Raw genomic sequence first — 396,999 nt, 5'->3', positions numbered from 1 at the left:
GGGTTTGGGCTAATCCCATTTCGCTCGCCACTACTTTGGGAATCACTTTTGTTTTCTTCTCCTCCGCCTACTTAGATGTTTCAGTTCAGCGGGTTTGCTCACCTTTACGGTGTAGTACATCTTCAATGTACTGGGTTGCCCCATTCGGATATTTGCGTATCATATCGTATGTGCCAATACACGCAACTTTTCGCAGCTTATCACGTCCTTCTTCGCCTCTGAGAGCCTAGGCATCCCCCATACGCCCTTACATAACTTTTCGCGCTTGTAGTCCTAGTCAATTGACAATTAACAATTGATAATTGACAATTATCTAGGTACCTCTCGTTCTCTTTGATTCTTTTTAATATTTTTCGTTAGATTATCAATAATCTATTATTGATCTCTTATGCTCTTTATCCCAATATGTCAATGTACGTTTGTTGTGGAGAATAAGGGATTCGAACCCTTGACCCCCTGCGTGCAAGGCAGGTGCTCTAGCCAGCTGAGCTAATTCCCCGTGTCTCTAGGTAAGAGATATGAGGTAAGAGGTAAGAGGATCCTTCCTCTAGCTCACTCCTAGAAATTTCCTTCTTTTGCTTGTAGTCCCAGGCAGACTCGAACTGCCGACCTCTACATTATCAGTGTAGCGCTCTAACCAGCTGAGCTATGAGACTTTGTTCTTTTAGGTAAGAGGTTTTCTTCTCTTTGTCAATTACTCTGTACCTTATTTTTTTGTTGTCAGCAAGATTTAAAGAATCTGTTGATTCCTTATGCGTCAATTATCGGTTTTCTCTAGAAAGGAGGTGTTCCAGCCGCACCTTCCGGTACGGCTACCTTGTTACGACTTAGCCCCAGTCACTAGTTTTACCCTAAACAGCTCCTTGCGGTAACCGTCTTCAGGTACTCCCAGCTTCCATGGCTTGACGGGCGGTGTGTACAAGGCCCGGGAACGTATTCACCGGATCATGGCTGATATCCGATTACTAGCGATTCCAGCTTCACGGAGTCGAGTTGCAGACTCCGATCCGAACTGTGACCGTCTTTATAGATTCGCGCCTGCTCACGCAGTGGCTGCTCTCTGTAACGGCCATTGTAGCACGTGTGTAGCCCAAGATGTAAGGGCCGTGATGATTTGACGTCATCCCCACCTTCCTCTCGGTTTGCACCGGCAGTCCCATTAGAGGGCTCGACCTTACTCGTTAGCAACTAATGGCAGGGGTTGCGCTCGTTATAGGACTTAACCTGACACCTCACGGCACGAGCTGACGACAACCATGCAGCACCTTGAAAACTGTCCGAAGAAAAGGGTATCTCTACCCCTGTCAGTCCCCATTTAAACCTTGGTAAGGTTCCTCGCGTATCATCGAATTAAACCACATGCTCCACCGCTTGTGCGGGCCCCCGTCAATTCCTTTGAGTTTCATTCTTGCGAACGTACTCCCCAGGTGGGATACTTATCACTTTCGCTTAGCCACTCAAACTCGCGTCCAAACAGCTAGTATCCATCGTTTACAGCGTGGACTACCAGGGTATCTAATCCTGTTCGCTCCCCACGCTTTCGTCCATCAGCGTCAATCAATTGTTAGTAATATGCCTTCGCTATCGGTGTTCTGTGTAATATCTAAGCATTTCACCGCTACACTACACATTCCAACTACTTCACAACCATTCAAGACCAACAGTTTCAAAGGCAGTTGCTCAGTTGAGCTGAGCGCTTTCACCTCTGACTTACCAGCCCGCCTACAGACCCTTTAAACCCAATGATTCCGGATAACGCTCGCATCCTCCGTATTACCGCGGCTGCTGGCACGGAGTTAGCCGATGCTTATTCGTAAGGTACCGTCATCAAACTACACGTAGCCCTTATTCTTCCCTTACAAAAGCAGTTTACAATCCATAAGACCTTCATCCTGCACGCGGCATGGCTGGATCAGTCTTCCGACCATTGTCCAATATTCCTCACTGCTGCCTCCCGTAGGAGTCTGGTCCGTATCTCAGTACCAGTGTGGGGGACATCCCTCTCAGAACCCCTATCTATCATCGCCTTGGGGAGCCGTTACCTCTCCAACTAACTAATAGAACGCATACTCATCTTTCACCACCTAAGCTTTAATAGTATCACGATGCCGTATTACTATACTATGGGGTATTAATCCAAATTTCTTCGGGCTATCCCCCAGTGAAAGGCAGATTGTATACGCGTTACGCACCCGTACGCCGGTCTCAGTTACCCGAAAGTAACCTCCCCCTCGACTTGCATGTGTTAGGCCTGCCGCTAGCGTTCATCCTGAGCCAGGATCAAACTCTTCATCGTTAAATTCTTTTATATCTTCTAACCGATCTTCAAGTTATTGACTTCAGGTTTCACTCAATTCTTTAAATCTTTTTTTGTGCTGTACAACATTATGTCAAGGTACGTGTTGTTTCTTTCCACTCCAGAGGCACTACTCTCCTCTTTTGCGGGTGCAAAGGTATAACCTTTTTCCTAACCTCCAAAATTTTTATACACTTTTTTTTGAAGAAATTTTTTAGTTACCTGATAATGAGATATGTATTTTTATATTAGTACCTAAAAAATCGTAGAAAAACTCTAAAAATATCCGAGATACAAGTCGCACGGATAAGAAAAAACGATAAATATGAGCTACAAGAAACTCATCTATGGAGTAGTAGCGCGATAGGCTAGTAAAAATATACATTTAAAAAAAAATTAAGAACAAAAAAGCTTTGTTATAAATTATAGCAATATCCCTTTACCTATCAGAATATTAGCGGAATAACAAGATATGCTACCAGCGCAGCTATCACTCCATATACCATCATAGGTACAACGGTAATTTTCATTATTTTCCCTTCGGCTTTATCAATGCCTAATACTGAACATACCGCGATAATATTATTGATACACACCATATTACCCATCGCTCCCCCTACTGATTGCAAGGCGAGTATCAGAGGCACTGAAAGTCCTGTGGTATTAGCAACCGAGTATTGCACGGCTCCAAAAGTAAGGTTCGATACGGTGTTAGAGCCTGAAAAGAAAGACCCTACCGCTCCTAAATACGATGAGAAGATCGTCCAGTGACTGCCTGTGGCTTGAGCCAATCCGCGACCGATAATTTGCACCATAGAGTTTTCACCTCCCATCAGCATTACATTTACCATAATAAGCGCACCTACCAAAGCCAAGAAAGGCTTCTGTATCTGTACAAAACTGGCTAAAAAAAGCTCTTTGGTCTGCTTCCATTTCAGCGAGAATAACGGAATGGAAATGAGTACTGTAACGACAAACGGAATAAGTGCGGGCACGTAGAGCAGTTTATAACTCTCGTTTTCGCCCGTAGCAAAAATATTATTCAGTGAAAAAATGAGCCCTTTAGTAACCTCAAAATCGCCTAGATAACCCAATTTTATAGTAAACCACTCAGTTGTATCATTCAAAAGTGCTTTTAGTGGAAGTTGTTTAATGCGGGTAAGTGCTAAAATGATAATGAGTGAAGCCGTAGGAAAAAGGGCTTTGATGAGTTCTGAAGATTTTACCTTCTCGTGATGTACTTCACGGTTATCAGTTTTAGATAGTCCTATTCCTTTGCTTGCGACACCCACCGAGATAAAGAGCCCGATAGCTCCTCCTACCAAAGCGGGAAACTCGTAGTTAAACCAAGCAATAACCACGTAAGGCACCGTGCACGAAAGAATACTAATGAGTATAAAAACTATATTTCGGCGTATCTGTTGCCAAGATACAATCACCTTGAGTGCCATCACAGGAATTACAAAAGCAGCAAATAGATGCACAATAGCCGTAATCCTACCTATGTCGGAAAGCTCAGTGTCAGAAATAGCTCCATTACCGATAAGCGTACCAAAACCAAACCACGTAGGGGTACCCACCGCTCCAAACGATACGGGCACCGAGTTCATAATAAGTGTGAGAATGGCAACTTGCAACGGCTTGAAGCCTAATCCTACCAATAAAGGAGCTGCGATAGCCGCAGGCGTACCAAAACCACTGGCTCCTTCAATCATAAAGGCAAAAGCCCAGCCTATAATCATCAGCTGTGCCACAGGATTCGGACTGATGTTGCCTAACCAACGGCGCAACACATTCATTGCTCCTGTCATCTCCATCATTCGGTTGAAGAGCACCGCCCCAAATATTACCGTAATAGGCGTAGCTACCGATATGATAGCCTTAATAAAGTTAGCATTTACGGCTACAAAAGAGCCTTCAAAATAAGTTAGGTGCAACACATACACCAATCCTGCGATAAGCGGGAGTACTATATACGAGGGAAGTGCGTTTTTTTTAACCATCAAATAGATGAGTAGTACTATCGGAAGTACGCTAAGAAATAAAGCCATAGGTTTCTTTTTTATTTTCTTTTGAGGGCAAAGATAGTGCTTTTTATTTAATATACAAATATTACGAAAGAAATATGTTTTCAAGCGAAATAGCAAAGACAAAAAAAGAGTGAGCCTCCAAAAAGGCTCACTCTTTTTGAATAAATCCAAAAAACTTCTTTTCTACTGGAAGTCTAAATCGGCTTCTTTTTCGTATTTAATTTGCTTAGTGGTTACATTATTCTTATTGGTATATTCTCCTAGAGTGCCTGTAACAATAAGTTTGGTACCTGCTGTTTTCAGTTTGGCTTTAGTTTTTTTGGATAACGCTTTAAATACAGTACTAGTAGCATATAGTTGTATTTCGGTATTATCCGTAGTAAAAACTATGAAAGAAGAAGAATCTTTTACAGTAATTGTTCCTTCTAATTTCACTTTTTTGTCTTTATATTTATTGAAATCAGCAACAGTAGCGGTAGCTGCATTTAGCTCAGGAAGCTGTACTACTGGGGTATCACCAAATACAATATCACCTTCCACAGCATAAACCAATTGATGTACGGTATTTCCATTTACACTATAATCTTCAAATTTTCCTTTAATTGAAGTGAGCTTTTGTCCGTCAGTACCCAATTTAGTTTGAGCGTCTTTACTAAAAGATTTGAGATTAGGAGAGTACAACTGTATTTTATTACCATCAGAGAAAACAACGTAAGATTTTCCTCCTTCAACTTTTAGAGTGGCATTCTTTAAATTTACGTGCTTACCCACTTGGTAATCGCTAGCAAGAGTAGCGGTTGTAGCGTCTACATCTACGTAAGTAATCGCAGCAGGTGCTTTTATAAATTCTATATCACTTTCTTTGCTGTACAGTATTTCTTTTACAACAGTACCATTTTTAAGGGCATAATCAGTAAAGATTCCTGTAACGTTTATTTCATAACCTTCTGTTGCCAATTTTTCTTTAGCTGCATCTGAAATAGTTACGCCCTTAGCTGAAAATACTTGTATTTCGGTACCATCTTTGAAAACAATGTAGGTTCTTCCGCTTTTTACTACTGTGGTACCGTGCAATTTTACGGTTTTGCCTACTACATAATCAGCTACAGTAGCATTGCTCGCTTCTAAGGTCTCAACAGTCGTAGAGGTTTGTGTACCAGTTTGTGTACTGGTAGAAGTACCTCCTTTTACTACCAAATCAGCATAATTGCTTATCATAAATTGGTAGTCTTTATTGAATTTAGTAAGCACTCCTGTTACTTCCACTTCACCGGCAGGCACTTTTTCGTCTTTAAACTCAGCATAACTGCTAGTTCTGAAGATAATAGTCTTCCCATTAGCATCGGTAAGCTTGTAATTAGTGCCATTTTTATCTTTTGCATTGGCATCTGGAATTACAAATAGTGTTTTACCTACGGCATCAGTAGGAAAATGTACCCCTTTAAGGGTAATGAGCTGGTCTACATGTGCTTCGGTAGATACTTCTTGTATAGAGTTACTCACTTTGGCTAATTCGGCAACAGTCTTGCGTTCACCTGTGTCAAACAAGTGCTTTTTATAAATCGCCTCAGCCATTGCGGCTACACCCTTTCTTCCGCTTTTGGCAGTATAAGTGCCATAACCTACCTCTATAGCACTGTTGTTAAGCTGAGTGGCAAGGCCTTTCAAGCGCAATTGTACTTTAGCTCCTATGGGGAACTCGGTATAAAGACCTTTTTTGTCAATCGCTACTGAAAGTCCTTGATTCTTATCAGCGTTCTGTATGTAGATTTTCCTGTAGAAGTTACCTCCTTCATCGCTAGATATTACATACCCCTCAATAGCTTCATCAGCAGTATAGGTAGCCACTGAGGCAGTTACTTTTGTGAGTACGTTAGCAAAGCTTACTACTTGACCGCTATAGTCAGGCAGTGGCTTTTTCCCGTTAGGATCGGGAATGTCATAATCGTCGTCTTTTACACACGATGCAATAGCGAATGCCGTAAGTAGGGCTATCGCCACTGGTTTTAATACGTTTAGTTTCATATAGCTATAAGTTTACAGTTATGAGTTATCAGTGTTTTTGTTTTATTTTAAGGTTTGCTTATTCGCAATGCCCTATAGTCCATTTCTTGTTTCTCAACGTTTGCATTGTTTGTTTCTCTTTTTCGTTGTTGGTAATTCTCGGGTTCATATAAACAGTGCCCCCGCCATTTTCGTGCATAGTACTCACAATTTTCTTTAGTTTTTGACCAGAAAAGGTAAGGTTAAAGCGTAATTCTTTCAGCTTTTTATTAGTGGTAAGATCTAAGTCTTCAAGAGGCAAAGCCGATACTTTCAAATAAACAAGCTCAGTGTTATTGTGCAAGTTTACTTCTTTTATTTTATTATGACTCATATTCAATCTCTCCAATACGGTATTGCGAGTTACATCTAACGAAGTCACTTCATTATCATTACAATAGAAAGTCGTTACCTTACCGTAAACTCTCACAGTATCGCCCTGTAGCCTATACTTTGCTGTAGTAGCACTTAGGCGAACATCAGTACCACTGTCGTACACACCATTGTTGTTTAAGTCTACCCACACATCTTTTTTATCCGCTTCTTTGGCGTTTATTGTCAGCGTTATTTCGCTCCCCGCCTTTTTATCAGTGGTAAAAATCATATAGGGTGTCCCTTGAGGATTGTTGGGGTCAGGGTTCGAATTGTTGTCTTTAGAGCAACCTACTAATACAGTAGTTGCTACAAGGAGCGCCAAAGCCCCTCTTCTGAAAATAGATTTTTTATTCATTATATTTATTAATGTTCAAATGAACAACGTTTTGTTTTGTTCTTACTCTATAATTGCCCACTAAGTAGGCAAGGCTACTTTTAAAACTTTACCTTTTATCTTTTACCTTTTCAAAGACTCACCGCTAAGTTCACCATATAAGTACGTCCGTAACCCACAAAGTAACGATTGCCAAACGAAGGTACGCCTTGTGCGTTGTCCTGTACCATCTTGCCATAATTGGCAGTACGCGATTGCTCAAAACCTCCTGAAAGGAATTGAGTGTCAAACAAGTTATTCACGCTCACCATTAGGCTTACATAGGTTTTATTGAGTCTCCACGACTTACCACCCACAAGATTTACCAAGAATACATCGTCCAAACGTTCTTGTTTGAGAAGTTTCCGAGCTAAGTCAGTATCAATATTAGTAAAAGGCGCTTTCGTGCTGGGGTCTATAAAGAACTGCGAAGTGCGGTTCAAAGCCGATAACGATACGTAGTTTTGTGCCAAGAAATTAGCCGTTGCTCCTATCCACCAATACTTAGGGTGGCGATATTCCAAACCTAATGAATAGGCTTGTTGCGGACCGCTGGGCACGTGGTAATTCTTCATCGTTACCTCATCAATAGCCTTGTTCACCTCTCCTGATGAAATGTAAAGCGACGGATTATTGATGTAAGTATATTGTCCTACCGAAGCTACTGCCGTAAGTTTAAGAGTAGGTATAAGTTGTGCTTCCGCTCCAAACTCCAACCCAAAATGGCGCTTCTTGATGCCTTCTACCGTTTGAGCCACAAAGTCTCTGTCTATTTCATCAGTAAGAGCCGTTTCAGTATAGAAGAAGTTTGTCTCTGCGGTATTCTCTATCTCGGTAAAGAACCCTGTAAGGCGTCCTTTTAGGTAAGGCATACGCAAAATATAACTCGCATCGGCAGTGTAAGCCAATTCGTTCTTGATATTAGGCAACAAGCGATTAGAATTGCGTACATTTGCATAGATATTGCGCACCGATTGTGGTGTATTAAAATACCCCACGTTCGCTTGTAACAAATGGCGACCGGTAAGTGCGTAGGTAAGTCCAGCTTTAGTACTCATTCCGTTTTGCACTTGCATAGCACCCTTTCCGTAAGAATCAGCATAGAGAGGATAGTTGAACTTACCTTCGCGTTGGATATCAGTATAATGGTAACGTCCTGCTACAAATAACTCGACGTTTTTAAACGTAAATTCAAACTGCGAGAAAACTTCAGCCACATTGCTTTTAAGCGCATAAAAGTAATTCCACTTGTCGCCTTGCTTTTTCTTCATATCTGTTTCATCGGCATTGTAAGGATTTCCTTCAAAGTAATCGTAGTTCATAAAGTAATCACCGCCAAGCAAATCGTCTACTTCAGCAAAGTTATCCGAAGAAACATTGCGGTACACTACACCCGATGTCCATTTAATGTTTTCGTGAATAGGCGTAGAAAAGTTCACATTGGCTGAGAACGTGCATTCGCGATTGATATCATTGCTCACAATAAAAGCACTGCGCTTATCGGTAGTGTTGTAGTTCGCCCGATAAAGCCCTTCCCAGTCCAGTTGCGAATGCGTTAAGAAATAGTCTTTCTGTAAGGCTGCCATCGTTGGGTCAGAAGGGTTTTGGTTTAAGTAATAACTTGGCAGAAGTTTATAGTAATTAGGCTCAGGATTTTGAGCATTCGAATAACTAATACGCGTATTACCTATTTCGCCAAACTGATAGCCCAAGTCCACATTCAGGCGCGTGTCGTTTTTCAGATAGTTATAAGAGAAAACGAAGATAGGCTCTGAAACGATACGGTTACGCGAATTGCGCTTGTCGCCATTTTGTTTACCCCAAAAAGGATTGTATTGGTAGCCCATCAAATCGAGTACCTCACGAGTCAGTGGCGAGGTCTTACCGCGCTTCACTGGAGAAAACATTCCTATAAGGTTAAAGCTACTATGGTTATTAAGCTGATATTCTATTCCTGCTGCAAAAGCATAAGCGTTGTAGAGCGTACCGTCTACCCAACTACCCTGAGGCGCAAACCTGCGTGAAGCCGAAACCATATACGCCAATCCGTTGCGCTGTACACCCGAGTTGTAAGTAGCCATCAGTCTACCAGTATAACTGCGGTTGCTGGCTGAAGTCGTTACGCGAAGTCCTGCACGGTTAAGCGACGGACGTATATTGATGTAGTTAGAACCCATCAATCCCCCAAAAGTATAGTCGGATTTTACCAATCCGTTGCTCATTTCTTGGTTGCGCGTAATGTCGTTAAGCCCTCCCCAATTCGCCCATTGGGCACGACCGTTTTCAAGTCGGTTCATCGGGATACCGTTAATGAGCACCGTTACGTCTTTGGAGTCATAACCACGAGGTTTGAAGAACACCGAACTGAAATCGAAAGCCGCCCTACGCATAAACACGTCTTGCGAACTTTGCAAAAGTCCCGACATCGCATCAGCACCACTTTCGTCGTCTTCTAGTTCGCTTTCAGTAATCACTGCCAATTGCTCAGCTTCCTGTTGATAGTCACCCGAGAGGGAAACCGTAGGCACGGTGTAAGGATGAGTGCCTCCTAATGAAATGAGTTGCTCAGCACTGCTATAACCACTAAGGGAGAAGAGTAGCAAGTGTTCCCCTTCTGGCAATTGAAGCGTATACTTACCTTTACTATTGGTAACTGCTTCGCGCGGAGAAGTGCTCACACGCACTTTTACCCCTTGCAAAGGCTTGCTGCTTAGTTCATCTATCACTGTTCCTTCCACTTTCACTTGCGAAAACGCCGAAACCGATACGAACAATAGCACATAGAGATATAATTTCCTTAACATAATACTATGAGGTTGATTTCTTTGAAATATTTGCCAAAGGTACAACAAAAAAATGAAATAGCAAAACAAACGAAATAAAATTATTTTACAAGAGGTCAAACAGAGTATTTATAGCTGTCATACCTTTATATTTTCTTTAAGAAAACCCCACTCGAAAGAATAGTTTCCTCCACATTACCTTCGACTTTCCGTCACCATTTTCTAATCCCCTCATTTTTTAATTTGCTAATTCTCTAATTTGCTAATTTTTACTGCTCTTTTGGTATCTTTGGTAATTTTAAAACGGTCGTCTAAGCGCTTGCCTACCACCCACACAATATCCTCACCACTGCATAAAAGCACTTGCTCTTCGCGCTCTATTTGGGTGTATTTCTCATCGGTAAAGAACTTGCTGAGCTTCTTCTCGCTGTTCATTCCAAAAGGATAAAACACATCGCCTTCTTTCTTATAGCGCAACATAAGTGGGTATTGCAATTTGTCGGCATCTACATATATTTCAGTAGGGATTGGATTTTTCACTTTCACCTTGCCCTCTATAAATTCAAAACGAAGATGAACGGGGTCGTATACCTCAGCCATATCTTCCGAAATCAGCAAACTTAAACTGCGTTTTGCTTCATTGGGCTTTAACCAAAGACAAGTGTTGTCTTTTATGAGGATATGGGTAGGCGAAAGTACTTGTTTACCCGCTTCGGCATTCAGCAATAGGTTTTTGAGGTCTTTTACATTGCCGAATCCATAAGGGTAGAAGAGTTTATGTAAAACAAAGTCCAATTCAGGAACAGCTTGTAGTTTTTCTATGTCTATTTGTATAGGATTATGTCCTTCAAAACAAGTTTCTTTGAGTTTTCCTATATAAAAGTCTATAAATCGCGCTGATTGGTGTAAGTATTCCTGCGTTTGATTAAAATTCTCTAAGTAATTAGGGTGTACTAATGCTAATTTCGGTATTATATCGTGCCGAATTACATTGCGCACGTATTTATTTGTTTCATTACTGCTGTCTTCACGCCATTTAAGGCGTTTTGCTTGCGCATATTCGTATATCTGCTGACGAGAGAATTGTAATAACGGACGTATGATAGTATCTTTTTCTTCTGGAATGCCTAAGAGCCCCTCTAAACCACTACCTCTGGAAAGGTTAATAAAGAAGGTTTCGAGGTTATCATTAGCGTGATGAGCCGTAGCGATAGCATCGCAGAAATGGGTGCTTGTCAGTTCATCGAACCACTGATAGCGCAATTCGCGAGCAGCCAACTGAGTATTCAACTGATGAGAACTCGCATATTGATGTGTATCAAAACGCTTTACTTCTAAAGGAACGCCAAGTTCCGCAGCAAAAGTGCGTACAAAAGCCTCATCGTCGTCACTTTCTGTTCCGCGCAATTGAAAGTTGCAGTGTGCTAAAAGCAGTTCTATACCGTGAGTGTACAGTAAATGTGTGAGTACTACGCTATCGATACCGCCACTAATGGCAACCAATATTTTTTTCTCCTTAAGTTTTTTAATCTCAACATTCATAATTTATTCACCTCTTTTTAATTGCCCGTGTGACTCCCACTTATACCACTCCAAATCGGGCACTAGTATTCAGTTTACCGATAAGGCTTTTGGCAGTAGTACAAGGATATGCTTTTTTGCGATACTGACTGATGGGCTGAATCCCTACAAGACTATTGGTAAAGAACAGCTCGTCGGCTTTTTGAAGTTCAAAAGGTGAAATAGAGGTCTCTATCACCTCGTAGTCTTCAGTTTTATTAAGGGTTTTGATAAGCATCTTGCGGGTAATACCACTGAGTGCTCCATCGGTTAGTGGGGGCGTTTTTAAGGTATTGCCTTGCACTACAAAGAGGTTGCCGTTCAGCATTCCTGCAATACTCTTGTTGCTGTTCAGCAAGATGCAATTCTGATAGTCGTTTTCTTCGGCAAAGATACTGCCTAACACGTTCACCGTGCGATTAATATGCTTTACATTTGCTAAGAGGTCGGGTTGTACAAAAAAGTCTTTAAAGAGTTCTACCTCGTAAGGTTCTTCGTTGAGTACATAGAAAGGATTGTTCATCACTTCGGTTTCTATGATATAATCTACCTCATTGGTAATGGGTGTATACTTACCCCCATCTTTACGGAAAACAGTAATACGCACTCGTACTGGATTATTTTCGAGGCTATTGGCTTTAATAAGTGTAAGGATTTCGTCTTCGAGGTACTCCATAGAGAATACCATAGGGATATCCATACGCAAGATACGCATACCTGCCATTAGGCGCAGGTAGTGTTCTTCCCAAAAGATTAGTTTTTGGTAGCTGTATTTGCAAGTATCGAACACGCCATCGCCGTAGAGGAAAGCACAGTTTTTAATAGTTAAGACGGTATCGCTATCGGTAATGAGGTTACCGTTATAATTGAGTTTCATATTCAGTTTGCTCCTATTTTAGCTTTAAGGTCGTTTATTTGGAGCTCCCAAAGCTGTTTGGCTTCTTCTATTTCATTAGGGAGGGCAAAATCAGTAATGATAAGGGAGACTTCTTGAGTCATATCATTCACATTGATTTTGATTTCGAAATAAGTAGAAGCGTCGTTATCGTCTTCCCAATGGAAACGAATATGGTCGTCCAACTTTTTGCGCAATATCTGAGCTGCTTCTTCTACCCCATTCCATACAAAAGTGTAGATTTCTTCATTAGCGCGCACATCGTCGGCGTACCACGAAGCGAGACCTGCTGGGGTAGAGATGTATTGATAGAGCAATTGCGGAGAGGCGTTTACAGTAACTTCTAATTGATATTTTTCTTTTGTTTGCATAGGCAAATAGGGTATTATTACACTGTTTGATGGGCGCAATATACAACTATTTTTTGAAATAGCAAATTATTTTACCCCTTTATCACCTGTGCGAGTTGCTCCACGAATAACGCTGAGGGTTTGTTGAGTAATACCTAATAGAGATGCTATGTGTCCTAAGGGGGCACGCAGAAGTATTTGAGGATAAGTGTGCAAGAGGAGGTCATACCGCTCTTGGGCAGTTTGGAATTTTATAGTATGTAGGCGTTCAGTAAGCGATTTGATAGCTGACACTAATAGGAATCGCATTAGACGTTCGAGTTCTTGGTGTTCGTTTATTACGCGTTCTACTTCGGGGAAAGAAGCTACCCATACTACACTGTCTTCCAGCGTTTCTAAAGAGAAGAGTGAAGGCTGGGAGAAATAGATATTTTCTACAGGAAAATAAAACTTTTGTTCCAAAAGGAAGGTGTGGGTAATGTCTTTATCTTCTTTGTTATAAAACAGGCGCAAGAGCCCCTTTTCAACATAAAACAACTGCTTAGAATTTGAGCCTTCTTTGAGCAACAAGTGGTATTTTTTGTACTCTTGTTGCTCAAATAGGCTATTGATAAAAGCAAGTGTCTCGGTGTTGATTTGAGTTTCTTGGTGTAAGTACTCGGTGAGCGTCATTTTTGGGGTATGGCTATTGCATATTTTTAGCCTCGATGCTAAGAGTAGCGTGAGGTACTGCCATAAGGCGACGTTTATCGATGAGTTTACCTGTTACACGACAGATGCCATAGGTTTTGTTTTCGATACGGATAAGTGCATTCTTGAGGTCGCGTATGAACTTTTCTTGACGAATAGCCAATGCGGTATTTTCCTCTTTGCTGGTTACCTTAGAGCCTTCTTCAAAGGCTTTGAAAGTGGGAGATGTATCGTCGGTACCATTAGTGGCACTGTTCATATATGAACTCTTGATAAGCTCTAAATCGGTTTGTGCTTTTTTGATTTTTTCTTCTATAAGTGCTTTAAATTCTTCTAATTCCTTATCGGAATAGCGCACTCTGATGTTTCCTTCTTCCATAAAAATTATAGTATTTATTAAAATTGGGGCGTAAAATTACTATTATTTTCAGAACTACCAAAATAAAAATGTTATTTTTTTTATTTGGGATTATTATTTCTGATAAAAACGCACCCAATCTACGTACATTCTTACCGGTTTGGTAAAAGGTTTTACTTCGCCTACCCAGCTACCGCCTAATTGCATATCGATGCGCAACATATAGGGGCGAGCAAATGGGAATTGCCCTTCACTTTCTTTCCCGGGCACACGTGCATAACTAAAAGTTTGTTTGCCGTTTACATAAAAGCGCAATTCATCGGTGTCGAGCTCTACGGCATAGATGTTATAATCATCGGGGTTGATAGGAGCTGTAGCGGTGCTTTTAGGGGTGCGCTTGGTAGGGTCTTTTTTGCCCGCTTGGGTGTAAGTGGAGTGTACCGTATGGTGTACAAAAGGCTCGTAATTGAGTCGTTCGACGATATCTATCTCACCACCCGTAGGCCAAGTAGCATTGGGTACCATCCAGATAGCAGGCCAAGCTCCTTGAGTGGCTTCGAGCTTACAACGGATTTCTAAGCGTCCTTTTTCGAAGTATTTTTTGTCCTTGGTAGAAACACCCCCTGTGATATATTTAGACTTGTCTTTGGCGGGGTTGGTACTAGGCTTGCCTAAGAGGATAAGATTGCCATTCTTTATCTCGAACAAGCTGGGGTCTCGACTCATTGTTTTGCACCAATCGGCATCCGAATTTGGGCACCCCGATATTTTTGACCATATACCGGTAGCAAAGATATCATCGCGGTTGAAATCGTCTTCCCAAACTAATTTCCATCCTCCTTTTTTTAAATAATCGTTATTATCTTTTGTTGAAGGGTCTTCCTTTTCTTGCTGAGAGCAGGCTATGCTAATGCTCATCACGCATAAAATAATAAATATGTTTTTCATATTGATATTGTTTTAATTAAATGTAAATATAAGGGCAAAGGTACAAAATAATTTTTTATTAGCAAAAAGGAGGTGTGAGGCATTAGGTAGGGAAATGAGAAAATTAGAAAATTTGGAAATGAGGAAATGAGAGAATGAGGAAATGAGAGAATGAGGTGCGAGCCGCACGGGCAGGGAAATGAGAAAATGAATAGTGATAAAAATCATTTTTTGACAGGTCAGACTTGTCGGACAAATTGGATAGGTTAGAGAGAGCGAAAGAAAACAGAAGAAATCGGAAAATGGCTGAGAGAAAATTTGGTGAAAAAAGGGTGTAAGGAGGGTGGGGTTAGCTTATAGAGAGCTTATAGGAAGCTTATACGAATCTTGGACGATTGGTATAGAAAGGGTGTATAAGTGGTTGGTTCATAATATGATACAACAGTGCTAAAAATGTTAAAAATAGAGTTTCGATGCGAAAGAAAGAGGAAGGGGGACAAGCTGGAGAAGGTGACAAACCTCACCCCTATCACATACTCCGCTCTCACAGTGCACATACCCAGCTGTCACTGGCTACCTCAAAGAGGGGGAATGTGGGGACGGGAAAACGACTATGAGGTTGTAAATCAGAGACAATCATTCCTCAAAACCTTGATTCACACTGATAAATTTCTTACATTTGTGCGCTTTCGCAAATTGTGAAATTTGCTCATTTGCTAATTATGCCCTACCTTTGCGCTTTATTACTCAATATGACAATAGATTTTGAACATAAACAGTCGGCGCACTGTGAAAATGGAGTAGCATCTAATTTGTTGCACTTCAATGGAGTGGAACTGAGTGAACCGATGGTCTTTGGGATTGGGTCGGGACTGTTGTTCTTCTACTTTCCTTGGATAAGAGTGAACGAAGCACCTGCTATTAGTTACCGCACAATGCCGGGACACATTTTTAGCAAAGTAGCCAAACGCTTAGGATTTAAGGTGAAACGCCAAAAATTCTCTTCTGCTGAAAAGGCAGAACAAGCCCTCGATGACAATCTTGCCAAGGGTATCCCTACGGGCTTGCAAGTAGGGGTGTTCAACCTACCTTATTTTCCCGATGAGTACCGCTTTCATTTTAACGCGCATAACTTAGTGGTTTATGGCAAAGAAGACGGCAAGTACCTTATTAGCGACCCTGTGATTCCTTATACTACGACCCTTACGCCTGAGGAACTCAGCAAAGTGCGTTTTGCTAATGGGGTATTGGCACCCAAAGGACACCTCTACTACCCTACTCATTTACCCAAAGAGTTTCAGTTGGAAAAGGCAATTTGGAAGGGTATTAAGCAGACGTGCAATACGATGCTCGCTCCTGTGCCGATAGTGGGTGCAGCAGGTATTAAAACAGTTAGTAAGGATATAGTGAAATGGCACCGCAAGTTGGGTGCGAAGACTACCAATCACTACCTTGCTCAGCTGATACGTATGCAGGAAGAGATAGGCACTGGAGGGGCAGGTTTTAGGTTTATCTACGGTGCTTTCTTGCAAGAAGCAGGCAAACTCCTGAAAAACGATGCCTTATTAGAGCTCTCCAAAGAAATTACGGATATAGGCGATGCGTGGCGCGATTTTGCGGTAGCCATAGCCCGCGTATACAAAAACCGCAGCACCCAAGCTGATGTCTATAATGCTCTCTCACAGCAGTTGTACGCTATAGCCGAGAGAGAAGAAGCGTTTTTTAAGAAGCTTCGGAAAGTAAAAGATAAAAGATAAACTTGCCAATACCAAAATAAATCCTTATATTTGCAGAATTAATGATTAAAAACATCATAAAATGAAAAAACTAATTAACGTAACATTTGCATTATTACTACTCTGCTCAGCAGTTACCTTAGTCTCTTGTGGAAAAGACGATGATAAAGGGAGTGGTAAAGAGTACCCAGAAGGCACTAGAGAAGTTACCCAAAATGGAATTACTGCTAAAATAGCTCAAGAGCGATGGGGAGGAGATGGAGGTAACACAGTGTTGTATGTAAACTTGTTATTGACAAAGTCTGATGCCAACTCCAAACCAACAGGAAAAGTTTATATGCAAGCGAGAACCACCGATGGACAGGTTTTGCAGCCTTGGAGCAATGGCATTCAAGGACAAGGTGCAGAATTTGGAAGTCGTTGGATTGGAAATAATCATTACCTTGAATTTTCATTTTCTCTCCTGAATGGGAAACAAATGAAAGCAAACTCTGTAACTATTTCAAAAATTGAAGTGAACTGAAATAAGTGAAGAGTGAAAAGATAAATGAGAACTGCGAGATGCTTCCAGAACTCCAATTAAAAAACTACTGATTTATAAGAATGAACAAAATCAACCTTTTACTTTTGTTAGGCGTTGTTGCTACAAGCTGGGCGCAACAACAGCAGACCCTCGAAAAAGGGTGGAAATTTACCCGTGAGGACAAACCAGCGTTCTCGCAAACTAACTACAACGATGCCAAATGGCAACGCGTAACCGTGCCTCACGATTGGGCTATCTATGGTCCTTTTGATATGGAAAACGATATCCAGCGCACTGCCATCAAGCAGGACGGACAAAAAGCGGCTATTGAACACACGGGGCGTACAGGAGGCTTGCCTTTTGTAGGCGTAGGTTGGTACCGCACGCAGTTCAACGTACCTGAACTTACGTCCGATAAGCAAGTGTTTGTACAGTTTGACGGAGCGATGAGTAACCCCGAAGTATTTGTAAACGGACAAAAAGCGGGTGAATGGCACAACGGTTACAACACTTTCTTCTTGGATATCACTCCTTACGTAAAAGCCAATAACAACACTTTGGCAGTACGACTCAACAACCTTACCCAGATGTCGCGTTGGTATCCAGGGGCAGGCTTGTACCGCAATGTGCATATTATCACTAAAAACAAGACGCATATCCCTATTTGGGGCGTACAAATTACCACCCCCGAAATAACAAACAACTTCGCCAAAGTAGTAGTAAATACCGAGTTTGTAGCTGATAAGAAGACTTCAGTTGCGGCAGAAACTGTTATTTTCAATAATCAAGGTGAAAAAGTAGCGTATGCTAATACCAAAGCGACTCCTTACACTACCGATAAAATTTCAGCAGAACTGTATATTGATAATCCTCGTTTGTGGGACATCGGCAAGCCGTACCTCTATAAAGCGGTTACCAAGCTCTATGAAGGTGATACTGTAAAAGATGAGGTAACCACTACTTTTGGGGTTCGCTCTATCGAACTCAAGCCTAATGATGGTCTGTACCTCAACGGACGTAAAATCAAAATACAAGGGGTGTGTATGCACCACGATTTAGGTCCGCTGGGCGGGGCAGTAAATGAGAGTGCTATACGCCGACAAATACGCATTATGCAGGATATGGGAGTGAATGCCATACGCACTTCGCACAATATGCCCGCCCCTGAATATGTGCGCGCTGCCGATGAAATGGGTATGCTACTCGCCGTAGAGAGCTTTGATGAGTGGGCTATCCCAAAAGTGGAAAATGGTTATCACCTATACTTCAAAGAATGGGTTGAAAAAGACCTTACGACCCTTGTAAAACACTACCGCAACAACCCCAGCGTGCTGATGTGGTTCATCGGTAATGAAGTGGAAGAGCAAAGTGTAGAAAGTGGCTCGCAAGTAGCGCGCTATTTGCAAGATATCATCAAAAAATACGATACTACCCGCCCCGTGAGCAATGGTATGGATAGACCTCACGATGTGCTTAAAAACAATATGGCAGCAACGATGCAGTTAATGGGTTTTAATTACCGTCCGTTTAAGTACAAAGAGGCTTACCGCAAGTTGCCACAACAGCTTATTTTGGGTAGTGAAACCGCTTCAACGGTGAGTTCGCGCGGGGTGTATAAGTTCCCCGTAGAGCGCAAATCAATGGCTAAATACCCCGATATGCAATCGTCATCTTATGACGTAGAACACTGCGGTTGGTCGAACTTGCCCGAAGACGACTGGATACATCAAGAGGATTTGCCTTATACCGTAGGAGAGTTCATCTGGACAGGTTTCGACTATCTCGGCGAACCTACTCCTTACTATGTAGAATGGCCTTCCCACAGTTCCTATTTTGGAGCAGTAGATTTGGCAGGCTTGCCTAAAGACCGCTTCTATCTCTATCGCTCGCATTGGAATAAGGAAGCCGAAACCTTGCATATCCTCCCTCATTGGAATTGGGAAGGGCGCGAGGGTGAAGTAACTCCTATCTTCGTTTATACTAATTATCCTTCCGCCGAATTGTTTATCAATGGTAAGAGTCAAGGCAAACGCAGTAAAGACCTTTCGGTGAAATTAGAAGAGAAAGAACAAGAGGGTAATCCGTCAGACCTCAACCGCCAAAAGCGTTACCGCCTAATGTGGATGGATACTAAGTACGAACCTGGTACTGTGAAAGTAGTAGCCTACGATACCAATGGTAAGGCAGTAGCCGAAAAAGAAATACGTACCGCTGGCAAGCCTTATGCTTTGCACCTTAGCACTGAGTACAAAACAGAACTCACCCCTAATAGCAAAGACCTCGCTTTCATCACTGTAGAAGCGGTAGATAAGGACGGCAATTTATGCCCAACAGTGAATGACCTTGTGCAGTTCAGCGTTAAAGGTGCTGGTTTTTATAAAGCATCTGCCAATGGCGATGCTACTTGCACCGACCCATTCCATTTACCTAAAATGCATCTATTCAATGGGAAATTAGTGATGATGGTACAAGCAGGCGAAAAAGCAGGCGAAATTACTATTGAGGCAAAAAGTAAATCGCTAAAAGGAAAGATTTCAGTAGAAGTTAGAAAATAGTACATAGAAATTAGATGCTGTTATTTTTATATGCTTTGCCAAAGGCTCTTGTCCTTTGGCAAAGTTTTTTATAGTAGAGGTAGAGCTGAGAACAATTGGTGTATTAACAAAAATATTATATCTTTGTGCTTTCATCTACAAATCGTCCACTTATGAACTACCGTCTTGCCTCTCCCGCCGATGCCCGTAAAGTAGCCACTGTGCTCACCGATGCTTTTGCTAACTACAATATGTATCGCGAGGTGCTCAACTCTTTTTTTACTACCGATAGTAAGTATATAGACTATCTGAACAAATTGCATTATGTGCAAGTGATGAGCAATATCCGTAAGGGGTATTGCTTGATAGCCGAAGAAAACGGAGAAATTATAGCCGTCGCCGTGATGCAATCGTTGCGCCACACCCGTATTACCCTTTGGGACTACCTGCGCTCGGGGGCTTTTGCCCTTTGGCGTTATGCCAAACCTACTCAATGTTTTTTGCCTTTCTTAGACAAAAGTAGCGAACACGCTAAAAAACAAACTTCTGAAAACAAGTGGTATTTAGAGAGTTTTGTAGTGAGTCCCGCGTGGCAAGGTAAACACATAGGAGGTAGATTTTTAGACGAAGCCGTTTTGCCTTTAGTAGCGCGTGAAGGAGGTAGCCAACTCAGCTTGGTTACTAATACCAAAACAAATGTATCTTTCTACCAAAAACACGGTTTTGAGCAAATCCACCAAACCAAAATAGGAGGCGTAGATGTTTGGACAATGTTGGTGGAAGTGAAGAGTCGCTATAAAGCACCCGATTATCTTGATTAGAAGAGCAACTTGGTACTTTGAAACTTTTTTTCTACTTTTGCGCCAATATTAACCATTTACTATTCATCATTAATTATTGTTTTATATGAAATTCAACGAGTACAAACACTTAGACCTTACTAAGATAGCAGAAGAAATATTGGCTTTCTGGAAAGCCGCTAACATCTTTGAGCAGAGTATTGCCTCACGTGAGGGCGCTACTCCGTTCGTGTTTTTTGAAGGACCACCATCTGCCAATGGCGTGCCTGGTATTCACCACGTGATGGCGCGCTCTATTAAGGATATTTTCTGTCGTTATAAAACTCAGAAAGGATTTCAAGTAAAACGCAAAGCAGGATGGGATACTCACGGCTTGCCCGTAGAACTCGGGGTGGAGAAAGAACTCGGCATTACCAAAGAAGATATAGGCAAGAAAATAAGCGTAGAGGACTACAACAAGGCTTGTAAGGAAGCCGTGATGCGCTATACCGACATCTGGAATGACCTTACCGAGAAAATAGGTTACTGGGTGGATATGGAAGACCCTTATATCACCTACAAACCCAAATATATGGAAAGCGTATGGTGGCTTTTGAAACAACTCTACAATAAAGGTTTGCTATACAAAGGCTACACCATCCAGCCCTACTCGCCTAAGGCGGGTACAGGTTTGTCGTCGCACGAGCTCAACCAACCTGGGTGCTACCGCGATGTGAGCGATACTACCGTTGTAGCACAGTTTAAAGTGAAATCATTGTCAGCAGCGGCAGCCAAAGCCTTGGGTGCCCCTACAGAACCTATTCATATCCTCGCTTGGACAACCACCCCTTGGACATTGCCTTCAAACACTGCATTGGCAGTAGGTAAAGAGATTGAGTACGTACTTGTAAGAACCTACAATCAATATACTTTTGAGCCGATTACTATCATCATCGGCAAACCGCTTTTGGCAAAACAGTTCGGCAAGAAATTCGTAGAAGGTGATGCGGCTGCCTTAGCAGCTTATACGCCTGAAAGTAAGACAATTCCTTACCAAATATTAGGAGAATGCAAAGGCGCAGACCTCGTAGGCACTACTTATGAGCAACTCATTACTTGGTGCGCTCCTGCCGAGAATGCTGACCAAGCATTCCGCGTGATTGCAGGAGACTTTGTTACCACCGATGACGGTACCGGTATCGTACATATCGCTCCAACCTTTGGTGCGGACGACGCCCGTGTAGCCAAAGAATACGGCGTGCCCCCAATGCTTGTGAAAGACGCACACGGCAATTTGATTCCGCTGGTAGATTTGCAAGGAAAATTCATCACAGGGCATAATATTCCTGAGGCTTTTGCCGGTAAATACATCAAAAATGAGTATTACGATGCAGGGCAAGCACCTGAAAAATCGTGGGATGTGAGCTTGGCTATTCTCCTCAAAGAAGAAAATAAGGCTTTCAAAGTAGAAAAATACGTACACAGCTATCCACACTGCTGGCGTACTGATAAACCGGTGTTGTACTACCCGCTCGACTCGTGGTTTATAAAGGTTACTGACTTCAAAGACCGTATGTTTGAGCTCAATGAAACCATCAACTGGAAACCTAAAGCTACTGGTGAAGGGCGTTTTGGCAACTGGCTTAAAAATGCTAACGACTGGAACCTTTCGCGTTCGCGCTATTGGGGTATCCCGTTACCTATTTGGCGTACAGCCGATAAGCAAGAGGAAATCTGCATTGGTTCGGTAGAAGAACTAAAAGCTGAAATACAAAAAGCTATCGCGGCAGGAGTGATGACTGCCGACCCTTATAAAGATTTTGTAGTGGGCGACAACTCCGAAAGCAATTACGACAAGGTAGATTTACACAAAAATATCGTAGATAACATAGTGCTCGTATCGCCTTCGGGCAAGCCAATGCACCGCGAAACCGACCTTATCGACGTATGGTTCGACTCTGGGTCTATGCCGTATGCACAATGGCATTATCCTTTTGAAAACAAAGACTATATCGATAATCACACCGCTTACCCTGCTGACTTTATCGCGGAGGGGGTAGACCAAACACGCGGTTGGTTCTATACACTTCACGCCATTGCTACTTCGGTATTCAACAGCGTGGCATACAAAAACGTAGTATCGAACGGATTGGTACTCGACAAGAACGGACAAAAGATGTCGAAACGCTTGGGCAATGCAGTAGACCCATTTACTACCATAGCCGAGTATGGTGCCGATGCCACTCGCTGGTATATGATTTCCAACGCGAACCCTTGGGATAACCTCAAATTCGACTTGGAAGGGGTAGCCGAAGTGCGCCGTAAATTCTTCGGTACGCTCTACAATACCTATTCATTCTTTGCGCTCTATGCCAATACCGACAGCTTCACTTATGCAGAAGCCGATATACCACTGGCTGAACGCCCAGAAATAGACCGCTGGATACTTTCGGAACTCAATACCCTCATCAAAGAAGTAGATGCGCTCTACGCTGACTATGAGCCTACTCGCGCTACGCGTGCTATCTCCGATTTTGTACAAGAAAACCTCAGCAACTGGTACGTACGCTTGTCACGTCGTCGTTTCTGGAAAGGTGAATACGAAACCGATAAAATAGCTGCTTACCAAACCCTTTACACCTGTCTGGTAACCATCGCTAAACTGATGGCGCCTGTAGCACCTTTCTATGCCGATAGATTGTACAAAGATTTGGTGAGCGTTACCGGTAAAGAAAACAAAGAGAGTGTACACCTCACCGATTTCCCTGTAGCCAATGAAAGCTACATCGATAAATCATTGGAAAGCAAGATGCAGAAAGCGCAGACTATTTCGTCCTTAGTACTATCGTTACGCAAGAAAGAAAGCATCAAGGTGCGTCAGCCACTGCAAAAGATAATGATACCGATAGCCAATGCCACTGAGCGCGCTGAAATAGAAGCGGTAGCAAACCTCATCAAGCACGAGGTGAATGTGAAGGAAATAGAACTCTTGGAAGATGCCTCAGGTATATTGGTAAAACAAATCAAACCAAACTTCAAGACCTTAGGGCCTAAATTTGGTAAGGATATGAAAGCCATTGCCACAGCGGTACAAGAGTTTGGACAAGCAGAAATAGCACAGTTTGAGAAAGCACAAACGTACAACTTGCAACTGCCCGACAAAACGGTTACTTTGAGTTTGGACGATGTAGAAATCAGCACTCAAGATATAGAAGGCTGGTTGGTAGCCACCGCTGGCAGTCTGTTGGTAGCTTTAGATATTCATATCACCCCCGAATTGCGCCAAGAAGGTATCGCTCGTGAGTTGGTGAACCGCATTCAGAATATCCGTAAGGACAATGATTACGACATCACTGACCGCATACAAATACGCCTTCAAGCGCACCCTGCCCTACAAGCAGCCGTTACAGCCAACGAAGCCTATATCAAGAACGAAACCCTTACCGATAGTATCACTTTTGTAGAGAGTCTGCCAGAGGGAGAAGAAATAGCCTTCGACGAAGTAACAACAAGAATAGTCGTTAGTCGGTCGTAGCACGACAAGCTGTTAAACACTTTGCGAATATCCCTAGATTTTGACAAAGTGATAAGAAAAGCGCGATGTTTAAAATAATAAACATCGCGCTTTTTCATTGACTAATTCACCAATTTCTCTTCTCTTTTCTTTCGATTTATTACCCTCAAAACTACCTTTTTTACTTAACTCTTAACTCCTCATTCTTAACTATTTATATACCCTTTCTATACCAATCGTCCAAGATTCGTATAAGCTTCCTATAAGCTCTCTATAAGCTAACCCCACCCATTTTACCTTTTACCTTTTATCTTTTACCTCAATTTCTTCTTCTGAAAATCTCCGTTTTCTTCCGAACTCCTCAACCCTCCCCTTTTTCTAATTCTTTCATTTTCTAATTTGCTAATTTTCCAATTCTCTCATTTCCAAATTTTCTAATTTCCTAATTATTTCATACCTTTGCACTTTAATTCCTATACCCTAATGTCTAAACTATGATTCGCATTACTAAAAAATTCGATTTTGAAGCAGGACACGCGCTCTACGGCTACGATGGCAAATGCAAAAACCTGCACGGACACAGCTATAAGCTCTACGTAACTGTCATAGGCGAACCTATTACCGACCCCCATAACGTGAAAAACGGTATGGTAATAGACTTTGGCGACCTCAAACGCATCGTGCAGGAGCAAATCATCGAAGCGTTCGACCACGCTATGGTCTTCAACGAACTTTCACCTCACAAGGCATTAGCCGAAGAACTGCGCGCCAAAGGTCATCGCATCATCACCGTGCCCTATCAGCCCACCAGCGAGAACCTCGTAACCGACTTTGCCCGACGCATCGCCTACCAACTACCCGCCGGGGTCGAGCTCTTTTCAGTACGCCTATGCGAAACCGAAAGCTCCTATGCCGAATGGTTCGCCTCAGATAATTAAGAGAAATGTAAGGCGTTATACATTTTGCCAAAGTTTTTGCCTGTGCGGCTCGCTCCTTTGGATAATTTGATTATATCGACAATCAGTTGCTTTTACGTTCTGTTGTAGGGGCTAAAGGCAATTAACCCTTTAAAAAAAATCATAACACAAATATGTAAACTATGGCACTTGTACTAATAATTATATTAAGCATTATCTTTTGGTTTTACAAAACAAACGTCAAGAAGCGTTTGCGCAATTCGTTTACTCAAAAGACCTTAAACAGGAATACACCAAACTATATTCGTAAACACTGGCGAGAAAAGCGTATTGATGCTGAACATTGTGATGTGATGAATGAAAATACTACCTTCGATTTGCAAGCCGTAGAAGACAATCGTATGAAAAGTGATTTCGAGGAAACAATGCTTCTCACTGAGACAATGTTATTCAGTAAATTGCGATTAGGAGAAGAAAAATTGAAGCTTAGTTATATAAGGTGTTACGACAAAACTACTACTCCTGTAAAAGTATATCAAACTACTGTTGCCGATATAGATGCCAGTGTAGCGCAAGTAAAGCTTAATGTACAAGGCTATATCAATGTGTATTACAACCCTCAAGACCCTAAAGAAGTATATATTGATACCGAGTTTTTAGAAAAAGACCTCACTGAACTGATGAATGTTTGATAATGAAAACAGATTTTACATTACCCTTATTACCACCTCCACCAGAAATTGAAACCCGTGAGATACTCAAACAGCTCACGCTATCACATAGGCATTTAGCTGAACTGAAAGGAGTAGTAAAAACGATACCCAATGAGCAAATTCTCATCAATACCCTTTCCTTAAAAGAGAAAAAGTATAACGTGGAAAAAAAACGCTGTTTTTTTCCATATCAAATTGCTCATTGATACGAAAAAACATTTTTGTATCAATGATAACTTAAAGAACCAATGTTATCTATAGAATTACCCGAAAATAAAAAGATATACTTTGCTTCCGATAATCACCTCGGAGCACCCACTGTTGCCGAAAGTAAACCCCGCGAAGCAAAGTTCGTGCAATGGCTTGATACCATCAAAACCGATGCAGGGGCAATATTCCTTTTAGGCGACCTTTTCGACTTTTGGTTTGAGTACAAAATGGTCGTCCCCAAAGGCTTTGTACGCACTCTTGGCAAGCTCGCTGAACTGCGAGATAGTGGTATCCCTATTTACTTTTTCGTAGGCAACCACGATTTGTGGATGGACGATTATTTCCAGACCGAGTTGAACATTCCCGTATACCGTCGCCCGCTGGAAGTGGAATGTAATGGTAAACGCTTCTTGATAGGACACGGCGATGGTTTAGGTCCCGGTGATAAAGGCTACAAACGGATGAAGAAAGTCTTTACCAATCCGTTTTGTAAGTGGCTTTTCCGCTGGTTACACCCCGATATAGGTGTGCGATTGGCGCAATACCTCTCAGTGAAAAACAAGCTCATTTCAGGTGATGAAGATGTGCGTTTCTTGGGTGAAGATAACGAATGGTTGGTACAGTATTGCAAACGAAAACTTGAGACGCAACATTACGACTATTTCCTTTTTGGTCATCGCCACCTACCAATGACTATCAAAGTAGGGGAGGGAAGTACTTATATCAACACCGGCGACTGGATACACTACTTTACCTATGCCGTTTTCGATGGTGAGGAACTCAAATTATTAGATTTTAAAGACGGAAAGCTATAGAAATATTCATTATTCGCAATTATTTTGTACCTTTGCATTTATGGACGGAAATACAAATACTCTTTCAGAGGTCATTCAGCAAATTGTCAAACAAAATCATTTAACGTACGGACTACAGAAAGCCTCGTTACCGGAACTGTGGAATGAACTGATGGGCAAAGCAATCGCTAAGTATACCTCCTCAGTAGAGCTAAAAGGCAGTACATTATACGTCCGTCTTACCTCGCCTGCACTCAGTAACGAGCTCAGTTATGGCAAGAGCAAGATTATTGATAACCTCAACGAACGTTTAGGGGAACCACTCATTCAAAAACTGATATTTTTAAACTGATGATACGACCTGCAACCCCTACCGATGCCTCCGCCGTTGCCCCTCTGATGTTTCAGGCAATGGAAGAAATCGTCTATAAGATGATTGGCAAAGAACATAGAGAAGATGCTATTGCACTACTCCAAAACCTCTTTGAGCAGGAAGGCAATCAGTATTCCTACCAGAATGCTTGGGTATACGAGGAAAACAACACTGTAATAGGGTCGGTTATTGCCTATGATGGAGCGCAGTTGCATACCTTGCGTACCCCTGTGCTGGCGCTTATTCGCAGTAGCTATGGTATTGATATTGTTTTAGAGGACGAGACCGCCGAAGGTGAACTTTATATAGATACCCTTAGCGTATTGCCCACTGCTCAAGGCAAAGGCATAGGCTCACAATTGGTAGCCCACCTCAAAAAGGTCACTACTCAGCCCATAGGCTTACTCGTAGATGTACAAAACCCCGCTGCCGAACGCCTTTACACCCGTTTAGGATTTACGTATGTAAACCACCAAGCCCTCGCTGGCGGAATGTATAAACATCTTGTGTACAATGAATAATTGAAATGAAAACCCTCATCAAAAACGCAATTATCGTAAACGAAAATACCCTCTTTCAAGGCGACCTCCTGATTGAGGGAGAGCGCATTGCACAAATAGACACTCACATTACTCCCAAAGGAAATTATGAGGTGGTGGAAGCCGAAGGCAAATATCTCCTCCCTGGGGTGATTGACGATCAAGTACACTTCCGCGAACCTGGGCTTACTCACAAAGCTACTATCGCTACCGAAAGCTGTGCTGCGTTAGCAGGGGGCGTAACTACCTTTTTTGAGCAACCTAACACGGTACCTCAAACCATAACAATTCCGCTTTTGGAAGAGAAATTTGCCATTGCCAAACAGTCGTCGTTTGCTAACTATTCTTTCTTTTTGGGAGGAACAAACGACAACCTCGAAGAACTGAAACGCTTAGATAAAAACGCTTGTGCAGGGGTAAAACTTTTCTTAGGCTCTTCTACGGGGAATATGCTCGTAGACAACGAGAAAACCATAGAAGCTATTTTCAATAATGTCGATTTAGTAATTGCTGCCCATTGCGAAGATGAAGCAACTATCCGAAAGAACTTAGCCCACTATCAAGAATTGTACGGCGAGGATATCCCTATTGCGATGCACCCTCATATTCGCAGTGCTGAGGCTTGCTATCTATCCTCTTCACGCGCCATTGCTTTGGCTGAAAAAACGGGTGCACATCTCCACGTGTTCCACCTCTCTACGGCTAAAGAAACCGAACTCTTCCGCAATGATATTCCGCTAAAGGACAAGAAAATCACCGCTGAGGTATGTGTGCATCACTTGTGGTTTACTGATGAAGACTATACTACTCGCGGGGCTTTCATTAAATGGAATCCTGCGGTAAAAACTGCCGATGACCGTACTGCGTTGTGGCAAGCCCTTTTAGACGACCGTCTCGATGTGATTGCTACCGACCACGCACCTCATACCCTCGAAGAAAAACAGCGCAAGGGCTATTTGAATATCCCTTCGGGGGCGCCTTTGGTACAGCACTCGCTCGTGGCAATGCTCGAAAAAGCCTACAAAGGCACCATTTCTATCAAAAAGATAGTAGAGAAAATGTGTCATAATCCCGCAATCCTTTTTCAGGTAAAAGAACGCGGTTTCTTACGCGAAGGGTATTACGCCGACCTTGTTTTGGTGGATATGGATACACAGTGGACGGTACAAAAAAACAACCTGCTCTACAAGTGTGGATGGAGTCCGCTCGAAGGGCAACAATTCCACTCGGCTGTAGTGAGTACCTTCGTAAATGGCAAAGAGGTGTACCACAATGGCAAGGTAATTGCAGAGCCTCAGGGGCAACGCATCACTTTTAACAGATAAGACTATGAGAAGAATTATTTATATATTCGCTTTGCTATTCATTGTAGTAGCCTGCAAAAAGAACATCGTACCCAAACCCGATAAGTTTTTAGACGAAAAGCAAATGGAAAGTATGCTCTACGATTTGGCTGTTTTAGAATCTATGAAGGTTTCACAAGCCCAAATGCTAGATTCTTTACAATTCAATTCGAAACAGTTCATCTACAAGAAATATCAGCTCGATAGCCTTTCACTCGCACAAAATATGGTCTATTATGCCTCCCTGCCTAAAGACTATGACCGTATAGTGAAAAAGGTAGAAGAAAAACTCAAAAAACAACGCGATAGCATTGGAAAGCTACCCTTAGAGACCCTAAAAGAGAACCCAGCAACAGTCGAACCATAATAAAATACAGTATTTGGAAGCCTTAGAACTACATCAGTCTTATCTTTCGTGGATATTTCCTGCCTTCCTACTCATCTTTGGGTTGGTGGCTTTCCTGCGTATATTCTACCCTAAACACTTTGCCGATTATCAAAACTTACTGTTTAACAATAAATATATTGTAATTTACGGCAAAAAAGAACGCCGATTGCACCTCTTTATGACAGTGCTTTTTCTCTTGCAATGTGTGTGTTTAGCTCTTCTTTTCTATGTTATTTTAAAGAATTTTGGCATCACAGAACTTTACAACCCTCAGTTTATGTTTCTGGAATTGGTGTTTATAGTCTTGTCATTGTTAATCACAAAACTCCTCTTACAACAATGGATTAGTAGCCTGTTCGACCTTTATGATTTCGCAAGAGATTACATCTTCACCAGGGTTTCTTATTCATCTTATGCCGCAATTGTAATGGTTATACTTCTCTTTTTTGGGGTTTATATCCCTTTCACCAATAAAAATCAGCTATTTTTATTACTTTTTGTGTTAGTATCCATATTGTTAGCAATCAATGTATTAGGATGGATTAAAATCATAAAAAACAATCAAAAAGAAATAAAACCTTATTTATTCTATTTTATTTTGTATCTTTGCACCCTCGAAATCGCACCCTATATCTTTCTCATCTATGGAACAAAATACTTGATTGAAGTGCAGAAAATGGCTCAATTTGTTTCATAATAGGGCGTTAGGAGGTGTAAAGAAATAACATTTATGAAGGTAAAATCGATATTAGTTTCGCAACCAGAACCGAAAGCCGAAAGCTCACCTTATGCACAAATTATTGAAAACCACAAGGTAAAAGTGGATTTTGTGCCCTTTATTAAGGTGGAAGGAATGACCGCTAAGGACGTCAGAATGCAGAAGATTGACCTTACTAATTTTACAGCCGTTATCCTCACTAGCCGTAAATCGGTAGACCACTATTTTCGTATTGCTGAAGAAATGCGCTTTAAGGTGCCTACAACTATGAAGTATTTCTGTCAGTCCGAAGCCATCGCTTACTATTTGCAGAAGTATATTACCTATCGCAAACGCAAAATATACGTAGGTAAAAAAGAGTTTGCTGACCTTTTGCCTATCCTCAAAAAATACAAAGAAGAGAAATTTCTCTTCCCAGGTTCCGATGCCCCTAAGCCAGAGGCTACCGCAGCTTTAAACGATATCAAGATAAAATGGGAACGCGTAGTGTTCTATCGCACTGTATATTGCGATATTTCAGCCATTAAAGAAAATAAGTACGACATTCTTACTTTCTTTTCGCCCGCAGGAATAGAGGCGCTGTTTAAAAGTTTCCCCGATTTCTCACAGAAGAAAACCAAAATAGCCGTCTATGGCGATGCGACCCTAAAAGCTGCCGAAGAAGCTGGTCTTATCATTGATATTAAAGCTCCCTCACCTGAGAGCCCCTCAATGACCGTAGCACTCGACCATTATTTAGGCAAACAAAATAGCAAAAAATAGAATCTAAAATCCGTTTTCTATAAGCACCAAAGGTAAGGAAGAACTATTCTCCCTTACCTTTGGTGCTTTTTTACTTCCTTTTATAAAGAAAATCTCTAACTATCAAGAAAGACTATCTGCTTCTCCTACTTCTCGCTAAAAGTGAGCATAAAGCTATAATTTCCAGTATAAAACCTAATGCTATAAATAAAGAACCGCTAACAGGCACTTCCCAATGCAATATCTTAGCAAGAGCTCCTAAAACAATAAGCACAACACCTGCTATAAATAAAATAACACTTGCCTTCATATCTCTATTTCAACAATTAAGGTGCAAATGTACAAATTAAATAGCAAATAACAATAAAAAGATTTTTCAGCTATCTGCCACCCTTTCGTTTCTTAGCTCTTTCCTTGATTATTCCTTTTTCTTATTAACATTTATTTAACACGTGATATTCAATGAATTAACGCCTTTTCTATACCAATCTTCCAAGATTCGTATAAGCTTCCTATAAGCTTTCTATAAGCTAAGAGCACTCTTCTCATTTGTCCATTTGTTAATTCTTTCTTACCTTTGCCGTCGAATTTAATGTGTTTTATTTTGCCTACTTTTCCCAAAACCGAAAAACTCTGCAAGCGTGAAGCCATTCAGCAACTCTTTGCCCAAGCCGAGGCACTTACCTGCTATCCGCTTAGGTTGTTGTACGCCCCTATTAGTAGCTTAGAAGCTCCTTACCAACTGCTTATCAGTGTGCCCAAACGCACTTTCAAGCGCGCAGTACATCGCAATTTGCTAAAACGACGCCTGCGCGAAAGCTACCGACTCCAAAAACACCTATTGCCCGTAAAAACCGAAAAGTATGCCCTTGCCTTTCTCTATATAGGGAAAGAACTCACCGATTACGCCACCATTTACAAATCCGTAACCCAACTTATAGAAGATTTTTCTCATCAACTCACCCAAGAATAACCCATCGCTTTTGCGCTCCACCTTCCCCCTTTGAAGAGGGGTTAGGTAGATGTTTAAATTACCCCCTATGAAAAAGATTATCATTTTTGCCTCAGGTTCAGGCTCCAATGCCGAACGTATCGCTACCTATTTTCACCAAAAAGGCACTGCGCAGGTAAGCCTTATACTCTGCAACAACCCTCAGGCAGGCGTACTCACGCGTGCCAAACGCTTAGCCATTCCCTCTTTAGTCTTCAACCGACAAGCGTTCTATGAGTCGGATATCGTCCTCAATGTCCTTAAATCCCAGCACCCCGACCTTATCGTGCTGGCAGGTTTCTTGTGGAAAGTACCTGCTTATCTCACTGAGGCTTATCCTCATAAAATCATCAACATACACCCTTCTCTTTTGCCCAAATACGGCGGCAAAGGAATGTATGGCTCACACGTGCACGAAGCCGTCATTACCAATGTCGAAAAAGAAAGTGGCATCACCATTCACTATGTAAACGAACATTACGACGAAGGTAATATCATCTTCCAAGCCAAAACAACCGTACTCCCCACCGATACTCCCGATACCTTAGCCGAAAAAATTCACTTATTAGAATATGAGTATTTTCCAAGGGTCATAGAAGAGTTGCTGTCATAAATATTCTCTAAGCAAATGAAAGTCTAAATACCCTTTGCGTCCATTTTTAATGATTTTGTAAAATGAAGAGGATATCTTTTCGAGAAGCTCATACTCAGCAGTAGCCTGAGGATAGATACCTATTTTTCCGTCCTTAGAGAAAATAATCCGCTTGTCATCTTTGCTAATTTCTATAGTATCAAATGCTATAGGAAGTACTTCTTTTCCTGTGAGATACTGAGGGTCAAACATCTTTAGTTTATCAGGAGGTTCAAACTCGTATTCGTATAAAGAGAATAGTATTTTTTCATATTCTTCTGCAAAAACATTTGAAAAAGTATAGAGATACAAACCATACTTATCACCTCTTTCTACACAAATAGGAATCTGGGTAGCTATAAGTTTTTGCGTATGAGAGTCATAAAAGTATTTTCGTTCACCTATAAACGAAAGATGTTCCTCTGCAAGGCGATCGGTAAGGTAGTAATTTCGTCCGTGAAGTTTTAATTCATAGTTATCACTTATATACGACACATAGTATTCATATGTTAAGGAATCTTTCTCTATGTGATAGCCCAATTTAGGTGATCTATATACATCATTCCCCTGTCTAAAAATCATTTGTCTTAAGTTTTTCTTTGTTTGTTGGATATTGTAATAGCTCACCCCTTTATCAGTAAGCATTTCTATAGAGCCATTATCCGTAAGATAAGCCGATAGCACTCCCGTAAGCGGTTGTTTTTCAAAAAGAGAATTGTAGATATCTATTTGAGTTCCTTCTTTCCCGATAATAGCCCAGCGATTGAAGAGAATCGTATCGTAACTTTTAGGCAATACATTTTGAAGGTATCGGTTTTTGAGTTCGTATTTATCACCTTTAGGAAGCAGATATAAAAACTCATTTATCTTGTGATAGTCGTAATAATCAGATAAATCGTAAAAGTCTGTAAGGTAGGAGGTATCAATAGACTTCCCATTTTCAGCTTTCAAAGAAGTACAAACACTGTATCCGTTTGATATAAATAGCGTTTTATGCTGCAAAGGCACTATCATATCCGATTCTTTTAAAAGATATACCTTTTTACCCTCACCAAAATCGAGCGCCATTAGAGGAAAATACCTCACCTCATAAGGTCGCCATTTCTTAATTTTGGTTTCTTCAGTATAGAAATATCCACCTACATCTTCTGAATCAGCTTTTTTGTATTGCAGGAGTTGTACAGTTGCCAGTGATGGATTTAAAAACTTTACAATGGTTTTGGCTCTTTTTTTATACTTGCCATTATCTTCAGAAAAAGACAATAAATGAGAGGTAACAAGCGGGTGGTTTATAAAGTTTGCCCATTCAGTAGGACGAATGTCGCGTGGATAGATGAGTTTATCTCCCTTTTCTAATAATTCGGATAGCGTTTTTTCTTTGGTATCATATTTCCACGACAGGGTAAAAGGGCGGTAATACCCCTGATAGGTTTCATCGTAGTGTTTTTGTAGTGAAGCTTCAACATATTTGCCATTTTGGGTTTGTTTATAGACTGTTATGTCACTATCTTTATTGTAAACAATGAGGGCAATGTCTTGAGATGGCAAGGTATATTGCGCATAAGCCAAAGATGTAAAAAGAGATAATATGGCAAAACAAAGTTTCATTTTGAAGGGTGTTTTAATTTTATAGGGCAAAAATATATTTTTTCTAACATATTTCAAACAAAAACATTAAATTTATCTCAGTTTTTGTCCAAATAAGACAATAAAAGAAATATATGGTGTGTCAACCCGAAAAAAAGAGAGGCATCACCATTCACTATGTAAACGAACATTACGACGAAGACAATCCTCTTTTTTACTAACTCTTATCTTCCTAACTGCTAATTTAGATATTAGAAAAATGTTAATGATTCTTAAATCCCTGCAAATATTTTAAAGTTTAGAAAACAGAACACTTGATAGTCTTTTGTAGGTCTAAAAATGTTAAAACATTGCATATCAATAAAATGAAAAGAACACCTTCTTTGTCGTTTAATAGGAGTTTGACCGAAGGAAGAGCGAAGCTAAGACGAACCTATACCGAAGCTAAGGCGAAGGAAAGACGTTAGTATGTTGAATATCAATAGAAGAAATGTGCTTCATAAATTATTGAAGAAAAAATCATAAAATAGAGTTTTTAACAAATAAAACGCAATATTTTAATTTCTCACTCTGAACTCGTATTAATTTAAATTTTGGCTAATTTGCTAATTTCCTAATTTCTTAATTTGCTAATTACCACATTCTTACCTCTTACCTCTTACCTCTTACCTCTCAAAAATTTTGCAGTTTCAAATATTTGTCGTACTTTTGCGCCCTAAAAATAAAAGTGTCGTTTGATGACACTACTAAGGAATGTTTAATTTTTAATAAAAATCACAAAGAGTGGACACATTAAGCTACAAAACCATCTCTGCCAACAAAGCCACTGTAAACAAAAAGTGGGTCTTGGTAGATGCTGATGGACAGACTTTGGGTCGCCTTGCCTCTAAAGTAGCCAAGCTACTTCGCGGTAAGTACAAACCCGAATTTACCCCTCACGTTGATTGTGGCGATAACGTAATTGTTATCAACGCCGAGAAAATCAACCTTACAGGGAACAAATGGGAAGATAAAAGCTATCTTCGCCACACTGGTTACCCAGGAGGACAACGCTTCACAGGAGTAAAACAACTCCTCGACAAACACCCAGAACGTATCATCGAAAAAGCTGTAAAAGGTATGTTACCAAAAACAAGATTGGGTGCAGCAGTTTTACGTAATTTAAAAGTGTATGCAGGTACCGAGCACAAACAAGAAGCTCAACAACCTGTTACCATTAACTTAAACGATTTGAAATAATGGAAGTAATTCACACCATTGGTAGACGAAAAACCGCCGTAGCGCGTATCTACCTTAAAGCAGGTAACGGTACTATCACCGTAAACAAACGCGAACTCAACAATTATTTCACTACCCCTACACTACAATACAAAGTAAAACAAGCCCTCAGCCTTGTAGGTGCTGAAGATGCTTACGATGTAAAAGTAAACGTGTATGGTGGTGGTATCACTGGTCAAGCCGAAGCCGTTCGTTTGGCTATCGCTCGCGCACTTTGCGAACTCGACGCTGAAAACCGCGCCATATTGAAACCCGAAGGGCTCCTCACTCGCGACCCTCGTATGGTTGAGCGCAAGAAATTCGGTCAGAAAAAAGCCCGTAAGAGATTCCAATTCTCTAAACGTTAATATCAATTTGCTCCTTAGTTTAGCATCCAAATGGCTCAGGCGGTTATCTAAAATTTATAAAATCTCTCCAAGCTATTGCTAATAGTAGGAACGTAAACTATTTAAAAAGAAATGGCAAATAACATAGAAATTAAAGATTTATTAGATGCAGGCGTACATTTCGGTCACCTTACCCGCAAATGGAATCCTAATATGGCTCCCTACATCTATATGGAACGCAACGGTATCCACGTAATCAACTTGTACAAAACCGCTGCTAAAATTGAAGAGGCTGCAGAAGCCCTCAAAAAAATCGTAGCCTCTGGCAAAAAAGTACTTTTTGTGGCTACTAAAAAACAAGCAAAAGACGTTGTTGCCGAAAAAGCAACTTCAGTAAAAATGCCTTACATCACCGAGCGTTGGCCTGGTGGTATGCTTACTAACTTTGTAACTATCCGTAAGGCAGTAAAGAAAATGTCGTCTATCGATAAAATGAAAAAAGACGGTACTTTCGATACCCTTTCAAAACGTGAAAAACTACACGTAGAACGTATGCGCGAAAAACTCGAAAAGAACTTAGGGTCTATCGCCGATATGTCTCGCCTCCCTGGTGCTCTATTTGTAGTCGATACACTCCGTGAACACATCGCTGTAAGAGAAGCGCAAAAATTAAACATTCCTATTTTCGCAATGGTAGATACAAACTCCGACCCTCGTGAGGTGGATTTTGCTATCCCTGCCAACGACGACGCTTCTAAAGCTATCGAAAAAGTACTTTCTTACATCACCGAAGCTGTAAACGAAGGTCTTTCAGGTAGAACAGCCGAAGCTAACAAAGAAGCTGAAGCAACTGAATAAATCAAATAAGCTTTGACAAAGTCCCAAACTTTGTCAAAGCCTTAAAATTATTTTTTAACTCACTTTCACCGGCTTCTCCCTCCCCTCGGGGGAGGGCTGGGGAGAGGATAAACATTAATAAAAATGGCAAATATTACCGCCGCAGACGTAAATAAACTCCGCCAAGCTACCGGCGCAGGTATGATGGACTGTAAAGCTGCCCTCATCGAAGCCGAAGGCGATTTCGATAAAGCAATAGAAGTATTGCGCAAAAAAGGTCAGAAAGTAGCTGCTAAACGCGCTGACCGCGATTCTAAAGAAGGGGCTGCTATCGCACAAGTGAATGCTAACCACACAGTAGGTGCTATCATCTCTCTCAACTGTGAGACCGACTTCGTAGCCAAAAATGCCGATTTCGTAGCCCTCGCTAAAGATTTAGCTGATCTCGCCCTTACTGTAAATAGCAAAGACGAACTTCTTGCCCTTAACTACAAAGGTATTACCGTAGCCGAAAAACTCCTTGAACAAACAGGTGTGATCGGTGAGAAAATAGAACTCGGGGCTTTCGAAAAAGTAGAAGCGCCTTTTGTAGGTTCTTATATTCACCACGGTAACAAAATCGCTGCAATCGTAGGCTTATCAGCTGCAATCGCTGATGCTGCCGAAGTAGGTAAAAACTTGGCGATGCAAATCGCTGCTATGGGTGCTGAAACTCTTTCTTACAAAGATTTCTCTCCTGAGTACATCGCTAAAGAAACCGAAGCACGCATCGCTATTATCGAAAAAGAAAACGAAGAGTTACACCGTTTGGGCAAACCGCTCAAACACGTACCTCAATACGTTTCTCAAGCACAACTCACTCCCGAAGTATTAGCTAAAGCTGAAGCCGATGCTAAAGCTGAATTGAAAGCTGAAGGTAAACCAGAACAAATTTGGGATAAAATCCTTCCTGGTAAGATGCAACGCTTCATCTCCGATAACACTACCCTCGACCAAGAGAAAGCTCTCCTCGACCAAGTGTACATCTACGATGAAAGTAAAAAAGTATCCGATTTTGTAAAATCTAAAAATGTAGAGATTACAGCTTTCAAACGCGTAGCCTTGTAATTTATATATTTAAATGATATATGTTAAAAACTCCTCTTACTATTGAGTAGGGGGAGTTTTTCTCTAACTACTAACAACCCTCTTAAAAAACATTACCCAATAATAGAAATGAAACATATTATCTATTTATTCCTCTACCTCAGTTTTACTACTGCTCAAGCACAATGGAATATTGCCCTTCCTAATGGCGAAACCCTTAATCTCCAATGGCAAGAGCGCGAAAACTCTCAGCAAAATAAAGGTATTCACACCTTTGTAGGCTACAGCCAAAACCAGTTTGTGGCTACTTTGGTAGTACCCCCTAATAAAGAGGCTTCTGGTAGCTTGCAATGGGAAGGGACTACTTACCAACTTATAGGCTCACAGCAAGGTAAGCTATCAGCAAAAGAGCGACTCCGCCATAACCCCAATGCAAAATGTGGTACCGATACTCACCAGCACACCTCTCATTTTCCTTCTCCTCAAAACAGCCCTACAGTACGCCCTATCACCACTACTACATCTATAATGCCTAACGACCCTGAGGGGGTTCTCTATCTCTATCGCTTGGCAGTATTGGTTGATTACTACGATTTTGCCCATACTTTCGGCAGTGATATCACACAAGTAAAAAACTTCCTGCTCAACCTCGAAACTTTTCTCAACGAGGTATATGTACGCGATATAGGAGTGAAATTCAGCATCGTAGACGATAACCGACTCATTATTCAGGAAGCTACTAAGCAGTTGTACAATCAAAAATCACGACGAGATATCATCGAAAATTCAACTGAAAAAATCAATGAACTCATTGGTGATAAACAATATGATTTAGGAATTGTAATCGGTCCTGGCACCGATGCTACCTTATCAGGACTCGCTTTCTTTTCTGGAGGATTTCGTCTTGTAAGAAAAGGAGGGGCTTCGGCAATAGCTGAAAATGCAACCATCGCTCACGAAATCGGACATTTATTTGGTGCCGATCACACTTTTAAAAACGTCTACTCAGGTAACTCTCTTTATACAGAACCTGGATACGGTCAATCACTGATGGGCTATAGCAACGATTTTCCCGATGGAGCTTTCTTTTCACTCCCTACCGCTTATCAAATACGTAGCGGGATTGTCAATAGGTCTTATTTCAAAGATTCTCAGCGCACTCAGTTAGTAGACCGCAATGGGAATGATGTGAGTAATTTCAATTATGCTTATGGTATCAAAACCGAAAACTCTTTTCCTACAATCGACCGCACTAAACTACAAGAAACCTATACCATTCCTAAGGACACTTATTTCCAATTCCGTATCAAGGCGACAAACACTAACAATCTTCCTATTTATTACACAGCGCAACTCACCAGTAGGGCAGGAGTAAACGATCCTAAGTTCCTCACTCGTAAGGGGAAAACAGAAGGGAATCCTATCACTTTCCAAACACAATACAGCGATTTAGGAGGCTTTATAGAGTATACACGTCCCAATGCAAAAGGCGAACACCTCTTTTGGGTGGCAACCTCTAATCCTGCGCCCCAACACTTTGTGAATTACGATATGGTAGCTGTAAAGGTGAACATCGCCGACGGTAAAACTTTCGCTATCACTAACGGAATGAACGACGAGTACCAAGGGGGTGATAAAATAACACTTCATTGGCAAGTAGATCCTAACTTCTTTGACCCCAATAGCAAAGTGCGCATCTTCCTTTCCGATGATTTAGGTAAAACTTTTAAATATACTTTGGTAGAAACCACCGAAAACGATGGTACTTGCGAGATTACACTTCCTAATATCGAGATAGGCACAGTAGAATGGGGCAAACAACCAAAAATCCAACTTCCTGCGGGGGTTATCAAAGTGGAAGTGATAGACCATATCGCTTTTGCTATCACCAATGTAGCGCCTTATAAAACCTCTAACGGAAAATCAGTGCCTAATGGAGGCTTTAAAATTAAAAAGAAAACAGGAACGCCCTCTCCTTTAACTTTTGTAGAGAATAGCAAACCCAAAAATGTAACCGTTCAATGTGCTAATGAGATACCTGCACCTGCCAACCCTATAACCGAAGGGGGCTGTGGAGCAGTAACTATTACCCATACAGATAAAAAGCTTGCTGGAACTTGTCCCAATAGCTTTACCATTCAGCGCACATTCAAGGCTTACGATGGCTGTGAAACCATTACTTATCAACAAACAATCGTAGTGAATGATACCCAAAAACCTACTTTTGTAGGGAGCTTACCTCAAGATGCAACGATTGATGAAGGAGCTAAAATACTTCTTGGGGCTACTCTTACTGCTACCGATAATTGTAAAGGTACATTTCAAGTCGTTCCTACCAAAGAAACCCTTGGCAATAAAATAATATATACTTGGGTAGCCAAAGATGATTGTGCTAATGAGTCAGTACACAAGCAAACCATTATAGTAAGACCCATAGCAAAAAAACCACAGCAAGAGCCAGAGAAAAACATTGTTATCTACAATGGCATTTCTACCGAGAATACTAACAATTATTTCACAGTAGAAGGAGCAGATACTAATAGTTCTATTCATCTTCTCATTTTTGATGAAATGGGGTTAAAAGTATATGAAAACGAGCATTATGGCAAAAATGGCGATTATTTTAGAGGTTATGCCAATGCCAAAGGTTTTATAGGGAATAGCAAAGCTCTTCACGGCACTTATTTCTATATCGTTCGTTACAGCAAGCGCGGAAAAGAAGAACAACAAAAAGGCTTTTTATATGTAAGGTAAAACTTCATTTTCTTTTGAAAATAAATCTTTTTAATAAAAACTTCTTTCGTTTTCTTTGCACATTTCAATAATATTAACTACTTTTGTCGCTCATTAATATATTTGCGTAACTAAATAATTCATTAACACATAATTCATAACTAATTAAATATATTATGGACGTAAAAAAATAATGACCTCCTTAGAGGCAAAACACCCAGGAGAAAAAGAGTACTTGCAAGCAGTACACGAAGTGCTTGAATCAGTACAAGAGGTGTACAACCAGCACCCCGAATTTGCCAAAGCTAAAATTATAGAACGTATCGTAGAGCCCGACCGCATTCATACCTTCCGCGTGGATTGGGTAGATGATAAAGGCGAAGTGCAAAGCAACCTCGGCTACCGCGTGCAGTTCAACGCTGCCATAGGTCCCTATAAAGGTGGTATCCGTTTCCACAAAGCTGTAAACCCTTCAATGCTTAAATTTCTTGGCTTCGAACAAACTTTCAAAAATGCACTTACTACCCTGCCTATGGGAGGTGCTAAAGGGGGTTCTGATTTCGACCCTACCGGTAAATCCGATGCTGAAATTATGCGTTTCTGCCAAGCCTTTATGCTCGAACTTTGGAAATACATAGGCCCTGATACCGACGTGCCTGCTGGCGATGTGGGTGTAGGCGGACGCGAAATAGGCTATATGTACGGTATGTACAAGAAATTAGCCCACGAGTATAACACTGGGGTACTCACCGGTAAAGGTATCAACTGGGGAGGTTCGCTCATTCGTCCTGAAGCTACAGGTTATGGCGCGCTCTACTTTGTAGACCATATGCTTAAAAAACTCGGCAAAGACATCAAAGGACAACGCGTAGTAGTATCAGGATTTGGTAACGTAGCGTGGGGTGCCTCACAAAAAGCAACTCAGTTGGGTGCCAAAGTTATCGGACTTTCAGGCCCCGATGGTTGTGTAGAAGTACCTAATGGTATGACTCACGAAATGATTGACTATATGCTCGAACTCCGCGCTTCTAACCGCAACATCGTAGCTCCTTTTGCCGAAAAATTTGCTAAAGAAAGTAAGTTTACCGCAGGTAAAAAAGCGTGGACTATCCCTTGTGATATTGCCTTACCTTGTGCTTTCCAAAACGAATTAGACGGCAATGACGCTCAAATGCTTATCAAAAATGGTGTAAAACTCGTAGCCGAAGTATCGAATATGGGTTGTACTCCTGAGGCAATCAAAGTGTTCCAAGATGCTAAATTGCCTTTTGCCCCAGGTAAAGCAGTGAATGCAGGAGGAGTAGCTACTTCAGGTCTTGAAATGACTCAAAACGCAGCGCACCTCGCGTGGAGAGCTGAAGAAGTTGATGCTAAGTTGCACCAAATTATGGAGTCTATCCACAACGCTTGCCTCAAATATGGTCAGGAAGATGGTTATATTAACTACGTGAAAGGTGCTAACATTGCAGGCTTTATGAAAGTAGCGCACGCAATGCTCGACCAAGGCGTGGTTTAATTTAATAAACAATTGATAATGAACAATCAACAAAAAAGCTGCTTCTTAAAATGAGGCAGCTTTTTTTAATCCTTTTACTTCTTATGAATAATCTTTATATATAAATACCGATTTCTTTCGATTTTCTTCTCACTTTTCACCCTCTAACCACTCACTTTTAACTATTCACTATCAACTACTTATACACCTTTTCTATACCAATCGTCCAAGATTCGTATAAGCTTCCTATAAGCTCTCTATAAGCTAACCCCACCCTCCTAACAGCCTTTTTTCACCAAAAATCCCCTTAGCCTCCTTCTGAAAAACTCCGTTTCCTTCCGATAGTTCAGATATGTCACTTTTAGGGGTATACACTTTGCCAAAGTTTTTGCCTATGCGGCTCGCACCTCATTTTCTAATTCTCTAATTGCCATTCACGCATTTCTTAACCCAAGTTCATTTTTCCATCGCTTTTTCACCGTTACTTTGCACTGTAAAACAAAAACAACTTAAAAATGAACTTAAAAATGTTTAGTATCACACTTCTTATGACGTTGGCTACCTTAAAGTCCAACGGTCAAAATCCTGACCTCCTCACATTGGTCACTGCGGCTACACAAGCCCCTTCAGGTCACAATTCTCAACCTTGGTTCTTCACTGTTGAGAACAACCGCATCATTATTACGCCCGATTTTACCAAAGCGCTCCCTGCGGTAGACGGCAAACACCGCGAACTGTTTATGAGCTTGGGCTGTGCTCTGGAAAACCTCTGCCTAAAAGCCACCGAATTGCACTATCACACTCAGGTACAACTCACCAGCGAAGGCGTCATCACCGTGCTTTTGCAAAAACGAGAAGATGTAACACCCAGTTCCTTAGCAGCTGTCATTCCTAAACGCCAAACCAACCGTTCGGTATACGACGGCAAACGCATCGACGCTCCTTTGCTCCAAAGTTTAGTAAGCAAAGCTATGGACGATACGGGCGCAAAGCTCTACACTTTCGCCAATGGTTCTCCGCTTTTTGCAACACTCACCGAAGCAGTAATGCAAGGCAATGCAGTGCAAATGGCTGACCCCGCTTTCAAAAACGAACTCCTCTCGTGGATACGCTTCAACAAAAAGCATTCTGAAAGCACTCACGACGGACTCAGTTACGCAGTGCTCGGCGCTCCTAATCTCCCTCGTTGGGTAACCGAGCCCATTGTAAAGGCATCACTAAAAGCCGATAAGCAAAACAAAACCGACTTGAAGAAGATACAATCTTCCTCCGATATAGTGCTTATCACTTCTGAGAAAGACGATATCCGCACCTGGATAAATACAGGTTGTTTATTAGAACGCTTTTTGCTCGTCCTTACCGAAGCAGGTATTGCCAATGCTTACCTCAATCAGCCGTGTGAAGTGCCCGAACTCCGTGCGCAACTGCAAGCCGATTTGCCCATTGCAAAAGCCTATCCACAAATCCTCTTGCGCATCGGCTATGCGAAGCCTGTAGCTTATTCCAAGAGAAAAGATATCAAAGAAGTAATTAAAAATCGCAAATAAAGTCTCTTTTGCAATATCAACTTTGCCAAAGTTTCTACCCGCCCGTCGCGCTACGACCTTTGGCAAAGTTTAAATCTATAATTAGTTATTTAATTATATTGTTCTATTTCATTACTCTCATTACTATTTAAAAATTATTCATTTGCAGAAAGAAGAAGTTTTTAGTATTTTTGCCGAAAATTATAAAATAACATATAAATATGATAACTATACAAAGTAGATTAATTGAAAGAATGAAAAATACAGAAGATATTTCTTTAGAAGAAATCTTTGGTGATGATTTTATGGATGATTCAAATAAAAAAGGGATGAATATAAAAGATAAATTATCTGAAATTGAGTTAGATATAAAGGATGTAAGAAATTTAGGGTTTAGTTATACAAGCGCTAAAGAAGTTCCATCAAGAGGGGATACTGTTCTTACCTTTGAAAAAGGTAAAGATAAAAAAGGTAAAGAGATAGAAACTTGTGTTTTGTTTGTAGATATAAGAAACTCTGTACAATTGAATGAAAAACATTCTTCTAATACGATGGGGAAGATATATACTGCTTTTACTAAGTCAATGTTAAAGATAGCACAATATCATTCGGGAGAAGTCAGAAATATAATAGGAGATAGAGTAATGATTGTATTTCCTACAGAAAATTGTGCTGAAAATGCAGTCGAATGTGCTGCATCTATTAACCATATTTCAGAAATTATGAATGAGGTTTTTAGCGATGTTGATTTTAGATGCGGGATAGGCATTGACTATGGTAAAATGAGAGTTATAAAAGTAGGTATAATACGACTGGGAGATAATAATGTAGAGAATAAGAATTTAGTTTGGATTGGAAACCCTGCAAATATAGCTTCAAGGTTAACCGATATAGCAAATAAAGAAATAGATCTTGTGTGTGTAAGTTATGAGGGTTTTTTAGGGAGTGCACCTTCAGTAGAAAAAAGGATGAATTATGAAGAATTTTTTAATAAATTTGAATCGGAAAAAGGAAACTTTTATTTTTCTAGAGAAAAGATTTTAGATTTAAAAAAAGAAAAACAAGCAATACCTCCAATACTTATAACAAAGAATGTTTATGATCATTTATCTCCAAGTATTAGAGATCTTTTTAAGGAACAAGGTATAAATATAAAAAATAGTTCAACAAAAATATACGGAGCAGATTTAGAATGGGAATGGGAATAAAAATAGACATAGCAATTAAGAGGTTAGAAATGGTAACTCAATGGATTTCTAACTGTGATACCAAAATCTCTTTTGTATTGACTTTTTATGGTGTTGCAATAACAATTTTATTTACCTCAGGTTTTGATTTTTATAAAATACTTCATTTTGAGTGTACAGGAGGTTCTTTTTCAGATGTTATTCATTTTTTTAGGATGATTATTTGTTTGGCATTTTTTGTTTTATTGTGTTCTACTTTTTATTATATATTCAAAACTTTAAAAGCAAGAGTAGAGCCAAACACAAAAGATTCCAATATATTTTTTGGACTAATAGCAAAAAAGGAGTTTGAGGATTTTCAAAAAGAAGTTGATAATGAAACACAAGAAGACTTTTTAAAAGATATTAATAATCAAATATATATAAATTCAAAAATAGCAGATGAGAAATTTTTATTTTACAATAAAAGTTTGAATAGCTTATTTTGGTCACTGATAGTGTTTTTTATACTTTTAGTGCTAAATACATTTAGCTAAGTATAATATTGACTTTTTTGATAAAAATATATTATCTTTGCGTTGTGTTTTTAATATTACTAAAATGGATCAATAGTTGAAAAATAGTTCTTACTGATTTATATTATATTGTTACCTTTGAGTAGTGTCCTTTCCCTTTTTTGAATAGAACTGATGAATGTTTATAATCAGTAGGTTAATTCAATTATTGATTGATATTAATAACTTTGAGTATGGAGAAAATAGCAGAACTTATACTTAGTCTTTGGGATAAATCTACCAATAGAAGATTAAAAGATATTGAAAAAGAAACGGAATTATTTAATCTTTTAAAAGAGAAAGGATTAAATGATTTTAAAGAGATAGAATTTGAAATTATTTTTTATAGACTTACAGGTATTAAAACTAATTATGCTTTTGCTCAAAAACTAATAAAGTTTAAGAAAGAGATTGGTGGTAAATATACTTTTGATTATTATAGGAAAATATTTCCATATTTGGTAGAAGATGAAAATGGGAATATAAAAGTTAATATCAATTATTGGCAAGAAGCAATACTTAAATTTATTTTGTGGGGAATTCTTATTTTTTCACCAATTGTTTTTTGTTTAATTATTTTTCTTAATGAATACTCCTCAGAAAGAGATTTAGTATTTAAAATTTTAGGTTATACAATTTCTGTATTTTTATTTTTTTTATTCATCTTATATTTTACGATAGTGCATATAAAGCTTCATATTTAAAAAAGAAAATAGACAAAACTATGACTGGTTCTAATAATGTGTAGTTAACTTCTTATAATATGCAAGAACAAGAATCCCAAATATACGGCATTCGTGCCCTGATAGAAGCTCTCAAAGCAGGTAAAACCATCGATAAAGTCTTCTTGCAAAAAGGCTTACAAGGTAGTTTGTTTAGAGAGCTAATGCCTCTACTGCAAGAAGCCCAAGTGCCCGTGCAGTATGTGCCCGTTGAGAAACTGAACCGCCTTACCAAGAAAAACCACCAAGGGGTAGTGGCGAACCTCTCCCCCGTAGATTATCACAACTTTGAGGATTTGGTAATCTCAGTTACCGAAAGCGGAGCGACACCACTTTTCCTTGTGTTAGACCACCTTTCTGATGTGCGCAACTTTGGTGCGATTATCCGCACGGCAGAGTGTACAGGTGTTTCGGGGATTATCATTCCTAAGCGTGGCAGTGTGAGTATCACCGCCGATACTGTCAAAACCTCGGCTGGAGCTGTGTTTCGCGTGCCTATCTGCAAGGTCGAAAACCTTGTAGATGCGGTCTACTACCTGCAAGGCAGTGGCATTAGGGTAGTGGCAGCAACCGAAAAGACTAGTCAATTGCTATACGCCGAAGACTTTACGGTACCTACCGCTATTGTGATGGGGGCGGAAGACGTCGGGGTATCGCCAGCAGTACTCAAAGTAGTAGATAGCAAAGCCAAATTGCCAATGGTAGGCGATATCAGTTCGCTAAACGTTTCGGTAGCTTGTGCTGTTTTCTTGTACGAAGCTCTCAAACAACGACTCTAATCTTCCAAACCCTATCTCCTAAAACCGATGAACCGCCAACAAACCCGAGGTGTCCTTTTTTTGCTATTGCTTATCATAGTACTACAATTTGCCTTTCGTAATCTCAGTTTTAACCGCACTTTCGCCCCTACTGAAACTACTGTACTTCAACGGGAGATGGACTCGCTAAGAGCTCTTGTTTCCTTGCCTAAAAAAGATACCATTTACCCTTTCAATCCCAATTTTATTACAGACTACAAAGGCTTCAAACTCGGACTCACTCCAGAGCAAATCGACCGCTTGCAAGCTTTTCGCGCACAGAATAAGTATGTCAATTCTGCCGAAGAGTTCCAACAAGTAACCGGTGTGCCTGACAGTCTTCTGCACAAAATAGCCCCTTCTTTTAAGTTCCCCGAATGGGTGAAAAACCGCAGAACTTCTTCTTATATCTATGAAAAATACCCCCAAAAACACTACCCCAAACAAGATATCAACACCGCAACTGCCGAAGAACTGATGAAAATCTACGGTATAGGCGAAGGCTTTTCTAATCGCATCTTGAAATACCGCAACAAATTGCACGGCTTTACCTATATCAACCAAGTGGCGGAAGTCTACGGACTCGAAAAGGAAGTATACGAACGAGTAGCCGAGCGCTTTGAGGTACAAACAACACCCGTGATTGAGAAGAAGGACATCAATACTCTCAATATGTACGAACTCAGCAAAATTCCTTATGTGAAATACGGAGAAGGCAAGAAGATAGTAGGCTTGCGTTCCGAGCTCGGTACGCTCAAATCCTTTGATGACCTTTTGCAAATAGAGGGTTTTGATAAACAACGCATCGCCCGATTGCAGTTGTATCTCTATATCGAACAGTAGCCTTCAAGATAATTAAAAAGAATTTCGTTCTTCTTTAACACTTTTTTTTCAATAAGTAAACTCCCTCTTTTTACCAATTGAAATTCAACTAACTAACGTCCTTCCTTCGTCTTTCCTTCGTCTTAGGTTCGTCTTAGCTTCGCTTTACCTTCGGTGTAGGTTCGCTTGTTCTTCAGAAAACGTAAAACACTTATTTATTTGTTTTACAGCCGATTAATATGTTTTATGGTATAAAATACCTAAAAGTATTTTCCTTGTTTAATACTGAAAAAAATGCAGCCATATAACAAACTTTAACATTTTTTCTTCAATCTTATTGCCACTATGCACCATTTTTATTGAATAACACTTCTCTGACAATTAACACTCTTCTTTTCACCCTCTGATTAAAAAAAACGTAATTCGTAATTCGTAATTCGTAATTATTTTATATCTTTGCCCCTTGGTATTAGAATAAGCATATAACGAATGAATTTTAACTATTCTGAAACACAACGAATGGTAGCCGATGCGGCTAAAGAGTTTGCCGAAAAATATATCCGTCCACACGTGATGGAATGGGACGAAAGTCAGGAATTTCCTGTGGAGGTATTCCGCAAAGCAGGCGAACTTGGCTTTATGGGCGTTTTAGTACCCGAAGCCTACGGTGGCTCAGGTCTCGACTACCACGATTATATCGCGATTGTGGAAGAAATCTCAAAAGTCGACCCTTCTATAGGGCTCTCAATAGCAGCTCACAACTCTCTTTGTACCAATCATATCCTTAGCTTTGGTAGCGAACAGCAAAAACAACGCTGGTTGCCCAAATTGGCTTCAGGTGAATGGATAGGCGCTTGGGGCATTACCGAACACAATACCGGTTCTGATTCCGGAGGTATGGCTACTACGGCTGTAAAAGACGGCGATGAGTGGATACTGAACGGTACTAAAAACTTTATTACTCACGGCAAAACAGGACAGATAGCCGTAGTCATTGCTCGTACCGGCGAGAAGGGTAACAAACACGCCATCACAGCCTTTGTAGTGGAACGCGGTACGAAGGGTTTTAGCAGTGGTAAAAAAGAAAACAAACTTGGTATGCGCGCCAGCGAAACCGCCGAAATGATATTTCAAGATTGTCGTATTCCCGATGCCAATCGTTTGGGTGAAGTAGGCGACGGCTTTATTCAAGCAATGAAGATATTAGACGGCGGACGTATTTCTATCGGTGCTCTTTCTTTGGGTATTGCCAAAGGCGCTTACGAAGCCTCCCTCAAATACGCCAAAGAACGTATGCAATTCGGTAAACGCCTCATCGACCTACAAGCCGTTGGTTTCAAACTCGCCGATATGGCTACCGAAATAGAAGCTTCCGAACTGCTCTTGCACAAATCGGCTTTCCAAAAGAACAACGGTCAGCGCGTAACCCTATCGGGGGCGATGGCAAAGATGTACGCCTCCGAAGTGTGTGTGCGTGTCGCTACCGAAGCCATTCAAATTCACGGCGGTTATGGTTATACGAAAGATTTTCCAGTCGAAAAATTCTTCCGTGACTCCAAATTGTGTACCATAGGCGAGGGAACAACCGAAATACAGAAATTAGTCATCAGTCGACAAATAGATAAGAACTCATAATTAAAAACGAACGAATATGTTATCCAATTCCAGCAAGTATGCCATCAATGCAGTAATATACCTTGCCATACACTCGTCGGCAAGCCATAGAATAGCGCCCAAAGACGTGGCAGAAGCGCTACATATTCCTACGCCCTTTTTGGCAAAAATATTGCAAACTTTAGCCCGCAAAAAGGTAATTAGCTCCAACAAAGGACCTGGGGGAGGCTTTTGGCTCTCCGATGAGGAAAAACAAGCTCCTTTAATGACCGTTGTAGAGCAAATAGGTGAAGCCGATAAGTTTATCGCCTGTGCGATGGGCTTCAAAGAGTGTTCATCAGAGAAACCCTGTCCGTTACACGCTTCCGTACAGCCTTTCAGAGATAATTTTATGCGAGAACTTAGCGAGAACTCCATAGCCTCCTTTGCTCAAAAAATTGCTGATAAGACTGCTTTCTTATCACCTACGGAGTAATGATGTTAGTCGCACGAGCAATTATCTATTTACAAATTTATCATAGTATATAAACTTAAAAAATAATTATATATGGAGAACGGGAAATTCTTTACTATTCTCAGTTGGGTAGCTACTGCTACTGCCATTGGTATGTATGTATCCTACATACCACAGATTCACGATAATCTCAACGGTAAACCAGGCAATCCTATTCAGCCCTTGGTAGCTGCTATTAACTGTGCCTTGTGGGTCACTTACGGACTGCTCAAAAAGCCCAAACGCGATATACCCGTAGCTCTTGCCAATGCTCCAGGTATCATTTTCGGTCTCATTGCCTTTGCAACTGCTTTGTAATTGGGTTGTCACACACTTTACCAAAGTTTCTTGCTCGTGTGGCTCGAAACTTTGGCAAAGTTGAAAATACTACACTCTCCTCCCTTGTTAATTCTTAATTGTCAATTGTCAATTGAAAAGATATGTTACAACTAAACACTATTAGAGAAGAAAAAGACCGCGTGCTCTCCGGTCTTAAAAAGCGCAACTTTAAAGAGTTGTCTCTCATAGACGATATTATCGCCTTAGACGAAAAACGCCGTAGCACTCAGCTTTCATTAGATGAAACACTGGCGAAATCCAACAACCTTTCTAAGGAAATAGGCAACCTCTTCAAAGCAGGTGAAACCGATAAAGCTAATACCCTTAAAGAGCAAACTGCTACCCTTAAAGAAGATATCAAAACCCTTACCGATACTCTCAACACTACCGTAGAGGAGCTTAACGATTTGCTCTACCGCGTGCCTAATATCCCTAATGAGTTAGTGCCCGAAGGTACTTCCGAAGCCGACAATGTAGTGGTATTCGAGGCGGGCACTATTCCTGACTTAGGTAAAGACGCTCTTCCTCACTGGGAACTCGCCAAGAAGTACGACCTCATCGATTTCGAGTTAGGCGTAAAGCTCACCGGTGCAGGCTTTCCTGTGTACAAAGGCAAAGGAGCAAAACTGCAACGCGCTCTCATTACCTACTTCCTCGACAAAAACACCGAAGCAGGCTATAACGAATACCAAGTGCCTCACGTAGTAAACGAAGCCTCAGGCTATGGTACCGGTCAGTTACCCGATAAAGAAGGACAGATGTACCACGTAGGGGTAGATAACCTCTACCTTATCCCTACCGCTGAGGTGCCTGTAACCAATATTTTCCGCGATACTTTGCTCAACGAAAGCGATTTGCCTATCTGCTGTACCGCCTATACGCCTTGCTTCCGTCGTGAAGCCGGTAGCTATGGCGCTCACGTACGCGGGCTCAACCGCTTGCATCAGTTCGACAAGGTGGAGATTGTACGCATTGAACACCCCGACCGCTCTTATAAAGCACTCGAAGGAATGATAGAACACGTAAAAGGCATTCTCAATGAGTTGAAACTCCCTTACCATATCTTGCGCCTTTGTGGTGGCGATTTAGGCTTTACCTCAGCAATTACTTACGATTTCGAGGTATATTCCACCGCTCAAGAAAAGTGGTTAGAGATAAGCTCAGTGTCTAATTTCGAAACCTTCCAAGCCAACCGTCTTAAATTGCGTTTCAAGGACGCCGACGGTAAAAACCGCTTAGCACATACCCTCAACGGTAGTTCTCTTGCCCTTCCGCGCGTATTAGCTGGCATTTTAGAAAACTATCAAACCCCCAATGGTATTGTAGTACCCGAAGTTCTCAGAAAATACACAGGCTTCGATATTATTAATTAGTACGAACTACATATTATACAACTTTGCCAAAGTTTCAAATTTTGGCAAAGTTTTTTATTACCTGTACGTGCTACAACCTTCTAGAGTATTTATTTGAAAAGATTATTTTGTATTTTAAATATTATTCATAACTTTGCCTTAAATTTACAACCGATTAAAATGAGAATCATCGCTAAGAAAGCTATAGTTGATTTTTATACATTGCATCCTGGAGCAAAAATCCCTTTAGAAGACTGGTATAAAAAAGCTATCTCGGCAGAATGGTCTTGTTTTGCAGATATTAAAAACGACTTTAACAGTGTAGATGCTGTAGGAAATGGCAGATTTGTTTTCAATATCAAAGGAAACCACTTTAGATTGGTTGTTCTTATTCTTTTTGTCCCCAAAATAGTATATATCCGTTTTATAGGCACTCATAAAGAATATGATAAAATCGAAAAAATAAATAAAGTATAACATTATGATAAAAAATGAACTACAATACAACGCTATAATGAAGCGTATCGACGAGCTCTTGCAGGTTGTAAATGATGATACTCACGAAAATGACCCCGATTACATAGAGTTGATGATTCTCACTGACCTTGTTGAAGCCTATGAGGAAATACATTACCCTATAGGAAATATACGCAAAACTGCTTTTATTCCTAAATCTGAAAAAGTAGAAGAAAGTTATGATAATCTAACAATCTAAATATTACTCAATGAAAGAAACTACTGTAATTACTCTCACTAAAACGCAACTCCCCTCTTGGATAGCCGATTTTAATACCAACGAAACCCTTAAAAAACAGCACATCATCATTACCCTGCCCGAAGAGGAACACTGGTTAAAGAAAGACCTCAAACCACTCGTCGTCTTTGCCCAACAGCACAATCAGCAACATCACAAATCAGTGGTGGTGGTGCAACGTGCCTTAGCGCTCGAAGATTTTGAACTCCTCCTGCATATCGCTCCTACCCTCCAAGAGGCGTACGACCTTATTGAACTCGACGAAATAGAACGCGACTTATGGAAGTAACTATCTTAGGTTGTCACAGTGCGACTCCTCGCTCCAATGCCCGTCCTTCGGCTCAACTGCTCGAAATGCGCGGTCATCTGTTCCTCATCGATTGTGGAGAGGCTACCCAAATCGCTCTCCGCAATGTCAATGCTAAGTTCTCCCGCATCAAGCACATCTTCATCTCTCACCTCCACGGCGACCATTTCTACGGACTCTTCGGACTCATCTCTACTTTCCAACTCCTCGGTCGCGAAGCCGAAATGCACATCTACGGTCCTAAGGGCATCAAAGAAGCCGTTTTGCTCATCCTCAAACTCGGCGGTGCTTATACCCCTTTCCCCTTGTATTTTCACGAGCTATCTTCCAAAACCTCCGAACTCTTATACGAAGACGACAAAGTGTTCGTGCGCACCATTCCGTTGCAACACCGCGTCTATACCAATGGTTTTCTCTTTCAAGAAAAAGAAGGCGAACGTCGTCTAAATATCGACGCAATTGCTGAGTATCCCGAGATACAAACATGCGACTATCAGAACATCAAAAATGGCAAAGATATAACATTAGAAAACGGCAAAACTATTGCCAATACCGAACTCACCTTCGACCCTCACCGCCCGCAAAGCTATGCCTATTGTAGTGATACTCTTTATTTCGAAGCTTTGTCTACCGAAATACAAGGTGCAAGAGTCGTGTATCACGAATCTACCTTTTTAAAGATAAACGAAGAACTCGCAGTTAAAACAATGCACTCTACCGCCTATCAAGCAGGACTCACAGCTAAGAATGCCCACGCCGATGCCCTCATTTTAGGGCACTATTCCTCTCGATATCCCGATGTCAATCTCTTCAAGCAGGAAGCACAAGAAGTCTTTAACAACGTCTTTTTAGCCGAAGATGGCAAAAAGTTCATTTTCGATAATTGACAAACAGAAGAAAACATCACTACACCCCCATTCTTTTGGAAAGCCCTTGATACTTTTTCCGTCTTTACATTCCCCCTTCGAAGGGGGTTAGGGGGATGTTTGTATTACACTCTCCCCTATTACCCTCGTCATTCGTCATTCGTTCCTCGTCATTTCTTTCCTTTCCCGCCCCTACATTCCCCCTCATTAAGGAAGTCCGCGAGAGCGGAGTATGTGAGAAGGGGGAGGTTCCTTTTGATTTTCCGTCACACTCCCTCCTATTGCCTATGCCCTAAGGCCTATCACCTCTTCCTCTTTCTTTCGCCTCGAAACCCCGTTTTTTCCATTTTTAGCCTTGTTGTATTATATTATGAGTCAATCACTTATATACCCTTTCTATACCAATCGTCCAAGATTCGTATAAGCTTCCTATAAGCTCTCTATAAGCTAACCCCACCCTTCTTACACCCTTTTTTCACCAAAAATCCCCTTAGTCTCCTTCTGAAAATCTTCGTTTCCTTCCGCTCCCTCAGATGTATCACTTTTAGGGGTATACACTTTGCCAAAATTTGCCTGTGTGGCTCACACTGCCTGTGCGGCTCGCACCTTTGGTAAAGTTGAATAATCTGACAAAACCTCCGCTAGTTTACAAGGCGTAGCCCGTAGCCTTGATTTTGTTTAAATTTTGTTTGATTTCTGAGGCACAGCCTCATTCCTCTAATACAACCTCACACCCCATTTTCTCATTTTCTCTGCCTGTCGCTTTTACGTCGCAATTCCTAGTGCCTAGTGCCTATGACCTAAGGCCTCGCTCCTAATTTTCAACCCTTATCGTACTACGACTTGCTAATTTGCTAATTACGTCGTATCTTTGCATTTTATATCAAAAGTTTGTAAGGCTCCTGCCACCAAAAATGTATATCCAGCATTATAATATAGTAACCCCTTTAGGCTTCGACCTCCCTACCACCGCCCGTTTGTTACTGCGCGAACGCTCAGCTATTGCCCGTTATCCTATGTACGGACAGCTCACCGATGTTTGCCTTTCTAAGATTGGCGACGGAGCTATAGAAAGCCGATTTCAGCAGGTGGTAGAACGCAATGACTTTTCACGTTTAGAAAAGCTTCTGCTCTTGGCGATAGCACCTATTTTCCATAAAATCAGAATCACCCCTCGAACCGCTCTTATCCTTTCCTCTACCAAAGGCAATATTTCAGCGCTTGCCAATGGCGATAGCGCTCCTCTGCTTTCAACTTTGGCTCAAAAAATGGCTAATGCCATAGGGTTAACCACTACTCCCATAGTCGTTTCCAACGCTTGTGTCTCAGGAGCAATGGCACTCTCGGTAGCCGATAGACTCCTAAAAGCCGATGCTTACGATAATGCCATAGTATTAGCAGGCGATGAGATAAGCGAATTTGTGCTTTCGGGCTTTCATTCCTTTCAAGCGATGAGTGCACAACCTTGCAGACCTTATGATGCTCAACGCGATGGTATTACCTTGGGCGAGGCTACCGCAGTGGCTTATGTAACCCGTGAGGCAACAGGCGCTAAAGCAGAACTTTTGGGTAGCAGTTCTATCAACGATGCCAACCATATTTCAGGACCTTCACGCACAGGCGAAGGGCTTTATTTAAGCGTCCTAAACGCCCTCGATGAGGCAAAGTTACGCCCTGAACAAATAGACCTCATCAACGCTCACGGCACCGGCACCCTTTATAACGACGAGATGGAGAGTAATGCCTTTATGCGCGCCGGACTCTTGTCTCCTCCTTTAAACAGCTACAAAGGTTACTTCGGTCATACCTTAGGCACTTCAGGTTTGCTCGAAACCGTACTCACCATCGAATTTGCTCGCCATAAAATCCTCTTAAAGAGCCTGAATTATGAAACCTTAGGCGTTTCACAGCCCATTAATGTACTAAAACAAACCCAACACACAGAAGTAAAACACCTCCTAAAAACCGCCTCAGGTTTCGGCGGAAGCAACACAGCATTAGCAATAAAAGTGATTAACGATTAGATATTTCCAAAATATCATAAGAAATGTTTACAAATCGCGTTAGTATATTAGCAAAATATTTGTATCTTTGCAGAAAATAATGAATATTATGGGAACAGATGTTTTAGAAAAGAAAAAAAGCAAACTACCTTAGATGTAGGTAATAAAAAAATAGGTTTTGCTCTTATAAAAGAAGAAAAAGAAGACGCTCATCAAGAAGAAAACCTAACTACTCTTATAAAAGAAGCCCAAAAAGTGGGAGCCGACCTTTATAAAAAAGGGTTAATTGCTCCTTGTGACCCTATCCGATAAAATGAAAAAGGTAATTTGCGATACGAATGTAATAAGCCGTTATATTCTTAATAGTAGTGCAGAAATAACGATAACCATTGATGAAATGGCCCGCTTTCTATGAGGGTATCGAAAGGGCTAAGCGAATGAAGCTAAAAACAGTAATAAATAGCATTCCAGTAATTAATATCAACGATGATATTTGTAACGTCGCAATGAAACTTGTTTTCCAAAAACCTCATTCAAAAGTTGCCGACACACTGATAGGAGCTACTGCTATTTATTATGATATGAGTATCTATACCTTGAATAAGAAAGATTTTGAACTCATAGGAGCTCCCTTATATAGTATCACTTAAAATATGAAAACTTGTACGATAGAAAATAATACCATAACCCTCAACGACTCTGTGCTTTTCTCCGATAAAAGTACTTCTTTCGTCGATTTCTCCAAAAAAGCTCTCAAAGCCCTGCAAATGGATTATCCCAAGTTCTTCAAAATGGATAACCTCAGCAAGCTCGCTTTTTTAGCAGCCGAAGTCCTCTTGCGTCCGTTTTCGCAGTCGGAGAAAAATAGCGTTGCCCTTGTATTCGCCAATCGTTCTGCCAGCCTCGATACTGACCTTAAACATCAAGCTACTATCTCGAACCCACACGAATATTACCCCAGTCCCGCTGTGTTTGTTTACACCCTACCCAACATCTGTTTAGGTGAGATAAGCATACGCCACCAGCTGAAAACCGAAAACAGTTTTTTTGTATTCGATAGCTACGAGCAAGCTGAACCTTTCCTACAACAGTATAGCCAAGCTCTATTAGCCCAAGGCAAAGCCCAAAGTGTACTAATGGCGTGGGTAGAGTTCTTAGAGGGCGATTATAGAGCCATAGCAACTTTAATAGATTAGTAAAATTAGCTAATTAGCAGATTAGAAAATGTGTAGCATCACAAACTTAGCCTAAATTTTAACTTTGGCTAAGTTATTTACAATAACAATCAGTTATTTTTCATCACGTTTATAAAGAATTTATGGATTTATACAAAGAAACTGACCTTCTAATCAACATTTTAAAGCAGAAAGGACATACTGAAATAGCAACACAATTATCCGATAGTATAAGATATAGTGCTATAGGAACAGAAATATTAATGAAGATAAAGCATCATTTAAACGAGATTTTAAAAACACCTCAAAACTATGATGAAACCATAGTTTCTTTAGCTAAAAGCATAGAGAACAGAATTACAAATGCTTTATAACCTTCATTGCACAATTTGCTAATTTTCAAATTTGCTCATTTGCTAATTCTTCACTATCTTTGCCCCCTAATAATAACTTTTTATAATGGACGCACTTATTTTAGAACTCAAGAACAAAATTATTGAAGTACTCAACTTAGAAGAAGTAACCCCTGAGGATATCAATGAAAACGAGCCCCTTTTTGGCACTGGCTTAGCCCTCGACTCTATTGATGCTCTCGAACTTATCGTACTACTCGACAAGAATTACGGTATCCGCTTAGACGACCCTAAAAAAGGGAAAGAAATCTTCCAATCGGTGAAAACAATGGCTGATTACATCACCGCTCACCGCACCAAATAGCAATGCCGAAAAAAGTAGTCATCACGGGAATGGGTATCAACTCTTCGATAGGTAACACTGTCGGAGAGCATTTTTATGCCCTTACTCATCGCCAGGCAGGTATCAGCAAGATTGAAAATGTAGAAACCATTCACGCCGACCACATCAAGGTAGGCGAAATCAAACGGACGAACGCTGAACTTATTACTGCTTTGCGATTACCCGAAGTGAACGCCTATTCACGCACCTCTCTCTTAGGAATTATCGCCTTACAAGAAGCGATTGCCAATGCTGGTCTTACCCAAAAAGACCTCTCTCACTGCGGACTTATTATGGCATCTACTGTTGGGGGTATGGATATGACTGAAAACTATTTCTTCCGCTATGGCGATGATGAACCCCTGCGACGCTATATCACTACTCACAACATAGGCGAGGTAACTCACCAAATCGCCGATTATGTACGCATAAAAGGCGTTGTAACCAGCGTGAGTACTGCCTGCTCTTCTTCGGCAAATGCTATCATAACAGCTATCAACCTGCTTCGTACTGGCAGAGCCAACTGCCTCATTGCCGGTGGTGCCGATGCCCTCTCTAAATTTACTATCAATGGCTTTAATACCCTGATGATTCTCTCCGATACTGACTGCACTCCTTTCGACCAACATCGCAAGGGCTTAAACTTAGGGGAAGCAGGTGCTTTTTTGGTATTGGAAACTGAAGAAAATGCCCTACAACGCGGGGCTACTATATTAGCAGAAATCAAAGGGTGGGGCAATGCTAATGATGCTTATCACCAAACAGCCTCCTCCGCCGATGGTGAAGGCGCGTTTTTAGCAATGCAAAAAGCCCTACAAACAGCAGGATTAACCCCTGAAGATATCGATTATATCAATGCACACGGTACCGCTACCGTAAACAACGATCTCTCCGAAAGTCGCGCCTTAATGCGTATCTTTGGTGAGCACGTCCCCGATTTTAGTTCTACCAAAGCCTTTACGGGGCATACTTTGGCAGTAGCTTCGGCAGTAGAAGCGGTATTTAGCATTTTAGCCTTACAACACGGGGTGGTATTCCCTAACCTCAACTTCAGCACTCCAATGGAAGAAGTGCCTATCCGCCCACAAACCGAACTGAAATACAAACCTATACAGCACGTGCTTTCCAACTCCTTTGGCTTTGGAGGGAACTGCTCAACGCTTATTTTAGGTAAGAGATAACAAGTAATGAGTTATGTTGCAATTATTCTATCATTCTTCATTAGAAGCGGGTACTGACGAGGCGGGACGCGGTTGTTTGGCGGGTCCCGTAACGGCGGCAGCCGTGATATTACCCCCCAACTTCAAAAACGACCTCCTCACCGACTCTAAACAACTCACCGAAAAACAGCGCAACCTCCTGCGACCTATCATCGAGCGTGAGGCAGTAGCTTATGCTGTTTGTCACGTACTCCCTGCCGAAATAGACGAGCTAAACATCCTCCGCGCTTCTATCACGGCTATGCACCGCGCTATTGCTCAGCTTTCTCCTACCCCCGAATTTATTGCAGTAGACGGCAATAAGTTTGTGCCTTACCAGAAAATACCTTATGCTTGTGTGGTGAAAGGCGACGGCAAAATACAAACCATCGCGGCAGCTTCGATACTTGCGAAAACCTACCGCGATGCCTATATGGAAGACCTTGCCGAGCAATTCCCTGAGTACCATTGGCAACAAAACAAAGGTTATCCCACCCCCGAACACCGCAAAGCTATTGCCGAGCACGGCGCCACCAAGCACCACCGCAAAACATTTCAGTTACTGCCCGTGGAACAGTTGAGTTTATTCTAATAAAAATCCCTACAAAAGTTTACTTTCTTTTGTAGGGATTTTGTTATGTTATTACATTTTATGTATCCAGAATTCGGGGTTGAGGCGGGTAGTATTTTTATATATAAAGAACTTCATTTCAGTCTTGCCATTGCTATCGGTGAAGATTTTGCCAAGAGGCTCTTTGGCTTTTACCTTATCTCCTTTCTTTACATACACATCAGTGAGATTGTAATAAATAGTGATGTAGTTACCGTGTCGTACCTGCACCACTTTGTTACTTCCTGGTATCGATTGTATGGCTGATACTTCGCCTTCAAACACACAACGGGCTTCTGAACCTTTTTCAGTAGCAATGGTTACCCCATTATTGTAATGTTGCAACTCAGGATATACAGGGTCGTAATACACCCCAAAACCTTGCGATTTGTAGCCCTTTGCCACTGGCCAAATAAGATTACCCTTGTTGGCTTCGAAGCTATCGGCTACTTTACGCGATTCGGGAGTAAGTACAAAAATAATTTCAGTATTAGAACCTGAGGAAGGGGAAGAAGTAGTTTTAGGAGCATTTTTTCCTCTGTTTAAAGCAGCTAAACGCTCTTTCTCACGTTTATTTGCCTCTATAATAGCCAAACGAATCAGGCGCTGTATTTCGCGGTCGATAGCGTTAGCTTGTTTTTGTTTTTCGCGTATCTGTGCTTCGTAGTTGCGCTCTGCAGCACGGATATTGGTAGCCAACACTTCCAGTTCCTTTTTCTCAGTCTCCAAAGTAGCTTGCTCTTGGCGTTGCTCTTCCAATACTTGGTTTTTAGTATTGCGTTGGGCTACCAAAGTATTGTTGATAGTCTTTATTTTATCAGTCTTTTCTCGTATGAGGCTCACCTGCTCTTTGCGATAGTTGGCATACTGTTTCATATAAGCCAATCGCTTGTAGGCTTGCGAAAAACTTTCGGAAGAGAGCAAGAATAACAATCGGTTTTGTGCCGATTTACTTTTGAACGACTGTTTGATAATCTTAGCGTATTCGCCTTTGTGATATTCCAATTCTTTTTTGAGGGTACGCAGTTGTTCCTCGTTGTCAGCTATTTCTTTGGAAAGCAAATTCGCCTGTTGCTGATTGATTTGTATTAGGCGTGTGCGCGCTAATATCTTCTCATTAGCAACTTCTATCTGCTGAATGGTAGTTTTGTGTTGCTGACTTTGTTGTTGGCGTAAAGCGGACATCTGCTTGATTTGTTCGAGCAGTGCCTTCTTGCGTTGTTCTAATTCTTTTTGCTTAGTTTGCGCTGTAAGGAGTAGCGGAAAGCAAAGCAAAAGCAGTGTGATTTTTAGTATATTCATAGGTCGTAGCACGACGGACAGTTTAACGTATTTTTAACTTTGCCAAAGGTGTGAGCCACACAGGCAAGAACTTTGACAAAGTTTGCGACACATTTGTTACTTGTTTATTGTTATTTCTTTCATTCCCGATGGAATTTTAAAAGGGAAGGACAGTTTTTTATCTAAATCCAATCCTTTGAACTCTAAAGTGATTTGGGTGCTATTCTCTCCCTCGCTGGCAACTATCTTAATGGAGAGAGGTAATAAGAGTTCCCCCACTTGCTGATAGCTGTAAGTTGCTATTGCCTTTTGGTTTGCTCCCAAATGATTTACTTCGGTAACCTCCACACGGTAATTATCAGGAAAAAAGCGGTAAATCACTTCTACGGGCGACTCGCCGGTGACTTCAATATTATAGCGGTTGTTGTCCTCAGGGAGGAGCTTGATAAAACCTTCGCTTTTAAAGTTGAGACTGTAAAGCGCATTGCCTAATAATAGGTTCTGTAATTCGTTAAAACCTACATCAATGCCTAACAGTTTGCTGATATAGCTAAAATCGCCACTGAAAAAAGAACTGTCTAAACGGTTATAATATTCGGCTTTTTCGGGGGTGATGAGTGCTTTGGCTACTCCCAAAGGAGCGGATATCCATATTGTTTTGTCTTTCTCCATACGGAAAGATAGAGGCAAACTCTGCTCATTCTTACCGTCTTTATAAGTTACTTGCAGGTTAGCGCTAAGTGTTTTAAAAGCAGGAAACGATTTTAGGTGGCGGTTGACAATTTCTTTGGCTTGTTTATCAACGCTTGTTCTGCCAACGGGGGTTACTACTGCTTGTTTGGTTTTACAGCTCACCAATAGCAAGACTGTAAGGATTAAGATGATTTTTTTCATAGTGTTTTAATAAGATTTTTAACTTTGCCAAAGGTGCGAGCCGCACAGGCAAGAACTTTGGCAAAGTTTGAGATGGTGTTTAGCTTCTATCCATTTACTAAGGCTAAGGCGCGCTGTTTCTTCGTTTTTGAAGTACTTCGCTCCCTCACTTTGCGAGCTTGTTCCCTTGCTTCCTCTAAGGTAACGGGAGGCTGCTTGGATAGTATCTCCATAGCTAACTTTGCCCGTTCCGCAAATGATAGTTTGTAACTCATATTTCAATTCGTAATTTGTCATTTATAATCTGCTAATTACCTCCCGTACTTCCGAAGCCTCCGGCACCTCTTTCAGTTTGTGAAAGCTCGGTTACAGTTTCAAAAGTAGCTTTCTCATACTTGGCAAATACCATTTGGGCAATACGGTCGCTGTGGGCAATGGTAAAGGGTTCATTGGATAGGTTTACGATAGGAACTTTTACCTCGCCACGATAATCACAATCGATAGTACCTGGGCTGTTGATTACTGTAATGCCGTGCTTGATTGCCATACCGCTACGCGGACGCACTTGTGCTTCATAACCTTCGGGTATTTCTAAGAATAAGCCGGTAGGCACGAGGGTGCGCTCTAAGGGTTGTAAGGTGATGTTACTGTTAGGCAAATTAGCTCTTAGGTCTACGCCTGCCGCTCCTTCGGTTTGATATGAAGGGAGCTCGTTATTTGATAGGTTTTTTATCTTTACTGTCATTTTTTAGTGGGTTTCAACTTTGGCAAAGTTTGCGGTGTTTATTACTAATTACTTGTTGTGCCACAATTCTTGCGGTGTATTCATTCTTGATGTTTTCTTTTATTATTGGGTGCAAAGATACGACGTAATTAGCAAATTAGCAAGTCGTAGTAGGATAAGGGTTAAAAATTAGGAGCGAGGCCTTAGTCCATAGGCACTAGGAATTGCGACGCAAAAGCGATAGGCAGAGAAAATGAGTAAATGAGAAAATGGGGTGCGAGGTTGTGTTAGGGGAATGAGGCTGTGCCTCAGAAATCAAACAAAATTTAAACAAAATCAAGGCTGCGCCTTGTAAACCAGCGGAGGTATTGTCAGTTTATTCAACTTTGGCAAAGGTCGTAGCACGACAGGCGATTAACTTTGGCAAAGTTTGAGATGAAAAAGCGATAGGTTGGGGTTATTAGGAAGATTCGGAAGAAAACGGAGGAGAACGGAAGAGAGGTGAGAGAGATTTTGGTAAAAAATATCTGTAAGAAGGGTGGGGTTAGCTTATAGAGAGCTTATAGGAAGCTTATACGAATCTTGGACGATTGGTATAGAAAGGGTATGTAAGTAGTTGATTCATAGTATAATACAGCGATGTAAAAAATGGTGAAAACGGGGTTTCGAGGCGAAAGAAATAGGAAGAGGCACTAGGCCTTAGGCCATAGGCACTAGGAGGGAGTGTGACGGAAAATCAAAAGAAACCTTTCCCTTTACACATACCCAGCTGTCGCTGGCTACCTTCAAAGGGGGAATTAGGGACGGAAAAGGGGTGAGGTCGTAGCACGACAAGTAATTGAAAGTAGTACGACAGGTGATTGAAAGTAGTACGACGGGTGATTGAAAGTAGCACGATAGTTGATTGAAAGTAGTACGACGGGTGATTGAAAATACTATTTTATTACATCGAATTGAGGTTAAATAAGGATAGAAAATTTCTTTAAAAAGAGAAACAAATGATAGCTATTTAGTTATAAATATAACAAGCGGAGCTTTGTTATCATCATTTTACTTTGTTTTGGCATAGTTTTGGTGAATAGTCAGATATGGCGTATTGGTACATTTAGAAATCTTTTGTACTTTTGCGCCCCAAAAAAGTATTATTTTAAATAGAACATTATTATGAAAAGAATCATAGCTATTGCCTTATTAGCTACTACTGTAGCTTTTGGGCAGAGTCAGAAAAAGAATGGTTGGGAGCGTGCTCAGCTGAAAGGGAAAGTAAAAACGGTTGTGCAATCGGGTATTCAAATTGGTGAAAACGGAGAAGAAATACCGATGAACTCTGAGCTTTTTTCGCAGTTTGACAAAAAGGGGACTGTTGTGAAAATGCAATCGAAGCAAAATGGAATGACGATTAAATTCGTGGATGTGTATGACAAAGACGGGAATATGATAGAGTCGGCTTCGAGAGATGATTCGAACACGTTGCTTTCTAAGAATGTGTATGAGTACGACGAAAAAGGGAACCTTACCAAGCACGATGTAGAGACGCCCGACGGGAATATTTTTATGAGCCGAATAAATGTTTATAACGAACAGAATCAGCTTGTAGAACGCACGGATTGTATAGCAGGAATGTGCCAAGATAAAACTACTTATAAGTATACTCCTGAGGGGAAATTATCGGAAGAGTCTAAATTCACAAAGGACGAGCTTACCAGCAAAACGGTATATACTTACGATGCCAAAGGGAATATGGTAGAAAAGCAAGTGTTTGACAAAGATAACGCTTTGAAACAGAGAGTTGTTTCAGCTTTTGACAAAAACAACAATGAGGTGGAGGTTAAATACTTTGACAAAGATGGTAACGTTACTAAAACAGAGACTTACGAGTTTGTGTATGACAAGAAGAACAACTGGACAAAGAAAACAATGTCGGTTAACGGTCAGCGTGTAACGATTTTCACACAGAAGTTGAAATATTTTTAGGAATAAGAAGTTTTTTTAATAGCATAAGGGTTGGCTTACAAAGGTGAGTCAACCCTTATGTGTTAAGAAGGGGGATATTTTTATATAATTCAAAATATTTTTGTATCTTTGCACTGTGGAAGGCTGTGTTTAATAGCTATAGAACTGTGGCGCGGTAGGCATTACGTAGTCGTAGTGCGACGGGCTATTAGGACTTTGACAAAAGTCGTGGCAAAGCAACATAAACAACTAGGGATTAAAAACGAACGATTAATAATATTCGACATATGAAAAAAATACAAATGGTTGACCTACAAGGTCAGTACGAAAGAATTAAAAACGAAGTACAAGCCTCTTTTGAGGAAGTACTCAGCACCACAGCTTTTATTAATGGTCCTCAGGTACAAGCCTTTCAAAAGGAATTGGAAAACTATATGGGCGTGAAACACGTAATCCCTTGCGCCAACGGTACTGATGCCCTCCAAATTGCTATGATGGGTCTCGGACTCAAAGAAGGCGATGAAGTTATCACTGCTGATTTTACCTTCGCTGCAACTGTGGAAGTGATTGCCCTACTGAAACTCACCCCTGTATTGGTAGATGTGTACGACGATACTTTCGACATCAACATCGAGGCAATAGAAAAAGCTATTACTCCTCGCACGAAAGCCATAGTGCCAGTGCATTTGTTCGGTCAGCCAGCTAATATGGAAGCTATTATGGCTTTGGCTAAAAAACATAACCTCTTTGTGATTGAAGACAATGCGCAAGCCATTGGTGCCGATTACACTTTTGCCGACGGACACAAACAAAAAGTAGGAACTATCGGTCACGTAGGGGCAACCTCTTTTTTCCCTTCTAAGAACCTCGGTTGCTATGGCGATGGAGGAGCTATCTTCACTAATGACGATGACTTGGCTTACACTCTTCGCGGTATCGTAAATCACGGTATGTATGTGCGTTATCACCACGATGTAGTAGGGGTAAACTCTCGTCTCGACTCTTTACAAGCGGCTGTATTGCGCGCCAAACTCCCTCACCTAAACGATTATAATACTCGCCGCCGTGAAGCAGCTCGCAAATATACCGAAGCTCTTAAAGGCAATCCTCATATCATTACCCCTGTAATCGCCAAAGGTAACGACCACGTATTCCACCAATATACCCTCCGCATCACTAATGGCAAACGCGATGAACTCGCTAAAGTATTGGGTGAAAACGGAGTGCCTTTTGGTATTTACTACCCTATACCATTGCACGCCCAAAAAGCCTATACCCGCAGCTCTTATAACGAAGCTGATTTTGGTGTTACCAATAAATTAGTACAAGAAGTCATCTCTCTGCCTATGCACACCGAGCTTGACGACGAGCAAATAGCGTTTATCACAGAATTGATAAAGAAAACAGTGTAGTTGTAGGTCGTGGTAGGACAGGCAAAAAGACAGAATAGCTAATAACTAAAACAAAAATAATGAGTCAAAAAATTCCTTGGCAAGAACGCCCTGCGGGTTGTACCGATGTAATGTGGCGTTATTCTGAAAACCCTATTATCGGTAGGTATGATATCCCTACCTCTAACAGTATTTTTAACTCGGCTGTTGTGCCTTTTGGCGACGGCTATGCAGGGGTTTTCCGCTGCGACAACAAAGCAGTACAAATGAACATTTTTGCTGGCTTCAGTAAAGATGCTATTCACTGGGAAATCAACCACGAACCTATCGTGATGAAAGGTGGTAATACTGATTTCCTTCATTCTGAGTATAAGTACGACCCTCGCGTAACGTTTATCGAAGACCGCTATTGGGTAACTTGGTGTAATGGCTATTGTGGTCCTACCATCGGGATTGCTTATACTTTTGATTTCAAAGAGTTTTTCCAATGCGAGAATGCCTTTTTGCCTTTCAACCGCAACGGTGTGCTCTTCCCTGAGAAAATCAACGGTAAATACGCAATGCTTAGCCGCCCAAGTGATAACGGACATACACCTTTCGGTGATATTTTCATCAGCTATAGCCCCGATATGAAATACTGGGGTGAACACCGCTGCGTGATGAAAGTAACACCTTTTATAGATAGCGCTTGGCAATGTACCAAAATAGGAGCAGGAGCTGTGCCTATCAAAACAAAAGACGGATGGCTATTATTCTATCACGGGGTAATCAACACTTGCAACGGTTTCCGCTACTCTATGGGGGCTGCATTGTTAGACCTCAACAATCTAAGCAAGGTAGTCTCTCGTACACAGCCTTACCTCTTGGCGCCTGCCACTCTCTACGAAACTACCGGCGATGTGCCTAATGTGGTATTCCCTTGTGCTGCCTTGCATTCTATCGAAGAAGACAAAGTAGCAGTGTACTACGGTGCTGCCGATACAGTAGTGGGCGTTGCTTTCGGACGTATTTCCGAAATTGTAAAATTCACTAAAGAAAACTCATTGTAAACAGATAAATAAAACAAGTGAAAAAAGCGCAAGCCGACGGCTTGCGCTTTTTTTATTGCCCCTTTTTTACTACCTTTGCGCCTTGTATCGTCATTTGTCATTCGTAATTCATCATTAAAATGTACACATTCTCTCTTTATATCATCAAGGCAATCCTCCCCCTCGTTGCCCTATTCAACAAAAAAATACACCTCTTTGTAAGCGGACGTAAAACCGTATGGACTACCCTTACCGCAAAACTCGCCCCTCATACCCGCTATGTGTGGATACATACCGCTTCTCTCGGCGAGTTCGAACAAGGTTTGCCCGTTGTCAAATCCCTGAAAAAACAGGGCTATAAGATACTCATTACCTTCTTTTCTCCCTCAGGCTACGAGGTGCGCAAAAACACCCCCGATGCCGATATAGTAGTCTATCTTCCCCTTGATACACCCGCTAATGCCCACAAGTTCGTGCAAATGGTAAATCCTGCAATGGCTATTTTTGTGAAATACGAGTTTTGGGTTAATTACCTTACCGAGCTCAAAAAAGCACAAGTACCCACTTATTTGCTCTCTGGTATTTTTCGCAAAAATCAAATCTTCTTCAAGCCTTACGGCGGAATGATGCGCCGAGCCCTTCATTGCTTTACTCATTTCTTCGTGCAGAACGAGCCTTCTCAGCAACTACTTAAAAACTTAGGCTTCAATAATGTAACTGTCAGTGGCGACACCCGCTTCGACCGTGTAGCTGAAATATTGGAACGAGACAACCATTTAGATTTTGTAGAGCAGTTCAAAGGAAACAATCTATGTGTGGTCTTCGGTAGTTCGTGGGCTACCGACGAAGACATTTACTTGCAATATATCAATACTTGCACTGCCCCAGTGAAGTTCATCATTGCCCCTCATAATATTCACCCTACCGATATCGCAGAACTCAAACACAACCAGCAGAAGTTAAACCGTAAAGTTGCCCTATTCTCCGAGAAAGACTCTCTCAACCTTTCTGATTACGACGTACTCATCATCGATACCATAGGCATTCTCACCAAAGTGTACAGCTATGCCGATATAGCCTATGTAGGAGGTGGAATGGGCTCTACGGGCTTACACAATGTCTTAGAGCCCGCCGTATTTGGGGTACCTGTAGTCATCGGTAAGAATTATGAAAAGTTCAATGAAGCAAAGGAGTTAGTCACCTTAGGAGGCGTTCTCTCCGTAAGCAGTAAAGAAGAATTCGCTCAGGTGATGAATAACCTTGTTACTTCACCCGAAAAGCGCATCGCTATAGGCAATATCAATCGCCAATATATAAACGAAAAACAAGGCGCTACTAAGGCTTTTTTACAAGCAATAACTTCGCTTTAGCCTCGTTTTACCGCCTCTTTACCTTCGTTTTACCTTCACCTTTCCGTCCCTACATTCCCCCTATTACCTCCGTCATTCGTCATTCGTTCCTCGTCATTCCTTCCCTTTCCCGTCATACTCCCCCTATTGCCTATGGCCTAAGGCCTAGTGCCTATTCCCTTTTCTTTCGCCTCGAAACCCCGTTTTCACCATTTTTTGCATCGCTGTATTATACTATGAGTCAATTACTTATACACCCTTTCTATACCAATCGTCCAAGATTCGTATAAGCTTCCTATAAGCTCTCTATAAGCTACCCCCACCCTCCTTACACCCTTTTTTCACCAAAATTTCTCTCAGCTCTCTTTCGATTTCTTCTGTTTCTTTCCGCTCTCTCTAACCTATCCAATTTGTCCGACAAGGCTGACCTGTCAAAAAATGATTTTTATCACTATTCATTTCCTCATTCTCTAATTCTCTCATTTTCTCATTCTCTCATTTCTCCCCCGCCTATGCGGCTCGCACCTCACACCTAAAAACCACAAAATCACCATATTTGTTTTTATTTCTTTCTTTTTTAGTAAATATTTTTTTGAAATAATTTGCACATTTATTCTTTTCTTTCTACATTTGTAGTGTTTTTTAAAACCTAAATACCTTCCAAAAGAGAATACAATAAATTTTAACTGTATAATAAGATGAGAAAAACATTATTATTCGTAGCCTTGCTATCGGTGATGGCAACTACATTCGCACAAGAGAAAATCAAAGACGTAAGAACCAAACCCGACCTCTACTTCTTGCAAATAGGTGAGGTGGCAAACAGTCTTGAACTCCTACCTCCTCCTCCTCAACCAGGTAGTATCCTCTTCCTTAACGACGAAGCCCAATACCAATGGGGCTTAATGCAACGCCGTACCCCTCGTGGTGAGCAAGCTGTATCCGATGCTCGCGTAGAGGGTCCTGGTGTGCCTAATGCTTTTTCCGAAGCTTTTGGCATCAAGATTTCTAAGGAAACTACTCCCGAAATCTTCAAACTCGTAGTAAATATGCGCGAAGATGCGGGCGACCTCGCTACTCGTGCCGCCAAAGAACACTATATGCGCGTGCGTCCGTTTGCTTTCTACGAAAAGACCACTTGCAATCCCGAACAACAAAAAGAACTCTCTACCAACGGTTCTTATCCCTCTGGTCACACCGCTATCGGGTGGGCTACCGCTTTGGTGCTTGCCGAAATCAATGTGGATAGACAAAACGAAATCCTCAAACGCGGATATGAAATGGGACAAAGTCGCGTGATTTGTGGTTACCATTTCCAAAGTGATGTAGATGCCGCTCGTCTCGTAGCTAGTGCCGTAGTAGCGCGCCTCCACGCCAATGATGCCTTTATGAAACAACTCGAAAAAGCTAAAAAAGAGTTTGAAGGACTTGTAAAAAAAGGCAAAGTAAAGAAAAGTGAACGTATGACTAAATAAAATTTAAAACTATGAAAAAGATATATTTTATGATGTTCAGCCTAATGGCTGTGGGCTATACCTATGCCCAAGAAGAACCAACCACCGTTACCGATACCACCGAACCTATGCCCGCTACACCTATACAGGAAGCTCCTAAACCCGAAGAAAAGTTAGAAGTAAAACCCGGAGGACGTATTTTATTGGACGCTGGTTATTTCAATGCCAATGAGCAAAAAGATAAGTTTGTAAGTGGGGTAGCTATCCCCGATGTGCGTATGGGCTTAGGCGTACGCTATGGTAATTGGAAAGGAAAAGTAGATATCGGCTTTGCTTATGGCAAAGTTTCTCCTAAGGATATCTTTATCGAATACGGTTTCAGCAAACACACACTTTTGCGTGGAGGTTATTTCGTACACCAATTCGGTATGCAAAGTGCCACCAGCTCTTCTTTCAAAATATCGATGGAAGAACCCCAAAGTAACGAGGCTTTCTTCAATTCTCGTCTCATCGGTTTGATGCTCTTACACCAAAAAGATGACTTTATGGGTACTTTAAGCCTCTTTGCCGAAGGTGAAACGATGAAGAAAAGCTCTGATGCTACAGGCGACCAAGGTATGGGTATGATGAGCCGTTTGCTCTATCGCCCACAACGTGAAGAAGGCAAGATTTTTCACGTAGGACTCTCAGGTGCTTTCGAAACACCTCGTTATAACGAAACACCAGCACTTAACCACAACTCTTATGTGCTCAAAACACCTTTCCCTACTCGTATCGCTAAGGTAACCGCACAACAAGCAACTATTGATAACGCTACTTTCCTTTATAAATTCTCCCCCGAATTGCTCTTTGCGCGTGGTCGTTTAGGGTTAGAAGCCCAATATTACTATGTGAATGTAAATCGCAAGAGTGGTTTCGATAATTTCAAAGCAAGTGGTGCTTATGGTATGTTCCGTGCTATCGTAAAAGGAAACCCTTACGAATATACTGATATCGATGGAGGTATCGCTACTCCCAGACCTGGTGCTATGGAACTCGTTGCTGGTTATAACTACACCGACTTATCCGACCCTAAAGCGGGTATCTTAGGAGGTCGCCTCAACGATTATTCACTTACCTTCAACTATTATATCAATAAGTATATGATTTGGCGTGTACGTGCTTCCTACACCGGTGTTACTTACCGTGAAAGCATTCCCGACACCAATCTAAGTCTTATCGAAACTCGTTTGCAAATCAAATTCTAAGTGCGAGCCACACAGGCAATTACTTTTACATCACATACTTTGCCAAAGTTTTAATAGCATCTCGTGCTACGAGCTTTGGCAAAGTTGAACCTAACAAATTTTCTAATTAAAACACAGTATGAAAATAAGAATCATAACTCTACAAGCATTACTACTCCTCTTGTGTCCGCTCTTAGCGATGGCACAACTCAACCGCTCCGAAAGTTTTAAAAGCCAATACAAGCTCAAAGAAGTGGTGATCCTCAGCCGTCATAACATTCGCTCCTCTCTATCAGTGAACGGGAGTACCTTGCAAAAAATGACGCCTCACGAGTGGATAAAATGGAGCGCAGCCCCCAGTGAACTCACCCTTCGTGGGGGAGCACTCGAAACCATTATGGGTCAGTTTTTCCGCAAATGGACAGTAGCCGAAGGGCTCTTTGCCGAAAATGCAGTTCCCTCTGTTGATGAAGTGAATTTCTATGCTAATAGTATGCAACGCACCATTGCGACGGCACAATATTTCTCCTCAGGATTTATGCCCGTAGCCAATTTGCATATCAACCACCGCTTTACCCCCAGCAAAATGGACCCTGTGTTCTTCCCTGCGCTTACCAAAAGTAGCCCTGCTTTCAAAGCACAAGCAATGAAAGAAATCGCTGCGATGGGAGGTAAAAAAGGCATTGTGGGCATCAACGAGGGTTTGAAAGACTCTTACCAACTCTTGGAAAAAGTACTCGATTTGAAGAACTCACCCGCTTGTAAATCAGGTGAAGTGTGTGCTTTCAACGATTACAACACTCAGTTGAAACTCGAAAAAGGCGATGAACCTAATATGAAAGGTTCGTTGAAGTTAGCTAACTCCGCTTCCGATGCTTTTATCTTGCAGTATTATGAAGATAAAGACCCTGTGCAAGCAGCATTTGGCAACAACCTCACCACCTCCGACTGGGAGAAAATCGCTAAGGTAAAAGATGTCTATGGCGATGTACTTTTCACCGCTCCTATCGTAGCTGTGAACGTAGCACACCCACTATTAGTGTATATGAAAGACGAGCTCAACGCCAAAAACCGCAAGTTCACATTCCTTTGCGGTCACGATTCTAACATTGCCAGCGTGAATGCCGCTTTGGAAGTAGAAGAATACAGTTTGCCTAAATCTATTGAAAAGAAAACTCCAATAGGTAGCAAACTCGTGTTTGAAAAATGGGTAGACAACAGCGGTAAAGAGTTTGTATCGGTAAACATTGTATACCAAACCACCGAACAATTGCGTGGAATGGAACTATTGGATATGCAAAATCCACCAGTAGTATTTCCTCTAAAACTCAAAGGAGTAAAAGCCAATGCCGATGGTCTCTACACTTTAGAAAGTGTAAACGACCGCTTCGACAAAGCTATTCGTGCTTACGAAGCTATCAAATAGTATAGTATCTATTAAAACAATAAAAAAGCTGTCCTGAGATAGGACAGCTTTTTATTGTTTCACATATCTCTTTAAGTAGAATCTTAAAATTCTTAGCCCAAATTCACATTAAAGAATATGAAAAAAATTAATTATAAGAAGCTTTGATTTTGCAAAACATCTGTCTTTGTAAAGTGGTGCATATTCATTGGCAGATGTCTTCTTCTGCATTTATGAACATCTGCCAATTTGTGATGTGATTTCATTGTTACCAAAAGCATGCAAAATAAGATACTCGCGCTTATCAAAAATATCAACCAAAGATAGGCTAATCTTGAAGTTTTCTTGTTTTTATAAACATTTATAATTTGCTTGAGTTTTTCTTTTGTGATTTCTTTTTTATCAACAAGAATAAACAACTTTTCTTGCCAAGCCTGCTGTAGAGCTTTGTCATTCCAATTAACAAACCATAAATTTCCGCAAAACTGATAGTTGGGTATTGTTTGTTGTAAATGCTTTTGAAGACGATAATTAAAGATGAGCCTTGTGAGAATGTAATAGAAAATATCAAAGACAAGCGCCAAATAAACAAGAATACTTTTCTCAATATTGGTATGGGCTGCGTAGTAACAAAACGAAGCAACAACCATAATAGGCAAAAACAGCGCATTGTGAATACTGTTATGCTCTTTTTTCAGATAGTCATCTCCTTTGAGCATACGTTTAGGAGAAAAGTTTCTAATTTTTAAAGTAGATTCGGTCATAAGTAATAGTGTTTAATGCTAAAATTTAGTAAAAAGTCAATTGTTTTTTAGGGAAGGCGAAATTACAAAAAATATTTTAAATATTACAAACATTTTACTAAAATTTTTCTTTGTTCTATATGCAATTCATTGTTTTAAAGAGATTTATCACTTTATTTTTAAGCTAAGCAAAAAGAGGAAATAATCTCTATTCTGCTAAATAATGCTCATACATCAATTTAATTCCTTCTTGGAGTTCTATGGAATGTTTCCACCCTAGCTGGTGTAGCTTAGTAGGATCGGTGAGTTTGCGCATTGTGCCATCGGGTTTAGTGCTATCGAAGAGTATTTCTCCTTGATAGCCAATGGTTTCTTTTATCATATAGGCGAGTTCTTTGATAGGAAGTTCCTTACCTGTACCAATATTGATGTGGGTGTTGCGGACTTCATTGGCATTAGCAGGATATGTATCTTTAAAATTGATGCGTTCCATTAGAAACACACAAGCATCAGCCATATCTTCACTCCACAAGAACTCACGCAAAGGAGTGCCTGTACCCCATAGCGTAACTGTTTCGGCTGTAATACCATATTTTGATAAGATTGTTTTTATTTCTTCTTGGTTGTTTTTACCACTTATTCCTTCTACCGGACGCTTGTTGAGATCTGTTTTTACTGCTTCCCAATCATTCTTAAGCAAGGCATTTGCTAAATGTATTTTGCGTACTATCGCTGGCAATACGTGAGAATTTTCGAGGTGAAAATTGTCGTTAGGCCCATAGAGATTGGTAGGCATTACAGCAATATAATTAGTGCCATATTGTAGGTTGTAACTCTCGCATAGCTTGATGCCCGCAATCTTAGCAATGGCATAGGGTTCATTGGTATATTTTAACGGAGAAGTGAGCAAACAGTCTTCTTTCATAGGCTGGGGTGCTTCCTTAGGGTAGATACAAGTACTCCCTAAGAACAGTAATTTTTTCACCTTATTTTCATAAGCCGAATGAATTACATTGCTTTGAATCATCAGGTTTTCGTAGATAAAATCGGCGCGATAGGTGTTGTTAGCCATAATTGCCACCTACTTTGGCAGCAGCCAAGAAGACATAATCGGGTTTTTCATCTTTAAAAAATTGAGCGACAGTCTGTGCTTCACGTAGGTCGAGTTTGGCACTTGTCCTGCCTATCAAATTGGTATATCCTTTTTGTGAAAGATTCTTCCAAATAGCAGAACCCACTAAACCTTTGTGTCCTGCAACATATATTTTAGCGTTTTTATTCATTGTTATTCAAAGTAATTCATTACAGTGAAGCCACCTTCTTTGAGGTAGGCGTCGCGTTTGAAGAGTTTGATATCCGAGCGCATCATATCTTCAATCAGTCCTTTGAGGTACTTCTTGCACTAAACCGTAGAGTTCGGAGGTAGAAGCCTGATAGATACGCGTTTTTTCGGTAAGCCTCAAGAGGCGTACTGCTTCGAGGATGCACAAGGTGCCCAGACCATCGGCGTTACCGACGTATTCGGGTGTTTGGAAACTCACGTGCACGTGACTCATCGCTGCGAGGTTGTAGATTTCATCAGGTTGTACCTCTTGGACAAGGCGTGTGATATTCATACCCGTAGTGTAGGATGAGTTTGCGGTGTTCTAAATGAGGGTCTCGGTAGAGGTGGTCGATACGGTCGGTATTGAAGAGAGAGGATAGAGGATCGGCGTTTCATACCGTGTACTTCATATCCTTTTTTGAGGAGGTATTCGGCGAGATAGGCGCCATCTCGCCCTGTGATACCTGTAATGAGTGCTTTTTTTGTCATTGGTGATTTGTTTTTGTGAAGGTATAAAAAATATTTCAAATATTACTGATTTATGAAAATATTTTTTAGATGGACACGAAAGTTTTATAGGTATATATTTGTAAATGAGAAAGATATTTTTCAACAAATAATTTGAGTAGAGAAGCTCTTTACTTCATCTTTTCAAGCAGATACTCACAGAGGTCTTCCATTTTTCTATATTTGTTATTATCCACTTCTTTCAAACTTAAAAGATATAGGTAGAAAACTTTAAACATAAAAAAGTCAAACTAATCAATAGAATATATGTAGCCCAAGTTAAGAACTCTTTTTCATTAGTGTCTTTTTTAAAATTTAATATTGTTATTACAATGCTCGAACTAAGAAATGCTATTTCTTTAAAGAAGGAAGGGTTCTTTTTTTGCTTATTCCTATAGTAATACATTGATGACAATATATTGTCTCTTGAAATACTTTTTTGATTTACTTTTTCTAATACTTTTTCTTGCCATAGGAAAAACAACAACTCATTATCCCAATTGATATTCCAAAGCTCTATCCAAGAAAAAGAGTAATTTTTGACAGTCTTTTTTAAATGTTTTTGAGTTTTTATTGTTTAGACAAATTCTTATAATAGAATAATAGAGTTGCACAGCTATTAATCTTCAAAAATAAACAATATAGTTATTTTGAACTAAAAAAATAATAAAGGAGAATAACTAATATGATTAAAATTGGTAAAAGTAGAAGATAATTTACAAAAAGTGTATTCTTTTTATAGAAATTCATCTTTTTCTAAAATCCTTTTCTGTCAAAATTCTCTAACACTCAAAAGGTTTGAGGAAGAGTTTTTGTATTTGTTCTTAAAAAAGTATAGATTTTTTTAAGTATTTTTGTAGGAAGCATTCTTGGGATTACTCGTAATAAAAAAGTGAAAAAGCCCCAAAAAGCATTTTGCAATTTTAGTTTTCTTTTCAGTTTATAGAGATCCCATTCTCCTTTAATGTACTGTTTCCCCCTGCGGCGTGCGACCATATTATTCCCAACACGAGCATAAACAAGTACTTCATCTATATTGTCTACTTCATAGCCTTTAGCAATGATACGTAACCATAGATTGTAGTCCTCTAAAAAAAGATGATGTTGATAACTTCCTACTTCTTCAATAATATCTTTGCGGAAAGCAACGGTCATATGATTAAATGGACTCCTTGAAAGTGCATATTTTTTAATGCTTTTATCACTAATAGGTGCTTTTCTATAGCCTGTGATTATTGTTTTATTATCTGAAAATTCGGCAATATGTCCGCTAAATAAAACTACATTAGGATGCTGTTTTATAAACTCTATTTGTTTCTTAAAACGATCAAGCAAGCAAATATCATCAGTATCCATACGTAATACCCAATTGTAAGAACAGTATTTTAAGCCTTCATTTAGTGCTTTGCCCAAACCTACATTTTCTGCCAAACGTACTACTTTTATGGGAAGAACTGTTGTATATTGAGTTACTACTTCCTCCAATTCAGAGGTAATAGCTCCGTCATAAACCATTACAATCTCAGTCGCTGGAAGCGTTTGATTTTTTAAACTCTCCAAGCATTCTCTTAGAAATTCAGGTTTTTCTTTCTGATATAGCGATATGAGTACAGTGAAGGTCATTTATTAAAGTAACGAATGAAATTAACAATTCTTTTATGATTCTTTTTACCAAATATTTTAAGAATTAGATTGTGAATTATATTTTTTATTTTATCCTTTAAACTTTCATTCAACCAACTACCATCAAAATGATGTATAGACACAGTAAAAGGAGTAATTTCAATTTTTTTTGTATGAAAATTCTTTGGAGAAAGGTATTCTGCTGGATAAAAACATATATTATTACTTTTAGTTATATTTTTTTTATCAATATTCTTTAAATTGAGAAATTGTTCTAAAACAATTGGTAAAGGCTTAGTGTCATAATTTCCTTTAGAATTTACAAAATGTCGGTTTTGGTAATACTTTAAAGATTTACCAATCCAAGCAGAACCTTTTTCAGCTCCTAAAACAGCAGGTTCTATATCACCACTACTTTCAAAACCTATAAAAGATTCACAATTTAAGAAATTATTAAATGATTGAATCACTTCTACATCAGAATCTAAATAAATGCCTCCTTCTGTATAAAGGGCATATAGACGTATATAATCAGCAGCAAAAGCGTACTTTTTGGATTCAAAAGATTCTTTTGTCCACGGAGTTGAATTAATATCAAATTTGTTTAGATCCCATAGTACAATTTCATAATCAGGCAAAAATTGTTTCCACGAGGACAAACATTTTTGAGCTAATTCAGGCAAGGGATCAGCACTCAACCAACAATAATGTATTTTTTTAGGAATCATAATTCTTCTGATCTAATGTGTTAAATAAGTTTTCCCATTTTGAGAAAACAAAATCTTTATCAAATCGCAAAGCCATTTTTTTTGCTTTTTCTCCCATTGTTTTTCTCAATTCAAAGTTATTACACAATAGATTTAATTTTTCTATCATCATTTTTTTATCATAGCAAGGTATCAAAAAACCATTCTCTCCATCTTTAATAATCTCTGAAGGACCTGTTTTGCAATCATAGGCAACCATAGGTAAACCACATTCTGATGCTTCTAAAAGCACCATTGGCAAACCTTCAAAACGAGAGGTCATTAAGTATATCGAGGCATTCATATAAGCAGATATAACATCGTTTGTAGCAGGTAAAAGTTTTATTTTGTCTTCTAACTTATGTTTTTTGATTAAATCTTTATTTTTTTTATCATCATTCCCACTACCTATTAATTCTAGTTTCCAATCTTTGTTAGATTTACAAAATTCAGAAAACATATCTACCATTAAATCAAATCCTTTTTCATAAGAAATTCTGCCTATAGCGATTATTTTTTTTTCTATTAACTGAGCTTTTCCTTTAATCTCAAAGGATAAAGAGTTAGGAATAACAACAATTTTTTTACTAACTTTCTTTAAGTTTTTAGTATCCTCATTAGTTAATGATACCACAGTTGATAATTTTTTATAAAGTATTTTTCTTAGGAAAATCCAAAAGGGCGAAACATTAAAAAAATGACTATGTTCACAACCAATTGTTTTAACATCCCTTCTGTTAGAGAGCGCTAATAAAATATTGAGGTAGGTACCTATTCCTAAAACAAAATCAAAAGTGTGTGTTTTGAAATATTTTCTCAAGCAAAACAATGATTTCAATTTATTAAAATATTCAATCTTAAAGCTATTGGTATTTAAATAATCAATGTGTACCTTTTTATTTAATTCAAAAGAAAATGTATCTTTTTTTTTGCAAAGAGAAATAATAGTAACAAAGTATCCTTTCTCAACAAACATATTAGATAAGTTGGCTACAACTCTTTCTCCTCCACCTCCAAAATGTATGTTGTGAACTAAAAATGCTATTTTTTTCATCTTTTAAAGAATTTATTTTTAATAGATATAATATAAAGATCATTTCAAAACTCGGAATAATGAAAAACCGGACCCATAAGATCAATGAATACAGAAACAAGGGCATTAAAATAGCGACTCCTTTTCTATTAAAAAAAGTGTTATAGATAGGAAATACAAAAATAAAACAAATAATTGTAAAGACATAGCCAAATTCAACAACAGAATCTAGTAATTCATTATGAGGCATTAAAGTATATTTACTTGAATACTCTTCAGAAAGTCCTTTAGAAACCTGACCATATCCAAATTTAAATTTTTCATCTTTCTCTATAAACAATCCCATAATTACTTTTGAGTTTATCAAAAATCTCAATTTATTAGATCCATCATTTAATTCTGTAACTCTACTTGTATCACTTTTATAAGCACTTTCTATTGTTACATTTAGTAAGAACCAAAAGTTAAAAATAAAGAACACTACCACTAATAGAGAGTAAACATATTTAAAACTAATTTTAAAGATAGTTTTAGGAATGATATTTCTTATCAATATAAATACATAATATAATGCTATAGCAAAAATAAGCAATCTGCTTAATAATAAAAAGGAAGCTGCTATAACAAAGAGTTCTCCAATTCTTTTTTTTGTGATAACACTCAATAAAAAAAATAGGAATAAATAAGCTCCAGAAAGGTTTATTTCATAAGATAAGTTAGGTCGCCCATCTTGAGATCTAAAAAACAATAATTGTAAAATCATTGAAAAGATTGATAAGTAGTATAGATATTTAAAAATCCTCTCGTCTTTATAATTATATATAGTAGAATCTTTAATTACAAAAACTCCAAAAACACATAGTAAAATATTTATTATTGAAGTTTGATACCCACCTTTTAATATTACCAATAAGATAGCGATAATCAATAAATGAATTTTTACAATATTATAAAAGGAGATCTTGCGATTATATATTAGTGTATAGGCATAATACAAAAAAAACACACCTAACCCTATCCTAAAAATCTTTTGTAAAGGTTCAGGAAGAATAAAAAAGATTACTATTAAAGAATAGAAAATATACTTATTTATAGTCTCAATTTTCAATTGAATTAAGATAGTTTACAATTAAATCACAAAAGATTGACTTACAAAAAAAGAAAGAGAATATTTATCTAATATTTCTTTATCTATATTTTGTGCTTCTATGGTTAAAAAATGGTTTATTTTCTCTATATTATCTTCTTTTAACAAAAAAATATTATGAGGATTAAAAAAATCATACTTTACAATAGAAAGATTGGTGGTAATCAGTTTTTTTTCTTTTCCAATTGCCTCAAAAGTACGCATTGTAAGTCCATCTTGCCCTTTTGCAGGAATATCTAAAATAACTTTAGTACAATTTAGAATATCAAACATTTTTTCTTTAGAAAGAGTCTTTAGATCAATATCAAAAAAACTTCTCCTTATACTCGAGAATTTTTTAACAAAACTTTTCCAATGCAAAAATACATAAAAAAAGTAAGATATATTATTTTTCTTAAAATATTCTTTTAGTTTCAAGAGTATCTCTTGTCTTTCAGGATAATAAGAGCATACTGTTGAAACATCGTATTTCTTTTTTGAATGGGTAGCCTTTGTTACATTTACAAAAAACAAAGGTCTTAAAATAAGGTTATACTGCTGACAATCTTCTATGTCAAATGAATATACTCTATCAAAAAAATCAAATAGTTTGATAATATGAGGATATCTTTTTAGAGTATCGTATTGATATAATATACATTCAGCCTTAGGGTTAGATTCTTTAAAAAGTTCCAAAACAGATTTTTGTACAAACTCTCCTTTGATAACAAAAAGATAGTCAAACGCTCTTTTTACTATCGTTTTGATGGTAGACAAATTCTTATTCCATAGTTTTTTATCATCTCCTATAAAAGTAACATTAGCTCCTTGTTTTTCTAATTCAGCCTGTATATCTTTTTCATACCCAAAAAAAATTGGAGCCATAAAAAGTACTTTTTTTGAATCTAAATATTTCTCCATACCTATTTATACAATCCTTTGGCTTTCATTTCGTCTATAGACTGTTGGTATTTATCTTCTTCTACTTCTTGAGTGTTTACCCAATCAGTGAATTGTTTTAGTCCTTCTTTAAAAGATATTTTAGGTTCAAAGCCTAACAATTGTCTTGCTTTAGTGATGTCGGCGTAATTATGGCGGATATCTCCTAAGCGATAGTTGCCGGATATAGTAATGGGTACTTGTATACCATAGTTGTTTGAAAGCTCTTTCGCTACAGTGATCACATCAGTAGCTACTCCTGTTCCTACATTGAATACTTGGTTGTTAGCTGTTTCTTTTTCTATACCCAAAACGGTAGTATCTACTACATCGCTGATAAATACAAAATCGCGTGTTTCTTTTCCATCTTCAAAAATATTGATGCCATTGCCATTTTTTATTTGGGTAGAAAAAATGGAAAGGATGCCTGTATAAGGATTTTTAAGTGATTGACCTGGACCGTATACATTTTGATAACGGAAAGCCACCCCTGCAATACCTATAGTAGGACATACTGTCATTACCAATTGTTCTTGTACCTGTTTGGTGATGCCATATACTGAGGTAGGGTGAATAATTGCATCTTCAGTAGTAGCAACTAATTCAAGGACATCAGAATGATTTTGAGGGTCTTTTACTTCAAAATCTCCTTTTTGCATATCCTCATCGGTACGTTGTAGAGGATAAACAAAGGTGTTTTTAGTTTTATTGTAGTACTTGCCTTCTCCATAAATAGCACGAGAGGAAGCTACTACTACTTTTTTTACCGAATGTTTCTCATTGGTAAGAATATCCAATAACAAAGCTGTAGCTCCTATATTGACATCAGTATAATGTTGTATTTCATACATTGATTGCCCTGTACCAGTCTCCGCAGCTAAATGTACAATCACGGTATTATCGGCAATAGCTTTTTGCAAAGTTTCGCGACAAGCCACTGTTCCTTTAATAAACAGCACTTTGTTCTTTATACTCAAATATAAAGGAGAGGTTTCTTCAGGATTTTTGCCGTGAATTTGTTCTGATAAGTTATCAAGTACTGTTACTTGATGTCCTTTTTTGAGGAGAGCTAAAGCGAGATTAGATCCTATAAAGCCAGCACCTCCTGTAATAAGTATTTTTTCCATTACTCTATAAAATTACCATTATTATCTGTTTTTCTCCATTTTTGTAGCTCAAAGCAGTAGCGTTTTACTATTTTAGCAGGCGCTCCTACTATTACACAATAATCGGGAAAAATACCTGACACAACACTATTGGCACCTACTGTAGTGTGTTTTCCCAATTTTGTGTTTGGTAGAATTACTGCATTATTGTATATTTTACTATCTTCTCCAATCATTACTTCACCCACTTCAATATCTTGTTGTTCAATAGGAATAGTAGTATCTTCATAAGAATGATGAATATCTGTAATAGTCACGGAAGCAGCTACAGCTGTATTTTTACCTATTTTTATTTGGTTAGCACAAGTTAGGTGTAGAAGCTGTTGAATTGTTACACCATCTTCAAATATAATCTTAGGGGTATATGTTTGTTTATTATATTGACTAACTCCTTCTATTCGACAAAACTTCCAAATATGGACTTTTTCTCCACACTCAATATACTTTTTTGTTATTTTTAGCGGAGAATCAATGAAAGTTCCTTCCCCTAAATATTTAAAAAAAGGTTTGTTTAGTAAGAACCATATTTTTCGTTTTATAAAATACCCCCCCCCTCTTTATTAAGGTTTTGTTGATTGTTTTTAACATTTTTTTCATTTTCCCAAATTTGTTTTTCTAGGTTATATCTTTTTATAATACGTGCAGGCAATCCTACAGCCACGCAATAATCAGGAACATCTTTAGTAATCACAGCATTAGCTCCTATAATAACATTTTTACCTATTTTAGCTCCTATGATACAAACACCTTCTCCTATCCAACATCCTTCTCCTATTTCAACTTCTCTTTTTTGTATAATAGGTTGTTTTATAATAGGAGTATTAATATCCTCATAACCATGCAAGTTGTCAGAAATATATACTTTATCTGCTATAAGTACATTTTTTTTGATACAGATCTTTTTAGTAGCATAAATATGAGCAAAATTCCCAATAGACACTCCATCTTCAATAACAAGTTCGCACTCTTTAAAAAAACCAGTATGAGGAAAGGCAGCTAACCAAGCTCCCCAACCGATATTAACATTAGAACCTATGGAAATTCGTTCTGTTCCTTGTAATTTAATGGGGTTTTGTATATAGGAATTCTTTCCTAACTTTTTAAAGATAGTACTATAATACAAGTTGAGAAAAATCCTATTTAATTTATTAAATATTCTGATGAAAAGTCTCATTATTTTCTTCTTATAATAGTTACTAAATCTCTTAAGTGTATATTAAACACTCTTAATAGTAAAATAAAGTATAAAGATAGTAATAATATTTTAATCACTATACTCCACCAAGAGGAAACAATATTCATACCATAAAACAATCCAAAGGTAATGACAATAAAGAATAATAAAGCTAATAAAGACGATTTTAAATTCTTTCCCTCATAGTTCATCTTGCTATAAAGAATAAAGTTCATTAGGGCAAAGGATACTGCTGAAGAGATAGCTGCTATATAAACACCTCCATACCTCATTAACGAAAGGTTAAAAGTTACACTTACTATAGCTCCTATAATAGTAGCACCGCCCAAAATCTTACTTTTCTTTTCTGCTATGATGATTCCTCCAAAAATTACATTTTGTCCCGTCATAATCACACCTATCATCAAAATAGGCACTAATAAGTATCCTTCATAAAATTCTTTAGAAGCCATTATTTTAAATACTTCTTGGCTAAATATGGTGATAAACATTGCTCCCATATACACTACTAAAAAGAAAGTATTTTGTGTTTTTTTTATAAAAGAGTTAAAACTATCTTTTCCATAATGTTGAAAGATTTCTGGTTCTACGGCTTTATAAAAACCTTGTATTACAATATTAAGAGTAAGAGCTAAGGTATAAGCTAAACTGTAAATTCCTATTTGTGCCATAGGGACAAAGCGCTCCAAGATAATTCTATCAGAAAGACTTAAAGCTAAATAGGCTAAGGCTCCTGGTAGCAGGGGAGTTGAAAAAGCAAGTCCTTTTTTTAGTTCTGTAAAATTGAAATTAAGAGTTGCATTGCGCGCAATAATGACCCAATAGATAAAGAAAAAAGGAATTAGGCTGAATAATCTTCCGTAAAAATGCCCTAATATTTCCCATTTAAAAACTACTATTAAAAGAAATATTAGCAACATCTGTAATAGGGTTCTGCTCAAACTCAAAATAGTAAACCATTTAGCTTGTTGCTTTACACGGTACAACACCAAAGGAATCACAGAAAATACCTCTAAAAAATTTGCAATAACAGCTAATTTAAAGTAGGGATTCCAAGGCACCTGTATATGGTATTTTTCAATAATAAAAGGCAGTGAGAAATACGCTAAAAGAGATAATAAAATATTAACCCCCGCAATGATAATATAGAAATTACCTAACAATCGTTTGCGATAAGTTTCATCTTCTTTTTCAAAATAGAATCGTAGCACATAAGAATTGAGTGATAGTACACAAAGGACAAAGAGGAACATCACAAAAGAGTTGGTATAACTGATAATCCCATAATCTGTTTTAGAAAGATAGTGGGTGTAGATAGGCAATAAAAAGAAACTTACCAGCTTAGGTACAATCTCCCCTATAGCATACAAGACCGATTGTTTGAGCAGTTTACTCATAATGCTTTTAGAAAGGCTTCCTTGTCAAAAGGAGCAAAAAATGTCACATTTTTATCTATTACTATTTCAGTATTAAGAGCTGAAATAAAATCTTCAACTGTATCTACCAAATGCAAATTTTTTCTATCAAAAATATGTTTATGATCTTCATAAGGAAATTCTTTCAAAAGGATTACTCTTCGTTGAGATTGTAATGCCTCATAGATAGTAGTAGATATGATTGTAAAAATAGTATCACATTTTTCTATCAGATCGCTTACAGAAAATTCATTGCTAATAACTTCTACATTCTCAAATTCTCTTAGGCTTTCTATATAATACTCTTTTTCATCAAATTGATTAGGGTGTAATTTGAAAAAAATAGGGATATTTTGAGTCTTTTTTTGAAAAGCATCATTTTTTATAAAATTTAAAAGTTTTTTTCCAAAAACACTAGTTGATATTATTAATAAATCTTTTTTAGGTTTAGTTAAGCTATTAATTTTTATAGAATTATATAAAAAATCATTACCTATAGGCACAATATTAACATTTGGTAGAAAAACATCTTGAAACCAAAAAGGAGAAAAAGAAAAAATAGTATTAGGTAGATATACTTTTTCATTTAAACATTCTGTTGGATAATTATATGCCAAATGGTTTTTATATACCACACCATGTTGAAATTCAAAAATTTTTATATTTAATTCTTTTGCTGCTTTTATAAGTCCTTTTTGTATTCCATTTTGAGTCATAAAAATCTCTTCCACTTTATGTCTCTTTAATATTTTCTTAAAGAAAGATAAATCAGAATAGTAATGGTTCAATATAGCATTAAGATATTCATTGCTAATTTTTGTTTCTCCAAAAGAATTATTTAAAAGATTCAAGACATTCGTAAAATCAAAATATTTCTTCCTAAATAATTTGTAATAAATGTTTTGAGGTAAAAAATAGGTACCTTTTAAGTTAGGGTTAAAAGACTCTATTAATAAAAGTTTTTTTTCTTTTAGTAAATCATAAGAAGCCTTCAAATTTCTGTCTATATTCTTTTTATGAGTATCGTTATCTCTAGAAGCCAGATAAAATAAATATTGTTTTTTTGAATAGGTGAAAAAAATAAGAAAAAAATCAAGGATTCTTTTTAAAATCAATAAATAGTTTTTCCTTTGTTTCTTTTTAATCAAGGGATCTTCCTGATATCTCAATTTGACACACACATAATATCTAATGATATCCCAATAATAGGTGCCTTTTGAATCTTGTAGATCAAAAAGATTATTTTTCTTTTCAAAAGCTAAAAATTGAGCTACAATATCTTCTTTGTTATTCATTTTTTCAATTTATATATTTTTCTACAATGTAAAACCATCGTCTACTACTATATTCTGTCCATTCAAATATTCTGAAAGGTCTGATAACAAAAACAACACAGTGCCTGAAATATCTTTAGCGTTGAGCATTCCTTTGTTTAAGCAAAACTCTTTATACGCTTTTAGAAAAGATTCAGGTTGTTTGTCTTCTATACCTCCTAAAGAAATAGTATTTACCCTAATATTTTTCTCTTTAAAGTATTTAGCCATATATTTGCTGAGGTGTATTAAGCCCGATTTAATAGCAGCATACTCTACAGGTGTAGTCATTCGGGTATTATCATAAATCTCAAAACGTGGTGCTATTACCCCATAAATAGAGGCTAGGTTGATAATATTACCATAGCCTTGCTCATAAAAATATTTTGCAAACAATTGTGAAGTAAGGAAGTAACCTCCTAAGTTCATTCCTACATTTTCACAAAAGTCATTGTAAGTTACCTCGAAGAAGTGTTCTCCGTAGTTTTTGTTGCGTGGGTAAGCACTATTTACTAAAGCATCTATTTTGCCATAATTTTTGGAAATAGTAGTGATAAGAGTTTCAACGGAAATCTTATTGGTAATATCAACTTCTGCAGGTACTATGCTGGCATTTTTTAATGAAGCACATAGTTTCTCAGCTATGGTAATATCATATTCCGCTACCACAGCAAGACCTCCATTGTCTGCTATAGCTTGACAAAAGGTTTTGCCCAATAAACCAGCACCGCCAGTAACTACTACTATTTTGTCTTTTACTAATTCGCTCATAATATATTTTTGTACAGTGTTGTTTTTCTATCGTTTTTCACAGGAAATTCAGTTCTATATTGAGTTACTTCCTCAAGATTGAGTTCATATAGGGTTACCTCTTCTGAGAGAGATGTCCCTCTCAGCACTTCGCCATAAGGTGACACAATGTGCGATGAGGTTACATATAACAATCCTTTGCCATCTTTCCCTATACGATTTACACCCACCATAAACACTTGGTTTTCTATAGCTCTTGCCTTGATAAGTGCCCACCAATGGGGTACTCTACGCTCAGGCCAATTGGCTATATTTAGTATCACCGAGCAATCTTTAGAGTATGCTTGGTAAAGTTCAGGGAAGCGCAAGTCGTAACAGATGGTTAGGCCTATAGTAGCTCCTGCGATAGTTAGCTTTTTCAGTTCTTCACCTGCTTGGTAAAAATCATTTTCATTAGCATACGAAAAAGGATGTATTTTAGCATAAGTAGTTAGCAAGACACCTTGATTGTTTACTACAGCCAAGTTGTTAGTAGCTTTATCTCCTTTTGTCAGAACAACTCCGAAAGCTATAGATACATTATGTTTTTTAGCTTGTTCTTGAAAGAAAGTAATCGTTTCTGACGAAAATTCATCTTCCTTCACCTTTTGACTTTCCATTGTAAAACCTGTGAGGGTCATTTCAGGATATACTACCAAATTGATATCAGAGCAATGTTCAGTAATAAGATTTAATGTTTTTTCTACCTTTTGCTTATTCTCGGCTTTATTCTCCCAACTTTGGTTGAGTGAAACTAAGGCTATTTTCATTAGTTATATTTTCTAAATACAGGTTTGATAGTGCTGCCTACTAGATATTTATCTACTCCTTCATTGAGTGCTTTGGTATACACTTGTAATGATTTCCGTACAGCTTCAAGAGTTCTGTTTAATTCTTTATCAGTATGGGCATACGAAATAGCAATCCAAGGTATTAAAACCCCATTTTTAATCATTTCTTGCGAAAAGAGTGTTCTAAAAGCCAATGATACTTCTTTATTAGTATCTTTTGTAATATAGTTAGGAGAACATTCAATTCCTGTAGCTGCAAAATAATCACTTATTTGTAATTCCTTTGCAATAGCATTCATTTCTGAAACTAATTTTCTACCATAGTTCCATAAATGATCTACCACTTTGTGTTCTTTATAGAATTTTATAGTTTCTACTAAAGCTCCTAAACCACACATCTCGGCGCCGTGAGTAGTAGAGGTTAAGAATACACGTTCTGCTCCAATTTCTTTGATACCTCCTATTTTCATAAACTCTCGTTTACCACATAGGGCAGCTACTGAAAATCCATTAGCCATACCTTTACCAAAAGTACAAAGATCAGGTTCTACATTATAGTAAGTTTGTGCTCCTTGCAAGTGCCAACGGAAACCAGTAATCATTTCATCGAGGATAAACAAAGCTCCATTTTTATGGCATAATTCTTTTACTTTTTGCAAGAAGTTATCTTTAGGATGCTCCCCTGTGGCAGGCTCTAAAATTACACCAGCTACTTGATTAGGGTGTTGAGCAAACAAAGTCTCTAATGACTCTATATCATTATATCTAAAGTGTACTGTGTGCTCATAGTTTTCTTTAGGAATACCACGAGTAAGCACTGTATCTCCGATAAACCAATCATCATAAGAAAAGAAAGGGTGATCCAAACAGCGAATGATATATTTCCTACCTGTATAGGCACGTGCCATTTTCACGGCAGCAGAAGTAACTGTTGATCCATTTTTAGCAAACTTTACCATATCTACACTTGGTATAAGGTCTACCATCGCCTCAGCTGCTTCTAATTCTATCACTGAGGCACGTGTAAGGTTATTTCCCTTCCAAATTTGCTCAATAGCAGCATTGGCAACTCTTTTTTCACCATAGCCTAAAGTAATAGCTCTCAAAGCCATACCATAGTCTAAGAATTCTTTCCCATCGGGGGTGTAAAGATAAGCACCTTCACCTCTTTCAAATATTTGAGGGGCATTTTCGGGGTATTGGTCGTCTCCTCTACTATAAGTGTGACAACCACCAGGGATTAGATTATTGAGTCGTTGACTATAATTCATTTTAGAAACCTCCATCTGATTTTTCTATTTGATTTAATAATTCTAGTACTTTTATATCGTCTTGAACTGTATTGGGATAGTGTTTAGGGTTTTCAATTCCCTTTATGAAGCTATTCACTTCATCAATATACATTTTCTCACCGATATTCTTGTTATATCCTGAAGCAGATTCAAATTGAGGTTGTTCAAAATGTATCCATCTGCCATTTTCTACTTCATACAAATGGAAAGTAGCCTCATCCCATTTCCATTGTATTTGGGCTTTTTCAAGATTAATTATCAAGTTTCTAACAGCATAACGAGAGGCTACATCTACAAGAATTGTACCTACCTTATCGGCGTATTTTAAAGTAAAAGCATAGGAATCTTCTATTTCACAACCAAAATCAATTGTTTTCTCAAAGACTCCCTTAGCTGAAATAGGCCAACCTATGGTATCTACTATCCAAGTTAGCTCAAAAGGTACAATTTCTCTTCCTCCCCCCATAATACGCTTTGAAACGTAAAAGTCATTTACTCCTTCCCAAGGATGCCAATCGGGTAGATATTGTCCTGAATGATATGAAAAGTTGGTTACTTTCCCATACTTTTCACTCTTTATAATCTTAGTAATATCCTTTATAATAGGATGAAAACGGAAAGTACAAGAAGGGGCAATAAAAGTATTGTTTTGGTTGTAATCAAGCATTTCTTTTACTTCTTCAATAATGACACTTGCCTCTATAAAAGCTGGCTTGTTATAATCAATTGCTATTTTTGCATAGTAGGTATGCAAATTAGGAGGAGTAGAAATAATAAAAGCATCAAAGTTAGACAAATCCTCAGTGTCTAAGGATTTTACCGTTTTTATATGATACTTATTTTCTGCTTCTTTTCTTCGGTCTTCTCGGGGGTCAAAGCCTACTACATCAGTATACTGTAAGGCTTGCAAACATCTCACACGCCTTTTACCCATTGATCCCAAACCAATTACTAAAAATTTCATAGTATATCGTTCTTTTTATAATTTAGAATTGTTTCTATACACAAAAAATCGTAGATATCGTCTACTTCATAGTTTTGCCAACGCTCAATAAAATAAGGTTTAGACTTTTCACTATAAAAAAGGTTTTTTTCTTCAAAATAAGAGACTTCTACTAAATAGGCTACTCCATAAGGAAAATAGGCTTTAGATAACTCTTGTCTTTGGGTAACTTTTTTAGCATCTTTTATAAAAGGATTTATTTTATTATCTTTTATTGTTTTTACTATGAAAGGATGTTCTGTATGCACTTCTCCCAAGCTAACTACTCCTACACTCTCCTCTTCCAAAAGGGCAATACAATTATCTATATCTCCTTTTTTTCTTAAAGGAGAAGTAGGTTCTAATAGTAGTATGTAGTCAAATTCCTGTCCTTTGGTACGATAATATGCTATTGTATGTAGGACAAATGCTGAGGAGGGAGAAGTATCTGTTGCTAATTCTGAAGGTCTTAAAAAAGGTACTTTTATACCAAAACTCTCAGCTACAGCTGCAATTTCACTACTATCAGTTGAAACAAATATTTCATCAATATACTCACTTGCTTGGGCTTGCTCTATACTCCACCCAATCAAAGGTTTACCGCATAGAGGCTTTATATTTTTGCCTGGCAGCCCTTTGCTACCTCCTCTTGCGGGGATAATAGCCAATATTTTTCTATTATTATACATAGCTTAGCGTTCTAAATGTTTAATAAACTCTTGTGCGTGTTCATAATCTACAGCCTTCCCGATGTCTATCCAATAGCCTATGATGGGGTCGTAGACTAATTTACCTCCTTCAGCTACTAATCGCTCCATTACATCAGTAATATCGCAATACTTGCCTTTTTCTATTTTAGCAATCAAGGAGCGTTTGAGTATATAAATACCAGCGTTTGAGTGGTATATAAAACTAGGTTTTTCTTTAAAGTTCATTACTCGTCCTTCTTGGGTTTCAAATACAGCATAAGGGATATCTACTTTATACTCAGTAGAGGCTACTGCCATATCTGCATTTTCATTGATGAGTTTTAGGTAAAGCGACTCGAAGTTTACATTGGTAAACAAGTCGCTATTCATTAGCAAAATATGTTCAGAACTTAGGTTATTTATTAGAGCTAAAGCACCTGCAGTACCTAAAGGTTCATCTTCCCAAATATACTCTATAGTAATACCTTTTTGGCTACCATCACCCAAATAGTTTACTATTTGCTCACCAAGGTATTTTACTGATATATAAATCTTTTTGATTCCAAAACTAATGAGCCTATCTATGTTGTGTTCTATGATGGGTTTATCACCTAATCGCAACATTGGTTTAGGGATAGTATCAGTGAGTGGACTTAGGCGTTTACCGCGCCCTCCTGCCATAATTACTGCTTCTAAAGGGAGTTGAGCTTTGGTATATTCTAAATCTATCAAATCTACCATTTTACCTTCTTGGTTGAGGATAGGTAGAATTTTTATATCGCTTTTTCTATACTTCTCAAAACTCTGATAGCTATCTTTTTGATATAGTCGTTTGAAATCTGGGTTTGCAATCTCTCCTAGAGTTTTCTGTAGATTTTGTTCGGCGATGATAGACCTGCGTATATCACCATCCGTAACTGAGCCTACAACTCTATCCTTATCATCTACCACAAAGAGAATTAGCCGGCTCAAATTACGCAATTCGTTCAGGCGTTGTAGTCCCTCTACTAAGTTTTTGTTCTTATGTATTAATACATCAGTTCTCATTGTAGTATATATTAATAATCAATGTTGTAAAATGATTTCTTCAAAGAAATAGTAGAATGTTCTTTTATTACTTTTAAAATCTTTTCAGCAGCTGTACCATTGCCATATGGTGATTCTTGTTGCTGTATTTTCTCTCTAAACTGTTTATTGAGAGCAAAAGTAATACTTTTTCTGATATCCTCCAAAGTATGAGAGCTATTGATTACACTCTCATTGCAAATACGTCCTTTTTGCCTGTCGCCTATATTAATAGTAGGAATATGAAAAGCAGGTACTTCTAAAATCCCAGAAGAAGAGTTACCTATTACAAAATCTACAAATTGTAAGGCTGATAGGTAACGCAACTGTCCTAACGATTTAAAAGCAACTGCTTTATTTTTGTGATTATTTACATATTCAGTAATCATTTTATTGATGATACGCCCGTTCTTATCAGAATTAGCGTGTGTAAAAATAAGTCCTGTTTCAGGCAACACATCTAAGGCTTGCAGGATGTTTTCAAAAGTTTGTATAGGAGCTTCTTTTTCTAGCGTTACGGGATGATAAGTAATGAGTACATTTCTTTTTTTAAGGTTAAAATCAATAGATTTTTCAAAAGTCTCCCTGTCTAATAACTCTAATTTTTTAATACTATCTAAGCCTATCGCTCCTACATTAAATACTGTATCAGGTTGCTCTCCCAACTGTATTACTCTTTTTCGATAGACTTCTGTAGAGGTGAAGTGCAAATGACTAAACTTAGTAATGCTATGCCTAATAGCTTCATCATAAGCTCCTTCAGTAGTTTCACCTCCGTGTAAGTGAGCTATTGGAATGTTAGCCATTCCAGCTGCTATCACCGCTCCTAATATTTCTGTCCTATCACCTAAAACTACTACCAAATTGGGTTGTAGATCCTCAAAGGCATCAGCAAAGCCTGAAATAGCTAAGGCAATGGTTTTTGAAACACCTACAGAAGTGTCTGACGAGAGCAAGCACTCTACTTTTTTATTGACTACAAAACCTGCTGCGGTTATCTCATCAAGAGTATAACCAAACTCAGGAGAGAGATGCATCCCAGTAGCGATGAGTTGCAATTGTAGCTTTTCATCTTTTGAAATAAGTTCAATCAGAGGTCTCAATAAGCCGAACTCGGCTCTTGTACCTGTTATGACACAAATTTTTCTCATAAAATTACTTATACCAATTGTTAGGTAATGCTTTTGCATCTTTAGGCAAATCATTAGTATCCAAACGGGGAATTTTAAATACATTATCTCCCATTTGGTTATTTATATCTGCTAACTTTACTTCTGTTGTAAAACCTAAAGCACAATGATTTTCCTTCAAAAGAGTTATAGTATCATCATTATAATTTCCATAAGGATAACAAATAGTCCAGTGTTTTATGTCTCCACCTATATTTTCTATAAATTTTAAAGATTCTTTAATTTCTACTTCTTGTTTTTCCTTTGGCAAAGAGCCCAACCAATAATGGTCGTAACCGTGGCTTCCTATATGCATACCAGCGCTAACCATATACTTCATTTGGTCTTCCGACATATATAGCTCTCTACTAAAAGTACCTTCCTCAACTCCTACTATTTTCTTAAAAAGTTCTGTTGTGATAATATTTCTCAGCTTTTCAACTAATTCAACTTGTAATAGTCGCTTAACAAAAATAACCTCTTTAGTATCGAATCTATCTAATTGAGCTAACTTTTTGTAATAAAACTCAAAGCTTTCCAGATGATACACTTCTCTATATTTATCTAATAACAAAGCTATTTCTTTTAATAGAGACGACATTTTCTCTTCTGGAGTTGAAGTTAAAATGAAATGTATTTTATTTACGTCCAATACTTTGTGCTGAGTAATAGCTTTTACAGGTGCATAAAAAGCCCCTTGTACCCCTTCGTTTTTTAAAATAGGAAATACGTAAGTAAAATGGTCGATATAAGCATCGTCAAAAGTAAGAAGAACAGGGTGAGATGGTAGTTTATGAATACCTTGTGTAGCTGCTATAACTTCTTCAACGGTTACAAAAGAGTAGTGTTTCTTCAAAAAAGCTACTTGCTCTTTAAAAAGAGCTACATCAAGCCCTTTAATAGAAGGGTATCTTGAGTGTTTTAAGTCTCTCACGTAGTGGTACATCACTACTGTTAGATTTTGATTTTCCATTTTCTATTGAATTATATTGGGTCTGTCTTGATCGGCATCACCTTTGAATATTACATATCGATCATTTTTATCTTTCAACTTATAGGTAAAATATAACGATATATTTTGTTGTTCAAAGGGTTCAAAGTAATTAGGAATAATTACCTCATTTGTTGAGGTATCTAATTTTGAAAATCCCATTGTTTCAAATACTTCTTCAGCGAAACCATAGTTTAAACAATCTATATATTCAGCCTCGTATTTTGATAATAATTTTTGTATTTGGTTATATAAACACGGAAGTACTTCTGCCCCAGCACCGTACATATCTACTATTCTCAGTGCTTTGGCTGTTCCTACTTTCACTATCCGAATAACCCAAATAGCTTTCAGCTTATCTTCTACAAAAACACCCCAAAATTTATATCTGTAGATTGGGTGATATAAATATCTGTTTTTTAGATATTCTATAGATTTCTTAGGTCTATACTCCCCTGCTTGTATACTTTCTTCAGTAAGAGGTTCAATATCAAAATTATCCTTTATAATTACCTTTTTTATAGAAACATTCTCCTTTTTGTTTGATTTTGTGTTATGCCCAACTTTAGCGATTTTAAAATTTTCGACAGAATTATTGAGAATGTAATATTGTTTCACTATATCTACTAAATTTTTAGTAGCCTTATGTACTTTTATAGCATCATTACTTAGTCCTATACTTGCAAAAGACCTACTATTAGGTAAATTGAAGTACATTTCCCACAAGTAAACAGCTAAATTATTTACCTCATCATTTTTTATATCTTTTCTCACTTTCCAGATAGCAGCCCAAGTATCATTTTCTTGTTGATACAATTTTTTATCATATTGATAAATAGGAATAAATCCTTTAAGGGCATCAATCTTTCCCGTCTGCTTATTTTGGGCAATAATAAAATTATAATCTCCTGTAATAGGATTTAAATGTTGAAAATCCATTAGTTTTTTTGAGACCACTAAACTGTGATTTTTTTTCCAATGGGTGTCCAAAAATTCTATAATAAGAGGTAAATCCTCTTTCTTTGCATAGCGAATATCGTACATTTTTAATTAATTTTCAATATGCATCCTCCCCACGAATAGCCTACGCCAAAACCTGCAAGGAGGAGATTTCCTTTTAGTTTATTCTCTTTTAGTTTTTCACAGAGTACTATAGGGATAGTAGCTGAAACGGTATTCCCTACTTCACTCATATAGTAATGAAATAGTTCTTCTTCTATTTTTAGTTTCTTACGCAAAAAATTCAGCATAAAAGCATTTGCTTGATGAAATACATAACCATCAATATCCTCTTTAGAGAGTTTATTCTTGTTTAATGTATCGCTTACCAAAGAGGGTACAACATCAATAGTAAAGTTAAAAATTTCCGAACCATTCATAAATAAATAATCAGAAGCAATAGGATTTGCTTTTTCATCAAATTTTAAGTCGTTTAAAGAACTTTTATGACGAAAAGCTCCTGTTTTTACGATTAGATTTTCAGCTCCTTTGCCATCTGTCCCCAAACTAAAATTACCTATTTCAGCAAATCCTTCGGTAGATATAAGTGTAGCGGAACCTGCATCTCCAAAAATAGTGCGATTTCCTTTGTCTTTGGGGTGCAAATGTTTAGTATAGGTCTCTCCTGTAAGGAATAGTACATTCTTAGCAATTCCTCCCATAATGAGCCCTTTGGCTAAAGAAAGGCCATATATATATCCTGAACATCCTAAATTAAAATCTAAAGCGCCACAAGTAGTGGGTAAACCTAATTTATCTTGTATTAAACAAGCAGAAGTAGGTAGAAAATAATCAGGACTTTGAGTGCAGAAAAGCACAAAGTCTATCTCATTTTTATTGATATTAGTTTCCGTAGCAAAAAGTTTCCCAGCAGCTCTCACTGCTAAGTCTGCTGCAGTTTCATTCTCATCTGCTATGTGGCGGGTGTGTATACCCACTTTATTAGCGATTTTATCGACGCTCCATTCTGGAAATTCTTCTACTAACTGTTTATTAGTAAGTGCTTTTTTGGGAAGAGCGTATGTTAGTGCTTTAATATATGCTTTCATAATTTTACAATAAAGTGTATCCTCCATCTATTAGAAGATTTGAACCTGTTACCCAAGAAGAGGCATCAGACAAAAGATAAACTACTGCATACGCTACTTCTTCAGGCTTTCCATAACGTTTTAAAGGGTATTTTTGCTTGTCGGCTTCCATTTGCTCTTGTGTTACCTCTCCTCCTGAAACAATATTGGTTTCAACCATTCCTGGTATTACAGTATTTACTCTTATTTGTTGTGAGGCCAACTCCAAAGCTAATCCTTTACAAATCCCATTGATTGCCCCTTTTGATGCTGAATAAATACTATTTCCTATATACGATACTTTTGTCCCCGAAATAGATGAGATAAATATTATGGATGATGCCTTTTGTAGCTTTTTTTTCTTAACGAGTAACTGAGTTAATAATAGAGGCGCATTAAAATTAACTGTCATCACCTCTTGTATATCCTCTTCTTGCAGAAACTTAAAAGGTTTAGGAATTGTAAGTCCAGCACAATTTACTAACCCATTTAAACTATCTATTTGGTTTGCTAAGGTTTCAATGTCTTCTTTTTTGGTAAGGTCAGCTACTATATAAGCGGGCTGTGTACCTTCTAACTGCTTATAGGTTTCTTGTAAACGTTGTTCATTACGCCCCGTGATAACTACTTGTGCTCCCATCTTAGAGCATTCTATAGCAATCGCCTTTCCTATACCAGAAGAAGCTCCTGTTACTAAAATAGTTTTATTTTCTAATGAAAAAGGATTGTACATAGTTATTACATTCTGCTTTTCACTACATTATATAAATCTTCTACAGTATGAGCTGCTTTGATATCATCACCTTTTAGTTTTACATTGTATTCCTCATCAGCCATAGCAATAACTGATAGGGCAATTAGAGAGCTCCACTCATCTAAACTTCTGAACTCTGTAGAAAGGCTGATTTCTGCTGCATCTGTTTCATCAAACAGATTTACAAAATTTTGTACAAATTCTTGTGTATTCATATTTATAACTATTATTTAATTTGCAATTTATTTCTTTTCAATATCTTAAAGATAGCGACTAAATTCATAGCTCAATCAAATCATCTTCTTCAAAGTCTTTTTTAGCTGTTTTACCTATCACATCATCCCATTGCATAGGAGAAATACCCGTTCCAGGGCGTTTTACTGTTAAGTTCTCAATAGTAAAAGACTCTCCTTTCACTATTTTTTTTGCAGCTACAATACTTTTACGAGCTATAGCTTTATTTTTAGCTTCAGATTTTGAAACTTCTTTCAGTCCTGAACCTCCTATGGCTTTTTCTATATTACGAATAGCCATTACCATAGCTTTTAGTTCCTCAGGTTCGAGCGATGCTTTATGGTCGGGACCTGGTAAGGTTTTATCCAAGGTAAAGTGTTTTTCAATAACCGTAGCCCCTAAGGCTACTGCTGAAATGGGGACTTCTATCCCCAAAGTATGGTCGGAATAACCTACGGACACTCCTAATTCTCGCTGGATATGGAGCATAGCCTTTAAGTTTACATCCTCCATAGGGGTAGGGTATTCCGTATTACAATGCAATACAGTAATTTTATCTTTGCTTACACCATTATCAGTCAGCACTTTTATGGCATCTTTTATTTCGCTTATAGTAGCCATCCCTGTAGAAAGTATCACTTCAGTAAAAAGAGTTGCTACTTTTCTTAAATAGGGCAAATTAGTAATCTCTCCTGAAGGAACTTTAGCGATAGTAACTCCTAACCCAGCTAAGAATTCTAATGATTCAAAATCAAAACCTGTAGAGAGAAATTGTACACCTTTTTGGGCACAATAGTCAATTAACTCTTGATGAACAGCTTGCGAAAGCTCTAATTTTTTAAGCATTTCATACTGAGAGTCATTGTCTTGTGTATTTTTATCTTGATAAGCCGCGCGTTTTGCTTGTTTGGTTACCAAGTTACCAGCTTTAAAGGTTTGGAATTTGACATAATCCACACCAGCTTCAGCTCCTTTATCAATAAGGGCTTTGGCTTTGGCGATATCGCCATTATGATTAACGCCTGCTTCGGCTATGACTATTACTTTATTTTGTTTCAAATCTGTCTCCCACTCTAAATTTTTCATCATATTCAAAATCTATAACTTTAATAAAACTATCTTTTGTTTTTACTATAAAACTATCTTTTTCTTTATTTAAGATAACTCCTATAGTTGCTTTGTAAATAGGAGCATCTTTTATTTCGTAAACACGTTTTATTTTCATTTCTTTACCATTCAAAAAAGCCCTTGCGATGGGTCCTGGGAAGGTAATAGCCCTTACAAAGTTGAAAACTTCTCTACTTGTTTGATTCCAATCCAATATTTCATCACCTTCCTTTCTTTGTGGGCAATAGAACCCAAAAGGATGAATAGTTGTCTGTTTTATAGATTGGACTCCATTCTCTTTTTTGAATAACAAAATAGCTTCATATAAAACCTCTGCACAACTTGTATGGGCTACCTCTAATAAAGTGTTATAATCATCAGAATCACTAATAGGAAATGTTTTTTGTAAAATAATATCCCCAGTGTCTATTCCCTCATCCATAAAGTGCACTGTGATACCAAACTCTTTCTCGTCATTTATCAATGCCCAGTTCAGTATATTTCTTCCTCTATAAAAAGGTAATTTACCTGCATGGCAATTAATGGTTTTTAGCTTTGGAAGATTTATAATTTCCTTTTTAAAAATTTGATTAAAAGACATTGAAACAAATAGGTCGCAATTATACTTACTAATGTTGTCTATAAACTCTCTTGAATTGATATTTGAGTGTTTTAAATAGTCAATATTATTCTCTTTTGTGAATTGATATAGAGTATTGTCTTTAGTATCAAATCTTACACATATAAATTGTATGCTGATATCCTTATCAGCAATAAGTTTTCTAAAAGCATTGTGAGACCATATTCCATCAGCAAAATAACCTATTTTCAAAGGGTTATTAGAATTGTATTTATTTTTTTCTATCATAGTTTTTCTTCTACTTACCTCTTACTCCACTAGGTATATTTACTACTCTTGCTTCCAACCATTCGGCGTTGCTGAGATCTGCTTTAGGGCAGTTTTTAAACATTGGTAGGCGGTTCATCAGTTGCCATATTGGGCGACTCATTACACCCTTTGCATTTGTTTCGGTAAGGAAAGCGTCGCGCTCTTCTTTGTTGTTTAAGATAATGGCATTGAGCCAATAGTTGCATTTTTCGTATTCACGTTCGACAAAAAAGGTAATGCCTTGTTTTTCAAAATAGGCTTTATAGGCTTCGGCTGTAGCGCGTTTGTTGGCTAAAAAGCCATCTAACTGTTCTAATTGCGCTACACCTAAAGCAGCATTGATATTGGGCATACGGTAGTTATAACCTATTTCATCGTGTACGAACTCCCAAGCGTGAGGTACTTTGGCTTGGGTGGTGAGGTGTTTGGCGTGTTTGCCTATAGTCTCATCATTGGTGAGTATCATACCGCCACCTCCTGTAGTAATAGTTTTATTACCGTTGAAAGAGATACCTCCTATTTTGGCGAATGTGCCCAAATGCTTGCCTTTGTAATAACTACCTATAGCCTCGGCAGCATCTTCTACTACTTCTATATGATAGCGTTCGCAAATGGCTATAATTTCTTCTATACGGCAGGCGTGCCCAAAGGTGTGCATTGGCATACACGCTTTGATACGTCGGTTTGTTCGTTTATGGTAGCATTCGTTCCCTCGTAGTTCGGTGTTTTCTTTTAAAAAGTGTTCTAAAGAGGTAGGGGAGAGTCCCATTGTATCTTTATCGACATCTACAAATATAGGTACAGCCCCTGCATATACAATGGCATTGGTAGTAGCTATAAAGGTTAGCGGCTGAGTGATTACCTCATCACCTGCTTCTACCTCACTGAGCTTTAGGGCTATGTGGAGGGCATTGGTGCCATTCACACATACTACAGCGTATTTAGCCCCTGTATATTCAGCTACCTTTTGTTCGAAGAGGTCTACAAACTTTCCTACACTTGATACGAAAGTAGTATCGATGCACTCTTCTAAATATTTTTTTCGTTCCCTGCAAAAGTAGGGGCGTGTAGAGGAATAAAAGCCTTTTTTTCGCCGTAAAGGTCGCGTATAAAGGATATGGTTTCGGGTATGTTCATTGCCTTAATTTTCTAATTACATTTTGCTATCTAAATAGCGTCCTGTTTCTTGGTGGTCGAAATTTACTAAGAATGTTTTCATCAGTAGGGTGATGTCTTTTTTCTCGGTAGCAGGATTATCAAATAGTTGGGTTAGCTTATCTATAAAACTTTCTATTTCAGTTATTTTTTTAAATGATTGTAGACTAATCACTCCTAAAGAGGTGTATTTGTCTAACGCTACTTGTTCTCCTTCAGTATAAAATTCCTCGTAGGGTTTTTCGCCTGTGGTATCGCTTTTTGAGAAATAAACGGGATACCTTTTATCGGTTTCTTTTCGGCTTTCAGCCTTAGCAATAGCTTCAGCTTCACTCTTGCATTCCAAAGGGGTATAGCCTAAGTCTTTTAATAGCTGGGAGGCTATTTCTGAGAAAGTAAGTACTTGTTCTTTCTTCAGTTTAGGGAAGTATATTTGTCCTGTACTTCCTAATATACAAGCCATTAAGCAAATTTGTCCGCTTTCTTCGGGTGATACAAAATAACGGGTTACATCTGAAGGGGCTGATAGCGGTTGGTTTTTAGCGATACGCTCTAAAAAACCAGCTGGCAATGAGCCATTGGAGAAAGCTACATTGGCAAAGCGAGCTGTAGTTACAGGAAACTTATGAGCATAAGCCATTATCATATCCTCCATTATCTTCTTGCTACCTCCCATTATGTTCACGGGGTTCGCTGCCTTGTCGGTCGATACACAGAAGAAATGTTCAGGGGGATAGTCACACAATAAATCTAAGAATTTTTTAGCGTTTACTACATTGTTTTTGAGTAAGGCTTCTACTGAATATTTATCTTTTTCGCTTCGTACGTGCTTGTGAGCTGAAAAGTTAGCTACTATATCAAACCCACCACGTGCTTTGAACATTTTTACAAAAGTATCATCGGCGTAATTCATAGGGTAGGTTATATAGTCGGTAGGCACTGTAAAGGCGGAAGTACTGCGCAATTCGCGAGTGAGTTCGGTAAGTCCGTTTTCACTAATATCTACTACTACCAAAGTTTTAGGTTTAAAAGGTAGTAAGGCTTTGATATACGAGCTTCCAATAGAACCTGCTCCTCCTATTACCAATACACTTTTGCCTTCAATAGCCTTAGTTAATGCTGATTGATGAGTGTACAAATCTGCCTGAAACATACTCTCAGGGCGCTTGGTAACATATTTCGATATAAAATGTTCTATATTTAGCATTAAATAATTTCTTTGTGTTTATTTTTAAAGTGAGTTTATTTATACTCCTATCTGTACGTACTCCCAACCCTTGTTTGGTAACTCAAAGGCATTATACTGATTCCTGCCATCAAAGATTACTTTTTCTTTTAGCATTTTAGCTATCTCGTCGAAATCGGGGACACGGAATTCTTTCCATTCGGTAAGCAAAAGTAAGGCGTCAGCTCCTTTTAGGGCTTCGTATTTGCTCTCTAAATAAGTAACCTCTACATCTTTTAGGTAACATACTTTTGCCTCGTGAACTGCTTTAGGGTCGTAGGCTTGTACTTTGGCTCCGCGTTTCACCAATTCTTTAATGACGTAAATTGCAGGAGCTTCGCGCATATCATCGGTTTCAGGTTTGAACGAAAGCCCCCATACAGCAAAGGTTTTGCCGCTGAGGTCTTCCCCATATTTGGCAACTACTTTCTGGGCAATCACTATCTTCTGACGGTTGTTCACATTGTCTACTGATTCAATCAGTTCTGCCTTGTAATCTACCTCTTCGGCTAATTTTTTTAGTGCCAATACGTCTTTCGGGAAACAAGAGCCCCCATAACCACAACCAGGGTAGATAAAACTATAGCCTATCCTGCTATCAGAGCCTATCCCTATACGCACTTTATTTACATCAGCCCCTACACGCTCACAGATATTGGCAATCTCGTTCATAAACGAAATCTTAGTAGCCAGCATAGTATTCGCAGCGTATTTAGTCATCTCTGCCGAACGAATGTCCATCGTGATAAAGCGTTCGTTTTGTAAGAAAAAGGATGAGTAAAGGGCTTTCATCTTAGTAAAAGCCTCCTCGCTATCAGCCCCTATTACTACGCGATCGGGCTTCATAAAATCCTGAATAGCTTTGCCTTCTTTTAAAAACTCGGGGTTGGACACCACGTGAAATTTGTAATTCACTCCGCGTTTATCCAAAGCAACTTGCACAGTAGTGCGTACCTTGTCGGCAGTGCCTACAGGCACAGTCGATTTGTCTACTACTATTAACTCTCCTTGCATTATCTCACCTATCTGTTGGGCTACCGAAAGCACATATTGCAAGTCTGCCGACCCATCATCACCCATAGGCGTGCCTACAGCTATAAAAGCTATCTCAGCACCTTTGATTGCCTCCGCAAGGTCAGTAGTGAAAAATAGTGTTTTAGCTAAATTGCTCTGTACCATTTCTTCCAATCCTGGCTCGTAAATAGGAATCACACCTTGTTTGAGCTTCTCTATTTTCTCAGAGTTTACATCTACGCAGGTTACTTTATTGCCCATCTCAGCGAAACAAGTCCCTGATACTAACCCCACATACCCAGTGCCTATGACTGCTATTCTCATTCTATTTTCTTATCTAAGGTTTCATATTCGGAGTTATTACTTTTAAACTCCTTTACTATTTGTTTTAATAAACGCACTACTTCTGTCTTATCCCCTTGCGTAGCTACCTCATACATTTGAGTAGTGAGCGCCTCTATCTCAGTAAACGACATTGAAGGGTCTTTGCTAATCATTATTTTCTTGTGGTGCGTAGGCATTGTTTTAGTACTGTCACTTAATAGTTCTTCATAGAGTTTCTCACCAGGGCGCAAGCCTGTGTACACGAGCTTGATATCTACGTTTGGTTCATAGCCTGATAGTTTAATCATACGAGTAGCAAGGTTGAGTATCTTCACGGGTTCACCCATATCAAAAACAAATATCTCGCCTCCTTTGCCCATAGTTCCTGCTTGAAGTACCAACTCACACGCTTCGGGTATAGTCATAAAGTAACGCACTATATCAGGGTGGGTGATGGTTACAGGACCTCCTTTTTCTATCTGTTTCCTAAAATGGGGGATTACCGACCCATTAGAGCCCAACACATTGCCAAAACGAGTAGTGATAAAAGCTGTTTTATTGCCTTCTTTGTTTTGTAAGGCTTGTACAAAAAGCTCTGCCACCCTCTTTGAAGCACCCATTACATTGGTGGGGTTTACAGCTTTATCAGTGGATATCATCACAAAGTGAGGTATTTCATATTTGTTAGCCAAAAGTGCTACATTTTTAGTCCCTTGTATGTTTACTAAAGCAGCCTCGTGCGGATTCTCTTCTATCATCGGTACGTGCTTATAGGCAGCCGCGTGATACACTACTGAAAACTTATGTGCTTTAAACACACTTTCTAAACGTTCATAATTAGTAATATCGGCTAAAACAAACTCAAAAGCGATATTCGGGAAACTCTCTTTAAGTTCTAACTCTATGTCGTATAGAGGCGTTTCTGCTTGGTCGAGCACAACTACTAAGGCGGGGGTGAAGGTAGCTATCTGTCGTATCAACTCACTGCCAATAGACCCCGCTCCTCCTGTCACCAATATATTTTTGTGGTAGTGTTTTTCGCGTACTTCTTCGTTATCTAATACTATCTGTCTACGCCCTAATAGGTCTTCTATTTGTATTTTATGAAGGTTAAATCCTTCTTTTTCTGGACGTAATTTTTGCAGTGCGGGGGTTTTGAGTATTTGCAAACCTTTGTCTAAACACACATTCACCCAAAAAGTCATCTCTTCTTTCGAAAGATGGTTCTTGTTTATGAGCACCCCATCAGCCTCTAATTCTTCACAAGGAGTATCTATAAATTTATCTTTTGAGATAATAGGTCTACCTAATAGAGTAGCCTGTTTAGGATTCGTACGCCCTGTAAGAAAACCTACTACCGAATAAGGAATGGCAGCATTGCCTATAATCCCATTGGCAAAAGCAACTGCTTCATCATCTATCCCCAAGATAAGAATACGCCTCTTAGAAGTACGCCTATTAATTTCTTTTACCAAATAGAAAAACTCTTTTACCGATAACCTAAATACAAATAGTATGATGAACGACACTGTAAAATATATCAGTAGAATAGGGTTCAACAACACTTTTTCACCTATAACGTGCAGACTTATCTTGTTAGCAATAAACATTGCTATTACCGTGCACCCACTTGAAAGCAGAATGCGAAACAAATCTCTAAAAGTAGAATACCGTATAATCCCTGAATAAGTACGGAAGATGAACATAAAAAAGATGTTCACCCCGATAACTAATAAATAGCGTTTGTAAAGAGGAATACTGTCGGGAATATATACCCCCAAGCGTTCTACTACAAAAAAGGAAAAGAATAGAGCTATAAATAGCAAAAACACTTCCATACACACCACTATCCAACGTGGGGTGTAACGGGCAGTAGCTAAGTTTACCAAAGTGCTATCACTATATGTATGTGCTTGAGGCATTGTTTTAAATATAAATGGAAAAATTTGCACAAAGGTACAAAATTCTTTTTAATTTTATAGAGACACTTTATAATTTCTTAAAAACGCCTTTTATTCTATCTCGGTCTGCATCAGTAAGATTAGAACCTGAGGGCAAACATAAACCATTGTTAAATAAGTGCTCACAGGTCTTTTTACCATAGTAAGGAGCTGAGGTAAACACAGGTTGCAAGTGCATAGGTTTCCACAAAGGGCGCGTTTCAATATTTTCTTCCAAAAAGGCTAATCGCAAGTCTTCTCTATCAAATCCTGTTTTAGTTTTATCAATGGTAATAGCCGAAAGCCAATAATTACAAAAGTAATCTTCATTGGGCTCTGTAAGTAATTTTATCCCTTCAATCCCTTTGAACAAATCGGCATAAAAAGCGTGCATCTTTCGGCGGGCTTCAATGCGCTGTGGCAATACCTCCATTTGTCCACGACCTATGCCTGCCGTAATATTGCTCATACGGTAGTTATACCCTATGTGCGAATGCTGGTAGTGAGGAGCGTTGTCGCGCGCTTGGGTGCTCAAAAATACAGCTTTATCTTTCTCTTCTTGAGTGTGACATACCAAAGCTCCTCCTCCTGAGGTAGTGATAATCTTATTGCCGTTGAACGACAGTACTCCAAATCTACCAAAAGTACCACAAGGTTTTCCTTTGTAAGTACTTCCTAAGGCTTCGGCGGCATCTTCCACCAATGGGATATCATACTTTTTACATAGAGTGAGCACCTCCTCTATTTTGAAAGGCATTCCGTAGAGCGATACAGCGATTACCGCTTTAGGCTTCTTGCCTTTCTTAATGCGGTCTTTAATAGCTTCTTCTAAGAAAACGGGAGAGATATTCCAGGTGCTCTCTTCCGAGTCTACAAACACGGGCGTAGCTCCTTGGTATACGATAGGGTTAGCAGAAGCTGAAAAAGTCATCGATTGACAGAGCACCTCATCGCCTGCTTGCACCCCACACTCTATAAGAGCTAGGTGCAAGGCTGCCGTACCCGCCGAAAGCGCCGATACTTTCACTCCATTGCCTAAAAAGTGCTGTAAATCCTCTTCAAAGCCATTTACATTAGGACCTAAGGGGGCTACCCAATTCTCCTCAAAGGCTTGATGAATATATTTTAGTTCATTTCCTCCCATATGTGGGGAAGAAAGCCATATTTTTTCTTTCATACTATTATTTTTTTATAAAATCTCCGGCATTTATAATACTTTGCTCAGCAATTGTTATGCCATTTGAAATGGTTGCATTACTACCTATAAAAGTCCCTTTACCTACTACAGTATCTCCATTTACTGTAGCACAAGTAGAAATGTGACAAAAATCACCAATTTGTACATTGTGTTCGATATTTGCTTTTGTGTTGATAATACAATGTTTACCTACTTTTGCCTTGGCATTGATGATAGCATTATGCATTATAACTGTTCCCTCGCCTATAGTAGCATATTTTGAAACATAGGCTAAAGGAGATACCACTGTGGCTAATCTTGCTTTACAAGACCCTAATAACAAGGCAATATCTTCTCTTACAGAAGATGATTTTATTTGACCTACTGTTATTAAGAAAAATACTCCTTCAGTAGATAATTCCTTCACTAAATCTCTATTGCCTAAAATAGGATAACCTAAAACATCTCCTTCCTTTGTGTCATCTAAAATTCCTTTGATATTGTATTTATCTTCTTGTTCAACAACATCAATTACGGAAAGACAATGACCTCCTCCTCCTATCAGTATAATATTGGGTTTGTTATTTTCTCCTTTCATTTATAAAAAATACTTGTCGCGCTACAAACTGCTTGTCGTGTTACAACCTCCTCTAAACTCCTCCATTGTAGCTTGTCCTTCTTGTGATATCCCTTCGCGTATAAACACTTTCTTTACCGTGAGAAGCAGTATTTTAAGGTCTAATACGAATGATTGGTGGTCTACATACCACACGTCCAACTCAAATTTCTTTTCCCAGCTGATAGCATTGCGCCCATTCACTTGCGCCCAACCAGTGATACCTGGTTTTACCTCGTGCCTACGCTTCTGAGTCTCGTTATACAAAGGTAAATACTGAGGCAATAACGGTCTCGGACCTATAACCGACATATCCCCTTTCAGCACATTCAGCAACTGCGGAATTTCATCAAGCGACGTCTTCCGTACAAAAGCCCCTATTTTCGTGAGTCGATCAGCATCAGGCAAAAGCTGTCCGTTAGCATCACAACGGTCGTTCATTGTTTTGAACTTGATAATCCTAAAAATGCGTTCTCCTTTCCCAGGTCGTAACTGATAGAAAAACGGTTTTCCGTTATTAGCAAACCACAATCCCACTGTCACCACTACAAAAATAGGACTCAGCACAATAAAGGCAATCAGTGCTGTAAGAAAGTCTAATACCGGTTTTATAATATTCTTATACATCTATTTTCTCTCAAAAATCACCCGTGTAGCTTCCACCTGCCTGTCGCACAACCACCATTAATCATTAACCACTAACCATTAACCATTAATCACTACCTTAAACAGCGTATGGCTATTGCCACTGCCTAAGTTGTCATAGATATCCACTACCTTTAGTCCAGCGCGTTCTACGCATTTTATCATATCACCCGAATAGTACATCTTGCTATTGCCGTTCGCCATTGCCGTAAAATACACACTGATTTGGGTAAGGCAATACGCCCCCGTTTCGTGTTGTTGTCTGTCCCAATAGGCTTCCAGAATATACAACTCGGTATGAGCGTCCATCGCAGCAGCTGCCCTACTGAGAATACTCGTTACTTCATCTTCTGAGAAGCAATCCAAAAACTGACTCATCCATATCACGTCAAAACCTTTCGGGAAAGGCACAGAGGCGTCCAACAGATTAGCCGGATAGCCTCCAATACGCTCAGCCCCTTCTTTGCCTGCGATATTGTTTTTCATCAAACCCAGTTGCTGAGGTAAGTCCATAATGGTTACCTGCACATCGGGGTTAAAGCTCACGGTCTTTAACGCAAAGCGTCCCGTATTACCTCCCACGTCTAAGAGCGTCTTTACAGGGCGTTTAAAAATGATATTTAAAGCATCTTCAAAAGAGTAATCAGAATAGTAATGGTCAAAAGCAAACCACTTTTCTTGCGCCTTTTTGGGCAATTGTGAGAGCCCCTCATAAATCGTAGGCCAAGACCCAAACACTTTAAGTCCCGCAGGTTTTCCTTCTTTAAGGGCTTCTTCAAGGTAAAACAACCCTTCGTAGCACACCTCTTGAATGAATTCCATATTCACACGGGTGCTCTTGTCGCGAAGCAAAAACCAGCCTGCTTTCGATATCGCAAAGCGGTCGCCCTCTTTCAAGAGTACCGTACCTATGGAAAGCGACGACTCCAAAAGTATTTTTACAGCATAGTCACTCAGCTGTGTTTTAGTCGCCACCTCCTGCATTGTCAATCCTTCAGGGGCATTGCACAAAGCCTCGAACACGCCGAGTTTTACCATTAGATGTGATATTTGGAACACCACAGGCGCAAAAGCAATCTCTTGAGCCAAGCGCTGAGCTTCCAAAGCCGTTTTTTGTTCAGCAGTGTATTGTTTTCTGATTGCTGGTGTTAAATTCATATGCTTAAATATCTCAGTTCAATAATTAAGGTGCAAATGTACAAATTAAATAGCAAATAACAATAAAAAAATTTTTCAGCTATCCGCCTTGCCTATTCCACCATCAAGTGCAATTTTTTCTTCCTTTGTGCCTCTTATTTTGATAGTGTCTCAAACTTTACCCAAATTCTAATCTGCAAGCAAAGTCTTAAAAAGCCATTTCGTAATTCGTAGCCTTGATTTCCGATGATTAGCCTCTCACCTCCCCTGCTACTTTATGTCTAACCGACGTCAATATAACTTTTATTATCAATCTTTTTTGAGAGCATAGCGGAAGAGGACTCTCAAGAATGTTCAGAATCTTTTTTTTGAAACCAAAAGTAGACAAACATCCCAACAAAAGAGAAGATCAGCACAGAAAATGTTTTCGACATCGCCTCATAGCTAAAATAAGGAACTTCTATAGCATAAAAGAAATTTACATAGAAAAACAACGCAATGCAAATTAAGATAAAGATTATAATATTTCTTGCTTTCATATCTCAAGCCTTTAAAAAATACAAAATATGACCTTAATAAGGTACAAAGATATAAAAATAATAAACACCAGTCAATATTGATTTAAAAAAAAGTTTTTCGTACTTTTATATTTTTCCGTCCCAACCTTTACCTCTCTATATCTCTTTTCTCAAATAGAGGGCAGGTGAGAGCTTTATTACTTTCTCTTTCCTTCGCCTCGAAACCCCGATTTTAACATTTTTAGTACTGTTATATCGTGTTATAAGTCAATTACTTATATACCCTTTCTATACCAATCGTCCAAGATTCGTATAAGCTTCCTATAAGCTCTCTATAAGCTAACCCCACCCTCCTTACACCCTTTTTTCACCAAAACACCCCTTAACCTACTTTTGGAAAATTCCGTTTTCTTCCGAACTCCTCAACCCTCCCCATTTGCTAATTCTCTCATTTTCTAATTTGCTAATTTCCCCTTCCGTACTACAGTTGCTTATCTCATTTTTTCATCGTAACTTTGCATCGTTGAAACAAATCACATTCCATTTATAAACAATATCCGAGTCAAACTCGTGTAATCTGTGTGTAGTCTGCGAGCTGGCATAGCAGAATATGTGTCTAAAGGCAACTTGTTGCCCATTTGTTTGATTTGTAAATATTTGTAAGATTTCTGTAGCGTAAGCTACACTTTTCTTACGTCGAACTCACCTTAAATATAGCAAAGCAACAAGAACAATTAAATAAACTAAAACATTCTTTACTTATGAAAAAAGCAGTATTTATGATGCTATGGACTCTGATAATAGCGATGCTATCGTGTCGTAAAGATACAGACCCTGATGAGCAAGAAATAATAGGCGTTGTTCGCACCGAACACCCACGCCTTTTTATTACTAAAGAAGATATTCCGAATATCAAAAACGTTGCCCAAAACTCGGCTCTGGATACGTATACCGAAACTAAAAGAGATGTGGATAAGCTCTTAAATGAACCTATCTCTTTTGAAAATCCTACCGCGGTGAATGGTACTGATAACGGCTTGAAAATCTCCAAAGTATCGCAAGTCGCCATATTATATTTGATAACGGGTGAAGCAAAATATCTCGACTATACCAAAAAATTCTTACAAAAAATCACTGAATATTACCGCCTTCGGGTAAGTCACAACTTGAATGCTGATTGGTATGTGTTTCCTCAAATCAATGCATTATGTGCTTATGATTGGATTTACAACTACTTAACTCCCAAAGAACGCGAGCAAATAGGCAAACCTCTTTATCAGGTAATGATGGATATTGCTTGGCACGGAAAGGGATTACGCCCAGAGCGCAATCGGGAGAATACAGGGGGATACAATACAGGGTTTTATGGCACAGACGCCCTACCGTGGTATATAGGTATCACTTTTCACAACGACGGTATTGATAACGCACGCTGTGAAGATATGTTTCAAAAAGGATTTGCCCTAAATATGAAAATGGCAGAATATCGTCGTGATATTATCGGTATGAGCGGAGGGGCTGTCACAGGGTGTGTAGGCTATTCGTTAGGTGCTTATCCTATCGCCGATTTCAATTTCATTCGCAGTCATCGCGCAGCCACAGGCGTAGACCTCTCTCAAAGGCTCAACTACGTATTCAAATATTTGGACTATATCGATTGGAATCGCTTACCAAACAATCGCGAGTTTGGCTTTGGCGACAGTTATCACTACGATTGCTTGCTCCCCGAAAGAGACATCAATTATCACCTGAGAGAGATAGCCTCTCTTTATGGAAGTTCTACCAATATACAACGCCTGTTAGGCTTATTCGATAAGAAACACTATACAGAACGACTACTCTTTATGCCGTTCTTACAAAAATATCCTCAAGGAACTCAGGGAGCGACACCTTCAGGTAAAGGTACCGTGTATTTCGAGGGTACGGGAGAAGTCATTATGCGTTCAGGAACAGGCGAAAACGACACTTATGCTCTTTTTGTGAGCGGAGGGAAAACCTCTTACCACAAGCACTTCGATAACAATCATTTCACTATCTACAAAAAAGGTTACCGTGCGTTAGATACAGGCACACGCCCCGAACCTGGCTGGCATTTGTCGCATTACTACGCCCGTACGGTAGCCCATAACTGCGTAACTATCAGAATGCCCAATGAAAAAATGCCCGAATACTGGGGCGGAGGGGCTTCTACCGAAAACAAGTTCGAACCTATCCCCAACGATGGCGGACAAAACAACATATTAGGCTCTGTGCTGAAAGAGAAGCGTATCACTGACGATTATGTATATCTCGCCTCCGATGCTACCAAAAGCTACAACAGCCAAAAAGCCTCCTTAGTCGTGCGTGAATTTATATATTTCTACCCCGACCTTTTTGTAGTGTTCGATAGGGTAACATCTACCGACAAAAATTATCCCAAAACGTGGCTGATACACACCATCAACGAACCTGTGATGAAAGGTAGCAGAGAGTTCTCGGAAACTTCCGACGGAGGCAAGATGATTTGCCGTACTTTATTCCCTGCCAACGCTACACTTACTAAAATAGGAGGAAGTGGAAAGGATTTCTGGTCTGACGGACGCAACTGGCCTCTACCCAAACTCACTCCACAAGATTACGGGTATAATATGAACCTCCCACCCGCCAATCACCCACAATTGGGACATTGGCGTATAGAAGTGAGCCCACAAACAGCTTCTAAAGAAGACTTGTTTATGCATATTATCCAAGTAGGCGATACAGCTCTTTCCGATTTACCCCGCACTGAAACCTTTGAAAATACAGCTCAAATAGGGGTAAGATTCACCTACCAAGGAAAACGATATATTTTAACCTTTGATAAAACAAAGTCATACGGCTGTCAAATAGAGAAGAAATAAATTAAGAGGCTTTATTTTTTAATCTATCTTAAAAACTTTGCAAACAAACGAGTCGTTCATCTGGAAAAATCGCCGTAATTTTGCCCCGTAGAAATAAAAAGTTTTCTTTTATGAAAAAATATACTTTACTATGCCTCTTCGTTATAGGGATAACAGCTTCATTACGAGCGCAATCACTATCGTTTGATGATGCACTTAGCCAGATGCGTTCAGGCAACCAAAAACTCAAAGGCATCGAAAAACAAACCGAAGCAGCCGATTATAACCGCAAGTCATTCCGTGGGCTCTATCTGCCCCAACTGAGCCTTAACGCGAGCTATATGCACCTCTCCGACCCGCTTTCGTTGGACTTTAACGAGTATAAGGCGCCCTTACAAAGTGGCTTACAGGGATTCGCAACCCAGGTGCCTGCCCCTATGCGTCCGCTACTCACCCCCCTACTTGGCAGAATACAACCACTTTTTGCCCAAGACTGGCGCTATGAGTTCCAAAAACAAGACATTTGGAAAGTAAGCGCCGATGCCAAATGGGTGCTTTTTGCTGGTGGAAAGGTGCGCGTAGGCAATCGTGTGAGTGCGCTCAACACCGAAATAGCCACCGTAGAGAGTAAAAAAACCGAAAATGCTCTCATCAGTGAGTTGGCGGAACGTTATTTTCAAGTACAGTTAGCTCAAAAAGCGTTGGAAGTGAGAAAACAGTCGTTTGAAACAGCGCAACATCACTATGAAAATGCCCAAAAGCTCGAAAAAAACGGAATGATAGCTTCCGTAGAAACAATGCAAGCTAAAAAAGCCGTTACCGATGCCGAGCGTGAGGTGATGGCTGCTGAAAAGGACATACAATTAGCGCAAACGGCTCTCTATGGCGTAATGGGCACTACCGAGCAACCGCTCACTGCCCTCACCTCCGAACTTTTTGAGGTGGCACCTCTCCAATCGCTTGAATACTACCAACAGCAAGCCAAAGAGCACTACCCTATGATTGTACAAGCCAAACTGAAAGCTCAAATGGCTACCCAAAGCGTAAAAGCGCAACAAGCTGCTTATTTGCCCGATGTAGCCGTAGTAGGTAAAAAGTACTTGTGGAGCGAAAATCTGCCTTTAACCGAACCCGATAACTGGGTAGTGGGTGTAGGGTTACAGTGGAATCTCTTCAACGGTTTGCAGGACAAAAACAAGATAGCCCAAGCCAAAGCAATGCGTGAGAGTGTGGAGCTCATCACTGCACAAGCCGAAAAAGATGTACAAACCTTAGTGAAAAAACAGTACACCGAGATTGAAAAGCAACGCGAACAATACCTCAGCTTAGAAGAGAGTTTGCGTTTTGCCGAAGAGCTCATACGTGCCCGCGACAAAGCTTTTGCCGAAGGTCTCTCCACCTCCACCGATGTAGCCGATGCCAACCTTTATTTGGCTTCTATTAAAATCAAACGCTACCAAGCCCTTTTTGAAATGGACAAAACCCTCGCCCAGCTCCTCGAAACCTGCGGAATGAGCGATAAATTCAGCGAACAAGTAAGGTAGAGCGACACAAATGCTCTTACCTCTTATCATACGCTGGCGCGAGCTTGTAGCTCATTCCTAAAAGAAAGCCACAAGCAGAATTAACACATTACAAAAATAATAACCATAATAACACCCTTGTTTTTATCCTATTTATGGATTGTCCCCCTTCGGGGGAACGGGGGCTAAACTAAATAAACAATGAAAAAGAAAAACATCACCGGTCTTATTGTAACAATCACTGTATTTGCAGTAGTTCTTATTCTTTCTATCTACTTTTTTACTAACCGCGAACCTGTGTATTTGCAAGGTCAGGTAGAAGCCAAACAAATCAACGTTGCCCCCAAAGTACCTGGTAGGGTGAAAGCTATCTACAAGCAGGAAGGCGACCAAGTGCACAAAGGCGACCTTCTTTTAGAACTCGAAAGCACTGAACTCGATGCCAAACTCTCTCAAGCCGAAGCGGCACGTTTGGCAGCACAAGCTCAATCCGACAAAGCACAAAGAGGAGCTCGTAGCGAACAGATTCAAGGGGCTTACAATGTATGGCAACAAGCCCAAGCAGCTGCCCAGCTCGCTGAAAAAACCTATCAGCGCGTGAGCAACCTCTATAACGAAAAGGTATTGCCTGCCCAAAAGAAAGACGAGGCTTACACTCAAATGGTTGCCCTTCAAAAACAAGCCGAAGCAGCTAAATCACAATACGAAATGGCGAAAAACGGAGCTCGTGTAGAGGATAAGACCGCTGCCCAAGCGCTTGTAGCCCAAGCGCAAGGGGTCATTACTGAGGTAAATGCCTATAAAGACGGTGCTAAAGTGTTCGCCCCTTCCGATGCCGAGATACAAACCATTATCCCCAACGAAGGCGAAATCGTGAATGCGGGTTACCCTGTGATGAACCTTATCGATACCCAAGACGAGTGGGTGATATTCAACATACGCGAAGATAAAATGGCAGATTTCAAGATAGGTACTAAATTCAAAGGCATCGTGCCGGCGCTTGCCAATCAAGTGATAGAATTGGAAGTAAAACACATAGCCGTACAAGCCGATTTCGCCACTTGGACAGCTACCAAAAGCAAAGGCGACTTCGACAAGAAAACTTTCGCTATCAAAGCCTACCCCACTCAAAAAGTAAAGGATTTAAGACCAGGTATGTCGGTATTAGTTGAAGAGAAAAATTAACCGATTAACTCATCAGAAAATTGAGCCATCAATAAGTAAATTGTTTTTATGAAAATAGACCATATTGCTTTATATGTAAAAGATTTGGAAGTATCTAAAGCCTTTTATGAGACTTTCTTCGGGGCAAAATCAAACGAGTTGTACCATAATCCTAAAACAGGATTACGCACCTACTTTCTAAGTTTTGATAGTGGCACTCGTTTGGAAATAATGTGGAAACCCAACCTCAGTGAACCTTTGGACAAGGTGACGAGTGAAGGACTCATACACTTTGCCTTCAGTGTAGGAAGCAAGGAAGCTGTTGATGCACTTACTCAGAAAATCGTAAATGAAGGCTATGTGTGTTTTAGTCTTCCTCGTACTACAGGTGATGGGTATTACGAAAGCGTTATTCTTGACCCTGATGGCAATATGGTGGAGATTACAGTTTAATGAGGTAGTAAGATACATATAGCTTAAGCGAACAATGAGCGAAGGATAAGAGAAGGTTAAGTGTAAGTGTACTCACCAAGAGGCTACCGCAAGAGAGTGTCGGAAATGTAGTCTTATATTCAATTGATAATAAGGAAAGGGCCCCCTCTTACCTCTTATCTCTTACTTAAACAAAATGAACATAGAAACCTTTAGAGATTTTTGCTTAACTTTGCCTCACGCTACGGAGGATATGCCTTTCGGGGAGGACTTTTTGGTCTTCCGAATGGCGAATCGTATCTTTACACTGATGAACCTAAACCGCGTGCCTATGAGTGTTAGCCTCAAATGCGAACCTGAGCGTGCGGTAGAGCTCCGCGAGCAGTACCCCGATAAGATTGTAGCAGGCTATCACCTGAATAAAAAACATTGGAATACCGTGCTTTTAGAGAGTCTGCCTGAAGCCCTTATCAAAGAAATGGTACAGCACTCTTACGACCAAGTACTTGCCAAAGTACCAAAGAAGGAAAGAGAAGCGTTAGGGGTGTAAACTCCGTAATCTTTCTTAGGATTGGGAATATCCGTGATAATTTAGAAAAACAACAAAAATTAATTAGAAATGAAAAAGAAAAAACTTTGGATACTTTTTATCATTACTACTTCAGTATATGCCTATTTGATGTTGGTAACCGTACCAGCTCTTAAAGCAATGGCTGGAGGAATGGATATTTTAGATGTGCCTCCGTTTTATGATGCTACTTACATTCAAGAGCTATTTAGGCGTTTAGGTGAAGAAGGTCGCCATTTCTATTTATACCGACAAATTCCTGTGGATATGATATATCCCGGTCTGTTTGCTATTACCTACTATCAACTGATACGTTTCTTTTTAGAAAAACTCAACCGAAGAAAGCTCCTTTTCTTATCATATTTCCCGTTAATAGGAGGTATTTTTGATTATTTCGAAAATTTCAGTACCATTACAATGCTCACACACTATCCTGAAAACTTATGGATAGAGACCTTAGCGCCCTATTTTTCTCTTATGAAATGTATCTTTGTGGTACTTTCTTGGGTATTATTTTTTGTATTAGGAATTACAACATTCATAAAAGCAAGAAAACAATAAAACAACTACAATGAAAGAAGTACCCACTTTTACTTTTGGAGCACAAAACCTCCCCGATAAAGAATACCACCAATGGCTAATAGAAATCAAACAACAATTCCAGCAATCGCAAATCAAAACAGCCATAAAGGTGAATACTATCCTTTTAGAGTTCTATTGGAGCTTGGGTAGCGATATCGTAAAAATGTAAACCGAGAAGGCTTGGGGTAGTGCTTTATCAACCAACTGAGTTTAGATTTGAGAGAAGCCTTCCCTGAAGCTACTGGTTTTTCATTGAGTAATATTAAATATATAAGACAATGGTATTTATTTTATTATCAAGAGCTTACAAAAAGCCACCAAGTTGGGGGCTTTTTAGAGATGCCGATGGGCATGCCTCTTATCAGCTCAAAGAAATCATCGATAACACTATCGCTGAATTTGAAAAAAACAAACTTAAAAACTTTTACGAATAGAATGACACAAAGTAAATTAACTTTTATTGTTTATGGCGATATGTTTGATATAGATGAGTTTTCTAAAATCATAAATATATCCCCTACCGAATTTGCTTACAAAGGTGATAAACTAAAATTTAGGATAAGTACAGAAACATTTTGGGAATATTCATTTAAAGATATTATATCTCTTTATGTAGAAGATAGTTTAAAGCCTCTTAAAAAAATTATAACCCCAAGAATTGAGGAGATATCTTCATTTATACAGAAAAACAATTTAAAATCTATAATGCGTTTCAAAGTTGAAACAAATAAAGAACCTGCTCCAGCAATAGTTTTTGAAAACAATACTATCAATTTGCTAAGCAAACTAAACAGTTCTATTGATTTAGATTTGTACATCTATGATTGATAGAAAATGAAAGAAAGTATAAAACTGCTACAAACTTAAAACCTTATAAACATAGAACAATTAACAAAATGTTTAAAATTTAAAAATATAATTTTGCTCTTGTGAATTACAATATACTTGCCCCTCTATTAATAGCTGTTTTGGCTTGGGCGTTTATACTCATTTGGTTTTCCAAGAAAAACAAACAAGAAAGGATGAAAAGGCAACAACTTTTAGCCCAGATAAAAGAACAACTCCCTATTCCCACATTCAAAGAGTTGTTACAAGCTTTAGAAGCCTTGAACTATAACCCTGCTCAGTGCTATTTTAAAACAAATACTTTTGAGCAAGGAAATGTAGCTGTGGATAACACTTGTCTTCTGCAACGAGAAAACCAATGGGCGGTATGCCTTGCCGATACTCGTTGCTTCTGTGATGAACAGTCTTTTGATAGCGAACAAGAAGCCTGCGAAAACTTTGTATATAAATATTTTCTCCTTAGTAAAGAAGAAATTAATTGGTTAAAGCAATGAACACATCTAATTATACCACCAAGTTTGGCACTCTTGCTTTCTCACAAAAAGTGGGAGACGAGTATTTTTGGGAGGCTTCATATCAGTGGAAAAGTGATTTCTATAAAGAAACTTTACAGCTACCTTTTTCTGTGTTTAGCAAAAGTGAAACCATCACAGCAGATACTATTGCTTTTATTGAACAGATCCTTATCAGTGCAGATAGGTTGGTTGCTAAAGCACTTTCTTATTTTCAAGAACAACTGCTGATATGCTCAGAAGGCTTTCATCTTTCAGAAGAAGAAAAACGATTGTTAAGTGTTCCCTTGCAAGAAGTTCCTTTTGAAAGTCCGCAGTTCCTATTCTATGACAACAAAGAATGGATATTGCATTTTGCCGGAGGTGGTTTCAGCTTTTGCGAGCCTTATGGAGTTTCTTTTCATTTTAAAGAAGAAACCCCTATCTTAATAGAAAACTTAGAAGACGCTGAAGAAATCTAACTAATTAGCTAATTGACAAATTAATTATGTATTTATTTAAAAAAGAATGCAAGAACCTTTTCCTATCACCCAAACGGCTGTTTTACGTTTTGGTGTTTCCCTTGGTTATCTTTGGGTTCTTTGCGGCGGTATTCTACAAAGGAGTACCACGCGACCTCCCTATGGCGTATATCAATTACGACCAAAGTCAGCTGTCCGAGAACCTTTTGCGTATGCTTGATGCTACCCCTAACATCGACCTAAAAATCAAACTCACCGATGAACAAGAAGCCCAACGACTTATCCAGCAACAGCAGATAATGGGCTTTATCGTTATCCCTGCCGACTTTCAGCAGAAACTATTCAAAGGTGAAAACCAATCAGTGATTTGCTATACCAATAGTCAGTTTATGCTGGGGGCAAGTCTTATCCAAAAGGATTTCCAAACTACCGTAGGGATGTTCTCAGCAGGCTTGGTGATGAAAAAGAAAATGCAAAAAGGGCAACAAACTGAGAAGGTACGCGCCGAAGCTCAACCCGTAAAGGTAGACGACCACGGTCTATACAATCCTTATTCTAATTATGCCTATTACCTGCTCACAGCACTCTTGCCAATGATGCTCCAAATGATTGTAATGATGGTAACGGTGTATGTATTAGGAGTAGAATTCCGCTACCATCGAGGGAAACAGTGGCTCAAACAAGCAGGTGGCAGTCCGCTGAAAGCCCTTGTGGGGAAACTCTTCCCTTATACCTTAGTGCTCCTTTTTGTAGCGTGGTGGATGAATTACCTCCTCTTTGAGCTTATCGGGGCTCCTTTGCATATCCCAATGCTGAATGTGGTGCTTATTACTTTTGCCTTAGTACTCGTCTATCAGATTATCGGGATTACCTTTGTGTCTATGCTTCCCGATTTCCGTACGGCTCTGACAGTAGGTAGTGGTTTTACAGCGATAGCCTTCTCATTTGCAGCTTATACTTTTCCTATGGAAGGGCTACCTAAGAGTTTGCAGTATTTAGCGCAAATTTTTCCGTATGCTCATTTTATGAAATACTATGTAAATCGCGCCATTAAGGGCATTCCTGTAGAGATGACGTGGCAACCGCTTCTGGCATTATTGCTCTTTGGACTGTTGCTTATAGTGGCTTATCCTATGTTTGTGAAAAAGATAAAATCAGGAGGTTATGAAACAGTTTAAAAGTTACATATATCAAAGTTCAGCCGATTTCACTCGTGCGATGCTTTGGGAAGCCAAATATATATTTCGCGACAAGGCGGTATTCTTTTCGTTTGTAATTGTAGCGATTGCCGTGTCGTTTATCTATACTTATCTCTATTCCGAAGAGACCTTGCAAGAGCTTCCTATTGGAGTAGTAGATGAGGATAATACAGCCCAAAGCCGTCAGTTGTTACGTATGATTGATGCCACAAGTCAGACCGCTATTTACAGCAGTTACCTCAACCTCACCGAAGCTCAGAGAGCCTTTCAGCAGGAGAAAATACGGGGGATAGTAGCCATTCCCAACGGTTTTGCACGTGACCTACAACGCGGAGAACAACCCACTATATCGGTCTATGCCGATGCTTCTTATATGCTTTATTACAAGCAAATACTTACCGCCGCTAAAGTGTCGGCTACTTACCTGAATGCAGGGGTTGAGGTGAAACGCACTTCGGCACAAGGCAAACTCCCTACCCAAGCACGCGATGAGGCAATGCCCGCGAGTGCCCAAGTAGTGAGCTTATACAATCCCTCTTTAGGTTATGCTACTTTCCTTATTCCCATAGTGCTTGTAATTATCTTTCAAACTACCATACTCACTGCCGTAGGTATGTTAGGAGGAACGATGCGAGAAGGCAACAAACTTAAAAAAATATATCCTAACTCCGATAGTTTCTGGGGAGCTTTGCCTATTGTAATGGGGAAAGCTACTACTTATTTAGCCTTTTCAATGGTGATATTACTCATTATTTTAGGAATTATAATGCCATTGTTTGGCATTCCTGTACGTAGCACGATACTAAGCACTATGGTTTTTATGATACCTTTTATCCTGTCGATTGTATTTATGGGGCTTTGCTTGCTGAACTTCTTGCGCCGTCGTGAAGATGCGATTATGCTTATTATGTACACCTCTTTACCTGCTGTGATGCTTACCAGCTTTTCGTGGCCTACCGTAGCGATGCCCGAATGGCTGAGTGTTTTTTCGTATATTGTACCTACTACCTTAGGGAGCAAGGGTTTTATTTCTATTACCCAGATGGGTGCTCATCTCACTACCATTATGCCGTATTGGATGGGAATGTGGGCACTGTGTTTGGTGTATTTAGTATTAGCTACCTTCACCTTAAAGAGAGTACTAAATAAATAATAAAAAGAGAGCGACTTAATTAAGTCGCTCTCTTTTATTCCTTATTGTTTGCCTTTCGTATGTTGTAGTCTATCACTCCCATCACACAAGCGATAATAAAAGAAGAGATAGCTGTACGTGTTATTTGTCATTATAATGTCCAAAAGCTGAAAGTACTTCTACCTTTTTCTCCTCTTCAAAAACTTCGTATATAAACCGATGTTTTCCATTAGTCAAACATCAATTTTCTCAGTTCTTCCCTACTCATTTGTATTTTTTTACCAGCCCTTGCACGGTCTATTTTAGCAAAAAAAGCTTCCTTAGTCATCAGACTTTCATCTTTTTCTTCTTTGACGACCTTAGGTAGCTTTAAGACTCTTCAAAATTCTTTTAATAAAAGGAAAATCTCCTGCTTGTATTTCTGATTGGAATGTAATTTTTGCTACTCCCATAGTCTTAATATTTTTTGCAAAGATAGAAATAATTTATCAATTAGCTAATAATGAACTTTAATAAAGTATGAAACATAAATCCCTTTTAGCTCTTTCCTTTTACCTTTAAAAACACTTTGTTCATCACCTCTCCGGTTTGTAGGTTTAAAAACTCTTGATTGGTGGTGGGGCTGTCTAAGCCACCGAGTTTAGGTAACCATTTGCCGGTTTTGATGTAGTCTAAACACCCTAACAACTCAGGGTATTTGCGCTGTACTTGCTTGAGGTTGAGTCCTGTATAGAGTGCCGTTTTCAGCCGTTTGCACTTCACTTGGAAGATAAGCGAGAGCAGGGTCTCTACCTGCCACTCGCCTCCCATAAACAGCACACAGCTTATCATATCTTCATACTTGCTAAGCAGTTGTTCCAAACCTTCATTAGTAAGCGCACAGCCTTTGCTACCGTCCCAAATATATTCGGAATGGCAACCTTCGCAGCCTAACGGACACCCTGTGATGGTAAAACACAGGGATATCTCGTTGGGTACTTCTTGGAGGACTATATCGTAACTGCTATACCGTAGCGTTCCCATAGTAACGTATTTTAGCTTCTTTTTGTCGGTCTTTAGAGAAATTAGTGATGCGTTTGAGATAGCCTATCACCCGTGTCGCGTGGTCGATATTTTCAGAACCACAATGGGTGCAGTGGTCGTGCGTGTGTTTATCGATATAGCCACAATCGTTGCACACGGTTACGCATATATTAAAGCAGAAGTAGTTACAACCCGTTTTAGCGGCTACATTTAGCAACTTATAAAAACCTTCGGCAGTAGTGTATTCTTCGAGATTGCAGTGGTAAGCCGAACCGCCGTCTAAGTACTGTATATAGTCGTTTCCGTGTAAATAGAACTTATCGATAAGGTTTTGAGAGCTATCTTCCACAATGTAGAAATACGAATTGTAGCAATCGCGTGGCACTTGCAAGCCATCGGCTTTGTCCCAAGCAGCATTCTTCACGCCTAAGTTCTCGGCAGGTACAAACTCGGTATTGAACATAAAGCCGTATTTGCCTTTAGCTTCCTTATTTTTGTCGTAAATTAGTTTGAGGTTTTTGTTGATGAATGCTTTATAGTCGGGGTTGTCGGAAATGCGAATCCCTAAATACTCGGCAGCTTCCACCATTCCGTTGATACCAACGGTGAGGAATTGCTTATCAAGTGAGATGAAGCCCGCATCGTACACCGGTAACATACCCGCATCTTTGTAATCCTGAACAATAGCGCGATAAGCTACTTGGTATTTATGGATATTATCTAAGGTGCGTTCCAACGACAAGTGTTTTTGGTAGAGGCGATTCATATTAATGGTTATCACATTAATACTACCGGTAGAAACACCTCCTGCCCCGAGTGAATAACTAAAGGTATTATCGGAAATTTCATTGCGCAAACGACAGCAACTTGCCAAGGAGTCGGCGTTATCTGATTGATATATAAAGAAGGCATTCCCCTCGCTGAGCTCTTTGGCACAGAAGCGCGCAAAATGCTCGTCGTACACGTGTTTGTCCTTAGTGAGCATTGCTGCGGTTACCACAGGGAAGGTGAGTATCGCCTTGGTGCGCTCGATATTGAACCAATGCATAAAGAACTGTTGGAGCTTGTCTAAAGACTCATAAGAAGGTTTGCTACCATCGGGGTAAACGAATGTACCGAACATCGAATCGAAATAAGGGCGGTCATACAGCGATATGTTCCAAAATACTGACTGATAGCCACGTGCTGCTGCTGGCTGATTGATAGCGTATACTACGTGTTGCAGTTCGTTTTCTATCACTTCACGATGGGTATTGAGATAATCGTCGCCATAGTCTTTGCGCGCAAAATGGTCGAAGTACATTAGGAACTCTACTGTGGCTACTGCTCCTGCAAATTGTGAGGAAACGGAAAAGAGGAAGTTCACGAACGACCCGCAATAGCTTGCCAAGTGTTGTGGAGCTTTGCTTTCACCGCCGAGTTTTACGAGCCCGTCCAAGAGCAAAGGATACATCGAAACGCTCACACAATAAGGTTTGAGGCTCGTTTCGTCGTGCACGTAGATTTCGTGTTCCTCAATCTGACGGATATACTCATCGGCTAATTCTTTGCCAAAGAGCTGTTCGATTTTGTGAGACACGAGCGAACGGTTCACTTGGATATTGATATCTTTATTGAGTTCTGCCTCCATCGTAGCGATGTTTTTATGTGCCACATTGGCATTGGCATCGAAGAGAGACCCAGTAGCGGCATTGTGAGATTGTAGGTAATTTTCGATGAAATTACGCTTTGTTTGAAGCTGTTCAGCTGTAAGCTTGGTGAATTTAGACATAATTTTTTATTTTATTATTATTTCAGATACAAATTTTAATTTCTCGAGCATTAAGTTTCCAAGTTGTAATGATAATGGTCACTAATTTCTCTATTTTATTAACAATTTTCAAGTATGTGATGTATAAGGAATGTTTATATAATACAAACATAGCCTAATGAGTTTATTTTTAACCCTCTTCTTTTAGTTAGAGAGAAAGAAAGTGCTGAGTGATTTATATAAATCACTCATTTATAACGCATTGAATAATGTTGCTTTTATAAGTTCCCTAAAAAGGGGAAGTGTTTTTTCCTTAGTTGCTGGGGCAAAGATACGGAATAAAGTGACAAGTTTTCAACAAAAACAAAATAGTTATCAACACAGTTATTAACAATTTTAGTGAACATTTTGATAGTTATAAAGTTAGGACAAATACATTTTTATAAGTTATAAATGCTCTAAAAATTTCTGTCGTTGAACCTCACTTTTATATCTTCCTGATTCTAAAAATAAAAGTTTTCAGTACCTAAACACTTTTTGAAATATACTTTTAATTAGAAAAGGCCATAGTCCATAGGCATTAGGGGGAGAAGCGACGGACGATTAACTTTGCCAAAGGTGCAAGCCAAAGTCAGCGAGAGCTCACAGCTGGGTATGTGGGGGTGGGAAAATTAGCAAATTAGAAAATGAGAGAATTAGCAAATGGGGAGGGTTGAGGAGTTCGGAAGAAAACGGAGATTTCCAAAAGGAGGTTGAAGGGAATTTTGGTGAAAAAAGGGTGTAAGGAGGGTGGGGTTAGCTTATAGAGAGCTTATAGGAAGCTTATACGAATCTTGGACGATTGGTATAGAAAGGGTATATAAGTTGTTGATTCATACTGTGATACGACAAGGGTAAAAATGGTAAAAACGGGGTTTTGAGACGAAAGAAAGAGGAATAGGCAATAGGCCTTAGGCCTTAGGCAATAGGCGGGATTATGACGGAAAAGGGAAGGAATAATTGGGGAATTAGCAAAGAAAATGGGGAGGTGGGAAGCCTTAGGCCATAGGCAATAGGGGGGAGTATGACGAAAAGGAGAAGGGATAATTGGCGAATTAGCAAATTAGAAAATTAGAAAATGGGGAGGGAGACAATAGTCCATAGGCACTAGGGGAAGTATGACGAAAAAGGGAACAAATGACGAATGACGAGGGACGAATTGAGTTGGACGTAAAGGAAGTGTAGCTTACGCTACAGAAATCTTACAAATCTTAAAAAAATCAAACAAATAGGCATCAAGTTGCTTGAATATCTGGCATAGATTAAACAGATAGTCTTTCAATTGATAATTGACAATTGATAAATGTGATGGGTACAAATTGACAACTGCGTTGCTGGATTTCACAGACTACAATGTAAACACAAGTGTGAATCAGTATTGATATATAGAACTGACGCTGATTAACAAAATATTTCTCTCAGAAAAATATTTGAGATATTCGAAAAATGTGTACCTTTGCAGTCTGTTATTACTCATATACTACCCTGCTAACGCAGACTTTACCTAAAAAATGAAACTTTTCTATTCTAAAATACTCCTCTTTGGCGAGTATGGCATTATCAAGAACTCCAAAGGCTTGGCAATCCCCTATAACTTTTATAAGGGGACACTGAAGAAGTGCGAGTCGCACGGACAGTGTGAGCCACACCAGCAAAAAGAAGAAGATGCTCGCAAATCGAATGAGGCTTTGCGGGAGTTCGCTACTTACTTACAAAACCTTATGGAGGAAGAAAACCCGATTGTGCGCTTCAATCTTGAAAAGCTCAATGCTGATATAGCAGAGGGTATGTACTTCGATAGTAGTATCCCACAAGGCTATGGCGTGGGCAGTAGTGGCGCCTTGGTAGCTGCTATTTACAGCGAATATGCTATTGAGCCTATCAGTGCAATGGAAAACCTTACCCGCGAAAAGCTATTGCAACTCAAAGCGATTTTTGGCAAGATGGAATCGTTCTTCCACGGCACTTCTTCGGGCTTAGACCCACTGAACAGCTACCTGAGTTTGCCGATACTTATCAATTCACAGGACCATATAGAGCCTACCGGCATTCCCTCGCAAACGCCTAACGGAAAAGGCGCAGTGTTTTTGCTCGACAGTGGTGTGATAGGCGAAACGGCTCCTATGGTACGTATCTTTATGGAGAATATGAAGAACGAGGCTTTCCAGAAGATGCTTAAAGATGAGTTTATCAAATATACCGATGCTTGTATAGATGACTTTTTGAAGGGACGCTTCAAATCGCTGTTTGGGAATATCAAGAGTCTATCGGGCATTGTGCTGAACCACTTCAAACCGATGATTCCGAAAGAATTTCACACGCTCTGGAAGCAGGGAATCGACTCGGGCGATTATTTCTTAAAACTATGTGGTTCGGGGGGTGGAGGCTATATTTTGGGCTTTACTGAGGACTTAGAGAAAGCCAAGCGAGCTCTTAGCAACCATAAATTAGAAGTAGTATATCAATTTTAAAACCTATATAAAGGCGTGCCTATGCAACGCCTTTTCTTATTTGTAAATGAGTGACACTATCAAACACGAGTGCGGGATTGCTCTTATCCGCTTGCTCAAACCTTTGGAATATTACAAAGAAAAATACGGCTCTGCCTTCTATGGCGTCAATAAAATGTACTTGATGCTGGAAAAGCAACACAACCGTGGGCAAGATGGTGCAGGAGTGGCGAGCATCAAGCTGAATATGCAACCCGGAGAACGCTATATCAGTAGGATTCGTTCCAACGAGGCGCAACCGGTGCAAGATATCTTTACGCGCATCAATCAGCGTATCAACGAGGGATTTAAGGCGAATTCTGCACTGAAAGACAATGTAGCTTTGCAGAAAAGAGAACTCCCCTACATAGGCGAAGTGATAATGGGGCACGTGCGCTACGGTACCTTTGGCAAGAACAGCATCGAGAATGTACACCCTTTCTTGCGCGAAAACAACTGGATATACCGCAATCTCATTATGGCGGGTAACTTCAATATGACCAATGTAAACGAGCTCTTCGAAAACCTCGTACACCTTGGACAACACCCCAAAGACAAAACCGACACTGTGATTGTAATGGAAGGTATCGGTCATTTCTTAGACGATGAGGTAGAAAAACTCTATCTCCAACTGAAAGAAGAGGGCTATACCAAACAGGAAGCGTCGCCTTTTATTGCCGAACGGCTGAATATAGAGCGTATTTTGAAGCGCGCAGCTAAGTATTGGGACGGTGGTTATGCAATGGAAGGAATGATAGGTAACGGCGATGCTTTTGTACTCCGCGACCCTGCGGGTATTCGTCCGGCGTTTTACTATCGAGATGAAGAAGTGGTAGTGGTAGCGTCGGAACGTCCGGCTATACAAACGGTCTTCAATGTAAAATACGAGAATGTACACGAGTTACCGCCTGGGAATGCGATTATCATCAAGAAGAGTGGAGAGGTGGCAGTAAAAGAGATACTTACCCCAAGGGTACGCAAAGCCTGTTCGTTTGAGCGCATTTACTTCTCTCGTGGTAGCGACCAAGATATTTACCGCGAACGCAAGATGTTGGGCAAGTTGCTCTTTCCTCGCATTGCCCAAGCGATAGACCACAACTTGAAAGATACGGTTTTTGCTTATATTCCTAACACGGCTGAAACATCGTATTTGGGACTTATAGAAGCAGCCGAACAATACCTCAACGAGCAGAAAGCAAAACAATTAGCAACCGCGACTCAAAGTGAAATTCTTAGGATTCTCTCTGAAAAAGTACGCACTGAAAAGGTAGCGATTAAAGATGTGAAGTTGCGCACCTTTATCACCGAAGACAGTAGCAGAGACGACCTCGTGGCGCACGTGTACGACATTACCTACGGTTCGGTACAAAAAGGCGACACTTTGGTAATTATAGACGATAGTATTGTGCGGGGTACGACCCTTAAAAAAAGTATTTTGAGCATATTAGGCAGGTTAGAGCCCAAAAAGATAGTGATCGTCTCTTCGGCACCTCAAATACGCTATCCCGATTGTTATGGGATAGATATGGCGCGTTTAGAAGACCTTGTAGCGTTCCAAGCTGCTTTGGCTTTACACCACGAAAGAGGGACTTACCACATCATAAAAGAAGTGTACGAAAAATGTCTTACCCAAGTAGCACTAAGTGATGACAAGGTAGTGAATTACGTAAAAGAAGTGTATGCTCCTTTCAGCGATGAAGAGATTTCGGACAAGATAAGAGATTTACTTTTGCCAAAGAACTTCGCCTCAGAAGTAGCAGTAATCTTCCAAACGGTAGACAACCTGCATAAGGCTTGCCCTGAGAATTTGGGCGATTGGTATTTCACGGGTGATTACCCTACCAATGGTGGCAATAGGGTAGTGAATAGGGCGTTTATTAACTTTTATGAAGGGAATAAAGAGAGGGCGTACTGATTTAGGTAAAAGGTAAAAGGTAAAAGATAAAAGATATGAGGGTAATGAGGAAATGAGAAAATGAGAGAATGAGGAAATGAGAGAAAAAATCGATTAAATAAATTAGGTGTGAGTAAAAAGTAGTGGCGGGTATTAGGGTGAAAGACGAGGGTTGTTCGGAGGTGGAGCGGAGATAAGATAAAGGTAGGGTGAACGATGAGTGGGTCTACAGTGGCTCTACAGTGGCTCTACAATGAATGATGAACGAAGGAAAGGTGAAGGTAAGTTAAAACTAAGATAGAGATAAAAAGAAGGTTATTAGTGGACTTCAACTTTGCCAAAGTTTTGAAACTTTGGCAAAGTTCATACAAAAAACGGTGCGAGCCACAGGGACAAGTAGTGAATGAGTGAAGAAAAGATGAAGGTAAGGGGGTTTTAAATACTGTTTTGTTTGTATCGTTTTAATTTATTACCTTTGCAGTTCATATTACCTTATCATTTCATTGAGCAACTATGAACATCGCTTTTGACGCTAAACGGGCTTTCCATAACACACGCGGACTAGGGAATTACAGTCGGGATTTGATTCGCATACTACAAGAACACAAGGTGGGGCATTTATACCTCTTCAACCCACAAAAACGCGAAATTCAGGGAGTGGTGATTGATGAACACACCACCGAAATCACTCCACAATCTTTCTTCTGGCGCAAGCTAAAATCATTATGGCGCAGTGTAAAAATCACTGATATAGCTAAACAACTTCCCATTGACATTTATCACGGACTTTCAGGAGAAATTCCTAAGGGGATTTATAAACACATACCTACGGTAGTTACTATTCACGACCTTATTTTTATGCGTTATCCTGAATTGTATTCGTTTTTCGACAGAAAAATACATTATCGCAAGTTCTTGTATGCCGCACAACATTCAGAACACATCATCGCTATTAGTGAGCAGACTAAACAAGATATCATCAGTTATTTAGGTATTTCAGAAGAGAAAATAACGGTGGTATACCAAGGCTGTCACCGAGCTTTTAAGAAAATATATACCGAAACACAGAAGGAAACTATACGTAAAAAATATCATCTTCCCGAAAAATTTGTATTGAACGTAGGCGCTATTGAGCCCCGCAAGAACGCACTTGAAATAGTGAAAGCTATCGAACCTCTGCCAGATATTTCGTTAGTTTTGGTGGGTAAGCAAACGGCTTATTACCAACAAATAGAGGCGTATTGTGAAACACACCAACTTAAAGACCGCGTGCAAGCACTGAGTAACGTGCCTATGGAAGATTTGGCGATTATCTACCAGCTTGCTGAGGTGTTTTGCTATCCTTCGATTTTTGAAGGTTTTGGGATTCCTATTATAGAAGCGTTATTTAGCAAAACCCCTGTGATTAGTTCGCTGGGAAGTTGTTTTGCCGAAGCAGGTGGAACACATTCGGTTTATGTGAACTTACAAAATGCTGAAAAAGAGATACGTAAGGCTATTGTAAGCATTACTACTGATGAGGTGTTGCGCAGGCAAATGGTAGAAGAGGGTTACCGACACGCCCAGCATTTTACCGACGAGGCAGTGTTTGAAAACTTGATGAAAGTGTATAAAAAAGTAAAAAGTGAGTAGTAAAAGATAAAAATACGACAGCTAAAAACTTATTTAACTTATTGACTTTATGATGTATCATAAATTTTTCTTAAAAAAAGTAAAGAAAAATTTGTTTGTTAAAAAAACTTCCGTAACTTTGTACCAATTTTAACACTTATAAAGCAATAAAAGATGAGAAAGATGATCTTATTGATGAGCATCTTTGCTATGCCCCTCGCTATGGCACAGCAACAGAGCTCGCCTGACGGCAACGTAGTGCTCACTTTTTCACTGAAAGCTGATGGGACGCCTTCGTATAAGGTGACTTACAAAAACAAAGCAGTGATCAATGAAAGTACTTTGGGCTTTAAAATAAGAGAAGTAGTCTCCTCCCATTTATTAAAAGCGGACGGGACACCTCTTTATAATGAAAAAAGCCTTCCGGACGACTCTAAAATCAAGAAAATTGAGCCGTTAACCCAAAACTTTAAAGTAGTAGACACCAAAAAGTCTACTTTTAAGGAAACGTGGAAACCTGTATGGGGAGAAGAAAGCGAGATTCTCAACCATTACAACGAACTTCTCGTACAATTACAACAAGAGAAGACCCACCGAAAAATGAACATTCGTTTTCGCGTGTACAACGAGGGAGTGGGCTTCCGCTATGAGTTCCCTTCACAAAAAGAACTCACCTATTTTGTAATAGAGGAAGAACTCTCGCAGTTTGCGATGACCGGAGACCACACCGCTTGGTGGATTCCTGGGGACTACGATACCCAAGAATACGACTATACGGAAAGTAAGCTCTCCGAAATTCGCGGCTTGATGAAACAAGCGATGAGTGACAACGTATCGCAGTTTGTTTTCTCGCCTACCGGCGTACAAACTTCCTTAATGATGAAAACCAAAGACGGCTTGTATATCAATCTTCACGAAGCGGCTTTGGTGAACTACTCGCTAATGAACCTGAACTTAGACGACAAGACTTTCGTCTTCCAATCGTGGCTAACGCCCGATGCACAAGGAGCAAAAGGCTATCTAATGGCTCCTTGCCACAGCCCTTGGCGTACTATTATGGTGAGTGATGACGCTCGTAAAATCTTAGCGTCACGCCTTATTCTCAACCTCAACGAACCTTGCGCTATTGCCGATACTTCGTGGATTAAACCTGTGAAGTATGTGGGCGTTTGGTGGGAAATGATTACCGGTAAAAACTCTTGGAGTTATACCAACGACCTTCCTGCAGTAGACCTTAATACGGTGGATTACACCAAAACCAAACCTAATGGCACCCACGGCGCTACCAACGAAGAAGTGCGCAAATACATCGATTTTGCAGCAAAACACGGCTTCGACCAAGTGCTTGTGGAAGGTTGGAATATAGGATGGGAAGACTGGTTCGGACACAAAAAGGACTATGTGTTTGACTTTATAACTCCTTACCCCGACTTCGACCTTAAAGCACTGAACGACTACGCACACTCTAAAGGTGTGAAACTGATGATGCACCACGAAACTTCGGGCTCTACGCGCAACTACGAGCGCCATATGAAAGCCGCTTACGAGTTGATGAACCAATACGGCTACAACTCAGTGAAAAGCGGATATGTAGGCGATATCCTCCCTGTGGGTGAACACCACTACAGCCAATCGACTATTAACCACTACCTCTATGCGATTAAAGAAGCTGCTAAACACAAAATAATGGTGAATGCGCACGAAGCCGTACGCCCTACCGGTATTTGCCGTACTTACCCAAATATGATAGGTAACGAATCAGCTCGTGGTACTGAGTACGAGGCTTTTGGAGGTAATAAAGTATTCCACACCACTATCTTGCCTTTCACTCGTTTGCAAGGAGGACCTATGGACTATACTCCTGGTATCTTCGAGACCGAAATGAAGTATGTAAATCCTAATAATAACAGTCAGATACGCAGTACCTTGGCACGCCAATTAGCGTTGTATGTAACAATGTACAGTCCGCTACAAATGGCAGCCGACTTGCCAGAGAACTACGAGAAGCATATGGACGCTTTCCAATTCATTAAAGATGTACCCGTAGATTGGCAAAAGAGCGTATATCTTGAAGCAGAACCAGGACGTTACATCACCATTGCGCGTAAAGATAAACACAGCAACGATTGGTACGTAGGTTGTACGGCTCACGAAGGCGGACATACCTCAGAGCTTCTGCTCAACTTCTTGGACAAAGGTAAGAAGTACGAGGCTACTATCTACGCTGATGCCAAAGATGCCAATTGGAAAACCAATCCGAAGGCATACACCATCACCAAACAAAAAGTAAATGCTAAAACAAAGCTAAAACTCACCGCTGCTCAAGGCGGAGGGTATGCGATACAAATTAGAAAATTAGAAAATTAGAAAATGAGAGAATTAGAGAATTAGCAAATGAGAAAATTAGAAAATTAAAGAATGACCAATTTATGGATAAACCGAATATAATTTTAGAAAAGACTTTCTTGTTTTCTCTTAGAATTATTGAGTTATGTAATGTTCTGGAAGAGAATAGAAAGTATGCTATTGCAAACCAATTATTAAGGTCGGGTACTTCCATAGGAGCTAATATAAGAGAAGCTCAGAATGCTGAAAGTCAGCAGGATTTTATTCATAAGTTTAAAATCGCGTCTAAGGAAGCTGAAGAAACAATGTATTGGTTAGATTTGTGTTTGTATTCGAGGGATTATCCTAACACAGAAACGGAAAAGGAAGAACTATTAAGTATTATTTATATTATTAATACTATTATAGGAACAATGAAGAAGAAATTAGAGAATGGGAAAAATGAGAAAATGAGAGAATGAGAAAATGAGAGAATGAGAAAATTTGAATTTGCTAATTTACTAATTCACAAATTTTCAAATTAATATTATTATATATGAAAGTAAAAATGAACAAACTACTTTGTACAGTAATGTTTTTCTTGTGCGTAGCTTTTGGTTATGCACAGCAAATCACTGTAAAAGGAACAGTGAAAGACGGCTCTGGACAACCTTTGATGGGTGCCAGTGTGCTTGTAAAAGGTACCTCTCACGGTACTGCTGCCGATTTTGACGGTAATTTTGAGTTAAAAGTAGACAAAGGGGTTACCCTTGTGGTCTCATCAGTAGGCTATAAAAGCCGAGAAGTAGCTGCTAAAGCAGGTACTATGAACATCGTTCTCCAAGAGGATACACAACAATTGGAAGACGTGGTAGTCATTGGGTATGGTGCTATAAAGAAAAAAGACTTAACAGGCTCTGTAAACTTGGTGACCGACAAAGACTTTAACAAAGCTCCTTCCGTAAATGCTGACCAGCTCATCCAAGGTAAAATAGCTGGGGTACAGATGGCTTCTACTGGTGGAGCTCCCGGTGAAGGACAAGTTATCCGTATCCGTGGTAATGGCTCTTTGTCCTTAACTTCTAACCCGCTAATTGTAATTGACGGTGTGCCAATGAACGATGGTGGCGTGGGTGGTTCTCGTAGTATCTTCAACTCTATCAACCCCGAAGATATTGAGAGTATGACCGTGCTAAAAGACGCTTCGTCTACCGCTATCTTTGGTTCACGTGCTGCCAATGGAGTTATTATGATTACCACCAAAAAAGGAAAAGCAAACCAAGATTTGAAGATTAGCTTCAATACTAGCATCGCCGTACAAGATGTAAACAAATACGTAGATGTAATGAATGCTAACCAATTCCGCCAAACAGTAAAAGGATTGAATAACCCTGCTGCCGAAGCGCTCTTAGGAAATGCCGATACTAATTGGCAAAAAGAAATCTACCAAACTGCTCCAATGAGCAATAGTACTTTGGTGCTCTCTGGCGCTTACAAAACTTTGCCTTACCGTGTATCAGTAGGACATTCGTATGCCGATGGGATATTGCGCACCGATAACTTCAAACGTACCAATGCCAAAATTAGCTTGAACCCTACTTTCTTTGATAAATCATTGAAATTAGAATTGAATGCCAATGGTACTTATATGCAAAACCGTTTTGCTAATAAAGATGCTATTGGGGCAGCCGTAGAGTACGACCCTACTCAGTCAGTGTTTGGAGGTCTCGCTAAATATGGAGGTTACCACGCTTGGGTGAACCCTAATAATGGCAGCCGCTACGACTTAGCTCCTAACAACCCTATGGCAATGCTAAAGTTTTTAGACGATTCTTCTAAAGTGTATCGTTTTATTGGGAATGCTAAAGTAGATTATACCTTGCCTTTCTTTAAAGATATTACCGCTAGTGTAAACGTGGGTATTGATTACAGTAAAGGGGAAGGTGATAAAATAACCGACCGCCGTATGCCTACCTCTACTCCTGGTTTCGACGGAGCTAAAACTACTTATACTAATAAAGCTACCAACAAGCTCTTTGATGCTTATATAAACTATATGAAGGACATCAAAGAAACTCATAATATAGGGCTAATGGTAGGACACTCTTATCAGTCATTCGAATTTGACAATAACTCTACTGATTACTCTTACTTCACTAACCCAGGTGATAACAAAATCGTACCTAACATCGACAAGAATAGAAATGTATTGATGTCTTTCTTTGGTCGTGCAAACTATAGCTATAAGAATCGTTACCTCTTTACCGCTACCCTTCGTGCCGACGCATCTTCTAAACTAAACCCAGACGACCGTTGGGGTTACTTCCCTTCAGTAGCCTTGGCTTGGAACGTGAGCAACGAGAACTTCCTTAAAGACAACAAAACTCTTAACGAACTCAAACTGCGTTTTGGTTATGGTGAAGTAGGGAACGTGAATGGTTTGGGCGACTACCTCTTCCTTACCAATTACACTCGTAGCCAAGACGGAGCTTCTTATCAATTGGGCGATAGCTTCTATCAAACTTACCGCCCTGGGGTAACCAATAAAAACCTACGTTGGGAAATTGGTAATACCCTCAATGCTGGTATTGATTTTGGCTTGTTAGATAACCTCATCACAGGTACCCTCGATGTGTATCGCAAACAAACCAAAGACCTGATAGCCGAAACCACTATCGACCCCTTTACCAACTTTAAAAACCGTGTAAATGCCAATGTAGGGGATATGGAAAACAAAGGTATTGAACTTGGTTTGACCATAACTCCTATCCGTAATATTGAGAAGAATATCCGTTGGAGTTTTAATTACAATATCTCTTACAACGAAAATAAGATTACCAAAATGCCCGATGACCAACCCGCCGGAGGTATCTCAGGAGGTACTGGTAACCGTGTACAACTACACCGCGAAGGTGAAACCCCTTACTCTTTCTTTGTATACCAACAAGTGTACGACGCACAAGGCAATCCAGTAGAAAATGCTTTTGTAGATAGAAACGGTAATGGCAAAATAGACGAAGGCGACCGCTACTTGTACAAATCGCCTTTTGCCCCTGTGACAATGGGCTTTGGTACCGATTTGAACTACAAGAATTGGGATTTAAACATCACTACCCGTGCAAATATCGGTAACTATGTGTACAATAACACCCAATCACGCTTAGACCAATTCGGCGAAATTACTGCTAACAGTGGTTTCTTGCGCAATATTAAAGCGAATAGTAATTTCCAACGCCATAACGACCAATCGTGGTTAAGCGATTACTACTTAGAGAACGCTTCGTTCTTCAAGTTAGATAATATCACCTTAGGTTACACCTTCCCTCATACCGATAAAATGTACATCCGCCTCTATGGTACTGTACAAAATGTATTGACTATTACTAAGTACAGTGGTTTAGATCCTGAAGCATTATCAGTAGATAGTGCTACCAATCGAGCTACTTTTGGTATCGACAACAACCTTTATCCACGCCCTCAAACTTACTTGTTGGGCTTGAATGTTAACTTTTAATGAATACAGAGTATGAAAAAATATATCAAACATAGTATCTTTGGGGTAATATTAGCACTTTCGCTTAGTGCTTGTATGAAAGATTTAGACCAAGAGCCTATAGACCCCGATAGCTTTACTGAAAAAGACGTGTTTAAAAACGCTACTGAAGCTAAAGGTGCCTTAGCTAAAATTTATGCCTCATTATCGCTTACTGGGCAAAAAGGTCCCAGCGGTGATGGCGATATAGCAGGTGCTGATGAAGGTTCTACTGGATACACTCGTATGCAATTCTACTTACAAGTAGCCAGTACCGATGAGGCTATCATTCGCTGGAGTGATGCTGGTGTGCCCGACTTCCACAATATGAGTTGGACACCTGCTAACACCTTTAACAATGCCTATTACAACCGCTTGGGGCAACAAATCGCTTTTGCGAACTCGTTTATAGATAACGCACAAGCCTTAGCTTCTGACCCCGAAGTAGGTTATTATATTGCCGAAGCGCGCTTTATCCGTGCTTATGCTTATTACAATGTAATAGATGCTTTTGGGAAAGCACCTTTGGTAACCTCCTCTAAGGCAGATTTAAAACCTGCTCAAAACACACGTGCCGAACTCTTTAACTTCGTAGAAAGTGAGTTAAAGGATTTAGAGGGCAAACTAAAAGCCGCACGTGCTAATGAATACGGACGTGTAGATGTGGTAGCCGCTCAAGCGCTCCTCGCTCGTTTATACCTCAATGCTAAAGTGTATATAGGACAAGATAAATATACCGATTGTATTACCTATGCTAAAAAGGTAATTGCCTCTTCCTATAGCTTAAACACTACCGATGCCAATAACAATGGTACCGCTTACGACGAGTTGTTCCTTGCCGATAACAACAGCAATGGCGCTCAGAACGAGTTTATATTTTTAGCAAGTTTTGATGGGCTTAATACCAAAACTTTTGGAGGTACAGCTTTCATTATACACGGAGCTACCGGAGGAAATATGAATGCCTCTTCCTTGGGTATTAACGACGGTTGGAGTGGTCTTACAGCTCCTAAAGAATTCGTTAATAAATTTGAGGTATCAGCACGCAATGGTAATAACGAGCCTACCGCTTGGAAAGACAAACGCGCGATGTTCTATACCGATGGACAAACCTATGAGAACACAGACTTAAAAGACTTTACAAAGTCAGGTTATGCCATTACTAAATTCAAGAACATAACCTCTACAGGAGCCGCAGGTAAAGACCCCGAAAAGAAATTCCCCGACACCGATTTACCGCTCATTCGCTTAGCCGAAGTATATCTTACTTATGCTGAAGCCGTGCTACGCGGTGGTACAGGAGGTGATAGAGCTACTGCCTTAGGTTATATCAACCAATTGCGTAGCCGTGCTTATGGTAACGCCTCTGGCAACATAGCCGATAGCAACCTTACCTTAGATTTTATCTTAGATGAACGCGCTCGTGAATTGTACTGGGAAGGATTGCGCCGTACCGACCTTATTCGTTATGGTAAATTTACAGGAGGTGCTTACCTCTGGTCTTTCAAAGGAGGTGCCGCTTCTGGTGTAGCAGTGCCCGATTATAGGAACTTATATCCTATCCCTCAAGATGCACGCACCGCTAATGAAAACCTTACTCAAAATACAGGATACTAAAAAGAATACTATGAAAAATATACTTAAAACAGCAGCACTATGTATGGGGCTTATCTCATTGGTAGCCTGCGAAAAAGACGAAGAAAAGGCAACCCTTAATGCCGATGCCAAAATAGAGGCTTCCCTATCTACCGACAACGTAGTACTTACACAGGGCACCGCTTCTCAAACAGCTCTTACTGTTTCTTGGGAAACCAAAAACCTCAACATAAACCTTGCTCCTAAATATACCGTTAATTTTGTAAGAAAAGATGGAAAAAAGGAGAAATCTATTTCAGTTGAGAAATCCCCTCTTGCTATCACAGGTAAAGAGTTAAATGACTATCTTATAAGTGATTTAGAAATTACAGCAGGAACAACGACCGAAGTTACCGTAGCGGTAAGATTAGTCCTCAGCGACCAACGTAATTTTTCCTCCGAGCATAAATTGAAAGTAACCCCTTTCCTTGATGAAATCAAACCAAGTGATTGGGGAGTTGTGGGAGATGATACCGGTTGGGGCAGTAAGCCTGATATCAAAATGTGGAAAGAAGGAGACGTATTGGTAGCCTATGCCACTTTAAATGCTGGTGGAATCAAATTCCGCAAAGATAACTCTTGGAATGGTCCCGAATATGGTGGAAGTAACGGTAAATTAGTGCCCAAAGGAGATAATATTGCTGTCTTAGCAGGTACTTATAAGATTACTTTTAACGAAAAAGCGCTTACTTATAGTATCGAAAAATACTCTTGGGGACTTATTGGCAACGGTGCAAAAGGTTGGGGTGATAACGATGATATCGCAATGACCTATGAAGGTAGCACCAACTCTTGGGTAGTAAAGAATGTAACCCTTGTAGATGGAGAAATAAAATTCCGTTTAAATCACTCTTGGGGTACAAACTTTGGTGCTGATAGCACTGATAACCCTGCAACCGCTCTTAGTGGTAAGCTTAAAGATAGTGGAAATAACATCAAAGTGAGTGCAGGCACTTACAACGTTTCTTTCTCTTTTGATGTAAAAACCAAAGAAGGTACTTACAAGATAGAAAAATTATAACAGAATACAGGCTGTCCGACAGTGTCGAACAGCCTGTATTATATCATTTAAATACCAAAAATATGAAATATTATATATACCTTCTCGCAGGATTGCTCGCCTTTTCCTGCGATAAAAAAAGCAACAACGACAACCCAGAACCCCAAAATACAGTTCCCTTAGACCTTACTAAAATAGACAACGGCAATCGCGTAATGATGCAAGCCTTCTATTGGGACGTAGAACCCCGCGGGGAATGGTGGAACACTATTACTCCTAAACTCACTGAGTGGAAAGCCAACGGGGTAGACCGCATATGGCTACCACCTGCCACCAAAGGCGCTTCTGGGGGCTATTCTATGGGCTACGACCCCTCCGATTATTTCGATTTTGGCGAATATAACCAACACGGCACTGTAAAAACCCGTTTCGGCTCACGCGCTGAACTCGAAAACCTCATCAGCAAAGCCCACGAAAGTGGCTTGCAAGTAATTGCCGATATAGTTATAGGGCATAACAATGGCGGAGGCAAAGAGTGGAACCCTTACCGCAATAAAGAAACCTACACCCTTTTCGATAAAACCCACGGTAATGCTTCTGGAAGATTTAACCGCAACTATGAGTGCTTTCACCCTAATAAATATGCAACTTCTGACGAAGGAGCTGACTTTTACGGAGAACAAGACCTCTCGCATAAAGTACCCTATGTACGTGAAGAACTTTGGGAAAAAGATAACTCAATGGCTAAGTATTACAAGAATACAATGAAGTTTGACGGTTGGCGTTTTGACTATGTGAAGAGCTTTGGAGCTTGGGTAGTACGCGATTGGCTAAAAGCAGTAGGTGGTTTCGCCGTAGGTGAATTGTGGGACGGCAACCCAGAAACACTTAAAAAATGGGTAGACGAGAGCGGTGCAAGTGCTTTCGACTTTGCTTGTTTTTATGCCCTCGAAAAGGCATTAGACCGCAATAAAGATATGCACGAACTGATGACCGATACCCACCCAATGCTTAGAACCTTACGCACCGAAAAAGCCGTTACTTTTACAGCTAACCACGATACTGAGAAAGACAAAATAGCGGACAATACCATTGCGCCTGATAAAAAACTAATGGCATACGCCTATATTCTTACCCATAGTGGCTACCCTTGTATTTTCTATTCCGATTACGAAAATGAGGCTTTCAAAGCCAAGCTACAAAAGCTAATGCTCATCAACCGCAGTTTGGCAGTAGGCGAAGAGAAATTTCACTTAGCTTCTAATACAGAGTATGTAGCCTCACGTCTGGGCAACGAGAAAAGTCCGGGCTTAGTGCTCTTTATCAACAACAGTACTCTCCCAGCCAAGCGTACAATCACCACCCATTGGAAAAACAAACCCCTAATAGATTACTCTGGTAATAGTCATTTATTTTTTGTTACCGATAGCGATGGCAATGTAACTATACAAGTACCCGCCAATAGCTACACTGTGTGGTCAATAGGTAAATAACATAAAGTTATACAGATAAAAAAACGAGCTACCTCGCAATGAAGTAGCTCGTTTTTTACTTAAGTTTTAAATCTTCTGTTTAAAACGCTTGTATCTCCAATATACATAAGCTAAAACTACGAGCAGTAACAACCAAAGAATATACCTTAATGGTGTACTTTGAGTGTGTTTTCGTATTTGCTCAGCTTGCTGTATTTCGTGCTTTTGAACTTCAGTTTGAGCACTTGCGTAGGATTGCTTATAAAGAGTAGTATCAGCCTGCTGTAAGCTCTTAGAGTGGGCTCTGATAGCTTTAATTTTCACCTTGCCATTGCGTACCCTTATAGTCTCACTATTGCCGTCCCGAGTGCGGGTATAGGTGAGTTCTTTAGCATTGCCAAGGCTGTCTTTGTCGTTTTCAAGTTCAATCTCGAAAGACGTGGCGGACAGGTCAGACCATTCAGACTTGAGAGACTGCTGAACAAAGAGCTGGGAGCTATCTTTATTGGTAATAAAGTGCTCTTTCTGGACTTGCCTTTGTGTGTAGGTTTCTACTTTTTTGGTTCTGCAACCAATCACTGACAAAAGGAGTAACATCAATAATAAAACTCTTTTCATACATAGTTATTTTGCTTGTTCAATCATTTTAATCACTTTTTTCAAAGTATCCGCATAGTTAGGAGCGGTAGCGTAACCCGCTTTAGCAACCTCCTCTGCAAACTTATACGGGTTGCTTCTTACTAACAATGCCTTTGCATAGCGTTCGTTTTTGATGAAGAATTGAGCGTGGTCGGTGAAACTCTCTTCTGGGGTATCATACTTCCTAAACCAATCCCTCACCACGTACAAATATTTGCCGTCCGCACGCTTAGTAATGCTGATAATCTTAGGAAAAAGTCCCTTTGTTACTATAGGCACGGAAAGTACCTCCGTAGTACACACTAACTGCTTCTTACTTGCAGGTGTATCCTTGCTAGCTTTCACGCCGAACATCATATTACCGGGCACATTCTTACCCCAGCCCGTCTCTAATGCCGATTGCGCCAGTATGAATAGGTGTGATATTCCCGTTTTGCGCTCTGTTTCAATTGCAAAAGGTTTGTATTTTGTTATAAATTCTTTCATTTTCTTAGAATATTAAAGTGAATAATAAAACAAGAGTTATAGCTGTTGCTACTGGGTTTAACCATAGAACCCAACAGGCGTTGTAGCTTTTTGGTTCAGGACTTGAGCACCTGCACAAGGTTTCATACTGCCAACGTTGGGTATCGTCGAGCGAGTAAAAATCTTTGTTGGTAATCGGACAAAAGAGAAAGTACCCAAAGCCAAAGAAACAAGCTACAATAAGCAAAGTCAGTAGTGTGTAAAGTAGACTATAAGGTTCTGTGCAAACGATAAGTCTACCGATGAGCTTTAGATGACGTTTTTTTACATAGTTTTTAATTATTTGGATACAAATTAAAAGTATAAAAAACTGTATCGCTCATCTTTTTCGTTTCCTTATTAATTAATTGTAAATAAAATCTCAGTTGTATATTTTCTTCTGATGTCTCAAAATCATCTGTTTCTATTACATTTTTTGTATTTTCTAGCATAGGGAAATAGTACCCTTTTGGAGCGACTATTATATTTGTTTTATCTTTATCATTCAACTTACTTGAAATTTCTTCTTTTTTTAAATTAAATACTTTTATAAAGTATTTTTCTGGTTTATTAATAGTCAAATGAACATTAGAGATTTCTGAAAGAATTTGTTTTTTAGACTTACCCAATGAATCAAAATAACCGTGGCTATTTAAACCAAAACTAAAAACTATAGGATCTAAAACATTAAAATTTATTGAATTAATTCCTATAACGCTTGCTGTTACCTGTTTATATCTTGCATCGACTCTTATAGTAACTAATTCTTTTCTATCCATTTTATCATCTACCTGATTCTTTACTGATCCCCATTGAAAAAATTGTATTGCATTCATAGTTAAATATTTCTTATATCAATGTAACAATCGTTTTCGTAGATAGAAATCACCGCTGTAGAGCCTTTCTTGCCATTGAAAGTAGTATCACCTGTGTAGATGATGTTTTTCCCTGTGCAGGTAAAGGTTACTGTTCCATCATCAAAAACCTTACGAAAAGAAACTGAACCCATATTCTGAATTTGGTTTAGCTCAATTCTACAAGCATTGGTTACAAAAACTACTTGATTTTGATGGTTTACATTTAAAGTTGTGTCTTCTCCAACTCTAACACCAGCTCTTATAACATCATCATACCAAGCAAGCTGTTTAAAAAAACCTGCATAACGAACTCCATCAATACTGTGTCTTACGCTCAAACGAGTTCCATAAATGTAATGACTCATTAGAAATTCTAACGAAGATGCCGAAGAACCACTTCGCCTAAAGACCAACAATAAACCTCCCCAATCATCATTGCCATATTTTACAACATAAGAACCTGAAGATCTATTTACAAAATCATTCAGTTTGCTTGCCTCAATTTTGAAACCTTCTTGCATTTTTTCTTCAAAAAGTTTTGTGTATCAATGAAAGTGTTAGGTTTCCCTTCAATATCTCCCCACGAATGTTTATGATTCTTGTCTGCTTTGTCATCAATCTGTTTTTTTAAGTCTTGTGCCGTACCCGTATAATCTCCTTTTGGTAAGAGTCTCGAAATATCTACTTGATGAAGCCCCTCTAACTTCTCTTTATATTCATTAGTAAAGTCATTTGAACTTAATTCTTTACCCTCTACCTTATCCACTTTTTTGTCAAATAACACCTTATGTGCTTGTGTATCGTTTAGGTGATTACTCAATTGTTCAGCCGAAGCCGTTCCTTCTACAAGTTTATCCAAACCCTCTACGCTTGCCATTGGTATCTTTTCGCTTTTGTGCCAAAAACTATCCAACCAAGCCCAAAATTGCTCTTGCGTTGGTTTTTTAAGGTTAGAAAACCATTGCTTTAAAGTCTCTATTGCTGTCATATCGTTTAGTTTTAAAATTAAAATCCTACAAATTCTATAAAACGAATCACTCGGTAAGGAGGCATATTATTGTGAGGTTTTTCACCTCCACTAAATATCGTTGTTCTATCCATTTCTAATCCTCTATTATCGTGATCAGTATCTCCCGAACCAATACCCCCGTGAATATAAACTGTCCCTCCATTTTCAGAATAATATATATCTTTATAAGGTATCGTCAGTTTGGGCATTTCTGCAACTGTAAGGGTATGTTCCAATTCACCTCCTGCAAATAATATTTGTTCTAATCGGTAGCTACTGTTACCATTGGGATCATAGCCCACAGCCATACGTCCTTGTAAAGGTTCATACTCTCGCCAACCTTCTGGTAAAGGAATGTTAGCTGGTTTTCCCCATATTGCTACTAACCCCAAGGGTACCGTTTTCTTTACGCGCTCTTCTAATTTCTCCAAGCGCTTCAGCAAAGAGGTTTCTTCTGTAAAAGATTTCTCTTCTATTTGTCTGTTACTTAACACTCGTCTGAAGCTCTCCCACGGATAACTCTTTGTACTACTGCCAAAAGTAGCTACTTTCTCCACAAGTACTGTTTTCTGTGAGCCGTCTTCAAAAATTTTAGATGTGTTCACTTCCTTAATAAACACGTGAGAGCCAAGTGTCGTACCCTGAAAAGGGTATATTTCTCCTTCAATGGCTACTACTCCGTCTGACACCGTGTTCCCTACTACTTCACACCCCGAAAGAATAATTAAATCTCCTGAAATACCACTCATTGCATTGAATATCTTATAAGCATTCTGCATATAACTTAATACATCGGTAGTTAGTGGGAAACCTCCCGTTTGGTTTACATTAATACTGTTCATAATTTCTATACTTCTATAATATATCGTTTACTCGCTAATTTGTAAAAATCTATTAGGGCTTCTATCTCAAAGAAACGGTACTTCCCTATTTCACTTGTAGGAATCTTCTTCGCCTCCCATATCTCCAAAGGTATTTTTACGATAAAGTCTACTCCTGTATCGCTGTAATCTACCTCACGATGTAAATACATAGCCCCTAAAAACTTCGGTTTTTGTTCTCCTTCAGTATAAAGATACTGTCCTTTGTACTGATTGCCGTCCCATATGCGTATGCGCCGTTGCTCAATGTCGAATGCATCATTTAGCGCTTTGCGTAAGTAACACACTTGCCCATTCAGTCCAAGTTTCTTAATATCCAAATATCTCTTCTGAATAAAGTCATAATACAACTGACTGATAGGAGCACTAAGCGTTCTTATCCATCCTACCATTCTTGCCTTTCGCAAAAAAGAAGGTATAAGTAGAATGACCAATTTTTCTATTTTGAAATTAAATATCATTTTGTGATGTATTTTATTTGTGAAGCATTCCAGTCTACCTCAAAGTAACCACTTTGCGGTATTTGGGTAACTCCTATGTTTTGTAATGCTCCATAGCCTTTGGTCTCGGGGTCTATCCACGCTGTTTTGAGTTCTTTTAAGTGAGGTATTTTCACCCCATTGGCTTGTTGCAAAGCATCTACAAGATGTGCTACAATAAGTTCACCGTTAAAAGGTAAGTTTTTAAGATAACCCTCTATGGCTTCTTGTATAGGGCGTTTGCCGTAAAGCACATCGCTTCCATTACTATCCAATACTAACGGGTCGTAATACACATCAAGGTTCAGAACAAGCTTATCAGGCAGATAATTAATAACCGTAGTGCGCACTCCAGCATCTTTAATTTCTGATAAATAACCGCTAAAGGCATTTTGTTCATCTGCTGTAATAGGCTGTAACCGTCCCCCGTTTTCAGTGGCTATCTTTACTATCAATCTACCGTCATTACTCTCCACCACTGCCGAGTATTTTATAATCTTACTCGCCTCTACCTGCTCCTTTGTCTTATCTTTGTTGTTAAACTTATCGCTGTCGGGTAAGAGGTCAAAACCATACTGAAAGGCAAGGGCTTTACTTCTATACCAGCGTGCAGTATGAGGTTTTAATTCAGTAAGGCGTTTATCAATATCTGTCCTATGTAAGTCGAATAACTTTTCTAAGCTCCAAATAGCTACCGAGATAATATAAACCCACAGTCGCCATATAGCTACTCTTGAGTTTGAGTTAAGTCCGTTTAGAGCTTCTTCTCGCTCTTTCGCATTATAGATAATCTGTTGTATTTCTTGTATTGTACGTGCCATAATTCCGTAAATAGTGAAAAGTGAATAATTACTGTCCGTCGTGGCTCACGACAAAATCTAAGTTTATCGCCCATATGCTAATACCTTCCTGGCGCTCGCTTATTATTTTGTCCTCTTGCGTAAAAGCAGTTGCAGGCTGTATCTTCTTTGCGATGTAGTAGGTCAAAATATCATTATTAGTGAATGATTCTGTAGGTATTGTTAATACTTTTCCTGCTACCACATCATCGGTAATACTCAAATTGTTGAGCATTGCCAAATCAAAGATGCTTTCAATAGTCCCTGTGTGCTGTAAAGCAAGGTCTAAAAGACTCTGATTATGTAAAACTACTACTTGCATTATTCTTTTGATTTTCCATTTAGTTGCTTGTATTTCTTTAATTCAGTTAATAGCCCTTCAACAGAGTTTTCTAAATCTTTAATACGCTGATTTGCTTTTTTGAGCTCCTCAATAGCACTTGCGTATTTAGCCCCTAAATCTTCTATCATTTCTCGATAGATTTTCACGGCTTTATCCACATTCTCAAGTTCGCTGGTCTGTAGTTCCATACGTTGCTTGGGTCTACCAAAGAACCAACCCACTACTCCCGATAGTACCATTCCTATAAACGATACAAAATGTTCTTTAAGTCCTTCTATGATTATTCCCATTGTGTTATTATGATAATTTACTAATCTACTAATTAATTGTTCCTTTTCCTATACCAGTAGTAACTCCTGTATAAGTGCCTGCTAGTACAGGTATGCCCGTTTGTACTATTACCTCCCCACTCTTTACATAAGCTTCAATGAGAGAGGCAAGTCGTTCGGCATATTCTTCCATTCCTGCTTCTGTTTTAGTAAGCATTTCTTGTTGCAGGCGTATAATTCCTGTTTTTAGTGCTTGTTTATCTAATGCCATAAGTTTAGTGCTTAGTTTTTAGTAGTCAGTTGCAAGTACTTGCAACTGACTACTAACTACTGATTACTGTAATAATTTGTTTATCTTATTATTAATCTCCTCAAACTTCATCACGTTGTTCGGAGAAAAATTTCCTACACCCGAAGGTGTTTGTATCACCGCGTTTTTAAGTTCCGTTAGAAGCTCGTTTAAAAGACTTTTTAAATCCACTTCCCCGCGTTGCAAGTGCAAGCCTGCTTTGTCTATGGTAAGCTGTGTTTCTTCTATACGTAAACTCACGCTCTCTATCTCACTATAAGCCACCACATAGTAGCGGTTCTCGTCTTCCCCAATCGAAGCTATCAACACACTGCTCCCCTCCTTGGGGAAGAGATAAAACCGCTCAGCATTATCGTTAATCACCGAAGCCAAGCGCACGGTATATTGTAGCTCGTCGTCCTTCACCTCACACGTGCCCTTTTCTTTGTCTACCGATACCACTTCTACGGCTATGGTAGGTGTTTTGCGTCTTCCTATCTGCCTAAGCCCTTCTGCTAATTCTCTGTCTATACTCATAATTTTGCTCCTATGGTTACTTGTCGACGTGCACCATTACGTCCGAAGGTAATTTCTACTTTCTTAATAAAGTAACGTTCGTCTATCTCTTTCAATTCATTATCTATCATATGAGCTTGCATACCCCTCGTCGCAAAAGGGACCAAGAAACTCGTTATAGAGCCGTCAAAACCATCGTATTTCAGCCTTTCCATCTCGGCTCTTGCCATTTCTCGTAGCTTAGGTTCCTCACTCACTACCGAAGTATGAAAGGTTCTTAGCTCACCATCAGGATCACCCTCTTCCACTGTCTTCTTTTTGTTATTTTTGTCGATATAAGTGTAACGTACTTTCAGTTTGCGTTCCTCCTTAGTCCTATACTCCAAATCATTAGCAACAATGTTGTAATTGAGGTCATAGCGTGCTGTTTGCCCTATATTGGTAAGCTCCGAAAATCCTGCATACAACTTGCCTTCATCATTGATAAACACGCTTAGCCTAAACTCTTCTTTCAGCTTCTCCAATACCTGCGTACCGTTCGCATTGCGAATAATCCACTGGTCTAACTGCATTTCTGGAATATTGTCCGCCAGCACAATAGGCGTGTCCTTCACAACTTCCTGCAATACTTCTCTAAGTGTTGTTTTTTGCCACGACTTGCTGATATTTTTACGTCTAAGTAAGTACATAGCGTCTTCACACTCTATGCTTACAGGAATGCTCGGTTTAACCTTCTTTACATAGCCTTCAAACTCCACTCCGCTATACACACCCTCATAAGCAAGAGTAACGCTCACTTTGTCGCCCACCTCGATAGCCTTTTCAGTATAAAGGCTTTCGCCCCCTTTGGCTACTTTAAAATGGGTTGGCAGTTCAATCGTACAGGTGTCCGCCAATTCGTCTACCGATTTGGTGATTTTAACGTTGTGTACTGCTCTAAAAGTGTAATCACCTATCTTTATAATCGCTTGTAATACAAACATTAGTATATCTTGTTAAGTTGGGTTCGTTTCTCGTCTAATTCCGCATAGAAGTCCATATCCGATACAGCTTTAATGGTGTACTTCTGTATACCTTCTTTGCCTTCCATTTCCTCAAAGCTAATATCTTTGAGCACGATGTTACCAATGTCAAAAAGAGTAAAGAGCTTATTGCCTATCACCTCCAAACTCTCATTCTTTTCAAACAATTTGTTAAGGCTTTGTACTTGTGCCGTAGGATATTGATCGGGATTTTTGGGGTCTACACACAGTCCTCTTATGGTAATTTGCCAATCTTCAGTAGTGATATATTCCTTGACCTTACCTTTGCGTTGTTTGCCTACCGTTGCCGTTTCTACAATGGCTTTAGTAAGCGAAAAACTCACCAAAGGCTCATTGGGGAAAACCGTCTGCTCCCCCGATTTATCAGCCACTTTTAACGTCATAAAATACTGACTGCCATTACTGCGTGCCTCACTAATGTTAGACAAACTCGGCAGTACAAATTTCGTCTTATTGTTTGCCCACCACTGCGGAAATGCTGGACCTACATAGTCCAAAAAAGCCCGTGCGGTGAGTTCTTTTATATCAAATTCCATAAATTACACTGTTTGCATTTGGTTTACACTGTTCACAATTCTCAAAAGTTCTTCTTTCAGTTGCGCCCCAAAGTTTTCCACTCCTTCCCGTACCGATGATACGTACACTTTGGTATCCGTGCCCAAGTTGCCTATCTGTACGTTGATATGCGTTTGACGGGTACCTCCTGTTACAATATTATCTTTGGTTTTATTACCCATCTCTGAAAAAGGTGTGCTGGCAATAGGTGTTGCTAACGGACTTGTTTTTTGTCCCGTTTGCCCTATGCCTAACTTGCCCATTAACCCGTCTTTCACACTCGAAAGGCTCTTAAACTCCAAAGAGTTCCACGCTTTACCAAAATATTCTTTTGCTTTAGCTCCTGCCTCACCTGCTTTCTTATAGCCTTCTGCTACCGATTTGGCACGTTCTTGCAAGTCGTTTTGTATTTGGCTTATCATCGCTTGGTTCTCTTTACTATCTCCCAAACCTACAGCCTCTTTAAACTTATACCAAGCCAACTTACAGAGGTCTACACCTGCCATAAAAGCATTGACCGCCGTATTCCAATGAGCTTTGTAGGTGAGAATAAAGGCTTCCCACAAGTATTTCATTCCTTGCACAGTGTTATCCCACGCTTTGCCCCAACCGCTCACACCTACAATACAATAAGTGATGATAGCAATAAGAGCCACGATGCCTGCTATAATCAATACAATAGGATTCGCTAAAAAAGCTAAGTTCGTTTTAATTACTGCCCACGATAGTCGGTTCTGCCACGCTGCAGCAATAGCCATATAAGTGTTATGCAATGTGATAGCTGTAATAAATACTCCTAACACTCCTGCAATACCAAGGATTATGGGGTTCCCCTCTTGAAGTTTTTGAATAAACCAACTCAATCCTTCATTCAAAGCTCCAAATACCATCGTAGAAAGTGCTACCAACGGAATCAGCAACGGACTTATAACCTCATATACTTTTACGGCTATAGATTGTATCGAAGCCATTAAAACTGTAAACCTGCCTTGTAGAGTGCTGTTCACATTCTCAGCTCCTTGATAAAAATCTCCTTGTGCGTCAGTTGCCCATCGAAAAGCCTCAGCCAACTCTCTTGCCGAAATTCCTCCTTTGTCCATTCGCTCTTGCAGAGAGGTCATAGTCTCGCCCGTCCGCTCACTTATCACTTGCAAAGGATTAAATCCTGCCTGTTGCATCTGTGTGAGTGTAGCTTCTTGTAACTTCCCTTGTGTGGTCACTTTGGCAAAGGCAGTAGCTAAGGTTTCTATCTTTTTGCTATCCCCCAAGGCAATATCTCCTATTTGTTTGAGCATTCCTAATGCTCCTTCAGGAACCAACCCCGCTCCCATCAAACTCTCTTGAGCCTTCACAAGCGATGGTACTTCATAAGCCGTTTGCCCACTGTATTGTGTGAGATTCTGATGTATTTCTTGTGCCTTTTGCATATTACCTTGCACAAAAGTAGCCAGACTCATCTTTTGGGTGTCTGCCGTAAAACCTTGCTTAAATATTTTCTGTAAAGACGAGATAGGGTCTATAATGTTATTAACCACCTCCTTTAACCTTTTAGTCTGATCAAAGAAAGAAGATATCGTGTTTTTTGGATTTTCTGCCATTTATAAACTTTTTTCTTTACTTTTTTATTCTCCATACGATTCACTCTCCTTTTGGCGAATCCATTCCAGTTCTTTCACTCGCATAGCCCACTCAGTATCATTGAGGGCATCGGGATTGGCAATGTGCATATAGTAACGCAGTGAGGCATTGGTAATACGCAACCAATCCCGAGGCTCGTCAATTTCCGCACTGCTTAAAGCTTTTCCAAGGTAGCTTCCTTAATCTGTATCAATTCGCCAAGCTTACTACTTGCCGAAAGGAAAAGTGCATCATCAGTCTTAATCTCTTCATCTCCTCCCAACCAACAGTTAGTAAGGATAGCCTCATTAAACTTCATCGGGTCTTTCGTTGCTAATGTCGAAGCATAACTCAGGGTAGCGCGGTCAGGCGTTCTCAAGTATGCTACTTTGTCATCTACTCGCAATACAAATACTTCTTTGTACTTCGCTTTCCATTGTTTGATTTGTTCTTTTGTTACGTCCATTTTTTATCAATTTGCTAATTTCTAATTTTCCCGCCTATGTGGTTCGCACTCACTTGTCGTACTACGACTGTGGTTCACACCTACGATTGGCGTTTTACGTCAGTGAAGATAATAGGGAGCTCTACAACCATATTTTTATCCCCCTGCTTCATTGCCTTTTTCACTTCGGTAAATTCCACATTCTTGAGAATATCGGTTACTATTTGTCCACCTTCTGAGGGCACGTAAGCAACAACCAAGTCGAAGTTAAGGTTCAGAATGTCGTTGTTTTTGGCATCACGCGTCATTGCTTCCAATTCACTTTGCCAAATGCTCAACTTCCCCTCAAAACTGTGATTACCTCTTACAATGCTCAAAGGTTTACTTCCACGTCCGTAAAGCGCCGATTTCTCTTTTTTCTCAGTGTATTCTACTTCTGTCACCCCGGCAATAATACGCCCTCCAAAGGCAATCGAAATATCGCTCCACGCATACTGTTTACTACTAAATGTTCCCATTTTTTTTTCTAATTTATTAATCTACTAATTTATTAATTTGTTAAATCTCTGCCCGTCGTGCTACGACTAATTTACTAATTTTCTGCCTGTCGTGCTACGACTAATTTGCTAATTCTCTGCCCGTCGTGCTACGACCTCACACCTAATTTTCTTCTTTCTTTGTGGTAAAACCAATATTCACCTCAATAAAATCAGCATAACCCACAGGAAGGAGTTTTAGCCCTACTACCACTTTACCTGTTTGCAATACCTTCTGTTCAGGGTCTATATTGATGTTCACTGCCGATAGCTCTCCTTTCGAAACCATTTCGCTTTGCAAAGTGTTCTCCAACTTGGTTTGCCAACTCTTGATAATAGCAGGGTGAATGCTTCCCTCTTCTGAAAGTAACACCTCATCGCTTAATTCCTCTACCAAAGCCCCATAAGCAAGAAGTAACGCCTTGTCCATTACCAATCCGCTACTGAGACTCTTAAAATCATCAGTAGGTTTGGTAAGCGTATTATCTCCTGAAAAATAGTAGCCTGAACGCCCTACGAAGGTGCGAAAGAAAATATACCCTTTATCGTCTAAGGCGTCCCACTGGTCAGCTTTGCCGTCAATAGTAGTTCCGTCAGTAAAATAAGCCACCAATGGCAATACACTACCGTCCTTCACGCGGTGAATTTTGCGCTGTACGGGTATAGCACTCATTTTTCCTAAAAACAAACCTACTGATGCTTCTTTCTCCTTATCGTCATTACCGATAAAGCAAGCCACTTTGTTGAGTTCGTTTTCCGAGAAATTAGTAAGGTCAGCTACTTTGCCGTTCCAGCTGTTGCCCGATACCACTACTCTAAAAGGCATATACTTCTTTTCAAAGTGCTCAGCAATAGCTTGTGCTTTCACTACGGCTGTTTGTACATCAGTGTCTAAGCCGGCAGCAATAGTTTCGCTACCAGTTGCTTTTTTCACCACACCCAATACCCTAATAGCACCTTTGGCATCAGCTATGAGAGTTGGAGCAAAAGCACCGTCTTTGTCAAGCATTGCAGTCATAGTCGTAGCGTCCGATACGAGCATTACCCACAGAGGTGTACCCGTAGGAGCTTGGTCGTAAAATGCTTTAATATGCTTGTAAGCAAAAGCATTTTCAGCCTCCGAAATACCCAATGCTACGGCTTCGTTTAAGGAAAATACTTGGTACGATTTCCCGAGTTCTACCTTACTGGCTACTCCACTACCTGTAATAATAAGACCAGTAACTTTTTGAATGTTATTGCCTGTACGGTTCATACCATCCTTGGCAATGTTAAATAATACTTTTGGTAATCCCATTTTTTAATTATGTGTTTTTGTTAATTATTTAATAAATGTCCCCCTACCTCTCCCTTATTATATCCTTAATTGTAACTCTACTAATAAAAAGGCAAAATAGCTAAAAATAACTGTCCTCTATTAACTATCAATCATTAAAGGCTTTCCTCTTTTTTAGAATTGTTACCAGGGCGGTCAGTAGCGGTTACTATTATTTTATCACCTGTAAGCGAAGGATTAGTAACCGTAGTGGTGTACACCCATTTGCCCTGTACAAGAGTTGCGCTACCTTCTTCCACAAGAGTAGCATCGTGGTCTTCAATACGCACTTTCACAGCTACGACCTTAAAAGCATCGCCCGCCTCTATCATTATTTTCTCTCCTGTGGCACTACCTGTATAGCCTGAATGGTCTATATGGGTAATTTTAGGAGCGCGCAAATAGTCAGTCATCGCCATATTATAAGCCGATACATTCCTGCGCTTTTTAGCCTCTGCTGTATAATCCTCTTTTAGCGAAGGGTCTTGCAAAGCGTTTTTGGCATATGCCGAAGCGCGTATAAATCTCTCTTGTTGTGCTTTCTGAGAGGCACTGGGAGCTTTGGTGTGTGAAGGAGGGGTAGCGACAATAGTTTCTCCTCCGCGTTGGCGAAATACAAACACTTTCCCTACTTTACCACTAAGCCCTGTAATGGCATAGTTTGATTTACTTTTTCCCATTTCTTTAATTTTTTTTGTTATACATTATTTTAATTGTAAGTGCACTTCTATCGTTTGTTTTACGGTGCAAAATTCCGGCGGTTTTTTCAGTTCTGAAAATCGGCAAACAAGCCTTGTACTTATTTTCCCCAACCATTGTACTAATTTGGTACAAGCGTTGAACGTCTTTTTCCTTACCTCATCTATATGTACGACCTTTGCACCATCAACAAATAACAAATGTGTAAAATGAAAGATTTACTCTTAATCAAAAACGATTTGCACCTTGCTGAAGGTGATTTTCAAGTAGGCTTATCTGAGCCCCAACATCAAAAAGCTATTCTTACTGCCGAAAAAGGACAGTGGAAAGAGCACCCCGAAGTGGGGGTAGGTATTGCCCAAATGCTCGCCGACGACCTTTATACCGAAATGCTTATTGAGGTAAAAAAGCAATTAGAGTACGACGGTATACCCGTGAAAAACGTAACCCTTACCCCTCAGGGCTCACTGCTGATAGAGTAATTAGTGTTATCCGAAAAGTCTCTTTTATCGATTTTGCATCGCTACTTCCCCCTTTGAAGGGAAGTCCGCGAGAGCGGAGTATGTGAGAGGGGGATGTTAAAAAGCAATTGATTACTTTTTCGGGTAACTCCTATTCGGCATAACCGCCCTGAAAAGAAAGTATTGCTACAATTGTACGAGGTGATAAAAACATAATGTTCGCCACCTCTTCTACAAGAGCATCTACCTTCCACTGAGGGTGCTTGGCACTCAGTTCTTCAAAAAGTTGACGCACTTTTTCATTGCGTTTTTGCAAGCGTTCTTTGCGCTGTTGTGTATTATCACATTTCATATGTTTCATTTTTTTAATGTTAAACTTTTTGCCAACTTTGGTAGAGCTTTTTTAAAACTCTACCAAAGTTTTTTTTCACCTTTGCATCTCACTCCCTATTGCCTGAGGCCTGGGGCCTATTACCTAAGCTTCCCCCTTCACTTCCACAAAAAAAGTCTCATCCTGAGTCACCACTACTCCTATTTTTGGAAAGAAGTCAGCTATTTGCTCATTGTTGCGTTCGGCAAGTAGCTTATCTTTAGCTGGTTCTTCGGCTATGCGCACATAAGCAGGTAAAAATTCTTTCAGCAGGTTTGTTACCGTATTCCACGTAAAACCTTTTAGCGTTTTCAGTTTCGGCGTACCTGTGCGGAATCCTATGGTACCGTGCAAACTGTCAAGTGATTTCTTCTTGATAAATAAACTGTCTTTATTTGCTAATGCATAGGCTTGTAACACATCAAAATTGGTCTCTTTTATTTCTTTAAGAGTCGCCAATTCATTCGTGTATTTATTGCGTATAGTTGCAATTTGCTTCTCTATCAACGCATTTATTTTAGTCATTCGCGCCTCTGCCTTTGCATAAGTAGAAAAAGCATTCTCCATTTGTGTTTTAGTTACCCCAGTAGGGATTATTCTTTTTGTTCTTGCCATTTTTGTATTGTTTTTTAATCGTTAATTTTTATTTCAACTGTTTGTCGTGCTACAATCGCCTGTCGTGCTACGACTTGCCTGTGTGGCTCATACCTGCCCTCACAAACTTTACCTTTACTCACATACCCAGCTGTGAGCCCATCGCTGGCTTTACCTTTTACTTTTTACCTTTTATCTTTTACCTTTTACCTTATAAAGCGGGTGCTTTCTTACTGGTTGCCACTCCCTTTGCTCGTCCAACCAAAGCAGGTGTCGCTCTTCGTCGTATTTAAAGATGGGGGCACGCCAACCGTTCTGTTCCACCCACGTTTGTAGTTCTTGCACGCGAGCAGGTACCTCATTCGTACGTCCTGCGCGATATTGTGAGGTTTGTAGTCGTTCCTCAAAAGTAAGCACCTGCAAAAAACTATCAAGAGCAAGCGCTTGGGTATATTCTAAAAATCTATTCATTGTAATTTTTTGTTATTTGTTATTTTTTCACTTTACTATTCACTATTCACTTTTGCATCACTTTTCCTAATGCCTAAGGCCTGAGGCCTATTGCCTATTCACTACAAGCCGTCCATATTTTTTCAGCTCACTCCACCAGTTTACTTTATGCCCACTAACTCTTCTGGGCAAATAGCGCACAGGCTGATGATAACTTTTGGCTTTTTCTAACAACACAACCGCTTGCTCGCGGAGCTTGCGCTGTATATACTCATAGTCACTGACTTCATTTAAATGTATTCTCATTGTTTTTAATTTTTAATATTAATTCAATTTATAACCCTAATAATCAATCGTCACATTCTCAGCAATACTAACTTGCCGACTTTACAAGATTTCTTTTTAATAATCCCTTAAACTTCATACGTCTTCTTACGTTAAATTGCCACTCTACAAGGCGAAGCCCTGATTTTTTTATTTTGAAACTAATTTGTTTTCAATTTCTACCTTTTTTAGGCGCTCTTCATTAAAAATATAATTTCTTACGCTTCTCTCATTTTCTAATTTCCAAATCTGCTAATTTGCTAATTTTCCTTTTGCCTGTGTGGCTCACACTTGCCTGTGCGGCTCGCACCTGCTCGTCGTACTACGACTGTACTACGGCTTAGGTATTCTTCTTCAAAAAAAATTTCCGCACCCCTACGGAGGCTTTTCTACTGCACATCTATTCAACTTTTGTCCTACACATTTTTTTAACCAACCTCCCCTCAACAATAATTTTTCTACTGCCATAAGGTCGATTATCCACAAAATTTTTGTACTTTTGCTCATTGTTCTATTCATTTTGTTTTACGGTGCAAAAATATAGGATATTTTCTACACTTCCAAATTTTTTGTAGAAAATTTTTTATATTTTTATCTAATTAATTGCCAATAAAATATTTTTCTCAGTATGTCAAATATTGTTAGTAGAGTAAAAGATTATATTGATTTCAAGGGATTATCGGTTAGAAAGTTTGAAGAGCTTGTGGGCTTTTCCAACGGTGCTTTTGCTACTCAGTATAAAAACAACAAGTCTATTGGAAGCGATAAAATAGAAAATATTCTACAATCCTTCCCCGAACTAAATGCTGAATGGTTGCTCACAGGTGAAGGTCCTATGTTAAAAAACAACGATATTGTTGAAACTCCTCGTGTAGAAATTATCAAACCTTTAAAAGTAGAAGGAAGAGATTTAACTCCCAAGGTGGTAGTGGTTGAAGAAGACGAACTTTTTAACCCCATACCCTTAGTGCCTATATACGCTCAAGCGGGCTATCTCAATGGTTATGAAGACCCCGAATACATAAAAGAACTCCCTATGTACAACCTCCCCGAAATGCGAAACGGCACTTTCAGAATGTTTCAAGTAAATGGACTCTCGATGTTCCCCACCCTGCAAGACGGCAGTTATGTGGTAGGGCAATTCGTCGAAAATTGGGAGTGGCTCTCAGATAACAGGGTGTGCGTAGTAGTTACAGAGCGCGACGGAGTGATTGTAAAACGGGTTTTAAACAAAATAAGAAAGTATGGTAGTCTGTATTGCAAATCCGATAATCGCGACTACCCGCATATTACCGTTAGAGCTGAAGATATTAAAGAAGTATGGGAATGTAAAATGCACCTCTCTTTCGAGTTCCTCGACCCTATCCCTGAGTACCAAAAAATCGCCGATTTAGAAGCCAATGTTCAGTTCCTAACCGAACGTGTAGAACAATTAGAGCATCACAACAAACCCATTTTAAAACAATAACCTTTAAGTTTTCAAAACATATTACAAACTTACACGGCTATTACTCCACTTCTGAAGATACAAAATTATTTTCTCCTGAATTGGTAAAAGTAATTTTCCCTCCTATAGCACACTGCATACAAGAAGATTTATTAAGCTCTTTCTTACTGTCAATAGTAGCAAAAGAAGTATTTTCCCATTGAGTAGGAATAGGCATACAAGGCAAATATCCTCCTGAAGTAGGTTTTAGTCTACACTGTCCAAAAGGAGGTATATTTATATTTGCTTGTTTGTCTTCTTCTGTGGCTTGCAGTTTTCCATTGATAAAATCGTGATTTTGAGAAGTAACGATAAGAGTACTTTCTTTACTCCCCTCAGAACATTTCATTCTTGCACTATCAGTAATTGATTCCATATTTTTATTTTTTAAAAATACATTACTCTGTTTTCTTTTCTTTCTAAATCACCCTCCCAATCAAAATGAATAATCAAATATCCTTCCGTTATAGTAGGTTTACCTTCCTCATCTGTAGCAGGCGTCCATTTTTCCATACGGGAACCTACGACACTATGTATCTTAGAAGAAACTTGAAATTCCTTTTCAAAATTTAAGCCATTCATAAAGTCCATAAAAATGTCCCCATCTTTCCAAATCTCGAATCTCACTAATACATCTCCCTTTATTTCATAGAGATAATCTTCTATATTAAAGTTTTGTAACCAAAACTGGTGATATTCTTCCATTGTTTTAAAATGTGTTGCAGGACTTTTACTCTTTTTCCCTTGTGAATAAAGGGTTCCTTTTGATGTATTAGTCACTATAATAGTGTCCTTTATTCTATTATTTATAATCTCTCTTTTTACTAAAATATCAGGTAATACTACTATAGGTCCTTCTTTTCCTCCCATAAGTCTCATATAATTTTGTCCCCATATCATATTAGAAAATAAAGTAAAAAGTATTATCAATAAAGGTAATATTGTTTTATATAACCCCACTTCTTTCCTCATTGTTTCACATTGTTTTTTAGAAAATAAGATCATTTTCTTATTCTTCTCTTTTAGCTGAGGATTCACTTCTATCTCCTCTGTAGTATATAAATACTCCATTATATTGGTGCTTGTTTTTATCCTTGTCATTTTTAAAAATACATTACTCTGTTTTCTGTTCTTTCTAAATCACCCTCCCAATCAAAATGAATAATCAAATATCCTTCCGTTATAGTTGGTTTACCTTCTTCATCTGTAGCTGGTGTCCACTTTCCCATGCGAAAACCTAAAGTGTGATGTATCTTAAAAGATATTTCACCTTCTAATTTATCAGATAATCCATTTATAAAACGAACAGAAACTCTTCCATCTTCCCAAATTTCAAATTTCACCAAAACCTCTCTTTTTATTTCATAGAGATAATGCTTAATATCAAAGTTCTGTAACCAAAACTGGTGATATTCTTCCATCGTTTTAAAAAAAGTAGCTGGATTTTTACTTTTTTCTCCCTGTGAAAATAAGGTTCCTTTTGATGTATTAGTAACTATAATAGTATCCTTCATTTTATTACCTGTAATTTCTCTTTTTATTAGTATATCTGGTAATACAATTATTGGCTTATCTTGTGAAATAGGGTCATAATATTCTTGACCAAATATTATATTTGAAAATAAACTAAAGATTACTATCAATAAAGGTAATATTGTTTTATACAACCCCACTTCTTTCCTCATTGTTTCACATTGCTTTTTAGAAAACAACACTTTTTTCTTATTATCTTCTTTTTTTAACTGAGGATTTGCTTCTATTTCCTGTGTAGTATACGGATAATCCATTATATTAGTGCTTGTTTTTATCCTTGTCATTTTTAAAAATACATTACTCTGTTTTCTGTTCTTTCTAAATCACCCTCCCAATCAAAATGAATAATCAAATATCCTTCTGTTATAGTAGGTTTACCTTCCTCATCTGTAGCAGGTGTCCATTTTCCCATATGGAACCCTAAAAAACCATTTATTATAGAAGAAATCCTAAATTCTTTCTCAATACTTAAACCATTTATAAAATCTACAAAAAGTTCCCCATTTTCTCCCCATATTCTAAACTTTACCAACACATCTCCTTTAATCTCATAAAAATAATCTTTTATATTAAATTTTTCTAACCAAAACTGGTGATATTCTTCCATTGTTTTAAAACGTGTTGCAGGACTTTTACTCTTTTTCCCTTGTGAATAAAGAGTTCCTTTTGATGTATTAGTCACTATAATAGTGTCTTTTATTCTATTATTTATAATCTCTCTTTTTACTAATACATCTGGCAATACAATTACAGGATTCTTTGTATTCATTAGTCTCATATCTTGTCCCCATATCATATTGGAGAATAAAGTAAAAAGTATTATCAATAAAGGTAATATTGTTTTATACAACCCCACTTCTTTCCTCATTGTTTCACATTGCTTTTTAGAAAATAAGATCATTTTCTTATTCTTCTCTTTTAACTAAGGATTCGCTTCTATCTCCTCTGTAGTATACAAATAGTCCATAATATTAGCACTTGTTTTTAGTTTATTATGTTTAAAAACACCTTACTCTACGATCTCTTCTTTCTAAATCACCCTCCCAATCAAAATGAATAATCAAATACCCCTCCGTTATAGTAGGCTTACCTTCCTCATCTGTGGCGGGAATCCACTTTTCCATACGAGAACCTACAACACTATGTATCTTAGAAGAAACTTGAAATTCTAGCTTAAAATTCAAACCATTCATAAAGTCTATAAAAATATCCCCATCATTCCATATTTTAAACTTTACTAAAACATCCCCTTTTATTTCATAAAGATAATCTTCTATATTAAAGTTTTGTAACCAAAACTGGTGATACTCTTCCATCGTTTTAAAACGAGTCGCAGGACTTTTGCTCTTTTTCCCTTGTGAATAAAGGGTTCCTTTAGAGTAATTGGTAACTATAATAGTATCCTTCATTTTATTATTTATAATCTCTCTTTTTACTAAAATATCCGGTAATACTACTACAGGAGTTTTTGCATTCATTAATCTCATATATTCTTCTTGCCCACAAATCATATTAGAAAATAAAGTAAAAAACACCACTAACAATGGTAATATTGTTTTATATAAATTTACTTCTTTTCTCATTATTTCACTTTGTTTTTTAGAAAATAAGATCTTTTTCTTGTTCTCTTTCTCCAATTGCGGATTAACTTTCGTTTCTTCTGCTGTATACAAATAGTCCATCATATTAGTACTTGTTTTTATTCTTGTTTTCATCTTTTGTCCAAACAATGCGTTATATCGGTATTCCAAAAGCTCCTTTCTTCTTTGTAAGTCATTCCTCCTTAAAAGTAAACCATTACGTTCATTAATAGCATTAGCTCTTTCCTCTTCTAACTCTATTTTTCTTTCTTGAGTTATTCCTTCTTGTTTTAGTTTTTCCTCTGCCTCCTTAATATCTCCCTCTCTATCTTTTATATTTTGCTCATTAATCCTTATCAAAGTATCTATATTCCTTTCAGGATCTCTAATAGCTTTATCAATTAAAACATCTCTTATACTCTCATTAAAATCATTAAGATTCTCCACAAAAGTATGCTGTAATCCTAATAAGTGCCCTAATTCGTGGGCATAGGTACGAGCATCGTCTAAATTACTACCAAAAATGGCAATTTTTTGGTTCTTTATAGGTACTATCAAAGTGTAACCTCCTCTACCCACAAACGCTCCTTCACTTATAAAAAACATAACCCCCTTAAACGTGCTATTAGGGTGTAATTCCTTATATTTCCTTCCAAATAAATCTACTAAATAATCTTTAGAAGTTCCTTTGTTCGACATTTCATCATCACCAAAAGGATGCTCCGCAAAATACTGTTCTTGTTCGCTTTGGGTAACAAGTTCTCGGTCTTGAAATATAACTTGTCTATTCCCGTCTTTATCGCTTCCTATTGTAAAGAATGGTTTGTCTGTATTCAATGGGTTTTGGTCGTCATCATCAAAAACTATATAATCTCCACTGGGTTGGAAATTACATTTTATTCCTGCTTGTCTCATAAATTCATTTATTTTGTCAAATTGGGCTTCCGCCTTTTTGTAAAGGTTCTCTCTTTGCCGGTTCATCCTCTCCAAAATACCTTGCGTTTTCGATTTTAAAAGTACCGTCACTATTTTCACCTCTATTGTTTCTATAGCATTGGGTGCCATTTCTATAACACCCACAGTCGCTCGGGTCCTCTCGTCCAATATTCTTATATATTCAGTAGCATTAAAAGTTTCCTTAGCTATAATGCTTATCACACAATCATCACCTTTGCAATTTTTCTTTTCTATTTTTATCTCATTGTCTTCTTTGCCTTTGTAGGTAATGCTAAACTTTTTGTTCTCTTCAAAAACAATATACTCTTTCTTCTTTTCTTTCTTCTCTTGTTCTGTTCTGTTGTCGTTTACTTTCTCTATGTGCAGTGCTACATTAGCCTTTTCGCCCTTACCTTTTTCTTTATTACCCTCTGGTAATAATAACCAACTTCCTATATAAGGTCGGTTATACATTTGGGTGTGGTAATACATCTCTTTGAGGTAATTTTGGGCTTGGGTATTGTGCAAGCCACTGTTATAAGGCACAAATTCGTGTGTTGCCTCATCGTAAATATACTCTATATCTGCCACATTTGTTCCTTGAAAAGCACTTATGTTTACATCCCCTACATCACAATAATCAAAACCAAATTCTCCTTTGTAATTTTTAGTAGGTTTAGCAAAAACAATTACGTCTATTCCTTCTCCTGTTCCTTCGGTAATGTCTATTCTTTCTGCTTGTGTTACTTTGTCTAACTTAGGAGATTTCAAAGCCATTGCTTGTGTGCCGTGCACCTCTGTTATTTCAGAGGCTACACGCAAGGTTTTTTCAGCACCCAAATCTAAGTTTTGGGCAGTAGTTTTTAAACTTTCCATTGCGTTAATAGTGAGCTTCTTACCATCGAGATTAAAGTGCTGAGCTCCTTTAATCTCCATCGCACTAATAGCCGTAATATAGGTTTGCACCAATGATTTTAGTTCCATTTCTATTCTCGAAATAGCCTGTATCCTATCTGCTTCCAATAAAATTTCTTTAGAATTAAGGCTTATCTTGTTTACGGCGTTCAGCTCTATATTTCCTTTGCCGTCAAGCAAATAACTACTACCTCTTTTGTCTTTTATCAACACACTACCTTTCTCGTCGTCAAAAGTTATGGTACTACCGCTCTTGGTGGTAATACTCCTCACGTTATGGCTCACCTGTTGGGCGTTCTTGCCGTGGTACATACTGCCACTCACATAAGGTCGGTGGGGGTTACCTTGCTCAAAGCTTACCATCACCTGGTCGCCTACCTCAGGAATAAACTGAAACCCACGGTTGCTACTATTGTCAGTAAGCACGCCCGCATCGGGGGTTTGTACTCGCAACCAAAAGGTCTGCTCGCCTAAGTGTCTTTGCCAGAAGAAACGCACTTGCACGCGCCCTTGTTTCTTAGGGTCGTCGTTGGCTACTACTTCTGCTATTTCAGGATAAGCAATCGTTTCCGGCTCGTACATAGCGTATTCCATTCCCAATGGCACGGCTACAAAGCGGTTGTAATAATCATCGCGGTCTACACAGTGTTCTACCGAAATCACTCGGTATTCCCCCATATTTTCTTTTTCAAATCCCGAAGGGAATTTTACGTAAATGAGGCTACCCAAGCGCACCAAGCTATTGTGGGTTTTACCCTCAACGCAGTGCATTTTGCCCAATGCCTGTTGGTATTTGCTCTGTTGCAGTCTTGCCGTATCACCTGCCAATGGGGTGGGTACTTCGGCAGAAAGCATTCCTCTTTGTGAATATAAATTTTCAGGGTCTTGAAAAACGTTTTGGGTATAGGTATTGCGCGGTCTTACTTCCTCTTCGGTGTCCGAATGAATATATTCATCGTCCTCCGCATTGTAGTTGTAAAGGGTGTATTTAAAAGGAAGTGTTTTGGAAGAAACTTTAAATTCGGTAATATCTTCGTCTATGGTTAGGTCTTCGGATTGTTCATCTGTTACACCACCAAACACGAGCTTACTACCGTCAAAATACAGTAGTTCGTTGTAAATAGCCGAAAGTCTATTCAAAAACTCCCAACGGCTTTCTTTATACTGCATTGCATAGGGGATTATCGCTTTAAACTTAGGATTACATATCAGGTCGAAATACTTGTTTTTAAAAACTTTCTCTACGATATTTACCAAATCATAATCTACGAACGAGTTCATCGAAGGAGCATCGTCCAACACCATAGGGCTTCCCTTTCCTATGATGCGAATTTTGTTTTCGCTTCCTCCCATAGTAGCAGTATCCGAGTCAATCACCACCTCGGTAATATATCCCGAAAATTGGAAAGTGTTCTCTCCTCTTGGGAAGGAAAGACGAATAATCACATTTTTGCCCACTTGTTTTAAGAGCTCTTGCGATTGTCCTTTCCAAAGGGTTTTACGAGTAGCAATGGTTTCTACCAGCTCAAAATCACAGCAAGAGTTTAACGATTGTTGTATGTGCAAGCTGTTGAAGCGTGAAGTTTGTTCCTTACCGTCAATATGTACTGAATGGAAAATAGGGAGACGTTTGGTAAAAAGAGATTCCATAAGAGTTTTATTTTAGTATCAATATGGGCGCAAGTTACTAAAATCATTTTTAAACACAAAATTTTTATACTCTTTTCTTCCCTTTTCCGTCACTACATTCCCCCTCTCCTTGGGAGAAGTCTCCGAATAGGAGAGTATGTGATTGGGGAGAGGTTCCTCTTTCTTTCGTATCGAAACCCCGATTTTAACATTTTTAGCGTTGTTATATTACGGTATAAATCAATCACTTATATACCCTTTCTATACCAATCGTCCAAGATTCGTATAAGCTTCCTATAAGCTCTCTATAAGCTAACCCCACCCTCCTTACACCCTTTTTTCACCAAAACCTCTCCCTTCCTTCTTTCGAGCCTCTTCGTTTCCTTTCTAAAATTCCTAATAGCCCCAACACATCGCTTTTTCATCTCAAACTTTGGCAAAGTTAATAGCCCGTCGTGCTACGACTGCCTGTGCGGCTCGCACCTTTGCCAAAGTTGAATAAACTGACAATACCTCCGCTGTTTTACAAGGCGCAACCTTGATTTTGTTTAAATTTTGTTTAATTTCTGAGGCACAGCCTCATTCCTCTAACACAACCTCGCACCCCATTTACCAATTCTCTCATTCCCTAATTCCCTAATTCCCTAATTCTCTAATTCCCTAATTCTCTAATTTCCTAATTCTCTTTTCCGTCACCACATTCCCCTTTTGAAGATAGCCAGCGACAGCTTGGTATGTGCCTAGCAAGAGTGGAGTATGTGTAAAGAGGAATGTTTTCCCTAGTGCCTATGGCCTAAGGCCTAATGCCTTTTCCCTAATTTCCTCATTCTCTAATTTTCTCATTTCCTAATTATTTCATATCTTTGCACTTTCTTAACTTATTAACTTTTAATAAAACAATGGCTCGTGTATTAACAGGCATTCAAAGTACAGGTACTCCCCACTTAGGGAATATCCTCGGAGCAATCCTCCCCGCAGTGCAAATGGCATCAGACCCTTCTAACGAATCGTTTCTGTTCATCGCCGATATGCACTCCCTTACTCAAATAAAAGACGGTGCGCAACTCCGCGCCAACACTTATAGCGTTGCTGCCACTTGGTTGGCTTTCGGTTTAGATACTGATAAAGTAACCTTCTACCGCCAGAGCGATGTACCCCAAACCGCTGAACTCTCGTGGTACTTGGCTTGTTTTTTCCCTTACCAACGCCTCACCCTCGCCCATTCGTTTAAAGACAAAATGGACTACCTGCAAGACGTAAATGCTGGGCTCTTCACTTACCCTATGCTAATGGCAGCCGACATACTCTTGTATGATGCTGAGGTCGTACCTGTGGGCAAAGACCAGTTGCAACACCTCGAAATTACCCGCGATGTAGCTTCTCGTTTCAATCACCAAATGGGCGAAACTTTCGTATTGCCACAAGCTAAAATAGAGGAGAAAATAATGATTATACCAGGTACCGACGGCGAAAAGATGAGCAAGTCACGCAACAATTTCATCAATATTTTCTTGCCCGAAAAACAACTCCGCAAGCAAATAATGGCAATCCAAACCGATAGTACTCCTTTGGAAGCTCCCAAAGACCCCGATACTTGCAACGTGATGAGGCTCTACCGCCTGTTAGCTTCTCCTGAGCAAATACAAACAATGGAAGAGGCTTACCGTGCAGGAGGTTATGGCTTCGGTCAAGCCAAACAAACCCTTTACGAACTGATATTAGAAAAATTTGCTACCCCACGCGAGCGCTACGTTTACTATATGGAGCATTTAAGCGAACTCGATGCTATATTAAAAGAAGGTGCTGCCAAAGCACACCGCGTAGCCGATGAAACTTTGCGCAGGGTACGCACCAAAATAGGATATTAAAATGACAAAATTAAAAGCTGGCGTCCTCGGTGCAGGACATTTAGGAAAGATACATTTGCGATTGCTCAACCAATCCGAAAAATACGAACTCGTAGGCTTCTACGACCCCGATGAAGCAAACGCTAAAAAAGTAAGCGAAGAGTTTGGCTACAAGCGTTTCGATAGTATAGAAGCGCTCATCGCCGAATGTGATATGGTAGACGTAGTAACCCCTACCCTCAACCATTTTATGTGTGCCGAAAAGATTATCAAAGCAGGCAAACACCTCTTTATCGAAAAACCTATCGCTACTACGGTAGAAGAGGCTGAAGCTATGATTGCTCTTGCCAAAGAACACCACGTGAAAGGACAAGTAGGACACGTAGAGCGCTTCAATCCGGCTTTTATTGCCGTACGCGACCAAATTCACAACCCTATGTTCATCGAGGCTCACCGCTTAGCTGAGTTCAACCCTCGTGGTACCGATGTGCCCGTAGTGCTCGACCTAATGATTCACGATATCGATGTAATCCTAAGCGTCGTAAAATCTAAGGTGAAACACATTTCGGCAAGTAGTGCAATGGTCATCAGTCATTCCCCCGATATTACTAATGCCCGCTTGGAGTTTGAGAACGGTTGTGTAGCCAATATCACTGCCAGCCGTATCTCTATGAAGAATATGCGCAAAAGCCGTTTCTTCCAGAAAGACGCTTATATATCCGTAGATTTTTTGGAGAAAAAAGTAGAGGTAGTGAAGATGAAAGACGCCCCAGAAGTACCTGGTGATTTCGATATGATACTCCAAAATGCAGAAGGAGAGCGCCGTCAAATCTATTTTGAATACCCTGAAATACATAATAACAACGCTATCTTAGACGAGCTCGAAAGCTTTGCCAATGCCATTGTAAACGATACGACCCCTATGGTCACTCTCGAACAAGGCACCGAAGCCCTCCGGATTGCCAAGAAAATAGTAAGTTTATGAAACATATCATCACATTGCTCGCTTCTGTGGGACTCGCTTTCTCCCTAAAAGCACAATCTACTACCGATTTTAACATTAGGTACGAAACCTTTATCAAAGGGGATATCAAAATTATAGGGAATAACATTCTTAACCGTAAAGAGAAACGCAATAGCCCTAACGACCCTTATAACGACCGTAGCTCGAAAGCTAAACTCAACGACGAGTTCGATATGCAATACATCGATATCGATGCTGACCCTAATACGTTTTCATCTAGTAGTGCCAAATTCTCTTACGAAGGAACAGGCGGAAAGGTAGCTTATGCAGGTTTGTATTGGTCAGCTACCTATCCATATGCTAAGGGCACCCTAAGAGGTAATAAAAATATCCCTGTTGATTCCAATAGAGAAGACGCCAGTAGTGTACTACTGAAAATACCCGAAACCAATACCTATACCCCTATCGCTGGCGAACTCATTTACGACGGACGCACCGACGATGAGCTAAAAAACTCAGCACCTTATGTGTATTACGCCAATATCACCAATCTTTTAGCTCCGGCAACTAAAATAGAAGGCGATTATACCGTAGCCAATATAAAAGCTGCTTTAGGGCAAATAGAAGGCGGTTCGGCAGCAGGCTGGGCGTTAGTAATAGTATACGAAAACCCTGATAGCAATGTAAAGAAAATCATTACTTACGATGGCTTTTCGGCTATTACTAACGAAGCTTCCAAAACCTTTACTTTTAGTGGATTTAAAACCCCTGAGGCAGGCGACTTTAAAACGCGTATTATGGGAGTAGCCCTCGAAGGCGACTTTAATATGGCAGGTGATAATGTAGCCGTTGGTGTACCTGCCAGCGGTAAAACCTCCTCTTTGGAAAGCAAATGGCGCCCTAATCAAAACTTTTTTAGCAGTGCCATTACAAATAACGATGAGATAGTAAAAACACGCACCCCTAACAGCGAAAACACCTTAGGCTTTGATATCTTCCGTATGGATATCAAAAACGACAATCAATACCTGATTCCTAACAACACCAATTCATTAGATTTGAGTTATACACGTAGTCGCGACCGTTATTATTTGTTCCTTACCGCTTTGGAGATAGAAAATAATCCGAAGGAGATTACCCATTTACACCGTTCAACGAGAATAAGCAAACTGAAAGTCACCGATACTCAGCAGGGTTATTATGTGGTAGTGGGAGTCTTCTTAAACTTCAATAATGTAAACAAACGGGTAGAAGAAATGAAGAAATGGGGATATGATGCCCAAGTGTATTACAATAAAGACCAAGTACTAAACTACATTTATATAGCCCGTTATAATACTTATGACGAAGCTATGAAAAAGGTAGAAGAAGTACGAGAAAACACCGAAATCCCCGACCCGTGGATATTAGATGTGGCTAATTACGAAAAATAAATGTTAAACAAAGATACACAGATAGCTTTGCAGAAGGGGGAGCTCCTCCCCCTGATGGAGGCTTTTTATACCTTACAAGGCGAAGGTTTCTACAAAGGAACAGCAGCTTATTTCATTCGCTTAGGCGGTTGTGATGTGGGTTGTCATTGGTGTGATGTAAAAGAAAGTTGGCAAGCCGAAGCTCACCCCTTAGTGCCCGTAGATACCATTGTAGCCGAAGCCTTAGCACACTCCAAAACCATCATTATTACAGGGGGTGAACCACTGATGTGGAACTTAACTTTACTTACCGAAAAGCTGAGAGCAGGAGGTGCACGCACTCATATAGAGACCTCAGGAGCACACCCATTATCAGGCACTTGGGATTGGATATGCCTATCGCCTAAAAAAATAAAACGTCCCGTAGGAGACGTTCTTCAAAAAGCTAATGAGCTCAAAATGGTAATCTATAACAATCACGATTTTATTTTTGCCGAAGAAATGGCATCGCAAGTATCGCCTGAGTGCTTACTTTACCTCCAACCCGAGTGGAGCAAACGCGCTGAGGTAATGCCTAAAATTGTAGATTATGTAATGGCTCACCCTCAGTGGAAAGCCTCTTTACAAATGCATAAATACCTTGAAATTAGGTGATTAGATAATGTGATAATTAGAAAATGTGAAGCTACCCAATCATTTGCTAATTTACTAATTTTGCAAGGTAATCAAAGTTTTCTCCTTCGGCGATGAGTTCGCATTGTAAGCCTACTGAAATTGCTACGTTTTGTAAAGTGTTGTAATCTACATACATCCAGGGGAAAGGTTTCTCTTTCTGTCCCTTGTACTTTACCACGTAATCTACCTCTCCGTAATAATCGAAATAGAGCGGTATATCATAACTGCCATCGGGGTTCTCATCGAACATATAGATAATATCAGAAGAATCGGTGAGGATTTGTCCGTGTGGCGCTAAGAGTGTTTTCAGATGAGCATAAAAAACGCCCATTTGTTTCAATCGTCCGCACATACCTGCGCCATTCATCAGTAAGAGAATGGTGTCGTAATGCCCTGTTGTTTCCAATACATTCTGCACTTTGGCGTTGCGTAAACCTCTCAACAGGCACGCCTCAATAGCATTAGGCGATAGGTCGATAGAATGTACTTCAAGCTGACGCTGATTCTGCAAATAGAGTCCGTGAGAGCCTGCTCCGCACCCCACTTCCAATACTTTACCTTTCGCCATTTGTAGAGCTTTTTGCTCTAACGCAGGCATCTGTTCAAAGGAGCGAAACAAATAAGGCAAGGGCAATACATCTTCTTCGGAAATGGTAGTTTCCGTTTTAATATCTTCGGTGTATTGCCCTTGCTGATAATCTAAAATAGCTTGTCCGAATAAGTCTTTCATTAGTTATCCCATTCTAATAAACGGCGTTCGCCTTCAATTGTTTTTATATCGGTAATATCTTGCGACATTTCAATCACGCCTTTGTAGTTCTTTTCTTTATCGCGCACTGCAAAATAACGCACATAGATAAGGCGACCGCGATAATTGAACCAGAAATTAGCTTCGTTTTGAGTACCTGCTTTAAAGTTCTCTACGATTTTAAGCACCGTGCCCACGCTCTTAGGAGGATGACAGAACTTCACTTCGCGCCCTATAATACCGGCACTGCGAGGGAATACGCGTTCTTCGCCACGGTTGTAGAAAATCACGCGGTCGTGTTCATCTACAAAAGTGATATCAATAGGGAGGGTTTTGAGCAAGAGGTTTACCTGTTCAACAGTCATATAACCCTCGTCGTAATGCGTAGCATCGTCGCTAAACTGCACATCGGTGCGGCGTTCCGTATCCATTGAAGGGTGTACATACACAGGCTCGCCGGGGTTGCTATTAGGGTAAGGTGCAGGTGCTTCTTTCAGCATCCAACCTATTTCCTCTTCGCCTTTGCGCATTTCAATCCAATCTTCTTCGGTGAGCAACTGCAAAGCATTAGGAAAGAGAATATTCGCTTCTACATTTAGCAAACGACCCAAGTTATCTTCGATATAGCGCACATTGGTTTGCGCCGCATCAAGGTCTTTTTCTTCTAAGTTTTTGCGTACCAAACGGAAGATATCGCGAATGGTATCGTGGAAAGACCACATATTCTGTGAAGGATTCGTCCAACCGCGTTTTTCCAAGAAAGGGAAGAGCTGGTTTTCTTTGCGAGCAAAGTGTTTTTCTACCGTTGCCAAATGATTAAACACGTTGTAGAATTTCTGATAATCGGTATGAGGGTCTATGCTGAGCAACTCGTCCATAAGTGAGTAAATAAGTTCAGCTTCAAGCATATAGGTATGCACGGGGTGTCCTGCAGGTAAAGTTTGTTCCATAAATGATTTTATTTTAGGACGCAAAGGTATGAAATAATTAGGAAATTAGAAAATTAGAGAATTAGATACGAGCCGTACAGGCAGTCGTAGCACGACGGGCGGGAAATTAACAAGTGAGAGAATTAGCTAATGAGTAGTGAAAAATTTTTTTTTGATAAGTCAGACTTATCGAACAAATCGGACAGGTTAGAGGTATAACGATAACTCTTCCTTATCAATCTGGGAATTCTAGTTTTAATTGTATGTACATCGGCTTCTTTACTTCTTCTTTTTCGGGTTCGTTGTTGAGGTGAGAAAGCGAGATACCTAAGAGTCGTACTGATTCGGCAGGGCGTTCTTGATAGAGCAGTTCTTTGATGTGCAAGAGTATGTCGTCTTTACTACTTATGAAATCTTTAAGGGTTTTACTGCGCGTTTGCACCGTAAAGTTACTGTATTTGATTTTCAGGGTAACGGTTTTGCCAGCTACTTGCTGTTTGTCGAGACGACGGGCTACGTCTTCGGCTATATAGTCGAGTTCGCGTAGCATATACACCTCGCTGGTAAGGTTCTCGGGAAAAGTTTCTTCTGCACCTACTGATTTGCGTATTCTGAAAGGTTGTACCTCACTGCGGTGAATGCCTCGTGAGAGTTCGTAGTAATAATTGCCACTATTGCCAAAATTCCGCTCTAAGAACTCCAATGATTTCTCGCGCAAGTCCTTTCCTTTAAATATCCCCAGCTGGTACATCTTCTCGGCTGTTACTTTGCCTATGCCGTAGAACTTGCGCACATCGAGTCTGTCTAAAAAATCTTGCACTTCGGCTTCGGTGATGGTGGTTTGTCCGTTGGGCTTACGGTAGTCGCTAGCGATTTTAGCGATAAACTTATTTACCGAAATGCCTGCCGAAGCAGTGAGTCCGGTTTGTTGGAAGATGCGTTGGCGAATCTCTTGGGCGATAAGGGTAGCCGAAGGGTTGCCCTTTTTGTTTACGGTTACGTCTAAGTAAGCTTCATCAAGGGAAAGAGGTTCGACCAAATCAGTATATTCGTGAAAAATAGCACGTATTTGCATCGATATTTGCTTGTAGCGCTCGAATCGAGGTTTTACAAAAATGAGATGTGGGCACAGTTTGCGCGCTTGCGCCCCGCTAATAGCACTGCGCACCCCAAACTTGCGCGCCTCGTAGCTGGCAGTAGCTACCACACCGCGTGGTTCCCCTCCGCCTACTGCAATTGCTTTCCCACGCAGTTCGGGGTAGTCGAGCTGTTCTACCGAAGCATAGAAGGCGTCCATATCGATATGTATGATTTTTCTGTTCAAGGGATTAGGATTCAGTAATTAGATTGCTTCAAACCTCTTGCCTGGAAGAGGTTTTATCACTCCTTTGATTTCCATTTGAAAGAGGAGATTGGAGAGTTGGTAGATGGGCATTTGGCACCCCAAGGCGAGCTCGTCTAAACTTTGTTTGCCATTGGCTTTGAGAAATGCGCTAATAGTTTCTTCCTCAGGAGAAAGAGTTACAAAAAGTTCTTGCTGTACGGCTTTTGGGGCTGGGGTATCCCAACCTAATTGGTAAATGAGGTCTTTGGCTGAAGTGAGTAGGCTTGCTTTACCGTTGCGTATCAGTTCATTGCACCCCATACTATACAGGTCGGTGGTGCGCCCTGGCACGGCAAATACTTCGCGATTGTAGGAAAAAGCTATGTCGGCAGTGACTAAGCTACCGCCTTTTAGTCCCGACTCAACAACTACGGTCGCCTGTGAAAGCCCTGCGATAATGCGATTACGACTGAGGAAATTCTTTCTATCGAACGGACTTTGGCTACTGAAATCGGTGATGAACCCGCCGTTTTCTTCCATTGCCTCACAATACTTACTATGAGCAGCGGGGTAGATAGTATTGAGTCCGTGGGCAAGACAAGCCACCGTTTGTAGGCGGTGTTTCATCGCTGCCTTATGGGCGGTAATATCTACTCCGTAGGCATACCCACTGACGATTACCACATCTAACGAGGCGAGTTCTTCGATGAGTTTTTCGCAAAAAGCTGTGCCATAGCTGGTAATATTGCGAGTGCCTACAATGCTGAGCAGTCGTTTATTTTGCAAGTGGATATTTCCTTTTTGGTAAAACAGTATTGGGCTGTCTACACATTGTTTGAGTGAGGAGGGATACTGTTCATCGGTATAGGTTATAATACTGATGTTTTGCTTTTGAGTGAATTGCAATTCGGTTTCTGCTTCGTGCAAACACCGAGCACTGAGTATGTTTTGAGTAATCTTAGAGCCAATACCTGTTACCTTCTCTAAGGCACTTTTGGGTTGAGCGAATACGTTTTGAGCACTTCCAAAGTGGGAAATGAGTTTCTTGGCAGTTATATCGCCTATGAGAGGGATTTTCTTTAAGGCAATAAGATACAACAAATCGTCTTTCATAATAAAGTATTAATGCGTAGTGCAAAGGTATAAATATTTTTTGAAATGGATATAATGGGAGAAAGGCCACAGGCCATAGGCCTTAGGCACTAGGGGTGATAGGGATTAGAAAATTTGGAAATGAGGAAATGAGGGAGTGTGAGGCCTTAGGGCATAGGCAATAGGCCTTAGGGATAACATCCCCCTCTCACATACTCCGCTCTCGCGGACTTCCCTTCAAAGGGGGAATGTAGCGACGGAAAGGCGTTAGGCTTTAGGAGGAATGTGGGGACGGTGATTGTACACGAATGTTTTTGTAATATTCTCTCTTTAAAATAAAAAAAGAAGTATATTTGCGGGCTTTTGCGTATTTAACTGTATTTGGCTTTGAAACATTTGGTATACGACAGTACTTTTGAGGGGTTCCTCACAGCAGTATTTGCTGTTTTTGAGTATCGTTACAACGAGGTGACTATTGTAGCGAGACATCGGTTTGCGCCTTTGCTTTTTGGCGAGGAGGAAACGGTGTATACCGATGCTAATAAAGCGCAACGGGTGCTTACCAAAATAGAACTGTGCTGGGGTAAAGAAGGGGTGGCGATTGTGCTAAGAGCTTTCTTATCGGAAGAAACACATATGGAAGACTACTTATTGGAGGCTATTAGACTGATGGTGAAATACCCTGAGGGGAAAGTGTTGGAGAACTTTGCCCATAGGGCTATTGCTTCTATACGCAAAGCGGCTAAGAGTGTGGGACGTGAAGTGCACCGAATGAAAGAGTTTGTGCGCTTTGAAAAGGTAGACGAACTTTACTTTGCCAAAATAGTACCTGAGTATGACGTGTTGCCACTGGTTGTTCCTCATTTCAAAACGCGTTTTTCTGACCAACAGTGGGTACTTTACGACCCTGAACGGGGTTATGGTTTTATTTACAATCTGCACGAGGTGTTGCCTTTTACTCCTGCGGATAAGCATTTTGGAGTGCTTACTCCGGCTACTGCTGATGCTTATAAAACGCTTTGGAAGACTTATTTTCAGCATATTAACATAGCCGAGCGCAAGAATGCGAAATACCAACTGAGGAATATGCCGAAGCGCTATTGGCAGTATTTACCGGAAGTGTAATTTAGTTTCTTTCAAAATAATTTGTGTAGTTCGACTCTATTTACTACTTTTGCCACCGTTAAAAAAGAGTTGAGGACTTAGGCCCTAGGCATTAGGAGGGGAATGAGGAAATTAGAAAATGAGAGAATTAGAAAATGAGAAAATGGGGGAAGTAACTTTTTTGGAACATCAACTTTGCCAAAGTTTGAAACTTTGGCAAAGTGTATGCCCCTAAAAGTGAGACTTCTGAGCTATCGGAAGGAAACGAAGATTTTCAGAAAGAGACTAAGAGGTTTTTTGATGAAAAAAGGGTGTAAGAAGGGTGTGAGTAGCTTATAGAGAGCTTATAGGAAGCTTATACGAATCTTGGACGATTGGTATAGAAAGGGTATATAAATAGTTGATTCATACTATAATACAACAAGTCTAAAAATGTTAAAAACAGGGTTTCGAGGCGAAAGAAAAGGGAAGAGGTGATAGACCTTAGGCCATAGGCACTAGGAGGGAGTGTGACGGGAAAGAGAATTAGTAAATTAGAAAATTTGGAGATTAGCAAATTTGTGAGAGGAGTTTAGTGAGTGTGTGGTAGTGGAAAAGGGATTGAAAGATAGTTTTTTGACCTGTCGGACTTATGAGAGGAGTGGGACGAGAGCGATGACTTTATTAATGTATATAAGAGGTATTGTTTACCAATAAGACTGTTTATGAAAAAATATGTAATAGCGTGGGGGTTCTTCCTCTGCTGTTTTGTGGGCGCTTTCGCCCAAATGATTAGTGTATCGGGCAAAGTAACCGATGTGACAAACCACCCTTTGGAAGGAGCAGCAGTAGTGGTTAAAAATGACAACATACTGCTATCTATGGGAACCCTTACCGATATCAAAGGGGAATTTCGAATTTCTGCAAAAGCAGGAGAAGTGATAAGGATTTCGTACTTAGGTATGAAATCTCGTGAATTTACCGTTTCGGCTGAACAACCTTTCTTAAAAGTGCATTTGGAACCGGAGATTATCACTTTAAGTTCTACCGATGTAGTAGCTACGGGCTACCAAAATCTTCACAAAGAGCAAACTACTTCGGCTTATACCAAAATAAGGACAGACCAGCTCAACCGTCAGCTTAATAGAACCGTACAAGAAGCTATTGAGGGACAAATAGCAGGTGTGCGCTTTACAAAAGACCCTTTTACAGGGAAAGAGGTGCCTATACTGCGCGGGGTAGGTACTTTTTCGGGCAATGTGGGCTATTCGCCTTTGGTGGTGATTGACGATATCCCTACCGATACGCCATTAGAAGATATCAACCCCAAAGATATCGAGTCGGTAACGGTACTGAAAGACGCTGCTGCGACGGCTATCTACGGGGTGCGCGCTGCCAATGGGGTGATTGTGATTGTTACCAAAAAGGGCTTGCAGAATGGTTTGCGTATAAACGTGCATACGGACCTGTTCTATACTTTCAAACCCAATATGAGCCGTATGCGCTACGCTTCGACGTCCGACCTTATTGACCTCGAAACGGCTTTCTACCAAAGCAAATTGGCTGATAGCAATGGCAATGTAGATGACCTTTTTGCTTCCTACGGAGAAATTGGGGGCAGGCAAACAGTAAGGTATTACTCGCCTCTCTTCCAGCTATACCGCGACCAAGCCAAAGGAAAACTCAGCCAGCAAGAGGTGAATAGTACGCTTAACGAGTGGCGCAACCGCGATTACCTTCGCGACTTCAAGCGTTATGTGTGGCAACCTATCATCAGCAAACGCTACAATATAAGCGTAGAAAGTGGTAATAACCGGAGTCAGAATTACGCTTCGCTACAATATGAAGACACCGATGAGCGCATCGTTACCGAAAAGACGCGCGCTCTCAACCTTTATTTAAAAAACACTTACCAGCTCACGCCTTGGCTAAAAAGCACCATAGGGGTGAATGGCAGATATACCGCTGTTGATGCCGTAGCTGAACAAGTGCGGAACTTGTATACCGATTACTTAAAGCAACCGCGTTACACTCGGCTATTGGGAACGAATCCGTATGCGGGTTTTAATTTAGTAGCCCCCATAAACGGACATATTTTAGAACAAATTGCGGGCAACGATGCTTTCCGCTCGTATAGCTTCAATTTATTGGAATCGATAGCGCAAGAACATCAAAAACAGTACAACCTCAGTTTGCGTCCGTTTGCAAATCTGCAAGTATCTATCCTCAAAGGTTTGCAATACCAAAGCTATTTTCAATATGAATTAAACACTCACAACAGTGAAACTTTCTTTGGCAAAGACACTTATTATATGCGTTTGCGCCACAACCAATTGGTAAAACAAGATGCTACTACTCAAAAATTCTCTTCTGAACTACCCGAAGGCGGTTATTACGAACAGGAGAAAGGGCAGACACAGCATTATACCTTCCGTCAGCAATTGGATTTCAATCGCACTTTTGCGGAGGCACACAATGTGACAGCGCTATTGGGCTTCGAGATGCGTCAGCACTACACCCCGCGCAATACTAAGGAAATGCAATATGGTTACGACGAGCAAACGCTCTCCTTCCCTACCCTGAACTGGAAAGACCTCTACAATCCTGGTGTTACTACCTATCTCTACGGCAGGCAGTCGCTATCGCTGAGCCGTAATCAGCAAAGCGAAACCAAACACCGCTTTATCTCTTTTTATAGCACGTTGGGCTATTCATACCATCAGAAATACAACCTCACAGGGAGTGTGCGCGTAGACCAAGCTGATATGTTTGGGGCAGACCCCAAGTACAAATACCGTCCGCTATGGTCAGTAGGCGGTAGCTGGAATTTGCATCGTGAAGATTTCTTCTATGGTAATGTGGTAAACTTGCTAAAACTGCGCCTTACCTATGGTGTAAGTGGTAATGTAGACCAAACTACTACGCCTTTCTTACGCGGACGTTTGCTTACCGATGTGCGAGGCGCTTACCCTAGCCAACAGTATTTACAGTTCAACGATACCGATTTACCTAACCCTAAATTACGTTGGGAAAAGACTGAAACCACCAATTTAGGTATTGACTTCGGTATGTGGTATTGGCTCTCAGGAAGTATCGACCTTTATCGTCGTTACAGTTCCGACCTTTTGGTACTGACCGAACTCGACCCTACCGTAGGTGCTCAAAGACGACTCATCAATAACGGAGCTTTACTGAACAAAGGAATAGAAGTGAGTTTGAATGCTACACGTGAGTTAGCCAAAGATTTGCAACTTACTGTAAGAACTACTTTTGCCTACAACAAAAATACCATTGAGAAAGTGAGTAGCAAGCCTTCTAATGCTGTGGAATACGCTCGTAACCCCTTGCGTTATTACAAACAAGGAGACGACTTTAACTCGCTTTATGCCTATCGGTACAAGGAAACCACCAATGGCTACCCTATTTATTTAGACGAAAACGGCAACCCTAATACCACTTTCGACGCCAATGGTGTGCCCACTATTAAAGATATCAAAAGCGAAGATGCCCTCGTAAGATTAGGAACGATGAACCCCACCTTTAACGGAGCCCTTAGCTTGCAACTGCGCTATAAGGCTTTTGAGCTAGGTACGATGTTTATATATGCGGGTGGACATAAACTTCGCAAAGACACTTATTCCATCAATCAAGAAAGCGAAACCCATCGCGATATTACCCAACGTTGGACAGCTACAAACCCCACCGATATGCCCCGTATGTCGTTCGACTATCCAGCCACTTTGAGACGCACTGCTAATACGGTGAATACTCTTTGGCAACTCGGTGACAATCACGTGGTAAACGCCGATTATATCAAATGGCGCAATGTGTTATTTTCGTGTTATATTCCTAAAAACATTTGCGAGAAATTGCGCTTACAAGAAGCTAAAATCACCGCTCAGCTCAACAACCTACTCACTTGGTGTGCTGCTGGCGACGATATAGACCCCGAAACCTATCACCTCAACTCTGGAAGACGCGCTCTACCCGTAGCAACAGCTGCGTTTTTCGGTATATCATTTAGTTTTTAGCCAGCCGTAGTAGCCGTAGCACGGCAGGCAAGCAGTTTGTATACCTTAATTATTTTACAATGAAAAGAATTGCAACCATCATATTCATAGCCCTGTTTCTCAGCGCTTGCGACAAATACACCGACCTCACGCCCAAAGGTGAAAAGATTATCAACACCGCCGAGGAATACTACGATTTGGTAGTACTCCCCACTAAAAACTACCCTCCTTTTAACTTCCGCACTCTGGTAGACGACAATTGGGTTAAGGAGAGTAGTATCATCGGTAAGACACCCGACCTGAACAGCATCAACTTCTATTACGAAGAAAGTGCCCCACGTGCCGATTACATCGAGTCGTCTCCCTTTTATAACAATGTATACAGCTATATAGGTAGGTGGAATATGATTATTACTACCGTTGATAATGCCAAAGGCGATGCCTCACTAAAAGCACGTGCCAAAGCCGAAGCGCGCTTGCTAAGAGCTTTTGATTATTTTATGCTGGTAAACGTCTATGCCAAAGGCTACGACCCTACCACAGCAGCTACCGATGGTGGTGTGTGCCTAATGCGTGAATTCGACTTAGAAACTCACCCTACCAAAGCTACCGTAAAAGAAGTGTATGACTTTATTCAAGAAGATATCGAGGCGGCGTTGCCCCTTTTGCAAGAACACCCTGTGAATGTATATCACCCCTCATTAGCTTTTGGCTATGCCTTGAAAGCCAGAGTGCACCTATTCAGAAGAGAATATCAGCAGGCATTAGTGGCAGCCCAAAAGAGTCTGTCGTACAACAACCAACTGATAGATATGGTGGCTTATGAGGCGAATCCTACCCCTATCACAGTAGATAAAAACCCCGAAGTGCTCAACTTAGCCTATATGAACGGACATACCGAGATGAACATTTGGTACATCTACCCCGTGAGTCCTGAGTTTTGCAACCTTTTTGATACCGAAAACGATATGCGGTTCAAGCTCTTCTTCAATAAGAACCACCGTTATAACGATAAAGGTTCGGGTACTGCCAACTGGGATATGCTCGCCACTAAGTTCTTCTACCCTACCGTAGGAATGAAAACAGGTGAGATGTACCTTACTTTAGCCGAGTGCAAAGCGCGCTTAGGCAACCTCAGTGGGGCGATGCAAACCGTAAATATCCTCCGTAGCAAACGCATAAAAGGCAGTGGTGCGACCCTCGCTACCCCTGCTACTACTGAGGAGACCGTAAAACTCATCATCGACGAGCGCCGTAGAGAGCTCGCTATGGGCTTTAATCGCTTTTTCGATTTAAAACGATTGAACACCGAGAGTGCTTATGCCAAAACCTTGCAACGCACCTTCCCTCTGGTGAATACCACCGTACCGCAACGCACCTATACCCTGCCTCCCAATTCGCCTATGTACATCGTTCCCTTTCCTAAGGACGTAATGGAGAAGAACCCATCGCTTACACAGAATTATTAATCAAAATAACGACAACTGCCCACCGAAAAGCTCCTTATGCTTGTTGTGGCTATTAGCGATAAGCAAATGGCGAAGTTTGGCGGGCTCCATACTGCCTGCCAACGGCGTAGCCCCGCTACAAGTGATGAAGTATTTTGCTCTGTTTAAGGTTACCCCTATCTGTTTGAGCGAGTAATACGTGAGCTTCTGAAAAGTACGCGCTGCAAGTATCTTCTGTACCGACCGTACTCCCACCCCTGGAACGCGCAAGAGCATTTCACGCGGAGCCGTGTTCACATCTACGGGGAAAAGATGAGGGTGACGCAATGCCCACGCTAATTTAGGGTCTATCTCCAAATCGAGGAACGGTTGCCGAGCATCTAAAATCTCATCAGGAGCAAAGCCGTAGTAACGCATCAACCAATCGGCTTGGTATAGGCGGTTTTCTCTCACTATGGGCACTTGGCTGTGGATAGACGGTAACCTACTGTCCTGCAATACCGGCACATAACCCGAATAATACACTCGCTTCATTTCAAGCTTATCATACATATAGCTGGCAACCTTTATAATCTTATGGTCGGTTTCGTCAGTCGCGCCTATAATCATTTGGGTGGTCTGTCCGGCAGGCACAAACTTAGGCGTATGCTTAAACTTCTTCTTTTCAAGCGAATGCATTGCCAACTCGTTCTTCACCTGTTGCATCGGGGTAAGCATCTGCCGGTGGTCTTTCTCTGGCGCAAGCAGTTTCAACCCCTCTTTGGTAGGTATTTCAAGATTAACGGACAGACGGTCGACATAAAGTCCTGCTTCGTGAATCAGTTCTTCGCTTGCCCCAGGTATTGTTTTTAGGTGAATATAACCGTTAAAGCGCTCTTCTGTCCGCAACTTCTTAGCCACACGCACCAATCGTTCCATCGTAGTATTAGGGTCTTTGAACACTCCCGAACTCAAAAACAGCCCCTCGATGTAATTCCGTCGGTAGAAATTAATAGTAAGGTCTACCACTTCCTGCACACTAAAAGCAGCGCGCTGTATATCGTTACTGCGTCGCGACACACAATAAATACAATCGTAGATACAGTGGTTCGTAAGTAAGATTTTGAGCAAAGAAATACACCTGCCGTCCTCAGTAAACGAGTGGCAGATACCGAAGTTCGCAGCGTTGCCCAATTCACCTTTCACCGCCTTACGAGCACTCCCACTACTCGAGCAAGACACATCGTATTTGGCTGCATCAGCAAGGATAGCTAGCTTTTCTTTGATACGTTCAAAATCCATTTAATTTATTTTAGCATAACGAATCACGAGTGCAAATATACTGCTTTATTCTGAGATAAACAAGAAAAAATAATAAGCAAAAGAACTCGCCAATTTCACAAGGTGAAGCCTAGATTTTTATTCAGCTTTTATAACGTAAACCATACTTCTTTAAAGGTTTAATTTCTCTCGCCCAACCCAAAATAAAACCTCTTAAATACCCTCCTTTTCTTCAAAAGTTGTATCTTTGCCAAAAATTCTTAGTTTTCTGCTTAAAATGAAGATTGCTATTTATATACGTCAGTACTCCGAGGAAAACGAAGCCATTCTCAATGAGCTTTTTACCCTTCTATTGCCCTCCGATAAGGTGTTTATAGAACGCGAAATCCTCAGCGACCTCAACGATCGCTCCGAGCAATTCCTCAAAGCAAAATCTTTTGCTTCCTTCGAAGACCTCAACTCCTCTTACGATGTAATGCTCACTATTGGTGGCGACGGCACATTGCTCAAAGGGGTTACTTATGTACGAAACCTGCAAATCCCCATTCTCGGTATCAATGCAGGACGCTTGGGCTTTTTGGCAAATGCACATAAAGACGACCTGAAAAACGTACTAACACAACTCCGCGAACGAAATTACAAAGTAGTAGAACGCTCCGTTATCGAAGCCGTTTACGCCGATACAGGCGAACCCGTAGCCCCTGTGAACTTCGCTCTGAACGAAATAACCTTTACTCGTAAAGATACCGCCTCTATGATTACTATCGATACTGAACTCAACGGCGATTTCCTCTCCTCCTATTGGGCTGACGGGCTCATCATTTCCACCCCCACAGGCTCCACAGGCTACTCTCTTAGCTGTGGCGGACCTGTAATACTCCCTACCGCCAAAAACTTTGTGATTACCCCCATCGCCCCTCACAACCTCAACGCGCGCCCGCTGGTAATCCCCGAAGATACCGAAGTAAAACTCACTGTATCAGGCAGAGAAAAGAAGTTTTTAATGTCGCTCGACTCACATATCAAGCCCATTGCTAACAAACACTCCATTATAGTCCGTAAAGCTCCCTTTGTCGTGAAAATGATACGCCTCGACGGAGACAGCTTTATAAACACCCTGCGCTATAAACTACTCTGGGGTGAAGACCGACGTAACAAGTAACTAGAAAAATGAAAGGATATATTTTCGACTTAGATGGTGTGCTCGTCGACACCGCAAAATACCACTATATCGCGTGGAAAACCATCGCCAAAGAATTCAATTTTGAGCTCACTCCTCAGCATAACGAACAACTGAAAGGCATCGGGCGTGAAGTCTCCTTGCACCAAATCCTCCAATGGGCAGGCAAAACACTCTCCGAAACCGACTTTACCGATACCGCCTTGCGCAAAAACAAATTGTACTTAGAGCAAATCAGTAGTATCGATAGTTCCGAGTTACTCCCTGGTGTGTTAAACTTCTTACAGCTCCTCAAAGCCCATCACAAAAAGATAGCCTTGGGCTCCGCAAGCCGTAATGCCCGTTTAGTGTTGGAGCGCACCGGCATTCTCCCCCTATTCGATGCTATTGTCGATGGCACAATGGTAAGCAAAGCCAAACCCAACCCCGAAGTATTCCTCAAAGCCGCCGAAGGTTTAGGGCTTCCCCCTGCTGATTGTTGCGTATTCGAAGACGCTCCCGCAGGCGTACAAGCCGCCAAAAGTGCCGGAATGAAAGTAATAGGAGTCGGCAATCCCAAAGTCCTTAAAGCCGCCGACACCGTAATTCCCAACTTTTTAAATATGAAGATATAAGCACCCAATGTAGCTAATAGTTGGAGAAGTCTCTCAGAGCCTCTCCAACTAATTTCCTAATTTTCTATTTTTCTAATTTGCTAATTCTCTAATTATCCCTTCCCTTTTCCGTCATATACCCCCTAGTGCCTATGACCTAAGGCCTATCACCTCTTCTCTTTTTTTTCGTCTCGAAACCCCGATTTTAACATTTTTAGCCTTGTTGTATTATATTATTAATCAATAATTTATATACCCTTTCTATACCAATCGTCCAAGATTCGTATAAGCTTCCTATAAGCTCTCTATAAGCTAACCCCACCCTCCTTATACCCTTTTTCCGCCAAAATCTCTCCCTCCCTTCTTTGAATCTCTCCGTTTCCTTCCGAATGCTCCTAACAGTCCCAACACATCGCTTTTTCATCTCAAACTTTGGCAAAGTTTTAAACTTTGCCAAAGTTGAATAAACTAACAATACCTCCGCTGGTTTACAAGGCGTAGCTTTGATTTTGTTTAAAATTTGTTTAATTTCTGAGGCACAGCCTCATTCCTCTAACTCAACCTCGCACCCCATTTACCAATTCTCTCATTTCCTAATTTCCTAATTTTTACCGCTCTTTTGGCATTTTTGGTATTATCAGTATTATTCCCTATCTTTGCACCATAAATAAACAAACTAATGGAAAACAACAGACAAAAGAAAATAGCAGGCATTATTCAAGAAGAATTAGCCAAAGTGTTGCAGCAATCCATACGCGATGCAGGGCAACAAAACCTACTCATCTCGGTAACCAAAGTAAATGTAACCGTCGATTTATCAGTAGCCAAGGTGTACCTCAGTGTATTTCCAGAAGCAAAGGCAGCTGAGGTGCTCAAAGGCGTAACCTCCAATGCGCCCCTCATCAAGCACGAACTGTCGCAAATCACCAAACACCAATTCCGTCGTATGCCCGAGTTGTATTTTTATATCGACGATTCTTTGCAATATATCGAAGGCATCGAGCAATCCCTCAAAGAGGAAGAAAACCCCATCGAAAACCGAGACTTGCTCTACAAAAGAAAAATGACGTAAAAATATTAAAAATAAAAGTTTGCTAATTTAACCTGCAAAAAATGGAAAACCAAAAAGGAGAAATCTTATTCTATCAGCGAGAAGATGGTTCAGCCCAAATAGATGTAAGACTCGAAGAGGATACCGTATGGCTTACACAACAATTAATGGCTGAGCTTTTTAACACTTCCAAACAAAATATAAGTTTACACATTCAGAATATATTTGAAGAAGGAGAACTTATACCCGATTCAACTGTCAAGAAATTCTTGACAGTTCAAAAGGAAGGTACCCGAGATGTTAGAAGACCCTCAAAGGCAATGGAGGAGGTGATTCTATAGAGTTTAAAAGTATTGGAGAAAAACACAGCTAAATTATTAAAGAAATAAAATGCTTTTAAAACAATTATTACAAGAGAAAGAAACAAAGCTAAAGGGCGGTATTTATCACCGCACTCAAATAGATTTTTGCTATAATTCCAATCATATAGAAGGTAGCCAGCTCACACACGAGCAAACGCGCTATATTTTCGAAACCAATACCATTGGCATTACAGAACAAGCGGTAAAAATTGATGATATTCTCGAAGCTATTAATCATTTTAAGGCTTTTGATGCAATGTTGGAATGCGCTACTGAACCTCTTACCCAAGAGATGATTAAAACCTTTCACGGCATTCTCAAAGCAGATACTTCCGATAGCAATAAAGATTGGTTTGCCATAGGCGACTATAAAAAACTACCTAACGAAGTAGGAGGCAATGCCACCACTCTACCTGAAAATGTAGAACAGGAAATGACCGCTTTGTTAGTCGATTACCACCAAAAACAAACCAAAACCTTTCGCGATTTGGTCGATTTTCATTGGCGTTTTGAAACCATTCACCCCTTTCAAGACGGCAACGGACGCATAGGGCGTTTGTTGCTCTTTAAAGAATGTTTAGCTAACAACATAGTGCCTTTTATCATTACCGAACAACTCCGTTGGTTCTACTATCGCGGGCTACAAAATTGGCAACAAACAGAAGGCTTTTTGCTCGACACTTGCTTAACAGCACAAGATGAGTACAAGGCAGTAATGGCGTATTTTAGAATTTGCTAATTCCCAAATTTTGCCATTTTGCTAATTACTCCATACCTTTGCACTTTTCATTAACCACTAACCATTAATCACTAATCATTAACAATGACTTCAATTTTCTATATAGCAAGGCGTTATATGTTCGCCAAAAGTTCGCAGAACGTTATCAACATCATCAATAGGGTTACGGCTTTTGTGGTGGTGTTGGGTGGTGCTGCCCTCTTTATTGTGCTCGCCGGCTTCGCAGGTCTCAAAAACTTTACGCTTTCCTTCTCCTCTACTTTCGACCCCGACCTAAAAGTGTTTCCTAAAACAGGCAAATACCTATCACTCACCAATCAAGATACGCTCAAATTAAGCCAACTCTCATCGGTAGCACACTTTACCAAAGTGTTAGAGGAACAGGTGTTTCTCACTCACAACCAAAAAAACCACATCGCCTATATCAAGGGAGTAGATGCTGAGTACCCCAAAGTAAACGATGTCGATAGTATCCTCGTGCTAGGCAATTGGGAGCTCTCACCTCCTAGTGTGATAGTGGGCGCTACTATTTTCAATAATCTCGGTTTAAATCTCCTCGATGGTTCTTCCCCTCTACAAATAGTAGTTCCCAAAGCAGGCAAAGGCAGTATCCTAAACGACCCTATGCCCTACCGTCAAGCCTTTTCAGTAGTACAAGGCATCTACCAACTCACGGAAGAATTAGATAAGAAATACGTATTTTCATCATTAGACGAAGCCCAATTCTTATTGGGGTTAAGTAAGGGGCAAGTCTCAGCGATAGAAGTGAAATTAGCTCCAAATGCTGATGAAAAGCAAGTTGCCGAACAGCTCTCACAACTCTTTCAAGAGCCTGTAGTAGTCAAGAATCGCGCACAGCTAAACGATGCACTTTACCGTATGCTCAATACCGAAAATATAGCGGTGTATCTGATTTTCATCTTGGTGCTCATCATTGCGCTTTTCAACCTCGTAGGTGCTATCATTATGATGATACTCGACAAGAAAGACGACCTGCAAACGCTCTATGCGCTCGGTATGAACGAAAAACAAATGCGACAGATATTCTTTTGGCAAGGCACTATGGCATCGGTAATCGGCGCTCTGATAGGTATTGCCTTAGGCGTTGCGGTAGTCCTTTTACAACAACATTTCGAGTTTGTAATGATAAGCCCTACCTTAGCCTACCCTGTCGCTATTACTCCTTTAAATGTACTCATTGTATTGGCTACCATTGTAGTTTTGGGCGTTTTAGCCTCATTAGTAGCTTCCTCACGGGTACGAGTAAAATAAAAGGAAACAAGAGACCTTCTTTTTTTGGCGCAATTATTGCAGGACAATCACACACCCACTGATTTTTGAAAATGAATTTAATAATAGACGAAGGTAATACGTCCATAAAAGTAGCACTGTTCAAAAAAGGAATACAAACATTCTTTCTTTCCTTTGTCAAAGAGGGTTTTCAAGAATCTTTTTTAAGCAAAGTACCTTTAAACGAGGTAACTCATTGCATCATCGCTTCGGTGGTAACTGGGGTTAAAGAGCGTTTCTCTTTCTTAGAACAACTCTTGCCAGATGTGTTATACCTCACAGCTGAAACCCCTGTGCCTTTCGTCAATAAGTATGCAACCCCTCACTCGTTAGGTATCGACCGTTTGGCTCTGGTAGCAGGTGCGGTGACACGTTTCCCCAACCGCAACGTACTCATCATCGATGCGGGTACCTGCATTACTTTCGATATAGTTACCGATAGAAAAGAGTATCTTGGGGGAGCTATCGCCCCAGGCATAGCAATGCGCCTAAAAGCGATGCACCATTTCACTTCCAAACTGCCATTAGTATCCGAACAGTTTTTTGATACTGAACAGTTTATAGGAAATACTACCGAAAGCTGTATGCTCTCAGGTGTCTATCACAATGTGGTGTGCGAAATCGAGGGAGTGATTAAAAAATACGAAGCAAAATTCCCTTCGCTTATCTCTATTTTAACAGGGGGTAATCAAAATTATTTGCAAGAAAGAATAAAAAATCAGATATTTGCAGGCTCATACGTGTTGCTTGAGGGGCTCAATGCCATCTTAGAATATCAAACAAAAGAAGGAGAGGCACACGTTACTAATATTGGATAAATATTTATGAACAAGAAACTAATCACACTTATTAGTGCTTTATTTACAACCGTTTACGTGAGTTTTGCGCAACAAACTACTGAGTCGCCTTACTCTTTTTACGGAGTCGGTGAACGCAATTTTAACGGTATAGCCGAGGAAAGTGCTATGGGCGGAATTGGTATTTATGCCGATTCTACTCGTATCAATATGCAGAATCCTGCCTCACTTTCGCACTTAAAATTCACCGCTTTTTCAGCCGGATTTACAATGCAAAGCAAAAATATTGTTACAAATGAAACAAAAATAGGTACTAAATCCTCCGCCTTCGATTATTTTACACTCGGGTTCCCTATTCTCGAAAACTTTGGGGTATCGTTTGGGTTGGTGCCTTACTCATCGGTAGGTTATAAACTGAAGCACACCACAAGCGAAACAGTAAACCAGTTTGAAGGAAAAGGAAATGTGAATCAGTTTTTTCTTTCCTCTGGGGTAAAGATATTCGGCGGATTCAGTTTAGGAGCTTCTTTCCGTTATAACTTTGGAACCATTGATATGACCGACCTCTTGCAACAAAAAGATGTACAATTCTATACCCAAGAGTTTAGCAAATCACGCCTAAAAGGAGGTGCTTTTAACTTAGGTTTGTATTACGAAGAGACTTTGAAACACCGCTTGCGTTTGTATACCTCATTGGTATATACACCGCAAAGCAAACTGTCTTCTGAAAACCAACGCAATATCTCTACCTTAGGTTATGTAACAGGGAACAACAGGCGTTCCGCACCACAATTGGCAATACGCGAAACACGTGCTTTAGATTTAGAAGCCTTAGGGCTCAAAAACACCTCACTTACCTTGCCCACTCAAATAGAGTTTGGATTAGGTTTAGGAGAACACCAAAAATGGTTTACAGGGATTGAGTATACCTATGCCAATACAAAAGCATTTTCAAATCCGTTCCTTACTACCACCAATGTCAGTTATACCGACGGATACAAAATAGCCTTAGGAGGTTTTTGGATTCCTAACTACAATTCCTATTCAAGTTACTGGAAAAGAGTAACCTACCGTATAGGTTTGCGCTATGAAAATACAGGAATTGTGCTCAATAATCAAAACATAAACGACTTTGGCACGTCTTTTGGACTTAGTTTACCCGTAAAAGGATTTTCAAATCTTACCCTTGTGGGAGAATACGGCATAAGAGGTACTACCTCAGCCAATTTAGTAAAAGAAAATTATTTCAACTTAAAAATAGGTTTCACTTTAAACGATAAGTGGTTCCAACGAACAAAATATCAATAAAAAACAAACAAAGAATGAGAAGAAGAATTTTATTAGCCACAGTAGTTGCAAGTTTCTTTTATGCTACCTATGCACAAGCACAAGATTGCAAAAACAACGAAGAATTAAAGCAAAAACTCTCTATATTTAGTGAGTATGCCAAAGCCAAAAATTACAAAGAGGCTTATCCTGTATGGAAGGAAGTATATACCCAATGCCCTTCTTTACACTATGCTACCTTTGCCTATGGCGAACGCATCTTGCAAGACAAAATGAATACAACCACAGGTGCTGAAAAGACTCAAAATGCCAAAGAATTGTTACAACTCTACACCGATTATAACAAAACATTCCCTACACGTCTTTCAGCTACTGAAATGCGTATTCGTCAAGCCCTTTTGATGTTCGATGAAAAAATAGGAACAGATAAAGAGATTTACGACCTTTTGCACAAAGCCTTTACCGAAGATAAAGCTAACTTTAAAAACGAAAAGGCTCTGTATTTGTACTTCTCTGAATTGGTTTCTTTACACGAAAAAGGACAAAAAGAATTGCAAGAAGTATTTGATGCTTATGACAACGTATCCGATAAAATTCAAGACGAAAAGAATGAACTTTCTGAAACTATCAACAAGTATTTAGCTCAAGAAGAAGCAGGTACTCTTAGCGAAAAGGACAAAAGGCTCTTGGACGGTTGTCGTAAACGCGTAGATAACTACGAAACTATTGCAGAGAGTGTAGATGCTAAACTCGGTCAGCTTGCTGATTGTAAAAACCTTATTCCTCTTTACACCAAGAACTTTGAGGCAAATAAGAACAATGAAGAATGGTTACGCCGTGCAGCAGGTAAAATGTCAGATAAAGATTGTACCAAAGACCCTCTATTCGTGAAAATCGTAACCTCATTGCACAACGTTAAACCGTCAGCAAACTCAGCTTACTATTTAGGGGTAATGAATGATAAAGCAGGAAATTCTGCCAAAGCTATTCAGTATTACAATGAGTCAGTGAACTTAGAGACAGATAACTTTAAGAAATCAAAATTACTCATTCGTATCGCCTCTAAACACAGCAAAGCACAAGCGGTTGCCTATGCTCAAAAAGCACTTTCTTACAACCCTTCAAACTCCGACGCTTATCGTATTATGGCACACGCCTACGCAAGCTCAGCTAATGAATGTGGTAGTACTCCTTTTGAAAAAAGAGCCGTTTATTGGTTAGCTGCCAAAACTGCTCGTAAAGGAGGTTTGGAAAGTTTAGCTGCTCGTTACGATGCTTTAGCTCCTTCAAAAGTAGATGTATTTGAATCTGGTTTAGCAGGTAAAAACATTACTTTTAAATGCTGGATAGGACAATCTATCACAGTGCCACGTTTGTAAGTAATATAGTGATAAAAAATATAGCATTATCCGTAGAAATGATATAAAATCATCTCTATGGATAATGCTAAAAAATATCCTTAACTTATGCATACTATCAATTTACAAAATCTACAAACACCACAGTTTTTAACTGATAATAATGGTAAATCTATAGCTTTAATTCCCGCCGAAGAGTATAAAGAATTATTAGCTATAGCCGAAATGTATGAAGATTTAGAAGATATCCAAGCCTTTAAAGATGCTGAGGGAGAGGAAACAGAACCCTTAGATGTTTTTTTAAAAAGAGTAGAGGAAAACAGAAAAAAAAATGGAATCTACTAAAAAATACACTGTAGTAGTTGTCAAAAAGATAAGTAAATTTATCGAATCCCTTTCAGAGCCTCATTATTCTGCTATTGTAAGAGCTTTGGTTTCGCTTGAAGAAAATCCAAGACCTTTTGGTTATAAGAAACTAACAAACGATGATAAGTACAGGATACGAGTGGGAGACTATAGGATTCTTTATAAAATTTTTGAAGAGGTTGTAACAGTTGAAATTGTTAAGGTAAGCCATAGAAAAGAAGCCTATAAAAGATGAGAAGAACTCTTGAAAAAATAATAAGAAGTATTGCTTTACTATTATGTATGGCAATGCTTTTTTCGTGTAATAACGATATGCGCAATCTTCAACAGCTGAGCATTCAAAAGAAATTCCCGCAAGGAGAAGCTTTTGATTTTAAACTTGTATACACCGATTCTACTAAGGTGGTTGCTGTTGTTACCAGTAAATTAAATAAAGATTTTACCAATCAGCGTATGCCGTACTCTGAATTCCCCGAAGGGGTGAAAGTAGAGTTTTACGACCAAGCACGACATAAAAATATTGTAGAAGCTAATTACGGCATTATCTATCCGAGCTCCGATATGGTAGAACTGCGCGACAATGTAGTACTCACTACTTATGACGGTAAGAAGCTAAAAACATCTCAGCTCTTTTGGGACCAAAAAGAAGATTGGATTTTTACCGATAGAGAATTTAGTTTTACCGATGAAACTAAAGGTACTGTTACTAATGGTATAGGTATGGATTTCGACAAGAAATTTTCGACTGTAAAAGCGCATAAAACCACAGGTATCTTAGCTATTGAAGATAACGAAGAAGAATAACAATATAAAATAATATGAACGCACGTATATTTTTTGAATATGCCTATTTGGCAATCGCTCTTTACTGTGCCTATGAGGTTTATAACTTGTGGGGCACTGCTGACCGCACTCAGTGGTATTTGTACATCGCCTTTGCTTTGGGAGCCTTGGCAATGTTTTGGTTCAGACGTCAAACCCGACTTAAACATAAAAAATAATGATTGAATTTATTGGTTATACTGCTTCACTATTTATAGTGCTCAGCTTTTTGATTAAAGATAATCTTGTGTATATACGCCTTACTAATTTGGTGGGGTGCGCTCTCTTTGTTGTTTACGGTTACTTAATTAATAGTATTCCGGTGATACTGCCTAACGGCTTTTTAATAATAGTACAAATAGTATATATTTGGCGAGAATTACGTAAGAGGAAGTAAAGAAACTTTTTCTTGCATAATTATTATTTATCTTCATATAAAATCTTTCAATAAAAAAACGTTTCTTCCTATACAAAAACACCCTACTTTTGCACCCGTAAAACAAAACACAATATTATATGTCATTTGTAGGAAAACAATTCCCCAATATCGAAGTGAATGCTATGAGCGACCTTGGGGATACATTCAAAATAAACGTGCTTTCAGAAGCAGTGAACAACAAAAAGAAAGTTCTCCTTTTCTGGTATCCTAAAGATTTTACCTTTGTATGCCCTACTGAGCTTCACGCTTTCCAAGAAGCTTTGGCTGAGTTTGAGAAACGCAATGTGAAAGTAATAGGTGCTTCTTGTGATACTCCCGAAGTACACTTTGCTTGGCTCAATACTCCTAAAAACAATGGAGGCATAGAAGGCGTAACTTACCCTATCCTTGCTGATAGCAACCGCAACCTTGCTCGTATTTTAGGTATTCTCGACTCTCGTGAAATTTACGATGAAACAGCTGATGCTTACCTTCTTGAAGGTGATGATGTAACTTTCCGTGCTACTTATCTTATCGATGAAACGGGAAAAGTATTTCACGAAAGTATTAACGATATGCCATTAGGGCGCAATGTAAAAGAATATTTGCGTTTGGTAGATGCTTATACTCACGTACAACAACACGGTGAAGTATGCCCTGCTAACTGGGAAGAAGGTAAAGAGGCTATGCACGCCGACCGCAAAGGAGTAGCCAGCTACTTGGCTTCTCACTAAAAAGTAAACAACACTCTTATAGATAACTTGATCATTGTAAGGAACTCATTCTCCCCCTCTTCTCTTTGCGAGAGGGGGGATGAGAATGAGAAAATCACACACTAAAAAACTCATCACTATTTTATTTTTATAATGACAGAACTTACCCAAGATAACTTGCAAGAAATAATAGCCTCTAACCCTCTTGTATTTGTACAATACGGCGCAGGATGGTGTGGTAATTGCAAGATAATGAAACCAAAATTTAAAAAGTATGCCAGCGAAACTCCTAATGCTACTTTTATTTATGTAGATGCAGAAGCTTTCGCAGAGTCACGCAAATTAGCCAAAGTAGATAATTTGCCTACCTTCGCTGCTTTTAAAAACGGTACTTTGGTGAACCAAATACAAACGAATAAAGCCGAACTCTTAAAGCAATTTATAGATGAGATTACCGGTAATTAAACACATCGTTCAATTTATTGAGACAAACGACCAAGATTACGTGAATGAGACGGTAGAAACGCTCGAAAATCTCATTGAATGTGAGCAACTCAAAGATGAGGAGCTGGACGTAATAGGCGAATTGCTCTCGAACTTCTACGGAGCTATCGAGGTAGACAATATGGTTAAACAAGGTACTCCACAGAAAGACGCCCTTAACAGCTTTATGAAGCGTGTAGTAGGGTCTATTGACAAGTAAAATTATTATTATTTCTTTCACTAACTAGAAACGAAAGAGCCGTTCAGAGATGTCTGAACGGCTTTTTCTATTTTATATACTTCCGAAGGCAAGACGAAGAAAGATTAGACCGACGCAACATCAGTTTGAGTTAAAGTAAGCTGTGAAAGCTCGGGAGTTGAGGTATATTAGAACGTTAAATATTTGTTAAACACTTTGCTTTATATCTCTTTTATAACTACCTTTGTAGGGTAATTTAACTACAAAACGGAATTATTCATTTTAAAAACGTATATATTATGAAACAAAGAGTACCTGTATCACAAATTATGAGTAAGGAGTTAGTAACTCTTACTCCTACTCAATCGCTTTATGAGGCTGAGCGACTGTTTAAGAAGCATAATATTCGCCATATTCCTGTGGTAGAAGGAGATAAGCTTATAGGTATCGTAAGCTATTCTGACCTTTTGCGCATTAGTTTTGCTGATATGACTGATGGCGAAGAGGAGGTTACTTCGGTGGTGTATGATATGTATACTATTCCGCAAATTATGGCTAAAACACCTCTTACAGTGAGCGCTGATACCTCGATTAAAGAAGTGGCTGAAATACTAGCCGACCAAAGTTTTCACTCTATACCGGTGGTAGATAACGGCAGGTTAGTGGGATTGGTTACAACCACTGACCTTATTAAATATCTTTTGGAACAATACTAAGTGCGAGCCATACAGACGGGGAAAGATTAGAAAATGAGAGAATGAGAGAATTAGAAAATGGGGTACGAGCTACAAGCTCGCACCAGCGGAGGAGGAATTTTAGAGAATTTGGAAATGAAGGAATTAGCAAAAGGGTAATGATAAAAATGGTCTTTTAACAGGTCTGACTTGTTGGACAAATCGGACTGGTTAGGGATTTCGGAAGGAAACGGAGAAATTCAAAAGGTGGTTGAGAGAGATTTTGGTGAAAAAAGACTGTAAGGAGGGTGGGGGTAGCTTATAGAGAGCTTATAGGAAGCTTATACGAATCTTGGACGATTGGTATAGAAAGGGTGTGTAAATAGTTGATTCATACCATAATACAACAAGGCTAAAAATGCTAAAAACGAGGTTTCGAGGCGAAAGAAATCGCTCCTTATAAAGGAGCTGAGGTATTGCGGAGTGCTTTGAAAGTAGGGAAGAATAGCTATACTATTTTTTGATTCTCGGCTATGAGCTCTCATTGACTTCCTCGCTACCCTCAGCTGTCCTCATTTCTAACAACTAACTACTAATGAATAAAATTTGCTGATTAACAATTTATTATTACTTTTGCATCTAAATTCATAAAATATTACATTCAATGAAAAAAATTTTATTCAGTATCGCAGCAATAGCAATGCTTGTAAGTTGTGGCAGTAAAGACGATGATACTCCTCCTAATGGCGGTAATGGTACTACTACTCCTACTACTCAAAGTGACTATTTGCCTACTAAAAAAGTAAAGGAGATTGTTTCTAACTTTATTGAAGTTAAAAACAGAGATTACAATGGTAATGACCCAGCTCCGTCTATTTCAAGTGTTTTACAACCTACTCTCAATAGACAAGAGTTTGTATTGAAAATGGTTCGTTTTCTGTATGAGTATGACAATCAAGGGAGAATCAAAAAGATTACTACCAAAGAAGAGGGAGAGAATGATATCGTAAAAACATTTGATTATAAGGCTACCTCTGTGAAAATTACAGTACCTAACGAAGATACAGGGGTTATAGAAACCGTAGAATGGGGGCTTAATGCAGCAGGGAATGTATTGGCTTTAGGGATATACGACAGCAAACAACGTTTAGCAAATGTTAACGATGTAGGTGTTTTTGAGTGGACCAATGATAATTTGACCAAAATCATTGAGAAGAAAAATAGAAATGGTAAAGTCATTACTTATGGGAGTAAGCTTAGCTACGGCAATGAGTTGAACAAAAATAAGTTTTTGATGTACAACTTTGAAGGGGATGCTGTGAGTAGCTATATGCAGTATTTTAATTTTCAAATAGGTTGGATACAGGGGGTAGCTCCTAAGAACTTGCTAAAACAAGTGGTTTTAACAAAAGAGGAAGCTCCGTTAAATTATATCTGTAACTATACTTATACGTTTGATGCCGATGGTTTTGTAAAGACTATTAACGAAAGCCGAAATGCAAGAGCTGGTTGGGGTACTGGTTTTGGTAGTTATGCTCACGACGAGTATTTAGAGGAATTAGAAGCGCTTATTACTAACATTCAAAATGGTACTGAGAAAAGCAGAAAGTATCGATTGGTAAGTGATAAAGACGATGAAAAAGTGTTTGATATTATTATCCCTATAAAAGTAGAGAAAGATAAGAACGGTAAAACTATCAACTTAACAGTGAATAAAGTAGCTCGCCACACTTTCAAATTTAAAACTGAAAATGGAAAACAAGTGTTAGATAGAGTTGATATTAGCGTAGATTATAACAGTGATATGACTACTACTTATCAGTTGAATTACTAATATTTGTAACAAAGTTTCCAATACACAAAATAAAAAAAGCGACTCAAAAAAGAGTCGCTTTTTTGTATCTTAGAAGAGTGTTTGTAACTCTCTGCAAAAACAATATAAATATAACTATTCATTTATTTAACTTTGCCAAAGTGTGAAACTTTGGCAAAGGTCGTAGCACGACACGCTATTAGAAAATTTGGTAAGGTTGATAACGAATACTAAATCTTTACTTTCAAACCTACAAACACGGTGCGAGGTAGTGAAGGACCATAAATGTAATCGGCATCGCGTTCAGCACCTTTGTCGAAATCTTTTTGATATTGGTTGAAAAGGTTTTTGATACCGCAACTCACTTCTAAGGGGAAGAAAGTTTGGAATTTAAACTCATAAGCGGTGTTCACGCCTACGTCCCACATTGCAGGAGTGGTCTCCAAACGCGTATCAGGAATATAGCCTTTTAAGTGAGTGGTTTTCATACTTCCTGTATATACAGTTACAAAGTTGATATCCCAATTAGGGCGTGGTTTATAGGTTGCCATCAGGTTGCCATACACACTTGGCGTGCGGAGAATTTCATCGGTATAGACGTTTTCTTCGGGGTTTTGCACACTATTGTATTTAGAACTTTGGATAGTGGTGGCAAGTTGTACCATAAATTTGGGATTGGGGCTGTACTTCACTTCTATATTTACTCCCTTCACTACGGCGCCATCGGAATTGCGTTTCTCACGGATAGGCAATCCGTTTTCTAAACCTGCATCTTCGTAAGTAAAGCGGTCGTGCAAAGCTGTATAAAATCCTTCTATCATCGCTACAAATTGGTGGTTATCGTGAGCGTGGTTATACTCAAAAGAAGCAGTAAAGCTATCGGAGGTCTCTTTTTTAAGATCATCGGCGAGTTTTACGCGTCGTGCTTCACCCCCTTGCAATTCGCTGTGTACATCTTCTGAATAGAAGAAAGGCGCTCTAAATCCTCTTGAATACGAACCCCGAGCAATGAAATTCTCATCGATATTGTAGAGCACGCTCGCACGAGGGTTGAGCGCTGTAACGCTTTTCTTCATTATATCGGAATTGACATTGTCGAATCGGACACCCCCGAGCACTTTGATTTTGGGAGAGATACGCCAATCGGCTTGAGTGAAGAGACCAAATGTATTCGCTTTTTGGTTTACGGCAAGCACATTAGGATTCTGACGCTTTTCGGCTATCTTGTCGTATTGATATTCAGCGCCCGACGTCCATTGCAAATTGCCGTTGCCCGTAGGCACATAAGCCGTATGCTGTCCGCCAAGTAACCATATGTTTTCTTTAGTAACGCCATAGTTGCCAGAAGAGGCTACTATATCGGTGCCATCGAAGCTGCCGTAATAGTTATCGGCGCGAGTGCGTTCGGCACTGGTATAGGCGGTGAACTTATGGTTATAAGCAGGCGAAAAGTAATCGAAACTTGCATTCCCTCCAAGCATTTGAGTGCGAATGCTCTCGGCAAGGTCGGCAAGGTGTTCGGGTTCGTCGAGTTTATTACCTCCGCGACGGTTTTCGTTGCTCACGTTCAGTTCGGCGGTGAGCTTATGACGGTCGGTGAAATCGTTGAAGAGTTTTGCACCCGCATTGAGATTGCGCAAACGAGTGATTTCGGTAAAGTCATCGCCATTATCATCATAAGACTGACGCGTGCGTTGCATAGCGTGGAAAGAGATACCGCGCATATAGTTTTCACTCACGAGTGAACCGTTAAAAGAGCTTACCACATCGGCTGATTTACCGCCTATGAGATTGCCCACAATACCTGCTTGCGCCTCGTTTTTAGTAGGGTTTTTAGTAATCACATTGATAGTACCGGCAATGGCATTAGAGCCAAAAAGCGCTGAGCCACCGCCACGAATCACCTCTATGCGCTCAATCATATTGGCAGGGATTTGGTCTAAGCCATACACACCATTAAGCGAGCCAAAGATTGGACGGCTATCGATGAGGATTTGGGAATAAGCACCCTCCAAACCGTTGATGCGCACTTGGGAAGTACCACAGTTCTGGCAGTTTACTTCGGTGCGCAAACCCGGTTGGAATACCAGACCTTCCATCAAGGTATGGGCTTTAACGTTTGCCAGTTCGCGATTGGTAGTAACACTCACCAGTACAGGTGCGTCCTTACGGTTTTCTTTGGTTTTGGTAGCTGTTACGACCACTTCTTCCATTCCGACTACATCTTCTTTGAGAGAGACATCTTGAGAGAGGGTCTCTTCTCCTGTGATTACAACTTTATCGTTATAAGGAATATACCCCAACGAACGCACTTTTAGCCTATATTCGCCAGCGGGTAAGGAAAGAGAATACTGACCATTGCGGTCGGAGGTTGTCCATTTTTTGAAGGTTTTACCTTCGAGTTGAACAGTTACGGCTTCTAAGGGTTGCCCCTCTGCCGTGATAGTACCTTTGAGTGTCCCGTTTTGGGCAAAACCCAAAGTACTGAAAGCTATGATTATAGCAGATAAAAACGTTTTCATATAGTACTAATTTTGTTTATTCGGCGCAAAAGTAATATATTTTTAGACAATATAAAAACTTTCTAAAAAATATTTTAGCTAAGGGTAAAACAAAACTACCGTGAAACGAACTTCACGGTAGTCCTAATTTAACCATTCATTTAGAAAAGAAAATTATTGGAGAGTAACTTTTATTACTTCGTTTGTTTGGGGTAGCGGGAAAACATTGCCTACTTTTTCGATAACTTTATCTTCTTTTTGAGGAATCCCACCAAAGAGAGCTTGTTTGTTACCTGCACCAGGAAATTGGTCTACACCTGTACCACTGTCATAAAGAGCAGTTTTATCGGTAAGATTACCTTTATCAGTAGTTAATATATTGGTACTATTGGCATAGAACCAGTCGTTAGAATAGCCGAACATTAGAGCATAGGCCACTTTGTCACCTGTAACTTTTTTGATAGTAGTCATCACTTTAGTATTAGGAGCTATGGGAGCATTTCCCGCAATGTAAACCTCTTTTACTTCTTTTAATTTTTTAAGTTCCATTTGGAAGGTTTTTACATCTCCCATTTGAGATAGCTTTTTCAAGCCTTCAGTAGCTTTTTGTCCCATAGTAAAAAGAGGATTTTTGTTACCGGTATAAACTACTACCACAGCGGGTGATAAACCTGTAATAATACCTGTTTGGGCTTTTACTTTTTGATATAGTGGTTCAGGGTTACCGGTTTCGGAAAGTATAGTAAGTTCTTTTGTGCTTTTTTGACCAGCTTCAAAGAAAGGTTTCTCGTCTAAAAGTTTACCACCTAAAGTATTCGCCACTACCCATACACCAGGAGCAAAAGGAGTTTCTAAGGAGTTACCTTCAGTATCTTTTTTTCCTTTGGAAGTATTGATGATTTTCAACGTAAACGCTGAACTTTGCTCATTATAAGAAAGTATTAACTTCATTAGATTTTGAGGCATCGTTTTATCTTTGATAGAAGTGATTACCTTATCTTCTTTTGTACCGTTTGTATTTTCCTTACTACCATTATCCCAAAGACTAACATCAGAGGTAATTACGCCCGTTTTAGGATTCCCTTTTTCGTCGTAAAGTTCTATACCAGGTTGCTTAGCAGCGAAAAACCAGTCTTTGGAAGCTCCAAACATCATTGTAAACATTAGGCGTTGCCCTTTGCCCGCGTGAAAAGTAAAGGAAGCAGAATTGGTTTTGGGATCATTAGAAGGAAGTATGAGATTTTTAATTTCTTTATTATCCATTTGTACAGAGCCTTCTCCTTTGAAAATACCGCTTTCTACATACTTCATTGGTTTAACTACATTCTCAAAGGTAAGAATAGCTTGTGTAGGACTTACAGGGGGGATTGTGTCCATTTTATCTTTCTTACAAGACACAACAAGTGTTGACAGAATTACTGCCACTGATAAAATTTGATGTTTCATAGTGAAATGTTTTTTATAAAAAGTGATTAATTCTTTTACTAAGAAAAGAGGTGAAGAAAAGGTTTTAGGTTGGTAGGTTTCTTCATATCCGTTGTAAAATAAAAGAGTTCAGAACTCTTTTATTTTTTGAACGGATAATAAAACTAAATCATAGATGAAAGAACACAAATAAACTACATCTTGTTATCAGATGTATTCATTGGCTTTTGTTCTTGCTTTTTATCGCAAGATTTCTTGTCTTTTTTACAACAAGACTTCTTACTTTCCTTAGAGGAGCTATATTCCTTGTCTTTTTTGTCACAAGATTTTTTGCAACTCTTTTCCATAGCCGGCTTTTCTTGCATTGGTTTCTCTTGGGCGTTTGCTGCAGAAATGGTAAAAAGACTGACTGCAACAAGTGTTAAAATGTTTTTCATACTGATTGAATTTTTTATGTTAGTGATTAAAATACTAAGTTTAAGGTTTCCTTAGACTCATAAAACCAACCCCTAATAAGGCAACATCTTTTAAAATGAAAAAATCCGTAACTGGAATACCTTCAATACTTCGCCACATATTAGGGGTGGTAAAAATAAAGCTAAGTGTTAAACAGAAAGTGATGGAGTTTCCTATAAATGCTATCTTTCGCACTGTTGCGAAACGCACTCCTATAATAAAAGCAAGTGCTATACTAATTTCAATACAACCTATTAAATTTGATATCGTTTGCTCTGAGGCTATACTATACAACCACGAAAGTAAAAAATGATGACTTATAAGAGGTTTAATAGAAGTAGCCTCTACATTAGTAAATTTAAATATTCCAAGCCACAATAGGATTAATGCTGTACCAAAAAGACCTATATAATATCCTACTTTGTAAATGCGTTCTGTGTGTGCGTACTTCATATTCTTTTAGATTTTTCGTAACCTTAGTCAATAAAAAGATTGAAACTTGACATATCAAAAAAAAGTTCTTTTCTTTTGTAAGGAAGAAGAGGAAACTTCTAAAAAACCTAAAAAGAAGCTTCCCTTCTTCTTGTCTTAAAAAATTGAATTGAACTAAATGCGATTTATGATTGTGTATGCAAGCGTTTTTTCAAATCTTTTTTAAACTGTTCCATCTCTGCAGTCTTGATAGGACTATGTTCTTCTTTACTCAAAAAAACTTTTGTAACCACTGATGTATAGCAAAAGCTTTTTTGCTATAGTTTAAGCATATCTTGCAGAGATGTAAATGAGCTTTTAGTTGTAGTTGTTCTTTTAGAGATAGTTTGCTGTGTAATTGCTTTTCAATCATAAAAGTAGCTTCATTACACGGCAAAATAGCAAAGTGAATGAATTTGTGTAAAAGGCGTTTCATTATTCTTTAAACCAATTTATTTCTAAGCACTCCTTGAGTTGCATACGGCTACGTTGCAACATCTTCCAATAGTTAGTCGGTGTGATATTCATAACCTGACAGATTTCAGAAGATTTTTTACCTTCGAGATAGCACATTTTCATTAGAATAGACCATTTGGTAGGAAGTTTATTTAGGCAATTTTGTAAAGTTTCTCTAAAGTCAGTATCATCAAGAAGATTTTCCAAAGAGGAAGTATCTTCTTCCCACTCGTCTATTTCTTGGTTCTTTTTCCAATTGCCGTCTTCATCGAAAAAATAATCGAAATTTACGTGTGGAGATTTGTATTTCTTTTTATAGAAATCGGCTATTTTGTGACGTAAAATAGCTTTGAGCCAAGTAAGAGGATTACTTCTGTTTTGAAAAGAATCATAGGAGGAAAGCGCTGTTAAAAAAACTTCTTGTACTAAATCTTCTGCTTCCACTCTATCGGAAACTAAATAGCAAGCGTGATCTAACAATTTTTCGGTATAAGCGTCTACCCATTGCGCTACTTCTTCAGTTGATGATTTCATATTTAGCATTATTTTTTAGTTGATATTAAACATATTTTCTTATTTTTAGAATAGTCATCAAAAGTTATAAAACCTGACAAAAAAATACTATTTATTTTAAAGCATTTAAAATATATTTGAATAAGTCTTATATATACTATATCTTGATAAGAATCAAGACAGATAGAATCTTTTTACTTTTTTTCAAGAGAAAACGAATCTTAAACAAAGCCACTAAGATCCTTCTTATGGATACATAAGTTGGATGAAGCTAAGACGAAGATAAGGTTCTATTTTTCTCATTTTTAGAGAAATATTTTACAACCTGATTGATATGTTTTACCTATATCTCTGATATAATTTAGGCAAAGGTAAAAAATATTTATCAAATGATAAAAAAAGACTGTTCAAAATATTTTGAACAGTCTTTCCTAATATGAAAACAACATTTTTTTATTGTTTATATAACTTCGCAGTAATTATTTGTGCGACTCGTACTATTTTTGTTGAGCGTCAATTACTGCAAGGGTAGCGAGATTTACTATTTCGTCGACAGTAGAACCGATAGTGGTGATGTGAATAGGTTTAGAAAGACCTAAAATCACAGGACCTATGGTGTCTAAGTGTTGGGTTTCCTTGAGGAGCTTGTAACTGATATTTGCCGCTTCGAGGTTAGGGAAGATGAGTACATTAGCCCCTTTGCCCTTGTTGAGCTTAGAGAACGGATAGTTCTTGGCAATCTTCTCAGGATTGAGAGCAAAATCGGCTTGAATTTCACCATCGACTACTAAATCGGGGTGGTGCTTGTGGAGGTAAGCTACTGCCTCACGTACTTTCAGGCTACTTTCGGATACTGCCGAACCAAAGTTAGAATACGACAACATCGCTACCGAAGGTTTTAAGCCGAAGAACTTCACGGCACGTGCGGTAAGCAAGGCGATGTTAGCCAACTCTTCGGCAGTAGGGTCGATATTGATAGTAGCATCTGAAAGGAATAAAGGACCCTGTTTAGTGAGCATAATGCTGGTGGCAGCAATACGCTCTACACCTTCGTCCTTTTTAATAATTTCGAGTGCCGGACGAATAGCATTAGGATAAGCGTGAGAGTAACCAGTAATCATTGCATCGGCTTGACCGGTTTCTACGAGCATCGTACCAAAGTAATTGCGCTCGCGCATTAGGCGTTCGGCTACTTCGTAGGTGATACCACGGCGTTCGCGCAGTTTCCAATAATGCTTTACAAACTTCTCACGACGTGCTTTTTCGGCATCACTTTTAGGGTCGATTACATCTACACGACCGGAGAAACCTATTTCGTATTTGAGCGCTTTTATCACTTCTTTATTACCCAAAAGCACAGGAATACCGATACCATCTTCATAAATGCGTTGAGCAGCTTTAAGCACTTCCAATTGGTCGGCTTCAGCAAATACTACGCGTTTAGGATTTCGTTTGGCACGGTCTTGCAATAGGCGGATTTCTTTGCTACCTACACCTATTCTGTCCATTAGTTCGCCTTTATAGGCTTCCCAGTTGGTAATAGGCTTTTGTGCTACACCCGATTCCATAGCGGCTTTGGCAATAGCGGGCGGTACTTCGTATATCAAACGAGGGTCGAACGGCTTAGGAATAATATAGTTGCGACCAAAGGCAAGATTTTCACCTCCGTATACCAAACTTACTTGCTGAGGTACAGTTTTCTTGGCAAGATCAGCGATAGCGCGTACCGCAGCGAGTTTCATTTCTTCGTTGATTTTAGTAGCGCGAACGTCCAACGCTCCGCGGAAGATATAAGGGAAACCGAGCACGTTGTTCACTTGGTTAGGGAAGTCGGAGCGACCTGTTGCCATAATGATATCTTTGCGGGTTTGGATAGCCAAATCGTAATCGATTTCAGGAATAGGGTTTGCCATTGCAAATACAATAGCGTCCTTATTCATAGAGAGCAACATCTCGGGGGTGAGTACATCTCCCTTAGAAAGACCGATGAATACATCAGAACCTTTTACTGCTTCTTCGAGAGTACGGAGATTGCGGTCGGTAGCAAATTCGGCTTTTTGTTCAGTGAGGTTAGGAGCGTCTTTACGAATCACACCCTTACTATCGCACATTACGATGTTCTTAGGGTTGGCACCCAAAGCCACGTACAAGCGTGTACAAGAGATAGCGGCGGCTCCTGCGCCGTTTACTACTATCTGCGCTTTGGCAATGTCCTTACCTACAATTTCTAAAGCATTGACAAGGGCTGCTGCCGAGATGATAGCTGTACCGTGCTGGTCGTCGTGCATTACAGGGATATCCAATTCCTCTTTTAGGCGACGTTCAATCTCGAAAGCCTCAGGCGCTTTGATGTCTTCGAGGTTGATACCCCCAAAGGTAGGAGCAATAGCTTTTACGGTTTCTACGAACTTATCGACATCGGTGGCATCTACTTCGATGTCGAACACATCGATACCTGCAAATATTTTGAAAAGCAAACCCTTTCCTTCCATTACAGGTTTAGAGGCATCAGCACCTATATCGCCTAAACCGAGCACGGCAGTACCGTTGGAAATTACGGCTACGAGGTTGCTCTTGGCAGTATACTTATAGGCGTTGCTTTTATCTTCGGCAATTGCCAAGCAAGGTTCGGCTACTCCAGGAGAGTAAGCCAACGCGAGGTCGTGTTGTGTAGAATGTTTTTTGGTAGGCACAATAGCGATTTTACCAGGTTGTGGAAACTCGTGATAATGTAGTGCCTCTTCTTTTTTTCTTTGATCCATTTGATTTAGGTAAGAGGTAAGAAGTAAGAGGTAACGACATTTGTTACCTAATTACGTGTTACCTATTATTTGTTTAGGGGGCAAAGGTAATAAATAATTACGAATGACGAATGAGGAATAGTGAAAAAGTATTATATAACATCAGTTTGAGTTAAAGTAGGTAGCTAAAATTGAAACGAAATCAAAGTATTACCTTTGAAGATTATTTCTTCATCATCTTTGCTGAAAATATAAAAATAAGCAGTACAATCACTCCCATTACCCACCAAAGGAGTTGCTGATGAGATTTTTCGGCAGGAGTGGAAGATGCTTTTACAGAAGAGCTTTCTGTTTTGGGTTGTTTGAGCACTTCGCCATATTGCAGTTCGGTGAGTTGTTTGGGGATATCGGTTATGAAGTGCTCTATATCATATTCGGGGGTATAATCATCTTCTTTGCCATAAGCTAAATAATAAGTGCGATTAGGGTCTAAAAAACGAGCCGCTAAGGTATAACGTATTGCATATACTACGACTTCGCTAATAGGAAGAGGCTCGTTGTCTCCGTTTTCTATTATTATTTGCCCGTATTTCACAAGAATATCATCAAAGGAGAAGGTATTATTGGTTTTAGAACTAAGAGGCGCTTCTCTTAAATCGTAAGAACAATAACTATCACAACGCTTTTGCGCATACGATTCGGTAACAGAAGTAGCGAGATTTAGCTTCCTGTAATAATCATAAGAGGCTTGAGGGACAACGCGTATCTTACAGATGCGAAGAGCCTGAGGCAGACTGAAGTTTATGTAACTGCATTTGGTTTCTTTACTGTTTATTACTGAGAAATTGACCTTGTGCTTTACGATATTATTAGTGTCGATTACTGTATAAGGGACTTCGATGGTATCAGTAGCCGATACGCCATAAATACGGAGGTCTGTGCCATAACTTTGAAATTGTGCAAAGGTATGGTCGGGTAAAATGATTTTATGCCAAGCGTTCCCCTTTACACCTTTCAGTTCTTGCTTATAGGTGTAAGAAGAGAGTTGTGCATAAGTTGTAGCAGTTAGGAGTGTAAAGAGCAAAAGAAAGCGTTTCATATCATTGCTTATTAAAATATCTGTGCAAAGATAGCCTGTTTTAACTAAAAAAGCAAATGTTTTGGGTTATTACCACAGTTTTGCCACCAAAAAACACACTACTATGCCATATAGTACGGGCAAGAGTGTAGCAATGAGCGTCCATTTCTTGCTATGGGTTTCTTTGTATATCGTATAGATAGTAGTACTACAAGGATTATGTAACAAGCTGAAGAGCATTAGGTTCACGGCGGTGAGGAGCGTCCAACCCCCAGCGTGTAGCAAGGTACCTACTTGAGAGGTTGAGGCTTCCATTAGTACGCCTGCCCCCTCGCCTACTGCTGTTTGCCCTAAGACCATAGTGGTGAGCATCAGCACGGTGGGAATGACGATTTCGTTGGCTGGAATGGCAACGATATAGGCAAGCAGGATTACGCCGTTTAAGCCTATAAACACGCCTATGGGGTCTAACCCTTGAATAAGCCAGAGAGCAATGGGCTGGTGAGCTATTTGGAGATTGCATATCAGCCATATTACTGCTCCGGCAGGCGCAGCAAATACAACAGCTCGCCAGAGTACGATAAGAGTTCTATCGATAAGCGATGTGTAGAGCGTTTGAAAGAAGCGCGGTGGACGATAAGGAGGCAACTCCAATACAAAGAACGACGATTCGCCTTTGAGAAGTGTCTTGCTTAATAACCACGAGGTGAAGAATGAAAAGACAATCCCCAACACGGCTATGCCTATGACAGCAAGCATTGCTACTGTATCGCTCCACTGCTTGGGCACTAAAGCCCCAATGAACAATGTAGCGATGAGTATTTGGGTAGGCCAACGACCGTTGCAGAGCGAAAAGTTATTGGTGATAATGGCAATGAGTTTTTCACGCGGACTGTTGATAATACGCGTTGCTACCACTCCTGCGGCATTACAACCAAAGCCCATACTCATTGTGAGGGCTTGCTTGCCGTGAGCGCCTGCTGTGCGAAAGAGCTTATCGAGATTAAAAGCTACACGAGGCAAGTAGCCAAAGTCTTCGAGGAGGGTGAAGAGCGGGAAGAATATAGCCATTGGGGGTAACATCACTGAAATGACCCATACCGTAGCCAAGTACACTCCATCGATAAGGAAACCGCTGAGCCACCAAGGAAAATGCAAGACATTCGCTCCATTTTTCAAGAGCGGATAGAGCCACCCTACAAATAAATCGGAGAGCCATTGCGAAGGGTAATTAGCCCCGATAATGGTAATCCACAGCACACCTGCCAAGAGCAGAAACATAATAGGGAAACCCCAAATTTTATGTGTTACGATTTTATCTATCGCGCGGTCGATGCGGAAAGAGCGCGCAGTAAAATCGGTACTCACGGAGGCATTGGTAAGGGCAGTAGCTTGGGCGTAGATTGCTTCTACCAAATCGTTGCGGTACGTATCGCCTAAGAGATGGTGATATTCTTCGGCAATACGCAAGATACGCGCCTGCCTTTCGGGGTTATTTTCAGCCGAAAAAGCTCCTTCTTCTATACCTCTTTGTACGCTCTCATCGCCTTCGATGAGTCGCATTGAGAGCCAACGTGTATTCGGTAAATCGGGATTTAGTTCAGAAAGTGCCTTCTGTAACTCAGCAATGGCTTCGGCATTTTGCTTAGGAAGGTCGATAAAGGTTTGTTTTTTCGTTTGGAATTTACCACTTACCACTTCTTCGATAGCAAAGAGCAAATCGGCGATACCTTCTTTGGTACGTGCAGATGTTGCCACTACGGGAATACCTAAATCGCGTGAAAGGGTGCGCGTATCGATATTGATGTGATGCCGGCGCGCCTCGTCCATCAGGTTGAGGCAAAGTACTGCTTTATCGGTGATTTCGAGTATTTGAAGTGCCAAGCTGAGGTTGCGTTCTAAACGACTTGCATCTACTACGATGACTGTTACATCGGGTTTGCCAAAGAGAATAAAGTCGCGTGCTACTTCTTCGTCTTCGGAAGTAGAAAGCAGAGAGTAGGTGCCAGGTAGGTCGATAATGCGGTATCGTTGCTTATGGAATGAGAAACTGCCTTCGGCACGTGTTACGGTTTTACCAGGCCAGTTGCCGGTGTGTTGGCGCAAGCCGGTAAGAGCGTTGAAAACGGTGCTTTTGCCGGTATTAGGATTCCCTGCGAGGGCAATGGTATAGTTATAAGTGCCCGCCTCTTCGCCTAAGGGTTTTAGGGAAGCGGAGGGGTTGAGGGCACAAATATCGCAAGTGTTTTTCATAGTTGTATAACAAGCCGAATGCTTGTTTGATTTGTTTATATTTATTTTTTCTTATTTACAAGGATTATCAACTTTGCCAAAAGTGTGAGCCACACAGGCAAAAACTTTGGCAAAGTGTAGTACACCTGACACCTAACCCCTATCCCCTGCCACCTGAATCAGCACACAGAGGGCATCGGTTTTGCGGAGGGCGATTTGGGTGTTGTGAATGCTATATGCAACGGGGTCGGATAGGGGACTGACGTTTTCTATCTTGATTTTTGACCCGCGTACGAAACCTAAGTCGAGCAAGCGTTGCCTTACTTCTTGTCGGCATTCAGGGATAAATCCGGTAATGACAGCGGTTTGTCCTATTTTCAGTGAGGCTAAGGTAATGGTCATATAAGCGTTTGTATTATCAAAATATATTTTTAGACAAGCAAAATTACAAACTTTTATTGAATTGACAAAATTATTTTAGGTTTTTAGGTTTGAGGTCTTAGGACATAGGCCTTAGGGCATAGGCCATAGGCACTAGGAATGGCGATGCAAAAGCGATGAGTGGAAAATTAGAGAATGAGGAAATGGGGTACGAGGTTGAGTTAGGGGAATGAGGCTGTGCCTCAGAAATCAAACAAAATTTAAACAAAATCAAGGCTACGCCTTGTAAAGTAACTTTTTGAAACATCAACTTTGGCAAAGTTTAAAACTTTGCCAAAGTTTGAGATGAAAAAGCGATGTGTTGGGACTGGTTAGGGTTTTCGGAAGAAAACGGAGAAGTTCGGAAGATGGGAGCGAGGAGTTTCGGTGAAAAAAGGGTGTAAGAAGGGTGGGGGTAGCTTATAGAGAGCTTATAGGAAGCTTATACGAATCTTGGACGATTGGTATAGGAAGGGTGTGTAAATAATTGATTAATAATATAATACAGCGATGAAAAAAGTGGTAAAAACGGGGTTTCGAGGCGAAAGAAAAGGGAAGAGGCACTAGGCCTTAGGGCATAGGCACTAGGAGGGAGTGTGGCGGAAAATCAAAAGAAATCTCTCCCTAGCCCCCTCAATGAGGGGAAACTGTGACGAGTCATTTATTCGGTAAGCCCCCGAACCCCCGAAGGGGGACAAGCTGGGAAAGGTGACAAACCTCCCCCTTCTCACATACTCTGCTCTCGCGAGATACATACCCAGCTGTCGCTGGCTACCTCCAAAGGGGGAATGTTGGGACGGAAAATTGAAAGAAATGATGAATGACGAGAGGCGAATGACGAAGGCGGACTTCCGTTCAAAGGGGGAATGTGGTGACTAATAGGAGGTTGTAAAAGGTTTTGGAGAGGTTGGGAGGGGCTCGGAGGTGGGGTATTATGACGATTTTTTGGCGAAGATAAATTAATTTTATAGTTTTGCGCCCTCAAACTAAAAATACTAACACATATGAAGAAATTTTTATTTGGGGCATTTGTTGCCCTTGCCACAATGATTTCGTCTTGCGGAAGCAAAGATGATAAAACACCTGAGCCTCCACAGAAAACTGTCGAACTGATAGGAGCGTGGCAAATGGAATCGTCTACCATAGACGGAAAACCGTCTTCGGTTTCAGAATGTACACTAAAAGAAACGATTGTTTTTACTGAAAAGACAATGGAACGTCTTTCGTTTAAGAAAAGAAATGGTAATTGCTCCTATGAGAAACAAGACCTTTTGACTTACACTCTTTTGGGAAACACCTTTACAACCAAAGATGGTACTACCACTTTTACCATTACTGAGGGTAAACTTGTGATAGAGGGAGTCTATACAGATGTACAAGGAAACAAAAAGCCTTCTACCACTACCTATAAAAGAATTACCGAAAAAGAATTGACAGCCCTTAGAGCGATGGAGTATAAAGCTCCTGATTACAAAAAACAACTGATAGGGGCGTGGCAAGGGGAATCGGCAACTCTTGATGGTGAGAAGTTAGAGCTTTCGGAGTGCTCTTTAAAAGATGCTGTTATTTTTACTGAAAGCACAGTAGAAGAGCTTATCTTTAAAAAGTATGACGAATATAATTGTACCTATAAAAAACAAGAAATAAAACCTTATACTATATCGGGGACAACTATTACAATTGAAGGTAAGACAGTTACTTTTACTGTGACTGAAACTAAACTTGTAATAGAGGGGACTGGATTAGATGAACAAGGGAGAAAGCGTTCTTTTTCATATACCTATAAGAAAATCAGCGAAAAAGAATTGACAACCCTTAGAGCGATGGAGTATAAAGTTCCTGAAAAAACTACTGACCCCAAAGCACTCATAGGGGCGTGGCAGATAGAAAAAGCTACCTTTAATGGACAACCTATCGAAAAAGAACCCTGTGAAGATAAACAAGTAGATATTTATACCGCTAATACAGTAACTAATTATGACTTTGGCTTCAATAATAATACTAATCGTTGCGAGTTTGAAAAAGGCAGAGCGGTGCCTTATACTGCTTCTAATGGTACGATTACTAAAAAAGACGATACTCCTGAGAACTTTTTTGTAAGAGGAAATAGGCTTGTTATTTCATTTATAGATAAAGATGATGACGATAATCAAGGAACGTATGAGTATACATTTAAGAAACTTACAGAGGCAGAACTTGCGGAGATAAACAAATTGGAGAAGAAATAAAAGAAAGACACTAAACGCTGATAATCAGTAATAAAGACATTATAGGTGCGTTAAAGTTTTGTTAAACTCTGGAATTATTTTGGTAGTTAAAAAAAACGCCGTACCTTTGCCGACGCAATGAGGGTGGTAGCTCATTGTAAAACTTCAAATAATAGTTTTCATAATTTAAAGTTTTGGTTGGTTAATGGAAAAGTCCGATAGTAATATCGGGCTTTTTTTTTGCAGAAAAAATATTGTTATTTAAAAAAGATTTTATACTTTTGCGGAGAAAAACTGATATAGAGAATGACACCCATATACAGCCAATTACTTATTCCGTTTCTCATTGCAATGGCAGTAGCCATTACGATGGGAGGTAGCGGTACGGCTCCTGCATTCTCGGCAAGCTATGGTGCTAATGTGATTAGAAAGACTGTTATCCCGGGGTTATTTGGAATAATGGTGTTTGTAGGGGCGTTTTTGGCAGGGAAGAAAACGGCAGGTACGATGGGGAGTGGCATATTACCCTCGGAGTATTTGGATTTTACGGTGGTATCGATAGCCTTATTTTCGATAGCGGTAACGATGCTTATTTCGAACATTTCCGGGATACCGCAGTCCACCAGTCAGGCAGCAGTATTAGCCTTAGCGGCACCAGCGTTGTATTTTGAGAAGTTAGACACGAATAGGTTATTTATGGAGATTATACCTGCGTGGTTTATATTGCCTGTGATTGCTTATTTTCTGAGTTATTTTGCGGGGAAATACATTTACCAACCGATGCGCAGGCGAGGACTGACGATACAGCGGGCGCAGAATGAGAACAAGAAGCATATTTGGGATGTGGCGTTGGTGATAATGGCTTTGTACGTATCGTTTGCGATAGGTTCTAACAACGTAGCTAATGCGACGGGACCTTTGTATACAATGACGATTAACGAGCTACACATTCGCGAGAGCGACCATATTGTTATTTTGATGTTGGCTACTTTGGTGGTAGCACCGTGTTTTGGCATTGGCGCTTCGCTTTTTGGACATAAGATACTGAAGAATACAGGGAAGGAAATAATACTTTTTGGGAAGTTTGAAGCGGTGATTATCGCATTTATATCGGGGAGCTTGTTGTTACTAGCTTCGGTTGTAAAAGGAATACCCACCTCATTGGTACAAGTGAATGTGGCGGCTATCTTAGGAATAGGCGTAGCGAAGATGGGACATAAGAATATTTTTCGCAAGACTCAAGTAAAGCGATTCTTTGCGATGTGGATGATAGCACCTATTATAGCGTTCTTTTTGTCGTTGTTATTGGTTTTTTTAGCTGATAAGAACCAAATGTTATAAACAAAATACTTAAAGAATTGTTAAAAAACAGGGTGGGAGAAGAGAAAATATGAGAAACAAGAGAAGGAGAGAAGAGAGTGTATAAAACTATAAATCAAACATATATAAAAAATACACAAAAAATAGAATATTAATATATAGTTAAAATTGAGAAAAGATGATACTACATTAAAAAAAAGTAGTATCTTGCGCCCGAATTTTTATGCTAACAAGTGTTTTTACTATGAAAAGAAATTTATTAAAAGTACCTGTTTATATGGCCTTAGCAGGATTGTTGCTCGCAGGTTGTGGCAAGAAGACTGATAAGAACACATCGAGTGCGACAGGTTGGAAAATCAACGCAAAAGAAGGTGGTTTTCAATACAATACAGATTTTAAAGACCAAGAGACAGGTCCTGGTCTTGTGCTCATTGAGGGAGGTACCTTCACTATGGGTCAGGTGGAAGACGACATAATGCACGACTGGAATAACACACCTACCCAACAACACGTACAGTCTTTTTATATGGACGAAACAGAGGTAACCAACAAGATGTATATGGAATACCTCGATTGGTTAAAACGTGTGTTCCCACCAGATGAAGAGCAATATAGAAATATATATATAGGTGCCCTTCCTGATACCTTAGTATGGAGAAGCCCTCTAAGTGCTAATGAAGCAATGGTTAGCAATTACTTGCGTCACCCTGCTTATGCTGAGTATCCTGTAGTAGGAGTAAACTGGGTACAAGCAGTACAGTTTAGTTCTTGGCGTACTGACCGTGTGAACGAGGCAATCTTGGAACGTGATGGTTATCTTGCAAAAGATGCTCGTTACCAAGTAGATGCTACTAGCACATTTAGTACCGATACTTACCTAAACGCCCCATCACAAACTTACGGAGGTAAGATAGCTGGTGAAATGGGAGGTAAGAAAACCAATAAAGAAGGAGAAGCAACTTATGCTAAACAAACTAGCGGTATTTTATTGCCTGAGTATCGTTTGCCTTCTGAAGTAGAGTGGGAATATGCTGCCAAATCTTTGGGTGGTATTCGTGAATATAACTCATTGCAAGGTAGAAAGAAATACCCTTGGGATAGCCAATACACTCGTTCTACCAAACGTAGAACTCGTGGAGACCTCTTAGCTAACTTTAAACAAGGTAAAGGTGACTACGGCGGATTGGCAGGTTGGTCAGATGATAAAGGTGATATTACTGTAGCAGTTAAAACTTACCCACCTAATGACTTTGGTTTATATGATATGGCAGGTAACGTAGCCGAGTGGGTAGCCGATGTTTATCGTCCTATTGTTGATGATGAAATAACAGATTTCAACTATTATCGCGGTAACGTGTATATGAAACACGCTATTGGTGAAGACGGAAAACAAATAGTAGTAACTCCTGAGAATGTGAAGTATGATACTTTGATGAACGGTAAAATTATCGCTCGTAATTTGCCAGGTAACCTTGCTACTGTTCCTATCGACTCAAACGAAACCTACTTGCGTTATAACTTTACACACTCCGATAACCGCAGTTATCACGATGGTGATAAATCATCTACACGCAACTATCGCAACCAAAATGACTTGATGGCAGAAGGTTCAGAGTATACAAACTCAATGTACAATGCTCCTCGTCCTAAAAGACCAGGTAGCGATATCAGCGGTAAGGGCTATGATACTTCTAACGACCGTACTTCACTTATCGACGACGAAGTACGCGTATACAAAGGAGGTTCTTGGAGAGACCGTGCTTATTGGCTTGACCCAGCACAACGTCGTTTCTTACCTCAGTACATCGCTACTGATTATATAGGGTTCCGCAACGCTATGAGCCGTGTAGGTTCAAAAGCCAAAAAGAACCATAAAACTCCTAAAGGATAAAAACCATAAAATATTTCATAGGCAAAGAGTCTTCTTGAACTTTTCAAGAGGGCTCTTTTCTTTTTTTACAGAAAGTAAGAGAAACAATTTGTTTAACTCAAAAAAACGCTGTAGTTTTGCATTATAAAAGAACTAATAGTTTATGATAGAAGAGCTTTATCAAAGATATAAAACTTCAGCGGGCGTAAGTACTGATACCCGCAATATAACACCTAATAGTATTTACTTTGCCTTAAAAGGAGCTTCGTTTAACGGCAACACCTTTGCTCAAGAAGCTCTTGCCAAAGGAGCCTGCTATGCAGTAATTGATGACCCTGCTTATCACATCGCCGATAAAACACTTTTGGTAGACGATGTCCTCACTACACTCCAACAGCTCGCTACTTATCACCGCAGGAAGCTAAAAACACTCGTTATTGGTATTACCGGTAGCAATGGGAAAACCACCACAAAGGAGCTTATCAAGTCGGTATTATTACAACAACTGAACATAGTAGCTACACAAGGCAACCTAAACAACAATATAGGAGTACCTCTCACTTTGCTCACAATTAAACCAGAAACGGATATTGCTATTGTGGAGATGGGTGCCAATCACCCAGGTGAAATTGCCTTCCTATGTTCTATTGCTGAACCCGACTACGGCTATATTACCAGTATTGGTAAAGCGCATTTAGAAGGCTTTGGTTCTTTTGAAGGCGTCATAAAAACCAAAGGAGAGCTCTATGATTACCTCAAAGCACACCATAAAACCATTATTGCCAATGCCGATAATCCTATCACCGAAGCACTTTTGGAAAACTATAACAATGTGTACAGTTTTGGAGTAGGCGAAGGGGTAAACGTCTCTGTGCAATGTCTCAGCACTCAACCCGTGAAAATACAGTTTGCTGACTCGTCCCTACAAACCACCACAGAAGGATTCCCTGCCAATATAGAGGGCTTTACTGATACTCCCACTGTCGCAACTTCTCATCTGGTAGGAAGCTATAACTTCACTAATATTGCTGCTTCGGTAGCTTTTGGGCGTTACTTCAAACTCTCTACAAAGGCTATTCAGAAGGGCATAGAGAGCTATATTCCTCAAAACAATCGCAGTCAGCTATTGCAATGGGGTAGTAATACTGTTTTGCTCGACGCCTATAACGCCAATCCCAGCAGTATGACTGCTGCTATCGACAATCTTCTTTCTATGAATAGCTTCCCTAATAAAGTGCTTATTCTCGGCGATATGTTTGAGCTTGGCGATTACGCTACTCAGGAGCATCAAAGCATTGTCGATAAACTCAAAGAGCACCAATGGGCAGAGGTCTACCTCATCGGAAAGAATTTTAAAAAAACTAAAGCGCCTTATCCGCAGTATGAAACCTTTGAGGAATTTCAAGAAGTCTTTAAGAATCTTTCTTTTCAAGACAGCCTAATACTCATCAAGGGTTCAAGAGGAATGGCTTTAGAAAGACTTATAGCCAACTCTTAAAGAGCATTAAAAAACAGCGGAGGGCTGTCGGCATTGCCGACAGCCCTCCGCTTATCCTCTGATAACTACTGATTGTGTTTCTTCACATAATCAATAATTCTTTCTGTAAGATTGATATGGTCAGTACCCCGTACACCGTGTGCGTGCATCGGGTAGATAAATAACTCTATAAAGTCGTTTTTCTTGATAGACTCACGTGTAATACTCATCAGGTGCTGAGGCACTACTACATCGTCTACACTGCCGTGAATAAATAGTAGTGGGCGCTTCAAATTCGTGAGGTATTTGCCCACTCGGCTATTCTCATAACCCTCTGGGTTTTCTTGTGGGGTGTCCATATAGCGCTCGCCATACATCACTTCGTAATACTTCCAATCGGTTACAGCCCCTCCTGCCACAGCAGTTCTGAATGTTTCAGGGTGACGAGTGAGCAAGCTCGAAGCCATAAATCCTCCAAAACTCCATCCGTGTACTGCTATCCTATTGCCATCTACATAAGGCAGACTCTTCAAATAATCCACCCCTTTAAGCTGGTCTTTTACCTCTATTTCTCCCAAACGACGGTGGATTACGCTCTCAAAAGCAAAACCTCTGTTTTCACTACCGCGGTTGTCTAAGGTAAACACAATATACTGTTCGTTTTCTACAAAAGCGTGTAACCACAAGTAAGTATCTGCTAACCATTCGTTTTTCACCTGTTGGGCGTGTGGTCCTCCATATACATAAATCAGCACAGGGTACTTTTTGTTAGGGTCAAAAGTCTTAGGTTTGTGCAATTTACCGTAAAGAGGCGTACCGTCTTCGGCTTTCAGCGTTACAAACTCAGTGGTGCCTACCGCAATACCTTCCAGCGGATTCTTAGCCGTAAGCAAACGCTGTCTACTGCCTTTATCCGTACTTACAAGGTCTATATTTTGTGGAACGCTGATACTGCTATAGCTATCCAAAAGATATTTCCCGTCACTGCTCAACTGTACGTTATGAGTTCCTGCTTCGGGAGTAAGAGCAGTCACCTTTTTAGGGTTTTTAAGCTCTATCTTAAAGCAATGTTGCTCACGTGGGTCAGCACCTGTACCGGTGATAAATACGTATTTCCCTTGTGCATCGAAGCCTAAAATATCTTGCACTACCCAACGGAAATTGCTGACTTGCTTAATGAGCTTGCCGTTCACATTGTAATGGTATACATTTGTAAAACCATCGCGCTCGCTTAGCCATAAAAACTCATTTGCGTTGTTCGGTAAGAACACAGCAGGCTTTTCGGGCTCTACCCATTTAGCATTGCGTTCTTCAAAAATTGTATTTACCTTTTTACCCGTACGTGCGTCGTAACGGTTTAAGGCAAAGTGGTTCTGCGCTCTGTTTATTTCAGCCAAAAGGATATATCGCTCATCAGGGCTCCAAGCCAAATTCGTGAGAAAGTGCTCATCGGTAGTGTTGATGTCTAAATAAGAAACCTTCCCGCTTTGGAAATCGTAAATCCCTACTGCTGCCTGCTCGCTCGGCTGACCTGCCATCGGATATTTAATCGCTTTTAAGGTAGCAGGAGTAGTGGTAATATCCACCAAAGGGTAATCAGCCACCTTGCTTTCGTCTTTCTGATAGAAAGCTAAATAATTGCCCTTAGGCGAAAAGAATATGCCTTTATTAATGCCAAATTCGTTGCGGTGAATCGATTTACCCGCTACAATATTCGCATCAGTAAAAGCAGTAACCGCTTGTTTTTCTTTCTTTTCAGTAGCCAAATACAAATTATTATCTAAGGTATATGCCACCGATTTTGTAAGAGGATTGTATTCAGCGTTTTCAGCCCCTTTGGGTAGCGTGATACTACTGAGCACATTCTTGCGCTCGTAATTGTAACGGTAATAAGTATTATCCACTTTTAAAACCATTTCCTCTTTACCGATATAGGTGATAGGAGGTAACGAACCGCTGCTTCGCAAGTAGCTTTGCAACCACTCAAACCCCATTGTGAGCTCACTGCCAATAGTGCCCACTTTTTCACCTTTGGGGTTGAAAATCTCATACGTATCACCTTTGCTGTACAGATATAGGTCAGTGCCCTCAATCCACTGCAAATTATCCAAAGTTTCAGGAGAGAGCAAGCGGTATCCCATTTCAGAAGAAGGGTCTTGTACCGCGTGAAAAACCGCTTCGGCAACCGTCAGTTTACGGTCTTGAGCTAACGCCGAAAGCGTAATAAAAGCTACGAATAGCGAAGTAATAACTCTTTTCATAATTCAGTTTTACCAATGTAATGAATTGTTTTTACAGCGCAAAAATAAAACATTCTCTTCAAATAGCCAAAGCCTTCACCACTTATTTTTACCCTTTTTCTCGAAAAAAATCCCTATAAATTTGGTCAATTCATTTTTAAATACTACTTTTGCACCGTCTTAATTAAAAACAGACAGGTCTCATAGCTCAGCTGGTTAGAGCATCTGACTCATAATCAGAGGGTCGTTGGTTCGAGCCCAACTGGGACCACCCTCAAAACAAAAGCACTTACAAACATTTGTAAGTGCTTTTCTATTATACCCCAACTTCGGTTTAACTATATTTCCCATCAACCCACACCTCCCTTTTCCATCATACTCTCCCCCTATTACCTATGCCCTAAGACCCCACACTACCCTATTTACTAATTTTCAAATTTCCTAATTTAACTGCCCGTGTGGCTCGCACCACCCCATTTTCTCATTTCCCAATTTGCTAATTCTCTAATTATCCCTTCTCCTTTCCGTCACCACATTCCCCCTTTGGAGGTAGCCAGCGACAGCTGGGTATGTGTCTCGCGAGAGCGGAGTATGTGATAAGGGGGAGGTTTCTTTTGATTTTCCGTCACACTCCCTCCTAGTGCCTATGCCCTAAGGCCTAGTGCCTCTTCCTTTTTCTTTCGCCTCGAAACCCTGTTTTTACCGTTTTTAGCCTTGTTGTATCACACTATTAATCAATTATTTATATACCCTTTCTATACCAATCGTCCAAGATTCGTATAAGCTTCCTATAAGCTCTCTATAAGCTAACCCCACCCTCCTTACACCCTTTTTTCACCAAAATCTCTCCCTCCCCTCTTCCGAATCCCTCCGTTTCCTTCCGAATTCTCCTAACAGTCCCAACACATCGCTTTTTCATCTCAAACTTTGGCAAAGTTTTAAACTTTGCCAAAGTTGAATAAACTGACAATACCTCCGCTTGTGCTTTTCTTGTAGCTCGCACCCCATTTGCTAATTTCCTAATTTCCTCATTCTCTAATTTTCCGCTCATCGCTTTTGCGTCGCAATTCCTAGTGCCTAAGGCCTATGACCTAATACCTTTTTTCCACTATTTATTATTATTCAAAATAATTTTCTTACCTTTGCACCCAAGTTTTCATTACATTAATGTTAACCTATCTATCAATTAAGTTGCCCATCGGTACACATCACAATTGTCAATTGAAAGACTATCCGTGTAATTAGTGCGAGACTTTTAAAACAGCAAAGTTGTTCATTTGCTTGATTCTTTTAAAGATTGGTAAGATTTCTGTAGCCTAAGCTACACTTTTCTTACATCGAACTCACGTTAAAAACAAGCATTTTACAAAGCATTACCTTGATTTTGCTTAATCCCTGAGGCACAGCCTCACCTGTTCACATCAAACCTTTTTGTCTAATTTATAAAACAACCTGTTGTCGTGCTACGACTTACAACCAATAAGATGAAAAAAAAGATTCTATCCATCATTGCCCTGCTCCTTATAGTAATAGCAGGTTATTTCGTATGGCGAAAATACATCGCCCCCACCCGTATCGCGTTGGTGAACTTCATCAGCTATCAGGCGTCCAATATCGCCCTTTCTAATTCCGATAAGTTTATCAAAATCGAAGAAGTCCCCCTCGACCAACTCGATAAACTCAAAAACTACGACTTCGTCCTCGTATGGGCAATGGGACTCAAAATTAGCGACGAACAGCGCAATCAGCTCATCGATGCTGCTAACCGCGTGCCTTTTCACAGTTTCGCCGTTACCAATCCCAATAACGATATCAGTAGCCTCAACGAAACCGAACTCAAACACGTAGGCGACTATCTGATGAGTGGCAATAAGGCAAACTACCAAAACCTCGTTCGTTATGTCCGCAAATATATCGATAAGAAATGGTTTGCTACCGAACCCGCACCTCCTATCGAACGCAAAGAAAACGTCTATTTTCATTTAGACGACGAGCGTTCTTTCAGCTCTCTTAAAGAATATCAAGAGTATATTCAGAAGAATAATTTCTATAAAGAAGGTGCTCCTCGCATCGCCATAGTAGCAGGCTTACACGAGCCTTTTGGCGGAAATAAAGAACACCTCAATGGGGTAATACACGCCTTGCAGAAACAGGGTATGAACGTCTATCCTTTCACCGCTCAAGAAAAACGCATCGACTTCCTTACCGAAATCAATCCCGATGCCATTGTCTATTTTCCTCACGGGCAAATGATGATGGGGCAACCCGAACTGTTTATCAATTGGGCTAAGGAGCACAACGTACCCCTCTTCACGGGATTATCGGTCTTAGCAATGAAAGACGATTGGGAAAAAGACCCTATGGGTATGTCGGGCGGCTTTATGGGGCAAACCATTGTAATGCCGGAGTTAGACGGAGCGCTCTATCCTTATGTAGTGATTGCCCAAGAACAAAACAAACAAGGTTATTACTTCCTCAATACTATCGAGAACCGCGCCCGTAAGTTCGCCAAAATCATTCATAACTTCACCGATTTAAAACGTAAACCTAATGCCGACAAGAAGTTGGCGATTGTTTACTTCAAAGGTGTGGGGCTTACACCTGCTGCCGCTCAAGGGTTGGAGGTCGAACCTTCACTATTCCGCTTTTTACATCAACTCAAAAACGAAGGTTATAACGTAGGAACGCTCCCCGCTACACAAGCCGAATTCAACCAGCTACTGCTCACACACGCGAATACTTATAGAGCCAATGCCAAAGGCGATATCGAAAAGTTCATCAGTATAGGTGCACCTGCTTTGGTAGAAGCTCACGAATTAGATGCTTGGCTCAAAAAAACTTTACCCGAAGAACTCTATAAACAAGTAATCGAAAAGAACGGCGCTGTACCGGGCACTTACCTCAATACTTCTAAGGACGGTAAAAATTATCTGGCGGTAGCCCAACTCACTTTCGGTAATATCACCATTCTGCCTCAACCTCCTGCCGCTATTAGTACTGATGATGATTTTAAAGTGTTGCACGGCGTAAAAGAAATCCCTCCTTATGCCTATATGGGGGCATATCTTTGGATACAAAACGGCTTAAAAGCCGATGCGCTCATTCACTTCGGTACGCACGGCTCATTGGAGTTCACCCCTAATAAACAAGTAGCCCTCTCCGATTACGATTGGGCAGATATCTGTGTGGGTACCGTACCACATTTCTACTATTATACTATCGGAAATATAGGCGAAGCAATGATGGCAAAACGCCGTTCGTACGGCAGTATTGTGTCTTATCTTACCCCTGCTTTCACCGAAAGCGATATGCGCAATACCTTCAATAATTTAGAGAACACCATTCTTTCTTATCAGAAAGCAAAGAACCCTATCGATAAACAAACCATTGGGTTACATATCAAAAAGTTAGCCGTAACAATGGGCTTACATCGTGATTTGCGTTTGGATAGTATCCTCTCCAAACCGTATACCGAAGCCGAAATCGACCGTCTTGCTAACTTCGCCGAAGAGATTGCCACCGAAAAGATTAATGGCGAATACTACGTAATGGGAGTCCCTTATACTCCTGATAAAATTAATTCTACCGTCTTGGCTATGAGTGCCGACCCTATTGCGTACAGTTTGGCTACCTTAGATAAGTACCACGGTAAAGTTACCGAAGCCGACCTTAAACACAAAGCCTTTTTCACAACTCATTATCTAAACCCTGCTAAGAGCTTAGTAAACCAAATACTCGCAGGCAAACCAGTTACTACTGAACTGATTTGCAACTATGCTCATATCTCTGCTGACGATTTGCAAAAAGCCAAAGTTACAATGGCTAAAGAAGAAGGAAGTGGTATGCCTTATTTCTTACAACAGCAGATGAAAAAACAAGCTACGGTTTCAGCAACCACTACTGCTACTCACACAACAGCCACTGCTTCGGCTACTGCTAAGAAACCTGATGCCGTAGGTCGTCCTACCAAAATCAAATCTCCAGCAAAAAAAGAAGACCGCAAGCCTCTTACTAAGGAAGAGCTGGCTGCTCTCAACGCTCAAAAGGCTAAGATTGATTATGCACGTGCCTTGGTAGATATCGAAAGAACCATTACCAATGTAGCGCTCTATAAAGACGCCTTGCAAAACAGTCCGCGTTTAGAAGAAAAGGCTTTCTTCAATGCTCTAAATGGTGGTTACACCCCTCCTTCCTCAGGAGGTGATGCAGTAGCCAATCCTAAAGGCGTACCTACCGGTCATAACCTCTATGGGGTGAATGCCGAAAGTACACCGTCTAAACTCGCGTGGGATAGAGGCGTAGCTTTAGCCCAAAATGTAATTAGTGAATACCAAACCAAACACCACGAATATCCCAAGAAGATAGCCTATACCTTTTGGAGTTCCGAATTTATAGAAACCGAAGGTGTATCTATCGCCCAAGCCTTGTATATGTTAGGTGTTGAACCCGTATGGGATAGCTTTGGTCGTGTAGGAGATGTGCGCGTCATTCCTTCTGAAGAGTTGGGTCGCCCTCGTATCGATGTAGTGATTCAAACCTCAGGTCAGTTCCGCGATTTAGCAGCTTCTCGTTTGTTCTTGCTTACCAAAGCCATTCAAATGGTATCAGCTCTTCCTGAGGAAGCATATGCCAATGAAGTGAGTGCAGGTAGTGTAGATATCGAAAAACAATTGGTAGAAGCCGGAGTATCGCCCAAAGAAGCCCGCGAACTTTCTACCGAACGTATCTTTGGTGGCTTGCAAGGTCGTTATGATACAGGCACTAAGGAGTTGATTAATTCCGGCGATAAGTGGGAAACTCAAAAGGATATCGCTGAGGTTTATATGCATAATATGGGCGCTTTCTACGGCAGTAAAGACAATTGGAGCAAGTTCCAAGAAGGTATGTTCCGCGCTGCTATCAAGAACGCCGATGTGCTCATTCAGCCTCGCCAAAACAACACTTGGGGAGCGCTTAGCCTCGACCACGTTTACGAGTTTATGGGGGGTATGAATGCTGCTATCAAAGAAGTAAACGGCAAAGACCCCGATGCCTACCTCGCCGATTATCGCAACCATAAGAATATGCACGTGCAAGAACTCAAAGAAGCCGTAGGGGTCGAAGCACGCAGTACAATATTCAATCCTAAATACATCAAAGAAATGATGAAGGGTAAGGCTTCAAGTGCCGGGCAAATAGCCGAAATCGTTACTAATATGCACGGTTGGGAAGCTACTCGCCCCGAACTCATCGACGATGCTATGTGGAATGAGGTATACAACACTTATATAGAAGATAAACACCACCTGGGCATCACCGATTTTATAAAGAAAGAAAACGTAGCAGCCTTGCAAGAGGTAACTGCTGTAATGCTCGAAGCTACCCGCAAAGGTATGTGGAAAGCCTCCGATGCCCAAATCAGCAAACTTGCCGATATCCATACCGACCTCACCAAGCAATTCGGTGTAAGCTCTTCTCATTTCTCTTCCGAAAATAAGAAGTTGCAGGATTATATCAGCAAAAAGGCTTCACCTGCCAATGCCCAAGCGTATCAGCAACAGCTCGCTCAATCACACCAAGGCAGTGAGGCACAAGCCAATACCCAAGATGCTAAAGTCCTCAAAAAAGAAGAAACCACTGCCGGAAGTCCTCAAGAAAAAGTATCACTCAGCGCCCTTTGGATAGGCGGAATAGTGCTCCTCGCTTTCGTCGGTCTCATCATCTTTATTCGCAAAAGAAGAAGATAATTTAAAGTTACAGCAAATAAGAAAGGCTACCCAATAGGGTAGCCTTTCTATTTTTAATTTCATCATAAATTTAATAACTCCTCCACGTACTCCCTACTGTTCGAGAGTCGAGGTACTTTGTTTTGCCCACCAAGCTTATCCTTGTGTTTGAGCCAGTCGTGAAAAAGCCCCGTCCGAGCCTTGTGCACTTTGGGCATATTCAGCGTCATATTGTTGTAGCGTTTAGCTTCGTAATCCGAGTTAAGTTTTTGCAGTTCGCGGTCTAATATCTCGGTAAATTGCTCCAAACTCTCAGGAGGGGCATCAAACTCTATTACCCATTCGTGCCCTCCTTTCAGCTTGTCTTGCATAAATATAGGCGCAACCGTGTAGTCTATCAAGTGACTATTAGTCTGCTCACAAGTCTTTTCTAAGGCGCGCTCCGCATTCTCTACGATGAGCTCTTCTCCAAATACATTAATAAAGTGCTTGGTACGACCCGTAATCTTAATCCGATAAGGCACTACCGAAGTAAACCTTACCGTATCTCCTATCATATAGCGCCACAAACCGGCATTGGTAGTAATCACCATCGCATAGTTCTTCCCTATTTCCACCTCACTCAGCGGAATTGCTTTTTGTCCTGCAGTACCAAAAGTCTCCATCGGTATAAACTCATAGAAAATCCCGTAGTCGAGCATTAGCAACATCTCGTCCGAATTGTTTCGGTCTTGAATTGCAAAGAACCCTTCGGAGGCGTTGTATATTTCGTAATAACGAAAACTATCCGAAGGAATAATATGCTTATACTGCTCGCGATACGGTATAAAGCTCACCCCTCCGTGAAAGTATACTTCTAAGTTTGGCCACAACTCCAAAAGATGTTCCTTTTGGGTTTCTTCTAAAATCCGATTTAAAAGCACTAACATCCACGAAGGAACCCCCGCAATACTAGTCACATTCTCTGTTTTCGCCTCTTTGACAATCGCTTGTAACTTACTCTCCCATTCACTCATCAGCGATACTTTGTTGCTGGGGGTACAACTCCATTCTGCCCAAAAAGGCAGGTTTTCAATCAAAATCGCCGATAAATCCCCAAAATAAGTACCGTTTTGTTCATACAGTTGCTTGCTCCCTCCCAGTCGCAAACTCTTGCCCTTAAACAGATTCGAATCCTCGTTGTTATTTAGGTATAAGCACAGCATATCCTTCCCCGATTTGTAATGGCACAGTTGCAGTGCCTCCTCACTTACCGGAATAAACTTGCTCTTAGCGTTAGTAGTCCCACTGCTCTTGGCAAACCATTTTATCGGCGTATGCCAAAACACATTCCGCTCCCCTCGTCTTGCCCTTTCTACGTAAGGCTCAAAGGCTTCATAAGAAACTAATGGTGTATTTCTACTGAATTGCTCATAGTTTTTCACCTCAGCAAAGTTATATAGTTTGCCGAGTTCAGTGTCTTTGGCAGCATCGAGAAGCTCCAAAAGCACACGTTCTTGCACCTTATGTGGGTGCTCTACGAACTCTTGTATTTGGTCAATACGGCGTTTTAAAAACCACGAAGTAATAGAATTGAATAAAGCTAATGGCATATCCTGTATAACAAATTACAAGTGACAAAAGTAATAATTATTTCTGAACTAACAAGAAACTACTATTACAATTAAGTTACAAAAGTAACTTTTCTCCGCCGGTTTGTTGTCTTTCTGCAAGTTAAACATCTTATTCTTTTCAATAATCAGCAAGCAACCCTCCCCTAAGCGCTATCTCTTCTACGATACTCAACTTAAAGCAATCACTGTACCGAACTGTTTCTTTCCTCCCTATTGTCATATCTTTTTATGGTTTTTAGTATAAACCTATTTCAGGATATGACATATGACATTTACCTCTTATCTCTTACCTCCTTTGCATTTCTACCAAACTTCTTCTTAAAGGCAGTCGAAAAATGCGATATATAATCATATCCACAGGTGAGAGCGATTTCACTTATACTCTTATCGGTGTGAAGGAGCAGTTGTTGTGCCAACTCCATTTTATAGTCGTATAGATAACCAAAAACAGTAGTGCCAAAAACCTCTTTAAAACCATAACACAACTTCTTTTCGTTCACACCTACGGCACGTGCCAGTTCAGTTATCGAAGGCGTAACGTCCAACTGAGCCGTAAGGCGGTCGCGCACTTCGTACATCTTCCGCACGTCGGTTTGGGTTTTGCAGTATTGGTATACTTGTAGCTGCTGCTGTTCGTATTGATGTAATTGTAACAAAAAAAGTTCCTGCACTTTTAGGTCGGCATAAGGTCGTGCTGCCTTGCCCAAAAGAGAAGCGTGTTGCAGTTGGTCAAGGGCAGTTTGCATAGCAAAGTCAGTAGGAAGTGATTGTTCAGGCGAAAGAATAAAGTTACCACCCCGCTCATAGCGCTGGTACCACGCCATAAAAGTTTCGGGGTATTGAGTAGCTATTTGCGCAAATTGCTCAGCACTGATAGCAACCGTAATCACTTCTATAATATCATCTTTATGCAACAAGTCTTTGCCCAAGCATTCTTCTTTACCAAAAAAGATATTGTGAGTCCCCGCCTTACTGATACAATCTCGCCCGTCTACCTGCACCGTCATACTTTTGTGGGTTCGGGTTACAAAATAAAGACGCACTGAGGGGATATCCATACGTCCCACAAAAGTCACTTCTTCTTTCATTTGTGCTTGCCATCGGTAGTAAGTATGATTGCCTAAGGTTTGTTGTTCCAATTGGAATATCCCCATTTGTTCATTCACTCTTTCGTAATAATTTTGTACCTCTTCTTCGTTAGTTGCCAAAGGTAATGTTATTTCGTTTATCATATTCATCAGTCGTTTATCAAGTTCATAAGCCGTTTGCCGTCAGCACCACTAGCTGGCTACGAACAACTAATCACTTTATTTGCTATTCAGATGTAAAACTTTGCTAAGGAAATTAAACAATCGTGCTTCCTTTTGCTGTATTTTTGCGCTCTGAAATCTGTTGTTTAGAACAAAAGTAAATAACATATTTCAAACCACCAAATATTTTAGTCTTTAGTTTTTTAGTCGTTAGCAGTTAGGAAGCGATTAAATACTGATTATTAGGTAATTCAACTTTGCCAAAGTTTGAAACGCAAAAACCGATATCTATGTTAAACAAAACTTTTCTTTTACTACTACTCTTCAGTCTTTCTATATCAGCTCAAAACACTGCCGAACTCATTGGTACGGTTACCGATAAAGTAACTCACCAACCTTTAATAGGTGCCGATGTTTACATCAAAGAACTAAACAAAGGTGTGAGCACCGATGCACGCGGTCAATACCGATTGGCTCACTTGCCCGAAGGGAATTATACCGTGTGGTTTAGTTTCCTCGGTTATCAAACTTTTGGAAAGAAAATCAGTGTGAAAGGACAGATGCGTTCAGATGTATCGCTGAAAGAACAAGCCGAAGAAATAAGCGGAGTAACTGTTTCGGGCAAAAGTATCGCTCACCAAAAGAAAGAGCAGAGTATGCCCGTAACGGTAATTGATATGAGTAACCTGCGAGGTACGGTAAGCAGTGTGCAGGACATTCTTCTAAAAACCGTAGGTATCACTTTGCGTTCTTCAGGAGGGGTAGGCAGTAGTTCACGTATCTCAGTAAGAGGGTTAGAAGGAAAACGCATAGGCTTTTTTATAGACGAATTGCCCTTAGGTGAGCAGACAGATTATATCGATATCAATGATATCCCGATAGATATGATTGACCGTATTGAGATTTACAAAGGAGTCGTACCAGCACGCTTCGGGGGCTCATCGCTTGGAGGAGCTATCAATATCGTTATTCGCGAATACCCGGATAAATATGCCGACCTCAGTTATGGATATGAAAGTTACAACACCCATAAGGCACAAGGGGTATTCAAACGCAACCTCAAACAGCGCGGATTAGTATTCGGTATCGGTGGGGGCTATACTTCATCGGATAATAACTACACTTTCGATTCTCCTTTTCAAGAAGGATTGCGCATCACCCGCAACCACGATAAGTACCGCAAGCTCATCATTGGCGGGAGCTTCAAAGCAAAGAAATGGTGGTTCGACGAAGTAGAGTTAGAACCCGTGTTCGTCAAAACCTATAAGGAAATTCAAGGTATCGAATACGATATACGAGAAGCCCATAGTCAGTCGCTAATGACGGGGCTTTCTAACAAACTCGAGAAAGATAATTTCCTTACAGAAGGCTTAAACCTCGATATGTTCAACGGATTGGTACTTACCAAAATGAACTTTATCGACAAAGCCACCCGTCGCTATGAGTGGGACGGTAGCTCCTACCCTACCCCTTCGCGTTATGGCGGTGAGGCAGGTTATAACTACCCATCAGACTCTGACGATAAAAAGCTCACTTTTATTAATAAAACCAATTTGGAGTACATTCTTACTGAACGCCATTCGCTGAATATCAACAGTGTGTTTTCTATGGCAAACGGTACGCCCAAAGACGACTTAAAGACCCTGAGTCTGGGTAAGCAAGTGAATTTCGATTCGCAAATGCGCAGTTGGATAAGCGGACTTACATACGACTTCCGTACGCTTAACGACGTGTTTTTAAACTCGCTCACAGTACGCCATTATATGTATACTATGCACACCCAAATGGCGCCACTCTTCGTACCCGGTAAGTACGATGTAGACGTAAGCAAAAGCGATTTTGGGGTGAATAATGCGATGCGTTACCGCTTCCTGCCTTCGCTAATGGGAAAACTCTCTGCTGGTTATGAGGTGCGCATTCCTTCGGAAACGGAGCTCTTAGGCGATGGTATAGCTGTAATCCCCAGTCCTGATTTATTGCCAGAGCGTAACCTCAGCGCTAACCTCGGTTTGCTGTTCGACCTTACAGGCAAGCACCCTACCAATGCTCAGATAGAAATGAACTTCTTCTATATGTATTTGCAAGATATGATACGTTATACTGCCGGACTCATAGGGGCACAATACCAAAACTTTGGAGAGATGCGTACTCTTGGGGTAGAGTTTGAAGCCAAAGCCGATGTATTGCCTTCGCTTTATCTATACGGCAACACTACTTATCAAGACCTGCGCGATACACGTGCTTACGAGCCAGAAAGCACCGTGCCTAACCCTACTAAAAACAAACGTATGCCTAATATACCATACTTAATGGCAAATGCAGGCTTAGAATTCCATCGCGAGAACCTCTTTGGCGGTACGGGGCAAAACACACGCCTTTTTGCCGATATCGCTTTCGTAGAAGAATACTATTACGATTTTGAAATGACGCAATTGCAGAAACGCCGCATTCCGCGCAGTACGACCATTGATATAGGTTTTGAGCACAGTTTCTTGAATAATAAAGTATTTCTCTCAGGGAAAGTGCGGAATATAACGAATGAAAAGACCTTATCAGAATTTAACCGCCCATTAATGGGAATCAATGGAGGGGTGAAGCTAAGAGTAATATTCTAACTCCCTCTCGTCCGAACTAAAAATATACTTTAACTATACTTTCAGTGGCTCTACAGTGGCTCTACAGTGGCTCTACAGTGGCTCTACAGTGGGTCTACAATAAATTAAAAGCGAATCTAAAGCGAATTTAAAGCGTAGGACGAAAATTTTATAAACCAATTCTGATTGGCTGGCTATAAAAAGTGAAGCAAAAGATGAAAAACAATTATATATGAAAAAAAGATTTATTTTAGGCTTAATAGCCTCACTTATTACTTTTTCCGGTGATATGCTATTGGGGTACATTCAGGTAGAAAACCCTGAAAAATCACTGATGAACTTCTCACTTACCTTACCCCTATCGCGCATTATGTGGGGAGGATTCTTAGGTGTGATAGGTATCCCTCTGCAGAGCATAGGGTATTGGCAAATTTACAAGTTGATGAAAGAAGGTAGTGAAACGCTCTCAAAGCTTTACAAAGTAGGTATCTGGGGGTGGCTGGTAATGGCAGCTTGTGGGGTGCACCTTAATTGTGCTGTGGTGATGCTTATCTACAAACAGCTTTACCCCACCGATGCAACCTTAGCTCACAATATAGCTACTACCTTTTCTAACAATGTATTAGTGCCTTGCTATTACATTTTTATCGTCTTTTTTCTACTGATGAACATCTCACAGTTCATAGCTTTTGTAAGGAAAAAGACTGTTTATCCTCGCATAGCAGCCCTTTTCAATATGTTTATAGGTATTGGCATCATTCATCTTATAGCCTATTTGTTGCCAGATTCGGCTATTAAAAACGGATTGAATGTATCGGCTATCAGCTTGGGTAATACCCTGATGTTTATAGGGTTGCTTCTTTTTAAAGGTCAGACGAGTCTAACAACTAATAATAATAACTAAAAACTAATTTTATGTATTCAAAAGTATTTTTAACAGCGTGCTCATTAGCATTGCTATTGGTCTCTTGCAAAAAAGACGACAACAACAAACCAGCTCCTGTGCCTCCCAGCACGGTAGAGTACAACGGTAATTTCTTATTAGAAACTTCGGTGAAAAATCCCGATGGGATGAGTGGTAGTTCTTACCTTCAAATCATCCATAAAATGGCAGGAGGTATCGCTGTTGATAACTCTAAAGCTGAACAAATAGAGTTTGGTTCTTCGGTACAAGTAGAAGGCAACAACGTCTACCTTTTCGACACTATGAAAGGCGTAGGTGGTATCACTCAATATACTTATGACCCTGCTACTCAAAAACTTACTAAAGGAGCTACTCTTGCAGGAATTTCTAACTCAATGGTAGGTCATCTCGAAAAAGTAAGTGCTACGAAAGCCTATGTACCTATGTACACACAAGGCGTGGTGTGGATTATCAACCCACAGACAATGCAAAAAACAGGTGAAATCAATCTCGCCCAATACGCTCACGGCGACAGTAGTCCTGAGCCTGCTATGGGTATTATTCGCGATGGCAAGTATTACCTATGTCTTAACCAAATCAACCCTGGAGCAGGTTGGCAACCTTACGCCGACTACCAACAGTGTGATGTGGCTATCATCGACCCTCAAACTGATGTGGTAGAGAAAGTAGTTTCCGAAACCACTACCAAACTCACTTTCCCCACTCGCCCTATGGCACAATGTAAAGGAATGCTCTTTACCAATGAAGCAGGTGACCTTTATATAGCTACCGCAGGTTATTTTGGATATTCCAAAGACAATACTAAATGCGGTTTCCTCTGTATTCCCAAAGGCAAGACTGAATTCGACAGTAGCAAATCGTGGGATATCTCTACTACTCCTATTGCAGGCGCTAAATACAAGCCTTACAAGCCTGCTAGCGTGTATAACTGCCAGTATATAGGCAATGGTAAAGCTGTAGCTTATGTGGGTATCGTGGAACTGGGTGGCGCAAACCCCTATACTGCTAAAAACGCTATGGCAGTACTCATAAATTTCAACAACAAATCTATCAGCCAGATAAGGGGCGTTCCGCTTACAGACGGACATAGTATTCTCATCACCAAACTGAAAGATAGAGTGCTATTTGGTGCTTTCGGTACTGATAAAAGAGGCTTATTCAGTTTCAACCCTGCTACTGAAACTGTAGAACAAGTGCTTAGCACTACTGGAAATCCCGCTTTCTTTCACGAGTTCTAATTCTCAAAATCAGACCTGTCGAACGAGTTGAACAGGTCTGATTCTAACCTCTAACACCTATGAACAAAATACCCGAAACAATGCTCATTACTTTATGGGCAAAAGCTACTGAAAATAAAGAACCTCAACCGTTGTTACGCGATGAGAAGGCTGCTGAGATTATAAACAAAATAGACTATGATTTTAGCCGGTTCAAGAAAGCTAAATTCTCCCAAGCAGGCGTGTGTGTGCGCGCTCACCTGATAGACGAAGAAACACGTGCTTTTATAGATCAACACCCCGATGCAGTAATAATACAATTGGGTACGGGTCTCGATGCTCGTTATGAGCGTTTGGGTTGTCCGAAACTTACCCATTGGTATGACCTCGATTTGCCTGAGGTGATTGCTATCCGGCGTCAGTTTTTTGAGGAGAGCGAAAGACGTAGTTTTTTAGAAATGTCTCTCTTTGATACCGAATGGATAGAGAAAGTAAAAGCTCACCGCAAGCCGATACTCATTATTGTTGAGGGGGTACTGATGTATTTCCCTCCGTTTGAGGTAAAAGATTTTATGATACATCTCTGTGAAGCATTTACTGAGGCTATTATTCTCTTCGATATGCTCGCTTATGCCTTAGTAGGACACGCTAAGAACCACGATACACTAAAAGCAATGGATAAAGACAGGCGCCCTGAATTTCAATGGAGCGAAAAGTATAGCGAGGCGATGGAGCAGTGGCACCCTAAGTTGCACGTGGCGAAAGAGTATTTTATGAGTAAGTACGACCAAGGGCGCTACCCATTTATCTTCCGTATGCTATATAAGATTCCGTATTTTTATAGGCGATTTAACCAGAGAGTGGTGAGATTAGAGATAAGGTAAATAACATAATAAATATTTGATATATAACGTTTTAAATAATATATAGAAAATAAAAGTAGTAAAAAAATTAGGAGATTAAATAATTATTATTACTTTTGTGCTTTCAAAACAGAAATTTTAGTTATATACCTTATTTAATAAATATAAATGAGAACAATACAATTTAGAGAAGCCGTTTGCGAAGCGATGAGTGAAGAAATGCGTCGCGACGAGTCTATTTATTTGATGGGTGAAGAGGTAGCCGAATACAATGGCGCTTACAAAGCCTCTAAAGGAATGCTCGATGAATTTGGGCCTAAACGTATTATTGATACCCCTATCGCTGAAGGTGGTTTTGCAGGTATCTCAGTAGGAGCTGCTATGAATGGTAACCGTCCTATTGTAGAGTTTATGACCTTCAACTTTTCATTAGTAGCGATTGACCAAATCATTAACAACGCGGCTAAAATGCGCCAAATGTCAGGAGGTCAGTTTAATATTCCTATCGTTTTTCGTGGTCCTACCGCTTCTGCTGGTCAGTTGGCGGCTACCCACTCTCAAGCTTTTGAGAACTGGTATGCTAACTGCCCTGGATTGAAAGTAGTAGTTCCTTCTACGCCTTACGATGCAAAAGGACTCTTGAAGTCGGCTATCCGTGATAACGACCCTGTTATCTTTATGGAATCTGAACAAATGTACGGCGATAAAGGTGAAGTGCCAGAAGAAGAATACACTATTCCATTAGGCGTTGCCGATATCAAGCGTGCGGGTACTGATGTAACTATCGTTTCTTTCGGTAAAATTATTAAAGAAGCGCATAAAGCTGCTGATATTTTAGCCAAAGAAGGTATTGAGTGTGAAATCATCGACTTGCGTACTGTACGTCCGCTTGACTTTGACACGGTATTCGCATCGGTTAAGAAAACTAATCGCTTAGTGATTTTGGAAGAAGCGTGGCCTTTTGCCAGTGTATCTTCTGAAATTACTTATCAAGTACAAGAGCACATCTTCGATTATCTTGATGCGCCTGTACAACGCATTACTACCACTGATACGCCAGCACCATTCTCTTCAGAGCTTTTGAAAGAGTTTTTGCCAAATGCTGACGACGTAGTAAAAGCGGTAAAAAAAGTACTTTATAAATAAGAATTTGCTATCATTTTTATTTTTTTAAAAGTTATATTTTATTTTTTAGTCTTCACGATTTTTCCTCATCGTGAAGACTTTTTTTCGTTTAAGAGCGTTAATCTTTTGTTAAACTTTTGATAGGAAAGCAAAAGAATAAAAGTTATGCTTGTAACACAAATTAACGTCTTCATTGTTTATGAACTATTAAAATGATGCTAAATAAGCTCATTATAAGGGCGTTGTTTTAACATATTATTGATTTCTGAAAGAAAAGAAAAAGATACAGAGGTGGTTTATATAACTTGTAAGGATTAAGAATTTTTCAGTATCTTTGTGCGAAATTAGGAGGGGAATTATATATGCCATTAGAGAGCACCATAAAAGTAGATAAAAAAACCACCTTGTACATTTGGGAGGTAAGGGAGGAGCTTGCTGTGTTGGAAGAAGAAACTCCTCTTACTCCTGAACAAAAGGAGAGTTACAATGCTATTAGCAATGAGAGGGCTAAAAAGAACTTTTTAGCTACGCGTTTATTGCTAACTCAGTTAGGACACGCCCCCAATTCTTTGCATTACAATGCTTACGGGAAGCCTTTTTTAAAGGGAAAAGATTTTATTTCGATTAGTCATTCGTTTGATAAAGTTGTGGTGATGATAAGTAATAAACCTGTGGGGGTGGATATTGAGAAGAAACGAGAGAAAATATTGCGTATTGCACATAAATTCACTCAATGGAATTATCGCTCAGCGAATTACTCGATTCACAACATCATTCAGAAACTTACAATGACGTGGTGTGCCAAAGAAGTAGGTTTTAAAATTCACAACAAACCTACACTTACCTTAAACGATGTGAGGGTAAAAGACTTTTTTCCTAATGACAAGGAGACGGATATTAAGATAGGAAACACTATGTATAAGGTCTTTTTTGTTTTGATAGAAGATTTTGTTTTAGGATATTGCAAAGCCAATAAATAAACATTTTGGTTATACACAGGAACAAATGGTAGATTTTGTAGTTGTACAAAGTTTGCCATTTGTTTTTTTATGTTAATGAATGTGAGTTGGATGTAATTCTCAGAAATTAGAAAAATGAGAAAATGAGAAAATTAGGAAATGAGAAAATGGGGTGTGAGGTTGAGTTTAGAGGAATGAGGCTGTGCCTCAGAAATTAAACAAATTTTAAACAAAATCAAGGCTACGCCTTGTAAACCAGCGGAGGTATTGTCAGTTTATTCAACTTTGGCAAAGGTGCGAGCCACACGGGCAGTCGTAGCACGACAGGCGATTAACTTTGCCAAAGTGTGCACCTCAAAAACGATAGGTTGGGGTTATTAGGAAGATTCGGAAGATATCGGAGAAGAACGGAAGAGAGCTGAGAGAAGTTTTGGTGAAAAAAGGGTGTAAGATGGGTGGGGTTAGCTTATAGAGAGCTTATAGGAAGCTTATACGAATCTTGGACGATTGGTATAGGAAGGGTATATAAGTGGTTGATTAATAGTATTATATAACAAGGCTAAAAATGGTAAAAAGAGGGTTTCGAGGCGAAAGAAAAGGGAATCCTCACCCCGATCACATACTCTCCTATTCGGAGACTTCTCCCAAGGAGAGGGGGAATGTGGAGACGGAAAGGAGAGGGGATAATTAGAGAATTAGGAAATTTGGAAATGAGAAAATATGGTAGTGTGAGGTCTTAGGCGGTAGGCAATAGGGGGGAGTGTGACGGAAAATCGAAAGAAACCTCCCCCTTACACATACTCCGCTCTCGCGGACTTCCTCAATGAGGGGGAATGTAGTGACGGGAATGACGGAGATAATGTGGGGAAAATATCTTTCTATACACACTCTCGGCTATTGATAGTCACATACTCGGCTAATGTTATTTTAAGAGGTTTTTAGGGAATTTTTGGAGATTGCCTCTTTGAGTATGGGGAGGGCACTTTTTTCAATCAGCTTAGAAGCGGTGAGGAGGGTGATTACTTTGTGAGGTTTAAGCATCTCTAAGAAAGATGCAAAAGCGGGGTTTTCCAAGAGTTCTTGGGTATAATCTGCTTTGAAATCTTCGAATTTGCCGTCTTGATGATAGCGTTTGCGCAAAGCTGTGGAGGGAGCTACCTCTTTCGCCCAAAAATCTAAATGAAGTGCTTCTTTTTTAATGCCACGAGGCCAAAGCCTATCGGCTAAGATACGAAAGCCGTCCTCAGGGCTTTCTGCTTCGTATACGCGTTTTAATTGTATTTTCATAGTAACAAGACCATTGCAAAAAATATACCAATTAGGATTTAATGATTAGTGATTAATGTTTAATAGTTAATGATTAAGAAGCGGAGAAGGGCTGGTTGTAAGCAGTAGGAGTATTGTAAGTGGTATGCTTTAAGGATTAAAACCTGCCCTTAATCCCTAAGGCTTTGGCTTTACTAAGCGCAGCTTTGGCTTCTGCCTCACGTCCAAGTTCGTTGTAGAGCAAATACAAATCGTAATAGATTTGGGCGTTTTTGGGTTCGTACTTCAAGGCTTCGTTTAAGAAGCTTTCTGCCTTGTCGTTTTGGGCTTTGCCACTGTAAAGAACGGCGAGGTTTAGGCGAATGTAGTTCAGCTGTTTGTCTTTCAGCAGAGCGCGCTCGTAGAAACGAATGGCGTTATCGGTATCGTTTATCTTCACAAAATAGTCGCCTGCCGTAGCGCTTCCTAATGGAAAATCGGACTGTGAAAGCACAAACTCCTTATACTCTTGGTGTGCTTGTTCAAATCGGTTATAGACCCTGCAAGCCTCTAATCCTTTTTGGGTGAGCAAGGCATTAGCCGCGAGCATACGCACCGCCTTCACCTTATCGGTAAGTAAGGGCAACAAATCATTTTCATAGAGATTCAGAGGATATTCGCTAATAGCGACCACGGCACGATAACGCGTTTGTGGGTCGGGATTGTGGAGTTCTTTTTTAATAAGCGCAAAGCTCTTTTCAGAAGGGTGATTGCCCAGATAGTGAATGGCTCCCGCACGCACAATGGCGGGGGTTGTTTTGTCTTCTAACAGACTACTGAGTGCGGTGATATTTCCTTTACTTCCTTTAATAAGATTTTCGGCGAAATGCGGTTTGCGCTGTTTGCCGTACCACTTGGTAACAGCTTCGGCTGCCCACCCAGCGGTTTTATCGGTATGACAAGCATTGCAAGCGTTGGGTGTACCGTACTGAGCAGACAAATCGGGGCGAGGGACGTAGAAATTGTGGTCGTGGCGCACATCGTTGCCCATATAAGTGCGGGTAGGCATATGGCACACACGGCAATCGGTTTCGGCTGGGTTGCCCTTATGGAAAGTGTGTACCTGAGAAGCGTACTTAGGCGCGTGACACTGCAAACACACTTTGCTACCTTCGGCTTTCAGCTTGCCTGTGTGAGGCGAATGGCAAGAGGTACAGCGCACGTTTTGGTGATACATTTTGCTTTGCAAGAAAGACGAATATTTATAGTTTTCACCTAACACTTGTCCGTCGGGAAAATAAAGGTCGGTTACGGGCACTTCGGGCAGATATTCGTCCATTACCTCTGTTACCATAGCGTGGTGCTGGGTTACCTCTCCCCTACGCGTATGGCAAGGCATACAGGCATTGAGTTCTTGGGTTTGCGAGGAAAGGACAAACGTGCGAGTTTTGCCCTTACTCTCGGCGTGCGTTTTAGCCCCTCCGTGGCAGGACTCACAACTTACGGTGAGTTCGCTATAAGTAGTGTGATAGGAGTCGGTATAAGGGTTGAGGTTTTTTTGCAGGTTGGTGCTATGGCAAGAGGCGCACATCAGGTTCCAATTCTGTCCTGCTTGCGTCCAATGCAGGTAATCATCGGGGGGAATTACCTCACCTGCGTATTGGTGAAACCACTTGTTTTGGCGGCTATCCCACGACTGACGGAAGACTTGCTTTTTGCCGTTAGGAAAATCGGTAATATATTGTTGTAGGGGGTAATAACCAAAGGTATACAATACCTCATAGTCTTTGTAAGAGCCATCTTCGCTTTGTGTATGAATAAAAAATTTGCCATCGCGCTTGAAGAAACGAGAAGTGATGCCATCGGCGGTATAGGTAGCGTTATTGAAATTGCCGAGTACGGTGCTATCGTTAGCGATTTGCATTGCCTTGTAATGGTCGGAGAGCGTCCATTCATTATACTCTTTTAGGTGACACTGCTTGCAGGAAGCCGAACCTATGTAGTCCTGAGGAGTTTCTTTATTAATATCATCTACGGAGGTATACGTCTCCTGATTAGTAGTTTTGAAGAATAGAAAGACAATGCCCGCAAGGCATAATAGAACAGCAAGAGCTATCAATAGTTTTTTCGACATAAAGAAACATTTAGGCGGTTTTCTTACAGCGGGGCAAAGGTACAAAAACAATATTTAATATACAACGGATAAGACGGTTAAAAATCCTAATAAAAGAGCCCTAAAACATTAAAAATTAACAAATGTAATTACTTATATTAAAAACTCTTGCATTATTGAAACCTTTTTACTACTTTTGCGCAAAATTAAATATAGATGACAAAACTGAGAATGTTGTACGCTTGGGCTCTCTTCTTGCTGGTAATTTTTAGTGTTACAGCACAGAACATAGAGGTTTCAGGTACTGTAAAAGATGAAAAAGGTGAGCCTTTATTAGGTGTATTGGTATTAATCAAGGGCACCCAGCACGGTGCCGCTACCGATATGGACGGGAATTATACTATCCAAACCAAAGTGGGAGAAACGTTGAGTTTTTCGATTTTAGGAATGAAGACAGTAGAGAGAAAAATAACCGCCTCCACCAAACGATTAGACATAGTGCTTAAAGACGATGTACAAGAGCTTGAAGAGATGGTGGTTACCGGCTATGGAGCTCCTAAGCTCGCCAGCCGTACCGTTGCACAAGTCGCACAAGTGCAAGGTAAAGATGTGAGTGCCGCTCCGGTAGCCAGCGTATCCGATGCCTTACAAGGACGATTAGCAGGGGTAGTGGTAACCAGCGATTCAGGTCGCCCAGGTAGCAATAGCGATATCCTTATCCACGGGTATAACAACTTCCAAGGCGCACTACGAGGTGAAAGAACCCAAGAACCTCTCTATATAATGGATGGAATAGCCGTAAGCAGTAGTGTGATGAGCAGGTTCAACCCTAACGATATCGAGAGTATTACGGTACTTAAAGACGCGGCTTCTACCTCTATCTACGGGGCTCGTGCCGCCAATGGGGTGATACTCATCACCACCAAAAAAGGACGTAATAACGAGCGTACAAGCGTAACCATCAGTCACCAACTCGGTTTTACAGCGCTTACCAATGCCAGCCGTAAGTTTTTTGACGATATGATGACCCCACGCGAGTATATGGACTTTTGGATAGAAAAAAATCCTGAAGCAGTAAACTTGGCTGTAGGTAAGTTCAGTTCAAGCAAGGATGTAGCGAGACAGTCAGCAGATAAAATCTTAGCCGATAATCCTTACAATACGCGTTGGGATAAAGTTTTCTTCAGAGATTTTGTACCGTTGATACGTACTGATGTCTCTATTTCAGGAGGTACTAATAATAGTACTTATTATTTGTCGTTTGGGCACTTCAGCCAAGAGGGTTCTACAGCACCTCGCAGCGATTATCGTCGTTATACTGTCAATGGTAGTATCAATACCCAAATCACTAAATGGTTAAAAACAGGCTTCTCATTTGCAGCAGGACATACCGAGCGCGAAGGAGGTTCCACCCTCAACACCCCTAAGGTGATAGCTTTGCCACTTTACAGTCCTACTTACGAAGATGGTAGACGCAAAAACTATATCCCCGGAATCACCAGTCGTTCAGCTGGTTTCTACCACCCCGACTACTATGCCGAAACACACCCTAGCAACTCTTTTTCCGATGACTTCTTGCCTTCGGGGTTCGTCTCTATAGAGCCTATTAAAAACCTCATATTCAAAACACAAGGAGGAATACAATACGGGTATGGCGAATCAGAACTAAAAGAGTTGCCTTCGTTTATAGATTATAAGTTTTTCGATGACCCTAATCCTTACACTTCAGTGTCTAACAGTCGTACACTCAGAAAAACAATTACTAACACGTTAGAATATCGCTTTCTGTTAGGAGAAAACAAAAAACATAGCTTCAATGTGTTATTAGGACAAGAGTCGGTTGAAAATAGCAGTAAACAATTAGATGCTACTACTTTCGGACAACCTTCAGAAGGGCTAACAATGCTCCGACACGGTAGTAAAGATAAAAGAATAGAAGACCAAAAGACTGTAAGTACTTTCAATTCTTATTTCGGAAGAGTGGAATACTCTTATAACACTCGTTACTTCTTAGACCTATCAATGCGTCGCGATGGTTCGTCAGCTTTTGGTAAAAACAACCACTACGGTAACTTCTGGGCAATAGGAGCGATGTGGAAACTCAAACAAGAGAACTTTTTGAAAGATGTAAAATGGCTTTCAGACCTCAATTTGCGTTTCAGCACAGGGCTTTCAGGAAATGCTTTAGGAGGCTACAAACATATCACTACCATAAAACCAGACAATTTCTATCAAGGTAAAACAGCTTATACAGTAGGTAGCTTGGGTAATCCTGATCTACGTTGGGAAGAGCAACGCAAAACTACTGTAGGGCTTAATATTGTGATTGATAGAGGTACTTCTTTCAATATCGAGTACTACGACCGCGAGACTTACGATATGATTTCAAGCCGTGAGCTCAATAGTACTTCAGGGCAAAATCAATTCTTTGACAATGCAGGAGGTATGCGCAACCGTGGGATAGACTTCACTTTCTCATCAGTAGTCTACAGAAGTGAAAATCAAGACTTGAGCATTCGTCCTTACTTCAACGTAAACTATAACAAGCAAGAAATAACTGCTCTTTTTGGCAATAAAACCTCTAATGTGGTTCCTTCTTCTGAAATAGGGTATAAATTAGGTCGTGCCCTTGAATGGGCAGCCGTTATTCCCAAAGGCGTAAACCCTACCACCGGACAAATGGAGTATTACATACCAGGTGATGACCGTATGGAGCAAGTAACTGATGATAATAGAGTAACAACTACTTACGACTCTAGTAAATTAGGACAAACCACAGGCAAGAAAATGCAAGCTCCTATCAATGGTGGATTCGGTTGGAATATCAGCTATAAAACTTTCTCGCTCGATATGGCATTCTCTTTTTCGTTGGAAAAATATAAGTGGAACTACGATATGAAGTACACCGAAAATCCTGACCAGTTTGGCGATCACAACCTAAGTAGAAAAATATTAGACTATTGGAAAAATCCAGGTGATAACACCCGCCACCCTAAGATAAACACTACCACCTTCGTAAATTCATCGGATGCGCGTATGATACAAGATGCCTCATTTATGCGTTTAAAAAATATTACCCTTAGCTATAGCCTCCCGAAAGAAGTTATCAAACAATTGAATTTCTTTGAAGGAGTACGCCTATATGCTACCGCCCGCAATATCTTTACGCTTACCAAATACGAAGGTGCAGACCCTGAGTACAATAATGCTATTTCATCAGGTGGCTATCCTCCTTCTCGTCAATTTACCTTAGGGGTAGATGTTAATTTTTAAAAATGTAAAACAATGAAAAAGATTTATAAAATAATAACTTTAGTAGTAGCTCCTCTGTTCTTTACCGGCTGTTTCAACCTCGACCAACAACCTTATGAAGATTTGAGCCAAGCTAACTCTTTTAAAACCGTACAAGATGCTCAATCTTGGGTGAATGGTATGTATGGTAAGTTGCGTACAAACATATACGGAAGTGCTATGTATGCTACCGACTTGCAAGCTGATTTCCTGAATATGGCCTTAAGAGACGGTACTAACGAAACGATTACAAACTTTCAAAACTGGACGTTGTTTACTGTCAATAATGCAGCTACAGCAACTATTTGGCAACGCTATTGGGGGGCAATACAAAATATAAATATAGGTTTAGAGGGGATTCCTACTATTACTATTCCCCAAGAAAATTACCGCACCGATGCGGCACAAATAAAGCACAATATGGGCGAATTGTATTTGGCACGTGCTTATTACTACACCTATCTGCTTACGCATTATTGCCCTACCGACGAGGCTTCAGCTTATGGATTGCCTTTGCTAAGCGGGCCTACTATCAACAATTTTCCTAACAGAAGTACAGTAGGACAGACTTACGACTTTATTTTGGCCGATATAGCACAAGCCGAAACTCGCCTTAGTGATGTAACAGGTGCTTTAGGGTCAGAGAAGTTTACCAAAGATGCAGTTGCAGCACTCAAGGCACGTGTATTGCTTTATAGAGGCAAGTGGGCAGAGGCTTATGCCGCAGCTACTTCAATTATTGGTAGTCGTTATAGCTTAGTGAGTAGTAGTAGTGATTTAGAAAAGGTATGGAAAGATGATGATACAGCAGAAAGTATCGTACAGCTCTATGCTAAATATGATATAGGTAATACCGCCGAATTGCCTTCAGCTAACGATGTCTATTTAGGATACCAAAGAGAATGGAACTACAGATTGCGTAGATTTGAGATAAAGTATTTGCCAAAAGCAATACCTACTCAAGATTTCGTAAATTTGTATAACGACAACGACTACCGTAAGTCTATTTATATCAAAAAACTTTTTGCTAACTATGGTAGTGCTACTTTCAACGATTTGTATTTGGTAAATAAATACCCCGATAACCCTTTGCTAAAACAAACACCCAATGGTTCGTCTACTTATATGCACCGTCCTAAGGTGTTCCGTATTGCCGAAATATACCTAATAGCTGCTGAAACTGCGTATAAAAACGGTGATCAAACTAATGCTAAAACCTACTTAGACAGATTGCGTACCGCTCGTGGTATCGGTAGTGTAACCTATACCGACCTTTGGACAGAGATTCAAAACGAACGCAACCGCGAACTTGCTTTCGAGGGCTTCCGTATGGCAGACATCAAGCGTTGGAATTTGGGCGTAGTACGTGGTACTCCTCAGAACCTCAGTGCTATTGTTTCAGACCCTGCTGACCAGTATTACCAGCTTAATATCCCTGCAGGGAATTATAAAATGGTTTGGCCACTTCCACCAAGTGATATCCTTTATGAGAAAGGCAAAGCCAATTGGCAACAAAACCCAGGTTGGTAAAACAATGATTAATTGCCAATACAATAAAGAGATTTAAAATATGTTTGAAATAAAAAAGCGGTCTTAGTAGACCGCTTTTTTTATTATCATTAACTATTTATCTCCAAAAGTAGTAAGCTACTACTGATATAAAGATAATACAAAGAATATTCAATACAAAACCTGCTTTTATCATATCGCGCTGACTTACTTTGCCCGTGCCGTAAGCTATGGCATTAGGAGGCGTAGCCACAGGCAACATAAAGGCACAAGAGGCTCCTATACCTATAATAAGTGAAAGACCCAAAGGATTAACTCCTAAGTTTTCGGCTACGGAGATGAAGATAGGCACTAAGAGAGCTGCACTGGCAGTATTGCTGGTAAATTCAGTTAGGAAAATGATGAAGGCTGCTACCATAAGTCCTATTACAAAATAGTTGCTATCAGCGATGAGAAACTGCACAGAGTCTACCAATGCCTTACTCGCCCCCGATTGTGTAAGGATAACACTTAGTGAGAGTCCGCCTCCGAAGAGCATTAGCACACCCCAATCGGTGTTTTCTTGTATTTGTTTCCATTCGGCTACACCAAAGAAACATACGAACACGGCAGCAATCATTGCAACCACTGCATCAAAGTCTTTGATTTTCTCGATGCCTATAAAAGAAGTGAACGTTTCGTTAATCAGGTCGCTAAATATCCAGCAAAGGGCTGTGATAAGGAAGATGAGAATGGTAAGATACTGCTTGCCGTTGAGCTTATCTACTATACCTTCAGTAGAGGTGATTTTAATGTTTAGTTTCGGACGGAACACTACATACAACGTACCAATCATCAAAGGCATTAAACCTAAGACTGTAGGCATACCATAGCGCAACCATTCTGAGAATGTGATGTTCAGTTGAGAGGCAACAATGGCATTCGGTGGGCTACCTACCAAGGTACCCATACCTCCTATACTCGCACTATAAGCAACCCCGAGTATTACAAAGGCATACGTACCTTTATTACTTTCGTAGTCGATGTTTTTAAGCAAACCCATTGCCAAAGGGATAATCATTGCAGCAGTAGCTGTATTACTGATACCCATAGAGAGCAAAGCCGTAGCCAAAAAGAGGAAGAATACCGCCAACAGGAAATTACCTCTGGCTATAGCAATCACCTTATGAGCGATGTACTTGTCAAGCTTTTGCACGCTCAGAGCAGTAGCAATAGCGAAACCTCCAAAGAATAGGAAGATTGTAGGGTTTGCAAAAGCTTGTAGGGCACTTTTGGTACTCTCTAAGCCCAAGAGTATTGCCAATACAGGAACTAAGAGTGCTGTAACGGTAATGTGTATGGCTTCGGTAAGCCATAAGATAGCGACAAAGGCAAGAAGCGCCAAGCCTTTATTAGTAGGCTCTTCATAAGGAAGCAACCCATAGAGCAAAAAGCCTACCGCCAATGCGATGGCTATAATCACGGAACGTTTGATGTAATTGGTCAGCATATATTAGGGTTTTTGTTATTAGCAAAGCACGTAAGCAATTTACGGTTTTATCTTCACCGCATATTTCTTTTCCGAAACAATTACAATCCCTTTTTGGAGCAAAAGATTATTCGGCAAACTTATCTGTTCGCCTTCTGTTGTTTTCAAAAGAGTATAGAAAGATTTTATATCGATTATTTTAGCCTCGATAGGATAATCTTTATCTAAAATCTTAATCGTATCACCTATTCTAAACGGAGAAGAGAAAAACACGATAATCCCCGCTGTAATATTGCTCAAAATCGACCATTGGGCAAAAAACGCCACCCCTATTACAGTAAGTATCGAAGTAACAAAAAGGAAGAGTTGTTCGGTTTTTATTCCCCAAATAGAGACAATGGTAAGGATAGCTAACGCATAAATAAAATAGTCTATATACTTCTTTACTAAATGAGTACGACTCTCATCGAACTCCGCTTTTTTTCCGAACTTATTGATGATAGAGTTCACCAAGTAACGCAAAGCAATAAAGACCACCAATGCAATGGCAGTAGCGATAATTTGATATAGGTAGTCTTGTATATAGTTCATATAACTTTACTTCGCGATATTCACAGCACGAGTTTCACGTATTACCGTTACTTTCACTTGACCTGGGTAGGTCATATCGGTTTGGATTTTTTGCGATAAGTTGAATGATAGTTCTGCGGCTTTATCGTCGGTTACTTTTTCGCTTTCTACGATTACACGTAACTCACGACCTGCTTGGATTGCATAGGCTTTCTTCACACCTTGGAAAGTGAAAGCAGCATCTTCGAGGTCTTTAAGGCGTTGTATATACGAATCGAGTACTTGGCGACGTGCTCCTGGACGAGCCCCACTAATAGCATCGCATACTTGTACGATAGGCGAAAGCAAGGAGGTCATCTCAATCTCGTCGTGGTGTGCCCCGATGGCATTGCACACTTCGGGTTTTTCGCCGTATTTCTCTGCCCATTCCATACCGAGGAGTGCGTGAGGAGTCTCACTTTCTATCTGCGGTACTTTACCAATGTCGTGCAAGAGTCCGGCACGTTTGGCAAGTTTAGGGTTCAAGCCTAATTCGGCTGCCATTACTCCGCAGAGCTTGGCTACTTCGCGTGAGTGTTGCAAGAGGTTCTGCCCATATGACGAACGGTATTTCATACGTCCTACACATTTTACTAACTCGGGGTGCAATCCGTGGATACCGAGGTCAATTACGGTGCGTTTACCTATTTCTACAATTTCTTCTTCTATTTGTTTGGTAGTTTTTTCAACCACTTCCTCAATACGTGCAGGGTGAATACGCCCATCGGTTACGAGCTTATGCAAAGAAAGACGTGCGATTTCGCGACGTACCGAGTCGAAGCAAGAGAGGATAATCGCTTCGGGGGTATCGTCTACAATGATTTCGACCCCAGTAGCTGCTTCGAGGGCACGGATGTTGCGACCTTCACGACCGATGATACGACCTTTCACCTCGTCAGACTCGAGATTGAATACCGATACGCAATTGTCTACTGCTTCCTCAGTGCCTATACGCTGAATGGTGTTGATGATGATTTTGCGCGCTTCTTGGTGAGCAGTAAGTTTGGCTTCCTCAATGGTATTTTGAATATAAGCCATCGCGTCGGCTTGGGCTTCACTGCGCAATGAATCGGTGAGTAGTTTCTTAGCTTCTTCGGCAGACAAGCCTGAAATAACCTCTAATTGTTGTACCTGACTTTTGTGTAGGCGGTCTATTTCTTCTTGTTTCTTGTCGAGGGTCTGCAAGCGAAAGTCGGCTTCTTCTGTTTTCTTTTCCAACTCATCTTTTAGGCGCTTATTTTGTGCCAATTCATTAGACACTTGCGACTCTTTATCGCGTATACGCTTCTCAGCCTCTGCCATTTTTTTATCTTTGGCGGAGATTGTTTTTTCGTGTTCAGCTTTTAGTTCAAGGAACTTCTCTTTTGCTTGGAATATCTTGTCTTTTTTGATATTTTCAGCTTCGGCTTTAGCATTTTTCAGAAGAACGTCGGCTTCATTCTTAGCGTTGAGAATGATTTTAGAGGCGTTCTTCTTTTCCAGCGATTTGGCGATAGCGAACCCTATGAAAAGGGCAATGATAAAAACTGCAATACTTATAATAACTGTACTATCCATCTTTGTTGTTTAAAAAATAAAATATTGATATAAAAAATGCCTATATTGATTAATATGTTTCACGTAAAACTCTGAAAAACAGGTTTAGGGATACTCAGTGGGGCAAGTATCCGGCAACTGAAGACCGGCGCGCTTTAACCGCTGTAACTCTCCCTTTTGTGAAATGTTAATGTTGAGTTTACCGAAAGGACAATCAATATAGGCAGTAAGTTTTCTATGTAAAGGAACGTGTTTTAACCTATTTGGTTTAAGGCGTTGTACACCTGTGCTAAGGCTTCTTTGAGGGATTCATCTTCGTGCGTTTCGTTGAGTTTGGCTTGTTCTATTTCTCTTGCCAAAGCGATAGCACACATTGCTAAGCCATCTTGTTTATCGCGCAGTTCATAAACGGTTTCAAAATCTTGAATCATATCGTTTATCTTTTTAGCGGCTTTTCTAAAACCCTCTTCCTGTTGTGGAGCAATGGTTAAAGGGTATAACCTATCGGCTACCGAAAGTTTAATTCTCAATCCGTCCTGTTCCATTGCTATTGTTTAGTGAGCTGAGTGATACACGCATCGATTTCGCGAATGAGCGTATTGAGCTTCAATTTAGTTTCTCTTTTACTATCTTTACTGCCTAATATACGGTTGGCTATGGCGAGTGTTTCGTTCTTCTCTTTCAGTGTAGTGATAGTGCTTTCAAGCGACTGTTTCTCACTGCGAAGTTCTTCAATGGTTTGTTTTAGCTTGCCATTTTCTTCCCTAAGACTATTGAATTTGCTCTGTAAGACAATGGCTTTCTCTTCTAATAACGCTACCAACTTTTTTAAATCACTCATCAAACAGCGAACTTTGTATATTTGGGGCAAAAATACGCTTTCTTTTTAAAAAAAGCAATTTTTTTAGAAAATAAATGAAACTGAGAAATGTAAGATTTTCATAATCAACATAAAAAAGGATTTTTAAGTTTTAAAGAAAGTCATACCTCAGCGTTGTTATAAATGAAAATCACTTGATTGTATTACAAGTTGATGATTTTCTTTGCTTAGTTTTAACAAAGGGTTGAATTAACTTATTGATTATAAACCTTCCTCCCTTACACATACCCAGCTATCGCTGGCTTCCTCAAAGAGATAACCTCCCCCCAGCCCCCTCCAAAGGGGGAGATGTGATGCAAAAGCGACTATGAAATTGTAAATCAGAGACAATCATTTCTCAAACATTGATTCACATTATAAATTAACATTTTCTTTATTTTGTTGTTTTGCTAATAGGTAATTTACCGCAGTAGCAGCAGCGTGTAACCCAAAAGCGGCTGGCATAAAGCTAATGGTACCATAGAAAGACTTTTTATAGTCGAGACCTTCGGTGCGCTGCATAGAATCCTTGGAAACTATTTCGGAAGAGAATACGGCTTTTATACCTGAGTGAATACGCTCGTTTTTGAGTCGTTTGCGAATAAACTTTGCCAACGGACAGTTATATGTTTTCATCAGGTCGGTTACTTTTATTTGGGAAACATCGGTAGCACCTCCAGCGCCCATACAACTCACGAGCTTTACGTGCCTGCGTTTGGCTGCGAGAATAAGGTTCAGCTTAGGGGTAATACTATCGATACAGTCGATAACATAATCGAAGTGGGGTGTTACGATTTCCCAAGCGCGCTCAGGGGTGAGGAATTCGTGAATGACGGTGAGTTTCAGCTCGGGGTTGATATCCAAAAGACGTGCTCTCATCACTTCGGTTTTGGCTTGTCCTATCGTAGAATGAAGGGCGGGCAACTGGCGGTTGATATTAGAGAGGGAAACGGTATCAGCATCGACAATAGTGAGAGCTCCTACGCCTGCACGAGTTACAAATTCGGCAGCATAAGAGCCTACGCCCCCTAAGCCTGCAATGAGGATATGGGCATTTTGCAAAGTGGTAATACCTTGTTGTTTAATTAAAAGCTCTGTACGTTCTAACCAATGATTATTCATATTTAAAAAAGCCCCATCGCAAAGGAAAGGGCTTATAATTCGCTTTTATAGTGCCGATAACAGTGCTTGTCTGCAAGGACACTTTCTACTTAAATAATTCAGAATGACTTCCAAGCCTCATCAAATAGATTACTTTTTCTTCATTATCTTGTATCCATATAATAAGAAAATCTCCTTCTATATGGCATTCTAAACAGTCTTTATATTGCCCTTTTAAATAATGAGGTTTCATTTCATTAGGAATGCCTTCTACTCCTTATTCTCTGTAAAATATCAATTACACTAAGAACTTTTTCTATCTTCTTAGAGCTTTTGCTATATCTTTTTTTGTCTTTTTTGAAAGCTACAGTTGCTACAACATCAAAAATTATTTCTTCTTCTTCAAAGCTGTTCATCATCTATATCTTTAAAAAGCTGTCTAACGTCTTTATACCTTTTCATAAGGTGACCTTTTTCTTTCACTTCCTGAAAAGCTTTCTGTGTTTCCTCGTTAGGAATAGCTGTTTCAATAGGATATGTTTTTTTTCCTTCTTTTTTACTCAAAAGAACTGTTTTTACTTTGAACTTTTCGAACAAACTTAAGAAAGTAGGGAAATCAGCTTCATTGATAGTTGCTTGTAATGTGATTGTATTCATAATACTACTATTTTTTGGTAAAAGTATAAAATCTTTTTTATTTAACAAAGTATTATTTACTTCTTCAAAAAAAGCCTGTCTGAGAGGCTCTGTTTTGTGAAGGCGATTTGCCAATCGCCCCTACAATATAACTAAAAGCAATTGATTATAATTAACTTTGCCAAAGGGGCGACTCGCTCCTTTGGCAAAGTGTAGCGACGCAAATGCGATTTAAATCTTTTTTACTCTTCTTTCGTGGCGACCGCCTTCAAAAGGGGTGTTGAGAAAGGTATTGGCTATATCTACGGCTTGCTCAATGGCGGTAAAGCGGGCGGGAATACTTAGCACATTGGCATTGTTATGGGCACGGGCAAGAGCAGAGAGCTCTTTTGTCCAGCAAACTGCACAGCGGATGTGAGGGTGCTTATTGGCGGTCATTGCAATGCCGTTACCACTACCGCAAATCACAATACCAAGGTCGGCTTTGTTTTCTTCTAAGGCTTTGGCTACGGCGTGACCAAAATCGGGGTAGTCTACACTTTCAGAGGTATCGGTACCGCAGTTGAGTACTTCTATTCCTTTACTTTCCAAAAAAGCTACAATGGCTTTTTTATAATCGACTCCTGCGTGGTCATTCCCTATGACTATTTTCATTTTAGTTATGAGTATTTAATTTATTGACGATGTCTATAATTTTATTGAAGTTCACTACAATTTCTTCATTTGTTGATTTTATGAAGTGATTATTTCCTTCTAAGGTTCCATATAAACCATCGAAAGTGGTTTTGATAAGGTTTTCTATTTCGGTATTAGTAGGATATTTCACTCGATAGCCCTCAGCTTGGCGTGCCATCAGTTCTATATGTGCATATACTACTCCATATTGATATAAATCTTCATAGGTTTTTTTGGCTTCGGCTAAGTCGATAGTACTTTTTTTATCACTATAATTTTGGATGGCTCCTTTTGAGATTCTTGTTCCTTCTACCCAAGTGCTATGTTGTGTAGCATATTTGTATTTATCCTTAGGATATTGAGGATGTTTTTCGATAGTGGTGAGCAAGGTATTGTACTCGGTGATGGTTTGTTCAATAAGCTTTTTGTACTCACTTACCTCAGTAATATTGGTTTTGTAATAAGGGATATCTGCCTTATGAGCTATTTGATCAATGAAAAGAGGTTTTGAAAAAACAGTTACTTGAAAACTACCACGTTCTTGCTTTTTATCAGTAACTATACTTACTTTTGTTGTACCTATTTTTTTGGCAATAAAAGTCAAGGTGTTATTAATTATTTCACCCTTTTGAGTAAGTACTTCAGCTTTTTCAATCTGTACTTTATCAGTAGGATTGAGCGTACCTGTGAAAGTAATAGTAGCCGTTTTAGTAAGCTCTATATCCACTTTATTAACACTAAATTGTAATTGAGGTACTGAAGGTTCGTTATTACCATCGTCCTTTTTACACCCTGTAGTAAGGCTTAGGGTAAGAGCCATTGCTGTAAAGATAAAAATATTCTTCATATGTAAATTTGATTTTGGGTGCAAAGGTACGACATAATTAGCAAATTAGCAAATTAGGTGCTACAGTGTTCGCATTTAATATTAACGCGGTAAACTGCTTATTTAAGTCTCACACGAATTTCACAAATTTCACGAATTTTTGATATCCTTATTATTAAATACCAATCAAGAGTTGAATTAACTAATTGATTATAAATCTCCCCCCTTACACATACCCAGCTTTCGCTGGCTTCCTCCAAAGGGGGAGATGTGACGAAAAAGCGACTATGAAGTTATAAATCAGAGATAATTATTTCTCAACCCTTGATTCACATTAATAATTATGTATTATTTAATAAATTGTTTATAAGCTTCACGTAGAGCATCGGCTTGGGCTTTATTGGGGCTTTGGGTGTACATATCGTCAAAATATGCAAAAGAAACTACTTTGGTTACTTTGGGAATGGAGAAGGCGGTAGTGAGTTGTTGTTTGACTCTATCGAAAGTGGCGGGATGAAAAGGTACCTGACCATTAGGTGAGGCAAAAGTTTCGAGGTCTGACCAAAATACGCCTTTATAGTTTTTGTTTTCCTGAAATAGTCCGCGCTCAGCCGCTTGGTAGTACTCAGCAAGGCGATTGAGGGTTACGTGTTGTGCCCCTACCCCATCTTGTAACATAATGATTTCTAAATTACTCTTAGCGAGTTCAGCCATAAAGTGTTGCAACTGTTCGGGAGACGAAAGTGCACTATTCCAAAAGGCAGCAATTGAAACGGGTTTGTTATTCAGCTGGTGCAAACGATTAGAGATGCGGTCTATAAATTTCTCTCTGAAAAGAGCTATCTTATCATCGGTATTATAAGCATAAGGCTCGGGTTCGTGTGGGATATACCACCCTTTGAAGGCTGGGTGAGTACCAAACTGGCGTTGGATATCTTCGGCAATGGCAATACAATAATTGGCTTGAGTTTGTAGCCACGACGCATCGGTTTGGTGTTGCCAATAACTTTCATCAAAGAGCAAGCCTATGTGCACTTCTATGCCTTTACGCTGAGCTGAGGCGAGGATTCGTTGTAGGGTAGGTTTAATTTTGGTGGTAGTAAAGTTATTGTTTGAATCGAACCAAGTGAGGTTATTAGAAGGATTTATATATCCTATGTATTGCACGATGAGGGTATTCATACCCAAGTCTTTAATTTCGCCTAAAAAATTGTCCCATTGAGCCTCGCTCCAATCGCCTTTGTTAAAAAGCTGTATAAAGGTACCTGTAAGTATCTTTTTATCGGAAGGGGAAGGGGTAGGCGGATTAGGTTGTGGATTGGGCTGCGGGTTAGGTTGCGGGTTAGGGTTGGGTTGTGGAGTGGGGACAATAGGGTTGTTGGGGTTGGGGGTTGGTTCATCGGAGTTGCTTTTGCTACAAGAGGCTGATAGCAAAGCGCCAAAAATGGTGAGGAATAAAACTAATTTTTTCATCTTATTTAATATTTTTTGCAAAGGTAGGAAGTAATTAGGAAATGAGAAAATTGGAAAATTAGAGAATTAGGAAATGAGAAAATTAGTAAATGGGGTGCGAGCTACAAGAAAAGTGCCAACGGAGGGGATTAACTTTGCCAAAGGTGCGAGCCGCACGGGCAAAAACTTTGGCAAAGTGTATACCGCAAAGAAACGGAAAAGTTCGGAAGAAGGTTAAGAGGAATTTTGGTGAAAAAAGGCTGTAAGGAGGGTGGGGTTAGCTTATAGAGAGCTTATAGGAAGCTTATACGAATCTTGGACGATTGGTATAGAAAGGGTATATAAGTGGTTGATAAATAGTATAATACAACAGCGCTAAAAATGGTAAAAACAGGGTTTCGAGGCGAAAGAAAGAGGAATAGGCAATAGGCCTTAGGCCATAGGCACTAGGAGGGAGTGTGACGGAAAAGGGGAATGTAGCGACGGAAAAGGGGAAATTAGGAAATGAGAGAATTAGTAAATTAGAGAGAGACTTAGGGAGAGCTATCGGACAGGGCAGAGGGGGCGGACTTATCTAACGAGTGATTTGCTTATTAACAAATTGGCTAATTGACAATTTTTTCATATCTTTGCCAAAACTTTTAACTCATACCTCTTAACTGATAACTAAATAAAGTGAACGAATTAAACTTAGAACTTACTGACGTGAGCGCCCAAGTGTTTTGTGGCGAAGACGAAAATAATATCAAATACATCAAAACGCTCTTCCCGAAGCTGAAAATCGTAGCACGGGGGTCTAAACTTATTGCCTTTGGCGAAGAACATTTGCTAAAAGATTTTCAGAAACAAATGGAAAAGCTCATCGCCTATTGCGCGAAATACAATCGCTTAGACGAGCGCACTATTGATAGTATTCTTTCGGCTACTAGTACTGAGAAGAGCGAAAAAGTGCGCGAAGAGGACATCATTGTGCACGGCGTGAATGGCAAAATCATACGTCCGCAAACTCCCAATCAAGTAAAATTAGTAGAGCTGATGCACCAAAACGATATGGTATTTGCCGTAGGACCTGCGGGTACGGGTAAGACCTATGTGGGCGTTGCCTTAGCCGTAAAAGCTCTTAAAGAAAAACAAGTGCGTAGGATTATCCTCACTCGTCCGGCAGTGGAAGCAGGCGAGAATCTCGGCTTTCTTCCTGGAGACCTCAAAGAGAAACTCGACCCCTATATGCAACCCCTCTATGATGCCTTGCGCGATATGATTCCGCACGAAAAACTCAACGCCTTTATTGAGGCAGGAATCATAGAGATTGCCCCTCTTGCCTTTATGCGCGGGCGCACCTTAGACAACGCTTTTGTAATCCTTGACGAGGCACAGAACACCACCCACGCCCAAATGAAGATGTTCCTCACCCGTATGGGGCGCAATGCCAAGTTTATGATTACCGGCGACCCTGGACAAATAGACCTTCCCCGCAAAGTATCTTCTGGACTTAAAGAAGCAATGCTTATCCTTCAAAAAGTACGGGGTATCGCCTTCCTTCACTTAGACGACAGAGATGTTGTGCGTCACCCACTGGTACGCAGTATTATAGAGGCTTATAAGACGATTGAGAACAACGAATAGACGTAGCACGACAAGCATTTTTTGCAGTATAAACTTTGAAGTTTGAAGTAGCTTGTCGTGCTACAACCTTTGGTAAAGTTTTTTACTTCTTATTCCAACCTTTTTGAAAATTCTTCGTTTATAGAGCAGAAAGTGAAAGATATTAGCTCTCTTCTTTAAAAAATAATCAAGAAAAGATAATTGATAATCAGCGTAATGAAAAAATAATGATATCATAACGCTATTTTTATGGTACTTTGTATTGCATAATACTTTTATTTGTTATATCTTTGCACCGTGAAATTAATTAGTTTACATTTAGTAACCAAAAACCATACAAACAATGAAAAAGATTATTCTATCACTGCTATTGGCAGTAACGGTAAATGGCTTTGCACAATCTTCTTTTAAAGGAACCTTGTTGAATACTGAAAAAAAGCCTGTGAGTGCTGCTAATGTACTCCTAATGACTCTCCCCGACTCTACCCTCGTAAAAGGGGCAATAAGCAATCAGCGAGGTGTTTTTGAACTACCCAATGCCGCTGAGGGTAAAAAGGTGGTTATCAAAATTACGCATTTGGAATATCAAACGGTGGTATTTACGCCCTCAGGGAGTAACTTGGGCACCATTGTTTTGACCCCTGCTACCAATCAGTTAGGAGAAGTAGTGGTAACGGCACATCGCCCGATATTAGAACAGAAGGGTACGCGCATCAGTACCAATGTGGCGCAATCGACCTTGCAAAACCTACCCAAAGCCGAAATGCTTATCAACTTCTTGCCTGGGGTGAGCACTTCCTACACCGGTGGAGGTTATGAGGTGTTTGGCAAAGGCAATCCTATCTTCTATATCGATAACCGCAGGGTGCGCAATTTAGATGAGGTGAATCAGTTATCGCCCAAAGATATTGAGAGCATAGAGCTGGAAACCCAACCTGGTGCAGAACACGACAATACGGTGGGTGCGGTAATCTATATCAAACTGAAAAAGAAACAAGGTGATGGACTGAGCGGGTCGGTTGAAAATGAAAACTATGTGTTAAAAAAAGGAGCCTTAACAACTACTTGGCTTAGTCTCAACTATCGCAAAGGCAAAACCGACTGGTTTACTACCATAGGCAACTTCAACAACTTCAACAAGAAAAATTTCGACCTTTATCAGGACTTGCAAGTGCATACCCAAAGCAATGATTGGCGTGTGACGAGTGACGAAACTAACGAAAGTAATGCCAAAGGAATAAACGCTAAAATAGGGGTAGCACACGAGATTTCGGACAAACATTCCATAGGCGCAAGTGTGAGAGGGAGTGTAGAACCTTGGGTAGGACACAGGTTTAGCACCCAAGAGACCACTACCTTCAAAAATAACCTCCTTACTGCCAAAGGGCTCAATGAATACGACCGCTTTAGCCAAGATAAAAAGTTAGGCGTTAATGCTTATTACGAAGGTAAACTCACCGATAAACTGAAACTGCAAACCGATGTAGATTATATCGGTCAGCGTTCCGATAACACTTCCGATGTTGTGGAGCGCAACCTCCTAAGTGCTACCTCTCGTAACGTGCACACCCATTCCGACGCTGCTTCCGATTGGTGGGGACTCAAAACTACTTTCTTGCAAACCCTTGGCAAGGGCGCTATAAACTATGGCGTAGAGGCAAGCGACCTGCATCGCACTGAGGACTATACCGATAATGTGCTTTCGGCTTCGGATATTAAGAATACCGAAACGCGTTCGGCTGGTTTTGTGAGCTTCTCTCACCCTATCAAAAAGGTGAATTTGAAACTCGGTACGCGTTATGAGTACGCCGACTTCGGTTATTACGAAAACGGACAAAAAAGCCCCGTGAAAAGCAAGACCTACCGCGATTGGTTACCCAATATTTCTATCGCATTCCCTTGGGATAAAACTCAACTGACCTTTAGTTATGCACGCAAAATCAAACGCCCAGCTTTTTATGAGCTCAGCGACTACAATACTTATAGTTCTCCTTTCTTGTACAATCGCGGAAACCCATATATTGTGCCTCAGCTTACTGATGAATGGAATGCCTTGGCTACTTATGGTCCTATTTCGGCTTCGGTAAGTTATTCGAATATTCACAAAGGTATCTATTCCGATTACCAACTCTCAAGCATCAATCCCGATGCCGTTGAGAAAACCCTTCGCAATTACGACGATTTTAGCGAACTGAAATGTGTGCTCAATGCACAAACCCAAATAGGTAAATGGATGCCTAAACTTACGCTCACTTATAAAAAACCTTTTGCTAACAATGTGTTTTACACCAATGAAGGTAGATTTATGGTAGAAATGATGAACCAAATTACTCCTACTGAAAATTGGTTAATCTTGGCGATGTTTATTTATATGAACAAAGGTTCAAACCGAGAAGTCTACGCCTACAAGGATATGAGCGGAATAGTCGTAGGGGTAGCCCGTATGTTCTTCCACCAATCGCTTACGGTGTATACCGTAATTTCCGACCCTTATAACGGTCTCAATGAGCACACACGCGTACAAAATCCTTACATTAGCAATAGTACTGCTCAGAATTACAGCAATTTTGGATTTAAGATAGGACTGAGTTACAATTTCAATACCACCCAAAGCAAGTATAAAGGACAAGGTGCGGGAGAAGAAGAGAAGAACCGACTGTAATGAGAAAATTAGAGAATGAGGAAATGGGAAAATTAGAGAATGAGGAAATGAGAGAATTAGAAAATGGAAAAATGAGGATTGTTAGTTTATTCAACTTTGCCAAAGGTCGTAGCACGACGGGCAATTAACTTTGGCAAAGTTTGGGATGAAAAAGCGATGTGTTGAGACTGTTAGGGGTGTTCGGAAGGAAACGGAAAAGTTCGGAAGAGGAGAGATAGAGTTTTTGATGGAAAAAGGGTGTAAGGAGGGTGGGGTTAGCTTATAGAGAGCTTATAGGAAGCTTATACGAATCTTGGACGATTGGTATAGAAAGGGTTTATAAGTGATTGACTCATAGTATAATACAACAAGGCTAAAAATGGTAAAAACGGGGTTTCGAGGCGAAAGAAAGAGGAATAGGTGATAGGCCTTAGGCCATAGGCACTAGGGGGAAGTATGACGGAAAAGGGAAGAAATGACGAATGACGAATGAAGAGTGACGAGTGGTGATGTAGATTTCTTTCAAAGGGGGAATGTAGTGATGGGAAAAGGAGAAAAGAGCAGAAAACAATTGTTAAAAGGTAGTATATTTTTGAAATCAAAAAAAATGTACTACCTTTGTGCTTTCTAAGTTACGTTAGTTATCATAATACTATTTTTGCTAACGTTACTATTATTAGCATTTTCTCGAAGAGTGGGAGCACAAGCGATATCTCTCATCACCTGTTGATGACTATGTGGAACAAAATGAGCGAGACTGATGAAAACAATATATTTACTCACTATACTATCCTTGTTAATAGGTTGTTTGAGTGTACAAGCACAAGAAAAAGAAGACGCTTTATTAATACCCGTAAAGCTTCCTTATTGTAGTATATTTGATACCTCAGCAAGAAAAATGGTAGATAGGACGGTGAAAGAATGTTTGGACTATTGGGTAGTAATGCACTTTGAATATCCTGAGAAAGCTCTGAAATGGGGCGTACAAGGGCAAGTGGTGCTTGACATAGTGATTGATAAGCAAGGGGTTCTAAAAATTAAAGGGGCTGAAGGAGGCGACCCTATATTGGAAAAGGCTGCTATAGACTTGTTTAAGAACTTTCCACCTATGTATCCAGCTAAGAATATCAAAGGGGAGGCTGTAGATTGCTATTATAAGTATCCTATTAATTTCAGATTAAAAGATTAGTAATTATGAACACAACTGCACAATACATAAAAGATTCTGAAGGGAATGACATTTTAGCTGTTATTCCTATGGAAACCTATAATGAATGGCGTTTTGAGAAGGCTGATTTAAGTAATACTCAAGAGATTCCAGAATGGCATAAAGAGATTTTAGATGAAAGCTTAAAAGAATTTGAAGAAACTGGTGAAGCAGAAGACTGGGAGGTTTTAAAACTAAAATTCAAACAGAAATATGGCTTCTGACACATTTAGAGTAGGAAAAGAGCTGAAAAAAATCTATCAAAGATATTAGATTATTATACTGATATTGATGAAAAATTAGCTAATCGCTTCTTCCAAGAGATAGATAAATGTTTTGAATACATAAAAGATTATCCTTATATGTTTACTAAAAGATATAGGGAAATCAGAGTGTGTTTTACCAAAGTATTCCCTTATGGGATTTATTATGTGATAAAAGTTACGCCTAAAAGAAAAACAACAACAATAACAGTGATAAATATTCTGCATACAAGCAGAAAAGTAAGATACAAAGAATAACAATCGTGAATAAAGAACATTTAAAACAATTAGAAGCTGAAAGTATTTACATAATGCGCGAAGTAGCGGCGCAGTTTGAGCGTCCTGCCTTGCTTTTTAGTGGTGGTAAGGACTCTATTACCTTGGTGCACTTGGCAATGAAAGCCTTTGCTCCTATGAAGATTCCTTTCCCTTTGGTACATATCGACACGGGTCATAACTTCCCCGAAGCTCTTGAATATCGCGATGCCCTTGCTAAACGCATAGGTGCGGAACTGATTGTGCGACAAGTAGAAGACACTATTAAAGCGAAAGGACTTACCGAGCCCAAAGGTAAGTTTGCTTCTCGTAACTGGTTGCAAACGCACACTTTATTGGACACTATTGAGGAGTTTCACTTCGACGCCTGCATAGGAGGGGCGCGTAGAGATGAAGAGAAAGCACGTGCCAAAGAGCGCTTCTTTTCAGTAAGAGACGAATTTGGTCAGTGGGACCCTAAGTTGCAACGTCCGGAGCTGTGGAACATCTACAACGGTCGGATACAGAAAGGCGAAAACGTGCGGGTGTTTCCTATCTCGAACTGGACGGAATTAGACGTATGGAATTATATTCAGCAAGAGAAAATAGCGCTTCCTTCTATCTATTTTGCGCACAATCGCGAGGTGATTGAGTACGAAGGTAGACTTATTGCAGTGTCGCCTTTTATCCAGATAGATGAAAACGATACTATCCTAAACAAGCGTGTGCGCTATCGCACGGTAGGTGATATGACCTGTACTGCTGCCGTAGAGAGCAATGCAGCGACTCTTGAAGAGGTGGTGAATGAGATTACTGCTTCGCGTATTTCGGAACGCGGTGAGACCCGTATAGACGACAAAGTAACGGAAGCGGCGATGGAAGACCGTAAAAAAGGAGGATATTTTTAATGATTAGTAGTTAGTGGTTAATTCTGATATGAAGAATTGCTTGTCGTGCTACGACTTTGGTCAGGTTTTTGTATGACCAAAGACAATAACTAAAAAACAAGATTACGAATGAGAAAAAGATTTTTATTTACAGCCTTAGCACTTTTCTTTTTGGCAACTGCGGAATCCTTTGCACAAGCGTTGCAACGCCATAACCTTGTACCTGAAATTAACTTACCACAGCCTAATGGTGAAAAGTTAGCGTTATCTTCATTACGTGGTAAATATGTGCTGGTAGACTTTTGGGCTTCGTGGTGTATGCCTTGCAAGAAGGAAAACAAATACCTCAAACAAGCGTATAAAGAGTTCAAAGGGAAGAATTTTGTAATTCTATCAGTATCGATAGATAGACCTAAGGATAAAGACGCTTGGCAGGACGCTATCAAAATAGAAGGAATGGTGTGGCATAATGTGTGGGACAACGATGGCAAAACCGCTGAGAAATATGGGGTAACGAGTATCCCTGCGCCTTTTCTTATAGACCCGGAAGGAAACTTATTGTCGCAAGGAGATAACCTAAGAGCTAATGATTTAATGAAAACGCTGAAGAAATACATCAAATAGTCGCTGTGCGACGGGCGTTTTTGTTATATCGAATTAACATTAAAATAATATATAAAATATTTGCAATGAAGAAAATCAAGTTTATGATGCTACTGAGCGTAGCAATAGGATTGGGGAGTTGCTCTACCAGTACCCAAGCGGTATATTGGGTAAATAGCTCCCAGGTAGAAAGCAGTGCAGGAGCTGGCAAAATGCAATGCTTGCAAGTGTACAAAGGTGATAATTTAAGTAAAGCACAATGGGAGGCTTTTTGTGCTCCTATTGAAGGTTTTACCTTTGAAGAAGGCTACTTTAAGAAGATAGAAGTAAGCGAAAAACCGCTGAAGGACGCCTCCGCCGGTGCACCAAATGTTGCTTATACTTTGGTGCGCGAAATAGAAAAGGTGAAAGACTCTCGATTTGATTTGCAAGGCGAATGGAAACTGGTGAGTATGGGAGAAATGGTTATCACCCCTGAGGCACAGCCTACATTAAAACTCAATATCAGTGAAATGAAGGTGAATGGCTCTGACAGCTGTAATACCTTTATGGGAAGTATTAAAACCTTCACCGATAAAGAACTTGTATTTGGTGATTTAGCTTCTACACTAATGCTTTGTGCAGAAAAAATGGAGGTTGCTGATGCTTTTGGTATGGCTATGCAAAAGGTAAGACAATACCAACTAAAAGGAGACCAACTGTTGCTTACCGATGAACAAGGAGGTGTACTCCTTACTTTTGCAAAGAAATAGTTGTTTCAATTATTAAAAAAGAAAGGCTGTGCAGAGCGTTCTGCACAGCCTTTCTCAATTATATTGGTGTTTAACTAATCATCTTCTTCGTCATAGGTATCGGCTTCATCGTATTCCTCTTCAGAATACTCAGGTTCTACTGCCTTTTTATCTTTAGCCTTAGTACTCTTTTTACCTTTTTTAGGATTAGAAGAGAGTTCATTATGTTTAAGCCATTCGCGTAGTTCTACTTCTATTTGCTCAGCTATTTCTGGATTGTCGTTAAGCATTGCAATAGAGGCGTCACGTCCTTGACCTAATCGGGTGCCTTTATAGCTATAAAAAGCACCGCTTTTATCTACGATATCAGCCTCAACGCCTAACTCAAGAAGTTCAGCAGACTTAGAGATGCCTAAGCCAAACATAATATCGAAAGTAGCGGTTTTAAAAGGCGATGCTACTTTGTTTTTAACTATTTTCACCTTGGTTTTATTACCTATGATTTCGCCATTGCTGTCCTTAATAGCAGCGCTTCCTTGAGGGCCTCCGTCTTTACGGATATCTATACGCACAGAGGCATAAAATTTAAGTGCATTACCCCCTGTAGTTGTTTCGGGGTTTCCAAAAGTAATACCTATTTTATCACGCAACTGATTGATGAAAATAACGATACATTTTGCTTTGCTAATACTACCGGTGATTTTGCGTAAAGCCTGAGACATTAGTCGGGCGTGAAGCCCCATTTTGGAGTCTCCCATTTCGCCATCAATCTCACCTTTGGGAGTAAGTGCAGCGACCGAGTCGATTACTACGAGGTCTACTGCATTGGAACGAATAAGAGCATCGGCAATTTCAAGAGCTTGTTCGCCACTGTCAGGCTGAGTAATCAATAGATTTTTAACATCTACACCTAAGCGTTGTGCGTAAACAGGGTCGAAAGCGTGTTCAGCATCGATAAAAGCAGCTGTCCCTTTAGCTTTTTGTACTTCGGCGATAGCGTGCAGTGTAAGGGTGGTTTTACCAGAAGATTCAGGTCCATAAATTTCGATTACGCGCCCTTTAGGATATCCACCAACGCCTAAAGCGACATCGAGCCCGATAGAACCCGTAGAGTAAACTTCTACATCTTCGACAGGATTATCGCCTAAGGCACGTACAGTTCCTTTGCCATAGGTTTTGTCTAATTTTTCTAAGGTGAGTTTTAGAGCTTGTTTTTTAGCCTCTTCTACACTCATTTCCTTGTTATCTTTTGTTGTTTTAGCCATTTTATACTACTTGTTTTAATAGGGCAAAGATACAAAATCTAATGATAAATACAATAATGTAGCGTAATTATTTTAGTTTTTCATTATTGTGATGACGGTCGTGGTCACGTTGTGTTTTTTTAGCATCTTCTTATCAAAAGCCTCTTGCAAGTCAATCCCTGTTTGATTGGCTAAGCAAAGTACTACAAATACTACATCGGCAAGTTCTTCGCCTAAATCTTTGTTTTTATCACTTTCTTTCTCGGACTGTTCTCCATAACGGCGAGCAATAATACGGGCAACCTCTCCTACTTCCTCAGTGAGCTGTGCCATATTGGTAAGCTCATTAAAATAGCGAACACCGTGTTCTTTTATCCAATTATCAACTGCTAATTGTGCATTTTTGATATCCATAGTTTACAAATTTATTTTCTATTAAAAAACTGCTTTAAAAGAGCATTGCTTTTGATAGCAACGCTCTTTCAAAGCAGTTTAAAGAATATTTCTGTGAATTTAAAATTAGTTTGTCCACATATCTTGCTCTCTGTCGCGAATTTTCTCTTTAATTTTGTCAGCTTCTAACAATTGGAAGAGTGCATTATCAGGAAGGAATTCCTTGATTTTTCTGTCGCCGTATACATTCGCTTCTTTAAATATCACGGAACTAAACATTCGTGCATTTAAAACGTGGTCGAAAGATACAGGGCGAGCATCATTCTTCCTATTAAAGGTTTTCGCTTCGTGCAAAATATCGCGTACTTGCGGATAGAATACCCAGAATAGAGGTACTAATGCCGACATAGTAGAGTCATCAGAATCTATAAAGTTTACGTCGGGAGCTACAGGAGCTAACGCGAGCAAACGATATTTTAATTCACCTTGGCGTTTGTCGAAATACCAAATACCTCTGATGTGGTACTGAGCGATATCTGCAGACTCTAAGTTTCTATGAGTTACATATTCAGGAGAAAGAGCCTCACCTGCGTTAAGTTGCTCATAGCCTACATCTAAAGTATCTACTTTTGATAGTGATGCTTCTATTGACTCTGCTGTTTTTGTTTGAGTAAAATAAGAATCTACATAGATGTCTTGAATTTTGCCATTCTTGATGTTCTTCAAAAGTACATCATACAATGAGCGACGATAAGCATCTATTTCCAAGGTATCAGTAGGGAAAAGGAGAGGAAAGTTAGCTCTTTCGTTGAGGTCGATTACTTCCCATACCTCTACTGACCAAAGGATATCGCGGTCGTCCACATAGCCATAAGGTAGTGGTTTGTCATTATCAGCTTCTATTCGCGCTTCAGATTTAACTCCTATATCGCTTGCTACTTTTGCGTTTAAGATGTTTACCTGAGCTTTGGAGAGCTGAAATGCAAATACTGAAAGCAATAATAATATTATATTTTTTACGTGCATAATAATGGTTTGTCTTAGTTTGTTATTTCAACTACAATTGGTGATACAGGAGGTAATCTGAGGTCAGAGTTACCGATGATACTTGCTTTCACGTCAAATATCTGGATTTTATCACCACGTTTAGCTCTTAGAACAGCTGCTCTTGCTTGTTCGTTCATTCTGCTACCTTTCACGTATACACTTGGTTGTCCTGGAATGAACACTTTAAATTCGTTTACTTGTAGTTTCAAGTCAAAGTCGAAGTCTTCCAAAACAGCCATCACTGGCATTACAGATACGTTTGCTTTTGGTAATTTAGCGTTTCCTATTTGTCCGCCCAAGCTGGTTACAGCACGTGGGATATTTTTAATACGGAACATTTTAGAAGAGCTGAATTTTTGTCCTGCAAGCTCACCTGTTACGTGAATAGTAACTTCTCTACCTTGTCCTGGACGCATTACCCAAGCACCACTACCACTCGCTTTAGATAAACCAGGTGCTGATGCTGAAATTTTGTTATCAGGAACACCAGGCATAGAGATAGTGATAGGGTTAGCAACACCACGATACACTACGTTCATCTTATCAGCTGAAATAACTGCTGAGTTTGGTTTAGGAATCACTGAGAAAGATTGTGCTACAGGTACAGCAATACGTTTTCCGTCTTGGTCGAAGTATAAGTTACCTGTGATTTTGTGGTCACCTGTATTACCTGCTGAAATGTTTAATTTCACACGACCATCTTCAATGGTGTATTCACTTGTTCCTAACTTTCTACCGTCGATAGCGATGTCTACTTCATTAGGACGTGTAGTAGCGTCTTTTCTACCCAATACGATAGAACCATCGAATTTCTCACCTTGGTAATACGCCCCTTTACTTTGCTCAAGTAAAGTTGTATAGTTAGTCATTGAAACTTGTGATTTCAAGCTACCTGCCAAAGCACTATCGAAAAATTCTTGTTGAATAGTTAAGATGTCTGACTGCATCATTGAGAATTTTGCCAAAGTTGCAATATAAGGGAACCCTTCAAAGTTAAAGTGTAACCATTTTACAGTTCTACCTTCTCTATCTTTTACGTCGTCAGTATTAAAGTTTGCTTTTACTTTATCGGCTAAAGCTTTATAAGCTGGATTATCTCCCAATACTTTTAATACTCCTTCGCGATAGGTTTTCATTTTTTCAATGAATTCACTTGCGTGAGCTTTAGCTTGTGCTCCCTCAGCAAAGAAATAATTGTCAGTAAAATCTGACTGATCCATTGCCTGATAGTTTCTTTGATTTACAGGAATGTCTTTTTGACCAATTACATCTTCTACTTTGGTTTTAATATCTTGGATATAGCTGTACAATCCATCTGATAGTTCCTTTATTTGTTTGGATTGTTCATATATCTCACCATATTGAGCTTGATTCTCATTTGCTTTATTTGCTAATTCGGCTAAAGCATTAGATGTGCCTTCATTAGCTCTTTTGTTTGATGATTCAAACTTTTGATTCACTAACCCGAATGCATCTAGTACTTGCTTGCCCATATTCAATGCGATCATCGCAAGGAATACTAAGTACATCAGGTTAATCATCTTCTGTCTTGGACTTAATTTTCCACCTGCCATAAGCTATTTTTTTAATAAGTTAATAAATAATTACTCTTATCGTGCGCCGCCCATTGCAGATAACATTCCTCCATAGATAGTGTTCAAAGATCTTAAGTTGTCTTTAAACGTAAGCATTTGCTGATTTAATGAATCTAAGTTATCAACAACACCTGCTTGTGCAGATACTTGTCTTTCTGTTCTTTCTAATTGTAATTTGTAAAGGCTGTTTAATGACTCTAAATTTGATGCTGCTGCTGAAAGCTCTTCACCATATTTGTGAGTAGCCACCATCGTATTAGCCACTGGAGCAATTTCTTTACTTGCTTCTGCGAAGTTTTCAATAGATCTTCCCAATGAACGCATCATATTCGCATCAATACGAGCCTCTGCTAAAATACCATCTAATTTTTGTGATAATGATTCTCTAAGAATCTTATCTTCTCCTGACTGTAAAGCCAAAGCTCCTTGGCGTCCTGATGGAGCACCTCCTTTTAGCTCAGGATAAACCAATGACCAATCGAACTCTTCATCTATTGGTTCAAAAGCTGAAAAGAAGAAGACGAATGCTTCTGTTCCCATCCCTACTGCTAACAATACGCCACCGCTGATACCTAAGATATCCACGTGCAAAATTTTGGCTAAGGCACCGATAATTACAACTGAGGCACCTATACCATAAACCATATTAAACAATTTCTTTGTTGATCTACTTCCTGCCATAAGACTTTTTTTATTTGTTAAATTTATTAGTTAATTTGTTTGATTTTTCTTTTAATTCTATCTGTATCCTCTTGCTGATTTAGCCTGTTGTTTGTCGCTGATACCCATAAAATCTTGTACGGTACGGAACCCTATATAACTACGGGCTGAGTCTTGGTACTCATAATCACGAGTATTTACTTGCAACATAAAGGCAACGTCTTTCCAAGAACCTCCACGTATTACTTTACGGTGATTTTTGTCATCAAGTACGTTAGGATTCATTGTAGACATATATTCATATGAATTGGGGTCATATGAGGTGTTTGTCCATTCTGATACGTTACCTGCCATATTGTAGAGGTTGTAACCATTAGGTTCGTACGACTTAGCTTCTACGGTATAGAGTGCATTATCAACAGCATAGTCTCCACGCATTGGTTTAAAGTTTGCAAGGAAACAAGCTCTATCATCATAGGTATAAGGACCTCCCCAAGGATAAGTACCTCCTGGCAGACCACCACGTGCTGCGTATTCCCATTCCGATTCAATTGGTAAACGGAAAGAGTTTACTGTGTAATCACCTTTTGATTTTTGATAAGAGTTTTTGTTAAGAGTACGCCATTCACAGAAGGCTTTGGCTTGAATCCAACTAACGCCTACCACAGGATAGTCGCCATAGGCTTCGTGCCAAAAATAGTCGTTGTGCATTGGCTCGTTATAAGAATAGTTGAAGTCGCGAATCCATACAGTAGTATCAGGATATACTTTCACGATTTCCTCTTTAATGAAGTCTTTACGGTTACCGCGAGTACGAGCGGCTTTATCCATATCAAGCCATTGATATTTAAACTCGAACTTCTGAACGTCCATAATGCGTTTGCCGTTGTAGGCTTCTTCTTCGGGCAAATACATTTTGTCCATTACTTCCGAGTAGTATTCATCTGGGAATTTATTAGTGTCCCAAATAAGTGCTACTTTCTTGTTCAATTTTCGTGCTTTTTGGTCGCCATATGTGTTTTGAAGATACTGCTGATAAGCATTCATCTTCTCGGTGTTCGCATCTAAGTATGCGTATTCACCGATACCTCCACTACCTTGGGTCTGACCGGTTTGTTCCGCCATTTCAGCTAACTGAGTACGGATAATTGAATCGCGAACCCAATTCACGAACTGGCGATACTCACTATTTGTGATTTCGGTTTCGTCCATATAGAACGACCCCACGCTCACAGTTTTCACTGGTGCGTTAAAACTCGCAGTTTTATCATCATCGGAACTACCCATAATGAAAGAACCACTCGGAATAAGCGTCATACCGTAAGGAGCTGGCTGTTTCCAGCTCTTCCCCTTAACACCTACAAGCTCTCCTTTGCTGTCGCCACCGCCACGCTTACACGCAGCTAGTACTAATAGTACAAGTAGCATTACAAATATTCTTCTTGCCATAAACATTGTTTAAATTCACATTTAATTAGGGCGCAAACGTACGCATTTATTTTATACACACAAAATTTATTCAACAATATTTTTCAATAACCTACAAACTTTAACACTATTTTTACATTTTAACCCCTTTTACCCCTTGAAATGTAAAAAAAAAGTAAAAGAATGAGTTTACTTTTTACCCTATTTAATACTTCTTTTGTAAACACTTTTGGCTACTAAATAGTATAAAAAGCTGTGTAATATTGTTACGAGCCTTTTTCTCTTTTTCCTCTCTCCTACTCTTTATTGGAGTGTTTTAATCCCCATATTCCAAAGAGTGAATGCTTGCAAATCGGCGTTTTGTTCTATAGTTTTGCTCACTGGTGTCCCTGCTCCGTGCCCTGCATTGGTCTCTATTCGTATAAGAATAGGGTTGTTGCCCGTTTGTTTAGCTTGCAATTCCGCAGCAAACTTAAAACTGTGAGCAGGTACTACTCTATCGTCGTGGTCACCTGTTGTTATAAGAGTAGCAGGATAAACTACTCCTTGTTTTACATTGTGTAAGGGTGAATAGGCTTTTAAGTATTCAAACATTTCTTTGCTATCATCAGATGTGCCATAATCATAAGCCCAGCCTGCTCCTGCGGTAAAAGTGTGATAACGTAACATATCGAGTACACCTACTGCGGGTAAAGCTACCTTAAACAGGTCGGGGCGCTGTAACATAGTGGCTCCTACCAAGAGTCCTCCGTTAGAGCCTCCTCTGATAGCAAGGTATTGGGGAGAGGTGTATTTCTCTTTTATAAGATATTCAGCAGCTGATATAAAATCGTCGAACACGTTTTGCTTTTGCATCTTAGTGCCTGCATCGTGCCATTGTTTACCGTATTCACCTCCTCCACGTAAGTTAGGAACAGCATATACCCCACCGAGTTCCAACCACACCGCATTGGCAACACCGAATGTAGGCATCAAACTGATGTTGAACCCTCCATATCCATATAATAAGGTAGGATTTTTACCGTTGAGTTTGATTCCTTTTTTATAGGTAATCATCATTGGTATTTTTGTGCCATCTTTAGAAGTATAAAACACTTGCTTAGATTCGTAGTGAGTGGCATCAAAAGCAATAGCGGGTTTCCAATAGAGTTCAGTAGCTCCTGTTGCCAAATCCATTTTGTATATTTGGGTAGGATATGCGTAATTGGTGAAACTAAAATAGGTGTGTGTTTCATCTTTTTTAGCATAAAAACCTCCCGCACTACCTATACTGGGGAGCTTCACTTCGCGAATGAGCTTTCCCTCGTAGTCGTATTGTTTTACCTGAGAAAGAGCATCTACCATATATTTAGCAAATAGATATTTACCTGCGGTAGTAATACTGAGCACATTCTTGGTTTCAGGGATAACATCTTGCCAATGCTCTGGCTGTGGATTTTTAAAGTCTACTTTCACTAAGCGACCGTTAGGCGCATTGATATTGGTTTCTAAAAAGAGTGTTGTGCCTTGGTTATTTACAAATCCTGTATCTCCATCGAAGTTGTTGGTAATAGTTACCAAAGAAGATTTAGGATTAGATAAATCTTTTACAAATAGTTTATTACCTGAGGTCGCATTGGCAACCGAAATGAACAGATATTTTCCGTCATTGGATACTGTGCCCGACACATAACGATATTTCTCAGCTGGTGTACCACCAAAAATGAGTTTATCACTCTTTTGAGATGTGCCGAGTTTGTGATAATAAAGTTTGTGCTGGTCGGTTTTTGCTGATAGTTCACTGCCTTTGGGTTTGTCGTAGCTGGAATAGAAGAAGCCTTCGTTACCTTTCCACGCTATACTACTAAACTTTATATCTACTAAGGTATCACCTATTGCTTTTTTAGTTTTCGCATCGAGCACTATCCCTTTACGCCAATCGCTACCGCCTTCTGAAATGAGATAAGCTACTAACGAACCATCTTCGGAGAAAGCGACGTCTCCTAATGAAGTTGTTCCGTCCTTAGAAAAAGCATTCGGATTTAAGAAAATTTCTTCTTTACCTTCTTTATCTTTGCGATAGAGCACCGATTGGTTTTGTAAGCCGTCGTTCTTGTAATAATAGGTATAATCACCTTCGGTAAAAGGAGCGCTCAGTTTCTCATAGTTCCAGAGTTTCTCGAGTTTCTCTTTTATTGCTTGTCGATAGGGTATTTTGGAGAGATAACCAAACGTAAAATCGTTTTGGGCTTTTACCCACTGAGCGGTTTCAGCAGAACGGTCGTCTTCGAGCCAACGGTAAGGGTCAGCCACCTGAGTGCCAAAGTAAGTGTCGACGGTATTATCCATACGTGTTTGAGGATAGTTCATCTTTTCGTCGTTAGTGTTGTTAGAGTTTTGATTGCAGGCTACTAAAAGAAGTAGTGCTGCGGAGAATAAGAAATGTTTCATATTATAATTTATTAGTAATGTCTATTAAAAGTTAAAATAAAGCATTTAGGTTAGCTATTATCTATAAAAAAGGGTGCCTAAAAATATTGCTATTTTTAAAACACCCCATATTCTTAATTTAGTTATAAAATCTCTCAGCTTAGAAGAACAAAGCTACCCCGATACCAACACCGAAGTTGCCTATTCGCGTTTCTGCTTTATTGTCTTGTTTGTTCTTCAAGTTCATATAGTCATAACCTACATAACCTGTAAGAGCAGCACCTTGGTTTACAAAGTAAGCCATACCTCCTTTTACTCCTAATGCCAATCCTCTTGTTTTATTACTATCATTATCTCCTGCTGAAGACCAAGCATATCCTACTTTTGCTCCTACAAAAGGTGCTAAGTTGCCACCAATAGGAAAATAATAATGTGCATTAGGAGCTATAACGAACGCAGAAGCTGTTCCCTTTGTTTCTGAACCTGCTACAGGTTTCACTTTGGTAGTAGTACTTTGGTACTCTAATCCTAAACCTACTGCTAAATTATTAATTACAAAATAATTCAAATTAGGTACAAACTTAAATGTGTTTTGCGTTGTTACATTACCTGATGTTCCGTCATAACGAGGTGTTTCTTTAACAGAGTTAAATGAAAGAGCCAAGTCAGAACCTACCATCCAGTTTCCTTTTTCAGTTTGTGCGTATGTAGCGCTTGCAAAAGCAACTGCTACGATTAATAAAAATTTTTTCATACTATTCTATATTTTTATTGTTATTAATAAGGCAAAGGTACAACTTATTTTCGAATGTGCAAATTTTTTTAAAGAAATTTTTCGTTTTGTTTTAACTTTTAGAATGGTTATACTATAATATCTGTTCAAAATGTAATTCTAATTCTTAATCTCCTTTGCAGTATACACTTTGCTAAAGTTAATCGTCCGCCGTGCTACGGCTACCCGTGTGTCCACACCTGTCCAACAAGTCTAACCAGCAAAACGAGTGACATTAGTAGATAGCAACACTATAAACTCAATCAATATTCAACTATAATTTAATTAACCTTCATTGTAGACCCACTGTAGACCCACTGTAGACCCACTATAGTTCCGTTTAAAGTTTATTTAACGTCTGTTCTAAATATACAACACTGATTTACAATTACGTTTGTATCACAATCCGTGTAAATCCAGCAACGAAGTTGCCCATCAGTGCCCATCACATTTGTCAATTATCAATTATCAATTGTCAATTGAAAGACTTTCTGTAGCGTAAACTACACTTTTATTAAATCAACTAAAAAAGGGTGTCTTAAAAAATATCGCTACTTTTTAAAACACCCCATATTTATAATTATGAAGGATTTTCTACTTAGAAGAACAAGGCAACACCTATACCTACACCCAAAACACCCTCTTTGGTTTTGCGTTTAGTGTTTTCTGTATGCTTTAAAGAAAAATGGTCATACTCTGCATAAGCTGTAATAGCAGCTCCTCGGTTTACAAAGTAAGCAAGACCTGCTTTACCACCTACTACCAATCCTCTCCATTCACCAGCACCAATCCCTGAGGGATTTTTTCTACTTGTAAAACCTACTCTTGCCCCTACAAAAGGCGCTAAATTTCCTCCCACAGGGAAGTAGTAGTGCATATTAGGTGCAATTATAAGGGTATTTGTTTCCGTATCCCAACTACTATTAGCTCTTTTGTCTCTTGAGTGTTCATATCCCACTCCTAACCCTACTGCTAAGTTATTAACCACAAAGTAGTTAAAGTTAGGTGTAATTTTAAAAGTAGTTATGGTTTGATCCATATATTGTACCTGATCATCTTTCTCTACTACATTTTTAGATTGAAATGAAAGACCCAAATCAGCGCCTACCATCCAGTTTCCTTTTCCGGTTTGTGCGTAGGTAACAGTTGCAAAAACAACAGCTACCACTAATAAAATTCTTTTCATACTGTTCATTTTTTGTTTTTAATTAAGGCAAAGATACAAAATAATTACGAATTACAAAATACAAATTACGAAAAATGTTTTTTCACTTTTCACTAATGGCAAAAAGCTACCATATCTAATCCGTTTTCAATACAAAAATCGATGTTCTCTTTTAGTCCCATAATATGTTCATAACTATAGCCTTTGTCTCTTCTTCCTCAGTTTCGCTTTTAGAGCCAAAAACAGCTTTTATCTCTGGAGTTTTTACTCCGTAAGCAAACATATAGTATCCCATAGGTGAGTGGTTTTTAAAGAAAGGACAAAGATAGTGTTTTTATAAAGAGAAGGACAAAAGTATAGTTAGTAAATTCAAGAATAAGTTGTATTTTTGCCAAATAAGTAAATAGATATCAAAAATATGCAACACTGGATATTGACCTCTGCACAAGAGTTTTACGCAAATGCTAAAGATATATTGGACAAGTGCCGAGCCTCATTCTATATAGAGGTAGGAGATGGTAAGGGAGGATATAGGCAAATTCTTATCACTCGAGAGAATGAAAGTGCTATCTCCTCGATAATGCTTGAAGGGATAGAGGGTTTTACCTACCGTCAGTTTATCATTGTCTCTAGCCCTGATGTTACCATAGATACTGAAAAATGTATTTATGATCAAGATATACTGCCTTATGTTATAGAAGGTACAGGAGGAAGAGAAACGGAAGACATTATAGAGTGTATTTACTTGCGGATGATTCTCATCACCAAACTAATGGACGCTTCGGCTAAGTCTCTTTATAAGAAGTTGTATAAAAATTTAGAAGCTAACCCTAACTTTCGCAAGGGATTTCATCAAGGTTCTTCTATGCACAAAAACGCATTGTATGATCTAAGAACTATCCATAAGACCAAGCGATTTGGTCTTAACAATCCTTTATCTATTCTAACGATAGAGGAAAGAGAGGAGTAAAGATATTTTTAAGTTAAAAAACAACAAAGGCTGTCGCAAATTTTACTTTGTGACAGCCTTTTATTTACTATTTTAACGTCAGTTTGATATGTACAATATTGTTTTATTTGTTTTTTCATTACTGTTCCGTGAAATTCCTCAGCTAAAGCTGAGCAATCCGTGGAACAATGATGTTTTACAAAAGAATCATCTGTGTTAAATCTGTGAAATCCGTGAAATCTGTGCGAGACATTTAAAACAGCAAAGCTGTTTATTTGTCTGATTTTTCAAAGATTTGTAAGATTTCTGTAGCGTAAGCTATATTTTTTTACGTCAAACTCACGTTAATTTACTAATTGAATGCTTAGTTCTTTCAATTGCGCCTCATCAATAGGCGAAGGGGCATCAATCATCACATCGCGACCGCTGTTATTTTTAGGGAAAGCGATAAAGTCGCGTATGGTTTCTTGTCCGCCGAGCAGTGCTACTAATCGGTCGAAGCCAAAAGCCAAACCTCCGTGAGGAGGAGCGCCGTATCGGAAGGCGTTCATCAAGAAGCCAAATTGTGCTTGTGCCTGCTCAGGGGCAAAGCCTAATAGCTGGAACATCTTGGCTTGTAACTCTTGGTTGAAAATACGTATAGAACCTCCGCCTACTTCATTACCGTTGAGCACGAGGTCATAAGCATTGGCACGTACAGCACCTGGGTCGGTATCAAGTAACGGAATATCCTCAGGTTTAGGCGAGGTGAAAGGGTGGTGCATTGCAAAGAAACGTTCTTCCTCTTCGCTCCACTCCAAAAGAGGGAAATCTACGACCCAAAGTGGGGCATATTCATCGGGTTTGCGCAAGCCGAGACGCTCGGCGAGTTCCATACGGAGGGCGCTGAGTTGCCCACGTACTTTGTTTGCCTTGCCTGAAAGGATACAGATAAGGTCGCCTGCTTTGGCACCAGTGCGCTCTGCCCACGCCTTGAGGTCATCCTCGTTATAAAATTTATCTACTGATGATTTGAAGCTACCATCTTCATTGCACTTCACATACACCATTCCGGAAGCGCCTACTTGCGGACGTTTTACCCATTCTACCAAAGCGTCAATCTCTTTGCGAGTGTAGCTGTTAGCACCAGGTACGGCAATACCTACTACCAATTCGGCTTCGTTGAACACCTTGAAATCGCGGTGTTGCGCGAGGTCGTTGAGTTCGCCGAATTTCATACCGAAACGGATATCGGGTTTGTCGTTGCCGTAAGTTTTCATCGCCTCGGTATAAGTCATACGAGGGAAAGCCCCGAAGTCTAAGCCTTTAAGTTCTTTGAGGAGGTGTTTTGCCAAACCTTCAAAGGTCTGGATAATGTCCTCTTGTTCTACAAACGACATCTCGCAGTCTATTTGTGTAAACTCCGGCTGACGGTCGGCGCGGAGGTCTTCATCACGGAAACATTTTACAATTTGGAAGTACTTGTCTAATCCGCCTACCATTAGCAACTGCTTAAAGGTTTGTGGGGATTGAGGAAGTGCGTAGAACTCACCTGGGTTCATACGGCTGGGCACTACAAAGTCGCGTGCGCCTTCTGGTGTTGATTTGATAAGTACAGGGGTTTCTACCTCTATAAAGCCTTGTTCGGATAGATAGTTGCGCACCATTATCCCCACTTTGTGGCGGAAAATAAGGTTATCGCGTACAGGGGTACGGCGTATATCGAGATAGCGGTACTTCATACGGAGGTCTTCACCGCCATCGGTATTATCTTCAATAGTAAAAGGAGGGAGTTCGGAATGGTTGAGCAAGGTGAGCGCTGTAACGAGGATTTCCACTTCTCCGGTAGGAATATTTGTGTTGGCTGCCTCGCGTTTGATCACAGTACCTTGAATTTGAATCACGTCCTCACGAGAGAGGGTTTTAGCTTGCTCGAAGACTGCTTTGTCAGTGCGTTCTTCATCGAATATAAGCTGGGTGATACCATAGCGGTCGCGTAGGTCTACCCAAATCATAAATCCCTTGTTGCGGACGCGTTGTACCCATCCGCTAAGGGTTACTTGTTGTTTTTCGTGTGAGAGTCGTAGCTCTCCACAAGTATGCGTTCTGTACATTTATTTGTCGTTAGTTATAAGTTTTTGAGTTATATTCTATTGAGATTTAACTTCTCAGGATTATTTCTGTTATCCCAAAAAGATATAATTTCAATCACTTGTTTTTGTTCTATAATTTGGTAAAAAATTGAAAAATTACGAAGTACAATTACTCTTCTTACTCCTTTCTATTATCTACTATTGTTCCTATTCTTGGATTATACTCAAGCATTTCACAAATTTTAGCTATTTCAGCTTCTAATTTTAGAATATAACTTTCTGATTGAGCCTTTTCTAACCAATACAGCGAAATATCATACAATTGAATTTTAGCTTTTGGCAACCAAATAATCGTTAGATCTTCCATTTTTCCAATTCTCTATGAGTTCTCGTAATCCTTTCATTACTTCATTATGAGAAATAAAGACACCTTTTTTTGCCTCTTCTAAACCTTCATCTATAGAGCGTAGTTCAGCTTCTGAAACCTTTACGTAAGATTCAGAATTGTCAGAGATATTGGAAATAAAGGTATTCATTCATCTAATTGAGCAAAAACTCGTCCTCCTCATTGCTTTCAATGCCTAAGACTTCGTATATGTACTTGAAGGTGGAGAGCAATTTAGGTTTGCCATCGATGAGGGCTACATCGTGTTCAAAGTGGGCAGAAGGCTTGCCGTCGGCAGTGAGGATTGTCCAACCGTCTTTGAGTTGGCGTATGCTCTTGGTGCCCATATTAATCATAGGCTCTATAGCCACGACCATTCCGTCTTTGAATTTTTTACCATTACCGCGTTTGCCGTAGTTGGGCATTTCGGGGTCTTCGTGCATTTTGCGTCCTACGCCGTGCCCAACGAGTTCGCGCACTACTCCATAGCCGTGTGCTTCACAGTGCTGTTGTATAGCGTGTCCCACATCGCCTACGCGGTTGCCCGCACGAAACTGACGGATACCTATATACAGCGATTCTTTCGTTACGCGCAATAGTTCTTTTACTTCGGGGGCTACTTCGCCTACCTCAAAAGTATAAGCGTGGTCGCCATAGTAACCGTTTTTCAGTGCCCCACAGTCTATTGAGATGATGTCGCCTTCTTGTAGTGGACGGTCGTTAGGAATACCGTGTACTACTTGCGCATTAGGACTCATACATAGGGTATTAGGAAAGCCATACAAACCTAAAAATCCTGGGATAGCCCCTTGACTGCGGATGTACTCTTCGGCGATTTTATCTAAATATAGGGTGGTTACCCCTGGTTTTACTTCTTTTGCCATTATTCCCAAAGTACGTGATACTACTTGGGCTGCTTGGTGTAGTAGTTCTATTTCTTCGGCTGTTCTAATGTGAATCATTTGTAATAACGAATTACGAAAGACGAATTACGAAAGTTTTGTCATTCGTAACTCGTCATTCGTAATTAGATTTCTATTTTTTGAATTGTTTTAATAAATTGGTTGTGGAACTGTCGTGAGCAGAGAGTTCGGTAGCGGCGATGTCTTTAAGGATTTTGCTTGCCAACTGTTTGCCGAGCTCTACACCCCATTGGTCGTAACTATAGATGTTCCAAATCACACCTTCTACAAAAATCTTATGCTCATACATTGCGATAAGGCTACCCAAACTTTCAGGGGTGAGTTTATCAATGAGGATAGAGGTTGTAGGGCGGTTTCCTGTAAACACTTTGAAAGGTACTAAGGCTTCGTTTACCTTGTCACCCATTTCTTTGCGTACTTCGGCTTCGGTTTTACCTTTTAAAAGAGCCTCGGTTTGTGCAAAGAAGTTAGCCATTAGCTTGTTGTGGTGGTCGGTATTGCCGTGCAATGAGTGTTTAAAGCCAATGAAATCAGTAGGTATCAATTTAGTACCTTGGTGAATGAGCTGGAAGAACGCGTGTTGAGAGTTGGTTCCTGGTTCACCCCAGATAATTACCCCAGTTTGATAACTTACAGGGTTGCCATCACGGTCGGTTTGTTTACCGTTACTTTCCATTATACCTTGTTGTAGGTACGCAGCCAAGCGGTGCAAATATTGAGTATAAGGAATGATAGCCTGACTTTCGGCTCCGTAGAAGTTGTTATACCACACGCTGAGCAATGCCAAGACTACCGGAATGTTCTTGTCAAACGGAGCTGTGCGGAAATGCTCGTCCATAGCGTGAGCCCCTTTGAGCAACTTATCAAAATTGTCATAACCTACTGATAGGGCAATGCTCAAGCCTACGGCACTCCACAACGAGAAGCGTCCGCCTACCCAGTCCCACATAGGGAATACGTTCTCAGGGTCTATACCGAATTTGTCGATTTCTTGCAAGTTAGTAGACACTGCTACAAAGTGTTTAGCGATATCTTTTTCACTACCCGATTTGAGAAACCATTCTTTTACAGTAAGCGCATTGGAAAGGGTTTCGAGTGTTGTAAAAGTTTTAGAAACAATCACTATCAAGGTAGTTTCGGGGTTAAGGTGCTTGATAGTTTCGAGCACGTGGTCGCCATCTACATTGCTAATGAAATGTACGTTGAGGTGATTCTTATAGAATTTAAGAGCTTCAGTTACCATTGCCGGACCTAGGTCAGACCCACCAATACCAATATTCACCACATCGGTAAAGGCTTTGCCGCTATAACCTTTGCGTTTGCCACTGATGACCTCTTCACTGAACTGTTTGATTTTGTGTTTTACAGTCGCTACTTCGGGCATTACATTCTTGCCATCTACGTTTATTACGCTGTTTTCGGGCGCGCGAAGGGCGGTGTGCAATACAGCGCGTTTTTCGGTGTTGTTGATAAGGTCGCCACCGAAGTATTTGCCAATAGCGTCCTTTAAACCACATTCCTCGGCGAGTTGCACAAGGAGTTTAAGAGTTTCTTCGTCTATGCGGTTTTTAGAATAATCTACATAGAAGTCGTGCCATTTGATGGCGAATTTCTCACCGCGAGCGGAGTCTTTCTCAAATAGAGAAAGCATATGGCGGTCTTTTACTTCCGCAAAATGTTTTTGCAATGCTTTCCACGCATTGGTTTGTGTTGGATTACTATTTTTTAACATTTTTATTTATATATGTTTAATGTTGTTATTCTTTTTATAGTCAATCACAAATTAGTCTGTAAATTTTGCACCTTTCACTTTGCCAAAATTTGAAACTTTGGCAAAGTTAATTATCTTAATAATCAGTTGAATTCTCTATTTGTTTAATTATAATCTATGTAATAGCAACTAATATCTGTCTTTTCAGGGTGCAAAACTACAAGATAATGACGCCTCACCTTTAGCTAATTTGCTAATTGACAAATTACTTAATGAAACTTACTTTTTCAGTCTTTTAAACACAAAACGGGTGATAAAAATACCAGTAGAATCATTGCTTCCTGCATTGCTCTCTACTCCACTGGTAACAAAAGCAAGTTCCCAGCCTTCTTCACTCATTGTGTTCAACTTAGAAGTGATAAGAGCATCGTTGGCAGCGATGTTCTGAAAACGAATCCCCCCGAGATTAAAGAAATTGAGGAGTTTGGTCTCATCAAAGCCCTTTACGCGAATCTCATCACGGTCGCTTTTGTTGCGTTCGTCTCCTTCTTCCGAGCGCGTAGTGGTAAATTCTTTATAATTGCGTGTTTCATTAGCTGAGATAAGTCGCGAACGTCCTGCTCCCGAAGGTACTACCGATTCAATAGCGGTTACTACCTTAAATTCATATACTTGTGCTGAGGCGGTAAAGCCCACAAGAGCCAATAGATAAAAAATAAACTTTTTCATTTGTATTTCTGCTCAATTAACCATTAATCACTAATCATTAACCATTGTTACGACACCGTTTGCTTTTGTACATTCGTTACCTCCTCTTCCATTTCAATAGGGGTCGCTTTTAGCGCATCAAGCTGTTCTTTTAGTGGCGCAATCTCCTTCAAATATTTAGCTTTAAGTCGCGCATCAATAGGCACCGATTCAGGTAACTTCTCTCTGAGTGGGTCTACTTGTCTTCCATTCTTCCAGAAACGATAGCACACGTGAGGACCTGTTGCCAAGCCGGTACTTCCCACAAGTCCAATCACCTGTCCTTGCGATACGTGTTGTCCTCTGCGTGCCAATATTCTCGACATATGCAAGTACTGTGTTGTATACATATTGTTGTGGCGCACCTTCACGTAGTTACCATTACCCGAACTATAGCCCGCCTCAATCACCGTTCCTGCTGCCGTCACCCGTATAGGCGTACCTGTAGGTGCTGCATAGTCGGTACCAAAATGTCCCTTCATACGGTGAAGCACAGGGTGAAAACGCATTCCAAATTTAGACGTAATGCGGAAGATATCCAAAGGCGATTTCAAAAACATTCGCTTCATCATATTCCCCTTTTCGTCGTAATAGCCATTTGTGCCTTTTGCCGAATCGGTAGTGAAGTTAAAAGCGTAATAAGGTTTCCCTTGCCACTCAAAATAAGCCGCTTTCACTTTCTCAACTCCCGCAAAAATAGTGTCGTCCACATAACGTTCCTCATAAATAATCTTAAAATTATCTCCCTTTTGCAAGCGGAAAAAGTCGATGGTGTAATCAAAAATCTGTCCCATTTGGTAGGTAGCATTCGCACTGATACCCGCCGCAAGCGCATCAACTGTAAGATTACTGTTGATATTTCCTGCCAATGCTTTTTCCACAATCGTTACTTTGCGTTGCGCTTTGTAAGCGTGAACCGAGTCTCCAAGACGCACCACTACGTAATCTGTAACGTTCGGCTGATAGATAAAACTATGGGGTTTCGAGGGGTCTTTTTTATCGTACAAAAAAGCGTAAACCTTACCCGTACGTATATTCTTAGGGTTAAACTCTCCTTTGGTTTTTTGGGTGATATTATGAATATCCACCGCTCCTATATTGTTCTCTTCTAATAGTTTACCAAAGGTATCACCCTGCTTAATCGTATCTTTCACTATCGTGTAATCGTTCAGGTTAAAACCAAATTCATACACCGGAGGTTTAGGTGCCTCAACAGTAGCCGAAGCGGTTGCCTTCTCAGCATTAGAGGTATCATTACAAGCCGTGAATACCGAAAGCTGAAGTGCAAAAAATGAAAAATAAAGGACTTTCTTCATCATAAGTTTTCTGTTTCTGTTTTTACATTTTTTAGTTCACAAACACCAAGCCATTTAGGGCGCAAGTGTATCAAAAAATCTTACAAAGGTGCAAATAAAAAATGAACTACGCAAATAAAAAAACTAAAAAAACTGCATATACCTCCTTTAATTTATTCATAATTAATGTATTAAGCTGTATACCTCAACTCTTGCAAACTGCTTCTATGTCCTCTTTTTCAACACTTTTACCGCTACCCTTCACCTTATCTTTTTCTTAAATCCTAGCCATACCCAAACGCCCCCTCCCCTACTCAGTACATTTTTCTACCCTACAAGCCATATAAGTAGTACATTTTTCCACCAAAACTCAATTTCACAAAATGCCTCCTCCCAAAAAAGTGCCATCTATCGTCCAACATTCGTTCAAGATTCGTTTAAGGTTCGTCCAAGCTACCTATACAATAGTAAATTTTTCTTTTTGAAAATCCTTATCCCTATTTCTCTTAAAAACTATCTGTGTGGCTCACTTTCCCGAGTCCCCCGAAAGCTCCTAACCAGACTCTTCTTCATTTTCTCATTTCCAAATTTTCTAATTTTCCAAATTTGCTCATTTGCTAATTACCTCCTATCTTTGCCCCCATAAAACAAATTATTATGAAATATATTTATACTCTCATTGCCCTACTAACAGCTACTAATACCTTTGGGCAGAACATATTTTTGCTCAAAGAACTCTTTTTAAAAGGAAACGTAAAATCCGTGCGCGTTATCCCTTATCAAGTAAAAGAAAACAAAAAACACCGCATTCAAAAAACAGCTGTAAAGAAATTCTATTACGATGAAAATCTGTTTCTCTTAGCCAATGAGCAAGGATATGTTGTCCAACAAATTATGTTTGCCGACCGAAATGTGTTCAACCTTAAAACAGAAGTAACTTACGACGATAATAACCGAGAAACAAACTTAAAAGTATACGACGAAACCGATACTCTATTGCGTGAGTACACCCTTACTTATGACGATAAAGAGAAAAAAATGCAGAAAACTGTCTACTTCCCTAAAACAGGTAAGGAATATTTAGTACTTTCAAGTGATACAAACAAACGTAGTTACCCTACCTATGCTACTTATTACAACACCGATGAAAGTATCAAAAACTACTCTTCATATAAGTACGACAAGAGGAATAACCAACTCGAAACCAAAGTCTACAATCCCGATAAATCAGTAAAATACACCAAGAAGACAAAGTATAATAAAAACGGATTCGTTACCTACCAAATAACCAAATCCAACGAAAAGAATAAAAGCCTCGAAACAGTGTATACCTATAAAAAAGAGCTTTTTCCTACTGAAATGCTCTTAATCTTCGAAAAGAAGACCCATAATAAAGCAAAGAAAATAAACTATACCTTTTCTTATCAATACGATGAAAAAGGTAATTGGATAGAGAAGAAATGTTTTTTGGAAGACAAATTAGTATATATCGTAGAAAGAGAAATCACATATTATTAGAAACTCCATAAAAAAGGCAATAGTAAAAAACTATTGCCTTTTCTTTCTTCAATATGAGAAGTGTATATATTTTTGTTCTTGTGCCATTACAGCACAAGAACAGAATAATAAAATAATAAGTATAAGTAAAGTAAATTTTTATAAGCCTTATTTTTTAGACTTTTCTTTTTCAGCCCATTCTTTTTTGAGTTCTTCAGCCCAAAGTAACTCTTCTTTATAAGGACGTCTTACTTTTAGCCAGTCTCCCCCTCTATAATATACTTTTCCTTTTGGGAAAAAGTAATCATCATAAGTACCAGCTACAATTCCTTTGTTTTTGATATAAGCAAACTGATAGATACCTCTATTAAAAACATTTGCAAATTGATAAAAATAATAGATAGTATTACCTTCTTTTTCTTCAATATTAGCTAAATAAATATGTTCCTGATGTTTAGGAATTTCTATAGGAGGATACTCATTCCAATCAAGAGGAAATTTGGTATTTACCTTTTTTTGATACACTTCTTTTAATAAAGTAATAGGCACTATAGGTTGGTGGGTATTGATAATATAGTTTCCTGTAGCAATAATCATTTGCTCAGGAATATCTATACAATAAAAAGATTCTGCCATACACTCTTTACTTACATAATATGTATTTTTTACTTTTTTTACTAACTTCAGGTTATTAGGTATAGGTTTGATTTCCTTTTCACTAATTATGTCATAGCCAAGTACTTTGTTTTCCAATTCCTCAAAAAGCTTCTTAGTAGAAAATAAATTATTCTGAACCTTTTTAAAATCTATTTCTTGCCAATTGCTCTTGCTTTCAAGATCTGGAAGTACTGAAAGAAGGATTATATACTGTTTATCATAGCGGTTGAGAAAAACATTATATACCTCAATAGTATTTTTAACCCCATAAGGAGAAGTATCGAGCGTATACTGTTTTACCTTATATTTAGCGGTAAGACTATCAAGCAATATATATTTTTGTTCTTGGGCTATAGAAGCCCAAGAACAAAATAATAGTAAGTAAAGTAAGTTTTTCATACGCTTATCTTTTATTCTTCTCCTTTTCAGCCTATTCTTTTTTAAGCTCCTCTGCCCACATAATCTCTTTCTTACTAAGTGTATTAAGAATTTGTTTCCCTACATACTTATCACGAGGAATAAAATAATCATCATAAGAACCTCCTACAATACCTTTGCCTTCTATAAAAGCAAAACGAGAAACCCCTGTATTGTCAGTAAAGCTCCAAAAACGATATATTTTATTGCCTTTTCTTTCTTCAATATGAGAAAGGTAAATACTTTCTAACTCTTTAGGAACTGCATAACGCACTCCACCAAAAGACTCTAAAGGGAACTCTCTGTTAGGAAATAGTTTTAAGTAAGCCGTTTTGAGTTCATTGTATGAAGTAAACGATTGTCCTAAGTTTATTATATTCCCCTCTGATATATGAAAAATAGCAGGATAGTTAACAATTCTAAATTTTTCTATAGAACAATAGGTCTTACTTCTATAAAAAGAGTTCCCTTCCTTCTTTATCATATAATAAGGGTAAAAAAGTTTATAATTATTCTTAGGATTATCAACTTCTCTAAGCAATTGTCGAGTACTAAGGGCTTTTGAATGAAAAGCTTCCAAACTTATTTTTTCCCATTTATTGCCACTTTCTGTTTCTGGAAAGACTGATAACAGTAAAAACTCATTAGGATTAATCCACACATTGTATATGTCAATTCCTTGATGATAACCATAAGGCATCGTGTTGATAGTATACTTATTAAAGTTAAACTTTTGAGTTAAGCTATCAACAATTACATACTTATATTCTATTTGACCCCAACCTATAATAGGAAAGAGTAAAAAAATGATTGTTTTAACTATGGAGTACATTTGGTTCCTTTTCTATCATTATTACCTTCTCTTTCATTTTGATTAAGTTTAACCTCCCAATCAAACACATTCTTTATAATTCCTGTTTTCGCCATTGCCTTAGCTGTGTTAAGAGGTATATTAGGATTAAAAGAATGTATGGCATCAACTAAACTATCTATAAACGGAGCAAAATTTAAATGCTTGTCGTCTATAAATTCAAATTTATCATAAGCAACTCCATTTCCAAATCCCATAGCTGTACGATAACGTATATTAGGATATCGTTCTTGAAATTTTTCTCTTAGACGCTCTCTTTCACAACTTAAAAAAGCGTGTATTGCCTCGTGATATATGGTTACTAAAACATATTCTTTAGTAGCAGAATTAAGAATATCAGGATTTAAGAATATATTTATTTCTGCATCTTTATCACTTACGCTAGTTGGTCTACAATATGCATCAACAGAAGTTCCTCTTAGAGCATTGTCTTCAAGAAAAGTAAGATTATATTTATTATTTGTTCCAAAAGTCTGTCTAAGAATTCTAGCAATATCGTTATTTAAATTAGGAGCTTGTGCTAAAAGAGCTTTTGCACAGGGGTTATTAAGTCTATCTATAATATTATCCTCCTGTTTACCTTCACTATTATTGCCTCCACCACTATTATTAGGAGGATAATATACTTCCTGACATAAAGAAAAATCTCCAGTATCATAGAATATGTAACCATCTCCGCCGTCCCAATCCATAGCATACATAATATCTAATTCTTTCATTAAACAATCAAAATTAGGGTACATTGCTATTATAGGAATAACTTCTTTATAATGGTCTACTATTCTTCCTGTCACAACAACCTCTCCTAATTCTTGTACAGAGTGAATACAATTAGGATCTCCCACAGAATGTCCACAAATATAACGACCTCCGTAAACAGGAGGGGGAAAATTTCGTGGAATACCTTCGTCTAAAAATCTCCAACTACTATGTATTGACTTATTATCTTGCTTTTTAGCAAAAGTAATAATCTGGTTATTCTTTTTCTTAATAAGAATGAGAAACTTAAAATCCTTTGAAAGAGTATCTTTGTTTATTACTTTTGTAAAAATAAGAGGATCTTTTTTAATAAGTTCAATACCTACTTTTTCAAGATTATTTATACCATAATCAGTTTTTAAAATAGAATCAACCTCTCTTTTTTCTAAAGGCACATAGCTATTACGGATATTGCTAATAATTTCCGTATTATTGTTCTCAGGAGTATTTTCATCTTTTTTACACCCCTCTACAGTGATAAGAGCTCCTACTATTAAAATAGTTGCCACATTTTTAAAAAGCTGTTTCATAATATTTTTTAGAATCATTTTTAATAGTGCAAAGGAAAATAAACAATTTTAAACAAACAAATATTTAGTGTTAAACATTTGTTAAATATATTAACTTAGGTTTTTTGCTCTACTATAAGTCTTTCTTAATCTTATAAATTCTTCCAAGCACCTCACTCCTAATTTGCTCATTTTCTAATTCTCACATCTTTTAATTTGCTAATTTCCCCGCCCGTGTGGCTCGCACCGTCTTAGCTTCGAATAAGGCTTGATTATCAGCCCTATTTTTACTTTTTAACTTTTATCTTTTACTTAATTTAAATTTGCTAATTCTCTCATTTTCTAATTTTTCTTACTTGTCGTGCTACAATCTCGTACCGAATAAGCCTTGATTTTCATATTGATAAATATTATTAAATTCTTTTTAAGGGTTGTCCCTCTTCGGAGGTTCGGGGGCTTTCGTTATTCGTTGCTCGTCACTCGTCATTGTCTGCTTCCACCTTCCCATTTTCTAATTTTTCTAATTTGCTAATTATCCTTACCTTTGCACCAAATTTATATCGTATGAGCTTATTCTCTATTCTTATATTTCTTTTTTTCTTTTGGCTTTTTAGACAACTCACCCAACAGCTACCCACCGAGCAGCCCTTTCGCAACCCATTTCAGCAAAACATATCACCCGCTACATTCGAGCTGAATCTCCTCTCACTTTGTAGCTTAGTTATCAAAGCCAACGGACGTGTTACCCAAGCCGAATTAGATTTCGTGCGCTTGCAGTTTGTGCGTCTTTATGGTAAAGAACGCGCCAATGCCGTGTTTCGCAGTTTTAATGAACTAATAAAAGGACGCGAGATAGAAGCTCCCCGAGTAGCAATGTACGTACGCGCTCGTACTACCTACGAAACACGCTTGCAAATCCTCTATTTTCTCTTTGGTATTGCTCAAGCCGATGGAGTAGTAAGCCAAGACGAAGTACAACAAATAGAGCAAATAGCCTATTACTTCCAGATAGAAAAAAGTGATTTTATAAGCATCAAAGCAATGTTTGCTAACACTTATGGTAGTAATAGCTATACCCAAACTCCCAATGAAAATGCTTATGCTATTTTAGGTATAAGCCCCCAAGCTACTGATGCCGAAGTAAAACAAGCTTACAGAAATATGGCAAAAAAATATCACCCCGATAGAGTGATTACTGAAGATGAAGCCATAAAAAAAGGCGCCGAAGAAAAGTTCAAACAAGTACAACAAGCCTATGAACAAATCGCACGCCAAAGAGGAATGAACTAACCTAATAGCTTACCCCTATAAACAAAAAAGTGGCAAGCTACCTACATCGCACCGCTACAACCGAATACCTTTGCTGTGTTCCCACCCTGGAGGATTTTTCAGGAGCTGGTCGTGTAGGACTTGCCGGCGACAAAAGTACAACTTTTTTATTACATAGCAAATTTTTTCTATTTTTTTTCTTGCTTAGTAGCTCTATTTTTATTACTTTTGCCCCAAAAGTGTTGTATAACAACCTTTCAAAATCTAGTTAAAACAGTTAAAGAACAAAGAAAAATATTAAATATCAATAATGAAAAAACTATTCTTTTTATTCTTAGCGCTCCTATCGCTACAATGTAGTAAATCACAAGATAGTGAGACCACAGGTTTGAACTCTGAAAAGATGCTCACCCTTATCAATCAGCAACGACAAAAAGGCTGCAATTGTGGTAGTAATTATTATAAACCCGTACCTCCTGTAAAGAGAAATAAAACAATAGAAAAAGTAGCCAAAGCCCATAGTGACGATATGCTTAAACGCAACGAATTAACTCACTATAGTAAAAACGGACAAGGTCCTAAAGAAAGACTTATCAAGGCAGGCTATAAATGTACTATGTTTGCTGAAAATGTAGCTATGGGACAACAAAATGAAGAAGAAGTGATGAAAAGTTGGCTCGAAAGTCCAGGACATTGTGCTAATATTATGAATGCCCAAGTTACTGAAGTTGGTGCTGCTCGTAGCGGTAAGTATTGGACGCTACTCTTCGCTGCTCCTCTTCCTTAATTTTTAACTGCTTCCTAACTCTTAAAACAATGTATCTCGACGTTCATTCGCATACCCAGCACTCAACTTCCGATACTTTGGTGATTCGCAATCAGTATCCACTTACCGCCGATACCAGCGAACCTTTCTCAGTAGGTATTCACCCTTGGTTTTTAAACGATTTCGAGGCGCAGTGGAATGCACTTATACCCTTAGCCCAGCACTTCAACTGTTGGGCTATAGGTGAATGTGGCCTCGATAAGAACATTACCTCTGCCCTATCCTTACAACAAGAAATCTTTTTAAGACACATAGAATTAGCCGAAAGTTTAAAGCTCCCACTTATCATTCACTGTGTGAAAGCTTATGCCGAGGTAATACAACTCCGCAAGCGCACCCGCTCACAACAGTTATGGATATTACACGGCTTCAGAAAAAACCTAAAAGTAGCACAAGAGCTCATCACTCACGACATTGCCATTTCTTTTGGCACTCCCCTACTCTATTCTCATCAATTGCAAGAAGTCTTTAAGAAAATTCCCTCTGAATACCGGTTTTTTGAAAGTGATGACAGTATTCAACCATTAGTTATCAAACAAGTCGAACAAGCCGGACTTATCTAAGGTCTAAAACTTAAATCTAAAATTTTCTACTTAAAAAATTTGCTCGTTTGCTAATTACTTCATATCTTTGCGCCTTGAAAATTGAAAGGGGGTGTATCTTTATGTTAATAATTCCTTTAAAAGACGGAGAAAGCATCGATAAAGCTTTAAAACGTTATAAACGCAAATTCGACCGTACAGGTGTAGTACGTGAACTACGTGAAAGACAACATTTCACTAAACCTTCTGTACGCAGAAGAGCCGAAATCCAAAAAGCACAATACATTCAGCACTTGAAAGATCAAGAAGAAGTATAGTTCATTGTGGAGATATTCAATTTTTTTTAAGTAGGAACGGATAATATTCGTTCCTATTTTTTTATTTAAGTGTTGTTCATTATCCTTATCGGTATTGTTCATTGTCCATTCTTAAATTGTGCATAACTTGAGGAAGAAAAAACACTAAAATATTTGCTCTTTTATGTTTTCTGTGTATACAAAAATGAAGGTGAAAAAAGCAAATTTATTTCTTATAAAATATCCACTACTTTTTGTCAGTTATGAACAATCTGCCCAATGAAAAGTTCTCAACAAAAAGTTGTGCATAATATCAAAAAGAGTTATCAACAATTTTGCTTAAAATATTCATTTAAAAAACCGTAAATCACTTTTTATTGTTGATAACTAATCATAATATTCTTAAACTGAAAAAAACAAGTTTTTCAGCTTAATTTTATCCCTCTTATGAACGTCATCATAATAATAACCCTTCCTTTTTTAGAAAGAAATCTTTTTCAATTTATAATTTGGTAATTGTTGATAACTCAAAAATATTTACTTTTGCAATATGAAAAAAACAAATAAAACTCAAAAGCAAGGCAAATCAGGGAAACCTAAAAAGAATAAGAGTTTAGCTAAACGCAACAAGCAAGAGCTTATCAAAGCGATTTTTTCGGTGTTACAAGAACACCCCGAAGAGAGCTTTAACTACAAGCAAATCGCTGCCAAACTCCACATTACTGATGCACCACGTCGTGATATGCTGGTGAAACAACTCGTACAACTGAAAGAGAAAAAACGCATTGTAGAAATCGACCGTGGAAAGTACCAAGCTATTCCTATGCAACACTATTATGTAGGTACGCTTGATGTGAGTACGCGCGGTAATGGTTATGTAATAGTCGATGGTTTAGACAACGACATTTTTGTAGCGCAGAATTTTCTAAACAAAGCCCTCCACGGCGATTTGGTGGAAGTGTATGTATTTCCACGTTTTAGAAATCGCAATAAAATGGAAGGAGAAATTAGTAAGGTGTTAGAACGCAACAAAGTGCGCTTTGTAGGTACTGTGCAAATGCACAAGAATTTTGCTTTTGTCGTCCCTACTGATGCCCGTATGTATACTGATTTCTTTGTGTTGAAAGACGAACTCAATGGCGCTCAGGACGGCGACCGTGTGATTGTACGCATTGAAGATTGGAAAGACAAAAGCGATTCGCCTATGGGGGTAGTGGAACAGATACTCGGTAAACCAGGGGAACAAACTACCGAAATGCACTCTATCTTAGCCGAATACGGTCTGCCTTATACCTATCCAGAAGAGGTAGAAGCCTTTGCTAAAAAGTTAGATCTTTCTATTACTGATGAGGAGATTGCCCGTCGTCGTGATATGCGTGAAAACCTTACTTTCACTATCGACCCTCTTGATGCAAAAGACTTTGACGATGCACTGTCGTTCAAACTTTTGGAGAATGGCAATTACGAGATAGGAGTACATATCGCCGATGTATCACACTACGTGAAAGAAGGCACTATATTAGACGAGGAAGCATATAACCGCGCTACTTCTGTGTATTTGGTAGATAGGGTAGTGCCAATGTTGCCCGAAATACTCTGTAACTTTGCTTGTTCACTTCGTCCTGATGAAGATAAATACACCTTTTCGGCAGTCTTTGAGATGAATAAGAAAGCCGAAGTAGTAGATATTTGGATAGGACGTACTGTAACACACTCGTCATTTAGGTTTGCTTACGAAGAAGCACAATCAGTAATAGAGCAAGCTAAAGTAGGGGAGGGGTACACCATTCCTGCCGAAACTTCTATTACCGATACCGATAGAGCTGTCCCTGCTGAGGTAGTAGAAGCTATCCTCACGCTCAATACCTTAGCCGAAAAATTGCGCGGCAAACGTATGCGTTTAGGAGCTATTACTTTTGATAAAGTGGAAGTAAAATTCGACCTCGATGAGAACGGCAACCCTACAGGGGTATATTTCAAAGAAAGCAAGGAAGCTAACAAACTGATTGAAGAGTTTATGCTTTTGGCTAACAGAAAGGTAGCCGAGTATGTAGCCAAAATGAAAAAAACTTTCGTATACCGCGTACACGATGAACCCGATGCTGAGAAACTACAACAGTTTAATACAGTTATTAACCGATTTGGCTATAGTTTGGATTTGAAAAACCGCCAAACCACTACCGATTCACTTAATAATCTCTTAGAAGAAGTAAAGGGCAAAAAAGAACAAAACTTAGTCGATACCTTGGCAATACGTTCGATGGCAAAAGCTACTTATACTACTAAAAACATAGGACACTACGGTTTAGCATTCGATTATTATACCCATTTCACCTCGCCTATACGCCGTTATCCCGATGTGATGGTACACCGCCTTTTGCAACTCTATTTAGATAACGCCCCCTCACAACCCGAAGCCGAATATGAAACCAAATGCAAACACTCGTCACAAATGGAAAGTTTAGCAGCTTCAGCCGAGCGTGATTCTATCAAATATATGCAGGTGAAATATATGGAAGCGCATAAAAACCAGCAGTTTGCAGGGGTGATTTCAGGTGTAACCGAATGGGGTATTTATGTAGAAATTACCATAAACAAATGCGAAGGATTGGTACGCGCTCGCGACATCAAAGACGATTATTACACTTTCGACGAACAACAATACGCCTTGGTAGGACAAGCCACTGGTAAAACCTACCAGCTTGGCGATGAAGTAATGATACGCGTGAAAAACACCGACCTGATGAAAAAACAATTAGACTTTGAACTAATAAGCGAATAGTGAGTCGTAGCACGATAAGCAGTTTAAGAGTTAGAAGTTGATAATTATCACAAAACCAATAGAGTAGGGGAGAGGTACTAAAAACTTCTCCCTTATTTTTTGTAATTCAACAGTTTTTTAGTACTTTTGTGCAGTTAATCAAATTTTAGGTAGAAATAGATGTTTGCGGATGTATTGCTTGCATTACCTTTGGGCTTGTTGTTAGCTTTTACCATAGGTCCTGTGTTCTTTGTATTGCTGGAAACAGCTATTACTAAAGGATTTAGGGCAGCTATTGCTTTCAATTCAGGGGTAGTACTGGCAGATACTGTTTTCATTCTCATTGTCTATTTCACTACCAGCAGTTTGCTACGCGAAATTAAGGACGACCCTAAGCTCTTCTTCGCTGGCGGACTCATAATGATAGCTTACGGACTCATCTCGTTCATCAAACTGAAAAAAGACTTCAAGAAAACAATAGATAACAAAGAAAATGCCTATTTGCAAGTAGCTGAAAAAGTGAACTATGTAGCCCTCTTTATAAAAGGTTTTCTACTGAATTTCATCAACATAGGCGTTTTGGGTTTTTGGTTGGGAATTATTATTGTTTTTGGTCCTAAGCTCGATATGAATGCCAGTAGAATATTGGTGTTTTTTACTTCTATTATCTTAGTTTACTTTGCAATAGATATCTTTAAAATTCTCATTGCTAAGAAACTTAAAAACCGACTTACCGCTTTTCATATCTACAAAATTAAACGTGCGATTAGCATTATATTGTTAGTCTTTGGAGTTTTTTTAATACTCCAAGCGTTCTTTCCTAACGTATTACAATTAACTGATTAAGTACAACTCGCACAAGTAGTGTATAAAAAAACTTTGCCAAAAGTTGTAAGCCACACGGGTCTTTACCTCTTGACAAAGTCTATTTTCTATTGCCTATGGTCTAATGCCTGTGGCCTTATTACTTCTTACCTTTGTATTGATTATTTAGGTATTCAGTAACTTCTTTGGTAATATCTTTTTTCTCAGTTCCATAGAGTACACTACCGCCGTCGTTAGCACCAAGAATAAAGGTATAACCTTTTTGTTTTCCGTACTCTTTAATGTTTTTCTTCACTTTGCTGAGTAAAGAATCCATTTGAGTTTGGCTTTCCATTTGTATTTTTTGTTCCTCTTGTTGTAAATGTTGTTGCAATATTTGGCTTTTTTGCATCAGTTCGTTGTATTTTTTCTGAGCTACGTTCTGAGGGAGAGTTTTAGCCTGAGCGTCGAAAGCACGCGCTTCAGTTTGGAACGCCATTGAAATACTGTCGCGTTTTCGTTCGTAGGCACTAATTTGTCCTTTTAGTTTTGCCTCGATGTCTTTTTTTTCTTGATAGTCGTTTAGAAGTTTAGAGTTATCTACAAACGCCACCTTGTCGGTACAAGCAGTAAGGGCGAGCAGTGCTACGCCTGTTAAGATGAGTTTTTTCATTTTTATAATGTTTAATTTGAATTACGTGGCAAAAGTAAGAAAGTTTTACGTGTAAAAGAAATATTTTTTAATTTTGTTACTAAAAAAGTGAAAATACTCTCTTTCGTCACTATTCATTACACCTTGTTTCAAGTGAAACATTTTACTACCTTCTTTTATCTTATATAAATTTATTCTATATCAGAAATACTTTTCTATAAGTCTACTTTATCGAAACTGACTTTATTACAGCTTGTTTTAAGTATTATTTTTTAAAAAGTAATAAAGTATAGGGTAATAGTTGAGAAGTCTTGTAAAAACGTCTTATTTTAAGTTTTTACTATTTTTAGCTTCAGAAATATAAAAAAATAGACAATTCCTAACTCTTACCTCTTATTTCTTACTTAAAACATAAATCTGCGATGAGTATTCTCTTTTCCTCCAACCATAATAGTTTGAACGGACTCCGTTGATGAGACCTTTAAGAAAATGTTTCTTTCCTGTTTTATATTGCTCGGAAAGCATACTCACATAGAAGGCATCAAAAAGCATAGGGTGGGTGGCAAGCAACTCAAAACCTTCTTTGGCAAAAAGTTGTTCGATACTGTCCTTAGAAAAATGCCATAAGTGTCGGGGCACATCATAAGCTGCCCAGTAGGCTCCGTAGCGCTGTGCGTCCCACGAACGATAATTAGGTACAGCTATAACAGCTAAGCCATCTTCTTTCAGTAAGTTACTGATGAGCTGTATTTCTTGTGTTACATCGGGTACGTGTTCCAATACGTGCCACATAGTAATCACATCAAAAGAGTGGGGGAGGAGGTTACTAAAATCAGCTTGTAACAAAACTCCTTTTTCTTTTGCTTTGGTACGTGCTTTCTCGCTGGGCTCTATGCCCATAGTCTCCCAATGTGCACACTCTTTACCACTACGCACAAAGTCGCCAGTACCTGCACCTATATCAAGCAGACGAACATTTCCTTTTTTGTATTGTTTGATGAGTTTTATTTTGTGCTTTAAGTTATAACTTTTCACCCATTGGTAGAGTTTATCAAATAGTGTTCTACGACTGTCTGTATGCGAAATATAATCCTCACTCTCATAGTATTTTTTAAGGTCATTAGGTAAGGGAGTAGTGCGGTAAAGTTTTAATACTGAATCATATACGAGGGTAAAATCCTCTTGTGATACGCTGTAATCTTTAATTGTCATTAGTTGTTAGTGTTTAGTCGTTAGTTACTACTTGTCAATTATCAATTGTGAATTATCAATTGATAATGTTCCACGTGGAACATTTCTTATATACTTACTTTTTGTCTTTTACTTGGTACCTTTTACCTCGTAAGAAAGCAAACAGTTTTCTCTTCTTCAAATATTCAAGATTGTAATCATTCTCGTAAGCTTCACGTTCAAAGATGATATTATGGTAAGCTCTCTTCTTATCTTTATACTTAATATATTTCAGTATGAAATCCACGGCATACCATATATAGAAAAATATCACCAAGAGTTCTCGTTGCTGAGTTAAATGTATGCGTTCGTGGTTGATGAATTGTGCATCTTTCAATAGTTTTGAATCATTAGTAAATATAAAAGGGTAGAGGGTAATACCACTAAAACCCTTAGGTACTAAATATCTGTTTACTATAAACCAATTCATATAAGTAAAAAATATGTGGCAAAAGTAGTGAGAAAATAGCAGATAAACAAATGAGTTCTTAATTATCAATTCTCAATTGCTAATTCATAAATGTTCCACGTGGAACATTTATGAATTGAATATGTAGCTTTATTAAAAAATATTTATTACCTTTGTCGGCGTAAAATAATAATATATCAGTATGAAAAAGTTTTTAATCCTGTTGTTATTTCCTTTTATCGGAATGGCACAAATTGTCAATACTCCAGCTACACGTTTGGAGAAAGAACTCAATGGTAAAGTAAAAGCTCTTGTCGAACGTACTTATGACGTCTTTCAAGGTAATCTTAAACAAAAACGTCTTGCAACCGAAAATTATTATGAATTTAATAAAGAAGGAAACACCTTGCAGTTAGAACAAAAATACAGTGGTATTACTTTGCGTTACGACTATGTTTACAATGCTGAGCAAAAACCTCTACAAGTAAAAATATTGAGAATGGCTCACGGAGGTATACAGAGTTCTACAGGACTCTATGAATATAATAACCAAGGGCATTTAGTAACATATCGTACAATGATGGAGGGTAGTGCTTCGCCTACACAAACCTATACTTTTAACAAGTGGGACGCCAACGGTAACCCTACCGAAGGTCTCTTAGTAACACCCGATAGCAAAGCGAAGGTATTCCAGGAGTTTGATAAAAATAACCAGCGCACTTTGCTCAAAATGGTAACCGAAGGAAATCCACCTACCGAGATGCGCATCTCAGTGCGTTACGACCGTGAGGGTAGGGTAGTGGAACGCAGTATTGCTGAGGGAAACACCAAACCCGATGTAATGCATTATACATATGATAAAAAAGGTATTCCTACCGGCGTAAATAACCAGAAGTTTGAACATACTTTTGATAAGCAAGGTAATTGGGTTACTCGCATTGTATTCGTCAACGGATATATCGTAGGATTTACAGAAAGAGAAATAAAATACTAATATTAAAAATACATATACTTATGAAAAGACTATTTATTATTACTTTAGCTTTGTTCTGTACGGCTTGTAATACCGATTGGCGCAGAAAATACGATGAGGTATATCCGTCTCAAAACGGAATTTCAATGGTAAGAAAAGATAATAAATACGGACTCGTAAATGCTGAAGGTACCGTCGTAGCACCTTTGAAGTATGATTATATCAACATCTACCCTTCTGCCGGAATACCTTTTTATGATGTTACTATTAATAATTTATATGGGGTGATACGCCCTTCGGGTGAAGAACTCATTCCTGCTCAGTATAATTTTATTTCGTATTCCGAAGGTGTTTTTATTGTACAACTCAATGATAAGAAAAAACTTCTTAGTACTAATAACGAAACACTCACCCCTTGGTATGACGAAATAGACCTCTTTTTCGGTGGTCTGGCTCGCGCTAAACAAGGTAATAAGTATGGCTATTTAAATATTAAAGGTAAAGTAGTATTGCCTTTTGTATATGATGACGCTGATGATTTCAACGATAGTAAAAAGGCAATGGTGAAGTATAAAGGTAAATGGGGAATGATTGATAATCTCGGTAATACAATCATTCCTTTTGAATATGAACAGGCTGAACCCTATACTAAAAGCAATGAGGAATGGGAAGATTATTACTATATCCTCATAAAGAAAGGCAGAGAGGTAAATATAGATAAAGAAGGTAATCTTTTGTCATTTAAATAATCACTTCTTTTACCTCTCCTCTAAATATCACTTTAAACGATAAACGCTTCCATTGTTTAGGCAAGCGAGGCGTAAACGTTAGTGCACCGTTCTTTACACGCATACCAGCAAAGCCCTCTACAATGCTGAGCCACGTGCCTGCCATCGAGGTGATGTGTAACCCTTCGTGTACCTCCTTGTTGTAGTCGTCCAAATCAAGCCGAGCTGTACGCAGGTAGAGTGCGTAGGCTTCTTCTGTCTTCCCTAAGGCTGAGGCGAGTACACTATGCACACAAGGTGAGAGTGACGACTCGTGTACGGTAAAAGGTTCATAAAACTCATAGTGCTTTTGGAGTTGTTCTTTGGTAAATCGCTCTTCAAAGAAATAAAACCCCTGTAACGTATCTGCCTGTTTGATATAAGGCGAACGCAATATCCTATCCCACGACCAATGTTGGTTGAGCGGGCGCTCCCCAGTAGGAATGGCACTTACAGGCTTCAAGTCTTTATCCAAAAAACCGTCTTGTTGCAAGTATACATCATACTTTTCGCTATAAGGCAAGTACATATGTTCCACAATATCACTCCACTCCTTCAATTCTTTAATAGTCACCCATTGCTTTTCGCTCTTGTATTTCAGTGCCATAGTCGCTGCATAACTCAAACACCAAGAGGCAAGATAGTTCGTATAGAAATTATTGTTCACATTGTTTTCGTACTCATTAGGTCCCGTCACCCCTAAGATTACGTACTGTTTCTTTTCTTCTGAAAAATTGACCCTCTGTGCCCAAAAACGTGCAATAGCAATAAGCACTTCCATTCCATATTCTTTCAGGTACGACTCATCGCCCGTATAACGTGTATAGTTATAAATTGCAAAAGCAATCGCCCCGTTGCGGTGTATTTCTTCAAAGGTAATTTCCCATTCATTATGGCACTCTTCACCGTTCATTGTTACCATAGGGTAGAGTGCAGCCCCGCCAGTAAAACCGAGTTTCTGGGCGTTTTCAATAGCTTGTGGCAACTGTTTATAGCGGTACAACAGCAGATTGCGAGCTACTTCCGCGCCTTTGGTAGCCATATAAAAAGGCAGGCAATAAGCCTCAGTATCCCAATAGGTACTACCACCGTACTTTTCCCCCGTAAAACCCTTAGGTCCTATGTTCAAATGGGCATACTTGCCCTGATACGTTTGGTTGAGCTGAAAGATATTAAACCGGATACCTTGTTGTGCTTTCTCATCACCTTCAATCACAATATCCGATGTTTCCCATATCGCCGCCCAATCTTCTTTTTGCATCTCCAATAACCCCTCAAATGTTAATACCTGTGCGTCTCGCACCCTTTCCATCGCTACATTCCCCCTTTGAAGGGGGGTAGGGGGGATGTTTCCCATTTCATCTCTCAAATACCCCCCAAACTTCTCAATACAAAAAACTTCATTCTTCTTAACCTCTAAGTTGTAACACAACCCTATATAGTTCTCCTTTCTATTTTCTTTTCCACTGATATTCAGTTCTTTTCCTTCTATAAAAAGATGATTTTCCATAAAGGTTTGCACTTTAAAGGCTGTCTTTTTAGTTTCAGCAAGTATAGTAGCGCAGTTGTTTTCCGAAGAAATTTCCAAAGTATTCCAAAAATGCTCGTCCCAGTTAGCATCATTATTCTTAATACCACTGTCTAAGTAACTTTCTATTTCTATGGAAGTATCAGCATTAAGAGGACTAATCTCATAACGTAAAGCTCCTATTTCATCATAACGCAACGAGAGCAAACGCACCACTTTTACAGCAATTTCCACACCGTTACGAAGTGTAGCCGTAAAACTTCGCTCGTACCAACCCTCTTTCATATTCAGTTGTCGGCGGAAGTTTTTCACCTCCAAACAAGTGTTTAAGTCTAATAGTTCCCCGTCTATTTTGATGTGTAGTCCTATCCAGTTGGGCGCATTGAGCACTTTGGCAAAGTACTCAGGGTAGCCGTTTTTCCACCAACCCACTCGGGTTTTATCGGGGTAATACACCCCACCGATGTAACTCCCTTGAAGTGTATCGCCCGTATAGTCCTCTTCAAAGTTAGCGCGCATTCCCATAGCCCCATTTCCAAGGCTGAAAATACTTTCGTGTTTGGTAACCTCAGCTTTATTAAAGCCCTCTACGATGATGTTCCACGTGTTCATAGCTATTAGTCTTCACAAGTTTAAAGTGCAAAGGTAGAAGATAATTAGCAAACGAGCAAATTTGCAAAATTAGCTCATAAATACCCTACCCAATAATGATTACCATTACACTTTTCCATCATTAATTCCCCTTTGGAGGTAGCCAGTGACAGCTGGGTATGTACCCCACGGGAGCACAGTATGTGTAAAGGAGGAGGTTTGTCTCCTTTTCCAGCTAGTCCCCCTTCGGGGGTTCGGGGGCTTACCGAATAAATGACTCGCCACATTCCCCCTTTTGAAGATAGCCAGCAAGAGATTTTCATCACATTTCCTTCGTCATTCGCCTCTCGTCATTCGTCATTTCTTTCGCTTTCCCGTCACTACACTCCCCCTTTGAAGGGAAGTCCGCGAGAGCGGAGTATGTGAATAGGGGGATGTTATCCCCTATTGCCTATGACCTAAGACCTCACACGTTCCCATTTACTAATTTTCTAATTTGCTAATTCCCTAATTATTCCTTCCCTTTTCCGTCGTACTCCCCCTAGTGCCTGTGGCCTAAGGCCTATTACCTCTTCCTCTTTCTTTCGCCTCGAAACCCTGTTTTTACCATTTTTTACATCGCTGTATTATATTATGAGTCAATTATTTATATACCCTTTCTATACCAATCGTCCAAGATTCGTATAAGCTTCCTATAAGCTCTCTATAAGCTAACTCCACCCTCCTCACACCCTTTTTTCATCAAAAACCCTATTTCCCCTCTTTTGAATTTCTCCGTTTCCTTCCGCTCTCTCTAATCTATCCGATTTGTTCAACAAGTCTGACCTATCAAAAAACGATTTTTATCACTACTCATTTCCTAATTTTCTCATTTGCTAATTAATCTGCCCCCACATACCCAACCGTGAGCCCTCGCTGGCTTTGTGCGCGACTTTTAAAACAGCTTTGCTGTTTATTTGTTTGATTTTCTAAAGATTGTAAGATTTCTGTAGTGTAAGCTACACTTTTCTTACATCCAACTCATCATAATTAACGCCTATTCAAAATATATAACACCTAATTTACAATTACGTTTGCATCACATTTGTCAATTATCAATTATCAATTGTCAATTGAAAGACTTTCTGTAGCGTAAGCTACACTTTTCTTACATCAATTTAAAACACTATAAACTCATCGCCTTTGGCTAAAGCATCGTATCGCGCTTGGTTAAAGCGATACAAAAAAGGCGAACGGTGTTTGCCTATATTTCTCTTCTCGTCTAATTTTTCTATCAGTCCTATATTAGTCATTTTCTTTACAAAATTCCGGTTATCTAACTTCTTTCCTAAAATTGTTTCGTACAGTGATTGCAGCTCTGGAATGGTAAACTTTTCAGGAAGCATCTCCTTTCCTATGGGGCTAACGTGTGAAAAGAAACGCAAGCTTAACAGCGCTTGGTCTATAATTTCTCGGTGGTCAAAAGCCATTTCAGGAAGGTTACTGATGTCCCACCATTGGCATTCTTCTATATAAAAACTACCTGTAGGTTTCACTTGGTAATAGTCCACCAAGGTAAAGAACGCTACCGATATAAAGCTGTCTAATAGCCAATGGTCTTTCGTCACCTCTTGTCCGGTAATAGTCGATAAAAGTTCAGAAGTAAAGTGAGTGTTTTTGTTCCTATCCGGATTCCCAAAAGTAAAAAACTGATGTAAATGAAGTTTTTTTAAGTTTGTACGGTAACGCACTACTCTATGAGCTGCTTTTTCCAACGTCTCGTCTTTCTTTACATAACCTCCAGGTAACAACCATCTTTCTTGAGCAGCATTCTTGAATAAAAGCACTTTCAGTTCTCTTTCGTGGTAACCAAAGATTACGTTGTCTACGCTTATATTTCTATAAAAAATCTTATCGCCGTTGAGGATATCATTTAAGATAATGCGTTCTTTTCTGTCCATTACTTGTTTTTTTAGGGCACAAAGGTATAAATAATTTGCTAATTAACTAATTAGCAAATTATCAATTAGCCAATAAGCGCTGTGTTATTTGGATAAGTTTTCATTTATTTCTATTAGAAAGCATATTTTTAACAATCTGTTATTTCATAAAAAAACAAAAAGAAACCACACATTACGTATTTTTTACGTAAAATAATTATCTATATAAATAACTAATATACAATATATTAATATCTATCTGTTACAGATATAACAAAATAAATACATTACGTATATTGTACGTAATAAATTATTTTATACCTTTGCACCGAAATAAAACAATAATAAATATAAACAAATAAAAAGGTATTTTATTTATAACACGAAAAATCTCATAACAAATTAATACATTACCGATATGAAAACGCTCATAACAAACTTCACTTCGCTTTGCCTTTTGGCTGTTACCTCAGCCTATGCGCAAGAGCCCGTCACTCAGCCTACGGATACTATAGTACCTGTGGTTACTATGGATACTGTGCCTCCCGCGCCTAAAGTAGATTCTTTACCTTCTACTTCTCCTATCACACCTAAGAAAGATATTTTAGGTAAAGATGTGAAAGAACGCGATACCGAAAACCGCAATGTGATGCTCAACGCCAGTAGTGCTACCTCTCCTCGTCAGTTGAACATTGGCTTGCCTTTTAACGGCGATATTCTTATCCTTGAGAACGACATTCCTGTAGTATACACCTTTTGGACACAAATACCTACCACCGCGTGGCGCTACGATAGCACCATAGGGCGCATCGGGATGATGTCTTTCCAAGATGGTGCTCTTACTTATGGTAAGGTGGGTTATATCGTTACTTCTTGGGACAGAGAACCAGGTCGCAAGTTGCAAGGTTATGCTTCTACTTATTTTACCAATTATGGTAGTAGCCATCTCGACGCTTCGGTAACAGCGCCTATCGGCAAAAAAGGTTGGGGCTTTATGGCAGGCTTCAACGAAACTTTTGAACGTGGTAGTGGTGGTAATTACCAATTCACTCCTTTCCAAGACCGTTTTGAAATGTTTAAAATAGGAGTCTCTAAAAAGTACAACAAAGGTTTTGTGCGTGCTTACTACAAACACGCAACCGATATACCGATGCTCGGTGCTTATAGTCCTTTTGTGTATGAAGGCAAAGGTAAAACTAAAGCTATAGATGGTTTTGATTTGGGTAAAGATGTGTATATGCCTAACGATGGACTTTTCCCTTATCAAGACTATAATACAGGTGAAACCAAACTTGGCGACCTCAATTCTGATGAAGCCTCTAAAAACATCACCAATGCTATCTACCTCACTGGTGAACACCGCTTTGATAATGGGTGGAAACTCAACTACGCCAATATGTATATGAACTCCAAAGCTGCCTTTACCATTCTATACCCTTTGAGTATGTTTATTACCGACCCCGACCAACAAACAGGTATGACTTTTAAATACGTAGGCACCAACAAAGAGTACAAAGGTGCTGTACAACTAAACTCAGTGCAATACTACCCTCAGGTAGAAATCAACACTTGGATCACTCGTTTAGAGGCTACTAAAAAATTTGACAAACACAGCCTTAGATTAGGTACTACTTATCAATATTACCGCGCTCCTGAGATACAACACAACGGTTTGTTCTATCAAACGGTAGAAGCGAATCCTAAGCGCTTAGATGCTTATGTAGGGGGAGGAACGGTTAATATTACCCCTCAATATGGTATTTTAGGAAACTCTTATGGAGGTTATAAAGTGACAAGTGATAAAAAGTTAGCTTTCTATGCTTCTGATGATATCAAACTGAACGACCGTTTCGATATTGGTTTTGGTGCTCGCATTGAGAGATATTACGACTATAGTACTCGCGATTCTTATACAAATCAATATGTGCAAAACCGTGATCTTATAAAGAAGAAATTCAAGGACTGGAACAAAGTAGGCTATTTCAACTTTGTAGCCAAAGTATCTAACGAGTTTGGTTTCTTGGGTGATATTACTTATAACGATTGGGCTGCACGCTATTGGGATAATGCTAATAACGAAAAAGACACTAATGGCAAGGAAATATTTGCGACTCCTCATACTACTACCCAAAGCGTACTGAACTACGGTGGAGGGGTGTATTGGAATCACGGCGATCTCATAAGTTTGGTGTCTAAGGTGACTCGTATCTATAAAAAGAACAATATCGCCTCTGAGTCTATCGTAAATCCAGCTAATCCCAGCGAACAAAAAACTTTCTACCCTTTGTTCTACGATATTGCTACCCTTGGTTGGACTACCGATATTATCTCTAAGCCGTTCAAGAATTTCAACTTGCACTTCCTGCTCACACTCCAAAAACCAGAGTATAAAGACTATGAGTACAGTGCCTACGGGGTAAGCTATAGCTATAACGACAAAATCATTCCTGAGCTTTCAAAAACTCTTATAGAAATAGACCCCAGCTATTTTATGCTCAAAGGCGACCTCCGCTTGTGGCTCAGTTTCCGCTACTTTGGCAATCAGTACGGTAACCCTACCAATGCGATTTCTTACAACGGTTGGTGGGAAAGCTTTGGAGGGGTGGATTATAAGCTCAACCGCAATATCGACCTTAAATTCCAAGTAGTAAATATTTTGAACGAAACAGGTATCAAAGGCGCTCTCGTAGGGGCTAATCAAATTCTCGACGATACTAATTACATAGGTCGTAAAATTGTAGCAGGTGCTATTCGTCCACGTACTTACGAACTCACTCTTAATTTCAAATTCTAAAACAGTAACATTTTTAATATTTTATCATTATGAAAAACATTCAAAAACTTTTAATCGTAGCAGTCCTCTTCTTTGCAGGATTTGCAGCTGTCCAAGCACAATCTGAAACCGAAAAATTCTTTGTAGGCAAATGGAAACTGATGGTCTATGGACTTCCTAATGGCGATACCGAGATGGTTCTCAATATCACCAAAAATAGCGATGGTTCTCTTGGTGGTACTATCGGTGGTGACGATGCCAATGCTAACAAACTCACTAAGGCTGAGATTGAAGGCAATACCTTCTATGCCAATTTCATCGGCAACGGTTATAATGTTCCTCTTTATATAGAGAAGAAAGGCGATAAAAAAGTAGAAGGCAGTATGAACGATATGTTTGATATCGAAGGTACTAAAATCAAGTAATCTTTCTTAAACCAAAGGAGGCGCTTGCCTGCGCCTCCTTTCTTACCTCTTATTTCTTAGCTTATGAAACGCTTATTTCCTTTAATACTCTTGGCAATCACCCCACTCAAGGCACAAACTCAAACCGAGAAATACTGGTTGCCGTCGGTAACTTTCTCTGCTGAAAGCTTTGCTCATCCGGCACCTCAGTTTGCCCCTTTTACTCGTTGGTGGCTACCAGGGAACGATATCACTCCCAAAGAGCTAAAACGGGAAATCAATCTCTTTGCCGACAATCACTTCGGAGGGGTGGAAATCCAACCTTTCGCTTTGGTAATGCCCACGCGTGGCAAAGGTCGTGCCGACCGTATAATGAGCTACGATACTCCTGCTTATTACGAGAATATCAAGCAAATGCTCGCTGAAGCTCAAAAACGCAACCTTATCGTCGATTTCACCAACGGCAGTGGTTGGCCTCCTGGTGGGCCACATATCGCTAAAGAAGAAGGCAATCTTACTCTTGAATTTGGCATTGCTAATCTGGGTGCGCAACCTATTGCCCTGCCAAGAGCATCACATTCCGATGACCCTACTGCTAAATTAGTAGCTGTATTGGCTGGTAAATTCCTAAATGATACTACTGCTACCGATAAAACCTTCCGTATAGACCCTAAAACGCTCATCAATATTACCGATAAAGTAAAAAACAACACTATACAATACAGCGCTCCCAAAGGGTGGAAAGCCATCGCCTTTTGGTCGGTGCCTACTCAGGAAACGCCTATGCTTATTGCCAAACGCGAAGCGGGCTACGTGTTCAATCATTTCGATTCACTACAAGTAAAGAAAAATTACGACTATCTCTTCGGTGAACGCACAGGCTTAGCCTCTTATTTTGGCAAACCCGTACGTGCGATTTTCAATGATAGTTACGAGTTCAAAGCCAACAGACATTTCTCTGATGATTTTATTCGCTTTTTCAAACAACAGCGCGGTTACGACCCTACCCCTTACCTACCTGCTAATATGTGGCGTGGTTATAACAATATGTACGAACGTATGGCACACCCTGCTAATGCTCCCTATTTTAGTTTAGGAGCTGACGATTGGCGCTTGCGTTACGACTACGACCTTACCCTTAGCGACTTATTGCAAAAACACTTTTTAAATAGCTCTAAACATTGGGCAAATGCTCGCAACCTCTTGCACCGCACTCAAACTTACGGATTTAATATGGATATAATGGCAGCGGCAGGTGCAGCTTCTATCCCCGAAGTAGAAACTATGCTTTTCTCCAAAGGTTCTGAAAATGGTTACAAACTCATTACTTCAGGGGCACACCTGTACAATCGCCCTATCATCAGTTGTGAAGCAGCCGTTTATTTTAAACGCGCTTATATGACCACCCCTCACAAACTCAAGCTCACTTTCGATAAGCTCTTCAGTAGTGGAGTAAATCAAATTATCTATCACGGTACTCCCTATCGATATTTCCCTGAGGGCTACCCAAAAGAAGGGTGGTATCCGTTCTACAATTCAGCCTTAGGTATTGATTTTTCATCGAATATCAATGAAAACAATCCTTTCTGGAAATATATTAGCCAAATCAACCAATACGCACAACGCGCTCAATACGTATTGCGTTCTGGCAAACCTCACGCCGATGTGCTGATATACTATCCTTTCTTAAACTATAGCGAAGAAGTTGCCAACCCGCGCGAGGTAATGATAGCGGGTGAGTTGAAGGATACTGAGCCTCCACTTCCTGCCGAAAACAAAAATGTAGCTTACAATCGTGTTATCGATACTGAATGGTTAAAACAGATAATGCCCCTTATTGATGAACTCAATCAACTTGGCATCACTTGGGATTGGATCAACGATGCTTCTTTACAAGAACTTTCATTGTTACACAACAAACGCCTCAGCATACGAGGAAATGAGTACCAATCGCTCATATTGTTTCGGTTGCCATATATCCAACTCAAGAGTGCTGAAAACTTACAAAAGTTAGCTAAAAAAGGAGCAAATATATTGTTGATAGGCGATGTACCTACCCAGCAACCTAACTATTTCAATTATCAGAAAAACGATATAAAAACCCAAAAAGCAATGCAGGCACTCGCTAAAACTATTGGCAGCCATCATATCAAAGAGCAAGCAGAAATGCTAAACAATTGGTATCCATCTATTCAGTTGCCTATTACGTATATGCAGCCTAACCCCACCTTGCGTCAGCAACGCCGTAAGCTCTCAGAAGGCAGTTATGCACAATTCATCTGGAACGAAAACGACAGTTGGCAAGAGGTTCACATTCAAACTGAAAAAGGTTTGGAATACGCTTATTGGCTCGATGCTACCGATGGCAGTATCCGCGTTGCCAATCTCGAAAAAGGCGCTTACCGCTATCAGTTGCCACCTTATAGCAGTATTTTCTTTATGGCTTCCAAGCAGACGACCGAGATGCCACTCAGCTCAAAAGTGCTTTACAATCCATCGGTTGCCAAAGCTATAGCTACTCCTGAAAAGTGGCATATACAAGCAGGAACTATAAAAGTAGAAAACACCGCTCTTTTCGATTGGAAAACACATTCACAGCTGAAGTACAACAGCGCTCCTGCTGTTTATACTACTGAGTTTGTAATCAGCTCACTCAGCCCTTCCAAACACTATTTCCTCAGCTTAGGCAAAGTGTATTACGCTGCCGATATAGTAGTGAATGGCAAAAAAGTGAGCTCAGAAGTGTTTATGCCTTTTGTAACCGATATTAGTCCTTATCTCCAACAAGGTAGCAACACCCTCGAAATTACTATCACAAATGCTGCTTACAACGATTTTGTAGGGCAAGCTGAAAAAGGAGAAAAAGTATTCAAAAAGCTCAAAGGCAGTGATACTATGAGTGCTGGACTTATAGGCCCCGTACAAATAATGGAACAATAAAACTTTTATAAAATGAAAAAGATATTATTTTTAGCACTTGCTCTATGTGGTTCTGTAACATTTTCGCAAGAAAGTCGCTTTTCTTTTGGAGTAAAAGCAGGAAGTAACATTTCCAATATAAACGATACAAGTCAAACAAAGTACAAAGTAGGCTTTGTAGGAGGTGTTTTTGCAAATTATAAAATACTCCCATCTCTTAGCTTGCAGCCCGAAGTACTATACTCTATGCTGGGCTATAAATCTAAGATTACAGGAGATTATGGAGGAGCTCCTGTAGTATATACTGATAATGTAAAAATGGACTATATCAGTATTCCCATAATGGTGCAATATACCTACAGAGGTTTTTATGCCGAAGCAGGGCCTCAATTTGCTTTCAATGTAAAAAACTCACTTGATTACGAAGTTTCTCTTTCTTACTATGGAAATAATGTTACTCATAGCGACAAGCTAAAAGACATTGCAAAAGATTTTGACTTTGCCATAGGTGTAGGTTTAGGATACCATATTCCTGATACAAAATTCAGTATAGGAGCTCGTTATACCTTTAGTCTCACTCCCTTTTATACCAATAAAGGTACTACCAGTGGAGGGTATAACTTTACCGACCACGAAAGTGGAAAACCTAAAAACCGTGTTTATTCATTATTAATATCATATAAAATATAACAGCTATGAACAAGATAATAACTATCACAGCAATCTTAGCCTTTTCGCTAAGCTTTTCGCAACAAACCCCTCAACTCAACAAAAACAATATCAAAGAGGTGGTAAAAGCAATGACTCTCGATGAGAAAATACATTTCGTGAGTGGTATTGGTATGAGTATTACGCAAGGAAGCGATGGTCCCGTTGCGGGTAGTATTGGAGGTAAAGTACCTGGGGCAGCAGGTGCTACAGTCGCCATTCCCCGTTTGGGTATTCCTTCAGTGATAGTAGCTGATGGGACTTCAGGATTGCGTATAGACCCTACGATCGTCAACGGTGAAAAAATCTATACCACAGCTTTTCCTGTAGGCACTTTGGTAGCAAGTACTTGGAATCCCACACTCACCACTTCGGTAGGAAAAGCGATGGGTAACGAAGTAAAAGAAATGGGAGTAGATGTACTCCTTGCCCCTGGTATCAATATTATTCGCAATCCACTCTGTGGTCGCAGTTTTGAGTATTATGCCGAAGACCCTATCCTTAGTGGAGAAATGGGAGCGGCTTTCAATCAAGGTGTTCAAAGTCAAGGGGTAGGAGTTTCTTTAAAACACTTTGTAGCTAATAATCAGGAATCTAATCGCAATGGTGTGAGTGCTTTGGTAAGTCAGCGTGCTTTGCGTGAGCTCTATTTGCGCTCTTTTGAAATCGCTATCAAAAAGTCTAATCCTTGGACGGTAATGAGCTCCTATAACAAAATCAACGGTACGTATGTTTCTGAAAATCCCGAGTTACTTACCACGATACTACGCGACGAATGGAATTTTAAAGGTATGGTTACTACCGATTGGTATTCAGGACGCAAATATGCTAACCAAGTGAAAGCGGGAAATGACCTACTAATGCCAGGGCGCAAACAAGAAGCTAAAAAAATAAAAGAAGCTCTTGACGAAGGCTCTCTCAAAGAAGCTGAACTTGATCGCAATATCGAACGTATCCTGCAACTCGTCGTTAAAACCCCTGTATTTGCTAACTATCGTTATAGTCAGCATCCCGACCTTATTGCCAATAAAGCCATCGCTCAGCAAGCTGCTGAAGAAGGTATGATTCTTTTGAAAAACAAGGCTGCTCTTCCGTTGTCAGCGGGCAAAATCGCTCTCTTAGGCAATGCTTCTTACGATACTTTCGTAGGGGGTACCGGTAGTAGTGAAGTACAAACAGCCTATACGATTTCTTTTTACGACGGACTTAAAAAAGCAGGTTTTTCGTTAGACGAAAACCTCAAAAACGCTTACCTCAACTACATCACCGAAGAAAAGGCAAAGCGCCCTAAACGTGTGAGTATCTTAGATGTTATCAAACCTGTAGAAGAGTTTCCTATAATCGAAGAACAACTTCAACAGATGTCACGCAATTGTGAGGCGGCCATCATCACTATTGGACGAAATGCCGGTGAAGGCTCCGATCGCAGTCTCGAAACTGATTATGTTCTCAACGACAAAGAGCTTGCCCTTATTAAAGCTACCGCCAGCGCTTTCCACGCTCAAGGAAAAAAGCTCATCGTTGCTCTTAATATCGATGCTTTAGTAGAGGTTACTTCTTGGCAAGACCTCGCCGATGCGCTACTCATCACTTGGTTGCCTGGTCAAGAAGCGGGGAATGCTTTTGCTAATATCTTCACCGGCAAAACGAATCCTTCAGGTAAGTTGCCTCAAACGATGGCGCTCTCTTATAACGATATCCCTTCGGCAACTGCTTTCCCTGGTACCCCAAAACGCAGTCCTTCCGAAAGTGTTTACAACGAAGGTATTTATGTAGGTTATCGCTATTTTAGTTCTTTTGGCAAACCTGTAGCCTATCCGTTTGGTTACGGACTTTCGTATACCCAATTTGAAATGAAAAAGCTCAAAGTGCCTACTAAATTTAGCAAAAAACTCAGTTTAAGTGTAGAGGTAACCAATGTAGGTGAGGTAGCAGGTAAGGAAGTAGTACAAGTATACCTTTCAGCTCCTGCAAAGTCTATGGATAAACCAGCCTTAGAGCTCAAAGCTTTTGCAAAAACTGAACTACTTAGCCCTAAACAATCACAAACACTCAGTTTTACCCTCTCCCCCGAAAGTCTTGCTTCTTTTGATACTGCACGCTCGGCTTGGGTAGTTGAAGCAGGTACTTACACTGTAAAAGTAGGCAATTCAGTCGAAAATATTTTGCAAACAGCAACTTTTACCGTACCTAAAGAAATCGTAGTAGAAAAAGTAGCTGATGTGCTCAAACCTAACAAAGCGTTCGATGAACTAAAGAGATAAAAAATGAAAACCGTATTTCTCACAGGTGCTACAGGCAATATGGGTAGAGAAGCAATGAAAGAACTCCTCAGCCGTAGCGACCGTTTTCAAATAAAAATATTAGTACTCCCTCACGAAAAGAACAAACCTTTAGTGCAAGAATGGGAGCAGAAACCCAATGTAACCATCGTTTATGGCGACCTTACCAATTACGACGATGTGCTCGAATGTGTTACAGGGGCAGACTATGTGTTGCACGTGGGCGGTATGGTTGCCCCTATGGCTGATTATCACCCAGCCCTTACCACCAAAGTGAATATTGGGGCAGCAAAAAACATCGTAAAAGCTATCCAGAGTCAGCCTAATAAAGATGCCATAAAACTCGTTTATATAGGCACAGTGGCTCAAACAGGCGACCGCAATCCTCCTATCCATTGGGGGCGTACTGGCGACCCTATCAAAATAAGTATTTACGACAACTATGCTCTTACTAAAACCATTGCCGAACGCGAGGTGATTGAATCTGGACTCAAATATTGGGTGTCGCTTCGCCAAACAGGGGTGCTCTACTTCGATTTGATGAAGAACACTAACGACCCTATTATGTTCCACGAACCTTTGAATGGTGTATTCGAGTGGGTAACTGCACGCGACTCAGGCAGAATGCTCGCCAATGCCTGCGAAGATAGTGTGCCTGAGGATTTTTGGTGTCGTATTTACAACATCGGGGGAGGTGAAAAATACCGTTCTATGAATTGGGAGTTTATGCAAATGACCAGCAGCTTGGTAGGCGTAAAGGACTTTCGTAAGATATGGGAACCTAATTGGTTCGCCACCCGCAATTTCCACGGACAGTGGTATCTTGATTCCGATGAACTCGAAAAATACCTGCATTTCCGTTCAGGGTCGTTAGAAGAATTTGTTGCCGAAATGAAAGAGCACGCACCTAAAGCCGCTAAATTAGCAAAATATATCCCGTCGTGGGTAATTAAAAACCTCGTGTTTAAACCTGTTGCCAATAAGCCTTTTGGTACTTTGTATTGGTTCAAACACCATCGCGAAAACCGCATCACTGCTTTCTTTGGATCTAAAGAACAATGGGAACAAATCCCCTCTTGGGAACACTTTACTTTTGAGCAGGCGTCTAAAGAACCTAAAAAGTTAGATCACGGCTACGACGAGAGCAAACCTAAAAGCGAATTAGACCTCAGCGATATGCAACAAGCAGCAGCCTTCCGCGGAGGTAAATGCCTCTCTACCGAAATGCAAAAAGGAGACCTCAAAACAAAATTGGAATGGGAATGTGCCTGCGGTCATCACTTTCAGGCGAGCCCTACACTTGTTTTGCTCGGTGGACATTGGTGCCCTGAGTGCCTCCCTATGCCTTGGAATTACGACGAGGAAGCCAAACGCAATCCTTTCTTTGCACAAGTTTGGACTCCCCTCCACAATCCCGATGAACACAACGTATACGAGGCTTCTATTTTAGATGAATAACAAAAACAAAGTATTATGGCAAGGTGTTTTTTTCTATCACTTGTACTGCTGTTAGCTTTTTCAGTGAACTCGCAAGCTCAAAAAGCAAATTCGCTAATCTTCAATTTAAAAACGGGAGAAATATTTCAGCCTGTATTCAATAATACCTCTCTTGAGGACTCGCCTACTTATCTCGAAGTGTTCCTGCCCGAGAAAGCTAAAGCTAATGGCAGAGGGTTGTTTATCTTCCCTGGAGGAGGTTACGCTTTGGTGGCTTATGGTCACGAAGGTAGAAGTTGGGCACCCTTTTTCAACGAACAAGGAATGGCTGTTTTTGTGCTCAGATATACATTGCCAAAAGGCAACAGAAGTCGCACTTTTAATGATGTCGTTTCAGCTATGAATATAGTGAAGACCAATGCAACTCAATGGGGAGTCGACCTCTCTCAAATAGGGGTAATAGGTTTTTCAGCAGGAGGACATTTAGCTGCTACAGTAGCTACTCATTTTACCGAGCCTATTAAGCCTGCTTTCCAAATTCTATTCTATCCTGTTACCACTATGGAAGCGGCCTATACTCACGCAGGGTCTCGAGAGAACTTGCTCGGGAAAACCCCTTCTCAAGCACTTGTAGACGAGTATTCTAACGAAAAACAGGTTTCGGCTACCACACCACCTGCTATTATCATCGCTGCTGCCGACGATCAAGTGGTGCCTATTGAAAATAGTCTAAACTATTTCAAAAGTCTCAATGAAAAGAAGATTCCTGTGTCGCTTCATATTTATCCTATAGGTAATCACGGTTGGGGATATAGCAAACAGTATAAATACCACGAGGCGATTCTAAAAGAACTTTCCCTTTGGCTACAAACAACCCTTAAATACAAACAACAATGAAAAACCTATTCCTTCTTTTTGCTTTTCTCAGTCTTTCGGCAGTAGCTCAAACAGTAACCCCTGAGTTGCTCACTAAAAACTGGCGTGCTTTCTGGGTGTATGTACCTAATACTGACCCTAATGACTATGGCGTATATCACTTCCGCAAAGTGCTCTCGCTCGAGGCCAAACCTGCTACTTACGTAGTTCACGTCTCTGCCGACAACCGCTACAAATTGTTTGTAAACGGTCAGTTAGTCTCTTTAGGTCCCGCTCGTGGTGACCTCTATCATTGGCATTACGAAACAGTAGATATTGCCCCTTACCTACAGCAAGGTAACAATGTGGTAATGGCTACCGTGTGGAATGATGGCAAGCACAAACCTTTGGCGCAAATCAGCTCACGGACAGCTTTTATACTGCAAGGTGATAGCAAGGCCGAAAGTGCTTTGAATACAAATGCTTCTTGGAAGTGTGTGCACGATACTGCTTATGCGCTTGTAAAACCCAACGCTATAGGATTTTTTGTAGCTCCTTATGGCGAGTTTATTGATATGAACAAAGCTGTGCTCAATAGCGAAAGCCCTGAGTACAACGATAGTCATTGGGGAAAAGCTGCTACTATAGGCGCAGGGCTACCTAAAGGAGTCAATACGATGGGCGCTAACGACTGGATGCTCGTTCCTTCTGCCATTCCTCAAATGGAACGCACTCCTCAATACGGACTCAAAGTCAGAAAAACTGAAGGGCTCACTCTCCCTAAAAAAATGCCTGTTGGCAAACTCAACTTTACCGTCCCTGCAAACACAAAAGCTACTATACTTTTAGACCAAACTTTTAATACCAATGCCTACCCCGTATTGCAATATAGCGGTGGCAAAAATGCAACTATCGCGCTCAAATATGCCGAAGCTCTTTACGATAACAATTACGATAAAGGCAACCGTGATGAAATAGAAGGTAAAAAGCTACAAGGGGTTACCGACAGCCTGATTGCCAATGGGAAAAAGCAACAAACTTTCACCCCCTTATATTGGAAAACCTTCCGCTATCTACAACTCTCGGTACAAACGAGTAGTGAACCTATTACTATCGAGCAACTCTACAGTCTCGCAACGGGCTATCCTTTCCAAAGAGCAACTACTTTCTCTTCCGATGATCCACAGCTCACTCAAATACTAAATATCGGTTGGCGTACCGCTCGTATGTGTGCGATGGAAACTTATATGGATTGTCCTTACTATGAACAATTACAATACATAGGCGACACCCGTATACAAGCGATGATTACCTACTACAACACTACCGACGATCGCCTTGCACGTCAAGCTATCAACGCTATTAGCGATTCTCGTTTGGCAGAAGGTGTTACCCAAGGGCGCTATCCAGCCTCGGGCGATAATATCATTTCTACTTTCTCACTGATGTGGATAGGAATGTTGCACGACTATTACCTCTATCGCCCAGATAGTAGTTTTGTAAAACAGCACCTGCCTGCAATGCGCCAAATTCTCTCTTTTTACGAAAGTTATACCCAACCCGATGGCACCCTCAAGAACGCCCCCTATTGGAAGTTTGTGGATTGGCCTGAGAATGCCAAAGGCTGGAAAATGGGTGAACCTCCTCTCAATCCCGATGGCGGTAGTGCCGTGTTAGACCTCCAACTGCTATGGGCATACCAATGGGCAAATGAGTTAGAAATGGCGCTTGGCAATAGGGGTTTACAACAGATGTACCAACAGAAAGCTGCTCAATTGGCTCAGAGTATTCGCGACAAATATTGGGATAACACTCAACAACTTTTCGCCGATACCCCTGCCAAAAAGAACTACTCTCAGCACACTAACACTTTGGCGATTCTCACTGGCCTTGTAGAGGGACAAGCCGCTCAAGACCTTTTCAAACGAATGATGAACTTCCCTAATATTACACGGGCTTCTATCTATTTCCGTTACTATGTAAATCAGGCACTTGCCAAAGTAGGTTTAGCCGATGAATACCTACAACAATTGGACGTATGGCGCGATTATCTCAAACTTGGTATGACTACTTGGGGTGAAGATTCTAATATCAAAGCTACCCGCTCCGATTGCCACGCTTGGGGAGCCAGCCCCAATATAGAATTTTATCGTATGCTATTAGGCATAGATACGGCTGCCAAAGGTTTTGCCGAAGTGAAAATAGCCCCTCATTTAGGTACCCTTAAAGAAGTGTCTGGCTCTATGCCACATCCTTACGGCACTATCAAAGTAAGTTATAAATTGGATAAAAAGGGAAAGCTCAATGCTAATATCACCCTACCCGAAAAGCTCAAAGGTACTTTTGTATGGAAAAACACAACAAAAGAACTCAAAGCAGGGAATAATACTTTTACAGAATTAAAATAACCTTTTTTACTATGAAACATCTATTTTTTACAATTGTTGTACTATTGTTTTGTATTCCGTCTAACGCACAGCGATTAACCCCTTTGTCAAAAAACCGATTGTTTGTAATGACAGATATAGGAAACGAACCCGATGATTCACAAACAATGGTAAGGCTAATGCTCTATAGCAATGTAATAGATATTGAAGGCTTAGTTGCTTCTACAAGTATCCACAAAAAAAGCCCTCCTGAAGTGTCGATGATACGGCAAATTATAAAAGCTTATGGAGAGGTAAGACCTCATTTGTTGAAACACGAAAAAGGATTTCCTACCGAAAAACAATTGCTAAACCTTGTAAAAGCAGGGCAGCAAGAGTATGGAATGAAAGGAGTACAAGAGGGTAAAAACTCCGAAGGCTCCGATTTGCTTGTAAAAGCAATACTAAAAGAAGATAGCCGTCCTTTGTGGATTTCTGCTTGGGGTGGAGTGAATACTTTGGCTCAAGCTCTCTTGCAATTGCAACAGTCAAAAAGTAAAAATGAAATGGATAAACTTATTAAAAAACTTAGAGTTTATACTATTTCCGACCAAGATGATGCTGGATTTTGGATACGCGAGAATTTCCCCGATTTGTTCTATATTGTAAGCCCTAATAGCTATCAATCTTCTACTTGGATAGGAATGGCTCAACCCTTTAAAGGCGCTAACAACGAGGTGATAAGCAATAGTTGGATCGAAAAAAATATCCAACAAGGAAAAGGTAGCTTAGGTAGAATGTATCCTGATGTAAGCTTCGGAATGGAAGGCGACACCCCTTCTTGGTTAGGATTGATACCCAATGGACTAAATAATATGGAACATCCCGACTGGGGCGGTTGGGGAGGTCGTTATCAATACTATCAACCCGAGTTTGACCCTAATGAAAGATGGCTCTTCGAGTTAAAACCTGAATCTCATCCCATCTGGACTAACACCGATGATACTTACACCCCCTTAGTTAAAGCACAATGGGGAAAAACAATAGTGCCTGATAGTATCAAACCTATTGTAAGCAACCAAGTAACTATATGGAGGTGGAGAGAAGATTTTCAAAATGATTTCGCTGCAAGAATGGATTGGTGTGTAAAAAACTATAAAGAGGCTAACCACCCACCTATTGTTAAACTATCACACCCCGAAACATTAACTGTAAAATCAGGAGAACATTTTGAATTAGACGCTCGATTAACTGAAGATCCCGACGGTGATGCCCTCTCCTTCTATTGGATGCAATATCCAGAAGTAAGCTCTTATAAAAGAAAAATAGTTAGAGAACCCTGCAATGTGTCTTGGTTATTCGATATGAAAGCCCCTAAAGTAACTAAACCCGAAACAGTACATATTATCCTAAAAGTAACCGACAAAGGAAGCCCTCAACTCACTCGATATAAAAGAGTAATTATAAATATATTACCAAAATAAAAACCATATTATGAATACAACCCTCAGCATCCTCCTAATGGCAATAGGCAGTATTTGTGCCGCCAGTTTTTATGTGCCTATCAAGAAAATCAAAAATTGGTCGTGGGAATCCTATTGGCTTGTACAAGGTGTCTTCTCGTGGCTTGTAGTACCCGTACTCTTTGCCTATCTCACTACTCCGCAAGGTCTTTTTAGTGAAATCTTTGCCACTATCCCCTTAAAAGTGTTGCTTCAATCTGTAGCTTATGGAATGCTTTGGGGTATCGGTGGACTCACCTTTGCACTGAGTATGCGTTATCTTGGGGTCGCTTTAGGGCAATCGATCTCTTTAGGACTCTGTGCAGCGGTAGGTACGCTCATTCCTCCTATAATAGCAGGTGAGAACCTCTTAGCGAGCCGTTCGGGTATATTGATGCTGGCAGGGGTAGTAATTTCTTTGGTAGGTATTGCTGTGATAGGTTATGCTGGGCATCTCAAAACCAAAGAGATGACCCCTGAACAACGCCGTAAAGCCGTAGCTGAGTTCGCCCTCAAAAAAGGAATCTTCATTGCTGTAGTAGCAGGGGTGATGAGCGCTTGTTTCAACTTTGGACTTTCGGCTGGTAAACCTATACAGCAACTCGCTCTTGCACAAGGAAGCAATCCGTTGTTTGCTAAAAATCCTGTGATAATGTTCGTTACCTTTGGAGGCTTCCTTACCAATATGCTGTATTGTCTTTTCCTAAATATAAAAAACAAAACAGGTAAAGACTATCTTTCAGTGTCTGCTACTACCCTGTGTAACAATCTCTTTTTTGCTGCTCTTGGTGGAACACTTTGGTACTTGCAATTCTTCTTTATGGGGATGGGAGAGAGCAAACTCCCTGCCGAGATGGTAGCTTTCAGTTGGAGTATCTTGATGGCTATGAATATTGCTTTCAGCAATATATGGGGTATTTTTCTCAATGAATGGAAAGGAGTGCGTATGAGTACGATTACTGTGTTGGTTGTGGGAATTATCATCCTGATTCTTTCAACTTTTGTAATTAAATTCTAATATTAAAAATAAAAGAAATATGAAAACTGGAAACATTAAAAAAGCGTATGAACTCGCTAAAGAAATGTATGCAGCTATAGGTGTAGATACCGATGCTGCCCTCAAAGCAATGAAACAAGTGAACATCAGTTTGCACTGCTGGCAAGCCGACGATGTAGTAGGTTTTGAATCATCACAACAAGCCCTTAGCGGGGGCATTCAAGCTACAGGTAACTATCCCGGTAAAGCGACTACTATTGCTCAATTGCGCCGAGATATAGAGGAAGTATTGCGATTGCTCCCTGGTAAACAACGCCTGAACCTCCACGCTATCTACGGAGATTTCCAAGGAGTTACTGTCGATAGAGACCAGATAGAGCTCAAACACTTCCAGAGCTGGATCGACTGGGCTAAACAGTTAGGTATTGGTATCGATTTCAACCCTACTTGTTTTTCTCACCCTAAAGCGGCTACAGGTTTTACTCTTTCGAGTAAAGACGAATCTGTTCGTCAATTTTGGGTAGAACACGTGAAAAGAAGTCGCCGTATCGCTGCCGAAATAGGCAAACAGCTCGGTTCGCCTTGTGTAAACAATATTTGGATTCCCGATGGTTCTAAAGATATGCCTATTGATAGGAATGCGCATCGTGCCCTCCTTAAACAATCGTTAGACGAAATCTTTGCCGAAGAATTTCCTAAAGCACACCTCTTAGACGCTGTAGAAAGCAAACTCTTTGGGATAGGGGTAGAGGCAATGACTGTAGGTTCTAATGAATTCTATTTGGCGTATGCCGTAAAAAACAATAAGATGGTGTGTTTAGACAACGGACACTTCCATCCTACAGAACAAGTAGGCGACAAGATTTCGGCTGTATTGCAGTTTGTTGATGAAATTCTCTTGCACGTTACTCGCCCTGTGCGTTGGGATAGTGACCACGTGGTTACTTTCAACGATGAAATTCAGCTCATCGCTCAAGAAATTGTACGCAATCACTACCTCAGTCGCGTGCATATTGGTTTAGATTATTTCGATGCCAGCATTAATCGTATAGGTGCTTACGTTACGGGCGTGAGAGCTGCCCAATTAGCATTCCTCTTCGCTCTGCTCGAACCTACCGAAAAGCTCAAGGCTTTAGAAGAAAAACAGCAGTATTTCGAGCGCCTTGCGTTTCTCGAACTTCTAAAAACTAAACCTTTTGGAGCGGTATACGACTATTGGTGTATGTTAAATAACGTACCAGTAGCCGAAGATTATATCACTGACATTCAGCAATACGAGAACACCGAACTAAAGAAAAGACTATGACCGATGTAATCGCTATATTCGATATTGGTAAAACCAATAAAAAAATGTTGCTCTTCAGTGAAAACCTCTCTCTTGTAGCACAACAAGAGAAGGTTTTTCCTGAAATTACTGATGACGACGGCTTTCCTTGTGATGATATCGATGCAATGACCTCTTGGATTTACAACTCACTCAATAGGGTGGTTAAAGAGGGGGAATACCGCATCAAAGCGCTCAATTTCACTACTTATGGTGCTACTTTGGTGTATTTAGATGAAAATGGAAAACGACTTACCCCTTTGTACAACTACCTCAAAGAGATGCCTAAAGAAGTATTAAACAACTTTTACGAGCGTTACGGAGGAATAGACGAATTTAGCCGTCAAACCGCTTCTCCTGCCTTAGGAATGCTCAATGCCGGCTTACAAGTCTTGTGGCTCAAGCGACAAAAGTCAGAAGTATTTGCTCGTGTAAAGCATATTCTGCACTTTCCTCAATACCTCAGTTATCTCTTTACAGGCAAAATCACCTCCGAGTACACTTCCATAGGTTGCCATACAGCTATGTGGGATTTTGACCACCAGCAGTACCACCCTTGGCTCGCCGATGAACAACTCACTCTCCCTACGCCTGAAAGCAATTTGAACTTGCAGTCCGTTGTAATAAATGGCGAGGAGGTACAAGTAGGCAGTGGCTTGCATGACAGTTCTGCCTCGCTGATTCCTTACTTAGAAACTTCTAAAAGTAAGTTTATACTGATTTCTACTGGTACCTGGAGCATCTTTATGAATCCTTTTAATCACGAACCTCTCACCGAAAACCAACTGAAGAATGATGCGCTGTGTTTCCTTTCGGTAAAACAAAAGCCTGTAAAATCGTCACGTTTGTTTATGGGGCATATCCACCAAGTAGAAGCTGAACGCTTAGCCGCGCAATACCAATTGCCTGCTAATAGTTACAAAACGGTACAAGCCGATGAAACTATATTTAGAGATTGCCTTAGCCAGAAGAAGCCAAGCAACTTCAATGAAGCCTATCACGCTTTAATGCTCAATTTGCTGAAATGTTCGGTAGAGAAAATGCAACTCATCAGCGAGAATAGTGATTTTGAGTCTATATACATTACAGGAGGCTTTGCGCGCAGTCCTTTGTACACACGTTTGCTGGCAACTTATTTCAGCGATAAGCAAGTGTACGTTTCGCAAATAGACAACGCTACTGCCTTTGGAGGGGCTTTGCTCACCTCAGCAGCAATGGGCAACGTAATTCCTCCTATCAACTTAGGACTCAAACAAATCACTCCTTTTCACCTTTTAAACCTTTACGACAATGAATCACAAAACTCTTGATAGCCAAATGCTACACCCCAAAGAACAAATAGTTATTGCAATGACCCGCATCTATGAACGCGGGCTCACTACCCTCTCTGGCGGAAATATCTCGGTAATAGATGAAGCTGGGGACTTGTGGATTTCCCCTTCGGGCATCGACAAAGGCAACCTCACCCCCGATGATATTATGTGTGTAAAAAAGAATGGAGAAATAGTGGGTAAACACAAACCCTCATCAGAATACCCTTTCCACCGCGCAATTTATCAAATGCGCCCCGACCTCAAAGCGCTTATCCACGCTCACCCCCCCGCCTTAGTATCGTATAGCATTATTCGCCAAAAACCTGAAGCTAATCTCACCTTGCAAGCAAAAAGAACTTGTGGTGAGATAGGTTATGCACCTTATGAGCTCCCTGGTAGTGAGGCATTGGGAGCTGTCAATGCCCAGCAGTTTAGCAACCCCAAAGTGAAAGCTATCATAATGGAAAACCACGGGACTGTACTTGGTGGCAGTGATATAGTAGATGCCTACGCGCGATTTGAAACCTTTGAATTTTGTGCGGCTATGGGGCTTTATAGTAGCTTGATAGGCAAAGCACAACCCCTTACCGATGAGCAGATAGACAGTTATTATAACCAATTGCCTACTACAAAGCCTACTTATCCCACTATGTCTTATACTTCTGTAGAAAAAGCATTGCGCAGCGAGATTTGTAAGCTTATCTACCGCGGTTGTAACCACAACCTGATGTTCAGTAGTGCAGGCACAATTTCAGCGCGTACCGAGGGTAACGATTTTCTGATTACTCCTGCGCAAACCTCACGTTGGGAACTTACTCCTGCTCAATTGGTGCAGATAAAAAAAGGCAAAGCCGAAGCTGGCAAAACCCCCAGTGAGTACACTTGGTTACATCAAAAAATATACAATGAAAACCCCGATGTGAATGCTATCATTTGCTCACAACCGCCCTATTTGATGTCCTTTGGCATTACCGATGAGTATTTCAATGTGAGAACCATCCCCGAAAGCTGGATTTTCTTACAAGATGTACACAATGTACCTGTAAGTTCTTTATGGCAAGAAAATGAGGGGGAAGACATAAGAGCGTTTATCAAAAAAGGAAGTACTGCCGTAATAGTGCGCAATGCCACTGCTGTAGTAGTAGGTGCTTCACTAATGAAAGCCTTCGACTATTTGGAAGTAGCCGAATGCAGCGCGAAATCTATCGTACAAGGGATAAGTATGGGCAAAATGGTAGCCATCAACGATGCTCAAGTAGCAGAATTGCGCGAGTATTTTAAGGCTGTGATGAGAATCTGCTAAATAAATTAACAAATATATGCATTCTAAATTTAGCCAAAGTTTCTATTTGTCCGAGAGGTTCACCTTGCCTATTGTGCTACGCCCCCCTTGAAGGTAGCCAACGAGAGCTCGCAACTGGGTATGTGCACTAGGAAGAGGTTTGCCTCCTTTTCTAGCTTGTCCCCCTTCGGGGGTTCGGGGGCTTACCGAATAAATGACTCGCCACATTCCCCCTTTTGAAGATAGCCAGCAAGAGATTTTCATCACATTTCCTTCGTCATTTGCCTCTCGTCATTCGTCATTTCTTTCGCTTTCCCGTCACTACACTCCCCCTTTGAAGGGAAGTCCGCGAGAGCGGAGTATGTGAATAGGGGGATATTATCCCTATTGCCTATGGCCTAAGGCCTATCACCTCTTCCCTTTTCTTTCGTATCGAAACCCTCTTTTTAACATTTTTACCCGTGTTGTATTACGCTATTATTCAACCATTTATATACCCTTTCTATACCAATCGTCCAAGATTCGTATAAGCTTCCTATAAGCTCTCTATAAGCTAACCCCACCCTCCTTACACTCTTTTTTCACCAAAAAGCCCCCCTCCTCTCTTCCGAACTTCTCCGATATCTTCCGAACCCCTCAATCCTCTACATTTGCTAATCTGCTAATTTAACAGCCCCCACATACCCAGCTGTGAGCTCTCGCTGGCTTTGGCTCGCACTGCCTGTGCGGCTCGCACCTTTGGCAAAGTTAATTATCAGCATTTCTGGCATTATTGGCATTATTTGGCATTATCAGTATTATTTCTTACCTTTGCCCCACTTTGTTAATTATCAATTGTCAACTGTCAATTATTATGAGAGTAGTTATCACCGGAATGGGTATTTATTCCTGTATAGGCACTTCACTGGGCGAAGTGCGCGATTCGTTATATCAAGGAAAATCGGGTATTGTTTTCTTGCCCGAACGCAAAGAATACGGCTATCGGTCGGCGCTGACAGGATTTGTAGAAAACCCCGACCTAAAAGGACTCTTAGGTCGTCGCGAGCGTATTTCTATGGGACAAGAAAGCGAGTTCGCCTATATGGCAACCCTCGAAGCGCTTAAAAATGCCGGTATCGATAGCGATTTCTTACAACAAAACGAAGTGGGAATCCTCTACGGCAACGACAGTGTAGCCGAGTCGGTAATTCTTACAAACGATAAGATAAGAGAGAAGAAAGATACTACCCTCGTAGGCTCTGGGGCGGTATTCCGTACGATGAACTCTACCGTAACGATGAACCTCTCTACTCTCTTCCAATTGCGAGGGGTAAATATGAGTATCAGTGCCGCTTGTGCTAGTGGGTCGCATTCGGTAGGCTTAGGCTACTTGCTTATCCAAAGTGGTATGCAAGACTGCGTAATATGTGGCGGAGCTCAAGAAATCAATAAGTACAGTATGGGCAGTTTCGATGGTCTTGGGGTCTTCTCAATGCGTGAGGACGAACCCACTTTGGCTTCTCGTCCTTTCGATGCCAGTAGAGACGGCTTAGTACCCAGTGGAGGGGCAGCTACTTTGGTGTTGGAGAGTTACGAGTCGGCGATGAGGCGTGGGGCAACCCCAATTGCTGAGGTGGTAGGCTACGGCTTTTCGTCTAATGGCGGACATATCTCTACACCCAATGTAGAAGGACCTGCCCGTGCTATGGCACGCGCCCTCAAAAATGCAGGAATACAAGCCAGTGAAATCGACTATATCAATGCGCACGCCACTTCTACCCCCATAGGCGATGCCAACGAAGCAAAGGCAATTTATGAGATTTTTGGCAGTAATATTCCTGTGAGTTCCACCAAATCAATGACCGGACACGAGTGCTGGATGGCAGGAGCTAGCGAAGTGATATATTCAGTACTGATGATGCAAAACAGCTTTATTGCTCCTAATATCAATTTTGAAACCCCCGATGAAGCTTCTGCTAAGCTAAATATTATTCCCGAAACTGTAGAACGCCCTATTAAAGCCTTTTTGAGCAACTCTTTTGGCTTCGGAGGTACTAATTCTGCTTTAGTTGTGAAGAGCATTTAGAATAAGCCTCACAAACAATTAAAAAATATCAGAAGCCCCCTTTGTACAAAGGGGGCTTCTGATATTACAAAAATCACTATCATTCTTCTGTAAATTCTATTACATCAGCCGAAACAGTAACAGTGTATTTTGTCCCTATAAAAAATAGGAAAGAATGTGCTTCTACCGTTTCATTAATAACAGCTCTTGAAGTTCCTACCAAATTAGCATTTTTGAGCATTTCGGCACGGGCTTTCTCTATAAGAGCTTTTCTACCTCCTCCAAAAAACAAAAAATAATCATTAGTAGCTTCTCCTTTCACGTGTTCCACTACTTTAAAATTGTTTTTAGATAATACTACTTGTGTAGTGTGACTATTCTGGTTGTATGTCAGTCCATTACTTACACCACAACTCACTAATAATAGTGCTAAAGTACCAAATAAAATTACTTTCTTCATATAATGATTTGATTATTGATTATTAAAACTTGTAACCTATACCTAATTGAATAATGCGTTTGTTTAAGCCCAAAAAACGAGCTCCTCCTTCATAATAAGATTTTGTACTTTCCAAACTTGTTAAACCATATTTAAAGTTTGCATCAACAAAAAGACCCATAAGAAAATGATATTCACAACCTATTCCCAATGAAGCACCAAAAATACTTTCAGCTGACCTACTTAAATAGAAAGGTACATCTCTAATGTGATAATAGCTATAATCTAAACTTATGCCTAATTTAGGACGAAAGTTGTTGATGTCATACTTTAACCATAAAGGTAGGCTTATTTCAGACATTCTAATTTTAAAAGAGTCGTTGTGTTTCCCACTCTCTTTAATCTTACTTGTTTGAGTAGAAAACATTAAACCCGCATCTAAGAAGAAGTTTTCATAAAACTGATATTCCTCAAATCCTCCTAAGTGAAAACCAGTTCCAACTGCTGATTTTACATCTACTGAGTGCCTTTCAGCAGGATAATACGTGGTGTATTCAAAATGTTTATTCTCCAAGGAGTAAGTAGAGACATTTACACCTCCTCTAATACCCCATTTTACTGCTTGGGCTTTCAGTAAAGTAATAGAAGTAAGGGCTACCAATGTGAATAATAGAAGTTTTTTATTCATAAGATAATTTGAAATTAATAGGTTAGTTCACCAAGCCCTAAAAGTAAAGATATTATTAGAAAAGAAAAAGCGAGGACTTTTAGCTTTCATTTATACTTTTAAGAAGCCTCTGGTATGGCTGAAATACTATATAAATAAAAGAAAAGCCCACGCCTAAGCGTGAGCGTTCTCGTCATTTATCCTAAGTACTTCGTGAATTTACCAGATTCTCTTAAAAATAGAATAAAAAACTAACGCTTTTTATGTTTTATGTAAATTGTCTTGTTGGTCGTCTATATCATTAGACGATGCAAAATTAGTTATTACTTTTATATTAGCAAAATGAAATTGTGTTTATTTTTATGTAAGCGACTAAATCAAGGTTCTTTATTTCTTAAACTCTAAACGTCCTCCTGCAATAATTTCTTCATAAGTAATATATCCTCTATTCAGCGGTTTGTCGTTGAGTAGTATTTTTGCTTTGCTGTCTTTTCTTTTTTCAATCGTAAAAGTCTTGCCGTTCTCTAAATGCAACGTAGCTTTATCGAATAGCGGTTCACTTAGATAATACCTGCTGTTGGCAGGGTTAAGAGGATACAAACCTAAGGCTGAAAGCACATACCAACTGCTCATCTGTCCGCAGTCCTCATTACCACAATGTCCGTCGGGTGTGTTTTTGTATTGAGTGTTCAATATTTCGGTAACGCGCTGGGTAGTTTTTTCGGGGTGAGCTGTAAAGTGATAGAGGTAAGCCACGTGATGACTCGGTTCATTGCCGTGCACATACTGCCCTATCATACCAGTACTAAAAATAGGCAGCTTTTCATCGGCGGTAACTGCCAAAGTGAACATCGAGTCGAGTTTTTGTTCAAAAGCCTTAATGCCTCCCATTGCATCGCGCAATCCTTCGATATTTTGTGGCACAAACCAACGATAATGCCAAGCGTTGCTTTCGCAGAAGTATTTACTATAATCTTTGGGGTTAAAAGGCTTGATGAATTGTCCTTTGCTATCCTTAGGACGGAAGAAAGTAGTTTTTTCGTCGAAGAGATTACGCCAGTTTTCAGCGCGTTTGGCAAAGTAAGCCTCATCTTCTTTTTTATTCAAAGCTTTGGCAAATTGTGCAATACACCAATCGTCGTAAGCGTATTCTAAGGTTTTGGACACCGACCAGTTTTCATCGGATTTATCTAAATCGTAAGGCACATAGCCATATTGCTTATATAAGTCGATTTCGCGTTCGTTTACCATTGCACTTTGCTTGCAAGCCTCGTAAGCCAAAGGAATATCCATCGGGATTTTCTTAAAATACGCATCTACGATAATAGGCACAGCGTGATAGCCTATCATCATATTGGTTTCACCTCCTTGCATACTCCATACCGGTAGCGCACCATTTTCGCGGTAGTGTGCCAAAAAACTACTGATAAAATCGGCGGAAGCTGCGCGGTGCAACAAGGTATAGAGAGGGTGAGCCGCACGGAAAGTATCCCAAAGAGAAAAAGTATCATAACGCTTTTTGGGTGCATCGACATCGCTGAAAAGATTAGGCGCCAACATCGATTGGTAGAGCATTGTATAGAAAATCGTTTTTTGCTCCTCATTACCGCCTTCTACCGTAATCTTCTGCAACTGCTTCTCCCATAGATTGCGAGCTGTCTCGCGATAGTCGTCGAAAGTAAAGTGAGACGCTTCAACTTCCATATTTTTATACGCTTCTGCAATGCTATGCATAGAGAGAGCTGTTTTCACTACAATGGCTTCATTATCGGCGGTAGCATAGCGGAGTACAATTTTAGAACGGTTGCTCTTGCCGTTTTCTTTTTCTTCTGTAAATTCTTTATCAGCAAAAGGTTTGGAGAGTTTGATGACGAAATACACCTTTTGGTTACGTGCCCAACCGGTAGAAAAGCGATAGCCTTCCAAAGTTGTATTATCCACCACTTTTAGATAGGTTTCGGTAGGTTTATCCCAGTTGATGCTATAACCTAAATCTATTGTAATTTTAGACTGTTCGTCGTTAGGAAAAGTATAGCGTTGCACTCCTACACGAGGAGTGGCGGTAAGTTCAGCTTTGATACCATAACTCAGCAAATCGACACTGTAATAGCCAGCCGTAGCAGTTTCGTGTTTGTGAGAGAAGACCGAGAAAGGCAAACGATTGTTTGCTTTTATGCGCTCGTTAAACCTGCTATTGGTAGGCATTATCAGCACATCGTAGAGGTCGCCCGCACCCGTACCTGAGAGGTGGGTGTGTGAAAAGCCGGTAATAATGCTATCGGGATAGAAGTAACCCGAAATTCTGTCCCAGCCAGGGATACCTATATCAGGGCTTAGTTGCACCATTCCGAAGGGAGTCATCGCTCCTGGGTAGGTGTTACCCGTACCATCGGTACCGATAAACGGATTTACGTAATTGGTGAGTTGCTTTTTAGGCAACTCTTTTTGTTCTGACGCGTTGTGGCAAGCCGTAAGGGCAAATGCTAAAAGGTAAAAGTATGGTTTCATATAGGATTGAGAGTTATGAGTTGCAAAGATAGGAAATAATACTGATAATGCCAAAAAATGCCAATAATGCCAGAAAATACTAGAAATACTGATAATTAACTTTGCCAAAGGTGCGAGCCGCACAGGTAGCCGTAGCACGGCAGGCAGAGAAAATTAGCAGATTAGAGAATTAGAAAATGGTGGAGGTTTGAGGAGTTCGGAAGGAAACGGAAAAGTTCGGAAGAGAGGAGGGAGGGTTTTTGGTGAAAAAAGGGTGTAAGGAGGGTGGGGTTAGCTTATAGAGAGCTTATAGGAAGCTTATACGAATCTTGGAAGATTGGTATAGAAAGGGTGTATAAGTGGTTGATTTGTAATGTGATACAACAATACAAAAAAATGTTAAAAACGGGGTTTCGAGGCGAAAGAAAAGGAATCCTCACCCCGTCCCTCTCCAAAGGAGAGGGGAATGTGGTGACGGAAAAGTAATGCGAGTTATACAGGCAGGTGCGAGGTCGTGGCACGACAGGCGAGTAGAGACTTTGCCAAAGTTTTTTATGTAACTATAAATTTACCCTCCGAAATCATCTTTAAAAATAAACTCTGCAGGGACTTTTTCGTTAAGAAGGAGTTCCTGCATTGCTTTGGTAAAGCTATTGGTTCCCACGATGTAATACTCACAATCGGTGAGGATGTGGAGATGCTCCTTTAAGAAATCAGCGTTGAGGCGCTTTTGGGTGGCGGTGAACACAGGCAGATAGGTATAATTAGCTAAAGTGCTGTGTTGTAAATCGCTGTGAAAAGCGGCTGAGGCTTTGGTTTTATTGGAGTAAAACACTACTACTTCACCTGCAAATTGCTGTTGTGCTAAAGTTTTGAGCATCGGGAGTACGGGGGTAATGCCAATGCCTGAGGCGAGGAACACGATGCGCTTATTTTTCGCTTTAAGAGTGAAATTACCCATAGGGGCGAATATCGTAGCTGTTTCGCCTATCGCCATTGCGGCAACACTTTTCTTAAAACTGCTATCGCTGAGGTGCATTGCGAACTGCAAAGTGTCATCTTTAGGATGAGAGACCATTGAAAGCGGACGCAAAGGTATATCCAATGCGGTATAACGAGGGTTATCGAGGCGCAAAACGGCATACTGCCCTGCTTTATATTCCAAATCTTTAGGTTTTTCAAAAGTGAGCAAGATAGTATTATCAGCGATGAAGTCTTTGGCTAAGAGTTTTACGCAGCGTTCATCGGTGAGAGTTGAGGGTGCGTAGTCACGCCATTTCACTTGGGTTTTCATCTTGTTTGCCGTCATAAAACCGCTGTAAATCGCCCCTGAATACCCCCCACCTGAAGGCGCCCAAGCTGAGGCAAAGTACAAGTTTTTCAGCGGTGAAGTGGTGAGCTTATCGCGTTTAGGGTAAATTTGTTTCACCGATTGCACATAACCATAGGGGGTACCTTGTGGGTTTAAAGTGTATCTTTTTATCGTTTTGGCAGTCGCTACCTCATAATACTCCAAGTAATCAAGAATAGTGGGGAATTCAGCTTCTAAACGCGCTAAAAACAACTGTGCGACTCTTTCCTTCTTCTGCTGATATTCTGCTTCGCTGAGTCCTTCCCATTCTTTGAGGTAATCAATGGCACAAATTACTCCTACCGTCTTTCCCTCAGGAGCTAACTGGGCATCTACCATTCCGTAATTCACAAAAGTAAATGATTTTTGAGCCCAATCACCTTGCGAATCGGCTTTTACATCTTTCAGTTTATAGTCTTTTTGACCTTGAATGATGGTAGAATAATGATTTACGCCGAGTTTTTTCAAATCGGTATTGAAACCCAAATAAATGGTGAGCAAGGAACAGGCGAGTTCTAAAGGCGCTACCTTTTGTGCTAATTTAGAGCGATAAGGCTCGGGGAGCATCTGGGCGACCATAGGTTGGGCGGCATTGGCGACCACACTATCGGCATAGAGCGATTGTTTAGCTGTCGAACTGTTGAACGTATCGCGATAGCTCACCCCCACCGCTTGGTTGTTTTCCACCAAAATCTCTTCTACGAATTTACCTGTAAGCACTTGTCCGCCACGTTTTTCAATAAAGCGCACCAAGTAGTTAGACAGCGATTGCGAACCCCCTTTCACGAAGTTGCCCCCTCCGTTTAGATAGCTACCTTGTGCCATCAGGAAGTACATCAGCGAGAGGTTATAAGGGTCATCAGTATAATAACCCAAATTAGCCGTGAGCACGTTTTTGAGCGCTTCATTTTTGATATTTGCATCCAGCCAATCACCTGTGTTCATTGTAGAAGTTTTGATGATCGTGGGAATCAAGAAAGGCATCAGCGGGTAGAGCAATATATTGAGCCATTTGTTGCGGGGGAGCCGGCGCATTTCGGCGTAAAGCCTATTGATGAGTCCAAAAAAGCGTTCGATTTCGGCTTTGCTATCGGGAAAATCGGCGATGAGTTTTTCTTTGGTTTCTGCCCCGTGATGCAAAGTACACTGGAAGTTTTGCTTCTTCAAATGGTAGAATTCGGGTACTTTTAGAAATTCTACTTCATCAAACACCCCTAAAAGTTCTAAGATAGGACGTTTAGGGTCGGTTTCGTGGAGTCCGTCGATTTCGTGCAAACCTACTTCCATTAAGTAATCTTTGCGCTTAAAAGCAGTAGCACAACCACCCGCGATATAGTGTTGTTCGAGCACAATTACCTTCTTGCCCCAGAGTGCCAAAGTAGCTCCAGCGATGAGTCCGCCCAAGCCACTACCTATAATAATACTATTGTAATTTTTCATCTTTGAGAAATAATTATTAATTTTGGGGCAAAATTACGGCGGTTGCGCAAGTGTGGCAATACGCAAAAATAACCATTTTTAATTGACGATGAGCACCTCAGCTTCTATGGAAATCTTGGCACAGAAGTATATCCCTTATGCCGAAATGCTTGCAAAAATAGGGAATAATGCTGTTTTTATAGTAGATAAAAACGAGCATTTCTATTTTATTTCCGATAAGTTTAAACTCTTTGGTTACGACGATATTCCTAAGAACAACAGTAACGAAATACAAGATTATCCGCTAAAACGACGCATTCACCCCGATGATTTGGAGATGAAAGAGCTCATAGATGAGAAGATTTACGAGTTTCTATCGTCCTTACCCAAAGAAGAACAAGTGCACTACAAATACATTTACGACTATCGCGGAATGGCAACCGATGGCACTTATGGGCGCGTGACTAACGAGGTGCAACTATTAGAAGTTACTGACGATAATTACCTCGCCTTAGGCATTATAGAAATTGCCCCTGACCAATCGGAGAGTTTGCCGGTAAGGGTGCAAATGAAACACTGTATAACAGGGGAGATTATTCCCATAAAAATAGAAGAAGAGAAAGCTTTTGCACTTACGCCGCGGGAGAAGGAAATACTCACACTTGCCTCTCAAGGTTTTTCGAGCAAAGAAATAGCTGAACAATTGTTCATCAGCACTTACACAGTGAATAGACACCGGCAAAATATACGGGAAAAGTTCAATGTAGAAAGCCTTATAGAAGCGATTGATATAGCGAGAAGGAAAGGAATATTGTGATAAGTAACAGGTTTAATACGCTGTTTGTTTTTGAGCGATACTTTCGTAGTGAGTGAAAATACGATAGGTACCTACTTTCATTATTTTATTGTTACTATCTTCTTTTTGAGTAACTGTTAGCACATAAACCAAATTCTTGATACCTTGAGATGTGAGTTCACCTGAAATTAGAGTTACATCGTTATTCTTTACACCTTCTGTATTAGCAGCGTGGTTTAGGAAAACGGTAAACTTGTTACCGCTACCTGAAATGATAGCTCCAGAGCCTGTAGCTGTATCAAACACACCAAATTTCAGTGCTTTGTAATTCGATTTTACCTTTACTCCTTGTTGATCATAAAACTTATATTTATAATCGGCAGCTGGATCTCCTTTGGTAAAGGCATTGTCGTGGGGGTCGCTGGTGTAAAGGAATTTGAGGTTGTCGAGCAAATAGATACCCTCGATATTAGGTGGATTAGTTCCTTCGTGAATGGTCATTCCGTTGGCAACCATTTCGGTAAGAGTTTTGTCGGGCAGAATGGCTTTAGCTTCCTTAGGAATGTTGAAGTTTGTAACTTCAGTAGTATTTTTGTCCTTGTCCTTTTTGCTGTCGTTGTCACCTGATTTAGAGCATCCAACAATTGTAAGCAGTGCAAATACGCCTGCACAAAGTGTGTAAATTGTTTTTTTCATTTTTATTATTGTTTTTTAGGTGTTAGGTGTCAGGGGGTAGGTTTCTAACTTTGGCAAAGGTGCGAGCCGCACAGGCAATTTGAAACTTTGGCAAAATTTGTAGCACTACTTATTTGCTAATTTTCATATTTGCTAATTAGCTAATTCGTTTTCTCATTTCGTTGAGCTTCATCAGTGCCTCTACGGGGGTGAGGGTGTTGATGTCGAGACTGAGTAAATCTTCTTTTAGGGCTTCTAAGAGTGGATCGTTCATATCAAAGAAGCTCAATTGCATTTCTTTTTGGGCGTTTTTAACCACTTCGGCAGTGGGTACTACATTATGACTCTCCTCGAGCTTTTTAAGCATTTTATTCGCCTTCTGAATCACATATTGAGGCATTCCCGCCATTTTAGCTACGTGTATCCCAAAACTGTGCGCTGAACCGCCCTCGGTGAGTTTGCGCAAGAAAAGTACGCTGTCTTTGGTTTCTTTTACCGATACATTGTAATTCTTGATGCGCTCGAACTGCTCACTCATCTCGTTGAGTTCGTGATAGTGGGTAGCAAAAAGGGTTTTGGCTTTGCTAGGGTGCTCGTGCAAATATTCGGCGATTGCCCACGCTATGGAAATACCATCATAGGTGCTAGTACCACGCCCGATTTCGTCCAAGAGCACCAAACTTCTATCGGAGATGTTGTTCAAAATGAGGGCTGCCTCATTCATCTCGACCATAAAAGTAGATTCACCCATAGAAATGTTATCGCTTGCCCCTACGCGGGTGAATATCTTATCAACTATACCTAATTGAGCACTAGCAGCAGGCACAAAACTACCTATCTGTGCCAAGAGGACTATTAGGGCGGTTTGTCGTAAGATAGCCGATTTACCCGACATATTAGGTCCGGTAATCATTATGATTTGCTGGCGTTCGCGGTCTAAATACACATCGTTGGCAATGTAGGGCGTACCTACGGGTAGTTGCTTTTCAATCACAGGGTGGCGACCATCCTTAATGTCAATGGCGTACCCCTCGTTCATCTCGGGGCGGTGATAGTTGTTTTCCATCGCCAAAGTAGCAAAACCACAGAGGCAATCCAGCTGACCGATAAGCGTAGCATTCGTTTGTACCTGACCAATATACTCATTGATAAAAGCAATCAGTTCGGCATATAACGATTGCTCTAACTGAGCGATTTTTTCTTCAGCACCTAATATTTTGGCTTCGTATTCTTTGAGTTCTCCGGTGATATAACGCTCGGCATTCACAAGGGTTTGCTTGCGTATCCAATCAGACGGGACTTTATCTTTATGAGTGTTGCGTACTTCGATATAGTAGCCAAACACGTTGTTGTTATCTATTTTCAGAGAAGGAATACCTGTGCGTTGGCTTTCGCGCAAGAGCAAATCGTCTAAATAACTTTTACCCGAATGCGAGAGTCCGCGTAGTTCGTCCAATTCTGCCGAAAAACCTTTGGCGATAGCATTGCCTTTGGCGATGTTCACAGGAGCATCTTCATTGAGTGTTTCGGCAATGCGCGCACTGAGCTGTTCGCAACTGTGGAGCTTGTCGCCTAAAAGAGTAAGCGATTCATTGGCAGAAGCCAAACACAACTGTTTTATCAGGGGGATATGTTCCAAAGAAGCGCGCAATTGCACTACTTCCCGCGGATTGATTTTAAGAGTAGCGACCTTAGAAATCAGTCGTTCGATGTCGCCCATACGACTGAAGGCAGTTTTCACCTGCTCTAATACATCGATGTGTTTCAAAAAGTAATCGACCACCTCGTGACGCTGACGGATTTTGTCTAACTTCTTGAGCGGTAACGCCAACCAGCGTTTGAGGGTACGGCTACCCATAGGCGATAGCGTTTTATCAATCACATCGAGCAAACTCACCGAGGGGGTGGTATTGCCCGCATAGAGTTCCAAATTGCGAATGGTGAACTTGTCGAGCCATACGTAAGCCTCTTCGGCGATGCGCTGAATGGCAGTAATGTGTTGGAGTTGGTGGTGTTGGGTTTCGGATAAGTAGTAGAGGATAGCCCCTGCGGTAAGAATCGCTTCGGTGAGTTCGTCTACGCCAAAGCCTTTGAGAGAGTTGGTTTGGAAGTGTTTGGTAAGTACCTGCTGGGCATAATCGTCTTTAAAGACCCAGTCTTCTAAGTAGAAACAGTGAAAGTCGTCGCCAAAATGCTCAGCAAATTCCTTTTTTTGGTGTTTAGCAACGAGCAGTTCGCTAGGGCGGAAGTTCTGCAAGAGCTTATCGATATAGGTTTTATCGCCTTGTGCTACCAAGAACTCACCCGTAGAAACATCGAGGAAAGCTGCACCGCAGTCTTGTTTGCCCAACCATACTGAGGCTAAGAAGTTATTGCTCTTGCTTTGCAATATATCGTCGTTGAGGGCAACTCCTGGGGTAACGAGTTCGGTAACACCTCGCTTTACAATGCCTTTCACAAGTTTAGGGTCTTCGAGCTGGTCGCATATTGCCACGCGGTAGCCCGCTTTTACGAGCTTAGGAAGATAGGTATTGATAGAATGGTAAGGAAAACCCGCTAATTCACTGCGCTCGGTACCGTTGTTGCGGTTGGTGAGCACAATGTCGAGGGTATGAGCGGCTTTTACGGCATCTTCACCGAAGGTTTCGTAGAAATCGCCTACCCTGAACAGCAGTAAAGCATCAGGATATTTGCTTTTTATCTGATTGTACTGCTTCATCAAGGGGGTTTCTTTTGCCATAGTATTAATTTGTCAATTAGCTAATTTGGTGCGAGTTGCACGGGCTATTATAATAACGTTTTGTATTTTTGGGCAAAGATAGTAATAATTTGTTAATTAGCTAATTTGAAAATTAGCAAATTACAGTGACTATAAAATTGGACTGCGGATAAATAGGCTTATTTTTTTTATGGGCGAGAATATCCATTCGAGAATAGTGCGAAGATGTACTATTAAAAAAGCGGCTCAATATAGCGATGAAAAACAGAGGAAGCAACAAAACATATAGCATATCCTTTATGTGGGAGGAGAGTTTCTTCAACTGAAATAAGTAAATTAGAGGTTTTATTTTTTGTAGAGATGTTCGCTCAATTCTTCTGTAGAGGTAAAGAAATGTCCGTAACCTTTTTCCTTTCAGCGAATATTAAAGCTTTATGACCAGAGGGGTTTATAAGAACACTCATAAAAATGTTACTGTCGGCAATGATAATCATATCATATTAAATATTAAAATGTTCATCCCAACGTTTAGCTATATTGTGATTTATCTTCTTAGAGATTGTCATCACAAACGCGTAATCCTCAGGGGTCATTTCTTCTTCTTTAGCAGCTTCTACGATTTCCTCAGGGGTCATTTTTAACACTTTAGAAGCGTCCAACACTTCCTGAGAATACTTAGGTTCTTTTTGCTTTGTAACTTTTACAAAATCGAGTGTTTTAAGATATCTCACAAGGTGTAGTGCTTGTGGATTGTTATCAGCAATGGTAATTGTGTAAGGCATAATATTTTCTATTTTCGGCAAAGATACAAGATAATTAGCAAATGAGCAAATAAGGAAATTAAGAAATGAGAAAATGAGTAGTGATAAAAATCGTTTTTTGACAGGTCAGACTTGTTGAACAAATCGGATAGGTTAGAGAGAGCGGAAGGAAACGGAGAAATTCAAAAGAGGGGAAGTAGGGTTTTTGATGAAAAAAGGGTGTAAGAAGGGTGGGGTTAGCTTATAGAGAGCTTATAGGAAGCTTATACGAATCTTGGACGATTGATATAGAAAGGGTGTATAAATAGTTGATTAACATTATAATACAACAGGGGTAAAAATGTTAAAAACGGGGTTTCGAGGTGAAAGAAAAGGGAAGAGGTGATAGGCCTTAGGCCATAGGCACTAGGGGGAGTATGACGGAAAGGAGAATGGATAATTAGGGAATTAGCAAATTAGAAAATTAGTAAATGGGAAAGTATGAGGTCTTAGGCCATAAGTAATAAGGGAAAAGTGTAATAGAAACCTTCCCCTTCTCACATACTCCGCTATCGCGGTGCACATACCCAGCTGTCACTGGCTACTTTCAAAGGGGGAATGTAGTGACGGAAAAAAGAAAGAAATGAAGAATGACGAAAGACGAATCACGAAGGTAATGGGAGGTCGTAACACGAGATACAGTATAACTTTGCCAAAGGAGCGAGCCACATAGGTAATTTAAAACTTTGGCAAAGTATTGTAACAAGGAAAGACAAAACGTATTTAACACCACAATATTAAAAATGCCAATAATACTCAATCAAAGGCAAATTGCGAATGACGGGCTTTGAGTGAAGATAGAACGAAGGGAAAATTTGCTGTATGAGAGAAGCTTGAAAAAATTTTAGGAGAGAAAATAGGAAAGACTGCCCCACTAAAAGTGGAAACAGTCTTTCTTCTAACTTAGGGAAATTTGATTATTAATCTACGTTGATATCGGTATTTACATTTTTACTACCTACGAGGGCATAATACAAGAGGAATAGCAATGCTAATACAATTACCCAGTAACTTTGGATATAACCAAAAGCATCGGCAGCCCAACCTTGGATAGCTGGCAAAATACCACCCCCGCATACCATCGCCATAAAGATACCTGACGCAGCGGCTGTATATTTACCCAAACCTTCGGTAGCGAGGTTAAAAATACCTCCCCACATTACTGAGGTACACAAGCCACAAAGAATGAGGAACATTATGCTTATTGGCACTTCGGCTAACCCAAAAGAGATATCAGATTTGAACACAGGCATATTTACCATTTGTGTTTCGGGTATTAATATAGCTAAGATAACAAAAAGAATTCCTAAGGAAGATACAAAAGTAAGCATTCCTTTGCTTGAAAACTTCGCTCCTAATGAACCTCCGGTAAGACGACCGATGAACATCAGGAACCAATAGGTACCTACTACTGAACCCGCAATAGTGGTATCTATTGCTAAGCCGTTCATTTCTGGACTACTGGTCATAAAAAGGTTTGCGATGTTGGGAATTCCTACTTCAATCCCTACGTAAAGGAAGATAGCTATCGCTCCTAATATAAAGTGACGGAAAGATAGTGGACTGTGTTTATCGGTTACATCTTTTTGTTTTACCGCTGCGTGAGGTTCGGGTATTTGCATTAGGGCAAGTACAATAAATGCCAAAGCGAAGATACCCATTGCTAAGAAGAGGGCAGGGTTGGCATCGGCAATAGAAGTATCGGCGCTGATAGTACCGATGAGGTACCCTACTAATACGGGTACGATAGTTGCCCCGATAGAGTTGATAGCGCCTCCGAATTGCAAGAGTTGGTTACCGCGTTTGCCACCACCCCCGAGGGTGTTGAGCATTGGGTTTACTACCACGTTCAGCATACACATAGAGAAGCCTGAGATAAATGCCCCAGTGAGGTACACTCCAAAGCTACCCAAATTACCTGAAAGGAAAGTAATACAAACGCCAACGAAGCCTACGGCAATAGCTGTTAAAGCAGTTTTCTTATAACCGATGCGTTGTAGCATTAGCCCTGCTGGAATCCCCATAAAGGCATAAGCGATAAAGTTGGCTAAGTTCCCCAATTGTGATTCGAGGTTGCTTGCCATAAATTGGTTTTTTACAATTACCCCGAAAGGGTTTTGTAAGCCCGTTACGAATGATATCATAAAGAATAAGGCGAACATCATCGCAATGGGTAATGCGTAACTTTTGTTTTGTTGATTTTGGTGTTCCATTATTTTTAGTTATTTATTATTTTAGAAAATAGGGAATAGGAGAAGGGAATTAGTTGTTAGAAATTACTTATTTCTCCTATTAACTACTGTAGTTAGTAAATAGTGGGGCAAAAGTAAATAAAGAAAATATAAAACACAACAAAAACGAAAACTTTTTTAAGGTTTATTTATGAAATATATTAGATGTTAGGTGTTAGAAGTTAAAAATCAGAAAATTAAGAAATTAATAAATAGGGACACGAGTTAAAAGCTCACGCCAGTGGAAGAAGAAAAAAGGAAGAAAAATTAGAAAATGGAGGGAGGGTCGTAGCACGAAGGACAGTTGAAACTTTGCCAAAGTTTTGATGCGGACGAGTCAGACTATTCGAATGTGTTCGATACCGATAGCTAAAGGCTTAAAGAATAATCATTAACGGCTAACGACTATTTTTCATTCCAATAGTAGCTATCGGGGTAGATGCGCTTACCGAAGATAGCGGTACCAACCCGCACGATAGTGGCACCTTCTTCAATAGCGGTTTCGAGGTCGCCACTCATTCCCATTGAGAGTTCTCGGGGGTCTACATTAGGGAGGTTGAGAGCAATAATCTCTTGTTGGAGATGTTTAAGGAGTTTAAAGCAGGCGCGCACCTTTTCGGTTTCGGCACTAAACAGACCGATAGTCATCAGTCCTTTGATATGTAGGGTAGGCATTGTAGCCACTTGCTTTACAAGATTGAGCACCTCAAAGGGGTCGGCACCAAACTTGCTTTCTTCGTTAGAGGTATTCACCTGAATAAAGATATCGAGTTCCTTACCTTCACTCTCCAAACGGTTGTGGAGTTTTTGGGCTAAATCGAGGCGGTCTACCGATTCTACACAACTCACTTCGTAACGCAAAATATCTTTTATCTTATTTGTTTGTAAATGACCGATAAAATGATTGGTATGTGGGGTATCTTTCAGCGCTTCATACTTCTCCTTGAGCTCTTGCACTTTGTTTTCGGCGATGAGCGTATATCCTGCATTTAATGCTACTTTGATGCGCTCAGGAGTTACCGTTTTAGTAGCCAAGAGGAGTTTTACTTCCTCCGGCTTGCGACCTACCCGCTCACAAGTGTTGGTAATACGTTGTTGTACTAAGGCGATGTTTTGTAATATATTTTCCATTTTTAATTGTCAATTATTAATTAACTATATCGGTTCATTCTCCACTTCTTCCTTTGGTAAATTGCCTTCAGCTTTCTTGCGCAAGAGGCGACGTTTGATGAGGTCGTTTAGGTCTTTACCTTTTACCGAGTAGGTGTTAAATAACAGCATAGGAGCAATCACCCCAAAGGCTAAGCACATAGTAATAAAGCCTGTTTGTAAACCGAGTTTGAAGGTTTGGTAGAGTAAATCTAATGTTTCGTCTTGTGGGGTTTCAACGGTTACTATTTGTATGATTTTCATCATAAACTCATAGCCGTATTTACCAGGAATCATATTAATTACGGCGGGGATGGTAAACACAATAGGAGGTGTGTGTACACGGTGGGCGAAATACACCGCTAAGAGCCCTACCACACAAGCCCCCAGAAAAGAAGTAATCACGATTTGTTCGGGCATTAAGGTTGCTAATAGAAGGAACTTAATACCCCACCCTATACCGCCTAATACACCGGTTATCCATAAAGCACGACGTGGTGTGTTAAACAATAAAGCAAAACCGATAGAAATCCACATCGACCAAAAGATGCGTTCTGCTAAACCTAAAAATATATCAAGGAAGTTCATAACCGAATAATAGTAAAGCTAAATAAAAACCTAATGAAATCATAAACACTAAAATAGCAGCGTGAGTGAGTTTAGCAATTCCTGCTACAATACAGCCTGAGAGCATATCGATAAAGCCATTGATAAGAGGTACCCCAGGCACTAACCACAATACACAAGCTGCCAAGGCATTGTGATAGTCTTGTACGCCAAGCAAGCGGAAGATGCTCATCACAGCTACCGATACGAAAGCAGCCCAACCCCAACAGATATACACATTGAACTTGCGTAACTGCAACACTCGTCTGCCTGCTAACCCTAATAAAGTAGCGAGAAACGACATAGCGAACTCGGCATAACTTGCGTTTTCTTTGCCAAATACGTAGGCTAATGAGCCTCCTGCTATCGATACAAAAAACCACATTACATACATATTGTAATGCGGACGCGCTTTGATGGTAGCTACCTGCTCCTCGATTTCCTCAATAGGGAGTTTCTTTTCGATAGCCTCCCACGATAGAATACTAATATCGGAAATCGCACTGAAGTTTACCCCGTGATGCGGGATAGAACGCACGATAGTTTCTTTTTCGCCTGTGCTTTTGTCCTGTATTGTTAGCACGATAGCCGAATGTGAATAGAAGTTCTCGCAATGGTAGTTCAGCGCATTAGAAATGCGTTCTACATTGCGTTCTACCCTACGGGTATTGGCACCGCTGGAAATTAGCAGTTCGTTGATATCGGCAAAAAGGCGTGCCGCTCGTTCAATGGGCTTCATATATATTTTAGACGTTAGTTCTTAAGAGGTTAGTTATAGGGCTTGTCAGACTGTTCGGACGAATAGCTTTTGGTATTCCTTGCTGTTTTCTTCTAAGAGAATGTCTTTCTGGCAAGCAAAAGTAAATTGCAAGTAACATAAAGCAAATAATTTCTAAATATTATAGTTCTCGTTACAAAGTGCAAAAGTACAAAAATAATGAAGAATGGCAAAAAGGTGAAGATTTAATAATTTACTATCACATTTAAGCGCTTGCCTAATATTGTTTTTAGTTGGTTATAGCCTATGACCTCTTCCATAATGCTTTTGCGTTCTTCATCTGTTATTTCAGTACGTGTTTTCTCTGCTAAATTGTTGATGAGGTGCATTATTAATAGCAAACGAATATTTAGAATGATATCCGAGATAATTCTATTGAGGTCTCTGTCTTTCTCCTTTGCTACAATATCTCGTTTCAACCAATTGTCTAAATGTCTAAACTCGTCTTCCATTTCCAAATCGGATACCTTAGCACTGAGTTCCACAGGAAGTTCGTTTGCAAGCCTACTCACATCATAGGAAGCATCTTCTTGGAACATTGTCATTAGTTGGTCATATATCTGCTTGAAATCGGGGTTAGCGAACTCTATTTCGTCTTCTTGAAGTTCGAGGAATACTTTTTCGTAAACTTTGAGGGTTTGCTGTACTTGTTTTTCTTTGAGGTCGCCGTTTTCTTCTTCTACCAGAATAGTATCGGTGAAAACACAGTCTTCATTCCCTTTGGAAAGAAGAATCTTTATTAAATCGTGCTCTAACACCTCCAAACGGTTTATTGTGCGTTTTTGAGCCTCTTCTGGCGTTTGTACCACTTGCATAGTAGATTGCTTACGCTCTACTTTTTGTCCTTCATAAAAGTCCTTTTTGAGAATTTGCGCCAAAGTAGAGAAGAGCACTTGTTCCGAGATATCCATAATGGTAGCGCACTCGCGCACATATACTTCCCGCTTGATAAGGTCGGGGATTTTAGAGATACTCTCTACCATATCGCGTATGGTTTCGGCTTTTTTGATGGGGTCGTTCTGCGCCTCTTGCATTAGGAGGGAGGCTTTGAAGCGAATAAAATCGGTAGCGTTGTTTTCGAGGTATAGCACGAGGTCTTCGTAGGCAGTTTTGCGAGCAAAGCTATCGGGGTCGTCTCCCTCGGGGAAGGTACAGACCTTCACATTCATACCCTGCTCCAAGATGAGGTCTACCCCACGAATGGAAGCACGTAAGCCAGCGGCATCACCATCGTACAGCACCGTGATGTTGGGTGTGAGACGGTGAATAAGACGGATTTGGTCTTGTGTAAGTGCTGTTCCGCTTGATGCTACCACATTTTCGATACCCTTTTGGTGCATTTGAATCACATCGGTATAGCCTTCAACTAAATAGCAGTTATCGGCTTTGGCGATGGATTGTTTGGCGAAGAAGATGCCATACAGCACTTTGCTCTTGTGGTAAATCTCACTTTCGGGAGAGTTGAGGTATTTAGCTTGTTTCTTGTCGTTGGTAAGGATACGCCCCCCGAAGCCCAGTACGCGTCCGCTCATAGAGTGAATGGGGAACATTACACGCCCCTTGAAGCGGTCGAACTTACGGTCGGCATTGACGATAGTGAGTCCGGTTTTTTCTAAGAACTCCAACTGATATCCTTTGGCAAGGGCGTTATCGGTGAAGGCTGTCCACTCATCGGGGGAGAAGCCTAAGCGGAATTTTTGGATTGTTTCCTCAGTAAAACCGCGTTCTTTGAAATAGGTCATACCGATAGCCTTACCGGCTTCGGTATTGAAGAGGGTATCCTGAAAATATTGTTGGGCGTATTCTGAGACAATATAGAGGCTCTCGCGCTCATCGGCTTGTGCTTTTTCTTCAGAAGATTGCTGGGTTTCTTCAATGTCGATATGGTATTTTTTAGCCAAATAGCGAATGGCTTCGGGATAGGTGAAGTGCTCGTGCTCCATTAGGAAGGCAATAGCATTCCCGCCTTTGCCACTACTGAAGTCTTTCCATATTTGTTTTACGGGTGAGACCATAAAGCTAGGCGTCCGCTCGTTGGAGAACGGACTCAATCCTTTATAATTAGAGCCTGCACGCTTGAGTTGGACGAAGTCGCCGATGACTTCCTCCACCCGCATTTGGTCGTATACTTTATCTATGGTATTTTTTGAAATCACTGTTTTTTAGATTAAGGAAGAAAACGATTAATTTGTTAATTGTTTCAGGTCGTCCTCTAATTCTTTAAGGCTGTTTTCACGTTCTATTTGGCGTTGCTTAGTTTGGTATTTTTCATACTCTTGAGCAGATTTCTCTATAGCCATTTGGTGTGAAATCTTACCAGCGTGTTGTAAGAGCTCTCTGCCATTGAGTTGCAGGATAATATCCAAGCGGGCTATCCAGTCTTTCATATACATAGGCGTTTGCTGTTGTGCCATAGTTTCGGCGAAAGCTAAATATTGTTCTACAAGCAAGCCCAAAAGCTTTATTTCCTCTTCATTGAGGTAGTTCTTAGCAATGCTTACTTCACTTTTTTTAATAGTGGCAGTAGCTGTTTTGTCGTAGGATTGCATTCCCAGAAGGGGCAAAGAGGCATTGGCACGATTATAGACTATCTCGGCTGCTGTTTGCTGGCTAACCGCCCATAGGAGTTTGTTTTGCACTACTTTAAAGAACTTTATGGTTTGCTCATCTTGAGGGTTGTAGTCTATACTAGTTTTGTATATATCTTTAATCTTCTGGTAGAAGAACCGTTCAGAGATTCGTATTTCGCGGAGGCGTTCTTGGAGCTGGTCGAAGTAGTTCATCGCAGTACCTTGCTTAAAACGCTCGTCATTTAACACAAAGCCTTTGATTAAATACTCTTTGAGTTGCTGAGTTGCCCAAATACGAAATTGCGTTCCTTGTTGTGATTTTACTCGATAACCTACTGAGATGATCACATCGAGATTGTAATATTTTACCCAATATTCTTTCCCATCAGTAGCAGTTGTCCGGAAATTCCGGATAACTGAATTTTCATCTAATTCTCCTTCTTTAAAGATGTTGGAAATATGTTCGCTTATAGTTCGCTTATCTTTACTAAAAAGAACAGACATTTCGGCTTGTGAAAGCCATATTGTTTCATCTTGGAAGCGTACATCTATCTTAACATCTCCTTCTTGATTTTGGTATATGAGAAACTGTGAGTCCATAGGGTTTATTTGTTTGTCAATCATTTTACCCCTCGATAGTAGCCTCTTCGAGCTCGCCGTTGAGGTTCCCGTATACGGCAATGGCGTGCCCCCAGAACATATCGTCGTCATCAAAATAGATACAGAAACGTTCCTCCTCAAAAAGAATGATACTTGTGATACTCATACGCTGAGCAAAACGCTCGGGAGTAATCTCAGGGGCAGTAGCATCTGCTTCTTTTTGCCATTTGTTAGCTAAGGGAGTAAGCTTTTCAGAGGCAAAGGTTTTGAGGGTTGCTACCCATCTGTCGAATTTGCCCTTAGTAGCATTTTTGAAAGATTTTAAGATATCTTGTAGCTCACTTAGTTCGGTAGTTTCTACGGTGAACTGCACTTCTTCATCGGTGTAGAGGATTTCACCCTCAAACCAATCGTATTCTCGGTTGAGTTCTAAACTAAAGTCTTCATCTTCATAAGTAACTACGGTGTTGTATTCCTCAATAATAGGGTCGAAACGAGGTTCGGTTACATTCTCTTCCAAGACTGCTACCAACATAAAGCAGCGTTGCTCAGGGTGTGAGAATTCAGGTTTCTTAGGGCGTACTTTGATGCGGAAAGCTTCTAACGGAGCGAAATAATACTGCCAATTACTTTCATCAGTTACTAACCATTCCAAACGGATATTCTCTTCGCAAAGTTCACCTGTTTCTACGTCAATATATGCCAAAGGGTTGTTAGAAGGAACCCAAGCTCCATTATAATAAGTTGCTCCATTGGTAGGACTTTCAATGAGCACGATAAGTTCCTTTTCTTCGGGAAGGAACTCATCAGAGAATTTCTGTACAGTTTGTGGGCTCATAAAGATACTTAGTTAAGAGACAAGAAAGTTATGTTATATTTACAAACCAATCAAGGGGTGAATTAATAATTTACTGATTATAAACCTCTCCCCCCTACCCCCTCCAAAGGGGGAGATGTGACGGAAAAACAATTATGAAGTTGCAAATTAGAGGAAATCATTTTTTTACCTTTTATTATTTTAGTAAGTGTATTTGATTATTGATTTGACAATGCAAAGATATAACATTCTTTTCAGAAAAGCAAAAAACAAATAACCGACTGCTTTATTTACAAGAGTCGGTTATTTACATTTAATTTTTAATTACAATGAAACAAAAAAAACTTTCTTTTAGTCTGCTAAAATCACTACTTTGTTTTGGTTGCACTCCAAGGTACCTCCTGTAATAGTGAAATGTTGCAGTTCTTTTTTGCCCTCAAAGAGCTTTACCTCGCCTTCCGTAAGCAATGAGATGATAGGGGCGTGGTGATTTAATATTACAAATGGTCCTTTAGCCCCAGGCACCTTCACCGAGGTTACTTCACCTTTAAACAAAAGGGCTTCAGGAGTAAAGATTTCTACTAACATAAGTGCGAGCCATACGGGCTTTTTTATTAATTTTTCAACTTTGCCAAAGATAGTAGCACGATAAGCATTAAAACTTTAGCAAAGTGTTGTGATGTTATAATTAACATCCCCCCTATCACATACTCCGCTCTCGCGAACTTCCTTCAAAGGGGGAATGTAGCAACGTAAAATTGACGTACTTGAGGTCTGTGATAATTAATTATTAAGAGGCTTGTGCTTCGGCAAGCATTTTTTCACCTGCTTCGATTACTTCTTCGATGGTGCCTTTAAGGTTGAAGGCAGCTTCTGGAAGGTGGTCGAGTTCGCCGTCGAGAATCATATTAAAGCCTTTGATAGTATCTTTGATATCTACATAAGCTCCTGGTAATCCGGTAAACTGCTCGGCTACGTGGAAAGGTTGTGACAAGAAACGCTGTACGCGACGTGCACGAGCAACGGCTACTTTATCGTCTTCTGAAAGCTCTTCCATACCGAGGATAGCGATAATGTCTTGCAATTGTTTGTAACGTTGTAAGAGCTCTTTCACGCGTTGTGCACACTCGTAGTGCTCTTTACCCAAAATTTCGGGGGTAAGGATACGCGAAGTAGAATCGAGAGGGTCTACCGCAGGGTAGATACCGAGCTCGGCGATTTTACGCGATAATACGGTGGTCGCATCGAGGTGGGCAAAGGTAGTTGCCGGAGCAGGGTCAGTAAGGTCGTCGGCAGGTACATATACCGCTTGTACTGAGGTGATAGAACCGTGCTTGGTAGAGGTGATGCGCTCTTGCATCGCACCCATTTCGGTAGCCAACGTAGGTTGGTAACCCACCGCTGATGGCATACGACCTAAAAGGGCGGATACCTCAGAACCTGCTTGGGTGAAACGGAAGATATTATCGACGAAGAAAAGCACATCTTTACCGTGACCTTCGCCAGCACCATCGCGGAAGTACTCGGCAATGGTGAGCCCTGAGAGGGCTACACGAGCACGTGCTCCAGGAGGTTCGTTCATTTGCCCAAATACGAAGGTAGCTTTTGATTCTTTAAGTGCCTTGCGGTCTACTTTACTCAAGTCCCAACCGCCTTTTTCCATTGATTCCATAAAGCCTTCGCCATATTTGATAATGCCCGATTCGAGCATCTCGCGTAGCAGGTCGTTTCCTTCACGGGTACGTTCGCCTACCCCAGCGAATACTGATAGACCGCCGTGTCCTTTGGCGATGTTATTAATCAATTCTTGAATGAGCACCGTTTTACCTACACCCGCACCGCCAAACAGACCGATTTTACCTCCTTTGGCATAAGGTTCGATAAGGTCGATGACTTTGATACCGGTGAAGAGTACTTCGGTAGTGGTGGAGAGTTCTTCGAACTTGGGAGCTTCGCGGTGGATAGGCAAGCCGTTGTCGCCGTCTTTGGGCAGGTTGCCAAGTCCGTCGACCCCGTCGCCAATTACGTTGAAGAGGCGACCGTAGATATCGTGCCCTACGGGCATTTTGATAGGACTGCCTGTGGCAATCACTTCGGTGTCGCGGCTAAGTCCTTCGGTGGAGTCCATAGAAATGGCGCGCACCACGTCTTCGCCTATATGCGATTGTACTTCTAATATGAGTTTGGTACCGTCGGGTCTTGTGATTTCTAAGGAATCATAAATGCGTGGGAGTTCATTATCAGAAGCGAACTCTACATCGACCACAGGTCCAATTACTTGTGCTACTTTTCCTTTTTGTAACATTCTTTTTTATTTTTAGTTGTTTAGACCACAGGCATTAAGCCATAGGCTGTAGGTGTTATGGTTTTAGAAGCTGAGGTCTGAAATATGAGACCTATGAGCAGAAACCTAAATATTGTGCAAATGTAGGGACTTTTTTAAAAAAGGCAAATAAAAGTGAAGATTTTTTTTGTTTCTTATTTTAAAATTTGCTGATTGTCAATTATTAACTAACAAATAATATTTTTATTAGAGTGTTTGCAAACACTCTAATAAAAAATTAATCATATATTTTTAGGCTTATCTAAAAAATATTTTTACCTTTGCGCTTTCAATGGTTATATCTTTTAAAATTAAAATATTATGAGTGATTACTGTATGTGTCATATCGAGAGTTACTGGCAGGAGCTTATGGATCTTTCAACAGAAGAATTTATGCAAGAGGCGTATATGGAAGCGCTTTCGCATAGTCGAGAGGCTTTTTATAGGGCAGAAGTATTAGCAACTCACGCTGATAGATGTGAAAAGCTAAAGATTCCGTTTGTAGAAATATACACTTTTTCGTGTGAGAATTTGGCTTGTATGTATCAGCATATGGGAGAGTCTTTACAGGCGGTAAAGATTTTGAACCAAGGAATTAGTTTTTTAGGATATTTGTACAAACAAAAATTACTGAGCAAAGAGGTTTTTGAAGAGCAGATAGAAGCTTTAAATTGTTTATTTCGTTAAGTGCGACAAGCTACATCTTTTATTCTTTTCAATTATTCTTTAATATTTTTAGATTTTTTTTCAAATCATTACATAGTCTTCAAAATTGGTAAATTGATAAGTTATCTTTATATTTTTCTGTAAAAAAATATTCGCAATTCTTTTTAGAAAAATATTTAATTGTGCTTATTTATAATATTGATTATCAATATATATAGGTTTTATACTTTCTTCTTTTTAGTGAATTTCACGAGTTCTTTTGCTGAAAGAAGGCAAAATATCGTACATTTGCCACGTAAAACCTAAAAGTTTAATGAAACACATCTTTACAACAGAACAGCAAGCGTTGGCAGCTCGTATTTTGGAGCATAACCATTTTTCACCCCTAAGTGACTTATATTCTTCGGAAATACAAGACTTGGCGGTGATATGGTCGTTTTACTCTGGGAAGATAGAAGGCAATACTTATACTTTTGTGGAGACGGAAACGCTCTTAAAAGATGGTATTACTTCACCCAGGCGCTATGAAGAGGCTAAAATGCTCAAAAATCTTTACAACACTTTTATTTCGGAAGTAGAGTATATCAAAAAAGGGAATACTGAGGTGATTAACAAACGATTGCTTTTTGAGCTACACTCTCGCTTGATTGCTGATTTGATAGATAACCGCGAGAGGGGTATTATCCGCAAACGCGCTGTGCGAATTACTGGAACGGATTACACACCTCCTGCTGGGGAGCACCTTATTGAAAAAGCCTTAGACCAGATAATGGAGGAACAGGCTGAAATAGAAAATCCTTTAGAGAAAGCGGTGTTTTTGCATTGCAATATTGCGCGCTTGCAACCTTTTATTGACGGCAATAAGCGCACTTCGCGCTTGGTTGAGAGTATTGTGCTAATGAATAATGATATCGTACCGATTCACACGACTCGCTTAGAGGATATCAATACGTACCGTAAGGCTTTGCTTTCTTTTTATGAAACGAGTGATTACAGTGAATATGCCGATTATTTTCTACAAAAGAAATGGGAGTATCTGCAGAAGTCGTAGCACGACAAGCAGAGTGAGCCACACTGGCAGGTAGTTGTAGTAGATTTATTTTAAGCATAATTTCAATATCTAGAAAATGAAAAATATTTTTAATAATCTTTTGTTTAAGGTGGTTTGTGGTATCCTGTTTGGGATAGCGTTGGGCTATTATGCACCTGAATGGTTGTACCGCATTCTTATTACTTTTCAGGTGTTGTTTAGCAACTTTTTAAAGTTTGCAATACCGCTGATTTTGATAGGGCTCATTATGCCTTCGATTAGTGATTTGGGTAAAAATGCAGGTAGATTACTGCTTATTACCATAGGAATTGCGTATGCTTTTACGCTTTTCTCGGGTTTTTCTACTTACTTGGTGGGCGAATCTCTTTTTCCTTCGCTATTGCAGGGAGAACAATTGGGTGCCATTGTAGATAAAGGAAAGAGTTTACCTCCTTATTTTACCATTGAGATGCCTCCTTTGGCTGATGTGATGAGTGCTTTGCTGTTTTCTTTTATCATCGGGATTGGGTTGTCGTTTAGAGAAGAATCGAAACTTACAGAGGTGATTAAAGAGTTTGGCGATATTGTGAAATGGCTTATCGTTAGGGCTATTATACCGATATTGCCTATTTATATTATGTGTATTTTTGCTGAAATTACCTTTAACGGACAGGTAATGGCAATAATGAAGGTATTCTTTAAACTGATTTTGGTTCTTTTTTTGATGCACATTGCTTTGCTCATTATCCAATACCTGATTGCGGGAAGTATTGCAGGGAAGAATCCTTTTAAGGCACTGGCTACGATGCTACCGGCTTATGCGACGGCTTTGGGTACACAATCGTCGGCTGCTACCATTCCTGTAACGTTGAGGCAGGCACTGAAATTAGGCATTTCGCAACGGATAGCGGGATTTGTGATTCCGCTTTGTGCTACGATTCACCTTTCGGGCAGTACGATGAAGATTACCGCTTGTGCGCTTGCCCTGATGATGCTTCAAGGAATGCCTTATGACTTTTCGCTGTTTGCTGGTTTTATAATGATGCTGGGGGTGGTGATGATTGCTGCTCCTGGGGTACCGGGAGGGGCTATTATGGCTGCTTTGGGGGTGCTGAACAGTATTCTTGGTTTTAATGAGGCGCAACAGGGACTAATGATTGCACTTTATATAGCGATGGATAGTTTTGGCACGGCTTGTAATGTAACGGGTGACGGTGCTGTAGCTTTGATAGTTGATAAATGCGGGAAAAATTAACAAATGAGAAAATTAGAAAATGAGAGAATGAGAAAACTAGGAAATTAGCAAATGAGAAAATTAGAGAATTAGGAAATTAACAGATTGGTAGATTGAGACGAAAAGAAACGAAAAGGTTCAGAACACTTAGAAGGGTACAGGAAGAGTGGTCTTAGCTTATAGAAAGCTTATAGGAAGCTTATACGAATCTTGGAAAATGGGTATAGAAAGGGTGTATAAATATTTAAATATCAGTTTTTTACGGGAACTAAAACAATAGTTAAAACGAAAGCAAATGACAAACTTACATAAATTTTTTGTTAAAAACGCGTTTTTGTGGCTCTTGGTACTAATGGTACTTATGGGCTACCTTATTCCTTATCGTGAAAGCTATAACGCTTACTTTAATTTAGGAACCTTTATCGATTGGGGGATTGTGATTATCTTCCTGCTCTACGGACTCAAACTGAACTTGCGAGAAGTGCTGAACGACGTTAAGAACTGGAAGCTACACTTGCTGGTACAAATGGCTACCTTTGTGCTATTTCCGCTCTTGGTAATGCCTTTTTACAAGATAGCACAGGGCACAGAATTCTACGTGTTGTGGCTTTCGATATACTTTTTGGCTTGCTTGCCGTCTACCGTATCGTCATCGGTAGTGATGGTGTCTATCGCAAAAGGGAACGTGCCCTCAGCGATTTTTAACGCTTCTATCTCGGGGCTCATAGGAATCTTTGCTACCCCTATGCTAATGCACCCTTTTATGGAAAGCAATAGTGGTGGGGCAGTAGACCAAGTAGCAATTATACAGCAATTATTATTAAAAGTACTGTTGCCGATAGTATTAGGGCTCTTGCTTAATCGGCTGTGCAAGAAATTTATAGAGCGTTACGGCAAACTGATAGGCAAGTTTGATAGGCTTATTATCCTGCTGATTGTCTACGAGAGCTTTTCGACCGCTTTTGTAAACCGTATATTTGGCAGTGTCCCACCGATTACTTTTGCGATTATCGCAGTAGCAGTGGTGGGTATGTTTTTCATTGTATACTATCTCTTGCAATGGGCGTCGCACCGTTTGCACTTTAACCGCGAAGATACAATTACTACTACTTTTTGTGGCTCGAAGAAATCGTTAGTACACGGGAGTTTATTTATGATGGTATTGGGTATTCCCGACGATAACAAAGTGATGTTCCTCTTGCCGATAATGCTTTATCACAGCTTTCAGCTGTTTTATGTGAGCTGGCTGGCGAATAAGTTATCAGGTAATAGGTAACAAGTAACAGGTTTCAGGTCTCAGGTAAAGCGAGGGAGTTGGTGCAGCTGGGTATGTGAGTAACAACAAGAAATATCAAGAAATGAACAATATACCCGAAGTTTATCCAATACTCTCTAATAACTAAAAACTAACCCTTATGAGAAGAACAGTAATTATCTCAATGATTTTAATAGCCTTTGTAGGCTGTAAAACACACATTAAACCTTCTACAGATTTAGAAGAAAACCAATTGCACGGCAAAGTAAAACAAATGCTCGAACTAACCTATTACTACGGCAATGTTGATAGAGTTTATTTTGAAGAGAAAACCAAAGCCTCTGATTCAGTATTGTATACTTTTGATGAAAAAGGCTATTATACTGAAGCGGTTCACTTAACCCCTCCTGATGATAACGAGGCTGAACAGACGCCCAGAAATATATATGTTACTCGCTCTGCTGACGAAGTGAAAACAACCGCTTACAACAGCGATGGAGATATCCTATACCAAAGCATAAGTAAGCTAAACCCAGAAGGCTTAGAGCTTACCCGAACAGATGTTTTTAAAAAAGATGACGAAAAGATTGTAATGAACTACACTTATGACCATACCAATCTAAAGACTGAAATAAATATTGAACACAAGGACGGAAATAAACAGAAAAATGTACTAACCTATAACAAAAAAGGACAAGTCATTAAAGGAGCCTTTTACTCAGGTAGTAAAGATGAGCTTTTTTTAACTTCTACATATACTTACAACAGCAAGGGCTATTTAGAAAAGCGTGAGCAGAAATATTTTACTGGTCTTATTGTTACTACCACTTACCAGTATGAATACGATACCCAAGGCAGTGCTATTGTAGTCAAAGAATACGAAGATGGCAAACTCACAACTACAAAAAAGAGAATCATAGAGTATTATTAAAACAACCTTAACCCCCTAACTAAATTATGACTATCAAAAACTGGGAAGATACCGATAAGCCTCGTGAGAAGATGATGGCTCAAGGGAAAACAGCCCTTAGTAATGCCGAGCTTTTGGCGATACTATTAGGCTCGGGGTCGGCGGATGAGAGTGCTGTGGAGCTGAGTAGGCGCATTTTGGCTTCGGTGAATAATAGCTTGACGGCTTTGGGCAAACAGAGTTTGCAACAACTACAAGCCTTCAAAGGTATTGGGCAGGCAAAAGCGATTACCATTCTCGCTGCTACCGAAATGGGCAGACGACGCGCTGCTGAAACCCCCGAACCACAGCCCAAAATAGAGGTAGCTCATAACGTTTTTACCCTAATGCAACCTCTCATAGGCGAGTTGTCCCACGAGGAATTTTGGGTACTCTACCTCAATAGCACCAATCGTATGATACACAAAGCACGACTTTTTTCAGGAGGGATTACCCAGACTACCGTAGACGTGCGACTGCTCTTCAAAACAGCGTTGGAGCAAGGAGCTATTGCGTTGATATTAGTGCACAACCACCCTTCGGGTAACACCACCCCCAGCAAGGAAGATATCGAACTCACCCAGAGAGTAAAAACAGCAGGTGATATGTTAGACATCAAACTCTTAGACCACGTAATCGTTACCGAGAAAGAGTATTTGAGTCTTTTGGACGAAAGGCTTTTCTAATGGTGAATGATAAATTTGCTGATTTGGTAATTATGTAGTATTTTTGTCGCCATAAGAGTTAAACACTTCAATATAATGGAAAATATAGCTTCTCAAATAATTAATTGGATGAAGACCTACGCCGAGAATGCTCGTGTAAAAGGGTTAGTGATAGGCGTATCGGGCGGAGTAGACTCGGCAGTCGTCTCTACCCTTTGTGCGCGTACAGGCTTACCTACTCTCTGCCTCGAAATGCCTATTCATCAAGCTGAAAGCCACGTGAGCCGCGCTGAGGAGCATATAGAGTTTCTCAAAGCACATTATCCTAATGTGAACAATCTGAAGGTAGACCTCACTCCTGTATTCGACCAATTTGTGACACAAATACCCCCTACTGATAAATCTACTTACGAAATGGCACTTGCCAACACTCGTGCACGCCTAAGAATGACGGCGCTTTACTATTTTGCAGGACTCGAAAGCTATATAGTAGTAGGCACGGGCAATAAGATTGAAGATTTCGGGGTAGGGTTCTTTACCAAATACGGCGACGGTGGGGTAGATATAAGCCCCATAGCCGACCTGATGAAGAGTGAAGTGTACAAACTTGGTGAGTATCTGCATATCCCAAAAAGCATTCTCAAAGCAAAACCTTCCGACGGGCTTTTTGGCGACGACCGTAGCGATGAAGACCAACTGAAAGCTACTTACGATGAGCTTGAATGGGCAATGCTACAAACCGAGCAAGGCAAAAAAGCTGAGGAATTTAGGGGAAGAGAGCGTGAAGTATTCGAGATATATACCCGCCTCAACCGTGCTAACCAACACAAAATCCAACCGATACCGTATTGTAAGATTAGCAAATGAGAAAATTAGCAAATTGATAGATTATATGCCTATGTGGCTCGCACCAAATTAAAAAATGAATATACTTATCTTAGGCTCTGGCGGTCGCGAACACGCCTTTGCCGTAAAACTATACCAAAGTCCGCTATGCGACGCCTTGTATATTGCCCCTGGTAATGGGGGTACCCACACCGTAGCTACCAATGTGGCTATCAGCCCCACCGACTTCCCAGCGCTGAAAGCCTTTGTACTCGAAAAACAGATTGCAATGGTAGTGGTAGGTCCCGAAGACCCCTTAGTGCAAGGAGTGTACGATTTCTTTACTGCCGACCCTGCCCTTGCCCACGTGCAAGTGATAGGTCCCTCACAGCAAGGCGCTACTCTTGAAGGTAGTAAGGAGTTTGCCAAAGAGTTTATGGTACGTCACCATATTCCCACAGCTAAATATGCGAGCTTTACTAAGGATACAGTGGAAGAAGGTTGTGCTTTCCTCAGCACGATGAAAGCCCCTTATGTACTGAAAGCCGATGGTTTGGCTGCCGGTAAAGGAGTTGTTATCTTAGATAACTTAACAGAAGCCCAAGCCGAATTGCGCCGTATGCTCATCAACGAAAAATTTGGGAAAGCAAGTACTAAGGTGGTGATTGAAGAATTCCTAAAAGGCATTGAGCTCAGTTGCTTTGTCCTCACCGATGGGGTAGACTATAAGATATTGCCTACCGCCAAAGACTATAAGCGTATAGGCGAAGGTGATACAGGGCTCAACACTGGCGGTATGGGGGCTGTTTCGCCCGTGCCTTTCGCCGATGTAGCCTTTATGCAGAAGATTGAAGAGCGCATCGTAAAGCCTACTATTGCAGGATTGCACAAGGAAGGTATCGTATATAAAGGTTTTGTGTTTATCGGACTCATAAAAGTAGACGGCGAGCCTTACGTGATAGAATACAATGTGCGTATGGGAGACCCCGAAACCGAAGCTGTATTGCCACGTATAGAAAGCGACCTCATTCCGCTTTTCCAATCACTTTACAACGGCACTTTGGCTTCACAAGAACTGAAAGTAACCCCACAAAGCGCTACTACGGTGGTAATGGTATCGGGTGGATATCCTGAGGATTATGAGAAAGGAAAAGAGATTACAGGCACTGAAAAAGCTGTTGGTAGCACTGTATATCACGCAGGCACTGCTTTGAAGGACGGCAAACTCCTCACCGCTGGTGGTCGCGTACTCGCCATTACTTCGCTTGGCGATGATTTTAAAGAAGCCCTACAACGCTCCTACAACAATATCAGTAAGATACATTTTGAAGGTGCTTACTGGCGAAAAGACATTGGGAAAGATCTTTAAATGAGTTAAGTATTAAGAAAAAATAGAGAAGAGTTGTGTTCTGCAACTCTTCCCTATTTTTTATCTTCTAAGTCGTTTAGCGAAACGCGCTATGTTCATCTCTTTAGGAATCTCTTTCTCTTCGTATACCGCTTCATAAAGTATCTTAGCACAGAAGGGTGCATTGAGCACTCCCCTTGTCCCTAAGCCGTTCAGCACCCAAAGATGAGGATACAACGGGTGGCTTCCTATTAAGGGTCTTCTATCAGCTACCGTGGGGCGTAAAGCCGCTTGGTGTGAGATAATTTCAAAAGAACAACGCACCATCTTGCGCAGTTTCTCTAATAGTTCTTTGCGAGCCCCTTCTGTAATGGTATCTGTAAGGTCTTCGGGATCATAAGTTGCTCCCATAATGTAAGTATTTCCGCCTAACGGAATGATACTACCATCACTTTTTAGGATAGTGTGCAACTGTAAATCGGGAGCGTAAAAGGTAAGAGTCTCACCTTTACAAGGGCGCATTGGCAAAGAACTGAAATAAGGATTTTTACTAATACCACAGCCCTCACAAAACACGATGTTGCGAGCTTCCACTCCCCGATATACCACGTGTGTATCGCAAATCTCAAGTGCTTCATAATCGAAAGTCTTAGCGTGATAAACTCCTTCTTCCTGCCAATGCCTAAGGCATTCCGATAAGTACTTCTTCACTTCCACTCTACCTGTACGCATTACTTCTCCAAAAAGAAAAGGAGCTGGTACTGCGGGATTGGTTTCGGGCACTAATGCAGTGCTGAGGTAACCCGAAAGCAAAGGTTGGTCAGCAGCAGTGAACCAGTTGTTTTGTTCTTCTACCGAAGCAAACTTTCGGAGCACAGGCATTGATATATGAAAAGAAACACCCGTTTTAGCCTCTATTTCGGTATAAAACCGCTCAATCATACTCATTACTTCTTCGGCTCGCCATATGGGAGTAAATCGCTTTAAAACTACCGGATTATACACTCCTCCCGCAATCAAACTAGCTACTTGCGAGCGGTCGGCTATCAAACAAAAGCTCTTGCCGTGTTTTTCCAAAAAGTTAGCAAAAGTAACACCTGCTAAGCCTCCGCCTATAATAATAAAATCGTACATACCGATGCGTTCTTACTGTATTTGCGAAACTGCTGCAATCCCTTCTTTAGCCGAAAGCAAACTCACCACACTGCCTATACTCAAAACATCAGCGGTAGCAATCGTAAAGGTAAGCGTGTGATTTTCGATGTCCTTTTCTACTTTTGTTATGCTCATTGACTTGCGTCGGAAGATAGCCGAGCAGATTTCTATAGTTTCAGCCACATTTAGTTCTTCTTCCTCATAAGTAACCTGAAAAACTCCTACAAAATTTCTCTTAATGAGCTGTGATTCCACTCTTTTGAGAAATATCATAATGATAAGCATAAAAACGATAGCCACCACAGCGATATTGTAAAAACCCCAGCCAATACCCAAACCTACGCAACCCGTAGCCCAGATACCCGCTGCGGTAGTCATTCCCGCAATACTTTCTCCGCGTTCTTTAATAATGCTACCAGCTCCCAAAAAGCCTATCCCGCTAATCACCTGAGCACCCAAACGCCCTAAATCGCTTTTGAAAAGAGCTGCCAGTTCAGGAAAATGTGCGTTAAAGTCAATAAGACTAATGCGTAATTGGTCTTGAATCATCGAAACTACCGCAGAGCCAAAGCACACGAGTATATACGTGCGAAAGCCAGCGGGCTTGTGCTTGCGTTCTCGTTCGAAGCCTACTAATCCGCCAAAGACTATTGCTAAAAGCAAGCGGAAGCACACCACCCCAAGGGAGAGTTCTCCTATGAAGTGTGTATTAGAAAAATCGTTTAAAAGCTCGTTCATAATCTAATCATATAATGAGCGGTAAAGGGACTATCTGAGTTTCCTCAGTCAGTCCCTTCCCTTTCTTAATCCAAAAATTGTTATTAACTTTTTCATCTTTGCCCCTTCACCACATTCCCCTTTTAAAAGGTTGTCCGCGATAGCCAAGTAAGTGAATAGGGAGATGTTATCCCCTAGTGCCTATGGCCTAAGGCCTAGTGCCTATTCCTCTTTCTTTCGCCTCGAAACCCCGTTTTTAATATTTTTACCCTTGTCGTATCACAGTATGAATCAACTACTTATACACCCTTCCTATACCAATCGTCCAAGATTCGTATAAGCTTCCTATAAGCTCTCTATAAGCTAACCCCACCCATCTTATAGCTCATTTTTTACTTTTTCCCTGAATCACCTCTTCCGAATCTCTCCGATATCTTTCTATCTCCTTAACTCTTCCCAATAAAGCCTTCTATCTCGTCTTACTTCCGTCCGACAAGTCCGAACCGTCCGAGAACTCCATTACTGCCTGTCGTGCTACGACCTGCCTCGTACCTTCTGTTCCCATTGCCAAGCCGAGTGCATCGCATCGTCCAAAGAGCTTTGGGCTTTCCAACCGAGTACGTTGTTAGCCTTATCAGTGTTAGCATAAGCAGCAGTGATATCACCAGCACGTCTACCTACAATTTGGTAGTTCAATTTCTTGCCCGATACCCGTTCAAAGCTTTGGATAACTTCCAAAACAGTACTACCTTTACCAGTTCCTATATTGAAGACCTCATAGTTTTCAGTATTCTTGCTTTCTAATAGGCGTTGAAGTGCAATCACGTGAGCTTTCGCCAAATCCACTACGTGAATATAATCGCGAATGCAAGTGCCATCAGGGGTAGGGTAGTCGCCACCGAAAACCGAGAGTTTCTCGCGCAAACCTATAGCCGTTTGGGTGATATAAGGCACTAAGTTTTGAGGTACGCCTAAGGGCAGTTCGCCTATTTCAGCCGAAGGGTGTGCCCCAATAGGATTAAAGTAGCGCAAGGCAATCGCGTTGAGCGAAGGAGTAACCTTGCAAGTATCGCTGATAATCTCCTCACTGATTTGTTTGGTATTACCATAAGGCGATTCGGCTTTCTTCACAGGAGCATTCTCAGTAATAGGCAACTCATCTGCTTGACCGTACACGGTGCAAGACGAACTGAAAATGAAGTGTGCTTTGGGCAACTTGCTCAGTTCTTGCAAGAGGTATACAAGGCTGGTAAGGTTATTTTCGTAATACAAAAGTGGTTTCTCCACGCTCTCACCTACCGCTTTAGAGGCAGCAAAGTGAATCACCCCTTGCACATCGCGATGACGCTTGAAGAAGTCTTGTACATCAGCTTTATCACGCAGGTCGAATTTCTCGAATACGGGCATTTTACCTGTAATTTTAGCAATGTGGTCTTTTACATTTTCTTGGGCGTTGGAAAGGTTATCAATGATAACCACATCAAAGCCTGCATTTTGTAATTCTACAACGGTATGAGAGCCAATAAAGCCCAACCCGCCAGTTACTACTATTTTTTCATTTGTTTATTAATTTCTTTTAGTTGTATTTCTTTATTACTTAGCGCACTTTTTTCTCAATCTTATCACGTTCTTTAGTACCTTTCTTGTCTTTTATTTCATCTAAGGCGTACATTTTCATCGTTTATTTGTTTTTAAGGTTCTTCTGTTCTTGTTCTCGATATTCTTTTACAAAATCTTTAAAAGGGGTAATATCAATAGTTGAAAAATCTGATTTATCATAAATAGAAATAAAAAGGACAGATGTAGTTTCTTCATCTGTTGCTATATTGAGAATAACTTCGTGAGTAATCACTCTTGCTCCTCCTCTTTTTCCTTGTTTTTTAGATGATATTTTAAGGCGTATCTTCCTATATCCACCTCCTAAACTATTCCCTAAAAGTGGATTTTCTTCATATTCTTTTTTAAGTCCCTCAATATCTTGTTTGAGGCTCTTGTACTTTTTAGCTAAAGTTTTTAATTCTTTAGCAAAATTGGGAGTTGCTTTAAATTTATAGTTCATTGAGCAATTCGTCTAAATCAATAGCTTCTTTTTTGCCAGTACGTATGTCTTCAGCCTCTTTTAACGCTTTAAAAAAACGTTTTTTGAGTTCTTTTTGTTCATTAAGTACAACATTTGATTTTGCACTATTTTCTTTAGTTTTAGTAATAGACACAAAATCAAGATTCTTAACGAATTCTATAAATGATAGAGCTTGCGGACTATTGTCTATGGTGATTGTGTAAGTCATATTGTTTTTATTTTATCGCCACAAAGGTACAAAAAAAGAAATGATTAGCAATAAAGTAGCTTATTTTTTGTGTTATTTCTTGCCTATTTTCATTACCATTTCTTCAAAAGTTTCTCTCGGTACGATAGCTTTATTGCGCACACGGGTGCGGTAGTTGTAGATGGTATTAGTAGAATAATGTAAGAAAGTGGCTATTTTAGAGCTATCGGTGATGCCTAAGCGGATAAGGGCAAAGATACGCAACTCGGGGGTCATTTCGTGAGGTTTGGGGGCAAAACGCTCGTCTTCGGCTAATAGAGCGTTGAACTCAGCGATAAAGTGTGGGAATAGATGTAAGAAAATATCGTCGAACAGCTTGTAGAACTCTTTCAGCTCTTGCTCTATCATCTCGGTAGAGCGGAGCACTTTGTTGAGTTCCTCCCAATTGCGGTCTTTTGCCTTTTTGGTAAGCATTTTTTGGTATTTCTCTAATTTGCTGATATACACTGAACACAAGTTGAAAAACTCGCCTATATAGGCTTCTTTTACTTCGTTGCTTTCGTTGAGTTGGGTTACTACCTCGCGCAGGTGTTCGTTGAGTTGCTCTAAATCTTGGTTTTTGTGGTAGAGTTCCTTGCGTATTTTGGCGATGCGCTTCATTTGGCGGGTAACCAATACTACGGCAATAATGAGGAAAACGGCAAACAATCCTACTAATAACAAGGCGTTGCGCAATTTGGCATTCTGACTGTGAATGCGTTCCTGATAGGCTTTTTCGATGATAGGGAAAATCTTCATCACCTCGTCGGAACGCAGTTGAGCGTTGCAAAAAGTAGCGTCTTCCATCGCCGATTTGATGCAAGTGTAAGCATTCTCTACTTCGCCTAATTGAAAAAGCGCTGAAGCAAGTTCGAGCATCGAGGCGTTTTCTTTAATAGCATCTTTAATGTCGCAACTCGCCGAAATAGCAAAGTATTCTATTTGTTTAGGGACATTCTTTTTCTTTTTGTAGAGCGTGCCGAGCACATAGCCTAATACGGCTTTTTCGTGTTCATCGGTGTGCATTAGGGCAAAGCGGTCGAGAAGGAGTTTTTCGGCTTCGTCATACCTGCCGGCATCGCTAAGCACACCGGCATAGAGAAGGATATAGTGAGTGGAATTCTTATCGACTAAATTGAGGAGGAGGTCGCGGTAAGCATTGCTTTTGGCGATATAGGTTTTGGCATCGGGGTTGTTGAAAGCGTAGTTGTTGTAGAGGTTGAGATAGCAGTTGTAGTATTGAATGAGCTGAGGTTTTTGCAGTTGTTCTTTATCAATAGCCCTGAGCAGGTCGGCAGCATCTAAGTAGTTGCCCGAAATGATGTAGAGAGAGGCGAGGGAAAGGCGGGAATCGTTTTGGAGGTCGGGTTTTTGGAGTTCTTCAGCGATGCGGATATTCTCTTTCACGTAGTACACCGCCGAGTCGGAGATATAAGTTTTAAACTCGTCGAAGAGGCGTTGGTTGATAGCATAGCGTTGCTCAGCAGAGGCATTGGGCACTCGTAACAAGTCGATAGCTTCCTTTATTTTGCGTTCTTTCTGCTGGGTGTATTTATCTTTCTGTTTGATAAGTGCAGTGAGGTTGTGAATGAGCTTTTGATTTTGCCCCATTTGCGCCAAAGCACAGTAGGGGAGTAGTAGGAGGGTTATGATAAGGCTTTTGTACTTCATTTTCAAACATTAATTTTCAGAGGCAAAAGTAAGAAAAATTAGCAAAATAGCAAATTTGTTTTGGTGGTTACAAAAAATAAATAGATTGTCCGAAAAGTCTCAAAATCACATTTGCATCGCTATACATTTGTCAAAGTTTTTGCCTGTGTGGCTCACACCTTTGGCAAAGTTGATTATGATAATCAATTGCTTTTAGTTACATTGTAGGGGCGATTTGCAAATCGCCTTCACAAAACAAAACTTTTCGGACAGATTTCTATTTCACTATTATTACTGTAATTGCTATCGTTTTTTTAATCCTTTGGCTTGTGTCTTATCGGTGAGGGGGTACAAGCTAATGGCATAACCCCCGCCTGCTACTGAGTGTAGGGTGAGTTTGCTCTTGTTGGTTACCAATACTTTTTGAATGGTATAGGCTTGGGGATTGGTTTGATAGTTAGCATCTTTGGCATCGGCGTAGATAGTGGCTACATAAGTAGTTTTGGGTTCTAAGAAACTGAAATGAATCTTGGAGGTAAAATCCTTACCAGCTGTATTGCCTACAAACCAATTGCGAGTGCCTTTGGCTTTGCGCGCCACAGTGATATAAGCCCCTGGTTCGGCTTCTAAATAGTGGCTTTCGCTCCAATCGAGGGCAACTTCTTTGATAAACTGAAAAGCATCGGGAAAACGACGGTAGTTCTCAGGAAGGTCGGAAGCCATTTGCAGCGGACTGCTCATCGTTACGTACAAAGCCAATTGGTTTGCCAAAGTGGCATTGCAGTGTGAATGGTTGTTGGGGTTGTTCTTGCTGATGTCCATCTCAAACACCCCAGGGGTATAGTCCATTGGTCCACCAATAAGTCGAGTGAAGGGCAACACGCACACGTGATTAGGCTTGCTACCGCCAAAGGCTTGGTATTCACCTCCACGTGCTGACTCGTTGCCTATAAGATTAGGATAGGTACGACACAAACCCGTAGGGCGCACAGCCTCGTGAGCATTCACCATAATGCGGTAGTCGGTGGCTTTTTTAATAGCATAAAGGTAGTGATTGTTCACCCACTGACTGTAATGGTTTTCACCTCGCGGAATGATATTCCCTACATAACCGCTTTTCACGGCGGGGTATTCGTATTTGTTCATCAGCTGATAGGCTTTATCCATAAAACGCTCGTAGTTGCGGATAAACGAGGAGGTTTCGTGGTGCATAATCATCTTAATTCCTTTGCTTTTGGCGTATTGGTGAATGCCTTCGATATCAAAATCGGGGTAAGGTGTTTGGAAGTCGAATACCAAATCTTTGGAATGTCCAAACCAATCTTCCCACCCAATGTTCCAGCCTTCTACGAGTACGCCATCAAAACCATTTTCGGCGGCAAAGTCGATGTATTTCTTCACATTTTCGGTAGTAGCCCCGTGCTTGCCGTGGGGTTTGAGGGTAGTGTAATCGGTTTTACCGATATGCACACTGGGTACATCGTAAGTATACGACCATTCTTTCATACCGGTAATCATTTCCCACCATACTCCTACGTACTTCATCGGGTGAATCCACGAAGTATCAGCCAAAGCGCAAGGTTCGTTGAGGTTGAGGGTGATATCCGAAGCTAAAATATCGCGGGCATCGTTGCTAACAATTACCGTGCGCCAAGGTGTTTGGGCAGGGGTTTGCATATAACCTTTGGCACCGTTGGCATCGGGGGTAATCCACGATTGGAACACGAAGGTCTTATCGTTGAGATTGAGATGCATCGCTCCGTAGTTCACCAAAGCAGCCTCGTGCAGGTTGATGTACAAACCATCGTCAGTTTTGAGCATTAAAGCGGTTTGTACGCCCGTATCTGAAAAGCCTGTTTGTGCTAAATTCGCCTGACGTCCTTTTTGGTTGATAGCGCGTATTTCGGAGAGGCGTGACTGCTGATAGTCGTACTCTTGGGTATCGTAATCGCCGGGTATCCACCACGCTCGGTGATCACCCGTCATTGCAAACTCGGAGCGTTCTTCTTTAATCACAAAGTAAGGCATTTGCTTTTGTTCGGGGAACTCATAGCGGAAGCCTAAGCCGTCGTCAAACAGTCTAAAACGCAGGTTCATTTCTCGGTGGGTATCCTTCTGTTTGAGGCTCACCAATAGTTCGTTGTAGTGGTTGCGAATGTTTTGGCTTTCGCCCCATACGGGTTGCCAAGTTTCATCAACGGTTGTATTTTGAGTATTCACCACTTCAAAGTTATGGTAGAGAGAGGTGTTTGCTCCCTCTTTTTTGGTGATTTCAGCGCCAAATTTCACTTCATTGGAGCTAAATAGTTCAATACCTAATCTACTCGGTTTAACCACTTCTTTTCCCTTGTAAAAAAGCGAATAGGTAGGAGTGCCTTCCGCGTTGAGCGAAAAAGAGAGTTTCAGTGCTTTGTTAGGCGAAAATAACTCCTGCGCTACTGCTGTAGCACAGGAGAGGATAGTTATTGTTATGAAAGTAAGAAATCTCATAAATTAGCAAATTTATTAATTAGCAAATTAGCAAATTTTCTCATTTGCTAATCTGCTAATTTTTTCATTAATACTCTATCACCACCATATCCCAATAGCTGAGGGAGGGGAGGGTGAAGGTAATTTGGTTGTTGTTATAGGTAAATTCTACGGCACGAGGAGCACCGCCAAAGAGGTCGGGGCTGGCGAATCACACTTTTTTGGGTTGTGCGGTTACAGCAACGGTAGTTTTAAGATCGGTTACTGTAGTAGGTTTCTTTTGAGTACCGTTGGTATCACGCCAGTCCATAGAGGTTACCCCGTTGAAATTGATAAGATGCACTATATCCTTGCCGTTCACGGTTTTGGTGAGAGCCGCCACTTTATCCTTTGCAGCAGGCCAAGCCACTATTGTAGCATTTTCGGCAGTTACCTGCGTTGAGGTATAGCTACCGCCATCGCGCAAGAGGTTTTGGTAAGCTACCAAGAAATCGTAGTAGGTGATGAGCGCTTTTTTGAGGTCGGCTTTCATTTGAAGGTTTTTGTTAGGGAAATACTCATTAGCGAGGTAGTGTTCGCCTATCTCTAAATGAGCCCCTCCAAAAGCAAAAATCACTGCATTGGCGAGCAATACGCCAGGTTCGTTTACAAAACCTGCATTCTTAGATTTTTCGTAATCCATATAGGCAGCCAACACGGTTTTGAGTTGGTTGTTGCTACGATTGTAGTTGTCGAGGATAATGTGAGCTAACTGGTCGTAGGTTTTTTCGTCCCATACTTCGGTATAAAGAAAATCCACTTTATTGGTACCTGCAATTTCAGTTTGACCGTATTGCCCTACCGCGTTCATCACAAGGCGTTTATCAGGGTGTGCGCTCTTCATCGCATTGATAAACGAAGCGTATTGAGGCAAGAGGTCTACACTATTGCCATTGTAATCATACACCGTGCCACGCCCTCCGAGTTGGTCGATATGATAGCCATCGAAACCAAAAACGGCATAGACATCGCTGTTGCGCCCTGCTAAGTAGTTTTGCCAGTGCGCATTACCAGGGTTGGTGAGGTAGATACTACTGCGGGCAAAGTCGCCTAATAGGTGTGCATCTTTCTCTTTATGCTGATTGTCTTTGTAGAGAAACCACTCTTTGGCAACTCCATCGGCTTCCGCATTTTTAAGCGCCCCAAAAGCCAAATTGTAGAACATCGCTTTCATACCCTTGCTATGAGCAGCACTGATATAGCCACGTACGGTAGAAAGAAAAGTGGGGCGTTTGAAGAGGTCAGGCCACTCATTAGCAGGGTTTTGAGGGGTGCCAGCCAGTGGTTTGTGGTGGTCGTACATCCAGTCGTAGAACTGAATGCCATTGATATGACAGCGATTCATAAAGTCGATATTCTTCTCGATAGGCTCGTTTTTGCCGTAAGAGGACAAGAAGCCGTAGCGAGGGAATTTTGTCCAATCGGAAGATACATCCACAGCGATACTGCCGTAAGTATTTTGTTTACCGCCAGCTTCTTGGTATATTTCCACCAAATAACCTCGATAGTCATCGGCAGGGGTTACCCATTGCCAAGAGGCGCTGGTAAGAGGTTCTTCTTTAATGATTTCGCCTAAGTGAGAGTAGCGCACTTTGTAAGTACCAGAGGGCATACTCGCCAAGGAGAAGCGCACCGTGCTACCAGGGGTGTAGACCGCCTTATCGGTGCTAATATCTATTTTCAAATAAGTTTCGCCGAATGTAATAGGGTTGTTGCTGGGCGTATCGTTCTTCTCGCAAGAGAAGAGGCTGAGCGTAGTGGCGAAGAATAGAGTATATAAGATTTTCATTTTCAATTGATAATTATTCCTCTCTCCCGTTCCCTCTCTCCCAAGGAGAGAGGGGCAATCCGCAGATGCGAACGGAAAGGAGGGTTGTTTAACACGTATAAAGATGTTTTGTTCTTGAACTCTCTTAAACTCCCTCCCCTTGGGGGAGGGCTGGGGAGGGGACTATTGCTTTTTGATTATCACCTTTTGGATGAGTTGGTTGAGGGTGATTTTGTAGGTGCCTGCTTCAGTGATTTTCCACTTGTTATCGGGGTTAGAGCCGTGGGCGCTGAAAATCATAGGTTCTTCTACACCGGCGGGTGCTTTATCAGCTTTAGCAGCCAAGAACCAGTCGCCACCCCAATCGCTTTTCTTGTCGCAAGAGAATTTGAGTTCGCCCGCTTTCAAGTCGCCTTCCCACGTAAAGACATTAGGATTGCCACTATCGACAGTCATTGCGATAGGATTGTTGATATCCCAACCCGCATCGGTAGCACTACCAATCATATACATTCCTGTATAAGGAGTGAAAGGCACAATGTCAATCTTCATTGTACGAGTGTTGAGCGTAATCTTGTAAGTACCTGCTGCAATTTTCCATTTGTTATCGGGGTCGCCTGCCCATTTCTTCACAGGGAGGTCGCTACCCTCAGCAGTATTATTTTCTTTCGGACGGAAAAATACTGCTGACCAATCACCTTCTTTAGTGCCTATTTTGAACTCACCTCCGTTGCCTAAATCGGCGTTGTAGTGGAACACAAATGGGTCTGTAGGGTCTACAGTCATTTTCTTGAAACTCCAACCGGTAGGTTCACCTACGAACCACAACTCGGTATATTCAGGAGCTTCGCCTTTGGTGATGCTTATGGTGAGGTTGATGAGGTTCACTTTCACGGTATAGACACCACTTTCGGCAATTGTAAATTTCTCATCACTCGTATCGGCATCGGTTTTGCGGAAGTGCAATTCGCTATTATTGCTGCCTTTGCCATACGATGGTATAAACTGACCTTTGGTAGTGATGAACTTGATCTCGCCAGCAGACAAACGTCCTGACCACGCAAACGCTTTAGGAGTACCCTCAACAGGTTTCATCTCTTCGGCTTGATCGGCACTCCAACCGTGAGGGGCAGCACTACCGATGATATAGAGCGTATTGCTGATAGGGGTGTGTGTTTTGAAAACCACCGTCTTCACATTGGTATGTTGTTTTATTCCCTCGCCAGAGGCTACTTGGGCAATGATGCGTACTTCCATCGTAACTTCAGTGTCTACCGCAACCTTGAAAGTGTTGAGCAAGAGGTTGTTGAGTTCCTCGTTTTTATACACTCTCTCATAGGCTTCACGACCTACATTCTCGCTGATACCTCCCGCAAAGTTGTTGCCTTGCACATCCATTTGGAAAGTATAGGTGATAGCGGCATTGGTGCCGTAATTAGAAGCTGCCGTCCAAGTGAACTTGATAGCTTCTTGTTCGGGGTTGGCAGCGTCTAAGGCTACATTTTCTTTAGGAGCTTTCAATTCAAAGGGTTTTCCCTCTTTGAAGAGCTCCATATAGTCCTCTTTTTTACATCCCGTAAGGAGCAGTATGAGGAAGGCGATGTATAAATGGTATGGTTTCATATTAGTTTATGTCCTCACCCCCTCCGTTCTCCCCCTCTCCGAAGGCGAGGGGGAGGGAAGCCGCAAAAGCGACAAGGGTGAAATTGTTTTTATTCGTTAATACTCACTTTTTCAGATTGTCTCCATTTTGGGGGACGGGGACTATACTGCCCGTGCGGCTCGCACTTACCAACCTGGGTTTTGGGTAAGGTTAGGGTTGGCGTCGCGGTCTTTTTGAGGGACGGGCAAGAGCAGGTGTTTCTCGCGGGCGTTGGTTTTGCCTATGGAGTGCAAGAAATTGAGTGCATACTGACCGTTGTCCCAGCGAATCATATCAAACCAGCGATGCCCTTCAAAAGCGAGTTCTATACGGCGTTCGTGGCGTATTTTCTCACGCATTTGCGCCTGGGTGAGGTTCTCTATATCAGCGCGACGGGTAAGACCCGCACGGGTGCGCACTTTGTACAAAGGCACTTCGGCTTCGGTGGTGCGACCCAATTCGTTGAGGGCTTCCGCTTTCATTAGGAGTACATCGGCAAAGCGGAGCGCTACAAAGTTGGCAGGGTTGGTATTGAAATCGGGAGACTGACTTAGTGGCACTAAAAACTTGCGCACGTTGTAACCCGTGTTAGACATTGAAGCGCGGTATACATTCCCTTCAAAATTAGGACAACCCTCATAGAGAATAGTCTTATCCTTACGGAGGTCGCCAGCCTCGTATTGGTCTACAAACTCTTGTGTAGGCTGATTCCACCCATAAGCACCACCTACCCAACCACTGTTGCGAGGACCCGTAAAAGTACTGAGCCAAGAGGCTTGGTTTTCTTCGCCCCAGAAATCGTCTTTGGTAAGTCCGTAGTACTGAATTTCAAAGATAGACTCGGCAGTGTTTTTGTTGCGTTCGGCAGCGCCAAAACAATCGGAATAATCAGGATTGAGGGTATAGCCAAGGTTTTCGACAGCGTTACACATTTCAAGAGCTTCGCTATATCTGCCCAAGGTGAGGTATACTTTGGCGAGCATACCCGCAGCAGCCCCTTTGGTAGCGCGACCTTTATCGGCATTGCTATATTGCTCGCGTGTAGGCAATAGGTTGAAAGCCTCTCTGAGGTCGGGGATAATCACCTCGTTGTATATCTTCATTTTACTTTGGCGGAAAGGCGTTTTGTTAGTCAAACTCTCTTTAGGGTCAAGCTGAAGAGGCACATCGCCAAAGAGTTGCACCAAAAGGAAATAGTAGTGTGCGCGGAGGAATTTGGCTTCACCGATACAGCGGTTTTTGATATCCTCGGGGATATTAGCAGAAGGCAAAGCTTTTAGAGCCGTATTGCAATAGAGAATACCAGGATTACAACCGCGCCATATTTCGAGCGCCAAAGGGTTATCGGCAGTTGCGTTGAAGTTGGAAAGAGTGATAGTTTCGAGTCCGTCGTTACCACCTCCAGCGCCTACGATGCTGTTGCCTGCTACGATATCAAGCGTCCAGAGGCGCATATTGTAGAGGTTAGAGCGTTGCAAGGGTTTATAAGCCGAATTGGTAAGGGCAATTGCCGATGCCGCATCGCTTATGTTTTCAGCACTTGAATCTTCATAAGGGGTCTTGTCCAAAAACTTAGAACAAGCCGTGAAGAGCGGAAATGCTAATAGGGTGATGTATAATATCTTTTTCATAATTAACAATTCTTAATTAACAATTAACAATTTGTAGTGATTCTTTTGTTATCTATTACCTGATGCCTGTCACCTGATACCTGACACCTAAAACTGCACGTTTAATCCGAAACTAACTGTGCGGGTTACAGGATAAGTACCGCCATCAACGCCACCAGTGCCTACTTCGGGATCCATACCGCTGTATTTGGTGAAAGTATAGAGATTTTGGCAAGACAGATATATGCGCAACATATCGGTATGGAATTTTTGAGTAACCTCTTTAGGAAGTGTATATCCCAAAGTTACGTTTTTGATGCGCAAATAGGAACCATCTTCTACAAAGCGGGTAGAGTGACGCGCATTTTGGTTGGGGTCGCCATAGATAGCACGCGGAATGCTATTGCTAGTGCCCTCGCCAGTCCAACGGTCTTTTACTTTGGCAATTTGGTTTTGTGGCACCGACATTCCCTCCTGCCATATACGATTGGCATTGTAGATGTCGTTGCCTGCTACGCCTTGTAAAAATATTTGTAAATCGATGTTTTTGTAGTTGAAATTGTTGTTCATAGAGAACGTCCATTCAGGGAATGGATTGCCGATATAAGTACGGTCTTCGGCATTGATGACCCCGTCGTTGTTGAGGTCGCGAAACTTCACATCACCAGGGGCGGTACCGTTTTCCACTTGGGTAGCATAGTTGTCCACCTCGCTTTGGTTTTGGAAAAGTCCGTTCATTACATAGCCATAGAAAGCGTTCACAGGGTGACCCTCGGAGAGGATTTGCAATTTGGTGAGGAACGCCTCAAAACCAGTGAACAAAGGCACCCCATCGTTCATCTTCACGATTTTGTTGCGGTTGAACGATACGTTTACATCAGTATTCCATTGGAAGTCCTTTTTATTCACATTCACTGATGACACCGTAAGCTCTACCCCTTTGTTTTCTACTTTACCAGCGTTGATACTCGGCACGTTGATATCCGAATAACCAGAGCTTACTGATACCGCCATAGGCACCAACATATCGCTGGTGTTTTTGATATAGGCATCGAAAGTGAGGCTCAAGCGGTTTTTGAGTAGCGCAAGGTCAATACCCCCGTTGAATTGCTCTACGGTTTCCCATTTCACATTAGGGTTAGGCATTACGTGAGGATAGAGGGTAGAAACCAAATTGTTGTTGAACACATATTGCCCTGTGCGCAATTTGGTGAAATAAGCATAGTTATCAATACCGCCTTGGTTACCGGTCATACCGTAACCCACGCGCAATTTCACATCGTTTACATAGTCGTTTTTAGGGAAGAAAGACTCGTTTGATGCACGCCACGCCAAAGAGAAAGAAGGGAAAGTACCCCAGCGGTTTTCTTTGGAGAAACGCGAAGAACCATCGCGACGCACCGTAGCAGTGAGCAAGTACTTATCGGCATAAGTATAGTTGAGTCGCCCGATGAAGGAGAGGATAGCCCAATCGTTCATCGTACCGCCTACCGTAGGATTTTCCAAGCCTTTGCTGAGTTGGTTTTGCTGGTCGCTCAAGAAGTTGCTCACACTCGCATTGATTTTGCTATACACGTTGTTTTGCGCACTGGTGCCCACCATCACATTGAGGAAGTGTTTTTGGGCAAAAGTATTGGTATAAGTAAGCGTGTTATCCCAAAGGAGGGTAGTACTCTTATTAGCGTCTTGGTAGAGGTTAGAGAGCGGATTAGGTATTGGTTTCCAGTTGTATTTAGGGGAGAAACTGCGGTTGTCCCAATATTTAAAATCGAGCCCTCCAGTGGTTTTGAATACCAAATGTTTCACAGGAGTAATTTCGGCAAAAATATTCCCCAAAATGTTATAGCCTTTGGTAGTGTTTTGTCCGTTGATAAGGGCAGTACCTATCACGTTGCGGATATCGCTGTACTGGTGAGCAGGCGAATCAGGACCTGAGTAGCTACCGTCTTCATTGTAAATAGGTTGTGTAGGCAAAGAAGCCATCGCCATACGGATGTTGTAGTCGCCAGATTTCTTTTCGTCGTGGCTGAGGGTGAGGTTGTTGCCAAACTTAATCCACGGTTTTACGCGCGACTCGCCATTGAACTGCACTGTATAACGGCGGTAAGAAGTGTTGAGGATAATCCCATCTTGGTCGAACACACCTCCTGATACGTAGTAATTGCTCTTGTCGTTACCGCCTGAGTATGAAAGCGAATAGTTGCGCATAAAAGCAGGACGGAAAAGCGCTTTGAGCCAGTTGGTGCCTTCCCCCCAGTCCTCAGGATTGGCAAAATCAGGGCGTTGTGTAAGCGGACTCACCCCAGGGGTGCGGTTGTAGTTGGCAATCATTTCGTTGTGAAAAGAAGCAAACTCGCGCGCGTTGAGCATCACGGGTAAGTTGGTAGCTTGTTGAAGGGCTACATTGGTGCTGAACGATAGTTTGCCGTCGCCATTTTTTCCTTTTTTGGTAGTGATGAGCACCACCCCATTGGCACCACGAGAACCGTAAATCGCTGTTGCCGAAGCATCTTTCAGCACATCGATATTTTCTATATCATCTACGTTGAGCGCGTTGATACCGAGGTCGGTAGGTACCCCATCAATAACGAGTAGCGGTTCGCTGTTGTTAATTGTGCTGATACCGCGAATGCGAAACGACACGTTGTCACCAGGTTTTCCCGCCGAGGTTACTTGCACCCCAGCAGCACGCCCTTGGAGTGCTTCCCCAGCGTTAGCAATAGGTTTCTCCTTGAGGGCTTTGTTAGACACTGAAGAGACAGCCCCCGTAAGGTCTTTCTTGCGGACGGTACCATAACCTACCACCACCACTTCGTCTAGCTGCTCTTGTTCTTCTTTGAGCACGATAGTGAGTTGGTTTTGGTTGCCTACCGCTACATTTTGGGTGTGATACCCTATAAACGAAACTGATAGCGTGGCTTTAGCAGGTACTTCTATTGTGAAATTCCCATCGAAATCGGTAGTAGTACCCTTAGTAGTGCCTTTCACCACCACCGATGCCCCCAGCACGGGCTGGTGTTTTTCATCGATTACCTTTCCGCTAATCTTTTTGTTTTGGGCAGAAAGGGCGGTAGAAAGCAAGCTAAAAAGTAGTAGCAAGGCCAGCTTGCCAATACTGTTTAATAAAGTTCTTTGTTTTCCTTTCATCTTAGTTAAAAGTTAAGAGGTAAGAGTTTGTGCCTGACACCTGACACCTATCCCCTAATACCTGATTCTGCCGCAAAGATAAAACGTTAAAGATATACTAAAAACATTGGATAGTGAAAATATAGATAAGTAAAAATGTAGCTGTTTGATAAACAACAAAATAAAAAGAAAGTGGTAACGAAAAATATAGAAAGAATGTAAAAGTAATTGACAAAGAACATTTGACAAAGGATAATTTGTTATGTGTGTGTGGTACATTAAAATAACAATTCTATGAAAAAACTTATTTTTTCGGCGCTCCTTGCCACAATTTTATTCATTTTACTAGGCAAAAGAGGGTGGCAAATATTATAACGTTACCAATCCTCAAAACTAAGTAGACTTGCCGTTTGTCTTTTCAGATAATAAAACCAAGTTCACCTACAGCACACAAAGCCAAAATAGCTTAGTAACGCTATACTTTACTAAAATAAAATAACGATAATTAACCATTAAAATATTCTTTTCCTAATCCTGCTCAGCGCTTGGGGGGTAATGCCAATATAAGAAGCAATATATTTCAGCGGAATATTTTGGATAAGTTTAGGGTCTTTCTCCAATAGATTGCAGTAAATCTCTTCGGGTGATTGCAATAAAAACTGCGCCTCGCGTTGCATCTTCTCAATCAGCAGATGCTCCAAAATATCAGCTTTTATTTGTAGGTACTCTTGCTGCTCTATGAGGTGTTCAAGGTGTTCCCGCCCTATTTTATAGGCAGTAACCTCTTTCAGTGCTTGAATAGAGAAGAGGGAAGGTTCACGCTTTACAAACGAGGCATACGACATAAAAAACTGCTCAGCAAAGAGGATATCCACCGTCGTTTCCTTGTCGGTTGTGGGATTGTAGTAGAAAAAGCGCACGATGCCTTCGCTGAGGTAATAGAGCGAGTGCTCTACCTCGCCTGCACGGGTGATGAGGGCATCTTTATCGAAATGTACTTCAGTAAAATACTGACTGAGGAAATCGAGGTTTAGGGTCATTGTATGTCTTCTATTTTTTCTTCTTTTATAAACCACATTTGGCAGGTATTGCCCGTAGCAAAAGTAGTGGGTCGTGCAAAATGTAAGTTGTGTAGTTCTGTTTTAATGCCTTTTATCCAACCGCAGTCTACTTGGCATATAATTCTCTGCAAAAAAGTATGTTCAAGGGCTTTTAGTACTTCGTGAAACAAACACTTTTTAATTTGCAATACATAGCCATAATCATCGTCTATAAGGCGTTCAAAGCCAAAACTCTTGCCAAAATAAAACGCTTCTCGTGCTTTCGATATCTCCACTATCGCCTTAAAAGGGTACTCCGAAGCTGTTAAGAAAGCCTCTGTGTTTTGCTCCATAAAAGGAGCTATCGGCTCATTGATAGCAAGACACACACATTTGAAAGCCTCTTTTCCGTCCTTGCCTATCTTCACAAAAGCTTCATACAAAGCTACTACCAAAACCGCAAATTGCACATTCCCTTCGTCCAACTCATTCTTGATAAGATGAGATACTTTTTGTAATGAGTGCTTAAAATAATCTTCAAAAGCGTTTAAAAAGTCTTCAAACAATGTTTCATCTATCCATTGTTGGGCTTTTATATAAGCAAAAGCCTCTTTCTTTATCCACTGATAGCTATCCAGCGGACTAAAACTGTATTGTTCTTCTTGGTTCATTTTACATTTGTTTTATAAATGCAAAATTACGCATAGCAATACACAAAAAAGTTGCTATTTGACAACTTCCTCTCTTTACTTGTAAGATTTTAGCCTACTGATAGAGTATTTAGTCATTCCGAGCATTGTAGCAAGGTCTTTTTGTTTCACTTTTTGTATAAAGGCAGGAAAGCTAAATAAGGCTTCATATCGCTCTTTAGCCGATTGTCTTTGGAAGAGTTCAATAGTTTCCATCAGCCGTAATATTGTTTGTTGCTCATTTTGTATGAAGAACTGTTGCCACTCATAGCTATTTTGTAGAAGTGAATGCATTTGTTGTTTGTGTATTTTCAGCACTTCAGCCTCTTCAATTGCTATTATTGCATAACGAGAAGGTAAACAATTTATATAACTATTTTGCTCTGTAAAAAAGTAATCTTCAAAAGCTATCCAGCTCGTGTATTCCTCTCCTTCATCGTAAAAGAATATCCTAAGAGCCCCTTTGTTTACAAAGTAATAATGCTTACACACTTGTCCAAAGTCTAACAGCAAGGCTTCTTTAGCAACGCTCTCTTTTTGGAAAGCCTCTCTAAGCATCTGTTCTTGTATTTTTAGCTCAGGAACGGTTTTTTGTATGTATGCAATTAGTTTCTCCAATTCTTCTCCTATTCAGCAATAGTGTGTGAGGCAAAGGTACTACTATTTTTTTAAATACCAATCTTAGCTCTTACAAATGCTCCCTCCGAATAATCCACAACCTCCCTATAACAAAACAAAAAAGGACTACCATTAAGGTAGTCCCTTCTCTATTTTTTATTAATTGCTAACGCGCTACAACTGTGTGTGCGACTCGCACCTCACACTAAAACTTGTAGTTCACTCCTAAGCCCAATACTTCACGAATTTGGAAAGCTTTAGCAGCGTCGTCGTCGTAGATAGCTTGGAAAGTAAAGTTAGCTGATAAGTACTTGTTGATAGTCATCACAATGTTTGCAGTATAATCCAAGTCTACGTTTTGTGGTTTGTTGAGATAGTTGCTGTATAAGCTGAGGATATTCTCGAAAGATACATTGTCCATTACAGTAAACTTAGCATAACCGTTCAAGTAGAAACCGAGTTCATAACGAATGTTCTTTCCTTGTTCAACACCGTAGAAAGGACCTGTTTCTGTCCAACGGCTTTTAGCTGTTGTGATTTTAGAAGTTGCAGGAGCCAAGTTTACTTTTAGGTTATCGCTCTTCTTCCACAACATACCAGGACCAAATTGTAAGTATCCAGGTGAAAGCATTTGGTTTATGAGCGTACGACCAGTGCTCTCATATTTGTAACCATCGGTCATTTGTGTTTTGAAGTTCAAGAAGAATGAATAGTACCACTGTGGGTTGTTCAATTGGTAACCGAGTACTGAGTTCACCTCAAAACGGTCAGTGGTTTTTCTTGAATAGTCATCACCTTCAAGTTTAGTAATCCCGTAATCAACAAATACGTTGTTATCCCACGCCCATTTGTCTTTCTTGTAGTTAAAAGCATAGCTCACCGCAAGGCTTGCTGCTACGTTGTTAGTTCCCCCTCCTGTCCAATCGTGGTTGAAGGCGGCTTGCGAGAACATCAGTGAAGCGTTACCTCCCTTTGTCCATCGAGGAGCAGGAGCTTCCTCTGTTGGAGCTGCCGTAGGGTCTTGTGCTACACCGTCATTCGTTTGGTCTTCCTGAGCAAATACAGCTACTGAAGACAATAGTAAAGTTGAAAATAAAAGTCTTTTCATAAGTGATTTATTTATAATTTTTACAAAAATCCTAATTCAAGTTTCGCCACCTCACTCATCATATCCTGATTCCACGGCGGGTCAAAAGTGAGTTCTACAATCGTTTCGTGCACTTCGTCAATACTTTGTACCTTTTCCTTCACCTCCATTGGGAGAGACTCTGCCACGGGGCAGTTAGGCGAAGTGAGAGTCATTAATATTTTTACATCGAAGTCTTCGTTCACAAACACATCATAAACAAGCCCCAATTCGTAAATATCTACGGGTATTTCAGGGTCGTATATCGTTTTGAGCACCTCAACGATTTTCTCGCCCAATTGCTCTATCTTTCTTTCTTCAGTCATTTAATTTTTCTTTTTAAAGAGATAAGTCTAACGCCTCAGAAATCTAATAAAGATATATCTGTTTGATTTGAATAGACTTGTTTAATTTCTACACCGTCAGGTGTATTCCTTCTTATCTATTCCCTAACACCTTAGCAGCATATCCCCTCATTTGCCCTATCATACTCACCAACCCATTCGCACGAGTAGGTGATAGATGGTCTTTCAGTCCTATTTTATCAATAAAACTCATATCCGCTTTTAGGATATCCTCAGCCGTTTGGTGAGAGAACACTTTCACTAATAAAGCAACAATCCCTTTGGTGATAATCGCATCGCTATCGGCAGTAAAGATAAGCTTACCATCTTGCTCTTCGGCGTGTAACCACACCTGACTCTGACAGCCTTTAATGAGGTACTCCTCCGTCTTATACTTTTCGTCAATAAGAGGTAACGACTTGCCTAATTCTATCAGATATTCGTAACGTTGCGTCCAATCATCAAACAGTGAAAAGTCTTCAATAAGCTCATTCTGAATCTGTTGAATAGTCATTTATGTTACTTTTAGGGCGCAAAGATATAAAACAAATAATAACTGACAACTAATAGCAAATATTTTAACGCTCTTTTAACGCTCCATACAGCCTCTTGTCACGTCGCTACATTCCCCCTCATTGAGGAAGTCCGCAAGAGCGGAGTAAGTGAATAGGGAGAGGTTATCCCCTATTGCCTATGGCCTAAGCCCTCACACTTCCCCATTTACTAATTTTCTAATTTGCTAATTTCCTAATTATCCCTTCTCCTTTCCGTCATACTCCCCCCTAGTGCCTATGTCCTAAGGCCTATCACCTCTTCCTCTTTCTTTCGCCTCGAAACCCTGTTTTTACCATTTTTAGCCTTGTTGTATTATGTTATGAATCAACTATTTACACACCCCTTCTATACCAATCGTCCAAGATTCGTATAAGCTTCCTATAAGCTCTCTATAAGCTAACCCCACCCTCCTTACACTCTTTTTTCGTCAAAAACTCTCCCTCCACTCTTCCGAATCTCTCCGATATCTTTCTATCTCCTTAACTCTTCCCAATAAAGCCTTTAATCTCGTCTTACTTCTGTCCGACAAGTCTGAATCGTCCGAGAACTCCATTACTGCCCGTCGTGCTACGACTGCCTGTGTGGCTCGCACCTTTGTCAAAGTTAATTATCAGTATTTCTGGCATTATTGGTATTTACCCCATTTTCTAATTCTCTCATTTCCTAATTTGCTAATTTACTAATTTCCCCGCCCGTCGTGCTACAACCTCACACCGTCACTACACTCCCCCTTTGAAGGTAGCCAGCGACAGCTGAGTATGTGCCCCACGATAGCGGAGTATGTGACAAGAGAATGTTTCTTTTCAAACAAGTAACCCTATTTGTGGCTTGTCCCCCTTCGGGGGTTCGGGGGCTCATAAGTGAGTCGGAAATTTATAACCGAGTAAAGAATTATATTTACAATCAAATTGTTCAACTCTTGATAGCTACTTTAACAAAAAAGACTGCTTTTTACAGCAGTCTTTTCTTTTAAGTAATAATATTCTTTTAAAACTTATACCCTACGCCTATTTGGATTACGCGGTTTTTAAATTCTGCAGAAGGACGGAAGGAAGAAACTCTTCCTTGATTGTCTAATTCTGTTTTACTTTCGTTAGATAAGTTAGTAAGTCCTAAATTGAAAGTAGCGTCGAAGAATAAGCCAAAAGGCAAGTTGTATTCAGCACCCAAACCTAAACCAAAGTCAAACCTTTTCTTAGGAGGAAGTGATTGAGTCTCTTCTTTTTGGTTATCTCCTTCTCCTTTTACCTCTATTTTAGTTAAGTAACCTAAGTTCACCCCTACTTTAGGGCGGAAACCAGCAATATCATACTTCACCCAAAGAGGAATGTTAAGCTGTTGCGTATTCCATTTCCCCTTTTGAATATCTTCCTTTTGAATGTCAATCTTACCATTGTTATCTATGGTAGTAGCTTCAAGTGATTTCACTTTAGCTCCTTGAAAGGAATAGTCTATACCTCCTTCTACAAATAAATGGTCGTTAAAGCCGTATTCTATAAAACCTCCAAAATGAAAGCCAGTCTTAAAGCCTGTTTTATATTCAATGGCTGTTATCCCTTCAGAATTGGTAAAAGTAGTTTTAATATTAGAAACCGTAGGGAAAAGTAATCCTGCTTTAGCACCTACTTTAAACTCTTGGGCGTTAACCGCTGTAATAGTAGCAAACGCCACTGCAATAGTGGTAATAATTCTGTACATTTTTTTCTTTTATAAATTAATTTAGAGCAAAAGTACGAATTTACCCCCCCCATATGTTAAAATAATGTTAAAGTTTATGTTAAATATAATACTACCCCTGATTATCAGTCTATTTACCACAACCGTTACCAAAGCTTCTGCCTAAAATTAAACCCTCAAACTCGTCCCACAAGTTCCACTTGTTCAATACTCTTGTCCTACCTGTCTCACTAATCCTACAGCTCAAAGAACTATTTTCCCCACTTATCCATTTTCTAATTCTCTCATTTTCTCATTCTCTCATTTCCTAATTTCCTCGCTTGTCGTGCTACAACCTCACACCGTCACTACATTTCCCCTTTGAAGGTAGCCAACGAGGACTCACAGCTGGATATGTAACAAGAGAATATTTCTTTTCAAAGTGTAAAACGAAAATTCGCAAAGCAATTTTCATAAGCTATAATAAAAAAACACTTTGCCAAAAAGTATCGTAGCAGTACGTGCGGTTAGAGACTTTGACAAAGTGTAGTATGACGCTAACGATGAGTGTTACAATTCCATAATTACTCTGTTGAGAGCTCCGATGGTCTTATCTAAATCTTCGTAAGTAAGGGCGTCGTTGAGGAAATAACTTTCAAAAGCACTTGGAGGTAAGTAAATACCTTCGCGTAGCATTCCGTGAAAATACTTGCGGAAGCGTGCTGTATCGCTCTTAGCCGAGCTGGCGAAATCGGTTACGGGTTCTTCGGCAAAGAAGAGGGTAAACATCGAACCAAAGCTATTGATTTGGTAAGGGAACCCTGCGCGTTTCAGTACGTTGTCGAAGCCTTCGTGCAAGTAAGCTGTCTTTTTCGCTAAACTGTCGAATACCTCAGGTTGTTCATTCAGCGCTGTGAGCATTGCCAATCCAGCACTCATCGCCAAAGGATTTCCGCTAAGAGTCCCCGCTTGATAGACGGGACCTTCGGGAGCTAAATAGCTCATCACCTCTTTGCTACCGGCAAAAGCCCCTACTGGGAGTCCGTCACCAATCACTTTTCCGAAGGTAACGATATCGGCTTTGATACCAAAGACCTCTTGCGCTCCGCCTTTTGCCAAACGGAAGCCGGTCATCACTTCATCGAATATCAAAAGCGCCCCGTTTTCGGTACAGAGTTGTCTCAATCCTTCCAAGAAACCTTCGGCAGGAGGCACACAGCCCATATTTCCGGCTACGGGTTCGATAATTACGCAAGCGATTTGCTGTGGATTAGCTTCAAAGAGGGTTTTTACGGAGGCTAAATCGTTGTAGTTTGCTAAAAGCGTATCTTTAGCCGTGCCTTGAGTCACGCCAGGACTATTGGGACTACCAAAAGTTGCGCCACCACTACCAGCCTCGATGAGGAAAGCATCGGAATGTCCGTGGTAACAACCGGCAAACTTGATAATCTTCTCACGACCGGTATAGCCACGAGCCAAGCGAACGGCGCTCATACAAGCCTCAGTTCCGCTATTCACAAAGCGAATCTTATCGATATGAGGCACCATTGAGACCGCTAATTCGGCGATTTGGACTTCGACTTCAGTAGGAATACCGAAAGAAGTACCTTTCTTGGCGCGCTCGGTTACTGCCTCAATTACCGGAGGGTAGGCGTGTCCTAAGATGAGTGGTCCCCAAGAGGCGATATAATCAATGTACTTGCGGTTGTCTTCATCGGTGAGGTAAGCGCCTTGGGCTTCTTTGATGAAAATAGGGTGTCCCCCTACGGCATTGAAAGCGCGTACGGGAGAATTGACTCCGCCAGGGAGTACTTGTTGTGCGGCTGCGAATAGTTCGCTACTTCTTTTGTAAAGCATATCTATTTAGGTAAGAGGTAAGAGATAAGAGGCAATAGATAACACTTTTACTTCTTATCTCTTACTTAAGTTGAATGTCAAATTGAGTAAGGTCACGGAATTGTTGTAAACGGGTGAGACGCTCGTCTTGGGTAAGGGTAAGCAGGCGCTCAGCTCCAAATTTCTCGATGCAAAACGAGGCGATGTTCGAGCCGTGAACAATAGCATTTTTTAGATTGCTGAACGAATAGTCGCGGGTTTTGGTGAGATAGCCTACGAGTCCGCCAGCAAAAGCATCACCGGCACCTGTGGGGTCGAATACTTCGGCTAAGGGGAGTGCTGGCGCAAAGAACACTTTGTCGTCGTGGAATAATAGCGCCCCGTGTTCGCCTTTTTTAATCACCACAAACTTCACACCCATTGCCATAATGCGCTGGGCGGCTTTCACGAGCGAATACTCTTTGGTAAGTTGGCGTGCTTCTTCATCGTTGATTGTAATCATATCTACGCGGGTGACTACCTCCATTAGCAAGTCCCAAGTGTGGTTCATCCAGTAGTTCATTGTGTCCATCACCACTAATTTGGGGCGCGATAGCATCTGGTCTAGTACATCCATTTGCAGAGTAGGGTGGAGGTTGCCGAGTAAGAGCACTTCGGCATTGCGGAAGGCTTCGGGTACTACGGGCTTAAAATTGGTAAGCACGTTCAGTTGGGTGTCGAGGGTGTCGCGTTGGTTCATATCGTTACGATACTTGCCACTCCAAAAGAGCGTTTTTCCTCCGTGCACTATCTCAATGCCCGATATGTCGATATGGCGCTGGGCGAGGAGGTTTAAGTAGTCTTGTGGATAGTCGTCGCCTACGATAGAGACGACAGCTGAGGGGACTTCGAACTGAGCGGCAGCAAGGGCTATATAGTTAGCTGAGCCCCCCATAATAGCGTTGCTTTTTCCGAAAGGAGTTTCTATTTGGTCGAAAGCAATACTTCCGAGAATGAGTAGTTTATTCATTTAAAATAGGTAAAACCAGTAAACAGTGGATTTGTGAGTAATAGATTTCGGGGGCAAAGGTAGTGAAAAAAGTGGATAGAGAGAAAGGAAAGGCGAAAAAAGTTTTATGAGAATAAGAAAGCTGAACAGAAGGGAAGTATAGGATAAAAATCTATAAAAGGAGGTTGATAGAGGAATACTTTTAAAAGAAGCAAAGAGAGGTTAAGTTTGTTTGGGAGGAATAAGGCAGAAGAGGAAAAAAGGAATGCAAATGGGTAAGCCCATTACGCCTTCGGTCGCATTGAAGATGGCGAAGGCAAGGAGTACGTAAATCCCTAAGAAATACTTGTTTTTGAGTCCGTAGTATATTACTAAAACGTGGAAAAGTAATAGGAAGGAGAGTCCTAACAAACCTTGGTCAGAAAGAGCTGTGAGGAACTCGTTGTGAAGGCTATTGAGGTTGATGTTTAAACTGTGAATTAGCTGGGTTTCATAACCTGCACCTCCACCTATAAAGGGGTGTTCTTTAAAATGTACTAAGGCAGCTTCATTGATTTTAGCACGTCCTTCATCATTAAAAAACGTAGTTTTAGTAATAATTTCTTTAGTAATCAAACTTCCTATAACAAAAACTATTACTGTGAAAAAAGCAATCAGTTTAGGTTTTTTAACCCGTTTCATCAGTGATACCCAAACGAATAAAGACATCAGTATAAAGATACCTAAAATAGTTACACGAGCTTGTACAGCAAAAGAAAAGATTAATAGTGTTGCAAAATATAATAATAGTTGGTAAGTAGTTATTATTTTTTTTTCTCCTTCTTGCCAAAGCCAGTATCCTGCTACACCAACAACCATACAAATCCAAGCCATCTTACTTGGGTGACTTGTTTTTGTCCAAAGAATAATATTGTAATACTTTGCTAAATATTCTTGATCACCTATATAGCCTAAGTAACCTTTGTTAAAAGATAAAAAAGCAAAAAAAGACTGATTTAAACTTTTTAGCAAAAAAATATAGGAGATAAATTCTAAAATAAGTAGTCCTAAAAAAATAGAAAATATTGTATAAATAAATAATTTTAGGTCAGCTTTTTCTACTTTATAAAAACAGCTCACTATAGGTAAAAAAATAAATAAGCAATAATAGTCAATATGGTCAAACCCTTCTTTAATATTATTAGACCATAAAACACTTAAAAGTTTTATTGTACTAAAAATAAAAATAATAATCATTATAATATGAGGTTTGTAAAAAGTCCTCTTATAGATACCATAAAACAAGCAAAGTAAAAGTAAAACAATACTAAGACCTAGAGGGGTTTTATGATTATAAAAATATATAGCTACGATCAGAGAAGCAAAAATAGATATAAAAGCGTTAAAAAAACTAATACCTTTCAATAAAGAATCTCTTTTTTGATAGAGATCTACAAAAGAAAGTCCTAATACTATTGCACTCCCAACATAGAAAAACAATAGAATATCAGTAGAATTATAAGGATTAATTGCAATAGGAGCAAAAAATAAAATTACTGAAGTAAATAAACAAAATAATTGAGAGAATAATATGGTGTGTTTCATAACGATATTTATTTAGGAAGAATAATAGGGGTATAAGGCTCAAGGTTCAAAATGTAATGTATCCAATTATCAAAACAGTACTTCCCCTTAATTTCTTGGGGGATATCTTCATAGGGAAGAAGTAGGAAATCTTTGAGATTATCTGTATTGCCATTTTCTATAACATAAATATTATTAGAGTTATAGAAATCGTATTTTTTAATTTCTACATTATTGGTTATTAGTTTTTTGCCATAATTTAATGCTTCAAAAACACGAAAAGACAATCCTTTGTTCTTTCCTCCTAAAATATCTATTAAAAGAGTTGCTTTTTTGGTATTAGCTAAACTTTCATTATAACTTATAGGGTGTTTAATAAAATTGATTCCTTGTGATTGATAAGAATCTACTCCTTTTATTTTGTCAGTATTAAAAAAATATATATTTTGTTGATAGTTAAGCTTCCGAGTTATTTTAAGGATAGAAGAAACTAAGGCAACCCTATCCATTTTATTAGGATATAAACTTCCTAAAAAGTAAACACTTGGGGTGAGGGTCTCATTAGAAAGAGTATCGTCTTGAAAATAAAAATTAGTAGCAGGAAATATTCCTTTTTGTAAATCGACATCATAAGGGTCAAAAGTATAAAAAGTATCGAATAAAGGAATATAACGTTTACCTTCTGGGAAGATACGAAAATTATCCCACTGATAGGCTATAAACTTGTTGGCTTTATTCTTAATAGCTTTTAAAATACTTTTAGGATATAAATCTGATCGAAATACAAGAGCATAATCTGCTTTCTTTTCTATAAGATTGAAAGTCGCCCAAAAGTCTTTGTTTCTTTGAAAAGGAATGCTCTTCTTGTAATCATGTCTGTTAAAAAACGTTTTTAACAAAAAATTTATAATTCTTTTAAAAGGTGTATAAGCAAAGTTAGAATTGAAAGAGAGGTATATAACATCAAAACCTAATTTTGTTAGATGGTCATATATTTCCTTGTCAATCCCGAAAGCTTTAGGAGCACATAATATGATACGTTTTTTATTTTCCATTCTTTTCTTCTTCTCGTTTTAATGCTTTAAAGTTCTCATATACTGATAAGGCTGAAACCTTACTGAGCAAAAAGCCTTCTTTACCATCTAAGACACCTAACTTGAGTATATACGTCTTAAAAAAAGCAAAACACATTTTAGTATACATCTTTAAAGCACTGTAATGTTTTCCCTTAGCGTACATTTCTTCTCCGCGTAATTTGCCGTACAGCACCGCTTTTTGTCTGTACGAATCATAATTGCTTACCGAGTAATGTAACAGCTTGTTTTTAAGCACCCCTATACTACCTTCCACGGCAAGCGTCTCGTGTACCTTTCGCTCAGACACGTAATGGCATTTTGACTTGCGGAATAACCGGAAATTTTTATCTCCTTGTGTACCCGAATAGTATATAGGTTTTCCCGCAAAGAAAAATAACCTCCGAAAATAGTAAGCGTCTTTCTTGTCCGTGCAGCTCAAGGTCTGTATAATCTCAGCCTTAAGTTCAGTGGTAATGCGCTCATCACCATCCAAAAAAAGCACCCAATCATTGGTTGCCTCCGCTAACGCCAAATTGCGCTGCTTCGCAAAATCTTCAAACTTATGCTGTATCACCTTTACTTTCGGAAAAGACTCAGCAATGCGCACAGTAGCATCCTTACTATACGAATCCACTACTATGATTTCGTCGCAGAAGTCAAAACACGACAGCGCTTCAGCTATGTTTTTTTCCTCATTATAAGTGATAATCAGTCCGCTTACTTTTTCGGATATAGGTGACATTTTATTATTTTTTTTGCAAAGATAGTATTTTTTCTGTATTTTTGCATTTCAAATAAAAATATTATGCCCAACATCGGTTTTGTTCATGGTCGATTTCCTTATGGAGGGGGAGAGAAAATCACCTCTAATATAGCACCATATCTCACAGCCTTAGGATATAAAGTGTTTGTGTTTTCTTCTCGCATCGCTCACCAAGAGCTTACCGATGAAGATAAACAATATATCACTTTTGTCGATATAGGCAAAACCCGTCTGTTTTCTAGCCCTAATGTGTCTTTAGCCGATAAAGTAAACGAATTAGGTATCGATGTTTTAGCTTTCATAGGTAAGAGTTTTAGTGCTTCTGGCGAAGGTATCTTTAAGAGAACTCAATGCAAATGTATCTTTGCTCATTATGGAGCTACCTTTTGGCAGTCCGAAAACGAATTGGAAAATCTCAAGCAAAAAGCGAAGAAAAGTCTATTACACTTTCTCTATTTCTGGGGATTCAAGATACCTTCTTACCACTTGTACAGAAAAATTAGAATCGAAAAATACCGCGTTATCTACAACCATTACCACGCCTTTATCGTGCTCTGCGAAGCTTATAAAGATGAACTCACCCAAGTTCTACAACTCACCGATAATCACAAACTAAAAGCGATTTCTACCCCTATTCCTTCAGTGTCTACTCCCTACTCTTTGCAAAAAGAGAACGTTTTGCTATACGTAGGTCGTATGTCCTATAAAGATAAACGTGTAGACCGATTAGTCTCTATATGGGAAATGATATATGAGCAATTTCCTGATTGGCAATTCTTTCTTGTTGGCGACGGTAAAGAGCTCCCTAAACTACGCGCTATGGTAGAAGAACGTTCTCTACCTCGCATTACTTTCGTCGGTAAAACCGATGACATCTATCCTTATTACAATAAGGCTGCTATCTTTTGCCTCTCTTCTCAAATGGAAGGACAAGGAACAGTCCTAATGGAAGCCCAACAAGCTGGTGTCGTTCCTATCGCTTTCGACTGCTCTGCTGGGGTAAGAGGTATCCTCGCTCCTAATGGCGTGAATGGTGTACTTGTAAAACCTTTCGATATGAACGATTATGCTCACCAACTTTCCGAATTGATGCATAACGCTTCTTTGAGAAACAAAATCCAACAAAATATTCTCCCTAAAGCAAATGACTATAGTATAGAAACAATCGTAAAACAATGGGACGAATTGTTTAAAACCATATTGTAATTACCTATGAAATCTTTCCGCACTGCCGAATACAAAATCCTTGCTTACCGACTAGCTTTAGTCTACCTATTTTACTTTTTAGCTCGCATCGCCTTTTATAGTTTCAATCAGGCGCACCTCAGTGTAGACGGTATAGCCGACTTCTTGCACCTCGCTTTCTACGGCTTGCTATTTGATACTACCGCCATTATCTACGTGAACCTTCTGTTCATCTTCCTAAGTGTGCTCCCTCTGCTCATCAATACCAAGCCTATTTTCCAAAAAGTGCTCTTCTGGGTGTACTTCATTTGCAATATACCTGCTTATCTGCTCAATTTTATCGATATTGCTTATTTTTCATATAATAAAACACGCCTTACGACTAACGATTGGGCTTTGGTAGAAAACGAACACAACCCACTGACGCTACTCGCAGGCTTCTTGGTGCAGTATTGGGCTATTTTTGTGGTTTTTTTAGTATCAGTAGTGCTATGGGTATTCCTCTACAAGAAACTCCGTGTGAAAGAAGAGAATGTAATGCATCGAAAACCTTACTTTATCACATCGGTAGTGGTGTTGGTGCTATTGGCACCTACGCTTATTTTTGGTATACGTGGTTTCTCGTTCAAAAAAGGGGTGATTCCACTTACTGTGATGGACGCTAGCAAATATGCCCGCGATATCTCTCAAGTGAATGTACTGCTCAATACACCATTTACCATTCTGCGCACTATGGGCAAAAACAAAGGTTTTAAAGAGTTTAAATTCACTACCGAAGACTATATTACCCAAAATATCAAACCTATTAAACAATATCATCGCAGCATTACTAAACAGCCTAACATAGTAGTCATCATTCTCGAAGGAATGGGTGCTGAATACTTCGGAGTGATGAACCAAAATACTCATATTCCAAACTACCGCACTCACACGCCTTTTTTAGACTCTTTGGCACAACAAGGGTTCTATTTTACTAATATTTATGCCAATAGTGTTCATTCTATTGAAGGCATTTCGGCTGTAACGGCAGGTATGCCTACCTTCCAAACCGCTTGGGTAAGGTCGGGATATGCTCAGCGCAAAGTGTCATCTTTGCCCGAAATCGCACGCTCTTTGGGCTACCAAACGCTCTTTGCGCACGGTGCTACCAATGGCTCTATGAATTTCGATGGCTATACCCACCAAATAGGATATGAAACTTACTTAGGGCGCACTGAATTCAACGATGAGCGCTACTATAATGGCAGTTGGGGTATAGACGATGAACCCTTCTTGCAGTATTTCGCAAAAAACATCAACCAAATGAAGCGTCCGTTTTTGGCAACGGTTTTTACTCTTTCCTCTCACGGTCCTTATAAAGTGCCCGAACCCCTCAACAAGCGTTTTAATACCGGCGATATACCTATGCATAACGTAGTGGAATACGCCGATTATTCCATCGGAAAATTCTTCGATACCGTTAAAAAAGAAGATTGGTATACGAACACTATCTTTGCCATTATTCCTGACCATACTACTGAAGATTATTACGATTATTACAAACAGAAGATAGCACACCACCGTTTGCCTATTATTTTGTTTAGCCCTAATAAAGCACTTATCCCACAGGGGAGCTCAGATGTATTGGGGCAACAAATAGATATTTTTCCTACTCTCGTAGATTTGATGGGGTACCAAAAGCCTTTCCGCTCTTGGGGGCGTAGCTTGCTAGCAAACAAAGCCGATGAAACTCCTCGTGCTTTTGTTACCAATACGCAGTTCTACCAGCTCATTCAAGGTAATTTTATCTATGTATTAGACCTCCAAGGTGAAGTAGTTGGTGTATATGCTAAGGACGATTTAAACCTCACCCACAACCTCAAAGACCAAATCGCCCATAATGAAGAAATGAAAAAAGGCATCGCTGATATGCGTGCCTTTATGCAAGATTTTATGGATAGAATCATTAATGATAAACTGCAATGATTACCTAATTTCCACTATCTTCCTCTGCTCCTGCCTGAACAAGCGTATCCACCTCCTCATCCATTAGCATCTTCATATACTCATCAAGCTCTTGCGATTTCATAAACGGACTCGCCTTCGCTCTGAGCACCTCTACTTGTCTTTCGTAAAAATCCTTATCCAAAGGCGCTATGAGCAATAATAATTCTCCATAGCGGTCTATGGTATACTGTATTCTGGCAGTATTAGCATATCGCTCATCTGGCGATAAGTGTGCGTAATAATTCAGTTCTTCTTGATATTTCCCAAATATCTGCAAGGCTAATTTACGAGCGGTTTCTTTCTCACCCACCTTAAAATAACCTTGTACAAAAGGATCGAGAGTGAAGTAATAGCCATAAGCCTCCAAAGGCATATGCTTCATTCCGATATCCAAGATATCTTTGGCTTTATTTAATTTGCCTTCTTCTATCAGTTTTTCGGTAAGACGAGCCAAATTACCGCGGAAGATAATACTGTTCTTACGCGTTTCGGGGTCTAAGTAAATACCTGCTTTACCCATATTGCCCCAATCCCATTTCTTTATGATGTCGTACATCAAATTACTGTCTATACGACCCATATCAAAGGGGTGCTTCTTATCGATTTCTGTTTTAATAGGCACAAGTTTGTACACCAGTCCATCTAATTGTAAGTACTCCTTCATCCAGATATACTCAGCAGAGTCCATACTACCTCCGGAGAAGTATATCGGGCGTTTCCAATCGTTATAAGCCAAAATATCCAGCATCACAATACGTGCTTTATCGATAGCACTAGGGAGCGTGATATCTATATAGTCTACTATTTTATCAGCATCTTCGGGTCTTACAATGCCGCTCTTTAGTACGTTTTCTTTATTTACAGGAATCCGTATTTTGTTTGTAGGGTAGTAGTTAAAGGTTCTACTTTCACTACTACTGCTACTGAGCTGTGTATTGGGGTCATCGCTGGTTACCCATTTCACAAAGTCTTTAATGTTCCAGCGGTTCTCGGTGCGTTTTTGGAAATACACCCCTTCACGTACCCCGTGAGCATATTGTTTGTGCACCATTTCACCTGGGATAGGACTACTTTGGTACGCTTGGCGCTTCATTTGGTCAATATACCAATCCGTTTGCAACAAGCTGGTATTAATTATCCGCACATCGGTGCGATAGCCTTCTATTTCTTGGGCATACCACAGTAAGAACGTATCGTTATCGCCAATGGTGAATATCATAGCGTCTTTATCTTTAACTACCGAGCTCAAATAAGCGTCCGCAATAAACTCTGCCGAATACTTTTGCGAGCGGTTGTGGTCGTCCCAATTCTCACTTGCCATCAGCACAGGTACAGCAAGCAAACTCGCTACCACTGCCAAAGGCGCCCCTATTCGTGGCGAAAGCACCCTCCTAAGTGCGTGGAATAATGCATATACACCCACTCCTATCCATATAGCAAAAGCGTAGAACGAACCTACTAACGCATAATCTCGCTCTCGCGGTTCAAACGGTCGTTCGTTGAGGTATATTTTCATTGCCAAACCCGTAAAAAGGAAAAGCATCATCACTACCCACGTTTGGCGTTCGCTCTTCGTCGCCATAAAAAATAACCCTAAGAGTCCTAAGAGCAAAGGAAGGAAATAGTAAGTATTACGAGCTTTATTGTTCAGCACATCGGCAGGAAGGTTGTCTTGCGACCCAAGGCGCAAACTATCAATAGGCTTAATGCCCGATAGCCAGTTGCCGTGGTCATTCTCCATCTTGCCTTGCACATCGTCTTGCCTGCCTATAAAGTTCCAAGCAAAATAGCGGAAGTACATATACCCAAACTGATACTCGAACAAGTAGTGCATATTCTTCCAAAAACTTGGCTTCTCTACTTCTATATAGTCCCGATATTCGGTAAGGAATTGGTCGTAACGCTCAGGCGGAAGCGGTTGTATTTGCATTTGCCTTTGCACTTCTTGTAAAAACTGATAGAGCTTCGGCTCGTTATACGCTTCTTCTTTTATTCTAAACGTAAGTAGTCCTGTGAGCTTCATATAATTCGCCGCGTGTTGCGCACTCCACATTCTCGGCAAAACACCCTCTTGTTTGCTATTCGACGCCATCTGAGCGTTTTTGTACTGATTCACGATGATGTATTTGCCTAAGGCATAATCGCGCTCGTATTTTGGCTTCGCATCTTCATACGGGTTCTCTTCGTCTAATCCAGCGTATTTATCCGAATACATAGGACCGTAGAACAAATGCGTTTCGGGGTATTGTTCAAGGTTGTAATAAGCTAATAGCAAACGCGCATCAGTCGGACTGTTCTCATTGATAACCGTATCAGCATTCGCGCGAATAGGTATCATTAGCCAAGACGAAAACCCTATAAACACAAACAACAAGCATAAAACGCCCGTTTGCAAGCGCACTTTGTTTTGCTTATAAGCGTAGTTCAGCGTAAAATAGAAGAACGCAATAACCGAGAGTCCCGCGATAATAGTCCCTGAGTTGAACGGCATACCGAAGCTATTCACAAAAAACACTTCCAAATAACCAAAGTACGCCAAGGTGTAAGGTAATATCAGTTTAAATATCAACAGCAAAATAGCGATAGAAACTACATTAGCAATGATGAAGTTTACTACCGTTTTCTTGTAGTTACTCTTGAAGAAATAAAGCATACCAATGGCAGGAATGGTCAGTAACGCCATAAAGTGCACCCCAAACGAAAGCCCCACTACTAACGAAATCAGTAATAACCAGCGGTCGCCACGTGGTTCGTGCAAACTGTCCGTCCACTTAATGCCCAGCCAAAACATAGCCGACATAAATAGCATTGCCATTGCATACACTTCTGCTTCCACCGCGTTAAACCAAAAACTATCCGAGAAAGTATAGGCAAGAGCCCCTACAACCCCACTCCCCAAAACAGCGATAAACTGCCCTTGGGTAAGCGTAGCAGGCGTTTTTTCTTCAACAGAATCGGTTCTTTTTAAAGCGATTTTCTTGGTCAAATTTACAATGATGAAGTACAAGAAAAGAACCGTAAAAGCACTCGATAAAACCGACATATAATTCACAAACAGCGCAATCTTATCCGAGTTGGGAGCAAAAGCAGCTATAAAAGCGCCCATCATTTGGAATAAAGGCGCTCCAGGAGGGTGACCCACTTCCAATTTCGCTGAGGTAGCAATATACTCGCCACAATCCCAAAAGCTAACCGTAGGTTCTACCGTAAGCCCATAAGTGATAAGAGCTACGGCAAAAACAGCCCACCCCACAATGAGGTTATATTTCTTAAATTGATTATCTGTCATCAGTACTTTATATTTCAAAGTGCAAAGGTAAGAAACAATTACCAAATGAGCAAATTTGTCAATCAGATATACCCCCCTCACTCCCTCACTACATTCTCTTTTGGAGCCAGTTCGCAACAGCTGGGTCTATGCCCCGCAAAAGTAGAGTATGTGATAGGAGGGATATTTGTTATCACTATACTTTGCCAAAGGTGCGAGCCGCACAGGCAGTGTGAGCCACACAGGCTGTTGAATTAGCAAATTTGGAGGGTTTAGGAGCTCGGAAGAAAACGGAGAAGTTCGGAAGAGGGGAGGGAGGATTTTTGATGAAAAAAAGGTGTAAGATGGGTGGGGGTAGCTTATAGAGAGCTTATAGGAAGCTTATACGAATCTTGGACGATTGGTATAGAAAGGGTGTGTAAAAAATTGATTCATAATATAATACAACAGTGCTAAAAATGTTAAAAACGGGGTTTCGAGGCGAAAGAAAGAGGAAGAGGCAATAGGTCATAGGCCATAGGCACTAGGGGGGAGTACGACGGAAAAGGGGAATCTAGAGACAAAAAAAGTGAAGGTAATGTAGGGTCGTAGCATAATGGAAAATTATCTTTGGCAAAGTGTGTACGAGCTACAAGCTCGCACCAGCGAAGGGCACTAGGGGATAACATCCCCCCTACCCCCTTCAAAGGGGGAATGTGGTGACGGAAAGAAGAAGGGATAATTAGGGAATTAGCAAATTAGAAAATTAGTAAATGGGGACGTGTGAGGTCTTAGGCAATAGGCAGTAGGGGAAAAGTGTAATAGAAAGCTCCCTCTTTACACATATCCAGCTGTCGCTGGCTACCTTCAAAAGAGGGAATGTGGCGACGAAAAGGTGGAGGTAAGATGGGGGAAGTTTATGAGATAGAAAGTCTTTTATTTTGTCCACGAGAAAAGGCGCATATCTCCTGCTTCTAAGGTGTATGTTTTAGAGGTTGTCCAATCGACGGGGAGCAAGCGGGCTTCTTTGCTTACTTCTTGTACTTCGGCAGTGGCTTTTATCTCTAAGGGCAACGTTTTGAGAGGACTGTGGTTTACAATCATCAAATAGTAGCGTGACCCGTTCTGCAAAAGCGAAACAGTTGCCCCTATATCGCCTGTTTTGAGGACTTCAAAGTTATTGGGCAATACCAATCTTTTAGTGCCTGCGGGAATGCTTTTGCCGGTATGCCATACGTTGAGCATCTTTGCTCCCACGAACACGCCGGAAAGTTTCTGTACTTCGGCATTGGCTTGCGCTAATCGGTAATAGGTGGCATTTTTAGAGCCGTCGGGAGCAATAGGCGCTTTGTAAGTTAGGTTGTCAGGAGGGGTGGTATAGGTGAAGAACTGCATCAGTTGCGAACCATAGGCTAAGTTGGTGTACAGTTGCAAGCGCAGGTCGGCAAGAGTAGGTTCTGGGTATCCACCTTCACCAAGAGAGTGGGACGATGATAGCACGAGCGTCCATAGAGGAATGCGTAATTCTTTGGCTTTTGCCGAGAAGACTTCTAAGTTTTTATACCACAATCCGTTTACGGTTCTCTCTTTTGCTCCTTTGTTCAGTACAATGGGGTAGAAGGTAGAAGAGAGCATTTGCAGAGGGAGGGTGCGGGTGGCTTTTTCAAGATAAGCATTGAAGGAGGCGCCTAATTGCTTTTCGGAAGTGTCTATTGAGAGGAAATTCACATAGCAGATACCTTTTTTATCGATTTGCTGAAAGCGTTTCATCTTCGCAGCTATCTTATCTAAATCTTTCATTGAGGGTTCGTCTGCCATAAACCAGCCCGCCACAGCAGGGTGGTCTTTTAGGGCTTTAATGGTTGCTTCGGTATCGGTAGAGAGTTCTGAGCAACTTACAATAGTCTTCATTTGTAGGTTTTGCATCTTATTTAAAGCCTCTTTCACTTGGGAAAGGGGGGAATAATAGGTATACATATTGTAATTTAAGCCCGCTTGTTTCATCTCTTGATAGGCTTCAGTAGAGGATTGAGGGGAGAGTCCTATCCACGCCATCATTGGAAAGGGGGTGTTGCTGGAGATAAGAGAGCCATTATCTTCGCTGTTATTATCTTTTTGGCAACTTGTGAAAAGGCATAAAGCGCTTAAAGTGATGTAAAAAAATCTTTTCATTTGGGTAATATTTATGGTCTTGATAGCGCAAAAATACAAAATAAATTGTAAAAAAGGTGACAATATAAAAGAAAATGATTACTTTTGTCGCAATAGAAGTCGTAGCACGACAAGCAGTATCAGTCGCACAGGTGAAAAATTAGCAAATTTGTAAGTTAGCAAATGAAGAAGTGTAAACCATATAGGCAGTGTGAGCCACACAGACATTCGTAGCACGGAAGGCGGAAGAAAAACGATTTGAGAACTAAGAACTCACGAGTGAAAATTAAAAACTAAATAATAGAACAATGAAAAGAACGATTTTAATGCTCCTTATTGCTTTTGGAGCACTCTCTTGTAGTAAAGAGGAAATTAAGAGATTAGAAGGTAAGGTAGATGTTACCGTCTACGTAAAAGACAACAACGGTACGCCCTTAAAGAATTGGGAGGTATATGCTTACGATGAATGGGCGTGGGAACACAAAAGTGACTCGCACCCTACTTTTCACGCGAAGCGGTCGGCGACTGATGATGAGGGGATAGCCTCGTTTGTACTGAGTGTAGATGTGATTGATGAGCAAGAAGTGTATCAGTTTGTGGTGTATTACACTGAGGACAATGCAGGGAAGAAAAATCTTTCGGGCACTGAAATTACTAAGAACAGTTTGAAAACAGTGAAAACGGTTACCCTTAAAGCGAAAGAAAAATCAACGATTACAATTACGTTGTAGTAGTTATCGGATAGGTTTACCCCTTGAAACTTAAAAACGCTAAAACATTATGGATAAGAACAGTGTTTTACAGTACAAAAATCTGTTTGACGGCATTACTCATTATATAGAAAGTGAAGATGCCAAAGAGAAAATAGAAGTGTGGTTTGCCCGTGAGTTACAAACCATATTGGGCTATGCCCGATGGGAGAACTTTTCGGTAGCGATACACCGAGCAGTTGCTTCGTGTAAGTCGCAACAAATCAATGTAGATGATCATTTTCGTGAGGTCACGAAAATGATCGAGATTGGTAAAGGAGGAAAGCGTGAAGTGGTAGATTTTATGCTTACTCGTTATGCCTGTTATCTCATTGCTCAGAATGGCGACCCTAAAAAGGAGGAAGTAGCTTTTGCTCAGAGTTATTTTGCTGTACAAACCCGTAAGGCGGAACTCATAGAAGAACGGCTCAATTTACTTTCTCGTTTAGAAACACGTGATAAACTCAGAAGTGCCGAAAAGCAACTCTCACAGAATATTTATGAGCGTGGCGTTGATGATAAAGGCTTTTCGCGTATCCGCTCCAAAGGAGATACCGCTCTTTTTGGCGGACATACTACTGAGGATATGAAGTTGCGGTTAGAAATAAAAACCAACCGACCTTTGGCAGATTTCTTACCAACCCTTACCATTGCCGCTAAGAACCTCGCTACCGAAATGACCAATTACAATGTTGAGAATAACGATTTGCACGGCGAACCTGCTATCACACACGAGCACGTACAAAATAACCAAACTGTCCGACAAATGTTAGGACAGCGTGGTATCAAACCAGAGGAATTACCTCCTGCTGAAGATATTAAGAAATTAGAGCGCAAAGTAGCGCGTGATGAGAAAATGATAGCTGAACGCTCTCAAAAATTGCCTAAAAACTAAAATAATAATAACTTACCTGTTACCTATGCTAAGATTCACCGCTCTTACTACCGCACAAAACCGCAAACCGGTGGCGGTACCCGAAAATGGCAAACGCTCCGAACTGTTTGCCCAAAATGTATTCAACGAAGAGGCTATGCGCCAACTGATGACCCGCGATGCCTTTGCCGCTGTAATGAACGCCATTCACAATGGCACTAAAATCGACCGCCGTGTAGCCGACCAAGTGGCGACCGCTATGCGCGATTGGGCAATATCCAAAGGCGCTACCCACTATACCCACTGGTTTCAACCTCTTACAGGGGGCACTGCCGAAAAACACGACGCTTTCTTTGAGCCCGTTACCCGCGACCGCGCCATCGAACGCTTTGGGGGCGGACAGCTCGTACAACAAGAGTCCGATGCTTCCAGCTTTCCCAATGGCGGTATCCGTAATACTTTTGAGGCACGTGGCTATACCGCTTGGGATCCTTCTTCACCGCCTTTTGTATATGGCACCGTACTTTGTATCCCTACAATATTCATCGCCTATACTGGCGAGGCATTGGACAACAAAACGCCATTGCTCAAAGCTCTTAGCGCTCTCGACCAAGCAGCTACCGAGGTTGCCCGCTATTTCGACAAAAATGTGAGCAAAGTCACCACTACCTTAGGCTGTGAACAAGAGTACTTCCTCATCGATAAAGCTCTTGCCAATACCCGCCCCGATTTGATGATTACCGGTCGCACCCTCTTAGGGCATCAAGCGGCGAAAGGACAACAGTTAGATGACCATTATTTAGGGGCAATCCCCAGCCGTGTGTTGGCTTTTATGCGCGATTTAGAACAAGAGTGCTTATTGCTTGGTATCCCCGTAAAAACGCGCCATAATGAGGTCGCACCTAACCAGTTTGAGTTGGCGCCTATCTTTGAAGAAGCCAACCTTGCAGTCGATCAAAACTCTTTGCTGATGGACGTGATGCGCAAGGTAGCCGAGCGTCATAGCTTTGTAATCCTATTCCACGAAAAACCCTTTGCAGGGGTGAATGGGTCGGGTAAACATAACAACTGGTCGCTGGTTACCGATACAGGCGTAAACCTTTTAGCACCCAGCAAAACACCTATCAAGAACCTGCAATTCCTCACTTTCTTCATCTGCACTATCAAGGCAGTATGTGAATATGAGCCTTTGTTAAGAGCCTCAGTGGCATCGGCGACTAACGATTACCGATTAGGTGCTAATGAAGCACCGCCTGCTATCGTATCGGTGTTTATAGGCGAACAGCTTACCCAAGTGCTCAACGCCTTAGAAGTATCCTCTGATAACCTATCTCCTGAGGAAAAAACCGACCTTAAACTGAATGTAGTAGGCAAAATACCTGACCTCTTCCTCGATACAACCGACCGCAACCGCACCTCGCCTTTCGCCTTTACGGGCAACAAGTTTGAGTTCCGTGCAGTGGGCTCTAAAGCCAACTGTGGCAAGCCTACAATGGTACTGAGCACCATAGTAGCTCAACAGCTCACCGAGTTTAAGAAAGCAGTTGATGCGCTCATCGAAGGAGGCAAGAAGAAAGAAGATGCTATCTTTAAAGTATTGCGCCGCTATATTAAGGAAAGTAAGAAAATACGCTTTGAAGGCGACGGCTATAGCAAAGAATGGGAGGAAGAGGCTGCCCGTCGTGGACTATCAAACCATAAAACAACACCTGAAGCCCTCAAAGAAAACATCAGTGAGAAGGCTGTGGCTTTGTTTGAAAGTACAGGAGTACTCAGCAAAGTAGAGCTTTTAGCACGTTATGAAATTGGCTTAGAAGAATACGTGAAAACCGTACAGATAGAATCACGTGTATTAGGCGATATTGCCCGTAATCACGTGGTGCCTACTGCGGTACGTTACCAAAACACGCTTATTGAGAATGTGAAAGGCTTAAAAGAAATATTTGGCGATAGCTATCAAGAAGTAGCTGCCGAGCAAATGGAGCTTATACGCCATATTTCCGAGCATATCAAGGTTATTCACAGTCAGGTGGAGGCAATGGTAGAGGCGCGTAAGCACGCTAATCACCTTCCTGATTTTGAAGCCAAAGCCGATGCTTATTGCACGCAAGTAAAACCTTTCTTTGAGGTAATACGCTACCATTGCGATAAACTCGAACTTATGGTAGATGATGAGCTTTGGACACTGACGAAATACCGGGAGCTGTTTTTTAATTAGCAAATTAGAAGATGAGAGAATGAGAAAATGAGGTGCGAGCCGCACAGGCAGTCGTAGCACGACGGGCAATAGAAAATTAGAGAATTAGGAAATTAGCAAATGGGTAGTGATAAAAAAGGTTTTTTGACGGGTCTGACTTGTCGGACAAATTGGACTGGTCTGAGTTATCGGAGGAAAACGAAAAATATAAAAAGTGAGTTAGGAGGATTTTTGGTGAAAAAAGGGTGTAAGGAGGGTGGGGTTAGCTTATAGAGAGCTTATAGGAAGCTTATACGAATCTTGGACGATTGGTATAGGAAGGGTGTTTAAAAAATTGATTAATAGTATAATACAACAATGCCAAAAATGTCAAAAATAAGGTTTCGAGGCGAAAGAAAAGGGAAGAGGCGATAGTCCTCAGGACTTAGGCACTAGGGAGAGTATGACGGAAAAGGGGAGAAATGACTGTCACTACATTCCCGCTTTGAAGTTAGCCAACGAGGCCTCACAACTGGATATGTAACAAGAGAATGTTTCTTTTCAACCAAGTAACCCTATTTGTGGCTTGTCCCCCTTCGGGGGTTCGGGGGCATTATACTAGCACAATAATCTTTTTTATTCACATTTCCGGCATCATTGCACTAATTTGGCATTATTTTCGTATACTTTCTCTTAGAAACACAAAAACTATATTCCAAAATGAAAAACATATCTTATTTTTTATTGTTATGCCTCGCCCTACTCATAGGAGCTTGTGGCAACCGAAACGCTTATAAACCCGTTGATCGTGGAAGCAGTACCACCGAATACCCATATGAAAGCTCTGCCACCGATTACCGAGAAGAAAGTAGTGGCGAATTAGCCGAGATAGCCGTAGTTGGCTACAGCGAAAAGAGCGCTAAGAGAAAATCCTCTAAAATAACAGGCGATGTTAGCAGAAGTGACGAAAGTACGACGTCAGCTAAAATGTCAGTAGCAAAAGATGTAGCAACCAGCAAACCAGCGAAACGCACTGAACCTAAGCACCGTAAACATCGTCCCGAAAGCGACCCCCAACCTCAGTCCGGCTTGGTAACTGCCGGCGAGTGGAACGATCTCAACAGCTGGGATTTCTACCAAAAAACGCTCAATAAAAATGAATTTGCTTCTTTCCCCGAACATTGGCAAATGTACACCAATCACCGTATAGCGGTACTTGTAACCGCTAATGGTAAGCCTGCTGTGAATGTTACCGTTGCGCTCTATCGCAACAATACCCTGCTATGGACAGCTAAAACCGATAACACGGGTAAAGCTGAACTATGGGTGAGTGCCTTCCAAAAAGAAAAAGAGCTTAACACCGAGCATTTGCGCCTAAAAGTAAACGACCAATGGGTGAGTACAGAAAAAGCAATTAGCGAAAACACACTCAACCGTATTGCGCTTAAAAATGAAGTAAAAAAGCATCAAACGAAGTACAAATTGCCTTTATGGTAGATGCTACGGGCTCAATGAGCGATGAGTTAGAGTTTCTAAAAATGGACTTAAAGAACGTAATCAGTAAGGTAGAAGAAGGAAATAAAAACCTCAAAATAAGCACCGCTACGGTCTTTTATCGCGACGAAGGCGATGAGTATGTAGTCAAACATTCCGATTTTACTAAGGATATCAATAAAACCATTCAGTTTATTAATAGCCAAAAAGCTGATGGTGGTGGCGACTTCCCCGAAGCAGTACACTCAGCCCTCAACCAGCTCAACAAACTCCAATGGGACGGCGAGGCACGCACACGTATTGCCTTTTTAGTACTCGATGCTCCTCCACATCACGAAGATAAGATACTCAAAAGCGTACAAGCATCAGTTAAAACCGCTGCCGAGAAAGGTATCAAACTCATTCCTATCGTAGCCAGTGGTATTGATAAGCCCACCGAGTTCTTAATGCGTTTTATGGCAATATATACCAATGGTACCTATGTCTTTATCACCGACGACAGCGGTATAGGTAACGCCCATTTAGAACCTAGTGTAGGGGAGTATCAAGTCGAAAAACTCAGCGACTTAATGATTCGCCTTATCAAAAAGTATACAGAATGATCTGGCTCACTTTTTGCTACACAAGTCTCAGCTTTTTAACTCTTAATTTTTCACTCAAATGAAAGCACTTCCCCTATTAGCACTATTTCCGCTATCTCTCATAGCCCAAAACCCTATTCCTGCTGGCTCTTACAAAGCCAGCTCTCTTGGCAATGCTTTGGAGCTTAGGATTGGTAATAACAACACTTACGAATTGGTAGGCGCTTCGGGCAACTATACCTTAAAGGACAAAAAAATAGAGTTCTCTTCCGATGCGTCGTCTTTTTTGGTTGAGAAGAAACAGAGCAATAGCTCTCAGTTGCAAATTACCTTTAAAATAGGAACAGGGCTCTTTGGCGACCCACATTTCTTATATGTAGGCTACGAAAACAACAAAGGTGAAGTGGAATATGTGTGTGTACATAACAAAATCACTTCATTGGAAAATGTAGAAAAAACAAAAGACAGCAATGGAGTTGGTTACTATGTATTAGAAAGTTTTGAAGTGCCACGTACTGAAAACCTTTACTTAGTGAATGCCCATTCAGTAGCTTTCAACAATAAATCCAAAGAAGTAATTATTGAGAAATATCCTATCGGAAAGACAACCAATGCCGTGGAAGTAGAATTTTTAGGAACCAATAATATGCTTAATTTAAAAGGCACTTACAACCCCGATAAAGGAACGATTTCTCTTACCGAAGGTGATTCCGATAACGCAATTCTGTTCAGTAACAAGGCAAGCACTCCTAATCCAGCAAAAGTAGCTTGTAGCAATAAGGAAAATGTAAAGAATTGGAAATATCTCATCGCTTTTGAGGAAGAACAGGATATCCCCGAATACAATCCTGAAAAAAGAGCTAAGCAGAAAAGCCAAGCAGATATTTCACTACCCAAGAACTTGAAAGCTGCCCTTGCTTCAGCCGATAAATATAGCCGTTTGGTAATAGTCTTCCAACAACCCGATAACAAAGAGGCTCAACAACAATTCGCTGCCCTTTTTGCCAAATATAAAGAAGAAGACGGTAGCAATGGCTATCCGTATGAACTCTATTTGGCTACTACCAAAGATATGAAAACCCTCAAAGCCAAAGGCGTACCTACAGGTAACCAAATGGCTGTGCTTGACGTAGCCGGTAATCTGCTCTACAATCAGCCCTCTACTATCGAAGAGGTTGCCAATGACGAAATAGTAACAAGTGATACTTACGGACAGCAGTTCGGTACAATAGCAATGGCTCGTGCGCTCGACAAAGCTTTGGGTAACCCTAAACTCTCTGTAAAAGACCTACAAGCTATTTTTACCACTTTCCTCAAAAAGGACAGCCAGCATGTGTATTTGTTAGCTAAAAATCGTCCCGTGCAAAAAACAGGCGATGCTAATGAGGAAGAAGCCTTCGACTATATAGCGCAAGAGCAAGAAGATTACTTCTCCGATTTCAAAAACCCAAAAGGCATCTACCAAATGCAACTTACCCCTGAGCAAGTAACTACCCAGTGGCAGCGCATCGTAAACGCTCATAAAAACGATAGCAAACTCGATTCCGCATATGCTTTCTTGCTCGCTCTTAATAGCAATGATAGCGATTATTATTACCGAATTTTCAATGCCGAAAAGCCTGCTTCTCCTGCTGATGTAGACGCAATCGCTTATTTGGTGAAGTTCAGCGAGGAAATTAAAGCACATAACGAAAAACTCATTCCTAAAAACAATGACTATACAGACTATCAACAACGCTTGGAGAAAGGCGTAATAGAAGCAAACTATGGACACTTCAGTACTCTTCTCGACCGCCTTGTATTTAACGACAAAACGCTTTTTGAACCTGTAAAAGCCGTTTATATCGAAGGTGTCAAAAAGAACGTACTTACCGCTGATGATTACATCGATTTTCTCTATGAAAACAACGTAGAAGAAGCCAGTGCTTATTTCGGCGAATACTATAAAAGCCTATTGAAGAGAGATAGTAATCTCATTGCAGCACTCGATAAGGCTTTTTCCGAAGGCGATGAAGAAAACAGTTGGAAGTATTACAAAATGCGCTTTGCTAACCGCGCTAATAACATCGCTTGGAAAGTGTACGAAGAACATAAAAACGACCCTGCTAAATTAGCAGAACCCTATCAGTGGGCAAGCTCGGCAGTACAGTTAGAACCTGAGAATCCTTATTACTTAGATACCCTCGCTCACCTCTTGTACACACGCGGTGAAAAACAAGAAGCTATTAAGCTCGAAGAAAAAGCCGTAAAACTCCTTTCAAAAACTAATAATGAATTTGAATCCCAACGCCAAGAGGTAAAAGCTAATCTCGAAAAGATGAAACGAGGAGAGATGTAGTGCCTCATTTTCTCATTCCCTTATTTGCTCATTTGCTAATTACGTCGTATCTTTGCACTTTCTAATAGCAAGCAATTCAAAAAAAATTATCTACAATGAAAAAATTGTACGTTTTATGCATCTTGCTCATCGCTTTTGCGTGCAAGAAAGACAATGATGAAACGCTCCCACTGAGCGCTGAAAAAGACATTCTTTCGTTTGTCTTTACCGTAGAGGGTAACACTTATAGTGGTACTATCAGCAATACCACTATCACCGCCCAATTACCTGAAGACACCGATGTCGCGACCCTTACTCCTACCATCACGGTTTCTAAGGGCGCAACCGTAAGCCCTAATACAGGGGTAGCTCAAAACTTCTCTAAGGAAGTAACCTACACTGTAACCGCCGAAAACAAAAGTACTAAAACCTACAAAGTACTGGTTACCACCGAAAAGACCGAACAACCGCAAGTCCCAATAGAAATTGGGCACGTTCCTAATGAATATACGGTAAACAAAGCAGGAGGCGAGGTGATTTTCTTCGAGGTAAATACATTACCCGTCAAAAAAGAGCAAATAAAAGTAAAGCTCCTTAAATACAGAAGCGCGCTCTCTTACGACCTCAAAGTACAAAAGATAGACAAAAAAGAAAGACGTGTATATGTGGTCTTGCCCGCAACTTATAAAAACGGTCAATATCGCTTTAAAGTAACCTTCGACAAAGAAGAAGTCGAAAGTGGTGTTTTTACCTTAGATAGTAGTGAGATTGTTTTAGATGTTTTAGATATTAATCTTTTTGAAGGTCCTGTACAAACATTAGCGACTACCAACTTGCAAGTCTTTAAAGTGCTAGTATACGCTAATGCTGAAGCCTTAAAAAAATACACCTATTACCTACGCAAAAACGGACAAGATTACCAGCTTACAGTTGCAGAAATGTCTGGTTACAACCTCGAATTTAAGATGTTCAATACACCAGCTGGAGCTTTCAGCGGAGGTAATGACTTTAAGTTTGTAGTAAAAGGGGGTGCTAAAGAGCAAGTACTTCCTTTTGTAAACAGCGACGGACAAGCGATAAACATAGTACCTACTTATGCCCCAGTAATCAAATCTCTCTCTGCAACTACCCTAAAAACAGGTGATGAATTAACCATAACAGGAGAAAACTTTACCTATATGAGCGTAGGTTTTAATACTAATTACAGATATTGCGAGTTACTTTTAATTAAAAACGGAGAAACAAAAGTAACTTTAAGTACGTATAATCACCGAGGTACCACCGCAACTTTTAAAATAGATAATAATGTAGAGTCAGGTACTTATAAGGTAGTATTATCTTCTCAAATACACCTGAAATCAGAGGTTTTTGGTCAAGAAATTACCGTTCAAAAAGTTGTTCCTGAAACTCCTCCACGTTTGAAAGTTAAAGGCACTGCTGAGCTTATAGACAAAGACGCCTCTTTTTTCGCTAAACAAATTAATATTTTCTTTAATGAAGAAATAGGTAATGCTTCTATAAAAGCTATTGTATTTCCTAATCTGAAAATAGAAAATATGACTAGATATCCAGCAGCAGTAAGTACACATAGACTATCTGATAGTGAATACGACTATTTATTAAAAGACCTGCCCAAAGGCTATGTACTCATAGAAGAAAACGGCAAAGAATATAAAGCAGAATTCTCTTTGAGAAAAGTCTGAAGTCAATAAGTCCGTATATAGCTTAACAGAAAATAAAAAGACTTTGCAAAGGGGTTAATAGCCTGTCGTGCTACGACCCTTTGGCAAAGTCTTTTTTAACGTCAGCTCATATAAAAGTGATTTACAGTTGTGCTTTACGTTATAATCTGTGAAATCTAATAGCGAAGCTACCAATCTGTGGATTTTTGTTCCATAATATTGAAATCTAAATCCGTGTAATCCGTGTAATCTGTGCGAGATTTTAAAGTAGCGAAGCTACTTATTTAGACATATAACTTTAATGTCATTTTTCTTACATCGAATTTACGTTTTTAATCTAAAAGCGTTTGTCCTACTAACAACTACTTAGCGGTAATTTCGTACCCTTTATCTTTAAAAGTTCTTACCAACTGCTGGATATGGTCGGTACCGTTGGTCTCTACCGTGATGAGCACTTCTTTATCGCGGAAACGTGAGAGGTTCTTAAACTGGTTGTGGGCGAGTTTAACTACATTAGCTCCCACTTCTGCAATAATTTGAGTAATCTTAGCGAGTTCACCAGGGCGGTCAGGAATGCTTACCGAGAAGTTGAAAATACGGTCTCTGCTCACCAATCCTTTGCCTATCATCGAAGATATCATTAGCACATCTATATTGCCCCCACTTACTACAGGCACAACGTTCTTACCGCGGTCAGTGAGTTTTTTGAGTGCTGCCAAAGGTAATACGCCTGAGTTCTCAGCGATAAGCTTGTGCTTTTCTGTCAATAGCAAGAAAACTTCCGTAAGTTCATAGTCATCTACGGTTACCACCTCGTCTACATACTTCTTGATATACTCAAAATTTAGCTCTCCTATCCGTTTTACAGCAGTGCCATCAGCAATGGTATTGGCTTCGGGTAGGCTAACAAGCTTATTTTTCTTGAGTGCTTCGGTTGCCGAAGCAGCTCCTGAGGGTTCTACACCTACAATCTTAATATCGGGTTTGAGCTGTTTAGCAGCGCAAGCAATCCCCGAGATAAGTCCACCACCGCCTATAGGTACAACTATCACATCGGTGTTAGGCAGTTCTTCCAATATCTCTAAGGCGATAGTACCTTGTCCTTCCAACACATCAGGGTCGTTGAAAGGGTGTACAAACACGTAGCCTTCTTTCTCTTCCAGCTCTTTCGCTTTTTGGTAAGCATCGTCGTATACATCGCCGTAGAGCACTACTTCAGCACCGTACTTTTTGGTAGATTGCACTTTGATAAGAGGCGTAGTTTTAGGCATTACAATCACGGCTTTGATACCCAATTCACGTGCTGCGTAGGCAACGCCTTGTGCGTGGTTTCCTGCTGAAGAAGCAATAACTCCTCTTTTTTTCTCCTCTTCGGTAAGTTTAAGGATTTTGTTATAAGCGCCACGAATCTTAAAAGCTCCTGTCTTTTGAAGGTTTTCAGGCTTGATGTAGATTTTGTTGCCAGATTCTTCTGAGAAGAGCGGACTATAAATAAGGTGTGTAGGGAGGAGCACACTCTTGAGGTGCTCACGTGCTGTGGTAAAGTTCATAATTTTCAAATAGTGTTAATAATTAATGTCTCTTCAATATAGTATAATTGTACCCCTATTAATCGCCTGTGTGGCTCACACCTACCCGTGTGGCTCACACTTATGGTTTTGCTTGAATCTTATCAGAAAAAGCACTCCAGAAAGTAGCTCTTTTGTATTGCTCTACCGAGCCTTTAGGTACGTATATCTTTTCTATACGAGTAGCCCTAAACGGGTTATTCACTAAGGCAGGAGGGGTTACCGCATTAATGGTAACTGTTTTAAGCTGTTGGCAATACCAAAAAGCATCATACCCTATAGTCTTCAGTGTTGCAGGCAAGATAACACTCTTCATCTCCGTACACCCCGAAATTCCCACAGTTTCTATATCAGTGAGTCCAGTATTTTCTAAGTTAATTTCTTTTAGATAATTCCACCCAATAGCACCAAATCCTAATATTTCTAATTTATTGAAGTGTAATTCTTCGAGATTATAAGACATTGACAATACGCTATAGGGTAGTCTTTTTACATTAGGAAGGGAGAGTTTTCTAATTTTTGTTTTGAAGAAAGCTTTATCGCCAAAAACTACTGTAGCGTTGGTATTGAAGGTAACGGTACCACTAAGGCTAGCTTCTTCAAAAGCACTCTCTTCTATTTCTTTGAGGTTGTTAGGGAAAGTAATCGACTGTAAGTTCTGATGTTCTTTAAAAGCCTCTTTCCCGATAGTGTTCACATTTCTGAGCTTCTCGTCAGCTTGCATATCAAGCACCGTAGTATTCGCATTCTTCCATTTGATAAGCGTACGCCCATCAGCGCTGAGCTCATAATCAGCGGTAGAGTTACCGTTGTTGTCATCATCACTCTTCCGACAGCCCACCAAAGCAATCCCTATAAGAGCTAATAATAAAACCTTTCTCATTTTCAAATTTCCTAATTTTCTCATTCTTTAATTTAATTAATTGCTTGTATTTTCTCCGCGAAATCTTTCCAGCCTGCCGCTTTTTTGTATTGTTCTACCGAACCCTTAGGTACATAAATGGTAGGTATCACACTTTTATCGTTAGTGCCAAAAATACTGTTAATATGTAAGGTAGGTGGATTTACCGCTTTAATAGTAATCTTTTTCAGCACTATGCATTGCCAAAAAGCATCTGATTCTATTCTAGTAAGCGTCTCAGGTAAAGTAATCTCTTTTAGCTTCCACATCCCCACAAAAGTGCCGTGTCCTATTTCAGTAAGCCCCGTCCCCTCAAAGGTAAGCGAGGCAGCATTGCAATCTCTCAGTGCAAAATCACCTAATTTCTTTACTTTGTTAAAAGTAACCTCTTTTAAATCCCTACAAACTGAAAAAGCATTGATACCTAACACACTCATATTGGGGAATGTTATCTTTTTCAGATGAGTGTGGTAGAAGCACTTTTCGCCAAAATCAACGGTCGCTTTCGTGTTAAAGACAACCTCACCGCTGAGGTTTGCATCTTCAAAAGCACTCTCTTCTATCTCCTTCAAGTTATTCGGGAATGTAATCGATTGGAGGTTCTGATGTTCTTTAAAAGCCCCTTTCCCGATAGTGTTCACATTTCTGAGCTTCTCATCAGCTTGCATATCAAGCACTGTAGTATTTGCATTTTTCCATTTGATAAGCGTACGCCCATCAGCGCTGAGCTCATAATCAGCGGTAGAGTTACCATTGCTGTCATCATCACTCTTCCGACAGCTCACCAAAGCAACCATCGCCAAAGCTAATAATAAAACTTTTCTCATTGTATAATTATTTTTTATCGTATTTATCAATTTTTGTAAGCTACTAATTTTCTCATTTTCAAATTTACTAATCCCCTAATTTCTCATCTGCTCGTCGCGCTATAACCTCACATTACCTTCACTTTTTCCGTCTCCACATTCCCCCTTTGAAGGGGGATAGGGGGGATGTTATTCCCCTCCGCTGGCGCGAGCTTTTAGCTCGTGCTTTCCCTTTCTAATTTTCTAATTTTCTAATTCTCTAATTACCCCTTCTCGTTTCCGTCATACTCCCCCCTAGTGCCTATGACCTAAGTCCTATTGCCTTTTCTCTTTCTTTCGCCTCGAAACCCCATTTTTACCGTTTTTAGCCTTGTTGTATTATATTATGAATCAACTCTTTATATACCCTTTCTATACCAATCGTCCAAGATTCGTATAAGCTTCCTATAAGCTCTCTATAAGCTAACCCCACCCTCCTTACACTCTTTTTTCACCAAAACTTCTCTCAGCTCCCTTCCGTTCTTTTCCGATATCTTTTGAAAGCTCCTAACAGTCCCAGCATATCACTTTTTCATCTCAAACTTTGGCAAAGTTGATTGTCGGTAGGTATTATTAACATTTACTCCACTAATCTGTTAATTTCCTCATTTCCTCATTTCCTCATTCTCTCATTTCCTCATTTTCTCATTTCTCCCCCGCCTGTGTGGCTCGCACCTAATTATTTTGGTATTAACTGAATCTTATCAACTAAATTTTTCCAATTGTTATCCCCTTTGTATATATCTAATAAATCCTTAGGTTTTCTGGGGATATAAAAAGTAGGAAACTTAGTTTTAGCTATTCCAGAAAAAGGCTCTCCCTCTAAATACGGCGGGTAAAGCGCAAGAATAGTAACATTCTCTAACGAAGTACAGTTCGCAAACGATTTATCTCCTATCGTCTTTAAGTTCATAGTTACCGAAAGGATTGCCTTTTTCAAAACTTTACAGTTAGCAAAAGCCTCTTTCCCTATATGAGTAACTCCCGCATCTGTTAAATCTACTAATTCAAGAGTTCCACAAGACGAAAAAGCCCCATCACCTATAATACCCGTTCTTTTAAAAGTAACTTCTTTTAAGTTTCTACATTCAGCAAAAATCTGGTTAGATAACGCTTTAGTATTGGGGAGCACCACTTTTCTAATATTCGAACGATAAAAAACCCTCTCGCCAAAAACAATGTCTGAATAAGAGTTGAAGTTTACACCATCACTGAGGTTCGTTCCTGAAAAGGCATCAGAACCTATTTCTTTTAAATTGTCCGAAAAAGTAATCGCTCTTAAACTTTTAAGGTCTTTAAAAGCATTTTCGGCAATAGTATTTACTTTCCGCAAATTGCTATCCCCTTGCATATCAATAGAAATAGTACTACTATTAGTCCATTTTATTAAGGTAAGACCATCGGCACTGAGAGTGTAGTCATTAGGCGATACGTTTACCTCGTTACCGTTGTCATCGTTCTTACGACAACTCACCAAAGCAATAGCCACGAAGGCAAAAAAGAAGAATTTTCTCATTGTAAAATCATTTTTATGATGTTAAAGACGCCACAAAAGTACTAAATAAAGAACAATTAACAACGAAATATTCACAAAAAAAATACCGACTATCTTTGTAGCCGGTATCTGTATGTTTTTTCTTTTTAAAAATCAAATAAATC

General features: G+C 40.1%; 342 protein-coding genes, 3 tRNA genes, 2 rRNA genes, 1 other RNA gene and 7 pseudogenes (2 of these 355 cut by a window edge). 167 read left to right on the top strand and 188 right to left on the bottom strand.

Annotated features, from left to right (window positions below):
* The 14 genes from C3V44_RS09760 to C3V44_RS09695 all read right to left on the bottom strand — a co-directional run.
* Positions 1-262 (bottom strand): 23S ribosomal RNA (locus C3V44_RS09760) (it extends 2,583 nt beyond the left edge of the window).
* A gap of 163 nt (positions 263-425) precedes the next feature.
* Positions 426-499 (bottom strand) — tRNA-Ala (locus tag C3V44_RS09755).
* Positions 500-582: 83 nt separating this feature from the next.
* Positions 583-656: transfer RNA gene (locus C3V44_RS09750), tRNA-Ile, on the bottom strand.
* A gap of 122 nt (positions 657-778) precedes the next feature.
* Positions 779-2,296, bottom strand: a 16S ribosomal RNA gene (locus C3V44_RS09745).
* Together the 16S and 23S rRNA genes with 2 tRNA genes alongside form the textbook arrangement of a ribosomal RNA operon.
* Positions 2,297-2,742: 446 nt before the next feature.
* A complete protein-coding gene (locus tag C3V44_RS09740) occupies positions 2,743-4,347 on the bottom strand; it encodes an L-lactate permease (RefSeq protein WP_106096329.1) in 1,605 nt (534 codons plus the stop codon).
* 162 nt (positions 4,348-4,509) lie between these two features.
* Entirely contained in the window at positions 4,510-6,351 is a 1,842-nt protein-coding gene (locus C3V44_RS09735; RefSeq protein WP_106096328.1) for a DUF5689 domain-containing protein, read from the bottom strand.
* Between the two features lie 58 nt (positions 6,352-6,409).
* Entirely contained in the window at positions 6,410-7,099 is a 690-nt protein-coding gene (locus tag C3V44_RS09730) for a hypothetical protein (RefSeq protein ID WP_106096327.1), read from the bottom strand.
* 110 nt (positions 7,100-7,209) lie between these two features.
* Positions 7,210-9,921 (bottom strand): TonB-dependent receptor, encoded by a 2,712-nt coding sequence (locus C3V44_RS09725; RefSeq protein ID WP_106096326.1) that lies wholly within the window; start codon positions 9,919-9,921, stop codon positions 7,210-7,212.
* A 225-nt stretch (positions 9,922-10,146) separates the two neighbouring features.
* The gene (tilS, locus tag C3V44_RS09720) at positions 10,147-11,442 is read right to left on the bottom strand and encodes a tRNA lysidine(34) synthetase TilS (protein ID WP_016478111.1); all 1,296 of its coding nucleotides are present in this window, start codon (positions 11,440-11,442) and stop codon (positions 10,147-10,149) included.
* 40 nt (positions 11,443-11,482) lie between these two features.
* Positions 11,483-12,337 (bottom strand): aminotransferase class IV, encoded by an 855-nt coding sequence (locus C3V44_RS09715; RefSeq protein WP_106096325.1) that lies wholly within the window; start codon positions 12,335-12,337, stop codon positions 11,483-11,485.
* Between the two features lie 2 nt (positions 12,338-12,339).
* Positions 12,340-12,726: an START-like domain-containing protein gene (locus C3V44_RS09710; RefSeq protein ID WP_009410275.1), complete on the bottom strand. Its 387-nt coding sequence runs from the start codon at positions 12,724-12,726 to the stop codon at positions 12,340-12,342.
* Between the two features lie 66 nt (positions 12,727-12,792).
* Positions 12,793-13,377, bottom strand: a complete 585-nt coding sequence (locus C3V44_RS09705; protein ID WP_009410276.1) for a Crp/Fnr family transcriptional regulator — start codon at positions 13,375-13,377, stop codon at positions 12,793-12,795.
* A gap of 13 nt (positions 13,378-13,390) precedes the next feature.
* Positions 13,391-13,774, bottom strand: a complete 384-nt coding sequence (locus C3V44_RS09700; RefSeq protein WP_002673934.1) for a TraR/DksA C4-type zinc finger protein — start codon at positions 13,772-13,774, stop codon at positions 13,391-13,393.
* Positions 13,775-13,867: 93 nt separating this feature from the next.
* The gene (locus C3V44_RS09695; RefSeq protein WP_009410277.1) at positions 13,868-14,701 is read right to left on the bottom strand and encodes a glycoside hydrolase family 16 protein; all 834 of its coding nucleotides are present in this window, start codon (positions 14,699-14,701) and stop codon (positions 13,868-13,870) included.
* 731 nt (positions 14,702-15,432) lie between these two features.
* On the opposite strand from C3V44_RS09695, the gene C3V44_RS09685 reads away from it, so the two are divergent.
* The 17 genes from C3V44_RS09685 (at position 15,433) to purN (ending at position 32,106) form a co-directional block, all read left to right on the top strand.
* Complete coding sequence (locus C3V44_RS09685; RefSeq protein ID WP_106096323.1) at positions 15,433-16,437, top strand: BtrH N-terminal domain-containing protein; 1,005 nt, start codon at positions 15,433-15,435, stop codon at positions 16,435-16,437.
* A gap of 61 nt (positions 16,438-16,498) precedes the next feature.
* Positions 16,499-16,939 (top strand): hypothetical protein, encoded by a 441-nt coding sequence (locus tag C3V44_RS09680; RefSeq protein ID WP_106096322.1) that lies wholly within the window; start codon positions 16,499-16,501, stop codon positions 16,937-16,939.
* Between the two features lie 80 nt (positions 16,940-17,019).
* Positions 17,020-19,494 (top strand): DUF4982 domain-containing protein, encoded by a 2,475-nt coding sequence (locus C3V44_RS09675; RefSeq protein ID WP_106096321.1) that lies wholly within the window; start codon positions 17,020-17,022, stop codon positions 19,492-19,494.
* 152 nt (positions 19,495-19,646) lie between these two features.
* Positions 19,647-20,294, top strand: a complete 648-nt coding sequence (locus tag C3V44_RS09670; RefSeq protein WP_106096320.1) for a GNAT family N-acetyltransferase — start codon at positions 19,647-19,649, stop codon at positions 20,292-20,294.
* 85 nt (positions 20,295-20,379) lie between these two features.
* A complete protein-coding gene (gene ileS, locus C3V44_RS09665) occupies positions 20,380-23,787 on the top strand; it encodes an isoleucine--tRNA ligase (RefSeq protein WP_106096319.1) in 3,408 nt (1,135 codons plus the stop codon).
* A 473-nt stretch (positions 23,788-24,260) separates the two neighbouring features.
* Positions 24,261-24,704 (top strand): 6-carboxytetrahydropterin synthase, encoded by a 444-nt coding sequence (locus C3V44_RS09660; protein ID WP_106096318.1) that lies wholly within the window; start codon positions 24,261-24,263, stop codon positions 24,702-24,704.
* A gap of 161 nt (positions 24,705-24,865) precedes the next feature.
* Positions 24,866-25,375, top strand: a complete 510-nt coding sequence (locus C3V44_RS09655; protein ID WP_106096317.1) for a hypothetical protein — start codon at positions 24,866-24,868, stop codon at positions 25,373-25,375.
* Positions 25,376-25,377: 2 nt separating this feature from the next.
* Positions 25,378-25,602 (top strand): Fic/DOC family N-terminal domain-containing protein, encoded by a 225-nt coding sequence (locus C3V44_RS09650; RefSeq protein WP_002674017.1) that lies wholly within the window; start codon positions 25,378-25,380, stop codon positions 25,600-25,602.
* A gap of 42 nt (positions 25,603-25,644) precedes the next feature.
* A complete protein-coding gene (locus C3V44_RS09645; protein ID WP_106096316.1) occupies positions 25,645-26,421 on the top strand; it encodes a UDP-2,3-diacylglucosamine diphosphatase in 777 nt (258 codons plus the stop codon).
* A 40-nt stretch (positions 26,422-26,461) separates the two neighbouring features.
* A complete protein-coding gene (locus tag C3V44_RS09640; protein WP_009410950.1) occupies positions 26,462-26,752 on the top strand; it encodes a DUF721 domain-containing protein in 291 nt (96 codons plus the stop codon).
* Positions 26,752-27,294, top strand: a complete 543-nt coding sequence (locus tag C3V44_RS09635) for a GNAT family N-acetyltransferase (RefSeq protein ID WP_106096315.1) — start codon at positions 26,752-26,754, stop codon at positions 27,292-27,294. The genes C3V44_RS09640 and C3V44_RS09635 overlap by 1 nt, the downstream gene beginning before the upstream one ends.
* A gap of 5 nt (positions 27,295-27,299) precedes the next feature.
* On the top strand, positions 27,300-28,637 hold the full coding sequence (locus C3V44_RS09630; RefSeq protein ID WP_106096314.1) for a dihydroorotase: 1,338 nt from the start codon (positions 27,300-27,302) through the stop codon (positions 28,635-28,637).
* 4 nt (positions 28,638-28,641) lie between these two features.
* Positions 28,642-29,022, top strand: coding sequence for a DUF4296 domain-containing protein (locus C3V44_RS09625; RefSeq protein ID WP_106096313.1), 381 nt, complete (start codon positions 28,642-28,644; stop codon positions 29,020-29,022).
* A gap of 13 nt (positions 29,023-29,035) precedes the next feature.
* Complete coding sequence (locus tag C3V44_RS09620) at positions 29,036-29,740, top strand: DUF4271 domain-containing protein (RefSeq protein ID WP_106096312.1); 705 nt, start codon at positions 29,036-29,038, stop codon at positions 29,738-29,740.
* Between the two features lie 33 nt (positions 29,741-29,773).
* Positions 29,774-30,523, top strand: a complete 750-nt coding sequence (locus C3V44_RS09615) for a uroporphyrinogen-III synthase (protein ID WP_009410955.1) — start codon at positions 29,774-29,776, stop codon at positions 30,521-30,523.
* A 571-nt stretch (positions 30,524-31,094) separates the two neighbouring features.
* Positions 31,095-31,475 (top strand): ribonuclease P protein component, encoded by a 381-nt coding sequence (locus C3V44_RS09610; protein ID WP_106096311.1) that lies wholly within the window; start codon positions 31,095-31,097, stop codon positions 31,473-31,475.
* 67 nt (positions 31,476-31,542) lie between these two features.
* On the top strand, positions 31,543-32,106 hold the full coding sequence (purN, locus tag C3V44_RS09605; protein ID WP_106096657.1) for a phosphoribosylglycinamide formyltransferase: 564 nt from the start codon (positions 31,543-31,545) through the stop codon (positions 32,104-32,106).
* Here purN and C3V44_RS09600 read toward each other — a convergent pair.
* Positions 32,101-33,732 carry a hypothetical protein gene (locus C3V44_RS09600; RefSeq protein WP_106096310.1) on the bottom strand — a complete coding sequence of 544 codons (1,632 nt, stop codon included), beginning with the start codon at positions 33,730-33,732 and terminating at the stop codon, positions 32,101-32,103. The genes purN and C3V44_RS09600 overlap by 6 nt on opposite strands.
* Before the next feature lie 762 nt (positions 33,733-34,494).
* On the opposite strand from C3V44_RS09600, the gene rplM reads away from it, so the two are divergent.
* The 27 genes from rplM to C3V44_RS09455 all read left to right on the top strand — a co-directional run bounded on the left by rplM (position 34,495) and on the right by C3V44_RS09455 (position 58,503).
* Entirely contained in the window at positions 34,495-34,950 is a 456-nt protein-coding gene (rplM, locus tag C3V44_RS09595) for a 50S ribosomal protein L13 (RefSeq protein ID WP_002674296.1), read from the top strand.
* The gene (gene rpsI, locus C3V44_RS09590) at positions 34,950-35,336 is read left to right on the top strand and encodes a 30S ribosomal protein S9 (protein ID WP_106096309.1); all 387 of its coding nucleotides are present in this window, start codon (positions 34,950-34,952) and stop codon (positions 35,334-35,336) included. Before rplM ends, rpsI begins: the two co-directional genes overlap by 1 nt.
* A 111-nt stretch (positions 35,337-35,447) precedes the next feature.
* Positions 35,448-36,173, top strand: a complete 726-nt coding sequence (gene rpsB / locus C3V44_RS09585; protein WP_106096308.1) for a 30S ribosomal protein S2 — start codon at positions 35,448-35,450, stop codon at positions 36,171-36,173.
* Between the two features lie 123 nt (positions 36,174-36,296).
* Positions 36,297-37,259: a translation elongation factor Ts gene (gene tsf / locus C3V44_RS09580; RefSeq protein ID WP_106096307.1), complete on the top strand. Its 963-nt coding sequence runs from the start codon at positions 36,297-36,299 to the stop codon at positions 37,257-37,259.
* Between the two features lie 108 nt (positions 37,260-37,367).
* Positions 37,368-39,992 carry a reprolysin-like metallopeptidase gene (locus tag C3V44_RS09575; RefSeq protein WP_106096306.1) on the top strand — a complete coding sequence of 875 codons (2,625 nt, stop codon included), beginning with the start codon at positions 37,368-37,370 and terminating at the stop codon, positions 39,990-39,992.
* A 172-nt stretch (positions 39,993-40,164) separates the two neighbouring features.
* Positions 40,165-41,487: an NADP-specific glutamate dehydrogenase gene (gene gdhA, locus C3V44_RS09570; RefSeq protein WP_106096305.1), complete on the top strand. Its 1,323-nt coding sequence runs from the start codon at positions 40,165-40,167 to the stop codon at positions 41,485-41,487.
* 494 nt (positions 41,488-41,981) lie between these two features.
* Complete coding sequence (locus C3V44_RS09560; protein ID WP_106096304.1) at positions 41,982-43,013, top strand: nitroreductase; 1,032 nt, start codon at positions 41,982-41,984, stop codon at positions 43,011-43,013.
* A 233-nt stretch (positions 43,014-43,246) separates the two neighbouring features.
* Positions 43,247-44,200 carry an adenylate/guanylate cyclase domain-containing protein gene (locus C3V44_RS09555; RefSeq protein WP_164996614.1) on the top strand — a complete coding sequence of 318 codons (954 nt, stop codon included), beginning with the start codon at positions 43,247-43,249 and terminating at the stop codon, positions 44,198-44,200.
* Entirely contained in the window at positions 44,191-44,715 is a 525-nt protein-coding gene (locus C3V44_RS09550; RefSeq protein WP_164996613.1) for a hypothetical protein, read from the top strand. The genes C3V44_RS09555 and C3V44_RS09550 overlap by 10 nt, the downstream gene beginning before the upstream one ends.
* 212 nt (positions 44,716-44,927) lie before the next feature.
* Positions 44,928-45,437, top strand: coding sequence for a hypothetical protein (locus C3V44_RS09545; RefSeq protein WP_106096301.1), 510 nt, complete (start codon positions 44,928-44,930; stop codon positions 45,435-45,437).
* 59 nt (positions 45,438-45,496) lie between these two features.
* Positions 45,497-46,234: a 23S rRNA (guanosine(2251)-2'-O)-methyltransferase RlmB gene (gene rlmB, locus C3V44_RS09540; RefSeq protein ID WP_106096300.1), complete on the top strand. Its 738-nt coding sequence runs from the start codon at positions 45,497-45,499 to the stop codon at positions 46,232-46,234.
* A 27-nt stretch (positions 46,235-46,261) separates the two neighbouring features.
* Positions 46,262-47,095, top strand: a complete 834-nt coding sequence (locus C3V44_RS09535; RefSeq protein ID WP_106096299.1) for a helix-hairpin-helix domain-containing protein — start codon at positions 46,262-46,264, stop codon at positions 47,093-47,095.
* A gap of 468 nt (positions 47,096-47,563) precedes the next feature.
* Positions 47,564-48,709: an acyl-CoA dehydrogenase family protein gene (locus C3V44_RS09530; RefSeq protein ID WP_015781992.1), complete on the top strand. Its 1,146-nt coding sequence runs from the start codon at positions 47,564-47,566 to the stop codon at positions 48,707-48,709.
* A gap of 16 nt (positions 48,710-48,725) precedes the next feature.
* Complete coding sequence (locus C3V44_RS09525; RefSeq protein ID WP_009419476.1) at positions 48,726-49,163, top strand: Rrf2 family transcriptional regulator; 438 nt, start codon at positions 48,726-48,728, stop codon at positions 49,161-49,163.
* 72 nt (positions 49,164-49,235) lie between these two features.
* Positions 49,236-49,499, top strand: coding sequence for a SemiSWEET family transporter (locus C3V44_RS09520; protein ID WP_002674323.1), 264 nt, complete (start codon positions 49,236-49,238; stop codon positions 49,497-49,499).
* 122 nt (positions 49,500-49,621) lie between these two features.
* Positions 49,622-50,893 carry a serine--tRNA ligase gene (serS, locus tag C3V44_RS09515; protein ID WP_106096298.1) on the top strand — a complete coding sequence of 424 codons (1,272 nt, stop codon included), beginning with the start codon at positions 49,622-49,624 and terminating at the stop codon, positions 50,891-50,893.
* 159 nt (positions 50,894-51,052) lie between these two features.
* Positions 51,053-51,349, top strand: coding sequence for a type II toxin-antitoxin system HigB family toxin (locus C3V44_RS09510; RefSeq protein WP_009410971.1), 297 nt, complete (start codon positions 51,053-51,055; stop codon positions 51,347-51,349).
* Between the two features lie 4 nt (positions 51,350-51,353).
* Positions 51,354-51,587 carry an XRE family transcriptional regulator gene (locus C3V44_RS09505; protein WP_106096297.1) on the top strand — a complete coding sequence of 78 codons (234 nt, stop codon included), beginning with the start codon at positions 51,354-51,356 and terminating at the stop codon, positions 51,585-51,587.
* Positions 51,588-51,597: 10 nt separating this feature from the next.
* Positions 51,598-51,915, top strand: a complete 318-nt coding sequence (locus C3V44_RS09500; RefSeq protein ID WP_016478139.1) for a hypothetical protein — start codon at positions 51,598-51,600, stop codon at positions 51,913-51,915.
* Positions 51,906-52,820: a ribonuclease Z gene (locus C3V44_RS09495; protein ID WP_106096296.1), complete on the top strand. Its 915-nt coding sequence runs from the start codon at positions 51,906-51,908 to the stop codon at positions 52,818-52,820. The genes C3V44_RS09500 and C3V44_RS09495 overlap by 10 nt, the downstream gene beginning before the upstream one ends.
* Before the next feature lie 893 nt (positions 52,821-53,713).
* The gene (locus C3V44_RS09490) at positions 53,714-54,823 is read left to right on the top strand and encodes a beta-ketoacyl synthase N-terminal-like domain-containing protein (protein ID WP_106096295.1); all 1,110 of its coding nucleotides are present in this window, start codon (positions 53,714-53,716) and stop codon (positions 54,821-54,823) included.
* 371 nt (positions 54,824-55,194) lie between these two features.
* Positions 55,195-55,452: a hypothetical protein gene (locus C3V44_RS09480; RefSeq protein ID WP_009419485.1), complete on the top strand. Its 258-nt coding sequence runs from the start codon at positions 55,195-55,197 to the stop codon at positions 55,450-55,452.
* Positions 55,453-55,455: 3 nt separating this feature from the next.
* Entirely contained in the window at positions 55,456-55,998 is a 543-nt protein-coding gene (locus tag C3V44_RS09475; RefSeq protein ID WP_106096294.1) for a 3-oxoacyl-ACP synthase, read from the top strand.
* A 122-nt stretch (positions 55,999-56,120) separates the two neighbouring features.
* Entirely contained in the window at positions 56,121-56,351 is a 231-nt protein-coding gene (locus tag C3V44_RS09470; protein WP_106096293.1) for a hypothetical protein, read from the top strand.
* A gap of 85 nt (positions 56,352-56,436) precedes the next feature.
* Positions 56,437-56,694 carry a phosphopantetheine-binding protein gene (locus C3V44_RS09465; protein WP_106096292.1) on the top strand — a complete coding sequence of 86 codons (258 nt, stop codon included), beginning with the start codon at positions 56,437-56,439 and terminating at the stop codon, positions 56,692-56,694.
* 2 nt (positions 56,695-56,696) lie between these two features.
* A complete protein-coding gene (locus tag C3V44_RS09460; RefSeq protein ID WP_106096291.1) occupies positions 56,697-57,893 on the top strand; it encodes a beta-ketoacyl synthase in 1,197 nt (398 codons plus the stop codon).
* A gap of 13 nt (positions 57,894-57,906) precedes the next feature.
* Positions 57,907-58,503, top strand: a complete 597-nt coding sequence (locus tag C3V44_RS09455; RefSeq protein WP_106096290.1) for a ribonuclease HII — start codon at positions 57,907-57,909, stop codon at positions 58,501-58,503.
* Positions 58,504-58,554: 51 nt separating this feature from the next.
* On the opposite strand, the gene C3V44_RS09450 is transcribed toward C3V44_RS09455, so the two are convergent.
* From C3V44_RS09450 to dut, 4 genes are all read right to left on the bottom strand, one after another.
* Positions 58,555-59,823, bottom strand: a complete 1,269-nt coding sequence (locus tag C3V44_RS09450) for a murein hydrolase activator EnvC (protein ID WP_009409901.1) — start codon at positions 59,821-59,823, stop codon at positions 58,555-58,557.
* Between the two features lie 96 nt (positions 59,824-59,919).
* Positions 59,920-60,696 carry a DUF4292 domain-containing protein gene (locus C3V44_RS09445; protein ID WP_106096289.1) on the bottom strand — a complete coding sequence of 259 codons (777 nt, stop codon included), beginning with the start codon at positions 60,694-60,696 and terminating at the stop codon, positions 59,920-59,922.
* 18 nt (positions 60,697-60,714) lie between these two features.
* Entirely contained in the window at positions 60,715-60,972 is a 258-nt protein-coding gene (locus tag C3V44_RS09440; protein ID WP_106096288.1) for a hypothetical protein, read from the bottom strand.
* A 10-nt stretch (positions 60,973-60,982) separates the two neighbouring features.
* The gene (gene dut / locus C3V44_RS09435; protein WP_002674355.1) at positions 60,983-61,420 is read right to left on the bottom strand and encodes a dUTP diphosphatase; all 438 of its coding nucleotides are present in this window, start codon (positions 61,418-61,420) and stop codon (positions 60,983-60,985) included.
* 1,143 nt (positions 61,421-62,563) lie between these two features.
* On the opposite strand from dut, the gene C3V44_RS09425 reads away from it, so the two are divergent.
* From C3V44_RS09425 to C3V44_RS09395, 7 genes are all read left to right on the top strand, one after another.
* A complete protein-coding gene (locus C3V44_RS09425; protein WP_053581295.1) occupies positions 62,564-63,373 on the top strand; it encodes an RHS repeat domain-containing protein in 810 nt (269 codons plus the stop codon).
* A 266-nt stretch (positions 63,374-63,639) separates the two neighbouring features.
* On the top strand, positions 63,640-64,764 hold the full coding sequence (locus C3V44_RS09420; protein WP_106096287.1) for a DegT/DnrJ/EryC1/StrS aminotransferase family protein: 1,125 nt from the start codon (positions 63,640-63,642) through the stop codon (positions 64,762-64,764).
* 59 nt (positions 64,765-64,823) lie between these two features.
* Entirely contained in the window at positions 64,824-65,792 is a 969-nt protein-coding gene (locus C3V44_RS09415; protein ID WP_106096286.1) for a glycoside hydrolase family 130 protein, read from the top strand.
* Between the two features lie 119 nt (positions 65,793-65,911).
* Positions 65,912-67,141 carry a 3-deoxy-D-manno-octulosonic acid transferase gene (locus C3V44_RS09410; protein WP_106096285.1) on the top strand — a complete coding sequence of 410 codons (1,230 nt, stop codon included), beginning with the start codon at positions 65,912-65,914 and terminating at the stop codon, positions 67,139-67,141.
* A 677-nt stretch (positions 67,142-67,818) separates the two neighbouring features.
* Positions 67,819-68,595, top strand: coding sequence for a phosphatase PAP2 family protein (locus C3V44_RS09405; protein WP_002674231.1), 777 nt, complete (start codon positions 67,819-67,821; stop codon positions 68,593-68,595).
* Positions 68,596-68,606: 11 nt separating this feature from the next.
* The gene (locus tag C3V44_RS09400; RefSeq protein ID WP_009750631.1) at positions 68,607-69,821 is read left to right on the top strand and encodes an OprO/OprP family phosphate-selective porin; all 1,215 of its coding nucleotides are present in this window, start codon (positions 68,607-68,609) and stop codon (positions 69,819-69,821) included.
* 118 nt (positions 69,822-69,939) lie between these two features.
* Positions 69,940-71,226, top strand: a complete 1,287-nt coding sequence (locus C3V44_RS09395; RefSeq protein ID WP_015781958.1) for a histidine-type phosphatase — start codon at positions 69,940-69,942, stop codon at positions 71,224-71,226.
* A gap of 131 nt (positions 71,227-71,357) precedes the next feature.
* Here C3V44_RS09395 and C3V44_RS09390 read toward each other — a convergent pair whose 3' ends face one another.
* The 35 genes and pseudogenes from C3V44_RS09390 to C3V44_RS09215 form a co-directional block, all read right to left on the bottom strand.
* On the bottom strand, positions 71,358-71,969 hold the full coding sequence (locus tag C3V44_RS09390) for a hypothetical protein (RefSeq protein ID WP_106096284.1): 612 nt from the start codon (positions 71,967-71,969) through the stop codon (positions 71,358-71,360).
* Between the two features lie 187 nt (positions 71,970-72,156).
* Positions 72,157-73,231: pseudogene (locus C3V44_RS09385) on the bottom strand (GDP-L-fucose synthase family protein).
* 102 nt (positions 73,232-73,333) lie between these two features.
* A pseudogene (locus tag C3V44_RS09380) lies at positions 73,334-73,761 on the bottom strand (GDP-mannose 4,6-dehydratase); the annotation flags it as partial.
* 807 nt (positions 73,762-74,568) lie between these two features.
* Entirely contained in the window at positions 74,569-75,402 is an 834-nt protein-coding gene (locus C3V44_RS09370) for a glycosyltransferase (protein ID WP_106096283.1), read from the bottom strand.
* Positions 75,399-76,130 (bottom strand): glycosyltransferase family 32 protein, encoded by a 732-nt coding sequence (locus C3V44_RS09365; RefSeq protein WP_106096282.1) that lies wholly within the window; start codon positions 76,128-76,130, stop codon positions 75,399-75,401. The genes C3V44_RS09370 and C3V44_RS09365 overlap by 4 nt, the downstream gene beginning before the upstream one ends.
* On the bottom strand, positions 76,120-77,202 hold the full coding sequence (locus C3V44_RS09360; RefSeq protein ID WP_106096281.1) for a glycosyltransferase family 4 protein: 1,083 nt from the start codon (positions 77,200-77,202) through the stop codon (positions 76,120-76,122). The genes C3V44_RS09365 and C3V44_RS09360 overlap by 11 nt, the downstream gene beginning before the upstream one ends.
* Positions 77,126-78,109, bottom strand: a complete 984-nt coding sequence (locus C3V44_RS09355) for a hypothetical protein (RefSeq protein WP_129588187.1) — start codon at positions 78,107-78,109, stop codon at positions 77,126-77,128. Before C3V44_RS09355 ends, C3V44_RS09360 begins: the two co-directional genes overlap by 77 nt.
* Positions 78,110-78,310: 201 nt before the next feature.
* Positions 78,311-79,228 carry a hypothetical protein gene (locus C3V44_RS09350; RefSeq protein ID WP_106096279.1) on the bottom strand — a complete coding sequence of 306 codons (918 nt, stop codon included), beginning with the start codon at positions 79,226-79,228 and terminating at the stop codon, positions 78,311-78,313.
* A gap of 2 nt (positions 79,229-79,230) precedes the next feature.
* Complete coding sequence (locus C3V44_RS09345) at positions 79,231-80,373, bottom strand: NAD-dependent epimerase/dehydratase family protein (RefSeq protein ID WP_106096278.1); 1,143 nt, start codon at positions 80,371-80,373, stop codon at positions 79,231-79,233.
* Positions 80,373-80,669, bottom strand: a complete 297-nt coding sequence (locus tag C3V44_RS09340) for a hypothetical protein (RefSeq protein WP_106096277.1) — start codon at positions 80,667-80,669, stop codon at positions 80,373-80,375. The genes C3V44_RS09345 and C3V44_RS09340 overlap by 1 nt, the downstream gene beginning before the upstream one ends.
* Before the next feature lie 278 nt (positions 80,670-80,947).
* A complete protein-coding gene (locus tag C3V44_RS09335; RefSeq protein ID WP_106096276.1) occupies positions 80,948-81,586 on the bottom strand; it encodes a DapH/DapD/GlmU-related protein in 639 nt (212 codons plus the stop codon).
* Positions 81,586-83,004: a lipopolysaccharide biosynthesis protein gene (locus C3V44_RS09330; RefSeq protein WP_106096275.1), complete on the bottom strand. Its 1,419-nt coding sequence runs from the start codon at positions 83,002-83,004 to the stop codon at positions 81,586-81,588. Before C3V44_RS09330 ends, C3V44_RS09335 begins: the two co-directional genes overlap by 1 nt.
* A complete protein-coding gene (locus C3V44_RS09325; protein ID WP_106096274.1) occupies positions 83,001-84,317 on the bottom strand; it encodes a hypothetical protein in 1,317 nt (438 codons plus the stop codon). The genes C3V44_RS09330 and C3V44_RS09325 overlap by 4 nt, the downstream gene beginning before the upstream one ends.
* 21 nt (positions 84,318-84,338) lie before the next feature.
* Positions 84,339-85,106 carry an oxidoreductase gene (locus C3V44_RS09320; protein WP_106096273.1) on the bottom strand — a complete coding sequence of 256 codons (768 nt, stop codon included), beginning with the start codon at positions 85,104-85,106 and terminating at the stop codon, positions 84,339-84,341.
* Positions 85,103-85,894, bottom strand: coding sequence for a nitrilase-related carbon-nitrogen hydrolase (locus C3V44_RS09315; protein ID WP_106096272.1), 792 nt, complete (start codon positions 85,892-85,894; stop codon positions 85,103-85,105). Before C3V44_RS09315 ends, C3V44_RS09320 begins: the two co-directional genes overlap by 4 nt.
* Positions 85,894-87,186 (bottom strand): glutamate-1-semialdehyde 2,1-aminomutase, encoded by a 1,293-nt coding sequence (locus C3V44_RS09310; RefSeq protein WP_106096656.1) that lies wholly within the window; start codon positions 87,184-87,186, stop codon positions 85,894-85,896. Before C3V44_RS09310 ends, C3V44_RS09315 begins: the two co-directional genes overlap by 1 nt.
* Position 87,187: 1 nt before the next feature.
* The gene (locus C3V44_RS09305) at positions 87,188-88,171 is read right to left on the bottom strand and encodes a Gfo/Idh/MocA family protein (RefSeq protein WP_106096271.1); all 984 of its coding nucleotides are present in this window, start codon (positions 88,169-88,171) and stop codon (positions 87,188-87,190) included.
* Positions 88,168-88,878 (bottom strand): cytidylyltransferase domain-containing protein, encoded by a 711-nt coding sequence (locus C3V44_RS09300; protein WP_106096270.1) that lies wholly within the window; start codon positions 88,876-88,878, stop codon positions 88,168-88,170. Before C3V44_RS09300 ends, C3V44_RS09305 begins: the two co-directional genes overlap by 4 nt.
* A gap of 3 nt (positions 88,879-88,881) precedes the next feature.
* Complete coding sequence (locus C3V44_RS09295) at positions 88,882-89,925, bottom strand: nucleotidyltransferase family protein (protein ID WP_106096269.1); 1,044 nt, start codon at positions 89,923-89,925, stop codon at positions 88,882-88,884.
* 11 nt (positions 89,926-89,936) lie between these two features.
* Positions 89,937-91,094, bottom strand: coding sequence for a UDP-N-acetylglucosamine 2-epimerase (gene neuC, locus C3V44_RS09290; RefSeq protein ID WP_106096655.1), 1,158 nt, complete (start codon positions 91,092-91,094; stop codon positions 89,937-89,939).
* A gap of 4 nt (positions 91,095-91,098) precedes the next feature.
* Positions 91,099-92,085 (bottom strand): polysaccharide deacetylase family protein, encoded by a 987-nt coding sequence (locus tag C3V44_RS09285; RefSeq protein ID WP_106096268.1) that lies wholly within the window; start codon positions 92,083-92,085, stop codon positions 91,099-91,101.
* A 3-nt stretch (positions 92,086-92,088) separates the two neighbouring features.
* Positions 92,089-93,147: a hypothetical protein gene (locus C3V44_RS09280; RefSeq protein ID WP_106096267.1), complete on the bottom strand. Its 1,059-nt coding sequence runs from the start codon at positions 93,145-93,147 to the stop codon at positions 92,089-92,091.
* A 2-nt stretch (positions 93,148-93,149) separates the two neighbouring features.
* Positions 93,150-94,151, bottom strand: a complete 1,002-nt coding sequence (locus tag C3V44_RS09275; RefSeq protein WP_106096654.1) for a 3-oxoacyl-ACP synthase III family protein — start codon at positions 94,149-94,151, stop codon at positions 93,150-93,152.
* A 4-nt stretch (positions 94,152-94,155) separates the two neighbouring features.
* On the bottom strand, positions 94,156-94,902 hold the full coding sequence (locus C3V44_RS09270) for an SDR family NAD(P)-dependent oxidoreductase (RefSeq protein ID WP_106096266.1): 747 nt from the start codon (positions 94,900-94,902) through the stop codon (positions 94,156-94,158).
* A gap of 5 nt (positions 94,903-94,907) precedes the next feature.
* The gene (locus C3V44_RS09265) at positions 94,908-95,138 is read right to left on the bottom strand and encodes an acyl carrier protein (RefSeq protein ID WP_009750601.1); all 231 of its coding nucleotides are present in this window, start codon (positions 95,136-95,138) and stop codon (positions 94,908-94,910) included.
* A 64-nt stretch (positions 95,139-95,202) separates the two neighbouring features.
* Entirely contained in the window at positions 95,203-96,246 is a 1,044-nt protein-coding gene (gene neuB / locus C3V44_RS09260) for an N-acetylneuraminate synthase (RefSeq protein ID WP_305763990.1), read from the bottom strand.
* Positions 96,203-97,132: a methionyl-tRNA formyltransferase gene (locus tag C3V44_RS09255; protein WP_106096264.1), complete on the bottom strand. Its 930-nt coding sequence runs from the start codon at positions 97,130-97,132 to the stop codon at positions 96,203-96,205. The genes neuB and C3V44_RS09255 overlap by 44 nt, the downstream gene beginning before the upstream one ends.
* Before the next feature lie 10 nt (positions 97,133-97,142).
* A pseudogene (locus C3V44_RS09250) lies at positions 97,143-98,290 on the bottom strand (LegC family aminotransferase).
* Between the two features lie 16 nt (positions 98,291-98,306).
* Positions 98,307-99,515: a UDP-N-acetylglucosamine 4,6-dehydratase gene (locus tag C3V44_RS09245; protein ID WP_106096263.1), complete on the bottom strand. Its 1,209-nt coding sequence runs from the start codon at positions 99,513-99,515 to the stop codon at positions 98,307-98,309.
* Positions 99,516-99,554: 39 nt separating this feature from the next.
* Positions 99,555-100,871 carry a UDP-glucose/GDP-mannose dehydrogenase family protein gene (locus C3V44_RS09240; protein ID WP_106096262.1) on the bottom strand — a complete coding sequence of 439 codons (1,317 nt, stop codon included), beginning with the start codon at positions 100,869-100,871 and terminating at the stop codon, positions 99,555-99,557.
* The gene (locus tag C3V44_RS09235; protein WP_106096261.1) at positions 100,868-102,793 is read right to left on the bottom strand and encodes a nucleoside-diphosphate sugar epimerase/dehydratase; all 1,926 of its coding nucleotides are present in this window, start codon (positions 102,791-102,793) and stop codon (positions 100,868-100,870) included. The genes C3V44_RS09240 and C3V44_RS09235 overlap by 4 nt, the downstream gene beginning before the upstream one ends.
* A gap of 67 nt (positions 102,794-102,860) precedes the next feature.
* Entirely contained in the window at positions 102,861-103,988 is a 1,128-nt protein-coding gene (locus tag C3V44_RS09230; protein ID WP_106096260.1) for a DegT/DnrJ/EryC1/StrS aminotransferase family protein, read from the bottom strand.
* Positions 103,989-103,992: 4 nt separating this feature from the next.
* Positions 103,993-104,586 (bottom strand): acetyltransferase, encoded by a 594-nt coding sequence (locus C3V44_RS09225; protein WP_106096259.1) that lies wholly within the window; start codon positions 104,584-104,586, stop codon positions 103,993-103,995.
* 21 nt (positions 104,587-104,607) lie between these two features.
* Positions 104,608-105,231, bottom strand: coding sequence for a sugar transferase (locus C3V44_RS09220; RefSeq protein WP_106096258.1), 624 nt, complete (start codon positions 105,229-105,231; stop codon positions 104,608-104,610).
* 78 nt (positions 105,232-105,309) lie between these two features.
* The gene (locus C3V44_RS09215) at positions 105,310-106,407 is read right to left on the bottom strand and encodes a methyltransferase (RefSeq protein WP_106096257.1); all 1,098 of its coding nucleotides are present in this window, start codon (positions 106,405-106,407) and stop codon (positions 105,310-105,312) included.
* A 1,258-nt stretch (positions 106,408-107,665) separates the two neighbouring features.
* Here C3V44_RS09215 and C3V44_RS09200 point away from each other — a divergent pair.
* From C3V44_RS09200 to C3V44_RS09145, 12 genes are all read left to right on the top strand, one after another.
* Positions 107,666-109,783, top strand: a complete 2,118-nt coding sequence (locus C3V44_RS09200) for a heparinase II/III family protein (RefSeq protein ID WP_106096255.1) — start codon at positions 107,666-107,668, stop codon at positions 109,781-109,783.
* 110 nt (positions 109,784-109,893) lie between these two features.
* The gene (locus C3V44_RS09195; protein WP_106096254.1) at positions 109,894-111,306 is read left to right on the top strand and encodes a TolC family protein; all 1,413 of its coding nucleotides are present in this window, start codon (positions 109,894-109,896) and stop codon (positions 111,304-111,306) included.
* A 180-nt stretch (positions 111,307-111,486) separates the two neighbouring features.
* Positions 111,487-112,470 (top strand): HlyD family secretion protein, encoded by a 984-nt coding sequence (locus tag C3V44_RS09190; protein ID WP_106096253.1) that lies wholly within the window; start codon positions 111,487-111,489, stop codon positions 112,468-112,470.
* 48 nt (positions 112,471-112,518) lie between these two features.
* Positions 112,519-112,902: a VOC family protein gene (locus C3V44_RS09185; protein ID WP_106096252.1), complete on the top strand. Its 384-nt coding sequence runs from the start codon at positions 112,519-112,521 to the stop codon at positions 112,900-112,902.
* A 175-nt stretch (positions 112,903-113,077) separates the two neighbouring features.
* Positions 113,078-113,431, top strand: coding sequence for an MmcQ/YjbR family DNA-binding protein (locus tag C3V44_RS09180; protein WP_106096251.1), 354 nt, complete (start codon positions 113,078-113,080; stop codon positions 113,429-113,431).
* Between the two features lie 69 nt (positions 113,432-113,500).
* The gene (locus C3V44_RS09175; protein WP_106096250.1) at positions 113,501-114,010 is read left to right on the top strand and encodes a hypothetical protein; all 510 of its coding nucleotides are present in this window, start codon (positions 113,501-113,503) and stop codon (positions 114,008-114,010) included.
* A 10-nt stretch (positions 114,011-114,020) separates the two neighbouring features.
* Positions 114,021-114,200: a hypothetical protein gene (locus tag C3V44_RS12405; RefSeq protein ID WP_254425432.1), complete on the top strand. Its 180-nt coding sequence runs from the start codon at positions 114,021-114,023 to the stop codon at positions 114,198-114,200.
* Between the two features lie 47 nt (positions 114,201-114,247).
* Positions 114,248-114,859 (top strand): DUF4279 domain-containing protein, encoded by a 612-nt coding sequence (locus C3V44_RS12400; RefSeq protein ID WP_254425431.1) that lies wholly within the window; start codon positions 114,248-114,250, stop codon positions 114,857-114,859.
* A 101-nt stretch (positions 114,860-114,960) separates the two neighbouring features.
* Positions 114,961-115,371 carry a hypothetical protein gene (locus C3V44_RS09160; protein WP_106096249.1) on the top strand — a complete coding sequence of 137 codons (411 nt, stop codon included), beginning with the start codon at positions 114,961-114,963 and terminating at the stop codon, positions 115,369-115,371.
* A complete protein-coding gene (locus C3V44_RS09155; protein ID WP_106096248.1) occupies positions 115,368-115,850 on the top strand; it encodes a hypothetical protein in 483 nt (160 codons plus the stop codon). The genes C3V44_RS09160 and C3V44_RS09155 overlap by 4 nt, the downstream gene beginning before the upstream one ends.
* A gap of 26 nt (positions 115,851-115,876) precedes the next feature.
* Positions 115,877-117,028 carry an ABC transporter permease gene (locus C3V44_RS09150; RefSeq protein ID WP_106096247.1) on the top strand — a complete coding sequence of 384 codons (1,152 nt, stop codon included), beginning with the start codon at positions 115,877-115,879 and terminating at the stop codon, positions 117,026-117,028.
* Positions 117,015-118,202, top strand: coding sequence for an ABC transporter permease (locus C3V44_RS09145; RefSeq protein WP_106096246.1), 1,188 nt, complete (start codon positions 117,015-117,017; stop codon positions 118,200-118,202). Before C3V44_RS09150 ends, C3V44_RS09145 begins: the two co-directional genes overlap by 14 nt.
* 516 nt (positions 118,203-118,718) lie before the next feature.
* Here the strand turns inward: C3V44_RS09145 and nrdG are convergent.
* Complete coding sequence (gene nrdG, locus C3V44_RS09130) at positions 118,719-119,204, bottom strand: anaerobic ribonucleoside-triphosphate reductase activating protein (protein WP_106096245.1); 486 nt, start codon at positions 119,202-119,204, stop codon at positions 118,719-118,721.
* A complete protein-coding gene (nrdD, locus tag C3V44_RS09125) occupies positions 119,185-120,975 on the bottom strand; it encodes an anaerobic ribonucleoside-triphosphate reductase (RefSeq protein WP_016478206.1) in 1,791 nt (596 codons plus the stop codon). Before nrdD ends, nrdG begins: the two co-directional genes overlap by 20 nt.
* Before the next feature lie 1,529 nt (positions 120,976-122,504).
* Here nrdD and C3V44_RS09120 point away from each other — a divergent pair.
* The 9 genes from C3V44_RS09120 (at position 122,505) to C3V44_RS09080 (ending at position 136,972) form a co-directional block, all read left to right on the top strand.
* Positions 122,505-123,464: a mevalonate kinase gene (locus C3V44_RS09120; RefSeq protein ID WP_106096244.1), complete on the top strand. Its 960-nt coding sequence runs from the start codon at positions 122,505-122,507 to the stop codon at positions 123,462-123,464.
* 46 nt (positions 123,465-123,510) lie between these two features.
* The gene (locus tag C3V44_RS09115; RefSeq protein ID WP_106096243.1) at positions 123,511-125,397 is read left to right on the top strand and encodes an amidophosphoribosyltransferase; all 1,887 of its coding nucleotides are present in this window, start codon (positions 123,511-123,513) and stop codon (positions 125,395-125,397) included.
* Positions 125,398-125,889: 492 nt separating this feature from the next.
* Entirely contained in the window at positions 125,890-127,008 is a 1,119-nt protein-coding gene (locus tag C3V44_RS09110; protein WP_106096242.1) for a glycosyltransferase family 1 protein, read from the top strand.
* Positions 127,009-127,161: 153 nt separating this feature from the next.
* On the top strand, positions 127,162-129,354 hold the full coding sequence (locus C3V44_RS09105; protein ID WP_106096241.1) for a glycoside hydrolase family 97 protein: 2,193 nt from the start codon (positions 127,162-127,164) through the stop codon (positions 129,352-129,354).
* A 62-nt stretch (positions 129,355-129,416) separates the two neighbouring features.
* Positions 129,417-129,794: a four helix bundle protein gene (locus C3V44_RS09100; protein ID WP_106096240.1), complete on the top strand. Its 378-nt coding sequence runs from the start codon at positions 129,417-129,419 to the stop codon at positions 129,792-129,794.
* A 74-nt stretch (positions 129,795-129,868) separates the two neighbouring features.
* Positions 129,869-132,826 carry a TonB-dependent receptor gene (locus C3V44_RS09095; protein ID WP_106096239.1) on the top strand — a complete coding sequence of 986 codons (2,958 nt, stop codon included), beginning with the start codon at positions 129,869-129,871 and terminating at the stop codon, positions 132,824-132,826.
* 12 nt (positions 132,827-132,838) lie between these two features.
* Positions 132,839-134,461, top strand: a complete 1,623-nt coding sequence (locus C3V44_RS09090; protein ID WP_106096238.1) for a RagB/SusD family nutrient uptake outer membrane protein — start codon at positions 132,839-132,841, stop codon at positions 134,459-134,461.
* 10 nt (positions 134,462-134,471) lie between these two features.
* A complete protein-coding gene (locus tag C3V44_RS09085) occupies positions 134,472-135,500 on the top strand; it encodes a SusE domain-containing protein (RefSeq protein ID WP_106096652.1) in 1,029 nt (342 codons plus the stop codon).
* A 62-nt stretch (positions 135,501-135,562) separates the two neighbouring features.
* Entirely contained in the window at positions 135,563-136,972 is a 1,410-nt protein-coding gene (locus C3V44_RS09080) for an alpha-amylase (RefSeq protein ID WP_106096237.1), read from the top strand.
* Between the two features lie 66 nt (positions 136,973-137,038).
* Here the strand turns inward: C3V44_RS09080 and C3V44_RS09075 are convergent, their stop codons facing one another.
* The 19 genes from C3V44_RS09075 to C3V44_RS08985 all read right to left on the bottom strand — a co-directional run bounded on the left by C3V44_RS09075 (position 137,039) and on the right by C3V44_RS08985 (position 149,767).
* Positions 137,039-137,569, bottom strand: coding sequence for a hypothetical protein (locus C3V44_RS09075; RefSeq protein ID WP_106096236.1), 531 nt, complete (start codon positions 137,567-137,569; stop codon positions 137,039-137,041).
* A 6-nt stretch (positions 137,570-137,575) separates the two neighbouring features.
* The gene (locus C3V44_RS09070) at positions 137,576-138,076 is read right to left on the bottom strand and encodes a glycoside hydrolase family 73 protein (RefSeq protein ID WP_106096235.1); all 501 of its coding nucleotides are present in this window, start codon (positions 138,074-138,076) and stop codon (positions 137,576-137,578) included.
* Between the two features lie 314 nt (positions 138,077-138,390).
* Positions 138,391-138,930 (bottom strand): hypothetical protein, encoded by a 540-nt coding sequence (locus tag C3V44_RS09060; RefSeq protein ID WP_106096234.1) that lies wholly within the window; start codon positions 138,928-138,930, stop codon positions 138,391-138,393.
* 2 nt (positions 138,931-138,932) lie between these two features.
* Positions 138,933-139,472, bottom strand: coding sequence for a hypothetical protein (locus C3V44_RS12395; protein ID WP_254425430.1), 540 nt, complete (start codon positions 139,470-139,472; stop codon positions 138,933-138,935).
* Positions 139,436-139,939 (bottom strand): hypothetical protein, encoded by a 504-nt coding sequence (locus C3V44_RS12390; RefSeq protein ID WP_254425429.1) that lies wholly within the window; start codon positions 139,937-139,939, stop codon positions 139,436-139,438. Before C3V44_RS12390 ends, C3V44_RS12395 begins: the two co-directional genes overlap by 37 nt.
* Before the next feature lie 17 nt (positions 139,940-139,956).
* Positions 139,957-140,802 carry a hypothetical protein gene (locus C3V44_RS09050; protein WP_106096233.1) on the bottom strand — a complete coding sequence of 282 codons (846 nt, stop codon included), beginning with the start codon at positions 140,800-140,802 and terminating at the stop codon, positions 139,957-139,959.
* Positions 140,803-140,807: 5 nt separating this feature from the next.
* A complete protein-coding gene (locus C3V44_RS09045; RefSeq protein WP_106096232.1) occupies positions 140,808-141,302 on the bottom strand; it encodes a hypothetical protein in 495 nt (164 codons plus the stop codon).
* Entirely contained in the window at positions 141,299-142,141 is an 843-nt protein-coding gene (locus C3V44_RS09040) for a hypothetical protein (protein ID WP_015781912.1), read from the bottom strand. The genes C3V44_RS09045 and C3V44_RS09040 overlap by 4 nt, the downstream gene beginning before the upstream one ends.
* 28 nt (positions 142,142-142,169) lie before the next feature.
* On the bottom strand, positions 142,170-142,481 hold the full coding sequence (locus C3V44_RS09035) for a hypothetical protein (protein WP_106096231.1): 312 nt from the start codon (positions 142,479-142,481) through the stop codon (positions 142,170-142,172).
* The gene (locus C3V44_RS09030) at positions 142,481-142,792 is read right to left on the bottom strand and encodes a hypothetical protein (protein WP_002674113.1); all 312 of its coding nucleotides are present in this window, start codon (positions 142,790-142,792) and stop codon (positions 142,481-142,483) included. Before C3V44_RS09030 ends, C3V44_RS09035 begins: the two co-directional genes overlap by 1 nt.
* A gap of 28 nt (positions 142,793-142,820) precedes the next feature.
* Positions 142,821-143,042 (bottom strand): hypothetical protein, encoded by a 222-nt coding sequence (locus tag C3V44_RS09025; protein WP_106096230.1) that lies wholly within the window; start codon positions 143,040-143,042, stop codon positions 142,821-142,823.
* Between the two features lie 63 nt (positions 143,043-143,105).
* Positions 143,106-143,597: a hypothetical protein gene (locus C3V44_RS09020; RefSeq protein WP_106096229.1), complete on the bottom strand. Its 492-nt coding sequence runs from the start codon at positions 143,595-143,597 to the stop codon at positions 143,106-143,108.
* The gene (locus C3V44_RS09015; protein ID WP_106096228.1) at positions 143,594-144,559 is read right to left on the bottom strand and encodes a late control protein; all 966 of its coding nucleotides are present in this window, start codon (positions 144,557-144,559) and stop codon (positions 143,594-143,596) included. Before C3V44_RS09015 ends, C3V44_RS09020 begins: the two co-directional genes overlap by 4 nt.
* The gene (locus C3V44_RS09010; protein ID WP_106096227.1) at positions 144,559-145,155 is read right to left on the bottom strand and encodes a DUF6046 domain-containing protein; all 597 of its coding nucleotides are present in this window, start codon (positions 145,153-145,155) and stop codon (positions 144,559-144,561) included. Before C3V44_RS09010 ends, C3V44_RS09015 begins: the two co-directional genes overlap by 1 nt.
* Positions 145,156-145,158: 3 nt before the next feature.
* Entirely contained in the window at positions 145,159-146,772 is a 1,614-nt protein-coding gene (locus tag C3V44_RS09005; RefSeq protein WP_106096226.1) for a tape measure protein, read from the bottom strand.
* A 194-nt stretch (positions 146,773-146,966) separates the two neighbouring features.
* Positions 146,967-147,257, bottom strand: coding sequence for a hypothetical protein (locus C3V44_RS09000; RefSeq protein WP_009411050.1), 291 nt, complete (start codon positions 147,255-147,257; stop codon positions 146,967-146,969).
* A gap of 80 nt (positions 147,258-147,337) precedes the next feature.
* A complete protein-coding gene (locus tag C3V44_RS08995) occupies positions 147,338-147,754 on the bottom strand; it encodes a hypothetical protein (RefSeq protein WP_009411049.1) in 417 nt (138 codons plus the stop codon).
* A gap of 142 nt (positions 147,755-147,896) precedes the next feature.
* The gene (locus C3V44_RS08990) at positions 147,897-149,069 is read right to left on the bottom strand and encodes a DUF2586 family protein (RefSeq protein WP_106096225.1); all 1,173 of its coding nucleotides are present in this window, start codon (positions 149,067-149,069) and stop codon (positions 147,897-147,899) included.
* A gap of 134 nt (positions 149,070-149,203) precedes the next feature.
* Positions 149,204-149,767 (bottom strand): hypothetical protein, encoded by a 564-nt coding sequence (locus C3V44_RS08985; RefSeq protein WP_009421186.1) that lies wholly within the window; start codon positions 149,765-149,767, stop codon positions 149,204-149,206.
* A gap of 228 nt (positions 149,768-149,995) precedes the next feature.
* Here C3V44_RS08985 and C3V44_RS08975 point away from each other — a divergent pair, with 228 nt between their 5' ends.
* Entirely contained in the window at positions 149,996-150,268 is a 273-nt protein-coding gene (locus tag C3V44_RS08975; RefSeq protein WP_009418684.1) for a hypothetical protein, read from the top strand.
* A 130-nt stretch (positions 150,269-150,398) separates the two neighbouring features.
* Here the strand turns inward: C3V44_RS08975 and C3V44_RS08970 are convergent, their stop codons facing one another.
* The 4 genes from C3V44_RS08970 to C3V44_RS08955 all read right to left on the bottom strand — a co-directional run bounded on the left by C3V44_RS08970 (position 150,399) and on the right by C3V44_RS08955 (position 151,967).
* On the bottom strand, positions 150,399-150,599 hold the full coding sequence (locus C3V44_RS08970) for a hypothetical protein (protein ID WP_106096224.1): 201 nt from the start codon (positions 150,597-150,599) through the stop codon (positions 150,399-150,401).
* Positions 150,600-150,722: 123 nt separating this feature from the next.
* Complete coding sequence (locus C3V44_RS08965) at positions 150,723-151,232, bottom strand: host-nuclease inhibitor Gam family protein (protein WP_106096223.1); 510 nt, start codon at positions 151,230-151,232, stop codon at positions 150,723-150,725.
* Positions 151,233-151,403: 171 nt separating this feature from the next.
* Positions 151,404-151,682, bottom strand: a complete 279-nt coding sequence (locus C3V44_RS08960; RefSeq protein ID WP_048746138.1) for a hypothetical protein — start codon at positions 151,680-151,682, stop codon at positions 151,404-151,406.
* An 87-nt stretch (positions 151,683-151,769) separates the two neighbouring features.
* The gene (locus tag C3V44_RS08955) at positions 151,770-151,967 is read right to left on the bottom strand and encodes a hypothetical protein (RefSeq protein WP_106096222.1); all 198 of its coding nucleotides are present in this window, start codon (positions 151,965-151,967) and stop codon (positions 151,770-151,772) included.
* 646 nt (positions 151,968-152,613) lie between these two features.
* Between C3V44_RS08955 and C3V44_RS08950 the strand changes: the two genes are divergently transcribed.
* Complete coding sequence (locus C3V44_RS08950; RefSeq protein WP_106096221.1) at positions 152,614-153,453, top strand: S24 family peptidase; 840 nt, start codon at positions 152,614-152,616, stop codon at positions 153,451-153,453.
* A gap of 40 nt (positions 153,454-153,493) precedes the next feature.
* Here the strand turns inward: C3V44_RS08950 and C3V44_RS08945 are convergent, their stop codons facing one another.
* From C3V44_RS08945 to C3V44_RS12385, 5 genes are all read right to left on the bottom strand, one after another.
* A complete protein-coding gene (locus tag C3V44_RS08945; protein WP_106096220.1) occupies positions 153,494-153,847 on the bottom strand; it encodes a DUF4280 domain-containing protein in 354 nt (117 codons plus the stop codon).
* A gap of 11 nt (positions 153,848-153,858) precedes the next feature.
* A complete protein-coding gene (locus C3V44_RS08940; RefSeq protein WP_106096219.1) occupies positions 153,859-154,572 on the bottom strand; it encodes a hypothetical protein in 714 nt (237 codons plus the stop codon).
* 2 nt (positions 154,573-154,574) lie between these two features.
* Positions 154,575-155,288: a hypothetical protein gene (locus C3V44_RS08935; protein ID WP_106096218.1), complete on the bottom strand. Its 714-nt coding sequence runs from the start codon at positions 155,286-155,288 to the stop codon at positions 154,575-154,577.
* Between the two features lie 2 nt (positions 155,289-155,290).
* Positions 155,291-155,872 (bottom strand): hypothetical protein, encoded by a 582-nt coding sequence (locus C3V44_RS08930; protein WP_164996612.1) that lies wholly within the window; start codon positions 155,870-155,872, stop codon positions 155,291-155,293.
* 130 nt (positions 155,873-156,002) lie between these two features.
* Positions 156,003-160,085, bottom strand: a complete 4,083-nt coding sequence (locus C3V44_RS12385; RefSeq protein ID WP_254425427.1) for a phage baseplate assembly protein V — start codon at positions 160,083-160,085, stop codon at positions 156,003-156,005.
* Positions 160,086-160,963: 878 nt separating this feature from the next.
* On the opposite strand from C3V44_RS12385, the gene trpS reads away from it, so the two are divergent.
* The 4 genes from trpS to C3V44_RS08900 are packed head-to-tail and all read left to right on the top strand — an operon-like array spanning position 160,964 to position 164,941.
* Positions 160,964-161,932, top strand: a complete 969-nt coding sequence (gene trpS / locus C3V44_RS08915; protein WP_053581230.1) for a tryptophan--tRNA ligase — start codon at positions 160,964-160,966, stop codon at positions 161,930-161,932.
* Position 161,933: 1 nt separating this feature from the next.
* Positions 161,934-162,896 (top strand): Gfo/Idh/MocA family protein, encoded by a 963-nt coding sequence (locus tag C3V44_RS08910; RefSeq protein ID WP_002674080.1) that lies wholly within the window; start codon positions 161,934-161,936, stop codon positions 162,894-162,896.
* Positions 162,893-164,308: an SPOR domain-containing protein gene (locus C3V44_RS08905; RefSeq protein WP_106096215.1), complete on the top strand. Its 1,416-nt coding sequence runs from the start codon at positions 162,893-162,895 to the stop codon at positions 164,306-164,308. The genes C3V44_RS08910 and C3V44_RS08905 overlap by 4 nt, the downstream gene beginning before the upstream one ends.
* Positions 164,309-164,941 carry a 7-carboxy-7-deazaguanine synthase QueE gene (locus tag C3V44_RS08900; RefSeq protein WP_106096214.1) on the top strand — a complete coding sequence of 211 codons (633 nt, stop codon included), beginning with the start codon at positions 164,309-164,311 and terminating at the stop codon, positions 164,939-164,941.
* A gap of 46 nt (positions 164,942-164,987) precedes the next feature.
* Here C3V44_RS08900 and C3V44_RS08895 read toward each other — a convergent pair whose 3' ends face one another.
* The 4 genes from C3V44_RS08895 to dprA all read right to left on the bottom strand — a co-directional run bounded on the left by C3V44_RS08895 (position 164,988) and on the right by dprA (position 169,076).
* Positions 164,988-165,692 carry a bifunctional 2-polyprenyl-6-hydroxyphenol methylase/3-demethylubiquinol 3-O-methyltransferase UbiG gene (locus C3V44_RS08895; protein ID WP_106096213.1) on the bottom strand — a complete coding sequence of 235 codons (705 nt, stop codon included), beginning with the start codon at positions 165,690-165,692 and terminating at the stop codon, positions 164,988-164,990.
* A complete protein-coding gene (locus C3V44_RS08890) occupies positions 165,692-166,660 on the bottom strand; it encodes a DUF438 domain-containing protein (protein ID WP_106096212.1) in 969 nt (322 codons plus the stop codon). Before C3V44_RS08890 ends, C3V44_RS08895 begins: the two co-directional genes overlap by 1 nt.
* Before the next feature lie 214 nt (positions 166,661-166,874).
* Positions 166,875-167,936 (bottom strand): DNA polymerase IV, encoded by a 1,062-nt coding sequence (dinB, locus tag C3V44_RS08885; RefSeq protein ID WP_254425426.1) that lies wholly within the window; start codon positions 167,934-167,936, stop codon positions 166,875-166,877.
* A 45-nt stretch (positions 167,937-167,981) separates the two neighbouring features.
* Positions 167,982-169,076, bottom strand: coding sequence for a DNA-processing protein DprA (gene dprA / locus C3V44_RS08880; RefSeq protein WP_016478239.1), 1,095 nt, complete (start codon positions 169,074-169,076; stop codon positions 167,982-167,984).
* A gap of 360 nt (positions 169,077-169,436) precedes the next feature.
* Between dprA and C3V44_RS08875 the strand changes: the two genes are divergently transcribed.
* The 3 genes from C3V44_RS08875 (at position 169,437) to C3V44_RS08860 (ending at position 175,617) form a co-directional block, all read left to right on the top strand.
* Positions 169,437-170,180 carry a TIGR03915 family putative DNA repair protein gene (locus tag C3V44_RS08875; RefSeq protein ID WP_084667229.1) on the top strand — a complete coding sequence of 248 codons (744 nt, stop codon included), beginning with the start codon at positions 169,437-169,439 and terminating at the stop codon, positions 170,178-170,180.
* A 683-nt stretch (positions 170,181-170,863) separates the two neighbouring features.
* Positions 170,864-174,169, top strand: coding sequence for a SusC/RagA family TonB-linked outer membrane protein (locus C3V44_RS08865; protein ID WP_106096209.1), 3,306 nt, complete (start codon positions 170,864-170,866; stop codon positions 174,167-174,169).
* 59 nt (positions 174,170-174,228) lie between these two features.
* On the top strand, positions 174,229-175,617 hold the full coding sequence (locus tag C3V44_RS08860; protein ID WP_106096208.1) for a RagB/SusD family nutrient uptake outer membrane protein: 1,389 nt from the start codon (positions 174,229-174,231) through the stop codon (positions 175,615-175,617).
* Here C3V44_RS08860 and C3V44_RS08855 read toward each other — a convergent pair whose 3' ends face one another.
* Positions 175,618-176,877: a putative DNA modification/repair radical SAM protein gene (locus tag C3V44_RS08855; RefSeq protein WP_106096207.1), complete on the bottom strand. Its 1,260-nt coding sequence runs from the start codon at positions 176,875-176,877 to the stop codon at positions 175,618-175,620. It abuts the gene before it with no gap.
* A 256-nt stretch (positions 176,878-177,133) separates the two neighbouring features.
* Here C3V44_RS08855 and C3V44_RS08850 point away from each other — a divergent pair, with 256 nt between their 5' ends.
* From C3V44_RS08850 to C3V44_RS08750, 19 genes are all read left to right on the top strand, one after another.
* Complete coding sequence (locus C3V44_RS08850; protein ID WP_002674060.1) at positions 177,134-178,018, top strand: NAD kinase; 885 nt, start codon at positions 177,134-177,136, stop codon at positions 178,016-178,018.
* 8 nt (positions 178,019-178,026) lie between these two features.
* Positions 178,027-178,650, top strand: coding sequence for a beta-phosphoglucomutase (gene pgmB, locus C3V44_RS08845; protein WP_106096206.1), 624 nt, complete (start codon positions 178,027-178,029; stop codon positions 178,648-178,650).
* A gap of 658 nt (positions 178,651-179,308) precedes the next feature.
* On the top strand, positions 179,309-179,701 hold the full coding sequence (rbfA, locus tag C3V44_RS08835) for a 30S ribosome-binding factor RbfA (protein WP_002674172.1): 393 nt from the start codon (positions 179,309-179,311) through the stop codon (positions 179,699-179,701).
* 41 nt (positions 179,702-179,742) lie between these two features.
* On the top strand, positions 179,743-180,021 hold the full coding sequence (locus C3V44_RS08830; RefSeq protein WP_106096205.1) for a virulence protein: 279 nt from the start codon (positions 179,743-179,745) through the stop codon (positions 180,019-180,021).
* Positions 180,022-180,070: 49 nt separating this feature from the next.
* On the top strand, positions 180,071-180,781 hold the full coding sequence (locus C3V44_RS08825; RefSeq protein WP_053581214.1) for a Fic family protein: 711 nt from the start codon (positions 180,071-180,073) through the stop codon (positions 180,779-180,781).
* A 117-nt stretch (positions 180,782-180,898) separates the two neighbouring features.
* Entirely contained in the window at positions 180,899-182,053 is a 1,155-nt protein-coding gene (locus C3V44_RS08820) for an FtsX-like permease family protein (protein ID WP_009409984.1), read from the top strand.
* A 71-nt stretch (positions 182,054-182,124) separates the two neighbouring features.
* Positions 182,125-182,889, top strand: coding sequence for a type III pantothenate kinase (locus C3V44_RS08815; RefSeq protein ID WP_106096204.1), 765 nt, complete (start codon positions 182,125-182,127; stop codon positions 182,887-182,889).
* Positions 182,890-182,895: 6 nt separating this feature from the next.
* Positions 182,896-184,176 carry a hypothetical protein gene (locus C3V44_RS08810; RefSeq protein ID WP_106096203.1) on the top strand — a complete coding sequence of 427 codons (1,281 nt, stop codon included), beginning with the start codon at positions 182,896-182,898 and terminating at the stop codon, positions 184,174-184,176.
* Positions 184,177-184,190: 14 nt separating this feature from the next.
* A complete protein-coding gene (locus tag C3V44_RS08805; RefSeq protein WP_106096202.1) occupies positions 184,191-185,534 on the top strand; it encodes a hypothetical protein in 1,344 nt (447 codons plus the stop codon).
* An 87-nt stretch (positions 185,535-185,621) separates the two neighbouring features.
* Positions 185,622-185,858 (top strand): hypothetical protein, encoded by a 237-nt coding sequence (locus C3V44_RS08800; protein WP_002674180.1) that lies wholly within the window; start codon positions 185,622-185,624, stop codon positions 185,856-185,858.
* Positions 185,845-186,114 carry a type II toxin-antitoxin system RelE/ParE family toxin gene (locus C3V44_RS08795; protein ID WP_002674181.1) on the top strand — a complete coding sequence of 90 codons (270 nt, stop codon included), beginning with the start codon at positions 185,845-185,847 and terminating at the stop codon, positions 186,112-186,114. The genes C3V44_RS08800 and C3V44_RS08795 overlap by 14 nt, the downstream gene beginning before the upstream one ends.
* Positions 186,111-186,683: an LPS export ABC transporter periplasmic protein LptC gene (gene lptC / locus C3V44_RS08790; protein WP_016478253.1), complete on the top strand. Its 573-nt coding sequence runs from the start codon at positions 186,111-186,113 to the stop codon at positions 186,681-186,683. The genes C3V44_RS08795 and lptC overlap by 4 nt, the downstream gene beginning before the upstream one ends.
* Positions 186,684-186,697: 14 nt before the next feature.
* Positions 186,698-186,880: a hypothetical protein gene (locus C3V44_RS08785; protein WP_002674183.1), complete on the top strand. Its 183-nt coding sequence runs from the start codon at positions 186,698-186,700 to the stop codon at positions 186,878-186,880.
* Entirely contained in the window at positions 186,880-187,098 is a 219-nt protein-coding gene (locus C3V44_RS08780) for a YgjV family protein (protein WP_016478254.1), read from the top strand. The genes C3V44_RS08785 and C3V44_RS08780 overlap by 1 nt, the downstream gene beginning before the upstream one ends.
* A 119-nt stretch (positions 187,099-187,217) precedes the next feature.
* Positions 187,218-187,853: a peroxiredoxin gene (locus tag C3V44_RS08775; protein WP_002674187.1), complete on the top strand. Its 636-nt coding sequence runs from the start codon at positions 187,218-187,220 to the stop codon at positions 187,851-187,853.
* Positions 187,854-187,985: 132 nt separating this feature from the next.
* Complete coding sequence (locus C3V44_RS08770) at positions 187,986-188,297, top strand: co-chaperone YbbN (protein WP_009419978.1); 312 nt, start codon at positions 187,986-187,988, stop codon at positions 188,295-188,297.
* The gene (locus C3V44_RS08765) at positions 188,278-188,535 is read left to right on the top strand and encodes a hypothetical protein (RefSeq protein WP_106096201.1); all 258 of its coding nucleotides are present in this window, start codon (positions 188,278-188,280) and stop codon (positions 188,533-188,535) included. Before C3V44_RS08770 ends, C3V44_RS08765 begins: the two co-directional genes overlap by 20 nt.
* A 278-nt stretch (positions 188,536-188,813) precedes the next feature.
* A complete protein-coding gene (locus tag C3V44_RS08760; protein ID WP_002674193.1) occupies positions 188,814-189,230 on the top strand; it encodes a CBS domain-containing protein in 417 nt (138 codons plus the stop codon).
* A gap of 622 nt (positions 189,231-189,852) precedes the next feature.
* A complete protein-coding gene (locus tag C3V44_RS08750) occupies positions 189,853-191,022 on the top strand; it encodes a DUF4595 domain-containing protein (protein WP_106096199.1) in 1,170 nt (389 codons plus the stop codon).
* Between the two features lie 209 nt (positions 191,023-191,231).
* On the opposite strand, the gene C3V44_RS08745 is transcribed toward C3V44_RS08750, so the two are convergent.
* The 10 genes from C3V44_RS08745 to C3V44_RS08700 form a co-directional block, all read right to left on the bottom strand.
* Positions 191,232-193,523 (bottom strand): TonB-dependent receptor, encoded by a 2,292-nt coding sequence (locus C3V44_RS08745; protein ID WP_106096198.1) that lies wholly within the window; start codon positions 193,521-193,523, stop codon positions 191,232-191,234.
* 153 nt (positions 193,524-193,676) lie between these two features.
* The gene (locus C3V44_RS08740) at positions 193,677-194,948 is read right to left on the bottom strand and encodes a spondin domain-containing protein (RefSeq protein ID WP_106096197.1); all 1,272 of its coding nucleotides are present in this window, start codon (positions 194,946-194,948) and stop codon (positions 193,677-193,679) included.
* 173 nt (positions 194,949-195,121) lie between these two features.
* A complete protein-coding gene (locus C3V44_RS08735) occupies positions 195,122-195,364 on the bottom strand; it encodes a hypothetical protein (protein ID WP_034565928.1) in 243 nt (80 codons plus the stop codon).
* A 40-nt stretch (positions 195,365-195,404) separates the two neighbouring features.
* Positions 195,405-195,836 (bottom strand): DUF417 family protein, encoded by a 432-nt coding sequence (locus C3V44_RS08730; protein ID WP_106096196.1) that lies wholly within the window; start codon positions 195,834-195,836, stop codon positions 195,405-195,407.
* A gap of 250 nt (positions 195,837-196,086) precedes the next feature.
* Positions 196,087-196,290 carry a hypothetical protein gene (locus tag C3V44_RS08725; protein ID WP_254425425.1) on the bottom strand — a complete coding sequence of 68 codons (204 nt, stop codon included), beginning with the start codon at positions 196,288-196,290 and terminating at the stop codon, positions 196,087-196,089.
* On the bottom strand, positions 196,290-196,853 hold the full coding sequence (locus C3V44_RS08720; RefSeq protein WP_009409967.1) for a sigma-70 family RNA polymerase sigma factor: 564 nt from the start codon (positions 196,851-196,853) through the stop codon (positions 196,290-196,292). The genes C3V44_RS08725 and C3V44_RS08720 overlap by 1 nt, the downstream gene beginning before the upstream one ends.
* Before the next feature lie 467 nt (positions 196,854-197,320).
* Positions 197,321-199,585 (bottom strand): NADP-dependent malic enzyme, encoded by a 2,265-nt coding sequence (locus C3V44_RS08715; RefSeq protein ID WP_106096195.1) that lies wholly within the window; start codon positions 199,583-199,585, stop codon positions 197,321-197,323.
* Between the two features lie 202 nt (positions 199,586-199,787).
* Positions 199,788-200,663 (bottom strand): hypothetical protein, encoded by an 876-nt coding sequence (locus tag C3V44_RS08710; protein WP_106096194.1) that lies wholly within the window; start codon positions 200,661-200,663, stop codon positions 199,788-199,790.
* A gap of 69 nt (positions 200,664-200,732) precedes the next feature.
* Positions 200,733-202,895, bottom strand: a complete 2,163-nt coding sequence (gene feoB, locus C3V44_RS08705) for a ferrous iron transport protein B (protein WP_106096193.1) — start codon at positions 202,893-202,895, stop codon at positions 200,733-200,735.
* A 132-nt stretch (positions 202,896-203,027) separates the two neighbouring features.
* Positions 203,028-203,276 (bottom strand): FeoA family protein, encoded by a 249-nt coding sequence (locus C3V44_RS08700; RefSeq protein ID WP_009417090.1) that lies wholly within the window; start codon positions 203,274-203,276, stop codon positions 203,028-203,030.
* A 677-nt stretch (positions 203,277-203,953) separates the two neighbouring features.
* Here C3V44_RS08700 and C3V44_RS12375 point away from each other — a divergent pair.
* The 5 genes from C3V44_RS12375 (at position 203,954) to murF (ending at position 210,189) form a co-directional block, all read left to right on the top strand.
* Complete coding sequence (locus C3V44_RS12375) at positions 203,954-204,118, top strand: phosphinothricin acetyltransferase (RefSeq protein WP_254425482.1); 165 nt, start codon at positions 203,954-203,956, stop codon at positions 204,116-204,118.
* Between the two features lie 180 nt (positions 204,119-204,298).
* Positions 204,299-205,522 (top strand): lipocalin family protein, encoded by a 1,224-nt coding sequence (locus C3V44_RS08685; protein WP_106096192.1) that lies wholly within the window; start codon positions 204,299-204,301, stop codon positions 205,520-205,522.
* 285 nt (positions 205,523-205,807) lie between these two features.
* A complete protein-coding gene (locus C3V44_RS08680) occupies positions 205,808-206,842 on the top strand; it encodes an inorganic phosphate transporter (RefSeq protein WP_002674226.1) in 1,035 nt (344 codons plus the stop codon).
* Positions 206,843-207,044: 202 nt separating this feature from the next.
* Positions 207,045-208,712 carry a gliding motility lipoprotein GldJ gene (gene gldJ / locus C3V44_RS08675; protein WP_009420001.1) on the top strand — a complete coding sequence of 556 codons (1,668 nt, stop codon included), beginning with the start codon at positions 207,045-207,047 and terminating at the stop codon, positions 208,710-208,712.
* 142 nt (positions 208,713-208,854) lie between these two features.
* Positions 208,855-210,189 (top strand): UDP-N-acetylmuramoyl-tripeptide--D-alanyl-D-alanine ligase, encoded by a 1,335-nt coding sequence (gene murF / locus C3V44_RS08670; protein ID WP_106096191.1) that lies wholly within the window; start codon positions 208,855-208,857, stop codon positions 210,187-210,189.
* 65 nt (positions 210,190-210,254) lie between these two features.
* Here the strand turns inward: murF and C3V44_RS08665 are convergent, their stop codons facing one another.
* Complete coding sequence (locus C3V44_RS08665) at positions 210,255-212,429, bottom strand: DPP IV N-terminal domain-containing protein (protein ID WP_106096190.1); 2,175 nt, start codon at positions 212,427-212,429, stop codon at positions 210,255-210,257.
* A gap of 176 nt (positions 212,430-212,605) precedes the next feature.
* Here C3V44_RS08665 and C3V44_RS08660 point away from each other — a divergent pair.
* Both C3V44_RS08660 and C3V44_RS08650 read left to right on the top strand, forming a co-directional pair.
* Positions 212,606-212,679 (top strand) — tRNA-Ile (locus C3V44_RS08660).
* A gap of 1,213 nt (positions 212,680-213,892) precedes the next feature.
* Positions 213,893-218,134 carry a cobaltochelatase subunit CobN gene (locus C3V44_RS08650; RefSeq protein ID WP_106096189.1) on the top strand — a complete coding sequence of 1,414 codons (4,242 nt, stop codon included), beginning with the start codon at positions 213,893-213,895 and terminating at the stop codon, positions 218,132-218,134.
* 62 nt (positions 218,135-218,196) lie between these two features.
* On the opposite strand, the gene C3V44_RS08645 is transcribed toward C3V44_RS08650, so the two are convergent.
* Together C3V44_RS08645 and C3V44_RS08635 are read right to left on the bottom strand one after the other, a co-directional pair.
* A complete protein-coding gene (locus tag C3V44_RS08645) occupies positions 218,197-219,705 on the bottom strand; it encodes a GH3 auxin-responsive promoter family protein (protein ID WP_106096188.1) in 1,509 nt (502 codons plus the stop codon).
* A 293-nt stretch (positions 219,706-219,998) separates the two neighbouring features.
* Positions 219,999-220,964 (bottom strand): AraC family transcriptional regulator, encoded by a 966-nt coding sequence (locus C3V44_RS08635; protein WP_106096187.1) that lies wholly within the window; start codon positions 220,962-220,964, stop codon positions 219,999-220,001.
* Positions 220,965-221,266: 302 nt separating this feature from the next.
* Between C3V44_RS08635 and C3V44_RS08630 the strand changes: the two genes are divergently transcribed.
* From C3V44_RS08630 to C3V44_RS08605, 6 genes are all read left to right on the top strand, one after another.
* Positions 221,267-223,591 carry a TonB-dependent receptor gene (locus C3V44_RS08630; protein WP_106096186.1) on the top strand — a complete coding sequence of 775 codons (2,325 nt, stop codon included), beginning with the start codon at positions 221,267-221,269 and terminating at the stop codon, positions 223,589-223,591.
* A gap of 211 nt (positions 223,592-223,802) precedes the next feature.
* Positions 223,803-224,474 carry a DUF6796 family protein gene (locus tag C3V44_RS08625; RefSeq protein WP_106096185.1) on the top strand — a complete coding sequence of 224 codons (672 nt, stop codon included), beginning with the start codon at positions 223,803-223,805 and terminating at the stop codon, positions 224,472-224,474.
* Between the two features lie 11 nt (positions 224,475-224,485).
* Entirely contained in the window at positions 224,486-225,733 is a 1,248-nt protein-coding gene (locus tag C3V44_RS08620; protein WP_106096184.1) for a hypothetical protein, read from the top strand.
* 59 nt (positions 225,734-225,792) lie between these two features.
* The gene (locus C3V44_RS08615) at positions 225,793-226,596 is read left to right on the top strand and encodes a class I SAM-dependent methyltransferase (protein ID WP_106096183.1); all 804 of its coding nucleotides are present in this window, start codon (positions 225,793-225,795) and stop codon (positions 226,594-226,596) included.
* A gap of 147 nt (positions 226,597-226,743) precedes the next feature.
* Positions 226,744-227,721 carry a pyruvate dehydrogenase complex E1 component subunit beta gene (locus C3V44_RS08610; protein ID WP_009418524.1) on the top strand — a complete coding sequence of 326 codons (978 nt, stop codon included), beginning with the start codon at positions 226,744-226,746 and terminating at the stop codon, positions 227,719-227,721.
* Between the two features lie 341 nt (positions 227,722-228,062).
* Positions 228,063-228,680 (top strand): 4'-phosphopantetheinyl transferase family protein, encoded by a 618-nt coding sequence (locus C3V44_RS08605; RefSeq protein WP_009418518.1) that lies wholly within the window; start codon positions 228,063-228,065, stop codon positions 228,678-228,680.
* A gap of 906 nt (positions 228,681-229,586) precedes the next feature.
* On the opposite strand, the gene C3V44_RS08595 is transcribed toward C3V44_RS08605, so the two are convergent.
* Positions 229,587-229,946 carry a DUF488 domain-containing protein gene (locus tag C3V44_RS08595; RefSeq protein ID WP_106096182.1) on the bottom strand — a complete coding sequence of 120 codons (360 nt, stop codon included), beginning with the start codon at positions 229,944-229,946 and terminating at the stop codon, positions 229,587-229,589.
* Positions 229,947-230,082: 136 nt separating this feature from the next.
* Positions 230,083-232,038, bottom strand: a complete 1,956-nt coding sequence (locus C3V44_RS08590; protein WP_106096181.1) for a multiheme c-type cytochrome — start codon at positions 232,036-232,038, stop codon at positions 230,083-230,085.
* A gap of 195 nt (positions 232,039-232,233) precedes the next feature.
* Between C3V44_RS08590 and C3V44_RS08585 the strand changes: the two genes are divergently transcribed.
* Both C3V44_RS08585 and C3V44_RS08580 read left to right on the top strand, forming a co-directional pair.
* Positions 232,234-235,290 (top strand): SusC/RagA family TonB-linked outer membrane protein, encoded by a 3,057-nt coding sequence (locus C3V44_RS08585; RefSeq protein WP_106096180.1) that lies wholly within the window; start codon positions 232,234-232,236, stop codon positions 235,288-235,290.
* A 12-nt stretch (positions 235,291-235,302) separates the two neighbouring features.
* A complete protein-coding gene (locus C3V44_RS08580; protein WP_106096179.1) occupies positions 235,303-236,838 on the top strand; it encodes a RagB/SusD family nutrient uptake outer membrane protein in 1,536 nt (511 codons plus the stop codon).
* Between the two features lie 97 nt (positions 236,839-236,935).
* Here C3V44_RS08580 and C3V44_RS08575 read toward each other — a convergent pair whose 3' ends face one another.
* The 11 genes from C3V44_RS08575 to C3V44_RS08525 form a co-directional block, all read right to left on the bottom strand.
* Positions 236,936-238,306: a DASS family sodium-coupled anion symporter gene (locus tag C3V44_RS08575; protein WP_106096178.1), complete on the bottom strand. Its 1,371-nt coding sequence runs from the start codon at positions 238,304-238,306 to the stop codon at positions 236,936-236,938.
* A 39-nt stretch (positions 238,307-238,345) separates the two neighbouring features.
* Positions 238,346-238,876 (bottom strand): mechanosensitive ion channel family protein, encoded by a 531-nt coding sequence (locus C3V44_RS08570; RefSeq protein ID WP_106096177.1) that lies wholly within the window; start codon positions 238,874-238,876, stop codon positions 238,346-238,348.
* A gap of 6 nt (positions 238,877-238,882) precedes the next feature.
* Positions 238,883-240,451, bottom strand: a complete 1,569-nt coding sequence (rny, locus tag C3V44_RS08565; protein WP_106096176.1) for a ribonuclease Y — start codon at positions 240,449-240,451, stop codon at positions 238,883-238,885.
* Positions 240,452-240,684: 233 nt separating this feature from the next.
* Positions 240,685-240,975, bottom strand: a complete 291-nt coding sequence (locus C3V44_RS08560; RefSeq protein ID WP_002674145.1) for a cell division protein ZapA — start codon at positions 240,973-240,975, stop codon at positions 240,685-240,687.
* A gap of 2 nt (positions 240,976-240,977) precedes the next feature.
* The gene (locus C3V44_RS08555; RefSeq protein WP_106096175.1) at positions 240,978-241,271 is read right to left on the bottom strand and encodes a hypothetical protein; all 294 of its coding nucleotides are present in this window, start codon (positions 241,269-241,271) and stop codon (positions 240,978-240,980) included.
* Positions 241,272-241,664: 393 nt separating this feature from the next.
* Complete coding sequence (locus C3V44_RS08550) at positions 241,665-242,411, bottom strand: ThiF family adenylyltransferase (RefSeq protein ID WP_106096174.1); 747 nt, start codon at positions 242,409-242,411, stop codon at positions 241,665-241,667.
* An 85-nt stretch (positions 242,412-242,496) separates the two neighbouring features.
* Complete coding sequence (locus C3V44_RS12595) at positions 242,497-242,643, bottom strand: type II toxin-antitoxin system mRNA interferase toxin, RelE/StbE family (protein ID WP_254425424.1); 147 nt, start codon at positions 242,641-242,643, stop codon at positions 242,497-242,499.
* A 149-nt stretch (positions 242,644-242,792) separates the two neighbouring features.
* Positions 242,793-243,047: a hypothetical protein gene (locus C3V44_RS08540; RefSeq protein ID WP_034542803.1), complete on the bottom strand. Its 255-nt coding sequence runs from the start codon at positions 243,045-243,047 to the stop codon at positions 242,793-242,795.
* Positions 243,048-243,257: 210 nt separating this feature from the next.
* A complete protein-coding gene (gene rpiB / locus C3V44_RS08535) occupies positions 243,258-243,680 on the bottom strand; it encodes a ribose 5-phosphate isomerase B (RefSeq protein ID WP_106096173.1) in 423 nt (140 codons plus the stop codon).
* 1 nt (position 243,681) lies between these two features.
* A complete protein-coding gene (locus C3V44_RS08530) occupies positions 243,682-244,548 on the bottom strand; it encodes a GAG-binding domain-containing protein (RefSeq protein WP_002674138.1) in 867 nt (288 codons plus the stop codon).
* A gap of 327 nt (positions 244,549-244,875) precedes the next feature.
* Positions 244,876-246,000: a DUF4434 domain-containing protein gene (locus tag C3V44_RS08525; protein WP_106096172.1), complete on the bottom strand. Its 1,125-nt coding sequence runs from the start codon at positions 245,998-246,000 to the stop codon at positions 244,876-244,878.
* Between the two features lie 73 nt (positions 246,001-246,073).
* Between C3V44_RS08525 and C3V44_RS12360 the strand changes: the two genes are divergently transcribed.
* The 10 genes from C3V44_RS12360 (at position 246,074) to C3V44_RS08475 (ending at position 254,192) form a co-directional block, all read left to right on the top strand.
* Positions 246,074-246,217 carry a hypothetical protein gene (locus C3V44_RS12360; RefSeq protein ID WP_254425423.1) on the top strand — a complete coding sequence of 48 codons (144 nt, stop codon included), beginning with the start codon at positions 246,074-246,076 and terminating at the stop codon, positions 246,215-246,217.
* A 437-nt stretch (positions 246,218-246,654) separates the two neighbouring features.
* Positions 246,655-247,605, top strand: coding sequence for a PhoH family protein (locus C3V44_RS08515; RefSeq protein ID WP_009418496.1), 951 nt, complete (start codon positions 246,655-246,657; stop codon positions 247,603-247,605).
* Positions 247,606-247,927: 322 nt separating this feature from the next.
* Positions 247,928-250,246, top strand: coding sequence for an outer membrane beta-barrel protein (locus C3V44_RS08510; RefSeq protein WP_106096171.1), 2,319 nt, complete (start codon positions 247,928-247,930; stop codon positions 250,244-250,246).
* Positions 250,246-250,374, top strand: coding sequence for a hypothetical protein (locus C3V44_RS12520; RefSeq protein ID WP_256387416.1), 129 nt, complete (start codon positions 250,246-250,248; stop codon positions 250,372-250,374). The genes C3V44_RS08510 and C3V44_RS12520 overlap by 1 nt, the downstream gene beginning before the upstream one ends.
* Positions 250,375-250,985: 611 nt before the next feature.
* A complete protein-coding gene (locus C3V44_RS08500; protein WP_106096170.1) occupies positions 250,986-251,414 on the top strand; it encodes an energy transducer TonB in 429 nt (142 codons plus the stop codon).
* Positions 251,415-251,419: 5 nt separating this feature from the next.
* Positions 251,420-251,656, top strand: coding sequence for a hypothetical protein (locus tag C3V44_RS08495; RefSeq protein ID WP_009420581.1), 237 nt, complete (start codon positions 251,420-251,422; stop codon positions 251,654-251,656).
* Between the two features lie 42 nt (positions 251,657-251,698).
* The gene (locus C3V44_RS08490) at positions 251,699-251,953 is read left to right on the top strand and encodes a type II toxin-antitoxin system RelE/ParE family toxin (protein WP_371411831.1); all 255 of its coding nucleotides are present in this window, start codon (positions 251,699-251,701) and stop codon (positions 251,951-251,953) included.
* A gap of 5 nt (positions 251,954-251,958) precedes the next feature.
* Complete coding sequence (gene cysD / locus C3V44_RS08485; protein ID WP_002674358.1) at positions 251,959-252,858, top strand: sulfate adenylyltransferase subunit CysD; 900 nt, start codon at positions 251,959-251,961, stop codon at positions 252,856-252,858.
* A gap of 108 nt (positions 252,859-252,966) precedes the next feature.
* Complete coding sequence (locus tag C3V44_RS08480; RefSeq protein ID WP_009418499.1) at positions 252,967-253,461, top strand: TlpA disulfide reductase family protein; 495 nt, start codon at positions 252,967-252,969, stop codon at positions 253,459-253,461.
* Positions 253,462-253,526: 65 nt separating this feature from the next.
* Positions 253,527-254,192, top strand: a complete 666-nt coding sequence (locus C3V44_RS08475; protein ID WP_106096169.1) for a DUF4377 domain-containing protein — start codon at positions 253,527-253,529, stop codon at positions 254,190-254,192.
* A 74-nt stretch (positions 254,193-254,266) separates the two neighbouring features.
* Here the strand turns inward: C3V44_RS08475 and recA are convergent, their stop codons facing one another.
* The 10 genes and pseudogenes from recA to C3V44_RS12515 form a co-directional block, all read right to left on the bottom strand.
* The gene (gene recA / locus C3V44_RS08470) at positions 254,267-255,436 is read right to left on the bottom strand and encodes a recombinase RecA (RefSeq protein WP_106096168.1); all 1,170 of its coding nucleotides are present in this window, start codon (positions 255,434-255,436) and stop codon (positions 254,267-254,269) included.
* 67 nt (positions 255,437-255,503) lie between these two features.
* A pseudogene (locus C3V44_RS08465) lies at positions 255,504-255,829 on the bottom strand (nucleotide pyrophosphohydrolase).
* Positions 255,830-255,934: 105 nt separating this feature from the next.
* Complete coding sequence (gene gldN, locus C3V44_RS08460; RefSeq protein ID WP_009418520.1) at positions 255,935-256,834, bottom strand: gliding motility protein GldN; 900 nt, start codon at positions 256,832-256,834, stop codon at positions 255,935-255,937.
* Between the two features lie 14 nt (positions 256,835-256,848).
* Positions 256,849-258,429: a gliding motility protein GldM gene (gldM, locus tag C3V44_RS08455; RefSeq protein WP_106096167.1), complete on the bottom strand. Its 1,581-nt coding sequence runs from the start codon at positions 258,427-258,429 to the stop codon at positions 256,849-256,851.
* A gap of 36 nt (positions 258,430-258,465) precedes the next feature.
* Entirely contained in the window at positions 258,466-259,131 is a 666-nt protein-coding gene (gldL, locus tag C3V44_RS08450; protein ID WP_002674368.1) for a gliding motility protein GldL, read from the bottom strand.
* A 57-nt stretch (positions 259,132-259,188) separates the two neighbouring features.
* Complete coding sequence (gldK, locus tag C3V44_RS08445; RefSeq protein ID WP_002674370.1) at positions 259,189-260,565, bottom strand: gliding motility lipoprotein GldK; 1,377 nt, start codon at positions 260,563-260,565, stop codon at positions 259,189-259,191.
* Positions 260,566-260,841: 276 nt separating this feature from the next.
* Positions 260,842-262,968, bottom strand: coding sequence for a prolyl oligopeptidase family protein (locus tag C3V44_RS08440; protein WP_106096166.1), 2,127 nt, complete (start codon positions 262,966-262,968; stop codon positions 260,842-260,844).
* Between the two features lie 139 nt (positions 262,969-263,107).
* A complete protein-coding gene (locus C3V44_RS08435; protein ID WP_106096165.1) occupies positions 263,108-263,701 on the bottom strand; it encodes an outer membrane beta-barrel protein in 594 nt (197 codons plus the stop codon).
* Positions 263,702-264,317: 616 nt separating this feature from the next.
* Positions 264,318-264,914, bottom strand: coding sequence for an outer membrane beta-barrel protein (locus C3V44_RS08430; RefSeq protein ID WP_016478304.1), 597 nt, complete (start codon positions 264,912-264,914; stop codon positions 264,318-264,320).
* 142 nt (positions 264,915-265,056) lie between these two features.
* Positions 265,057-265,179, bottom strand: a complete 123-nt coding sequence (locus C3V44_RS12515) for a hypothetical protein (RefSeq protein ID WP_002674378.1) — start codon at positions 265,177-265,179, stop codon at positions 265,057-265,059.
* 123 nt (positions 265,180-265,302) lie between these two features.
* Here C3V44_RS12515 and C3V44_RS08420 point away from each other — a divergent pair, with 123 nt between their 5' ends.
* A complete protein-coding gene (locus C3V44_RS08420; protein ID WP_016478305.1) occupies positions 265,303-265,854 on the top strand; it encodes a hypothetical protein in 552 nt (183 codons plus the stop codon).
* 323 nt (positions 265,855-266,177) lie between these two features.
* Here C3V44_RS08420 and aspS read toward each other — a convergent pair whose 3' ends face one another.
* The 7 genes and pseudogenes from aspS to C3V44_RS08385 form a co-directional block, all read right to left on the bottom strand.
* Positions 266,178-267,926, bottom strand: a complete 1,749-nt coding sequence (gene aspS / locus C3V44_RS08415; RefSeq protein ID WP_106096164.1) for an aspartate--tRNA ligase — start codon at positions 267,924-267,926, stop codon at positions 266,178-266,180.
* A 29-nt stretch (positions 267,927-267,955) separates the two neighbouring features.
* Positions 267,956-268,272, bottom strand: a pseudogene (locus C3V44_RS12350) (type II toxin-antitoxin system RelE/ParE family toxin).
* The gene (locus C3V44_RS08405; RefSeq protein WP_106096163.1) at positions 268,235-268,441 is read right to left on the bottom strand and encodes a cell division protein FtsH; all 207 of its coding nucleotides are present in this window, start codon (positions 268,439-268,441) and stop codon (positions 268,235-268,237) included. The pseudogene C3V44_RS12350 and the gene C3V44_RS08405 overlap by 38 nt, the downstream one beginning before the upstream one ends.
* 4 nt (positions 268,442-268,445) lie before the next feature.
* Positions 268,446-269,252 (bottom strand): type I methionyl aminopeptidase, encoded by an 807-nt coding sequence (gene map / locus C3V44_RS08400; RefSeq protein WP_106096162.1) that lies wholly within the window; start codon positions 269,250-269,252, stop codon positions 268,446-268,448.
* Between the two features lie 73 nt (positions 269,253-269,325).
* The gene (pgi, locus tag C3V44_RS08395; RefSeq protein ID WP_106096161.1) at positions 269,326-270,945 is read right to left on the bottom strand and encodes a glucose-6-phosphate isomerase; all 1,620 of its coding nucleotides are present in this window, start codon (positions 270,943-270,945) and stop codon (positions 269,326-269,328) included.
* Positions 270,946-271,203: 258 nt separating this feature from the next.
* Positions 271,204-271,653, bottom strand: coding sequence for a hypothetical protein (locus C3V44_RS08390; RefSeq protein ID WP_002674390.1), 450 nt, complete (start codon positions 271,651-271,653; stop codon positions 271,204-271,206).
* Positions 271,654-271,700: 47 nt separating this feature from the next.
* Positions 271,701-272,990 (bottom strand): peptidoglycan DD-metalloendopeptidase family protein, encoded by a 1,290-nt coding sequence (locus C3V44_RS08385; protein ID WP_106096160.1) that lies wholly within the window; start codon positions 272,988-272,990, stop codon positions 271,701-271,703.
* A 633-nt stretch (positions 272,991-273,623) separates the two neighbouring features.
* Between C3V44_RS08385 and C3V44_RS08375 the strand changes: the two genes are divergently transcribed.
* Positions 273,624-274,484 (top strand): hypothetical protein, encoded by an 861-nt coding sequence (locus C3V44_RS08375; RefSeq protein WP_106096159.1) that lies wholly within the window; start codon positions 273,624-273,626, stop codon positions 274,482-274,484.
* 147 nt (positions 274,485-274,631) lie between these two features.
* On the opposite strand, the gene C3V44_RS08370 is transcribed toward C3V44_RS08375, so the two are convergent.
* From C3V44_RS08370 to C3V44_RS08360, 3 genes are read right to left on the bottom strand one after another with little or no spacing between them, the layout of a single operon-like run.
* Entirely contained in the window at positions 274,632-275,519 is an 888-nt protein-coding gene (locus tag C3V44_RS08370; RefSeq protein WP_106096158.1) for a hypothetical protein, read from the bottom strand.
* A gap of 31 nt (positions 275,520-275,550) precedes the next feature.
* The gene (locus C3V44_RS08365) at positions 275,551-276,369 is read right to left on the bottom strand and encodes a hypothetical protein (protein ID WP_106096157.1); all 819 of its coding nucleotides are present in this window, start codon (positions 276,367-276,369) and stop codon (positions 275,551-275,553) included.
* Positions 276,357-277,697, bottom strand: a complete 1,341-nt coding sequence (locus C3V44_RS08360; protein ID WP_129588185.1) for a hypothetical protein — start codon at positions 277,695-277,697, stop codon at positions 276,357-276,359. The genes C3V44_RS08365 and C3V44_RS08360 overlap by 13 nt, the downstream gene beginning before the upstream one ends.
* Before the next feature lie 543 nt (positions 277,698-278,240).
* Here C3V44_RS08360 and C3V44_RS08355 point away from each other — a divergent pair.
* Entirely contained in the window at positions 278,241-278,966 is a 726-nt protein-coding gene (locus C3V44_RS08355) for a molecular chaperone DjiA (protein WP_106096155.1), read from the top strand.
* Positions 278,967-278,993: 27 nt separating this feature from the next.
* Here C3V44_RS08355 and ffs read toward each other — a convergent pair.
* An RNA gene (gene ffs, locus C3V44_RS08350) (signal recognition particle sRNA small type) lies at positions 278,994-279,092 on the bottom strand.
* Between the two features lie 160 nt (positions 279,093-279,252).
* On the opposite strand from ffs, the gene C3V44_RS08345 reads away from it, so the two are divergent.
* The 5 genes from C3V44_RS08345 to C3V44_RS08325 all read left to right on the top strand — a co-directional run bounded on the left by C3V44_RS08345 (position 279,253) and on the right by C3V44_RS08325 (position 284,216).
* Positions 279,253-279,732: a CAP domain-containing protein gene (locus C3V44_RS08345; protein ID WP_106096154.1), complete on the top strand. Its 480-nt coding sequence runs from the start codon at positions 279,253-279,255 to the stop codon at positions 279,730-279,732.
* A 29-nt stretch (positions 279,733-279,761) separates the two neighbouring features.
* Complete coding sequence (locus tag C3V44_RS08340; RefSeq protein WP_106096153.1) at positions 279,762-280,334, top strand: TatD family hydrolase; 573 nt, start codon at positions 279,762-279,764, stop codon at positions 280,332-280,334.
* Positions 280,335-280,435: 101 nt separating this feature from the next.
* Positions 280,436-280,630, top strand: coding sequence for a 30S ribosomal protein S21 (rpsU, locus tag C3V44_RS08335; RefSeq protein ID WP_002674401.1), 195 nt, complete (start codon positions 280,436-280,438; stop codon positions 280,628-280,630).
* A 529-nt stretch (positions 280,631-281,159) separates the two neighbouring features.
* A complete protein-coding gene (rnr, locus tag C3V44_RS08330; protein ID WP_106096152.1) occupies positions 281,160-283,391 on the top strand; it encodes a ribonuclease R in 2,232 nt (743 codons plus the stop codon).
* A 159-nt stretch (positions 283,392-283,550) separates the two neighbouring features.
* Positions 283,551-284,216, top strand: coding sequence for a LysE family translocator (locus tag C3V44_RS08325; RefSeq protein WP_016478315.1), 666 nt, complete (start codon positions 283,551-283,553; stop codon positions 284,214-284,216).
* Positions 284,217-284,334: 118 nt separating this feature from the next.
* On the opposite strand, the gene C3V44_RS08320 is transcribed toward C3V44_RS08325, so the two are convergent.
* The 3 genes from C3V44_RS08320 to C3V44_RS08310 all read right to left on the bottom strand — a co-directional run bounded on the left by C3V44_RS08320 (position 284,335) and on the right by C3V44_RS08310 (position 286,486).
* A complete protein-coding gene (locus tag C3V44_RS08320) occupies positions 284,335-284,847 on the bottom strand; it encodes an OmpH family outer membrane protein (RefSeq protein ID WP_048747861.1) in 513 nt (170 codons plus the stop codon).
* A gap of 372 nt (positions 284,848-285,219) precedes the next feature.
* Positions 285,220-286,038 (bottom strand): class I SAM-dependent methyltransferase, encoded by an 819-nt coding sequence (locus C3V44_RS08315; RefSeq protein WP_106096151.1) that lies wholly within the window; start codon positions 286,036-286,038, stop codon positions 285,220-285,222.
* Between the two features lie 94 nt (positions 286,039-286,132).
* Entirely contained in the window at positions 286,133-286,486 is a 354-nt protein-coding gene (locus tag C3V44_RS08310) for a hypothetical protein (RefSeq protein WP_106096150.1), read from the bottom strand.
* A gap of 181 nt (positions 286,487-286,667) precedes the next feature.
* Between C3V44_RS08310 and C3V44_RS08305 the strand changes: the two genes are divergently transcribed.
* Positions 286,668-287,459: a hypothetical protein gene (locus tag C3V44_RS08305; protein WP_106096149.1), complete on the top strand. Its 792-nt coding sequence runs from the start codon at positions 286,668-286,670 to the stop codon at positions 287,457-287,459.
* 20 nt (positions 287,460-287,479) lie between these two features.
* Positions 287,480-288,187: a WG repeat-containing protein gene (locus C3V44_RS08300; RefSeq protein ID WP_002674413.1), complete on the top strand. Its 708-nt coding sequence runs from the start codon at positions 287,480-287,482 to the stop codon at positions 288,185-288,187.
* On the opposite strand, the gene C3V44_RS08295 is transcribed toward C3V44_RS08300, so the two are convergent.
* From C3V44_RS08295 to C3V44_RS08285, 3 genes are all read right to left on the bottom strand, one after another.
* Positions 288,180-290,345 carry a glycoside hydrolase family 65 protein gene (locus C3V44_RS08295; RefSeq protein ID WP_106096148.1) on the bottom strand — a complete coding sequence of 722 codons (2,166 nt, stop codon included), beginning with the start codon at positions 290,343-290,345 and terminating at the stop codon, positions 288,180-288,182. The genes C3V44_RS08300 and C3V44_RS08295 overlap by 8 nt on opposite strands.
* 74 nt (positions 290,346-290,419) lie before the next feature.
* A complete protein-coding gene (locus C3V44_RS12345; protein ID WP_106096147.1) occupies positions 290,420-290,611 on the bottom strand; it encodes a phosphinothricin acetyltransferase in 192 nt (63 codons plus the stop codon).
* An 870-nt stretch (positions 290,612-291,481) separates the two neighbouring features.
* On the bottom strand, positions 291,482-292,264 hold the full coding sequence (locus C3V44_RS08285; protein ID WP_009410470.1) for an NUDIX domain-containing protein: 783 nt from the start codon (positions 292,262-292,264) through the stop codon (positions 291,482-291,484).
* 397 nt (positions 292,265-292,661) lie between these two features.
* Here C3V44_RS08285 and C3V44_RS08280 point away from each other — a divergent pair, with 397 nt between their 5' ends.
* The 14 genes from C3V44_RS08280 (at position 292,662) to C3V44_RS08210 (ending at position 314,470) form a co-directional block, all read left to right on the top strand.
* Complete coding sequence (locus C3V44_RS08280) at positions 292,662-295,037, top strand: hypothetical protein (protein ID WP_129588184.1); 2,376 nt, start codon at positions 292,662-292,664, stop codon at positions 295,035-295,037.
* A gap of 29 nt (positions 295,038-295,066) precedes the next feature.
* On the top strand, positions 295,067-295,441 hold the full coding sequence (locus C3V44_RS08275) for a hypothetical protein (protein ID WP_106096145.1): 375 nt from the start codon (positions 295,067-295,069) through the stop codon (positions 295,439-295,441).
* A 63-nt stretch (positions 295,442-295,504) separates the two neighbouring features.
* Positions 295,505-298,360 carry a glycosyl hydrolase gene (locus C3V44_RS08270; RefSeq protein WP_106096144.1) on the top strand — a complete coding sequence of 952 codons (2,856 nt, stop codon included), beginning with the start codon at positions 295,505-295,507 and terminating at the stop codon, positions 298,358-298,360.
* 12 nt (positions 298,361-298,372) lie between these two features.
* Positions 298,373-299,029, top strand: a complete 657-nt coding sequence (locus tag C3V44_RS08265) for a porin family protein (protein ID WP_106096143.1) — start codon at positions 298,373-298,375, stop codon at positions 299,027-299,029.
* A 5-nt stretch (positions 299,030-299,034) separates the two neighbouring features.
* A complete protein-coding gene (locus C3V44_RS08260; protein WP_106096142.1) occupies positions 299,035-301,311 on the top strand; it encodes a glycoside hydrolase family 3 protein in 2,277 nt (758 codons plus the stop codon).
* A 3-nt stretch (positions 301,312-301,314) separates the two neighbouring features.
* Positions 301,315-302,787, top strand: a complete 1,473-nt coding sequence (locus C3V44_RS08255; protein ID WP_106096141.1) for an NAD(P)-dependent oxidoreductase — start codon at positions 301,315-301,317, stop codon at positions 302,785-302,787.
* Positions 302,788-302,802: 15 nt separating this feature from the next.
* Positions 302,803-303,663, top strand: a complete 861-nt coding sequence (locus tag C3V44_RS08250; RefSeq protein ID WP_106096140.1) for an alpha/beta hydrolase — start codon at positions 302,803-302,805, stop codon at positions 303,661-303,663.
* Entirely contained in the window at positions 303,660-306,029 is a 2,370-nt protein-coding gene (locus C3V44_RS08245) for a family 78 glycoside hydrolase catalytic domain (protein ID WP_106096139.1), read from the top strand. Before C3V44_RS08250 ends, C3V44_RS08245 begins: the two co-directional genes overlap by 4 nt.
* A gap of 107 nt (positions 306,030-306,136) precedes the next feature.
* Positions 306,137-307,471, top strand: a complete 1,335-nt coding sequence (locus C3V44_RS08240) for a DUF1593 domain-containing protein (RefSeq protein ID WP_106096138.1) — start codon at positions 306,137-306,139, stop codon at positions 307,469-307,471.
* Between the two features lie 10 nt (positions 307,472-307,481).
* Entirely contained in the window at positions 307,482-308,507 is a 1,026-nt protein-coding gene (gene rhaT, locus C3V44_RS08235) for an L-rhamnose/proton symporter RhaT (RefSeq protein ID WP_106096137.1), read from the top strand.
* Between the two features lie 19 nt (positions 308,508-308,526).
* Positions 308,527-309,792 (top strand): L-rhamnose isomerase, encoded by a 1,266-nt coding sequence (locus C3V44_RS08230; RefSeq protein WP_106096136.1) that lies wholly within the window; start codon positions 308,527-308,529, stop codon positions 309,790-309,792.
* Positions 309,789-311,120: an FGGY-family carbohydrate kinase gene (locus C3V44_RS08225; protein WP_106096135.1), complete on the top strand. Its 1,332-nt coding sequence runs from the start codon at positions 309,789-309,791 to the stop codon at positions 311,118-311,120. Before C3V44_RS08230 ends, C3V44_RS08225 begins: the two co-directional genes overlap by 4 nt.
* On the top strand, positions 311,101-312,426 hold the full coding sequence (locus tag C3V44_RS08220; protein WP_106096134.1) for a class II aldolase/adducin family protein: 1,326 nt from the start codon (positions 311,101-311,103) through the stop codon (positions 312,424-312,426). The genes C3V44_RS08225 and C3V44_RS08220 overlap by 20 nt, the downstream gene beginning before the upstream one ends.
* 832 nt (positions 312,427-313,258) lie before the next feature.
* Complete coding sequence (locus tag C3V44_RS08210; protein WP_106096133.1) at positions 313,259-314,470, top strand: beta-ketoacyl synthase; 1,212 nt, start codon at positions 313,259-313,261, stop codon at positions 314,468-314,470.
* Positions 314,471-314,549: 79 nt separating this feature from the next.
* Here C3V44_RS08210 and C3V44_RS08205 read toward each other — a convergent pair whose 3' ends face one another.
* The 4 genes from C3V44_RS08205 to C3V44_RS08185 form a co-directional block, all read right to left on the bottom strand.
* Entirely contained in the window at positions 314,550-314,909 is a 360-nt protein-coding gene (locus C3V44_RS08205) for a DUF6567 family protein (protein WP_009420643.1), read from the bottom strand.
* 22 nt (positions 314,910-314,931) lie between these two features.
* Entirely contained in the window at positions 314,932-315,576 is a 645-nt protein-coding gene (locus C3V44_RS08200; protein WP_016478324.1) for a porin family protein, read from the bottom strand.
* Positions 315,577-315,942: 366 nt separating this feature from the next.
* A complete protein-coding gene (locus tag C3V44_RS08195; RefSeq protein WP_106096132.1) occupies positions 315,943-318,063 on the bottom strand; it encodes a GH92 family glycosyl hydrolase in 2,121 nt (706 codons plus the stop codon).
* Between the two features lie 547 nt (positions 318,064-318,610).
* Positions 318,611-320,833, bottom strand: coding sequence for an FAD-dependent oxidoreductase (locus C3V44_RS08185; protein ID WP_016478326.1), 2,223 nt, complete (start codon positions 320,831-320,833; stop codon positions 318,611-318,613).
* Positions 320,834-320,921: 88 nt separating this feature from the next.
* Between C3V44_RS08185 and C3V44_RS08180 the strand changes: the two genes are divergently transcribed.
* Entirely contained in the window at positions 320,922-321,629 is a 708-nt protein-coding gene (locus C3V44_RS08180) for a response regulator transcription factor (RefSeq protein WP_002675838.1), read from the top strand.
* Between the two features lie 12 nt (positions 321,630-321,641).
* Here C3V44_RS08180 and C3V44_RS08175 read toward each other — a convergent pair whose 3' ends face one another.
* The 12 genes from C3V44_RS08175 to atpD all read right to left on the bottom strand — a co-directional run bounded on the left by C3V44_RS08175 (position 321,642) and on the right by atpD (position 336,858).
* On the bottom strand, positions 321,642-322,304 hold the full coding sequence (locus C3V44_RS08175; protein ID WP_002674423.1) for a hypothetical protein: 663 nt from the start codon (positions 322,302-322,304) through the stop codon (positions 321,642-321,644).
* 136 nt (positions 322,305-322,440) lie between these two features.
* Complete coding sequence (gene mutS, locus C3V44_RS08170; RefSeq protein WP_106096131.1) at positions 322,441-325,023, bottom strand: DNA mismatch repair protein MutS; 2,583 nt, start codon at positions 325,021-325,023, stop codon at positions 322,441-322,443.
* 479 nt (positions 325,024-325,502) lie between these two features.
* Positions 325,503-325,784 (bottom strand): hypothetical protein, encoded by a 282-nt coding sequence (locus C3V44_RS08160; RefSeq protein WP_095898524.1) that lies wholly within the window; start codon positions 325,782-325,784, stop codon positions 325,503-325,505.
* Between the two features lie 938 nt (positions 325,785-326,722).
* On the bottom strand, positions 326,723-328,015 hold the full coding sequence (locus C3V44_RS08145) for an MFS transporter (protein ID WP_106096130.1): 1,293 nt from the start codon (positions 328,013-328,015) through the stop codon (positions 326,723-326,725).
* 423 nt (positions 328,016-328,438) lie between these two features.
* On the bottom strand, positions 328,439-329,164 hold the full coding sequence (locus C3V44_RS08140; RefSeq protein WP_106096129.1) for a YggS family pyridoxal phosphate-dependent enzyme: 726 nt from the start codon (positions 329,162-329,164) through the stop codon (positions 328,439-328,441).
* A gap of 24 nt (positions 329,165-329,188) precedes the next feature.
* Positions 329,189-329,770, bottom strand: a complete 582-nt coding sequence (locus C3V44_RS08135) for a threonine/serine exporter family protein (protein ID WP_015782139.1) — start codon at positions 329,768-329,770, stop codon at positions 329,189-329,191.
* A complete protein-coding gene (locus C3V44_RS08130; RefSeq protein ID WP_053581331.1) occupies positions 329,757-330,527 on the bottom strand; it encodes a threonine/serine exporter ThrE family protein in 771 nt (256 codons plus the stop codon). The genes C3V44_RS08135 and C3V44_RS08130 overlap by 14 nt, the downstream gene beginning before the upstream one ends.
* A gap of 224 nt (positions 330,528-330,751) precedes the next feature.
* On the bottom strand, positions 330,752-332,722 hold the full coding sequence (dnaG, locus tag C3V44_RS08125; protein WP_106096128.1) for a DNA primase: 1,971 nt from the start codon (positions 332,720-332,722) through the stop codon (positions 330,752-330,754).
* 27 nt (positions 332,723-332,749) lie between these two features.
* Positions 332,750-333,760: a virulence RhuM family protein gene (locus tag C3V44_RS08120; protein ID WP_106096127.1), complete on the bottom strand. Its 1,011-nt coding sequence runs from the start codon at positions 333,758-333,760 to the stop codon at positions 332,750-332,752.
* Position 333,761: 1 nt separating this feature from the next.
* Positions 333,762-334,574, bottom strand: a complete 813-nt coding sequence (locus C3V44_RS08115) for a DUF2262 domain-containing protein (RefSeq protein WP_106096126.1) — start codon at positions 334,572-334,574, stop codon at positions 333,762-333,764.
* Positions 334,575-334,904: 330 nt separating this feature from the next.
* A complete protein-coding gene (atpC, locus tag C3V44_RS08110; protein ID WP_002675806.1) occupies positions 334,905-335,141 on the bottom strand; it encodes an ATP synthase F1 subunit epsilon in 237 nt (78 codons plus the stop codon).
* Positions 335,142-335,343: 202 nt separating this feature from the next.
* On the bottom strand, positions 335,344-336,858 hold the full coding sequence (gene atpD / locus C3V44_RS08105) for a F0F1 ATP synthase subunit beta (RefSeq protein WP_002674457.1): 1,515 nt from the start codon (positions 336,856-336,858) through the stop codon (positions 335,344-335,346).
* A gap of 339 nt (positions 336,859-337,197) precedes the next feature.
* Between atpD and C3V44_RS08100 the strand changes: the two genes are divergently transcribed.
* From C3V44_RS08100 to purD, 8 genes are all read left to right on the top strand, one after another.
* Positions 337,198-337,563 (top strand): hypothetical protein, encoded by a 366-nt coding sequence (locus tag C3V44_RS08100; RefSeq protein WP_016478335.1) that lies wholly within the window; start codon positions 337,198-337,200, stop codon positions 337,561-337,563.
* A gap of 292 nt (positions 337,564-337,855) precedes the next feature.
* Positions 337,856-338,593 (top strand): Fic family protein, encoded by a 738-nt coding sequence (locus C3V44_RS08095; RefSeq protein ID WP_002674461.1) that lies wholly within the window; start codon positions 337,856-337,858, stop codon positions 338,591-338,593.
* Between the two features lie 76 nt (positions 338,594-338,669).
* Positions 338,670-339,827 (top strand): dicarboxylate/amino acid:cation symporter, encoded by a 1,158-nt coding sequence (locus tag C3V44_RS08090; RefSeq protein WP_106096125.1) that lies wholly within the window; start codon positions 338,670-338,672, stop codon positions 339,825-339,827.
* 274 nt (positions 339,828-340,101) lie between these two features.
* Entirely contained in the window at positions 340,102-341,082 is a 981-nt protein-coding gene (locus C3V44_RS08085; RefSeq protein ID WP_106096124.1) for a bile acid:sodium symporter family protein, read from the top strand.
* A 139-nt stretch (positions 341,083-341,221) separates the two neighbouring features.
* Positions 341,222-341,992: a hypothetical protein gene (locus C3V44_RS08080; protein WP_016478340.1), complete on the top strand. Its 771-nt coding sequence runs from the start codon at positions 341,222-341,224 to the stop codon at positions 341,990-341,992.
* 26 nt (positions 341,993-342,018) lie between these two features.
* Positions 342,019-342,696: a DNA repair protein RadC gene (radC, locus tag C3V44_RS08075; RefSeq protein WP_106096123.1), complete on the top strand. Its 678-nt coding sequence runs from the start codon at positions 342,019-342,021 to the stop codon at positions 342,694-342,696.
* A 75-nt stretch (positions 342,697-342,771) separates the two neighbouring features.
* Complete coding sequence (gene nadE / locus C3V44_RS08070) at positions 342,772-343,542, top strand: NAD(+) synthase (protein WP_009411436.1); 771 nt, start codon at positions 342,772-342,774, stop codon at positions 343,540-343,542.
* Between the two features lie 55 nt (positions 343,543-343,597).
* Positions 343,598-344,869 (top strand): phosphoribosylamine--glycine ligase, encoded by a 1,272-nt coding sequence (purD, locus tag C3V44_RS08065; protein WP_009411435.1) that lies wholly within the window; start codon positions 343,598-343,600, stop codon positions 344,867-344,869.
* A 60-nt stretch (positions 344,870-344,929) separates the two neighbouring features.
* Here purD and C3V44_RS08060 read toward each other — a convergent pair whose 3' ends face one another.
* From C3V44_RS08060 to C3V44_RS07945, 23 genes and pseudogenes are all read right to left on the bottom strand, one after another.
* Positions 344,930-345,982 carry an FAD-binding oxidoreductase gene (locus C3V44_RS08060; RefSeq protein ID WP_106096122.1) on the bottom strand — a complete coding sequence of 351 codons (1,053 nt, stop codon included), beginning with the start codon at positions 345,980-345,982 and terminating at the stop codon, positions 344,930-344,932.
* A gap of 12 nt (positions 345,983-345,994) precedes the next feature.
* Positions 345,995-346,741, bottom strand: coding sequence for an MgtC/SapB family protein (locus tag C3V44_RS08055; protein WP_106096121.1), 747 nt, complete (start codon positions 346,739-346,741; stop codon positions 345,995-345,997).
* A 513-nt stretch (positions 346,742-347,254) separates the two neighbouring features.
* Positions 347,255-348,271 (bottom strand): UDP-glucose 4-epimerase GalE, encoded by a 1,017-nt coding sequence (gene galE / locus C3V44_RS08050; protein ID WP_106096120.1) that lies wholly within the window; start codon positions 348,269-348,271, stop codon positions 347,255-347,257.
* 130 nt (positions 348,272-348,401) lie between these two features.
* On the bottom strand, positions 348,402-348,779 hold the full coding sequence (locus tag C3V44_RS08045; protein ID WP_048747837.1) for a hypothetical protein: 378 nt from the start codon (positions 348,777-348,779) through the stop codon (positions 348,402-348,404).
* A complete protein-coding gene (locus C3V44_RS08040) occupies positions 348,769-349,008 on the bottom strand; it encodes a hypothetical protein (protein ID WP_048747836.1) in 240 nt (79 codons plus the stop codon). The genes C3V44_RS08045 and C3V44_RS08040 overlap by 11 nt, the downstream gene beginning before the upstream one ends.
* Positions 349,009-349,080: 72 nt before the next feature.
* Complete coding sequence (locus C3V44_RS08035) at positions 349,081-350,697, bottom strand: DUF6377 domain-containing protein (RefSeq protein WP_106096119.1); 1,617 nt, start codon at positions 350,695-350,697, stop codon at positions 349,081-349,083.
* 282 nt (positions 350,698-350,979) lie between these two features.
* Positions 350,980-353,166, bottom strand: coding sequence for a glycoside hydrolase family 97 protein (locus C3V44_RS08030; RefSeq protein ID WP_106096118.1), 2,187 nt, complete (start codon positions 353,164-353,166; stop codon positions 350,980-350,982).
* A gap of 67 nt (positions 353,167-353,233) precedes the next feature.
* A pseudogene (locus C3V44_RS08025) lies at positions 353,234-354,973 on the bottom strand (glycoside hydrolase family 66 protein).
* A gap of 162 nt (positions 354,974-355,135) precedes the next feature.
* Positions 355,136-356,575: a SusF/SusE family outer membrane protein gene (locus C3V44_RS08020; RefSeq protein ID WP_106096117.1), complete on the bottom strand. Its 1,440-nt coding sequence runs from the start codon at positions 356,573-356,575 to the stop codon at positions 355,136-355,138.
* Between the two features lie 165 nt (positions 356,576-356,740).
* Positions 356,741-358,225 carry a RagB/SusD family nutrient uptake outer membrane protein gene (locus tag C3V44_RS08015; RefSeq protein ID WP_106096116.1) on the bottom strand — a complete coding sequence of 495 codons (1,485 nt, stop codon included), beginning with the start codon at positions 358,223-358,225 and terminating at the stop codon, positions 356,741-356,743.
* 87 nt (positions 358,226-358,312) lie between these two features.
* Positions 358,313-361,351 (bottom strand): TonB-dependent receptor, encoded by a 3,039-nt coding sequence (locus tag C3V44_RS08010; protein ID WP_106096115.1) that lies wholly within the window; start codon positions 361,349-361,351, stop codon positions 358,313-358,315.
* A gap of 491 nt (positions 361,352-361,842) precedes the next feature.
* Positions 361,843-362,370, bottom strand: a complete 528-nt coding sequence (locus C3V44_RS08005) for a Crp/Fnr family transcriptional regulator (RefSeq protein ID WP_016478352.1) — start codon at positions 362,368-362,370, stop codon at positions 361,843-361,845.
* Positions 362,367-363,041, bottom strand: a complete 675-nt coding sequence (locus tag C3V44_RS08000; RefSeq protein WP_106096114.1) for an L-2-amino-thiazoline-4-carboxylic acid hydrolase — start codon at positions 363,039-363,041, stop codon at positions 362,367-362,369. Before C3V44_RS08000 ends, C3V44_RS08005 begins: the two co-directional genes overlap by 4 nt.
* Positions 363,042-363,116: 75 nt before the next feature.
* Positions 363,117-363,677, bottom strand: a complete 561-nt coding sequence (locus C3V44_RS07995) for a Crp/Fnr family transcriptional regulator (RefSeq protein ID WP_106096113.1) — start codon at positions 363,675-363,677, stop codon at positions 363,117-363,119.
* 205 nt (positions 363,678-363,882) lie between these two features.
* Positions 363,883-364,785 (bottom strand): DUF3078 domain-containing protein, encoded by a 903-nt coding sequence (locus C3V44_RS07990; protein WP_106096112.1) that lies wholly within the window; start codon positions 364,783-364,785, stop codon positions 363,883-363,885.
* Positions 364,786-364,805: 20 nt separating this feature from the next.
* Positions 364,806-365,129 (bottom strand): iron-sulfur cluster assembly protein, encoded by a 324-nt coding sequence (locus C3V44_RS07985; RefSeq protein ID WP_002674499.1) that lies wholly within the window; start codon positions 365,127-365,129, stop codon positions 364,806-364,808.
* A gap of 112 nt (positions 365,130-365,241) precedes the next feature.
* A complete protein-coding gene (locus tag C3V44_RS07980; protein WP_009418158.1) occupies positions 365,242-365,661 on the bottom strand; it encodes a SufE family protein in 420 nt (139 codons plus the stop codon).
* Positions 365,662-366,689: 1,028 nt separating this feature from the next.
* Positions 366,690-367,400 carry a porin family protein gene (locus C3V44_RS07970; RefSeq protein WP_106096111.1) on the bottom strand — a complete coding sequence of 237 codons (711 nt, stop codon included), beginning with the start codon at positions 367,398-367,400 and terminating at the stop codon, positions 366,690-366,692.
* Positions 367,401-367,928: 528 nt separating this feature from the next.
* Positions 367,929-369,215 (bottom strand): glutamate-1-semialdehyde 2,1-aminomutase, encoded by a 1,287-nt coding sequence (hemL, locus tag C3V44_RS07965; protein ID WP_106096110.1) that lies wholly within the window; start codon positions 369,213-369,215, stop codon positions 367,929-367,931.
* A gap of 61 nt (positions 369,216-369,276) precedes the next feature.
* A complete protein-coding gene (locus C3V44_RS07960) occupies positions 369,277-370,203 on the bottom strand; it encodes a PfkB family carbohydrate kinase (RefSeq protein ID WP_106096109.1) in 927 nt (308 codons plus the stop codon).
* Positions 370,204-370,404: 201 nt separating this feature from the next.
* The gene (locus tag C3V44_RS07955) at positions 370,405-371,766 is read right to left on the bottom strand and encodes an O-antigen ligase (protein WP_106096108.1); all 1,362 of its coding nucleotides are present in this window, start codon (positions 371,764-371,766) and stop codon (positions 370,405-370,407) included.
* A gap of 8 nt (positions 371,767-371,774) precedes the next feature.
* The gene (locus tag C3V44_RS07950; protein WP_254425421.1) at positions 371,775-372,800 is read right to left on the bottom strand and encodes a hypothetical protein; all 1,026 of its coding nucleotides are present in this window, start codon (positions 372,798-372,800) and stop codon (positions 371,775-371,777) included.
* A complete protein-coding gene (locus tag C3V44_RS07945) occupies positions 372,790-373,563 on the bottom strand; it encodes a glycosyltransferase family 2 protein (RefSeq protein ID WP_106096107.1) in 774 nt (257 codons plus the stop codon). Before C3V44_RS07945 ends, C3V44_RS07950 begins: the two co-directional genes overlap by 11 nt.
* 63 nt (positions 373,564-373,626) lie before the next feature.
* On the opposite strand from C3V44_RS07945, the gene C3V44_RS07940 reads away from it, so the two are divergent.
* Together C3V44_RS07940 and C3V44_RS07935 are read left to right on the top strand one after the other, a co-directional pair.
* Positions 373,627-374,790: a glycosyltransferase gene (locus tag C3V44_RS07940; protein ID WP_106096106.1), complete on the top strand. Its 1,164-nt coding sequence runs from the start codon at positions 373,627-373,629 to the stop codon at positions 374,788-374,790.
* A gap of 6 nt (positions 374,791-374,796) precedes the next feature.
* Positions 374,797-376,734: an LTA synthase family protein gene (locus tag C3V44_RS07935; protein ID WP_106096105.1), complete on the top strand. Its 1,938-nt coding sequence runs from the start codon at positions 374,797-374,799 to the stop codon at positions 376,732-376,734.
* A gap of 4 nt (positions 376,735-376,738) precedes the next feature.
* On the opposite strand, the gene C3V44_RS07930 is transcribed toward C3V44_RS07935, so the two are convergent.
* Positions 376,739-380,044: a DUF2723 domain-containing protein gene (locus C3V44_RS07930; RefSeq protein WP_106096104.1), complete on the bottom strand. Its 3,306-nt coding sequence runs from the start codon at positions 380,042-380,044 to the stop codon at positions 376,739-376,741.
* Positions 380,045-380,938: 894 nt separating this feature from the next.
* Positions 380,939-382,174 (bottom strand): hypothetical protein, encoded by a 1,236-nt coding sequence (locus C3V44_RS07920; RefSeq protein WP_106096102.1) that lies wholly within the window; start codon positions 382,172-382,174, stop codon positions 380,939-380,941.
* A gap of 287 nt (positions 382,175-382,461) precedes the next feature.
* Here C3V44_RS07920 and C3V44_RS07915 point away from each other — a divergent pair, with 287 nt between their 5' ends.
* The 7 genes and pseudogenes from C3V44_RS07915 (at position 382,462) to C3V44_RS07885 (ending at position 392,047) form a co-directional block, all read left to right on the top strand.
* The gene (locus C3V44_RS07915; RefSeq protein ID WP_016478367.1) at positions 382,462-382,884 is read left to right on the top strand and encodes a hypothetical protein; all 423 of its coding nucleotides are present in this window, start codon (positions 382,462-382,464) and stop codon (positions 382,882-382,884) included.
* 49 nt (positions 382,885-382,933) lie between these two features.
* Positions 382,934-383,797, top strand: coding sequence for a DNA damage-inducible protein D (dinD, locus tag C3V44_RS07910; protein ID WP_106096101.1), 864 nt, complete (start codon positions 382,934-382,936; stop codon positions 383,795-383,797).
* Between the two features lie 25 nt (positions 383,798-383,822).
* Positions 383,823-385,994 carry a glutamine synthetase III gene (locus C3V44_RS07905; protein ID WP_106096100.1) on the top strand — a complete coding sequence of 724 codons (2,172 nt, stop codon included), beginning with the start codon at positions 383,823-383,825 and terminating at the stop codon, positions 385,992-385,994.
* A 99-nt stretch (positions 385,995-386,093) separates the two neighbouring features.
* Entirely contained in the window at positions 386,094-386,246 is a 153-nt protein-coding gene (locus C3V44_RS12335; RefSeq protein WP_106096099.1) for a glycine cleavage system protein T, read from the top strand.
* Positions 386,247-386,672: 426 nt separating this feature from the next.
* Positions 386,673-388,048, top strand: a pseudogene (locus tag C3V44_RS12590) (hypothetical protein).
* A 58-nt stretch (positions 388,049-388,106) separates the two neighbouring features.
* A complete protein-coding gene (locus C3V44_RS07890) occupies positions 388,107-390,365 on the top strand; it encodes a hypothetical protein (RefSeq protein ID WP_106096098.1) in 2,259 nt (752 codons plus the stop codon).
* 95 nt (positions 390,366-390,460) lie between these two features.
* Positions 390,461-392,047, top strand: coding sequence for a DUF5018 domain-containing protein (locus C3V44_RS07885; protein WP_106096097.1), 1,587 nt, complete (start codon positions 390,461-390,463; stop codon positions 392,045-392,047).
* A gap of 341 nt (positions 392,048-392,388) precedes the next feature.
* On the opposite strand, the gene ilvA is transcribed toward C3V44_RS07885, so the two are convergent.
* From ilvA to C3V44_RS07855, 5 genes are all read right to left on the bottom strand, one after another.
* Positions 392,389-393,576: a threonine ammonia-lyase gene (gene ilvA, locus C3V44_RS07880; protein WP_106096096.1), complete on the bottom strand. Its 1,188-nt coding sequence runs from the start codon at positions 393,574-393,576 to the stop codon at positions 392,389-392,391.
* A 100-nt stretch (positions 393,577-393,676) separates the two neighbouring features.
* Entirely contained in the window at positions 393,677-394,501 is an 825-nt protein-coding gene (locus C3V44_RS07875; protein ID WP_106096095.1) for a leucine-rich repeat domain-containing protein, read from the bottom strand.
* Between the two features lie 8 nt (positions 394,502-394,509).
* Positions 394,510-395,322: a leucine-rich repeat domain-containing protein gene (locus C3V44_RS07870; protein WP_106096094.1), complete on the bottom strand. Its 813-nt coding sequence runs from the start codon at positions 395,320-395,322 to the stop codon at positions 394,510-394,512.
* Between the two features lie 697 nt (positions 395,323-396,019).
* Positions 396,020-396,856, bottom strand: a complete 837-nt coding sequence (locus C3V44_RS07860) for a leucine-rich repeat domain-containing protein (protein WP_106096093.1) — start codon at positions 396,854-396,856, stop codon at positions 396,020-396,022.
* A 125-nt stretch (positions 396,857-396,981) separates the two neighbouring features.
* Positions 396,982-396,999 carry the final stretch of a type II toxin-antitoxin system RelE/ParE family toxin gene (locus C3V44_RS07855; protein ID WP_106096092.1) on the bottom strand. 285 nt of this gene lie beyond the right edge of the window, so the window shows 18 of its 303 coding nt (coding positions 286-303); the start codon falls outside the window, past its right edge — the gene reads right to left on this strand; it ends in the stop codon at positions 396,982-396,984.

The sequence above is a fragment of the Capnocytophaga sp. oral taxon 864 genome, assembly GCF_002998835.1.
GTDB classification, from domain to species: Bacteria; Bacteroidota; Bacteroidia; order Flavobacteriales; family Flavobacteriaceae; genus Capnocytophaga; species Capnocytophaga ochracea.
Note: the sequence above shows the minus strand (reverse complement) of the source record. Positions and strands in the feature narration are given on the sequence as shown.

What these genes read in the sequence shown, in the direction of transcription:
- C3V44_RS09740 (WP_106096329.1), bottom strand. Translation starts at nt 4,347, where the DNA reads ATGGCTTTATTTCTTAGCGTACTTCCGATAGTACTACTCATCTATTTG.
- C3V44_RS09735 (WP_106096328.1), bottom strand. Translation starts at nt 6,351, where the DNA reads ATGAAACTAAACGTATTAAAACCAGTGGCGATAGCCCTACTTACGGCA.
- C3V44_RS09730 (WP_106096327.1), bottom strand. Translation starts at nt 7,099, where the DNA reads ATGAATAAAAAATCTATTTTCAGAAGAGGGGCTTTGGCGCTCCTTGTA.
- C3V44_RS09725 (WP_106096326.1), bottom strand. Translation starts at nt 9,921, where the DNA reads ATGTTAAGGAAATTATATCTCTATGTGCTATTGTTCGTATCGGTTTCG.
- tilS (WP_016478111.1), bottom strand. Translation starts at nt 11,442, where the DNA reads ATGAATGTTGAGATTAAAAAACTTAAGGAGAAAAAAATATTGGTTGCC.
- C3V44_RS09715 (WP_106096325.1), bottom strand. Translation starts at nt 12,337, where the DNA reads ATGAAACTCAATTATAACGGTAACCTCATTACCGATAGCGATACCGTC.
- C3V44_RS09710 (WP_009410275.1), bottom strand. Translation starts at nt 12,726, where the DNA reads ATGCAAACAAAAGAAAAATATCAATTAGAAGTTACTGTAAACGCCTCT.
- C3V44_RS09705 (WP_009410276.1), bottom strand. Translation starts at nt 13,377, where the DNA reads ATGACGCTCACCGAGTACTTACACCAAGAAACTCAAATCAACACCGAG.
- C3V44_RS09700 (WP_002673934.1), bottom strand. Translation starts at nt 13,774, where the DNA reads ATGGAAGAAGGAAACATCAGAGTGCGCTATTCCGATAAGGAATTAGAA.
- C3V44_RS09695 (WP_009410277.1), bottom strand. Translation starts at nt 14,701, where the DNA reads ATGAAAAACATATTTATTATTTTATGCGTGATGAGCATTAGCATAGCC.
- C3V44_RS09685 (WP_106096323.1), top strand. Translation starts at nt 15,433, where the DNA reads ATGACAATAGATTTTGAACATAAACAGTCGGCGCACTGTGAAAATGGA.
- C3V44_RS09680 (WP_106096322.1), top strand. Translation starts at nt 16,499, where the DNA reads ATGAAAAAACTAATTAACGTAACATTTGCATTATTACTACTCTGCTCA.
- C3V44_RS09675 (WP_106096321.1), top strand. Translation starts at nt 17,020, where the DNA reads ATGAACAAAATCAACCTTTTACTTTTGTTAGGCGTTGTTGCTACAAGC.
- C3V44_RS09670 (WP_106096320.1), top strand. Translation starts at nt 19,647, where the DNA reads ATGAACTACCGTCTTGCCTCTCCCGCCGATGCCCGTAAAGTAGCCACT.
- ileS (WP_106096319.1), top strand. Translation starts at nt 20,380, where the DNA reads ATGAAATTCAACGAGTACAAACACTTAGACCTTACTAAGATAGCAGAA.
- C3V44_RS09660 (WP_106096318.1), top strand. Translation starts at nt 24,261, where the DNA reads ATGATTCGCATTACTAAAAAATTCGATTTTGAAGCAGGACACGCGCTC.
- C3V44_RS09655 (WP_106096317.1), top strand. Translation starts at nt 24,866, where the DNA reads ATGGCACTTGTACTAATAATTATATTAAGCATTATCTTTTGGTTTTAC.
- C3V44_RS09650 (WP_002674017.1), top strand. Translation starts at nt 25,378, where the DNA reads ATGAAAACAGATTTTACATTACCCTTATTACCACCTCCACCAGAAATT.
- C3V44_RS09645 (WP_106096316.1), top strand. Translation starts at nt 25,645, where the DNA reads ATGTTATCTATAGAATTACCCGAAAATAAAAAGATATACTTTGCTTCC.
- C3V44_RS09640 (WP_009410950.1), top strand. Translation starts at nt 26,462, where the DNA reads ATGGACGGAAATACAAATACTCTTTCAGAGGTCATTCAGCAAATTGTC.
- C3V44_RS09635 (WP_106096315.1), top strand. Translation starts at nt 26,752, where the DNA reads ATGATACGACCTGCAACCCCTACCGATGCCTCCGCCGTTGCCCCTCTG.
- C3V44_RS09630 (WP_106096314.1), top strand. Translation starts at nt 27,300, where the DNA reads ATGAAAACCCTCATCAAAAACGCAATTATCGTAAACGAAAATACCCTC.
- C3V44_RS09625 (WP_106096313.1), top strand. Translation starts at nt 28,642, where the DNA reads ATGAGAAGAATTATTTATATATTCGCTTTGCTATTCATTGTAGTAGCC.
- C3V44_RS09615 (WP_009410955.1), top strand. Translation starts at nt 29,774, where the DNA reads ATGAAGGTAAAATCGATATTAGTTTCGCAACCAGAACCGAAAGCCGAA.
- C3V44_RS09610 (WP_106096311.1), top strand. Translation starts at nt 31,095, where the DNA reads ATGTGTTTTATTTTGCCTACTTTTCCCAAAACCGAAAAACTCTGCAAG.
- purN (WP_106096657.1), top strand. Translation starts at nt 31,543, where the DNA reads ATGAAAAAGATTATCATTTTTGCCTCAGGTTCAGGCTCCAATGCCGAA.
- C3V44_RS09600 (WP_106096310.1), bottom strand. Translation starts at nt 33,732, where the DNA reads ATGAAACTTTGTTTTGCCATATTATCTCTTTTTACATCTTTGGCTTAT.
- rpsI (WP_106096309.1), top strand. Translation starts at nt 34,950, where the DNA reads ATGGAAGTAATTCACACCATTGGTAGACGAAAAACCGCCGTAGCGCGT.
- rpsB (WP_106096308.1), top strand. Translation starts at nt 35,448, where the DNA reads ATGGCAAATAACATAGAAATTAAAGATTTATTAGATGCAGGCGTACAT.
- tsf (WP_106096307.1), top strand. Translation starts at nt 36,297, where the DNA reads ATGGCAAATATTACCGCCGCAGACGTAAATAAACTCCGCCAAGCTACC.
- C3V44_RS09575 (WP_106096306.1), top strand. Translation starts at nt 37,368, where the DNA reads ATGAAACATATTATCTATTTATTCCTCTACCTCAGTTTTACTACTGCT.
- gdhA (WP_106096305.1), top strand. Translation starts at nt 40,165, where the DNA reads ATGACCTCCTTAGAGGCAAAACACCCAGGAGAAAAAGAGTACTTGCAA.
- C3V44_RS09560 (WP_106096304.1), top strand. Translation starts at nt 41,982, where the DNA reads ATGAACTTAAAAATGTTTAGTATCACACTTCTTATGACGTTGGCTACC.
- C3V44_RS09555 (WP_164996614.1), top strand. Translation starts at nt 43,247, where the DNA reads ATGAAAAATACAGAAGATATTTCTTTAGAAGAAATCTTTGGTGATGAT.
- C3V44_RS09550 (WP_164996613.1), top strand. Translation starts at nt 44,191, where the DNA reads ATGGGAATAAAAATAGACATAGCAATTAAGAGGTTAGAAATGGTAACT.
- C3V44_RS09545 (WP_106096301.1), top strand. Translation starts at nt 44,928, where the DNA reads ATGGAGAAAATAGCAGAACTTATACTTAGTCTTTGGGATAAATCTACC.
- rlmB (WP_106096300.1), top strand. Translation starts at nt 45,497, where the DNA reads ATGCAAGAACAAGAATCCCAAATATACGGCATTCGTGCCCTGATAGAA.
- C3V44_RS09535 (WP_106096299.1), top strand. Translation starts at nt 46,262, where the DNA reads ATGAACCGCCAACAAACCCGAGGTGTCCTTTTTTTGCTATTGCTTATC.
- C3V44_RS09530 (WP_015781992.1), top strand. Translation starts at nt 47,564, where the DNA reads ATGAATTTTAACTATTCTGAAACACAACGAATGGTAGCCGATGCGGCT.
- C3V44_RS09525 (WP_009419476.1), top strand. Translation starts at nt 48,726, where the DNA reads ATGTTATCCAATTCCAGCAAGTATGCCATCAATGCAGTAATATACCTT.
- C3V44_RS09520 (WP_002674323.1), top strand. Translation starts at nt 49,236, where the DNA reads ATGGAGAACGGGAAATTCTTTACTATTCTCAGTTGGGTAGCTACTGCT.
- serS (WP_106096298.1), top strand. Translation starts at nt 49,622, where the DNA reads ATGTTACAACTAAACACTATTAGAGAAGAAAAAGACCGCGTGCTCTCC.
- C3V44_RS09510 (WP_009410971.1), top strand. Translation starts at nt 51,053, where the DNA reads ATGAGAATCATCGCTAAGAAAGCTATAGTTGATTTTTATACATTGCAT.
- C3V44_RS09505 (WP_106096297.1), top strand. Translation starts at nt 51,354, where the DNA reads ATGATAAAAAATGAACTACAATACAACGCTATAATGAAGCGTATCGAC.
- C3V44_RS09500 (WP_016478139.1), top strand. Translation starts at nt 51,598, where the DNA reads ATGAAAGAAACTACTGTAATTACTCTCACTAAAACGCAACTCCCCTCT.
- C3V44_RS09495 (WP_106096296.1), top strand. Translation starts at nt 51,906, where the DNA reads ATGGAAGTAACTATCTTAGGTTGTCACAGTGCGACTCCTCGCTCCAAT.
- C3V44_RS09490 (WP_106096295.1), top strand. Translation starts at nt 53,714, where the DNA reads ATGTATATCCAGCATTATAATATAGTAACCCCTTTAGGCTTCGACCTC.
- C3V44_RS09480 (WP_009419485.1), top strand. Translation starts at nt 55,195, where the DNA reads ATGAAATGGCCCGCTTTCTATGAGGGTATCGAAAGGGCTAAGCGAATG.
- C3V44_RS09475 (WP_106096294.1), top strand. Translation starts at nt 55,456, where the DNA reads ATGAAAACTTGTACGATAGAAAATAATACCATAACCCTCAACGACTCT.
- C3V44_RS09470 (WP_106096293.1), top strand. Translation starts at nt 56,121, where the DNA reads ATGGATTTATACAAAGAAACTGACCTTCTAATCAACATTTTAAAGCAG.
- C3V44_RS09465 (WP_106096292.1), top strand. Translation starts at nt 56,437, where the DNA reads ATGGACGCACTTATTTTAGAACTCAAGAACAAAATTATTGAAGTACTC.
- C3V44_RS09460 (WP_106096291.1), top strand. Translation starts at nt 56,697, where the DNA reads ATGCCGAAAAAAGTAGTCATCACGGGAATGGGTATCAACTCTTCGATA.
- C3V44_RS09455 (WP_106096290.1), top strand. Translation starts at nt 57,907, where the DNA reads ATGTTGCAATTATTCTATCATTCTTCATTAGAAGCGGGTACTGACGAG.
- C3V44_RS09450 (WP_009409901.1), bottom strand. Translation starts at nt 59,823, where the DNA reads ATGAATATACTAAAAATCACACTGCTTTTGCTTTGCTTTCCGCTACTC.
- C3V44_RS09445 (WP_106096289.1), bottom strand. Translation starts at nt 60,696, where the DNA reads ATGAAAAAAATCATCTTAATCCTTACAGTCTTGCTATTGGTGAGCTGT.
- C3V44_RS09440 (WP_106096288.1), bottom strand. Translation starts at nt 60,972, where the DNA reads ATGACAAATTACGAATTGAAATATGAGTTACAAACTATCATTTGCGGA.
- dut (WP_002674355.1), bottom strand. Translation starts at nt 61,420, where the DNA reads ATGACAGTAAAGATAAAAAACCTATCAAATAACGAGCTCCCTTCATAT.
- C3V44_RS09425 (WP_053581295.1), top strand. Translation starts at nt 62,564, where the DNA reads ATGAAAAGAATCATAGCTATTGCCTTATTAGCTACTACTGTAGCTTTT.
- C3V44_RS09420 (WP_106096287.1), top strand. Translation starts at nt 63,640, where the DNA reads ATGAAAAAAATACAAATGGTTGACCTACAAGGTCAGTACGAAAGAATT.
- C3V44_RS09415 (WP_106096286.1), top strand. Translation starts at nt 64,824, where the DNA reads ATGAGTCAAAAAATTCCTTGGCAAGAACGCCCTGCGGGTTGTACCGAT.
- C3V44_RS09410 (WP_106096285.1), top strand. Translation starts at nt 65,912, where the DNA reads ATGTACACATTCTCTCTTTATATCATCAAGGCAATCCTCCCCCTCGTT.
- C3V44_RS09405 (WP_002674231.1), top strand. Translation starts at nt 67,819, where the DNA reads ATGAGAAAAACATTATTATTCGTAGCCTTGCTATCGGTGATGGCAACT.
- C3V44_RS09400 (WP_009750631.1), top strand. Translation starts at nt 68,607, where the DNA reads ATGAAAAAGATATATTTTATGATGTTCAGCCTAATGGCTGTGGGCTAT.
- C3V44_RS09395 (WP_015781958.1), top strand. Translation starts at nt 69,940, where the DNA reads ATGAAAATAAGAATCATAACTCTACAAGCATTACTACTCCTCTTGTGT.
- C3V44_RS09390 (WP_106096284.1), bottom strand. Translation starts at nt 71,969, where the DNA reads ATGACCGAATCTACTTTAAAAATTAGAAACTTTTCTCCTAAACGTATG.
- C3V44_RS09370 (WP_106096283.1), bottom strand. Translation starts at nt 75,402, where the DNA reads ATGACCTTCACTGTACTCATATCGCTATATCAGAAAGAAAAACCTGAA.
- C3V44_RS09365 (WP_106096282.1), bottom strand. Translation starts at nt 76,130, where the DNA reads ATGATTCCTAAAAAAATACATTATTGTTGGTTGAGTGCTGATCCCTTG.
- C3V44_RS09360 (WP_106096281.1), bottom strand. Translation starts at nt 77,202, where the DNA reads ATGAAAAAAATAGCATTTTTAGTTCACAACATACATTTTGGAGGTGGA.
- C3V44_RS09350 (WP_106096279.1), bottom strand. Translation starts at nt 79,228, where the DNA reads ATGGAGAAATATTTAGATTCAAAAAAAGTACTTTTTATGGCTCCAATT.
- C3V44_RS09345 (WP_106096278.1), bottom strand. Translation starts at nt 80,373, where the DNA reads ATGGAAAAAATACTTATTACAGGAGGTGCTGGCTTTATAGGATCTAAT.
- C3V44_RS09335 (WP_106096276.1), bottom strand. Translation starts at nt 81,586, where the DNA reads ATGAGACTTTTCATCAGAATATTTAATAAATTAAATAGGATTTTTCTC.
- C3V44_RS09330 (WP_106096275.1), bottom strand. Translation starts at nt 83,004, where the DNA reads ATGAGTAAACTGCTCAAACAATCGGTCTTGTATGCTATAGGGGAGATT.
- C3V44_RS09325 (WP_106096274.1), bottom strand. Translation starts at nt 84,317, where the DNA reads ATGAATAACAAAGAAGATATTGTAGCTCAATTTTTAGCTTTTGAAAAG.
- C3V44_RS09320 (WP_106096273.1), bottom strand. Translation starts at nt 85,106, where the DNA reads ATGAGCGAATTAGTAAAAGACAAAATAGTAGTAGTTACTGGCGGTGCT.
- C3V44_RS09315 (WP_106096272.1), bottom strand. Translation starts at nt 85,894, where the DNA reads ATGAAAATAGCCTTAGTTTCACTCAACCAAAGTTGGGAGAATAAAGCC.
- C3V44_RS09310 (WP_106096656.1), bottom strand. Translation starts at nt 87,186, where the DNA reads ATGAATTATAGTCAACGACTCAATAATCTAATCCCTGGTGGTTGTCAC.
- C3V44_RS09305 (WP_106096271.1), bottom strand. Translation starts at nt 88,171, where the DNA reads ATGAAATTTTTAGTAATTGGTTTGGGATCAATGGGTAAAAGGCGTGTG.
- C3V44_RS09300 (WP_106096270.1), bottom strand. Translation starts at nt 88,878, where the DNA reads ATGTATAATAATAGAAAAATATTGGCTATTATCCCCGCAAGAGGAGGT.
- C3V44_RS09295 (WP_106096269.1), bottom strand. Translation starts at nt 89,925, where the DNA reads ATGAGAACTGATGTATTAATACATAAGAACAAAAACTTAGTAGAGGGA.
- neuC (WP_106096655.1), bottom strand. Translation starts at nt 91,094, where the DNA reads ATGAGAAAAATTTGTGTCATAACAGGTACAAGAGCCGAGTTCGGCTTA.
- C3V44_RS09285 (WP_106096268.1), bottom strand. Translation starts at nt 92,085, where the DNA reads ATGGAAAATCAAAATCTAACAGTAGTGATGTACCACTACGTGAGAGAC.
- C3V44_RS09280 (WP_106096267.1), bottom strand. Translation starts at nt 93,147, where the DNA reads ATGTACGATATTCGCTATGCAAAGAAAGAGGATTTACCTCTTATTATA.
- C3V44_RS09275 (WP_106096654.1), bottom strand. Translation starts at nt 94,151, where the DNA reads ATGAAAGCATATATTAAAGCACTAACATACGCTCTTCCCAAAAAAGCA.
- C3V44_RS09270 (WP_106096266.1), bottom strand. Translation starts at nt 94,902, where the DNA reads ATGTACAATCCTTTTTCATTAGAAAATAAAACTATTTTAGTAACAGGA.
- C3V44_RS09265 (WP_009750601.1), bottom strand. Translation starts at nt 95,138, where the DNA reads ATGAATACACAAGAATTTGTACAAAATTTTGTAAATCTGTTTGATGAA.
- neuB (WP_305763990.1), bottom strand. Translation starts at nt 96,246, where the DNA reads ATGATGAAAAATTTAGAGTGGGAGACAGATTTGAAACAAAATAAAGTA.
- C3V44_RS09255 (WP_106096264.1), bottom strand. Translation starts at nt 97,132, where the DNA reads ATGATAGAAAAAAATAAATACAATTCTAATAACCCTTTGAAAATAGGT.
- C3V44_RS09245 (WP_106096263.1), bottom strand. Translation starts at nt 99,515, where the DNA reads ATGCTAAATATAGAACATTTTATATCGAAATATGTTACCAAGCGCCCT.
- C3V44_RS09240 (WP_106096262.1), bottom strand. Translation starts at nt 100,871, where the DNA reads ATGAGAATAGCAGTCATAGGCACTGGGTATGTGGGGTTAGTATCAGGG.
- C3V44_RS09235 (WP_106096261.1), bottom strand. Translation starts at nt 102,793, where the DNA reads ATGCCTCAAGCACATACATATAGTGATAGCACTTTGGTAAACTTAGCT.
- C3V44_RS09230 (WP_106096260.1), bottom strand. Translation starts at nt 103,988, where the DNA reads ATGAAAGAAAAAATATGGCTTTCTTCCCCACATATGGGAGGAAATGAA.
- C3V44_RS09225 (WP_106096259.1), bottom strand. Translation starts at nt 104,586, where the DNA reads ATGAAAGGAGAAAATAACAAACCCAATATTATACTGATAGGAGGAGGA.
- C3V44_RS09220 (WP_106096258.1), bottom strand. Translation starts at nt 105,231, where the DNA reads ATGTATAAGAATATTATAAAACCGGTATTAGACTTTCTTACAGCACTG.
- C3V44_RS09215 (WP_106096257.1), bottom strand. Translation starts at nt 106,407, where the DNA reads ATGAATTTAACACCAGCAATCAGAAAACAATACACTGCTGAACAAAAA.
- C3V44_RS09200 (WP_106096255.1), top strand. Translation starts at nt 107,666, where the DNA reads ATGAAAAAAGCAGTATTTATGATGCTATGGACTCTGATAATAGCGATG.
- C3V44_RS09195 (WP_106096254.1), top strand. Translation starts at nt 109,894, where the DNA reads ATGAAAAAATATACTTTACTATGCCTCTTCGTTATAGGGATAACAGCT.
- C3V44_RS09190 (WP_106096253.1), top strand. Translation starts at nt 111,487, where the DNA reads ATGAAAAAGAAAAACATCACCGGTCTTATTGTAACAATCACTGTATTT.
- C3V44_RS09185 (WP_106096252.1), top strand. Translation starts at nt 112,519, where the DNA reads ATGAAAATAGACCATATTGCTTTATATGTAAAAGATTTGGAAGTATCT.
- C3V44_RS09180 (WP_106096251.1), top strand. Translation starts at nt 113,078, where the DNA reads ATGAACATAGAAACCTTTAGAGATTTTTGCTTAACTTTGCCTCACGCT.
- C3V44_RS09175 (WP_106096250.1), top strand. Translation starts at nt 113,501, where the DNA reads ATGAAAAAGAAAAAACTTTGGATACTTTTTATCATTACTACTTCAGTA.
- C3V44_RS12405 (WP_254425432.1), top strand. Translation starts at nt 114,021, where the DNA reads ATGAAAGAAGTACCCACTTTTACTTTTGGAGCACAAAACCTCCCCGAT.
- C3V44_RS09155 (WP_106096248.1), top strand. Translation starts at nt 115,368, where the DNA reads ATGAACACATCTAATTATACCACCAAGTTTGGCACTCTTGCTTTCTCA.
- C3V44_RS09150 (WP_106096247.1), top strand. Translation starts at nt 115,877, where the DNA reads ATGTATTTATTTAAAAAAGAATGCAAGAACCTTTTCCTATCACCCAAA.
- C3V44_RS09145 (WP_106096246.1), top strand. Translation starts at nt 117,015, where the DNA reads ATGAAACAGTTTAAAAGTTACATATATCAAAGTTCAGCCGATTTCACT.
- nrdG (WP_106096245.1), bottom strand. Translation starts at nt 119,204, where the DNA reads ATGGGAACGCTACGGTATAGCAGTTACGATATAGTCCTCCAAGAAGTA.
- nrdD (WP_016478206.1), bottom strand. Translation starts at nt 120,975, where the DNA reads ATGTCTAAATTCACCAAGCTTACAGCTGAACAGCTTCAAACAAAGCGT.
- C3V44_RS09120 (WP_106096244.1), top strand. Translation starts at nt 122,505, where the DNA reads ATGAAACTTTTCTATTCTAAAATACTCCTCTTTGGCGAGTATGGCATT.
- C3V44_RS09115 (WP_106096243.1), top strand. Translation starts at nt 123,511, where the DNA reads ATGAGTGACACTATCAAACACGAGTGCGGGATTGCTCTTATCCGCTTG.
- C3V44_RS09110 (WP_106096242.1), top strand. Translation starts at nt 125,890, where the DNA reads ATGAACATCGCTTTTGACGCTAAACGGGCTTTCCATAACACACGCGGA.
- C3V44_RS09105 (WP_106096241.1), top strand. Translation starts at nt 127,162, where the DNA reads ATGAGAAAGATGATCTTATTGATGAGCATCTTTGCTATGCCCCTCGCT.
- C3V44_RS09100 (WP_106096240.1), top strand. Translation starts at nt 129,417, where the DNA reads ATGGATAAACCGAATATAATTTTAGAAAAGACTTTCTTGTTTTCTCTT.
- C3V44_RS09095 (WP_106096239.1), top strand. Translation starts at nt 129,869, where the DNA reads ATGAAAGTAAAAATGAACAAACTACTTTGTACAGTAATGTTTTTCTTG.
- C3V44_RS09090 (WP_106096238.1), top strand. Translation starts at nt 132,839, where the DNA reads ATGAAAAAATATATCAAACATAGTATCTTTGGGGTAATATTAGCACTT.
- C3V44_RS09085 (WP_106096652.1), top strand. Translation starts at nt 134,472, where the DNA reads ATGAAAAATATACTTAAAACAGCAGCACTATGTATGGGGCTTATCTCA.
- C3V44_RS09080 (WP_106096237.1), top strand. Translation starts at nt 135,563, where the DNA reads ATGAAATATTATATATACCTTCTCGCAGGATTGCTCGCCTTTTCCTGC.
- C3V44_RS09075 (WP_106096236.1), bottom strand. Translation starts at nt 137,569, where the DNA reads ATGAAAAGAGTTTTATTATTGATGTTACTCCTTTTGTCAGTGATTGGT.
- C3V44_RS09070 (WP_106096235.1), bottom strand. Translation starts at nt 138,076, where the DNA reads ATGAAAGAATTTATAACAAAATACAAACCTTTTGCAATTGAAACAGAG.
- C3V44_RS09060 (WP_106096234.1), bottom strand. Translation starts at nt 138,930, where the DNA reads ATGAATGCAATACAATTTTTTCAATGGGGATCAGTAAAGAATCAGGTA.
- C3V44_RS12395 (WP_254425430.1), bottom strand. Translation starts at nt 139,472, where the DNA reads ATGCAAGAAGGTTTCAAAATTGAGGCAAGCAAACTGAATGATTTTGTA.
- C3V44_RS12390 (WP_254425429.1), bottom strand. Translation starts at nt 139,939, where the DNA reads ATGACAGCAATAGAGACTTTAAAGCAATGGTTTTCTAACCTTAAAAAA.
- C3V44_RS09050 (WP_106096233.1), bottom strand. Translation starts at nt 140,802, where the DNA reads ATGAACAGTATTAATGTAAACCAAACGGGAGGTTTCCCACTAACTACC.
- C3V44_RS09045 (WP_106096232.1), bottom strand. Translation starts at nt 141,302, where the DNA reads ATGATATTTAATTTCAAAATAGAAAAATTGGTCATTCTACTTATACCT.
- C3V44_RS09040 (WP_015781912.1), bottom strand. Translation starts at nt 142,141, where the DNA reads ATGGCACGTACAATACAAGAAATACAACAGATTATCTATAATGCGAAA.
- C3V44_RS09035 (WP_106096231.1), bottom strand. Translation starts at nt 142,481, where the DNA reads ATGCAAGTAGTAGTTTTACATAATCAGAGTCTTTTAGACCTTGCTTTA.
- C3V44_RS09030 (WP_002674113.1), bottom strand. Translation starts at nt 142,792, where the DNA reads ATGGGAATAATCATAGAAGGACTTAAAGAACATTTTGTATCGTTTATA.
- C3V44_RS09025 (WP_106096230.1), bottom strand. Translation starts at nt 143,042, where the DNA reads ATGGCATTAGATAAACAAGCACTAAAAACAGGAATTATACGCCTGCAA.
- C3V44_RS09020 (WP_106096229.1), bottom strand. Translation starts at nt 143,597, where the DNA reads ATGAGTATAGACAGAGAATTAGCAGAAGGGCTTAGGCAGATAGGAAGA.
- C3V44_RS09015 (WP_106096228.1), bottom strand. Translation starts at nt 144,559, where the DNA reads ATGTTTGTATTACAAGCGATTATAAAGATAGGTGATTACACTTTTAGA.
- C3V44_RS09010 (WP_106096227.1), bottom strand. Translation starts at nt 145,155, where the DNA reads ATGGAATTTGATATAAAAGAACTCACCGCACGGGCTTTTTTGGACTAT.
- C3V44_RS09005 (WP_106096226.1), bottom strand. Translation starts at nt 146,772, where the DNA reads ATGGCAGAAAATCCAAAAAACACGATATCTTCTTTCTTTGATCAGACT.
- C3V44_RS09000 (WP_009411050.1), bottom strand. Translation starts at nt 147,257, where the DNA reads ATGGACGTAACAAAAGAACAAATCAAACAATGGAAAGCGAAGTACAAA.
- C3V44_RS08995 (WP_009411049.1), bottom strand. Translation starts at nt 147,754, where the DNA reads ATGGGAACATTTAGTAGTAAACAGTATGCGTGGAGCGATATTTCGATT.
- C3V44_RS08990 (WP_106096225.1), bottom strand. Translation starts at nt 149,069, where the DNA reads ATGGGATTACCAAAAGTATTATTTAACATTGCCAAGGATGGTATGAAC.
- C3V44_RS08985 (WP_009421186.1), bottom strand. Translation starts at nt 149,767, where the DNA reads ATGGGAAAAAGTAAATCAAACTATGCCATTACAGGGCTTAGTGGTAAA.
- C3V44_RS08975 (WP_009418684.1), top strand. Translation starts at nt 149,996, where the DNA reads ATGAAAGATTTACTCTTAATCAAAAACGATTTGCACCTTGCTGAAGGT.
- C3V44_RS08970 (WP_106096224.1), bottom strand. Translation starts at nt 150,599, where the DNA reads ATGAAATGTGATAATACACAACAGCGCAAAGAACGCTTGCAAAAACGC.
- C3V44_RS08965 (WP_106096223.1), bottom strand. Translation starts at nt 151,232, where the DNA reads ATGGCAAGAACAAAAAGAATAATCCCTACTGGGGTAACTAAAACACAA.
- C3V44_RS08960 (WP_048746138.1), bottom strand. Translation starts at nt 151,682, where the DNA reads ATGAATAGATTTTTAGAATATACCCAAGCGCTTGCTCTTGATAGTTTT.
- C3V44_RS08955 (WP_106096222.1), bottom strand. Translation starts at nt 151,967, where the DNA reads ATGAGAATACATTTAAATGAAGTCAGTGACTATGAGTATATACAGCGC.
- C3V44_RS08950 (WP_106096221.1), top strand. Translation starts at nt 152,614, where the DNA reads ATGTCAAATATTGTTAGTAGAGTAAAAGATTATATTGATTTCAAGGGA.
- C3V44_RS08945 (WP_106096220.1), bottom strand. Translation starts at nt 153,847, where the DNA reads ATGGAATCAATTACTGATAGTGCAAGAATGAAATGTTCTGAGGGGAGT.
- C3V44_RS08940 (WP_106096219.1), bottom strand. Translation starts at nt 154,572, where the DNA reads ATGACAAGGATAAAAACAAGCACCAATATAATGGAGTATTTATATACT.
- C3V44_RS08935 (WP_106096218.1), bottom strand. Translation starts at nt 155,288, where the DNA reads ATGACAAGGATAAAAACAAGCACTAATATAATGGATTATCCGTATACT.
- C3V44_RS08930 (WP_164996612.1), bottom strand. Translation starts at nt 155,872, where the DNA reads ATGAGGAAAGAAGTGGGGTTGTATAAAACAATATTACCTTTATTGATA.
- C3V44_RS12385 (WP_254425427.1), bottom strand. Translation starts at nt 160,085, where the DNA reads ATGGAATCTCTTTTTACCAAACGTCTCCCTATTTTCCATTCAGTACAT.
- trpS (WP_053581230.1), top strand. Translation starts at nt 160,964, where the DNA reads ATGGCTCGTGTATTAACAGGCATTCAAAGTACAGGTACTCCCCACTTA.
- C3V44_RS08910 (WP_002674080.1), top strand. Translation starts at nt 161,934, where the DNA reads ATGACAAAATTAAAAGCTGGCGTCCTCGGTGCAGGACATTTAGGAAAG.
- C3V44_RS08905 (WP_106096215.1), top strand. Translation starts at nt 162,893, where the DNA reads ATGAAACATATCATCACATTGCTCGCTTCTGTGGGACTCGCTTTCTCC.
- C3V44_RS08900 (WP_106096214.1), top strand. Translation starts at nt 164,309, where the DNA reads ATGTTAAACAAAGATACACAGATAGCTTTGCAGAAGGGGGAGCTCCTC.
- C3V44_RS08895 (WP_106096213.1), bottom strand. Translation starts at nt 165,692, where the DNA reads ATGAAAGACTTATTCGGACAAGCTATTTTAGATTATCAGCAAGGGCAA.
- C3V44_RS08890 (WP_106096212.1), bottom strand. Translation starts at nt 166,660, where the DNA reads ATGGAACAAACTTTACCTGCAGGACACCCCGTGCATACCTATATGCTT.
- dinB (WP_254425426.1), bottom strand. Translation starts at nt 167,936, where the DNA reads ATGGACGCCTTCTATGCTTCGGTAGAACAGCTCGACTACCCCGAACTG.
- dprA (WP_016478239.1), bottom strand. Translation starts at nt 169,076, where the DNA reads ATGAAAGACGATTTGTTGTATCTTATTGCCTTAAAGAAAATCCCTCTC.
- C3V44_RS08865 (WP_106096209.1), top strand. Translation starts at nt 170,864, where the DNA reads ATGAAAAAATATGTAATAGCGTGGGGGTTCTTCCTCTGCTGTTTTGTG.
- C3V44_RS08860 (WP_106096208.1), top strand. Translation starts at nt 174,229, where the DNA reads ATGAAAAGAATTGCAACCATCATATTCATAGCCCTGTTTCTCAGCGCT.
- C3V44_RS08855 (WP_106096207.1), bottom strand. Translation starts at nt 176,877, where the DNA reads ATGGATTTTGAACGTATCAAAGAAAAGCTAGCTATCCTTGCTGATGCA.
- C3V44_RS08850 (WP_002674060.1), top strand. Translation starts at nt 177,134, where the DNA reads ATGAAGATTGCTATTTATATACGTCAGTACTCCGAGGAAAACGAAGCC.
- pgmB (WP_106096206.1), top strand. Translation starts at nt 178,027, where the DNA reads ATGAAAGGATATATTTTCGACTTAGATGGTGTGCTCGTCGACACCGCA.
- rbfA (WP_002674172.1), top strand. Translation starts at nt 179,309, where the DNA reads ATGGAAAACAACAGACAAAAGAAAATAGCAGGCATTATTCAAGAAGAA.
- C3V44_RS08830 (WP_106096205.1), top strand. Translation starts at nt 179,743, where the DNA reads ATGGAAAACCAAAAAGGAGAAATCTTATTCTATCAGCGAGAAGATGGT.
- C3V44_RS08825 (WP_053581214.1), top strand. Translation starts at nt 180,071, where the DNA reads ATGCTTTTAAAACAATTATTACAAGAGAAAGAAACAAAGCTAAAGGGC.
- C3V44_RS08820 (WP_009409984.1), top strand. Translation starts at nt 180,899, where the DNA reads ATGTTCGCCAAAAGTTCGCAGAACGTTATCAACATCATCAATAGGGTT.
- C3V44_RS08815 (WP_106096204.1), top strand. Translation starts at nt 182,125, where the DNA reads ATGAATTTAATAATAGACGAAGGTAATACGTCCATAAAAGTAGCACTG.
- C3V44_RS08810 (WP_106096203.1), top strand. Translation starts at nt 182,896, where the DNA reads ATGAACAAGAAACTAATCACACTTATTAGTGCTTTATTTACAACCGTT.
- C3V44_RS08805 (WP_106096202.1), top strand. Translation starts at nt 184,191, where the DNA reads ATGAGAAGAAGAATTTTATTAGCCACAGTAGTTGCAAGTTTCTTTTAT.
- C3V44_RS08800 (WP_002674180.1), top strand. Translation starts at nt 185,622, where the DNA reads ATGCATACTATCAATTTACAAAATCTACAAACACCACAGTTTTTAACT.
- C3V44_RS08795 (WP_002674181.1), top strand. Translation starts at nt 185,845, where the DNA reads ATGGAATCTACTAAAAAATACACTGTAGTAGTTGTCAAAAAGATAAGT.
- lptC (WP_016478253.1), top strand. Translation starts at nt 186,111, where the DNA reads ATGAGAAGAACTCTTGAAAAAATAATAAGAAGTATTGCTTTACTATTA.
- C3V44_RS08785 (WP_002674183.1), top strand. Translation starts at nt 186,698, where the DNA reads ATGAACGCACGTATATTTTTTGAATATGCCTATTTGGCAATCGCTCTT.
- C3V44_RS08780 (WP_016478254.1), top strand. Translation starts at nt 186,880, where the DNA reads ATGATTGAATTTATTGGTTATACTGCTTCACTATTTATAGTGCTCAGC.
- C3V44_RS08775 (WP_002674187.1), top strand. Translation starts at nt 187,218, where the DNA reads ATGTCATTTGTAGGAAAACAATTCCCCAATATCGAAGTGAATGCTATG.
- C3V44_RS08770 (WP_009419978.1), top strand. Translation starts at nt 187,986, where the DNA reads ATGACAGAACTTACCCAAGATAACTTGCAAGAAATAATAGCCTCTAAC.
- C3V44_RS08765 (WP_106096201.1), top strand. Translation starts at nt 188,278, where the DNA reads ATGAGATTACCGGTAATTAAACACATCGTTCAATTTATTGAGACAAAC.
- C3V44_RS08760 (WP_002674193.1), top strand. Translation starts at nt 188,814, where the DNA reads ATGAAACAAAGAGTACCTGTATCACAAATTATGAGTAAGGAGTTAGTA.
- C3V44_RS08750 (WP_106096199.1), top strand. Translation starts at nt 189,853, where the DNA reads ATGAAAAAAATTTTATTCAGTATCGCAGCAATAGCAATGCTTGTAAGT.
- C3V44_RS08745 (WP_106096198.1), bottom strand. Translation starts at nt 193,523, where the DNA reads ATGAAAACGTTTTTATCTGCTATAATCATAGCTTTCAGTACTTTGGGT.
- C3V44_RS08740 (WP_106096197.1), bottom strand. Translation starts at nt 194,948, where the DNA reads ATGAAACATCAAATTTTATCAGTGGCAGTAATTCTGTCAACACTTGTT.
- C3V44_RS08735 (WP_034565928.1), bottom strand. Translation starts at nt 195,364, where the DNA reads ATGAAAAACATTTTAACACTTGTTGCAGTCAGTCTTTTTACCATTTCT.
- C3V44_RS08730 (WP_106096196.1), bottom strand. Translation starts at nt 195,836, where the DNA reads ATGAAGTACGCACACACAGAACGCATTTACAAAGTAGGATATTATATA.
- C3V44_RS08725 (WP_254425425.1), bottom strand. Translation starts at nt 196,290, where the DNA reads ATGAAACGCCTTTTACACAAATTCATTCACTTTGCTATTTTGCCGTGT.
- C3V44_RS08720 (WP_009409967.1), bottom strand. Translation starts at nt 196,853, where the DNA reads ATGCTAAATATGAAATCATCAACTGAAGAAGTAGCGCAATGGGTAGAC.
- C3V44_RS08715 (WP_106096195.1), bottom strand. Translation starts at nt 199,585, where the DNA reads ATGGATCAAAGAAAAAAAGAAGAGGCACTACATTATCACGAGTTTCCA.
- C3V44_RS08710 (WP_106096194.1), bottom strand. Translation starts at nt 200,663, where the DNA reads ATGAAACGCTTTCTTTTGCTCTTTACACTCCTAACTGCTACAACTTAT.
- feoB (WP_106096193.1), bottom strand. Translation starts at nt 202,895, where the DNA reads ATGAAAAACACTTGCGATATTTGTGCCCTCAACCCCTCCGCTTCCCTA.
- C3V44_RS08700 (WP_009417090.1), bottom strand. Translation starts at nt 203,276, where the DNA reads ATGACCATTACCTTAGCCTCACTGAAAATAGGACAAACCGCTGTCATT.
- C3V44_RS08685 (WP_106096192.1), top strand. Translation starts at nt 204,299, where the DNA reads ATGAAGAAATTTTTATTTGGGGCATTTGTTGCCCTTGCCACAATGATT.
- C3V44_RS08680 (WP_002674226.1), top strand. Translation starts at nt 205,808, where the DNA reads ATGACACCCATATACAGCCAATTACTTATTCCGTTTCTCATTGCAATG.
- gldJ (WP_009420001.1), top strand. Translation starts at nt 207,045, where the DNA reads ATGCTAACAAGTGTTTTTACTATGAAAAGAAATTTATTAAAAGTACCT.
- murF (WP_106096191.1), top strand. Translation starts at nt 208,855, where the DNA reads ATGATAGAAGAGCTTTATCAAAGATATAAAACTTCAGCGGGCGTAAGT.
- C3V44_RS08665 (WP_106096190.1), bottom strand. Translation starts at nt 212,429, where the DNA reads ATGAAAAGAGTTATTACTTCGCTATTCGTAGCTTTTATTACGCTTTCG.
- C3V44_RS08650 (WP_106096189.1), top strand. Translation starts at nt 213,893, where the DNA reads ATGAAAAAAAAGATTCTATCCATCATTGCCCTGCTCCTTATAGTAATA.
- C3V44_RS08645 (WP_106096188.1), bottom strand. Translation starts at nt 219,705, where the DNA reads ATGCCATTAGCTTTATTCAATTCTATTACTTCGTGGTTTTTAAAACGC.
- C3V44_RS08635 (WP_106096187.1), bottom strand. Translation starts at nt 220,964, where the DNA reads ATGAATATGATAAACGAAATAACATTACCTTTGGCAACTAACGAAGAA.
- C3V44_RS08630 (WP_106096186.1), top strand. Translation starts at nt 221,267, where the DNA reads ATGTTAAACAAAACTTTTCTTTTACTACTACTCTTCAGTCTTTCTATA.
- C3V44_RS08625 (WP_106096185.1), top strand. Translation starts at nt 223,803, where the DNA reads ATGAAAAAAAGATTTATTTTAGGCTTAATAGCCTCACTTATTACTTTT.
- C3V44_RS08620 (WP_106096184.1), top strand. Translation starts at nt 224,486, where the DNA reads ATGTATTCAAAAGTATTTTTAACAGCGTGCTCATTAGCATTGCTATTG.
- C3V44_RS08615 (WP_106096183.1), top strand. Translation starts at nt 225,793, where the DNA reads ATGAACAAAATACCCGAAACAATGCTCATTACTTTATGGGCAAAAGCT.
- C3V44_RS08610 (WP_009418524.1), top strand. Translation starts at nt 226,744, where the DNA reads ATGAGAACAATACAATTTAGAGAAGCCGTTTGCGAAGCGATGAGTGAA.
- C3V44_RS08605 (WP_009418518.1), top strand. Translation starts at nt 228,063, where the DNA reads ATGCCATTAGAGAGCACCATAAAAGTAGATAAAAAAACCACCTTGTAC.
- C3V44_RS08595 (WP_106096182.1), bottom strand. Translation starts at nt 229,946, where the DNA reads ATGAAAATACAATTAAAACGCGTATACGAAGCAGAAAGCCCTGAGGAC.
- C3V44_RS08590 (WP_106096181.1), bottom strand. Translation starts at nt 232,038, where the DNA reads ATGTCGAAAAAACTATTGATAGCTCTTGCTGTTCTATTATGCCTTGCG.
- C3V44_RS08585 (WP_106096180.1), top strand. Translation starts at nt 232,234, where the DNA reads ATGACAAAACTGAGAATGTTGTACGCTTGGGCTCTCTTCTTGCTGGTA.
- C3V44_RS08580 (WP_106096179.1), top strand. Translation starts at nt 235,303, where the DNA reads ATGAAAAAGATTTATAAAATAATAACTTTAGTAGTAGCTCCTCTGTTC.
- C3V44_RS08575 (WP_106096178.1), bottom strand. Translation starts at nt 238,306, where the DNA reads ATGCTGACCAATTACATCAAACGTTCCGTGATTATAGCCATCGCATTG.
- C3V44_RS08570 (WP_106096177.1), bottom strand. Translation starts at nt 238,876, where the DNA reads ATGAACTATATACAAGACTACCTATATCAAATTATCGCTACTGCCATT.
- rny (WP_106096176.1), bottom strand. Translation starts at nt 240,451, where the DNA reads ATGGATAGTACAGTTATTATAAGTATTGCAGTTTTTATCATTGCCCTT.
- C3V44_RS08560 (WP_002674145.1), bottom strand. Translation starts at nt 240,975, where the DNA reads ATGGAACAGGACGGATTGAGAATTAAACTTTCGGTAGCCGATAGGTTA.
- C3V44_RS08555 (WP_106096175.1), bottom strand. Translation starts at nt 241,271, where the DNA reads ATGAGTGATTTAAAAAAGTTGGTAGCGTTATTAGAAGAGAAAGCCATT.
- C3V44_RS08550 (WP_106096174.1), bottom strand. Translation starts at nt 242,411, where the DNA reads ATGAATAATCATTGGTTAGAACGTACAGAGCTTTTAATTAAACAACAA.
- C3V44_RS12595 (WP_254425424.1), bottom strand. Translation starts at nt 242,643, where the DNA reads ATGAAACCTCATTATTTAAAAGGGCAATATAAAGACTGTTTAGAATGC.
- C3V44_RS08540 (WP_034542803.1), bottom strand. Translation starts at nt 243,047, where the DNA reads ATGAATACAATCACATTACAAGCAACTATCAATGAAGCTGATTTCCCT.
- rpiB (WP_106096173.1), bottom strand. Translation starts at nt 243,680, where the DNA reads ATGAAAATAGTCATAGGGAATGACCACGCAGGAGTCGATTATAAAAAA.
- C3V44_RS08530 (WP_002674138.1), bottom strand. Translation starts at nt 244,548, where the DNA reads ATGAAGAATATTTTTATCTTTACAGCAATGGCTCTTACCCTAAGCCTT.
- C3V44_RS08525 (WP_106096172.1), bottom strand. Translation starts at nt 246,000, where the DNA reads ATGAAAAAATTAGTTTTATTCCTCACCATTTTTGGCGCTTTGCTATCA.
- C3V44_RS12360 (WP_254425423.1), top strand. Translation starts at nt 246,074, where the DNA reads ATGAGAAAATTAGTAAATGGGGTGCGAGCTACAAGAAAAGTGCCAACG.
- C3V44_RS08510 (WP_106096171.1), top strand. Translation starts at nt 247,928, where the DNA reads ATGAAAAAGATTATTCTATCACTGCTATTGGCAGTAACGGTAAATGGC.
- C3V44_RS12520 (WP_256387416.1), top strand. Translation starts at nt 250,246, where the DNA reads ATGAGAAAATTAGAGAATGAGGAAATGGGAAAATTAGAGAATGAGGAA.
- C3V44_RS08500 (WP_106096170.1), top strand. Translation starts at nt 250,986, where the DNA reads ATGAAAACAATATATTTACTCACTATACTATCCTTGTTAATAGGTTGT.
- C3V44_RS08495 (WP_009420581.1), top strand. Translation starts at nt 251,420, where the DNA reads ATGAACACAACTGCACAATACATAAAAGATTCTGAAGGGAATGACATT.
- C3V44_RS08480 (WP_009418499.1), top strand. Translation starts at nt 252,967, where the DNA reads ATGAGAAAAAGATTTTTATTTACAGCCTTAGCACTTTTCTTTTTGGCA.
- C3V44_RS08475 (WP_106096169.1), top strand. Translation starts at nt 253,527, where the DNA reads ATGAAGAAAATCAAGTTTATGATGCTACTGAGCGTAGCAATAGGATTG.
- recA (WP_106096168.1), bottom strand. Translation starts at nt 255,436, where the DNA reads ATGGCTAAAACAACAAAAGATAACAAGGAAATGAGTGTAGAAGAGGCT.
- gldN (WP_009418520.1), bottom strand. Translation starts at nt 256,834, where the DNA reads ATGCACGTAAAAAATATAATATTATTATTGCTTTCAGTATTTGCATTT.
- gldM (WP_106096167.1), bottom strand. Translation starts at nt 258,429, where the DNA reads ATGGCAGGTGGAAAATTAAGTCCAAGACAGAAGATGATTAACCTGATG.
- gldL (WP_002674368.1), bottom strand. Translation starts at nt 259,131, where the DNA reads ATGGCAGGAAGTAGATCAACAAAGAAATTGTTTAATATGGTTTATGGT.
- gldK (WP_002674370.1), bottom strand. Translation starts at nt 260,565, where the DNA reads ATGTTTATGGCAAGAAGAATATTTGTAATGCTACTTGTACTATTAGTA.
- C3V44_RS08440 (WP_106096166.1), bottom strand. Translation starts at nt 262,968, where the DNA reads ATGAAACATTTCTTATTCTCCGCAGCACTACTTCTTTTAGTAGCCTGC.
- C3V44_RS08435 (WP_106096165.1), bottom strand. Translation starts at nt 263,701, where the DNA reads ATGAAAAAATTTTTATTAATCGTAGCAGTTGCTTTTGCAAGCGCTACA.
- C3V44_RS08430 (WP_016478304.1), bottom strand. Translation starts at nt 264,914, where the DNA reads ATGAACAGTATGAAAAGAATTTTATTAGTGGTAGCTGTTGTTTTTGCA.
- C3V44_RS12515 (WP_002674378.1), bottom strand. Translation starts at nt 265,179, where the DNA reads ATGGGATACTATATGTTTGCTTACGGAGTAAAAACTCCAGAGATAAAA.
- C3V44_RS08420 (WP_016478305.1), top strand. Translation starts at nt 265,303, where the DNA reads ATGCAACACTGGATATTGACCTCTGCACAAGAGTTTTACGCAAATGCT.
- aspS (WP_106096164.1), bottom strand. Translation starts at nt 267,926, where the DNA reads ATGTACAGAACGCATACTTGTGGAGAGCTACGACTCTCACACGAAAAA.
- C3V44_RS08405 (WP_106096163.1), bottom strand. Translation starts at nt 268,441, where the DNA reads ATGAATACCTTTATTTCCAATATCTCTGACAATTCTGAATCTTACGTA.
- map (WP_106096162.1), bottom strand. Translation starts at nt 269,252, where the DNA reads ATGATTCACATTAGAACAGCCGAAGAAATAGAACTACTACACCAAGCA.
- pgi (WP_106096161.1), bottom strand. Translation starts at nt 270,945, where the DNA reads ATGTTAAAAAATAGTAATCCAACACAAACCAATGCGTGGAAAGCATTG.
- C3V44_RS08390 (WP_002674390.1), bottom strand. Translation starts at nt 271,653, where the DNA reads ATGAAAAAGTTTATTTTTTATCTATTGGCTCTTGTGGGCTTTACCGCC.
- C3V44_RS08385 (WP_106096160.1), bottom strand. Translation starts at nt 272,990, where the DNA reads ATGATGAAGAAAGTCCTTTATTTTTCATTTTTTGCACTTCAGCTTTCG.
- C3V44_RS08375 (WP_106096159.1), top strand. Translation starts at nt 273,624, where the DNA reads ATGAAATATATTTATACTCTCATTGCCCTACTAACAGCTACTAATACC.
- C3V44_RS08370 (WP_106096158.1), bottom strand. Translation starts at nt 275,519, where the DNA reads ATGAAAAACTTACTTTACTTACTATTATTTTGTTCTTGGGCTTCTATA.
- C3V44_RS08365 (WP_106096157.1), bottom strand. Translation starts at nt 276,369, where the DNA reads ATGTACTCCATAGTTAAAACAATCATTTTTTTACTCTTTCCTATTATA.
- C3V44_RS08360 (WP_129588185.1), bottom strand. Translation starts at nt 277,697, where the DNA reads ATGAAACAGCTTTTTAAAAATGTGGCAACTATTTTAATAGTAGGAGCT.
- C3V44_RS08355 (WP_106096155.1), top strand. Translation starts at nt 278,241, where the DNA reads ATGAGCTTATTCTCTATTCTTATATTTCTTTTTTTCTTTTGGCTTTTT.
- C3V44_RS08340 (WP_106096153.1), top strand. Translation starts at nt 279,762, where the DNA reads ATGTATCTCGACGTTCATTCGCATACCCAGCACTCAACTTCCGATACT.
- rpsU (WP_002674401.1), top strand. Translation starts at nt 280,436, where the DNA reads ATGTTAATAATTCCTTTAAAAGACGGAGAAAGCATCGATAAAGCTTTA.
- rnr (WP_106096152.1), top strand. Translation starts at nt 281,160, where the DNA reads ATGAAAAAAACAAATAAAACTCAAAAGCAAGGCAAATCAGGGAAACCT.
- C3V44_RS08325 (WP_016478315.1), top strand. Translation starts at nt 283,551, where the DNA reads ATGTTTGCGGATGTATTGCTTGCATTACCTTTGGGCTTGTTGTTAGCT.
- C3V44_RS08320 (WP_048747861.1), bottom strand. Translation starts at nt 284,847, where the DNA reads ATGAAAAAACTCATCTTAACAGGCGTAGCACTGCTCGCCCTTACTGCT.
- C3V44_RS08315 (WP_106096151.1), bottom strand. Translation starts at nt 286,038, where the DNA reads ATGACAATTAAAGATTACAGCGTATCACAAGAGGATTTTACCCTCGTA.
- C3V44_RS08310 (WP_106096150.1), bottom strand. Translation starts at nt 286,486, where the DNA reads ATGAATTGGTTTATAGTAAACAGATATTTAGTACCTAAGGGTTTTAGT.
- C3V44_RS08305 (WP_106096149.1), top strand. Translation starts at nt 286,668, where the DNA reads ATGAAAAAGTTTTTAATCCTGTTGTTATTTCCTTTTATCGGAATGGCA.
- C3V44_RS08300 (WP_002674413.1), top strand. Translation starts at nt 287,480, where the DNA reads ATGAAAAGACTATTTATTATTACTTTAGCTTTGTTCTGTACGGCTTGT.
- C3V44_RS08295 (WP_106096148.1), bottom strand. Translation starts at nt 290,345, where the DNA reads ATGAACACGTGGAACATCATCGTAGAGGGCTTTAATAAAGCTGAGGTT.
- C3V44_RS12345 (WP_106096147.1), bottom strand. Translation starts at nt 290,611, where the DNA reads ATGTGGCGAGTCATTTATTCGGTAAGCCCCCGAACCCCCGAAGGGGGA.
- C3V44_RS08285 (WP_009410470.1), bottom strand. Translation starts at nt 292,264, where the DNA reads ATGGACAGAAAAGAACGCATTATCTTAAATGATATCCTCAACGGCGAT.
- C3V44_RS08280 (WP_129588184.1), top strand. Translation starts at nt 292,662, where the DNA reads ATGAAAACGCTCATAACAAACTTCACTTCGCTTTGCCTTTTGGCTGTT.
- C3V44_RS08275 (WP_106096145.1), top strand. Translation starts at nt 295,067, where the DNA reads ATGAAAAACATTCAAAAACTTTTAATCGTAGCAGTCCTCTTCTTTGCA.
- C3V44_RS08270 (WP_106096144.1), top strand. Translation starts at nt 295,505, where the DNA reads ATGAAACGCTTATTTCCTTTAATACTCTTGGCAATCACCCCACTCAAG.
- C3V44_RS08265 (WP_106096143.1), top strand. Translation starts at nt 298,373, where the DNA reads ATGAAAAAGATATTATTTTTAGCACTTGCTCTATGTGGTTCTGTAACA.
- C3V44_RS08260 (WP_106096142.1), top strand. Translation starts at nt 299,035, where the DNA reads ATGAACAAGATAATAACTATCACAGCAATCTTAGCCTTTTCGCTAAGC.
- C3V44_RS08255 (WP_106096141.1), top strand. Translation starts at nt 301,315, where the DNA reads ATGAAAACCGTATTTCTCACAGGTGCTACAGGCAATATGGGTAGAGAA.
- C3V44_RS08250 (WP_106096140.1), top strand. Translation starts at nt 302,803, where the DNA reads ATGGCAAGGTGTTTTTTTCTATCACTTGTACTGCTGTTAGCTTTTTCA.
- C3V44_RS08245 (WP_106096139.1), top strand. Translation starts at nt 303,660, where the DNA reads ATGAAAAACCTATTCCTTCTTTTTGCTTTTCTCAGTCTTTCGGCAGTA.
- C3V44_RS08240 (WP_106096138.1), top strand. Translation starts at nt 306,137, where the DNA reads ATGACAGATATAGGAAACGAACCCGATGATTCACAAACAATGGTAAGG.
- rhaT (WP_106096137.1), top strand. Translation starts at nt 307,482, where the DNA reads ATGAATACAACCCTCAGCATCCTCCTAATGGCAATAGGCAGTATTTGT.
- C3V44_RS08230 (WP_106096136.1), top strand. Translation starts at nt 308,527, where the DNA reads ATGAAAACTGGAAACATTAAAAAAGCGTATGAACTCGCTAAAGAAATG.
- C3V44_RS08225 (WP_106096135.1), top strand. Translation starts at nt 309,789, where the DNA reads ATGACCGATGTAATCGCTATATTCGATATTGGTAAAACCAATAAAAAA.
- C3V44_RS08220 (WP_106096134.1), top strand. Translation starts at nt 311,101, where the DNA reads ATGAATCACAAAACTCTTGATAGCCAAATGCTACACCCCAAAGAACAA.
- C3V44_RS08210 (WP_106096133.1), top strand. Translation starts at nt 313,259, where the DNA reads ATGAGAGTAGTTATCACCGGAATGGGTATTTATTCCTGTATAGGCACT.
- C3V44_RS08205 (WP_009420643.1), bottom strand. Translation starts at nt 314,909, where the DNA reads ATGAAGAAAGTAATTTTATTTGGTACTTTAGCACTATTATTAGTGAGT.
- C3V44_RS08200 (WP_016478324.1), bottom strand. Translation starts at nt 315,576, where the DNA reads ATGAATAAAAAACTTCTATTATTCACATTGGTAGCCCTTACTTCTATT.
- C3V44_RS08195 (WP_106096132.1), bottom strand. Translation starts at nt 318,063, where the DNA reads ATGAAACCATACTTTTACCTTTTAGCATTTGCCCTTACGGCTTGCCAC.
- C3V44_RS08185 (WP_016478326.1), bottom strand. Translation starts at nt 320,833, where the DNA reads ATGAAAAATTACAATAGTATTATTATAGGTAGTGGCTTGGGCGGACTC.
- C3V44_RS08180 (WP_002675838.1), top strand. Translation starts at nt 320,922, where the DNA reads ATGAGCACCTCAGCTTCTATGGAAATCTTGGCACAGAAGTATATCCCT.
- C3V44_RS08175 (WP_002674423.1), bottom strand. Translation starts at nt 322,304, where the DNA reads ATGAAAAAAACAATTTACACACTTTGTGCAGGCGTATTTGCACTGCTT.
- mutS (WP_106096131.1), bottom strand. Translation starts at nt 325,023, where the DNA reads ATGGCAAAAGAAACCCCCTTGATGAAGCAGTACAATCAGATAAAAAGC.
- C3V44_RS08160 (WP_095898524.1), bottom strand. Translation starts at nt 325,784, where the DNA reads ATGCCTTACACAATTACCATTGCTGATAACAATCCACAAGCACTACAC.
- C3V44_RS08145 (WP_106096130.1), bottom strand. Translation starts at nt 328,015, where the DNA reads ATGGAACACCAAAATCAACAAAACAAAAGTTACGCATTACCCATTGCG.
- C3V44_RS08140 (WP_106096129.1), bottom strand. Translation starts at nt 329,164, where the DNA reads ATGGAAAATATATTACAAAACATCGCCTTAGTACAACAACGTATTACC.
- C3V44_RS08135 (WP_015782139.1), bottom strand. Translation starts at nt 329,770, where the DNA reads ATGAACTTCCTTGATATATTTTTAGGTTTAGCAGAACGCATCTTTTGG.
- C3V44_RS08130 (WP_053581331.1), bottom strand. Translation starts at nt 330,527, where the DNA reads ATGAAGCCCATTGAACGAGCGGCACGCCTTTTTGCCGATATCAACGAA.
- C3V44_RS08120 (WP_106096127.1), bottom strand. Translation starts at nt 333,760, where the DNA reads ATGATTGACAAACAAATAAACCCTATGGACTCACAGTTTCTCATATAC.
- C3V44_RS08115 (WP_106096126.1), bottom strand. Translation starts at nt 334,574, where the DNA reads ATGAGCCCACAAACTGTACAGAAATTCTCTGATGAGTTCCTTCCCGAA.
- atpC (WP_002675806.1), bottom strand. Translation starts at nt 335,141, where the DNA reads ATGTTAGTAGAAATCTTTACTCCTGAAGCCCTTTTGTTTAAAGGTGAA.
- atpD (WP_002674457.1), bottom strand. Translation starts at nt 336,858, where the DNA reads ATGTTACAAAAAGGAAAAGTAGCACAAGTAATTGGACCTGTGGTCGAT.
- C3V44_RS08100 (WP_016478335.1), top strand. Translation starts at nt 337,198, where the DNA reads ATGAGTGATTACTGTATGTGTCATATCGAGAGTTACTGGCAGGAGCTT.
- C3V44_RS08095 (WP_002674461.1), top strand. Translation starts at nt 337,856, where the DNA reads ATGAAACACATCTTTACAACAGAACAGCAAGCGTTGGCAGCTCGTATT.
- C3V44_RS08090 (WP_106096125.1), top strand. Translation starts at nt 338,670, where the DNA reads ATGAAAAATATTTTTAATAATCTTTTGTTTAAGGTGGTTTGTGGTATC.
- C3V44_RS08085 (WP_106096124.1), top strand. Translation starts at nt 340,102, where the DNA reads ATGACAAACTTACATAAATTTTTTGTTAAAAACGCGTTTTTGTGGCTC.
- C3V44_RS08080 (WP_016478340.1), top strand. Translation starts at nt 341,222, where the DNA reads ATGAGAAGAACAGTAATTATCTCAATGATTTTAATAGCCTTTGTAGGC.
- radC (WP_106096123.1), top strand. Translation starts at nt 342,019, where the DNA reads ATGACTATCAAAAACTGGGAAGATACCGATAAGCCTCGTGAGAAGATG.
- nadE (WP_009411436.1), top strand. Translation starts at nt 342,772, where the DNA reads ATGGAAAATATAGCTTCTCAAATAATTAATTGGATGAAGACCTACGCC.
- purD (WP_009411435.1), top strand. Translation starts at nt 343,598, where the DNA reads ATGAATATACTTATCTTAGGCTCTGGCGGTCGCGAACACGCCTTTGCC.
- C3V44_RS08060 (WP_106096122.1), bottom strand. Translation starts at nt 345,982, where the DNA reads ATGTACGATTTTATTATTATAGGCGGAGGCTTAGCAGGTGTTACTTTT.
- C3V44_RS08055 (WP_106096121.1), bottom strand. Translation starts at nt 346,741, where the DNA reads ATGAACGAGCTTTTAAACGATTTTTCTAATACACACTTCATAGGAGAA.
- C3V44_RS08045 (WP_048747837.1), bottom strand. Translation starts at nt 348,779, where the DNA reads ATGAACTATAAATTTAAAGCAACTCCCAATTTTGCTAAAGAATTAAAA.
- C3V44_RS08040 (WP_048747836.1), bottom strand. Translation starts at nt 349,008, where the DNA reads ATGACTTACACAATCACCATAGACAATAGTCCGCAAGCTCTATCATTT.
- C3V44_RS08035 (WP_106096119.1), bottom strand. Translation starts at nt 350,697, where the DNA reads ATGAAGTACAAAAGCCTTATCATAACCCTCCTACTACTCCCCTACTGT.
- C3V44_RS08030 (WP_106096118.1), bottom strand. Translation starts at nt 353,166, where the DNA reads ATGAGATTTCTTACTTTCATAACAATAACTATCCTCTCCTGTGCTACA.
- C3V44_RS08020 (WP_106096117.1), bottom strand. Translation starts at nt 356,575, where the DNA reads ATGAAACCATACCATTTATACATCGCCTTCCTCATACTGCTCCTTACG.
- C3V44_RS08015 (WP_106096116.1), bottom strand. Translation starts at nt 358,225, where the DNA reads ATGAAAAAGATATTATACATCACCCTATTAGCATTTCCGCTCTTCACG.
- C3V44_RS08010 (WP_106096115.1), bottom strand. Translation starts at nt 361,351, where the DNA reads ATGAAAGGAAAACAAAGAACTTTATTAAACAGTATTGGCAAGCTGGCC.
- C3V44_RS08005 (WP_016478352.1), bottom strand. Translation starts at nt 362,370, where the DNA reads ATGACCCTAAACCTCGATTTCCTCAGTCAGTATTTTACTGAAGTACAT.
- C3V44_RS08000 (WP_106096114.1), bottom strand. Translation starts at nt 363,041, where the DNA reads ATGAACCAAGAAGAACAATACAGTTTTAGTCCGCTGGATAGCTATCAG.
- C3V44_RS07990 (WP_106096112.1), bottom strand. Translation starts at nt 364,785, where the DNA reads ATGAAAAGACTTTTATTTTCAACTTTACTATTGTCTTCAGTAGCTGTA.
- C3V44_RS07985 (WP_002674499.1), bottom strand. Translation starts at nt 365,129, where the DNA reads ATGACTGAAGAAAGAAAGATAGAGCAATTGGGCGAGAAAATCGTTGAG.
- C3V44_RS07980 (WP_009418158.1), bottom strand. Translation starts at nt 365,661, where the DNA reads ATGACTATTCAACAGATTCAGAATGAGCTTATTGAAGACTTTTCACTG.
- C3V44_RS07970 (WP_106096111.1), bottom strand. Translation starts at nt 367,400, where the DNA reads ATGTACAGAATTATTACCACTATTGCAGTGGCGTTTGCTACTATTACA.
- hemL (WP_106096110.1), bottom strand. Translation starts at nt 369,215, where the DNA reads ATGCTTTACAAAAGAAGTAGCGAACTATTCGCAGCCGCACAACAAGTA.
- C3V44_RS07960 (WP_106096109.1), bottom strand. Translation starts at nt 370,203, where the DNA reads ATGAATAAACTACTCATTCTCGGAAGTATTGCTTTCGACCAAATAGAA.
- C3V44_RS07955 (WP_106096108.1), bottom strand. Translation starts at nt 371,766, where the DNA reads ATGAAACACACCATATTATTCTCTCAATTATTTTGTTTATTTACTTCA.
- C3V44_RS07950 (WP_254425421.1), bottom strand. Translation starts at nt 372,800, where the DNA reads ATGGAAAATAAAAAACGTATCATATTATGTGCTCCTAAAGCTTTCGGG.
- C3V44_RS07945 (WP_106096107.1), bottom strand. Translation starts at nt 373,563, where the DNA reads ATGTCACCTATATCCGAAAAAGTAAGCGGACTGATTATCACTTATAAT.
- C3V44_RS07940 (WP_106096106.1), top strand. Translation starts at nt 373,627, where the DNA reads ATGCCCAACATCGGTTTTGTTCATGGTCGATTTCCTTATGGAGGGGGA.
- C3V44_RS07935 (WP_106096105.1), top strand. Translation starts at nt 374,797, where the DNA reads ATGAAATCTTTCCGCACTGCCGAATACAAAATCCTTGCTTACCGACTA.
- C3V44_RS07930 (WP_106096104.1), bottom strand. Translation starts at nt 380,044, where the DNA reads ATGACAGATAATCAATTTAAGAAATATAACCTCATTGTGGGGTGGGCT.
- C3V44_RS07920 (WP_106096102.1), bottom strand. Translation starts at nt 382,174, where the DNA reads ATGAAAAGATTTTTTTACATCACTTTAAGCGCTTTATGCCTTTTCACA.
- C3V44_RS07915 (WP_016478367.1), top strand. Translation starts at nt 382,462, where the DNA reads ATGAAAAGAACGATTTTAATGCTCCTTATTGCTTTTGGAGCACTCTCT.
- dinD (WP_106096101.1), top strand. Translation starts at nt 382,934, where the DNA reads ATGGATAAGAACAGTGTTTTACAGTACAAAAATCTGTTTGACGGCATT.
- C3V44_RS07905 (WP_106096100.1), top strand. Translation starts at nt 383,823, where the DNA reads ATGCTAAGATTCACCGCTCTTACTACCGCACAAAACCGCAAACCGGTG.
- C3V44_RS12335 (WP_106096099.1), top strand. Translation starts at nt 386,094, where the DNA reads ATGGGTAGTGATAAAAAAGGTTTTTTGACGGGTCTGACTTGTCGGACA.
- C3V44_RS07890 (WP_106096098.1), top strand. Translation starts at nt 388,107, where the DNA reads ATGAAAGCACTTCCCCTATTAGCACTATTTCCGCTATCTCTCATAGCC.
- C3V44_RS07885 (WP_106096097.1), top strand. Translation starts at nt 390,461, where the DNA reads ATGAAAAAATTGTACGTTTTATGCATCTTGCTCATCGCTTTTGCGTGC.
- ilvA (WP_106096096.1), bottom strand. Translation starts at nt 393,576, where the DNA reads ATGAACTTTACCACAGCACGTGAGCACCTCAAGAGTGTGCTCCTCCCT.
- C3V44_RS07875 (WP_106096095.1), bottom strand. Translation starts at nt 394,501, where the DNA reads ATGAGAAAATTAGGAAATTTGAAAATGAGAAAGGTTTTATTATTAGCT.
- C3V44_RS07870 (WP_106096094.1), bottom strand. Translation starts at nt 395,322, where the DNA reads ATGAGAAAAGTTTTATTATTAGCTTTGGCGATGGTTGCTTTGGTGAGC.
- C3V44_RS07860 (WP_106096093.1), bottom strand. Translation starts at nt 396,856, where the DNA reads ATGAGAAAATTCTTCTTTTTTGCCTTCGTGGCTATTGCTTTGGTGAGT.